We start from the raw sequence: 461,373 nt of genomic DNA on the forward strand, positions 1-461,373 counted from the left end.
CTCCAGTCAGAGGGCGCCTCGATGATCGGTTTGATGTCATACATCTTCTGTTGGAGGGTGTCGACCTTTACGCCTCCCACCTCGAGTCGCACGCTGTCGGAAAAGTACGGTTTGCCATTGATGGTGACCTTCAGCGGTGGGATGGTAAATTTCCCGCTGTCGAATTGGGTGAGGCCGTATTTGCGAACGAGGTCGTAATTGCCGCCTTTCCGGATGGTATCGGTTTTATAGTTACGGATGACTTCCAGTGGTCCGAAGGCCCGGCCGTGCGGGAACACCACTTTGGCCATCGTATCGGCCGTGGCGGTAAGCGTCAGGTTGAACTGCGCGCCGATTTTATGGCGGGTGGTGTCGATATGCGTCGTGACCTTTTGGGCCGACAGGGTGCCAACCATCAAAAGGGCCCATCCGGCCAGGATCGATTTCAATTTCGATGTCATATCGTTATCCCCTTGATTTGAAGTATCCTAATAACTTAGTCACGTAGCTTTCATCCGTCCGGGCGCTGATGGTGCCGGCGCCGCATTTTTTGAAGATATCGGAAAAGTACGCCACTTTCGAGGCATAATACGCTTCGTATTTCATCCGCACCGACCTCGATCCGGTCTGCACCAACTGGACGGCACCGGTTTCGGCGTCGACCATCGGCACGAGTCCCAGATTCGGGATTTTGGTTTCCCTCACGTCATAAATGCGGATGCCGGTGATGTCATGGCGTTTGGCCGCGATTTTCAACGGTTGGTCATATGGTTCCGACAGGAAGTCAGAGATGATGAACGTGATGGCCTTTTTCTTCATGACGCCCGAAAGGAAGCGAATGGCCTGTCCGATATCCGTGCGATGGCTTTTAGGCTCGAACTCAATGAGTTCACGAATGATGCGCAACACGTGCGATTTTCCTTTTTTAGGCGGAATATAGAGTTCGATTTGGTCGGAAAACAGGATGAGTCCGATTTTGTCATTGTTGTTCATCGCCGAGAACGCCAGCGTTGCCGCTATTTCGGTGATGGTGTCGCGTTTGAACTGGTTCTGCGTGCCGAAACTCTCCGATCCGCTGATGTCGACCACCAGCATCATCGTGAGTTCCCGTTCTTCCTCAAAAACCTTCACGAACGGTTCGTTATAGCGCGCGGTTACGTTCCAGTCGATGGCGCGCACGTCGTCGCCGAACTGGTATTGGCGCACCTCCGAGAACGTCATACCACGGCCTTTGAACGACGTGTGGTATTCACCCGAGAAGATGTGATCACTCAGGCGACGGGTTTTGATCTCGATTTTGCGGACCTTCTTTAAAAGCTCTTTCGTATCCATATATGAGGTCGTTGCTGCGACTGCTTACTGCGACTGCGTGACTGCCTACTGCGACTGCCCACTGCCTACTAATTACTGCGACTGCCTACTGATTTATGGTACTTCGACTTCGTTTACGATCTTGTTGATGATGTCTACCGACGTTACGTTTTCGGCTTCCGCTTCGTAGGTCACGCCGATACGGTGGCGCAACACATCGTGCACGACCGCACGTACGTCTTCTGGTATGACGTAACCCCGACGTTTGATGAAGGCGTAGCACTTCGCCGCGGTTGCGAGGTTGATACTACCCCGTGGTGAAGCGCCGAAACCGATAAGTGGTTTGATTTTTTCGAGTTTGTATTTTTCAGGGAAACGGGTGGCGAAGATGATGTCGAGGATGTATTTCTCGATTTTTTCGTCCATATATACTTCCCGGACGGCTTCCTGTGCACGCAGGATTTGCTCAAGTGAAATCACCTGCTGTACTTTTTCGAAAGCGCCTTTCAGGTTTTGGCGGATCACCAGTCGCTCTTCGTCCATCTTCGGATAATCGATGACGACTTTCAACATGAAGCGGTCGACCTGGGCTTCCGGTAACGGATAAGTACCTTCCTGCTCAATCGGGTTTTGGGTCGCGAGCACGAGGAAAGGCCTGTCGAGTTTAAACGACGTATCACCAATGGTCACCTGCTTTTCCTGCATGGCTTCCAGTAGGGCCGACTGCACCTTTGCCGGTGCCCGGTTGATCTCATCCGCCAGTACGAAGTTGGCGAAGATGGGTCCTTTCTTGATCGAGAACTCGTTTTGTTTGATGTTGTAGATCATGGTTCCGACTACGTCAGCCGGAAGGAGGTCAGGCGTAAACTGTATACGGCTGAAGGAACCGTGTACGGCCTGTGACAGGGTGTTGATCGCGAGGGTTTTGGCAAGTCCCGGAACGCCCTCCAGCAGGATGTGGCCTTGTCCGAGCAATCCGATCAAAAGGCGCTCGACCATTTGTTTCTGGCCGACGATCACCTTATTCATTTCCATGGTCAGCAAATCGATAAAGGCACTCTCCCTTTCGATTTTCTCATTGATTGCCCTAATGTCAGTAGAGGCAGTGACTTCTTCCATAACTTCTTTCTTTATATATCCCGTTGCAATAGCGGTGCAAATTGTTTCTTTTTTCAGCAGGGCGAAGTTAAAGTAACGTTAAAAAAATCAGCCGCTCCCACCCCTTAAGGAGGAATTGTGAATTTGTTTTTATAATTTTAAGAACTTTAAAAAAAATACCTTGAAAACTGCGTTATCGCCCGTGATTGCTGGTACGATGAACTGGGGAGCATGGGACAAAAAACTGGGTGCGCGGGAGATGGCGCACGTCATCAATGTCTGTCTCGAAAATGGCATTTCAACATTTGATCATGCCGATATTTATGGAGGATATACTACAGAGAAGGATTTCGGCGTTGCGTTTGCCCAAAGTGGCCTCCAGCGCGAGCGAATCCAGATCGTGACCAAGTGTGGGATCCAACATCTGTCGCCCAACCGGACCAACCGGATCAAACATTATAATTACGACCGCGACTACATCATCTGGTCGGTTGAAAACTCCCTCAAAAACCTGCAGACCGACTACGTCGACGTATTGTTGTTGCATCGCCCGAGTCCGTTGATGGTGGCCGATGAAATCGCAGAGGCGGTCGGGCAATTGAAGAAAGACGGTAAGATCCTTGAATTCGGACTTTCGAATTTCACCTCGTCCCAAACCGAACTCATCCGGCAAAAGACCGAGGTATCCTACAATCAAATTCAGTTTTCAGCTACGCAGCATGAAGCCATGCTTGACGGCAGCCTTGATTATATGCAGGTCAATGGCATCCGCCCGATGTCGTGGAATCCACTCGGGACCGTTTTTCGTGAGGACAACGCACAGACACGGCGACTCAAAAAACTGCTGGCCGGTTTGGTAGACAAATACCATTTTGGCTCCGATACGCTCTTGCTTGCCTGGATACTGCAGCATCCGGCTGGGATTATCCCGATTGCCGGCACCGTGAATACGGCCCGGATACAATTGCTGATGAAAGCGACGGAATTGCAGTTAGACCGCGAAGATTGGTTTGCCATCTGGGCGGAAAGTATGGGACACGATGTTCCGTAACGATATGAAAACAGCACTCATAACAGGCGCTACCAGCGGCATCGGGCGCGCTACGGCCCAGCGTTTTGCCGAGCACGGCATCCGGCTGATTATATGCGGACGAAGGGAAGACCGCCTGTCAGAACTTCAGGCTGAATTGGGCGTGTTGACCGATGTAACGACGCTTTCGTTTGATATCCGTGACAAGGCCGCCGTGTTCGAATCGGTGGCGTCGCTACCGGAAACCTTTTCCCAGATTGATATATTGGTCAACAATGCGGGGAATGCCCACGGACTGGAACCGATCCAGGACGGCGATACCGATGATTGGGACGCGATGATCGACGGCAACGTAAAGGGACTTCTCTATATCTCCCGTGCCGTATTGCCGGGAATGGTGGCCCGCCGCTCAGGTCATGTCATCAACATCGGATCGATTTCGGGGAAAGAAGTATATGCGAACGGTACCGTATATTGTGCTACCAAGTTTGCGGTCGATGCGTTAAACCGCGGCATGCGCCTAGATCTCAATGCAGTGGGAATTCGTGTCGGCGCCATCCATCCCGGGATGGTGGAAACCGAGTTTTCGGAAGTACGCTTTAAAGGCGATACCACCCGCGCCCAATCTGTCTACCAGGGGTTACAACCCTTGCGGCCGGAAGACATTGCCGACGTCATTCATTTTGTCGTCACCCGTCCGTACCATGTGAATATTGCGGATTTGCTCATATTGCCTACCGCACAGGCGTCGACCACGATGGTAAACCGACAGCCATGATCAACAAGCGCCTTCTTATCAAAAACCTACTGGCGCACAACGACGAGTCGAGTTTTTACGATAAGAAACGGCAATTGAACCTACACACCAAAGAGGGAAAGGCGAAGTTCCTCAAACACATTTGTGCGCTTTCCAATGCGAATCCGGCCAACAACTCGTATATAGTAGTCGGAGTAGAAGACCATGACAATGCCATTGTAGGCGACGACTTCTTCGATGACAGCCGCATCCAGAACCTGGTGAATGCGTTTTTGGAGCATCCGCCTAAAATACAATACGAGAACGTCCCGTTTCCCAACCTGCCAAAAGACAAAGTCGTCGGACTGGTGACGATCCGACCGAAGAAAAACACCTCGTTTTTCCGCAAGGGCATCCACACCATTCCGATGGGGACGATCTTCACCCGGATCGGCAGCAATTCAATTCCAGTGGAAGTAGCGCCGCCGAAGAATTTCCAGAATACCGAGACCGTCATCAGTATCGAGAACAATTCCCGTAACAGCATCGGCCACACGCTCGATGGCGTGATTGATTTTATGAACAACCGTCACCGGGATATGGCACCGCGCTATCGCGTTTTCAAAGAACTGTTCGTCATCTGTTGGGCCGGCGTAGCCAAACGGGTCAAAGACAAAACCTATTTATCGCGCGTTGATATTGAACTCATCAACGAGCAGGTAAAGCTCTTTTATTCCGCCCTTGATGAGGTGTCGATCGAGTATGACGACGACCGCTTCGTGATTACGGAGTACGTACCGCTCGGACTTCACGACAAAACCAGCTACTATCCGCTGGAACAGCAGGAGATCCGGTTTTTCGACAACGGCTATTACAAGATTGAAAGCCGCATGCTCTTCGAACCGCCCCAGTACAACCGGAAGATGCTGCACCACATCTACAACGCCAACCTGTCGCTATTGGCGAAACTACAGAAGGGGACCACACTTTCAGAGGCGGAGAAGCGCGACATGGAGTTCGTGCCCTCCACCCTCATGATCTGTTACCTCAATGGCTTTGAAGACGCCAAACAGAAACTGGTGGACGCCAAACCGCTGTTGAAAGCCTTTGACGATCCGACCGTGTACCTCGGCTTCAAAGAGTCGATGCGGATTTTGAGGAAGATGAAGTATGACCGGTGATTACTCTTCTTTTTTGAGGGTAATGATGACATCATCCTCGAATTTGTATTCCCCCTTTTTGTAAATGTCTTTGTTGGAAAGCAATACCGTGTAGGTATAGATCCCTTTCGGGATATTGAACACGCACTCCTTTCCATCGTTCTGCACCACGAGTTCTCGGGATACACTGTTTCCCTTGGCATCTTCGCCTTCCAGGGTAAAGGTGATTTTATCGGCAAGTTTGTTTTTGACACAAATGCTGGTTACGACCGATGCGTCGTTGACCTTTTTTGCTTTGGCGCTTTTCAGGATCGAAAAGCCACCGAGGATGAGTTCGCCCGCCTTTATGGCGGTTTCAGCAGTAGATTGCGGGTGGGCGTATAAAAAAGTAATTGTGGCGAGTAAGGAATAAAGTGTTTTCATGGCATTTATTTCAATAGTAATTTTTGCGTTTCTGACGGACCCAGGTGGAGTCCTTTTCTTTCAGCAACTTGAAGAAACCCTTACTGTGGGCCGCACCATAAAGAATGGCAACTTTTTTAGCCTTAAGCGAATCAAAAACCGAGACAATCCTTTTATTTCTCAATGTCTCAATTAAATAGGCGGCTTCTTTGATGTTGGGTTTACTGCATTTGTATTTTTTGTTTTTGGCTGTTTTCCAGTCACAATCCGTGAGCAGGATTTCACCCCGCTCCATTTCGTATGTCTTTATTAAATCGTCGAGGCGGTAATCCGCCCATATATCGGTTTTCGGATCCACACCTGTATTTTCGTATGATTGTGGAATAAAGTCTTTGGCACTTCTGGGAAGGCCTAAATTCTTGTTTTCCTCTTTATCTGTGTAATCCGTCACGTAAACTCCCGTCAGTTTTCGTATTTTTCGCAGGTAACGGTCAGACTGTATACTGTCGTCAGGTGTTTTTGCCATTGCCCGGATCTCTTCAAACAGCAGTACATAACCACGCTTTTTCAAACTGTCAACCGTAAATTGTACATCCTTGAAATACGCCGGTGTTCCGAGGTGTTTCCCTTCAATAAACACAATTTCGCGGTCACCGCTTTTGTAGTGTTCGATATGTACATCATTAGCGAACAGCGCGACGCCAGGCGGGAAAGCGGTACAGGATAATAAAAGGAGGACACAGAAAGAAAAAAGAGTAGTTCTCATAACGTGTTAGTGTGAGTCTAAATTGAGTTTATGCTAATAAAAATCGAATTTTATCTGGCCTTCGGACTTGTGAACGAATCGATCTTCAGCTCTGGATTAATAGTAGTTCTTTCTCGGCTGGTGTACCCAAGAGGAGTCTTTCTTATGTAATAGATACAAGAATCCTTGCTTATGGGCTGCTCCGTACAGAATTGCAACTTTATCTCGCTGAATGGAATCCACGACGTGCAACAGCCTTTTGTTACGAAGCGTTATTAGTAAGTAGTCTGCGGCAGATTTATTGATAGAAGCACATTTGTATTTCTCATTTTTGCCTGTGGTCCAATCGCATTCGGTCAGGGCGATTTCTCCCCGTTCGGCTTCGTATCGGTCGATGTTTTCATATAGCGTGTAGTCCCCCCAAACATCTTTTGCTCGGTCAATTCCGGTGTTTTCTACGGTTTGAGCGACCAGTCCCTTTATCTTAGGAATCCTTAAAGACTTATTGTCTTTTGCATCAGAGTAGTCGCCGTAATAAATGCCCGTAATCCGACGCAACTTCCGTTTGTAACGATCTACTAATACAGTGTCTGCCAATGAAGACATAACAGCCCTGTTCTCCTCGTAAACGATTGTATACCCTTCCCTTTTTAGACTATCGATAGTGAACTTTATATCTGCGTAAAATTCCGGGCGTCCGATGTGGATGGCATCGATGTAAATCAAATCCCGATTTCCACTTTTGTAGTGATCGAAGTGAACTTGCTTCTGATTCAAGGCAAAATGCAAGATGATTGATTTACATGATGTAAAGACAAGGCAGACAAAGAACAAGGCTGTGAATGTCCTCATACATTTCTTAGCTTATACTTTTTACAATTGATTTGATCAGCGCAGGAATTACAGCGTTTACAACCGCTGAACCAATAGCGTTCATAAAACAACCAAATTTACAGGCACCTCGTCCGGGCAGTTTTGTGCCGTCCGGAGCGGTATACGTTTTCATGCAATCTTCTATGCATCTCGCGTAATTGAAGTCAGGGTCGCCGTCTCCATCTGAGGTAAACACGCGTTCATATGTCACAAAGAAGTTGGAGTCGATTATTTTCCCATCCACAAGTTCTTTTGAAAACTCAGCGGATACAATCCCCAATCCGGTCTCCGGAACCGCAAGGCGCACTTTTCCATTTACTGACCGCCCGTCTTTATAAACAAAGGTCACGTCGGCCGTTAATGTTTCAAAGTTCTTAGACGTACTCTGCAACGTCTTAGGCAATGCCATTTTCACAAAAGTAGTTTGCGCGGCGGCGAAGGCACTGATGGCTACGGTAGCCACCAGGCTCAGAAAAAGATTTTTCATGGTGTACATAATTAAAGGTTACATTTTGTTTTTGTGTCGGCACTTCCCGGGCTGTCCGACGATGTAAAACTACCCAAGGTCGGACGATTGATTTTACGGGAAAACCGTACAAAATGTTAAATGTAACCCCGCTCCCGCGCTTCCCTGACGATGTCTTCGTCGGTGCCTTTTGCGATGCCGAAATAGTCCTTGATGCTGGCTTTTCGTTTTTCAACAGCACTCTGCGACAGCTTGACCATATCCGGGATGTTCTTGGTGCGGATACCTTGCGCCAATAGCTGGATAATCTGGCGGTTGTAGCTGTCGAGGTAGTCGCTTTTGGCTACCACGTTTCGAAGATTCGCTGCAGCCGTGGCGGTCATATAGGTTTTTCCAGCCAGTACCGTATCAAACGCCGTCAACAAGTCATTGGCTGAAAAATCACTCTTTATCATGAGTCCTTCCGGCGCGCAGGCCTTCATGATATTGTAAAGGATAAACGCTTCCGAATGCGACGTCATGAGGATGATTTTGACCTTCGGATAACGCGTCCGCGCCAGTGCACCGAGGTCTTCACCGTTCATGATTTTCTGCTGCGGGTAGGGGGGGAGGCTCCAATCAAGGCAGATGACGTCGAAAGGAGGGCGGCTTTCGGGTTGTGTCAAGAGGTGAAACGCCTCCTCGCAACTGTAGGCTTCCGTAAAATGCAGGTCATGACCGGTGTCGAGAAAACTCAGGATACTCTTGTAGCCTTCAATCTGGGTGGGGTGGTCGTCGATTAACAAAACATGTAATTTCATGGCAGTTATGATTTAAGTGGAAGAATAAAGACCAAGGTAGTACCCCCTCCTTGCATTGATTTTATTTTAAATGATCCGCCTTGCTGCCGGATGCGTGTTTCCATATTGGTAAGTCCGAGACCTTTTTTGATGGCCGATGGCGTAAAACCGACCCCATCATCCGTCACTACCACCCATAAATGTTGTTTGCGTTGTCTCAGGGTGATGTGGGCCGTTTTCGCCTGCGCGTATTTCCGGATGTTGGTAAGGGCCTCCTGCAACACCCGATACAATTGTATTTTGACCGTATTGGGAATGGCATCCCATTGAATAGCCACATCCAAATCGAGATGAAACTGTGTGGTTGACACCTCCTTTGCTGACTGCATCAGCGTGCGTAAAAGGGCACTGAACGAATGGTCTTCCCCAAACAGATCGTTTTCCAGGTCATAGGCAATAGAACGTATTTCCTTTTCGACCTCCTGAATTTTGTCGATGTGACCCAGGCATTTCGAAACCGTCTCCGGATCGTTGCGCTTGTTGAGTACGAACAGATTGAGGCGAATTCCTGAGAGTTTCCCCATCACACCGTCATGCAGTTCCTGTGAAATGCGGCGCTTTTCGAGTTTACGGCCTTCCTCGACTTTCTCCTGTTGCTGTTGCAGGAGTTGGAAAATCTCGTCATCGGCCGCCTGCCGTTCGCGCAGCAATTGTACCTCCTTTTTCCGGGCCCGGTAATGGCGGGCGAACAATCCGCCCAACAGCAGCACTCCTACAGAAGACGCGCCGATGGTGATCTTTTGGTTTTGGGTAAGGAGGTGTTGGTTTTGCTCTTTGAGTTCGGCGGTTTGGTATTCGATGGCGCTGAATTGCCCCCTTAGCTTTAATGCTTCCCTATCTATGGAATCGCGTAGCATAATATAATCGGTCGCGTGCTTTTGAAGATTCCGGGCGTTACATTTGATCAACTCCGAAAGGCACTTCAGGCGCTCGTGGGGTAATCTTTTTTCCTGAGCAATTTGCAACGCGCTATTTAATGCGTCTAGCTGCTTTTTTCCCCTATTTATATAGGCATAATATTCAGCTTGGTTTATCTTACATCCGATGAGTAACCTGTAGTCATTGAATCGATATCCTGACTCAATAGCATTTTTATTTACTTGGATAGAATATCCCCTGCCTGACCTGAGAAAAGCAATATTTTTATTTTCCGTAAGAAGTGCCTCCACATCCGAATAATTTGGGAAAAGATAAGGGCACTTTAGGCCATTATCAAAACAAGCTATTGCTTTGTCAAATTGCTCCTGCGATAAATATAAGCCCCCAAGATTGTTGAAGTAGAGACCTTTAATACCGAGTGTTTTCTTACTCGCATACCTAACGTTTAAGATAGCATTTCGAAAGGACTGAATTGCTTTTTCATATTGCCCATTATTTTGTTGAACAAGGGCGCAATAATTCCAAAACGCGTGTCGATAGGATTTATTCCCTTTAGAAAGTTGTAAGCTTCGATAAGCCAAAGACTCGCATTTTTGAAATTGTCCATATTCAAGGTACAAATCAAGCCTGCGGATCACCGTGCTAAAGTACCCGTCGTGGTCTTGACTCAAAGTATAGAGTCGCTCCGCTTTAAAATATTTCTCACAGGCCTTTACCGGTCGAGAAGTTTTTGTGAAATAATCCCCTAAATAAACAAGTGCTTTCGCTTTATCGGTTTTGTTTTGTAGACATGCGGAAGACAACAGAATATTGAGAATGCATTCATATCGCTCCAATTCTCCCATGTTCCAATACCGATTCGCGACCCGAAACATGTTCTTCACATAAATAGAATCTTTAGGAAGCGTTTCAACAAGCGCCTTCGCCCGATTGGCACTGCGTTTGCGCACAGGCAGGTCGGCACTATCAGTATTCGCGACGGTGAAGTAATATTCGAGGCTGTCCATTTTTTGAAATGAGGCAACAGGCTTCATATCAGGCGTACAAGTCCCTGACAGAAAGCCTAATAGAAGTAGTGCGACAAACGAAAAAAGGCGCATGAGCTTCAAATAACGCACGCATAGCGCACGAGTAAGAGTAAAGCTACAAAAAACAATAATAGTAGCGCTACGGTTTTCCCGTAAAAAACAATCGGACTTAGGTGGTAACGGGCAGTGTAAAAATCAATGTAGTGCCTTGGCTTTCCTTCGATTTCAGTTTGAAAGCACCGCCTTGTCGTCGGATGCGTGTTTCCATATTGGTAAGTCCAAGTCCTTTTTTGATGGACGAGGGCGTAAAACCGATCCCGTCATCCTTCACCACCGCCCACAAATGTTGTTTGCGTTGCCTCAGGGTGATGTGTACTTCTTTCGCCTTCGCGTATTTCCGGATGTTGGTAAGGGCCTCCTGCAACACCCGATACAGTTGTATTTTCACCGTGTTCGGAATCGCGTCCCATTGAATCGCCGCATCCAAATCGAGATGGAATTGGGTGGTCGACACCTCCTTTGCTGACTGCACCAGCGTACGCAACAGGGCACTGAACGAACGATCTTCCCCAAACAGGTCGTTTTCGAGGTCATAGGCAATAGAACGTATTTCTTTCTCGACCTCCTGGATTTTGTCGATATGACTTAGGCATTTCGAAACCGTCTCCGGATCACTCCGCTTGTTGAGCACGAACAGATTGAGGCGAATTCCCGAGAGTTTCCCCATCACACCGTCATGCAATTCCTGTGAGATACGGCGCTTTTCAAGTTTACGTCCTTCCTCCACTTTCTCCTGTTGCTGTTGCAGGAGTTGGAAAATCTCGTCATCGGCCGCTTGGCGTTCGCGCAGTAATTGTACCTCCTTTTTCCGGGCCCGGTAATGGCGGGCGAACAATCCGCCCAATAACAGCACTCCAACAGAAGACGCGCCGATGGTGATCTTTTGGTTTTGGGTAAGGAGTTGCTGGTTTTGCTCTTTGAGTTCGGAGGTTTGGTATTCAATCTGCGCAAATTTGTTGCGGTTTCGCCGTTCGGCGAGTTGGAGAGAGTCGGAGAGCGTCAGGTAATCCGTCAGGAGGTTTTCGTTACGGCAGTCATGCTCCAACGCCGTTCGCAAAATCTCAGGCAACCGAGAGGTCAGTTTTTTCTCCCGACAAAGAACTAAAAGCGAATCGATGATTTGCAGGCCTTGCTTCCGCTGTCGGTTTTGGAAATAATAGATGGCCTGGTGTAGTTTGCAGTCTGTCATGCCAGAGTATTCGTTGAGGATTTTATATAGTTGGAAGGCACGCTCGCTATCTCTCATTGAGTAACGCCCCGTCATATAAAAGCGGCTGAAGTTCCTTTGCTCGAGTAACGCGGCATATCCGTCTGAATCATTTTCAGTTTTCGCTTTATCCGATAAAGCGGTATGACAGATTTCGTAGGCTCGGCGGTAGTTTTTGCGCGCAATTTCTACTGAGGCCATATTATTAAGGTAGGTAAATTCTAGTCCCTGATGTTTCGTTTCACCATAACGCTTTAAAGTTGTTAGTGCCTTTGAGAAAAAAAGGGCTGATTTATAAGGCTCACCATAGGAAGTGGAAATAATGCCTAAGTAGGTGTAGAATCGATGGTGGTATATTTTATTTTGGTGTTCACCTATTTTCACGCCTTCATAACACAGTTTTTCACACGTTAAATAATCCCCTACGGTAACGAGCATTTCACATTTTTTAGTCAAAGCTAACAGCACGTATTCAAAATCGCGTATATGGCGTGCGTAGAATTCTGCTCGATGATAGTTAGCGTAGGCTTTATCTGTGAGGCCTTTACGAATCATATAGTCGCCGATATACAACTGGTTTTTACAGTATTCTCTGGAACATTTGTTCGCGATTTGTTGATCAAGCCTAAGAGTAATGTTGTAATAATGGTCTAGCTCTCCACAGTTCCAATACCGATTCGCCACCCGAAACATATTTTTTACATAGATCGAATCTTTGGGCATCTTTTCCGTCAACGCTCTCGCCCGATCCGCAAAATGCCGGCGAATGGCTATTTCCGTACTGTCGTCATTGGCCACGGTAAAATAGTATTCAAGGCTGTCGTTCAGTTGTTGTGACGCAGTGACCGGGGGTGGCGATGTACAGCCATGAAAGCACAACCCCAACGCGAGTAAGGCGAGTACAAAAAAGAAAAGTAGCAGTTTTCTATTCATCGTCCCGATGCGATTCTTTCGTTAGTGTGGGAAGAGTAAAGAGGAGTGTCGTGCCCCGCCCTTCCGCGGATTTTGCCTTAAAGTTCCCGCCCTGACGCCGGATGCGGTTTTCCATATTATCGAGACCAAGTCCTTTTTTCACTTTGGTCGGATGGAAACCCACGCCATCGTCGGCCACGCGTACCCATAAATGTTGTTTGCGTTGCCTCAGGGTGATGTGTACTTCTTTCGCCTGCGCGTATTTCCGGATGTTGGTAAGGGCCTCCTGCAACACCCTATACAATTGTATTTTCACCGTGTTGGGAATCGCGTCCCATTGGATAGCGGCATCTAAGTCGAGATGGAATTGCGTGGTTGACACGTCCTTAGCTGATTGCACCAGCGTACGCAACAGGGCACTGAACGAACGGTCTTCCCTAAACAAATCGTTTTCGAGGTCATAGGCAATAGAACGTATTTCTTTTTCGACCTCCTGGATTTTGTCGATATGACCCAGGCACTTCGAAACCGTCTCCGGGTCGTTGCGCTTGTTAAGCACAAAAAGATTGAGACGGATACCCGAGAGTTTCCCCATCACACCGTCATGCAGTTCCTGTGAGATACGGCGCTTTTCGAGTTTACGTCCTTCCTCCACTTTCTCCTGTTGCTGTTGCAGGAGTTGGAAAATCTCGTCATCGGCCGCCTGCCGTTCGCGCAATAACTGTACCTCCTTTTTCCGGGCACGGTAATGACGGGCGAACAATCCGCCCAACAGCAGCACTCCTACAGAAGACGCGCCGATGGTGATCTTTTGGTTTTGGGTAAGGAGCTGCTGGTTTTGTTGTTTGAGTTCGGAGGTTTGGTATTCAATGGCGCTGAACTGGGACTTTAGTTTTATCGCTTCTGCATCGATTGAGTCCCGCAAATCTATATATTCAGTTGCGAGTTCACGAAGATTTGGCGCATTGCACTCGATTAATTCCGAAAGGCAAAGTAAACGCTCAATTGGAAGTTTTTTCTGCCGCGTAAGTTGTAATGCGCTATAGAGTACCTCAACCTGTTCTTTTTTTCGGCGAATGGAACCCAGATACCGAGCCCTGTTCTTTTTATATATGGCGATTAACCTGAATTCTTGGTAGAAGTAACTGGCTTTTGTCGAAATACTGTTTATGGACAGGGAATATCTCTTTCCCATTAGGAATGATACAAAGTTCCGGTTTTCGCGGAGCAGGGGTATTATATAAGAATGGTTGAGGCCCAAACTTGGGCATTGGAGTCCCTTGTTATAACAGCTAATGGCCTGTTGATTTTTTTGAAGCCGTACATAAACATTCCCAAGATTATTCCAATAAACGCTTTCAGCGCCTCTTTGCTTTAACGGCGCGTATTTGATAGTTGTAATCGCACAATATAACGAGCGCCTGGCCTTCTCAAATTCTCCCATTCCCATTTGGCTAATCCCACAAAAATTATAAAATTCATGCTGATACGCTTTGTTTTCGTTAGATAAGCTAAGGCCGTAATAGCACAGCGACTCCGTTTTTTGATATTGGCCGTATTCAAAATAGAGATTAGCACGCCGGACGAGAGTACTCAAGTACCCATCTGTGTCAAGTGCTTTTTTGTAGATTTTTTCCGCGTTGAAGTAGGCTTGGTAGGCTCTTACTGGGTTGCTGTTCTTTTGATAGTAGTCGCCAAGATATCTCAAAGCCTTTCCCTTATCGCTTGGACTTTTGTCTACATAATTTGACGCAAGAAGTGAGTCCAAAAGTGTCTTATACCGACTCATGTTCCCCATATTCCAATACCGATTCGCTACCCGAAACATGTTTTTTATATATATGGAATCCTGTGGGAGTTTTTTCGTTAGTGTCCATGCCCGGTCTGCCGCATGCAGTCGAAGGTGTATGGCTACGCTGTCGTCATTGGCCACCGTGAAGTAATATTCGAGACTATCACGCAACTGCTGCGACGGTGCTGGTATGGGTTGATCCGCACAGCCAAATCCAAAATAGGCGATAACAATCAGGCCGATAAAACAAGCGGTACGCATCCCAAGAGTTTTTCGATGGAGTAAACACGAGTAATCCTGTAGGGGTAAAGCTACAGATTATTCGTTGCCGCCATTACGGTTTTCCCGTAAAAAATGTTAAAGTTATTTTCGTCTATTTTTGCATTATGCGAACCTACGTCATCGGTGATATCCACGGCGGGCTGCGGGCCCTTGAACAAGTATTGGAACGCGCACCTATCGAGCCTAATGACCGCCTGGTGTTTTTGGGTGATTATGTAGACGGATGGAGCCAGTCGCCAAACGTATTGGACTTCCTCATCCGCCTTCCGGAATGCTATCCGAACTGTATCTTTCTCAGGGGTAACCACGATCAACTGCTGCACGATTGGCTGACCGCGCGCTATGAGAACATAGACGAAACGCTGTGGTTCCAACATGGGGGTGCCGCTACGGTTGCAGCCTACGAAGGTGTTACGGAAGCGACACGTGCCGAACACATCCGGTTCCTGGAATCCCTGCATAACTATTACATCGACGAACACAACCGGCTCTTTGTGCACGCCGGTTTCACCAACCAGAAAGGGGCCACCCATGAATACTTCCCCCGCCTGCTGTATTGGGAGCGCACGCTGTGGGAAATGGCATTGGCACTCGATCCGCTCCTGCCGGCCGACGATCCGAAGTACCCGGCACGATTGAAACGCTATACCGACATCTTCATCGGCCACACCCCCGTCACCCGATTGGGCCACCTCCAGCCGTTGCGCTGCGCCAATGTATGGAATGTCGATACCGGCGCCGCCTTCCATGGTCCGCTGACACTTTTGGACGCCGACACCGGATCGTTTTGGCAAAGCGATCCGCTTCCGTCTTTATACCCGGGCGAAAAAGGACGAAATCCGTAAATCGCAAAACGCGGTTGCCGTTCGTCCGAAAAGCGCGCATTTCATCCGGAACACTTTTTAGGCCCGGGGGAAGTGTGTATATTGTCATACCCCATTTATCTACCCGAATAACCTTGTTAGTAAGTGTCCTTTGCCCCAAAAAGAAAAGGTTCGCATTTTGCGTATTTTTCGCTGTAGATGAAATACCCTTACATCATCATTGACGATGACCCAGACAGTGTGACGCGGACCCTCTCGGTTTTCGAGGAGTTCTCGAACTACTTCCACATGGGTACGGCCGACAACAGTGAAGATGCGGTGAACCTGATCCTCGAACACAAGCCGAAAATGGTGGTGATGGAGATCGATCCGGAGAACCGCCAGAGCAACCTCGGCCTGGGTATTATCAACGAATTGTTCCGCTTCATGAAGACGCTGCCCAAAATGGTAGTGCTCACCAAGTCGAAAGACATGGCCTATCATGCCCTGAAGCACGAGGTATTCGATTACCTGCTGAAACCGCTTAATATACACGAACTGCGAAAAACCATTATCAAGTTCGAGCGCTATGCCGAAGACGTGCCGAGCACGCTCTGTATCAAATCGTATGGTGATTACCGGTTTATCGATACCGAAGACATCGTGTATGCCAAGGCCGACAACAACTCCACCGATCTTTACATGAACAACGGCGATATGGTCACGGCTTTTAAGACGATGAAGCATTTCGAAACGACCCTGCCGGCCGAATTCGTCAGGATCCACAACAGTTATATCGTCAATATCAACTACATCTCCCGGATCCACATCGGCAACAACGTCTGTTACCTCAAAAACAGCAAGGTGCAGTTGCCGTTCTCCAAGTCCTACAAAAAGAACATCGACCTGCTGATCAACCTGATCACCACCAACGAAGGGCGCGAGATGCGGCGCATCGACCTCAACCTCGACAATATGAACTGAGGTAGGCCTGACCTTCCCGTAAAGAGGCGACGGTCCAAAGTCCCCAAAACGACAAAAAAGACCCGAAAAGGGGTAGGCGGCAAAAATCAACGCCTCGCAAAACCCGTCCATCCACACGTAGAAATACGCCATCCACCATAAAGGCGCGTAAACGCTTGATTTCCCGCAAGTGACGCCTTAGTTTTACATCATCCAAACGGATAAACCCCAACCGAAGTACAACAAAAAACATAGTTCCAAACCCCAAAACGAACATCATCATGAAAAAAGTAATCGCAATCGCAATCGTAGTAGCTGTAGCATTCGTAGGTCTTACTTCTTACAATGGAAGTGGAGAGAAGAAAGAGAAAAAAGGACTCTTCGCTGAAGTGAAGACAGGAGGCAGTGGTGGTTCACTCACAAATACACAGGGTAGTACTAAGCGAGTTGACTAAACTGAATATAATTACAATATTAAGGCCGTCTTTTGACGGCCTTTTTTATATTTGAAAAAAAGTAAATGTGAGGTCATTTCGTTTTTTCGTCTTCTTTCTATTATTGGTTTCTTGTGGTGAAGATAATCCGGGCAAAGCCAATAAAAAGGATATAGAGTCGCTTTTTGAACAGGCCAACAATGATTCGATTCCTCTCGAGAAAAGGATAAATTTTGCAAGGCAGAGTGAGAAACTGACCCTTGAACTAGCGAATAACGACTCCATCAAAAGGAAATACCTTTTTAAGGTTGCCAACAGATATTATAACAATGGTCTGTACCGGGATTATCGGAGGGTATCAGGCACAGCAATGGAAATGGCCGCCGCCGCTCAGGACTCTGCGGGAATGGGTAAGGCCTGCACGTTCATACGGGATTATTTCATCCATGAAGCAAGTCCTGATAGTGCTTATTACTTTAATTCTCGCGCGCAGAAAATCTTCTATGCATTAAATGATGTGGAAAACATTAGCGAGACCGTATTGACGCAAGCTGTTTTCCAATATCAACAGAGTGACTACATCCGTTGCGAGAAAACCACTATAGAGGCGCTCAAGTTTTTGCGCAAAACGCAAAATGAAGAATTACTTTATCAGGCCTATAATCTTCTTGGACTTGTTTACAGTCAGTTAGGGGATCATAAATCTTCCAAAGATTACTTCGACAAGGCCCTATCCATTGCGCGGCGGCCTTATTTTTCTAAAGAAAGGCATTTACCTTCGCTGACACTCAATAATTTGGGTTTGGCTTACCAGAACCAAAATGAACATCGCAAAGCGATTGGCATCTTTGAATCCGCCCTCAGGTCGGAGAACCTGAAGCGTGACCGTCCGGATGTTTATGCAACTTTGTTAGACAACGAATCGTATTCTAAATTCAAGATAGGGGAGATAGAAAACCTCAAAGATAGGTTTCTTGCTGCTCTAGAAATAAGGGACTCTGTTGGGGATGTTCCGGCCATAATCTCAAATAAAATTCACCTTTCGGAGTTTTTGCTTAAGCGTGGCGAAACTAATCTTGCGAAGAAATTCGCGCGTGAGGCGGAACAATTGGCAAAAGAGAAACATCAAACACGCGAGATGTTGGGCGTACTCAGGCAGTTGTCAAAAGCCTACCCCGAGAAGGCACTTCAATACTCTGAAAAGTATTATAAAATTGACGATTCACTGGAAATAGCGGAACGCAAAATCCAAAACAAGTTCGCCCGCATAGAATTCGAAACCGAAGAGCTCATCATTGAAAAAGACAAACTCGTCGAACAACGCAAAAGCCTCATCTACATCACCCTCGGCATCATCACCCTCGGCGTGTTCATCTTCGTGATCCGCTTCCAGGCGGCGAAAAACCGCGAGTTACGCCTCATCCAGGAGCAGCAACAGGCCAACGAAGAGGTCTACCAACTCATGCTCAACCAGCAGGATCGTATTGAGGAAGTCCGTCAGGCCGAGAAAAAACGCATTGCCCAGGAACTGCACGACGGCGTGCTCGGCCGCCTTTTTGGCACCCGCATGAACCTCGGCGTCCTCAATACCAAGTCCGACGAAAAGGCCATCGCCGAGCGTATTGCCTATATCGACGAACTCAAGAGTGTTGAGCAGGAGATCCGCGAGATTTCCCACGACCTCAGCGCCGAAAAAGCCGCCATCTTCAACAACTTCGTATTGATGGTGAACAACTTCATCGCCACGCAGCGCACCGTCTGCCAGGCGGCGATCGACATCAATATCGATGATACCATCGATTGGAACGCCGTCAACAGCACTGCCAAGATCAACCTCTACCGCATCCTGCAGGAAGCCTTCCAGAATGTCAACAAACACGCCAACGCCCAAAACGTCAAGGTACGCTTTTTCAAAAGCAATGACGACCTCCGCCTCGAGGTCCGCGACGACGGCGTGGGCTTCAATTATGCGAAGAAAAAGAAGGGCATCGGACTCATCAATATGCTCAACCGGATCACCAATTCGAGGGGTACCATGGAAATTGAAACGGCTCCGGGCGCCGGTACCCTATTAAAATTTGTATTACCTTTATCCGATACCTAGCCCAAAACAAATCATGACCCCAAATGAAAAAAACCGTACAACTCTTAATGGTCGATGACCACCCGTTCATCCTGCAGGCCTATCGAAACACCCTCGACAGGTTCAAGCCAGATGAGTATGAAGTGGTTTCCTCCAGCGCCGACTCCGGCAAAACCGGCTACGAAGCCATCGTCAACAGCCCCCATGACTTCGATGTCGCCCTACTCGACATCAGTATTCCAGGGTATGCGGAGAAGAATGTCGAGTCCGGACTCGACCTCGCCCGCCTCTTGCGCGAACGGATGCCGGCCTGTAAAGTGGTCTTACTGACCATGCACACTGAAAAAATGAAATTCCGGTATTTTTCCGAAACGATCCAGCCTGACGGACTCGTCATCAAAAACGACCTGACCTTCGAGGAACTGCTGCTGGCGTTCGAGAAAATACTGGCAGGGGAAAAATACTACAGCGAGTCCGTGCTGAACATCATCAACATGGACGAACCTATAGTATAATGCGACAAGCCCGGTAACCTCCGGGCTTTTTTATTCCGTCAAGGCATCCCATCCACGGGCCTTCAGCTCGATGCGGGTGTTCGCCCGCGTAATGAGGTGCGCACCATCCGCGGCGGGCGTCATGTGTCCGATGACCGTGAGGTTCGGATTGCCTTTGATCTTCGCAAAATCCTCTAACGGAATCGTAAACAAAAGTTCGTAATCCTCTCCCCCGTTGATCGCCACCGTCGTCGCGTCGAGGTTGAATTCCTCACAGGCATTGATGAACTGCGGGTCAACCGGCAACTTCTCTTCGAACAGGTTACATCCCACGCCCGACTGCTTGCACAAATGCAGGATTTCCGACGACAACCCATCCGAAATGTCAATCATCGACGTAGGCCTCACCTCCAACGCTTGCAACAACTCGCGAACGTCGGTCCGCGCCTCGGGCTTCAACTGCCGCTCGATGAGGTAGGTATAAGCATCCAGGTCGGGCTGGTTCTGCGGATTCACTTCGAAAACACGACGTTCCCGCTCCAATACCTGCAAGCCCATATAAGCCGAGCCGATATCGCCCGAAACCACCAAAAGGTCGTTCTCGTTCGCGCCACTCCGGTATACGATGTCATCGGCCTCCGCTTCGCCCAGCGCCGTAATCGACAACAGCATCCCTTTTTGCGAGGAGGTGGTGTCACCGCCAATCACGTCTACTTTATAAACGTCAGCGGCCAACGCGATGCCGTCATACAGTTCCTCCAGGGCCTCCAGCGGAAAGCGGTTGGAAACAGCCACCGACACCGTAATCTGCGTCGGCGTCGCATTCATCGCACAGATATCCGACAGGTTCACCACCACCGCTTTATAGCCCAGGTGTTTCAACGGCATATACGACAGGTCGAAATGCACACCCTCGATCAGCAGGTCGGTCGAAACAACCGTACGCTTCCCACCAAAATCCAATACGGCGGCATCATCGCCCACGCCTTTTAGCGTCGAAGGCCGTTTCAATTCGAATCGCTTGGTGAGGTGCTCAATGAGTTTGAACTCGCCCAGTTGGGAAAGCGGGGTACGCTGCGGATTTTTATCTTCGATCATAATTTTCAGGTAGGATGCAAAGATACGAAAGCCCTACATGCCACCCCACGTGAAATACACTTGGATACCGCCCCGTTTTTTCCGAACTTAGGGCAAAGTTACCACATGAACCACGCCATACTGACGGTCACCGTCAACCCGTCGCTTGACAAAAGCACCACCTTCACCGGACTCATTCCCGAACAGAAAATTCGGTGCACCCCACCCCACTATGACGCAGGTGGCGGCGGCATCAATGTCTCGAAGGCGATTGCGCGGCTGGGAGGCGATTCCCTATGCCTCTTCCTGGCCGGTGGTTCATCGGGCGATCTGCTCCAGCGCCTGGTCGAAAGCGAAGGCATCCCCACCGATGTCATCCGCACCAAAAACAGCACCCGAGAGAACCTGATCGCACTCGAAACCGGCACCAACGCCCAATACCGCTTCGGCTTCCCCGGCGCCGAGCTGACGGCCGACGAGCAACACCAAGTCCTTGAAAAAATCGCTTCCAACCCTGCGCCCTACGTCGTCGCAAGCGGTAGTCTCAACGAAGGGCTCACCCCTGCCTTCTACGCCCAAATCGCGAAACGCGTGGCGGAAAAAGGCGGGCGCTTTATCGTCGATACCTCCGGAGAAGCATTGGCGCAAACCCTCGAAGCCGGTGTCTTCCTGGCCAAACCCAACGTAGGCGAACTGGCCAAATTGGTCGGCACCGCGCGCCTTGAAATAGACGAAGCCGACGATGCAGCCCGCACATTGGTCGATGCCGGTAAAGCAGCGATCATTGTCGTGTCGTTAGGCCCGCAGGGGGCCTATCTCGTGTCGAAGAACGAAACCCATTTCGTACCCGCGCCCAACGTCCACAAGCGCTCAACTGTCGGTGCAGGTGATAGCATGGTAGGGGGCATGGTATGGGCGCTTTCCCAAAACAAACCCTTGAAAGAGGTGCTGCAATGGGGCGTCGCCTGCGGATCGGCTGCCACGATGAATGAAGGGACGCAGTTGTTTAAAGCAGTCGACGTGAAGCGGTTGTTCGCGTGGTTATCAGCGCGATAATTTTCACCGCGCCTAACGCTAAAAATCATAAAAAGTTTATTTTTGACGCGGATCACGATGTCGTTGATGAAGTACATAATAAGCTTTTTAGTGCTGGTCTCCCAGGTTTCATTGGCGCAGATCGATTTCAAGGCAATCGACACGAGCGGTTATGCGGCCTGTCGGGAGTCGTTGAATAAGGAATACGTGAAAAAATTCGAAGCGGCGCGCAAGAACCAAACCTTCGAGTCGAGTACACAGAAAGCCATCATCCGGTCTATTTACGCCGAGTTACAGGAAGATTTCCTCGAGAGGGTCACCGATAACGACTTTATTTGTGACGAGGAGCATCTCAGTTATCTCCGTTCCCTTCTCGACGAAATCCTGGACAAAAACCACATTGATCGCTCCCAGTACCGCATCCTGTTGTCAAAAAATCCCTCCGTTAATGCGTATAATACTGGGGATGGTACGGTCGTAATCAATTACGGACTCTTTCTATCGCTTGATAATGAAGATGAACTGGTATTCGTGATGTCACACGAAATCGGACACCAATACCTGAATCATGTCCGAAAAGGGATTCTTTCCTTTGCACAGGCCGCTACCTCTGAAGAGACGATCGCCAAAACCAAGGAGATACGTAAGCAGAAATTTGGTAAAGGACGGCTGTCAACAGGCCTCCTGAAAAATATTGTGTACCAGAAATACGAACAACATCGAAAGTATGAAATCGAGGCCGACTCGATAGGTTTGGTCTTATACCAAAAAACAAAACGGAACCTGCAATCCGGCATCCGTACCCTCGAAAAGCTGGCCGTGGCAGATGACGAACCAGATTCATTAACCGTCGCCGATTACCATACCATTTTCGACAGGGCAGACTTCAAGCTTAAAAACCGGTACTTCGAGCAGGAAGAAAGTCTCTTCGTGCAATATGATAAAGACAAACGATTCGATCCGGATTCCCTGAAAACACATCCAGCCTGCGCCGTTCGACTCGGGTTGCTGAAAAAAGAAGCGCCGGAAGGACCCATGATCCGAACGGTATCGGCCAAGTTTGATGCTATCAGGAAACAAAGCGCCTACCAAAGTTTATACAACCAACTTTCACTACAGGAGTACGGTCTTTCACTGTACGAAGCGCTCAAGCTATACAAAAAGAATCCCGGCGATGCCGTGCTGAAAGACGTCATCCTAACCGATCTCAAAAAGCTGAAAGAGGCCCGGATTGCCTATACGCTCAACCGGTATTTGCCCAAAGTAGATCGTAGGGAGAACTCCGATAGCCTGAACCGGTTTATCACCTTTATTCAAAACATAAAGCTCGCCGATTTAGATGTACTAATCGGTCAATTCCAATCATGAGAAAAATCGTTACCCTCTTTCTGTTAGTACCTTTCGTTCTGTCAGCCCAGGTCAAAACACTGGCGAACCTGTCGCGCGGGCAATTATATTCTTACGAAGAGATATATGATTTCGATAACAATATAAGGGGCTATATACTCTTGTTCCAAACCGACAAAATAGCGAAGGCTACGTATGAATTGGAATATGTTGTACTCGACGAAAACCTTAATAAAGTAACCAACGGATTCCTTCAGGAAACAAAGGCTGAATCGTGGCCGTTGAAAGCGGAATCCATCAACGTGGAGGCCCAACTCTACGGCACAAAGTTGCTGCTGGAATTTAGTGATACGAGGGCCGGCCGCCTGCACTTTTTCTATCGATATCGGATTCTCGATCTCAAGACCAATACAATAAGCGATCCTTTCATCTTCAATAAACAGGAGATAAAACACAATCCTGATATGAGTCGGAAAACACAAGAGACAGAAAACACCATGTCAGAGCCTATTATGATATTAGAGGGTATCGGAATGGTGGCCAAGGCGTCTTGGGTCAATAAAAAAGAAGGGCGCACTAAGCAATATTTCGCCAGGTTTGACGATAATTTCAAGGAAATGTGGCGTTGGGTGTACGACGATGAAGCCGTGAAAACGAAGCACCACAACAATCCCTATCCGATCTGCTCAGACAAAGATGTGGTCGTCTTCTTTAATCAATTCGGGGTGTCGGAATACTACAGGCAAGAGAACGACTATTCGTTGTTTTTCATTTCGGCAAATACCGGAGAGCTACTCAATGAATACCACCTTCCCGATGTTGACAAATTCGCCTATCGGGAAGTAGACACGAAGATCATTGCCGACAAAATTGTGGTCATGGGCAATTTCTCCAGGAAAACGAAAGGAGGATTGATCGACGATACGCACAACATCGGACTTTTTCAGTTCGAGTTCGATAAGAAGACCGGGCAGCTCCTTAATAGCCAACGTATGCCATGGACGTCACTTGCAGACAGGATTCCTATCGACGAATGGGGCCGCGTCGATAAGGAAGGCTATATGTACATACATAAGATGCTGCGACTTTCAAACGGCAACACCATCGCGGTAGCCGAAACCTTTAGAGATAAACCGGTAGCCACCAACAATATGTATTTCCTCTTACTCGACGACAAGCTACAGGCGAAAGAGGTGTTTGAAGTGTCGAAATTCCGAAATAAATTTCCGACGGTGAACTTGAACAGCAGTCAAATTAAGGAATACGGGCTATTCGACTTCATGACGTACCAGACAATGGGCGATGAAGAATACCTCTTCTATTTCAGTGATAACGAGAAAAAGTCCGTGAACCGCAGGAAGAACACCCTTTTCGGTATCGTCTCCTACGCCGACGGAAAATTCGCCCGCCAAACGCTCGACCTGAAAACCGAAACCAGCACGATCCACGCCATGAATGCCAAGAAAGGATACCTCTTGCTGATGGAAGATTTTGATGAAGAAGGGGAAAAACCCGAACTCCGCCTCGAGAAAATCAACTACTAAAAACAAAAAGCGCCCACTGGCGCTTTTTCTATCTAAACCCTCAACTGACCAACTTCTCAGTTCCTCAGTTCCTCAGTTCCTCAGTTTCTCAGTTCCTCAGTTCCTCAGTTCCTTTCTCCCTAATCATTCAACTTCAACACCGCCATAAACGCTTCCTGCGGAATCTCCACATTACCCACCTGGCGCATGCGTTTCTTACCTTTCTTCTGTTTTTCAAGGAGTTTGCGCTTCCGCGAGATGTCACCACCGTAACACTTCGCCGTCACGTCTTTCCGTAAGGCCTTCACCGTTTCACGGGCGATGATCTTCGCCCCGATGGCCGCCTGTATCGGAATATCGAATTGTTGCCTCGGGATGAGCTCCTTCAGCTTCTCGGTCATTTTCTTACCAATCGTATACGCATTGTCCGCATGGATCAACGCCGACAACGCATCCACACCATTGCCGTTCAACAACACGTCTACCTTCACCAGGTTCGACGTCCGCAGCCCGATCGGATGGTAGTCAAACGACGCGTAACCTTTCGAAACGGTCTTCAGCCGGTCATAGAAATCGAATACGATCTCCGCCAACGGCATGTCGAAATTCAATTCCACACGCTCCGGCGTCAGGTAGGTCTGGTTGGTGATCTGCCCGCGTTTTTCAATACACAGCGACATCACATTGCCCACATAATCCGATTTCGTGATGATGGTCGCCTTGATAAATGGCTCCTCCACACGGTCCAGTCGCGACGGTTCCGGCAAATCCGACGGGTTGTTCACGATCAGCGCGGTCTCCGGCTCTTTCTTCGTATACGCCAGGTACGATACGTTCGGAACGGTGGTAATCACCGTCATATTGAACTCGCGCTCCAGTCGCTCCTGTATGATCTCCATGTGCAACATCCCAAGGAAGCCGCAACGGAAGCCAAAGCCCAACGCAGCCGAACTCTCCGCCTGGAACACCAGCGACGCGTCGTTCAACTGCAGTTTCTCCATCGACGCCCGCAGTTCCTCATAATCTTCCGTATCCACAGGGTAAATCCCCGCAAATACCATTGGCTTCACATCCTCAAAGCCCGAGATGCTCGCTTGGGTAGGAGTTTTCGCGTCCGTAATCGTATCGCCCACCTTCACCTCACGCGCCTCTTTGATACCCGAAATCAGGTAGCCTACGTCGCCGGCCGAAATCACCTGTTTCGGCACCTGGTTCAGTTTCAGCGTACCAATCTCATCGGCAAAATATTCGTTTCCGGTCGCCATGAACTTGATCTTCTGGCCTTTCCTGATCTCGCCGTTCTTCACACGGAAGATCACCTCAATACCGCGGAACGGGTTGTAAACCGAGTCGAAGATCAAGGCCTGCAACGGCTCATCCGGACTCCCTTTCGGAGCCGGAATCCGCTCAATGATGGCTTCCAGTATTTTATCGACACCAAACCCGGTCTTACCTGAGGCCGGTATAATGTCTTCCAGCTTACAGCCGAGCAAGTCTACGATGTCATCGCTCACCTCCTCCGGGTTCGCACTCGGAAGGTCGACTTTGTTCAGCACCGGGATAATCTCCAGGTCGTTTTCCAACGCCAGATACAGATTCGAGATCGTCTGTGCCTGTATGCTCTGCGCCGCGTCCACAATCAGCAACGCCCCCTCGCAGGCCGCGATCGACCGCGACACCTCATACGAAAAGTCGACGTGCCCCGGCGTATCGATCAGGTTCAGGATATACGTCTCTCCCTTATACACATATTCCATCTGGATCGCGTGGCTCTTGATCGTAATCCCCCGCTCGCGCTCCAGATCCATGTTGTCAAGCAATTGCGCCTGCGCCTCACGCGCCGTCACCGTCTGGGTCATGTCGAGCAGGCGGTCGGCCAGCGTCGATTTCCCGTGGTCAATGTGCGCGATAATGCAAAAATTCCGGATGTTCTTCATCTTCCAATTTATAAGTGGGGCGTGCCGGCGCGAAGAAACGTTCCACTCAGGGTCACAGTCTCTGTGCGCGCCGTCGGGCTATCCGCTATAGCCCCTCCTTTCGTCGGGGGCTGCCGCTTCTATCCCTCACGCGGTCCGTGCTCCAAACACAAACCGTTTCATCCGGCAAATATAGGGGTTAGTTGCCAAAGTTTTGGGGTCGGAACCGGATTAGTAAGCAGTGGTCAGTAGGCAGTGGTCACCAGTCCAATCCACAAAACGGAACCTACCCGAAAGCGGGGTAGCCAAGTCCGTGCGCGGTCGTCGCTCTTTCCTCGTTTCTGCACACCGTTCTCCGCAAATCCCCCCCCTTTTTCTGCCCAACACATTCACTTATCCGTTCACACCTCGCGTCTTCGTGCCTTCGCGGCAACCCGCCCATTAAGCGATTTGCTTTTCAGTCAGCCAACATCCATTCCTATCCGTCACACCTCGCGTCTTCGTGCCTTCGCGGCAACCCGCCCATTAAGCGATCCGCTTTTCAGTCAGCCAACATACACCCCTATCCGTCACACCTCGCGCCTTCGTGCCTTCGCGGCAACACGCCTATCAAACGATCCGCTTTTCAGTCAGCCAACATACACCCCTATCCGTCACACCTCGCGCCTTCGTGCCTTCGCGGCAATAAGCTTATGAACCAAGCTGCTTTTCGATCGGCCAACAGCATTCCTATCCGTCACACTTCGCGCCTTCGTGCCTTCGTGTCGCCGAACGCCTTTCAAAAGGCTGCTTTCCCTTCACCAACATAATACTATGTCACACTTCGTGCCTTCGCGGCTCCCGCTAAAGACAACTACCCAATAGCAAGCGCACTATTGCGCCTCTAACAACGAGTCGAAGTCAATGTTGCGTTGCGTTTTTAGTGCATCCTGCAATGCCGCTATGTACGTTTCGAAGGCTACGCCCAGGTCGTTCGCGTTAATGGGTTCAGCCGCCTCCAACTGCCATATCGAATGCGGCGAAAACAACCCGTCAGCCACTCGGCGAAACGTAATAATAGGTTCTTCGTGGTCCACTGACAGGTACACAAAATCTTCGACTTGTCCATTTCGCGTGTTACGCAGCCATTCATAGGCGCTTATCGCAAATTCAATCAATGGGATTTCCGGTTCGTCAAAAAAGATAACCGGACCTATCGCTATTTGCAGGCGTCCTTCCAGGTACGCAACGGGATAGCGTTGCTGTGATGCGTCCGGAACGCGCGTTATGTCAAATGTGATTTGCATCATCGGGTAAAACCAATTCGGGTTGAGAGCCAATTCACGTCCACACACAGTGCCTCATCCGCCAACGAACTCTTTGATGTAAAAAAAGTATTTTTCGCATACCTACATCCCAACCTTAAAAAACTACCTTGCCAGTTCACGCAATGGAATCGTAGGCTACTTTAACCGCTTCCATCACGCAAATATAACCAGTTAAAAAGGCGGAAAAACCGCTCCCAGTGTAGAAGTTGCCTGCGTCTCCTTTCACTGCGACCACTTCCGCGACCACTTCCGCGACTACTTCCGCGACTACTTCCGCGACTGCGACTGTGACTGCGACTGCGACTCTTCCTCCGCCTCCTCCGTCCCCTCTCCGCTGCGATCCGGAACCGGCATTTGGTGAAGGGTAACATCTACATCGGGGTTGTGGCTTCTTTCCCGATCCCAGTCATGTGGTTTTGCTTTCATCGTTTCTTTAAACTAGGTTCTTTCAACTTGTCTACTTTCGTAAAAGGCAACACAACCACGTCGCGCTCCTTCTCAATTTCCTCTACATACACGGCATAATCGGCCGGCTCAATCCGCGCCCCCACATATTCCGCATACGTTTTGGTGAACTCCGCGCCGAAATATAAAATAATGGCACTATAGTACACCCATAATAAAATCAGGATCAACGACCCGGCGGCGCCATACGGACTCGCCGCGCCTGTTTTCTCCAAATACAACCCAATCAAAAAACGCCCCAACAAGAAAAGACACGCCGTGAAAAACGCCCCGATCCGAACATGCTTCCACGCAATTTTCGCATCCGGCAGTACCTTAAAAATCACCGCAAAAAGCAGTGTAATCACCCCAAAACTTAACACGAGGTTCGCCAGGTGCAACAGGGTTACCGTTGTGTCTGGAAAATAGCGCATCAGATAATCACTGATCGCCGCCAACACACCATTGACGATCAGCGTCACAATCAGCAGAAAGCCCAACCCAATGATCAACGACGACGACAACAACCGATCTGTCAGCAATTTCAGCCAACCGCGTTTCGGCTTCGCCTTCACTTTCCAGATCCAGTTGATTGAATCCTGTATCTCACCGAACACCGACGTAGCGCCTATAAATACCGTAACCGAGCCAATCGCCAACGCCGTATACGTCGTACCCGACAACTCCATATTCTGGATGATTTCCTGCACCTGCGCCGCCGCTTCCGGACCGATCAAGCCATTGATTTCCGCAAACACATGCCCTTCAATCGCATCCCGTCCAAAAAACAGGCTGGTCAACGAGATTAGCAACAACAGCAACGGCGCCATGGAGAACACCGTGTAATACGACAACGCGGCACTCAACTTCAGCGCCCGGTCGTTTGAAAATCGGATGGCACTCGTCCGCAAGAGCCACCAGGCCGCCGACAAGAAACTTCTTTTTTTTTGCATGGGTAGAATGGGTTATATGCGGAAAACACCAGATCATTTCGAATCCGGTGTCTTCCTATCAAAAAGCGATGGAGTGCGGTTTAGGTACGTTCGTTTTCCAGGTAATTTTTGAGTCCTTCAATATCGCTGCGCACCATCTTTTCAAAGAGGGGGTTCAGCAAACGCGCAGCCGCTTCGCCCGCCATCCCCAGGGGTGCGTGATACGAAAGCGTCACATCCAGTTCGGTGCCGCCGTGGTCGTTATCCCGGAAATAGACCTTCCCGGCATTTTCAACGGTCGACTCCGGAAGCGAATGCCAGCTGAGCAACTTTCCGGGCTCATCCATCAAAATCTGGGCTTTCCAGCTCACATGCCCGATACCGACCGGTCCTTTCGCCGTCCATTCAGACGTGAGCGTGTCAATTTCGCGTACCGAGTCAAGATGGCTCATGAAACGCGGCAGGTTTTCGAGTTTGCGCCAAAAGTCATACACCTCCTGCGCCCGGCGGTCAATCGCTACGGTCATCCGGATGTTGACGTTCTGTCCGCCTTTACCGTTTTTCTTTGCAAGGGCATAGGCCGGACAATAACCCGTAATGGCCCGCGCCAACAAAACGCCGCCGGCTGTTGTTTTCAGGGTACTTTTCGGTTTGCCCGACAGGCCGCTATACAGCAGGTACGTACCGGCTGCCGCCGTGACGATGCGTTCCACAAGGCTCACATTGGCTTTGAGTCCGGGTATTACACTCGGGTTTTGGTTGCGCTCCCGTGTAAAAGGTTCCGCTTCGTGGGCATTGCTGACACTCGCATAGCGATTGGGGTCAGTGCCCGATGCGTCAATTTTGGAGAAAGGGCGTTTGGTGCCGTTATCTGAGGTCATCGTTTTCATTTGAGAAGGTATTTGGATCATTCCCAAAGGTAAACCGAGACATCCACGGACTCCTTACACGATACGCCGGGTGTATTACAGAATGCTCAGTTCTTGACGATTTTCTGCGTCGGCAATCCATCTGCCGCAACGAAGTAAAGACCGCTCGCGAGTCCGTCCAGTGACAACGGCTGTCCGCCTGCCACCGTAAACTCCTGTACCGGCTGCCCGAGCGTATTGTAAATACGGCCGTGCAACGACCTCGGCACATCCAACTGGATCGCGGTGGTCGCCGGGTTCGGATACCAACGGGGAGTAGTAGAAAGGGGAGAAGGCACGCCCAGCGTGGTGCTGAGTTTCGCCAAAAACGGATACATCGGAAAAGCGTCAAAAGTGAGTGAAAGAGTGTCAAATACGGCGCTTCCGTTGGCCATGCCCGACACATACGCGCTTCCGTCTGGCGCAATCGCAATACCGTCCGCACGGTCCGCCCATTCGCCTCCGGCCGTTTTCGCAAACAGCACATGTCCGTCCGCATCCAGTTTTAATACCAATACCTGGTAGTCCTGGCCCGCGTTGGAGGCAGTGGTCGGGTTCCATTGGATGTCGTAGCGTGTGCGTCCCGCGAAGAAAACGTTACCCTCGGGGTCAAGTGCCAACGGATTCCGGTTGCCCGCTATCGCTTCCCCCGCGGCAGGCATATCGCCGTTACCCGGCACTTCCCGCACCCACATAAAATCGCCGTTTGCGTTGAGTCGCGCGATAAAGAAATCGGCCCCGAAGGCCGGGCCGCCCACTTCAATACCGCCAAAGGTAAAACTGCCGTTCAGGTCACCGCAAAAGTAGACTTCATCGGGTTGCCGGGCCTTCACATGCGGGTTCGAACAAGTGATGTCTTCTGTAAAACGCGCCCACTGAAAGGTACCGGCCGCGTTGTATTTCGCTATATATACATTGTAGGCCAGAGGCGTGGTAGCCGATACACCTCCGAACGAACTGTTCATATCAGCACACGAACCGGCCGTATACAGGTTCCCCGCCGTATCGATCGCCAGCGAAGAAACCGACCGAACGCCCATTTGTTCAATGTGCGAAAGCGAAGCACCGCTGGGAGAGAACGTGTCGATATAGCTGTTCATGTAGTCACCGTAACCCAAATACACATTGTCAGCCGCGTCAACGGCCAGCGCGCGGCACTGTTGCACGATGCTGTCTTCAATAAGAGGGGTGTGGTACCATAGTACGGCCCCATTCGGGTCGAGTTTCACCAACAGTGGCTGTATCCCGTCGGCTGCCGAGAGCAGGGCTACATTGTCAAGTAAAAGGCCGCCCATCCAGCCCAACGCCAGATAGAGATTGCCCGCCGAATCCGTTTCGATCTGGTAGACCGCCACGTTGCCCGTGAGGCTGCGCGACATCAATAACTGCCCGTCGGCGCTGTACTTCTTCACAGCCAGGTTGCCCATGATATCGGCCCCGTAGGCCACCGGCGTGTTGTCGAAACCCGCCAGGAAGACATTCCCGTTTGGGTCAGACGCCACCGTATAGCCCACATAATCCGGGTTCATTTCCAAATCGATCGGCGTCGCCTGCAACCACTGGAATTGCTGGGCCGAAGCCATAAACGAAACACTAAGCAGAAGAAGTAGTAATTTTTTCATAAGCGGTCGGCATGTGAAGATAAGATGCGGCGGAGAGAGAAAGGATGCGTGTGGAGCATGGTAAACGCTTAACCCTATTTTGAGCGCAGCCGAGAAATCTAAATCGATGGCACCGTCCGTCGTCATCCCGAGCGCAGCGAGGGACCTACCGCCCAATCCGCAATCCGACGGCACCGATTTTTATTCTCTGCCCAGAGCAACCGGCGGCCTTCTTGTGCTACCACCCGCAAACCAATACGATTCATCCAAACGTGCTTTTTTCGTATTTTGACCTCCATAAGTTGTCAATTCCCACACGGAGTGCAAATCCCCAAGATGGGCTCGTCACTTGAAATGGGAGCCCTATCTGGAATCAATCAAACGAAACATTCTTAGCTTTGGCGAGATACACTAAACTTTTAGGCACCTTTGACTGATTCATGAAAAAAGTCTATGCCATCGCCATTTTGTTTATTTGTGTTTCCTGTGCGATAGAGCGAAACACAGGCGCTACTCCCTTTCTTGCCCTTCCCGACAAGGAGGTAAAGAACGGAAACACACTGACGCTACAGGTAAAGAATGATTCAGGAGCGGTGCTGTTTTTTCCGGTAAACGAGGATCCAAACTACTACAGGAATTATCTTTTTATTAAAGCCCAGAAATTAGCTTCGACTTTTCGAATAATAGTCGAAGATGAAACGGGCACGGAAACAAATCTTCAGATAGAGCGGAACACCCTACATTTCGACGATTATGATGAGTATAAAAATGAAGTAGTGAATAAGGGCTATTTGGAGCCGGCTCTCAAAGAAGTAGCCGGGAAAAAGTACATAGAGATCAAAATCCCCTTTAACATGTATAGTAAGGATCCATATACAGGCTATCTGTATCAGTACGCACTAAAAGAAGGGAAAAAGTACTTTGTCCGCATACAATATACCCCTGACCCAAAGGTAATGGAGAAGTTTCGGCAGCGAGGAATTAAAGTATATGATAAAGCGCTGATTTCAAATAAAGTCCCTCTTACGTTACCCGATTGAAAAAAATCCGAACAGCACGAATAAGATAGAAAACAACTTCGACGGCGCCGATTTTATTCCCCACCCTGAACAACCAACGGCCTTCTTTCGCTACCACCCGCAAACCAATACGAATCATTCAAACGTGCTTTTCGTACGTTAATCGCCATAAGTTGTCAATTCCCGCACGGGTTGAAATGACGTGTGATCGGTCAAACTCAGCGCATACAAGATCAAAATAGTCCGGGGAACAACCTTCGAGCACGTTCTGTTTTTAATTTGTCCAATTTCGGTTTTGCAATTGCGAAATAGGAGGTAGAAAAGACATTCATGACTTCTGGCAAATGGTTTTTCAAAAAGATAATTTCGTTTTCAGTGCTGTATGGCTCTGAAAAATAAGTCATTATAATTTCGATATCGTACGCATCATTGGGATGTAACCGATGGAAGAACTCAATATTGAAAAACGATCTGGAGATGGAAAGACGTATTAGGGTGTCATTTAGTACAAAATCGGAGTATTGGTCACCAAAAAAAGGCGATTGGCGTTCCGTAACGGACGTGAATCCATGGTCGGTCAGATAGTTTTTTATTTCAAGCCATCTCTCCATGACAATCCCCGCCTTACGCAACCACAACGTTGATACCGTCGATGAGCTGCGTTCTGGCCGTTATCCATTGCCCCCTATCGTACGAGTCAAGCATCACTCGGGTGACGGGATCCTTAAGGCCACGGGCCGCATAAAATTGCGACTGCATGATAAAATACTTCGACCCCAGATCATCTTCAAGTTCGAACAGCCACCGGTGTGAGGCGGTATAATTGACTTCTGTTATTCGTAAGCGCATTGTAAGAAGATTAGGAATACGAAACGGCGACCAATGCGTGGCGAATCTACTAAAGATTTTGATAAATTGGCTACACAAAATCACCGAGCGATATTCGCACCCCTAATTGCTGCCTCAAAGGGTGGGATGCTGTGCCAACGAAAACGGCACGTCAGTCAATGTCAAGCCGATTTAGAAGGATGAATGAACCAGTATAACCCTAACCGGATTTATGTAGTAACCTGTATAGCTTTTTAGGACGCGACATCCAACCGGGATACTGCCTGGATAAAGCGTATATAAAGCGTATATAAAGCGTATATAAAGCATATATAAAGCGTATCAATGTGACAGATTATGCCATCGCGCGACATCTCCTATCGGAAAACACAGCCGCGGTACCTCCCTAACCCTATTTCGAGCGCAGCCGAGAAATCTAAATCGATGGCACCGTTCGCCGTCATCCCGAGCGCAGCGAGGGACCTACCGCCCAATCCGCAATCCGACGGCACCGATTTTATTCCCTACCCAGAACAACCGTCACTGCTGTCTGAAAAGGTTCGGATTCTGCGCAATAACAAAATCGCGCAGTTCATTTGTTTTGGCTAAATAATCGTCACTACGAAAGAAATCCTCTATTTCTGAAGCGTAGGTCTCAAAAAGCGATACAATCTGTTCTATTTGCTTACGAATGGCCTCATCGAGCGGGATGTCCTCATGGAAAAATGCATTCTCAATTTTCAGGTTTTGTTCTCTATGCGCAAACTCAATCAAATTGTACAGCTCCACTCCACCATCCTCAATTCCTACTTTCGACAATATAGCGTAAACGTAACGGCGGTATTGTTCCACTGTAATTGAAAAAATATCAGAGGTATATTGCGTAAAATGCGTAGTGCCTTCGTTAACTTCGCGAATTTTTCGAAATCCGCGTGGCGTAAGAAACGAGGTCAAAATAAAATCATAAATCATAAAACAAATTTACTAAGGAGCATCCAAACGGCACCGATTTTATTCCCTACCCAGAACAACCGGCCTTCTTTCGCCACCACCCGTAAACCAATACGAATCATTCAAACCTGCTTTTCGTATTTTGACCTCCATAAGTTGTCAATTCCCGCACGGATTGCACACGAGCGCAGCGACTGCCGAAGGAAATCCGCGAGATCGGCGTAAGCCCCGTATGGCAGGATTATGAATTGCCTTTGTATAACCCTAACCGGATTTGTGTAGTAACCTGTATAGTTATTTCAGGACGGGTCACCAACCGGGGATAAAGCATAGATAAAGCATGGATAAAGCATGGATAATGCATGCGAATGTGACAGATTTTGTTTTAGCCCCTGAACCGCAAGAACCATGAACTATGAACTATGAACTATGAACCATGAACCAAGAACTATAAAAAACCCCGTCATTAACTAACGGGGCTTATCTCTTACCAAATCTTCACGCGCTTCGACGGCTCGATATACATGCCGTCGCCGGGCTTGATGCCAAACGCGTCGTAAAACGCATCGACATTCTGCAGCGGCACATAACCGCGGTACATCGCCGGCGAGTGTGGGTCGGTCTTGACCTGGTTCTTCAGCGCTTCCTCACGCGACTTGGCACGCCAGATCGTAGCCCACGAAATGAAGAACCGTTGCTCAGGCGTGAATCCGTCAATCAATCCCGGATTGCCGTTTTCTTTCAGGAACAACTGCAGTCCGTCATACGCTGCATTCACACCCCCAAGGTCACCGATATTCTCTCCCAGCGTGAACTTACCATCCACGAAGGTACCCGGCACCGGCTGCAAGGCACTGTATTGGTCAGCAAGCGCACCCGTGAGTGCGGCAAATTGCTTCGCATCCTGTTCCGTCCACCAGTCGACCAGGTTGCCGTCGGCATTGTAGCGCGAACCCGAATCGTCGAATCCGTGCGAGATCTCGTGGCCGATAACCGCGCCAATACCACCATAATTCACGGCCTCATCGGCTTTGTAGTTATAGAAAGGCGGTTGCAATATCGCCGCCGGAAACACGATTTCATTGAACGACGGGTTAAAATAGGCGTTCACGGTTTGGGGCGACATCCCCCAACGGGTTTTATCAACCGGCTTTTTCAAGTCGGCAATATTCTCGGCAAACCGCCACCGCGCGATGGCTTTGGCGTTGTCGTAATACGTACCCCCTTCTTCCGGACTCTTGATCACCAACGCGGAATAATCCTTCCACTTGTCAGGATACCCGATCTTGATGGTCATCTTCTTCAACTTCTCAATGGCGTTTTTCTTCGTTTCCGGCGCCATCCACGTTAGGTTGTTGATCCTGTTTTCATACGCGCGGATGAGGTTCTGTATCATCGCCTTCGCCTTCTCCTTCGCCTCAGGCGGGAACTTCTCGGCCACATACAGCTTGCCAAGGGCTTCACCCACCGAACCGTTCACCACCTGCAACGCACGCTCGTCGCGAACACGTTGCTTGATGGCACCGGTGAGGGTTTTGCCGTAGAATTCCCAGTTGGCTGTTTCAATCTGCGGCGACAGTTGCGAAGCGGCCCGGTTCAGCACCGTCCATCGCATATAGGCTTTCCAGTCGTCGACCTTGCCCTGTTTCAGGATGCCCTCCAACGCCGCCATGTATTTCGGCTGGTTGACGATTACTGAATCGAGTCCGGTCAAACCGAGTCCATCAAAATACTGCTTCCAGTTGATCGAAGGCACCAGCTTCTGCAGGTCGGCCACCGACATGGGGTTATACGATTTACGGCTGTCGCGACGTTCAACGCGGTCAAATCGCGGACGTGCCATTTCGGTTTCAAACGCCAGGATACGCTGCGCCTGCACCTGTGCCTCCGACGGTTTCTCGCCGATGAACTGCAGCATACGCGCCACATGGGCCATATACTTGATCCGTTTTTCCTGCGAATCTTTGTCATTCGACACATAATAATCGCGGTCGGGAAGGCCTAGCGGCCCGACCCCCACTTCCACTACATTGCGTGTACTGTTTTTATCATCCGGTCCTACATCCGCACGGAAAAACCCGATGCCGCCTTCCGGTGCCATGTCGATCAACAGTCGTTCGAGTTCCCGCACAGACTGCACTTTGGCAATTTTACCCAGCGTCGGCTTCAACGGAGAGGCACCTGCACGCGAACGGGCCACCGTATCCATCACCGTACGGTAAAGGTTTACCGCCTTGGCGCGGTCATCCTGCGAAGGAAGCGTATTGTCTTTAGCCGTGCGCTTCAGGATGTTGAGGGCGTCACGATCGGTGTTCTTCCGCAGTTCGTTGAAACTGCCCCAGGTGGTTTGGTCGCCCGGTATCTCGGTAGCATCGAGCCACGCGCCGTTGACGTAGCGGAAGAAATCATTTTTCGGACTCGTCTTCGGGTCCATGTAAGAAGTGTTGATTCCAGGTTCCGACTTCTGCGCCTGCATCGAGAACGCCACAAAGCCGAGGGCAATCGCCCATTTTTTGGAGAATAGCATCATAGTTTGCCTATTTAGTGAAACAAATGTACAGGTATCCGGGGCGTGCGTATGTTAAAACCGACAGGAACCCCGCCGATTGCGTATTTTTGTGGCGCAAATCCACACCCATGGCGTTCTTGAAAAAATACCGCATTTTCCTCATTACCATGGGGATCTTCTCGGTCGTCTTCCTTACCGTCGCCTACAACCTGCTGAAAACCGATAAAAAGCTGCCTGTTTTCAACCCCGTCGACGTCAATCCGGAGTTGGCCGACCCTTCCGTTTGGCACGTCGGGCGCGACCATCGCATCGCCGATTTCTCGTTTGTCAACCAGGACGGTAAAACCGTTACACAAAAAGACTACGAGGGCAAGATTTACGTGGCCGATTTCTTCTTCACCACCTGCCAGACGATTTGCCCGATTATGACCTCCCATATGGAGAAGGTGCAGGACGCCATCCGCCACGATCCGAACGTCATGATCCTGTCGCATTCGGTCACACCCGACATCGACACCCCCGAAGTCCTGAAAGCCTACGCCCAAAAACACCACGTCGACGCCCGGAAATGGAACCTAGTCACCGGCGACAAACGCAAAATATTCGAAATAGCGCGACGCTCGTACCTCGCCGTCAAAACCGGAAGCGAAGCCGAAATGTACGACATGGTACATACCGAAAACTTCGTACTCGTTGACCGTGAACGCCGGATCCGTGGCTTCTATGACGGCACCAAAGAAAGTGAAATTAAACGCCTCATCGACGACATCAGGTTTCTGTCAGAATCGTCGGAATAAGTCGAAAAAGCACTACCTTTGCGCTTATTCAATCTAAATAAGTGCAGACACCTCTTTCCGAACTGAAACAAGGGCAGCACGCCGTGATTGCGTCTTTCGAGATCGATGCCGTGCCGCTGAAGCTCATCGAAATGGGCTGTCTTCCCGGCAATCGTGTTGAGGTGTTGCAAATTGCGCCCTTCGGTGACCCGATATACCTGAATGTAAACGAAAGCCACCTGGCTATTCGCATCGAGACGGCCCGTCAGATTTGGGTAGAAACCGAGGCCTAATTTCCGAAGATGTCTGACAACACCATCAAAGTCGCGCTTATCGGCAACCCGAACACCGGGAAAACGTCGGTTTTCAATGCGTTGACGGGGTTGAACCAGCAAGTAGGGAATTATCCCGGCATCACCGTCGAGCGGAAGCAGGGAAACTGCCAACTGCCGCTGGGCTTCAAGGCAACCGTACTCGACCTGCCCGGCACCTACAGCCTTAACGCCAGTTCCGTCGACGAAAATGTCGTCATCGAGTTGCTCATGAACCGCAACGACAAAGATTTTCCGGATGTCGTAGTACTCGTGACCGATGTCGAAAACCTGAAACGGAACCTGCTTTTATTTACCCAGATCAAAGACCTCGAAATTCCCGTCATTCTCTGCATCAACATGATCGACCGGATGCAGTTGAAGGGCATCACACTCGATATCCCGTTCCTCGAAAAAGAACTCAAGACGCGCATCGCGGCAGTGAGCACCCGCAAAAACCTGGGTATTGCGAACCTTAAGAAGCTGATCGTCGAATACCCACAGTTGTCGACCGAGCCGTGCCTGAATGCGTCGAGTATCGATCCGGAGTACTTTAACGGACTGCGGCGCGCCTTCCCCAACCAGCAACTCTATAAGTTGTGGCTGGTCATCACGCAGGACGTGAACTTTTCGGGCCTCACCAAAAACTTCCTCGATACCGAGAATTTCGCCAAGCCGAACACCGAGCTCAAGCGGATGCAACAAAAGGAAACGATCAAACGCTACCAGTTCATCAACGATGTGCTCAAAGTCGGAAAGGTGACCGATACCTCGAAAGCGCGCGACCTCCGCAGCCGGATCGACCGGGTCTTGATGCACCGCGTGTGGGGCTATGCCATTTTTGGCTTCCTGTTACTACTCATCTTCCAGTCGATTTTTGACTGGTCAAGTTACCCGATGGACTGGATCGACGGCGCGTTCGCCTGGCTGAGCAGTTCCGTCGCCGAACACATGGCACCGGGTACGCTCAACAACCTACTCACCCAGGGCATTATCCCGGGCATTGGCGGTATTGTCATTTTCATCCCGCAGATTGCGTTTCTTTTCCTGTTCATATCCATCCTCGAAGAAAGTGGCTACATGAGCCGGGTGGTCTTCCTGATGGATAAAATCATGCGGCGTTTCGGACTGAACGGAAAAAGTGTCGTACCACTCGTGTCGGGTACGGCCTGCGCCATCCCGGCCATCATGGCCACGCGCAACATCGAAAACTGGAAGGAACGTTTGATTACTATCCTGGTGACGCCGTTTATGACGTGTTCGGCGCGTCTTCCCGTATACACCATCATCATTTCCCTCATCATTCCGAAACAACGGGTGTTGGGCATTTTCAATACACAGGGCCTCACCCTGATGGCGCTGTACATCCTGGGGTTTTTGGCGGCGATACTGTCGGCATCCGTCCTGAACCGCATCATGAAACTGCGTTCGAAGTCGTTCTTTGTAGTCGAAATGCCAAATTACAAACTGCCGCTGGGGCGTAATGTGGTGTTGAACGTCGTCGAGAAAACGAAAGCGTTCATCGCCGGGGCAGGCAAGATCATCCTTGCGATTTCGGTCATCCTGTGGTTCCTCGGGTCCTATGGCCCGGCTGATACCTTCGGAAAGGCCGACCAGATGATCGCAAAAGAGGTCGCAGCGGGCCGCATAGCACCTGATCAACATGATTCGGCTGTGGCCGCCTACAAGTTGGAGAACTCTTATATAGGAATTGCCGGCAAGTCGATTGAGCCCGCCATCCGTCCGTTGGGTTATGACTGGAAAATCGGTATTGCCGTATTGAGTTCCTTCGCCGCCCGCGAGGTCTTTGTCGGTACGCTGGCCACGATTTACAGCGTCGGAGGCGACGCCGATAACGAAGAACCGATCCGTGAAAAGATGGCCGCTGAGGTCCGTCCGGACGGTACCCGCGTGTTCACGACTGCCACCGGTGTCTCGCTGCTGGTGTTCTACGCCTTCGCGATGCAATGCGCCAGTACGTTGGCCATTACGCGCAAAGAGACGAATTCGTGGAAATGGCCGTTATACCAATTGTTGTGTATGAGTGTCATCGCCTACGTATCGGCACTCGCTGTCTATCAATTCATGAAGTAATGCGTTCATTCGTTCGTAGCGCCCTTGCCGGTGTCCTTTTCTTCGTATCCTTCGGCCTCACCGCCCAGGGAAAAATCGACCAATCCAAAAAAGAACTATCGGAGAAGTCCGACCCGTTGCCGACCCGGCCGTCTTCCGAATCGCGCCCGTCGTTGCACGATGATGATTCCGACCATCCGTTTCTGGACCTCTTCCTCGACATCACGTTCGGGCTCTTTAAATTCGGTGTGATCGGCGATTATAATTCGGAAGATCACCTCTACAAAAGCGTATCGTTCTATCCTTTCTACCGTGAAGGCATCGGAAACTACCGCGATTCGATCGAAGATAACCTCGGACGGCTTGATATCAGCAACCAATTCCTTTCCGATTTCCGGAATATACAGGCGAACCACCTCAAGGTAACCGGTCGTCCCTTCCAGTATGTCTATGCCCGGGCCGATTGGCATCAATTGCGGGAGGCCTTTCGCGATCAACCCGACGACGGTCTCGCGCTCTTCCAATTACACGTGTGTTACGACCGCATCCGGTTGCCCCGCTTCAATATGGGGTGGCATTTGGGCGTTACCTATGTCGGAAGCGGCGTCAATAAGGCTGGCGTGTCAGCGGGCCTGTCGGCGGAAGCGTTCCTGAAGAAGCGATGGAGTTTCGCCGGATCGGCCACCTGGAGTGCCGTCAACGGATCCCCGGTGCAGGTGTTCGAGTTGTCGTCGCGCTACCACCTGAAGAACTACTTCGTGTCGGCCGGCTACGAGCATCTGCGAATCGCGTCACCGCGTTATGATTTCGTTGGCATCGGCGGCGGCGTTTATTTCTAACTTTGCAGTATGGATTGGCAACTTCTCGTTTCGTATCTCATTTTGGCAACAGCCGTCGGCTACATAGCCAAGCGGTTCTTTTGGCCGAAACGAAAAGCCAAAAAGGGGAACTGCGGCACCGATTGCGGTTGCTAAACCGGCTTGACGAAGAGGTTGGCGGCTACTTTTCCCGAAATGGAATGAAGGGCACCGTCAACGCGTATCGCCAACGAGCCATCGAAGGGTTCACGTCCCACTATCGTGATGTGTGCACCCAGCGCAATACTGTTCTTATCGAGGTACTGCAGGAATTCCGACGAGGTATCGCGCACGCCCACACATACGCCTTCCTGCCCCTCGGCCAGTTCCGATACTAATTGTTTTTCGGTTTTCAGGATACGGCCTTCGCGGTCTGGAATCGGGTCGCCATGCGGATCTTCCGTCGGGTTGCCCAGGAAATCATCCAGTCGGTCAACGAGTTCCGGTGATTGGATGTGTTCCAACTGCTCGGCAATATCGTGAACCTCGTCCCAGGCAAATGCCAGTTTCTCGACCAGGAATACTTCCCACAACCGATGCTTCCGCACAATCATCTTGGCCGCCAGACGTCCCGTTTGGGTGAGCGACACCCCTTGGTATTTTTTATAATGGATGAGTTCCTTTTCGGCCAGTTTGCGTAGCATGTCCGTCACAGAGGAGGCTTTCGTCTCCATCTTCTCCGCAATGGCGTTGGTGCTGACTTCCGTTCCGCCCAGTGTCGTCAGGTGGTAGATGGCTTTGAGGTAATTTTCTTCTGAGAGCGTCATATCGCAAAAAGCACAGGTTAGGAATGGACGATAAACAACGGAATCCGGATGCGGTGACGCAGCTTGTCAACCGTCGTGCCGAACAGGATATCCTTCAGGCCGGTGTGGCCATGGGTGCCCATCACGAGGATGTCGTAGTGCTCTGTTTCTACCATCGCCGGGATGGTGCGGTGCGGTTTCCCGAAGCCCAGTTGCGTGGTGACGACGTATCCTTTGTTGGTCAGCAGGCCTTCGTATTCCCGCAGCAGTTCTTCGTCCATCGTCGTTTCATGGTCTTCGATGTTGTCGCCATACATCATCGCACCCACCGTTTCCACCACGTGGATGAGGGTGTAGTGGGCCTCCATTCCGCCCAATTCAAACGCGTGGTTCAGGGCCACCTGGTCGGCATCCGAGAAATCGACGAGCACGGCAATATTCTGGTGCGATGCGACGGGCTTCCGTTTGAACTCCAGGTGCAGGTTGTGTGGGGAATGGTTATAGATATGGTCGCGCGGCCGGATGACGAACGGTTTGATGACGATATAGACCAGCAAAAGGAAAAACCCAACCAACAACGGCACCACCGTTAGCCACAACACGAGCGGGTTTTCAGATGCCGCCAGCCATCCGGTCACTTCGCCATACACAAGACGGATGTTGAGCGATACGATGATCAATGCGATAATCCATGCGGCGACCTGCGTCAGCCGGTTGATGTGGAAGCCCTTCATTTTCGTTTTGTCGCTTACGAAGTGTATGAGCGGGATAATGGCAAAACCGAGTTGCATCGACAGAATCACCTGGCTGAAGATGAGCATCTTCCCCGTCATCTCTTCCCCAAAGAAGTAAATCACCATCACGGCAGGCCCAATGGCGATCAACCGCGTGATAATCCGTCGTACCCAGGGCTGGATGCGTAGGTTCAGGTAGCCTTCCATCACGATCTGTCCGGCTAGCGTACCGGTAATGGTCGAGCTTTGTCCGGCAGCGATCAACGCCACGGCAAACAAAATCGGGGCCCATTTATTGCCGAGTATAGGCTCCAGGAATTTATGGGCATCCTGTATCTCCGCTACATCGAAAAGACCGCTTTTGAAAAAAGTAGCAGCAGCGAGGATCAGGATGGCGGCGTTCACAAAAAACGCGAGGTTCAGCGCAATGGCCGAATCGATGAAGTTGTATTTCAGCGCCTGTTTCACCCCTTCACGACTGCGGTCGAACTTGCGGGTCTGCACCAGCGACGAGTGCAGGTAGAGGTTGTGCGGCATGACGGTGGCCCCGATAATCCCAATAGCGATATACAGCGCCGTTTCATTCGGGATAGACGGCACCAAGCCGGCTACGATGCCAGCGGCGTCAGGGTGGGCAAAAATCATCTCGAAGACGAATGACAACCCAATGATGGCCACCAGCGAAATGATGAAGGCTTCCATTTTGCGGATGCCTTTATTGATAAGAAAGAGCAGCAGGAACGTGTCGAGCACCGTCACCAAAACTCCTTCGAGCAAGGGCATGCCAAACAACAGGTTGAGACCAATCGCCATTCCCAATACCTCCGCCAGGTCGCAGGCGGCAATCGCGATTTCAGCCAGGAAATAAAGGATGTAGTTCACAAAAGGCGGATAGGTTTCCCGCGAGGCCTGCGCCAGGTCACGCCGGGTCACGATGCCCAGCCGCGCACTCAGGCTTTGCAACAACAGCGCCATGAGATTACTCATCAGCAATACCCAAAGAAGTTGGTAGCCAAACTGGCTTCCGCCCGCAATATCGGTCGCCCAGTTGCCCGGGTCCATATAGCCGACGCTGATCAGGTAGGCGGGTCCGAAGAACGCCAGGATTTTTCGAAAGGTCGATCGTTTGCCCTGCGTTACGACCGATTCATTGACTTCACCCAGTGATTTTGCCATGGTTATGGTATTGATACCCAAAAGTACAGTCCTTTTTAGTTTTTACAAATAAAATTTTTAGTTTTGTCTAAAAACAAATGCTATGCGCTACCTATACCTACTTTTCCTATTGCCGACCATCGCGATGGCACAGGATATCGCACCCCTCGCAGCCGACCGTCCCGACCAGACCGAAACGCCCTACCTGGTTCCGAAAGGGATGTTCCAGATGGAAAACGGTTTTTCGATGGAGAAGGACGGCAACCGCAGTTGGGCCTTGCCTTCTTCGTTGTTGAAATACGGACTCAACGAGGCCTTTGAACTGCGCCTGATCGTAACCTATGTAGTGGATGAAGTTGACGGCACGAAGACCAGCGGTTTCGAACCGATACGGGTGGGTATGAAAGTCAAGATTTGTGAAGAGGCGGGATGGATGCCGAAAACGTCGCTCATTGGCCACCTGCTGGTGCCGGACGCCGCTTCCTCCGATTACCGCGCGGATTATTACGCCTCGCAGTTCCGTTTTGTGATGCAACACACGCTGACCGACAAACTTTCCCTCAGCTACAACCTCGGGGCGGAATGGGATGGCATCACCCCGGACGCGACCTTCATCTATACCCTTACCACCGGATTCTCCCTCACCGACAAATGGGGTGCCTATGCCGAATTGTTTGGCTTCGCGCCTGAGAACGACAGCGCCGCCCACAGTTTCGACGGCGGGTTTACCTATTTGGTGAACAACGACACCATGCTTGATATTTCGTCGGGTTTCGGAATCACGGAGAACGCACCGGATTACTACATCGCCCTAGGTTTCTCGTTCCGCTTGTAAGACGTATCTTAGCGGGGTGGAGCGCTACGATTACATTTTTGCCGGATCTGGACTCGCCGCTTTGATGACGGCCTACAAGATGCTGCGCTCCGGGCGCTTCGGTGGCGACCGCATCCTTATGATCGATCCCGATCGGAAGTCGGCCAATGACCGTACCTGGTGTTTTTGGGACAAACGGGTGAACGTCTGGGACGATGTCGTGGGCCACGAATGGGAACAGGCTTTCTTCGCAGACGATAAGGCAGGGCGGACGTTCGCACTGCATCCGTATCGCTACCGACTGATTCGAAGCGGACGGTTTTATGAAAAGATAAAAGAGGAAATCCGCCGGCACCCGAATGTATACTGGCTACAGGAGGAAGTCGTGTCGTTTGCCGATGAAGGAAACAATGTTCGCGTGATGACCCGTTCCCGGGAAGTGGTCGGGCATCGCCTTTTCAATAGTCTTTACAGCGCGCCCGATGACCCACGCTATCCGATGTTGCAGCAACATTTCGTAGGGTGGTTTGTGAAGACGCCAGCCGCCGCCTTCGACCCGTCTACGGCTGGATTGATGGATTTTTCTGTCCCGCAAAAGGGGAATACACGCTTTATGTACGTGCTCCCGTTTTCGCCCCACGAAGCCCTGGTCGAATACACGCTTTTCTCGAAGGATTTGCTGCCGAAAACGGAATACGAAGATGCCATTCGCGACTATTTATCCCAAAAGGGCATCACCACCTACGACATACAGGAGGAAGAGCAAGGAAGCATCCCAATGACGACCTTTCCGTTCTGGAAACGCAATACGCAAAACATCCTCCACATCGGAACGGCAGGCGGGTGGACGAAGGCGTCGACCGGTTATACCTTCCGGAATACCGATAAACTATCGGACCGACTGGTGGCCTTTTTGTCGGACGACGCCGATTTTCGTCGTTTTCACAAAGCCGGTCGCTTTCTGTTTTACGACGCGCTACTGCTCGATGTGTTGTGGCGGTCAAACGAAAAAGGACGAAGCGTGTTTTCGGCGCTTTTCCGCAAAGGCGACCCCTCGTTGGTCTTCCGTTTTCTGGATGAGGAAACGACGCTTGCGCAAGACCTCGCCATCATTTGGCGCTGCCCGAAAGTACCGTTCCTGAAAGCCCTGTGGCATTGGATGGCGCGGCGCCGCTATCCCGTCTGAAACTATTGCCGTCATGCCATAAATGCCTACAGAAGGACCTCTGGTTGCCGAATCGCTCCATAACCAATTGACGGTGTAGCGAATTCCACTAATCCGGTGTACTTTTGCAAAAAAAAAAGTGATGCCCAAAATCGGCAACATCCAGCTACCCGATTTCCCGCTCTTGCTGGCCCCCATGGAAGACGTAAGCGATCCGCCGTTTCGCCGGCTGTGCAAACAGCATGGGGCCGACCTGATGTATTCGGAGTTTATTTCGAGCGAAGGACTCATCCGCGATGCCATCAAAAGCCGCATGAAACTCGACATTTTCGATTACGAACGTCCGGTCGGGATCCAGATTTTCGGGGGAGACGAAGAAGCCATGGCGATGTCGGCGAAGATCGTGGAGACCGTGCAGCCCGACCTGGTAGATATCAATTTTGGATGTCCGGTCAAGAAAGTGGTGTGCAAAGGGGCCGGTGCCGGCGTGTTGAAGGATATTGACCTGATGGTGCGCCTTACCAAAGCCGTCATCCGATCAACAAGCCTTCCCGTGACGGTGAAAACCCGCCTGGGTTGGGACGACGACTCGATCAACATCGATGAGGTAGCAGAACGGCTGCAAGATATCGGGGTACAAGCCCTGACGATCCATGCCCGCACCCGCGCCCAGATGTATAAAGGGCATTCCGATTGGTCGCACATCGCCCGCATCAAAAACAACCCCCGGATCACGATGCCGGTGTTTGGGAATGGCGACATCGATTCGCCTGAAAAAGCGCTTGAATACAAAAACAAATACGGCGTCGATGGCATCATGATTGGTCGCGCTGCCATCGGTTATCCGTGGATTTTCGATGAAATCAAACACTACTTCCAAACCGGCGAACACCTTCCGCTTCCTACTATGGACGATCGGGTAGAAGCCGCCCGCAACCACCTGACCTGGTCAATGGAATGGAAAGGGGAACGCGTAGGGATTGTAGAAATGCGTCGTCATTATACCAACTATTTCAAGGGAGTGGCGAACTTCAAGGAATACCGCCAACGACTCGTCACCGAGGAAACGCCGGAAGAATTGTATCGCACACTGGATATGATTGGAGAGGTATTCCGGGAATACCAGTTTGCCTAAGTCAGTCGCAAAACGAATACGCGGCCGATAACTCGTTTTTCTTCCCTGTAGCGATAATCGTGTGTGACTGGAATTTGGTTCCAGCCAACACATCCGTCAGGAAATCCCACACCGGATGCAGGTCTTGCTCGAATAGCGTACCACTATATTCGTGTCCGCCGCCGCAATACGTATACAACGCCGCCGAACCGCCAAGCGCCACGATTTTGTCATACACCGCTCCCGAACCGAATAGCATCAGCCACCCGCTGGCATCGGTCGGACAGTAGTGATGGGGGGCCGCACCATACGGCACCGTTCGGTCGCCATTTCCGTGGAAGAGCAACATCGGAATCTGGTTGTCTTTCCGGATGAGGTTCAGGTCCATGATGGCACCCGCCCCTGAAATGAGTCCGGCGTATCGAAAACCGTCGGGCAGGTCGCTTTTGTAAAGGTCCATTCGTTTCCGGTCCCAGAACGCTGCATGCAATACCGTTTCCCCTCCGGCGCTTGAACCAGCGATGAAAATGTTGTTGGGGTCGATGTTATACGTTTTGGCGTTGCGGAGGAAGAACGCCGTAGCCTGCCAAAGGTCGCTGGCAGCATAGCGGAACGCCCGTATTTTCTCGGTCAGCACGCCGTCGCAACTGAACTTTTTGTTTTTCATGTAGAGCGTATACGAAAGCGTTGCCGCTGCATAGCCCTTCGACGCCAGAAAACGGCAGAGGGTATGGCCCGAAGTACGGTCGCCGCCTGAAAAGCCGCCGCCATGCACATACAACAGCAAGGGCATCGGTTGTTTTATAGGTTGCTCCGGACGAAACAGGTCGAGTTGGAGGGAAAGGGTATCGTTTGAGAAATACGTCAGCGTTTCCATCCGCTGGGCGCATACCGATAGGGAAAATAAAAGAAAGACTACGTAGCGCATCTTAGTGGGAGGTTGACGGAGTTACACGCAGTCCGACACCTAATATATTCGGCAGATAGGCATTCGGAAACCGTTGCGTAAGTGCAGCGGTATACGTGCCCGGCGCCAGTTTGATGTGGGACGCAAACACCTGTTCGAGGTCGCAGATATCACCTGAGCAGTCCCCTTTGTCTGTACCGTTGGCATCGACCACTTCCAGCGACTGCTCGTACAGGTCGATGGGTGCGTTCGGCGACGAAACGCTCAGCGTGAGCGGCACTTCCCGAAACTGGAAACCCGCCACGTGGCTAAAACGGACGAAAATATCGTACCGTCCTTCTTTTTCGATGGTGAAAGAAAACGTTTTGGGCGTTTCCACATTCCAACGATTGTCAGGGAAGTCAGTGTCGAGGGTGTTCAGCACATCGCCTGAATGACAGGACACCATGATGAAGGCCAGTAACATAAATACATAACTACGCATCTTTCCAGGTGGTATAGGGATGTTTACTGAGGTAAGCATTGTAATAGCGCGGGTCGGCCGTCACTTCCAGACCGAGCCAGTCGGGTCGTTCGAAATCCTCATCTTCCGACGTCAACTCGATTTCCGCCAGCAGCAGGCCTTCGTTTTCGCCATGGAATTCATCCACTTCAAAAACGTGTCCGGCCCATTCGACTTCGTAACGCGTTTTGTCGATGATGCCAGGTTCACAGAGGCCGAGCAATGGTTTCGCCTCAAACAGCGGGAGTTCGGTTTCCCATTCGAGGCGTGTCGTGCCGTTTTCGCTGCTTTTCCCTTTGATGGTCACGAACCCCACTTCGCCTTTGATACGCACCCGAACGGTTCGCTCGGGATGGCTGCAAAGGTAGCCCTGGGCGATGTGTTGGTGCGTGCGGGCCTGTGTTTTAAACGCATCGGATGCGACCAGGAATTTGCGTTCGATTTCAAGCATCGGGTTTCGATTTAGGGAAAGATACGGAAATTTCCCCTTGCCAATTTGTATTTTTACGGAGGCATGCTTTCCCACGAAAACCTACATCCGGACGACTCTTTTTCGGCGGCACCTCCACGGTTGCGCAAGATCATCCACGTGGATATGGATGCGTTTTATGCCTCGGTTGAACAACTTGACAACCCGGCGTTGCGGGGCAAGCCGATCGCGGTGGGCGGCAGTGAACTCCGCGGCGTGGTGTCGGCGGCCAGTTACGAAGCGCGTAAATTCGGCGTCCGGAGCGCGATGAGTGGCTATCTCGCTAAGAAGAATTGCCCGGATATCATCTTCGTCAAACCGCGTTTCGACCGGTACAAAGAGATTTCGAAGAAGATCCGTGCCATTTTCCATGAGTTTACGGATAAGGTAGAACCCTTGTCGCTCGATGAGGCTTACCTTGACGTTACGTTAAACAAAAAAGGAAACCCCAGCGCAACGCTGATCGCCACCGAGATCCGGAAACGCATATTCGAGGAAACCGGACTTACCGCGTCGGCGGGTATTTCCATCAACAAATTCGTGGCAAAGGTCGCATCGGATTACAACAAGCCAAACGGACAGAAAACCGTCATGCCGGAAGAGGTGATTCCGTTTCTGGAAGCGCTTCCTATCCGGAAGTTCTATGGTGTTGGAAAAGTAACGACCGACCGTATGTACCACCTCGGCATCTTCACCGGGGCCGACTTAAAGGCGAAGTCACTGGCTTTTCTCGAGGAGCATTTCGGTAAGTCCGGGGCGTATTACTACCATATCGTGAGGGGTATCCATCACAGTGAAGTGAAATCGGAACGGGTGGCAAAATCCGTAGCTACCGAGCACACGTTCAATGAAAACCTAACGTCAGAGGTGTTTATGATGGATCGGCTGGAAGGTATTGCCTCCGAACTCGAACGCCGCATCCAACGCTATGGTATTGCCGGGAAGACGGTCACGCTGAAGATCAAGTACAGTGATTTTACGCTGCAAACCCGTAGCAAGACGCTTCCTTATTATATTTCCGACAAATCGCTGATGCTCGAAACGGCCCGCGAATTGCTCTACCAGGAGAAGATGAAAGAGTCGGTTCGACTGCTGGGATTATCGCTTACCAACCTCAATACGGAAGAGAAAAAAACCATGGCCGTGCAGCTAAAATTCGAGTTCTGATAGGTTCGGCAAAGGTTAAAGACGGCCAAAACGTGAACTGACTAAGCAAAATCCTATTACATTTACCCCATGCAAAACTATGTTATGAACGAATTTGAGCAATACGATAAAGCCATTGCCGCCCAGTTTGCCCGGCAAAAACCCATGAAGGCACCGCTTTCGTTTTGGGACTGCCTCGATGAAGCAGAGGCGCGTCGTATCGCGATGTATGACGTGTATGCGGTGCTGGCCTTCGGCGAACGCCACGGCTGGGTGATTGAACGTAATGTAGAATCGCTTATCACGCCTGATCATGTAATGGTCGTCACCAATCCGCAGGTACGTATCGTACACGCGACCCGCAACATGACCCGCATGAACGGGTATCTGCCTGAGGAAATCATCGGCGCGAGCCCTAAGATTTTCCAAGGCCCCGGAACCGATGCGAACACATCGGCGCGTATCCGTCAGGCTATTTCTGACCGTCGTCCGTTCGAAGAGACCGTCATCAACTATTACAAAGACGGCCGTACGTATGATTGCCACATCAAAGCCTTCCCGATGTTCAATTCGAAAGGCGAATTGATGCACTTCATCGCGTTCGAAACCGCCGCCTAACCACGCGCACTTCCTGTTGAATGCCTACCTTTGGGCTTTCTTTTTTCTATGGACTTTACGTTTCTCGGCTCTTCCGGCATCCGCATAAGCAACTTGTGCCTGGGCACTATGACCTTTGGGCAACAGAACTCCGAAGCGGAGGGGCATTCCCAACTGGATGCGGCACTTGACGCCGGCATCAACTTTATCGATACGGCTGAAATGTATCCGGTTCCCGCGCGCGAAGCAACGTACGGTGATACCGAGCGGATCATTGGTAGCTGGCTAAAGAAGTCAGGACGCCGATCTGATATCGTGTTGGCGAGTAAGATTGCCGGGCCGAACCGCGGACTCCCCTACATCCGCGAAGACATGCGCTATACGCCCGACACGATTCGTTTGTCGGTGGAAAAAAGCCTGTCGCGCCTGCAAACCGATTACATCGACCTTTACCAACTGCACTGGCCGGCCCGTAAAATGAACATGTTCGGGCAGTTGGGGTTTGTAGCACAGGAGGATGACTGGGAAGACAACATCTTTGAGATTCTCCAAACCGTCCAGAAACTCATCGAAGAAGGGAAGATACGGGCTATCGGACTTTCGAATGAAGCGCCATGGGGCGTGATGCGGTTCCTTGAGGAAGCCAAACAAAACGGATTGCCGCGTATCCAAAGTGTGCAAAATTCGTATTCGTTGTTGAACCGCACCTATGAAATCGGACTCGCCGAGTGTAGCCTTCGGGAAAATGTGCCGCTGTTGGCGTATTCACCGCTTGCCTTTGGTCGCCTTACGGGTAAGTTCCGAAACGGACAACAACCGGCGGAGGCGCGACTGACTTTGTTCCCGAATTTCGCACGCTACAACTCGCCGGAAGCCATTGCGGCTACGGAAGCCTATGCTGAAATCGCGTCGGGTCACGGACTCACCTTAACGGAACTGTCGTTGGCCTTCATCCGCCAGCAACCGTTTGTGGGAAGTACCATCCTGGGTGCAACCAGCCTTGCGCAACTGGAAGAAAATATCAAAACGCTTTCGATCACCCTTGATGCGACCGTCCTTCGCGAAATCGAAGCGGTGCAGAAGCGATTCCCGAATCCGGCGCCTTAGTCAATAGCGAGCCGTTTCGTGGTGCGCTGCCCGTTGTCGTCGGCTACGGTCAACAGATACATGCCCCGCGAAAACCCTTGTACGTTTAAAGTTGTTTCAGCTTCAGTCATTGTCTGTGAGGAAAGCTGTTTTCCGGTTAGGTCGTGTAAACTGACGGTAGCAGGCAAGGTGTGTCCTGACGTCTTCACCGAGACGAATTGTCGCCCCGGATTCGGATACAACGCGACGGTTGCGACGGAAAGATCGTCCACTCCCAATGACGTATCAATGATTTTATAGATACGACCGGCATTTCCGGCGACGTACAGTTCATTGTTGACGTCAACCCCGAAAGTCGTGTAGAAATTCGATCCGCTGAAAGTGGCCGAGTACGTGATCGCGCCTGATTCGTCGATATAGTTGATGCGGTTCTGGCAAAAATCGGCGAAGAAGTATTTCCCCACGAAGTTTGGATAGGCCGTACCGCGGTAAACATAGCCGCCGGTAACCGAACACCCGCCGGTTGACGCCTGGCTGTATTCGGCGAAAGGGGCCGTATAGGTCACGCCCGGTGTATTGCACGCGGCATATACCGACGTGCCTTCGTAGCATTTCCAGCCATAGTTGAGTCCGGCTGCGGTGGCGGGCGCTTTGTTGATTTCTTCCATGACATCCTGCCCAACATCGCCGATCCACAGGTCGCCCGTTTCGCTGTCGAATGAGAATTTCCAGGGGTTGCGGAGCCCGACTGCCCAGATTTCATCGGCACCGTCGATACCAACGTAGGGGTTATCGGCCGGAATGGCGTACGGACTTCCCCCGTCGACATCAATACGCAGCATTTTACCGAGTAAAAGGTCGAGGTTCTGCGCCCGATTCCCAGGGTCTCCGGCACTGCCGCCGTCACCCATACCGATGTAGAGATAGCCGTCGGGCCCGAATTTCAACGTGCCGCCGTTGTGGTTGGAAAAGGGTTGGTCAATGGTTAAAAGGATGGAGGCCGAAGCGGTATCGGCCAGGTCGGGATCGCTGCTGCTCACAGAATAGCGCGCGATGACCGTATTACCACTCGAATTGACATAGTTGATGTAGAAATAGCCGTTTGTGGCATAGTTGGGATGGAAAGCCAGTCCCAACAAACCCTGCTCGTTACTGCTGCCCAGCATGTTCGACGGCAGTTGAAGGAAGGGTGTGGCTTTGGTCGTGCCATCGGGATTGAGGATCTTGATGCGACCGACTTTTTCGACCACGAACAGGCGAGAATCGCCGGCGTTGACAACTTCGGTAATGCCGCTGAATCCCTGGGCAAAGAGCTGGATGTTGACCGTCTGTGCCGAAAGTGGCAGGCCAATCAGGATGAGAAAGAGGTATAAGTGTTTCATAGCAAGTAGATTGAATACACAAGGTACGGTTTTTTCCGAAACAGACTATCGCTAAACGAACATGGCTTGCCGATAAAAGACAAAACCGCAACGTGTGCTGCGGTTTTGTAGAGGAGCGTGTAGTCGTTACAGGTTTGAAATGACCTTGTCTTTCGGTGAGCGCACTTTATAACTTATACGCACTTTTTTGGTTTCGTTTGGTTTCAGCTCCAATTCCCACGTGAGGATGCCGGTTTCGGTATTCACCTTCGCGCCATCACTTTGTTTGAGTTCGATCTCCATTTCTTTGTCGGTACTCAGCGGGTATTGGTCTTTCAGCATCAGCGAAACGGCTTCTTTTTTATTGTTACGGACGGTGATCTCATACGTAAACGTCTGTTCTTTTTTCGACGAAAGGAACTTGGTGCCCGATTTGTCTTCTAGTTTTTCCCGCTTGACGGAAATCTTCCGGTCACGCCCCATGCTCAGGTTCAGCGAGTCGGATGTTTGGTTGGCGTTCAGCATCGTCTTGCCTACATACATATTTTCGAAGATGATGTTCGCCTCGCCCGGCAACAGGTTGTATTGCGAATAGTCGCCAATGCGTGCCAACAGGAAGGCATCGTCGTCGGCCCTTGGTGCGGCGTAGAATTTATAGTTGGCCGGTAATTTCAACTGTTTCAGGTTGACGCTGTGGGGTTTTCCGTTCGATGCCACGTCGTATGGAATGTCGATGTCGAATGAGACGTTGAGTTGGTTTTCGGTGATGGAGGTGAAATCAGAGACGCCGTCATAATCTTGTAAAGTTGATGCTGCGCCAGGAGTAGCTGTCGACAAAACGTTCTGCATTGTTTTCTCTTTTCTACCCGGAGCCGTTACCACTACCTCGCTTAGATCAGCATACCCATATGACATCGGTATATAATACTGCAAAAACCACGCATTCAAAATCGGAGCCGTATTGCTCTGCGACGGATTGCCACTTGAGAGTTTGAGGTTGATTTGTTTCCAGTCGATGCCGGTGCTTTGCCATACCTGACCCTTGTAGGCCACTTCAATCGGTGCGGAAATCGAGTTCACCCGCAGGTCGTAAAACGGCCGCCAACCCGCAGATGGCGTCAGGTAGGCAATTTCAAATAGTACATTGCCGGCCGATTCGTTCATGACCTGCAGCACGAGTTTGCCACGTGAGATTTTTTCGCTTTTCTGGCTGTCGATTTCCAGGCGGTTTTTGAGTTCGGCCAGGCGTTTCTGCTGGTCTTTGAGTTTTTCATCGAGGTCGTCAAAGGCGTTCGCGGCCTTGAGTCGTTCGCTGCGGTAATACGCCATCAGTTTCGCCAGTTCGACAGCGGTTCCCGAAGCTGTACTGGTCACTTTTTGGTTGGCGTCGAGGAGTTCGATGGCTTTTGCTTCCGCATCCTTGAGGTTAATGGTCCGCTGCACCTGCTTTTCCAATAGCTGGATGCTATCCCGGACGGCCTTTACTTCACGGCTGTTCTCATCCAATTCATATTCTTTGATATAATTGTTGGTAAACTGCGACGAGAGAACGGTCACGCTCGAAGGCGCGCCAATCCGGATGGTGTTTTCCAGCAACTGGTCGGCGACGTTCTTGATGACGATTTCACTGGTTCCTTTCGGGAGCGACACCGTGGCCGTCTGCGATAATTCGGCGGCGTTACTGTAAACGTTGGCCGCCAGCACCTTCGCGGAGGTGAAGACGGGCTTTTGTGCCACGGCAAGCGAACTGCCGCAAAGCAACATAAAAAGAAGTTTCTTCATACAAGTGTTTTTTGGTTAGGAGCCGAAATCCGGGCCAAAGGTTGGAACGTCAGAAATTAAATTCATCATCCACTGCCGTTGAGTCGACGGCAATCGAGTCGGGTTGGTGGATGCGGATGAAACTTTTGGCGCGTCCGGAGATGACCACCGGCAGCGATTTGTAAATCGTATCATCGGCTGTAAGCAAGCCGCGGCGCATCATCAGATTCGTCAGGAAGTCCTGTTTCTGTATGGCAGACTTGCGCAGGTTGCCATCGCCACCGAACTGCCACATAAAGCCTTTGGGCCTCGGGATGATATTGGCCAGGAAGAGGCATTCGTTCAACGACAGGGCCGACGGATGTTTGTCAAAATAAAAGCGGCTCGCTTCGCCCACACCATAGATGTCAGGCCCCCATTCGATGATGTTGAAATATACTTCCAGCATCCGTTCTTTGCTGACGATGCGGTTGTTTTCCATGATGTAAACCAGCAGGATTTCCTCCAACTTCCGCGACAGCGTTTTCTCCCGCGTCAGGAACACGTTTTTGATCAACTGCATGCTGATGGTGCTGGCGCCGCGTGAGAACTTCCTCGTCCGGATGTTCTTGATGATCGACTGCCGGAACGCTTCGGCAATAAAGCCTTTGTGATGGAAGAATGACGGATCTTCTGTCGTCAGCACGCATTTTCGCAGGTAGGGTGATATCTGGTCGAGCGGCGTGAAATCAGGGTTGGCGGTTCCGACGAGGACGCCGCGTTGCACCCGTCCGTGGTCAATGGCATGGTACACAAAATCGCCGTTGAGTTTGTTCAGGTTGGCTTCGCCGTATTTGGTGATGCGCAGGTTTTCTTTTTTCAGCGAACTGTCGAACACCAGGTCTTTCGGGTTGTTCTTGTTGAATTTGAAATCGAGGCGGTAGCTAAACGACCCCTCGGCTTCCATCCCTTCAAAATGGGTGAAAAGGCCGGTTGGCAGTGAGGTGATGAAGTCCTGCGCTTTTATTTTCGGGATGTCGACCTTCAGTTGGTAGATGGTATCGCTTTCAGTAGAATAGGAGAGATACGGGTGGAATTTGACTTTGTTCAGCGTCACGGTCGAGGCGCTGTCAACCGACACGAAATCTTCCCCTAGCAGGAAGCGGTAATCGAACCGGGCGTTGCGGATCACCACGTCTTTGCTAGCCACTTTCGGATGGTTGATATGGAGGTTGGCCACTGAGGTAAAGCCGTCGATGTGAAGTTCGCCTCCGTCCATATCGATGTTGTCAACTTTCAGCCGCACCGAGTCAAAGCGGGCTTTCAGGTTATAACGCTCGTCGAGATACGGCATTCGGATGGCGCCGGTGTCGCGGTTGAAAAACCGGATATCCGCCTGGTTGTCGCGCGGATCGGCGAAACCCGTAATGCGCCAGCGTTGCCGGAAGGTGTTGGTCTGCACGGCGATGGCACTTTCCAGTTGTTCATCTGCCAGGGTGAGTTGTTGCAGGTCGACCCGTGCATTTTTACCATTGTCATGGATAATGAACGCGAGCCGTTCGATTTTCATATCGGTCGGCACCAGGTTCAGCAATTTCGAAATGAGTCGGTTGGCGAGTTCCGCATAATCACGACCGGAGCTGTCGTCTTCCGCTTTTTCGTCTTTTGTGCGATGAAGGAAGGCATCGAAGTTGGTAATCGAATCTTTCCGAACCAATTGCACGAATCCGTTCGACACTTCCAACGTCCCAATTTGGATGTCGCCTTTCAGCAACGGCCAAAACCCGATACGGGTGCGTACTTTCCGGATGCGGAGCAGGGTGTCGGCTTCCTTCGGGGTTAGGGTCACATCCTGAAGGCGTATGCCCATTAACCCGTCGAACTCGGCATGTTGGATGGTGAGGGTACTGTTGTAGTCGCGGTCGAGCTTGGCCGAAATCCGTCCAATCGCTGCCTGTAGGAGTGAATCACGGAAAACAAAGAACAGGATGACCAACAAGGCCAGTATTCCGGCGACGATCGCCAGGATGCGGTAGAGTTTCTTTTTCCGTATCGCCATAAAGTATTAACCGAAGAGAACGCTGGCTACTTCCTCGATATTGCTCACGAGGTGCACGCGAATCAGGGTATCCTTCAAAGATACTTTATTGTATTTGGATATGAAAATGGTCGAGAAGCCCAGTTTTTCCGCTTCCTGTATGCGTTGGTCGACGCGGTTTACGGGCCTGATTTCGCCCGAAAGGCCGACCTCCCCGGCAAAACAGAAGTCTTTCCCCACCGCGATATCCTCGTTTGAGGAAAGTATCGCAGCCACCACGGCCAGGTCAATCGCCGGATCATCCACGCTGATGCCGCCGGTGACGTTGAGGAAGACGTCTTTGGCGCCGAGGCGGAATCCGGCGCGTTTTTCCAGAACGGCCAGTATCATGTTGAGGCGTTTGGCGTTGTAGCCGGTGGTGCTCCGTTGCGGTGTTCCGTATACGGCTGAACTCACCAGGGCCTGGATTTCAATCATCAGCGGGCGCATGCCTTCCAACGTGGTGGCAATGGCGGTGCCCGACAATTCCTCTTCCCGATGGGAAATCAGGATTTCGGACGGGTTGGATACTTCCCGAAGTCCGGAACCCTGCATTTCGTAAATCCCCAGTTCCGCAGTGGAACCAAAGCGGTTCTTAAGGGATCGCAGGATGCGGTAGACGTGGTTGCGGTCGCCTTCAAACTGCAGGACGGTGTCGACCATGTGCTCGAGGATCTTCGGCCCGGCGATGGTACCGTCTTTGGTGATATGGCCAATCAGGATAACAGGCACGTTGCTTTCTTTCGCGAATTTGATTAATTCGGCGGTACACTCGCGAATTTGGGAAATGCTTCCGGGCGACGAATCGATATAATCGGTATGCAGCGTCTGGATCGAGTCGATGATCAGGATTTCAGGATCGAGTTCCGCGACCTGTCGGAAGATCTGCTGCGTCTTGGTTTCGGTCAGGATGTAGCAATTGTCTTCGCGCTGGGTGATCCGGTCAGCGCGCATCTTGATCTGTTTCTGGCTTTCCTCGCCTGATACATAAAGAGTTCGGAAGGGAAGCAGCAGCGCGATCTGCAGCAGTAACGTAGATTTGCCAATACCGGGTTCGCCCCCTAACAGGGTCAACGATCCGGGTACCAGGCCCCCGCCGAGTACGCGGTCGAGTTCACCATCGCCGGTTGGCAGACGGAATTCCTGGGCGGAATCTATTTCTTTTACGCGAAGGGGTTTTGCCGCCTTCCGGGTTTCGGTAGCGGTCGGTTTCCAACTGGTTTTCTCTTCTTTCTGGATGACTTCCTCTACAATGGTGTTCCATTGTTTACAGGCGGTGCACTGACCTTGCCACTTCGGGAATTGGGTGCCGCAGTTCTGGCAGAAAAAAGCCGTTCGTATTTTTGACATTACTTAATCTCGCCGTTTTTCATGGCTTCTGCTTTTTCAAGCATCATATCTTTGGTGAGGTCGCCGATTTCGTCTAACAGATAGGCATTCTGGTAGGCTTTCGCCGCTTTTTTGGTGTCGCCCTTTTTCTCATAGTACATGCCCATGTGGTATTGGGAAAGCATCGACTTTGGATAGGCCTTTTTAGAAAGCGCCGCCAGTTTTTCGAAATCGTCGTAGGTTTTGTTTTTCAGGATGGCCGCTTCGATGGCTTTGAAGTCACCGATACGAATCGGCATGTCCATTCCGTAGGATTTGCGGACGGTTTCGTATTTCTTCGTCAGGTATTCGACATATCCGCCGGGCATCGTCACGATTTTCTCCTGGAATTCCTTGGTGGAAATAGGTTGATATGGTCCGAAGATGTGGTAAAGCGCATCCGGGATGGCGTGTAATACCATCGAATAGTGCGTGGCGCCGAGGTATTCCTCATAACGATAATGCAGGTTGTCGTTCTTGACGGTCTTGATGTTCGTGTCCACAATCTGAATGTTCTGCAGGTCATTGGGCAGGTCGCCATCGGCAGCGGAGAGAAAATAATAGACCGGCTTTTTCAAAGTCATCAGCATGGTCGGAATCCGTTCGCGCATCTGTTCGCCGAACTCGGGGCTTAAGGAAATATAGGCTGAAAACAAGGGGTCTTCTTTGTATAGCCACAGGTTCATAAAGCCGGCGGTCAGGTCATGGCCCGCTACGATGCGAAACGGGGCAATACGGTATTTCTTCTCAAGGGCCGGAATCAATTCTGCCCCTATGAACTCAAAGAAATGCGCGCCGGTTTCCGTCGGTAGTCCTTCCTGGTCGAGGGTCGTGTCTGCCTCACGCTCACCTTTCATGTCTACCCCCACGATGATCACTTCCGGAAGGTCATCCCAGTAGTTGCCATATGCGAAGGCTCCGTCAAAGGCGTCAAGCAGGTATTCGCCGTCGAATAACAGCAGTAGTGGATATTTCCGGTTCTTGTCTTTGCCGTACGAAAGCGGAAGCGACACGGTGAAGGTGCGATCTGCATTCAGCTTTTCCGAAAAAAGGGTGTCGCGACTACGTTGTGCGTATGAACCGACACAAAAAAAGGCAAGCAGCAGAATAAGACTCTTTTTCATGAGGGGAAACCGCACACCTCTGGTTCAGGCTGTACGGGAGTCTAAAATAGCTAAATTTTAGTTTTAGGCGTGAAGGTTAACGCCAAAAAGCCAAAAATACCGAGGAAAACCGTTATAACGAACTGGGATGTCCATACAATCCAGCCGAAAGCGGTGCCGGCTTCGCGTGGAACGGCATATAGAAAGAGGATACTCGCGACCAGTGGAGGGAAGAAACCAAAACCGCCGTTGGTGAAGGCGATGACCAAACTTCCGATGACAAATGCCACCAACACCGAGCCAAACGAGATGCCCGAGGTTTCGTCGAGTGCCAGGGTAGTGGTGTAGAACATAAGTACATAGGAAATCCAGATCAGGAGGGTTTCCAACAGGAACATCCCTTTATGCGGAATGCGAAAAACACTGATGGCCCCTTCCTTGAGCCCATTGACTTTTTCCTTCAGCAGCAGCACGAGTTTCCATTCCGATTTGAAATAGAGATACAGCGAAATAAGCATCCCTACGAGACAAATCACCGCCAGGATGAGCAGTTTTTTGATGGGGATATGTTGCAGCAGGAAATCACGGAGCGTGTCATATTCCCAAACCACCGCCGCAAGGATGAACGCCAGCAACAGAAAGAAATCGACAATCCGCTCTGCGACAATTGTCCCGAAAGCTTTGTCGAAAGGAACGCCCCGGTAGTTTTTCAGCACGAGGGCCCGTGAAAATTCGCCGGATCGCGGAATGGTAAGGTTGACGAAATACCCGATGCTGACCGCCAGGAAATTGAGTCGGAATTCGGGTTTGACACCGATTTGGGCGAGCGTATGCCGCCACCGGTGGGCCCGTAATATATATCCGGACACGGCCAGCGCGAGCGAGAGCGCAACGTAATAATAGTTGGCCGTGACGAAATACGACTTCATCACATCGCGTTCGGCCGGTGAAAACGAGCAGTAGGAATACACGGTGAAGGCCAATCCGAGAAGAAGAGGAATGACGGCGCCCGCGATGGTTTTCAGCTTGGTCGACACAGGACTAGGTCAGGGAATTGTCTTTTTCGTTCGGGAAGACGAGTGACGGGCGGAACGATTTGGCTTCCTCGAACTCGAGTATGCCGTACGAAATGATGATGATGATATCGCCTTTCTGCACTTTGCGGGCGGCCGGGCCGTTCAGCGTAATTTCGCCGCTGTTCCGGTTGCCTTTGATGACGTAGGTTTCGAGTCGTTCGCCGTTGTTGATGTTGACGATCGATACTTTTTCCCCTTCGATGATATTGGCCGCATCCATCAGTGCCTCATCAATCGTGATGCTGCCGATATAGTTCAGGTCAGCCCCCGTAACGGTGACGCGATGGATTTTCGATTTTACGACTTGGATTTGCATGGCGCAAAGGTAATTAATTTAATGCAATGGTGTCGATCAGGCGCACCTTGCCGACGAATACGGCGATGAAGGCACGGTACCGTTTTTTCTTGCTCTTGCGTTTGCACGGACGAAGGGTGGCCTCGTCGGCAATTTCGAAGTATTCGAGTTCCATCCCTTCCTGTGACTGAAAGCCTGCTGCGATTTCGGCGGCTACGGCATTCGCACTTTTGGTGCGGAAAAGGGTTTTGGCAGCGGTAAGGGCACTGAAAATATACGACGAACGCTTCCGTTCCGCTTCCGTCAGCCGCTCATTGCGGGAACTCATCGCGAGTCCGTTCGGTTCGCGAAACACCGGCATACCGACCACCTCGACCGGAAGTCGTTCCTTTTCGGTCATTTTTCGCACGATCTGGAGTTGTTGGAAATCTTTTTCACCGAAGTAGGCGCGGGTCGGTTCGACGATTTCGAACAGTGTCTTGACGATGGTGCCAACGCCGTCGAAATGGCCCGGACGGAACCGCCCTTCCATTTCGTTCTCGAGTCCGTCAAAATCAAAATGATGCGATACCGTTTTTCCTTTATATATATCGTGAACGGTCGGTGCAAAAACGATTACCCGTGTATCAAGTTGCTGTAGTTTAGCCACATCGGCCTCTAACGTGCGGGGGTATTTCGCCAGGTCGTCGGGGTTGTTGAACTGCGTGGGGTTGACGAAAATGCTTACGACGGTGAGGTCGTTTTCGGATAATGATTGGGAAACGAGCGACAGGTGACCGTCGTGTAAAGCCCCCATCGTCGGCACGAAACCCGTTGTGGTTTCCGGCTTACGGAGGGAGGAGAGATGGCCCCGCAGGTGCTCCGTCGACTCAAAAACAACCATGGTAGCGTGTTGTGAAAGGAGGTGCAAACTTAAGACTTACGCGATAAATCCACAAAAATTTGTACTTTTGCCTGTTTTAAGTGCTGTAAATACGTACTGATACATTTTATATGGAGGACAAAAGGATACTGTTCGTGTCATCGGAGGTGGTGCCCTACTTGGCAGAAAATGAGGTCTCCCTGATGTCGTACGACGTCCCGAAGATGATCAACGACCAGGGTGGTCAAATCCGGATCTTCATGCCGCGATACGGTAACATCAACGAACGACGGCACCAGTTGCATGAGGTCATCCGCCTTTCCGGGATGAATCTCGTGGTCAATGATCTCGACATGCCGCTGATTATCAAAGTTGCCTCCATCCCGAAGGAACGCATCCAGGTCTATTTTATCGATAACGACGAATACTTCAAACGCAAGGCTACTTTTGCGGATGAGGAAGGTGTTTTGTATCCTGACAACGACGAACGGGCGATCTTCTTTGCCAAAGGCGTAGTCGAGACGGTGAAGAAACTCAACTGGGTACCCGACATCATCCATGTGCATGGCTGGCTGGCGGGCATGCTCCCGGTTTACATGAAACATTTCTATAAGAATGAGGCGCTTTTTGCGGAAACGCGGATCGTTACGTCGGTATATGGCAAGTCGTTCGACGAAAGCCTGAGCACCGACATGATCGAAAAAGTGAAGTTCGACGGCATCCCGGAAAGCGACATCGCCGACCTGGCCCAACCGACTTATGAGAACCTCCTGAAAACGACGATTAAGCACTCGGATGCAGTGATTATTGCCTCCGAAGACGTGCCTCCAAGTTTAACAAAATATATAGAAGCATCAGGGAAACCTTTTCTACCTTTCGCGCCGAAAGAGCGGTTTGCAGAAGCCTACACCGACTTCTACAAAACCAAAGTACTGTAATTTTTTTTTGCCATGAAGCATTTCCTGACTGCCGGCTTTTCTGCCGTTTTCCTGCTTTTTATCGTGTCGCTGGTTTCGTGCGACAAAGATTATACCGAGATTGACTCGGGCCTTAACATTGACGATGACGACCTGAATATCCAGAAAGCAGAACTTGCCACTGTCCGTGCTTTCAACCAACCGGTGCGGGAAGTACAAACCAATAACCTGGCGATCAACCCACTTGGAATTCTTCGCAACGGAAGTACCTTCGGCACGACACATGCCGACTTCGTAACACAGGTGGAACTGACGTCAGCCGCACTTGTGACCGAATTTGGCGACAATCCTGCGGTAGATTCGGTAGCGCTTTATATTCCGTATTTCAGCACCAAGTTGCTGACGGATTCTGATGGAAACAGCGAATACGAACTCGACTCTATTTACGGAAGCCAGAAGATGAAGCTCGAGGTCTTCGAATCCAATTATTTCATCAACGCCCTTGCGCCACCTGATTTCAGCCAGGCGCAAGTGTATTATACGTCGAATGCGAACCTTTTTACGCCGCTGCTCAAAGGGGCGTTTGACGACGGGACGACGGCTCCGGGAGCGCCCGCACTGAACAATTCGACGCGGACGCAGGAGAATGAAAACTTCAAGTTCAGCGACCGGGAAATTTACCTGACGGCGCCTAATGAGGACGATCCTACCCAAATCGACACCACACGTGTGGCGCCGGGCATGCGATTGATGCTCAATAAGAACTATTTTAAGAAAAAGATCTTGGAAGCACCGGACGGCAAACTCTCCAACAATACGTCCTTCCGTGATTATATGCGGGGCTTGTATTTCAAGACCACAGCCACTTCGCCGACGGGTAGCTCATACGGCCTGCTCGACTTCAAGAAGGGCAGCATAACCGTTTACTATTCGGAGGATAAGACTACGGATGGAGTTACGACCCGCACACAAAAGACTTTTGTGATGAACCTGAGCGGGAATACCGTCAGCTTACAGGAGAATACTTTTGGGGCCGAGTACCAACAGGCTATGGACAACGTCAACCAGACCGAGGGCGACGAGGTCTTGTATCTCAAAGGAGGAAACGGCTCTATCGTATACATCGATTTGTTTGGGGAACGTCCGGGCGAGGGCGAGGTGCCGACGGAGTTACAGAAGATGATCGATGAAGGATGGCTTATCAATGAAGCGAACCTGACGTTTACGGTTGACCGCAGCCGTCTGCGAACATTGCTCGAACCTTTGCGCGTGTACCTCTACAATGCCGATGCGAACGTTCCGATTGCCGATTATACGCTTGACGTTACAACGAGCAGCAACCGTAAGTATGACAAGTACCTCTTCGGAGGTTTCCGTTCTACCGACGAAATGGGTGTAGAAACCTACACGATCCGTCTCACCAACCACTTGCGGGCCTTGGTAAAAGGAACACAGGATGATGTGCGGCTGGGCCTGACGGTTACAGAGAGCATCGGGGCGGCTGACAACCTGAAAGGCAGAGATAACAGCACTACACTGCAATTGCCAAGAGGGTCTGTCATGCACCCGTTCGGCACCGTTTTAATGGGTAATACTGCCGACGCAAAAAACATTAAATTTGAAATTCGGTATACCAAAACCAAATAAGACAAACATATGTGTGGAATTGTAGGTTACATCGGTCACCGCGAGGCCTATCCAGTGGTAATAAAAGGCCTTAAGCGGTTGGAGTACAGAGGGTATGACAGTGCGGGTGTCATGTTGTATGACGGCTCCCAACTGAAAGTATCCAAAACCAAAGGCAAAGTAACCGACCTCGAAGAACGGTCGAAAGAAATCACGACCAATGGCACCATTGGCATGGGCCACACGCGTTGGGCGACCCACGGCGTTCCAAACGACGTCAATTCGCACCCGCACGTATCCAACTCGGGGAACCTGTGTATCATCCACAACGGTATCATCGAGAACTATGAGCCACTCAAAAAAGAACTGATCAAAAGAGGGTATACCTTTTCTTCTGATACCGATACGGAAGTACTCGTCAACCTGATTGAGGAAGTCCAGAAAAAAGAAAAAGCAAAACTGGGCAAAGCCGTCCAGATCGCGTTGAACCAGGTGGTCGGTGCCTACGCCATCGTCGTGTTCGACAAAACCAACCCTGACGAATTCGTCGTCGCCCGTTTGGGAAGTCCGTTGGCGATCGGTATCGGTGATAATGAGTTTTTCATCGCATCAGATGCCTCTCCGTTTATCGAATATACCTCGAATGCCGTTTACCTGGAAGACGAGGAAATGGCCGTGGTCGCCATGGGCAAACCGCTCAGCGTCCGCAACATTAAAGATGACTCACTGGTCGACCCGTATGTTCAGGAACTCCAGATGAACCTCGAGCAGATTGAAAAGGGCGGATACGACCACTTCATGTTGAAGGAAATCTACGAACAACCTAATGTAATCCGCGACACCTATCGCGGCCGGTTGTTAGCAGATGAGGGCATCATCAAAATGGCGGGCATCGAAGACAATCTCGAGAAATTCCTCAACGCCGAGCGTATCCTGATCGTGGCCTGTGGCACGTCATGGCATGCCGGTTTGGTTGCCGAGTATATTTTCGAGGAATTTACCCGCATACCGGTAGAGGTGGAATACGCTTCTGAATTCCGCTACCGCAATCCGATCATCAACAAACGCGATATCGTCATCGCCATTTCACAGTCGGGGGAAACCGCCGATACGCTGGCGGCTATCAAGTTGGCGAAAGAAAACGGTGCGTTTGTGTTTGGGGTATGTAATGTAGTAGGTTCGTCGATTTCACGTGAAACCCACGCGGGTGCTTATACCCACGCCGGTCCTGAAATTGGAGTCGCGTCGACCAAAGCGTTCACCACACAGATTACCATCCTGACACTGATTGCCCTGCGTCTGGCAAAGGCGAAAGGAACGCTGTCGCACACCGACTTCCACCGCTATTTGCAGGAACTGACCATTATCCCCGAGAAAGTGGCTGAGGCCCTTTTGACAAATGAAGTTGCCCAGGAAATCGCCCGCGTCTTTAAGAACTCGTCAAATTGCCTGTATCTGGGCAGGGGCTATAATTTCCCGGTTGCACTTGAGGGAGCACTTAAGTTAAAGGAAATCTCCTATATCCATGCGGAAGGCTACCCGGCCGCCGAAATGAAACACGGTCCGATCGCATTGATCGACGACCAGATGCCGGTTATCGTCATTGCGCCGAAACAAGGCCATTACGACAAAGTAGTCAGCAACATCCAAGAGATCAAATCGCGAAGCGGACGTATCATTGCCGTGGTTACTAAGGGAGATGTGCAGGTGCGCGACCTCGCCGATTACGTGATCGAGGTGCCGGATACAGCCGATGCGCTGTCGCCACTACTGACGACGATTCCGTTGCAGTTGCTGTCCTATCACATTGCCGTCATGCGGGGTTGTAATGTCGACCAGCCACGAAATCTGGCCAAGTCGGTCACCGTAGAGTAAACGAAAACGAAAATAGAAGGAAAAGCGGGCGAAAAACCCGCTTTTTTTGTTTTTGACTAAAATTGAATTTTCCTCTCAATTATATGCATACATAGTTTTAATAAACAGTGTTTCGAACTATTCGTTAGCAAATATTTAATAAAGTATTCGTTGTAAGATAACGTTATCGCTTTCGTAATTTTCAACGATTAAGAAAATTAGCTGCCCTTTTTTGACGATATTAGAAAAATTTGTAGTTTGGCAGGATAAACTAACAAAATCAAAACCAATGAAACTTTACGGACTCATTTTATCGTTGCTTTTCAGCGCAGCTGCGTTGGCCCAGGGCACGATTTCCGGGATGGTCACCGATAACAACGGCCTCGCGCTTCCGGGCGTCACGGTTACGGTTAGTGGTGATACAGCCGGGACTTCCACCGGGACCGATGGGAAGTTTTCCCTGAAAGTATCGAAGAAACCACCCTTTACACTGGTGTTTTCAAGCGTGGGATACACGTCTCAGAGCGTGAATGTGGCGTCATACGACCAGGTCGTGAACGTCTCAATGCAAGAAGAGGAGACAGTGCTTAACGAGATCGTTGTCTCGGCTTCGCGTACACCAGAGCGGGTACTCGAATCACCGGTGACCATAGAGCGTATGGGCATCCAGGACATCCGCAATACCAGTTCGCCGACTTTCTACGACGGACTCGAGAACCTGAAGGAAGTGCACTTCAACACCAGTTCCCTTTCCTTCAAATCCATTAACACCCGCGGCTTCGCGACAGTAGCCAACACCCGCTTCCTGCAGTTGGTAGACGGGATGGACAACTCCTCTCCCGCGCTCAACTTTGTATTGGGTAACCTGATTGGGGTATCTGACCTCGATGTCGCCAGCGTCGAATTGCTACCAGGCGCTTCGTCGGCACTCTATGGTGCGAACGCGTTTAACGGCATCCTGTTCATGAACAGTAAGAGTCCTTTCCAATACCAGGGAATCAGCACCTATTTCAAATACGGACAAACGTCACAGGATGCAGCGGGCACCAACGATTATTACGACTTTGGTATCCGTGCCGCCCATGCTTTCACGCGTCATTTTGCAGCGAAGGCGAACTTTACTTACATGCGTGCTACTGAATGGATCGCTGCCGATACGCGCAGTATGACAGCAGGTGGCGTCGGACATGACATCAACCAAAACTACGACGGACTCAACACCTACGGCGATGAGGTTACCACCTTTATCTCCAACGTGGGGCAGGTAAGCCGCACAGGATACCGCGAGCAGGACCTTACCGATAACAAAATCGAAAGCGTAAAGGCCGATTTCTCCCTCCATTTCAAACCATGGAACGACGATAAGGAAATCATCCTCCAGCACAAACTCGGCTTTGGTAACACTGTTTATCAGGGAGCCAACCGCTATGCGCTGAAGAATTTCTACATGCAGCAAACCCGCTTCGAGTTCAAAGGCAACAACTTCTTCGTACGGGCCTATATGACCGACGAGAACGCAGGTGACTCCTACGACATGCGTTTCGCTGCGTGGAACGTCAACCGCGCTGCCAAATCCGACGTGCAGTGGTTTACCGATTACGCCACGGCATTCCAATTGTCGGAAGCGATTCTCGGACTCAACGCAAAAGAAGCGTCTAACTACGCACGTAACTTTGCAGACAACAACCTGGCGCCGGGCCTTCCCATTACGCCAACAGGAGGTGGACTGCCACGTTTCCAGCCAGGGTCGCCGGAGTTTAAGAATGCCTTGAGTACTATCATCCAAAACCCAGACCTGACGCAAGGTGCCAAGTTCATCGACGAGTCTAAATTGTATCATGGCGACCTGAACTACAACTTCAAGGACATGATCAAGTTTGCTGAAGTACAGGTCGGTGGTTCCATTCGCCAATACGAATTGAACTCCGCGGGTACCATCTTCACCGATTTCGACGGACCTATCCGTTACAACGAATACGGTGCCTACACCCAATTGCAGAAAAAAGTGATGGATGACCGCCTGAAACTGACCGGTTCCATCCGTTACGACAAGAGCCAGAACTTCGACGGCTTCTTCTCGCCACGTATCGCTGCCGTTTATTCTGCAGGCACAAACAAAGAACACAATTTCCGCGTATCGTACCAAACCGGTTTCCGTAATCCTACGACGCAAGACCAGTACATCGGACTCGACCTTGGGCCTTTCGCCCTGATCGGTTCGGCTTCTGACAACCTCGACCGTTACGTTGAGACACTGAACGTAAGCGCTGCCGGTGTAGCTGCCGGACAGCCGGCTACGGTGACCCTTACCGGTCGCGATGCCTATACCAATGCGTATACCCTTTCATCCGTACAGGCATTTGCGGCATCACAGAACCCGGCCGACCTTCAGGTGGCTAAGATCGGGCTCGTGAAGCCAGAGCGCGTGCAAGCGTTAGAAGTAGGATACCGTTCCGTGGTCAACAACAACCTGTCGGTTGACATCAATGCGTTCTACAATATGTACGACGACTTCCTGAACCAATCACGCGTGATCACGCCATATTATGGTGTGGCTGGCGCTGACCCCACCGACCCAGCCGTACAATTGGGTTACCAGGCACTTGGTTTCGGCGACCGTCGTGTGTACCAGGTCTATACCAACACTACCGCGAAAGTGACTTCGTTTGGTGTCGGCATCGGTCTTTCCAAGAAAGTATATAAAGACTTCGAACTCGGCGTCAACTATAACTATGCTGATTTCGATTTCAACCAAAGCGATGACCCATCGTTCATCCCGGGCTTCAACACGCCGAAACACCGCATCAAGGGTACGTTCGCGAATGCCAAACTCTTCAAAAACTTTGGCTATAACTTCAACGTACGTTGGAACAGTGAGTACCTCTATCAAGCGTCTTTCGCAGACGGTATGGTGCCAGAAAACACTGTTTTCGATGCCCAGATCAGCTATGCGATCCCTTCAATCAAATCGTTGCTGAAAATCGGCGGTTCGAACATCTTCGGAGGCGACTACATCCAGGTGATTGGTGCCGGACAAGTTGGTCGTATCCTGTATGCTTCACTGACCATCAACCCATAACACATTGCTAACGATAAAATTTCTGGAATCATGATAAAGAATATGAAATGGGTGTTGCTGGCGTCGCTGATTGTTTCAGCCTGTAGCCAGGATGACAGTACCCCTGCCGAAGAGCCGATTACATCAGGCTCGGCCGACCTTTCAAAATACGTTGCCCTGGGTGACTCATTTGCGGCCGGCTTCAGCGACAACGCGCTGTTCAAGGCAGGACAGGAGAATGCGTATCCTAACATTATCGCCCAACAGTTTGCCCTGGCCGGAGGTGGTGCTTTCACCACGCCGTTCATGACAGACAACGTAGGCGGTTTCTCGGCCGGAGGTGTGCAGATTCCGCAATTCCCAACACGTCTGTACTTCAACGGGTCGGGTCCTGCCAACGTATCCGGTGTGTCCGGAACGGTATTCGGCACGACCGTCGCTGGTCCGTTTAACAACCTTGGGGTGCCGGGAGCGAAGAGCTACCACCTCGGTATCGCAGGATACGGAACGCTTAACCCGTATTTTGGACGTTTCGCGAGCGCTCCTACCGCAACTGTCGTAGGCGACGCCGTGGCACAAAACCCTACCTTTTTCTCCCTTTGGATTGGAGGAAATGACGTATTGGGTTACGCGACATCCGGCGGAACCGGAGCGAACCAAACCGGTAACCCGAATCCGGCGACATATGGAACCAGCGATATTACCGATCCAACCGTATTTGGTTCGGTGTATAACAACCTCGTCAACGCACTTACTGCCAACGGGGCAAAAGGTGTTGTAGCGAACCTTCCTTACGTGAACTCACTTCCGTATTTCACAACAGTACCCTACAACCCGGTGCCACTTGATGCCGCTACGGCCAATCAGTTGAACACCCAGTTGATAGGGCCTGTGAAACAGGTTCTTACTGCGCTGGGCCAAGGTGACCGTATCAGTTTCGTAAGCGCCGGTTCCAACAACCCACTGTTGATCAAAGACGAAAGCCTTGAGAACCTGGCGCCACAATTGTCAGCTGCATTGCAGGCTGCAGGTTACCCGGCTCCAACGGCTGGTTTTATCGCCAGCATCTACGGACAGGCGCGCCATGCGAAAAACACCAATGGTTTCCGCGACTACATCCTGTTGCCTACCCGTACCATCATCGGCACGACACAGGCGGGAGTTCCGGCACCGTTCAATACAGTAGGTGTCACCTATCCGCTACAGGATGGCGCGGTGCTTACCAACGACGAAGCCAACCAGGTACGTGTGGCCACCGACGCGTATAACGAGGCCATCGCAGCGGCTGCCGCTTCAAAAGGACTCGCGCTGGTGGACACCAAAGCCGTTATGGCTGACCTTCTCGCGGGCGGTATCCGTTTCGGAAATTACCATATCTCAACGCAATATGTAGTCGGGGGTGCCTTCTCAATGGACGGCGTACACCCAAGCGCACGTGGCTACGCGCTGATCGCCAACGAATTCCTGAAAGCCATCAATACTACCTATGGCTCGAACTTTAAAGGGGTTGACCTGGCGGATTATCGCATCCAATATCCGGCCATCCTACCATAAGGTATTTTTGCCGAAAATGCAGAAAGCCATCCTTTTAGGGGTGGCTTTTTGCTTTGTATGCACGACTTAGGCCCTTCATTCTGCAAAATAGCCAAACCCCAACGTTTTTTTCGGCCAAACGATTTGACAATCCCGTTTATGTGTCTATCTTTGCACTCGGAAAAAAGAGGCTGTTTTATACACGTAAACGGCTATCAAATAAATACATAAGCAATGTCAAAAGTAACAGGTAAAGTTGCGCAGATCATCGGTCCGGTTGTGGACGTCGTGTTCAGCGGGAAGGATGTTGAGCTTCCGAAAATCTATGATTCACTGGAAATTACCAAGGCAGACGGGACCAAACTCGTTCTCGAAGTGCAGTCGCACATTGGCGAGAATACCGTGCGCACCATCTCGATGGACTCTACCGACGGACTTAGCCGTGGTTACGAAGTAGTAGCTACAGGAAGCCCTATCCAGATGCCTATCGGCCCGGATGTATACGGACGCCTCTTCAACGTAATTGGTGACGCCATCGACGGTTTGGGTGACCTTCCGAAAGCAGGCGCAAACGGCATTGCCATCCACCGCCCAGCCCCTAAATTCGAAGACCTGTCGACATCTACCGAAGTACTCTTTACCGGTATCAAAGTAATCGACCTTATCGAGCCTTACGCAAAAGGGGGTAAAATCGGTCTCTTCGGAGGTGCCGGTGTAGGTAAGACGGTATTGATCCAGGAATTGATCAACAACATTGCAAAAGGACACGGTGGACTTTCTGTATTCGCCGGTGTAGGTGAGCGTACCCGTGAAGGAAACGACCTGTTGCGCGAGATGTTGGAGTCAGGTATCATCAAGTATGGTGAAGACTTCATGCACTCGATGGAAAACGGCGGTTGGGACCTTTCCAAAGTGGATAAGAACCTCATGCGCGAATCAAAAGCGACCTTCGTATTCGGACAGATGAACGAGCCGCCAGGAGCACGTGCCCGTGTAGCCCTTTCAGGACTTTCAATTGCAGAATATTTCCGTGACGGAGCCGGTTCTGACCAAGGAAAAGATGTACTTTTCTTCGTTGACAACATTTTCCGCTTCACCCAGGCAGGTTCCGAAGTATCGGCCCTCCTCGGACGTATGCCATCAGCGGTAGGATACCAGCCGACACTCGCCACCGAAATGGGGGCGATGCAGGAACGTATCACCTCTACCAATAAAGGTTCGATCACATCCGTACAGGCCGTATACGTACCGGCGGATGACTTGACTGACCCGGCGCCGGCTACCACCTTCGCCCACTTGGACGCAACGACCGTACTTTCCCGTAAAATTGCCGAGCTTGGTATCTATCCGGCTGTGGATCCACTTGACTCTACGTCACGTATCCTTACGCCACAGATTCTGGGTGACGACCATTATAACTGCGCACAGCGCGTGAAAGAAATTCTGCAGAAGTACAAGCAACTTCAGGATATCATCGCGATCCTCGGTATGGAAGAGCTTTCAGAAGAAGACAAACTCGCCGTAGCACGTGCCCGTCGTGTTCAACGTTTCCTTTCGCAGCCGTTCCACGTGGCCGAGCAGTTCACCGGTATTCCAGGTGTGCTCGTTGATATCAAAGACACCATCAAAGGTTTCAACATGATCATCGACGGCGAACTCGACCACCTTCCGGAAGCGGCCTTTAACCTGAAAGGAACCATTGAAGACGTGATCGAAGCCGGACAGAAAATGCTTGCTGAAGCGTAAATCCAGTAGGCAGTATGCAGTCGCAGTGAGCAGCTGCCAACTGAGACTGCCAACTGTAAACTAAGTACTATGACGTTAGAAATAGTTTCACCAGAAGCCACCCTGTTCAAAGGGGAAGTAACATCGGTAACGCTGCCGGGCGTCGACGGATCCTTCCAGATCCTCAACCACCACGCGCCGATTGTATCGATCCTTAAGGAAGGCGACATCCGGATTGTATCCGATTCGTTCGCCACGGCAAAGAACGTATCAGACCGCTTCGTGACCATCGATGGCAAAACGCACACGCTGCACATCAAATCGGGCACGATCGAAATGAACGACAACAAAGTGATTGTATTGGCCGACTAAGAAATGCCAACAAATAAATAAGACGTCCGGTTAGCGCCGGACGTTTTTTTTGGGCGTCCCGGCGCATCACGTGCGCTTTTCCCAAGACATTGACCGGCGCCGTCGCGCTTTCCGCTCTAGCTTTGCTATTTTTGTAACCGCACCAAAAACCGAGTCGCTGGTATCCCGTTGATGTACAAGTCAATAAATCGGGTTCGAGGATTGTCGATCCGGAAACAGCATACAATTCCGCTATCCGTTTCTTCGTAAGGCAACCCATCGCGGTCATAGCTACCCCAATACGATGGGTCCGCGTTTACCTCCACATCATCGACTGGGTAATCACCCGTCCGAATCCTGAAAGAAACCGTTTCGCCCAGCCGGGCGACAATAATACCGGTTGCAGGCGAGACCACCTCAATACTCGGACTCAGCAATGGATAATAGTATGGGCCATTTCGATAGTCCTCTTTCGTCACCCCGCTGTCCTCCAACCATTTTTCATCCTCTGGGAAATGGTCGCGAAAAAAGCGCCAGGCGGGCGGTATCCAATAGGTTTCGCGAAACGACTTAACAAATCCGGTTAGTTTACCTTCCTCATCTTCCGGACAGTAACCGGCCGCCCAGGTGCAGTCGACCCACAGGTACCGATCTTCGATGCGCAGCACATTCCAGACATGGTCCAACACGCCCATCCGCCCGATTTGAGTGGGGCGGTTTTTCGTATAACCCCTTACCAATGAGCACCGTATGCCGGCAAGGCCACAAAGTTCCTTATAGAGTAAGGCATATCCTTCGCAAACGTCCTTTCCGGTTTCCAGGACTTTCTTCGCCCGATCCCGCTCATATTTGGCTTGTTTCTCCCTACAGTCATACGCGTCGTCACACTTGAAACGGTCGGGTTCGGCGCGGCGGTTATATGCCTCATAATCGTAAGCGGTATTCTCGGTCACCCAAATAAACAACGCCCGCGCCTTTTCGATTTCAGTCTGGCAACTGGCGGTGAGCGCTGATACCAACCGTTCTATATGTCCGTCATATCGCACGGCACGCGCGCGGGCGTCGAGCACGTCATACGGATTCGGCGTTGGGATCGTATCCTGTGCTGACAGCGGGAAGTAACCTAAGACAATGACGAGAAAGCAAAGTAACGGTCGCATACCCAAATGTAGTAAAACGACGCCTTCGAGCTGCTACAAGCAGCACACAACCCATTTCCCGTTTAATCCCAAGCCCGAAGCATTTGCGCCTCAAGTGCCCGCGCCCTCGGAAACAATACGTTGTTCTCCAGATGGATGTGTTCGTCGAGATCCTGCTCGAAACGCTCCAGCATCGTATAGGCCGCCCTGAAAAGCGGACAGTCGTCGATCGGAGGCATGTAGTGGTCGGTGAGCCGGGCGATATACCGAAAACGGTCGCCTTCCTCTTCGTGTTCGCGCTCCATGACCCGCAACACCTCGCACAACGGTTGGTTGAGCCGTAAACGCCGGGGTACACCCGTCTGTGCCGCATGTTCCAACCGCACGATATGCGGGAACACCACGGTTTCCTCCGTCTTCAGGTGCTGCATAAGCGCTTCGGTGGCTTCGCCAAACAGGATTCGGAGGGGCACTACCTCCGCGTGTGTGCCACCATAGGCGTCGCACAGCCGGTTCAGGTGATGCCGGATCACCGGAATACCCGTCATGATATAGCGGTGGTGTTTCTTTTCGACATAATCGACAATCAGGTCGGCGGGCCAGGAGTCGAAGTCGATGACGGGGTCTACTTCCGAAAGCAGCGTATCGGTAAGCTCGGTCATGATCCGTTTGAAGTTGAAGCCTTTTTGTTCGCAGGCCTCCGCAACCGTATAGTGTCCGCGGCAACTGAAATCGATGCCGTAGCGCGAAAAGATGGCGGCAGTCCGAAAGTCATGTGCCACGAACTCGCCAATAGTGAGGTGTTGGGTAGTAGCCATAAATAGATGTTGGGGTACAACGAAAATACAACTAAAATTATCTTAAAATGCGAATTTCACCAACAATGTAGCGGGTCAAAATGACATTTATCAACTATCCGCGCGACGTGAGTAGAAGTACGTCGGGAGATTCGCACAAAACATGACAGAAGTCATTGTTCCTCCCTCCAGACCGCAGGACCTTTGCAAAAAAAGATAATGGAACAGTGGAAGAAACTGTCGCCCGACCAGGCGCGCCAACGCATCGAAAAGGCGCTTGCCGAGAATGTCGATTTCAACGACGGCCGGGCTATAGGCTATCCTGTGTCGAAGCTCGACGGACGCGTTTTTCACGACGCACCTTTCCTGAAGGATGCGCCGGTGTTGATGACCTACGTGTCCAACCCCAATCATATCGGATGTCACACCCTCGGCACCTCCGAGAGCGCGTTCAAAGGCACGCAGGAGATCGAGCGCGACGTACTCGACATGGTGGCCTGCGACGTATTTCACGCCACGCCTGACAGCTATGATGGCTATGTGGCCGGAGGTGGCACTGAAGCGAACATACAGGCGTTGTGGATGTTCAGGAACGTCTTCCGCGACACCTACCGCGCCCGGCCTGAGCAGATTGCGATCTTCGCCTCGGAAGACACTCACTATTCCATTGCAAAAGGAGCCGATCTGCTGACTACGCAACTCATCAAAGTGCCGGTCGATTTCGAAACCCGCGCTATTCGCCGTGACGCACTTCGCGCCAGGTTGATTGAGGCGCTTGCGTCAGGTGTGCGGTATGCCATCGTGGTGGCGAATATGGGCACCACCATGTTCGGTTCCGTAGACGATCCGATGGTTTACACCTCGTTATTGTGGGAATACGGTATCCCGTTTTTCCTTCATGTCGACGCCGCCTATGGCGGATTTATCTATCCGTTTCTCGACCGTCACAACCAACTCGACTTTCGCAACCCTGATGTGTCGTCGGTAGCGGTCGATGCCCACAAAATGCTCCAGGCGCCTTATGGTACGGGTATTTTCCTCTGCCGGAAGGGCTATATCGAACACGTGCTCACCAAAGAAGCCGACTACGTTGAAGGCATGGACCTAACCCTGAGCGGCAGTCGTTCGGGTGCCAATGTCGTGGCCGTCTGGATGATTCTGAAAGCCTACGGCTATGCCGATTGGTTCGAAAAAGTGCAGGTGCTGCAATTGCGTACCGCCTGGTTGTGCAGCCAACTCGATGCGTTGGGCGTGGCGTATTTCCGTGAGCCGAACCTGAATATTGTTGCGATCCGGGCGTCGTTTATCGACGATCCGGTGGCGGAGCGCTACAACCTCGTGCCCGAGCACCACACCGGGCCTAACGACTGGTATAAGGTCGTGATCATGCAGCATGTCGACCTCGAGATACTGGGACGTCTCGTGACGGATATCATGCAACGGGTAGGCCTCGAAATGGAAATCCCCTTACAGTAAACCATAAGGGGATTCCGGTAACTTCTTTTTCTATGTCTATCAGGATTTGCCTGTCTTAACCGACGGCCAATTCGCATCGGCCTTTTTGATCAAGGCGTCTCGGTCTTTGTTCCATTCGGTGCGCACGTCTTTATTATAGTTGAGATAGAGTTTCCCCGCTACGATGGTAAACGCATCCGCTTCCGTAGGTGCCTTGTAGCCCCGCGAACAACCGTAGGCACAGTAACCACCATATTGTGGCAGGTATTTCGCAGGATCAGCTTTGAAGGCTGCAAGGGTTTCGTTACTTGAGAAATGCCAGTCGGCGTTTTCGTAACGGTATACGAGTTCCGGTTTTCCTTCGACCGCGCGCCCTTCGGTGAAATACGCCACGACATCATAGCCGTTGAGGGCTCCTTTTTTGGTTTCGTAAACAGGTGATTGCTGCGCCCGGGCGGCAAAACCGGCAAGGGCGATCATAACGAGCAGGACAAACTTTTTCATATTTTCTGTGTTGATTGTGAGAGCAAAACTACGCCCGCAATTTTGTTCGAAATGTCGGCTAGGTGACAAATGGGGAATTTATTTCACGGGAACTTTGTCAAAAAAGCTATGAAAACCATCATGTTATCACTTGTCCTGGGCCTCGCCCTTTCGTCGTGCCAGTCGGAAGGCGAACTCACCCAATCGGATGTCGGCGACGTGGCCCTTCCCACCGAAGCACAACTTTTGTATGAAGGCACGTTTAGTCCGACTTCAGGTATTGAGGTTGCCGGTACGGCCCGTGTGTATGCCAGGGCGTCAGAACGTTATGTGGCCTTGGAAGATTTCTCGGTATCGCGGGGTCCCGACCTAAAGGTGTATCTATCCACTACCGCAGCTCCCGATACCTTCGTAAACCTGGGCGCGCTGGGTAACGGCGTAGATCCAACCTATACCATCCCGGAAGGCGTTGACCTGACGGTGTACGACCACGTACTCATCCATTGCCAGCAGTACAGCCATCTTTTTGCCATTGCACCTTTACAACCCGCCGAATAGCCATGAAAGTCAGATTATTGTTTTATGTGGCCCTTTTCTCGATTTCCGTTATGAAGCTTCAGGCCCAGGGTTGTAGCGATGCGGGTATTTGTAGTATGGCGTCACATCCCGAAACCTACTCTTCGGCGCGGAATGAAATTGAAGTAACCGGACTCGTAGGCGCGGGCGAAGCGGATACCCGGTATTTTTCGCCTTTTATTGCCTACAACCGCCGCTTCAACGACCGTTGGTCAGGTGGGGTAAAGATCACGTCTTCGTTTGCGGAAGGTCGTTTTGGGAAACGGGGCTCGTTGGGCGATGCCTACTTAAGCGCCCATTTTATCCCAAAACCCGATGCACGCTACAAGTGGTCGTATTCTGCGGCGGTGAAGATTCCGTTCAACAGGGCCAACCTAAAGATCAACGAACACCCGTTGCCGCTGGATTACCAAAGCAGTCTGGGCACCATTGATTTCCTCGGCAGCGTCAACCTTCGGTATGGGAACTGGGATTTCAACAGCGCCCTGCAACTGATTGTGGTCAACCTGAACGCCAACTCGTTCTTTGCCGAGTACTCCGGAACGGATGCCTTTCCTTCGACCAACCTGTTTCGGCGCCGGCCCGATGCCTTGTTCCGGGCGACGTATACGCTGTCCGATTCGAAAAAGCGTTTCCACCTTAAACCCAATTTACTGTTCATCTACCATCTGGGTGAAGATTCGTTTGAGAACATCTACGGCGGGCGCGAATCGATTTCCGGTTCTGACGGACTGACCCTCAACGGCAACCTGATTGGTATCTATGATTTCAAGTCGGGAAGCCTGTCCCTTTCGGCGGCGGCACCTTTCGTCGTGCGCGACATCCGTCCCGACGGCCTGACGAGGGAGTTTACGGTGTCGGTGGGGTATGTGGGGCGGTTTTGAAAAAAGCCTCTCCGATTGAAGAATAAAAAAAGCACCGTTCGGAACCCGGACGGTACTTTTCAACGTCGTGGAAGCACTTCTTTGACCATTCTCTCAAATGGTGTTACTTCGCCTTCTGCACATCAGCCAGCATCGTCTTTTCGAACATCTTCGGTGCGTAGTTTTGAAGGAACACAATCGTTCCGGCCATTTTTCCGACCAGATTTTTGAAGGAAGGCTCTTTTGTTTCAAGGATTTTGTGCACCATATCGGTCACGAGCGTGGGATCTTCTGCGTTCTGTATGCCATCGTCCGTAAAGGCCCCCAATTGTTCGCGGTATCCGTCATAGTCGGCGATAGGGTGTTGGGAAGACACCGCGTTTACTCCGATGTTGGTTTTGAACCATCGGGGCTCTACCATACTCACTTTTATATTGAACCGATGCAATTCAAAACGGAGCGATTTAAAGTAGCCTTCAACGGCATGCTTCGACGCGGAATAATACGACAGGTTCGGTGGTCCTATCAATCCTACAATCGAACTGATGGTAACGATGTGGCCGGACCGCTGTCTTCTGAAAAGCGGCAATAAGGCATTTGTCACTTTTACCGTTCCCCAGAAGTTGGTTTCAAACTGCCGCTTGCCCAGTTCAATGGGAGTTTCTTCTGCGATGCCGGTCACAAGAAATCCGGCATTGTTTACCAACACGTCGAGATGGGGGATGGATGCGGACAGCTCATCTGCAAACCGGGCGATAGCGTGGTCATCGTCGAGGTCAAGGCGCATCATCCTGAACGGGAATTGGGTGCCATAATTGTCCGGATTACGGCTTGTGCCGATTACCGTGTATCCCTTTTGGTGAAGGTCGATGGCGAGCCGTAATCCAAAACCGGAAGAGGCACCTGTAATCAATACGGTTTTACTCATGACTATTTTGTTTGGTTGTCCTGACGCAGGAAGCTGTTAATATAAGAAGTTGCGAGTTCCGGATATTGGAACTGTGGTGCGTGGCCAGCGTCGGGGAGAATGATATGCTGTACGGTCGGCGCGTTTTTCAGCAGCGGGAACCAGTTTTCAGTGGCAAACGAAATGTCATGATCCCCTGATACTACCAGTACTGGCGTTTTTAACGTGGCGTATGCCGCTCTGAAATGGTCTTTATCCTCTAAAATGGCCGAATTCGACGCGAAGTAACGTTGAAACACCTCCGGAGTTGAAGGTACTTTGCTCCAGTCGGTATGTTGCATGATACGTCCCATTGAGGCCTGTGCGGCACTTCGGCTTTTTTCCGATTTAGGTTCGAAGAAAAGTACAACAGCGTCTTCGAAGTCGTTCACGGGTTTCAACGCTCTTTCCAGAAAAGCCGGTTCAAAAGCCACATCATTTTTGCCCATGGGATTCGTGCCAATCAAAACCGTTTTCATAACGCGATCCGGGTGTAAGAACATGACATACTGCGCGACCCAGCCGCCGTATGACCAGCCCATGATGTTGAATTTGTCTATTTTCAGGTAATCGGCCAGCTTTGTTGCTTCTGATGCAACTTCCTTGATATCCAGTGGTAGCGCGCCTTCCGAGTAGCCGATACCTGCATAATCGAAGGTAATTACGGTGTTGTTCGTTGCCAGCATGTCAAGGAAGAGGGGATCCCAGGTGTCGAGCGTACCTCTGAAGCGATTGGTTAGGATAAGAGGCGTTCCGACTCCAAATTTTCGGTACGCGATTTTCTTGCCCTCAATAAAGGCGAATTGCGTTTTTGCCGTTAGGGCTGTTTCTTTCATGGTGGTTTTTGCTTTTTGTGAATAAAGAGGGTGTTGAACGAATAAAGTGGCTCCTAAGAGCAGTGTCAGGAGCTTGATTTTAGGCATTTTAATTGCATTCCATTGTAAATCCTTTGTTGTCATGGTTGATTGTTTTAAATATTAATTGTAAATTTGCTTGCATATTGCAAGTGCAAATATAAATGCATTTACTTGCGTTTTGCAAGTAATTATAACTATTTTTTATGTCACAGGTAAAAAAAAGATCAAACTGCCTGATTAGCAATTCATTGGAAGTTTTCGGAGACAAGTGGTCGCTCTTGATTGTACGCGATTTGATGTTTAAGAAAGAGTGCACCTATGGCGATTTTTCGAAATCGGAGGAGAAGATTGCCACCAATATCCTGGCGGCGCGGCTCTTATCGTTAGAGGAAAATGGTATTATCAGCAAACGCCCGCATCCTGACAGTAAAGCGAAAGTCTTGTATCGTCTGACCCAGAAGGGGGTTGATTTATTGCCGATTATCGCAGAGATCAATCTGTGGGCCGAGAAATATTACGTCGTTTCGGACGAGCGGAAGGCCATGTTGGCGGAAATACACCGCGATAAAGATGGGTTCATCCAAAAAAACAGGGATGAACTGGAGCCCTATATATAATCACAGACGTTTCTGCGTTCGAAAAAGGGGTTATAAATAGCGAGACCCAAACAAAAAGGCTGCCCTAAAGGCAGCCTTTTCTTCTTATTGGGGGACTACTTATCCGTGCGCTTCTACCGAGAGATCGTTCACTTCCTCCCATTTTGCCAAACGGTCGGCGTATACGTGTTGTACCCAAGGAAGGGCCGTCGCGCCAAAGAATACCCGCGCAGGTGGGTTCTCGGCATGCACGATTTTCAACATCGGCCCTACGGTTGCATCCGGATTGCCATAAGGCAAATTCCGCATTTCCTCGTACTTCACTTCTTTAAAGTCGTTATACGCGTCAATCGGCTGACTTCTTACGCCTGATGAACCCGAAAAGTCGGTAGTATACCCGATTGGTTCGATCAGGGTTGTTTTGATACCGAAGCTTTTTACCTCTTCCGCCAGGGCTTCGGTAATGGCCTCCACCGCCCATTTTGACGAATTGTAGATGCCTAACAGCGGAATTGAAACAATGCCTAATAAACTGGATACTTGTATGATATGGCCGAAGCCCTGCTTCCTCATGACGGGCAGCGCGGCCTGGGTGACCCACAGTAAGCCGAAGACGTTTGTTTCGAACTGTGTGCGGACCTCTTCTTCACTCGCCTCTTCGATGGTTCCAAATAGGCCATATCCGGCGTTGTTGATTACGACATCCAGTGTGCCAAAATGCTGTTGCGCCTGGTTCACTACGTCAAAACACTGCGCCTTGTTCGTTACGTCGAGTGCTATCGTAAGCAGTGATGCGCCATACTCGGCTGCCAGATCGCCCAGTGCCGCCGTATTCCGCGCAGTTGCTACTACGTTATGGCCGTTTTGCAATAGCGCTTCGGTCCAGATTTTTCCAAATCCCCTTGCAGCGCCTGTGATTAAAATCGTTTTACCCATGATTTTATTTTTATGTTAGAAACCTAAATACGGGGAACAAAACTAGTTTACAGAAAGCCGGAAGGGGTAATGAATATCGAGTAATTAATTATGAATATCGAGTAATTTTGCACGAACTGTTTTTGGTATCGTGCCCGTCACTCGTTTGAAGTAATTATTAAAATAGCTCGGATATTCGAATCCAAGTGCATACGCGACATCGGCGATACTCCAATCTGTGTGCTGCAGTAGTGCCTTTGCCTCACTTACGATTCGGTCAGACAGGTGCGCCGTAATAGGTCGCCCTGTCACTTCACGTACGGATCGGTTCAGGTGGTTCACATGCAGGGAAAGGCAATTTGCGTAATCTTGTGGGGTCCTCAGCATGAGAGGACGCTCTTTGCTTTCGATCGGGAACTGTTTCTCCAATAAGTCCATGAACATATGCGTGATGCGTGATGCCGCATTATGGTGCCTGATGATGTTCGACGACGGATTGATCTTAAGCACTTCGTGGTTTATAAGTCCTATATAATTCCGAATGAGGTCGTCCTTAAACAAATACGCGGTATCGCGCTCCGCGTAGATTTTCCGGAAGAGCAGGTCCATAAAGTCGGCTTGTTCCCGATTAAGTTCATACACCGCCGGCGCCCCAATCTTAAAGAGCGGCAGCCGTGAAAGCGTGTCGGTTCGCTCTCCTACCTTTAGGAATTCCTCTGAAAATACGCAGGCATAGCCCTTCGTAATCGGCTCAAACACCTCCCAGGCATAGGGGATGTGGGGGTTGCCAAAAAACAAGAAAGTACCTTTCACCTCATAGACCGTATCGCCATAGCGGATAACTGCATGCCCGGTGTTGATAGAGATTTTATAGAAATCCCGCCGGCTGGAGAAGGGAACCGCTTTAAATGAGGCATCTATTTCATATACCTTAAAGCCCTTTAGTTTGATTTCGCCTTGGCTGAAATGGGGGGCGTTTGAAACCGATTGTTTTTTCATGGCACGAAGTTATGAAATTCAATCACTTCTTTAATCAAAGGTGTTTGTTCGGAAGGATGCTTTTGGGAAACACATTCGCCCGTCTAAACCAGATTAAAGCCCATTTGGTGTCGCCTCCTTAAGCTATTTTTGCCAGGAAGTCCTTGTCGGACGGTACGTCCCCTAGATTACAGCGGTTTACTTATCCCGATGTTTTCTTTTACGTGCTTGTCAGGATGCAGTATGAGCTTCGATACGAAGTCTGCTATACTTTTTCTGGAGACGGCGGTGCCCGTTTCCGGTTGTCCTTTCAATGTTGTGATATAGTCGATTTCATTGGCATTTGTAAACCAGTCGGGGCGCAAAATGGTATAGTCCAAACCAGAGGCTTCAATAACGTCCGCTAACGCTCGGTAAGGTTCCAACACCGGTTTAAGCGGCTTGTCGTAAATGCCGATCGAACTAATTGCGATGATCCTTTTTACATTCGATTCCTCCATAGCGGCCACTGTGTTTCTTGCCATCGCGCCGAGGTTTCCGGCGAGATTGACGTATACGATATCCTGACCCTTCACCGCATTTTTTACATCCGTATAGTTCAGGGCATCGCCTTCAATGACCTTGAAATGATTCGGATTGGCAATACGGTTTTTATTCCGGGCAAATAGCGTCAATTCGAGATGTTCTTTTTCTGAAAGTGCCTCGATTACCACCTTCGCCAGGCTTCCTGTGGCTCCTATAATCAGTACTTTTTTCATGTTTTATAATGTTAGAAGGTTCTGGCAACCGAATTAAGGATGATCCATTGCCCGTTCCGTTTTTCAAGCTGCATGGTTTGCTGCAGGGGCCAAACATGACGCGAACCCCAGATACATGCGTCAAGAAGGCTTCGCCCCACGAACGTGGCCCGGTTGCCGTGCAGGTGCACTTCCTGGCTTACCACTTCCGCACCGTAGTATTTCATTCCCTCGGTCTCGATTTCCCGTAACCATTCTCCCCGGGGTTGAACGTAACCGGTAATATGGGTTAAGGTAAAATTTGTGTCAAGTAGGGTTTGTAAACCGCGAATATCTTTGGCAATCATCCGTTCGGTCAAAACGGAGGTAGCCTTGACGACTTCTTGTTGTTCGGCTGTGAGGGATGCTTCCATGTTGGGGTTATGAGGAGGGTTCTGTGCCCCTCCCGTTATGCTTAGTAAGAGGAAAAAGAGTAGAAGGGTTGCTTTCATCCCGTGTCGCTGTTTTTTGGCGCGTTATAGCAGGGGCGGATCGATCCCGCAACAGGTTGACGTCACATCATTTATAACCTCTATTCCGGTGTTTCCAAACTTTACGTATTCCATGATATTTTGTGTGTATGATACGGGTTTATTTTCGTAACGGACTTTTTCCGTGTGTTCCTGTTGAACTCGAACCCAGGCTGGCGCCGATGTCATGGGCGGCCGCAATAGCTTCAGGTGCACGTTTGCCAAACACCTGCACATGTGAAAAGGCGGTTTCCAACTCTGCCATGTCTTCGGAGGTTAGTTTCACTCCTACGGCGCCTATGTTCTCGGTTTGATGCGTCAGGTTCGTGGTGCCGGGGATGGGAACGATAAACGGTTTTCGCGCCAGTAACCACGCCAGGTCTATTTGGGCCGGAGTAGCGCCTTTCTTGTCAGCCATCGCTTGCAGGATGTCAACGATGGGCTGGTTTTTGGCCAGCGCTTCATCCGTAAATCGCGGAAAGCCGGCAATCAGTCGCAGGTCGGTTTCATGGAAGACGTGTCCGGGTTTGATTTTTCCGGTCAGATAGCCCATACCCAACGGGCTCCACGGAACGAAACCGATGCCCAGCTCTTCACAAACCGGCAAGACTTCGTGTTCCGGATCCCTTGTCCAGAACGAATATTCATTCTGCACGGCCGTAACAGGGAATTCGGCATGGGCGCGCCGGATCGAAGCGGCTCCGGCTTCTGATAGGCCGTAGTGTTTGATTTTTCCTTCCTTCACCAAATCCGCCATCGTGCCGGCGACGTCTTCAATCGGTACATTCGGGTCAACCCGGTGTTGGTATAACAGATCGATGTGGTCGGTTTGCAAACGTTTCAGCATACGCGCTACATTTTGGCGTATATACTCAGGGCGACTGTTAAGTCCCCTTCGTTCCTTTGTTATCGGGTCGACCTCAAAACCGAATTTGGTGGCAATCACCACGTCATTTCGGAAAGGTTTCAGCGCGTGTCCCACCATTTCTTCGCTGTAAAAGGGGCCATATACCTCGGCGGTATCAAAGAAACGGATGCCTTTTTCATACGCAGACTGTATCACGCGGATCGCGTCTTCCTTTGGAGTTGGGTTACCGTAGGCCCAGGCAATGTTCATGCATCCAAATCCCAATTCAGAAACGGCGAGCGTTCCCAGTTTTCTTGTAGTAAGTCCGTTACTACCTGTCGGTTTCGTATCCATAGTAGGTTTAATTTGATGAAAGGCATTTGCCAGAAGTGTGTTCCCTATTACCAGGCCGGCCGATGCCAGCACCGATCGGGTGACAAATTCCCTTCTGTTGATTCCGTTGTTTTTACCGGTAGCTTTTTCCATAGTCGGTAGGTTGAAACAGGCCGTTGGTGAGATGCGTTTACTGTTCCTCCGTCAGGGTAAGCAACCCTTCGTTCAATCGGGCGCCCTGAATGTCGATTTGGGCCAATTCACGGTCGATTCTGTCTAAGTCGGCTTTGGTTATTTCGACGTCCACCGCGCCCATATTCTCGTTTAGATAGGTCATTTTATCCATTCCGGGAATAGGAACGATAAAGGGTTTTTGGGCTAATAGCCAGGCCAACGCCAGTTGCACCGTGCTGATCTCTTTCTCTTGGGCGATGGTAGTAAGCATCTCGATCAGGGGCATGTTCGCCCGGATTGCGTCGGGCGTGAATCGTGGAAACGTAGCCCGTAAATCGGTCTCGCTGTCGAATTTGGTGTCGGGCGTGATTTTGCCCGTTAAGAATCCGGTGCCCAGCGGCGCCCACGGCACGAAACCGATGCCCAGTTCTTCGCAGGTGGGAATCACGTTCTTCTCGGGTTCCCGTGCCCAAAGTGAATATTGGTTTTGTACGGCTGCCACCGGTGTAATGGCGTGGGCGGTCCGAATAGACGTTGCGCCCGCTTCAGAAAGGCCAAGGTGTTTTACCTTCCCTTCCTGAATGAGGTCTTTCACCGTACCGGCCACATCTTCCATCGGCACATTAGGGTCAACACGATGTTGGTAAAGGATATCGATTACATCCGTATTCAGTCGCTTTAGCGATTGTTCGACAACCCTACGGATCGTCTCTGGCCGGCTGTCCGTCCCCGTTACCTGCCCGTTTTCGTGGGCAAAACCGAACTTAGTCGCTACCACCACCTCTTTTCTAAAAGGGGCGATGGCCTCGCCTACCAGGATTTCATTTGTAAAGGGGCCATACAATTCAGCGGTATCGAAGAAGGTTACGCCTTTTTCATATGCCGCCCTGATGAGGTTGATTCCGGTTTGTTTGTCGGTCGCCGGACCTGTTCCAAAACTCAGGTTCATACAACCTAATCCGATAGCCGATACTTCTAATCCGCTAGCGCCCAATTTTCTCGTTTTCATGTTTTTTCATTAAATGACAGGACAAAATTCAACAAGATCAGAGGATGCCCTTGTATACGGATTACCTAAATAATTACCATTATTACCGATTGGCTTACTGAATTGCGCATCAGTCGTTTAAATGCCATATTTTCGTTGTGCAATTACACATCCTATGAATTTCATCCACTTCAAAACGATAGCCGATTACGACCAATTCAATAACAACGAAACGCTCCATCCGTTGGTAAGTATCGTTGATTTATCCAAAGCCCACCCCAGGCGACAGTATAAGATGGCGTTTAATGTCTATTGCATTGTACTGAAACAGGTCAACTGTGGCGATGTCAAATACGGAAACAGTCATTATGATTATCAGGAAGGTACTTTGGTGTTTTTTAGTCCGGGCCAGGTGGTGGAAGTCCTGAACAACGACTACTATCAACCCTACGGAACGGCATTGGTCTTCCATCCGGATCTTATCCACAACACGCCATTGGGCAAGCAGATCCATGACTATTCCTTCTTTTCATACAACATCAACGAAGCTTTACACCTGTCGGAGAAGGAACGAAAACTCATTATGGACTGCTTCTACAAGATCAGGTATGAATTGCAACAGTCGATCGACAGGCATAGTAAAACCCTCATCGCATCAAACATTGAATTGTTGTTGCGGTACTGCAACCGTTTTTACGACCGTCAATTCATAACGCGGGAAAACCTTAATAGAGGCACGCTTGAAAAGTTCGAAGCCTTACTGAACGGGTACTTCCAATCAGATAAGCCGCAGCGCATCGGGATTCCAACTGTTGCCTATTGCGCCAACGAGTTGAACCTTTCGGCCAATTATTTTGGCGATTTGATTAAAAAGGAAACAGGCACATCGGCGCAGGAATACATACAAACCAAAATCATCGATGTGGCCAAAACCCGCGTATTTGATATCGATAAATCCATAAGCCAGATCGCATATGAGTTAGGCTTTAAATATCCGCAGCACTTCACTCGTTTATTTAAACAGAAGGTGGGATTGACGCCAAATGAATACAAACGACTGAATTAAGCCACGCGGCATATGATCGAGAACTTTTCTTTCATCCTGGCGTTACTGGCGGCTATCGTGTTTGTAATCATGCTGGCCGATAAAATGCGAGTGGCGTATCCTATTCTATTGGTCATTAGCGGCCTGGCGATTAGCTTCATTCCGGATATCCCGTCCGTCAGGATAAAGCCCGAAATGCTCTTTGTGTTGTTTTTACCACCGCTTCTCTATGAAGCTGCGTGGGCCATTTCCTGGAAAGAGCTATGGCGATGGCGCCGGATTATCTTCAGCTTCGCCTTTGTGGTGGTGTTCTTTACTGCGGTTTGCGTTGCGTTGTTTGCCAACTTTATCATTCCCGGATTTTCACTTGCCCTCGGCTTTTTACTCGGAGGCATTGTGTCTCCGCCCGACGCCGTCAGCACTTCGGCTATTTTGAAGTTTGTAAAGGTGCCGCGAAGAATGGCGTCGGTTCTCGAGGGGGAGAGTTTGTTGAACGATGCATCTTCACTGATTGTTTTCCGGTTTGCGTTGGTGGCGGTCGCAACAGGGCAGTTCATATGGCAGGAGGCCTTACTTAGTTTTGGATGGATGATAGCCGGCGGTTTGGGCGTGGGACTTGCGATTGGATTCGTATTTATGCAACTGCACAGGCGCCTTCCCACAAATGCCAATATGGACATTGTTTTCACGTTCATCACGCCGTATCTGATATACATCGTGGCAGAGGAACTCCACTGCTCCGGTGTTATCGCAGTGGTGAGCGGCGGTTTGTTGCTGTCAACGAGACGCTACACAATCTTTTCCAGTGACGTTCGGCTGAAAGCGGTGAACGTATGGGAAAGTTTGTGCTTTCTGCTCAATGGCTGTATCTTCCTGCTCATCGGATTGGAATTACCCGAAATAACAAAGGGATTGGCCGTTGAAGGAGTGCCGCTACCTACCGCCATTTCGTATGGTGTGATTATCAGTTTCCTGCTCATTGCGATCCGGTTGGTGGCTTCGTATATGGCGGTGGTGGTAACATGGGTCGCGAAGCATTTCATCACCGTAGCCGATGCGAGAAATCCGGGATACCAGGCGCCGTTGGTTGTGGGATGGGCCGGAATGAGGGGTGTCGTTTCGTTGGCCGCTGCACTGTCAATCCCGATCAACCTGGCGGACGGAACGCTGTTTCCCCACCGGAATCTGATCCTTTTTATTACGTTCACGGTTATTTTGGTGACGTTAGTGGTACAGGGGCTGACACTGCCGTTGCTGATCCGGAAAGTAAAACTCACCGATCCTGATGAGGTCTATTCAAAAGACGATATCGCGTTGATGCTTAAAAAAGAACTCGCCCATCAGGCACTTGCCTTTCTGGATCGCCACTTTCCGGAAAAGCGTCATTCCCATGCATTTTTCTCGCAGTTGGCGGATCACTATCAGTTGATGAAAGACGCGGAAGAGGTGCGGATTTTAGATCCGGAATCGCGGCGTATCTACGCTCAGCTCCTGCAATACCAACGCGACTGGCTGCTGACCAAAAACAGGAATAAAGTGTTTTTAGACGAAGCGCTCATACGGGAAGAGATACGGTTTATCGATCTTGAGGAAGAAATGATGTATAGAAAATAAGAGCGACCGGTCGTTTTGCCTTTATCTGTTTGTTGTATATCCCAAAAGCACAGGCTATTCCAAATAAAAAATGCTCCCCATAGGGAGCATTTCAATTTTGCAGAGAGGAAGGGATTCGAACCCTCGATACTCTTTTGGAGTATACACACTTTCCAGGCGTGCGCCTTCGACCACTCGGCCACCTCTCTAAAAATGCGGTTGCAAATAACGTAAAAAAATACGGGTTATAAAACTTTGACGGGCTAAAATGCAATCGCCGCCCGCCTTAGGGAAAACGCGGGGCTATGATGGGTCGTGATGGCCACTTAGTTGACCCGGTTGATCTGTTCGACCTTGTCTTTCCAGTATTGCATCAGGCAGAAGCAAACCGCCAGTGAGGCTGCGACCGCTTCGAAGGTCAATCCGATACAATACATGTAAACACTCAGTTTGCCGCCGCCGAAGATGAAACTATCAGGCAGTTTCCGCAGGTAGTTGATGCCACCCATTGCTTCGATATAAATCAACAGTCCAACGATGCTGAGCGCGCCGCCGATCAACGACGTGATGAGTCCGGAAAGGAAGTTCTTGTTATAACCCCGTAAACCGTCCTTCACGTTCCCGCTGATGGTGCGGTTCACGCCATACATCACGATGAAGGCGTTGAAGATGCGGAGCCAGAATACACCGGAAAGTCCGAGTACTTCCAATAGGATGAAGTAAAGCCCGATGCCAAGAAAAATGAGAAAGCCGTTGGTTAATTCGCGTGCGTATTTCATGGGTATTTGTGTTTGATGGAACGTTCAATAGCGTGCGTTGTACTCTTAAATGTACGAACGGATTCGCTAAACGAACCAAAATTTAACTAAAATTAAACCCGAATACGGTCAGGGACGAGTAGGGAAGGGGGTAATCCACGGGTTGTGGCGAAAGGGTTCCCATGGTGTGTGGGCGAGGTCGACGGTTGGATCAATCAGCACGGCTTCGGGTGCACCGTTAATCGACACCCGGCAATCGGCAAACACCTGAACGTCGAATCCGCGCTGCGCGAAATTTTTATGGATGTATTGGGCCATCTGCCAGGCGCCATCCGGCTTGGTTGCGACGAACAATTGTTGTTTCGGCGTGAGTTCGGTGCGGTAGTCGTAGGGGAGTTCCGTTCCCTTGTGCCACACATGAAATTGCAGGTAGCCGGTGCGTTGCCGCAGCATCATCCGCCAGGAAAGTCGATGTCCTTCCTCCGTCCATAAAACATCCCCCTCTATAAACCAATGGCGCAGCGGAAGGGCCAGTTGCACCAATAGGAACGGCACGAAAAAGCCATACAAAATGGGTCTGGCATCGCTTGGTTCGACTACCGGAAGCGTCGATTCCCGACGAAAGAAAACCTTCCGGATTTGTTCGGGCGGATAAAAGAACACCACGAACGACAACGCAAAAAAGGGAAAGATGCCAATCTGGAGAAAGACCGCGTTGAAACAGTGGAATATCAGTGACGCAACGAGTGCTACCGTGCGGGTACGACGCCATACAAACAGCGGAACGACAAACGCATCGAAGAACAGTCCGCCCCAGGCGAGGACCAAAGTAAACCAGTTGCTTACAAGCCACGGCAGTTGCATCCGCTCGGATACCGGTTGTAATGCAATCCGAAGGAAGGTTCCGTCAAGCCAGCTGGCGTATCCTTTAGACACCGCCGCAAACGTATAGACGATGGCGATTTGGAACATAAGCACCCACGCACACCACTGTGGCATCTGCCTTCTACGACTTTTGCGTCGGCGGGCATCGAGCGACACGTCATCCGCGGCGGGAAGAAACCACAGCATCACACAGGTGAGCAACAACAGATAATAGTGGTTGTTATAAGAGGACTTCTGCATGAGGTAGGCGCCCGTCCACAACAGCGTGAAAAAGCCAAGCGACCAACGGTAGCGGTAGCCGAGCATGACCAGTAAAGCCAGGAGGCCCATCAGCGCGAAGTAAGCATACATGCCATAGCCCGGAAGCGGTTGAAGCCATTCCCAACCGATATACGAGAAGGTAAATTTTGGTTCAACGAAATTCGCGCGGATCCACCCGGTAGCAATAGCGCCAAAGCACTCAACGGCCAGCAGCGCCCCGAGAAAAATACGGAACAATATGATAGGGGCATTGTCGACCTTTCGGAACAGGCGCGACGTCACTTTTCCCATTGTTGGATGAACGCGCGGGAGAAATCCATGTCGCGGTGCAGCGCCTCTTTCAACGCCTCCAGCGATGGGAAGCGTTCTTCGTCACGGATACGGGCCAAAAATGACACCGATAGCGTAGCTCCATATAAGTCACCTTCAAAATCGAAGTAATATACCTCAATGGTTTGCCTGTCGCCGTTTACCGTCGGGTTGGTGCCGATGCTCATCATCCCGTAGACCTTCCGGTCGCCGATAGCGCTGCATACGACATAAATACCCTGTTTGGGAATCAGTTTATAGGGTTCGGCCACCTCGATATTGGCTGTTGGGAAGCCGATGGTACGACCGATCTGGCATCCGGTTACGACCGTTCCTGTGAGGAAGTATTCGTATCCGAGGTAGCTTTTGGCCTTTGCAACATCGCCTTCTTCCAAAGCGAGACGGATCTTGGTAGAACTCACCGATACGGCATCGATATCCTGCGACGGTATTTCCTCGACTTCAAAGTCGTATTGCAGGCCAAACCGCTTCAGGTCGTGTATGTCTGCTGTCCGGTTCCGTCCGAAACGATGGTCGTATCCGATGATGATGCGCTGCACATGGAAGCGGTCGACCAGCACCTGTTTGACGAATTCTTCTGCGGTGAGGTTGGCGAAATCCTTGTCGAAGGGATGTACGACCAGATGGTCGAGTCCGGCTTTTTCCAACAGGCTGGCTTTTTCGTCCAAAGTATTCAGCAGGCGGATACGGGAGGGATCCTGCAAGACCATTCGGGGATGCGGGAAAAACGTCAACAGCAGGGTGTCGCATCCGGTTTCGGCGGCGGCGTCCTTCAGGCGTTGGATGATACGTGCGTGCCCGATGTGAACGCCGTCAAAAGTACCAAGCGTCACAATGGTGCGCTGGGCGGTCGAAAACTCCTCTATGGCGTGGTAAATCCTCAAAGCAAATCGTATCGGGGGCAAAAGTACGGCATACCATTGAAATTATGGCACCCGGGGCGGTTCAGTTAGTAGGAAAACCAGATCGATTTCGGTGCGGCGTCCGGGTGGACGGACTTTCAGGTGCCGCGTGCGGTGGTCGACTTCCCATGTAACATTGGTAACTGGTAGTGTTTGGTATCCGGCGGAAGCCGATCCAAAGCGGCCGTATACCACCTTTGTGAGTTGTGTAGGGTCATGGTGTTGCCATTCCACTGCGATTTCTTCCCATGCCTTTCCATCAGGATGTCGGTTGGCGCGACGCTCCCATCTGCAGACGAGAACATGGGTCTTGGAAGACGGTTCAAGTTGTAGCTGCGGTTGCCCAGCACTACCTTTCGTAACCGAGAACGAACGCCCGGAAAAGAGGCGGGCCGAGCAACTGTCGGTAGCGGGAAAGCCCGACACCACTACAGACCGGGCTGATCCCGGCAGTAGTGGCCCGCGGCACATAATCATAAAAAACACCAGAATTGCACACGTTGCGACTTTTCGAATCACATTGCTAAATTTTCCTTATTACGCGCAAAAATCGACGTTTTTTTCAATACATTTGGCGCCTTACTTACAAACTAATAACCCTCATGATGAAAAAGTTACTGATTTTCTTTTTCCTTCTTTCCGTTATGGGAACCTACGCCCAGAACACTTGGACAGAAGTGAATCCGGGAGCGGCCAAGGGTAAAACCTTGATCCACCCGACGGCACAGGATGAAAATCAACGTCTGTTCACCTTTGACCAGGCGGCATTCAAAACAGCCCTTTCGGGTGTCACCAAGCGTTTTTCAGGTGCCGCCGGCGTACTCATTACACTTCCAACCTCTAAAGGAACCGAGCAGTTCCGGGTGTGGGAGAAATCGAATTTTGCTCCTGAATTGCAGGCAAAATATCCCGACATCCGCGCTTATATAGGTAAAGGTGTAACCGATGCCACGGCAACGGCGTACTTCAGCCTTGATCCACGTGGTATACAGGTAATGATCCTGCGCGCCAACGGTTCGGAATTTATCGAGCCGTACACCAAAGACCGTTCCGTTTACGTGCTTTTCCAGTCGGGAACGCGCACCAGCGGGGCACTGCCATTAGCATGTAAAACCGATGAAGTGGCGCTTCAGAAGGGTCTTTCCGCTATGCCACAAATGCAGGCGCGTACAAGCGACCAGGTGTACCGTAGTTTCCGTCTCGCCTTGTCGTGCACAGGTGAATACGGCGTCTACCACGGCGGTACCGTTGCCGGTGTACTTGCCGCTATGAATGCGACCATGACCCGTGTAAATGGCGTATACGACATCGATCTGGCACTTGAACTCATCATGATAGCGAATAATGACGACGTGGTGTATACGAACGCATCGACCGATCCGTACTCTGCGGCCTCCGGAATGAACAACTGGAACACACAGCTTCAAAACACGCTGACTTCGGTTATCGGAGAAGCGAATTACGACCTGGGTCACCTTTTCGGTGCGACCGGAGGTGGTGGTAACGCCGGCTGTATTGGCTGTGTGTGTGAAGACAACCAGAAAGGTAGCGGTATTACGTCACCATCCGACGGCATTCCGGAAGGCGACACCTTCGACATTGACTATGTGGCGCACGAAATGGGCCACCAGTTGGGAGGTACGCACTCGTACTCGGTGTCATTCGAAGGCTCGGGTACGAACGTAGAACCGGGAAGCGGATCGACGATTATGGGATACGCTGGAATTACAGGTACTACGACAGACGTACAGTCACATTCTGACGATTATTTTACGTACGCCAATATCATCCAGATTGAGGCCAACCTCCAAACCAAAAGTTGTGCAACTGAGACGAACCTGACCAATACGCCACCGGTGGTGAATGCCGGTGCCGATTATATTGTCCCGAAAGGAACGCCGTTCATCCTGACAGGTTCCGCCACGGATGCGGAAGGGGATGCCCTGACGTATTGTTGGGAGCAATTCGACGACGCTACCAACGCAACGAGTGGGAACGCGAGTATCGCAAGCGCGACGAAAACCGTCGGACCGACATTCCGTTCCTTTGACCCGGTAGCCGTTCCGTTTCGGTATTTCCCAGCCATGTCGCGCATCAAGGCTAATGCGATCACCGGATCTTTCGAATCGGTTTCGAATGTGGCACGTGACCTGAATTTTACGCTTACCGTTCGCGACAATAATGCAAATGGCGGACAAACCCAGACCGATGCTATGAAGGTGACGGTAAATGATGAAGCGGGTCCGTTTGTGATAACGGCTCCGAATACGGCGGTATCACTTACAGCAGGCACCAACACCAACGTTACGTGGAATGTGGCGGGGACGACCGCAAACGGTATCAATACGCCCACTGTCGATATTTATTTCTCAACTGACACGGGTAATACCTATCCGACCCTGTTGGCAAGTGATGTGCCGAACGACGGATCAGAAGTGGTCACCGTTCCGGATTCAGCCGGATCAGGTCGCCGCATAATGGTGAAAGGCCACAACCATATTTTCTTTGACATCAGCAATACGAACTTTACCGTATTGGCGCCAACCGCTACCCAAGCCATCAGTTTCAATGGTGTGGCCGGCGAGCAGAACAAGTCGATTTGCCCTGGCACGGACAGCGTATCCTATACAATTGCCTACACAGCATTGGCAGGCTTTAGCGGAACAACCACGTTCAGCGCGACCGGGAACCCGGCGGGCACGACGGTAAACTTCCAGCCTTCCAGCATGACGGCAAGCGGAAACGTGACAATGACCGTAAGTGGTCTGAATGCGGCTACTGCCGGACTTTACACCATTGCGATAACCTCGACATCGGGCGCTGTCACCAAGACGATGAATACGTATCTGGGTGTAGGTATTTCACCAGCTACACTGGTTTCGCCTGTTAACCTGGCGACGCCGGTTTCGACCAGCCCAGCGCTTACATGGCAACCGGCTACCAACGCGACGTCTTATGATGTTCAGGTAGCAACTGATGCAGCGTTTACCACCATCGTAGCATCTGGCACAACCACAGCAACGTCGTATACGGTTACCGGATTGCTCCAGTCTACTACCTATTATTGGAGGGTACGTCCTAACAACACCTTATGTACGGGGGTTTACGGAAATGCGTTCCAATTCCAGACGGGCCAGATCAACTGCGCTACTTCAACGTCTACGAATATTCCGGTAACCATCAGTACGGGTGCGCCTTCTACCGTAAATTCTACCCTGTCAATTGCCAGTGGTGTTACGATAGCGGACGTTAACGCCTATGTGCGTATCAATCACAGCTACGTAGAAGACCTGACAGTTACTCTTATCAGTCCCGCAGGAACTGAAATACAACTCCTTTCAGGGGTATGTGGTGACTTGAACAATATCAACGCAACGTTCGACGATGGGGGTGCAACCCTCGTATGCGCGGGTGGTGCTCCGGTAGTGACCGGAACTATTAAGCCTTCGCAGAGCCTATCCGCTTTGAATGGAGAGAGTTCAACGGGCACCTGGACACTGCGCGTACAGGATGCGGTGCAGGGCGATGGAGGTTCTATCCAACAATGGAACCTGAACATTTGTTCAGTTGGACCTGCATTGGGCCTCGATACGCCGGAAGCCCTTACGTTCTCTGTCTATCCAAACCCAAGCAACGGCTTCTTTACGATTCAGTCGGATAAGGTAACCTCTGCTAAAGTGGATGTTATGGTATACGACATGCAGGGACGCACCATCTTCAACCGTTCTTTCGACGGTGAGGGCGCGTTCCGTCAGGATATTCGTCTTGACAATGCACAGGCCGGTGTTTACCTGCTGTCATTAAACGACGGCGGACGCAAAACCGTAAAACGGATCGTGGTAGAGTAATCACCCCGATTTTAGTATAGAAAAAGAGGCTTTCGGGCCTCTTTTTTTGTTCTCGAGGTGTATATTTGAACGATTACTCTCTTATGGAACATTTAGGAAATCTGAAACACCTGAGCGACGACGAGTTGGTCGCCCGCTTAAAGAAAATCCGAAACTACCGAGTATTGGACGCTTTCGTGGTCGGCATGACCATCGGCATCACCCTGTTCGGTATCCTTCAGGGGCGCTATGCCTTTTTCACCTTCTTTCCATTGGCCATTGGCTATTTTATTGCGCGGAACTCGAAGCAAAAAAAGTCGCAGGAAGCGGAAATCGCAAAGGAAATTGCGTCACGTAAGAAAGCCTAGCTGCTCTTCCGGAATCGCTTATTTGCCGTTATAGGTGTTCATCGTATGCGCCAGCCCCGACAACCCGAACGACCGGATGATGTCGCAGGCAAGGTCGAGACGTGGCGGCAACAGGGCGCGTTCGTCGGCACTCCATTCACCGAGTACATAATCGACTTGTTGCCCTTTTTTAAAGGCGTCGGAAATCCCGAAGCGAAAGCGGGGATAGTCTTGCGAGTTCAACACGAGGTTGATGTTTTTAAGCCCGTTATGTCCGCCGTCGCTTCCTTTACCACGGATGCGTATAGTGCCAAAAGGCAGATTGAGATCGTCGGTAATGACCAATACGTTCTCGGCCGGGATTTTCTCGGCGTCCATCCAATATTTGACGGCTTTACCGCTGAGGTTCATGTAGGTGTTGGGTTTTAGCAGGAAGAAAGTACGCCCTTTCAGGCTGTATTTGGCGAGTGCGCCAAGTCGGACCGTTTCAAACGAAAGTCCTTCTTTTTCCGCAAGGTAGTCGAGTATGAGGAAGCCAATATTATGACGGGTAGCGGCGTATTCAGCGCCTATATTGCCAAGTCCGGCTATAAGGAATTTCTTCATGGGATCGGTATCCGGCTCTTTTTTCGTTGTAGAAAATATGGTTGATAGCCAGTTCATGGTTGCAAAAATAGGGATTTCCGATCGTGGCATCAACCGTTTGGACGCAAAGGTCACGGGTAGGCAGTGCGTGATTAAATTAACAAAAGATACGGTTTTCCCGTACTGCCATGTCGCCAGCGTTTCGTAAGGGACGCATGCACCCCTCCCCTATGACAAGCTACGGATTTCCGACGACACTGTGTTACTGGAAAACCGTACGTTTTGTTAAAGGTTGAAAGCCGTCTGCGCGTTTGTATGAGGTGCAACTGGCTGGTTTTAGAAGTGCTGGAAGTGCGAGATGGTGACGGGCGTAAACGAAGCCGCAGAAACTGGAATCACGTACACGGACTGATTGAAGCCCTACCCGTTAGGTCATTGTGGAACCCCACGACCTCCCCGCAGCCCCGATGGAAGCGGGTAGCCCACAGGTTCGGGCGGTTGGCGGCGCGGCTGCGGAACCGCGGCCCGCAACGCCCCGGCCGGACCGAGGACTACGAGCGGACAGCGGGTTTGAAAAGCGAAGGGGAGAAGGGGAGTGCTGCTGCCAAAAAACAACAGGAAATCCCGCTTCATTCCGTCCGCAGTTTTAACAAAAGATGCGGTTTTCCCGTACTACCATGTCCACCGCGTTTCGTAAGGGACGCATCCGCCCCTCCCCTAACACAAGCTACACATTCCCGACGACACCGTTTTACGGAAAAACCGCCTATTTTGTTAAATGTCATCCCGCCTCACTCATAAAAAAAACACCGGCCAAATGACCGGTGCTTTTCTATCAGGTGTTGAAAAATTACTTTTTCTTTCCTTTTGCAGGCGCTTTTGCTGCTTTCGCTGCCTCTTGAGCCGCCTTCATGGCCGCACGCGAGATACGTACCTGGGCCACCACGGTGTTGTCTGGGTGGAGCAGTTTGTATTTGTCAGAGTGCAGTTTGGTGACATACAGTTTGTTGCCCATTTCGAGCTCGGTAATGTCAGCTTCTACGTAATCCGGAAGGTTCGCCGGGATCGACTTCACTTTCAGTTTACGTTGGTTAAGGCGGAGTACACCACCTGCCAATACACCGCGTGACGTACCTACGATTTTCACCGGCACTTCCATCGTCACCTCTTTGTCAGGGTGCAATTGGAAGAAGTCGATGTGCAGGATTTTGTCAGACACCGGGTGGAACTGGATGTCCTGAAGCACCGCTTCGAATTTCTTGCTGCCGAGGTCGATTACGACCGTGTGCGCATTAGGAGTGTAAACCAGGTTTTTAAAAGCTTTTTCTTCAGCTGAGAAATGTACTGCCTGATTTCCTCCGTAAAGCACGCAAGGAATCATTCCAGCATTACGTAAGGCCTTCGTTGCCGACTTGCCCACGCTTTCTCTTTCTGATCCATTGATGGTAATCGATTTCATCGTTAAAAGAATATATAATTAATAAAAAAGTTCTTCCCTCTGCGAGGCCTTTTTAGGGCGTTGCCTCCGGCCCGGGCTTTCCGCTGCTATCTTTTGTTCCTGTCGTCACAAAAGGATATCCGCTTCAATCCCTAACGCGGTTAACTGCTAAACTGACCTTATCGGGTCAACCCGCAACAGCTTCCGCTAGTTACAACCTCCAGTCTCTCCTTCTTCCGGACTTCCCGACTCCATTCTCCCCATCTTCCGAACTTCCGAACTCCCGATCTTCTCCTACATCAAAAAACTCCCACTGATCGACTCGTTGTGCTGTACCCGTTGCATTGTTTCGGCAAAGAGTCCGGCGCAGCTCACCACCCTGATTTTACTGGATTCCTTTTTAAGGGGAATCGAGTCGGTGACGATCAGTTCGCTCAGTTGCGACTTCTCGATCTTATCATAGGCATCGCCCGAGAGGATTGCGTGTGTGCAAATCGCCCGAACGCTCAACGCACCACGTTCCATCATGAGGTCAGCGGCTTTGGCCAGTGTCCCTCCGGTGTCGCACATGTCGTCCACCAGGATGACATTGCGGCCTTTCACTTCCCCGATGAGTTCCATGTATTCGATCTTGTTGGCGGCTTTGCGCTGCTTGTAACAGATCACGACATCGGACGTCAGGAATTTCGAGTAGGCATAGGCCCGTTTCGAACCTCCCATATCGGGTGAGGCGATGGTCAGGTTCTCCAGTTCGAGGCTCCTGACATACGGCAGGAAAATCGTCGAGGCGAAAAGGTGGTCAACCGGCTTCTCAAAGAAACCCTGGATCTGGTCGGCGTGGAGGTCCATCGTCATGATGCGGGTGGCTCCGGCCGATTCGAGCAGTTTGGCAACCAGTTTCGCTCCTATGGGAACGCGTGGTTTGTCTTTACGGTCCTGGCGGGCCCAACCAAAGTATGGGATCACGGCCGTAATGTGGCGGGCGGAAGCCCGTTTGGCCGCATCGATCATCAGCAGCAGTTCCATCAGGTTGTCGGCCGACGGGAAGGTCGAGCAGACGATGAAAACGCGCAGGCCGCGGATCGATTCCTCATACGAAGGCTGAAATTCGCCATCGCTGTAATGTGAGAACGTAACTTTACCCAGCGGCACACCATAGCTTTCGGCGATGCGCTCCGCCAGATAGACACTTTGCGAACACGCAAAAATCTTTGCTTCCGGTTCGTTGTGTGACATCGTAATGTGTTGTAAAGTAGTTAGTTGTTGTGTTTCGCCTAAGCGAGGCGCAAAGGTAGGAATAAAATCGGGGTATGAAAGTAAAAATTTAAGTATTTTTCAATGCAAAGACAGAAAAATATGTACATTTGCAGCCACCAAAACCACTTTTTGCCCGGATGGCGGAATTGGTAGACGCGCTGGTCTCAAACACCAGTGGGAAACCGTGCCGGTTCGAGCCCGGCTCCGGGTACAAAGCTCCTCAGACGAGGGGCTTTTTTTATTGGTATTGCGGTCGAAATAGGAATTCAGGTAGGGCTCACACCTGCTAAGGTTCGAGCCCGGCTCCGGGTACAAAGCTCCTCAGATGAGGGGCTTTTTTTATTGGTGGTTGTTGGTTATGGGTTATTGGTTGTTGGACGGTAGGGTTGAGAGCGTAAAGCGCAGGCTCAAGTTTCCGGGCGTTGTAAGCAATTGATAGTGAAGGACATTTTCTACGAAGTAGGTTCTGAAGGGTGTGTCGGGGGTCTTAATTTTTCCATCAAAACCACGTAATGCGCACACCGCCCCTTTTTTCACATAGCCGATAATCGGTTGTTCGCAGTTACTAAGTAAACCACTACACTTATGTAGTAAATCGTTCGCGAACGACGATAGCCCACTATCTTAGGCGCGCCTTTCGGGAAACCGCAGCGTCGCCCATCCGGACCGTTCATCGGACGTTAGTCCGCTGGTCGCTCACAGAGACGCTACAATCACAAAAGGCGAAACTAAAGTGCTTGTTGAAACCATCTAAGATTCGTTTATGAAGTTAAAAATTACCTTGTTCGCCTTGTGGGCTGTACTTTGTTGCATACCCACGGCATTTGGGCAATGTGTTACCGGTGGATTGTATCCCGATACCGCCTTCACGCCGGCCTGCAGCGGCACCCAGGAAATCGTCAATACCGACTGTTGGGCAGGTGAGTACGCCCAAATCAATATTACGGCGAACAATCAGTATGTTTTCGCCAGTTCAACGGCTACGGATTTTATCACCGTAACGGATGGGGCAGGCAGCACCATCTACGCCTTCGGAACGTCACCGGTGAGTTGGAACTCCAATTCGGTGTCCGGCGTCATTCGCTACTACATTCACAAAACGTCAGGTTGCGTTGCCGAGAATGTCGGACGTATCCGCTACATCACCTGTACGCCGGCTGGCTGCGGACAACCCTCAGGCCTCAACGTTACCAATATCACGTCGAACTCGGCCCGCCTGAACTGGACGGCACCGGGAACGGCGCCAAGTGTCGGATATGACTGTTATATCAGCACGTCAAATACAGCGCCTACCGCCGCCACCGTCCCGACCGGAACCGTAGCATCGACGGTCAACTCTATTTCCGGGCTCAGCGCCTCGACTACCTATTACTATTGGGTCCGGTCAAACTGTAACGCAACGAAAAGCGGCTGGGTGTCTGGAGGTTCCTTTACGACAATCGCCTTTCAGGCGTGTAACGGAGCATCCTTCGGACTCTATCCCGAGACGACCTTCACGCCTGCTTACACGGGTAATTTCGAGGAAATCACCGCCGACGCCTGGGCAGGGGAATATTCCAATGTCAACGTCCTTGCGAATAAACAATATACCTTCACCAGTACCGTCGGAACCGACTATGTTACGGTTACCAACGCCGCCGGTACGGTCGTCTATGCCTCAGGTACCTCGCCAGTTATCTGGAACTCGGGCAACGTGACCGGTGTCATACGCTATTACCTCCATGCCAATTCATCCTGTGGGGATGATTCCGTTTCCCGGCAGAGGTTGATCATCGCGACAGATTCCTGTAACCAACCCACCAGCCTTTCTACCACCAACATAACAAGTTCGTCCGCGACTCTCACGTGGTCAACTCCAAGTACGCCTTCCGGTGGATATGACTATTATTTCAGCACTTCCAGTACCGCCCCTAATGCGGCCACTACGCCGTCGGGTAATCTCAATACCAATAACATTACCTTAAACAATATCCTCGCTCCAAGCACCACCTACTACTGGTGGGTTCGCTCCAATTGCGGAGCAACGAAAAGTGCTTGGTCTGGTCCGATCACCTTTACGACACTTGCTGTCCCTGTGGGTTGTACGACCGGAACGCTCTGGCCGAGTACTACATACACTCCGCAATGTACGGGTACGCAGGAGTTGATCGTAAACAACGCCTACGGAGGGGAGTATTCGAACATCTCTGTTCCGAACAATTACAAACGCCTCACGTTCGCGTCTTCGGTGAGCACCGATTTTATCACCATTACCAATGCTGCCGGAACGCAGGTGCTGGCCTATGGCACGACGCCGGTTGTATACAACGTTGAAAATGCACCGGTGACCTTGAGGTATTACATCCATACTAATTCGGCATGTGGCACACAGAATATAAACCGGAATCGTTATATCACCTGTGACAATACAGTGTGCGTGACGCCGGTCTCATTGACGAGCTCCAATGTGACGAGTTCCGGTGCATTGCTGTCCTGGAACTTCAGCATGTCGCAGGCCGCAAATTATGAGTTTTACGTCAGCACGTCGAGTGCGGTAGCGCCGCAATACACTACCGCGCCAACGGGCAGTTCGCCCACGTTAGCAGCGCCTATTGGCAACCTGAATCCCTCTACTACGTATTATTTTTGGGTGCGGTCGGCATGTAACAACACCGACAAGAGTAACTGGGTATACGGGGGCAGCTTCACCACCCTGGCAACCACCGTTTGCGGAGATCCGACCAATGTTTCGATTATAAACGTCACTTCCAATTCCGCCTTTGTAAGCTTGACGGCTCCAAGCCCCTTCCCCACATCCGGATACCAGTATTATTTCGCGGGTTCCAATGTGGCACCGAATAGCGCAACGACCCCGACGGGTACTTTCCCAGCAGTCGGCCAGGCGAATATCACCGGACTCAATCCGAACCAAACGTATTACGCATGGATACGATCTGCCTGCGGCGGGTCATCGGTGGGCAACTGGGTATCGGCTGGCAGTTTTACCACCGTAGCCGCAGCAAGCTGTAACGGTACGGCAGGTGTCTTCGGGGTGTATCCGCCCGGCACGTTTACCATACCCACCTGCGATGGTTCCGCCCAGGTGATTTCAACAGGTTCGTGGGCCGGAGAGTACGCAAACGTAAACGTCACCGCAGGGAAATACTATACTTTCACTTCATCTGTTGCTACTGATTATCTAACGATCACAAATGCAACCGGTAATATCGTATTTGCCAGTGGCCAGACACCTGTAGTTTGGTATTCGGGGACTACAACGGGAACTATCCGCTACTTCATGCACACCAACTCCAGTTGTGGCGCGGAGCAGGTCAACCGAACACGCTCGGTCAGTTGTGCGGCGCCCGTTGTGGGCATTGTAGGAACAGCTGCAGCCGGTTGGGACACCGATGTGTTCATGTCATCTGTGGATGGGGTCAATTTTACCCTGAACAATTATGCGCTCACCACCGGAGAGGTGAAGTTTCGTCTGAACGGCGCCTGGAACTTAAACTGGGGCGGCGCCACCTTCCCAACGGGAACAGGAGTCCAGGACGGACCGAACATCCCGGTTGTAGGGTGTACCTACAATATTACATTCAACTTAAATACCAAGGCGTATACCTTTACCACCACGTCGACCTCGCCATCGGCGCCAACCGGAACTGCCAACCAGATTGTCTGTAATAATCCGACACTCGCCAGCTTTACAGTGACAGGTACCAACATTAAGTGGTACAGTGCTGCGACCGGAGGAAACCTATTGGCCGCTAATACGTCGGTCACGATAGGCACAACGTACTATGCGTCGCAAAGCAACGGTACCTGCGAATCGCCAACGCGATTGGCGGTGACCGCAATTGCCACTCCACTGCCTACAGCCAGCGCAACGCAAACCTTCTGTACGGGCGCAACGGTGGCGAACCTACAGGCGACCGGCACGGCCTTGAAATGGTACAACGTTCCTGCGAATGGCACGGTCCTGACAGGCGCTACGGTATTGGCAGCCGGTACCTATTATGTAAGCCAGACACTCAGCGGTTGCGAAAGCGGTCGCCGTGCGGTTACCGTAACACTCACGCCTAAAGTGACACCAACGTTCACGCAAGTAGCCGCCATCTGTTCAGGTGCAACGTTGTCTGCATTGCCAACAACGTCGAACAACGGCATTACCGGAACCTGGTCACCGGCGTTGAACAATACCACGACAACGACCTATACGTTTACACCGGGTGCGAACCAGTGCGCGAACACGACGACGATGACCATCACGGTCAACCCAGTCGTGACACCAACATTTACGCAGGTAGCTGCGATCTGTTCAGGTGCGACGCTATCAGCCTTGCCAACGACATCGAACAATGGCATTACCGGAACGTGGTCACCGGCGTTGAATAACACTACGACGACTACGTATACGTTTACACCAAGCGCAGGTCAATGTGCGACTACACGTACGATGACCATTACGGTGAATCCTAAAGTAACCCCAACGTTCACGCAAGTAGCCGCCATCTGTTCAGGAGCGACGTTGTCAGCCTTGCCAACGACATCGAACAACGGCATTACGGGAACCTGGTCACCGGCGTTGAACAATACCACGACAACGACCTATACGTTTACACCGGGTGCGAACCAGTGCGCGAACACGACGACGATGACCATCACGGTTAACCCAGTCGTGACACCAACGTTCACGCAGGTAGCTGCCATCTGTTCTGGAGCGACTTTGTCGGCACTTCCAACGACTTCCAACAACGGCATTACCGGAACGTGGTCACCGGCATTGAACAATACTACAACAACGACCTATACGTTCACACCAAGTGTAGGTCAATGTGCGACTACACGTACGATGACCATTACGGTGAATCCTAAAGTAACCCCAACGTTTACGCAAGTAGCCGCCATCTGTTCAGGTGCGACGTTGTCAGCCTTGCCAACGACCTCGAACAATGGCATCACAGGAACGTGGTCACCGGCGTTGAACAATACTACAACAACGACCTATACGTTTACACCGGGTGCGAACCAGTGCGCAAACACGACGACGATGACCATCACGGTTAACCCAGTCGTGACACCAACGTTCACGCAAGTGGCAGCCATCTGTTCAGGTGCGACGTTGTCGGCTCTTCCAACAACATCGAACAACGGCATCACCGGAACCTGGTCACCGGCGTTGAACAATACTACAACAACGACCTATACGTTTACACCGGGGGCGAACCAGTGCGCGAACACGACGACGATGACCATCACGGTTAACCCAGTCGTGACACCAACATTTACGCAGGTAGCTGCGATCTGTTCAGGTGCGACGTTATCAGCCTTGCCAACGACATCGAACAATGGCATTACCGGAACGTGGTCACCGGCGTTGAATAATACCACGACTACGACCTATACGTTTACACCAGCCGCTAACCAATGCGCGAACACGACGACGATGACCATCACGGTTAACCCAGTCGTGACACCGACCTTCACGCAAGTAGCGGCCATCTGTTCAGGAGCGACTTTGTCGGCACTTCCAACGACTTCCAACAACGGCATTACCGGAACCTGGTCACCGGCGTTGAATAACACCGCAACGACTACGTATACGTTTACACCAGCCGCGAACCAATGCGCGAACACGACGACGATGACCATCACGGTTAACCCAGTCGTGACACCGACCTTCACGCAAGTAGCGGCCATCTGTTCTGGAGCGACTGTGTCGGCACTTCCAACGACTTCCAACAACGGCATTACCGGAACCTGGTCACCGGCGTTGAACAATACCACGACGACTACGTATACCTTCACACCAGCCGCTAACCAATGCGCGAACACGACGACGATGACCATCACGGTTAACCCAGTCGTGACACCAACGTTTACTCAGGTAGCCGCGATCTGTTCAGGTGCGACGTTGTCGGCTCTTCCAACGACCTCGAACAACGGCATTACGGGAACGTGGTCACCAGCGTTGAACAATACCACAACGACTACGTATACCTTCACGCCAGCAGCCAACCAGTGCGCAAACACGACGACGATGACGATCACCGTCAACCCACTCGTAACTCCAACGTTCACGCAAGTAGCGGCCATCTGTTCAGGAGCGACTTTGTCAGCGCTTCCAACCACGTCGAACAACGGCATCACCGGAACCTGGTCGCCGGCGTTGAACAATACGACGACGACTACGTATACCTTCACACCAGCCGCGAACCAATGCGCGAACACGACGACGATGACCATCACGGTTAACCCAGTCGTGACACCGACCTTCACGCAAGTAGCGGCCATCTGTTCAGGAGCGACTTTGTCGGCGCTTCCAACCACGTCGAACAACGGCATTACGGGAACGTGGTCACCAGCGTTGAACAATACCACAACGACTACGTATACCTTCACGCCAGCAGCCAACCAGTGCGCAAACACGACGACGATGACGATCATCGTCAACCCACTCGTAACTCCAACGTTCACGCAAGTAGCGGCCATCTGTTCAGGAGCGACTTTGTCAGCGCTTCCAACCACGTCGAACAACGGCATCACCGGAACCTGGTCACCGGCGTTGAACAATACGACTACTACTACGTATACCTTCACACCAGCGGCCAACCAGTGTGCGAATACCACGACGATGACCATCACGGTCAACCCAATCGTGACACCAACGTTCACGCAAGTAGCGGCCATCTGTTCAGGCGCGACGTTGTCGGCACTTCCAACAACATCCAACAACGGCATCACCGGAACCTGGTCACCAGCGTTGAACAATACGACTACTACTACGTATACCTTCACACCAGCCGCTAACCAATGCGCGAACACGACGACGATGACCATCACGGTTAACCCAGTCGCGACACCAACGTTCACGCAAGTAGCGGCCATCTGTTCAGGCGCGACGTTGTCGGCACTTCCAACAACATCCAACAACGGTATTACGGGAACCTGGTCACCGGCGTTGAACAATACCACAACGACTACGTATACCTTCACACCAGCGGCCAACCAATGCGCAAACACCACGACGATGACCATCACGGTCAACCCAATCGTGACACCGACGTTTACTCAGGTAGCCGCGATCTGTTCAGGTGCGACGTTGTCGGCTCTTCCAACGACCTCGAACAACGGCATTACGGGAACGTGGTCACCAGCGTTGAACAATACCACAACGACTACGTATACCTTCACGCCAGCAGCCAACCAGTGCGCAAACACGACGACGATGACGATCACCGTCAACCCACTCGTAACTCCAACGTTCACGCAAGTAGCGGCCATCTGTTCAGGCGCGACGTTGTCGGCACTTCCAACAACATCCAACAACGGCATCACCGGAACCTGGTCACCAGCGTTGAACAATACGACTACTACTACGTATACCTTCACACCAGCAGCTAACCAATGCGCGAACACGACGACGATGACCATTACGGTCAACCCAATCGTGACACCAACATTTACGCAAGTAGCGGCCATCTGTTCAGGCGCGACGTTGTCGGCTCTTCCAACAACATCCAACAACGGTATTACGGGAACCTGGTCACCGGCGTTGAACAATACCACAACGACTACGTATACCTTCACGCCAGCAGCGAACCAATGCGCAAACACCACGACGATGACCGTCACGGTCAACCCAATCGTGACACCGACGTTCACGCAGGTAGCCGCAATCTGTTCAGGTGCGACCCTGTCAGCCTTGCCAACGACATCTGATAATGGCGTTACAGGAACCTGGTCACCAGCGTTGGATAACACCGCGACCACGACCTATACCTTTACGCCTGATGCGGGTCAGTGTGCCGATACGGCGACTATGACTATTACCGTCAACCCAATCGTAACACCGACGTTCACGCAGGTAGCGGCTATCTGTTCGGGAGCTACGTTGTCAGCATTGCCAACGACCTCGAACAACGGTATCACAGGAACCTGGTCACCAGCGTTGGATAACACCGCGACCACTACCTATACCTTTACGCCTGATGCAGGTCAGTGTGCCGATACGGCTACTATGACGATTACCGTCAATTCAATCGTAACGCCTGCCTTTACTCAGGTCGAGGCAATCTGTTCAGGTGCGACACTTGCGCTGCCGTCAACGTCAGAGAATGGTATCACGGGAACCTGGTCACCGGCATTTGATACTACCGTGACCACGACCTATACGTTTACACCTGACGCTGGTCAGTGTGCGGAGACTACCGCGATGACGATTATCGTCACCCCGAACGTGACGCCTGTATTCACACAGGTAGCTGCGATTTGCTCAGGAGATCCGCTTCTGGCCTTGCCAATGATATCCGATAACGGCATCACCGGAACCTGGTCGCCGGCCTTGGATAACACCACCACGACCACCTATACCTTCACGCCTGATGCAGGTCAGTGCGCCACTACAGCGACGATGGCCATCACGGTGCATCCGGTGCCTGTCGTGAGCACCATGACCGACATTACGGCCTGTGTAAGCTATACATTACCCGAACTGGCTAACGGTAATTATTACACTGCTGCTGACGGTCAGGGCACGATGTTGGTAGCGGGCGACGCCATTACGTCGACACAGACGATATATATATTCGCGGATAACGGCAATTGTATGGCGCAGACGAGCTTCGTGGTGACCATCACCGAAACAGCGGTCATCGATGAACTAGCCGATGTGACCGTGTGCGGAAGCTACACGCTGCCGGTACTCACGTCTAACGCGAATTATTATACCGCACCAGGCGGCGCGGGAACAATGTTGCAGGCTGGTGATGTAATAACGACTTCACAAACTGTATATCTATATGTCGAAGGCGCTATTGCCACTTGTACCGCGGAAAGTGACGTTGTGATTACCATTAATCCGGTGCCGACTGTCGAGAGTTTTGAAGACGTTACCGCTTGCGACAGCTATGTGCTACCATCCCTGGCCAACGGAAACTACTTTACTGCTTCCAACGGGGCGGGTGTGATGTTGAACGCAGGTGATGTGATTACCGCCTCTCAAACCATCTACATCTATGTGACCAATGGTGATTGTACGGCGGAAAGCCATTTCGATGTAATCATCACACCAACGCCAACGGTTGAAGATAGGAGTGATGTGACGGTATGTGATGCGTATACGCTCCCTGCCCTGACAACCGGAAATTACTACACCGAAAGCAACGGCCAGGGTGAAATGCTGATCGAAGGCGATGTCATCACCAGCACACAGACGGTGTACCTATACGCAACCAACGGCGACTGCGAAGCGGAAACCAGCTTTACCGTGACGGTGCTCCCGGCTCCGACTGTCGAAAGTTTCGAAGATGTTACCGCGTGCGGCAGCTACATCCTTCCAGCCCTTGCCGGAGGAAATTATTACACAGAACCCAATGCAGGAGGAACGTTACTTCTGGCCGGTGATAGCATCAGCCAAACGCAAACCGTGTATGTCTATGCAAACAACGGCACTTGTTCAGCGGAAAGCAGCTTTACCGTTATCATCCCTACCGTAGACAACACGGTAGTGGTGAACGAGGCAACGCTTACGGCAAACCAAAGCGGCGCTACCTATCAGTGGGTGTCATGCGACGACCTACCAAGTGTCATCTTAGGTGAAACGGGACAGAGCTTTACGGCTACAGCGAACGGACAATATGCCGTAATTGTCACGCTTGACGGTTGTACAATCATGAGCGATTGTATTACCATAGATAGTTTGAGTATAGACCAACCGGGCACTACCAACGTCATCGCGTTGTATCCGAACCCAACCAATGGGGCTGTAACTGTTGACACGGGCCATCGTATGCCGGATACTATCATAGTAATCGACAATCTCGGAAGGCTGATCAGCCAGTTCAAGCCGACTGCCCTGAAATCGACATGGCAGATGGACGGACACGAGGATGGGGTGTATTACATCAAAATCCAGTTCGGTCAGGAAGAGATCACCAAAAAGCTCATCCTCAGAAAGAACTAACCGCTTTTTTCCAAACAATAAATCCGGATACTGTTTATGAGTGTCCGGATTTTTTTTGTGCAGGCGAATCCAAGAGGTGCGCCGCCCCCTTTTCGATTATAAAGAATGTCTCAGGATCAGCCCGCTCTTATTCGGCACCTGCCGCTTATCGCCTTTTAGGATCATACCCGCCATCAGACGACCCATCGCCTCGAAATCGGTGGAGATCGTTGTGATGCCTTTTTCGACTACTTTTTTGAGTGGCGTTTCGTTGTAGGAGATGATACCGAAGTCGCGACCCGCTTCAAATCGCTGTTCCTTCGCCCGTTCAATTACACGCACCAGGTCGCGGTCGTTGGGGATGACGTATACCTCGCCCGGCACAATTTTCCGTTGGCCGAACGACCGGATGCTGTCGTGGGGAAGGGCCATGTCACGGCAGAACTTTCGGAAGCCTTCCAGCATACCCTGGGGTTCGCGGAAATCCGGAAAAATCAGGATCAGTTTTCCGTATTTCGACAAACGGGAATGCGCCTGTTTCAGTCCGTCGTAAATGTCTTTTGCAAACGGTTGGTACGCCGCTGCGTATTGGCTAAGATTCGGCTGCACCTGGTCAAGCAGGTACACGTCTTCAGGCGGAAGCGTTGCCAGCACTTCTTCTGCTACTTCCAATTCACATGGGTTGATGACGTAATGGGTGTAGTTTCCTTTCGCGTCGTCGACCAGCTTTCGGAACACCTGCGGATTAAAATGATGGAAGAAGATATCTACCTGGATTTCCGTTCCGATGTGTTCCAGAAAACTATTGTAAAGATCTTCCTTGAAACTATTGAGCTCATCGAACAACAGGAATACTTTCCGTTGGATGCTAACGCCCGTGCTTTTGACGTAATAGCCTTTTCCGGGATGGGCGAAAAGGATGCCGCGCTTCTTGAGTTCATCGTAAGCCAACAAAACCGTGTCGCGCGATAAACCGAATCCCAGGCAGACTTTGTTCACCGAGGGCAAGCGGTCCCCCTTCGAAAGTCGTCCGTCGCGGATGGCCTGTTCAACCGAGGCGATGATCTGCCGGTACTTCGGAACGCCTGAATTTTCCTGGATGGTAATAAGCCCCATAACCTCATTTTAGCGTCGCAAGATACAAAACTGGTAGGTACAGGTATGGCATCGTCTTCGACTTTTTTACTTTTGGATGTGAACGCTTCAACCATGGAACTGACGAATATTTCCCGCTTCTCCCAAAATGTCCGTATCCGCTCGTTCGGGTTTACCCCGCGGGGCCACGCGTCACGTCTGTATACGTTGCGGAACGAACGTGGGACGGAATTGGATGTCACCGATTACGGTGCGACTGTCACCTCTTTTCGGATTGCAGACGGAACCGGTAGGGTTCGGGATATCGTGCTCGGTTTCGACGATGTGGCCGACTACGCCGCTTCTTTCCGGTTACGTGCGGCACCGTATATGGGCGCTACGGTCGGACGGTATGCCGGTCGGATCGCATTTGGCGAGTTTGAATGGGAAGGCGGTCGCTTTCGGCTTTCGCGCAACAATAATGGGCATTGCCTGCACGGGGGCAAGAAGGGCTGGAGCCGCCGCATTTGGTCGCTGGTATCGCTTCATGACGGCGATAATCCCGCCATCCGCCTACAGCATGTGAGTCCGGATGGCGATATGGGCTTCCCCGGCAAAGTCACGGTTAACGTAACCTATACCCTCACCGAGCAGGATGAATTCGTCATCGAATACGAAGCCACATCCGATGCCGATACCGTCGTCAACCTCACCCATCATAGTTATTTCAACCTTGATGGGCATACGGGAGACGTCCGCCAACAACAGATGATGGTCAATTCTACCCGCAAGCTCGAAGCCGACGAAGAGAACATTCCAACAGGACGCATCCTGAAGCTCGATCATTGTCCGTTTGACTTCACGTCCCCGAAAAACTGTCCGGAAGCGATCGACACGACCTTCGTACTCGACGATCCGTCGCGACCGGCTGCCACGCTTTTCAGTCCGGAAAGCCAATTGCAATTGCTCGTCTACACTGACCAGCCCGGCGTTCATATATATGTCGGAGGGAATTGTTTTGGACTTCTGGCCGGTAAGGAGAAAGCCGCTTATCATCCGCACAGCGGCATCTGCTTCGAGACACAGCATTTCCCGGATGCACCGAATCACCCGCATTTTCCGTCGACGGTACTGCGGAAAGACGAACGCTATTTCCAGAAAACAATCTATAAAATTCAACCGCTATGAAAAAACTGATGGTTAGCCTTATGGCCGCCGCATTCGCATTGCTTTCGTGTTCAAGCAGTGAGTCCGAACCGAATCAAAACCCCAACCCCGAACCTTCGTTTATACGCGCTGCTGATATTTCGTTCCTCCCCGAGATCGAAGCCGCCGGCAACGCGTTTTACAAAGACGGACAGCCACAGGATGTAGTCACAACGCTGGCAGAGGCCGGCTGCAACTACATCCGGCTCCGTCTCTGGAAGAATCCAGTATCGGGACATTCGACCATGGCCGAGGTTAAGGCGATGGCCGCCCGTGCGCGTGCCGCCGGTATGCGCGTTTGGCTTACCGTACATTTCTCTGATACCTGGGCCGATCCGGGTCACCAGACAATTCCTGCCGAGTGGAACGGTTTCTCGTTCGACCAGATGAAAACGGCGGTATCGGCATATACTTCCGATATCCTCACCCAGATTCAGCCCGATATTTTCCAGATCGGAAACGAAACCAACGATGGCTTCCTTTGGCCTATGGGACGGCTGACGCAAAACGAGTCGCAATACCTCGCGCTTACGGAAGCGGTTTCCACAACCATTCGTGCCGAAGCACCTAATACGAAAATCATGTTGCATTTCGCCGGACTCACGGGTTCCGATTGGTTCTTCAACAAAACGGCTGCGATCGATTTTGATTACATCGGGATATCCTATTATCCGGTGTGGCACGGTAAGAGTCTTTCGGAGGTAAAAAACACTATCGATGCCCTCGGGGCCGCCCACCAGAAGAAGGTGATCGTAGCCGAAACGGCCTATCCGTTTACGTTGAGTTGGAACGACTGGACCAATAATCTTGTAGGGCTAGAAAACCAATTGATTCCAGCCTTCCCGGCCACGCCTTACGGGCAAAAGAGCTACCTGAACTCTCTCAAAGGCACTATCAAAACCACGCAATGGGGTATCGGATTCGCCTATTGGGGAACAGAATGGATCGCCTGGAACGGTAACCAATCGACGGAAGGATCTGCGGCCGAAAATCAGGCGCTATGGGACTTCGACCACAATGCACTCGAAGCACTCGACGCTTTCGCGGAATAAACCAAGCCTTCTCGCCATGAAAAAAAAGGAACTCATACGTGCGGTCACGGCCTTATTTGAAACGCACTACCACACCGAGCCACAGCGGATGTTTCTCTCGCCGGCACGCATCAACATCATCGGGGAACATGTCGACTATAACGATGGTTTCGTTTTGCCTGCAGCCATCAACAAGTATGTGTGCTTCGCAGTATCCGAACATCATGGCGACCAATGCACGCTTTTTGCAGGCGACCTGAACGACACGCTGTTGTTCTCGATTGACGATCCGGTCGTGCCGTCTGACAAAACATGGGCAAACTACCTGTTGGGCGTATTGGCCCAATGCAAAGAGCGCGGCCTACCGGTTCGGGGATTTAAGTTGGCATTTGCGAGCAACATTCCGATGGGTGCCGGACTTTCATCGTCTGCTGCACTTGAATGTGGGTTTGCCTATGCCCTGAACGAATTGTTCGACCTCGGCCTTACGCAACAGGAAATCGCACTGATGGGCCAGCGTTCCGAACACACCTTTGTGGGCGTCAACTGCGGCATCATGGACCAGTTTGCCTCGGTTTTCGGAAAGAAGAACCACGCAATCCGTCTCGACTGCACGTCACTTGACTATGATTACCATACCGCCGATTTTGGCGATTATACACTGCTGTTGCTCGATAGCAAAGTAAAACATAGCCACCTCACATCGGGCTATAATGTACGCCGCCAACAGGTAGAGGCCGGATTTGCGGTCTTGAAGCAACGATATCCCGGCATCACTACCTTCCGTGACCTGACCATCGAACAGGTCGAAGCAGCCCAAGACGCATTGGACGAGGTAATCTACCGCCGTTGCCGTTTCGTGGTGAACGAAATCCGGCGGGTGCGGGAGGCGGTCGATGCACTTGACCAATCCGACTTCGTCCGTCTGGGCGCGTTGATGAATGCTACACACGATGGACTTTCAAACGACTATGAAGTAAGCTGCGACGAGCTCGATTTTTTGGTGGAGGCCATCCGCGCGGAAGAAGGGGTGCTCGGCGCCCGGATGATGGGTGGCGGCTTTGGCGGCTGCTCCATCAACCTCGTCCGTAAGGAAAAACAAAACGAGCTTATCCGACGCCTTTCGACCGCTTATAAAGAGAAGTTCGGTGTTGCGCTCGAAGCCTATAAAGTGAAGATTGCCGATGGTACGATGGCGTGTAAGACTCCTAAAATCGCCTGACAATGAACGTATTTGATCAGCACGAACACCCGCACCGCCGTTTCAACCCGCTATTGGGCGAGTGGGTATTGGTGTCACCCCACCGGGCGAAGCGACCCTGGCAGGGACAGGAAGAGGTTGCCGCCCAAGAAGTGCGTCCTCACCACGATCCGTCGTGCTACCTGTGCCCCGGGAACGAACGTGCGAATGGTGAGGTCAACCCCGATTACGAAGGAAGTTTCGTCTTCGATAATGACTTTGCCGCCTTGAAACCGGACGCCGTAACCGGCGGAACGGGTAGCGGTTTTTTCCGCGCCCAACCGGAACAGGGACTATGCCGGGTCGTCTGTTTTTCCCCCCGCCACGACCTGACCTTACCCGACATGGACGTCAGCGCCATCGCAGGCGTGGTGCGGACCTGGCAACGCGAGTATGCCGATTTAGGTAGCCGCGATTTCATCCGCTACGTCCAGATTTTTGAAAATAAAGGTGCGGTGATGGGTTGTTCGAATCCGCATCCGCACGGACAGATTTGGGCGCAGTCGTCGTTGCCCACCCTGGTGCAGCGCACGCAAGACCATCTTTTGGCGTATTTCGAACAAGAGGGGCGTAGCCTGCTGGCCGATTACCTGAACGACGAGCTGACGGCCCACGAGCGCATCGTTATCGAAAACGACCACTTCGTGGCACTGGTGCCGTTTTGGGCGACCTGGCCTTTCGAAACAATGATTATCAGCAAACGCCACTTTGGCCGGATTACGGATATGACCGACGAGGAAGTCGGTTCGTATGCCGCCCTCATCAAAGACCTCACGATGCGATACGATGCGTTGTTCCGCACGTCGTTTCCGTATTCAGCGGGCATCCACCAGGCGCCAACAGATGGAGAAACCCATCCGGAATGGCATTTCCACATGCATTTCTATCCGCCGTTGCTGCGGTCGGCGGCGGTTAAGAAGTTCATGGTGGGCTATGAGATGTTGGGAGAATCGCAACGAGACATCACACCTGAGAAAAGTGCAGGAATGTTGCGGGACCAGTAAGATTGACGTAGGTCAAAACGGAAAGGGTATCCCCGGTAATTCCTCGCGTATCAAACCAAGGACGGTCTCCCTCCCGGCTCCATTCGATTTCATATAACGCAACGACGTAGCCCCTTCCGATTTCGAAAGTTTCCGATTCGCATCATCTGTCAATAAGCCATGATGGTGGAAGGTAGCATCCAGAAAACCCTGTTCGCCCAGCAATCGCGCCAGAAAAAGCTGCGATAGAGTCGACGTCCACAGGTCATCGCCGCGCACGATGAGGTCGACTCCAAAATACAAGTCGTCTGCCAACGATGCAATCTGGTAGGCCGGGCCACCGTCGCGTTTCCGGATGATGAAATCAGAGGTGCCTGCCTCCAGGTGGCCGATCCGGTTGGTGCCGTCCAACGTTCGCACTGAAATGGGCCCCGCATCATCGGTGTTGATCCGCCAGGCCACGTCGGGCGCGTCCAGGGGAAGTTGTCGGGCACGGCAGCCGGTCGCATCGTGACCACCTTGCTCCGCCAGTTGTTTACGGGAGCAGCCGCAGGCATAGACCCTTCCCGTCGCCACCAATCGTTGCAACAGGGTTTCGTATAGCGGCATCCGCAGGTATTGTGAAAAGTGTTGGTGGAAGTCCGTCGCCGTTTTGGGGCCTTCGTCCCATTCTACTTGTAAGAAGGCAAGGGAATCGAAGATATCGGTGACATACGCATCGCGCGTACGGCCTCGGTCAATATCGTCGATCCGAAGCAGGATTTTGGCGCCGTGTCGTTTGGCCAGCGCTGCCGTCAGCAGGAACGAATAGGCATTCCCCAAATGAAGATAACCACTGGGAGTAGGCGCTAACCGGGTTTTGGTGAACGACGGGTACTGCATCGCATCCGTTTTAGGAAATCTCGCCGCGGATCGGGGTTTCGAACACCGTCTTGAACACGCTATGCGATACGTTCTGTCCTAACAGGTACATGAGTTTGGTAATCGCGGCTTCCGTTGTGATATCCTTACCAGAAATCACACCGATTTTTTTCATGGATGTACTCGTTTCGTAATGTCCCATACTCACACTGCCACCCGCACATTGTGTCACGTTGACGATATGCAGACCGTTTTTGATGGCTTTTTTCAGCAGGTCGAGAAACCAGGGGTCGGTTGGCGCATTGCCGGCTCCGTAGGTCTCCAGCACCACGCCCTTGAGGTTCGGTATGGATAGGATGGAAGACAATACGGCTTCGCTGATGCCCGGGAACATTTTGACGATAGCTACTTCGCTCGACATATCACGGTGCACCATCGGTTTCTTCGCTTTCGGACGGGGCAGGAACCACTCGCGGTTCATCTTCAGGTGGACACCCGATTCAGCCAGGGGCGGGTAATTCGGAGAGGAAAACGCATTGAAATGCTCGGCATTGATCTTCGTAGTGCGGTTGCCCCGATAGAGTTTGTATTCAAAGTAGAGGCACACCTCGCTGACTACCGGTTTGCCTTTTTCCTGTAACGAGGCAATTTGGATAGCCGTAATCAGGTTTTCCTTCGCGTCGGTGCGGAGGTCGCCGATGGGCAATTGCGAGCCTGTGAAAACAACGGGTTTGGTCAGGTTTTCGAGCATGAAACTGAGAGCCGACGCGGAATACGACATGGTATCGGATCCGTGCAGCACGACAAAGCCGTCGAAGGCGTCATAATTCCCGTCGATGATGTCGGCCATTTTTGCCCAGCGTTCCGGATTCATATTCGACGAATCGATGGGTTCTGAGAACGAGATGGTCTCGATGTCGCAGTCGAGTTGCTTGATCTCGGGAATACGTTGCAGGAGCTTTTTGAAGTTGAATGCTTTCAGCGCACCCGTGTCGAAGTCTTTCATCATCCCGATGGTACCACCGGTATAGACCAGCAGTATACGCGGCCTAGACATCGCCGTATTTCATTTGGTTGATGACCGGATTGGCATACATCGCCAAAAAATGCCCGACATCATCCGGGTTCTCTTCGTCGATTCGGATTTCAAGCCGTCGTTCGAACAGCGATTTTTCCTTTTCGTTATACCGGTCAGCGAAGCGGTCGGTTTTGTGCAGCAGGTCGTAGGCGATGAAGTTCGTCGGCCATAGCTTATACGACGCCCGGATGGAGTCGTCAATGGCCTGCGCCAACGATTGTATCTGGGTGTTGGAATGCTCGTTTCCGGCTGCAATGCGTTCGATTTCCTCGTCGAGCACATCGCCCACATGGATGTGGATGCGTTTTTTCTGCCCCATGATACCACTCATCAGCGTCAGGAAATCTTCATTCTTTTCCTTGATGTAGATCTCGTTGTTCGCCTCGGCCTTTAATTGCGGCATTTTGAGGGCATCGGTCGGATCGTATTCATACGAAATGGACACTGGCACCAAACGCACCTTCCGGAAATACGACATTACGTCGCCTTCCGCACCCATCGCAAGCATTTTCAGCACACCCGGATGCGTGGTGTCGTTACCGTCTTTGGTGCGTCCTTCGCGTTGGGCAATCCATACCGAACGGTTCTCGCGGAGCAGCAACTGGGCGATGTATTCAGACATCAGCTTGGAGGCCTGCAACAGTTCACGTGGAGGTAAGCCCCGTAGCACGAGAAAATTGCGGTTCAATCGTGACAGTGTGTGGAGGAACGCCTTTTTTACCAGGTTGTCGCCGATGGCAGAGGCCGTCATGACGAGTCCGTGATCGAACAGGCTACAATTCAACAGCGACGTGTCGAGTATGATATCGCGGTGGTTCGATACGAACAGGTAGGAAGTATTGGGCTGTAATTTCTCAAAACCCGACGTGCTCAACCCTTCAGAGGTCTTGCTGAGTACCTGCATGACCGACTTGTAGATGAAGTTACACTGGAAATCACGGATGGAGTGCGTGCGCGCGAGTTGGTCTCTCCAAACCTCGTCGGGTGAATCGGGGAAGGTGAAGTTCATCAACGCCTTCATCATGGGGTGTCCCGAAATTTTTTGCAACGCTTCGTTCACCTCGGCATCATAAAATGGCCGGATGGCGTCAAATTTCTGCATCGTGTCGGTTTTGGTCTAGCAAAAAAACGAAAAAAAACGCGATTTGCCGTTGCTTTTGGGTTAAATCCCGTAGACGTTGCGTGAATTTTCGGTTGTGATGCGGGCGACTTCGGCCACTGTCGTTCCGTGCAGCGCTGCCAGTTTTTCGGCCACGTGCACGATGTAGGCGGTCTCGTTCCGCTTGCCCCGGTAGGGTACGGGAGCGAGGTAGGGCGCGTCGGTTTCCAGGACGATGTCTGACAGGGAAATATCGGCCAGGAATTGATCGATTTGTCCGTTTTTGAACGTCACGACGCCACCGATTCCGAGTTTCATCCCATACGAAATCGCCTGTTCCGCCTGTTGCCGGTTACCCGAAAAACAATGGAAGATGCCGCGGAGGTCGTCGCCTTTTTCCTCTTCAAGGATTTCAAAGATAGGGTCGAAAGCATCGCGGCCATGGATGTTGATGGGAAGGCGGTATTGCTTCGCCATCCGGATTTGCCGTCGGAAAGCGTCCTGCTGGAGGGGAAGGGTCGACTTGTCCCAGTACATATCAATGCCAATTTCACCGACGGCCACGAACGGGCGGCGTGCCAGTTCCGCCTCCACAAAGGCCAGTTCCTCTTCGTAATCGTCCTTTACATACACCGGATGCAATCCCATCATTATGAAGACCTGTCCGGGGTAGCGGGCTTCGATGTCGTATAGCGATTCTGTCCGCGACTTATCAATCGAAGGAACAAAAAAACGGGTCACGCCTGCCTGTATCGCCCGCTGCATCATGGCGTCGCGGTCGGCTGCAAACTGCTTGCTATTGAGGTGTGTATGGGTGTCGGTAAGAATCATGGTGCGAAAATACAAAGTTAAGATGGTCATATGAGGTAGGGTAAATGAAATTATCGCTGTTTCATACGTACCCTGCATTTGTGATTATACCGGAAGAAGGCTGTCGACAGACGGCCTTTTTTCATTTGGAGTCGTACCTTTGGCATATGAAGGAACTGGGTGATATCCTCCGCCGAAAAGGCTATAGAAAGATTGCATTCAAGGTGACGCGCACCCAACACCTTTCAATCAAAGCCAGTATCAACGGGGTTAAAGGCACGTTCATTCTCGATACAGGCGCGTCGAACAGTTGTGTGGGTTTTGAAAGCGTCGGGAAGTTCCTGCTGAACGCCTCCCAATCTAAGACGAAAGCGGCCGGTGCCGGTGCGGTGGGGATGATGACCCAGATTGCGTTGTCCAATACGTTGAAAATGGGCCGTTGGAAATCAGACGACTTCCACCTGGTCGTATTCGATATGTCGCATGTGAATACGGCCTTGCGTGAGCACAAGTCGCGCCCGGTGGACGGCATCATCGGCGCCGACGTACTTCTTGAAGGAGAAGCGATAATCGATTACGCGGGACACTGCCTGTATTTGAAGTAGACCCTAAAAGAGGTTCCTCTCACCGTTTTTCACTGCTCCCAATTTCAAAAAAACATCGCATTTCGCGATGATTAATACCCTTTGCTACTAATGCAATAGGTTTTTTCATAGAAACCTTACATTTTGTTAAAACTCGTATTTCCAATTTGTTATATTTGGCATACGGCACCCCGTTACGACACTAAAAAGAAGGGTATGCAAGTTCGGGTTTTACGAATACTGATCCTCGCTTTGCTCGCAGGCGGCCTCCTATCGGCAAAGGGGGTTGTGTCGGTGCATAGTCCTGTTTCGGTCGCCCGTTCGGGGGTTTTTGAACCGCCCATCACTGACGTATCCGTGGTGATCACGACCGATTGTGCGCCGCGACCGGGGTTTTTATATACCTACCATATTGTGCTTCGGAATAAAGGAACAGCCGTGACGTCGGCCACCCTTTCGTTTGTAAAAGACACTAAGCTGGGCAACCCCACTTCTGTTCCGGAGGGTGCTTCTTTCGACGGAAACACCCTAAGCATTCCGTTTGACGAATTGCAACCCAATGAAGTGCGTATGTATCAGGTGTGCTACCTGGTGCCATCGCTTCCGGATGTCGGCATTGGTGACTACCTAAGCGCGTTTGTCTCGGTCGGACTCGAACAGGATGTGGCGACGTTCGATAACATCTTTCAAAAAAAGGAAGCCGTTTCGGCCTCATACGACCCGAATGATCTTACCGAAGCACATGGCGAGAAAATTGTGCTGTCGACCTTTGCGGACAATGAACTCTTGTACTACACCGTACGCTTCGAAAATACCAACACGGCCGCAGCGAGTTTCCTGATTATCGAAGACCTGCTTGACCCCCAACTGGATCCGTCTACCATCATGCTGGTCAGTTCGAGCCACTACGTTACGATGGGGCGCACCGACAACAAAGTGCGTTTTCTTTTTCCGGATATCGATCTTCCTCCTTCTATGCCCGATATGAATATAGGGAAAGGGCAGGTCACGTTTTCCGTGAAGCCTTTTCCGGGGCTACAGGTTGGGGACGTCATTCCGAACCAGGCACACATTTTTTTCGATTTCAATCCGCCGGTGTCAACTAACGTATTTGAGACGGAATTTGTAGCGTCATTGTCAAACGAAACACCTGATAGGCCAACGTTTCGCGCATTCCCGAATCCGGTGCGGGATATACTTACGGTGACGGGACTCCCATCGGCGGGCGTTTTCAGCCTGTATGCCCTTTCCGGCCAACAGTTATTGGTTCGACCCAGTTATGATAACACGTCCATGATAGATGTTTCCTTCCTCGCAGCCGGCAATTATTTGCTTCGATGGGAGGGGGAGAATTCACGTTGGACTGTTATGATAACGAAACCTTAGTTCTCTCACTTTTTATGATGAAATCCTACTTTTGGGCCGCTTTGGCCCTTATCTTTTTTACGCTTGGCGCACAGGGACAGGCGGTTGACGACGAGACCACTGCCTTTGCCGGTCTGGCAGTTTCGGTGGGTGTACTCAACAACGATAGTATCGATGGTGAACTTTCCGCATTCAGCATCACTACTGCCCCACTGATGGGCATGGCAGTAATTAACGACCAGGGTACACCATCGCTCGCGGACGACACCATTGTGTATACTGCTTCGCCCGATTATGCAGGCCCCGACTACCTCATTTACAGCATTACCGATGGCGCCGGAATAACCAGCGCCGCCACGCTGTATATTTCAGTGGCCCAGCCTGATCCGATGCATGCGCAGAACGACACCGCATCGGTGGTGGGAGCGACGATGCTTGTGATTCCGGTGACGATTAATGACGATTTCGGGAGTTTCGGTGCGGGCAGTACCGCCATCCAAATCACGGTTTTCCCCCAACACGGACAAGCATTCGTCGATACCAATGGCACCGCTACCGCTTCGGACGACAAAATTCTCTACACGGCGAATAACACATTCTACGGTAACGACCACTTGGAATACCGCATCACGGATGCGAACGGCCAAACCGACGATGCGACGGTTTCCATTACGGTATGGGGTGATGGGCCATGGGAGATAGGACCGGCACCGCTCGCGGGAGACAACAACAGCGTGACCGTCGAGGATACCCCCGTTCCCGTTTTTGTTCTTGCAAACGACAACTTCGGCACGAACGGTATGGCGGCGGGTGCGATGATCGAAATTTTGGCACCGCCCGCGAATGGGGTCGCTTTCGTAAACAACAATGGAACGCCGTCGGTCTCTGACGATATCATCTTGTATACGCCCAACGCCGACTTTAACGGATTCGATACTTTCCCCTACCGGATTACGAATGCGTCAGGGCAAACAGCGGATGCGATGATCACCATTAGCATTGCGCCGGGGCCATTTGAGTCGGATATGCCGATAGCAGTGGACGATACCGCGTCAACATTTGAAGATACGCCCATACTAATCAATATTCTGACGAACGATTCTTTTGGTGGCGATGGGCCAGGTACGTATAATGTAGCGATCGCATCGCCGCCCACAAATGGCTGGGCCGCAGTAAATGATTATGGCACACCAAACGACCCCACGGACGATACCATCATGTATGTGCCAAACCCTAATTTTTGCGGAACCGATTCTTTCACCTACATTATCATGGATTCGGACGGGCAGACTTCTACGGCAACCGTAACCATTTTAAGCCTTTGCACTGATGAGATGCCCCTCGCGGTAAACGACCATATATCCTGTGATAACCAAGCCATCATGATTCCCATTTTGATGAACGATTCATTTGGAGGCGATGGTCCTTCATGGTACCCTATATCGATAGCGACCGCGCCGGCGTACGGCAGTGCAGCAGTAGACGACGGAGGAACACCAAATAATCCGACGGATGATACCATTGTTTACACGCCCGGCGCGACATTTTCAGGTACGGATCAGTTTACCTATTCAATCGCTGATATTGATGGCGATGTATCTGCCGCTACCGTATTCATCGGCCCCCAAACCGCCATTACCTTAACGGCTTTTCTCGACCTGAATAACAACGGGCAGAAGGACCTAAACGAACCAAAGTATCCATACGGGACCTTCCAGTACGTGCGCAACGACACGCTGCCAGCCCATTACCTGAGTAACTTTTCGGGCTCGGCCAGTCTGTTATACGGCCAGCCTGGTGTGTATGATTTTGCTTTCAGCACCAATAACCCACTTTTTTCCTGTGCTACAACGTATACCAATGTTACCATCGGGGCCAATGACAATGTAACGTATTATTTCCCCGTCACCGCACCGGCTGTCACCGATGTGACCGTCACCATGACCACCTATCAATTGCCGCGTCCGGGATTGCCGTATACCTATTTGGTGCGGCTTCGCAACAAAGGCACCGTACCGACGTCGGGCGTATTGAACTTTTTGAGAGACAGCCAGCTCGGGACGCCTACATCTTTACCGGTGGGCGCAACTTCTACCGCCAACGGGTTTTCCCTGCCGTTCAATGACTTACCACCCTTCGCCGTCTGGACCTACGAGGTGCCGTTCCAGGTGCCGACGATTCCGACCGTGAACCTCGGCGACCATATCACGACGTCCGTGTTTGCCACACAGGTTGCCAACGAAAGCCTGCCGCTTGACAATATCTTCGGGCTTAACGAGGTGGTAGTGGGATCCTATGACCCGAATGATATCAACGAATCGCACGGAGGAAAAATTGGGTTGGATGCCTTCGGGGCAGACGACCGCCTTGTCTACACCATCCGCTTTGAGAATACGGGCACAGCCGAGGCTTTTGATATCCTTATCAACAATACGCTCGATGCCCAGTTGGATCCTGCTACCGTTGAGCTTCTCGACAGTAGTAATAACGTCACCCTGGATCGCGTGGGCAACACACTGCGGTTCCAGTTTAAGGATATCAATCTCGAACCATCGGTGCCCAATACCCAAATCGGGAAAGGCTACGTGCAATATGCCGTTAAGCCGATGCCGGGTTTCCAGGCAGGCACGATTATCCCCAACAAGGCCAGCATCCATTTCGATACGAATCCGGCGATCATCACCAACTTATTCGACACCGAGTTTGTAGAGACGCTTTCCATAAACCAGCCGGTTCGTGGCGTCGTGAAGATGTATCCGAACCCCGTATCGGGCGTACTCACCATCGAAAACCCGTCGAATATAAGGAAATTGACGGTTTACACCGTGTTGGGCAAAGTGGTCCTTACGCAAGCATCCGATGCGCCTTCTGTCACACTTGATTTGTCTTCATTCGAAAAAGGCATCTACTTTATCCGCGTCGATTCCGAAGAAGGAAGTCAGGTAGAGAAAGTGATCAAAAATTGATTTGAACCCACAACAGACCCTTTACAGGAGTTTATATGACCTAATTGATAATCCAAACCGAACATGTGAAACACGTTTACTTCTTCTTTTTGCTGTTCGCTGTGTCGCGCGTGGGTGCGCAGGCAGTTGACGATACGGCTACAACAGGGCAGGGCTTCGCCGTGGTGATTCCGGTTCTGGCAAACGACAATTTCAGTGAAGCGACCCTTGAAACGATATCAATATTGAGTCCGGCCCAACATGGCGAGGTGGCCATCGAGGGGAACATGACACCTGCTCCTGATGACGATACCATCCTCTACGTGCCTGATCCGGGATTCGCCGGGGAAGACAGTTTTGTGTACACGGTTACCCTTGTGGGAGGTACTACATATTCGGCTACCGTTTCCATTATCGTAGTAGGAGATGCGGGAGGTCCAGTCGCCAATCCGGATAATTTTTGGGGTAGCGAAGACACGCCTATGATCCTCGATATTTTAGCCAACGATAGTTTTGGCTCGGAAGGACCTGGAACTTTCGTATTGGGCGAGTTGCAAAATGGCTCTACCGCTGTCATTTTACAGAACGATACGCCCAATGACCCAACAGATGATACCATCTTGTATACGCCGGGCCCTAATTTCAACGGGGTAGATGTATTCAACTACACCATTACCAGCGCCTTCGGGGACGCTTCTACGACGGAGGTATCGATCACGGTGGCACCTGACATCAGCGAGGGGCCGTTCGCCATGGACGACCTCGTCAATACTAATATTGACACGCCCGTAGAAATCATCATGCTGATGAACGATAGCCTGGGGGGCAATGACCTGCCCGTCGTTTCTATTGCCCAGCCGCCTTCAAACGGTGTTGTGACCCTCAACACGTTCGATACGCCCTATGCGAATGATGACACCTTCACTTACACCCCGAATAGTGGTTTCGTGGGAACCGATACCTTCCTTTATGCCATTACGGACATAACCGGCTCAGCGTATGCGACTGTCACAGTCATTGTGGGCGGCAACGGTATCCTGCTGTCGGCTTTTTATGATAACGACGCAGATGGGGTTCAGGACGAAAACGAAACGAACCTTGACTTCGGCACCTTCCAGTATGAAGTGAACGGTGATGGAATCATGCACCAGGTAGCCGCGTCGAACGGAAAATACTACATTGATGAAGACGACCCGACCGCGGTGTATGACCTGGGTTATGCGATCTACCCTTCGTTTGCTCCTTACTATACCGTTACGCCGGGATCGTACCCAAACGTCTCGATCACGTCAACGGGCCTAAGTGAATACAAGTTTGCCATTTCGGCCGCGCTGTTCAGTGAAGTAGGCGTTTATCTTGTGCCCTATACCATGCCAAGGCCCGGGTTTCTGTACGAGACGGGTATTTTGCTGCGGAATAACGGCACACAAACGGTATCCGGCACCCTTACCTTCGCCCATGATCCTGCCCTGTCTATCGTAAGCGTATCCGAAAATACAGCAAACGTGACGCCTGCCGGGTTCACCTATTCATTTGCCGATCTCACGCCGAATGAGGTGCGATGGGTCAATGTCACGATGCAGGTGCCGGTAATTCCGACTGTGACGCTGGGCCAATTGGTATTCAACAGCGCGGCGGTAGCGGTCGCATCGGATGTGAACGCTGCCAATGACACGGCTTCCTATTCCCAAATGATCGTCGGGTCGTATGATCCGAATGACATCACGGAGGCGCATGGGAGTAAGATCGTTGTCGACGGCTTTACCGCATCGGACTACCTGACCTATACCATCCGTTTTGAAAATACGGGTACAGCGAATGCCGAGTTCGTTCGGGTGGAAAACACATTGGATGCCCAGTTAAATGCCGGTACATTGGAAATGGTAGCAGCCAGTCATCCATATGTATTGGAACGAAATGGTAGTCAACTTACCTGGCGTTTCAACGACATCCAGCTACCACCGTCGGAAGAGAATACCCAGATCGGTCATGGCTACATCACCTATCGTATCAAACCGCAGCCGGGTTATGCCGTTGGGGATATTATCCCGAATGCGGCCTCGATCTACTTTGACTTCAATCCGGCAATCGAGACCAATGTCTTCGAAACACAATTTGTGGAAGCGATGGGTGTGGCGGACAATATGAAGTATGCCATCACCGCCTGGCCTAACCCGGTTTCGGAGGTGTTTCATGTGAAGGCCCAAAACGGCCTTTCCGTTGACCGGATCGAAGTACTCGATGCGGTAGGTCGTATTGTGTTAGTGGGTAACGGAGAAGAGGTCAACGTCCGATCGTTGCCATCCGGCACGTATTTTGCCCGGCTCACGGTGGACGGGGTACAGAAGGTTGTCAAACTGTTCAAAAAGTAAAGCGCATAAAAAATCCCGGTCTACAAACCGGGATTTTTTTATCTGAGAAACGAATATTAGAGTTCCAACGCGCGTTTCGGATCGTTGTTCATCAACAACTCGCCCGGGTTCTCGAGGCCTTCTTTTACCGCCACAAGGAAACCAACCGACTCGCGGCCGTCGATGATGCGGTGGTCATAGGAAAGGGCCACGTACATCATCGGATGGATTTCGACTTTTCCGTTTACGGCAATCGGACGCTCGATGATATTGTGCATACCGAGGATACCCGATTGCGGCGGATTGATGATCGGTGTCGACAACATCGAACCAAAAACGCCCCCATTCGAAATGGTGAACGTACCGCCCGTCATATCGTCGACGGTGATCTGGCCTTCACGTGCACGGATCGCCAAACGTTTGATCTCGGCTTCGATGCCGCGGAACGTCAGGTTTTCAGCATTGCGAACCACCGGTACCATGAGTCCTTTCGGACCTGAAACCGCAACGGAGATATCACAGAAATCAAACGACACCTTCTGGTCGCCGTCGATCATCGAGTTTACATCCGGATACAGTTGCAGCGCACGGGTCACCGCTTTGGTGAAGAACGACATATAGCCGAGGCTGAGCCCGCCGTGTTTCGCCTTGAACGCATCCTTATATTCATTGCGGATGAGGTTGATCGGCGTCATGTTGACTTCGTTGAACGTCGTCAGCATCGCGGTTTCGTTTTTAGCGGCTACCAGACGCTCGGCTACCTTGCGGCGGAGCATCGACAGCTTGGTGCGCTGTGAACCGCGGTTACCACCGGTCGGCGTTCCCATGGAAGCGGTTGCATTCACCGCATCTTCTTTCGTGACGCGTCCGTCTTTGCCGGTGCCGACCACTTCCGAAGGATTGATATTTTTCTCGTCGAGGATTTTCTTCGCAGCCGGAGACGCTGTGCCTGTCGCATAGCTCGTCGGTGCAGGGGCTGCTTCCGCTTTTGGTGCTTCTGCAGCAGGCGCGGCACCACCGGCCGGTTTTGCCGCATCGGTGTCGATCAGGCAGACCACCTGTCCGACTTTTACGGCGTCGCCTTCTTCGGCCTTCAGCGTGATGATACCGCTGGCTTCTGCCGGAAGTTCGAGGGTGGCCTTATCTGAATCGACCTCGGCGATGGCCTGGTCTTTTTCAACGTAATCTCCGTCTTTTACCAACCAGGTTGCGATCTCCACTTCGGTGATCGATTCGCCCGGTGATGGTACTTTCATTTCTAGGATCATTCGGGTATGGCTTTATGTTGTTTGTAACTTAGTTGAACAGGTTTTTGTCGAACACCATTGCAATCGCGGCCGCGTGGCGTTTTTTAGAACGGGCGTAACTTCCTGCTGCCGGTGCGCTGTAGGCTTTCAGTGAGGCGACGCGGAATTTAACAAGGTTGAAATTCATCAGCATGTAGCTGTAGGCACCCATGTTGCGCGGCTCTTCCTGTGCCCATACGTAGTCGTCGGCATTCGGATAAGAAGCGATGATTTCTTTCAGTTGGTCGACCGGCAGCGGGAACAATTGCTCGATCCGCACCAGGGCCACGTCATTGCGTTCTTTTGCCTCGCGCTCGGCCAATAGGTCGTAATAGAATTTACCGGTACAGAATACCAATGTTTTGACGTCGGCCTTGTTGACGGTCGTATCGTCGATGGTTTCACGGAAACGGCCGTTTGCCAGGTCGTCTACAGACGACACCACTAACGGATGACGCAGCAAACTCTTCGGTGTGAAGACAATCAGCGGTTTACGGAATTTCGTCTTCATCTGGCGGCGCAACAGGTGGTAGAAGTTGGCCGGTGTGGTACAGTCGGCCACATACATGTTCTCGTTGGCACACATCTGGAGGTAACGCTCCATCCGTGCCGACGAGTGTTCGGCGCCTTGTCCTTCATACCCGTGCGGCAATAGCATCACGAGTCCGTTTTGGTTGTTCCACTTATCTTCGGCAGCCGAAATATACTGGTCGATCATAATTTGGGCACCGTTCGAGAAGTCCCCGAATTGTGCTTCCCAAATCGTCAGCGTATTCGGACTGGCCAATGCGTACCCATAGTCAAAGGCCACCACGCCGTATTCCGACAGCAATGAATTGTATATATGGAAATTGCCTTTTGCTTCCGGAATCGTCTGCAACAGCACGACTTCCTCTTCGGAATCTTCCACTTTCACCACGGCGTGGCGGTGCGAGAAGGTGCCGCGCTCGACATCCTGTCCGGAGATCCGCACATCGTATCCTTCCGACAGCAAGGTGCCGTAGGCGAGTAATTCACCCATCGCCCAGTCGAGTTTGTCCGTTTCAAAGAACATGGTGTGACGGTCGGCGATGAGTTTTGAAATTTTGCTGATGAACTTCTTGTCAGATGGCAATTCCGTAATGACTTTGGCGATTTCGGTCAGCTTTTCCTTCGGGAAAGAGGTGTCGACATGCTCGAGCATCTCCTCCTGTCCGGCCTGATGAAAGCCCTGCCATTCGTTCCGCATGAACGGTGTGATGATGGTCAGGTCTTTTTTGCGCGAGGCCTCAAGGTTTTCCTCAAGCATCGCTTTGTATTGTTCTTCCAGGCCTTTTACATAGTTACCGTCGATGATGCCGGCTGCGAGCAGTTGATCGGCATATAGGTCACGCGGGTTCTTATGTTTGGCGATGGCTTTGTATAGCTTCGGTTGGGTAAAACGCGGTTCATCACCTTCGTTGTGGCCGTACTTACGATAGCCCAACAGGTCGATGAAGACGTCGCTTCCGAATTCCATGCGGTACTCCAGCGCGAAAAGCATGGCGTGAACGACCGCTTCCGTATCATCGGCATTGACGTGCAACACCGGCGAAAGCGTCACCTTCGCCACATCCGTACAATAGGTTGAGGAACGGGCGTCGAGGTAGTTGGTCGTAAACCCTACCTGGTTGTTGATGACGATATGGATGGTGCCGCCGGTCTTATACCCGTCAAGTTGCGCCATCTGCACGATTTCATACACAATCCCCTGTCCGGCTACGGCTGCATCACCGTGCACTGCAATCGGCAATACTTTCTTCGCGTCATTCGGGAAATAACGATCCTGTTTCGCCCGGGTGATTCCTTCGATAACAGCGCCCACGGTTTCGAGGTGGGAAGGGTTCGGCGCCAGGTTGATCTGGATGCTCTTACCGCTCTTGGTTTGGCGATCGGCCGTGAGCCCCAGGTGGTATTTCACGTCGCCGTCGAAAAGGGCGTCGTCGTCATAGTCTTTGCCGTCAAATTCCGAGAAGATGTCCTGTGTGGGTTTGCCGAAGATATTGGCGAGCACATTGAGACGTCCACGGTGGGCCATACCCATTACGAATTGCTCGACGCCTTTGTCAGCCGCCGCTTCGATTATCGCGTCAACCCCCGGAATCAGCGATTCACCCCCTTCGAGCGAGAAACGCTTTTGCCCGACGTATTTGGTATGGAGGAAGTTTTCAAAGGAAACCGCCTCGTTGAGTTTGGAAAGGATGTGTTTCTTTTCGTCGACCGAAAACTTCGGACGGTTGTCGTTAACACCAATCCGCTGCTGTATCCACTGGATGACCTCCGGTTTCCGGATGTACATATACTCCACACCGATTGACTGGCAGTAAATGCGGTCAAGGTGTTTCAGGATTTCCTCAAGGGTCGACGGTTCCAGATACATGACCTTGGCAGCGTCGAACACGGTGTTCAGGTCGGCTTTTGAAAGACCATAATTTTCAAGGTCAAGCGAAGGCGTAAACACACGACGCTCGCGCACCGGATTTGTCTTCGTGAACAAGTGGCCACGGGTGCGATAGCCATCGATGAGTTTCAATACGTTGAACTCTTTCTGCAGCTTATCCGAAACGGCACTGAAGTCCTGCGTTGACGCAGCCGACGCCATTTGCGCTACCGGACTCACGCCACCATAGGCAGACGCGCCAAAATCGAATCCCTGGAAGAAAGCCCGCCAGCTCGGCTCGACGCTGTCTGGATTCTGGAGGTATTGTTCGTATAAATCGGCGAAAAACTCGGTGTGTGCGGCGTTCAAGAAGGAAAACCTATCCATAATAGTAGTCTGAGACTCTGTTTGTTAAAATAGCAGGGCAAAAGTACAACAAATCGCCCAAACCGCTGCAATTTTTCTACATTTATACCGCTAATGTTTAGTTAATTCCAATGACGTCACGACCTATTTACAAAGCCATCAAAGCCCTCACTTTTGGGCTCATTCTGTCGATGTCGGTTACCTTGCAGGCCCAGGAGGATCCTGCTTTCTGGGACCGGGTGCGCTTTGGCGGTTCACTGGGTGTAAGCGTCGGGTCCGGGTTTGCCGATATCCTCGTTGCGCCGTCGGCACTGTACAGTTTCAATCAATACCTTGCGGCGGGCACAGGCCTCCAGTTAAGCCACGTGCGGGTCGACGACTACAAGTCTTGGATGTATGGCGCGAGCCTCATCGGAATCGTGAGTCCGGTCGAAGAGGTACAGGTGTCGGTAGAGCTCGAGCAGATGCGCGTCAGCAATACTTTTGATGAGGATCGGTATCCTGGACGGCCAAACGAGACTTTCTGGAACACGGCGCTTTATTTTGGATTGGGATACAACAGCGGTGACGTGACGGTAGGGGTGCGATACAATGTATTGTTCGACAAAGACCGATTTGCCTATAACGATGCCTTCATGCCCTTTGTCCGCGTGTACTTTTGATTGCTACCAGCGGTTGCGGAACCACACTTTCTGCCATTCCCGTTTGAGGATGAGGAAGGCAACGTTTTCCGCCAATTGCATCAAATCAGATCCATCAAGCGCCTTGATTTCTTTTTCTGGCACATCGATGATATACAACAGGTTGAGGTACTCGGCAAACTTGTGGTGCAACATCCGGTAGATGAGTTCGTGCAACTGTACCTTCAGTTCGCCGGGAGTTGTGCTTTTCGGAAAGTCCACGGGCTCATTTGCCAGTGAAAAATCTTTATTAAGCTGTTCCAGCAACTTGCCATAAAGGGCTTCTTTCTCGGCCTCGGAAAGCAACGAGTCGGTATCGCGTGGCGCCAGGTAATTCATACGCTGCGGGCCATCAGTTTTTCTCCGAATGCACGCAGGATCGGTTTCCGGTCTTCCGGCACCTCCATTTCGTCAAGCACCGAAAAGGCTTTGTAGGTATAATCGCGAATTGCCTGGGAGGTCGTCTCCGCCGCCTTCGAAGAAAGAAAGATGTCTTTCACCGAGCGGATTTTATCGGCGTTGTCCTGCGCGTGGATTGAATAGAGTTGCAACAACGCCTCCCGTTCCGACGGCGCTGCCTGTTCGAGGGCCTTTAAATAGAGATAGGTCTTTTTATTTTCAATGATGTCGCCTCCGATCTGTTTGCCAAAGGTCGCCGCGTCGCCAAAGGCATCGAGGTAATCGTCCTGTAATTGGAACGCAATGCCCAGGTAGCGTCCAAAATCGTATATGGCTTCTTTGTTTTTTTCCGAAGTTCCGGCCACGATACCGCCCATCTTAAGCGCGGCACCCAACAAAACCGCCGTTTTATACTCAATCATCTTCAGGTATTCCGGAATGGTGACATCGTCGCGCGTTTCGAAATCCACGTCCCATTGCTGGCCTTCGCATACCTCAAGGGCCGTCTGGCTGAATAACTTGGCAAGCTCGCGGAACACAGCGGGCTCGTAGGCTTCGAAGTGGCGGTAGGCGAGGATGAGCATGGCGTCACCCGACAGAATACCGGTGTTGAGGTTCCATTTTTCGTGTACGGTTTCGTGTCCGCGTCGCAACGGCGCATGGTCCATGATGTCATCGTGCACCAATGAAAAATTGTGGAATACCTCCACGGCTGTCGCGGCAGGAAGTGCGTGTGACACATCCGCCCCAAAAAGTTCCGCCGACATGAGGGTCAGTACCGGCCGGATCCGCTTTCCGCCCAACCCCATGATATACGCAATAGGCTCGTAGAGTCCACGCGGGTTATCCGGCAGCGTTTGTTGATCGAGATGTTGCTGGAAGAGGTCTTGGTAGGCGGCAAGTGGTTGCATGGGAAAAATTTGCGCAAAGATAGCGGGAAAAGTGGAAATGAACGAGTTGTAATTAGGTCAAGGAAACGTCAAGGGCGTTGGGTCGACTTCCGCTCTACCACCCGCGTTGGGAACGACACCGTGCGGGGTTGCGGACGTGTCTGCTCGCGTGCGGCCGTCATTTCTTCCAACAGCAAACCGAAGGCCGCTTCGCCGATCTCACGACCGGGTTGTTCGATGCTGCTGAGCGGCGGATTGATGACCTGCGACATAAACCAGTTGCTGAACCCGATAACGGCGATGCGTTCGGGTACGGCGACCTTCCGTTCGTTGAAGAGGTCAAGGGCCCCAACGGCCACCAGGTCGGTAATGGCGAACAAACCGTCTACATCCGGATGCTCGTCAACGATCCGGGCGGCGAACGCACGTCCCTCTTCAAATGTCACGCGTTCGCAGGTATACACCAACGAGGGGTCGAAGGCAATACCATTGTCCTGCAACGCCTTTTTATATCCCATAAACCGATCAATGGCGTTCTGGGGGTTCACCGGTCCGCGGATGTGGGCAATCCGACGGCAGCCTTTGTCGATGAGATGTTGCACGGCAGAGGCAGCAGCGGCCCGGTCGTCAATGATGACTTTCGAAGACGGAATCAGTTTTGAAATTTTATCAAACTGGACGAAAGGAATGCCCCGCGCCACAATCTCCCGAAGGTGGTCATCGTCGTTCGATTCGTTCGACAGCGACATCAGGATGCCGTCGACCCGTTTTTGTATCAGAAGGGCCACCTGTTTCTTTTCAAGTTCGAGCGACTCGTTCGACTGTAGGATGATGACCAGGTAGCCGTGTTGTTCGGCCTGCCCGATGATGCCATCGATCACATTCGAGAAGAAGTGGTGCGCTACCTCGGGGATGATGAGTCCAATCGTGCGGGACTCACGCGTGCGAAGGTTTACTGCAAAACTATTGGGTTGGTAGTGCCATTTTTCGGCAAGCTCCATCACCGCTTTCCGCGTTTTGGGGCTGACGTCCGGATACCCTTTCAGTGCTTTCGACACCGTAGTGACCGAGATGCCAAGCTGCTCGGCGATTTCCTTTAATGTGGTTTCTTTCATGGGCCGGACGAAGTACTTCAGAAAAATCGAAAACGATTTCGGTAATTTCGAAAACGATTTCGGTTTTGTAAGCCGATATTTTAATTAACAGGCTTTTAACTTCGGCATGCAAATTAATTAATCAAAACCGAAAATGAAAAACTCTACCCAATTACTCAAAAGAGTGGGCCTATGGATGGCCTTACTCCTGGTTCAGGTAGCCGTCGCACAGGGCCTGTCGGTCAGCGGAACGGTGAATGATGGCCAGGGGATGCCGCTGGCGGGTGCCAATGTAAAGGCACAGGGCGCCAGTACGGTTTCAGATGCAGACGGACGTTACAAGCTGTCAGGACTGAAACCAGGTGCGACGACGGTCAGCGTATCGTATGTCGGATCGAAAACCCAGGAGCGTTCGTTTGACCTCACATCCGATCGCACCGAAGATTTTACCCTTCAGGATGAGGCAACGTCGCTTGACGATGTCGTGATTACAGGTGTGGTCAATCCACGTTCGAAAGTACGCTCAAGCGTGTCAATTACGTCACTAGATGTGCAACAGGTCCAACAGGCCGCGCCGCGCTCCACTGCCGAGATCTTCCGTACCATTCCGGGTATCCGCTCAGAATCATCGGGTGGGGAAGGTAACTCCAACATCGCCGTACGCGGTGTGCCGATTTCGTCAGGTGGTTCCAAATACCTGCAGATCCAGGAAGACGGCCTACCCGTATTATTATATGGTGACATCGCCTTTTCAACGGCCGATATCTTTACCCGTTTCGACGGAAACGTAGCGCGCATCGAAGCCATCCGTGGCGGTTCTGCGTCAACGTTGGCTTCCAACTCTCCGGGCGGTATCATCAACTTTATCAGCAAGACTGGTAAGACAGAAGGCGGAACACTGAGTTCTTCTTTCGGTTTGGATTACCGCAACTTCCGCACCGATTTCGATTATGGCGGATCATTGGGCAACAATTTCTATTTCCACACCGGCGGTTTCTACCGCAGCGGCGAGGGCGTGCGTGAAGCCGGCTTCAATGCCAATGACGGTGGGCAATTCAAATTCAACATTACAAAAGAATTCGACAAAGGTTCGATCACGGTTTACACCAAATTCCTCAACGACCGCGCGGCTGCCTACATGCCGATGCCAATCAAGGTAACAGGCACTAATTCAAGCCCGACGTGGAGCGACGTAGACGGTTATGACGCCACTACCGGTGCGTTGCAGACACCCTTTTTGACGCAAACGCTCGGACTCGGTTCGAACGGGGCACTTCGCCGTGGAGATGTTCGCGACGGTATGCATCCGGTCAGCAAATCAATCGGTATCAGCGCCAATTTTGAACTGGAAGACGGATGGAAAATCTCTGAGAATGGTCGTTTTTCGTCTAATTCCGGAGCCTTCGTAGCACCGTTCCCTGCTCAGGTAGGTACCGCTGCCGATATCGCCAATTCTTTCGGTGCCGGTTCGACGCTGACCTATGCCAACACAGGCACGGCGTTCAACAACCCGAACGGACTCGTAGCCCGTATCCACATGTTCGACGTCGACCTGAACAACATGAGCAACTTCATGAACGATCTCCGCATCACCAAGAAGATCGAGTCGGCAGGTGTTGGCATTACAGCGGGTTATTTCAAATCCATCCAGAATATTTCGATGTCGTGGTTGTGGAACTCTTACCTGCAGGAAGTATCGGGTTCAGATGCCCGACTCCTGGATGTGACTGATGCTTCCGGCAACTCATTGTCTGAAAACGGATTGTATGCCTATGGTACGCCGTTCTGGGGCAACCTGGCGCGTAACTATGACACCCAATACAACGTAAGCGCCCCCTACCTCAACCTTTCATGGGATGTAACCGATGCGTTGTCATTCGAAGGCGGTATCCGCTACGACCTCGGTCGCGTTACCGGTTCTTTCGCAGGCGGCGTCAGCCGGACGTTTGACGTCAACAACGACGGTGCTATTTCAGCGCCAGAGCAGAATGTGTTCGCTATCGACAATGCCAACGCAACAGCCGTGAACTACGACTATAAGTACACCTCATTTACGTTAGGTGGTACCTATATGTTGGGCGAACAACGCTCGGTATTCGCACGTTTCAGTCGTGGTGGTTCGGCCAAAGCGGATCGTATCCTGTTCTCCGGACTCAACTACCTCGACGGTGACAAAATCAACGCGAAAGACATGTTGACACAGGCGGAGATCGGTTATAAGCAGAAATTCTCGAAAGGCTACGTATTCGCTACATTCTTCACCGCTACTACATCGGAAGAAGGTGGTTACGAAGCGACGACGAACAGCATCATCGAGAACGATTACAAGTCGATGGGTCTTGAACTCGAAGGCGGATACAACCCAACAGCGGAACTGAACCTGCGCGGTGGACTGACCTACACCAAGGCCGAGATCACCTCAGGCGCGAACGACGGAAACGAGCCACGTCGTCAGCCAAAGGTGATGTATAACTTCACACCGAGCTACCAGTTCTCTAAGAATAAAAGCAACCTGATCGGACTTACCTTTATCGGACAGACCAAAGCCTATGCGCAAGACAACAATGAGTTGGTGATGAACGGTTTCCTGATGGTAAACGGGTTTGTAGAGTTCGGTATCACCAAAGGTTTGTCGCTCAACGTTTCGGGCAACAACCTGTTTGACACGCTGGCCATCACCGAAGCGGAGGAAGGCAGCATCACCGACAACGCTACCAATTATGTGAGGGCGAGACCGTTCCCGGGAAGGTCGCTCAGCATGACGTTGTCGTACCGGTTTTGAGTTTTTTCATATTTGTTAAATTGGGGTCCCCTCGCTGCTAAGCCAGGGGACTTTTTACCTACGTCACATGAAAGCATCCAAACACCTCAGCTTCTGGCAGATATGGAATATGAATTTCGGATTTTTCGGAATCCAGTTCAGTTTCGGGCTGCAACAAAGCAACATGAGCGCCATCTACAAATACCTCGGCGCCGACGAGGCCTCGTTGCCGATGCTTTGGCTCGCAGGCCCGGTCACCGGATTGGTGTTGCAACCCATCATCGGTGCCATGAGCGATGCGACCTGGTCAGAACGGTTCGGACGACGGAAACCCTATTTCCTCATCGGGGCGCTGGTGTCGAGTATCGCGCTGGTGCTGATGCCGTTTTCATCTGCGCTGTGGATGGCCGCCGGACTGCTCTGGATCCTTGATGCGGCGAATAACATTGCCATGGAACCCTATCGCGCTTTTGTGGCCGATCGCCTCGAAGAGAAGCAGCATTCGATCGGTTTCCTGATGCAGAGTTTCTTTACCGGTTTAGGCATCACCCTGGCGAATTTTACCCCGGCACTCCTGGTGGGGTTCGGCGTGTTGACGTTGAATGGCAAACTGTCGAACGGTATTCCGGTATACACCTACTGGGCCTTCTTCATAGGTGCCGCAGCTGCGTTGCTTTCTGTTTTACTTTCCGTATCCACGACCCGCGAATTTCCACCTGACGAAGACGAACGACGATTGTTGGAAGAAGCGCGGAAGAAAAACCTTTTTGCCCGCACGTTCGGCGAAATCGGTACCGCCATGAAAGAGATGCCCTTGACGATGAAGCAACTCATACCCGTGAAGTTTTTTACCTGGTATGCGATGTTTTGTTATTGGGAATACATCACCTCGGCGTTGTCATCGTCGATTTTCCACACAACCGACCAGCATTCGGAAGGCTTTTCACAGGCGCAGCTACTCACCGGAAACCTCAACGGAACCTACAATGTCATCTGCTTCCTGTGTGCGTTTGCCTTAGTACCACTCGCCTTGAAGATGGGCGCCAAACGCGTGCATTTTCTGGCACTGGCACTGGGCGGCGCCGGTTTACTGCTGCTGCCGATGCTCGACCACGGCACCCAGCTTATCGAGTTGCCCAATCCGTTTGGCACGCCACTTTCCATCAGTCAGGTCTACGTGTACCCCATCGGTCTGGGCATTGCCTGGGCCTCGATGATGGCCATGCCGTATCAGTTGCTGGCAGCGTCGATTCCGAAAGAGAAACGCGGCGTTTACATGGGAATCTTCAATATGTTTATTGTCATACCGATGATCATCCAGATCATTACGATGCAGTATTTTGTATATGACTGGCTTGGACAGGATCCCGTTGCGGTGATTCGCATGGCTGGAGTTTTCCTGATCCTGGGTGGACTTTTCAGTTTACGTATTAAAACCCCAAATACGGCAGGCTGATGGTTATAGCACAGTATACAGACGCGATTTCGCTGCTTCAGCGCGTGCGGTCGCCGCATGGGTTCCTGGCCAGTGCCGCCGAAACCGATAATTACCATCGGGTTTGGGCGCGTGACGGCGTCATCTGCGGGCTCGCTGCGTTGGCGTCGGGTGATACGCAGTTGATGGAGGGCTTCCGGGCCACACTCCAAACGCTGGCGAAGGCCCAACACGAAAGTGGTACGATTCCGTCGAATGTAGCGGTGGGCCAAGGAAAAACCGACATTAGTTACGGCGGATTGGCAGGCCGTGTCGACAATGCGTCCTGGTTCGTAATCGGGGTCTGTGCATATGCTCACGCCGCAGGCGACGAAGCATTCGCGAAGGAAATGGAGACGCCTATCAGGCGGTGTCTTACCCTGATGCAGGCGTGGGAGTTCAACAACCGCCATTTGATGTATGTGCCCCTGTCAGGTAACTGGGCAGACGAATACATAACGGAAGGGTATACCTTATACGACCAATTACTCCGAATCTGGGCGTTGCGGTCGTTTTCGAAATGCTACCGCGCTCCCGAGGCACGGCAAAAAGCAGATGCGATTGCGGAAACGGTCGTCCGGAATTTCACTGCCTACGGTGCAGGCGCCTACTACCATGAAAAAGCCTATGCCGCCGCTTCTTTCACACCCTTTGCCCCCTGCTGTTTTACGCCGGCTGGTTATAAACCCCAGTTCGATGCCTTTGCCCACGCGCTTTTTTTATTGTTGGATGTATGGCCAACGGAGGCACGTCCTTCTTTACTTGAGCATTGCAAAAAGCTGGCGGCTGCCCTGCCCCTTGGGATGCTTCCCGCTTTCTGGCCCCCGGTGCAGCCGGGCGACGCCGAATGGAACCTGCTGGAAAACAATTGTAAGTACGAGTTCCGCAATTTCCCGTATGAATTCCACAACGGCGGAAGCTGGCCGATGGTCAACGGTTTTTATGGCATGGCCCTGGTGGCATCCGGCGAACGGGAGGCTGCCGAAACACTATATAACGCCATCGCATCGGCGAACGCCCAAAGCGACGGTGGGTTCTATGAGAACTTCCACAGCCAGACCGGCGCACCCATCGGCGTGCCCCATTGCAGTTGGTCGGCCGCCGGACAGTTGCTGTTGCACCAGTATTTATACCAAGAATTTAAATTCGATTTTTCGTGAAGCCCCACATTGACATCATTTCTGCAGGCGAGATATTAATCGACTGCATCGGCGCTGAGATCGCGTCGTTGCCGCATACCCGGGAGTTTCAACGGTTTCTGGGCGGATCGCCGACGAACGTGGCAGTCAACGCGTCACGACTTGGGCTTAACGTGGCGTTGGTGGCTACGATCGGTCAGGACGCGTTTGGCGTTTTTGCCGGACGGAAACTGGAAACGACTTCGCTTGACACCACCTACCTACGCCGCACGACCGACCAACCCACCTCCGTGATTTTTGTGTCGCGTTCGATAGCGACGCCTGATTTCATTCCCTACCGCGAGGCGGATCGCCATATTCTGCCCGAGCAACTGCCGGACGAACTATTGCGGAATGCCTCGATTTTCCACACTACCTGCTTTGCCCTCAGCGCCCAACCGGCCCAACAAACACTACTCGATGCGGCCCACAAGGCATCGCGATGGGGTGTGCAAACCAGCCTCGACCTGAATTATGCCGCGCGCATTTGGCCGGATAGGGAAGAAGCACACCGCGTGGTAGCCCGCTATATGGAGTCGAAGCCGTTGTTGAAAATAAGCGATGACGATGCCCTGCGGTTCTTTGGTGTGGCGTTGGAGGATGACGCCCTTTTTGCCTATTTCCATGCCCATGGCGCGTCGACGATCTGCCTGACGAAAGGCAAAGACGGTGTCGTCGTGTCGGATAAAGAGCAAGGCCTGTTGCGCCGACCTGCCGAAACCGTAGAGGCGGTTATTGATGCCACTGGTGCCGGTGATGCGTTCTGGACGGGCTTCCTTTTTGCACGACTCAAAGAGCGGTCACTAGATGACTGCATCGGCGCCGCCCAACGACTGGCCGCCATGAAATTGCAGCATATCGGGAAGATACCCGATCACCCCGATCTGGCATCACTCCTGTAAGATTGAGTTGGTTTGATTTGATTCCGCCTGGCATCCGAACGAAATACGGACCGCCAGGCGGATTTCGTTTTCTATGTTACCGCTCTGTTAAAAAAACGTGAAAACCATGGAAACTTTTTTTGTATTCAAAGTTTCCATTCTACTTTTGTACCCGAATTACAAAGGTTTATGAAAGATAAGATCGTAAGCAGGGCGACCGACATGTTCCTGAAGCTGGGCTTCAAGAGCATCACGATGGACGATATCGCCAGCGACATGTGCATCTCAAAGAAAACCATTTACAAGTTCTTCACCAATAAGGAACAACTGATCGTAGAAGCGGCCAACCTCGTTCACCGGACGGTATATGATGCCATAGACCAAACGATGAAGAGTGGTTTCAACCCTGTTGAGGAGAACTTCGAGGTACGCAAGACGTTCAAGGCGATTTTCCAGGCGGTAGAAAAATCACCGCTGTACCAACTCAAGAAGCACTATCCGGAAATCTACCATGAAGTGGTGCACCGCGAACGCGACGTCTGCCACAGTTTTATGCGGGAGAACATCAAGAAAGGTATCGCAGAGGGCTATTACCGTCCGGATACGGATGTTGAAAGTGCCGTGGAGTTCTATTACACCATCGTCTTCCACATAAATGAAACGAATGTCTACGAGCGTGATGCGTATGACAAAGAGCTTGCAGCCCTGATCTATCACACCCGCGCCATCGCCACGGATAAAGGGGTGGCCGAACTAGAACGCCAGCTAGCCGTACATCCGGAAGGCAACCCATCAAACGAAACACAAATCTAATCGCTCTGTTATATGAAACAACTCACCCTACTCTTTTTCTTCATCCCGCTGCTGTCTGTGTTTTCGCAGGACGGAAAGCCACAGGCCTTTTCGCTCCGGGACGCGATTTCTTATGGACTGGAGCACAACTACGACGCCGTAAACGCGTCTCGTGATATCGATAAGGCGAAAGCCCGCAAGTGGGAGACCACGGCAGCCGGACTTCCGCAAATCAACGGAAATGTGAACTACGTCAACAACTTCAAACTACAGAAATCGGTTATTCCGGGCGAGATCTTCGGCGGGGCTCCCGGTAGTTTCGTTGAGGTGGCATTCGGCACACGCCACACCATGGCCGCCAGCGCTACCCTCAGCCAGTTGATTTTTGACGGTTCGTATATCGTGGCCTTGCAGGCGGCGAAGACCTATCTGGCCTACTACCAAAACGCCAAACAGAAAAGCAACCTGGAGATTCGGGAGCAGATCATCAACGCCTACGGAACGGTTTTGATGGTAGAGGAAAACATCCGCATCCTCGAAAGCAACCAGTCCTCCTTGCAAAAAACCTTCGGGGATACCCGCGAGACGTTCCGCAATGGATTGGTTGAGGAAGAAACGGTAGAACAATTGCAGATCACACTTGCGTCCGTCCAAAGCAGTCTCGACAATGCCCGTCGCCTGCGCGATATCGCCTACGAGATGCTGAAACTCTCGATGGGTATCGACCTGTCTGAGCAGATTGTGCTGACCGACCAACTCGACACGCTGACGACGTCTAATATGGACCTGGCGCTCACGCAACCGGCGTTCAACGTCGAAAATAACATCGACTACCAAATCGCTAAGAACTTCCGCGACCAACGGTTGTTAGAGTACAAGCTCGAACGCAGCAAGGCCCTTCCGTCGCTGTCGGCGAATGTGAACCTGGGCACCAACGCATTCGGCAACCAATTCGACTTTTTCCAGGGCGATAAAAAATGGTTCGATTATTCGAACGTGGGCGTCACCCTCAACGTGCCGATCTTCAGCAGCTTCGGACGTAAAGCGCGTACCGACCAGGCCCGCATCGCGCTTGAACAGTCCAAAACGCAGCTTACCCAGGCAGAACAGGCATTGCGCCTCGAGTTCGAACGCGCGAAAAGCGAATACGACTTCAGTATCTCCCAATACCAAACCGCCAAAGAAAACCTGGCCCTGGCCGAACGTATCGAGCGCAAGCAACAAACCAAGTTCACCGAAGGTCTTTCGTCGAGTTTTGACCTGAGCGACGCCCAGCGCCAGTTGTATTCCGCCCAACAGCAATACCTCCAGTCGATGGTCGACATCATCAACAAAAAAGCCGCATTCGAGAAAATTATCAATCAGTCTAAATAAACAAACATGAAAAAACTATCACTATATGCTGTTGTGGCGCTGTTCGCCGTTTCATGCGCCAAAGATGCGAAGAGCCTCGACAGTATGGTCGAGAAGAAAGATACGGCTGCCATAGCGGCACGTAAAACCGAACTGGAAGCCGAACTGGCCAAAGTCGACTCGGCCCTTGCCAAATTGCAGGGCACCAAGGTTGAGCAGGCATTGGTTTCCTTCTACACCGTCAAAGACACCGTCTTCAACCACTTTGTAGAAGTGCAGGGAAGCGTGGATACAAAGCAGAATATCATCATCTATCCGGAGTTTGCCGGTACGTTGGAGGCGGTTAACGTGAAGGCCGGACAACGTGTCACGAAAGGACAGGTGCTGGCCCGCATCGACGACGGCGGATTAGGACAACAGGTCGCCCAGTTGGAAACACAGGCAGCCCTTGCCAAAACCACCTTTGAGCGTCAAAAGCGTCTGTGGGACCAGAAAATCGGTTCAGAGATCCAATACCTGCAAGCCAAAACCAACATGGAGGCCCAACAAAAAGCAGTTTCCCAGGTGAAAGCGCAATTGGCGAAAACCGTCGTACGGGCGCCGTTCACCGGCACCATCGATGAGGTAATGGGCGAGCGCGGACAGGTCGTGGCACCGGGCCAGGGACTCATGCGCATCGTGAACCTGTCGGATATGTATGTATCGACTACCGTGCCTGAAACCTACGTCGGGAAGCTGAAAGTAGGTACACCGGTTGAAGTAAGCCTTGCAGCACTCAACAAAACCTACCAGGGTAAAGTGCGCCAGGTGGCCAACAACATCAACCCGGCGAACCGCAGCTTCGGTATTGAGGTAGCCGTTCCGAATAGCGACAACCTGTTGCGTCCGAACCAGTCGGCCAAGCTAAAAATCGTTGATTACACCTCAAAATCGGCCACAGTGGTGCCTACGAGTGTCATCCAGGAAGATGGCAAAGGAACAAAATTCGTATTCGTAGTGGAAGGCGGCGATGCCAAAAGCGGCGTAGCGAAGAAAACCCCTGTGAAAGTGGGAAGCAGCTCGGGCAACTCCACCGAAATACTCTCTGGATTGAAAGAAGGCGACCGCGTGGTAACCGAAGGTGCCAATTCGATCTCAGAAGGCATGAAGCTCAATTTCTAATACCTACCACATGAGCCACGAAAATAAAGAATTCAGTATATCGAGTTGGGCGATAGAAAACCGCGTGACGGTCTATATCGTAACCGCTCTGATCGTCATCACCGGCCTGATTGCCTATGTGACGATGCCCCGCGAAGACTTCCCGGAAGTCATCGAAAACAAGATTTATGTCTCGACGGTCTTTCCGGGTAACTCCGCCGAAGACGTAGAGAAACTGGTTATTAAACCGCTTGAGAAAGAGTTCAAGAACATCAGCGGCGTCGACAAAATGACCTCCTCTTCCTTCCAGGATTACGGCATGATCATCGTCGAGTTCGCAGATGCCGTCGGCATTGAAGAGGCCAAGACCAAGATCAAAGACAAGGTCGATGAGGTGAAAGCCGATACCGACTGGCCCAACCTTGACAACGGAAGTAAGGTCGAGCCGAGCGTGTTTGAATTGAACATTTCAGAAGAAGTGCCGATCCTGAACATCAACCTCGAGGGGAATTATACCACCCAACAGTTGAAGCAATACGGCGAGAAACTGCAGGATGACATCGAGGAAATTCCGGAAGTCAAAAAAGTAGACATCCTCGGCGTCGATGACAAAGAAGTGGAGATCGCAATCGACATCTTCAAGATGACTGCCGCCCAGGTATCCTTTGACGACATCCAGCAGGCGGTAAAAGGGGAAAACGTGACGCTTTCGGGCGGTAACCTTATCTCGCAGGGTTCCCGCAACAACATCCGGATCGTAGGAGAAATCCAACAGCCATCCGATCTCGAGCATATCATCGTGAAATCGCAGGGCGGAAATGTTGAACTGAAAGACATCGCCACCATATCCTTCAAAGAGAAAGAGAAGACGACCTATGCCCGTGAAAGCGGCAATGAAGTGGTCATGCTCAACGTGAAAAAACGGTCGAACATGAACATGATTTCGGCCATCGAACAGGTGAAGGAGCGTATTGAAAAGGCGAAGGAGTCCTACCTTCCTGACAACCTGAAACTGACGCTGACCAACGACCAATCGTCGCGCGTAGAGCACCAGGTAGACGAACTGTCGAACCACATCATCTTCGGTATCATCCTCGTAATGATCGTACTGATGTTTACGATGGGACTCCGGAATTCCCTCTTCGTAGGAGCCGCCATCCCATTGTCGATGCTCATGGCCTTCAGCTTCCTGTCGATGTTCGGGCTTACGCTCAACACGATGGTACTCTTTGGTCTTGTAATGGGACTCGGGATGCTCGTAGACGACGGTATCGTGGTCGTCGACAACGTCTTTGCCAATATGAAAAAGGGCCTCCCGCGGATACAGGCATCGAAGATCGGTATCGGCGAAATCGCCTGGCCGGTTATCTCGTCTACCGCTACCACGTTGATGGCGTTCCTGCCGTTTGCGCTGTGGCCGGGTACGATGGGTAAATTCATGAAGTACTTCCCGATCACGCTCACCGTGACGCTGACGGCCTCGCTGTTTGTGGCGATGGTGGTGAATGCCGCGATGACGGGCGGTTCAATGGAAGTGGAAGACAAAAACATCTCCAACAAAAGCATCAAACGCTACTCGATTATCTTCATCATCCTGGCGGTCGTATTCGTAGCGGTCGGAAACATGAACGATTCGAAAGGCGCGAAAGCGATCGGTCACTTGTCGATCATTGCACTGGGCTTGATGTGGTTGTATAAAATCCGATTGTATAAATGGACACAGGATTTCCAACACGGATTTTTCCCGCGGATGGAAGACCGCTACAAGCTCTTCCTGGCCCGCATCCTGACCGGCCGTCGCGCATGGTATGCCTTGGGAGGCATTATCGGGATGTTGTTCCTGTCGTTCATCCTGTTGGGTATTTTCCCGCGGAAGACCCTCTTCTTCCCGGATAACATCCCGAACCAGGTCATCGCCTACATCGAATATCCGCAGGGAACCGACATCTCGAAAACCAATAAGGCGACGCTTTTTGTGGAGAAGCAGATTATTGACATCGTAAGCAAATACTACGATAAAAACGAAAAACGCAACTTCCTCGTCGAATCGATCGTATCGCAGGTAGGGGTGGGCGCCGGTAATCCGAATGTCGACGCCGGCTCGGCTTCTGAAACGCCTTTCAAGGGAAAAGTGACGGTGAACTTCCGCGAATTCAAGTTCCGTCGTGGTATCAATACGGCCGATGTATTGGAAGAAATCCGCGGCAAGGTAAAAGGCATTCCGGGTGCGACGGTGACGGTAGAGAAAGATTCTAACGGTCCACCGGCCGGTTATCCGATCTCCATCCAGTTAACGGGTGCTGACTACGACCGCATGCTCGCAGAAGCGGACAAGATGATCCAATTCATCGAAGACAAGCACATCCCGGGTATCGAGAAACTGCAAGTGGATGTGAACAAGGAAAGTCCGGAACTACAGGTAGTAGTCGACCGCGTCAATGCCGGAAGTATCGGCGTTACCACCGGCCAACTCGGCTTTACGTTGCGTCGTTCGCTGTACGGACAGGAGATTTCGACCTATAAAGAAGGCGACGACGACTACAACATCGTGATGCGTCTGTCGGAAGACCAACGCAGGAATGAAAGCGTGCTGTTTAACCAGTCGATGACTTTCAAAAACATGAACACGGGCCAGGTGATGCAGGTGCCGGTATCGGCCGTATCAGCCAACGAAAAGACCCTGACCTACAACCAGATCAAGCGCAAGAACCAAAACCGTATCATGACAGTGTATTCGAACGTATTGACCGGATACAACGGGGATGAGATCACGAAGAAGATCGCGGAATACCTGCAGGGATACCAGCTTCCGAAAGACGTAACCTATTCGTTCTCGGGCGTGCAGGAAGAGCAGGGTAAGAACCAGTCGTTCCTGATGTATGCGTTGTTCCTCGCCATGGCGGGCATCACGCTCATCATCGTGTTGCAGTTCAACTCGGTGTCGAAGACCGTGGTTATCCTCTTTACGGTGGTGCTGAGCTTCTCGGGTGTGTTCTACGGTTATGTGATTGCGGGGATGGACTTCGTCGTACTGATGACGATGATGGGTATTATCTCGCTGGCGGGTATCGTGGTGAAGAACGGTATCGTGTTGATGGACTTCTTCGTCTTGCTTATGGACCAGAAGGTGCGGGATAAGAAGGGTGAATCGCATGACGACCTGACGCTTGACGAAATCAAGGAGGTCATCATCGAATCAGGGAAGTCGCGTCTGCGGCCGGTGTTGCTGACCGCGACAACGGCGGTGCTCGGACTCATTCCGTTGGCGATTGGGTTGAACTTCAACTTCTTTACGCTCGTCACCGATCTGAATCCGCACATCTTCATCGGTGGTGACAACGTGATTTTCTGGGGCCCACTTGCGTGGACGATCATCTTCGGACTGACCTATGCGACCATTCTGACCCTCGTGATGGTGCCTGTAATGTTCTTCCTGGTAAAACGGACGAAGTATTACTGGCGTGACCGTCGCCTGGCACAAGCCGCCTCTTAGTTTTTATATATACATAGTTGGAAGCCGTCGGATCACTCCGACGGCTTTTTTTATAAAATACTACAAATGATGCCCTCATTTTAAGACATAAAAGACAAAACCAAAAATCACGAACGCGATTTAGATTTTATTTAGAATAATTAAAAATAATTTGCACAACCCAGACAAGGCTTCTATTTTTGCGTTGTTTAAAATTATTCTAAATAGATGAAAGCAACCTACCTAATTCGCATGGCAGCCCTTCTGGTCTTCGGATGGGCGTCGGCACAAACGGCCTCGATCAGCGGCGTTGTAACCTCGGATGGCAAGACCCCTGAAGCCAACGTAAACGTATCCCTTAAAGGAACCACGGTTGGTTCGGTGACCGATGCCCGGGGTTTTTATGAAATCCGCAACATCCAGCCGGGTACGTATACCCTTCGCATCACGTCTATCGGCTTTGCCACCCGTGAACGCGCCTTTACCCTGAAAGCGGGCGAGCAGTTGGTCGAGAATATCACGCTGACGACAACCGCCGAAAACCTTGCGGAGGTATCGGTAGAAGGTGCCGCACGGAAGAACCCGTTCGGACGCAAGGAAAGCGCGTATGTGTCGAAGATGCCGTTGAAAGACATTGAGAACCCCCAGGTGTACAACACCATTTCGGCGGAGGTGCTGAAAGAGCAGGTGGTGACGAATTTTGACGATGCCCTCAAGAACGCCCCGGGTATCGACAAACTATGGGAATCTACCGGACGTGGCGGCGATGGAGCCGGTTATTTCTCCCTTCGCGGTTTTGCCGTGCAGCCGACGATGATGAACGGACTTCCGGCCCTTACTGCCGGATCGCCGGATCTCGCCAACCTTGAGCGTATTGAAGTCGTCAAAGGTCCTTCAGGAACACTGTTTGGAAGTAGTTTGATTTCGTATGGCGGACTTATCAACCTCGTGACGAAGCGCCCGTATGAGTACTTCGGTGGCAATATATCCTACACCGGTGGTACGTTCGGCCTGAACCGCGTTGCGGCGGACATCAACGCCCCTATTGGCGAATCGAACAAGGCATTTTTACGGGTGAACACCGCCTACCAGCGCGAGGCGTCTTTCCAGGATGCCGGGTTCCGTCGCTCGTTCTTTTTCGCTCCGACATTGGCGTACCAAGTGAACGATAAGGTACGTTTTGATGTGAATGCGGAGTTCTATAACGGCCGCAACACCAACCAAACGATGCTGTTCCTCGACCGTTTCTCACCGCTTCGCGCCACGAACATCGACGAATTGGGCTATGACCGCAAACGGTCGTACACCAGCAACGACCTGTATATCGACACCCCGACCTACAACCTCCAAGGGCAAATGACGTATAAAATCAATGGCAACTGGACCTCCCAAACCGCCATCTCCCGCAGCTCGACGCAGTCGAAAGGGTACTACTCGTATCTCTACGAAGGCACGAGTTTCATTGAAGCGGCTGCCGGTACGACGCTTGACGGCATCATCCTGGCGCGTTACACCAGCAAACAGGATTTTGAGACCATCGGAACCGACATCCAACAGAATTTCATCGGCGAATTCCAAATTGGGAAATTCAAGAACAAGTTCATCGGCGGACTCGATTATTTAAACCTGAACCAGATTTCGAACAGCACCGGTTATGGCGCGCAGGGGTTTGTGAACTTGGGCGTGGACGAAGCGATTTTCCAGTCGCTGTTACCGGCTCTGCACGGAACGGCTATTCCTATTGGCGGTGCCGTAGGTGACTCGGGCGTGCTGACACAGGCCGGTGCCGATGCAGGTATCGCCGCTTTGGGTAACAGCAGTGCGCGTCCGTACAAAACCAAACAAGAGATTTTCAGCGCCTACGCCTCGAACGTCTTCTACCTGTTGCCGAACCTGTCTGCCATGGCCAGTATCCGCGTCGACCGCTTCAACAATGAAGGTAACCTGTCGACCGACGCCGACAACTACGACCAAACGGCCTGGTCGCCGAAATTCGGAGTGGTGTACCAGCCCATTCAAGATAAAATTGCCCTTTTTGCCAACTATCTCAACGGATTCTCGAACGTAGCGCCGGCCTCGGATATCGTCGGTGGCACCACCATCCCGCGTACCTTCAACCCCGAGCATGCCGAGCAGTTTGAATTCGGTACCAAAGTAAACTTCCTCAATGATCGTGTTACAGGTTCCATCAGCTACTACAACATCGACGTGCGCGACATGGTGTATACGATTTACGCTGATAATGCAACTCCATTCCCTGACCAGATCAATGTGCAAAACGGCCGCCAACGCAGCAAAGGCATTGAGGTGAGTCTGACGGCCAACCCGATTGACGGGCTCAACATCATCGCGGGTTACAGCTATAACGACAGTAAACTGATCGAAGGCGATCCGGATTTCCAGGGGAAACGGCCGGAAAGCGCAGGGCCGCAAAACCTCGCCAACCTTTGGGCCAGCTACCGCTTTGGTGCGGGTGCGCTGAAAGGTTTCGGACTGGGCTTCGGCGGGAATTACGCCAGCGAAAACAAGATCATGAACCGCAACCTGGCCGGCACCTTCCGTCTTCCGGAGTACACGGTGCTGAATGCCTCCGCCTTTTACGATCTCGAGGCATTCCGCTTTACGGTGAAAATAGACAACCTCACGCAAGAGGCGTACTATAAAGGTTGGTCGACCATAAGTCCGCAACGCCCACGGGTGTTCTCAGCCGGTATGACCTACAATTTCTAATTCCAACAGGACCTGCCCGTGTGTGGCAGGTCCTTTTATTCCTATGCTGACGCTTACGTTTTTTCTAACAACCGTGTCTTATGGGTTGTGGTATGCGACCTCCACGAAGACACCCCCTTTGCATCCGGTATTTTCAAAGGGGAGGCGGGCCCGCGGGTTTTTTCGACTCGTGGCTTGCGGCGTTTTAGGCCTGTCGCTACTTACTTCGATTCAGGGCTATGGCACGGTCGCCGGCGTGTTAGTGTCGGTCATCATGCTTACCGCTGTGGGCGGAAGTATGGTGGTGCTCGTGCCGTTACGCGTGGTCCGATGGCCGCAACTGGCATGCCTTTTTCTTGGCTTTTTCCTTATCGAAACTTTTGTTGCCTGATGCCTGCGAATCCGAAATACCTCACGACCTCCACCCGTCAACGCGTGTTGAAAATCACCGCTGCTATTTTGGGTGGATACCTCGTTTCGACTTCCTTCCACCTGGCCCTTGCCGCCTGGTTCGACCAACCGATCGTAATTATCACCTCCGCCTTCACGGGTTTTTTGCTGTGGGGATCGCTGATGGTGGTCACCTTCCTGGCCCGTAACGGCTGGCGTATCTGGGGTTGGTACGTACTCATAACTGCCGTCCTGCTCGGGCTGACCGCACTGGGACTTCATTTCAACCACTGATGGACAACCGGAATTACAACATCTTCTTCCACCTGCATACCGTGAGCGGTATCGTGATCAGCGTATTGGTATACGTGATTTTCTTTGCCGGATCGTTTTCGTTTTTTCGGGATGACATCGTCAACTGGGAGCGTAACGAGTCGCCGAACACATCCGATGCCATTCATACGGACTACGATCTCGCGCTGCGTCGTCTTGACTCGGCCCATGCGCTGTACGGTCGTGAGGTCGAGATCCGGCGGTTCTTTGCCGAGGAGAACCTGGGCGTAAGCCTCGAGCCCTCGAAAGACACCGTGGCCAATCCGAAAGGGAAGGCGGGTGCCTTTTTTTACTACCACAGCAAAACGGGGAGGACGCAAACCTATGAGGATTCGTATACGTTAGGGGAGTTCCTCTACCGCCTGCACTTTTTCGCACAGGTGCCCACGGGGTATTACCTGTCGGGTTTCACGGCGCTGTTCCTGCTTTTTGCTTTGTTGACCGGTATTTTGATCCATTGGAAGAAGATCATTTCGAACTTTTTTGTCTTCCGCCCCAGGGAGAAACTCAAGACCTTATGGACGGATGCCCATACGGCGCTCGGCGTGATAGGGTTGCCGTTCCAGTTGGTGTATGCCGTGACGGGTGCGTTTTTCATGATCAAGGCACTGCTGATCGCGCCCAATCTCGTGGCCTTTTTCGACAACGACCAGAAGAAGTTCTATGAGGCCCTTGGGTATGGTCACGCATCCGTTCCCTTCGCCGGGGAAAAGGTGGCGGAATGGCCCTCGTTTGGACAGTTGGCCGCCTCGGTAGAAGGGAGATGGAAGGGTTTCCAGATTACGGAATTGCACATCGTGCACTTTGGAGACCGCTCGATGCAGGTGACGTTTGAGGGCAGCATCCCGAAGACGGAGAAGTTTGTGGGTCGGGGTGCGGTGACCTTCGATGCGGGTGGACGGGCGCTTCATGTGGCCGATCCGTACCGGAGTGTTTCCTATGTGGAGACTGTGAAAGACGTGCTCTACCGCCTGCATTATGGCGACTATGCCGGTTACGGACTGCGCCTCTTCAGCTTCCTGATGGGACTGACGGGCTGTTTTGTGGTGCTGTCGGGTGTCATGATTTGGTTAACGGCGCGGAATAAGAAGAAACTACCCGAAGCCAAGCGGCGCTTCAACGAACGGGTGGCGCGGGTGTATCTGGCGATCTGCCTCCCGATGCTACCGGTCACCGCTTTGGCGTTTGTGGTGGTGAAGCTGTTTCCGATGCGTGGGGCGGCGTTCCTGTATACCTTTTACTTTCTTACCTGGCTGGCCGCTGCGCTTTTCTTCGTCTGGAAAGCAGACAACCGTTTTACGAACCGGGCTTCGCTTGTGGCGACGGCCGTGTTGGGTGCCGTTATTCCCCTAATCAACGGACTCACCACGGGTAATTGGCTGTGGACATCGGTAGCCACCGGACAGGTGCAGTCGTTTGTGGTCGACTTGTTATGGTGGGTGTTGGCTGTGGGAGCGGGGTATGCGTTTTGGAAAAGTAGTCAGTCGCAGTCGCAGTAGTATGAGTAGGCAGTGGGCAGTCGCAGTAGGCAGTCTCAGTAGACAGTAGTCAGTGAGGGAAATCGCTTTCATACCCGAGGACTCCTTTACTCAGCTACTCATGGACTTAGGGACTCCTTCCCAAAAAAACCTTCACGCTCTCCCCTGGATAAAGATGTACTCGTTCCCCGTCCGTTGGGAGTAATGATGGGTATTGCCCTGCCTCAAGATGTAAGTGTCTATAATGTAAACACGCTATAAACACGCTATAAACACGACATATATACGACATATATACGACATATATACGACATAAATATTCTATAAAAGGGTAGATGACCCGTCCTGAGCATCCTTTATCCCCTGTTTTCCCCAGTTCATCGTGCCGTTTTTTTACCCAGCGGATTTCATCAATACATCTGTAGCACCCGCTCCGATTTGATCTCATTTATTCTTTATTTACGCATTTAAAAATAAGAAACCAGCCTGGGGGCTGGTTCTGTTTTTGAGATATGAATATGGTCAGAGCCTGTATTTGTTGAGTTGGGCGACATTGTTTGGTAAATCAACACATCTGGTATATTACCTTACAAATCTATCATTTCCTGTACATACTCTTCGGTGTAATGCTCTTTTAAATCGGCTCCACAAAAAGGGCAGTAACTGATCACCATTTTTTTGACGCCTTCTTCTTCGATTGAGTTATTGTACCCGGCAGATATAATGTATCCAATGTTTTTCTTTTCAGGATCGATGAGCTTAATCCGCTCATGGAAAGACTTACTATATTTCACTACTCTAAAATTCAGTCCAAATGAATTTTGTGATCGGTAGAAAAACCCCATCGGAGGGCAACAAGATTCTAAATTTGATTTGTTCATATTAAAGGTTTAAGGACCGGGAGTTGCTAGTCCATTTAAAGTTTCTACTAAATCCTTACCAATAAATTGATATTCAGTCGAAATTGTGGTTTGACCCGAGTGGATACCAGCATTTTTCAATAATTGTTGACTAGCTTCTAGACTTCTTAACCCCGACGTACTTATCTGATACTGCATGACCTGACCTCCATTTTTTACGTACGACGCCGCCACTTCAGCGTTGTCTGTAAGGAACAAAGAAGTGCTTCCCATTTCACTTCCGGTAGAACCTCGATAAAGAGTTACCATAGGGTCAAATTCATTCATAGGAGCCAAAACAGCCGCATATTTGTTAGTTGTTGCCACCGTGGTAGTAACTTCTTCACCTACGCTAGCCGCCCGACTAAGGCCTATGAGAACTCGTGCCCCTGAAAAAACTTCACCAATAACATATTCGGCTGTCAGCGCCGCCATACCATGCGCGGCACCCTCCATAACACGTGATTGGGTGGCCGGATGCCCTATGTTGTCGTGATTATTCATGGCATCATTTAGCCGAGCCAGGTCTTCTCGTGCCTGTATGTTAGCTTGTCTCCACGAATCCCTTTGCTCCCGCGGCCTGTTATCTGCCGACAAAGTAGCTCCGTGTTGTGGGGGCGTTGTCCTCGGTGCAGGCTTAGGAGTTACCGTCATCGAACGACTCAGGTCAAATTGACGTTTATTATTGGGTATATTATCCCTTACCACTGTTCTCGCGTCGTCTGAGAGTATACGTTTTTGCCGATCTTTTACATTCTCCAATCCTTCAACATCTTGTGCATGTACAGGTTGGTTAGACGCAAATTGATACGTACTGTAATCTTCATATTCCTGTGCCAAAGGATCAATGCACATAAATCTTCCGATTGCCGGATCATAATTTCTCCATTTGAATGCATACCAACCGAGGCCAAGTTCATCCTGCAACTCCTGCCCCTGGTATTTATACTGATACCCCAACCGCGTCACCGGGGCCAACACAATCACATTTCCGCCTGAATCATCCCTGTCGTAATCAACTTTGGTGACGTTGTAGTTTTCATGTTTCAGGCCAAAGGGATAGTAGTTGTTTTCCTCCATAATGGCCAATGCCTGCGAGCTTTTGTCCCACGTGTAGCTCAGGCGGTTGTTACCGAGATGGTCCGTATAGTTGTACACATAGTTGAACTCTCCCTGCGTATGTTTTACGTAACCTTCGGGTGTGGTGAAAAATGATAACTCTCCATCCTGGTATTGGAAACCGTCGAGGTAGTCGGTTTTGGTAGTGGTGGAAGCGTTGCTGTCAAAGACCGTTTTCTGCAGCTTTGTACCACTGCCATCGTAAAGATACGAAATAACACCACCGTTATCGAAAGTTATCGTTACGGGAAGATTCATATGATTGTACGTAATATCGGTAATACCTTTATTGGCATCGGAGGTCATATTGCCATTCAGGTCAAAGGCGTATTCCACCGGATTATGCGCCCCATCCTTGAAGCCATTGCTAAAACCGGTGTAGTCCTCCACGGCCATTATCCGGTTGGTGTCGGGCCGGTAAATATACATCAGGTCATCGATGGTCAATGACAGTTGGTCATCGGCATCGCGGTATCCGTTGCGGTAGAGTGAGAGGATGTTGCCGTTACGATCATACGCCAATTTTTCGTTGTAAGCGTTCGTTACCGGGCTTGTACTATTATCAGGACGTATATACACAGCCCTGCGCAATCGGTTCATTTCATCGTAAAAATACCCGTATTCCCTTAATACGTTGTCGCTGGCCGAGCGCCAGTAGGTTTCCGATATATTGCCATTATAGAGCGTCTTTTGGCTGTAATCGGTTCCATAATTGGTACCCAACTGATCGTAGTTGATATGGAAAGAAAACAGGTCGTTACCCAGGCTGGCTATATCGTTGATGTCCGTCATCCAACCGCGGATGTTGTATTGGTAGTCGACGGTTTGGTAGGGCACGCCGTTAAAACTGTTTCCTCCTACCTGTTTCCTCAACAATTGCCCCAGCGCATCGTAGTGGTTTTCCGAGAGCGTTTCCGTTGGCATTGACTCAATTGTGTGGGTATGGCGGAACGGGCGCTCCTGGGCGGTGTAGGTGATCGTATCAACAATGGTCAGCGTGGGGTCATTGGCGTCCCTCTGGTGGACGGTGATGGTGTAGTCGGGTTTCCCGGTAAAATCAAGTTTGCTGGATACTGTTTGCACACCTCCGAGGAAGTTTGTGGCCTGGGTACGGACCACGCGGCCTTTGGTATCATAGAAGGTCGTGACGTCATGTCCATCCTGTTGTGCGGTGTTTTCCAAAACACGGTTCCAGATATGGGTAGCGAGTCCGCGTACGTTGATGGCCACTGTTTGTGTTTCCACAGTTGTAGGGGCCGTTGCTGCATTCGGATAATCGTAGTCGTCATAATGCTGCAGTGTCAACACTTCCATTGATGTTGGCGCGCTGAAGGAGGTGTAACCCTGTACGGTGCCATATCGATCCCTTGTTTCAAATAACGGGGTATTGCTGCGCTGGTTGCCAATGCCAACCCGGGCGTGCGGCCAGTCCGTCAGTGTTTCGAGTAACCACCCCGTATAGACTACCCGTCCAAATGGGTCGTATTTGGTGATGAGCCATCCGTCGTTGCCATGACCGAATGGGTCCAACGCAGGCCCTGAGGCAATTACGCGGTCCAGCTTATCATAGGCCATGTATTCCCATTGTTTGGCCGGTAGTTTTTTGGCCACCATTCGGTTACGATGGTCGTACGCGTATTGATATCCAAACCCTTCCATCTTATTAGCAGTCAGGTTCTCTGCGGCCATAGGCGGTATTACGTAACTTAGATTGCCGAACTGGTCATACACATAATAGGTGTCATGTTCTTTGTTGACGGCATCAAATTTTGACTTACCCCATACGCGTTTCAGAACCACGCGGCCTTCCTTATCTTTGAATTCCACGGTGGCGCCATCATGTTCAGCGGGATTGGCGCTCGAGTTCTCGTCATAGGTTATGTTTTTGTAAAGTTGGCCTTCGGCATAGAAACCATTATCTGTCATCGTAGGTTCGTAATACTCTTTTGTGTTCGACCATACCGCGTTTGCCGAGAACCACCTGACTTCGTTCACGGCGTTTGTCCGGTAATCCAACTTTACCTCATGTCCGCTGCCCAAGGCCCAGGCATCGCCGGGAGCGGCCTGTTTGACTACGCGGTTCAGCGGTGAGGCTTCGAATTGTTTTTGGCTGTAAGCCGGTGTTCCGGCTCCATACAGGGTTTGATAAAAACCGTTCGGGTTTGTCGTTAAGTCGTCTAAAGCTACGAACGCCTGGTTATTCTGTGTCGTGGGCACCGGCAACCACTCTTTATCCTGACGGCCAAAACCGTCATAGGTGATGGGCGTAATAAGGTCCTTCCCGTCTCCGGTCATACGTCCCGCCACCTGTTCAAGGGGCCTGCCCAGCCCGTCAAGATAGGTAACGTTTATCTGGGCCTCTTCGGCGGTTGGGTTGGAAAGGGACGTCGTGGTCGCCATCTTATAGGTTTTGGTTTTGACCCAATTGGTGAGCCCATAATGGTATTCGTTTTCGGAAAGGATGTTCCCGGCATCGTCCTTCACCTGCGACAATCTTCCGAATCCGTCGTAGAAGTACTTTGTGGTATATCCTCTTTGATCGGTTATCGCACTAACGCCGATTCCTGGCTTATAGGTAAACGTTGTGACCATGGCATCCACCATTGACGCGTCGGCCCTTAGTGCGGCCAATGCCGCGCCCATCGTGGATGGCGTTGCGTTATGTATGGCCGCAATTAGACTGGACGGAATGCTTTGATAAGCCATATTGTCGATTTTGGCAACCGGAACGGAATTGCCGTAGCCATAAATATAGGAGACCTTCATGCCATCCGTCTGTTGGACTTCCAGGATATTGCCAAAAGCGTCATACCGGTTGTAGAGCAGTCGTGTTTCGTAGGACAACGGAACTCCCTTTGACGTCCACACCGTCTTAGGAAGCCAGGCAACATTGTTGGCGAACGTATTATCATAATCCAATTTCGTTGCCGACAGCAGCGTTTGGTCAGGATTCAACACAGTCCCTTCATATTGGTAAATACGTTCTATATCACCAATCCGGTTATAGCTGTATGGTGTTGAGGACGGGAGGCTGTAATAAAACTTCATCAGCTTGACGCGGTTGCCGTCGCTCGTGGCTTTACGCCACCATGCCAGTTTTTTATTCGAATTATTAAAAGAGAAGGCTTCCTCTTTTTCTACTACACTTGGGTTACCCACCGCGTCGTAAAAATAGTCTTTGGTTATCTTTGATTTGAGCCGGGCCCAGCCCACGACCTCATAAACCAAGCCATAAGAGATATAACTCAGCGGAGTTCCGCAAACATATTCGCAATTTATGCCGTTCGTCGCACAGTTTTGTGACCACCCCCAATAGAGATCATGATCACCCGCGAAATGAGAGCCTCCGCAGTTATTGAGGGAAAATACTTTTAGTCCCGTTTGCAGTTGTTCCTCGGTACGTTCGTAGTCATATATTACTTCCTGCTTCAATTTGTCGGACTGGTCGAACACCGCTTGTTTCTTTACGTTGCCTCGTTTATAGTCGAGATTTGGAGAAGCGTGAAACGGATACGTCACACTGTAAAATGGTTCAGGGAAATCAATAGGCGAGAAATAAGTAAATTCCGTCTTTCCGTTGCCGAACTCGCTTACTGTCACGTTTTGGTATCCTACATCCGAGCCTTTTGTTCTCAGGAAATCCAAATAATTATGCTCTTGCCACATTTTAAGTCCAAAGCTATAATAATAGGTGCGCGGAATCCAACCATCATGACACTGCAGCGTATAATTCTTGGTTATCAGATACTCAAAAACCGGCACAGGAAACACCAAAGAACCGCTACTGGAATTAGCTGTGTCGAAAAATGAATAGTCATAATTTAGCTGCTTCGCCGGCGTGAACTCACTATTCCCGATGCTGGAATCGAAATAGTCGGCTTCGACATTTTTGTCAGTAAAATAGCCCACATTGGCGATCCTGACGCCTCCCCCAAGGAGGTATTGTTTCTGGCTAGCGGCCTTTGACGTCGTACGGATTGAGACGTTAGCCGTGAAATTCAGTCCCAATCCGGCTACGCGAACGGCATATACTGTATTAGCCTGTAATGTGCCCGGGTTACTTCCTACGGCAGTATAAGTCTGGTCTGGATTTTTCCTGTAAAATCCGATCGCGCCCTGATCAGAACCTGATTCCACTGAAATACTACGGATGTACCTGGTGCTGGCCGCAGCGGGAATGAACCCCCACTTACCGTTATTGGCGGGGACGGTTGAATCAGTAGTTTGGAGGGTGAAAACAATCGGCTGATAAATGACCCAATTCTCAGGGTTTTGATCATAATCTTCGCTTGCTATCGGCTGGTCTCCGATGTAGGAATAGGTATTGGACTCAAAATTAAACACGGTTGCGCCTCCTGTAGGATATGTGAGTTTCTGGATTACATCCACTTTACACATTCTGGGATCTGTTGCACGAGGCTTAAAACCATTTTGAGAATTGTCTAACGTGTAGTAACCCCATTTATCGATTTTAATGTCGAGGTTGGAATATGGGGGCTGTACATAACTGATCTCCCATGTATGGGTTTCGGTATCGACATAGTTGCTTCCCTCCAATTTAACCAACATCATACGTGAGTTGTTGTCAATTTCGGAATAGTCGTGGAACAGACGGAATTTCTGTATTCCTGTTCCATATTGGTCTTTAATTTCGATGTCCTTTAATCGATATGCTCCGTCATTATTGGTGTCGTAGCGGTTTCCATCCAATGTAAAATGAATCAATGCATAATCGACAACATTGATATCGGTGATTTTTTGTGTTGCTGTCGAAGTAAAGGTTGCGATATCCGTTCGCACGGGTTGTATCTGTTTGTAAAATGCATCGGTTATCATACCACAATCATCCATAACCATTGCCCCAACTTCAAACGCCGTATAGGCCGGATCTACATACTCCGCAAACTCCGATTTTACACGCTTCTGCGTTTCGGTATATTGACCAAAAGTATATTCTATTAGAAGGTTACCATTGGGGTCAAAGACCTTTGATAGATGAAAACTGCTGTTATAGTCGTAGTGATCAAGTTCTTGAGGAAAATTATCCTCTATTGAGCTGTTTATATTTCCGGCGTATATGTATCGGGCCAACATGCTTACTGTTGTAATCTCCCTGACGTCAAAAACGAATTTGTACCCTTTATCATCAAATAAAGTAAACGTTTTTGTCGCGTCATCGTAATCAATACGGATTGAATTGTCATCATCTAACTTCTTTATTTCGAAAGAGCCGCTTTCTTTCGTGATGTAGAAACGCCCCGAATGTCCGAAGAAGTTGAATTGATAAAGGTCATGCTCAGTATCGTTGTAACCTTTTTCGTAGGTATCCCATACGTATTCTGAGAAATCTTTCATTTGAGCGGTGTTCATTGTAGTACCAATTAGCGCATTTGCCTCATAGTAACTAAGCTTTGGAGCGATGGACATGTGAATGCCGAGTTTTCGAGGTATCGTCGCAGACCCGATTCTGTATCGATCATCAGGCATGTCCCGGACGGTTCTTGAAATGGTTCCACCACCATCAAGGTTCCATCCCAGTCCGCAATAAGCCGCGATTTCTTCGGCGGCGATGCTGCCTGGATGATACTTTAACGCAAGATTTAGTTCTAGGTCTTTACCGTGTGTCTGTACCTTGTAAAGAGGAATTGAAATATCTGGAACGCCTGTATAGTTATTGACCGGAACTTCTTCGAACTTCATGAGTGCCGCCACCGTCGGAGATGGCTTGATGATATTCGGCATTTCGGTTTTTATTTCTTCTGGTGTCTGTGAAAAAACCCCATTAGTGCAAAAAGTAAGCGCACTAATTATTACTAAAAAAAAATACCTTTTCATATCCTTGGTTTATCAGATTCCTTTAATCACTTTCAAACTCCCCTCCCCTTTATCCGTCACCACCGAAATGATGTACACCCCTTCTGGGTAGGCGGCGAGGTTCACCGGCACGGTTCGTCCGGTGATGGGGAAGGTCTGTAGTTGGTGGCCGCCGAGGTCATAAACCGAGAGGCTGCCTTTGGTGAAGTCGAAACCGACGATCACGTTGGTGTATTCCACCACCGGGTTGGGGAAGGCTTCTATGGTTTTCTTGTCTTTGACTTTTTTGTCTTTGTCTTTGAGTTTTACCACCCAGAAATCGCGGTTGCCGTAGTTGGCTTTTTTATCGCGACTTTGCTTGGCGCCGGGCTTTATTCCAGTCGCAGTCTCAGTCGCAGTCGCAGGGTTGGAGCGTGAGGAAGTCGCAGTCTCAGTGTTGGGGCTTGAAGACAGTGCCGTAGAAGGGGCGAGTCGCCCGCCGAGTTTGAGTCCGCCTAGGTTTTTTTCTTTGTTGAGGCCGAGGCCGTCGGTTTGGTCTTTGATGAAGTCGTTGGCCTGGGTTTGGGCATCATTTACCGTGCTGTCCATTTCATTCTGCAGGCGGTCGGCACCGGCCAGGTTGCCGTCGTTGCCGACGGTTACGCCTCCTTTACTGGCTTTTCCCTTTCGTGACGACTGCGACTGAGACTGCGACTGCGACTTCTCCGGGTCACTCGTTCCGGCCAGTACATATCCGCCATCCCTTGTCTCAATGGCTTTTTTGAGGATGTCTTCGCCGTCGCTACCTACGCTTTTGCGCCAAAGTTCTTCACCCTTCGCATCAATCTTTATGGCCACGTAATCGCCGGTGTCACTTTCGGACTTCCCGTCTTTTGGACTTCCCAACTCTGCTTTCGCGTATGCTCCTAATACCAGCGTTTCATCGTCGTTCTCTACGATACTAGCCAGCAAGTCGGCGTTACCGATGTCGTAGGTCTGCTGCCAGAGAATGTTGCAGGTGGTGTCGAGTTTGAGCAGCCAGATGTCGCTGCCTTTTCGGTTGGTTTGGCTTTTGTTGCCCGAAGGGCCTGAGGCGGAACTGCCGCCTACAAGGTAATTGCCGTCTTTCAATTGGATAGCCGAAAAGAGTTGTTCGTCTTTGTCACCGCCGAGGGTGTTTTGCCATTCGATGTTGCCGTCGGCATCGAGTTTGAGGATCCAGTAGTCGCCGCCGGTGCCCCAAGGGTCTTGGTTCTTGTCGGGTTTGCTTCGGCTAGCGCCTCGCAAGGACGACACTCCGTTTGACGCACTTTCTGCGGAGGCGCCTCGCAAGGACGCGTTGCTGTCTGAGGGGCTGTTGGAGTAGCCGGCGAGCAGGTAGCCGCCATCGGAGGTTACTTCAAGGGCGCGGAGGAGGTCGGCGTATTTGCCGCCGAAGGTACGCTGCCACTGGATGTGTCCGTCTTTGTCGAGCTTGACGATCCAGTAGTCCATATTGCCGCGGCTGTTTTCGGTTTTGTCGCCATTGGCATCGGAAGCCGAGGAACCACCGGCAATGTAGCCCCCGTCTCGGGTAGGAAGCACGGCCAAAAGGTCATCTTGCCCGATACCGCCTAGGGTCACCTGCCACTCTTCTACCCCTTTGGCGTTGAGCTTGATGATCCAGTAGTCGTTGCCGCCGCGGCAGGCGTCTTTCTTATCGCCATCGGGTTGTTCCAACGCACTGCTTCCCGACTGCCTACTGCTACTGCCCACTGCCGACTTCTGCGACTGTCCACTATCCGACGTCCCTCCCAAGATAAACCCGCCGTCGCGCGTGTTACGGATGCTCATGAGAAAGTCGGAGCCGCTGCCCCCGAACGATTTCTGCCAGTCTTCGGCACCGTGTTCGTCCATTTTCCAGATCCAGAAGTCGAGGTCGCCTTTGGCGTCGGCCTGTTTGTTGCCGCTTTTCTGCGACAGGGAACTGCCTGCGACGATGAATCCGTAGTCGGCCGTGGGTTGGAGATCAAACAGGTATTCGGCCTGTCGACCGCCGAAGGAGTGTTCCCATTGGATGTCCTGGGCGGAGAGGGTGAGGGGAAGAAGGAGAAGGAGGAGGTGTTTCATGTTTGAAGGAGTTGGTGGTTGGTTATGGGTTGTTGGTTGTTGGACAGGAGCGTAAGGGAGGGCACGTTACGCCACGGGCGGACGAGAGGGTTTGTGAAACTGTAATCTACCTCTCTTTTTGCAAGTAGTGAACCGTATCAATAAGAACGTGGGCGACAAGACGAAATGTCCTGCGCTGTGGGGTATTACGAATTGTCAATAGTGTCCCGGTTGCGACGTACGCAAGGGTTGGTTTTCGTCTTCGCCTTCCGAGTAAAAACGTAAACCGGGCATCGTCGTGGGGTCGACTGAGGGAGGATGCGCTCCCGGCCGAAGGCCTGCCGTATCCCAACTATGGCCTGGGAGAATCCGGCGGTATATGAACGCAAAGGTAGTGAAAGATATTGTAAGAATGTTAGGAAAAAGTTAACAAGTGCTCAGCGTGTCCCGAAGGAGTTGAGATTTGTTCTTTGGGGCACAAAAAAAGGTACTGTTTTAATAAGCAAGCATTCGACGAAAAAAGGTATTTTTGAGTCCATTAAGGAAGTCCGCTTTTGAACTATCCTGCATAGTCCTGCTCCTTTGGTGCGGGACTATCTTTTTTATATCCTTCAATGAATACGGTATCGTTCTTCCATAAAGTATACATCAGCAGGAGGAGTTTTCGCTGTATGGCCACCTGACCTATCATCTTCGAGGGTTTATTTTGGTTGATTCTAAGATAGGTTTGCTTCATATCGGGATTGAAACGACAGGCCACCATTGCAGGGAAGTAGAGGGCATTCCTTATGTATCGGTTTCCTTTTTTGGATATGCGTGTTTTACCTTTTATGGATGTACCCGACTCCCGTTGTACAACATCGTAACCGGCAAAGCTTGCAAGTTGCCTTGCGTTTCGTATCTGGTAGAAACCATCAGTTTCAGCGATGATCGTGGCTATTGTAATCAACCCTACGCCTTTTATGGTGTTTATTTTGTTTACCTTGTCCTGAAGACCTGCGTCTGAGGCTATCTGTTTCTCGATTGCTTTTTTGACTACTTGGATCTGTTTGTCAATCTCCTTTATGAGCTTTTGGTTGCTTCTGAAGATAAACTGCTGAACCTCAAAAGAATTTTCCTTACTGTGTTTTATGTTGCCTAAGGCCGTTCGCTGTTCCTGCAACTGGACATAATAGCGAGTAAGGTTACGGAGTCCACGGAGCACTGGGCTGGGAGGAACCCATGTCCTATGTTTGCGTTCCACCCCAAACTGGCTCAAGACTTTAGCATCCAGATGATCGGTTTTGGTCTTTACGTTCAAACTTGAGAAGTAATGGCTCGATATATTGGGCAACACCACATGAACCGTCTTTTTGATCTTGTAGAGATGATAGGCAAGCGCCTCATAATAGACACCTGTCGCCTCCATAAGAAAGACTAGCTCAGATTCGGGAGTACTTACGCTTCTTACCCAGCGAGTAAACTGATTGAAGCCCGTTTTGTCATTAGAAAAATCAACTGATTTGCTGAACACCAGAGCACCCTTGCTATCCTGTTGGCAATGACACGCGGTGAAGGTTGATTTTGAGATGTCGATTCCGACCGATTGTTTTACGATAGACATAAGTAAGAATTTTAAGTGTTGACAATTCTCCTTCGTCTTTGCTTTTGTCTTATCCAGGCTCGTAACGCGGCCTTAAGTACTGTTCTGACTCCTGAGAATAAAGCATGCGGGTGAAGTCTTTTTTACGGTATAACACTACAGATTTACCTAGCCCCCAAAACCTCGCACGCAAATGATCAACACACTTTGAATAACAACAATGTACTGATCTTGAAATTCTCAGTAAAAATAAAAGCCCCCATAAGGAGGCTCTTTTATTCGATATAAACGTCTTAGCGTTTCGCTACCGCATCCTGTGTCCAGGTTTTGATGGCAGCTACGCGGCTGTCAGAGTAGTCTACTTCACTGAGTTTGTCGCCCGTCCAGAAGAACCATTTTCCGGTTTTCTCTCCGTTGCGGTATTCGGCGATCGCGGTCTTGTTGCCGTTCTCGTCGTAGGAAACCCACTGGCCATGCACTTTCCCATCCTTGTAATACCCGGTTTGGGCAATGGTTCCGTTTGTATGGTAATAGGTCGACTTGACCATTCCGTTTTCGATTTCATGTTTCGGCTCAACCTGGGCTGACATCAGGGCGGACACCAGCAAAGCGGCACTAAGGATGTATTTTTTCATGGCGGTATTCATTAGCGGTTAATAATCCGATAACAAATATACTAATTAATTTACACAAACGACATAATGAGTTAACAATTTGGTAACATTGGAGGAGAGGGGAGAGAAGAAAGAGGAAAGAGGAAAGAGGAGAGGGGAGAGAGGAAAGGGATTCCTTCCGGCGATTGATTACTCCTTACCATCCAAGGTCACTGGGACTGCGGCTGACTACTGCCCACGGCCTACCATGTGGGATCCCTCCTGCGTCGGGATGACACTCAAACGCGTGGCGGGCATGGCTTCTGCCAACTGCATACCGCCCACTGCCAACTCCTGTGACTGCGACTGCGACTGAAAACTACATTTGGGAAACGGCATAAAAAAAGCGCCCTTTCGAGCGCTTTCCCTTGTTTACTTTATTACTTAAGCAATTTGTCCAACTGCGCGGCCAGCGCAGGATCGGAAGGACGGGCGGCATCGGCCGACACCACTACGCCTTTCGGGTCAATCAGGATGAAACGCGGAATCGAATCGATGCCATACGCCTGAAGGAAGGCGGACTCCCAGTTTTTATCCGCGAACAACTGGATGCCGCCGAGGTTTTTGTCGGTTACGAATTTCTTCCACTTCTCATGGTCTTTATCGACATCGGCGGAAATGCTCACAAACGCGATGTTCTTGCCGTGGTATTTTTCTTCAATGGCCTGCAAATACGGGATTTCCTGACGACAGGGGCCGCACCATGTCGCCCACACGTCGATATACACATACTTACCGCGAAGGTCTTCCAGTTTTGTTTTGCCTCCTTTGTGGTTCTCATAATCAAAACCAGGCGATACGTTGCCTTCCAGTTTGGCCATAGACGCGGCTTTGGCTGCCATTGCTTCTATCTCTGACAGTATCTGCTCGTTTTCGGCCGAAATCTGGGCCATCATCATTTTGCTGAAATCGGGGTCGAGGTCGGTTCCGGAAAGTGCCTGACGGGCATCGGCGGCCCGCTTGTCGAGTATTTTCTTCAGAGCCTCTTTGTCTGGAAGTCCGGAGCCAAAACCTTCCTGCATCTTCTCATCATCGAGCGCTTTTTTGGCCAGGAAGTTGTTCTCGGCGGAACCGGCGCCGGTATACTTGATGGTTTCATCGAACATTTTGGTGTCGAGCGTCATGCCCAAATTGAAGCCCGGACGCAGGTAAAGGGTGGTGTATTCCTTGCCATCGAAGAATTGGTAGAGTCCCGCCGGACCGCTCACGTCGGCCTGGAACACGCCCGGTTTCTGGGCCTTGAATACCTGTGGCTTGCGCGCTGTCATCGATACCAACGAAATCGAATCGCTGTTCGGGTTCTGGATCTCGACTTTCAGTTTGACGCTTTGTGCCGACATACCGGCCGTTACGGCCCATAGTGCTAGAAGTAGTTTTTTCATGGGATAAAGATTATCTGGATTGTAAAGATAGTGAAAGGTTGTTGGTTGATGGTTCATGGTTCATAGTTCATGGTTCATGGTTGATGATGGAGGGTTGAGGGTTGAGTGAAGGTTCATGGTTCATAGTTCATGGTTCATGGTTGATGATGGAGGGTTGAGGGTTGAGTGAAGGTTCATGGTTCATAGTTCATGGTTCATGGTTGATGATGGAGGGTTGAGGGTTGAGTGAAGGTTCATGGTTCATAGTTCATGGTTCATGGTTGATGATGGAGGGTTGAGGGTTGAGTGAAGGTTCATGGTTCATAGTTCATGGTTCATGGTTGATGATGGAGGGTTGAGGGTTGAGTGAAGGTTCATGGTTCATAGTTCATGGTTCATGGTTGATGATGGAGGGTTGAGGGTTGAGTGAAGGTTCATGGTTCATAGTTCATGGTTGATGATGGAGGGTTGAAGGTTGAGTGAAGGTTCATGGTTCATAGTTCATGGTTCATAGTGGATGATTGAGGGTTGCTCATCGTTCATTGTTCCTTGTTCATTGCTCATTGTTCATTGTTCCTCGTTCATTGTACATTTCTTCATTGTTTCCCGTAAATTTGCCGCACAAAATAAAAGCCATGTACAGAAGCCATACCTGCGGCGAACTCAACGCGTCGCACATCAATTCCGAAGTAACGCTGGCCGGATGGGTGCAGAAATCGCGCGACAAAGGGTTCGTGCATTGGGTCGACCTGCGCGACCGTTACGGTATTATCCAGCTCGTGTTCGACGAAAGCCGTACGGACAAGGCAGTGTTCGAAGCGGCCAAAACACTGGGTCGCGAATTCGTGGTGCAGGTAAAAGGACGGGTCATCGAGCGCGAATCGAAGAACCCGAACATGGCAACCGGCGATATCGAAATACTCGTGAGCGAACTGACGATCCTGAATCCGTCGATCACGCCTCCTTTTACTATAGAAGACGAAACCGACGGTGGGGAAGACATCCGGATGAAATTCCGCTACCTCGATATCCGCCGCAATCCGGTTAAAAACAGCCTGCTTTTCCGTCATAAAGTGACGATGGAGGTGCGCAACTACTTATCGGCAAAAGGATTCTGTGAAGTCGAAACGCCCTACCTGATCAAGTCGACGCCGGAAGGTGCCCGTGACTTTGTGGTGCCCAGCCGGATGAATCCCGGACAATTCTACGCACTGCCGCAATCACCCCAAACCTTCAAGCAATTGCTGATGGTGGGGGGTATGGACAAATACTTCCAGATCGTAAAGTGTTTCCGCGACGAAGACCTGCGGGCCGACCGCCAGCCGGAGTTCACGCAGATCGACTGCGAGATGGCGTTTATCGAGCAGGAAGACATCCTCGAAATGTTCGAAGGACTCACCCGCCACTTATTAAAAGAGATCAAAGGCATCGAAGTCGAGAAATTCCCACGGATGACCTACGACCATGCCATGAAAACGTACGGCAATGACAAACCGGATATCCGTTTCGGGATGGAATTCGGCGAACTCAACGCAGTAGCCCAACACAAAGACTTTGCGGTTTTCAACAACGCCGAACTCGTGGTAGGTATTGCTGCCCCGGGTTGTGGCGAATACAGCCGCAAGGAAATCGACGCCCTGATCGAATGGGTGAAACGCCCGCAGATCGGAGCATCGGGCATGGTGTATGTGAAATGCAACGAGGACGGCTCGTTCAAGTCGTCGGTCGATAAATTCTACGACCAGGACGATTTGGCCCAATGGGCGGCTGCCACCGGTGCGAAAGCCGGTGATATGATTTTCGTGTTGTCGGGTCCGGCCTCGAAGACCCGCGCCCAACTCAGCGCGCTTCGGATGGAGCTGGCCACGCGTCTCGGACTCCGCAAACCCGAGGAATTCGCCCCGCTTTGGGTGGTCGATTTCCCGCTGCTCGAGTTCGATGAGGAAAGCGGTCGCTACCACGCCATGCACCACCCGTTTACGTCACCGAAAAAAGAGGATATGGAGTTGCTGCAGACCGATCCGGGTCGGGTGCGCGCCAATGCCTACGATATGGTGCTCAACGGCAACGAGATCGGCGGTGGTTCTATCCGGATCCACGACAAAGCCACGCAATCGCTTATGTTCGATTACCTGGGCTTTACGCCGGAAGAGGCCAAAAACCAGTTCGGCTTCCTGATGGATGCCTTCCAATATGGGGCGCCGCCGCACGGTGGACTGGCGTTCGGACTTGACCGACTGGTGGCGATTTTGGGCGGACAGGAAACGATCCGTGATTTCATCGCCTTCCCGAAAAACAATTCAGGCCGCGACGTGATGATCGACGCACCTTCCGTCATCGATCCGAAGCAATTGGAAGAACTTTCCATCCGCTCGGAGGTGAAAGCCTGATTTCCTACAACTTCTCTCAAAAGGCAGATGTTATAAAAACGCAACACATCTGCCTTTTTTGTTGCAAATATTCATAGGTTTTTGGGGCAACGTATGGTATTATTAAAATCAAATCGACCCAATCACTATTTTTTTCATTTTTTTAACAAGGCCTCTTGCGCGTATCATTTTTAAAGTTACATTTGTTACCTGTTTAAAATCTTATTACACCAAAAACAAATGCGTACAGGGAAAGTTAAATTCTTCATCGAGTCTAAAGGATACGGCTTCATCACCGACGAGGAGACAGGCAACGACATCTTCGTGCATGCCACCGGTATCCGCGTAGAAGGCCTTAAAGAAGGTGATCGCGTAAGCTACGAGGAAGAAGAAGGAAGAAAAGGGAAAGTAGCGTCACAGGTTGTGTTGCTCGACAGCTAATACAAAATAGTATAGCCCGCCATTTCACGCTCCGTTTACGGAGCGTTTTTTTTTGGATTAGGTCACGCGGCACCCTTTCAAAATGGTGCTTTAAACCTGCAAGGTCTTCAAGACCTTGTAGGTTTTCACTTCTACCTCAGCTATTAAATCACCGCCAATCTTCAGAGCTTTAAAAGGCACTCTTGCTTTGCGGATATCATAAACCTGCAAGGTCTTCCAGACCAAGTAGGTTTCCTTTTTTCACCCATGGTAATGGCATCGATGCAACACTTCCGTACGCCCCCTTTTCGTACCTTTGGGCATGCACTTTCCCCGCCGCTTATCTGAGAAACTGGAAGCACGCCAACGCGATCATGCGCTCCGCGAATTGCGGGGACCGTCGTCGCTCGTTGACTTTTCTTCGAACGATTATCTGGGGTTCGCGCGCTCGACTAATTTGTATCAGGAGGCGCAGCAGCGGCTCGAACAGTTAGGCGTAACGGCGAACGGTGCCACCGGGTCACGCCTCATCACGGGGAACCATTCGCTGTATGAAAGCACTGAAGCGGTAATCGCCGCCTACCACGATGCGCCATCCGCCCTGATCTTCAATTCGGGCTACGATGCCAACGTCGGTTTTTTCAGTTGCGTGCCGCAGAAAGACGATATCATCCTATACGACGAATTGTGTCACGCGTCCATCCGCGATGGCTTGCGACTGTCGCCGGCCAAATCGTATAAATTCCGGCACAATGATACCGAAGATTTGGAAGCCCTGCTGAAGCGCCATACGGCAAACGAAGTATATGTGGTGACCGAAACCGTCTTTTCGATGGATGGCGATTCGCCCATGTTGGAGTCGTTCGTCCGATTGTGTGAGGAGTTCGGCGCGTTACTGGTGCTGGATGAAGCCCATGCCGTGGGTGTGGTAGGTGATAAAGGAGAGGGGCTTGCCCAGCAACTCGGACTTCACACATCGGTATTTGCCCGCCTGGTGACCTTCGGGAAGGCAATGGGCTGCCACGGAGCGGCTATATTGGGCGAGGTAGCGTTGCGGTCGTATCTGGTGAATTATGCACGGAGTTTCATCTACACTACCGGATTGCCGCCGCATTCACTCGCCACCATCCAAAGTGCCTATGCCGCACTGGAAGCCGCGCCTGAGCGAACGGCACTTCGTCACCTGATCGCCGCCTTCAACCGCGAAAAAAACCTGCAGTCGTTGAAACCGTTATTTATTCGGAGTATGTCGGCCATACAGTGCGCCATCCTTCCGGGCAACGAAAATGTCAAAAACGCTGCCGCGGGATTGCAGGCCGCCGGGTTTGACGTGAAACCCATACTCTCGCCGACGGTACCTGCCGGACAGGAGCGGTTGCGGTTTTGCCTGCACAGCTTCAATTCGGAGGCGGAAATACAGGAAATCCTGCGATTATTGCGTACTTTTACGTTGTGACAGGAGATACAACTTTCACCAGGATAGCGGAATTTCCCTACTCGGCAGAGGCCCAGATCGTAAAGGGCAAACTCGAGTCGGCGGGTATCGAAACCTTCCTTCGCGATGCCGTTACCATCGATTCGGATCCCTTGCTGAGCCATGCCATCGGAGGCGTAAAATTGTTCGTGCGAACGGATGATGTTCCGCGTGCCCTGGCCATTCTGGCGGAGGTGCATCTGTTTCCTGTTGAAGATACGGCCGCTCCGTTTTGTCCGCAATGCGGCGACCGGTATCCCATCCAGGATGAAACGCCGACCGGCATACTGCGTCGCCTCTTTTCATCCACTACCCGTTACGAATGTTCGAAATGCGGAAAAAAATTCAAAGCATGACGTTTTTTATCACCGGAATCGGCACCGACGTGGGCAAGACCGTAGCGTCGGCCATCCTCACACAAGCGCTCGGCGCCGACTATTGGAAACCCATACAGTCGGGCGACCTTGACAACACCGATACCATGAAAGTGCAGAAATGGGTGACACACCCGTCGACGGTTTTCCATCCGTCGGCCTATGCCTTGCAAACACCGGCCAGTCCGCATCTGTCGGCGGCCCTCGACGGTATCGAAATCACACTCGATCATATCGTACCTCCGGCTACCGACAACCATCTGGTCATTGAAGGCGCCGGTGGGGTATGGGTGCCGTTGAACCGTACCGATTCTGTTATCGACCTGATCCGCCCGGAGTATAAGGTGGTGGTCGTCAGTCGTCATTATCTGGGAAGCATCAACCATACGTTGCTGACTGTTGAAGCCCTGCAGGCCCGGGGTCTTTCGATTGCCGGCTTGCTGTTCAACGGAGACGAGCACCGTCCGACGGAAGATATTATTCTTGAGCGCACCGGACTTCCGTTCCTGGGGCGCATCGAAAACGAACCGTATCTCGACGCGAACGTCATCGCCGACTATGCTGAGCAATTTCGTCCTTCCCTTTTAGAATGGGTGTCATGAACCTGAGTGAAAGAGACCAGCGTTCGATCTGGCATCCGTATACCCAACACAAAACGGCGTCACCTCCCGTGCCCATCGTGAAAGGGGAAGGCGCGTTGTTGTGGGACGCCGACGGCAAAGAATATATCGATGCCATCGCCTCGTGGTGGGTGAACCCGTTCGGGCATTCGAACCGTGTAATCGCAGACGCACTATACAAACAGCTTACTACGCTGGAGCACGTGTTGTTCGGTGGTTTCACACACGAGCCGGCCGTGCGGGTGGCTGAGAAAGTGTTGTCGCTGTTACCGTCTAACCAACAAAAGGTCTTTTTCTCTGACAACGGCTCGACCGCCGTGGAAGTCGCCATCAAGGCCTCCTTACAATACTTTTATAATAAAGGAGACCGTCGTACGACCATCGTCGCGTTCGAAGACGCCTTCCATGGCGATACGTTTGCGGCCATGGCGGCCAGCGGTATTTCGTTTTATACGACCGCCTTCCAGGAGATGTTCCTCGAGGTTATCCGCATTCCGGCTCCGGTCGACGGCCGTGAACTGGAAAGTTTGGACGCCCTTCGGAATGCCATCCGCGACAAGCGCCCCGCTGCCTTTATCTTCGAACCCCTGGTGCAGGGTGCGGCCGGAATGGTCATGCACGCACCGGCGGCACTCGATGCGCTCCTCAACCTGTGTCGGAAGGAAGGGGTGCTGACCATTGCCGACGAGGTGATGACCGGTTTCGGCAAGACCGGCAAGACCTTTGCCTGTGATTACCTGTCGCAGCAGCCCGATATGTTCTGCCTGTCGAAGGCGTTGACAGGCGGCACCATTCCGATGGCGCTCACCACCTTCACACAGGATATTTACGACGCGTTTTACAACGACGATATCAACAAGGCGCTGTTCCACGGGCATACGTTTACGGCCAACCCAACAGGATGCGCGGCGGCTTTGGCGAGTATGGACTTGCTGGAAACGCCCGGGATGCAGGCCCACATCCGACGGGTCAGTCAGAAACAGGCCGCCTTTGCCGAGCGAATGGCCGACCATCCGAAAGTACGGACCGCGCGGTCACTGGGCGTGATCATGGCGCTGGAAGTCGTGTCGGATGGTGATGGAAGTTATTATGGCAGTATCCGAAACAAACTGTATGACTTTTTTATATCGGAAGGCGTCATCCTCCGGCCCGTGGGGCACATTGTTTACATCCTGCCGCCCTATATCATCACGGATGCCCAATTGGAAAAAGTATACGACACCGTCAGCAGAGCCCTCGAAATCGTGTAATTTTGCGGCCTGAACCCTCCCCCGTGACCACACCTGTTTCCCTAACGGCGATTGCCTCTGTTTCTGCCCTCGGCACCGCGTATGACGAGGTCATGACGGCGTATCGCGAAGGACGTCCCCGTTTTTCACTTTACGGTCCTGAGGCAGCGTATGTGGCCCCGTTGACCGTTGAAGGACGCGACGCGGTGGAACGCATTCGTTTGTCGGACCCGAAATACAAAAGTCTGGATGACTCGGTCTTATTTGCCCTGTTGGTGGCACGGAAAGCGGCTGCTTCTGCCGGTTGGACAGATGGACGCTTCGGCATCAACATCGGATCATCGCGCGGGGCTACGGGTGTATTCGAAACGCATCATAAAGAATTCCTTACCACCGGTAAGACGTCGCCTTTGGCATCGCCGGTGACCACCCTTGGCAATATCGCGTCATGGGTGTCGCACGATTTGGGTAGTTCGGGTCCGGACATTTCGCATTCCATTACCTGCTCGACGGCCCTGCATGCCGTATTGAATGGCATTGCCTGGATCAGGGGTGGGATGGCCGATCGTTTTTTGGCCGGAGGAAGTGAAGCGCCGCTCACGCCGTTCACGCTGGCACAGATGAAAGCGATGAAGATTTATTCGAAGGAGGAAGGCTTGTATCCCTGTCGTGCCCTCGATTTTACCAAGACGGCTAATAGCATGGTATTGGGGGAAGGGGCGGCGGTATGCTGCCTGGAACGCGGGGTGCAACCGAACGCGTTGGCGTATATCACCGGTTATGGGTACGCTACCGAACTTTTGGAGCACAATGCCTCGCTTTCGGCGGAAGCCACCTGCTTCCAGCGGTCGATGCGGATGGCATTGGAAGGGATGGATCCCGCTTCTGTGGATGCGATTGTGATGCATGCGCCGGGAACTAAACGGGGTGACCGTGCGGAAAAAGCGGCCATCGATCACGTATTTGGCGCACAGGTCCCTTTATTGACCGGCAACAAATGGATGGTCGGGCATACGTTCGGCGCCTCTGGATTGCTGAGCCTTGAGATGGCGGTGATGATGGTGCGGTCGAATACCTTCTTTTCGGTTCCGTTCCTGACCCCATCGTCGGATCGAGACATCCGTCGGGTGCTGGTAAATGCCGTCGGCTTTGGCGGAAATGCGGTGAGTTTGGTGGTGGACCGCGTCGAATAAAAAGGGCCCTTGCCGGACCCTCTTTCATTCTTCTTTTTTATTAACGGATAATCAGTTTTCGTGTCGTTTCCGTTCCGTCTTCCATTTTTATTTTCAGGATGCCGATTTGTGCGTGGAAGTTCAGGCTTTCGGTGCGGAATCGGTTCGCGCTGATGTTTCCGGCGCTGAACACCTCGCGGCCGAGTGTATCATACAACACGACGGAAGCAATCGCCCCGTTCGGCGTTGCTATCTCAAAACCACCGGTGATGCCCTGTGCGTAAAGGCTTGCAGTCTGTGGCTCGTCGATACCCAGGTTCGGGTTCGCGTAACGGATTTCAAACCGGTCATCGAAGGTGCCGATGTTGGTCGTGAAGGTATACGGCCCTGCTTTCAGGTCGACGTACAGATTGTTTTGTGCTTTGTCGACGAGGTAGACATGCTGGTCACCTGCGAAGAGTCCGTCTACATGGTCGATCGCAATCTGGAATTCCCCTTCGATGGTCGAACTGTATCCAAGCGGGATCACTTCTGATTCGTCAATATTCACGTCACGTCCCTGGATGACGAGTTTCTGGCTGTCGAGTATCGAGTAAAGCGACACATAGTTTCCGCCGTCAAGTGGAGCGCCGTCGAAACCGTAATCATAGTTATCCGTAGCACCGTCTACGTACGCGAGCAGCATTTGTTTGAAGGCGCCTTCGCTATTGGTAAGGTTCAGCCAGATGCGGTGTTTTTCAGGCTCGTCTGATGAAGGGGTGCTTGTGGTTGCAGTGCCTTGCGTGCGGAAAAACTGCCCGTTGTTCGATTCGGTGCGTTGGCGCATGCTGTTGTTGAACGTCACGGTCTTGGCTCCGTTGGTACCGGCAAGTCCAACGAAGAAGCCTTGTCCGGATGCGATATATCGGGTTGGCGCCGTTCCACCCGTTCCGGCCGATGTTCCGCCGGAAAGGTTATAGGTCGCGTAGTCGTCGGTCGTATAGTTATAGACAAAACTGCCCGGTGTCGTGGCGCTGATGGCAGTGTTGTGTGTCCAGAAATACAGGTTACCGTCAATTGACTGGTTGATGGTTCCGGTGAATCCCCACGCATTCGGGTTGTAAATGTTCGCTTTGATGAAGGCGTCTGCATCGAGGGCAGAAGGATACGGGTTGCCGACCAGGTTTTCAGGCCCAGACGCGGTTTTCGTAGCCGATACCGAAACGGTTCCGTTATTGGGTGTACCCGTGAACGACGCGGTATACCCCCCTGCCAAAGGATAGGTGAGGTTGGAAGGTGCACGTGAGATGTAACCCGTACCAGGGGTCATCGTGGTGTTGGCCGTTACGCCCACCCAGCTGTAGGTTGCGCCATCGAAACGGTAGAAGTCGGCATCACCGTTGTTGACCGTATTGGCTAATGTTGCGGATGTAATCGGCGAAGACCAATAGGTAAAGTCATATTGTTTGAGCGCGGTCGTCGTCCGTTTCGTTGTCACTGTGCCCAGGGCCGAGGAAGCGTCGTTCACTTGGGTTAGGCTGCCCCCGCTTTCGATGACAAGGCTTCCGTTAATGGCAATGTTGTATTCGACCACGATATTTTTTCCTGTATTGATGGTGAGGGTCTTGCCACTGTTGACCGTCAATTCGCAGGCACGGAAGCTGTTACCGGCGTAATTGCCGTTGATAACCGCTTTTACTGTTGACGGCGTAGCGTCAGAACCGGTGGGTGCGCCGTTGCTCCAGGCTGTGCCGCTCCAGGTGGTAGTACCGCCTGAACATTTGCGTTCATCGGCCCCTATGGTCGGACTAGACGCACGACTATCTCCGTCGATGTCGGTGGTGATGCCCGAGATGGCGATACCGGCACCTTCCACCGATCCGCCTGCCGTAAGGTGAAGGTCGGAAGAGGAAGTAAACGATACGGAGGCGTTGATGGAATTCGCATCTTTTCCTGTCGCGGTCTTCCAGGCAGCCAGGCTTGACCGGTCGCTGCTCAGGTAACCGATCAGTCCGCTCCCTGAAACGACGGTGTAGTTGTTGTAGTTGATATTGGTGAAAATTCCGGATCCGCCGGTCACGTAAATGGCGTAGCGTTTGCCGTTTGACCCTGTAATGCCAAGGATGTTGTTTTGTATGTTCAGCGCATTGGATGTGCTGATCGCGATATGGAGCGCGGCCGTCACCAACTGACTTCCGTTTCCAGAATCGGATGCGTTTTGAAGGAGCGAGTTAAAGTATAACGAGTATCCGGCACCTGACGTAATACGAACACAGGCTGCGCCACTGGTGTCGCTGTTGTTGCCTTGTGTATACACATCGCTCACCATATTATTGACGCATTGTATACTGGCCGATGAACTGGAACTTGCCAGCAATATGCCGTTAATCGTGCCGCCTGATGACCTTGAAACGGCGGTAATGGTATTCCCTGATATCGTTCCGGAGGTGGAGGTGTTGGATACGCTGATCGCCGCATTGACCGAATTCCCGCTGTGCGTGATGGCCAGGTTACGTATTGTGTTTCCGGATACTGTAAAGGTAGCGACATTCGACAATTCAATCCCAGACAGGTGCGAGGTGACGGTGCTGCCATTGTAGACACCGTTAATGGTATTGCCGGACACTGTGAGCGAGTTGGTGTGTGACGCGTAGATAACCCGTGAAGGGGCGTTTGCGTTGGTCGAGCTACCGAAAGTCGAATTGGTGATGCTGACCGTGCTGGTTTTGTTCGATGAACTACCCAAGACCATCACACCCTGGCGTACCATCTGAAAGTCATTGTTAGAAAAGGTCAGATTGGAGTTGACAGCGCCGGCTGTACTGGAATCGGAAATGCCTGACCCCCCGCAGAAGATACCGGCCAGTAACTCGCCTTCCTGGTTCTTGGCGTTGAACTTCAAAATCGTGTTTTTGACAGTAATATTGGTGGCACCATTGCTGCCGTTGTTGCAAATTGCGATGACGGCTTCGTCGGTGTAATCGGGCGTGTAGTTGTTCACCCACGTCAGGTCTTTGGTTGTGCCATTTGTGGTGTTACTGCCATCTATGGTCACATAGTCAGAACCAGAAATGATGAGTGCGCCGCCTACACCCGTAAAATTGTTGGCGCTGCTGGCCGTTACGGTGATGGTTTTGCCTGTATTGGGTTTGATGGTCAGGGTTTTGGTGGAGGAGAGGTCATTCCGGTTGATCGTGAGGCTTCCGGTGTAGCTTTGGTTTTGATCCAACAAAAGGGTCACATTGCCCGAAAGACCATTAGCGTTAACGGCGGCGATTGCAGCGGAAAGCGTGGTATAGGTTTGTCCGGTACCGATGACATACGTTCCGTTCAACTGTGCGAACGAAAACGAGACGATGAAAAGGAACAGCGTGGAGTATAACTTTCTCATTTGTAGGAAAAAAAGGATGACTTTTATTAGGGCCCCACAAATGTACGTGCGCATTTCGTCGATGGTTTTTTATTAACACCTTGTTTTGCAAGGTTTTCGACGAGGCGCAAAATTAAACGACGAACTACATAGATGGCGAAATCGATTTCGTGAATTTTAACAAAAGCCGAAGGTTTTTCTGACTGCGATTGCTAGGAGAGGCGGGCAATCCGTTTCACTTCCGAAAAGACCAAATCGGATTCGTAGCCCTTGTAAATAAGGAAGTCAGCGCATTTTTTCTGGCGGAGCCTGTTTTCGAGTCCGTTCAGGCTCTCCCATTTGGTTTCGCACAATTTCGCGAATTGCGATAGGTATACACTCTCCTCGATTTCCGACAATCCAAGGCGGATGTTTGGCTCGGAAACCCCATGTTGGCGCAGTTCTTCCCGAATTCGGATCCGGCCCCATTTTTTCATCCCGTTTTTGCCGCGGGCGAAGGAACGGGCGAAACGCTCTTCATTGAGGAAATCATCGGTGATGAGTTGGGTGATGATACGTTCGGTCATCGCGCCGGTGGCACCCATTGAGCGCAGTTTTTGGCGCACCTCCGAATGGCTGCGTTCCTGATAGGCGCAATAGGAAGTAGCGCGCCGCAGGATGTCTTTTTCCTCCATGCTGCGAAAGTAACGAAAACGGCACGAAAATCGGGTTGGTACCCACATGGCGTTTGTACGAATTTGCTCATTCAGCGATAAAAACGAACACTTCATCTAATTGTCTGAAAATTACGGCAAAACCGTATCCGGGATGCTCACAAAAGCCCTTATTTTTAAAGCCATTTTTAAGAGTTTCTTAACCCCAAGTCCGATGAAATTCAACATTACATTTCTTACAATCCTCCTGGGTTGCGTCTTCTCATCTCAGGCCCAAAGTATCTTCACCAACCCCATTACGGGCACCAATCCGAACACAGCCAATCCGTATACAACGGGTCAGACGGTTGCATCGAATATGACCGTGTCAGGAATCGGTCGTGGTACGGGGGTCACGGGTAGCAACGCGAACGATCGCTACAACGCCACGGGTTGGAACTCGGGGTCACTCGACACCAATGATTATTTCGAATTTACGATGACACCGGCATCCGGATATCAAATTAGTTTGGTGAGTTTGGTCTATACGGGTCAGACATCCGGGACCGGTCCTACCAACTTCGCCCTACGCAGCAGTGTGGATAGCTACGCCAGCAATATCGGAACTCCGACCGCTACGGGTGCTACTATATCGTTATCCGGGGCTTCTTACCAGAACCTTACATCGGCTATTACCTTCAGGTTGTACGGTTGGGGCGCCTCGGCCGCAGGCGGTACGTTTAGTATTAATGATTTTACCTTCAACGGAACGGTGTCGACGGTGGGTGCGCTTGACGGCAATATAGTGGAAAGCGACTGGGGTACTGCCCTCGCTACTTCTACCGGTGGACCGACACCCAGTTTTGGTGCTTCTCATGCGATCAACGCGCTGTATTGCTACGGTGACGCCACCTACCTCTACTTCGCGATTGCGGGGAACGTGCAATCGGGCAACCGTATCATGCTATTCATCGACTCTAAAAGCGGTGGCTACAACAATGGCAGCTTCAACCGTACGAACGCACCGCAAGGTATCGACGATTTCAACTCGTCGACTACCTTCGATTCGGGTTTCAATGCGGATTACTGCGCCGTGATCGGCACCAATGGCAGTGGCACGTATTTTCTTGACCTGTTTACATTGGCGGCCAGTGGCTCGAATACCTTTATCGGTTCCGCGGGGACGGAGTTTGGCATCAACGTCAGTAATACCGACCAAACAAAAGGATTTGAATTCCGCATCCCGAAAACGTCGTTGGGCTACACCGCTAACCAGGAACTCCAGCTTTTCGCAGCCTACACGTCCGATGCCGGATTTCTTTCCAACCAATTCCTGACCAAAGCGGGCAGCACGGATGGGAGTTACGGAAATGGCGCGGTGACGTTTGGATCGGCCGCCCCGGATCCTGTAACTGTAACGTATTCTTCAAAGCAAACCGGGAACTTCACAACCGGCACCACCTGGAAACTGGGCACAGGAAGCCCGTCGGGCGTTACTATCTCGATTGAATCAGGCCACAATGTTACCGTCAATACCAGTACATCACAAGTGGCCGGTGTCAGGGTGAATTCGGGTGGCACGCTAACCCTTGACAGTGGTGGGTTGCTAAATGTGAGCCGAACGGGGGGCATCACCTTTAACAATGCGGGAACAACGACTTTCACTTCGGGAGGATTGAAGTTTTTCCAAAGCGTTACCTTTACCAATACCGGCACTTTCACGGCCGGAACGGGTACGGTTGAGTTTGTAGGGGGGTCGCTTTCCGGCACCCTCAGTTTTTACAACATGACGATTTCTACGGCGGGCCTGGCGCTCAGCAGCAGTACTACGATAACGAATTTATTGACGATTCTCCCAAGTGGCTTCGTAGATGCGGGATCGGCTCCTATTTATGGATCCTCTTCCACTTTGGTATACTCAGGTGTCTCAGGATACAATCGGGGCAACGAATGGACGGGTGCTTCTTCCGGCGCAGGATGTCCTGCCAACGTAACCCTTTCCTCGTCGTCCTTCAATATGAATCTCGGGTCGGCCTTCTGCACCGGATCTGTGACGATAAGTGCAGGATCTACGCTTAATACCGCCGCAACCAGTCTTACAATCGGTGGAAATCTCTCGATCAATAGCACGGATGCGCTGAATTTCGGAACGCTCAACATGCTGGGAGACATATATGTCGCCGGCAACTGGACGGTGGGCGCGTTTGGCGTACAAAGTAATAACGGCAAGGCTGTGTTCTTCAACGGAACGGGCACGCAGGTCGTCTCAAAAACCGGTGGTGGTACGGTTTTCTTCGACTATTTGGTTTTGAATAAGTCTGCGGGGACAGTGCAGTTTTCGGCATCACCTGCCACGGACGTGGTCATTAACTCGACCGCGGGCGATGTATTACAACTAGTGAATGCGGGAACTCTTGATGTTAATGGACGAACGCTGACGCTTAACAATGCGGGTGGGAACATTCTTTGTACGGGAGGTGTTCGGACGATTACCTCGACGGCAGCCAACGGATTGGTTGTCATCAACGGATATAAATCGGTTACAGGTACCGGCACGCTTACCATTGCAACGAACGTGACCATGCAACTCAGTGCCGGGATTAACTTCGGTGTGTCAAAAACGACCTTCAACGGGAGGCTCCAACTGAATGGTGGTGGTTTTGCTGACACATCTCCGATTTACGCAACAAACGCTACGTTGATTTATAACGGTAACTACAATGTATCTAATGAGTGGACGGGCAATGCTGCCACGCCAGGACTAGGTATACCGTTCGATGTCAGGATACAGAATGCTGCCGTTGTGAATCTGCCTGCCGGCGACAGGGGATTATCGGGTAGCCTGACCATCAATAACGGCACGCTCAATTTCAATGCCGGGGGCGATTTGTACTTGAATGGTAACCTCTCGCTTACCACGTTTGGATTTAGCACAAACGGAAAACGGCTTTACCTTACCGGCACGAGTGTGCAGACACTGACGGCGGATAATGACGTGATGCTGTCGTATCTCTATTTCCAACCTACCTCGGGGAGTGTCCGTTTCGAATGCGTCAGTCCTGTGTTTCTTTATATAACCGCGCCGGCGGGTGGTGCGGCCATTTCGTTCAACAGCGCCAATGACATACTTGATTTCGGAAGTGCCCAACCGAGTATCGGTACGTCAGGCGTTGCCAATACAATCGCGGGGAGTGGAAAGTTAAGGGGATATGCCGCTTCGACCAATCTTACACTTTTGGGTACGGGCAGTATCGGAACGCTGACGTTCGACACTGGCTTCCAGAATCTTCGGAGCCTCTCGATTAATCGTACGTCGGGCAGCACTGCCGCATCGCTGGGCAGTAACCTGACGATAGCGAATACGATGACCTTTACGGCAGGCCATCTTGACCTGAATGGATTTACGATGACGCTTCCCGCTTCGATGGGTAGTTTCGGCAGTTCATCCAGTTTTGTCATAGCGAGCACCGCCGGAAGTGAATTGCGCAAACTCTTTACCGCCGCAGGTAGCTATACCTTCCCGGTTGGTGATAACGTAGGCACGACCGAATACTCACCCGCGACCGTTACCTGTTCGGGTGGAAGCTATTCGGGCTATATAGGGGTTTCGGTGCGGAACACCCTTCATCCGGGACTGACCGGCTCTACCAATTACATCAATCGCTATTGGGCGGTGACGGCTTCAGGTGTGACGCCTGGCAGCTATTCGTTTTCGGGTACGTACCTGAACGCCGATATTATCAATGCGACTACCAATTGTAAACCCGGCCGTTATAACGGAAGTACGTTTACGGATATCAGCGCTACCACGGTCAGTGCCAACACGCTGAGCCTCTCAGGCCTCACTACCTTTGACAGTGTCAACGAGTTCGCTGCGGGCGACCGACTCGCTACGGCCACCTATTTTTACCGCAGCGCGGCTGCCGGAGCGTGGAGCACGGCCTCAAACTGGCAGGTCTCGGCCAATAACCTCACGGGTTGGACGACTGCCTTTTATCCGCCGGGCCGGGTCGCGTCGGCTGTGACGATTCGTAATACGTTTGACATAACGGTGTCGTCGGGTACGGTCAACGCTGTCAATGTGTGGATTGATCCCGGAGCGAACCTGAATATCAGTGGCGGCACGTTCGTGCTGGAAGACGGATCGTTTTCGACCGATTTGACCGTAAACGGCGGTTTGAATTACAGTGGTGGTACATTCACGCAAGGCTCGTCCATTATCAGTTTTGCGGGAACGGGCACCTTCTCCAACTCTGCAAGCAGTTCTACGATTTTCATTCCAACGGCTACGTGGAGTTCGACTTCCACCTGTAGCATCACGGGATTGACATCAAACGCCATTATCTCTTCTCCATCTGCGCTGGCCCAGTCATTCGGGAATTTTACCTGGAACAATGCGAACCAGAACAACTATGTAAATGTGGAGAGTAATTTGTTTTCGGTGTCGGGAACATTAACCATCGGGCCTTCGGCCAACACCCGGCTTTCGCTCGCCAATAGCGCGGGAACCTATACCAATTCGGTGGGTAGCCTCGTGGTGAGTGGCGGTGTTTTCAATGTCGTGGGTGCGACGGCCACGTCTACCCTGTCTGTGACCGGCAATATCACCGTATCTGGCGGTACACTGAATATCAGCCAGGGAACCGGCACAGGTTCGCTTACCGGTTCGGCTACCAGCGACATGACCGTTTCAGGCGGTACGTGCGTATTGTCGAACAGTTCTGGAACCGGAGCGTTATCAGTTCGGGATTTGGGTATCTCATCCGGATCGGTGGTTTTGATCAATAATTCAGCAAGTCCTTCCACAACGCTTACGATCAATCGTAATTTATCGATTACCGGCAGCGGATCCATGAACCTCGAAGCCATCGGTTCGAGCACGGGCGTGGCGACGGTAAACGTCACAGGGAATTTTTCAGCCGCCTCATCTGCCGCCTCGGTGGTCGATTTCGGGGATGGAACGGTAACAAATAATACGATTGCCATCAGAGGCAATTTCACAAATAGTTCTACGGGTACTTTCTATACTACATCTGTTACGACGGCACCCGCTGGTTTTACATTTGCCGGAACGGGCACCCAGACGTTTTCCTACACGGGGGCTAATTCGGAATACACGCCTTACCGTATATTGTCGGGCGCGACCGTTCAAATGAACAGTAACCTTACATTGGGCGCCAACGCGAGCCCCTCGTCGATTTTTTCTATTGCGTCGGGCGCTACGTTGAACATGCAGACCAACAGTATCATTGCAGCCGGCACCACCAATCCGCAAGTGGTATTCACCAGCGGAGCGACACTTATCACCGCCAATACGGCGGGTATCGGCGGATCGACCGCGTCTGGTTCATTCCGCAGCTTTTCCGGTACGGGCACCGCAGCGGCCGGCGGTCGGGTTGCGTTGCCTGCGGGTGTAAAATATGTATTTAACGGAACGACGACCACCCCCTTCCCAACGACGGCCTTTGGTAACCCTGCAGATGTGACCATCAACTCGGCGGTGACTTCTAACCTTACAGCAGCGCTAACCGTAACAGGTCCGTTTACCGTGAATACCGGTGGTACCTTTAAGTTGAATTCTGCGACCGGGAACCATCTGAGTCTGAACGGCACCAACCTGGTGGTAAATTCAGGTGGTATTTTCGACAACAATGGCACCAATCAGGTGCAGTCGGGCGGAGGCACACCGGCGGTCCAGATATCCGGGACGTTTATCACGCGCGATCCTGACGGTTTTGTAGGAACCGGAGCCGCCATTCCGAGTATTACGCCTGTTTTGAATACCGGAAGTACAGTTGAGTATGCTCTTACCGGGAATCAGGCCGTGCAGGGCACGACCGCACCGACCTACCAAAACATCACATTCTCCGGTGGCGGTACCAAGACATTGGCCAGTACCAATGCCGTTGTAGGTACGATTACGATTTCTGACAGCGTTGTTTTTGATGCGGGTAACAATGCATTTGGCTCTACGACCTCCAATCTCACTATGACGGGCACTTCCCGTTACAAACTTGGAGGTACTACGGCGTCAAAACCGGAATCGGGTGGGACGTATTCGTTAGGGTCGGGTACGACAATCGAGTTCACCGGAACATCTGCTACCAATATTCGGGTATCGTCTCCTACTATCAATTACGCTAACGTTGAAATCAGTGGTACGAATGTGTCGAATCCAGCCACGGTGACGGGCATTCGCTTCCAGGCGGGAGGCACCTTTACCGTGAAAAACGGCGGTACGTTCAAGCTGGCCAATACGGCGGGCTTTACAGGAGGCACTACGACCGCGATCAATAACACGAACAATCCTACGGTTACGCTTGAAGCCGGATCCAAGATTGAGTATGCGGGGGCCAACCAAACATTGACGCCCTTCACTCCGAAATACCAGGACCTTGCCATTTCGGGAACGGGCACGAAATCCATAACGTCATCTTCCGAGATTTTGGTGGGCAACAACCTGACCGTGTCGGCTTCTACATTGGAAGTGCCCTCGGAAAAGTTGCTAACCGTAACGAACGCCATCACGAATACCGGTGGTACGATCTGGGTAAAAGACAAAGGTAACCTGGTACAGATTACCGATGGTATTTCGAATACCGGTGATATCGTAGCGACCCGGATATCCCGCAGCATGGATCACGATGACTACATCTATTGGGGCCAACCGGTGCAGGGGAACATGCTGACGATGTTCCCGGGACAATTCGATGCGGCCTATATGTGGGATCTTGATGGTTCCTTCGACGGCTCGTGGAGCCAGATCTTGTCAACAGTCCCTGGCAGGGGATTCATTACCCGGCTATCTGAAGCGGGTGCGGGAGTGGTGAATTTCGACTTTACCGGCGTGCCGAACAATGGTGTTATCACGGTTGCGGCCGACAGTTATGACGATGGAGCGACGCCCGAGGCTACGGGTAACACAGTATTACTTGGCAACCCGTATCCCTGCGCCATTAGTGCGGCCCAATTGGTCAGCCAAAACAGTTCAAGTCTTGAAGGGACGCTTTATTTCTGGACTGCCATAACGCCAATGGTGGATGGCGCGTATTCGACTTCCGATTATGCCAGTTGGAACGGCACCGGAGGTGTGGCTACAACGGATACATCCGGCACTAATGACCTCCGGCCTAGCGGCAATATCGGAGCGGGACAGGGGTTCTTCGCCCTTCTCAAATCGGATATGGGTGTTACGTTCAACAACAGTATGCGCCTTCGCACCACGACCGATAACGGCCAGTTCTTCCGCACCGGATCAGATGTTGCGGAGGGTCGTTTGTGGCTAAACCTCACCAATCAGGGGGGTGCGTTCCGCCAGACGCTGGTCGGTTATGTGAACGAAGCTACGAATGGATATGAAACCAAGTTCGATGGCAGCAGCTTCACCGATAATGTGATCGACATCTATTCCTTGCTTGACGATAAGAAGCTCGTTATCCAGGGACGCGGACTTCCTTTTGAAACGTCGGACATCGTACCGCTTGGCATTCGTATTACCATGGACGGAAGTTACCAGATTGCTATCGATGAGGCACAGGGGGTTTTGGCTGGCGACCAGGGCATTTACCTGGAAGATTTGCAGTTACACCTTATCCACGACCTTAAAGCAGCGCCGTATACCTTTACGACCGATGCGGGCACGTTCCACGATCGCTTCCGTATCCGGTATACCGATGCAAGTCTGGAAGTGCCTGTAACGGATGCGCCTACCGTATCGATTTATTCGGATAAAAAGACCATCGTCGTTGATAGCCCCGGGGTTTCCATCAATTCCGTGAAAGTAATTGATTTGCTTGGCCGGGTTATTCTGGATTCGACCGCCGTTAATGCTACCCGTTTCCAGTCAAAATTGATTTGGGCTTCGGAGCAGGCGTTGGTCGTGACGGTGGTTTGTGCGGATGGCACGATAGTTAAGAAGAAACTCGTCATCGCGCCCCACTAACCTGACATGAACTGTCGTAGTGACGGGTGATGGTTTGAGTTGTAGGGAAACTGCCAACCGAAGGCAGTACAAAAGAAATAGGAAGAGGCTACGCTACGGCATTGGTTCGGCGCACGGCCTCTTCGTTTTTGTAGTCGATCCAGGCTTGGCCCTTCCAGCGCCGCATCAGGTTGTCGAAATAGCGCATAATGGTCACATTGTACAGTGCTTTCGACAGGTTGCCGATGTGTCGGGGGAAGGCGCGTAAACTCATCGAAAAGCCCGGCGTCAGGTATTTCATGTAGTGCCAGTATCCTTCGGGCATATAAAGCATTTCACCGTGTTTGAGTTCACATACGTAACCTTGTGCTTTGGCTAACGCCGGCCATTTGTTGAAGTCTGGATTATCGAAGTCGATGTCTTCGCGCGAAATAAGGGCATGAGGAACCTTGTAGAGGTATTTCGTCTGGTCAGGAGCGAACAACACACATCGCTTTTTGCCATGGAAGTGGAAGTGGAGGATGTTGGAATAATCGATGTCGAAATGCATGAATACCCGCGAGTTTTCCCCACCGAAAAAAAGCATCGGTAACTGTTTTACCAACCGTAGCCCGATATTGGGCCAACGGAAGTCGTCTTTCAACATCGGCACTTCTTTCATCAGGTTGTACAGAAAAATGCGGTAATTCGTCGGCTTCGACTGCAACAGGTCGATGTATTCCGACATTTTCATCGTGGCGTGTGCTTCGTTGAATCCTTCTTTGTAGGAGACCGGACGATCGTCGTATAACGGCACGGTACGATCACCCGCAATGTCGCGGATATACTCTAAATGCCATTTTGTGTAAGCGGGCCAGTCAGCGGTCAACTGTTCAATGACGACCGGTTTCTGCGGTTTCACGTAGCGGTCAAGAAAGTCCTTCCGCGAAAGGGTCTTCACCCTTTCAATCTCGGTGAGGTTCAACGCCATAGTCGGTTTTTTAAAGCACAAAAATGCCCCTGTAGGACAGGGGCAAAGTTAAGAAACGATTAACGTAACGGAAACACTTTAACAAACCGTTATTCCGTTGGCGTCTTGGCTTTTTTAGAGGCTTCGAGGTTGCGTTCGATCGTGTGTCCGGGCCGTGACCAGCGTGGTTTTTCGCCTAAGGCCGTGAATTGCGAGTCTTCGGCTTCCACGGTTTGCGGCTGTGCCATCTTGGCGAACGGACGCTGTGGTTTGAGTCCGAGCATTTCAAACATCTTCATATCTTCATTCACATCCGGATTCGGCGTGGTGAGCAGTTTGTCACCTGCAAAAATCGAATTCGCGCCGGCAAAGAAGCACATCGCCTGGCCTTCACGGCTCATGTTCGTGCGTCCGGCTGATAGGCGAACCTGGGTAAGTGGCATGACAATCCGTGTGGTTGCGACCATCCGGATCATATCCCAGATTTCAACGGGTTTTTCATCTTCCATCGGCGTTCCTTCCACGGCGACCAGTGCGTTGATGGGCACTGATTCCGGCTGCGGAGACAAAGAGGCAAGCGCCACGAGCATCCCCGCACGGTCTTCTACGCTTTCGCCCATTCCGATGATGCCGCCGCTACAGACCGTAACGTTGGTTTTACGGACGTTGTCGATGGTGCGGAGACGGTCTTCGTACCCCCGCGTTGAAATGATTTCTTTATAGTATTCTTCTGAGGTATCAAGGTTGTGGTTGTAGGCATAGAGGCCGGCTTCTGCCAGTCGCGCCGCCTGGTTTTCGGTCAACATGCCAAGGGTGCAGCACACTTCCATGTCGAGTTTGTTGATGGTACGTACCATTTCGAGCACCTGGTCGAACTCAGGTCCGTCTTTTACGTTGCGCCATGCCGCACCCATACATACGCGTGAGGAACCGGCTGCTTTTGCGCGCAATGCCTGTGCTTTCACGTGGCTCACGGTCATCAGGTCGTTTCCTTCGATGTGGGTATGGTAGCGGGCGGCCTGGGGGCAGTAGCCGCAGTCTTCCGGGCAACCGCCGGTTTTAATCGACAATAGTGTAGAAACCTGCACCACGTTCGGGTCGTGGTATTCACGGTGTACGGTGGCGGCTTCGTAAAGCAGGTCCATCAGCGGACGGTTGTACAATGCGATGATTTCCTCTTTCGTCCAGTCGTGGCGCGTGATCATGTTCGATTCTTTTAGTAACGTCAAAAGTAGGGATTTCCACGGGAACTAAAAACACAATCGAATCTCCTCGTGCTTCACTACGCGTCACGATAACGTTATAGAAACTGGTGGGTAGTGTACGGTTAACCGCGACTGAAATGATAACTTGCCCCGACCAAACTTTTTTTCCAACCAAACCAACTATAAATGAATACGTTTTCTACTGTTGACTATGCCGTGTTTATTACCTATTTCTTTCTTGTGGCCGGCTATGGCTACTGGGTGTACCGCCGAAAGAAAGAAAAAGGAACGTCGGAATCAACGAATTTTTTCCTGGCGGAGGGTTCCCTGACGTGGTGGGCCATCGGTGCTTCGCTCATCGCGTCAAACATTTCAGCCGAGCAATTTATTGGGGCATCCGGACAAGGCTTTACGGTGGGGCTGGCCATCGCCGCTTATGAATGGGTGGCCGCCATTGCGTTGATCGTCGTTGCGGTATGGTTTATTCCCGTGTACCTCAAGAACCGCATCTTCACCATGCCGCAGTTTCTCGAACGGCGCTACAACCAAAGTGCATCGCTTATCATGGCGGTCTTCTGGTTGTTTCTTTATGTGTTCGTCAACCTGACCTCGATCCTGTATCTGGGGGCTTTGGCTATCAATAATATGGCCGGAGGTGAGTATTTTCACCTGATTGTGGTCGTTATGGCCGTCTTCGCCCTCATCATCACGCTGGGAGGCATGAAGGTCATTGGCTTTACGGACGTCATACAGGTAGTGGTTTTGGTCATCGGAGGTTTGGCGACGACGTATATCGCATTGTGCCTGGTAGGCGAACATTTTGGTTTGGGAAGTGACGCCTGGGCGGGCTTCACCACCATGATGCACCAAGCCCCGGATCATTTCAAGATGATTTTCGACAAACCCGGACCTAATTCCAGCCAGGAAGACATTGATAAGTACCTGCTGTTGCCGGGCGTGGCCATGTATTTCGCCGGTCAATGGATTACGAACCTTAATTATTGGGGATGTAACCAATATATCACACAGCGTGCCCTGGGTGCCGACCTGAAAACCGCCCGCACCGGTATTTTGTTTGCCGGCTTTATGAAACTGGCAATGCCGATTATTGTCATGTTGCCGGGTATTGCGGCGTATGTCATCTGGAAGGATGGTGGCCTGCAGGCGGAGATGGCAGCCGGAGGTGAATTTTCAGCCGACAACGCGTATTCGTCGATCTTAGGGTTTTTACCAGCGGGCCTTAAAGGACTTTCCCTCGCGGCATTGACGGCGGCGATCGTTGCCTCGTTGGCCGGGAAAGCCAATAGTATCTCGACGATTTATACGCTTGACATTTACAAGAAATACATCAATACTGAGGCCAGTGAGAAGAAGCTCGTCCTCATGGGCCGTATCGCGATTTTGGTGGCCATGGTGCTTTCGGTGGTACTTACCTGGAACGACACCCTCGGCATTGGCATGAAAGGAGGCTTTACCTTTATCCAGAAATATACCGGATTTGTGAGTCCGGGCGTATTTGCCATGTTCATTCTCGGGATGTTCTGGAAGCGTACGACAGGTGCGGCGGCCATTACCGGATTGATTGCCGGTTTCCTGTTCTCGATCTTTTTCAATATGTATGCGGTCGATTGGTTCGGAGCCGAGACGTGGCTGTGGACGGCCTTCCGCAATTCCGAGAAGGTGTATGAAATTCCCTTCCTCATTGGGATGGGCTGGACATTCCTTTTCACCGTATTGCTTATGGTAGGGGTAAGCCTCGCAGGTCCGAAGCACAATCCGAAGGCGTTTGAGATCGATAGCAAGATGTTCCGGGTGGCGCCCTCCACATTGGCCCTGATTGTATTGACCCTGTTGATCTTCAGCGTACTTTACGTTCGTTTTTGGTAAATAGGATCCATTTAAAAAACAAAAAGACCGCTGTAGGGCGGTCTTTTTGTTTTTTGGGAGGAATGCTTAGTTCCGGCTTGACGTATAATCGGTTAAGTCGTCTACGCTGGAGCTGAATGAGAAGATGGAATTAAGGTTGAAGTAATTCCGTGGGTCGACGCAGTAGTCATACGCGAATTTCGCAAAGTCGAGTTTGGTTTCCTCGAACCCAAATTCCGATGCGATCTGCTTGATTTGGTTCACATTCATACAGTTTGCCGATACCACCTGCTTCGCTACCTTGAGGCGGGTTTCGTCGAATCCCTGACCTTTAACGGCAGAAAGCGCCTTTGAGAAATCGCTTCCTGACATACAATATTGTCCGTTGCACCCGCGTGGGGCATCGTGATGGTCGTGTCCGTCATGCGAGCCTGTATGGGTTGTCGTAGTAGTGGTTTGCGTAATGGCGCCACCGCCCATATTGTCGTTAATGGAAATGCCCATACTGACTCCTTCTACATTTACACCCACACCAATACTGGTGCCCGTGGTTTGTGTGGTGGTCGTTGTAGTGGTTTGGCTCACACGACCCGGTGTTGGGGCGACTACTACTTCTCTCGGCGCACCGTAGTGTACGACATATACATTGGAAGGTGGAACGTAGCCTTGCACGACCGGAATCATCGAGAAAAAGTTCATCTTCATTTTCCCTGCTTTGTTTTTGTCGCGGCGGATTTTATAGGTCACATCCGAATAGATGCCATCGACATCAGCAATCGCAAGGTTGTTCTTGGTGATTTCTGATAAGGATTTGTCGGCGAAAACGACTTTCGCGCTGTAGTACGGTTGGGGAAGGTCTTCAATTCGGATGTTGGTCTGCGGAACGTCATTTTGAAGTTCTCCGTTCAGGTACAACTGGAATTTGTCTCCATCTTCCGAAAAAATGGTCAGGTGCCCAACGGGGCCCATTCCCATTTGTGCGAGCGCCATCGACGAGACAAAAAACAAAAGAAAAAGAGAGGTAATTTTCAGTTTCATAAAGGGTGTTTTTTTGCCAAATATAGTTTTTTTTGTAACAATACAGTAAAAATGTATTTCCATAAAAAAACAGGCTCGTGGCCTGTTTTCTTTTTTAAAGTTCCTGGAAGGTTTGCTGTTCTCCCGTTTCGGCGGATCGCACATTCAGCGCTGCGTTGGTGGTCGCATCGGTAATAAAGGCGACGATTTCCGTTTTTTCAGGGTTTGCCACGTTCGAAGGCATTGGGATATTGAACGAGCGTGTATATACCCGGCCGGACCGCACATCGGCATCCGGGATGGCTTCACCCAACAACGGGGTGAGGCATGAACGCAGGACGTGGTTGTGCTCGAAATTCAGCAGGAGGTCTACGCCACCATAATACGAGGTGTAATTGTGCTGGTCGTAAATAAGACCGTTTTCCACTACATATACCACCAATTTCGCATTCGTCAGGTTCTTGCTGGTTTTGACTTTAACGTCGATACTCAGATTATTTCCGGTACGGGTTGACTGTATGGCCAGGCCGACCCGTGGGTTCTCGCCTTGTGTCAAGGCCAATACCTGTGCGACTTTATTCGGTTCAGGATAACTCCACAGTGTTTTCCGGTTCAACAATCCTTTTGGATAGCCCGGAATGGCGATCATCGATTCGAGTTCGTCGGTGTTGTAGTTGTATGGATCGTAAAACGCGTCGGCCGGATTTGAACTTGCCCGGTGGATACCGACCGCCACGACATTAGTCGTCTGTTGTTTTACCAATTCAATGCCATACGCCACCCGCGGACAATAGCCACACCAAGTGCCCGTGTAGTCTTCGATCAGCACGTTTTTCGCAAACAAGACCTCCGATCCGTCATGGAACCGTACTTCGATTTCATTGGATGGGATGTCCCTAAACACGGCTTTCACCTTATGCGTTCCGATCAGTGAGGAGGTGAAGGTGTGTCCGTCAATGGCTACACCGTCCACATAGAACGTGGCTTCATCGGTAAGATCGTCGCCGTCAATATTGAGAAGCCGGAACGAAATGGCTTCATCGATCAACTGCAGCGAAACGTCGGCTGATAAGGTGGTTGAAATGGATTGGTCAATGGTATATTCCGACTGGGCCATCCTGATAGCAGGACGGCAAATAGGGTACATACCGAAAAAAGATATTTCATAGCTATTCTTTGATAATGCGAATGTTCGCCTGTGCTCCGGTTTTAGAGGTAAAGTGCAGGAGGTAGGCACCCGTCGCCAATCCAGACAGGTCAACCGACTGTTGTCCGTTGATGGTGGCGTGGCGCAGCGACTGTCCGTTCAGGTTGAAGACTTCCATCATCACCGGTTCCTGGCTCTCCACGTCCACAGCATTCGTTACTTTGGTCTGCTTTACCTGTACGCCCAGCTTCGCCAGATCCGCAAATGTTCCGACGGAAAGGTTCGGGTTGTATTGGTATTTGAATGACAGCAGGTCGCCTACGTAGGTGCCGTCGTCGGTAGTCTCAACAAAGGTCAGCGTGTATTCGATAGGATAATTGATGCCGTCGCCTGCATTGCTGTTCCAGAAGTGGTCACCGTTGGGGGTAATATCGCCTGGCGCAATTTCAATTGGAAAGCTGGGCGGCACGAGCAACCCTGCTGACACATTATACAGACACACACCGAAACAGAACTGCACGCTGCTGCCGGTCGTGTTTGTCATGTTCGTCATTTTCAGCTTGAGGAAAATCGGTTCAGACGTGTTGTTGGCTACGCGGAAGGGCAACTCTGATGCAATCGCCGTCGTATTGAAGGTAAATATTTGGCCGTTTGTGATCACGTTACCATCTGTAGTGACGGTAATCTGTGCCTGTAACGCGAGGGCAAGTAAGGAAAACCCAAGTACAAAAAACTTTTTCATAGTGTTCATTCGTAGTAAGCAAAAAGCTATCGGGGTTTGACGCCCGATAGCATTTTAGGTAATTATGTTGTGATGTCGTCTGATTATTGGATAACCAGTTTCTCGACTTTTTCTGTTTTAGACCCTGAAACTTTGGCGAGGTATACACCGCGCTGCAGGGAAGTCAGGTTCATCGTATCGCCATTTTGGATCGTAGACGATTCAAAGACTACTTTTCCGGTAAGGTCAGACACTACCACGCGAACCGGTTCAAGTGTCGTAAAGGTAAACAATCCGGAAGAAGGGTTCGGGTAAATACCGAAGGCATTTGCTTCGTTGTCAACGGTGCCCAGGTTGGCAACCGTTTTGAACGCCGCCGGAATGGCTAACGAAGTGCCGAAATTTCCAACGGCCTGCTCAAAAATCGTTTCACCATTCGCTTTCACTTCAATTCCGTGTGGTGTGTTGCCATAGCCCCATCCGTCACCGTAGGAGTCAGACAGGGTGAAACTGTAACAATCGTCGAGGCTCAGGGTAGCGGTCTCCGTGAGGGTCGTGTTGGCATCAGGTCCGCCGCCGCCGTCAGCATTTGGGCCAACGGAATAAGGACCACCAGATGCCACCACAGTGCCGGCGCTGTTTTTCAACGTCCATGATGCTTCACTTGCGTAGTTATCTGTGTAGATCAGAATTTCGACATTCGTTTGGTCTGTCGGATTGGCCATGGCGATGGACACCGGTTGGCTGGCAAACGCGGCGTTGAAAGGGGCAACCGTATTGATGGCGCTCAATTCAATGTTGTAGTTTGAGGCCGGGTTGAAGGTCGTAGACGGAAAGTTTACGACCACCTGCTGGTATTGCAGGGCGTTGCCGCTATAGGGAGCCGATGCGACTACCTGTCCATTTTCTTTCAGTACAGCCGTGGCACTAGTGATGGCATTTTTACCGTAGTTTTTCATTTTCGCACTGAACGAAGCTGTCGGCTCGCAGAAACGCAAATCGTCGGCTGTGAGGTTGGCGTGGTTTTGCACCCCGGTCAACGCGCCACAGTTATTGTTGATGTTGTTTCGAAGGGAAGACAACGACAACGACGAAGAGAATTCATAGGTCGTTCCGGCAGGGCAAATACGGTAGAGGGTAGGGAAGTAGGTAATCTGATAGAGATCCGCAATTTCCGCACTGTCCACGATGGCATAAGGTGAGCCATCGACCCAGTTACCCTGGGTATTTCCTCCGGTGCCGTAAAGGTCTTCGGTTGTAGTAGAAGGGTCTCCTTCCACAAAAATCACCACGACTTCATTCGAACCGCCTCCGCCGAAGGATTCATACAGGTCGGCTAGTTTGTGGGATCCTTTGTACGCCCAACACGGACCGCACCAGGTAGCGGAGATGTCGAGGATTACCGTTTTACCCTCCGCGAGATATTCCGAAAGGGTATGTGTATTTCCATTTAGGTCTGTCACCGTAAAATCCGGTGCCGTACTGCCGTTCGGCAACTGGGCAAAAGCTGCCAGTCCGGAAAACAGCAAAAGCGAGAGTAATGTTTTCTTCATGTAATGGAGTTTAGATGTGGTAGGTAAGTTGTCTTAAATTCCTTAGAATCACTAAGGTGGCCGCAATGTAGGAAATTTTCCTTCAGGTAACAATAGCGCTTTTGGAATTATCCACTACTTTTTTTGTTCCGTCACAAAATCGCCTGAAACTGTTTGGTTTTTCCAAGAATCCCGCATCAAATCACAAAATAGACTGCATTTCTTTTAATTTCCAACATGCAAATAACCGTTGTGGTCGGTAACTATCCCATCATATTTTCTTAATATTGCCGCGACCACCAAACCCAGGCATATGAAAAAACTCCTCCTGCTCCTGTTGCTGGCTTCCGGCGCGGCGCACGCCCAAAAAGAAATGCCGGCTGTCACACTGAAGTCGCCGGATAATAAGTCGTTTAACGTAAAAGAGGACTTTTCCGAGCCCGATAAACTCTATGTCTTTTCATTCTGGGCAACCTGGTGTGTGCCCTGCATTAACGAGCTTGATGCCATCAAGGAAAAGTATGGTGACTGGTCGAAAGAACTGAACTTCCAGGTAGTGGCCATTTCCATCGATGACAGCCGAACCCAAAAGCGGGTACGTCCGTTGTTGTCAGGGAAAGAATGGCCGTATGCCATCCTGCTCGACAGCAACCAGGAACTCAAACGGGCACTGGCCGTGGCGAATGTTCCGTATACGGTTGTCGTGAAAAACAAGAAAATCGTCTACATCCACAATGGGTATAGCCAGGGTGCCGAGAAGGAACTCTTTGAAAAACTGAAGACGCTGTGATGAGACGGTATTTTTTCGCATGGGCGCTTTGCGCGGCCGTCGCCGTACAGGCACAGGAGGAGCAGAAAACAGACTATGGTAAGCTTTTCGGCGGATTTGAATCGAATTCGGCCTGGTACCTAAATGATAAAGGACGTAACCTGTCGCATCCGGAGGATCCGTTTCGTTCGAATAATTACCTCCAACTCAATTACCAATACAAGAAATGGACAGCGGGCATACAGGCGGAATCCTACGCACCCTCGGCCCTGCTGAATTATAATCCGGGTTTTGACGGCACGGATCTCGGACTCTATTTCGTATCCTACAACTCCACCAAACTCGATGTCACCGTCGGGCATTTTTATGAACAGTTCGGTTCCGGGCTCATCTTCCGTGCCTGGGAAGACCGGGCATTGGGTATCAATACCGCGCTTCGGGGCGGACGTATTGTGTGGCGACCAATTGACGCCCTCCGCCTAACGGCCATCGCCGGACGGCAGCGAAGCGGTTTTGGTGTGGCAAAAGGCGATGTTTATGGCTTCGATTCGGACCTGAACGTATCTAAATGGCTGAAGTTCTCTTCATCTGACCTGTCGTTTGGCTTCAGTTGGCTGGGGCGCTATGAGAAGGTAGAAGATTTCGAACCGGCCTTGTTCGACGAATTGACGAATGCTTATTCGGGCCGTTTCAATTTCATCCATAACGCCTTTTACCTGTCAGGGGAATACGATTACAAAACGCGCGATGCGGTGCCGGATGCGCAGTTGAACATCAATAACAACTTTGCCCGGTCGGGCAATGCGACCCTCATCAACTTTGGTTATTCCGGAAAGGGATTGGGTATCGATGCTACGCTCCGCCGTATCGAAAACATGCTTTTCCTGTCAGAGCGCGAGCCGACCCCGGCACCGGACGGCGTTTCCTCAAGCCTCAATTATAATGATAAGGTGCTAGGCTTCCTCCCGGCACTCACCAAACAGCACCACTCGAACCTGGCCAATATCTACGTCTACCAGGCGCAGGCCCGTGTTGACTACATCGACCCTACGATCATGAAGGCTGGAGAGACCGGCGGGCAAATCGATGTGTTTTACGATTTCGCCAAGGATACGCCGCTGGGAGGCAAATACGGTACGAAGATTGCCGCCAACGCCTCGAGTTGGTACAACCTTGCGGGCAATTACCGCTTCATTCCGGTCGATTACCACACGAAATTCTTTGGAGTAGGACAGAAATACTACTCCGACTACAACCTCGAAATCCGCAAGCAATTGTCAGAGAAATGGCATTCGGCCTTCTATTACGTCAACCAGTATTATGACCGGTTGTGGCAAGGGCAGGGAAGCGAAGTGGTGAAAACGAACATTTTGGACGCTGAGGTTACCTATAACTTTTCTGCCAGTCGTTCCATCCGCGTTGAGGGCGAACACATGTGGGCCGATGCCGACAAAAAGAACTGGGCGGGTGCTACCGTCGAGTTTAATGTAAATGACCACTATTCGTTTTATGTGTGGGATATCTACAACTACGGCAACGACGACGAGAGCCAGCAAACCCACTATTACAATTTTGGCGGGTCGTATCGAAAAGGATCGACACGCCTGGCGCTCAACTATGGGCGGCAACGGGGCGGACTCGTGTGCGTCGGAGGCGTTTGTCGTTTCGTTCCGGAAAGCACCGGACTCACGATTTCGCTGAGTACGGCGTTTTAAGGGGTAGTTTCAAGGGGCAAAGTGAGGCGTGACTTCCCATCTTTTTCCTTACTTTTACGCGAAATTCGTCGTCTATGAGTTCGTCTTACGAAAAGTTCAAGAAACGCAGGTTGATTTCCTCGTATTTCTCGGTAGTGCTGAGCATCTTCCTGGTGCTTTTCCTGTTGGGGATATTCGGTCTTTTCGTGCTGAATTCGAAGCAACTGTCGGATCACTTCAAAGAGGAAATCCCGATGACGGTTTTCTTCAAGACCGAAGCGAACGACAGCGTGATCAACGCCTTCGCACAGGAAATGAAGACCGCCCGGTTTGTGAAGTCGGCGACTTACGTCAGCAAAGAGGAGGCCGCCAAGATCATGATTGCCGATATTGGGGAGAACTTTATGGACTATCTCGGCGAGAATCCGCTGAAAAACTCCTTTGACATACGACTTAAGGCTTCTTACATACACGACGACAGTCTTCGTAAAATAGACGAACGGATCCGCAAGAACGAGATGGTGGCCGATGTCGGATATGACAAAGTTTTGGTAAAACTCGCGTACGAGAATATCGAACAGATCAGTCTTTACATCTTAATCCTGGCGGGGGTGATGGCGATTATTGCCATTCTCCTCATCAACGGATCCATCCGCCTGTCGATTTATTCCAACCGCTTTATCATCAAAACGATGCAGATGGTGGGGGCTACCAAAGCCTTCATTCGTCGACCGTTTATCGTGCGAAGTGTCACGCTGGGCGTCGTGGGCGCGCTGTTGGCCGTTGGCGCATTGGTGGCGACACTGTTATCGCTCGACTACTATTTCCCGAACCTCGGATTGACCAACCAGCCGCTGGCATCGGCCCTGGTGTTGGTGGGTGTTCTGGTAGTGGGGGTGCTGATCGCATGGGTCAGTACGTTTTTCGCTACCCAACGCTACCTGAACCTTCGGACCGATGATTTATACTAAAACCGCCGGAAGGGAGTTTTAACAACCAAATCGCGATTGCGCGGTATATGCAAACCCGGATAACGAATCTATCATGAACAACAAAGAACATAAACCCGAGTTCCTGTTCGAGAAAGTGAACTACAAGATCTTGCTGATCGGACTCGCGGTCATTACACTTGGCTTCATCCTGATGTCAGGGGGCGGCAGCGACGATCCCAACGTCTTCAGTGACAAGATTTTCGATTTTCGCCGGATCCGCCTGGCACCTGCCGTCGTGTTGATCGGATTCGGTATAATGATATATGCCATCCTCAAAAATCCGAAAAAGGCCTAAATGAACTTTTTTGAAGCCCTGATCCTTGCGATCATCGAAGGCCTGACGGAGTACCTGCCGGTTTCTTCAACCGGACACATGATCTTCGCCAGTTCCTATTTCGGGATACAAGAAGACGATTTTGTAAAACTCTTCCAGGTAGGCATCCAGTTTGGCGCTATCCTGGCCGTAGTGGTGCTGTATTGGCGAAAGTTCCTCGACTTCACCCGTTTCCAATTCTATATCAAACTCGCACTGGCCGTCGTACCGGCGCTGGTGCTCGGTTACCTTTTTGACGACGCCATCGATGCCGTGCTCGGGGATCCCATACCGATTGCCCTTGTGCTCATTGTCGGAGGCGTCGTATTATTGTTTGTAGACCGTCTTTTCCAGCAACCTGAAATCACCTCTGAAGAGGGCATTTCCATCCGACGCGCCGTCACCATTGGCGTGTGGCAATGCCTTGCGATGATGCCGGGCACCAGCCGTTCGGCCGCCTCGATTATCGGAGGTATGCAACAGAAACTCAACCGGCAAACGGCGGCGGAGTTTTCGTTTTTCCTGGCCGTGCCTACCATGCTCGCCGTGACGGTCTATTCGGTTTTTGTCAAAACCTATAAAACATCCGGGCTTAAAGGATACGAGTTGCTGACCCAATCGGGCGACAATCTCAAGATGTTCCTGTTTGGCAACGTAGCCGCCTTCATCGTCGCGCTGCTGGCGGTGAAGTTCTTCATTGGTGTCATCCGCAAATACGGCTTCCGTCCGTGGGGTTGGTACCGTATTATCGTCGGAGCGGTGTTGCTCGCCTATTTTTCCCTCGAATGACCACCGTCGAACAGTCGTTTACCGAAGGTCGTATCCTGTTGATCGACAAACCGCTGCATTGGTCGTCGTTCCAGGCGGTCAATAAGATCAAATGGGCGCTTAAAAAACACCTCGGACTCAAAAAAATCAAGGTGGGCCACGCGGGTACACTCGATCCGCTGGCGTCGGGATTACTGATTGTGTGTACGGGTAAGGCGACGAAACAAATACAGGAATTGCAGGGACAGGAGAAGGAGTATACCGGTACCTTTCGTCTGGGCGCCACGACGCCGTCCTATGACCTCGAAACGGAAATCGATGCGGTATTTTCGACGTCGCACCTGACGGAAGACAGCATCCGTGAGGCCACACGTCAGTTTGTCGGGGAAATTGACCAGAAACCGCCTGTTTTTTCTGCCATCAAAAAAGATGGGAAGCGTTTATACGAACATGCCCGCGCGGGTGAAACGGTTGAAATTGCATTCCGAAAGACCACGATTTACGAATTCGAACTCACGCGCATCGAAATGCCGGATGTCGATTTCCGCGTGCGGTGTTCGAAAGGTACCTACATCCGTTCACTGGCCCACGATATGGGAGCCGCCCTGCAGTCGGGTGCCCATCTTACCGCATTGCGGCGTACCAAAAGTGGTGGTTTTTCTGTAGACGATGCGCTGTCGCCCGAGGGTTTTGTCGCGACGTTAGCGGAGTAGCGCTGCGATTTCCTCCTGCGTCGACGTTCCTTTGTCGTGCAAATACCACAGTTGTAAGTCGGTCTTTCCCGCCTCGTCAAACACGCCATGTGCTGCTTTGTAGTCGCGCACGAGTTGGGCAGCGGGTTCCGGTCGCGGTCCCCAGGTTGCCACGACGGTTTTGGTTTCGTTATCCAGGATGAGGAGTTTAGGGATGGAACGCGTGCCATTCGTAAGATAGGCGTCCATCAGTTCCGGATGTTGGTCGCGAAACACGATTTTCAGTTCGATTTTGTCGGATGCCAATGCCATTTTGTGCATCACCGGAAGCAACTGCGCGGCATCGCCACACCAGCCTTCCGAAAGGACGAGCCAGGTATACGAATGGGTAAGGTGTTGCAGTTTTGTAGCCACAGCGTCTTCCAACTGCACCGTTTTTTGCAGCCTGTTCATACGGGTTTCGTTGAGTTGGGAATAGTGCACCAGCGCGTCTGACTGGACGTTGCCGGTCGCTTTTCCCTCAGCGAGCAGGGCCGTAACCGTTTCGCGATACTGCGCATAGGTCTGGGCCTTTAACAAGCTGTTGGCAATAAGGGCATCCATAATTTGCATAGTTTTGTTTGGCGTTGCGAAGGTACGAATATGCACATCATCCGACTATGACCTCTACATACAAACACATCGGTCTTACCCTGTCTGGCGGCGGCACGAAAGGACTCGCCCACGCCGGGGTGCTCAAATATCTTGACGATCATGGATTTACGCCCTCGCAGATCGCCGGGTCAAGCGCCGGTGCCATCGTTGGTGCGTTGTATGCCTTCGGTCAGACGCCCGAGCAGATACTGGAGTTCTTCAAGTCGATTTACTTTTTTCACTGGCGGCATTTTACACTGAAGAAACCCGGACTTATCGATTCGCATTCCTTCCAGCCCTATTTCAATACGATTTTTGGCGATACGCGCATCGGCGACCTTCCGTTGAAGCTGCATATCACGGCGACGGATATGGTGAAAGGCAAACTACGTATTTTCGGCCCGGAGACCCGCATTACCGATGCGGTGCTGGCGTCGGCTGCCGTGCCCGGCATGATGTGTCCGTATGAAATTGACGGCAATCTGTATTCCGACGGCGGCATCCTCAACCACTTTCCGGCCGATGTACTGCAGGGACGGTGTGACCATTTGATCGGGGTGTATGTGAGCCCGGTGCAGGATATCGAAGCCAAAGACCTCAATTCGATTAAATCAGTGATGTCGCGTGCCGTCGAATTATTGACAGCGCATTCCAATACACAGAAATTTAACCTGTGCGACCGCATCATCATCCCCGAAGGGCTGTGGCAATTCGGCACCTTTGAAACCAATAAAGCCAAGATGGATGCCATTTTCGAATCGGGTTACCAGGCCGCGATTGCGTCTTTTGAGGCCGAGACCAAAAATGCGGTATCGCTTTAGCGGAAAAAAGGGAATGTACTATATTTGCACAACAAAAATCGGATGCCCCGGCATCCAAACGGTAATCCCCTGATGAAATACAAAAGAATTCTCCTAAAGCTCAGCGGCGAGGCACTGATGGGTGACCGTCAATACGGTATCGACCCGTTACGGCTGGCGGAGTACGCAGACGATATCAAGAAAGTACATGACCTCGGTGTTGAGATCGCCATCGTAATCGGTGGTGGCAACATCTTCCGCGGTGTTGCCGGGGCCAGTAATGGAATGGATCGCGTGCAGGGGGATTATATGGGGATGCTCGCCACGGTCATCAACGGCATGGCGCTTCAGGGTGCCCTGGAAGACAAAGGCATGCAGACGCGTTTGCAGACCGCCCTCAAGATCGAAGCGATTGCAGAACCCTACATCAAGCGTCGCGCGGTGCGTCATCTTGAGAAAGGACGTATCGTTATCTTCGGAGCCGGTACGGGTAACCCGTATTTTACGACCGACACGGCTGCCGTTTTGCGGGGTGTTGAAATCCATGCGGATGTCATCCTGAAAGGAACCCGCGTCGATGGTATCTACACCGCGGATCCTGAGAAAGACCCGAATGCGGTGAAGTTCGAACACATTACCTTCGAAGACGTCCTCAGCAAAGGCCTGAACGTAATGGATACTACCGCCTTTACCCTGAGCCAGGAAAACCGCCTGCCGATTGTGGTATTTGATATGAACAAAAAAGACAACCTCCTCAAGATTTGCGAAGGCAGCAATGTGGGGACGGTGGTAAGTATATAATCAAGAAAATGGAAGAGATCGATTTTATCCTGGAAAGCACCGAGGAGTCAATGGCCGCCAGCGTCGCCCACCTCGAGAAATCATTCCTGAACATCCGCGCCGGAAAGGCGAGTCCGGCTATGCTGGGCAGTGTGTTTGTCGATTATTACGGTTCTTCGACACCCCTGTCGCAGGTAGCGAACATCAGTGTTCCGGATGCCCGCACCCTCACCATCCAGCCGTGGGAAAAGAACATGTTGGGCCCAATCGAAAAGGCCATCATGGTCGCGAACATTGGCTTCAACCCGATGAACAACGGAGACGTCATCATCATCAGCGTTCCGCCGTTGACGGAAGAGCGTCGCCGTGACCTGGTGAAACAGGCGAAGATTGAGTCGGAAGACACGAAAGTCAGTATCCGCAACGCCCGCCAGGAGGCCAACAAAGAAATCAAGAAACTTGAAAAAGAAGGCACGTCGGAAGACCTGTGCAAGAATGCGGAAGCGGAAGTGCAGGAACTCACGAACAACTTCATCAAAAAGGTCGACGAGCATCTCGCCATCAAAGAGGCGGAGATCATGAAAGTCTAAAACGCCTTTCCCCTACACATTATCCGCTTCGGCGGATTTTTTTATCCGTATTTTTGACGTATCGCCGCGCCCACATATGAAACAACTGCTCTTCTTTCTATTCCTTCCCCTTTTGGCCCAGGCCCAGATTGTGGTGAAGGGAGCAGTAACCGATGCGGCCACTGACGCGCCACTGGCTTTTGCGAACGTGTCGGCAAACGGACGCCCGGTAGCCATCACCGATGTCGATGGTCGCTTCCGTGTCGATTTGGCGGCGCCGGTCGAGTTGGTCTTTTCGTACCCCGGCTATCGACTGCAGCGGGCCCGACCCGAAAGCGCCAACAGCTATTTCAATATCCGTCTGGCACCTGAAACCGGCGAAACGGGCCGGGAGGCCGCCAAAAATGCCAACGTCGCCGCCAATTCGGTGGTACGGCTGGTCATCGAGCGGCGCAACCAAAACGACCCACAAAAGCGACTGGCGAGTTACCGTTTCAATGCGTACAACAAACTGGTTGTCACGGCGGAACCCGATTCTATCGATGATCGCATCGGCCAGCACACCGTTTCCCGTCGCGGACGGAAGGAGGTGGAGCCTGATTCGACGGTGTATAAGTTCCGGCAGTTGATGGACAAACAACACCTCTACCTCATGGAGCGGGCGTCGCGTTTTGAATATGCGGCAGGCCGGCTCAAGGAAACGGTCCTGGGCGCGCGGATGGCCGGTTTTCGGCAACCCGTATATGAAGTCATTGGCTTTACGCAACAGTCGTATTCTATCTACGATCCGGAGTATGACCTGATGGAAACGCGTTACCGAAGTCCGTTAGCGGAGAACGCGCCACGCTACTACTATTACAAACTTCTTGATACCACCGACATTGGCGGACGCCCGGCCTACGTGCTGTACTTCCGGTCGAAGAAAGACACGCCCAAGCGGCCAGTGCTGCGCGGCCTACTGTATATCGATACCGAAACCTACGGCGTCGCAAAGGCCGTCATGCGCGTAAAAGGGATCGTGAATTTACGGGCCACGCATGACTTTCATTTTTTGGAGGATAAGGGAATATGGTTCCCGACCGGAAGTGAGTTCCGCATCGACAAAGGCACCAATGATGAACCCATCCGGATATTGGGCGAGACCGTCACCTTCGATCCCTCGCCCGACAGTGAACGCCATCGAAAATTACAGCCGTCTGACTATACCTTCGTGCAATCGGCGACGACGTATTACGGACTCGAATATGACGTGCCCGTTGACATCCGGCGCACTGCCGTTTCGATTGACATACGGGATTCCGCCATCGACCGCGATACGGCTTTTTGGGATGCCTTCCGACGCGACACATTGGACGCCCGCAGCCGCGAAACCTATCACGCGCTGGACCGGCTTTCGAAGAAACGGCAGATCGAGCGAAAGTTCCGGATCGGAAAGAAAATCATCAATGGGTATCTTCCGGTTGGGCCGGTCGACCTCGATCTTCGGTATTTGCTCAGCTATAACAATTATGAGGGATTTCGGTTTGGGGTCGGAGGCGTCACGAACGAACGACTGTCGCCCTTTTACCGGATGGATGGTTATATTGCGGATGGTACGAAAGACGGACAAATGAAATACAGCCTGGGAGGTGCCGCCCGCGTGGGGAAGTTCTCGGGTTCGTGGATGGGAGTGAATTATACCGACGACATCCGGGAGATTGCGAGTACGTCGTTTGCCATTGACAAACGGGTGTTCAAGATCTATGATCCGCGACCTATCAACATCAGTACATTTTACAACCACAAGACGTGGCGGGGTTACATCGAAACGCGTATCATCCCCAAGACCGAGAGCATCTGGCAATTGCAGCACAGTGACGTCCGGCCGCTGTTTGGCTATGAATTCGTTACCAATGGCCAGACCTATAGCCGGTATACGCTTACGACCGCTTCCCTTGCCCTTCAATGGAATCCGTTCAGTGATTATATGCAGACGCCGACGGGCCGTCTTGAGATCGAGAAACGCTATCCGCAGTTTACGTTCCAGGTGACGCGGTCGATGAAAGGGTTTTGGGACAGCGATTTTTCGTTTATGAAGTTCGACTTCCGTACGGAGTATGAAATTCCGTACCTCGACGGACAGCGGTCTTCGTTTTTGTTGACGGCGGGCTATGCCAACGGCGATGTGCCGCTTACGCATCTCTATAACACCTCTCCGAACAACCTCACGAAAGACCGGCTTTTGCAACGGATTACCATCGCGGGCAAGAACAGTTTTGAGACGATGTATTTCAATGAATTCTTCTCCAGCCGCTACGTCACGTTCCAGGTAAAGCATGGTCTGCGCCGCATTCGGTTGGCCCGTAAGGTCAAGCCGTCGCTCGTGTTTGTATCGCGCATGGCCTATGGTTCGATGCAACGGCCCTGGCAGCATGTGGGCATTGCGTATAAGACGCTGGAACGAGGGTTTTTCGAGTCGGGCCTGGAACTCAATAAGATTTACTCGGGATTGGGGCTTACCGCATTTTACCGATACGGTCCCAACCAATTGCCCCGCATGGAAGACAATCTGGCCGTCAAACTCAGCTTCTCGCTTGATCTGGGTTTTTAACGGGAGGAGACGACCTTGAGTCCGACGACCGAAATCAATAAGGTGGTGATGAAGAACAGCCGCCAGAAATCAGCCGGTTCTTTGAAGAAAACAATACCGACCAGTACGGTTCCTACGGCGCCGATGCCCGTCCAGACCGCATACGAGGTGCCAACGGGTAAGGTTTGGGTAGCCTTATAAAGGAGGAACATACTACAGGCGAGACACACGAGAAAACCCGTCATCCATCCCCACCAATGCAGGCCGGAGGTTTCTTTGGCTTTGGCGAGGCAGGAGGCAAATCCGACTTCGAAGAGGCCGCCGATGATCAAAAACACCCAGCCCATTACGGACGGATGATTAGTACAGAAGGGATGTGTCCGAGCCACGGACTTTGCGTATTCACCAGTTTTTTCCAGCTTTCAAGGCTTACGATCATCATGTCTTGCGATTCGAGGAAGTCGCGTTTCATGGTGCGTCCGCCCATCCGTCCGATGTACTCAGGTGCGGTCGCCTCAACTTCGGCGAGCATACTGCGAAGTACGGGACTGTCGTCTCCTTCCACCCCTTCCGCGACCGTTACAATCGACTTGTTGTTGTCAATCAGGCGCTTGGCATACGTGACAAGGAAGGCATCGCCATCCCCAAACACGGGCATGAAGATACGGTCGATGTGTTCGAGGTTCTTGTCTACGAGAATCCCCACCGGCATTTTACATTTCGTCAGGATTTGGCGCGTACGTTCGTCGAAAGGAGAATTTTCGAAAAGTCCTTCTTTTCCGGTGAATTTGTCGATGAGGCGGTCGGGGTTGATGATGCGGGTTGTGAGTCCGAGTACCTTCCCTAACAACGTTCCCTCAAAAATCGAGTGACCGAGTCCGACCAGCAACAGGTCGTAGTCGCCTTTGTTGGCGATTTCGACGATATCCATATCGATGTCGTTCGACGCCTTGAAGAGTTTTACGATAGGCTGTTCCAGTTCTTCCGCTTCGGCAAGGATGGGCGAGAAGGTCTTGTTCTCCAATTCTTCGAAATCAAACGTATGGATTTCGTTACTCAGCGTGAGGTGCATGGCCGTGACGGTATTGCCTCCCGGTTCGCGGCGCACGAGTCCGGCCGCCAGACGCAGCAACGCCCGTCCGCGGTCGGTATTTCCGAAGGAGAAGAGGATGCGGTAGGGACTTTCCTTTTTGATTTCCTCTATGATGACGTCATCTTTGGTTTTGAAGATAAAGTTGATGAGGTTGAGCGCCGGGCCTGTCATGATGGTCGTCAACAACGCCATGATCACCATCATCGTAAACACCGTGGGGGTAAGGACTTTCAGGTCGAGCCCGATGTTGAGCACCACCAGTTCCATCAATCCACGGGTGTTCATCAATGCTCCAATCGTAAGGCTGTCGCGCCAATTCTGGCCGGTGAATTTCGCGGCCAAGGCACTTCCGAGAAACTTACCGACAACGGCTACGCAGATGATCCATCCGGTGAGTTCCCAATGTTTGGGATCGTCGATGAGGCCGATTTGGGTGCGGAGACCGGTAAATACGAAGAACAACGGCAGTAACAGGATGACCGAAACATCTTCTACCTTCTCGATAAAGATGTTGCGGAATTTGGTGTTGTCGGGCATGATCGCGCCGGCCATAAACGCACCGAATAACGCGTGGATGCCGATGACTTCAGTGGTATAGGCCGAGATGATGAGGGTCAGGAGGAAAATCGCCACTACCGGTTTGCTCAGGCTTTGGCGGGACGCTTTCAGGTCGCCGATCCGCTTCAGGAACGGACGGACAAGGTAGAGCATGATCAGCACATAGAGCACCGCCATCCCGATTACGTATAACGAACTGCCGAAGGAGCCTGCCTTTACGATGGCGATGACCGCGGCCAGGATACACCAGGCCGTGATATCGTCGGCGGCGGCACAGGTGATGACGATGGCGCCGAGTTTGGTTTTATGGATGCCACGCTCCTGCACGATACGGGCCAGTACGGGAAAGGCCGTGATGCTCATGGCGATGCCCAGGAAGAGCGCGAACGACAGGAACCGAACGGAGCCCGGCGCGTATTCGCTGTAGATGAAGTAGGCGAGGCCCAGTCCCAGTGCAAACGGGAAAACGATGCTGGCGTGACTGATGACGACCGCGTCTTTCGCTTTGTTTTGCAAGGCTTTCAGGTCGAGTTCCATGCCGACGACGAACATGAAGAGGATGAGGCCGATCTGGCTTAAGAACTGAAGGTTGCCGAGGGATTCTTTAGGAAAAAGCAGCGAAGAATACTCGGGTAAATAGTGCCCGACAAGTGAAGGTCCGAGCACAATACCGGCGAGGATTTCCCCGACGACAGAGGGTTGGCCGATTTTGCGGCAGATCCAGCCGAAGAAACGCGCCACGAGTATGATGGTGATGATCTGTGCGAGCAGCAGGGCCAGGGGATGGTGAAGGTTGTCGCTGATGCTAGCCAGGAAATCGTCCCAGCGATCGTGGTACGACCCGGCGTGTTTGAACTGACGGCCGCTTTCGAGCACCTGCCCTTTCGAGGTAATCCAGTACATCAGGGCGCCTGCACCGCCGATGGTTACAATGTAAAAAAGGGAGTTCTTCAGGTTCTTCATGCCGGAAAGATGTCGGAAGCCAAAGATAGGAAAATGACTTTCGAAAAACACGTCGTTGGCGAATGGTTACAAAATCTTAAATAAACGGCGTTTGGGGGTATTTTTAAGGGGCGATGGTTGGGATTTCCCGCGGTGGAAACGTACCTTTGCGCGGCATTTCCAAACATGAAACGAAAAAAGAAAGCACGTCCGATTGGGGCCTGGGAGAAGGCGGCCCGTATCATCCTTACCAATAGGGTGGCCCTTCTTGTGGGCATTGGCGTGCTGACACTCTTCCTGGGGTGGAATTGCCGTAAACTCGGTATGACCTACACCGAGGCCAACCTGCTTCCTAAAAAACACCCGGCGAATATTGCGTATGAAAAGTTCCTTTCGCAGTTTGGCGAAGAGGGGAACCTGATCGTATTGGGCGTAAAAGACAAGCGTTTCTTCACACCGAAGGCGTATGCCTCGTGGAATACGCTGATGACCGGACTTAAGAGCCAGAAAGAGGTAGAGTTGGTGATCTCGTTGAACGACCTCAAAAAACTCGAGAAGGATACGGTAGCCCAGCAGTTTCGCATGGTGCCGTTGCTGGATCAGGCAAAGACGACGGATGAAGCCTATTTGCGCGCGATACGCAGCGAACTGTTCGACCGCTTGCCGTTTTACGAAGGACTGCTTTACAACAAACAGACCGGGACCATCCGTTCGGTGGTGTATTTAGATAAAAAGATGGTGAACACGGCGGCCCGTAAGGATTTCATCCTTGATAAGCTGGTGCCGGCCGTCGAGCGGTTTGAAACCGAGACGGGTATTGACCTGAAGGTGTCGGGCATGCCCTATATCCGGACGATCAATGCCGATAATATGAAGGGCGAGATCGGGTTGTTTATCGGTGCGGCCTTGTTGACCGTGTCGGTGATCTTTTTCTTTTTCTTCCGCTCGTTCCGGGCGACGCTGATTTCGATCTGCATCCTGCTGCTCGGCGTATTGTGGTCGTTTGGCACACTAGGGTTGTTCCAGTATAAAATTACGATTCTCACTGCGGTGGTGCCGCCACTCATTATCGTGATCGGTATCTGTAACTGTATTTTCCTGATCAATAAATACCAGCAGGAAATCCAGAAACACAAGAACCAGGCGAAGGCGCTGCAACGCGTCATTTCGGAAATCGGGATGTCGACGATGATGACGAACCTGACAACCGCTGCGGGTTTTGCGACTTTTATGATCACGGGTAACGACCTCCTGTTTGAGTTCGGTTTGGTGACCTCGCTGAATGTCATTACGGTGTATTTGTTGACGCTGATGGTGGTGCCGATTGCCTACAGCTTCATGCCGATGCCGAAGGAGAAGCACCTCTACCACCTGTCGAAGAACTATATTTCGTCGTTGCTGGATCGCGTGGAATTCAACGTCCTGAACCGGCGCGGACGTATCTATGCCACGTATTTCGTATTGCTTGCCGTGAGCATCTATGGCGTGTTGCAGATGCGGGTATCGGGCAGTTTATTGAGTGAGATGCCGAAGAATGCCTCGTTCTTCGATGATATTGTCTTTTTTGAAAAGGAATTCAAGGGCGTGATGCCGCTTGAAATTACGATCCATACCGACAAAGGCCGGGTGGTGACGCCGGGTACGATCCGCCGGATGGAGGAATTGCAGGAGACCATCGCGGAGACGCCCGAATTGTCACAGCCGGTGTCGGTCGTGAATTTTGCGAAATACCTGAACCAGGCGTTCTACAACGGCAACCCGGCGTATTACCAGGTGCCGAGTTCGCAGGAGCAGGTGTTTGTTTTGTCGTATGCCAAGTCGATGCTGAAAGGCAACGGAAAGGGCGACAACCTGATGAAGAGTTATGTCAGTGCGGATGGTCACACAGCACGGATCACCACCTTTATGAAAGACATTGGCACCGACCAGATGGTGAAGGTAGAGGCCCGCTTACAGAAGAAAATAGACGAATTGTTCCCGAAAGGGAAATACGATGTGGCGATTACCGGAAAGGCCCTGGTCTTTGAAAAAGGAACCGCCTATCTGGTCGATAACCTGATCGAGTCGATCATTTTTGCCATTGTGATGATTGCCGGATTGATGGCCTACCTCTTCCGTTCGGCGCGGATGGTGGCAGCTTCGGTGATCACGAATATCTTGCCATTGTGCATCACCTCGGGCCTGATGGGTTACTTCGGCATTCCGCTGAAGCCGTCGACGATTTTGGTTTTCAGTATTGCCTTTGGCATTTCAGTGGATAACGCCATACAGTTCATGGCGAAATACCGACACGACCTGGTGGAAACCCGGGGCGATATCTTCCAGTCGGTATTGAACGCGATTCGCGAGACCGGTATCAGTACGTTCTATACGTCGGTCGTGTTGATCCTGGGCTTTGCGACGTTCACCCTTTCGAGTTTCTCGGGTACGATTGCGTTGGGCGGACTCATTTCGGTCACGCTGCTTTTTGCGATGTTCGCCAACCTGCTGGTGTTGCCGGCCCTGGTGCTGACGTTTGAACGGAAGCGTATAACGTGGAAGAAGTCGCAGTCGCAGTCGCAGTAGTTAGTTCAGGCTTAGTACTGTTGCGTTAGGGATAGGAGCGGCAGCCTTTTTGCCTCTGTTTTTAATTGGGGAAATCCTTCCATTTTTGATGCCGGTTGTGGGGAGTTGGGCAAAAAGCTATAGCGGATAGCCCGACGGCGCCTTTCCCAGTAGGCAGTGCGCAGTAGGCAGTGTGCAGTGGGCGCCGGAACGCCATGAGAACAGTAGTCAGTAGGCAGTGGTTAGTGGCCAGTCTCAGTACGTAGTGGATGACGGGAGAAACTGCCTACTGCTTACTGCCAACTTTTCCTATCTTTGCACCTCAATTTTTCGACGACATGAAACACACCAAAGTGAAAGACCTGCTGGCCAGCGAAAAGGCGATGCAGGATGTGAATGTGAAAGGATGGGTGCGGACGTTCCGCAACAGTCAGTTTTTGGCATTGAACGACGGTTCGACGCTGCACAATATTCAGTGTGTGATCGATTTTGAGAATACGCCGGAGGAAACGCTGAAACGCATCACGACGGGCGCTGCGGTGTCGGTGACGGGTGACCTGACCGAGAGCCGCGGGGCGGGGCAGAAGTATGAGATCCAGGCGCGTAATATTGAGATTTTGGGTGATTCGGATGCGGAAAAGTATCCGATCCAGCCGAAGAAACACTCGTTGGAGTTCCTGCGCGCGAATGCCCACCTGCGGGTGCGTACCAATGCCTTTGGTGCCATCATGCGGGTGCGGTCGGTGTTGGCGTATGCCGTGCACAAATACTTCCAGGACCGGGGTTTCGTGTATGTGAACACGCCGATCATCACGGGTGCCGATGCGGAAGGGGCCGGGGAAATGTTCCAAGTGACGGCCTTGCCGCTTGACAATCCGCCACGTACTGAGGAGGGCCATATCGACTACAAAGAGGATTTCTTTGGAAAGCATACGAACCTGACGGTATCCGGACAATTGGAAGGCGAGACGTTTGCGATGGCGTTGGGTCAGATTTATACGTTCGGGCCGACGTTCCGGGCGGAAAACTCGAACACCTCGCGTCACCTTGCGGAGTTCTGGATGATCGAGCCGGAGGTGGCGTTCAACGACCTTGACGACAACATGGACCTGGCGGAGGACTTCATTAAATATGTCGTGAAATATGCGGTTGACCATTGTGCCGATGACCTGAAATTCCTGGAAGGCCGTTTGCTGGAGGAGGAAAAACAAAAGCCGCAGGCGGAACGCAGTGAGATGGCGCTGTTGGAAAAGCTGGCGTTCGTTTTGGATAATGGGTTCAAACGGGTTTCGTATACCGAGGCCATTGACATCCTGAAGGATTCTACGCCGAATAAGAAAAAGAAATTCCAGTACCTGATCGAAGAATGGGGCGCTGACCTCCAAAGTGAGCACGAGCGCTTCCTGGTGGAGAAACATTTCAAGTGTCCGGTTATCTTATATGATTACCCGGCCAATATCAAAGCGTTTTACATGCGCCTGAACGAAGACCAGAAAACGGTTCGCGCGATGGATATCCTCTTCCCGGGCATCGGGGAGATCGTCGGTGGCTCGCAGCGGGAGGAGCGGTATGACGTGTTGGTGGAGAAGATGAAGGTGCTGGGTATTGATGAGGAAGAACTTTGGTGGTACCTTGATACGCGCAAGTTCGGTTCGGCGGTGCACTCGGGCTTTGGCCTTGGGTTCGAGCGGTTGGTGTTGTTCGTGACGGGTATGACGAATATCCGGGACGTGATTCCATTCCCACGGACGCCGCAGAACGCGGAATTCTAATTTCAGAGAATATAAGGCGCGGGGTTTTCTTCGCGCTTTTTTTGTGGAGGCCGCGAAGACACGAAGGCGCAAAGTCGTAAAGCCGTAATGCTGTAAAGCCGCGAAGGCACGAAGGCGCGAGGGTACGAAGGAGCGAAGGCAGGAGACGCGAGGGCGCGGCGTTTGGGTCGTCATCGGGTCGGGATTGTTGTAAATACGTTTCTATCGTGTCTTAGCGTCTTCGTGGCCCTTCAAACGAATGGTCACGTATCTCTGACCTCACGTCTTTGTGGCACTATTGAAAATGTACGGGAAAACCGTATCCAACCAAGCCGTGCTTCGGGGTAACTTGGCGAAAAAAAGTATGTTTCACCCTACAACCGAAGACATCGCCACCGGCATCGTTCATGCAGCCTATCGCGTGCATCGTGCCTTGGGTCCCGGTCTGCTTGAGCGTATCTATGAATCCTGTCTGGCCTATGAATTGCGAAAAGCCGGGTATCGTGTGGAGCGCCAGATCCCGTTGCCCATTGTATACGATGGCCTGGTATTTGAAGAAGGATTGCGGCTGGACCTGTTGGTCGAAAATCGGATTATCATCGAAATAAAGGCGGCCGACCACCCGCATCCGATTTGGACCGCACAATTGTTAAGCCATTTAAAATTGACGGACAAAAAATTGGGTTTTTTGATTAATTTTAATGTGCCCTTACTAAGGGACGGAATCAAACGTTATATACACACGAAAACCTAGCGCTTCAAGCGTTTACGGCGAACTATACAATGCTCAGACAATCACTTAACCTCAAACTTTCCCAGAAACTTTCACCGCAGCAGATCCAGTTGATGAAACTGATCCAGTTGCCCACGCTCGCATTTGAACAACGACTGGCGGAGGAATTGAACGAGAATCCCGCCCTGGAAGCCGGACAGGAGGAGGAAGACTACGCCCAAGACGAGTTCGAAAACGACGACTACGACGACTATGAAGAAGAGGACCGCGACGACCCCATCAGCGACGACCTCGAAATCGACCAATACCTGAGCGACGACATTCCGGATTATAAGACCAAGTCTAACAATTACAGCGACGACGACGAGCAGCGCGAATCCCCGCTGGCCGCCGCCGTTACGTTTCACCAGGACCTGCTCAACCAATTAAGCACCTTTCTGCTGACCGACCAGGAGCGCGAGATCGCAGAGTTTCTCGTCGGCAGTGTTGACGATACGGGCTACATCCGGAGGAGTCTTACGGATATCGTCGACGACATGGCCTTTACACAGGGTATTTACACCGATGAAAAAACCGTAGAACGGGTGTTGCATGTCGTGCAGAGTCTGGAACCGGCCGGTGTGGGGGCCCGCGACCTTCAGGAGTGCCTATTGCTGCAACTCCGCGCCAAGACGCCCACCGAATCGGTGTCCATCGCACTGGATATCATCGAAAAGAACTTCGAGCGTTTTACGAAGAAACAGTATGACAAGCTACAGGAACGCCTCCTCATCAGCAACCAACAGCTACGGGACGCCATCCATGAAATCGAGAAACTGAACCCGAAACCGGGTGGGAATTTCGCAGGCAGCACCCGTCCGACCGAGAATGTCGTGCCCGACTTTTCCATCCGTATCAACGAGGGCGATCTCGAACTTTCCCTTAACGGACGTAACGCGCCGACCTTGCACGTGTCACGGGACTATCAGGACATGCTACAGACCTACAAAGAGTCAAAAGACAAAACCGTACAGCGGGATGCGGTGCAGTTCATCAAACAAAAACTCGACTCAGCGAAGTGGTTCATCGACGCCATCAAGCAACGCCAGGAAACCCTCATGGTAACGATGACGGCGATTATGCAGTATCAGGAGGAGTACTTCCTTACGGGAGACGAAACACGCCTTCGCCCGATGATCCTGAAGGATATCGCGGAACGCACCGGATTGGACGTGTCGACCATCTCGCGCGTCGCCAGTAGTAAATACGTGGAAACACCCTATGGCACCAAACTCATCAAGGAGTTCTTCTCAGAAGCGATGAAAAACGACCAGGGAGAGGATGTGTCGACGTTGGAAATCAAGAAAATCCTCCAGGATATTATCGATGAGGAAGACAAAAGCAATCCGCTGAACGACGATGCCCTTGCCGATATGCTGAAGGAACGTGGCTATCCGATCGCCCGTCGGACGGTAGCGAAATACCGCGATCTTCTGGAAATACCATCCGGCCGGATGCGACGTAAAATCTGATACGTCGTGGAACGGAGCCTTCGTATTTTTTCCTATTTATTTCACCCGTTGTTCATCTCGGTCTATGCGATCATGCTGTTTTTTATCTATGGCAGCTATCGGTTTGACTACGAAGAGGTGTTTGTGTTGACGATACAAATCGTCATCATCACGATTTTCATTCCCGTAACCTTCTACTATCTGCTGTTGTCGCTGGGGAAAGTCGATTCCATCATGCTTTCCGAAACATCGCAGCGGCGCATCCCATTGGTGGTGCATTCCATTTTATTGGTAGTGTTGCTAAAACGCACGATCCCGCTTGACGTCTATCCGGAGTTGCATTTCTTCTTTTTGGGATGTCTGGTGAGCACCGTGGCAGCCTTGGTGTTGGTACTACTCCGCATCAAAGCAAGTTTGCATATGATCGGAATATCCGCACTTACGATTTTTGCCATTTGCGTCAGTCTTCATGCACAGGAACGTCTGATCCTGCCGATTGTCGTGCTGCTGCTTTGCAACGGGCTGGTTGCAACGTCACGACTGGTGATGAAAGCACATTCGCACCAGGAATTATTACTCGGAACCGGACTTGGCGTTATCCCGCAGGCAATGCTACTCTATTTCTGGTTATAGGATGTAGAACATGAGGCCGAGGTTCAGCGCGCGCATGTCCAACGCCTGTCCGTCATCCAGAAAACCGTCCCGGAAGAGCGAAGTCATACCGTAATACACGTGGAAGTTCCAGGTGTTATAACCTACTGAAAGCGTAGGTCCGTATTGCAGAGGCTCGAGGTCGTCATTTTGTCGCACCACGATTTTGTCATCACCCGAAAAAGTTGACTTGCTGAAGACCAGCCAACGCACTTTGAAACCCGCGTAGATACGCCAGAATTTCGTTGAGGTAGGCGTGGAATTCCGCCATCGAAATTCGAAAGGCGCTTCTATAAAAAGCTGTTCGAGTTTGTTGCGGTCGTAATCGATGTCGTCTAAGATCTGGTAGGTCACATTTCCTCCCGATTCCGACACAAACATGTCATGATGGTACTTATTCCAGGAAAGCCCCAAGCCCGCTGCCACCGCCACCGTGCGTGCTTTGTTAAGCGGCATATCCCGAAGGAACCCGGCGTGAAAACCGGTCGCGAGTCCGTTTTGCGAATAGCCCTCCGGCGTTTTGAGTAAGCGGTTATAAGTGAGGCCGACGTAAAACTGGTCTTCCCGGTACAAAGAATCGACGGCCGGGAACGGACTTTTGAGGGAATCGACAGACGACTGCGCCAAAACCGAAAAGGGCAGGAACAGTAAAAAAAGGGGGATTACGCGCATCATGGTTTTTTCAGTCGTATAAAAATACAAAAAGGAACGGTCTGCCGGACGGCTCCCGCCCTTGGGAGGCACAAAATTTCATGCTTTTCCACTACATTTGCGGCCTATGAAATACGCACCGAAAGACATCGAGCCAAAATGGCAAAAATACTGGGCCGAGAACCAGACGTTCGCCGCTGAAAACGGGTCGTCACGGCCGAAGTACTATGTGTTGGACATGTTTCCATACCCTTCCGGGGCCGGGCTTCACGTCGGGCATCCGCTGGGCTATATCGCGTCGGATATCTACGCACGCTTCAAGCGCCACCAAGGCTATAACGTGTTGCATCCCATGGGATACGACAGTTTCGGCCTTCCGGCGGAACAGTATGCCATCCAAACCGGGCAACATCCGGAAAAAACGACGCGTGAGAACATTGCCCGCTATCGCGAACAACTCGACAAAATCGGGTTTTCCTTCGATTGGGCGCGCGAGGTGCGTACGTCCAACCCCGATTATTATAAATGGACACAGTGGATTTTCATCCAACTTTTTGAGTCCTGGTACGACCGCGCGGCGGACAAGGCAGAAAGCATCCAAACCCTGATTAACCGATTTGAGCAAAAGGGGAATGAGGGAGTGGACGCGGTTTGCGACGACGATACCCCTTCGTTTACCGCCGCCGAGTGGAATGGATTCGATACCGCACAAAAAGAACGCATTCTCCTGAAATACCGCCTGACCTATCTGGCGGAAACGGAAGTCAACTGGTGCCCGGCATTGGGTACGGTACTGGCCAACGACGAAATCGTAAACGGTGTTTCAGAACGCGGCGGCTACCCGGTGGTGCGCAAAAAGATGACACAGTGGAGCATGCGTATTTCAGCGTATGCAGAACGTTTGCTGCGCGGACTCGAGACCCTCGACTGGACCGAGTCGCTAAAGGAAAGCCAACGCAACTGGATCGGGAAATCGGTCGGCGCGTCGGTGACGTTTCGTGTAAAGGACTCGGAAGAGGAAAAAGACACTCTCGACTTCGTACTCAGCGGCGACGATACCAATCAGTATAAAATAGAGGTGTTCACCACCCGCCCCGACACGATTTTCGGTGTGACCTTCGTAACGCTTGCACCTGAGCACGAACTGGTAGCCCGGATCACCACGCCCGACCAGAAAGCCGCTGTGGAAGCCTATGTGGAAGCCACTTCGCGCCGTTCGGAACGCGAGCGGATGGCCGATGTGAAGACGATATCCGGGGTGTTTACCGGCGCTTATGCCGAGCATCCGTTTACAAAGGAAGCCGTTCCAATTTGGATCGGCGATTACGTATTGGCCGGATACGGCACGGGAGCGGTCATGGCAGTACCGGCCGGTGATGAACGTGATTATGCTTTTGCGAAACATTTCGGCATCCCGATTCGGAACATCTTCGAAGGGGTAGACATCTCTGAAGAAGCGTATACTTCAAAAGACCAGGTGGTATTGACGAATTCTGATTTCCTTGACGGGAAGAACTATAAGGATGCGACCAAAACGGTCATCGCCGAACTCGAAAAAATGGGATGTGGTAAGGGTAAAACGAACTACCGCCTGCGCGACGCGGTGTTTTCCCGCCAACGCTACTGGGGCGAACCCTTCCCGGTCTATTACGTAAACGGACTTCCGCAGATGATCGAAGCGGCACACCTGCCGATTGTGTTGCCGGAAGTAGAGAAATACCTGCCCACCGAAGACGGACAACCGCCACTCGGCAATGCGTCGGATTGGGCCTGGGATACCGCAGCGAACCGGGTGGTATCGAATGACAAAATCGACCGCAAAACCGTGTTCCCACTCGAATTGAATACGATGCCGGGCTGGGCGGGAAGTTCCTGGTACTGGCTCCGCTATATGGACGCGAAGAACGACGCAGCCTTTGCCTCGACCGACGACCTGGCCTACTGGGAGAACGTCGACCTGTATATCGGCGGCAGCGAACACGCCACCGGCCACTTGCTGTATGCCCGCTTCTGGAACAAATTCCTCAAAGACCGCGGCATCCTGTCAACGGAAGAGCCGTTTAAGAAGCTGATCAACCAGGGGATGATTTTGGGGACAAGTGCGTTTGTCTACCGACTGGAAGGAACCAATACGTTCGTTTCGAAGAATAAGGCGGAAGGGCAGAAAATACAGCCGATCCACGCGGATGTCTACCTGGTCAATGCGTCGGATGAACTCGATATCGACGGATTCCGGAAATGGCGTCCCGACTTTGCCGATGCGGAATTCATTACCGACGATAATGGCAAGTTCTACGTCTCCCGCGAAGTCGAGAAAATGTCGAAGTCCAAATACAACGTAGTCAACCCCGATGACATCTGTGACGAATACGGTGCCGACACCCTGCGTCTATATGAAATGTTCCTCGGGCCACTCGAGCAGTCGAAACCTTGGAATACGGCGGGTATCACGGGCGTGTTTGGGTTCCTGAAAAAATTGTGGCGCCTGTATTTCGACGACAACGGCCTCATCGTGACCTCGAACCCAGCGTCAAAAGAATCGCTAAAAACTTTGCATAAGACCATCAAAAAGGTCGAAGACGACATCGAAGGTTTCTCGTTCAACACCTCAGTCAGCCAGTTCATGATCTGCGTCAACGAACTGACGGCCCAGAATTGCCACGAACGTTCGGTGCTCGAACCATTGGCCATCCTGATCTCGCCGTATGCGCCGCACATCGCCGAAGAACTGTGGGAACGCCTCGGGCATGAAGGAAGCATCGCAACCGCACCTTTCCCGCGTTTCCGTCCGGAATATTTGGTGGAAAGCGAGAAAGAGTATCCGGTCTCGTTCAACGGCAAGACGAAGTTTTTCCTTACCCTCCCGCTCGATTTGTCGAAAGAAGCAATCGAAGCAGCGGTATTGCAAGACGAACGCACCGTCCAACAAATGGGGGGTCGCACTCCGAATAAGGTAATTGTCGTACCAGGTAAAATCATCAATATCGTCGGATAATGGTCTTCAAGGCTTCCATGGATCGCAGCACCCGTATATCGACTATTGTCGTGACGGTTTTATTTGCTGCCCTACCGGTGGCAGGACTGTTCATGGGAATCACCTCCGGGAACTGGACGCTCGCTGCTGTCGGCTGTCTTCTGTTGGTGGTGTATGGCATCGTGTATGCGTACCGTCCCACGGCGTATGAAATAACGGCACATGGATTGCTTATACACCGACCGGCGGGCGTGGTGAAAATCGCTTCCAGTCGGATTCGGCAGGTCCAGCCCTTGGAGAAAGCGCAAGTGCGTTTCGCGCTCCGCACGTTCGGCGTCGGTGGACTCTTTGGCTATTTTGGGTCGTTCTACACCAAATCGCTCGGAAGCATGACATGGTACCTCACCCGACTCGACGCACTCGTACTGATTGAAACGGATCGGGAAAAATTAGTGCTTTCACCCAATGACCGCGATGCCTTCCTTCAGGAGCTTTCGGTCCTTTCGTAATACAACTGCCAAAATTTCCGAAATTCCCATCTGGCGCTTTTTTTGCGGAGTCGTCGGAAAAAGAAATCATGGTTTTCGGATTAGAGTATTATGTATTGATTGGTGTCATCGCCCTCGCAAGTTGGGCGGTTAGTGCCCGGCTGAAGGCGAAGTTTGAGGAGTATTCCAAAATCCACCTGCGTAACGGAATGTCGGGTGCTGAGATTGCTGAGGCGATGTTGGCGGATCACGGCATTTATGACGTGCGTGTCATTTCGACAGAAGGTCGTCTTACCGACCATTATAACCCCGCCGACAAAACGGTGAACCTGAGTGCGGCTGTCTACAGCGAGCGAAATGCTGCTGCTGCTGCCGTAGCCGCGCACGAGGTCGGCCACGCGGTGCAACACGCCAAGGCGTACGCCATGTTGCAACTTCGTTCGAATCTCGTGCCGATGGTCAACGTATCGTCGCAGTTATCACAATGGTTGATTTTCCTCGGATTGATCATCGGTTTCGCCGCCCGCACCGGTATCGGGTTCTATCTGGCATTGGCCGGTTTGGCCCTGATGGCCGTGACGGTCGCGTTTAGTTTCATTACGCTTCCGGTAGAGTATGACGCCAGTAACCGTGCCCTCGCGTGGCTGAAAAACAAGAATATGTTGAGCCAGCAGGAATACGCCGGTGCAGAAGACGCGCTGAAATGGGCCGCCCGTACCTACGTGGTAGCCGCCATTGGCTCGCTGGCGATGTTGCTGTATATGGCCTTGCGGATTCTCGGAAGCCGACGTAATTAAAAAACGAAACCCTCCCATACGAGGGTTTTTTTATAGCTGTATCTGTCGTTCGATCTGCTGTTCGAGGGAAATGAAGGTTTCGGTTCGGGAAACGCCGGGAATGGCTTGTATCTTGGTGTTGAGGAGCTGCATCAGGTGTTCGTTGTCACGGCAGATGATTTTGATGAGGATCGACCAGTTGCCGGTGGTGTAGTGGCATTCCAGCACTTCCGGAATCTTGCGTAGTTCCTTGACCGCCTCTGCGTTTCCTGCGGCACGGTCGAGGTAAATGCCGACGAAGGCCATGGTGCTGTAACCCAGTACCTTATTGCTGACCGTGAACTTCGACCCCGAGATCACACCCGCCTGTTCGAGTTTGCGTAGCCGTTGGTGGATGGCGGCTCCCGATATCCCGATTTTATTGGCAATCTGCAGGATGGGTTTGCGTGCATCTTCCATCAGGTACCGAAGGATTTCCTTGTCGATGCCGTCAATTTCAACTTGGGCGTGCGAAACTCTCATGTAATAAGACTATGTAAGCAAATATAGGATTTTGACGGATAAATGAAGTCGAAATCCGTCTTTTGCTTTATTTTGTTAAGGGGATGACGTCAACGGCCTATTACCTTTTCCATCATCCGCTCCGGATGCGCCAGCGGTTTGAAGCCATACTTCTCATACAGGAACTGGGCATCGCGTGAGGCGAGTCGCCATATTTTCACTTTTTCCAGTCGCGGATCGTTCATCATCGTGTCCATCAATAAGGAGGAATAGCCCTTTCCCTGCTGCCCGGGCGTTACGAACACGTCCATCAGGTACGCGAATACGACATAATCGGTGACGACACGCGCGAATCCGACCTGTTGGCCGTCAACATACACACCGTAGCATAAAGACGCATCAATCGTGGTCTGGACGTCTTCGATCGTGCGTCCTGCCGCCCAGTAAATATCCTTCAGGAAATCCTGGATAAACGCGACGTCCAAACGGGCTTTATCGGTGGAAACTTCTACCTTCATAAACGGGTCAACGGGTATAAAACGGGTTTGGAAGGCGACGCATCGTTTTCAAACGAGGCCATCTGCAGGTTTAAGAGATAGGGGCCGTCTTCGACCTGGTCGGGCACGTAAATAAGTTCGGTTATCGTGGCGTGGTGCCGGGCATCCGGATTGAGCGACCACACATCCGTGACATTCCAGAAGGCTTTGTGGGCCAGCAGTTTTCCTTCGTCCGATTCCCGATCGACACTGGGAAGGTCAATCAGTAAATGGTCGACGCCGAGATCCCGCAGGAAGGCCGCTCCCGCCGCTTCGAGGTAGGGTGGGTTGGTATGCGAGTACTTCCGGTGCTTTTTCTCGGATGAATTCGGCAGCGTACGGATAACGACGGCCTGTGGCTTTTTCCCCATCAAAGCGTCCTGCAATTGCGCAACGGTGATCACCGCATCGTCACCCCGATTTTCAGGTCCTATCGATACGACCTCGGCCAGAAAGAAAAAGGTGCGCAACGCCTGGTTGACACTGAAAAAGTCTTTGGTTATATGGCCCAGGCATTCGGTGTGGGTGCCATGCCCATGCGGATTGAAGTAGATGTTATTGAAGTTGGTAGACGAGCTGCCCTCGCTTACTTTCCCAATCCAGTTGCCGGATGTGACCGGTGAAATAACGGGTTTGTCAAGATACCACGCAATCGGATTGTCGGTGCTGTCGCGTAGGGGAAGGGAGATGTCAAACGGGCGGGAGAGGTCCGTCTCATAGCGTACTCCGTCAATGTCGAGAAGGGTTTTCATACCAAATTCCTATCGTACGAAGGTAACGAATTTGCCCGATGTCAACCGACGTAAAAAAGATCCGAGGCGAGTCCGTCGGCCAGGAATTTTCCTTTTTGTGTCGTTTTCAACGCGTCTCCTTCCAGATGCAACAAGCCTTCCTCAATAAACCGGGCGGCCGATGCGAGCAGGTAGCGGTGGAAATCGGATCCAAATTGATGCTCTACTTTTGAGAGGGAAATACCCCACATCGTCCGCAGTCCGGTCATGACGGTTTCATTGAACCGGTCAGCCGGCGTCAGTACTTCCGTTTCTGCGGGGCGCACCTTATCGTGTATGCCTTTGATGTAAAGCGTATTGTTTGCCACATTCCAGCTTCGCGAAACGCCGTCATAACTGTGCGCCGACGGGCCGATGCCGATGTAATTTTTACCCAACCAATACGCTGAGTTGTTACGCGAGAAATAGCCGGGTTTCCCGAAATTCGACAGTTCATAATGAAGGAAGCCCGCCTCGGCCAGTCGATTCGACAACAAATGGAAATGCCTGTTGGCGGCTTCGTCAGACGGCGCGTTCACCTGTCCGGTCGCAATCATTTTCTTCAAGGCCGTCCGCGGTTCGACTGTAAGGGCATAGCTTGAAATGTGCGGCACGCCCGACGCGACAACCGTGTCGACATTGGTGAGCCATTTGTCGTCGTCCATTCCCGGAATGCCGTAGATAAGGTCAACCGAGATATTGTCGAAATACGACACCGCCTCTGCCAACACCCGTTTAGCGGATTCGGCATCGTGGGCGCGGTTCATCAGGCGAAGGTCCTCGTCGAAGAACGACTGTATGCCGATGCTCAGGCGGTTGATGGGTGTGGCGGCCCATTCGGCGAGTTTTCCATCGGAAAGGTCGTCGGGATTGGCTTCGAGGGTGATTTCCGGATTGTCCGAGACGGCGTAATGAGAATAGATGACGTCAAGTAAACGCCCGATTTCGCTGGTCGATAATACACTCGGCGTGCCGCCTCCGAAATAAATCGTTTCAATGGGCCCGGTTCCGGCTTCGGCTTTCCGCATTTCGATTTCCGATAGCAAAGCCGAAAGCATATCGTCTTTTTTCTTAAGGGACGTAGAAAAATGGAAGTCACAATAGTGACAGGCTTGTTTGCAGAAAGGGATATGGAGGTAGATGCCCGACAAGCGAATGTGATTTACCGGATGCGTTCTTCGTTCTGTTTCACAAACGCTTCCCAACCCGTATAACTCTTGCCGCCGGTGGTCTTTCCCGAATTGAAGAAATGACAAACCGCCGCCGCGAGTCCATCGGTACTGTCAAGATTTTTCGGCAGCTCCTTCAGTCCGAGTAGTTGTTGCAGCATTTTCGCCACCTGTTCTTTGCTCGCATTTCCGTTTCCGGTAATCGCCATCTTGATCTTCTTGGGTTCATATTCCGTAATGGGAATCTGTCGCGACAATCCCGCTGCCATGGCGACGCCCTGTGCCCGCCCCAGTTTGAGCATCGACTGCACGTTTTTCCCGAAGAAAGGCGCCTCAATCGCAATCTCGTCGGGCAAATGGGTTTCGATCAATTCGATGGTGCGCTCGAAGATGATACGGAGTTTGGTGTAATGGTCGTCGTATTTGGAAAGCTGGAGTTCGTTGAGTTGGACAAACGACATCGTCTTCCCGACCACCCGGATGAGCCCGAAACCCATCACCGTGGTGCCCGGATCGATTCCCAATATAATGCGTTCGTTTGCCATTTAGTCGTTACTTTGCGGCGTGAGATCCGCTACCAACAAAACTAAGCAATTACTCATTGGGTTCGCCAAACTTTTAGTGGCGATCGCCGCTGTTTATTCGCTGTATGCGGAGCTCTCCGACCCGGCCCAACATGACTGGCGTGCGTTCTTCGCCACACTTGGTGATCATTTCGATCTGAAACTTGTTATAGCCGTCCTCTTTTTAGCGTTCACCAACCGCTTCCTCGAAGTGCTAAAGTGGCAGAATCTCGTTCGCGTCATCGACGCAATCGGCATCGGTGCGGCCACCCGACAGGTGCTGGCCGGCATGGCCTTCGGCATCGTCACGCCGGCGGGCATAGGCGAATACGCGGGTAAGGCTTTCTTCTTTCCGGCGGAATCCCGAAAAAAAATCGTCTTCCTGAACCTGCTGTGTAATGGTATACAGATGGTATTGTCGGTGGTGTTCGGTGTGTTTGGGTTGTTGTATTTTAATACGCTGTCACCTGTGTTGAGCGCCCGGGTGGTGGTCATAACGGCGGGTATAACCCTCGCGGTGGCATTTGCTTTACTGCTCACACGGAAGCTTACGGTCAAGGGATGGTCGATCGAACGACTATTGCATAAAATCAATCGGATTCCGCGCGATATCCACCGGCGGAATGTGCTGTTGGCTATCGGACGCTATCTGTCGTTTTCGCACCAGCAGTACCTGTTATTGCTGCTGTTTGGCGCAAATGCCGAGTACCTTCCCACCCTCGCGGTGATCGCCGGAGTCTACCTGCTGGCTTCTTGCCTGCCTACCTTCCAGTTGTTGGATTTTGCCGTCAAGGGCAGCCTGTCGGTCTATTTCTTTGAACAGATTGGTGTTGATGGCATTCCGGTTTTGTTCGCCGCTACGTCGATTTGGTTGCTGAATGTGGTGATTCCGGTGGTTATGGGAAGCTATTTCGTTATTCGATTACGCATTGCAAAATGAGCACCGTTATCCTCATCCTGATAGGTGTAGCGTATGTGGCGCTGATAGGGGCCTTCTCGTATGGTTTTGAGAAAGTGCCGGAATTCCGCGCATCCCGTCCATCCCCAATGACGCGTTTTTGTCTTGTCGTCCCTTTCCGGAATGAAGCGCATGAACTTCCGAATTTACTAGTCTCCCTTGCAGAATTAGACTACCCATCGGATTTACTCGAATGCCTCTTCGTAGACGATTCGTCGGATGATGCTTCGGTGGCCCTGATCCGATCGGCATCGCTTCCGTTTCCGGTGTCGATCCTTCCCAATCGACGGCTTACCGCATCACCCAAGAAGGACGCCATCGTGACGGCCATTGAGGCGACTGGCATGGATTGGATCATTACTACTGACGCCGACTGCACGATGGGCGCGAACTGGCTGCGCACCTACGATGCCTTTATACAAGAAAAACAGCCCGACTTTATCGCGGCTCCCGTTGGCGTTACAAGCCAATCTGAGTACTGGCCGGCGTTACAGGTAATGGAACACATGGCGTTGCAGGGCGCGACCATCGGAGGGTTCGGAATCGGGAAACCGTTTCTTTGCAACGGGGCAAATATGGCCTACACGAAGCAATTTTTCCAGGAATCGTATGGTTATCGGGGGAACGATGCCATCGCCAGCGGTGACGACGTTTTCCTGCTGCACAAGGCGGTACGCGCCCGAAAAAAGACCGCTTTCCTCAAAGCGAAGGAAGCCATCGTCTGGACGGGGCTGGCTCCGGATTTCGCTACTTACCTCCAACAACGCGTACGGTGGGCCCGAAAGTCGCCGGGCTATCGAAACACGTTTGCAAGGATCGTGGCGGCGGTGGTGTTTTTCGGGAATCTCTTCCCTGCCATTGCCTTGCTGTTTTTTGTATCCAGATCGTCGTTATCCGTGCCTGCTGACCTTCAAACAGCCGCCTGGTTTTTCGCTTCTAAATGTATGGTGGATTACGCCTTACTAACGAGAACACGCCGTTTTTTCAGGGTGTATGCCTATCACTTTTTCTCGGGGTCGCTGGTATATCCTTTTCTGTCTAGTTTCGTGGCCATCCGCTCAATGTGGGGCGGCTACACCTGGAAAGGACGGCGGTTCCGTCGCTAATCGGCTTTAAGTACGACGGGAAGGACGAACTCAGTCTTCACCGGAAGTCCGCGTTTCAAGGCAGGATTTACGCTTGGGAAATCGGACAATCGGGCGTGGATGAGGCTGTCACACGCGACCCACTGCGCATCTGCACAGGCGAAGCCTACGTGGGCATCGGGGAAGATGGTAACAGTAACACGTAAGGTGTCGGGCGCAGGATAATCGGCCGGAAGCGTGTCGGCATTGAGACGCTCCTGTATGGTTTGCCGTATGAAATCGAAAAAGCAGGTGCGCCGCTGTTCTTTGTCGGGAAGGGAATCGCAGGCGGCTACGGATGGGTATTCGTCGACTGATTTCCAATCGATCGACTGCATTTCTTTTTTGAGTAATTCCTCCTTTGACGGCACGCGTCCGCCGATGTCCTTGCAGGCCACCAGCAACAGCAAACCGAACAAAAGGAGTTTCTTCACGGCTTTTGGTTTTTTGAAGCTACGTAGTCGGAGTAACGCTTATTGAACCATTCGGCACTGCTTTTTTTCGCGGCTTCCTTTTCTTTGGGGTAGAGCATGCCCATACGCTCGGAATACCAGGCAATCCGGACGGTATAGCCATAGTATTCTTCTTTGGTCAGGACCGTTGGGTTCGTCGGACCTGTTTTCTGGAAGAACTCGAGAAACAACGCGTCGAACTCCTTGTGGCTGTAGTTGACGGCCTCGCTGCGGCATTTTTTCTTCAGGGCAAGGCGTAGTTCGAGGTCTTCGTCCGACGTAGGGGTGACCTGGGCCAGCGCCCGCGGAGACAAAACCAAAAGAAGCAATAAGATAAGGGCCTTTTTCATACTGCGTGATGAGGGCGAAAGGTACTAAAATTACGGATAAGCGCAACCTAGTCGCGGTCTCCGCTTTACCGCGTCCTTTTCAGGAACGGCCTAAAAATCAAAAAAGCCCTCCAATTTAATGGAAAGCTTTTCATCGGTCTAACTACTAAACCAGCCTCGCCTCTCAGCGAGACTAAACAACACAACTACTTTTGATGCTTTGGGCAAAAAAGCCTTTCAATTACGAAAGGCTTCTTTGCTTTTAGCGGTCTGGACGGGACTCGAACCCGCGACCTCCGCCGTGACAGGGCGGCATTCTAACCAACTGAACTACCAAACCAGTGCTGAATAGCGAGTGCAAATATAGAACCGTTTTTCATATTTGCAAGCCCTTTTTTCAAAAAAAATTTACGTCAACCGCCAAAACTTTGCTTTTCAACCAAATAAGTCGTGAGGATTTTTTCAAAATCAGACCCCACATTTACCGGTACATACCGAATTCGGTTTTGGATGCAGGTTGCCGAGAGCTCTTCGAAGTACTTCCGCACACCTTCCTCATAGCGTTCCCTGATGTTGTCGGCGAAAATGCGGACTTCGTCGCCGGTTTCGACGTCGATGAACTTACGCGGCGCGTTGTCGTATTGGAATTTTAGCTCGGTTTTTTCATCTACAACATGGAAAACGACCACTTTGTGCTTATCGTGTCGAAGGTGCTGCAGGGCATTGAAAAGGGCTTCGTTGCCCGATGCCTGGAACATGTCGGTAAACAGGATAATCATCGACCGACGATGCATTTTTTCCGCAATTTGGTGCAGAAAACGAACGGTGTCGGTTTTTTTCGGTTCGCGCGGCGAAGCCAGCAATTGCTCGAGTTTGTCAAGTACCATCCGGTGGTGCCGCTCGCTGCCTTTTTCCGGCGCGTAGTATTCGTAGGTGTCGGAATAGATGCTAAGTCCCACCGCATCGCGCTGTTTCTTCAACAGGTTCATCAACACGGCAGAAGCCAGTACGGAAAAACCGACCTTGCTTTCATAGAAGGCTTGTCCTGAATCGAGCTTGGGATAATGCATCGACGACGAATTGTCGATGATTAAGTGGCACCGCAGGTTGGTTTCTTCTTCGTAACGTTTGGTATACAAACGGTCGGTCTTGGCAAAGAGTTTCCAATCGATATGCTTGGTCGTTTCGCCGCGGTTGTAAATCTTGTGCTCGGCAAACTCGGCGGAGAAACCGTGAAACGGACTCTTGTGCATACCGGATATAAACCCTTCGACGATTTGCCCAGCCAGCAATTCGAGGTGCTTGAAACTCGATATCTTCTCTACTTGTGATTCGATCTTCATGGACGTAAAGATAAAAGAAAAACCCGGCTCAGGGCCGGGCTCTTCCACCTATGTGCAATTTGAATCTTACGCGTTTAAGGCCTGGTTAAGGGCTTCAGTGTAGGTCGCTTTAGGCGCTACACCTACCTGGCGTCCTACCACTTCCCCATTTTTGAAAACCAAAACGGTTGGAATGTTGCGGATACCATATTGTGCGGCAAAGTTTTGGTTGTTGTCGACATCGACTTTACCTACTACTGCTTTACCGGCGAATTCGTGGCTTAGTTCTTCGATGATCGGCCCTACCATACGGCAAGGTCCACACCATGCGGCCCAAAAATCAACCATTACCGGCTTGTCAGATTGTAAGACTACTTCTGTGAAGTTATCGTCTGTTATTTCAAGTGCCATTTGTATGTGTCTTAAGAATTATGGTACAAAGTTACGACACAATTCCTAAAATTGCTGTTAACCCTATCGGTTTTGACTATGCGGATATTGTACGCCTCGATTGGTACCATCAGTTCAGTTTGAAACGCACATCCAGCCGCTCTAATTCCTTCAGCAACTCGGCTGAAATCGCGACTTTAAGCTTCCGGCTGGGCATGGTTAAGTGGGTAAGCACACGCACTTCTTCCACTTCGTTCACCTCGATGTCGTTGATGTCGCCTTCCCCGTCTGCCGTGGCTTCGATGGCTTCGTTATCCGGAGTGACGGCGACCGCCACCGCGACGGGTCGTTTTACTTTTTCTAATTCCAGTACTTCAAAGGCTACCGTTTTATCCCCTTTGTTCGCCTGGAAGATGTGGCTGAGTTCGTGAATGAAGTCGTTGCGGATGTCTTCAATGTTGAGGTTTAGCGTGAGTTTTTTGGCTTGGGTGGCCAACACGTCCTGCAGCATCTTGACCTCAAGAAACTGCAACCTGGGCTCCGATTTCTTGCCGGTTTCACGGTTCACCCATCCTTCTTTTACGTTGACCTTGAAATACAGGAACTGGTTCCCGGCGAGGTAATGACGGAACTTCAGGAACTCTTCGTCGAACATCCGGAATTCGTGGCTTTCATCGAAACCTTCCAGCGTAAACATACCCCAATCCTTGCCGTTCTTGGCGGTGCGGTATTGTACGTTCGTCACGATGCCGGCGAAGGTGAGGTTTTTGCCGACGTAGTTTTCGAGGTTTTTCAACGCCTCCAGTCGTACCGAGCAGAAGTACTTCATCTCGAAACGGAAATCGTCGAGCGGATGTCCGGAGATGTAGATACCCACCACTTCCTTTTCCCGGGCGAGTTTCTCCATCGTGCTCCATTCTTCGCAAGGTGGCACCAGGGGCTCCGGAATCTGCACGTCACTGGCCTCACCAAAGAGGCTTACCTGCGAGGAATTCTCGTTTTCCTGGAATTTCGACCCATAACGCATGGCTTTTTCAAGGAACGTACTGTTATCGGAGTCCTGGTGGAAGTATTGCGCGCGATGGGTGTCAGAGAATGTATCCAGGCCACCCGCCAGCGCCAGGTTCTCAAACGCTTTTTTATTGGCCGCCCGCAGGTCGATGCGCTTGGCCAGGTCGAAGATGGAGCGGTATTTTCCCTTTTTGCGGTTTTCGACGATCGTCGCCACGGCCCCGGAACCCACACCCTTGATGGCACCCATGCCGAAGCGGATAGCATACGATTCGTTTACCGTAAACTTATAGAACGATTCGTTCACGCACGGACCCAATACGGCCAATCCCATGCGTTTACATTCTTCCATAAAGAACGAAATCTGCTTGATGTCGCTCATGTTGTTCGACAGCACCGCCGCCATGTATTCCGCCGGATAATTGGCTTTCAGGTAGGCGGTTTGGTACGCGACCCACGCATAACAGGTCGAGTGCGATTTGTTGAAGGCATATTCGGCGAACGCTTCCCAGTCTTTCCAGATTTTTTCGAGTACGTCTTGCGGATGCCCGTTTTCCATGGCCTGGCTGACGAACTTAGGCTTCATTTTGTCGAGTACGTCGCGCTGCTTTTTACCCATCGCTTTCCGGAGCACGTCGGCGTCGCCTTTAGAGAAATTCGCCAGTTTCTGCGACAGCAACATCACCTGTTCCTGGTAAACGGTGATGCCGTAGGTGTCTTTCAGGAGTTCTTCGCAGGCAGGAAGGTCATACACGATTTCTTCCTCTCCGTTTTTCCGCCGTATGAAGCTCGGGATGTATGCAATCGGCCCCGGACGGTAGAGTGCGTTCATCGCGATGAGGTCGCCAAACACTGTCGGTTTCAGCTCCTTCATGTATTTCTGCATACCGGGCGATTCGTATTGGAAGATACCGACGGTTTCGCCGCGCTGGAAGAGCTGGTAGGTCTTTTCGTCGTCGATCGGGAAAGCATCGGGATCGAGTTCGACGCCCGTGCGGTATTTGATGAGCTTGACGGTGTCTTTGATCAGGGTCAGCGTCTTGAGCCCGAGGAAGTCCATTTTCAGCAGGCCCGCGCTTTCTACGACGGAGTTGTCAAATTGGGTGACGAAAAGGTCGGAGTCTTTCGCTGTCGCGACAGGTACGAACTTGGTGATATCATCCGGCGTGATGATGACCCCGCAGGCGTGGATGCCGGTGTTTCGCAGGTTGCCTTCGAGCATCTGTGCCTGCTGGATGGTTTGGGCGCCCAAATCACCGCCGGCTGCCAACGCCTGCAGTTCTTTGGCCCGGTCAAAATCTTCCGGGCGAAGTGCAGCCTTTAAGGCGGCATCGTCGAGGCTGAAGGTCTTGGCAAGGCTCAGGTTGTTTGGGATGAGCTTGGCGATACGGTCGGCTTCAAACAGCGGTAGGTCGAGCACGCGCGCGGTATCACGAACGGCGGACTTCGCGGCCATGGTGCCGTAGGTAATGATCTGCGCCACCTGTTTCGCGCCGTATTTGCGGATAACATAGTCCATAACCGACGCCCGCCCCTCGTCGTCAAAGTCGATGTCGATATCGGGAAGCGACACCCGGTCTGGGTTAAGGAACCTCTCAAAGAGGAGGTTGTATTGCAACGGGTCGATGTTGGTGATGCCCAAGCAGTACGCGACCACCGAACCGGCGGCCGATCCACGGCCGGGACCGACGGACACGCCCATTTTGCGCGCTTCGGCAATGAAATCCTGGACGATGAGGAAGTAGCCCGGATACCCGGAATTCTCAATCGTCATCAACTCGAAATCGATGCGCTCGCGGGTTTCGTCGTTCAGCTCGCCATAGCGTCGTTCGGCGCCTTTGTAGGTGAGGTGCCGCAGGTAGGCGTTTTCTCCGCGTTTGCCGCCATCTGCCGCATCTTCGGGCACGATGAACGCTTCAGGGATTTCGAATTTGGGGAGAAGTACCTCGCGCGCCAGCGTGTATATTTCTACCTGGTCGACGATTTCCTGTAGGTTGATAATGGCTTCGGGAAGGTCGCGGAACAGCGCCTTCATTTCGTCGCCCGACTTGAAATAATACTCCTGGTTCGGGAGTCCGTAGCGGTAGCCGCGGCCCCGTCCGACCGGCGTATTGAGTTTTTCGCCGTCGCGCACGCACAGCAGGATGTCGTGAGCCGCGGCGTCTTTTTTATCGATATAGAAGGTGTTGTTGGCGGCGACCAGTTTTACCTGGTGCTTGCGGGCGAGGCCGATCAGTTCGGTGTTTACCCGGTCTTCGTCTTCCTGTCCGTGCCGCATCAGTTCGATATAGAAGTCGGCCCCGAACTGGGTTTTCCACCACAACAGGGCTTCTTCGGCCTGGTTGATACCAACATTGAGGATTTTATTCGGGATTTCACCGGAAAGGCTACCCGACAACACGATGAGGTCGTCTTTGTATTGTTCGATGACCCTACGGTCGATCCGCGGCACATAGTAAAAGCCTTCGGTGTAGGCAATCGACGACATCTTCGCCAGATTGTGGTAGCCGTTTTTGTTTTTGGCCAGGAACACTACCTGGTAGCCGTTGTCTTTCCGCGTGCGGTCGAGACGGTCTTCACAGACGTAAAACTCGCACCCAACGATCGGTTTCACGATGACGTCCGACGGTGTTTCGCCGGCTTCAACGGCGGCCTTGTTTTTGGCTTCCGCCGCTTTGTTATGGTTCTGGATGTCGCGAACGAAATGGAACGCGCCCATCAGGTTGGCCTGGTCGGTCAGTGCTACGGCAGGCATTTTCTGCGCAATGGTCGCCTTAACGAGGGCTGCGACACTAATGGTCGATTGCAGTACCGAAAACTGGGTATGGTTGTGCAGGTGGACGAAATCGACACCAACCAACGACACATCGGTTTCAGGTGCTTTTGGCGTGTCGATGGGGCGGAACTGCGCCCGGATGGCCTCGGATGCCGCCTTCAGGTTGATGTGTTTCAGTCCGATCAGCGGGATCTCGCCCAGGTTCTCGCGCTGGAACTCCTGGAAATATGAGGCCGGGACATCGAGTTCTTCTTTGGTGAAGATTTCGCGGCGGACGAGTTCGAGGAAACAGCGCGTGGTGGCCTCAACGTCGGCAGTGGCATTGTGCGCTTCGGCAAACGGCACCTGGAAGAGGTATTCGTGGAGTTCGGTCAGGGTGGGCAGTTTGAATTTGCCACCGCGACCGCCGGGTAGTTTCAGGAGTTCAGCCGTGGTTTCCGTACAGGTGTCGAGTACGGGCATTTTGCCCAATTGCGACGCGACGCCATAGCGGTGGAACTCGCATCCCATGATGTTGACGTCGAATCCGACGTTCTGGCCGACGATGAATTTGGCTTTTGCCAGGGTTTCATTGAAACGGACAAGTACGTCTGGCAGTGGTACGCCCTGTGCCGCGGCCAGTTCGGTTGAAATGCCGTGCACCCGTTCGGCGTCGTACGGAATGTTGTAGCCGTCGGGGCGGATGAGGTAATCCTGATGTTCGATGAGACGGCCCATATCGTCGTGTAATTGCCACGCGATCTGGACACAGCGCGGCCAGTTGTCGGTGTCGGTCAGCGGTGCGTCCCAGCGCTTTGGAAGGCCGGTGGTCTCGGTATCGAAAATCAGGTACATGTGTGGAAAAGGGTCGTTTGCCGGAAGTTGTTTCCCGGCAATCGGGAACTGTCAAAATTAGGCAATTCCGGCGGTGGTTCGGCACGCGATTTTTCCACCGTTTGTGGATAAGTGAGGCGGACCCGTGCTGCGTGAGGGATGGACGCGGCAGCGCCGACAGACGAAGGCTGGTTTTGCCGGCAGAGGGGGGCGACCGGAGGAAGCGCCCGGCGACGGTGCAAAACCGCCTGAGGACAAGGGGCTATAGCAGACAGCCCGACGGCGCCCTGCGGTTGGTTGAACAAAGGGATGTACTGCCAACTGCCACTGCCAACTGCCTACTGAAGAGCGCCGGCACGCCATAAAAAAAGTAGGCAGTGGGCAGTCGCAGTCTCAGTGCGCCGGCACGCCCAAAGATTTGTCCTAAACTCGCTCCTTGCTCCTACATTTAAACCTACAAGGTTGTGGAAACCTTGCAGGTTGTAGACGGATTGAAGCACTGCCGACTGCGACTGTGACTGCGACTGGAACGGCGCCGGCACGCCCAAAAATCTGGTGTAAATTGCAACTGCCTGTTGGACGGGATTCCTCGCTGCGCTCGGAAAGACGATGACCTCATCTGTAAGCAGTTTGTAAAGGAGAAGGGCGAACTGCCCACTGCGACTGCCCACTGCTTACTCCTTGATACTCGCTCCTTGCTCCTACATTTAAACCTACAAGGTTGCGGAAACCTTGCAGGTTGTAGACGGTCCCTTGCTCCTTGATACTTGCTCCTCCTAAATTCACAGTTTCCACCTATATTTGCGCAAATTTTGCACTATGGAGAATTTGGTTGAAGAACTGAAGTGGCGTGGACTGTACCACGACAGCATGCCGGGAACGGAGGAAGAACTGTTGAAAGGACCGGTGACGGCGTATATCGGGTTTGACCCGACGGCTGATTCGCTGCATATTGGCAGTATGGTGCAGATTATGTTGCTCGTGCACCTGAAACGTTTTGGCCACCGGCCGATTGCGTTGGTGGGTGGGGCCACGGGTATGATCGGTGATCCATCGGGTAAATCGGATGAGCGTAACCTGTTGGACGAGGTGCAACTCGAGAAGAACGTAGCAGGCATCAAACGGGTGTTGTCGCGGTTTCTGGATTTCAATGAGACGGGTCCGCAGGCGCCGCTGATGGTGAACAACTACGACTGGATGAAGGACTTTTCGTTCATCGCGTTCGCGCGTGACGTGGGCAAACGCATCACGGTCAATTATATGATGGCGAAGGATTCGGTGAAAAAACGGATTTCGGGCGAAGGCGAAGGGATGTCGTTTACGGAGTTCACCTACCAACTGATCCAGGGGTATGATTTTTACCACCTGCACAAGCACTATAATTGTGTGTTGCAGATGGGCGGCTCTGACCAATGGGGCAATATCACCACCGGAACCGAACTGGTGCGCCGGATGAACAGCCATGAGGCGAAGGCCTTTGCGCTGACGACGCCGCTGATCACGAAGGCGGATGGTTCGAAGTTCGGGAAATCGGAAGGCGGCAATGTGTGGTTGGATGCGGATAAAACATCGGTCTATAAGTTCTACCAGTTCTGGCTGAATGTCTCGGATGAGGATGCAGAGAAATACATCCGGATTTTCACCTTCCTTGACCGGGCGACCATTGACGCACTGGCAGCGGAACACAAAGAAGCGCCGCACCTTCGCGTGCTGCAAAAGCGACTGGCGGAAGAGGTGACGATTTTCGTGCACTCAGCCGACGCGCTGGAAAAGGCGAAGCAGGCGTCGAACATCCTGTTCGGAAACGCGACAGCGGATGACCTGAAGCAACTGGACGAAGTAACCTTTCTGGAGGTGTTCGACGGGGTGCCACAGGCGAAGTTGGCCAAAGCGGATTTAGTGGGCGGACTCGACATCGTGACGCTGATGAACGAGAAAACCGGCTTCGTCAAATCGAATGGCGAGGCACGCCGGGCGTTAACTGAGAACTCCATTTCAGTGAACCGCGAGAAAGTAGCGGACGGACATACGGTGACAGAAAACGACCTGATCAACGGGAAGTTCATCCTGCTGCAACGAGGGAAGAAGAATTACTTTATTGTAGTTGTAGAATAAAAGAGACCCGGTTCGCCGGGTTTTTTTTATGGACGGAAGTCCAGCGGCACGCGGTTCGACATATACCAGCCACGGATCAACGTGGGGTCTGCCAGAAGCGTCGCGAAGTCTGCCTCAGTGAAATTGTCACGCAGTTCCTCGCGTAGCAGGTTGATGCCGATTTCGATGAAATGGGGTTTGTTCTCGTCGAGGTAATATTCAAGGTCGTCGTGTTGGAAATAGCGCTGGCCGTCCCACTGCAAGTTGCCGAAGAATCTCAGCGACGCTTTTGGGGCCAGTGTGTGCCGGCTGTCACGAAGCGTTTTTCGTCGCTCTTCTATAAAGTTGTCGAAGTATACCACGTCTTCTACGGCGGTGGTATCGACAATTTGCATGGGGCCTTCCGGGTTTGGGCGGTTCCAGGGTTCGAAGATGCCCCAGATATCAATCAGTTGGTCTTCCTGGTAAAACCTGTAGAACGGGCGGTTGCTTAGGGAACTGGAGGCATTGGGCTGGATGGGACCGGGGATGAGGTAGAAGGAAACGGGTTGATCGGTTAGGTTTTGTATGCTGTAAAAAAACGTGAAGTTCCGGATGCCGTTGCGGTTGTCGACGTTCACGGAATCAATTTGGATACGAAGCGTTTCCTTTTGCTGGGCATAACCGGCCAGCGCGAAGCAGAGCAGAAAAACGGCAAGTGTTTTCATACGACCATCAGGTTGCAGCCGCGGATGTCGGAATGATCAAAGCGGCCCAATACTTCAAACGTGCCATCGGCGAATTTCTTGCCCAGGTCCTGCGTGGCAATGAACGAACACGAGTTGATGTTGGCGAGGTCGATGACGTTGAGTCCGCCGGTGCGCCCTTCGCCTACATACGATAAGGCGTCTTCCGGGTCGCGGACGAGGATGTGCATCCAGTTTGGGCATTCGAAAATGCCGTCGCCCAGGGAGTAGGCTTGCGACAACAGTTCGGTCATGCCGTATTCGGAGTGGATGGACGACACGCCGAATCCTTCACAGAGGATGTGGTGAAGTTCTTCCCGAATCATTTCCTTTCGCTTTCCTTTCATGCCTCCGGTTTCCATGATAAGGGTGTTTCTCAGTTGGAAGCGTTTGCGTTCTATCAGGTCGAGCAGCGCGTAGGTTACACCGAAAAGCAGGACGTTCTGGCCGGCGGCATCAAGTGTTTCAAGCTTCAGGATGAGCTCGTCGTAGTTGTGCAGGTAGAAGCCGCTATCGGGATTTCCGGACAGCCGGATGAGGTCATCCACCATATAAATCAGCGATGAACCCTCGCGTTCGAGGTAGGACGGGAGCAGGGCCAGTATGGCGTAATCTTCGATATGGCCGTAGAAACGAGAAAAGGCGCGACGGTAACTTTCTTCGTATAGTGAGGTGTCGGTCACCACATGCCGACTCGTGGTCATACCAGTCGTACCGCTGGAGGTAAAGACGGTTTGGACGGGCTCAGTTGAGGAAAGTACCTCATGGGTTTTGAAGAACTGTATCGGCAGGAAGGGAATCGCTTCCAGCGTTTTCACCGCCCCCGGATCGACGTTCAGCAGGTCGCAGAAATTTCGGTATATGGCGTTGTGCGCATGCTGGAACCGGAAGGTTTTCAGTGCGGCCTTGACGAATTCTTTGTGCGAAGAAATGGCGAAGATGTCGGATGTGGGAACCATCCCTGCAAAGGTAAAATAAAAAACCCCGGTGTTGGCCGGGGTTTCTATTCTGGAAGAAAAGGAAATTACTTGATCACCAGCTTGCGCGTGGCAGTTTTTCCTTCTTCTGTGATTTTTACGATGTAAACACCACCTTTGATAGCGGCTACATTGATCTCGTTTGAAGACGTAGTCGTGTTCAACACTTGTTTGCCCAATACATCATAGATAGCGACAGTTTTGGTGCCGTTGCTAGCTGAATCGATGAACAGGCGTCCGTTGGTAACCGGGTTAGGGTATACTTTCAGGCCGTCGATGTTGTTGTTCCCAACGCTGAGGTTGGTTCCGGTAACATCTTCCCATGTAGTCGCAACGCGAAGCAAGTCAACTTGAACGTCTGGAGTTTCAGTAGCACTGTCCTGACGGAAGAAGAATTTAGAAATTCCAGTCAGGTCGGTACCTGTGTGTGTATCTGTAATGGTAGCGGCTGGTTGTGCACCACCTACTGTAGGGTTAATCCAAAGATTGACGGTGTCGTCAGACGCGTTGTCACCGAATGTATAGCCCACCACAACGAAATAGGTTTCGCCTGTTGCATAGGCGTCAGCGGTCCATGTAGTATTCGCAGCATTTGCCGTACGAACCTCTGTTCCGAAGTTGAAAGAAGCGTCGTCTACGCGTTTTGTCCACAGGGTAGCACCAAAGTTAGAAGTGCTGGCGCCCAGACCGGCAAAGTAACCGCCGTTTGCGTCGGTTACACCCGCCATAGTATTGACCTTCAAAAGGAACGAGTAGTATACAGTTCCGGTAGCCACATTCTGTAGGCTAAGGAATGTATCGATACCACCGCCAGCGAATACTACCGAGTTTCCGGCAGTTGGCAAGCTATCATATGAAAGGCTTCCACCTGCGACCACTACATCGTCACCGGTATTTACGTTAGCCCAGTTCGTCTGTCCGCCCAAAGCGGCAGCTTCCGGGTATTCGAATTGGTTCGCGTAAGGCAGCGCAGCATCCGCCGGTGCAGGCGTACAAGTTGGCGACGTAACGTTTACCGTAAGGTTACAAACACTGCTTGTAACGGTTACGACCAAAGCAGTACCTTCTGTTACGCCAGAGATCGTGATGTTTCCGCTTGCAGCAGCACTTGGGTCGTCACCACCTACAGTGCCTGAGTCGGCATTGATGGTGTAGTTATCAGTACCTCCATTGGTGAACGGGATAGTCACCGTGTAGGTGTCAGTTCCGGCTGTAACAGCGTCGCATACGCGGGTTGCAGTTGACAGTGAAAGTGGGCATGTCGGAGGAGGTGTACCACCAAACCAGGCAGTGTCTACGTAGATACCGTCAACAGTAATGTTTTGGGCAGCATCGTACTGACGCAGATAAACAGCACCGATAGAAGCGAGGCCGCCGCCTGAAGCCGTAGCTTCTGCCGCTCCTGCTGCTGCTTCCGTGGCCGGAATGCCAGAAGGGATTACCCAAATGCTTACCGAACCGGCTGTAGCCACTTCATATTTTACAACGATAAGATAGGTTGTGTTGAGGTCGAAGTCTGTAGTTCCGTAAGTCGCTGTAGAGGTGTTTGAAATACCGAAATTGATTTTTCCGGCGTTAGCGGAATTTTTCACAAACACACGCGCCGCGAAAGAAGAAGTTCCGGATCCAAGGTGTGTGAAGTAACCACCGGCAGTTGCAGCCGTCACGTTCACAAGGAAAGAGTAATAAAGTGTTCCCGATGTTACAGGAGCAGCAAATACCTTGTTGACATCTTCGCCTGTGTTGTCAACCAGCGCCGCATTTCCTTCGGCCGAACCGGTAAAACCGCTTACGCCTGAGTAACCTGCGTAAGAAAGTCCGTTGGAAGCACCAACTGTTACGGCGTTTGTGCCCGCGGCATTGTGCGCTGTCCAACCGTTGTCGGTCAACAGTGCGCCGTCAGCATAGTTCAGGTCGTCCGTAAACACCTGGGCGAAGCCAGAAACCATTCCAAACAACACTAAAGATAAAGTGTAAATTTTTTTCATTTTCAATTAGTTATTCGTTTCAGGGTACAAAGATAAAAAACAAAGTTGTTCCATTTGGAACAACTCGTGTAAAAGAATTATTAATTTGTAACAACCGGAAAAAGCTACTTATTTGACGATGAGCTTTTTGGTTACAGTGCTGTCACCTTCTTTGATCTTGATGATGTATACCCCCGGAGAGAGACCTTCGATGCTGAGCTCTTTGGTAGAAATCTTCCTGTTGAGTACCATTTTGCCTAAGACGTCGTAGATGGAAATCTCTTTATCGAGGGACGTCTTGGAGGTAATGTAAATTTTACCGTTGCTGACCGGGTTCGGATAGAAGTTCAGTTCCTGGGTAGCAGGTCCCGGCTGCTTTACCTCCTGCGCATGCGCGCCTGCGGAAGCAAGACAGAAAAAGAGCGCGATATATAGGTATAGTTTCGGCATCATGGGACATATGATTTTACAAAGTTATATAATTCCTTTCAATAAGCGTGCCAGTGCGATGCTAATTAATTGCTAAATCCAGGGGGTTATATAAAAATGAAAAGCCGTCGACAAGACGGCTTTTCCCAATATGAAAATCAAGACTGGATTAAAATCCGGTACTCCAATCATTGGCCCATGCGGGCTTGCCAGCTCCGGCACCTGCTCCTTGCGAAGCACCTTCTGCAAATACGGCCACTACGTCAACTGTAGCACCTGCTGTGTCTTTTCCTTTTGACTTGGTCGCGATATCAGTGCCGAAGGTAACGGCTGTCGCTTTCAGGGTGCCTGCCCCAACTGCCGCGATGGTTTCATCGTGCTCTACATTGAAGCCGGTTTTCCAACCGTCAAGGAAAAGGTTTGAGATCGATCCTTTTGTACCTCTTCTCAGTTTCAGACCGTCGTTTTCAGGGAACGCAGCAGCATCTGCCGTGCTTCCAGGTCCGATGAGTGTCAGGTTCGTGATCGTAGGCATAGAGATCGGCGTGTTTGCGAAACCGAACTCATAGTTGTCAGCTTCGATGCCGCGGTTGCCTTTGCCAAACGCGATTTTACCATACCAGTTTTGGTTTGTGCCATTCCAGCCTTCTGTCCAGTCAAACTGGTCGTCCTCATTTCCGATAGCGATTAGGTTTCGGGTGTTTACTGTTCCCCCGAAGAACTCGAATCCGTCGTCAGCACCGTGGTATACTTCTACGTTTTCCACCACTGTTCCTGATCCTACGCCAAAGAAGGATACACCGTTGAATTCTTTTTCGCTGGTGTAAGCAGCACCGCAGTACGAGATAACCAGGTATTTGATCGAACCTGATGAATCAGCTGCGTCGGTTCCGCCATAGGTAAGGTCAGATACTTCTGCCTGAGCGGTACCGGCACCACCTGATGTACGGTTGATAGGTGCTTTTCCACAGATTACAAGTCCACCCCAGTTACCCGGAGCCGGTGTAGCGTTCGCGCTGGTCATGATAACCGGATCGGCAGCCGTACCGTTGATGTAAATTTTTGCTCCTTGCTCAACTGCGATGTAAGCAGATGTACCGCCAGATGCTTTGATCACGGTTCCGGCAGGGATGGTCAGGGTAGCGCCTGTAGCGACCTGAAGTTTGCCTGTCAGGTTGTATTCGACATCTGGATCAAGCTCTACTTCGCCGTCGGTGATGGTACCTTTGAAGTTTAATGGGTCGACCACAAAAGAAGAAGAAGGCCCGTTGTCGCTGTCAGATGAACAACTGGTGAAGGCGGCGGAAAGAACCGCGATGGCCAGTACGTTTCTCAAAATTGTTTTCATTTTTTTTAAATAGATTACGTTGTAGTGATGCTGCAAAGTTGCTGCGGGAATTTGTTTCACACGTTAACGCTCTGTGACGTTTTGTTTAAGGAAACAACATCGGAACATTAACCCAATGTTACCAGTGCTTTAAATGAAAAAGCGCCCACGAAGGGGCGCTTTGGTATCAGTATCGTATAGATTAGAAGGTATAGTTGACGCTGAGTCCCACATTGATGCCTTTTTTGTAGGTCTGTGCCAACACATCGCCTGAACGGTTCTCCTGCACACGTTCGATTTTCGGGTCCAACAGGTTGCGGGCCGACAGCCCAACGCCGAAGTGACGGTTGATTTTTGACTTCAGGATCAGGTCCAGTGTACCGACCGCTTTATCAACCAGGTTACCGCGTTGGTTGATACCCAGCGAGTAAATCCGGTCAGAGAAGTAGTTGAACGCCAGTGTCGCCATGAAGTTTCCGTTTTTCTCGTTCCATTCTTTCAGGAAGGAAATGTCGGCGTTTGCCAGGAAGTCAGAGGCACCGGTAAAGGCACTTTTGCTGTTGGTAAACTCGGCTTCGAAGGTGGTTTCCCGACGCACTTTGTCTGAGTCGAGGTCCTGGTCGGTATGCAGGTACGACAGGTTAAGTCCGCCCGTAAGCTTCATATCACTGCCTTCCTGTCCGCCCCAAAGGATTTTCCGAACTTCCACCTCGGCACCAATCGCCGTTCCGGTGTCACCGGTATTCAACCACGACATATCGTTGGTGGAAGAAGCGATGATCACGTCATTGATCGGGTTCTGGATCAGTTTTCCGAACGCCGTTACCGAGAATACTTCGTCGGCTTTCGGGAAGTATTCCCACTTCAGGTCAACGTTATAGTCGTCAGATGCATACAGGTCTTTGTTACCGATTTTCACCTGGGTGATTTCTTCATAGGCGAAAGGCGCACGCTCTTTAAACTGTGGCAGGGTGTAGGTCTTGCTTGCGGCGAAACGAAGGTTTTGCTTGTCGTTCAACGCATACTTCAGCGTCACGCTTGGCAGGATCGCTGTTTTTTCAAGGGTATTGTCGCCATCGGAAAGGATGGTCGCCCATTCTACGTCCTGGGTGATTTGCTCGGCGCGAAGTCCGGCTACGCCCGTCAGCTTCTCGTTGAACTTGTATTCGGCCGATACAAAACCGGCGTGAATGGTCATGTTGCCTTCGTAGTACTGCGGCACCAACGGGTTTGGCGCAGACGCGTCACCGCGGAAAGTTGAAATCTGGAACCAGCCCGCTGCCAGGTTTGCGGCGTTGTAGAACTGGTCAAGATTGTTAGGGTCTACCTGTTGTGACAGGAATGCCGAATTGGTGTCGAAGTTGAACTGCGTGGCTTCCAAACGACGGTTTTTGAAACGTCCGGAGTAGCCCGCTGTGAGTTTTCCGGCATATTCGCCTCCGTCTCCTGCACCGAACTTATAGTCAAGTGACGCAAGGGCTGTCAGTTCTTTTTCGTCGAGGTCCTGGAAATAGCGGTTGTTATCAGGTGCTGAAATCGAGTTGATCGTGACGAGTCCGTTATCCTGCAGTTTCATCTTGTTCGTCATCCGGTCAGGCTGGACGTCATGTACGATGTTATACCCCACAGCCCAATTTCCTTTGATGCGCTCGGTAATACGGTGGCTGCCCAGTATCTGGTTGATCCAAAGCGCTGTTTTGGAATAGGTACTGCGTCGCACGAAGCCTTTTCCGTCTTCCGCCCAGTCTACACTGTATCCACGGTACTCTTCCGTTTCGAGGTTGGAACTGTTGATGAAAAGACTGTTGAAGTTCAACTTGTGGTCGGCCGATATCTTATAACTCACATTCGCCATACCGGTGGTGTTGGTCGCGTAGGTATACGAACGATAGTCGTCGAAGCGCTTGCTGGCAAAACCGGCACCGTTGATGTCGGCCCATGAAAGACCATTCTCGATGGCGAGATAGTCATTGCCAAAGGCGCCTGTTGCGAAGAAGCTCAATTTTCCTTCCTTACCAACCGAATAGCTGTTGCCGCCGGAAACACCGAACGACCCCGCAACCGGATTTTTCTCCTCAAGTACCAGGGTGTTGTAATTGTAAGCACCCAGCGGATTCGATGGTGCGTCGAAGGTGGAAAAGCCGAACGAATTCGGGCGTCCGCTCAAACGGAAGTCGTTGTTCGAAACCGCATTCGAGTTGATGGATGAACCCGCATCCACACGGATGTAGCCGTCGCCGCGGTGTTCTTTCGATACGATGTCGACGTTACCGCCGGCGAAGTCACCATATATTCTGTTGTTGTAAACTTTGTCGATGGAAACATACTCTACGATTTCCGTCGGGAAGATCTCAAGGGTAATGTTCTTCTTTTCCGGATCGTTCGACGGAATCGGCAAGCCGTTCAGGGTCGTCGAGTTGTAACGGTCGCCCAATCCACGCACATAGATGTTGCCCGAGCCTTCCTGCTTGGTAATACCTGTAGTTTTGGTCACGGCCGTAGCAACGTCGGTCACGCCTTTACGCGATAGCTCCTGCGCACCGATGTTCTGTTTGATTTCAACCGCGTTCTTCTGTTCGAGCAAAAGTGCCGATTCTTTTTGGCGGTTGACAGCCGTCTGCACCTGAACGTCCTGAAGGGTAACGCTGCCCGATCCGAGTGCGCGGTCAATGGTGACCGTTTCGTTGGCCTTGATGGTAACGGGTACTTCTACTGATTCGTATCCGACGAAACTCAGTACAAGTACATAATCGCCTGGTTTGGCACTTAGGGAATATTTCCCGTCATTGCCGGTAGAAACGCCGATTGTCGTTCCTTTAAGGGAGACGCTTGCGAACGGAAGAGGCTCGTTCTGAAGGTCTTTGTCAGTGATCGTTCCTGCTACGGTTCCTTTCTGGGCGAAAGTCGCCATGCTTACGAACAGCATCAGGATAAATAGTGTAACACGCATTTTAGTCAGTTTTGATTTTCGGTGCAAAGGAACGGGTGCAGTATAAAGTGCATGTTAATGACGGATTACGCTTAAGTATCCGGACGGTTAACAAAAGGTTAAGCCATTAAATAACGGTTAAGCGCGATTTTCCCATTTTGTTTTATATTTACATTTACACCTGCAAACCAAACTTCCTCCCCATGAAGAAAAAAGACATTCGGATCCTGCTGGTGGACGATGAAGCTGACATCCTTGAAATCGTAGGCTACAACCTGGCCCAGGAAGGCTACCAAATACTGACTGCGTCAAATGGTAAGGAAGCTGTCGCCAAAGCCCGTAAGGAACTGCCGCACCTGATCATCATGGACGTCATGATGCCGGAAATGGACGGGATGGAAGCTGTAGAGACCATCCGCAAGATGCCCGAGATGGCAAATGTGATCATCACGTTCCTCACGGCCCGCAGCGAAGATTATTCGCAGGTGGCAGGTTTTGACGCCGGCGCCGATGATTACATCACCAAGCCCATCAAACCAAAATTGCTCGTCAGTAAGGTGAAAGCGTTGCTACGCCGTCTCAAAGACGACGACGGACAATCGGAGAACCTGAATGTCGGCACGATTGAAATCAACCGCGAAGAATATAAGATCGTGAAAGACGGACGGGAGATCATCCTGCCGCGGAAGGAATTCGAACTCTTCTACCTTTTGGCCTCCAAACCGGGCAAGGTGTTCAAGCGCGAGGAAATACTCGACAAGGTCTGGGGGAACGAGGTCATCGTAGGTGGCCGCACCATCGACGTCCACATCCGGAAATTGCGCGAGAAAATCGGCGACGATTACTTTCGCACCATCAAGGGCGTGGGCTACAAATTTGAGATTGGATGAGCCTGAACTTCAAGAAGTCATATAAGTTTGCCCTAAAATCGTCTTTATACGTTTCTGTTTTCGCCACGTCGTTGGCCGGTATCGTCGAATACTTCTTTTTCTTTACCGACTGGCCTTCTTTATCCGCTTTTCTGGCGGCCCTTGGCATCCCGCTTTTTATTTTCTCCTTTTTCGTGATCCAATACCGGGTAGAGGTCTTTATTTACCGCCGGGTCAAGAAAATCTACGACGATGTGTCGTTCCTCGACGCCAGTTCCCTCCGCAAGCAGCCGATCACCACTGATATGGCGACGCTCACCCGCGAGGTGAAGAAGTTCGCCACCGAGAAAAAGATCGAGATCGAAACCCTGAAGGAACGCGAGGAATACCGACGCGAGTTCCTCGGGAATGTCTCCCACGAACTCAAAACGCCGCTCTTTACCGTCCAGGGCTACCTGTTGACGTTACTCGACGGCGCGATGAACGACAAGAACATCCGCAAGAAATACCTGCAACGGGCCGAGAAAGGGGTCGAGCGGCTGATTTATATCGTGCAGGATCTCGATATGATTACCAAGCTCGAAACCGGCACCGTCAGTCTGTCGATTTCCGAATTCAACATCATTGAAGTGGTGCAGGCGGTTTTCGATTTGCTCGAAATGAAGGCCGAGCAAAAGAACATCATCCTCACATTCGACAACAAATATGTGCGCCCCATACTGGTGGCCGCCGACCGTGAAAAAGTGCAGCAAGTGGTCATGAACCTCGTCGTCAACGCCATTAAGTACGGCCGTCAGAACGGATCGGTCGAGGTAGGATTCGAAGACCTTACCGAAGAAAAAATAATCGTACGGGTGACCGACGACGGCGAAGGCATCGAAAAACAGCACATTCCGCGCTTATTCGAACGTTTTTACCGCGTAGATAAAAGCGGTGGCCGTGAGGAAGGTGGCTCCGGACTCGGGCTCTCAATCGTCAAGCACATCGTGGAAGCCCATGACGAGGCTATCTTCGTAGAAAGTACGCCCGGAAAAGGGTCAGAATTCTCATTTACCCTCGAAAAGGCAAAATAGTTTTTTCCAGTCGACGGAGGTTTTCTTTTTCGGTAGTCCCGAATACAATACCACATCATCTAATTGCGAAATCCGGAATTTGTCCTGCGTGGCATACGGCAGCAATCCCTCTTTCTTCATACGGCGCGCCAGGTATTCCTGCTCGGTTTGTCCGGGTGTCGGAATAAGGAAGGCCTTCTTGCCCAGTTTCGCCAGGTCCATCAGTGTGGTGTAGCCCGACCGGCAGATCACGATGCCACTTTCGTTGAACGCCTGCTGCAACTCCTCCGATCCCATATAATTATAAAAGGTGACGGAACCTTCCTGCCATATGACCTGTTCGGCTTCGACGACGCCCCTTACAAAGAGGACGCGATTGGGGTAACCGGTGAGTTCGTGGCGGAGGATCTCTTCCAGCATGCCCCGTTGCGGTTCGGGTCCGGATAAAATGACCATGACATCGTATTTCCGCTGCAGCGGCTGTTTCTCAAGGCGGCTCAGGGGGCCGAGGTAGCGGAGTTTCAATCCGGTTTTCTTCAGGTGGCCCAGCTTGCCCGAAAGGTTCGGCTTCTTTTCGAAATCGGGAATCCAGCATTCGGTGAACTTTTTCACCACGGCGCGGTGCAGTTGGGTGGTGATCCAGGAGGTGTTGCCCGACAGCACGTTCAGTTGGTGTGTCATGAAGACCGACGGCACTTTCTTACTGAACACGCCCAGGCGGTTATCGGAGATGATGCCGTCAAGGTCGTACTCTTTCACCCATCCTTTGACGATGCGGTGTTCGTCGAGCACGGCTTCGATCATGCGCGGACTGTTCTTCAATAGTTTCCACTTGAAATTCCGTCCTTCCTTGGCGTATTCGATTTGATAGGAGGGAAGTTCGAGCAGTGTCTCCTCTGGGAATTCTTTTTTCAAAAGCTCAAGTGCCTGTCCGTCGGACGCGAGGATCGGACGGAAACCCAGGGCTTTCAATTCGCGGATGATCGGAATACAGCGGGCGGCATGGCCCAAACCCCAGTTCAGAGGGGCGACAAGGATGGTTGTAGGGCGTTGGTCCACGGTACGGAATGTTTTGGCAAAAGTAGCGCTATTTGCCGTCCGGGAGATTTCCTTACTTTTGCCGAATCATTAAATTATCCCTGTGGGAAGTAAAAACAAACTCAAGCGCTTTAAGGAAAACGAAACCTTCGACAACGTCGTCCAGCCCACGCGCGACGATATGGTAAACGGTGCTTTTCCGCACAAAGGCAAATGGCGCGATTTCTTCGGCAACGAAAACCCCATCGTATTAGAGCTCGGATGCGGAAAAGGGGAATACACGGTCGGACTCGCGTCGCGTTTTCCCGACAAGAACTTCATCGGCATCGACATCAAAGGCGCGCGTTTCTGGCGTGGGGCCAAGGAAGCATTGCAATCGGGCATCCGGAACGCGGCGTTCCTCCGGACGCAGATCGAATTGGTGGAATACGCTTTCGCGGAAGCAGAAGTCGATGAGATTTGGATCACCTTCCCGGATCCGCAGATCAAATACAAACGCACCAAGCACCGGATGACGAATGCGTCGTTTTTGGAGCGGTATAAAAAAATCCTCAAGCCAGGCGGACTCATGCACCTGAAAACCGATAGCGAATTCATGCATGGTTATACGCTGGGGCTGCTGCACGGACTCGGGCACGAGGTCTTGTATGCCAACCACAACATTTACCGGAACGAGGGCGCTCCGGCGGAAGTTACTGGAATACAGACATTTTACGAGTCGCAATATTTGGAAGTTAACAAACCGATTACGTATATTCGGTTTCGGATTCATTAGGGTTGAGGAGCGAGTAGCAAGTATCAAGGAGCAAGGATCGAGTAGCAAGTAGGAAAGAGATAGCATGACGATCGCGTTCTGGCGGTCTCGAAACTTAGCATTTGCATGCCGCGGGCCTGTTACATGCTACGGCTGCATTTTCTGACTTTCAACTTTCGACTTTCGACTCTCATTCCAATCCCCGCCATCCACCATCATTATGTATTACCTCACGCCGCTTTTTATCGGCTTTGCCTCGGCCACACTGGGCATCACCCCACCCGGACTCATCAACATGACGGCCGCAAAGGTGGCGTTGAACGAAGGCAAGGTGCGGGCGTTGGTGTTCGCCGCAGGGGCCAGCGTGGTGGTGTTATTGCAATCGCTGGTGGCGTTGTTGTTCGCCCGTTATATCAATACCCATCCGGGGGTCGTTATTTTGCTGAGGGAAGTCGGACTCGCGGTCTTTTTGGTGCTGACGGTCTATTTTTTCTTTTTCGCCCAAAAGCCGAAGCCGGTGCGGGAAGTCACCAAACTCAAAAGCAAGAAAAGCCGTTTTTTCCTCGGGATGTTGCTGTCGGCACTGAACTTTTTCCCCATTCCGTTTTACGTATTCCTGAGTGTGACGCTTTCGACGTACCACTATTTTTCGTTTGAGAAACTGTTTGTCTCGACCTTTTCGGTCGGCACCGCAACGGGTTCGTTCTTCGGATTTTACTGTTACGTGGCGTTTTTCAGCAAACTTGAATCGCGCACGGCCGGACTTCTTCGCAACATGAATTACATCATCGGGTCCATCACCTTGTTGATTTCCCTGATTACCATCGTCAACATCATCCGATACTATTACTGATGGCCGATAACGAGAACTTTTTTGAAAAGGTATACGAAGTCGTACGCCGCATCCCGGAGGGAAAAGTCACCTCGTATGGCGCGATTGCCAACCACCTGGGCACCGCCCGTTCCGCCCGGATGGTCGGTTGGGCCATGAATGCCTGCGCGGGTCGCGATGATGTGCCCGCCCATCGGGTGGTCAACCGCAATGGTGTGCTGACCGGAAAATTCCACTTCCAGGGCACGAACCTGATGCAACAATTACTCGAAAACGAAGGCATCCGGGTGGAAGACAACCAGGTTGTCGATTTCGACCAGCATTTCTGGCACCCCCACTAAATTACCGATACGGGAGGGTCACCACGAAACGTGCACCTTCCCCTTCAGGGGCATAGTGCAGGTAGCCACCATGCGCTTCGGTGATGTTGCGAGACAACGTCAACCCAATGCCCGCGCCCTCCTTACGGGTGGTGAAAAACGGTTGGAAGATTTTGTCGCGTATTTCTTTTTCAACCCCTTTTCCGGAATCCCAAAGGGTGATATAGAGGCGGTGGTTCTCTGCGATAGAGGCAATCCGGATGGCTTTAGGCGCCTGGTCTTTTACCGCATGCACGCTATTGGTGAGGAGGTTGATGATGACCTGCTCCATCTGTTGCCGGTCAAGGTCAATCACAACTGTCGGTATATCGGTTTCAACCGCGATGCCCTCACTGTCGAATACGGGTTGCATCAGGCTCACGCACGAGGAAATAAGTTCGGGCAGGGAAGTCGGCACCTTCGCCGGCGACGGTAGCAGTGTCAGTTTGCGGTAGTTTTCCACAAACGATTGCAGGTGCTGGGTGCGGTTGGCAATCGTCGACAGGCTTTTCCGCACGTCGTCGAGGTCGTCGTCGGTGATCGTATCGCCTGAAAACACCTCCTGCAGGCTTTGCGAAAGCGAATGGATCGGCGTCAGCGAGTTCATCAGTTCGTGTGAAATCACGTTCATCAGGTTGATCCAAGCCTGTTTTTCTTTTTTCTCGACGACCGATTGGATGCTGTCAAGCAGGATACTATAATAGGTATGACCAAACGAATCGGTTCTCGATGTGCGTACGGAGAAAGTCTGTGTTTCACTTTCGTCGATGCGGATATCGGCTGATGTTTTCATCTCCCCAAACCCACTGTTCTCGATGACGGCGCAGAATGAGGGCAGCCGGTCTTTCAGCATCGTCCATTGCCGGAAGGCCGGAACACCGAAAACGCCCGAGAATTGGCGGTTCATCAGAAAGACGGTCCAGTCATCGTCTTCTTTCCGAAGGATGAGGATGGCGGTATCAATGTCCTGCAATATCGATCTGAACAATTCTTCGCGCGACACCTGTTCGTGTTGTTTTTGCCGCTGCGTTTCAAAAAGACGGTAGAGGGTGGCATAATTTCCGGTGCGATACGAAGCCGGAAGGCGCGACGAGAAGTCGTTTTGGAGGATGGCTTCTATCGTTTTGTCATACACCAGGGCGCGGCTGCGGATAGCCTGGTACAAAGCGGCCAGTGCCAGTAATGCAAACAGGAATAGTAATAATCCGGTGTATGGATACCCGTATCCAAACAGCAGCCCTGAACCGCCCAGCATCAGTGCCACCCATAGTACCCTGAGGAATAACTGTGTAGCCGACGTCATGACAGGTCAGGATTGATGCCATATTTTTCGAGTCGACGGTAGAGGGCGCCGCGCGAGAGCCCCAGTTCTTCGGCCGTCCGGCTAACGTTACCACCGTGTTTGGCCAAGGCGCGTTCGATGGCGTTGCGCTCTAGTCCGGAGAGGCCTGTTTCGGTTTCTTCCGCCTCTACGGGAACGAAGTCGAGTATGTCGAGGTCACGCACGCTGATGGGGCTTCCGTCGCTCAGGATCACGGCGCGTTCGATTTTGTTTTCCATCTCCCGGATGTTGCCCGGCCACGGATAGCGTTCGAGCCATTCCAGGTTTTCCGGCGCAAAGGTCAGAGCCGGCATTTCATACTTCATCGCTTTTTCCGCGAGGAGGAATGCCGCCATCGGCACAATATCCCCTTTGCGTTCCCGCAGCGGCGGAAGGGTGATTTCCATGGTATTGATCCGATAGAAGAGGTCTTCGCGGAACTGCTTTTCCCGCACCTCTTTTCGAATGTCGCTATTCGTTGCCGAGATGATCCGCACATTCAGCGGTCGCGGTTTGCTTTCCCCCAGGCGCACTACTGATTTCGTCTGCAACACCGACAACAGTTTGGCCTGTAAGTGCAGGGGGACATTGCCGATTTCATCGAGGAAGATCGTGCCACCCTCTGCCGCCTCAAAGCGTCCGGGTGTATCGGTCTTGGCATCCGTAAAGGCCCCTTTTGCATAGCCGAAGAGTTCGCTTTCAAACAGCGTATCGCTCAACGACCCCAGGTCAACGTGCACGAACGGCGCGTCTTTTCGGGGCGATTGCCGGTGGATGTGCTCGGCGAAGACGTACTTTCCCGTGCCATTTTCCCCCAATAACAAGACATTAGCGTCGGTTTTGGCCACTTTTTCCGCTATGGCGTAGGCCTGTCGGATTTTGTCGGAAGTGCCCGTGAAGTAGTGTTTTTCCCCGCTGAAGGTCACCGGTTTCCGTTGTCGCTTCCGGCTTTCAGCCAATGCATTGTTGACGGTGAGCAGCAGTTTGTCGTTGTCCCACGGTTTCATGATATAGTCGAACGCACCTTTCCGCATTCCTTCAACGGCCGTCTCTATTTTGCCGAAGGCCGTCATCAGGATAACCGCCGTTTCAGGCGACTTTTCCCCGATTTCCTTCAACCAGTGGATGCCCTCGCGCCCGTCTTCAAAACCGATGCGGTAGTTCATGTCGATAAGCGCTACATCGACAGCATTATGACCTAAAATCGCATATAATTCTTTTGGATTAGCAGTGGTCAGGACGGTCTCAAACTGTTTTTTGAGCGCCATTTTCGCCGCAAAAAGGATCTCTTCCTGGTCGTCTACCACCACTATGCACGCTTGTTTTTTTCTCATGGTCGTATCCCACTGTTCGGAAGCGGACGGTTAGTGTCCGGAAATGGACACCCGTCGTTTCGTAATATCGAATTAATGACTTGTAAAACAACTACTTGCATTTTATTTTTTTACTGGCACGGTTTTGCCAAAATGGAGAGTCAAAATCGCAATATGGACACTGTCATCCCTCGTAAAAGTAAAAAAATTCGCTTCTTAGCCATAGGTGCTGCCGTGATTTTATTGCTCGGTGCCCTTACGTGGATGGCGTTCTCACGGAAGCGGGAACTAGACGTCTTGGCGAGTCAGGTGCTGATCAAAACGGCCTCGGTTGAGCCCTTTGAAGATTTCACCGTGTTCAATGCCCGGGTCGAGCCCTTGCAGACGATGCTTGTAAACGTATTGGAAAGTGGATCGGTGCAACAGATTTTTGCCGAAAACGGTTCCGTCGTTGAGAAAGGGCAACCGTTGGTGAAACTGTATAACCCCAATTCCGAACTCAGTTATATGAACCAGGAAACAGCGGTCATCGAGCAGATGAACAACCTGAACAACGGCAAGCTCAACATCCGCAACCAGGAATTGAGCCTCACGAAAGACGTTTCTTCCATCGAACACGACTATAATGAAGCGAAACGGTTATACGACCTCAATTCCGTGCTGTTCGACAAAGGCGTGATTTCCCGCAATGACTGGAACATTACCAAAGAAGCCTACCGCTACCAGTCGGAGCGCCGCAACCAGATTCTCGAGGGCATCAAACGCGAGAAGGCCAGTAACCGCATCCAGATTGCGCAGATCAACCGTTCGCTGGCGACGATGGAGAAAAGCCTCGCAATCATCCGGGCGAATAAGAACAACCTGCTGGTATTGGCGCCGGTATCGGGTACGCTGACATCGTTTGAGCCTGTACTCGGGAAACAATATGGAGGCGGTGAAACGCTCGGCAAAATCGACTTAAAAAAAGGCTACAAGCTGACGGCTGAAGTCGACGAATTCTACCTCGACAAAATCGCGGAGGGCCAAAAAGGGCATATCGATGTGGCCGGGAAAGACGTAACCGTGGTCGTGACCAAGCGGGTGCCCGAAGTAAAAGGCGGACGTTTCACGGTCGAACTCGCCTTTGTTGGGGCGCAGCCGCAGGTGCAACAGGGCACGAGCTTCGGGGTCAGGCTCACGCTGTCGGCCAGTCGCCGGTCGCTGGTGGTGCCGAAAGGCAGCTTTTATTCCGATACCGCCGGCAAATGGATTTTCGTCGTCAACGGTGCTACCGCCCAACGCCGCAGCATCCGGGTCGGCCGCGAGAACCCCGACTATTACGAAATCACCGAAGGCCTGAAGCCGGGCGACCGCGTCATTACGTCGTCGTATCGCGATTTCACCGAGGCCGATATCCTGAACCTTCAGTAGCCGTTTCAATCATCAATCAATCATCCTTATCATCAATCATCACCGTTTTTACTTTAATCATCATCAAAAAATGAAACAGTTAATCTTCTTGTTGCCGCATCCGCCCGGCCGGTTTTCCGTCCTAAGCCAGTCGAAAGACGCGTATTTTTGTATTCCTTCCCAATCCTTAACTCCTTCAACATGATCCAGATCCAGAACCTCACCCGCGTTTTCCGCACGGAAGAAGTAGAGACCACCGCCCTCAACGGCGTCAGCCTGACCATTGAACAGGGCGATTTCATCTCGATTATGGGTCCGTCGGGCTGTGGGAAGTCGACCCTCCTCAATATCGTCGGCCTGCTCGATGGTCCGACTTCAGGCAGTTACATGCTACTCGGCAATGAGATGGCCGGACTGAAGGAGGCGGAACGTGCGCTCGTACGCAAGGAAAACATCGGGTTCATCTTCCAGAATTTCAATCTCATCGACGAGTTGTCGGTTTACGATAACATCGAATTGCCGTTGCTATATAATAAAGTGGGTGCCCCGGAACGGAAGGCAAAGGTCGCCGCGATTGCCGAAAAACTAGGTATTTCCCATCGTTTGAAACACTATCCCCAGCAATTGTCGGGAGGGCAACAGCAACGTGTGGCCGTAGCGCGGGCGCTCGTGAACGATCCGAAGATCATCCTTGCCGATGAGCCCACCGGGAACCTCGACAGTAAGAATGGTTCGGAAGTGATGGAGATGCTTACTGACCTGCACGCGAAAGGTGCGACCATCCTGATGGTGACGCACTCTGATCACGATGCGTCGTTTTCCCAGAAAACCATCCTGATCCGCGACGGTATCATCTTCTCTGAGAAACAGAACCAACGTCATATTGACGTCATCCTTGACACCAATCGATAAGCCATGGTAGCCGTTATCTTCAAATTCCTGCTGTATCTGTCCACCCTCGTGAACGGATTCCTCGCCCATACGCCGGCTATCGAGCCGCCCGGGTCCCCGTGTCTTGTTGAGAAAACCGTTGTGATGCCCGATGCACCGCATACGCCTGTTCCACCCTGTAAACCCGTCGTATCATGATCCGCAACTGGCTTCGCATCTTTACCTACCAGCTCCGCCAGAACAAGTTGTTCACGGCGTTGAACATACTCGGACTTTCGATCGGCATCAGCGGCCTCCTCTTCGCCATTCTCTATTGGAACGACGAAACGGCCTACGATGCCTGGAATCCGAAAAAAGACAGCACCTATCTGGTCGTCAACGACCTGGGCGATATGAACAAATGGGCCGTATCAAGCGCCCCTACCGGCCCGACCCTGATGCAGTTCACGAAAGACGTACAATCGTATGTATACTTCAGCGGGTATGGTTCCGACAAAGTGACCGTTGGTAAAAAGACCGAGACGGTGGAAAAGACGCTTTCCGCGCAGGCCAACTTCTTTTCGTTCTTTCCATTCGAATTTGTAGAAGGTAATCCCCTGACCGCCCTGCGCGATGAAAGCGCGGTAGCCATTTCCGAAGCGTTGGCACATCGGTTTTTTGGAGATGAAAAAGCACTCGGCCAACGCATGACGTTCGGGAAGCAGACCTATACGGTGCAGGGCGTCTATCGCATTCCGGGTAAGTCGTCTATCGCACCCGACCTGGTGGCCAACACCATTGAGCAACGACTTCGGGAAGCGAAAGATGACTGGGGTAACTTCAGCTATAACCTGCTGCTGCAGATTGACGACCCGTCAGCAGTTCCTTCAGTAAAGAAGGCGTTTGATGCGATGTATTATGAGAACCGCACCAAAAAATACGCCAAATCGGAGGGGATTACGCCCGAGGAATACATCAAAAAGGAAGGCCGCGAGAACCCGGTCATCCTTGAGAAATTGGCCGACGCCCGCCTGCATTCCATCGTGCAGGGGTATCCGGAAGGAACCGGCAATTACCGCTTCCTGTTGGTCATGATGGCGCTGTCCATCCTCATATTGGTACTGTCGATCGTGAATTATGTGAACATGACGACGGCTAACGCGCTGTCGCGGGCCCGGGAGGTTGGTGTTCGCAAAGTGTTGGGCAGCACCCGATCCGGTATTGTGTGGCAGTTCCTGATGGAAGCCGCGATCCTGACGGCGTTTGCCATTTTGATGTCGCTCGCGATCGTTGAACTGGCGCTTCCCTATTACAATGACTTTTTACAGAAGCAACTCTCGCTTTCCGGCACCCTTTTTGCGTTGGAGTTGGTGGGCATCTTCACCTTGGTTGTCGCCATTGCGGGTATTTTCCCGGCAGTTTATGTGTCGAAATTCCAGACGCTGAAGGTACTGAAAGGAAACTTCGGCCGCAGCCGCAACGGCATGTGGTTGCGCAACGGGATGCTGGTGCTGCAGTTTGCCATCGCCGCCTTTTTTATAGTGGGGTCGAACATTGTGAACGAGCAGATTACGTATATGTCGACGAAGGACCTGGGTTTCCGCGGTGACCAAGTGTTGCAGGTAAACTTCCGGAACGAGTACGATTGGCGCGATTCCCTTTACATCCAAAAAATCAACGCCCGGATGGCGCTTATCAAAGATCGAATTGCACGTATCGACGGTGTGAAAGGCGTAGCGGCAGGGGCGTTTAACTTTGAAGGAGGCGCTACGTCGTCGTCGAGTTTTTCCTATAACGACACCGAAATCCAGGGGGAAAACATGGCAACCGATTTTGGCATGTTCGACATCCTCTCGGTTGATGTGGTGAAAGGACGCGACCTGTCGCCGAAATTCGCCTCCGATACCGTCGAATCGATATTGGTCAATGAAACGGCGCTGCGGATGATGCGGGAGCCCAATCCGATCGGAAAGGTCGTGAAGTGGAATAACTACCACCTTCGTATCGTGGGGATTGCGAAAGATTTCCATACCAATTCCATGACGGCCCCGATCAAGCCAATGGTATTCATGCACTTCAAAACCGTCGACTGGATGGCGGGAAATGCCAATCGCTTCTACATCCGGATCGACCCGGAAAAAACGGAATCGGTGGTGGCAGGACTTGAGAAACTATGGAAAACCACTGTGTCTCCCGGTTATCCTTTCGAGTATGATTTTGTGGATAAGGTATATGCCCGTACTTATCGGTCGTTCGTGTTGCAGCGGAACCTGTTCATGTTGCTCAACATCACCGTCATCGTCATCGCGCTCTTTGGCCTGTTTGCACTCGCCTCGTATTCGATGGAGCGCCGGATGAAGGAGATCGCCATCCGGAAGACACTCGGTGCCGACACCAAATCCCTTCTCATGGCCTTGTCAAAGCAGTACCTGGTGTTCTGCGGGATTGGATTTATACTGGCGTTTTTCCCCACACGCATCGTGCTGGCGGAATGGCTGAACGATTTTGCGTATCGCATTGACATCACGTTTGTGCCCTTCCTGGCCGGCTTCCTGGTGCTTACCGCACTCACATTGCTGATCGTGTTGGTACGGGCGTATCGGGCCACTAGGGTGGATGTGTTGAAATACCTGAAGTACGAATAATTCACCGGCGCCGTTTTTTGATCTAAGAAAAGCCCAATAATAATGGGCTTTTCCCGTTTACGAATTATGAACCGATGGATACTTCTGGTGGTTTTGGGTGGCTTATCGTCCTGTAAAGAACCCAAACAGCATAGGGTGTTACAACCGATTTTGGCCCATAAGGAGCCGGAAGTCGGATTTTACGTCGATTCAGATTCAATGCTCGAGTCACAACCGCGATTCCGGTCGATTGAACTGGGCTTCTGTGATGGACCCTTGCCCCTTTTTGTTGATATGGATGGTTACTATATGAAGAAGTGGTCGCCTAATTATTCCGAATACGCTGCGTCCTATTCTCCTTTTGAGCTTCGACTGCGTACAGGCAAGGGGTCGGCGACGGGTTTTGTTTTCAAACGACTTTCATGGCCGTTTTTCAACCAGGCAGACGCTGAAAAATACCGCAGTGAAGGCGATACATCCGCGATTCAGGCGTTTTTCTCCGGAATCAAAGCGTGTAAGGAAGTTCCTGTCCGGGTCAATGAAGTACGGCTAGTCAACGTGACGCCAGTTTCCCAAAGTCTCCATTTCAATTGGAGTTGGCTCTGTTTTCTTCTCCAGGAGGCCCAGGACGAAAGCGGTGTGTGGCGCCCGATTGAACACCTCGTTCCACAGCTTCCCGAATTTTGTGGAACTGCCTCCGTGTCCAACAGACGTATATTGCAATTGCCTCCCGGCGCGGCTTTGACTGTGGCGGTTCCTGCTTACAAAGGAGCGTTTCGAACAAAGATCCGGGTGCGTGCCCAAATTGACGGCTATACCTTTTTCTCGAATGAAATTGATGGAACCATCAACAAAGGACAATTTGACACGGGCTTTCTAAAAGCTTATTTAAAAGACCGTAGCATGATCGATGATAGCGAGCATTTGAGGTGGTATTTTCTTAAAGATTAAAAAAAGGTCTTACGTTCGTAAACCACATTTCTTTATTATTGAGGATACTTGGTCTTTATGACTTTCCCCCGTATCTTTGCAATCTGAAATCAGTTTAAATAAGGATAAGGTTTTGGGCTGTAACCGTTTCATCCACAGCCTCCCCACATGAAACTAGACAGAAAAGAGATAATGGCGGCACTCGAAACCATCACGGTGGCGGGTGAAGGCCAGAACATGGTTGAGAGCGGAGCCGTACGCAACGTGCTCACATTTGGTGATGAAGTAGTCGTGGAAGTGGTGCTGTCGACACCCGCCTTGCACATCCGTAAACGGGCGGAAGTCGACATCATGAAAGTCATCCATGAGAAAGTATACGAGAAGGCGAAAGTCAAGGTCAATGTAAAAGTCGAGGCACCTGAGAAGCCGGAGATCAAAGGGAAATCCATTCCGGGTATCCAGAACATCGTGGCGGTGGCATCCGGAAAAGGAGGCGTCGGCAAGTCGACCGTTACCGCTAACCTGGCGGTGACACTGGCCAAAATGGGCTTCCGTGTAGGCGTACTCGATGCAGACATTTACGGCCCATCGATGCCCATCATGTTCGACGTGGAAAGCGAAAAGCCGATTTCAGTGACCGTCGACGGGCGCTCGAAGATGAAACCCATCGAGAGCTATGAAGTGAAAATCCTGTCGATTGGCTTTTTCACCGCGCCCGGACAAGCCGTCATCTGGCGGGGTCCGATGGCAGGAAAAGCCCTGAACCAAATGATATTCGACGCCGATTGGGGCGAACTTGATTTCCTCTTGCTCGACCTGCCGCCGGGAACAGGCGACATCCACCTTTCCATCATGCAATCGCTGCCGATTACGGGTGCCGTTGTGGTAAGTACACCACAGGCGGTCGCTCTGGCCGATGCCAAAAAAGGGGTGGGGATGTTCCAGTCGGAAAGCATCAACGTACCCGTACTGGGTATCATCGAAAACATGGCGTATTTTACACCGGAAGAACTGCCGGAGAACAAATACTATATCTTCGGAAAAGAAGGAGCCAAGAACCTGGCCGCCGATCTGGGCGTGCCGTTTTTGGGTGAAATCCCGATTGTGCAGTCGATTCGCGAGGCAGGCGATTACGGACGTCCGGCCGCTTTGCAAACCGCTTCGGCGCTCGAGAGTATCTTTGAGGAAGTGACGCGCAATGTCGTGCAGGAAACCGTGCGCCGCAATGACGCGCTTCCACCCACCGAAGCCATCAAGATCACCACGATGGCAGGCTGCTCGGCTGTAAAGAAAAACTAACGCAAACTATCCGGAAATGACGACAGAAGAACTTACCTTAAGTGTACAGCAGGCGCTCGATGAAATCCGGCCGTTCCTGAAATCGGACGGAGGCGACATCCAGCTCATCCGCATCGAAGACGAAAAACACGTCAAAGTGCGCCTGGAAGGGGCCTGCACCGCCTGTAGTGTCAACCAAATGACGCTTCGCGCGGGGGTTGAAACGACCATCAAGAAGTTTGCACCGCAGATCGAGACGGTCGAAAACATTGCATAATTTGTGATAATTATCACAAACGCTGCGGCAGGCCTGCCGTAGTTTTGGAATCGCATTTGTAGCTGTATCCCATGATTACAACCGATATATTGATTATTGGCGCGGGCCCAACCGGACTCTTCGCCGTTTTTGAAGCCGGACTCCTGAAGCTCCGTTGCCATATCATCGACGCCCTTCCGCAGCCGGGTGGGCAGTTGGCGGAATTGTATCCGAAGAAACCCATTTTCGACATCCCCGGTTTTCCGGAAGTGTTGGCCGGTGATCTGGTCAACAACCTAATGGAACAGATCAAGCAATTCCAGCCGGGCTTTACGCTTGGAGAACGCGCCGAAACGATCGACAAGCTCGAAGACGGCACCTTCATCGTCACGACAGATCGCGGCACGAAGGTGAAGTGTAATTCCATTGCCATTGCCGGCGGACTGGGCAGTTTTGAGCCCCGGAAACCTGAAATCCAAGGGATAGCCCTATATGAAGAAAGAGGTGTCGAGTATTTCGTACGTGATCCCGAGAAGTTCCGCGGCAAGCGCATCGTGATTGCGGGTGGCGGCGATTCAGCGCTCGACTGGAGCATCTTTTTGTCGGATGTGGCCGATGAGGTGACGCTGATCCACCGGCGTAACGAGTTCCGTGGCGCGCTTGATTCGGTCGAGAAAGTACAGGAACTGAAGAACCTCGGCAAGATCAACCTGATCACGCCCGCCGAAGTGAAAAGCCTTCACGGCAACGGCCACCTGGAAGCCATTGATATCGAACGTGACGGTATTCTTGAACGCATTGAGTGTGACCACCTCATTCCGTTATTCGGCTTGTCGCCCAAACTCGGTCCGATTGCCGACTGGGGGCTCGAGATCGAGAAGAATGCGATCAAAGTCAACAATGCCCTCGATTACCAAACCAACATACCCGGCATTTACGCCATTGGTGACGTGAATACCTACCCTGGCAAATTGAAACTGATTTTATGTGGTTTCCATGAAGCCACCCTGATGTGTCAAAGCGTTTACGGCCGTATGAACCCCGGTAAGAAATACGTCCTGAAATACACGACCGTATCAGGTGTCGACGGCTTCGACGGCACTCGAAAAGAAGCGGAGAAGGCGGTGGTGAAGGCGATAGAATAGTGGTCAGTAGTCGGTGGTCAGTAGGCGGTGGTCCGAAGTTGGGTTCAGCGTTTACTGTTTGTTCATTTTTTTGCGGTTTTTCCGTATCCGGCTCTTTACAAACTCACCTACATTTGGCTTCCTAATTGGAGGCGATGTCGGTGCAAAAATTCGAAGACTTGACGGTATGGCAGAAGTCACAGGATTTCGCCGTTTTGATTTATAACAGATTTTCAGAGGTTAGCGATTTTAGGTTTCGAGACCAGATTTTTCGCGCTTCAGTATCCATTTCTAACAATATTGCCGAGGGTTTTGAGCGAAAAACTTCGAAGGAGTTTGTTCGATTTTTACGTATTTCATTAGGTTCCTGTAGTGAAGTCCGATCGATGACCTATCTGGCTGAACGGTTGGGTTATGTAGCAAAGGAGCAGACGCAATTTCTCCTGAACCAAAATGCGGAAATTAGCCGGATGTTACACGCTTTGGTAAGGTCTATCCAGTCAAAACAGTAACTTTGTAGCTACGTAAAACCACCAACTCCGAACCACTGATCACCGACTACTGACCACTGACGACTTACACCATGGACATACTTCTCTCCATCACCGACCGCGACGGCAACACCCACAAAGTAGAGGCGCCCACCGATATGAACCTGAACGTTATGGAAATCGTTCGGATGTATGAACTGGCGCCGGAAGGTACGATCGGTATCTGCGGCGGTATGGCGATGTGTGCGTCGTGCCAGTGCTATGTGCTGAACGACGTGCCACTCCCGGAACGAAATGATGATGAAGAGGCGATGTTGTCAGAGGCTTTTAATGTAAGAGACAACAGTCGTTTGGGTTGCCAGATCCCTATCACGCCTGAAATCGACGGACTGGCCATTGAACTGGCGCCGGAAGCATAAGGATGGTTTTACTGTAGAATTTCCAGTGCAGGAGGCAATAGTCGCTCAACGAACCGGGCGTAGGCCTGTTGCGATGGATGCAAACCATCGGCAGCTACGAGGTAGGTACTAAAGAGTCCTTCCCGGGTGATATCCGTAATATTTACAAAACGCACATTCTTCGATGCTGCGTGGTTCATGGCGAAGGTATTGTATTGGTCAATCTGCGCAGAAATACCCGCCGGATTGGAACTTCCCTGCCCGTAAGGAGTGTAGGCGTAATCGGGAATCGACACCACAATTACGCGACCGGGGTCACCTTTCGCCAACAGGATGGCTTGGTCGAGCAACTGGGGGAATTCGGTTTCATACAAGGAAAAAGGACGGCCCTGGTATTGGTTGTTCACTCCAATCAGTAAGGTGACCATATCGTAATTTTCTTCAGGAGCGTCGGCTGCGATTGCGGCCAGCAGATTGGTGGTGGTCCATCCGCTCGTGGCGATGATATCGGTTTGTACGTCAGAGGGGGCGTCCAGCTCAGTTTCGAGACGGGCTTCCAGTTGTGCCGGGAAGCGGCAGGCTTCGCAGACGCTGGCACCGATGGTATAACTGTCGCCAAGCGCCATATACCGAAGTTGTCGCAGGTTCGGAGAAGTAGGTGTTTCTGGCGACGTAGGTGTTGTCGGATCCGGAATGACGGGTATCCCGGCCGTGGTATCGGCATTGTCGGTCGAACAGGCCAGCAATAGCACCGTTACGACGAAAGCCGTTAGAAACTGAAAAAGGCGGCACGTTGTGTTCATAGCAATTGTTCAACAGAGTCGATGAGCAGCCCTGTAATTGCCTAAATATACGCAGGAATCGATTCGACGGATGTTAATGCCGCCAAAATCGCCTTTCGAAGCCGGAAACGCGTTCTTATTTAAACGCCGCGAAGCCCGTAATATCCATTCCGGTTATCAGGAGGTGGATGTCGTGTGTGCCTTCATACGTGATGACCGATTCAAGGTTCATCATGTGGCGCATGATGGAGTATTCACCCGTGATGCCCATGCCGCCGAGTATTTGGCGTGCCTCACGTGCGATTTCAATCGCCATGTTCACGTTGTTACGTTTTGCCATTGAAATCTGGGCCGTTGTAGCTTTGCCTTCGTTGCGAAGCACACCAAGGCGCCAGGTCAGAAGCTGCGCTTTTGTGATCTCGGTAATCATCTCGGCGAGTTTCTTCTGTTGGAGCTGTGTGGCCCCGATCGGTTTATCGAACTGGATGCGCTCTTGCGAGTAGCGAAGCGCGGTGTCGTAGCAATCCATAGCGGCACCGATAGCGCCCCATGCAATGCCGTAGCGGGCCGAATCGAGGCAGCCCAGCGGCGCGCCCAATCCGGATTTATTCGGAAGAAGGTTCTCTTTCGGCACCTTCACGTTGTCAAAAATCAATTCACCGGTAGCCGAAGCCCGCAGCGACCATTTGTTATGGGTTTCAGGTGTAGAGAAACCTTCCATGCCGCGCTCGACGATCAAACCGTGGATACGGCCTTCTTCATTCTTGGCCCACACTACAGCGACTTGCGCGAAGGGTGCGTTCGAAATCCACATTTTGGCGCCGTTCAGGAGGTAGTGGTCACCCATATCCTTGAAGTTGGTGACCATGCCGCCCGGGTTCGATCCGTAGTCGGGTTCGGTGAGGCCGAAGCAGCCCATCCATTCGCCTGAAGCCAATTTTGGAAGGTATTTACGGCGTTGTTCTTCGTTGCCGTATTTCCAGATGGGATACATTACCAATGAGGATTGTACGGATGCGGTGGAACGCACGCCCGAGTCGCCCCGCTCGATTTCCTGCATGATGAGTCCGTAGGAAATCTGGTCGAGTCCGGCGCCACCATATTCTTCCGGAATGTACGGGCCGAATGCCCCGATGTCTGCCAATCCCTGGATGATTTGCGTCGGAAATTCGGCGCGCTGTGCGTAGTCTTCGATGATCGGAGATACGTCGCGTTTGACCCACTCACGGGCTGCGTCGCGCACTAATTTGTGCTCTTCGGTCAGCAATTCATCGAGAAGGTAGTAATCAGGAGCCTGGAACAGATCGGGTTTCATGCGTTGTCTTTTTTTGAGCTTCGCAAAATTAGCGAACGCATATAACAAATTCCTAATTTTTTGTAGTGAAATAGTCCGGAAACCCGAAAAATTCGCAATTGCTTAGCCGAGGGCCGAGCGCCCGAAAAATCAGGTCAGTCGAAAACCAACAAAATGTTGCAGAAACACACTTTTTGTTAGAGATACAATCACATCTTTAGGAAAAAGTCCTGGGTCAATGCGATGTAGTCAGCGGTATATTCGTGACGCGCCGTTTCGATGATAAGCTCGTCAATTAACACATTAGGGCGTGTAGACCGAAAGGCGAGGAGGGAACGTTTGATCTCTGTGGTCGGCGTGCCCTTGACCCTTGTGATACGAAAGGGATAAAGGTCATTTTCGACGGCTGTGGCTACGAATGCCTGTTCTTCGACATAGGGGATAACGACGCAAAACACACCGTCCTCCGATAGCAGCAGGGAAGCCGCTTCACAAAGGTCGGTGAATGGCAGCGCCGCGTTTTGCCGGGCCGTATCGCGTTTCTCGTCGCCCGACCCGAAGCCGGAGGAGTAGAAGGGCGGGTTGGAGACGATGAGGTCGTACGTTTCGTCTTCCAACTCGTCCATGAAATCGTCAAGGCTGGCATGGTAGCAGAACAGGCGGCCGTTCCAGGGTGAGTTCTCGAAATTCGCGACGCATTCTTCGTAGGCGTCGGCGTCGATTTCGAGGGCGTCGATTTGGTCGGCTGTGGTGCGCTGTGCCAGCATGAGGGCAATGAGTCCGGTGCCAGCTCCGATATCCAGGATCGTCTGTGGGCGGTGGTCGACCGGAGTCCACGTGCCGAGCAGCACGCCGTCGGTGCCTACTTTCATGGCTGCTTTTTCCTGTGAAATAGTGAATTGCTTGAATTGAAACGGCATCGTAAGGTTGTTTAGGGCAAAGGTCGTCCATTCGCCTGGGTTGGGCAAGTTTTGAAAGCGCTGGGCTTTCCATAGTTTGTCGCCACGAAGGCACGAAGACGCCGATGGTCAAATTGGTATACGATTGACGGTGACTCACGTTGTCTTTCGCAATTGCGATTTTTACTACCAAATGAGACTGCCAACCGCCTACTGCTTACCGCCCACTTCCTAATGCGACTGAAAACTGCCGACCCTCCTAGCCCGGATTGCAGCGAAAAGCCTTTTGAACGGAAGCGCGTACTTTTTCGCTTGTCGCGGCGGCGACCAACGGAAGCCGTTCGCGGAAGCTGAAAAAGCAGCGGTTTCGGAAAAAGCTTGTAGCGAAAAGCCGGAATAGCTTCCCCTAAAAACAAAAAAAGAGCCACCAGGCTCCACTTGTTAATCGTACATTGTGCATTGTTAATTCGGAAGATACATGTCAATCAACCCCGCTGGCAGGTTCATCACCACGCGTTTTTTTGTCCGGTCGATTTTGACGAGGAAGGCATCGATGAGGGGGATGAGCAGTTCGACCTCGCCGTTCTTCACTTCGAATAGCGGTTGGGCCGTGGTGTCGTTTACGGCTTCGATAGTGCCGAAGACGCCGCGGGTGACATCTTCGATTTCAAAACCGATGACTTCATGGAAGTAGAATTTGTTGCCGGATAATTTCGGCAGCATGGAAAGCGGCAGGTAGAGTGCGGAGCCGAGAATGGCGTCGGCTTCTGCCTCGGTTTTGACGTCTTCGAAACGCACCCGTAAGAGGTCGTTCTTGTGCAGGCTGCTTTGTTCAATAAAAAATGGAACCAGATGTTTGCCCTGTTCGACAAACACTGATTCCATATTTTCGTAGCGCTCGGGCTCATCGGTGTCTAACCAACACAATACTTCGCCCTTGAAACTGAACTTTTTCGCAATGCGACCCAAATAGAAACACTCTTCTTTGCGCACGCGATCCGGTGTTACGCTTCTGTTTCTTCGCTTGCTTCAGCAGCAGGAGCCTCATCAGCCGGAGCTTCTTCGACAGCTGGTGCTTCTTCCGCAACCGCTTCTACTGTTTCTTCTTCGGCAGTGGCAGCAGCCTCTTCCGCCTGGGCAGCAGCAATCAGTTCGGCTTCCGCCTGCTTGGCAGCAGCGGCGCGTTTCTCATTTGCTTCCTGCTCCGCTTTCAGTGCTTTTGCTCTTGCGTCGGCTTTCGCATCGGAAAGACCGGCTTTCTTCGCATCTACCTTCGCTGTTTTTTCTTCAAGCCATTTCGCGAGTTTCGCGTCTGCCGCTTCCTGTGTCAGGGCGCCTTTCGCTACGCCACCGTCGAGGTGGTGCTTCAAAAGTGCTCCTTTATACGACAGGATGGCACGGGCCGTATCGGTTGGCTGTGCCCCGTTGTGCAACCATTGAACGGCAGCATCGAGGTTCAGGTCGATAGTGGCAGGATTGGTGTTTGGATTGTAGACACCCAGTTTTTCAAGGTATTTACCATCTCTTTTTGACCGCGAGTCGGCGGCCACGACCCAGTAGAAAGGTTTCCCTTTTTTACCGTGTCTCTGAAGTCTGATTCGTACAGGCATAATCTGTTAGATTAATTGTGGGGTACACGACCCCGGTTAAATAAGGGTGCAAATATAGGTATTTTTTTGATTGACGGGTAATTGGAAGTAAAAAGTCGAAAGTTGAAAGTCTTAAGTCTTAAGTCGAAAAGCGAGAGGGAAGACTAAATGATAACCAACACAAAGCTATCAATCGCAAAAGGGAGGGTCATCATATGTCACGACATTTTGAAAGCACCTGGCGTCGCCATCCGGGTTTTTGCTTTCGACTTTCGACTCCACACTTTCGACTTCACAATAACATTCCCGTTAAAATTTGTGGTAAAACCCAAATAAACGGATTTTCGTTAGCGTATTTCGTTTTAAAACCTATTTTTGTAATCGAAAAATTCATTTCAACCGAATTAAGTTGTGTCCTGGATGAAAAAGGTGTTTGCTTTATTGCTTATGATTACGGCCCTGGTTTCCTGTGAGTCGGATGTAAAATTCAACGATCCCGGGTTTCAGGGGCGTAAGGATAATTTTGTCTGGCAGGCGGATGTAGCAAGCGCGTATACGCTTGACGGCTATACATACGTTAATGCCTATCGAGGACTCGAATCGGTTATCCTGCGTTTTCCGACGCCTCCTACTGAAATTACGCAATTCAACCCGATTACCTATACATACCGCGACACAGATGGTGATGACGGCAACGATGAGTTTGATGACGTCTCTGCGTTTTATCAGTTTACCGAGCAAGGTTCAGCTATCAGCTACTACACCGGCCAGAATTCTACACTGGAAGATCCGGGTAATGTCGAAGTAACCATCAACAAATGTCTCTTTACAAAAGGGATCATTTCGGGTGAATTTAAGTTCAACGCAAAATACGAGGGCGATTCTGACCTCGTACCTGCTAATGTGAACTTCCAACAAGGCGTATTTTACAACGTTCCGCTGACGCAACAATAAAGCCAGACCCCTGTTGGCATAAAACAGGCCATGGAAACCGCCCCAATTCCCCAAAACGAGGCTGAACGACTTCATGCCTTGCACGAGTATTCCATTCTCGATACCTTACCCGAGGCCGAATACGACGACATTACGAAACTCGCTTCGCAGATTTGCGGCACCCCAATTTCCTCCATTACCCTTATTGACCAGAATCGCCAGTGGTTCAAGTCGAAAGTCGGACCGCTCGGGAGTGAAACCCCACGCGAAATTTCCTTTTGCGGGCACGCCATCCTCGAGCCCAAGAACGTGTTTACCGTAAATGACGCCAGTCGCGATCCCCGTTTCGAAGACAATCCGTTGGTAACAGGTCCGCCCCAGGTGATTTTCTACGCAGGCGTGCCGCTGGTAACGCCCGACGGACTGCCGGTCGGAACGCTCTGTGTCATCGACAATACGCCCAAAGACCTGTCACCCGAACAAGTCGAGGCACTCCGCTCGCTCTCCCACCAGGTCGTCAGCCTGTTTGAGTTGCGGAAAAGCAAAATCCTGCTCGAAAAAATGGCTGCCGAGCTTCGCACGCACAACGAAGAACTCGAACGCTTCGCACAAGTAGCCGCCCACGATATCAAATCGCCGCTCGCCAACATTTCGTCGCTGGCCCAGATCGTATTGACCGATTACGGCGCGACATTACCCTACAACGCGCAGGAACTGCTCAAAATGCTCGACCAATCAAGCGACACCCTGCGTCGCCTTGTCGACGGGATCCTCGCGCACAGCAAGGCCGATGCCGTACTGTCGTCGTCGCAATCCGTGGTTCGGGTCCGGGATATCATGCAGAAAACCACCGACCTGCTCAACACCAAAGGCGAGGTCGAGGTCACCTATGACATCGACGGAGACGAGATCTACGTCAACCCGGTGGCACTACAGCAAATCCTCCTCAACCTGGTCGCCAACGCCATCAAATACAACGACAAGCCTGTTATCCAACTGTCTATGGGCTTTTTCGAAACGTCCGACGACTACCATTTTTACGTCGCCGACAACGGATCCGGCATCCGCCCCGACGCCATCGACCGCATCTTCCGCATCTTCGAAGTCGTCGCTTCAGAAGACCGTTTTGGCCAGCGCGGCACCGGTATCGGCCTGTCAACCGTCAAAAAACTCGTAGAAGGAATGGGCGGTACGATTACCGTAGAATCGGTTGTGGGCGAGGGTAGTCGCTTCGACTTCACGCTCTCCAAGTTTAATTTTTCGTAAACACACCGTTTTTCAGGCCGCCGCGTGATTAATTCGCTATCTTTGTGGCGTATACTAATTTTTTACTTATGAATATTTTTGTTGGAAGTCTTCCGTTTAGTACCGGGGAAGCAGAATTACAAGAGGTTTTTGAAGCCTATGGTACAGTCGATTCTGCTAAGATCATCAAGGACAAATTCACCGGGAAAAGCAGAGGCTTTGGCTTTGTGGAAATGCCGAATGATGTCGAAGGCGAAAGAGCCATCGAGGAATTGAATGGCTATGAACTGCGAGGCCGCCAAATTGTGGTCAACAAGTCAGAACCAAAACCTGAAGGCGACCGTCGCGGCGGTGGCGGTGGTGGATTCAACCGCGGTGGCGGAGGCGGTGGTTACCGTCGGGATTATTAATCCCACGCTAAAATGAATAAAAGCTGTCTTCGGATGGCTTTTTTTTTGGCGTGTCGGCGACCAGTAGGCAGTGGACAGTGGCAGTAGGCAGTGTTTAGTGCGGTCTACAACCTGCACAAGGTTTTCGAAACCTTGTAGGTTTTCGAGTAGTTGGATGGGGAGTGTAGTTTTTTGGCGTGTCGGCGCCCTGCGACTGCGACTGCAAACTGGATAAGGCGCCGTCGGGCTGTCTGCTATAGCCCCTCGGCCTCAGGCGGTGTTGCACGGCTGCTGACAGCTTCCTACGGTCGCTGCCGCCCGCCGGCGCCACCAGCCTTCGGCCGTCGTCGCTGTCGCGCCCATCCCTCACGCCCCGCCGGGTCCGCGCCTCTTAGCGTCACCTTATCGTACGGCGGGCTTGTACTTTCCGTCCCGCTTCACCCTCTTAGGATAGCACTGAAAATTCGGACTTTCAGACTACCTTTGTGGCATGATTCTCATCACCGGTGCCACCGGACTCGTTGGTTCGCATCTACTCCTCCGCCTTCTTGAAGACGGGCATTCCGTGCGTGCGCTCTATCGGTCCTCCGCCAAACGCGACGCCGTGCGGCAGTTGTTCGCTTTTTACGGAAAGGAGTCGCTCTACGCGGCCGCCCAGTGGCAACAGGCGGATATCACCGATATCCCGTCGCTTGAAGAAGCATTCGTCGGCATCCATGAGGTATACCATTGCGCCGCCCTCATCTCGTTTGTACCGCAAGACGAAGCCCGTCTGCGAAAAGTCAATATAGAAGGAACGGCCAACATTGTCAACCTTTGCCTGCACCACCAGGTGAGGAAACTGTGCCACGTGAGTTCCATAGCCGCACTCGGCGATCTGCGCGAAGGCGAAACGGTCAACACCGAACTATCGGAATGGAACCCGGAACTCCACCACAGCGATTATGCCATCTCCAAATACGGCGCCGAAATGGAAGTCTGGCGGGGCGTACAGGAAGGGCTACCAGCGGTTGTCGTCAACCCGGGGATCATCATCGGCCCTATGGTCGACCGAAATTCCGGCACCGCAACGCTATTCACGAATGTCAGCAAAGGAATGGCCTATTACACAGAAGGCACGACCGCCGTGGTCGATGTGGCCGATGTGGTTGATGCGATGCGACTATTGATGCAATCGGATTGCAACGGTGAAAAATTCATCCTGGCAGGCGGTACGTATACCTATCGGCAACTGGCTACTGAAACGGCACGGGCACTGGGCGTAAAACCGCCCCACAAACGCGCGTCGCGAACGCTCTTGTCGTTGGCCTGGCGGGCCGATGCTTTATTGGCATTTTTGGGTATAAAGAAGCGGGCATTGTCACGGGCGTCGGCCGAGGCGCTCCACCACACTGAAACCATCAGCGCAGAAAAGATAGAAACACAGTTCGGATTTCGTTTTCGGCCGGTCGCCGATGCTATTCTTTTGGCGGCGCGCTATTGGCAGCACGATTAGCTTCACGTACCCGTCTTTTTAAGGCCTTGAGTCTTTCGATTTCCGTCGCCTGGGTCGCACCGGTAGAAGGAGCGGGCGCTACCGGGCCATTCTTCTTCTTGGCTTCCTGAACTTTGTCCAATACCTTTTTATACAGGTTTTTATACCGGTCGGTGTCGGCGGCATACCAGTGGTCGCTTTCTACAAATTGCAAGCTGTCTACGCCATATTTCTTTAGTACATACTCCGACGGCTCGAGATGGCGCTCCAAAAACGACGATGGGTTGCTCTGCCGGATGCCTTCGATTACGTAAAGGTCATAGAGAATCGTGGCCATCTTGTCTTCTTCGATGAAGCGATTGGGTTTCGAAGCGGTATCGCGACAGGCGGCAAGCAGCAGTCCGGCTATGGCTATGAGAAGGTATTTTTTCATCGGTCGAAGGCTAAACGTTGTGCGGCCCTTTCCGGACGGACGGTGCCGTTTTCATAAACCACTTGTCCGTTGACCAACGTGTGGGTGACCGACGCCCGGAAACGCTGTCCCTCAAAAGGCGACCAGCCACACTTATATAAAAGATTGGAACGGTCTACCGTCCAGGCAGCGTTCGGGTCTACCAACACCAGGTCGGCAAAGTAGCCCTCGCGCAGGAAACCGCGTTTGTCAATTTGGAAAAGAAGGGCCGGGTTATGGCACGCTTTCTGCACGATTTTTTCAAGGCTGATTTTACCGTCGAAGTGGGTCTCAAACCAGGCCACCAGCGCATGCTGCACCAGCGGTCCGCCTGACGGTGCCTGCAAATATGGGTTCGCTTTCTCTTCGAGCGTGTGCGGCGCATGGTCGGTGGCAAACACATCAATGCGGTCATCCAGCACAGCCTGCCAGATGGCCTCGCGGTCAGCAGCGGTTTTCACGGCCGGGTTCCACTTGATGAAATTGCCTTTGGTGGCGTAGTCGGCATCGCTGAACCACAGGTGGTGCAAACAGACTTCCGCCGTAATTTTTTTCTCCGCTAACGGAATATCGTTGCGGAACAGCTCCGTTTCAATGCCGGTCGAAACGTGGAAGATATGCAGGCGAGCGCCGGTTTTTTTTAGCCAGTTCGATCGCCTTGGAAGACGACAGGTAGCAAGCTTCCGCGCTGCGTATCAACGGGTGCGCACTGACCGGGATGTCGTCGCCGTATTGTTCTTTATACTGCTCAAGGTTCCGTCGGATGGTGGCTTCGTCTTCGCAATGCGTTGAAATGAGAAGCGGAGTCGAGCGGAAGATGCGTTCCAACACCTGTTCGTCGTCGACCAGCATATTTCCGGTTGATGAACCCAAGAAGAGTTTGAGTCCGGGTACCGTCCGCAAATCGGTCTTTAGGATTTCCTCAAGGTTGTCGTTCGTGCCACCCATCATAAATCCGTAATTGGCAAACGACGAGGCAGCCGCAATCGCGTATTTTTCCGCCAACCGTTCCTGCGTCACCGCATTGGGCACGGTATTAGGCTGTTCGATATACGATGTGATGCCCCCCGCCACCGCCGCGCGCGATTCGGTTCCGATGGTACCTTTGTGGGTGAGTCCGGGTTCGCGAAAATGCACTTGGTCGTCGATAAGTCCGGGCAGCAGGTAATTTCCTCCTGCATCGATGACCCTCGCGGTAGCTTTCGACAGATCACGTCCGATTTGGGCGATATAGGCACCCTCCACCAAAAGATCTCCTTCGAAGACAGTGCCTTCGTTAACGAGACGTGCATTTTTGATAAGTATCCGTTCCATTACAATCTCCTGAACATTTTACGAAGCCGTAGCGAGATGACTCCGACGATCGCTTCCTTTATGATTGAACCGCTCATCTTCGATTGTCCTTTCGCCCGGTCTGTAAAGATAATAGGTACTTCCGTGATTCGGAAGCCGGCGGCAAAGGCCCGGTATTTCATTTCGATCTGGAAGGCGTAGCCGATGAACCGGATCCGCTCCAGGCGTATTTTCTCAAGTACCTCCCTACGGTAACACATGAATCCGGCCGTTGCATCGCGTATCTCGACACCCGTTATCATTCGCACATAAACCGAAGCGAAATACGACATCAGCACCCGGTTGAGTGGCCAGTTGACCACGTTGACTCCCGTGATGTAACGCGATCCAATCGCAACATCCGCTCCCTCTTCATGGCACGCCTTATATAGGCGTTCCAAGTCATTTGGGTTATGGGAAAAATCGGCGTCCATCTCGAAGATATACGCGTATTGGTGCTGGATGGCCCAACGGAATCCGTGCACATACGCAGTGCCGAGACCCGACTTCTCTTTGCGGTTTTCCATAAACAGGCGGTCAGGGAAGACCGACTGCAGTTCCCGCACTTTCTCGGCAGTTCCGTCAGGAGAATTGTCGTCTACGATCAGGATGTCGAAACGCTGTTCAAGCGCGAACACGGCCCGAATAATGGCCTCAATGTTATCAATCTCGTTGTAGGTGGGAATGATGACGATGCTATCGTGCATTCTACAAGGTTTACGGGCAAAAATACTGTTTTTCCGACAAGGCTTCCTTAATTAATTGATAATAAATGGAAGCGTCGAAAAATTAGTATTTTTGCGCCATGATGACGGATGTTACCCTTCACGAACGCGCGGCCATGAGTGCCGACTGGGCAACGGTCGTCTTTGTGGTCGGGCTTGCCCTGCTGACCGTCACGCGGGTGGCCTTTGAGAACCGGTTCCTCGAGTTTTCACGGCTCGCTATTTCCGACAAATACATCAAGATATACCGAGACAGTGGCCAGTTGGTCGGATGGTTTACGATTGCCCTTTTCCTGGTGCAGGTCATTTCATTCGCTTTCCTCATCCAACTTGCCATGGACCACTTCGGGTATGCCAACCGGCACGACTGGATGCTCTTCATCCGTATCTCGACCTTTGTGTCGGTTTTTATCCTGGCAAAGTTCCTGATTGAGAAGATTATCGCCACTTCGTTCCATATTGAAGAGTTTGTGGAGCAGTTCAATTTGTACAAAATTAGCTACAGAACCTATCTGGGGATGATTTTGCTTCCAATCGACGCCGTCCTCTTCTATCACGAAGCATTGCCTTCATTTATGATTTATGCATTGTTTGTTTATAATAATTGCAATAAACGGCATTACTTATCTAAGTTCATTGAAGACTTATCAAAATCTGATAGTGTCTCACTTGTTTTATTTTATTTTGTATCTTTGCGCACTTGAAATTGCGCCCTATTATTTCTTGTATTACTGGTTTACAAAAAGTTAGGATCCAGAGTTACCATCCGTATATGAAAGTGAAGACTATCCTGGTGTCACAGCCGGAGCCGAAAGTGGATAATTCGCCTTACCACGAACTCCAGCAGAAACACAAAGTTAAGATCGATTTCCGGCCTTTCATCCACGTCGAGGGCGTAAGCGCGAAAGACGTCCGGCTGCAGAAAATCGACCTGAACCACTATACCGCCATTATCCTGACCAGTAAGAATGCCGTCGACCATTTCTTTCGGGTGGCAGAGGAGATGCGGTATAAAATCCCAGAGACCCTGAAGTATTTCTGCCAGTCAGAAGCGATTGCGTTTTACCTCCAGAAGTATGTGGTCTACCGCAAGCGGAAAATATATGTCGGACAGAAAGATTTCGCCGATCTCGCGCCGCTTATCAAGAAGTATAAAGACGAGAAGTTCCTCTTGCCGGCGTCCGATCAATTGAACGCCGATGCGCCTCAGGTACTTAACAACCTGAAAGTCGACTGGACGCAGGCTACGTTCTATAAAACCGTGATGAGCGACCTTTCAGATCTCGCAGACGTTTACTACGATGTCCTGGCGTTTTTCAGTCCGACCGGTATCAAGTCGTTGTTCAAGAACTTTCCTGACTTCGAACAAAACAATACCCGCATCGCGGTTTTTGGAAGCACCACACAGAAAGAAGCCCTCGAACACGGACTCCGGGTCGATATCATGGCGCCCGCGCCGGAAGCCCCGTCTATGACGATGGCACTCGACAAATACATCGCGAAAGTCAACAAAGAAAAATAGTATCTAATAAGACATAAGAAAAGGCCATCCATTCAGGAGGGTCTTTTTTGTTCTCAACTACCCACAAAAAAAGCTGTCACCTGACAGCTTTTTTTCGAATCAATAACCAACCTTATGCCGTCGGGCCGCCCGCCAGTATTTCCTCATTGGCGAACGCCTCAAACTTGGCGAAGTTCTGCCGGAAACGCGTGGCAAGCTCAACCGCTTTCACGTCATATAGATATTTGTCTGTCCAGGTGTTGCGCGGATTCAGCACGTCAGCCGGAACTTCCGGACACGATTGCGGTACGGCAACGCCAAATACTTTGTGTTTCGCGTAAATCACATGGTCAAGTTCACCTTTGAGGGCGGCGGTGATCATCGCGCGGGTGTATTTCAATTTCATCCGGTTACCAGTGCCATACGGGCCGCCTGTCCAACCGGTGTTGATCAGCCATACTTTCACGCCGTTGGCCTTCATTTTCTCGCTCAGCATTTCGGCATAGCGCGTCGGATGCAGCGGCATGAACGGCGCACCGAAACAAGCTGAAAAGTTCGGTTGCGGTTCGTTGACGCCTGCTTCGGTTCCCGCTACTTTCGCGGTATAGCCTGAAATGAAGTGGTAAGCGGCCTGTCCCGGCGTCAATTTCGAGATAGGAGGCAGGATTCCAAAAGAATCCGCAGTAAGGAAAAAGATATTCCGCACGTCCTTCCCAACCGAACCCGGTTGTACATTGTCGATATGGAAAATCGGATAGCTTACCCGTGTGTTCGGCGTGATAGATACGTCGGTATAGTCCACTTCGCTTGTGCCGTCCTTAAAAATTACATTCTCAAGCAGGGCTCCTTTTTTGATAGCGCGGAAGATATCCGGTTCGTTTTCCTCGGTCAGGTTGACCACTTTCGCGTAGCAACCTCCTTCGAAGTTAAACACGGTGTTAGCAGGCGTCCAACCGTGTTCGTCGTCGCCAATCAGTTTGCGACCCGGGTCAGCCGATAGCGTCGTTTTACCGGTTCCGGAAAGTCCGAAGAACAAGGCGGTATCCTGTTCGTCGCCCACGTTCGCACTACAGTGCATCGGCAACGTATTCTTTTGTGTAGGAAGGATAAAATTCAGGGCAGAGAAAATGCCTTTTTTCATTTCGCCAGTGTACCCCGTGCCCCCTACCAACGCAATTTTGCGGGTAAAGTTCAGGATGGCGAAGTTCGGCTGCCGCGTTCCATCGACCGCAGGGTCCGCCTGGAAACCGGGTGCACACACCACGTGCCATTCCGGCGTAAATCCATCCAGTTCGCTTTCGCCCGGACGCAGGAACATGTTGTAGCAGAAAAGATTCGACCACGCGGTTTCCGTCACCACGCGCACATTCATCCGATAGGCCGGATCCGCGCATACATAGCTTTCACGTACAAACACCTCTTTACCCGAAAGGTACTTGGTTACTTTTTCGTATAAACGGTCGAACGCTTCCGGAGAAAAAGGAATGTTCACATCGCCCCACCATACATCCTGCTCCGTAATCGCATCTTTTACGATGAAACGGTCTTTAGGTGAACGTCCGGTAAACTCTCCGGTATTGATGGCGAGTGCACCCGTCGACGACTCGACTCCCTCGCCCGACGCAATCGTGATGGCATGTAGCTCATCCGGCGATAACTGGTAACGGACGCTGGCATCAGTAATTCCAAGGCTTTCCAGCGAAATCGATTTCGTAAACAGGGCGTTTGTATCCATAAAAATAGGTGTTTTGCGAGTTGTTGTTGCGCAGCAAAGGTACGCAATATCGGTTATGATGTTATGTAATGTGCAAAATTTATGACTTTTTCCGGGCAAAATCGAGAAATAGCCAAGCCCATGCGCATATTAATAAGAATCCTCCAATAGGCGTTACAGGCCCCAAAAACGACAAACCGACCTTCCAGGCTTCATCCAAAGCGAGTAAATAGAGCGAGCCGCTAAAAAGCACTACACCCAGTAACGTAAGCGCCGAGATACCCTTCCGGGCCTTGTCTGAAACCGGGGCCAGGGCCACGAACAACAAAAAAAGCGCGTGGTACATCTGATAACGCACCCCGATCTCGAAAGCGTTTAGAAAAGGAGGGGTCAGGAGGTTCCGAAGGGCATGCGCACCAAACGCTCCGAGTATGATAGAAGTGCCCCCGAATGCAGCGGCAATAAGTATAAGGCTACGACGCATCTTTTTTTTGCTAAAGATACGGCATATTACCCGTTTGGGAAATTACCCCATGACCCATTACCTTTGCCGCCATGAGACACATCCTGATTATCGGTGCCGGCCGTTCCGCCTCTTCACTCATTCGTTACCTTCTTGAACGGTCGGAAGCCGAACAACTACACCTGGTAATCGGGGATCTGTCGGAAGCTCTTGCCACGGCTAAGACGGGCGGACACCCCAATGCGACGCCCATTGCCTTTGACGTGACAGACACCGCCCAACGCCAGGAGCAGATCCAGAAAGCGGACCTCGTCATTTCCATGCTGCCTGCGCACATGCATGTCGACGTAGCCCGCGATTGCCTCGCCTTCGGCAAACACATGGTGACGGCGTCGTATGTGAGTGAGGCGATGCTGGCGCTGGATGAAGAAGCTACGGCACGTGGACTCGTATTCATGAACGAAATCGGACTCGATCCGGGTATCGACCACATGAGTGCCATGAAATTGCTCGATGAAATCCGGGCGGAAGGCGGCCGCATCAAGGCGTTCGAATCGCATTGCGGTGGACTCGTGGCTCCGGAATCTGATGACAACCTGTGGAAATACAAATTCAGCTGGGCACCCCGTAACGTCGTATTGGCCGGACAGGGCGGGGCGGCAAAGTTCCTTGAGAAGGGCAGCTATAAATACATCCCTTACCAACAGCTCTTCCGGCGCACATTACCGCTGTCTATTGAAGGATATGGCGATTTCGAGGTCTACGCCAACCGCGATTCGTTGAAATACCGCGAAGCCTATCGCCTTGACGGAGTCGAGACGCTCTTACGCGGCACCGTTCGTCGGGCCGGTTATTCCGCCGCCTGGGATGTATTGGTACAACTCGGCATGACTGACGACACCTATACGGTCGACAACTCAGAAACCCTCACGCATCGCGAGTTCCTGAACCTGTTCCTGCCGTATCATCCGTCCCGATCCGTAGAAGAGAAACTCCGCGCCCAATTCACCATCAACGACGACTCCTGGCGCAAGCTCGAGGAACTCGAACTGTTCAGCAACGACAAAAGGGCCGGACTGCCGCACGCAACGCCTGCCCAATGGCTTGAAACGGTATTGGCAGAGAAGTGGGCGCTCCGGCCGTCTGACAAAGACATGATCGTCATGTACCACAAAATTGGCTACGAACGCAACGGCACGCACCACCAACGGCATTCGCAAATGGTCGTTATAGGCGATGATCGCACCTACACTGCCATGGCCAAAACGGTCGGTCTTCCGGTCGCCATCGCGGCACTGATGATCCTGAACGGCACCATCCGCACACCCGGCGTCCAACTGCCCCTTCGCCCGGATGTCTACGAGCCAATACTCGCCGAACTGGCCACGTATGGCGTCCGATTTGTAGAAAAAGACATCGCGCTTTAAGCGTTTATCCACGAAGTAATCAGTAGGGCGGACATTCCCCGCTGTTCGCGTCAAGTCCTCGCGCCATCCGCGGGTGTGGCATCCGCGCCGTCGAGCTTCCGTTGGTCGCTGCCGCCGCCGGGCCCCACCTCACGGCTGCCGTTTCGGCCTTTCTGCTGCCATCGGGGCCGCAGAAGCGTATGTCCCGACGAATCGGTTTCAAAAGAACGAGAGTTGATAATTTAACATTTTAGGCGGTTTTTCCGTATCCACGGCTCCCGCGCAGTTTTTACCTTTAGACCTCAAAGGTTTTAAAAACCTTTGAGGTCTAAGCCGACCGCCAGCGCGACGAATCGGTCGCGTCAAAACCATTTTGTGAATGTCAGTAAGCCCTTATGGATATACAACACTTTTTCGAATATTGCCTCGCCAAGAAAGCCGTCACCGAACATTTCCCCTTTGACGAAGACACCCTCGTCTTCAAAGTGGGTGGCAAAATGTTCGCCCTCGCCTCACTGTCGGAGTGGGAGAAGGGAAGCCCCGCCGTCAACCTCAAATGCGACCCCGACCGCGCAGCCGAGCTCCGCGCCGAATACGAAGGCATACAACCCGGCTACCATATGAGCAAAATCCACTGGAATACGGTCGCCGTCAACGCCGACGTGCCCGATAGCATGGTGCGCGCACTCATCGACCATTCCTACGAACTGGTGCTGAAAAGTTTACCTAAAAAAGCGCAGGCGGAAATCGCCGAATCAGCCGATTGAGTTATTTTTGCAGCCGTAACCACACGCCCACAACATGAAAGAACAGATTCGGAAATTCCTCAACGAAGAACAAGACCCAAAAGCGGTCGAGAAAGTGACCCACAAACTCAACGACCTGTTGATGCGCGGCGAAGAGATCGGTTATATAGGGGTGCAGAAAAACCCGGTGCTCACGGTGTTCCCCGACAGCATCGTACTGACCAACAAACGAATCATCATCTGCAAACCCAAGAATCTCGGCCTGTCAATGGACTTCACCGATTACACCTGGGACGATATCGACACGACCTTCGTGAAAGAAGGTATCCTCGGCTCCGAATTCTCCTTCACCACCCATACCGAACTGGTCATTTCCATCGATAACCTGCCGAAAATACAGGCGCGTAAAATCTACACCTTCGCCAAAGAGCAACTCGATATTCTGAAAACGGGCTCCGAGCCGGCAGCGGCAGCACCCGTCGAAGCGGCACCGGCACCAGTGGCCACTCCCGTCGCCGAAATCGAAGAAGCTGAAACCGAAGAGGTGACCCACTTCGCTGAGATACTTCCGGCCACAACGGCCACAATTGCCGAAACACCAGTCCCACCATCCGCAAGCCACAGCGGCGAACGCAGCCTCTCTGAACTGTCAAAAGAAGAGCTGTTCGAGAAATTACAGAACTACAAAAAACTCCTTGACAACGGCCTCATCCTGCAAGGCGAATATGACAACCTGAAAAAGGAGATATTGGCGTACCTCTAAGATATCCCTAAAAAAGAATCCCAAATTCCGGTATAAAACAAACTGGAATTTGGGATTTTTATTTTCAGTTGGGATCGTATTACATCGTCTCCCACTGCTTCTCCACAAACCGGTGCGCCTGCAACTCCAGCAGTTCTTTTGCCTTGCTGCGCTGCAATCCGAACAGGCCTTTGTCCTGGGCGATGTCAGCGTACACCCTGTCGTGCATTTCCGCGCTCGTTGCCACCAGCAGTTGCCGTTGGTGCTTGTCTTGTGCCAACGTCGCCTGCAAGGCCGTTTCGATGTCTTCGAGTTTGAAATCGTATTCTCCCTTCGGCGACAGCAACTTTGCGATGATCGGCGCGGTTTCGATCGCCAGGAACAGCAACATAATGAACAACGACGGCAGCAGCGGTAACGATCCGAGCGCATTGATCCGCGCCATAAGACCGTCAAACCCTTCGATTACAGGTTGTCCATCGCCGATTTTTTTGTCGAGGTCGGCCTGCACGTCCTTATTTTTAGCTTCCAGTGCCGCAATTTTCGCCAGGTTCGCCTTTCGCAGCGTATCGAGTTCCGTGCGGGCCAGGTCGTGCTTCGCGATTTTCTCTTTGAATACCGGTCCCTTCCCGATCTTCAGTGTGCCCTTACGCCCCTCTGCTTCCGCAATATAGGTGTCGTACAACGTATTCACTTCTTTCTCTTTATCCGCGATCTCGGTCTTCAGGCGCTTGATATCCGACTCGTTCCGGTCAAGGTCGGTCTTGAAATAATCCGACACTTCTTTCTTGTTCCGCAGCGCCATCGCGTTTTTTTCTTTCAGCAGCACCGTATTGATTTCTTTTTCAAAAATCTTGATCTCAAGCGGTTTCGAGATAACGATCGCAATGATGACCGCCAACACCACACGCGGCGCCGCCTGAAGCAGTTCCTGCCCAAAACGGTCGCGTTTGCGGATGGTCGACACAATAAAACGGTCGAGGTTGAAAATCAGCAGTCCCCAGATAAGACCAAAGAACACCGCAGGCCAAACATTGTCAAAAACGGTGTACAGCGCGTAAGAAGCAGCCACCCAGGCCATGACGGCCGTGAAAAAAACGGTAGCGCCAATGCCGGCGAACTTGGTTTGTTCGCCCTCCGAGCAAGTGCCAAGCAACTTGCGGTCTGCGCCAGAGCACAGCACGAAAAAAGATTTCAGCATAGGGATGATTTAGGTCCGGGCGCCGCAAAACGATAACCCGGATTTGATTGATGATGATACCTGCAAAAGTAACGCCAAAAGAACGCCAATCGTCTCCCGTCACAAAATATTTTTTCGTAAGATGCTGTAAAACAGTATTTTTTGGTGTAATTTTTTTTGGGCGTTCCCCGGCATCGCGTCCGTTCTTCCCTTTCAATGCCTCCGCCGGGTCGCGTGCTCTGCTTTATCCCGCCCTCCTGCGTCGGGTCGGGGATACCGCGGCCGCCCGCTAACGCAACCCCTTCTTCTTTCGACTGCCGTCGTTACGGGAGTGGCTTTTCGCTCAGCAGATTACCTTCCTTATACGTCCGGATCAGGATGGGAGTGCCCTGTTCGTCAAAATACGTCCAGTCGCCCGAATAGAACCAATGCCGCTCTTTGTCGGTCACGACCACGCGGGTCACACCTTTCGACGCGACTTTTCCGTTCGGATGATAGAACGTTACATCACACACCGAGTCGCGGTAGCGTTCTATTTTAAAGAGTTTCCCATTGGTGTAGTGCCGCCAGCGTTTTACCTCGTCGCCATGGCGATAGCGCCCCACGCTTTTGTAGCGCTGTTTGTCGTCAGCGTAAACTTCTTTCCAGCGGCCTTCCCGTTGGCCGTTGACCGTCCGGTTCGGGGCACATGCCACTAGCAATAGCAGAAAAAGAAATGCGGTGTATCTCATAGTTAGGAATGTCGTTCGAAAAAGAAGATGGTCATGCATACTGCCACTATCACAATGACCAATAGCAATAAGACAATCAGGAACAGCCGCGACGACTGCGGTCGGAACCACGGCCGCCTGACCGATTTTCGCCGGATCTTCTGCCACAGTTCGTCCGACGGTGTCTCATCGAAACCGGCACTTTTCGCTTTGAAGAGTTCGAAGAGTTCCTTATCGTTCATGGCTGCATTTTTTTGGATTGGGCCTCTGCCAATAACTTTTTCAACTTTTCCTTTGCATAGTTCAGTTGCGATTTCGACGTGCCTTCCGATATGTTCAGCATTTCGGCAATTTCGTGGTGCTTATACCCTTCAATTGCGAACAGGTTGAACACCAATCGCGCACCTTCGGGCAATACCAACAACATCTTCGATACGTCATCCATTTCAAAATCCCGCATCACCGCCGAGTCCACCGAAACATGTACATCTTCGATCTCAGCCCCGAAGCGGAACGGGTTTTTCTTTCGCAACTCCATCAGGCAATGGTTTACCGCAATCTTCAGGATCCATCCCGAAAAATTACCATCACCTTTAAACTGGCCGATTTTCGCGAAGACCGTCACAAAGGTATTCATCGCCATTTCCTCGGCCCGCTCCCGATCCTTCATATAGCGTTTGCAGATACCCAGCACACGCGCACCATACAGCTTATAAAGCTGGTGCTGTGAAAGCGGATCCTGGCGCAGGCATCCGGAGATGAGGTCTTTTTCAGACATGAACGGGACTTTTCGGATGCGATGCGTGTAAGGAAGGCAAAGGTTGTATGACCGTTATTCTTTTGATGTTGGTTCTTCTTTAGGGGCCGTCAATACAAGGGGAAAAGCATACTGCACCCGTACAGGCCGTCCGTTCTGTTTGGCGGGTTTCCATTTGGGCGATTTTGCCAGCAAATCCAGTACCGCCTGGTCCAATGAGGCTAAAGGACTTCCTTTCACGCGCACGTCCGTCGTCGATCCATCCTTCTCGACCACAAAGGTGACGAATAGTTTCACCGAAAGGGTATCTGCCTCTTCCGGAATCCGGAAGTTCTTACGTACGAAATCATAGAAAGCCTTCGTACCTCCGGGAAACTCCGGTGTCGACTCCGGAGCCGTTTCATATACATCCTGCTTGTCCGTTTCCTGTGCTGAGGCCGTTGCCGACAGCAGCCATAAGCCGAGCCCACAAGCCGTAAAAAAGCGTTTCACAGGCTTATTGACCGCTTGCCAACTCCGTGAAATACTTGTAAAACAACGGAATCGTCTCAATTCCTTTCAGGTAATTGAAAATCCCGAAATGTTCGTTCGGCGAGTGGATGGCGTCGCTGTCAAGTCCGAATCCCATCAAAATGGTCTTGCTTTTCAACTCTTTCTCAAACAGTGCCACGATCGGAATACTGCCGCCCGAACGCACTGGGATGGCCGGCACACCGAACGTTTCCGTATACGCCTTGTTCGCGGCCTGGTAACCGATGCTGTCAATCGGCGTCACATAACCCTGGCCCCCGTGGTGCGGTGTCACTTTTACCCGCACACCGGCTGGCGCGATGCTTTCGAAGTGGCGTGTAAACAGTTCGGTAATCTCTTCCCAATCCTGGTGGGGCACGAGGCGCATGGAAATCTTGGCATAGGCTTTCGAAGCAATGACGGTCTTGGCACCTTCGCCCGTATAGCCGCCCCAGATGCCGTTGACATCCAGCGTTGGTCGGATCGAGTTGCGTTCGTTCGTCACATAGCCTTTCTCTCCGTATATGTCGTCAATATCCAACGCCTTTTTGTAGGCATCCAGCGAGAACGGCGCCTTGGCCATTTCGTCGCGTTCTGCCCTTGATAATTCCTCTACCTTATCGTAAAAACCCGGAATGGTGATATGGTTGTTTTCGTCATGCAGCGAGGCAATCATTTTTGCCAGCACGTTGATGGGGTTGGCCACCGCGCCACCGTAAAGTCCGGAGTGCAGGTCGCGGTTCGGCCCCGTCACTTCCACCTCAACATAGCTGAGTCCGCGCAAACCGGTCGTGATCGACGGCTGTTGGTTCGAGATCATCCCCGTATCCGAAATCAGGATGACGTCGCATTTCAGTTTGTCCTGATTGCGCTCTACAAACCAGCCAAGGCTCTTCGATCCGACTTCCTCCTCGCCCTCAATCATGAATTTGACGTTGCAGGGAAGGGCGTTGTTTCGCATCATATATTCAAACGCCTTCACGTGCATATACATCTGGCCCTTGTCGTCGCAGGCGCCGCGGGCGAAGATCGCGCCATCGGGGTGCAATTCCGTTTTTTTGATCACCGGCTCGAAAGGCGGGGAAGTCCAGAGGTCGATCGGATCGGGTGGCTGCACGTCGTAATGTCCGTATACCAACACAGTCGGTAAATTCGGGTCAATTGTCTTTTCACCATACACGATGGGATAGCCGGGTGTTTCGCAGACTTCCACCACATCGCAACCGGCCTCGACAAGGCTTTTGCGAACGGCTTCGGCCATATCAATGACATCCTGTGAGTAGGCGCTGTCGGCGCTGACCGACGGTATTCTCAAAATCGAAATCAGTTCTTCTATAAAACGGTCTTTGTGTTCCGCTACGTAAGATTTAATCGTGTGCATCAGGGTTAGGTTTGACCCAAATGTACGAAAAAGGGAGAGATGGGGAATTAGCGAATGAGCCAATTAGCGGATTAGCGAATGAGATAATTAGATGATTAGAAAATGAGATAATGCGTAGAAGGACGTGCTTCGATCCTCGTCAGATTCGGAAATAAAAAAAGCCTCCCGTTTGGGAAGCTTTTCGTGCGGGCGATAGGACTCGAACCTACACACCGTAAGGCACCAGATCCTAAGTCTGGCGTGTCTACCAATTTCACCACGCCCGCTTGGAGGCGCAAATATAAGGATACTTCCCCCGTTTGCAAAGGAAACGCCTTCTATTTTTTTCGAACGCGCCGTTTCAAAGAGTACATGACAGGCAATACGCGACAAAACGATCCCATCATCGGCGCTCGAAATTTACTGCTTTACGACCAACTTCAATTGGAACGCCTTGCCGCTCATCGTGTTACCCGATACGATGTAGGTTCCGTTGGAAAGCCCGGAAATGTCCATCCCATTCGATGAAAGACGCCGGGATAAAACAACCCTGCCCGTCATGTCGCTGATGGTAACCGATTCGTCCGCCGCCACACCCTGTATCTCAAATCGGTTCGAAGCGGGGTTGGGGAAAAGCCGTTCGGCTTCGGTAACAACGGGGATTACAGACAAATAGGTAGTAGCATCCACCGAGATGATAAGGTCTTTTCGCTCGGTCAGTCCGGGTTGGGAGTTCACCGATAATGTGGTCAGACCGGAGGTGCGGTACGCCGATACGGACAGTGACACCAGAAGCGTAGCGAATTCGGAGGGACTTCCCGTAAAAAGCAACTGGTTGCCGACAATGGAAAAAAGCCCGTTTGCGGACGTCGTTGCCTGGTTGTCGGTAAACACATACGTCACCGGATCGGAGGTGTCGGCCATGAAGGTGCCGATAACCATTCCGCCCGGAACCATGGTAGGCACCGTTAAAGGTTCATATGTTATCTCTGTCTGGTCGAAACAAAGCGTGGCTTCATCCAGCATCGGGTTGTTGGATAAGTAGTAATACGGAGTGCTCCATTCGTCGGCCTGCGTGATGGTCTCGAGCGAACATAACTCCAGTATTGTCAACGCATCATTCCCACTGAAAAATACGTATCCTGACGCGGTGGTAAGTTGCGGCGCACTGAACCGGTTCGCTTTGTCATTATCGTAGAAGTACAGGTAATTCCCCGTTTCCTGCAACACGGGAAAATCAATGTCTTCCATGCTGGCATTTTGATGGAAATAGACGTATCCGCCTACTGATTGCAACACCGGGAATTCGACGGCTACGATGTTGGTCGTTTTATGGAAATAGATATTGCCGGAAACCGAAACCAAATTTTGGAACACCAGTTTGGTAGGCTGGGTGTAGGCGGTCATGTGGTAATAGACGTTTTCGGCGGTCGCGTCGTCAATGACAATGGTCTGGATTGGTTCGGCAACAACGTCTGTGACGGTAATAGTAAAAGAAGTGCTTATGCCCTGATACTGCGGATTGGTGGCTTTTACGCTGATAGTGAACGAGGGTTGCGACTCATGGTCAAACGGGCGTGCACTGTAAAGTTGGTTGCCGGAAATATAAAAAGGCGCCGGATAATCGGAATCCACGATTTCATAGGTAATGGCACCTCCGACGTAATTACTGTTAACGGAAAGTTGGCCTACCAGGGTATTTAACGGTTGGTTCTCTGCTATCGTGTTTGAACTTAGAGAAAGAGAGGTAGGCGCCGTCTGCACGAAACAGGGTGGGCCCGGTGGAAGCAATGGATTACCCGTAACGGTGTAGCCCTCACCGATGGCGGTCACATTACACATGTCAAGGGTGTTCAATGCCGTATTACCCGCAACATGAATGTAACCCCCGACCGATGTGAGCATCGGACTATGGATTTCAGCAAGGGCGGTGTTGCTGTGGACGTAAAAATAGCCTCCGGCCTCCTGCAATTGGGGAAGATTTATTTCCGTCAATGCGGTGTTCTGATGAAAATACAGGTATCCGCCCACTGAGGTGAGTGCTGGAAATTCGACAGCAACCAGGTTACTGTTCTGATGAAAATAGACATTACCGCTAACACTGGTCAGATTGGTAAACACCAATTTTGTGGGTGTAGCGAAACTGATTTGGTGATAAGAAACGTTTGTAAGGGACGTGTCGGTAACTTCTACTATCGTCTGGGCAGAAATAGTTTGTACACTGCTACCAAATAAGATCAGCAGTAAAAAGGTAAAGATTCGCATGTTAGGGGGATATAGGTTCCCAAAGGTATCAAAATCTTACTGCATTAACCGTCAGGGGGTTATTTTTGTTTCGATGCTTCCTTTACAAAAGGCTGCGTATCGATACCGGCGTCATGCAACGCAGTTTTGATGCGCTCCAGTACTTCCGATACCATCAAACCGTAGTCCTCGTTCTTCGCCCATGGCCGGATGGCGAGGCGTACGGCATTGTCCAGCAGTTCCGTGACGACCACCGCCGGCGCCGGGTCTTTGAGTACCCGCGTATTTTGTTCCAATATCGAATAGATGAGGTCTTTTACCAGTTTAAGGTCGGCATCATACGCGATGGAAAACAGCAGTTCCGCCCGTCGTGTCCCGCCCATCGAGAAGTTGATGATCGTGCCGTTCGACAGCGCGCCATTCGGCACAAAAATCGTTTGGTTGTTACCGGTTACGAGTTTTGTGACGAAAATCTGGATTTCCAACACGGTTCCGGTTACGCCCTGGGCTTCAATCGTATCACCCACGCGGAACGGTTTGAACATGATGATGAGCATACCCCCCGCAAAATTGGAGAGCGACCCCTGCAACGAGAGTCCGACTGCGAGTCCGGCGGCGCCCAAAATCGCTACGAATGACGAGGTTTCGACCCCGAGTTTCGAAATAAACGTAACAAAAAGGAGTATTCGTAAGGCCCACAGCAGGATGTCGGCAAAGAAACGCGAAAGGGTCGGATCAAGGTCGCGCTTCACCATCACACGGCGTACCAAACGGTTCACGATCCGGATGACGTAAAGCCCGATGAATAAGACAATGAGCGCCGACAAAACGCGGGGCACATAATCCTCAAAAAAAATAAGTAAACGGTCGGTGTAACGCGACAATAAGTCCGGACCCGGAATAAGGTCGTTTATCATAGAATGCCTTCTTTTTTGGAACGCAAAGGTATGATTTTAGGAGGTTGGAAAGCGTGAACAGGTTCTTAAATCACGAGCCTGATACCGTGTCGTCAGATGGGTTGGTCGGTTTGGGTTTCCGCTTTCTTGGCTTGGGTTTCCGCGCAGTGGACGTGGCCGATGTGTCTACCTTTGCAGCCGGATCCGTCTTACGGGCTGGCGTTGGCTTGCGCTTTTTGGGCTTTGGTGGGGAGACGGTCTCCTTCGGGTCTTCCTCACGCGTTTCGTTCGTTTTCTTCGAAGCATGACGCATTGAAGTGGACTTAATCTGTTGGCGCGTCCGGGCGGTAATCTCGGCGACTTCATCGGCCGCCTTCTTTTTGTCGCGGGTTTTTGTCGCGGTAGAAGGCTTTGATTCGGGTGTGCCGCCAAGAAGAGTACGGAAAAAAGAAAGGATTCCCATAGGTGTAGCGATTGGTTCTACACTCTAAGGTACGCCAAAAGGCCCGGTTCCCGCATCGCGTCACGGCTAATATTCTGTTAAAAAAATCGCGTTATTCGATGATGACGCGTGAGCGGACGACGGTGGCGCCGGCTTTTCCTGTCAGGAGGTATACGCCCGATGACAATCCCGACACATCCAATACCGCTTCGGTGGAAGTGGGTTTCCACTCGCGGATCAGCCGTCCTGACAAATCATAGAGGGCCAGTTCCTGCACCGGCAGCGACGTCGTTACCGTGACGAAATCGTGTGCCGGATTGGGTGTTACCGTGTAGACCGCCATCGCTTCGGTTTCTACCCCAAGGGTTGCGTCGCTCACTGCTTCCCAACTCGACGCGAGGGCGTTGTCGTAACTGTCGTTGACCAGGCGGAGGTAGCTGCCATTGCCATCGGCATCCGGCCAGGGGGCGGAATCGTAATAATGTACTTCATCGATGACATTCCCAAAGGCATCGGCTAAAATGAGGTCTTTGTCGCTGTTAGAAAGGTTGCGCGTGAACGACCCGTAGGGTGCAAAACCATATTTAATTTGGAAAACCGCCGGCTTGCTGGCAAGATACACTGTGGCGCCCGCGGCCAGCGTTTGGTTGGCCGGAAATTGGTAGACGAAACCCGTTCCGCGGAAGTAAATCCCCGTCAGGTTCACGGTTGTGGTGCCCGTATTCCGGATGGAGAGAAATTCCTGGTCGTCGCTGTTAGGATACGTCGAATTGGTATCAGGATGGTAATGGATGCGGTTGATAACCAGGGAAGGCAGTACAACATTGCTGCACGGTGTCGTAGCCGGCAGTTGCGCCGAGATCCAATTGATACGGTCGGACAGCCAGCCTTTCATGTTGTCGATTTCCCCCAAAAGGTCAGGAACGGTACCCCATCGCCCCTCTTCACGCGCCGCGGCATCCGAAATCTCGGCCACGATGTCATCGATAAATGCATCGAGTTGGTCGGGATGCAACGGGCCGTTCGGTTGCGTCAATTCGCCCCAACGCCGGGCAAAGTAGCACTTATAGGTAGGGTTATTGAACAACGTCTGCCAGAACGAAGCGCCCTGGTTGTCGCCGTTACCAAACTGCCAGACATCGTAATGACTGCGGTCGTAACCCCATAAAAACAAGTCGTTGCCGTAGGTAAGGTTATAGTCCCAAATGGGCCCGGCCCTCAGCTTCCCGTTGCGGTCTTTGTGGAAGTACGTACTGAGCTGATACGAATCGGCGTTGCTCGCCAGTTCCGCCAGGATCATGTAATCGATGAACGACGGAACATCGATGACCGATGGATAGCCTGTAGTAATGGACGTGCTATTTGACACGGCCTGTAAATACGTGAATTGGGAATGGATGTACGCGTCTTGCTCGGCGGTCACATTCTCGGGTTTCGGAAGTTCGTGTATGAAATCAACCCACTCGCCGGGAATCGACGACTGCATCGACCAGGCTACCGGATCGCCTCCCGTGGTTTTGTCGGCCTTGGTGATGTAGCCACCCGAGAGATTCGGCAGCGTATTGCTTGACGATGATATCTTTATGACGTTGACCCGATTGGAGTCGGCCTTGATTTTTTCCTGCAACACATACAACCCGATGTAATCGCCGTTCAGGATGATTTCGCAATACTGGGTGCGTGTGGCGTAGTCGCCCAACTGGCGGGCCAGGTTATACGACAGGTAATCGCGGATGAGGGACGGGTCGAACGCGAGGCCGTTGAAAATCCAGTCGCTTTCCTCGGGCATGCCCAGCAGGCCGGCGTCAAGGTCATCGGAATCATCCGGAAGTTTGGTGGTAAAGCTGTATTGTTTTTTTGGTAGTGCCTGCGAACTTGAACCGCGCACCTCAATCGCGATGCGGCCGTTATAGTCGATATAGTCGGGGTTAGTCGCATCGGAAACATACGTCGTCTGCCCGGCCCCGCGGTATACGATCTTCATACTGGCTGGAATCTTGGGTTCATCCGGAATTTCCTGTCCGCCGTCTGTCGTAATCCATACGATGGGTAAGTTGCTTTCCGTCAGTACTTGCGCGTACGTCCAGAGGGAGCAACAAAGAAGAAAGGAAACGAAAAGATGTCGCATGACGGGGCATTTCCGACAAAGCTACGAAATCAACGCCATTGTGTTCGTGCATCTTCCAGATTATCAACCGGTAAACCACAGGTGTTGTTTTGGCAGACATAAAACTGCAGTTGGTTTTCGACGAATCGCCCGTTGAGAAAGGGCAGGTTCGACGCCTTTTCCGAAGCAGCGATGACGAGCTGTGGATGCCATTCCGACTGTAACCTGCGGGCCGCTTTGATGGCGCCTTCGCCTATGATAGCCAGTTCGATAGTCTGGTCGCCCGAGAGGAGTTCCAGCCGCATCCAGTTGGCAAAGGCGGAAGGGTAATCGATTCCGGGGATGATACCGGCTAGCATCCGCGCAGCGACTTTTCGGTAATGGGGGTTAACGAAATAGACGCCCAATCGAAACAGGTTGTCGGCCATGATGGAGTTCGAAGCCGGGATGACATTGTCTTCGATTTCATAATGGCCGGCCACCAGCACATCGCCTGCAAGCGGTCGAAAGGAGAAAAATCCGGAGGTCGTATCGTAAAAGCGGTCAAGAGTTTCGTCGGCGAGGGCTTTTGCGTGGTGCAGCCACGACGCATCAAAGCTCACGTTATAGAGCGCAAGGAAGGCGTCGATGGTCGTCGCATAGTCTTCCAGAAAGCCGCCAACGGAAGCCTTACCATTTTTGTAGGTACGCCAGAGGGAACCCTCAGGAGACAATAGTGTTGACAGGATAAAACGACCCGCCCGCTCCGCATTTTCCCGGTAGGATGTGACGCCCGTGGCGAGGAAGGCATCCGCAAACCCACGGATCATCAACGCGTTCCATCCGGTGAGGGTTTTGTCGTCGAGCGACGGTCGCTGACGGTTTTCCCGCCATTCAAAGAGTCGTTGCTCCCACTGGCGTTTGCGGGTCGCCAGTACCTTTTCCTCGAGTCCTGCCTCGGCGGCGATGTCGGCGAGGGGCCGATCCTGTATCAAGACATACTGCCCGTGTTCCCAGTGGCCGAAATCGTCTATGTGGAATACCTTCGAAAAAAGGGGCATTTCATCGCCGAGACAGGCTTCCAGCTCGGGTTTTGTCCAGGTGTAGAACGCGCCCTCCTCGCTTTTCCTCGCTGCATTCAGGCTGTCGGCGTCGAGCGCACTGAAGAAGCCGCCCTCGCCGTTGGCAAGTTCGCGGGAAACGAACGAAAGGGTTTTGTCGATGACCTCGCGGTATAAAGGTGATTCCGTCCGGCGGAAGGCTTCGGCGTAGAGCGACACCAGTTGTGCGTTGTCGTAGAGCATCTTTTCAAAATGCGGGACGTGCCAACGCATATCGACCGAGTAGCGCGAGAAGCCACCGCCGACCGTGTCGAAGAGACCGCCCCAGGCCATGCGTGTCAGGGTGAGGTCGACGAAATCGGCCAGGGAAGCATCGGATTTTGCGGTTGCATAGGCCATGAGGAACCGGTAATTGCAAGGCATCATAAATTTCGGGGCCCGTGCCATGCCGCCGTATTCGTGGTCAAAACTGCGTTTCCATTTGGCGACGAGGGGATCGAGTGCGGCGGGGACTTCCGGCGCCGGATTAAGGGGAAGTGCCAGGGCATCGACGGCTTCGAGGAGTTTGTCGGCATACTCGGTCATGCGATCGGGCTGTGTGTGCCACATCTGGGCTAGGTGCTGCAATGATTCGAGCCATTCTTCCTTCCGGAAGTACGTGCCGCCCCACACGGGCCTACCGTCGGGAAGCGCGACGACGTTTAGGGGCCAGCCACCCCGACCCGTCATGATCTGCACGGCTTTCATGTAAACGGCATCGACATCGGGACGTTCTTCGCGGTCGACCTTGATGCACACAAAATCGGCGTTCATAACGGCGGCTGCCGCAGTGTCTTCAAAGGTCTCATGCTCCATGACATGGCACCAGTGACAGGCCGAATAACCGACGCTGATGAGGAGCAGTTTCTGTTGCGCTTTCGCGGATGCCAGGGCCTCATCGTTCCAGGCTTTCCAGTAGACGGGGTTTTGTGCGTGTTGCAGGAGGTAGGGGCTGGTCTCTTTCGACAGTTCGTTCATGGGGAGAAGGTATCTAGCCCGGATGGCAGCGGAAAGCCTTTGGGCCGGAAAACCCGATTTTGCCCGGTGGCGACGGCGACCAACGGAAGCCGGGAGGCCCGGATGCAAAAGCGGTTTTGCGGGACAAAGCTTGCAGCGAACAGCCGGATGGGCTTCAAAAAAATAAAAAAGCGCCCGTTTTGGCGGACGCTTAAAGGTACGTTTTTTTGGCTTATGCGTTCAGCGCTTCGACGCGAATCTGTTCGTCTTTGAGCATGTCTTTGAGCATGTTCTCGATGCCGCTTTTCAGGGTGAAAGTCGACGACGGACAGCCGCTGCAGGCTCCTTGCAGGATGACCTTGACACGCTTGTCGGCCGGGTCATACGAGTCGAAGAGGATGTTGCCCCCATCGGCCTGAACGGCGGGTTTCACGTACTCTTCGAGGATGTTGACGATCTGCTGCGAGGTCGTATCGAGCGTGTCGAAATGCTCGATTTTCTGTTTTTGGGTCTTCTCGCTTTGGGCCAGGAGGCTTTCGTCGACGACCGTCCCGCCGTTCTGGATGAAGTCGCGGATGAACGAACGGATTTCGACCGTGATGTCGTTCCAGTCGTAGGCCTCGTATTTGGTGACAGATACGTAGTTTTCGTCGATGAATACCTCTTTTACGCTGGGAATTTTGAACAGTTCCTGTGCGAGCGGCGAGGCTTTTGCCTGGTCGATGTTATGGAACTCGCAGGCCACGCCGGTCAGGCGGCTGTTGGCTACGAACTTGAGGACGGCCGGGTTGGGTGTGGTTTCGCCGTAGATGGTGGTCGCCTTCTTTTCCCACGGTTTGACTTCTTCTGGCTCTTCGATCACCGTTCCGCCTTTGGCTACGAAGGCGTCGATTTGCTCGGCTACGGCTTCCTGCACGTCGTCCCATTCGACGATGTTATAGCGTTCGATGGCGACGAAATTCTGTGAGATGTAGACCGTTTTTACAAACGGAAGGTAGAACAGTTGACGGGCGAGGGGAGAGGACGTGGCTTCGTCGATATTGCGGAATTCATATCCTTTGCCCTTTACGACGAGATTGTTCACCTCAAATTTCAGTATAGCAGGGTTTTGGGTTGTTTTTATTGTAACATTTTCCATGGAATTTGTTTTAGCCTACAAATTTAACGAACAAAATTTAGGGTTTCTTTATATTTGGCTGTTTATCTCAACTATAACATTACGTTAGCATTTGCTGCGCTCGCGCGCCTGAAAAAAAGCGACTATGAAAAGAATTTTACTAATCCTTGCCTTTTTTATCGGTTTCCATTCGTATTCTCAGGCCGATATACAGGTCACCTACTCTGATTTTACGGATTATTACGAACCGGGAGGCACCAATACGTATGTCCTTACGGTTCGGAATACGGGACCGTCCGTTGCAACAAATATCACGATAACGGGCGGGATTCCGGCCGGCATCGATGAATATTCCTGGACGGGTCCAAATGGTACTTTCGATGCGGATGACGCGTTGAACCAAACTATTGCTACGCTTGCCTCGGGTGGAACCGTCACGTATCTCATCACGATGAAGGCCAGTGTGTCCTTCCTGGGTAACATTATCAGTACTGTTTCGGCTTCCAGCGCCGTATCCGATCCCAATCCGTCCAACAACACAGCTACGGATACTGATAGTCGATATGTGGGGGCCGATCTGGTGGTAACCAATACCAATGGGCAATCTTTTTACACGCCTGGAACTACGGTCAATTACACGGTTACGATTCTGAATGCAGGTCCTTACACCACGACCAACGTGCAGGTGGTGTATCCGATACCGGCGAATGTGCAGAATTTCACATGGACTGGGCCCAACGGTTCGGGCGGGAGTAACTCGGGTATCAACACCGTGGTGCCGGGTCAACTCAATGAAGGCGCTTCTTATGTGTTTAACGTGAGTTTTACGATCCCCCCCGACTTTACCGGCCCGTTGGTTACGCAGGCGTCGGCCTCGAGCTACTACGTAGACCCGGTGCCCACCTGCAGCGGCTGTATCGATACCGATTTGCGGGGAACGAACCTAACATACAGTGTAACGGACAATAAGACAAACTTTACGCCCGGAGATACAAATACGTATGTCGTGACGGTGTCGAACCAAGGCGATTTTCAGGCAGATAACGTCGTTGTGTCGTTACCCCTTCCTCTTGGGGTGACGTCTATGACCTGGACCGGAACGGACGGGTCAAGCGGCTCAGGTGCCCTGTCGGCTACCCTTGCTACGCTGGCGCCCGGCGCGACTGTTACGTACACCCTTACAGCTATTACAGCCAATGATTTCTATGCCAATATAATAGCGCAACTGAATGTGACCAGCACGACGCCGGATACCACTCCGGGATGTACGTCATGTACGGATACAGATAGCGTGATTATCTCGTCGCAGGCAAATATAGCCGTGACGAACACCGATAACCAAAACGCGTACTTTCCCGGTCAACCCTTAACGTACACGGTAACGGTTACCAACAATGGTCCGAACCCTGCGACCGACGTTCGTGTCATCAATGCCGTTCCGGCGGGTATCACCTCTTTTAACTGGACGGGTTCAAATGGCACAAGCGGGACGGGAACGCTGAACGACCTCATTGCTTCGTTAGCTGTTAACCAAAGCGTTACCTACACGATAACCGTGCAGGTGCCCGCAGGCTTTACCGGCTCGCTTTCGAGCACCGCTACTGCGAACGCCCATGAATTCGATCCTGCACCCGCCAACAATAAGGCAACCGATACGGATGCGCAGGTCACTGTCGGGGCTGATATTATCGTTACCAATACCAACGGCCAAACGACGTATACGCCCGGGCAAACGGGAGTGACCTATACAATTACGGTTACTAACAAAGGGCCTCAGAACGCATCTAACGTTTTGGTAACTAATCCTATTCCGGCTGGCGTTACGAACTTTAGCTGGAGCGGCAATTCCCAAAATGGCACCAACACCGCCCTCAGCAGCATTATCGTGACTTTGAATGCCGGCACGAGTGTCACGTTCACGGTCACTTTTGATGTGCCTCTCGCTTTTACCGGAAACCTTACGAGCACGGCAAACGTGTCGAGTCCGACCGGGGATCCGAACCCGGCCAATAACCAAAATATTGCAGACACAGATACACAGGCGGGTGCCGGCACTACTGCCGATGTGGCGCTCACAATAGCCGATAACCAAACCACGTATACGGCACCTGGTACGCGTGTTTATACCGTAACGGTCTCCAACGCGGGGCCAATCGCGGCGACAGGCGTACAGGTGAATGTGCCGATTCCAGCCGGTATCACGTCGTTTTCATGGACCGGCAATAGCCAAAGTGGAACGAATACGGCGCTCAGCAACACTATTGCCACTTTAGCACCAGGTGCCTCTGTAATCTACACCGTGACCGTGCAGGTGCCTTCCGGTTTCACGGGCGATCTTGTGGTGGCTGGTACGATTACACCGGTTACAACCGATTCGAATACGGCTAACAATGCGGCAGCTGATAAGGATGTTCCGGACGGAGGTGCTGACATCGTCGTAGTGAACAGCGACAACACGGCGAATTTTATAGCGGGCCAAACCCGTACGTATACTGTTACCGTCACGAATTACGGTCCGCAGACAGCGACGAATGTTTCCGTTCAGGGTAACGTGCCCGTTGGGATTTCTCCTTCCCAGGTATCCTGGAGTGGACCCACGGCTTCTGGTTCGGGTGCGTTGACGACTACGATACCTTCACTTGGTGTGGGCGAAACCGTCACGTATACGGTAGCAGTTGCGGTTCCGAGTAACTATACGGGCGCGACGTTGATCCATGATATTTCTGTTTTGGCCGACCAGCCAGACCCTAACCCGGGTTGTGCACAGTGTTCGGATTCAGATACAGCTACGCCGTTTGCCGATTTGCAAACAGTAAAAACCGATAATCAATCGCAGTATCTTTTCAATTCGACTGTCGTTTACACGATTACCCTTTACAATGCAGGCCCGAGTGATGCTACGAATGTGGTGATGACGGATCTGGTGCCAGCTGGTATTACAAATGCCGCAAATATGACCTGGATTTCCTCAACGGGCGTGACGGGAACAGGTAATATGACGCTAACGATACCGACATTGGCAGTGGGGGCTTCCGTTTTTGTTAAAGTTTCTGTTCAAATCCCGCTCAACTGGTCTACCCAAACACCATCACCGAACCTTACCAATACCGTGACGGTGACGAGTTCGACTCCGGACCCGAATCCGGGTTGTACTACTTGTACGGACATAGACACACCCCGTTCGAAGTTTGTGACTGTTGATACGACCAGACCAACATATGACCTTGTTCGAGACGTATTGATCGCTTCGCCCTGCGCGAATTTTTCCAATGTAGTCACATCTACCAATACGCTTGCCTCTAACATTGGGTGGGGCTACTTTAATCGGAACAACTCGGACTTCCCTTTGAAAGATGGTGTGGTGATCCGGTCGGGACAGGCAGTGCAGGCTGCTGGGCCTATAAATGGGACGGTGAGTACCACCGCTACGGGTCAAGGTGACCCTGACGTCGACTGGATTATCGGGGATATGGGCCTGTCGGGTGTTTCGGCTGACCACTCCTACATCCAGTTTAAGTTCATTCCGTACACTAATGAGTTCAGCTTTAATTTCGTATTCGCGTCTAATGAATATGGGTTCTGGCAGTGCCAGTATTTTGACGTTTTCGGATTTGTACTGACCAACCTGAACACGGGGGAGAAGAAAAACCTCGCGGTAGTGCCGGTCGCGGGTAATCCACCCATTTCCGTTAATACGATACGTGATGCGGCCTACAACGTAGCTCCGAGTAATTGTGCTAGTGCAAACCCGCAATTTTTCGGCGAATATTACGAAGCAGATCAGCCCAATGCCGATATTAATTTCCGCGGGCGCACCGTTAAGATGACCGCGTTTTCGGAGGTTACGCCTGGAGACCCTTACACCATCAAACTGGTCGTTTCGGATTATAATGACCAGGCTTTCGATATCGGGGTTTTCATTGAAGGAGGTAGTTTCAATATCGGTAATCCGGATTTTCGCTTCACCGACCCTATCACCGGTATCGAAGATTCGCTTACAGCCGGCGGCGCCACTATTTGTGGTGGAAGCGGCCTGCAGTTTACACTTAAGGCGGGGACTGCGCCTATTCCCGGAGCCACCTATGCGTGGACCCGCGTCGTCGACGGGGTAGTAGAGAATCTTCCCGATACGACATATGATATACAATATGCGGAACCGGGGGAGTACTATGTCACGATCACCTTCGGGACCTCATCCTGCTCGCAAACCTATCGTGCCGAGATCAAAGACTTTACCGATCCGACCATTCCTCCAACGAATGCGCCAAACGATATCTTACTCTGTCAGGCTGCCGCACCGTATATTTTCAATATTGACCAGGACACGCTTATTGCAAATGGTGCGACACCGGGGACCTACGACATCCATTATTATGTGGGTCAAACCGACGCGCAGTTTGCAGCGCCTAATTATATCACAAACATTACGACATACGAACCTCCTACGTTGCCTTATACCATCTGGGCTTCTGCTTACAACAACGTGACGGGTTGTATCGACGTGTATCCGGTTGTGTTGGATGCGGAAATTCCGGGAGGTACCTTCTCGTATCCGGGAGGGCCGTTCAACTTCTATAACACTACTACTATCACGCCAACACTTGCCGGCCTTACGCCGGGGGGGACTTTTTCTGCCAGCCCCGCGACACTCGACATCGACCCGGTGACAGGTGTTATTACGCCTGCAACTAGTACTTATGAACCGAGTTATACCATTACATACGAGATTGTGGCGTCACCTACTGCCTGTCCGTATGTAACGACGACGACCATCGAGTTTGACCTGACCTGTGCTACCACTGCGACATCAAGTGCTCCGGCGGTCTGTGTGGGTGGTTCCGTTGATTTGTTTGCCTCAGGGACGGAGCCTGACACAACCTACGCATGGACGGGCCCAAGCTTTACGTCGGCTGTACAGAATCCAACAGGTGTGGCCTTACCACTTACGCCGGGTGATTACACGTATACCGTGGTCAAAACGCGAAACGGACTCGACTGTGCAACTGCCAGCGTGACGGTTTCCGTCTACGAAATCCCGACGGCTGCTTTTGCCGTTTCGACCTTCCCGGCCTGTTTGGGTGATACTCCTAGTGTATCGGTAATGGGCACGCCAAATGCGGTGGTTACGGTGTATGAACAAGGCACCACGACGCCTATTTCGGTCACGCTCGACGCCACGGGTGTTGGGTCATTCACGACCCTTGCAGTGCCTTCGACAGGCATGGTATACGAACTGACACGTGCTGAATCGACTACGACGCCGGTCTGCGCCACGGATTATACCCCTGGCACGGTGACGGTCACCATCACGACAACGCCTCCGACAGCGACGGTAGCGGCGCCGCCGACGGCTGTCTGCTCAGGTGATACGGCTACTTTTACCGTTACGGGCACACCGAATGGTGTTGTAAATTATACGCTGGGTGCCGCGGGAGGTTCCGTGACCCTCGACGGAGCAGGTACGGCCCCGGTTACGACCGGTCCAATTACGGCTGGGGTAACTATAACGCTTAACAGCATCGTGTCGGGTAGCTGCACCACGCCGCTCTCTGCCACGGCTTCTGCTTCGGTATTGCCATTGCCAACGGCGAGCTTTACGGCTACTACGACCATCTGTGCGCAGCAAGCGGCGGTGATCGACTTCACCGGCACGCCGAACGCGCAGGTGACTTTCACCGATAGCAACGGCACCTCCAATACGATTACCCTAACAGCAGGCGGTACGTATCAGTATACCTCACCGTATCCGATGACGGCCAACGGCACCTTCACCCTGAACAGTGTGGTGAGTGCCACCACACCGGCCTGTACGCAAACCCTGAACCAACAGTTGAACTTCACGGTCAATGCCCTTCCAGCCGTTACACAGGATCCGGCCCCGGCCACACAGGCAGCCTGCGAAGGCAGCACGGTGACCTTTACCGCTGCGGGAACAGGAGCGGGAGTGGGGTATCAGTGGTACGGTCCATCCGGACTGATCACCGGCGCCAATAACGCGACGCTGACCCTGACCAACATCACCCTGGCCCAGGAAGGCAATTACTACGTTGAGGTAAGCGGTACCTGCGCGCCTTCACCGCTTTCGGCCAATGCCTTTTTGGATGTGACCGATGCTCCGGCCATCACGAGCCTTGCAGCCAATACGGTGCTGTGTGAAGGATCGAACTATAGCATCACGGTAAACGCCACCGGAGATAACCTATCGTATGAATGGCGCAATGCTGCCAACCTGGTGGTGGGCAACACCGCGACACTGACCATCGCTTCGATCACCCCGGCCAATGCGGGTACCTATACCGTTACGGTGAGTGGAGCCGCAGGCTGTACGCCGGTATCGCAATCGACGACCCTTACCATCAATGCCCTTCCGCAGATCACCACCCAACCGGTGGGCGCGACCATCTGCGAAGACGAAGGCTATACCTTTACCGTAGCGGCTACTGAGTCGCTGTTGAACTTCAACTGGTACCACGGCAGTCCTGCGGCACTTGTCAAGAGCGGTCCGGATAACTTCCTTACCGTTGCCGGTACGATGGCCGATGAAGGCACGTATTATGTAGAAGTCACCAACCCGTGTTTACCAAGTCCGGGTGTTACCAGTACAACCGTTACGCTGAACATCGAGCAGAAGCCACGCATTACGGTGCAACCGTTATCCCCTGCGCCGATGTGTACGGGCGAGAACTTTACCCTGTCGGTCACCGCCACAGGCGAGAACCTTGGCTACCAGTGGTATGGTCCGGATGGCAACCCGATTGCGGGGGCTACCTCGACCAGCTACAGTGTGACCGGCGCCCAGGTGAACCAATCGGGGAACTACTTCGTTCGGGTGAGCAACACCCTGGGTGAATGTAGCCCGGTTGATTCGACACCGGCCACTATCACCGTGAACCAGGGCCCTGCCTGGACAGTAGAGCCAGGTGATCTGAACCTGTGTGTTGGAGAGGCTATCCTGCTTAGCTCACAGGCTTCAGGCGATGCCCTGACCTATAGCTGGTATAAAGACGGAGTGGACCTGAACGTCCACACCCCTGATCTTACCATAGCCGCCGCCGATGTGGATGTGACCGATGCGGGTATTTACCGCGTGGAGGTCACCAGCCCGACGTGCCCACTGATTTTCTCAGAGGCCATTGTTCTGGTTTACCCAGCTCCGCAGGCAACGATAGCTAATGGCAACGAGCCTGAAATCTGTGAAGGACAAAGTGCTGATGTGGTCTTTAGCGGCACCCCGAATGCGGTGGTGACCTATACGATCAACGGGGGAGCACCTCAGACCATTGTATTGAGTCCGGGCGGGCAGGCCATCCTGGCTACGGGCCAACTGGATGCCACGACTGAGTACACGCTGGTGAGTGTGATTACGGGCAGTGAGCCGTATTGTTCGGCTCCACTAGCCGGACTTCCGAACACCACGGCTATTGTGAAGGTTGACCGGATCCCGGATGTGGACCTTCCACAGGATACCTACCTCTGTTTTGACGCGGCGGGTAATCTGTTGGGTGTACACGATGCGTTTGAAACAGGGCTTGACCCGGCTATTTATAGCTTCCAGTGGTATTTTGAAGGCAATCCGATTGCAGGGGCTACCGGATCGGGTTACACGCCCGACAGTGCGGGCCAGTATCGTGTGGAAATAACCAATAATACGACGAATTGTACTTCGGCTGCTACGGCTCCGGTTGTGTCCTCGACGGCTCCGACTTCGATCACGGCGGCGGATGTGACTACGGGTTACTTCGCCGATACGGCTTCGATTGTGGTGACGGTTGACCCTGTAGGGGACTACGAATACCGCCTGGATGACGGTCCGTGGCAGACAAGCAATACCTTCACGGGTGTCAGCAACGTATTGGGCTATGCCCAAACGGGCAGTCATACGGTATATGCCCGCGACCTGAAGTCTTGTGGACAGGTAGAGTATGCGGTGTATCTGGTAGATTATCCGAAGTATTTCACCCCGAATGGCGACGGCATCCACGATACGTGGAATATTCCGGTGCTTAGTGGTCAACCTAATGCAAAAATTTATATATTTGACCGTTCCGGAAAATTCCTGAAGCAATTGTACCCTACCGGCACGGGTTGGGATGGTACATTCAACGGTAACCCCATGCCTGCCGACGATTATTGGTTCGTGGTAAAATATGAGGAAACCGGGCTCAATAAGGAGTTCCGTGCGCATTTTACATTAAAACGTTAACCCAATGAATTTTAGGAAGAGGTACCTAGTAGGTTTATTTTCAATTTTCTTTACCCAGCTTTCGTTTTCTCAGGAAGGAATCGCCGTTTATTCCGACTACTTGTCTGATAACTATTACCTCATCCACCCGTCTATGGCCGGTGCGGCCAACTGTGCCAAACTTCGTCTTACTGCGCGGCAGCAATGGTTTGGTCAGGAAGATGCACCTGCTCTTCAGACGGCGAGTTTCAATGGGCGCCTTGGGGAACAATCTGGTGGGGGTATTATCCTCTTCAACGACCGCAACGGTTACCACTCACAAAGAGGTTTTAAATTGACATATGCGCATCACCTGATGTTTTCACGTAGCGAAGTCGATTTGAACCAATTGTCATTCGGTATCAGCGCCGGAATCGTGCAAAGCCAGCTCGACGAAACAGATTTCACCGATCCGGATCCGATCATCGGAGGCATCGTACAGAAGGATTCGTACTTTAACGTTGACATTGGGGCGTCGTACTTCTACCTTGATTTGTATACGCACTTGACTGTAAAGAATGCTTTGGGTAATCGTCCTGATTACTATACGGACTATGAGTCTGATAACCGTCGTAAGTGGATATGGAGCGCCGGATATGTGTTCGGCGATACCGATCGCATCCAATGGGAGCCTTCTTTCATGTTCCAGTACGTCGACCAGACCAAAGAGAAAACCATCGACCTGAACGTGAAAGCCTATAAGGATTTGGAATTTGGCAAGCTATGGGGGGGTCTATCGTATCGTCGTGCGTTTGACGCCGCTGAGTATTCCGACAGCCAAGGAAATGTAAAGACACAGCGCTTACAGTGGCTTACTCCTATCGTAGGTCTCAACTTCAGGCAGTATATGGTTTCCTATACCTATTCACACATCATGGGAGATGTGAAATTTGATCAGGGAGGCTTCCACCAAATCACACTTGGTATGAACCTGTTCTGTAAGCGTGAGAAGTATGACTGTAACTGTCCTGCCATCAACTAGTACAAACGCAAATACTATAAGTCCCGACCAACATCGGGACTTTTTTTATTCTTATGATTATACGCGAAGTCAATGGAAAGAGCCCGGTTATTCCGGCGGATTGTTTTGTTGCGGAGAATGCGACGATTGTAGGCGATGTCGTTTTCGGCGACTCCTGCAGTGTTTGGTTCAATGCTGTGGTACGGGGCGATGTGCACCACATCCGTATCGGTAATAAAGTCAACATACAGGATGGCGCGGTGATCCACTGCACCTATCAGAAACATCCCACGGAGATAGGGAATAACGTCTCTATAGGCCACAATGCCATCGTACACGGCTGTACGTTACATGACAACGTATTGGTGGGTATGGGAGCAATCATCATGGACGGTTGTGTCGTGAACAGTAACTCCATCATCGCGGCAGGTGCTGTCGTGACACAGCATACGGTTGTGGAGTCGGGTTCCATTTACGCTGGCGTTCCAGCCCGCAAAGTGAAAGACATCAACGAATCGGAATTTTCCGGTGAAATCGCGCGTATTTCCAACAATTACGTGATGTATAGCGGTTGGTTCCGCGAAGACGATCAGAACGAGCGGCGTTCCACGGAATAACCGTTTCCAATGATACCCCGAAGCACCTCAGGATCGGCATTCGTGTAGAAACGGTTGTAGGGAACCGCGGAAGTGTTATTTAAGGAATTCCGGTCTTTTAAGACGTTTCGGGTCTGCCGTGCTACCGCTTCGCCCGAATCAATGATTTTTACGTGCTCCGGGAGGATGTTCCGGATTTGCGGAATCAGGTACGGATAGTGGCTACAGCCTAATACCAGATAGTCGATTCCTTCCGCTACCATCGGATCGAGATAGGAGTGAAGCAGTTGGGTCATCTCGTCGGATTCCATTTCACCGCTTTCAATGAGTTGCACAAGTCCGTGGCCCACCTGTTCAATAATGCGTACGTCGTGATAGCTTTCGACCGCTTTATTGAACAACTCGCTATTGAGTGTCCCTTTAGTGGCGAGTATGCCGATGGTCTGTGTTTCTGAATTATGGGCGGCGGGTTTGATCGCGGGTTCAATACCGATGAAAGGAATATCATAGCTAGCCCGCAACTCGCGAATTGCATTGGTTGTGGCTGTGTTGCAAGCCACGACAACGATTTTGCAACCCAAACTGATGAGTAGGTCGGTATTTTTCTTACTCAACGCCACGATCTCGTTTTTGCTTCGCTGACCGTAGGGGGCATTGGCGCTATCGGCAAGGTAAATGGTGTTCTCATGCGGCAGCAGGCGGTGAATTTCCCGCCAAATACTGGTGCCGCCGACACCTGAATCAAAAACGCCTATGGGTTGCTCGTTCGCCATTGTGGCAAAGGTAAAAAAAGAACCCGGACGTAAAGGTCCGGGTTTGTAGATACTATTGCGTTTCCGAATTAGAATCCGAGGTCTTTCTTTACGTCAGCAGTGATATCCGGACCATCAGCTAATAGCAGGCCGGCCGCATTGAACACGTACTGGAATCCTTTTGCTTTGCCTACTTTCGCGATTGAAGCCTTCACTTTTTCCTCAATCGGTTTCATCAGGTCCGACTCTTTGGTTTGAAGTTCTTTCGCTGCGTTTTGACGGAAGTCGTTGATACGTTTTTCCATATCATCTACTTCCTTACGACGGTCCTCGTTTACTTTATCGCCTACGGTTGTCGCTTCGCGCTCGTACTTTTCGATTTTGGTCTGGTACTCTGTTACCATCGTCTTGAAATCAGCGTCATACGTTTCGCTTAGTTTCTTCAGTTGGTTTTGGGCTTCCAGTACAGCAGGCATCTTTGACATAATTTCCTGTACGTCGATGTGTGCGCACTTTGCCTGAGCTTGAACCATCTGGCTTCCACCAAGGAAAGCAACGGCGGCGATCAGGAACGTTTTCAATTGTTTCATCATTTGAAGATTAAGGTAAATTAAATTTAGCGTTTTTGATTTTTGTGTGTTACGGTTTCGGAGTGGCCGGTGCGTCCGATTCTTCCGGCTTAGCAGCGGGGTCATCTTCTTTCTTGGCGTCCGTTTTCTCTTGTTTCGCCTTTTTATCGGCGTCTGCTTTTGCTTTTCTTTCTTCGAGGGCTTTCTTGCGTTCCTCCAGTGTTTTGTTACGCTTGTCAAGGGCGGCCTGTTGCGCTGCTTTTCGGGCCTGGGCAATGGAGTCGCGTTTGGCGGCTTGTTTTTCCGCCAACGAGGTACGGGCCTCCGCTGCTGCCTCTTTACGGGCTGCCGGGTCTGTTTTCGTGGTTGTACTATCTTTTGACGTTGTAGCGCTAGGTTTGCCGGTGGTCGCCGCTTTTCGTGCCGCATTCCGCTCGTCAACAGCCTGTTGACGTTTTGCAAGGGTTTCCGCTCGTTTGGCTTCAGCTGCGGCCTTGCGGTCAGCTACCTGTTTTTCACGGGCGGCTTTGCGCTCTTCCAGTTGTTTTTGGCGTTCTTCCTGATTAGGATTGGCGTCTTTGAGGTCTTCGTTATACTCGCGAATCTGGTCTTCCTTAAGCTCCTTTTTGCTCTTTTGGCTGCGATTGGCCGCGCGGTTCAAAACACGGATGACCTGGTCACTGATGTCAAATCGTTTCGCAGCGAAAAGCATAGTTAGGTCAGACGATTTATCGAAGATGAAATCGTATTTACGTGCTTCTGCGATGTCCTGCACGGCGTTGAATACCTGATCTTGTATCGGTTGTACGAGTACCGCTTTTTGTGATACCAGTTCGCCTGTAGGGCCAAATTTCTTTTGTTGGAAATCGGCAAGCTCCGTTTCAAGAAAGGTTATTTCTTCTTCGCGTTCCTCGATAAGTTCTTTTGTAAGTAGGGGACGTTCTGTTTTCAGCACATCTTTCAGCCGCGCAATTTCATTCTTCTTGGTGTCGGCCTCCTGTTTCCATTTTTGTGCCTTTTGTTCGAGTTGGTTGAGGGCTTCAGCGTAGTCGGAGACATTTTGAAGAATATAATTCATGTCGATATAGCCGACCCGTATACCACGCGCTGATTGAGCCTTCCCGGGAACGGCCATCGCCAGCAGAAACAAAAGAGCGAAAAGATGTCTGTTCATACTATTTTTTTAAGTCCGTCATCAGAACTGTTGTCCGATGATGAAATGCGTTTCCCAACCATTAGGTCGTGTGTTGTTCGTCAGGTTCGGCGCGGCATCGAAGCCGTATCCGAAATCGATACCCAACAGACCGAACGCAGGCATGAATACCCGTAGCCCGAATCCGGCTGATCGCTGCAATACAAACGGATTGTACTCACCGAACGTATTGTAACCTGCACCTGCCTCTGCGAAGGTCAACGCGTAAATCGACGCCGACTGCTTCAGGGTTAACGGGTAGCGGAGTTCGAACGAAAACTTGTTGTAAATCGTCGCCCCCTGTTGCGCCCCGTAATTGGAACTCGTACGGTCGGTGATGAATGGCGTCAACGACTGGTTCGGATATCCTCTCAGCTGTATCGTTTCCCGACCGTCCTGCGTAAAATTCGCAAGTCCGTCACCACCGAGGTAGAATCGTTCAAACGGAACCAGGCCGCGATTATTGTCATAGGCACCCAGGAATCCGAACTCACCCAATGAACGGAAAACGAATTTACCAAAAATCTGTGTATACCAATCGGCCTTGAACTTAATTTTGTAGTATTCAAGCCAATTGAATTTCTTTTGCTCGAGTTTCGCGTCACTTGCACTTGCACTTGCATAGTCACTTCCGACGGATTCATAGGTGACGGAGTTGTTGTTGTCGCGGACGATCTTGACATAGTCGGTTTCGTTCACATTCCCACCACCTTCGGTCGTTACAGTACCTCCGGCTTTGGTCACCTCATACGCCTGTAGTTTGTATTCGCGCTGGTTGCCGAGGTTTTTATAATCCACGCCATTGAACAGCGAGTACGGAGGCGTAAACTTGGCGGATACACTAAACTCGGAGCCTCTCGTAGGGAAGATCGGGTTGATGGCTTTACTGTTTCGCGTAAGGCTGACAATGTAAGCGAAGTTACGCGACGAGCCATCGAAACTGAATACCTGGTAGTTATCCTGGTTGTAGTATTGAAAGTTCAATCCCTGTGACAGAATAAAGTAGTTATCCGGTGCCGTCAGTTTCTTCGCAATACCCACGTTCAGTGAGATAATGCTGAAACTGCGGTCGCGGTTCACACGATTGGTGAAGCCGGATGTCGAAGAATAGGCGTTCAGGTATTGCTTACTATAAGCAAGTGACGTGCTGAAACTAACCGGCTTGCGTCCTCCGAACCATGGCTCTGAAAACGAAAGGCTGTAGGTTTGGAAGAAGCTGCTTCCCTGAAGACGAAGCGATACCTTCTGCCCGTCTCCCATCGGTAGGGGCTTATAGGCGTCTTTCTTGAAGATGTCTTTCATTGCAAAGTTGTTGAACGAAAGGCCCAATGTTCCGATGAAACCGCCGCCGCCATAGCCGCCCTGTAGTTCAATCTGGCTGGATCCTTTCTCGACAACATTGTACTCAATATCTACGGTTCCCGCAGCAGCATCCACATTTTTGAACTTCGGCTCAATCGCTTCCGGATCGAAGAAGCCCAATGCACCGATTTCACGTATGGAGCGAACGAGGTCTTCCTTACTGTATTTCTGTCCCGGTTTGGTATACAATTCGCGGTAAATGACCTTGTCATTCGTCTTGTCGTTACCCACTACCGTGATTTTATTGAAATACGCGACCGGTCCTTCCATCACACGGATTTCGAAATCGATAGTGTCATTATAGGTGCGTGTTTCTACTGCATTTACCTGAGAGAACAGATAACCGCTGTTCTGGTATAAGTTGGTGATGTCGTTGGCATCCGGGTCGGATTTGTCCGCGATTTTCTTCTGGAGGAGTACACTATTATAGGTGTCGCCTTTTTTGATGCCCAGGATACGGTTCAATACTTCATCCGAATACACCGAATTTCCGAGGAACTTAATGTTTCCGAAGTAGTATTTGTTACCTTCCTCTACGTTGATTTTAATGGCGAGGCGGTTTCGGTCTTTGTCAAACGACACGGTATCACTCACCACCCGTGCATCGCGGTAGCCTTTTTCGCCATACTTCGAAATGAGCGTTTCAAGGTCTTCCTGGTATTTTTCGCGTATAAATTTCGAGCGTTTGAAAATCCGGATTGGGTTGATTTGCTTGGTGTTTTTCATCGCCTTCCGGAGCTTTCCATCCGAAAGTTGCTTATTTCCTTCGAACTCAATGTGGGAAATCTTGATTTTCTGCCCACGGTCGATGCGGACCACCATATTCACATTCCCCGTGCTGTCCGCAACGGTATTGTTGATTGCGACTTTTGCATTGTAAAAGCCGTCTTTCTTGTATTTGTTTTCGAAGTAGTTCTTGGTCGTCGTAATGAAGTTCTCGTTTACCACCTTACCCTTCGTCAGCTCGGCTTCTTTGATCAGTTCTTCCGCTTTGTTTTTACGGACGCCGGTAATCTTGACATCGTTCAGTTTAGGGAGCTCATACATATTCAGTTCAAGCCAGATGCTGTCGCCTTCAATTTTGTTGACATAGAAATCAATGTCACTGAAGAGCCCGAGATTTCCGAGTTTCTTCACCGCATTGGCGATTTCCTCTCCGGGGACGGTAATCGATTTGCCCTTTTGCAGACCGGACACCGTTACGATGGCCTGTTTGCTGAAGGATACTTTCCCGGTCACGTTGACATCGGCTAATATATAGGAAGAACCCTGGTCGAACGGCAACCGCTCCTGGGCGTTGACCCGAAGTGTGTTTCCGAAAAGGAGGAACGCAATGAACAGCGCCATCCTCAGAATAGGTGCTGTTTTATTGTATTTGTTCACTTGTTTTCCCGAATCTGCGTTCTCTTTTCTGATAACTGACAATAGCGGCATATAAATCATGTTCTGTAAAATCCGGCCACAAGACATCCGTAAAGTAAAACTCCGCATAGGCAATCTGCCACAACAGGAAATTACTGATCCGATGCTCGCCGCTCGTGCGTATCACCAGGTCTACGTCCGGTAAATTTCGCGTGTAAAGATGCTGATTAATAATTGATTCATCAACAGCGTCTACCTCAATTATATTATTTTTAACTTTGAAAGCAATCTCCCTCGCAGCCCGCGCCAACTCTTCCCTTGAGCCATAACTAAGGGCTACGGTGACGGTCATTTTAGTGTTGTTTTTCAATTTCTCCACAACCTCTTCCAGTTCGGTCCGAACGCGTTTCGGAAGCCGTTCAAGGTTTCCGATGGTCTCCAACCGGATCTCATTTTCCATGAAGCTCTTGTATTCTTTTCGAAGCGAAGAGATCAGAAGTTTCATCAAGACATCGACTTCCGCTTTGGGGCGGTTCCAGTTTTCGGTCGAGAAGGCGTAAAGGGTAAGGTTTTTGATACCGATACGACCGCAGGTTTCGATTGTGGTTCGTACCGATTTGGTACCGTGCTCGTGACCGAGCGTACGGAGCATGCCGCGTTGTTTGGCCCAACGGCCATTGCCGTCCATAATGATGGCAATATGCTGGGGAAGGTTGTCTTTGTCTATAGTGTCGGGCAGCTGCATGCTTACTGGGGGCAGAAACACGGGTTGTTGCCGAACGTATAGGTCAGCGTAAAACCGGTGAATACATACCAATCTTTATTCTTATAATTGCCAAATTTGAATCCTGCGTAGTCCTCGTTCTCCGGGTTACTGCCGTCCAGGTCGTCAACGAACGTGAAACGCGCACCCACTTCAAAGCCTAGCACGAGGTGGTGCGTGATGTTCGACTTAACGCCCAAAACCATCGGCAGTGCCATCACATTCCGTTTCCCATCGCTTTCCGTACGGCCATTCTCTATGTAGAGCGAGCTGTAACGGAAGTAGCTCAGTCCGCTATACACATACGGCGTAAACTGCTGGCGCAGGGCGTGGGTGTCGAAATCAAAGAAATCGAACTCAAGCCCCGCCGAGAATTCGTCGACCGTGTTCGAGAACTTATAGCCGCGCTGGTTCCGGTTGGGTGCATCCGAATCGGCGTCGTCCGCACTCACTTCGGCGTGGATGAATGAGGCCCTCCAGGAATGTCTCGGACTTTTATTCCATTTGAAAATACCGCCGAACGCGAGATCATTGGGCTTGATGTAATTCGTGGCGCCCACATCGCTGATGACGTTCGAACCGCCCACGAAAAGCCCCACTTCATAAATCTGCGCATGAAGTCCGGAAGTAACCAACAACAAAATAAAGGCCCTGAGGATCCTTCCCATAGGATTCAAAATAGCGTGCAAATATAACAATTAAGATGTGTAGTAAGTGCCCGCTTCGTTAAAACACCTGAATTAAGTGGCAAACCGAGGGCAGGCGCCCCTGACAACACTTCCTAAAACGCGATATAACAGGGAATCGTATTTTGGGAACCTATATAATATAGGTGTCAGCCTTCGTCAATTGCGACGGTCTTCGCCCCACAGCAGTTTTTTTCGCAGGGTCTTCAGGAAAGTCTCACCCGGAATTTCGGCCATCCGGATGGTGAAGCCGGCTTTGCGCACGGTCAATACCGACTCATTCGTAACGGTCGTAATACGCGAGTCGAGTGACACCAGGTACTGTTCCTCACGGCCGCTCACCCGAAACCGCACTTCGACGTTGTCTGGAATCACCAAAGGCCGCGCATTGAGATTATGCGGCGCAATCGGCGTAATCACCAGGCTTTGCGTTTCCGGCGTCAGGATCGGCCCACCGCAACTTAGCGAGTAGCCCGTAGAGCCCGTCGGTGTGGCCAGGATGAGTCCGTCTGCCCAATACGCGTTCAGGAACTCCCCATTCAGCCACGTTTCGATCGTAATCATCGAAGTCGTGTCTTTCCGGCTTACCGACACCTCGTTCAGGGCGAAATTGATGTCGGTCAGTCCCTGGTTGGCCGGTTCGGAGTGTACCTCTAGCACCGAGCGCTCTGAAATCGTATAATTCCGGTCGACCACATACTGCAGGAATTCCGCAATGTTGTCTTTTTGCACCGACGCGAGGAAGCCCAGGCGACCCGCATTTACGCCCAGTATCGGAATCCTCGAATCCCGCACCAAAGCCGCCGCCCTCAGGATGGTGCCATCGCCGCCGATGCTAATCAGCAAATCAAACGATTCGTCCAATTCGGCATGCGACGTAAAGGTCCGATACGGTTTCCGAACAAGTTCTTTCTCGTATAGCAATTGCAGGAACTGCGCCTCTATCACCATTTCCACCCCATTGCCATTGAAGAACAGGAAGATATCCCGTATGATCGGTTCGGTAGAGTTTTGGTAGTATTGACCGTAGATGGCGACTTTCATGGTAATTAGCGGATTAGCGAATGGGGAAATTAGCGAATGGAAGCACGTCCGGATAGACCCTGTCCGCGTTTTGGAAAATCACCCCATGTCGCATTTGTGACGAATGACGCGCGTTGTGGCTGGATAGAGCGGCTGCGGTTTTTTTGAGAGGATGGATGCCCTTCCTACTGCGCTCCCCTCCATCATTCGCTAATTCGCTCATCATCTCATTCGCTAATTAAATATTCAGGTACCGATCCAAATAATCCGACCGCTCCCGCAAATTGTTCAGGTAATTGTCTTCGTCATGGTGCGAAATCACCTCATAATCATAACGACGGAACGTCTGGATGATCTCGTTGATGCTTCCGGCACCGGTTTTCACCGTCGCCTGCACGGTGTCTACGGTCGCTTTCGAAACGAAACAGCCGAGCAGTCGGCCATTGTTGCCCTCCACGATCTGCACCACCTGCGCCATTGAGAAGTCGACCAGCGGTTTTTCCACGATGATGATACCGCCCGGTTCTTTCAAAAACGGCGTTTCGTTGAAGAAGCGAATGACTTCCGCCAGTTCATAATAGCCGACATATTGGTTCTTGTCGTCGAGCACCGGCGTGACATTGGTTTCGTTGCGTGCAAATACTTCCATCACGTCAAACCACGTCATGTTCGTACGGGCGAAGAAACCCTCCAATGCAAAACGGTAGTCGCCCGCCGTTTTCGTCAGGTCAAAGGTTTCGACGTCTTCACTGGCCAAACTGCCGATATACACGCCTTCTTCCGTTACCGGGAAGTGGGAAAATTCGACTTCAGCAAAAAAATCCTGCATGCTGCCCACCGTCTCACGGCTGTCGATCGGGCGGAAATCGCGGTTGATGAAATCCGTAATTTCACTCATGGTTCGTACTTTATGCATTGCAAAATAACCAATTTTGGCGCAACGGGCCGTCGTTTCCTTCGTAAATTTGTGCCGCCGTCACGCAATTAAACGCCATTATGACAAAACTTAGTGTCAATATCAACAAAATCGCCACCCTGCGGAACGCCCGCGGAGGCAATGTGCCCGACCTTTTGAAGGTCGCCGCCGATATCGAGCGGTTCGGTGCCCAGGGCATCACCGTCCATCCGCGGCCCGATGAGCGACACATCCGTTATCAGGATGCGCGCGACCTTAAGAAGGTTGTGTCCACCGAATTCAATATCGAAGGCAATCCGGACAAAAAGTTCATCGACCTCGTACTCGAAGTGCGTCCCGACCAGGTCACGCTTGTACCCGATCCGCCCGGGGCCATCACCTCGAACGCCGGTTGGGATACCCGCAAACACCGCGCCTTTCTCAGCGAAATGGTCGCCGAATTCAAACGAAATGGCATCCGTGTCTCGATTTTCGTCGACCCCGACCCCGATCAGGTGGAAGGAGCGGCGGAAACCGGCACCGATCGCGTAGAACTATATACGGAATCCTACGCCCATCAGTTTGGTCTGGGCAACCGCGAAGGCATCCGGCCGTATGTAGAAGCAGCCCATGCGGCGCAGCGCGTCGGGCTCGGACTCAACGCTGGTCACGACCTGAGTCTCGACAATGTGCAGTATTTCAAACAGCATATCCCCGGCCTGCTCGAGGTGTCGATCGGCCACGCACTGATTTCGGAAGCACTCTATTTCGGCCTCGACAACACCGTAAATATGTACCTGCAACGTTTGAAAGGGTAGGGCGTTCCCCTCGGCGGAAGACCCTCCGAGCCGGAACTCCCCACCGCCTCGGGTCGGGCTATCCGCTGTAGCTTTGCTCCGCGAAGCGGGTCGCAAAGGCTGCCGCTCCTATCCCTAACGCGGCGGTTCACAGTAGGCGCAGCTACTCTTACTACTAAACAATCACACGCTATGAACCTCCTCCATTCGAAAATAGAAGGCACCGGCCGTCCGCTCCTCATCCTGCACGGCTACCTCGGCATGTCCGACAACTGGAAATCACTCGCCCAACGCTTCGCCGCCGACGGTTTTCAGGTGCATGCCCTTGATTTGCGCAACCACGGTCGCAGTTTCCATTCCGATGAATTTACCTTTGACGCCATGGTGCAGGATGTGCTGGCCTATGCCGACGCCCACTCCCTGGCCCAGTTCGACATCATCGGCCATTCAATGGGAGGGAAGTTGGCCATGTTTTTGGCAACCACCCATCCCGATCGCATCGGCAGGCTCGTCGTGGCCGACATCGCCCCGCGGTATTACCGGCCGCACCACCAGGACATCATGGCCGGACTTAACGCCGTCGATTTTTCCCAAAAACCCGATCGCGCACAGGCCGAGGCCATGATTGAACCCCATATTCCCGATTTTGGTACCCGGCAGTTCATTATGAAAAGCCTGTATTGGGTCGAACCCGGACAACTCGGCTGGCGGTTCAACCTGCCCGTTTTCAACGAAAAAATCGACAACATCGGACAGGCGCTTCCTGACGACGCTACGTTCCAGGGGCCGACACTTTTCCTGAAAGGGGCCAATTCGCGCTACATCTCCGAACAGGATGTGGCCGATATCGGGCATCATTTCCCGGATTCCCAAATCGTCACCATCGCCAACGCCGGACACTGGCTGCATGCAGAGAACCCCAGAGACTTCTACGAAGCCTGCATCCGTTTTCTGAAGTAAATATTTAACTTTTTTTACGGTTTTCCCGTACCCCCGCTACCCCCGGAGGCGCTACCTTTAGACCTCAAAGGTTTTCAAAACCTTTGAGGTCTAAACCGCACGCCCACTCGAAAATTCGCCCGCAGCGGTTATGTCAAATTCGCTACATTAGCATCGAAATCAAGTTTTGTATCTATGCGTTTCCTGCTCAAACTTCTCCTCACTGCCGTCTTCATCATGGTCATCGGGCATTTCTTCCACCTGGTTGAGGTCCGCGATTCCAAAACAGCCATCATCGTCGCCCTGGTATTGGCCTTTCTTAACTCGATCGTAAAGCCGATACTGGTCATACTGACATTACCCGTAACGGTGGTGACACTCGGACTATTCCTGTTGATCATCAACGCCGCGATGGTCATGCTGACAGCCGAAATCGTCGGCCCCGCCTTCCATGTAAACGGTTGGACGTCGGCCCTGCTGTTCAGCCTGATGCTGTCGGTTTTCCAATACCTGGTGGAGAAGCTGATCAAGAAGAACGACAAATAGCACCCACCTCGCGCCTGCGTAATATGTAGTCGAATGGTGCGACGCTCGAAAAAATGTTGTACTTTTGCGCTCCGAAAATAAGACGCTAAAATACAGACAGATGAATATCACCCGTACCCATATCGACGCTTTGAACGCCGTGGTTACCATTGAATTGGAGAAGGCAGATTACGAGCCACAGGTTGAAAAAGTGTTGAAGAGTTATGTTAAAAACGCCAGTATTCCGGGCTTCCGTAAAGGTGCCGTCCCGATGAGCCTGGTGAAAAAGCAATACGGAAAGGCCGTCCTGGCAGAGGAAGTTAACAAACTGCTCCAGGAGAACCTGAACAAATACCTGACCGAAGAAAAACTCGATATCCTCGGCAATCCACTTCCGAAATTCAACGAGAACTTCACATGGGAAGACGAAACGTATTCATTCGACTTCGAATTGGGATTGTCTCCTGAATTCAACGTTGACCTCGGTGCCGCTAAAGGTGTCGTTCGCTATAAAATCACCGCCGACGACAAAATGCTCGACGAGCAGGTGCTGCGCATCCGTAAGCAATACGGCAAAATGAGCCAAAAAGAGGAGGTAGGCGCTGATGACGACCTGTCAGGTACGTTTACCAACACTGAAAAAGGAATCGAAAACCAGGCACGCTTCACCCTCGACGTTTTCAAAGACAAAAACACCGCGAAAGCGTTCATCGGGAAAAAAGTAGGCGACGTAGTCACGCTGAATACCAAAGGGCTGTTTCCGGATGACCACCAGTTGATGGAATACCTGAAAGTAAGCCACGACGATGTGCACGGACTCGACATCAACGTCGATTTCACCATTGAGTCGATTACGCATACAGAGCCGGCTGAACTGGATCAGGAGTTCTTCGACAAATTGTTCGGGGAAGGGAACGCCTCTTCCGTCGACGATATCAAAGCGCGTATCAAAGCGGACGCTGAAAACCAGTTCGAATCACAATCGAACCAGAAGTTCCTGAACGATGTGACCGAAGCATTGGTCGCTAACACGACTTTTGACCTTCCGGGCGACTTCCTCAAGAAGTGGTTGCAGCAGGCAGGCGAACAGCCGCTCACGGCCGCCCAGGCAGAAGAAGAATTTTCACGATCTGAAAAAGGACTCCGTTATCAATTGATCGAAGGCCGTATCATGGCACAACACAACCTGCAACTCACATTCGACGATCTGAAGTCGCACACTGCTGCCGTTATTCGTCGTCAGATGGCGCAGTTCGGACAAATGAATCCATCCGACGAAGATGTCGACGGAATCGTGGCGCGTGTGCTCTCCAACCAGGAGGAAGTACGCCGCCTGTCTGATCAGGTGATGGGTGAGAAAATGCTCAACCTCTACATCGAAAAGGTCGATGCCAAAGTAAAAGAAGTCACCTACGACCAGTTCGTAGCGGCTACCTACGGCGAGCACTAATCGGAAAATAGCTATCTTTGAGCGTCCGCGTCCCGGGCGCTCTTTTTTTTAATTGCTGTCGCCTTGTCAGTCCGTTTCGGATGGAATGCTTTTTGAGGACTTGCGGGGACTTCGTGAAAAAAAACAAAGAATCGAAGCAACCTTTTACCGATCATTTAACTCTTACCCACATGAACTACGGAAAAGAATTCAGGAAGTACGCCGTAAAACACCACGGTGTCAACTCTCTTTACTTTGACAAAATTACCGCGGCGATGACGCCCACCAATATGACGCCGTATATCATTGAGGAGCGTCAGATGAACATGACCGCCATGGACGTGTTCTCGCGCCTCATGATGGACCGCATCATCTTCCTCGGCACCGGTGTCGACGACCAGATCGCCAACATCATCCAGGCGCAGTTGCTCTTCCTCGAGAGCGTCGACGCGTCAAAAGACGTGCAGATCTACATCAATTCACCAGGCGGAAGCGTCTACGCGGGTCTTGGCATTTATGACACCATGCAGTACGTCCGTCCGGATGTCGCCACTATCTGTACGGGTATGGCCGCCTCTATGGGTGCCGTATTGCTTTGTGCGGGGGCAGCGGGCAAACGCTCGGCATTGCCGCATTCACGCGTCATGATCCACCAGCCATCAGGAGGCGCACAGGGCGTGGCTACCGATATGGAAATCAACCTGCGCGAAATGCTGAAACTGAAAGAAGAACTATACAAAATCATCGCCCAACACTCGGGTCAGTCGTACGACAAAGTACACGCCGACAGTGAGCGCGATTACTGGATGAAAGCCGATGAAGCCAAAGAATACGGCATGATCGACGAAGTCCTGAGACGATAAATCCAGGTTCTGGTCAACGGTTTACAAGGAACGTTTTTATAACACTCGCTCCCCAATTAGAACCCTCAACCCGGAACCCTCAACTGAAAAAGAATGGCGAAAGAAGTATTGGAATGTTCGTTCTGCGGAAGGAAAAAGCCTGAAACCAACCTGCTCATCGCGGGTATCAATGCCCATATCTGCGACTCCTGCATCGAGCAGGCGCATGGCATTGTCATTGAAGAACTGAAGTCCCGCGGCGGGACAAAAACCAACGGCGACCTGGTGCTGCGAAAGCCCAAGGAAATCCGTACGTTCCTTGATCAGTATGTGATCGGACAGGAGCAAACGAAAAAAGTACTTTCGGTAGCGGTTTACAACCACTACAAACGACTGACGCAGGCACCGTCTGCCGACGACGTCGAAATCGAAAAGAGCAACATCCTGATGGTCGGGCAAACCGGCACAGGGAAAACGCTCGTCGCCAAGACCATCGCCCGCATGCTCGACGTGCCTTTGGCGATTGTCGATGCCACCGTGCTCACCGAAGCCGGATACGTGGGCGAAGATGTCGAAAGCATCCTCACGCGCCTGCTACAGGCGGCCGACTATGACGTTGCCAAGGCCGAGCGGGGTATCGTCTTCATCGACGAAATCGACAAAATTGCCCGCAAAAGCGACAACCCATCCATCACCCGTGATGTATCAGGCGAAGGCGTACAGCAGGCGATGCTGAAACTGCTTGAAGGAACTGTCGTGAACGTACCACCAAAAGGCGGACGAAAGCACCCCGACCAGAAGTTCGTAGAGGTGAATACCCAAAACATCCTTTTCATCGCAGGCGGCGCTTTCGATGGCATCGACCGCATCATCTCCAAACGACTGAACCGTCAGGCGGTGGGATATGCGACGTCGCGTAGCAACGACCATATCGATAAAGACAACCTGTTGCAGTATATCACGCCGCGTGACGTACGTGATTTCGGACTCATCCCTGAAATCATCGGCCGACTGCCCGTCCTTACGCACATGGATCCACTCGACCGCGAGGCACTGCGTGCCATCCTGACCGAACCGAAGAACGCGTTGCTGAAACAATACGAGAAATTGTTCTCAATGGACGGCATCCAGTTTTCCATCACACCCGATGCACTCGACTTTATCGTAGACAAAGCACTTGAGTACAAACTCGGCGCTCGTGGACTCCGTTCTCTCTGCGAGGCCATCCTCACCGATGCGATGTACGACCTACCGGGCACCGACGAGAAAACACTCGACATCGATGTTAAGTACGCGAAGGAAACGCTCGACAAAAACCTGCTGAAGCGACTTGAGATTGCCTCATAAAAAAAAGAACCCGGTTATGCCGGGTTTTTTATTTGTATTTCAGGGGAAGATAAACCACTTTCTTCGTCTCAAAAAAATCCTCTTCGAAAAACCCGGGAATCGGGTATTCCACCGCTTTCGGAAAATCCCGCAATTCTGCTGAAAGATCGCCGCCTTTCAAATACAGGATGCCGTTGGGTAACGCGTGCCGGCTGTCTTTCTTTACCTTACCACGCACCCACGCCACAAAATCGGGCATATTCGTCACCGCACGGCTCACGATGAAGTCATACGACGCGGTCACGTTCTCGGCCCGCAATTGTTCCGCTTTTATGTTCTGCAAACCCAACGCATCGGCCACGGCCTGCACCACGCGTATCTTTTTCCCGATGACGTCGATCAGGTGAAAACGGGTCTCCGGAAAAAGGATTGCCAGCGGGATTCCCGGGAAACCACCACCCGTCCCTACGTCTAACACTGCGCTGCCCGGAAGGAAGGATTGCACACGGGCAATTGCCATCGAATGCAGCACGTGCCGCGTATACAGCTCCTCAATATCTTTGCGTGAAATCACATTGATTTTCGCATTCCAGTCGGCATACAAGGGGCCGAGTTGGGCGAATTGTTCGCGCTGCAACGGGGTCAGGTCGGGGAAGTAGTGAAGGAGGCGCTCCATTCCTTTATTTTTCACAAAAGTACAGAAATAGCCGCCGTTTTTTGCCGTTTTTGCACTGGTTTCCGCGGGCATAAAGTTGTAACTTTGGCGCGGACGTAACTACAACAAAATGACAACAGCAACCACTACAAAGAATCCGTTATCCGATCGTATCAACGAGCTCCAGACGTCGCAGACGCTCGCTATGGCGGCGTTGGCCCGCGAGCTCAAGGCACAGGGCAAAGACATTATCAGCCTCAGCCTCGGGGAACCGGATTTCAATACGCCCGATTTCATCAAAGAGGCCGCCAAAAAGGCCATCGACGAGAACTATTCGACCTATCCACCCGTTGATGGGTACGCCGAACTGAAAGAGGCCATCTGCCGGAAATTCAAACGCGATAATCATCTCGACTACAAACCGGCGAACATCGTCGTTTCCACCGGCGCCAAGCAATCGCTTTACAACGTGGCCCAGGCCATGATCAATCCCGGCGACGAGGTCATTCTTCCGGCGCCCTATTGGGTGAGCTACTACGAAATCATCCGCATGGCAGGCGGTATCCCGGTTGAGGTGCCTACGTCAGTAGAAACCGATTTCAAGATCACCGCCCAGCAACTCGAACAGGCCATCACGCCCAAAACCAAGATGGTGTGGTATTCGTCGCCCTGCAACCCGTCCGGTTCGGTCTACAGCCGCGACGAACTGGTGGCATTGGCAAACGTTCTCGAAAACCACCCGGATATCTACATCGTATCCGACGAAATCTACGAACACATCAACTTTACCGGTACCTACAGCAGCATCGCATCCATCCCCGGCATGTTCGATCGCACCATCACCGTAAACGGCGTGGCCAAAGCCTTCGCCATGACAGGCTGGCGTATCGGCTACATCGGTGCACCCGAGTTCATCGCGAAAGCCTGCACCAAAATGCAGGGGCAGGTGACCAGCGGCGCCAATTCCATCGCGCAGCGCGCCACCATCGCCGCAGTAGAAGCCGATCCGGTCGTATTGAAAGGCATGGTCGACGCCTTCCACCGCCGTCGCGACCTGGTGTCGGGCCTGATCCAGGAGATTCCCGGCTTCAAATGCAACATCCCGGAAGGCGCGTTCTACGTCTTCCCCGACGTCTCGTTTTATTTCGGTAAAACACTGCGCGGAAAAGAAATCGCCAACGCCGACGACTTCTCAATGTACCTCCTTGCCGAGGCCAACGTCGCGACCGTAACGGGCGATGCCTTCGGAAACCCGAACTGCATCCGTCTTTCCTATGCCACCAGCGACGAATTGCTCGTCGAGGCGCTGCGCCGCATCCGCGAAGCCGTCAGCTAAGGAAGTAAAAGAATGTGGGCGTGCCCCTGCGGGTCGGGCTCTCCGCACTCGCTATGCCCTCCGCAGGCTGCGGGCATGAGCTCAAACAATCGCTCCGATCCCTCACGCGGTAGCTTCGGCGCCGGAAATAGCGGTGGGTATTTGACCTTTAAAACACACAACACCACATGAAGAAGATTCTACTCCTCGGCTCGGGCGAACTGGGCAAAGAATTCGTCATCGCCGCCCAGCGGATCGGGCAATATGTCATTGCGGTCGACAGTTACGAGAACGCGCCGGCTATGCAGGTCGCACATGCCTACGAGGTAATCAATATGCTCGACGGGGCCGAACTTGATCGCATCGTCGCCAAACACCAACCTGATTATATCGTCCCCGAAATCGAGGCCATCCGTACCGAACGGTTTTATGACTATGAAGCCCAGGGCATCACGGTTGTGCCTTCCGCGAAAGCGGCGAATTTCACCATGAACCGCAAAGCGATCCGCGACCTGGCCGCCAAAGAACTCGGACTCAAGACGGCTTCCTATCGCTACGCCACCTCGGCAACCGAATTGCAGGAGGCGGTGGCGGAAGTCGGTATTCCCTGCGTGGTAAAGCCTTTGATGTCTTCCTCCGGAAAAGGACAATCGACTATAAAATCCGCCGATGACATCGAAAAAGCCTGGCAATACGCCGTCGAAGGTTCGCGTGGCGATGTCGTTGAAGTAATCGTCGAGGCATTCGTGAAGTTCAACTCAGAAATTACCCTGTTGACCGTCACCCAGAAAAACGGCCCGACGCTGTTCTGTGCGCCGATCGGCCACCGGCAGGAGCGGGGCGATTACCAGGAAAGCTGGCAGCCCGCGCTGGTTTCCGACAAAGATTTATACGTCGCACAGGATATGGCCGAAAAAGTAACCGAAGCCCTTGGCGGCGCCGGTTTGTTTGGTGTCGAGTTCTTCCTGGCCGATGACGGAGTATATTTCTCCGAACTGTCACCACGACCCCACGACACGGGCATGGTAACACTGGCCGGTACCCAGAATTTTTCCGAATTTGAATTGCACCTGCGCGCCATCCTGGGGCTTCCGATCGCCGGTATCGCACTCGAGAAAGTAGGCGCAAGTGCGGTAATCCTGGCCTCCGGGCATTCCGAAAAACCCGAATACAAAGGCATCGAAGCCATTGCGGCCCTTCCCAAAACCGACTTCCGGATTTTCGGCAAACCCACCACACGGCCCTATCGCCGGATGGGCGTGGCGTTGGTTTCCGACACCCTGGATACGCCGGTAGAAGAGGTCATCGAAAAAGCCAAGGCTGCCGCGGCACTCGTGACGGTCATCGGAGATTAAGCGGGAATCCGTACTTTTGCGGCTGAACCAACAGCAACCCACATGAAAGCATATGTATTTCCGGGCCAGGGTGCCCAGTTCACCGGAATGGGAAAGGAACTATACGAAACCTCGCCACTTGCCCGTGAACTTTTCGAGAAAGCCAACGATATCCTCGGCTTCCGCATCACCGATATCATGTTCGAAGGCACGGCCGAGCAACTCAAGGAAACAAAGGTGACCCAGCCGGCCGTCTTCCTGCATTCGGTTATCCTCGCCAAAACACTCGGCGATTTCCAACCCGATATGGTAGCCGGTCACTCGCTGGGCGAATTCTCGGCGCTCGTGGCCAACGGTACGCTTTCTTTCGAAGATGCCCTCCTTTTGGTCTCCAAGCGGGCGATGGCCATGCAAAAAGCCTGTGAAATTACGCCCTCCACCATGGCCGCTGTGCTCGGACTCGACGATAAAACCGTTGAGGATGTTTGCGCGTCGATTGACGGCGTAGTAGTCGCAGCCAACTATAACTGCCCCGGTCAGCTCGTTATTTCGGGCGAAACGACGGCGGTCGAGAAAGCCTGTGAAGCGTTGAAGGCCGCAGGAGCCAAACGGGCCCTGTTGCTTCCGGTAGGCGGTGCGTTCCACTCACCTATGATGGAACCGGCGCGGGAAGAACTGGCCGCTGCCATCGAAGCAACGACATTCCATACACCCTCTTGTCCGGTCTACCAGAATGTAACGGCAAGTGCGGTATCAGACCCAAACGAAATCAAGAAAAACCTGATCGTCCAATTGACGGCGCCGGTGCGGTGGACGCAGTCGGTGCAACAAATGGTGGCCGACGGCGCGACGCTCTTCACGGAGGTCGGACCGGGTAAGGTGCTCACCGGACTCATCGGGAAAATAGACAACACCGTGGCAACCGCCAACGCGTAAAAGGAACCGTCTCGAGAGAGGCGGTTTTTTTTTTGGAGAGAGAGGTGAGGGAAGAGAGGAAAGAGGGAAGAGGAGAAGGGTATTCTGGCGCCTTCTTAACTCCGGACTTTCTGCTCCCACTGCCACGCCGACGCAATAGCTTCGTCAAGCGAATGGCGGGCCGTCCAGCCCAGCACGTCGCGGGCTTTCGAGGTATCGGCGTAAGCTTCGGTGACATCGCCTTCCCGACGGGGTACGATCTTGTAAGGAAGTTTTTTTCCGGAAACGGTTTCGAATGATTGGATGACTTCCAGCACCGAACTTCCTTTTCCCGTGCCTAAATTGAAAACCTCCACCTTTTCGGTGTTGTGTTTTTCCAACAACCGTTGCAGTGCGGTGACGTGGGCTTCGGCCAAGTCGACGACATGAATGTAGTCCCTTACGCATGTGCCGTCCGAAGTAGGGTAATCGTTGCCAAAAACCGACAACTCCGCCCGAAGTCCCATCGCGGTTTGCGTAATGAAGGGCACGAGGTTTTGGGGCACGCCCAAGGGCAATTCGCCTATCGCGGCCGACGGATGCGCGCCTATCGGGTTGAAATAGCGCAGGAGGATGGCGTTCAAATGGGTTGCTTTGGCCGTATCGCGGATGATTTCTTCGCCGATTTGCTTGGTGTTGCCATACGGAGACAAGGCGGGTTGCACTGGCGCATCTTCCGTTATCGGCATTCGGGTCGCCTGTCCGTAAACGGTGCAGGATGAGCTGAAGATAAAGGGCGCGGTTTCTTTTTGAGTCAGTTCCTGTAAAAGATAAACCAGGGCTCCGACGTTGTTTTCGTAATACAACAAGGGCTTTTCAACGCTTTCACCCACGGCTTTCGACGCCGCAAAATGGATGATACCTGAGATGTCGTGTCTTTCAAACAAGGCTTTTACCGCGGCTTTGTCGCGCAGGTCGAGTTGTTCGAACACAGGCCGGCGTCCGGTGATGCTTTGGATGCCGTCCAGCACGGTTTCCGACGAATTCGAAAGATTGTCGACAATGATAACGTCGAATCCTTTTTCCTGTAAGGCAACAACGGTATGTGAGCCGATAAAGCCCAAGCCGCCAGTAACTAAAATACCCATAATCAGTGCTTAAGTAGGTAACGCGTCACCAGAAAGGCCACCGCGAAAACCACCACGAAGATAAGCAGCTGTTTGATCAGCGGGCCTTTTTCCCTACCAGTTGTTTCCTTCGGTGTCATTATCCCAGAAACGCAATCACGGTTGAGGTGATATAGGCCATCTGCTCATCGTCGATTTCGGTGTGCATCGGAAGTGAAATCACTTCTTTTACCAACTGGTTCGTCACCGGGAAATCTTCTTCCTTATAACGCGCATCGGCATAGGCTTTCTGGCTATGAAGCGGAATCGGGTAGTAGATCGCACACGGAATACCTTTTTCCACCAGATGCTGCATCAGCGCATCGCGGTCAGCGTCGATGATCCGAAGGGTGTATTGGTGGAATACGTGGTCGTCGCCGTTTTCGTCAAACGCCGGTGTCACGATTTTCGGATGTCCGGCAAAGGCCTTGTTATATGCCGCCGCCGCTTTCCGTCGTGCGGCGTTGTAGGCGTCGAGTTTGGGAAGTTTTACGTTGAGTACGCCAGCCTGGATGCTGTCGAGGCGCGAATTGACGCCCACCACATCATGGTGATAGCGCACATACATGCCGTGGTTCGCGATGCCGCGGATGGCATGGGCGAGGGCATCATCGTTGGTGAAGATGGCTCCACCGTCGCCGTAGCAACCGAGGTTCTTGGAAGGGAAGAACGACGTAGCGGCTACGTGTCCGATAGCACCCGCCCGGAATTTTTGTCCTTTGTAGGTACACATCGCCCCAATCGCCTGCGCGTTGTCTTCGATTACGAACAGGTTGTGTTCGGCAGCCAGGTCCATAATCGCTTCGATGTTGGCAGCACGACCGAAAAGGTGTACTGGCACGATGGCCTTCGTTTTCGGCGTAATCGCTTTCCGGATGGCGTCGATGGAAATGTTCATCGAGTCTTCCTCTACATCCACCAAAACCGGCGTCAATTGCAACAGGGCAATCACTTCAACGGTAGCGGCGAAGGTGAAGTCGGCCGTAATGACCTCGTCACCCGGTTGCAGGCCGAGGCCCATCATCGCGATCTGAAGGGCATCGGTTCCGTTGGCGCACGGGATGACGTGCTTCACGCCCAGGTAGTGTTCAAGGTTCTTCTGGAACTCTTGCACAAGGGGTCCGTTGATGTAGGTCGTCGTGTCGAGTACTTGTTGGATCGCGGCATCGACATCCGCTTTTATGTGGTCGTACTGCGTTTTGAGGTCGACCATTTGCAATTTTCTCATCGAAGTAGGTTTTAGGTTGCGGATGCATCCGCGAAAGCGCCACAAAAATAGCGATTTGCCGCCTGATGCCAATGCGATATCTGCAAAAGAGCCGTATTTTAGCGGCACAAATTCCGTCGATGTTTTTCCTTTATAACGTGTTGATGCATACCGTTGCCGCCCTTCTGCCGGTGGTGGCGTTGTTCAGTCGCAAGATGCGGTTGTTCGTCGACGGGCGCAGGCAAACTTTTTCGCGTCTGGAGGCGGCACTTTCCTCCCAACGACCTACGATCTGGTTCCACGCGGCGTCACTGGGCGAATACGAACAAGGACTTCCGGTGATGGAGCGTATGAAAGAACGGTTTCCGAACCACGCATTCGTGCTCACCTTTTTCTCGCCATCGGGTTATGAAGTGCGGAAAAACAACACGGTAGCCGACGTGACGGTTTACCTTCCGCTCGACACAAAACGAAACGTAAAGCGCTTCCTCGACATCGTGCGTCCCGAGCAGGTGTTTTTCATCAAATATGAGTTTTGGCCGAACTACCTCGCCGCCCTTCGCAAACGCGGAACCCCAACCTATCTTATTTCGGGCATTTTTAGGGACAATCAGGTGTTTTTCAAATGGTACGGCGGCTTCTATCGGCGCGCGCTGGATGCGTTTACCCATTTCTTCGTGCAGCATTCGCGTGCAAAAGAATTGCTGGAGTCAATCGGCAAACGAAACGTAACCGTCTCGGGTGACACCCGTTTCGACCGTGTGGCAGCGATACTCGAAAAGGATAACCGACTTGATTTTATGGAAGCGTTCCTTGACGGAAAAACCGCGATCGTGGTCGGGAGTTCGTGGCCGAAAGACGAAGCCTTGTTGGCGTATTATATAAACGCCTCGGGGCATGACGTGCGGTTCATCATCGCGCCACACAACATCAAGCCGGAGCAGGTGGCGAAATTGCGGGCCTCTCTGCAAAAACCGACGGTGCTGTTTTCGGAGAAAGAAGGGAAAACACTCTCCGATTTTTCCGTCTTCATCGTGGATACCATCGGCATCTTGACCAAAATATACAGCTATGCCGATATTGCGTATGTGGGTGGCGGTTTCGGAAACCCCGGGGTGCACAACCTGCTGGAGCCGGCGACCTTTGGCGTGCCGATCGTGCACGGACCGAATTACGCACATTTCGCTGAGGCGACGGCACTTGTAGAGATGGGGGCCTGCGCCGTTATTGAAGATGCCCCGTCGCTGGCTTTGGCGTTCGACACGCTGATTACCGATAGTTCCATCCGCGCGGACAAGGGGCACATCGCGCAGACGTTCGTGCAGATGAACCGCCACGCCGTTGACCGAATTATGACCTATTTCACATGATTACCTTCCGTCCCATACAAAAAACAGACATACCGGATGTGGTTCGGATGATGGTCGATTTTTATGCCATCGATGGCTACCCGATCGACACGGCCCATTCCACAAAATTGTGGGCACAGTTCGTCGAAAAACCGGATGCCGGGCGCGCGTGGCTCGTGTCATATAACGGAATCACCGCAGGATATCTGGTGTTAACGTTCATTTTCAGCTTTGAATACGGCGGTACCGTGGGCATCGTGGATGAGCTGTATATAAAGGATGTTTTCCGCGGACACGGAATCGGAAAAGCCGCAATTGCCTTCGCGCAGGAGGTGGCCGTCGACCTCGGGCTCCGCACGCTCTACCTCGAAGTCGAACCCCATAATGAAGTGGCCATACGCCTCTATCGGAACGCCGGTTTCCTTGAACACAAACGCGCCTCGATGCGCTTCCCTATTAATACTCCTTCCTCATGAAAGTACTGTTTCGTTTATTACTGCTTTTTGTTACCGTTTCCGTCAGCGCCCAACAGGGTGGCATGTGGATTCCGTCATTGCTTGACGGTTTCAACGAAAAGGAAATGAAATCGCTCGGCATGAAAATGTCGGTCAAAGACATTTATGACGTCAATCGTTCCAGCCTCAAAGACGCGGTGCCCCAATTTGATGGAGGCTGTACGTCGGAGGTGATTTCTCCAAAGGGACTGCTGCTCACCAACCACCACTGCGGTTTCGACGCAATCCAGTCGCACTCGACGGTCGACCACGATTACCTCACCGATGGCTTTTGGGCGTATAAAATGGAAGACGAGTTGCCGAACCCCGGCATGGTCGTGATGTTCGTAGTAAAAATCGAAGATGTCACTGCGCAGGTGCTGGACGGTACCGCCGGATTGAGTGAGGCGGATAAGCAGAAGAAAATCCAGGAGAACATCGCGGCTACGACCAAGAGTTTCCCTAAGGAAGCGTGGCAGGAAAACAAGATCCGCACGTTTTACGATGGCAACCAATACATCCTCTTCGTAACCGAGACCTTCCGCGACATCCGGTTGGTCGGCACGCCGCCTTCATCGATTGGGAAGTTCGGATCCGACACCGATAACTGGGTGTGGCCGCGGCATACAGGCGATTTTTCGCTGTTCCGGATTTATGCAGGAAAAGACAACCATCCGGCGGACTATTCGGCGGATAATGTTCCGTATACCCCCAAACACTACCTGCCGGTATCGATGGACGGTGTGAAAGAGGGCGATTTCACCATGGTGCTCGGTTATCCGGGGCGCACCACCGAGTACCTCCCTTCCGTAGCAGTCGCCCAGATCGTAAACGACCTAGATCCAGCCAAGATCGAAGTGCGCGACAAGGCATTGAAAGTAGTCGATGGGTTCATGCGAAAAGACAACGCCATCAAGATACAGTATGCGGCGAAGTACGCGTCGATTGCCAACTATTGGAAGAAATGGCAGGGCGAGGTGCTCGGACTTAAGAAGTCGGATGCCGTAAAAAAGAAGCAGCAACAGGAGGCGGCGTTTACCCAGCGTTTGACAGAGAAAGGCAAACAGGCGGAATATGGCAACCTGCTGCCGGATCTTGCCAAGAATTATGCGGAATTTGCACCGTATGCATTGGCGCGGGATTACTTTACGGAAATCGCGCTTCGCAATACCGAATTGCTGAGTGTGGCCTATAAGATGTACCAGCTTGAGCAGTTGCTGAACACCAAGGGTGAAGCGGCCTTTGAGGCGCGACGCACCGAGTTGACGACCGGACTGGGTGAATTCTATAAAGATTTCAATCCGGAAGTAGACCGGAACGTAGCCGCGCAGTTGATGCAATTGTACCTGACCAAATATCCAAAGGCCTTTCTTCCGGCCGGAATGGAGAACGTAAATGCAAATGACCTGGTAGCGGATGTCTATTCGCGTTCGCAATTGACGAGCTTTGACGGAGCCAAGAAACTGTTGGAGGGTACGTCGAAAGAAGTGTTGGAAAAACTGCATGCTGACCCTGCATTCGCCGTCCTGGCGAAAATGGCGGATAGTTATGTGAAGCAGGTAGCGCCTAAATATGAGGAAATCAACCTGCGGATCATCGGCCTGCAGCGCACCTATATGAAGGCGCAGATCGAAATGAACGAAGGGAGGAAACTCTTCCCGGATGCCAACAGCACCCTCCGCGTCACGTATGGGAAAGTCAAAGGGTATGAGCCGAGGGATGCCGTTTCCTATGGCGCGATGACCTATTTGGATGGCGTCATCGAAAAGTATATTCCGGGGGATTATGAGTTTGATGTGCCGAAGAAGCTACTTGAGTTATACGAACGCAAAGACTACGGTCCGTATGGAGTGAAAGGGAAGATGCCTGTTGCCTTTATAGGCACGAACCACACCACCGGCGGAAACTCCGGAAGTCCGGCCGTCGACGCCCGTGGTAACCTGATTGGACTGAACTTTGACCGGGTTTGGGAAGGCACGATGAGTGATGTGTATTATGACCCCTCTATTTGCCGGAATATCATGGTGGATATCCGCTATGTGCTCTTCATCATCGATAAATTTGCGGGAGCAAAAAATTTAATTGATGAAATGAAGTTGGTGCATCCAAAATAAAAAGATATTGATAATGAGTGGGTTGGATGTATTTCCCGAAGAACTGTTATAGGGAAGTTAAAAAAAATCCCCATTAAGACGAATTTGGCACGGTGTTTGTTACCTGGTGCTCGGACGAACGATAGAGGTTTCGAAAAAAGTTGAAAAAATAATTTTAACGAATTGAAAAATTTTTATCTTTGCCACGAATTAATAATTAACCTTTTATATTTAAGTAAGATGAAAAAAGTAATTTTGAGCGTTATCGCTATCGCTGCTCTGACTGTTGTTTCTTGCAAGAAAGAAGCTGAAAACACTGAAGCTGCTGCTGACACTACTGCTGTAGCTCCTGAGGCTCCTGCTGACACTACAGCTGCTCCTGCTGCTGACACTACAGCTGCTGCTGCTGATACTACTGCTGCTCCTGCTGAAGCTGCTAAGAAGTAATTAGCACCCGCTAATAAAAACAAAGCTCCGCATTGCGGGGCTTTTTTTTTGGGCTTTACCCAGGGAAAAGAAGGGAGGTGTTTGAAAAGTCGAGCGTTTCGGCAAGTGGCGCCGTCTTGCGTACTTCGTCGCAGGCTTTTTGTAAAAGCAACTCAGTAGTGAACTTACGGCTTGTTGCCAGGACCTCGCCGTCGAGCACAATGCGAAATAGGAACTTTCCGCCGGCCGCCTTCGCCGTTTCAAATTGGGTTTGCTCCAACTGCTGCGCCAGCCGCGCAATACCCGCTTCGCACGCCTCTTTCGATTCGTATCCGAGGCTACTCAGGATCACTTTTCCTTTCCGCGACGTAAATTCGAATTTGTAGTCTCCGTTTAGTTTGGTGCTAATGACAAACGCGCCCATATCAGAAATAAAAAAAGCCCCAGTAGTTGGGGCTTGTGCTGTACTCAAGGTGGGACTTGAACCCACACGGACATTGCTGTCCACTGGATTTTAAGTCCAGCGTGTCTACCGATTCCACCACTCGAGCAAATAGGTAGAATTTGAGCGAAAAACGGGATTCGAACCCGCGACCTCCACCTTGGCAAGGTGGCGCTCTACCAACTGAGCTATTTTCGCATGATGTAAAAGAACGTGCAACCCTGTGATTGCGGAGGCAAATTTAATACTAAAATCGGATAGTGCAAGGTTTTTTGCTAAAAAATGCACGATTGATTTGTAAGTCATTCTCGCTCAAACCAAAGCCAATACCAGGCTTGGTTTCTTTCTTATTTCTTCACCAGCATCCGGCGAATCTCGTTCAGTTTCATCAACGCTTCAACCGGCGTTAGGGTATTGATATCAAGATTCACAATCTCATCACGAATCTCCTCCAACAGCGGATCGTCAAGGTTAAAGAAGCTCAATTGCATTTCTTCCTTTTCACTCCGGATGCCGTTCAGCGCGTCACCTGAATGGTTCTTTTCGAGTTTCTTGAGGAGTTTCTGCGCCTTTGCCACTACCGTTTGCGGCATGCCGGCCATACGCGCCACATGGATACCGAAGCTGTGGGCGCTGCCGCCTTCTATCAGTTTCCGTAAGAACAACACATTGTCTTTCAGTTCTTTGACCGATACGTTGAAGTTGCGGATCCGCGGCAAAATATCCGTCATCTCATTCAACTCGTGGTAATGCGTCGCAAACAGCGTTTTCGGTCGTCCGGGGTGCTCGTGCAGGTATTCGGCAATGGCCCACGCAATCGAAATGCCATCGTAGGTGCTGGTACCCCGTCCGATTTCATCGAGCAACACCAGACTACGGTCCGAGAGGTTGTTGAGGATCGACGCCGTTTCGTTCATCTCGACCATAAATGTCGATTCGCCCATCGAGATGTTGTCGGAGGCACCTACCCGCGTGAAAATTTTGTCCACCATGCCCATGCGTACCTCGTCTGCCGGAACGAAGCATCCCATCTGGGCCAACAGCACAATCAGCGCCGTCTGTCGCAGTATGGCGGATTTACCCGACATGTTCGGTCCGGTAATCATGATGATCTGCTGCGCCTCGCGGTCAAGAAACACATCGTTACTGATGTACGAGGTGCCGACCGGAAGTTGTTTTTCGATCACCGGGTGCCGGCCTCCTTTGATTTCGAGTTCGAACGAATCGTCTATCAACGGCTCGGTATAGTGCTGGTCAAGGGCCAACTGGGCAAACGACGCCAGACAGTCGAGTTGCGCGATGAGGTGGGCGTTGAGTTGCACGGGTTTGATGTACGTAGCAATCCAATGCACTAATTGCTCGAACAGCTCGGTTTCGAGTTTGTGGATTTTTTCCTCCGCCCCGAGTATCTTCGTTTCATATTCCTTCAGTTCCTCGGTGATGTAGCGCTCGGCATTCACCAGGGTTTGCTTGCGGATCCATTCGGTTGGGACTTTATCTTTATGCGTGTTCCGGACTTCAATATAGTAACCGAATACGTTGTTGAATGAAATCTTGAGCGAGGCGATGCCCGTGCGTTCTGCTTCCCGGCTTTCGATCCGTTCGAGCACCTCCTTGCCGGATGTGGAAATCGAGCGGAGTTCGTCAAGGTCCGGATGTACGCCCGCCGCGATGGCATTTCCTTTTGCAATGGCTACCGGCGCGTCCGGATGCAGGGTAGCGCGTATCTTCTCCCGCAGCAATTCGCATCCGTGTAAATTGTCGCCCATAAAACGAAGCGCCTCATTCCCGCTTTTCAGCGCCATTTCCTTGATAGGGAGGATAGCGTCGAGTGAATCACAAAGGTAGATGACTTCCCGTGGACTCACTTTCCCGGTTGCCAATTTCGAGATCAGTCGCTCCAGATCCGAAATGAGCCGGATCTGTTGCTGCAACGCCCGGAGCGTGTCGGGCTGTTCCTTGAAATACCGCACCACGGCATGTCGTTCCCGTATTTTCACGATGTCTTTCAAAGGAAGCGCCAGCCAGCGTTTCAGCAGGCGTCCGCCCATAGGCGACAGCGTCCGGTCGATGACGTCGAGCAGGGTGACCGCGTTTGGATTGGTGCTGCCATACAGCTCGAGGTTGCGGATGGTGAAACGATCCATCCAAACATAGGCATCCTCTGCGATGCGCTGTAAAGCGGAAATATGTTGCAGGCGGTCGTGGCGCGTCTCCGATAAATAATACAGGATGGCACCCGAGGCAACGATGCCGTCGGAAAGGTCATCCACGCCAAAACCCTTCAGGGAATTCGTCTTGAAATGCCGGGTAAGGGTCTCTACCGCGTAGTCGTCTTTGTACACCCAATCTTCGAGGAAAAACAGATGGTGGTCGTCGCCAAACGCCTCGCGAAACGCAGATTTACATTGTTTAGGGACGAGGATTTCGCTCGGACTGAAATTCCGGAGGAGCTTGTCGATATAGTCCGGGGTGCCCTGTGCAGTCAGGAATTCGCCGGTGGTGACATCCAGAAAAGCGACGCCGAGTTGTTTCTTTCCAAAACTCACCGACGCCAGGAAGTTGTTCGATTTCGACTGCAATACCTCGTCATTGAACGCCACACCCGGTGTGACCAATTCCGTAACGCCGCGCTTGACGATTGTTTTGGTCATTTTGGGATCCTCCAATTGGTCGCAGATGGCGACACGGAGTCCGGCTTTTACCAGTTTGGGGAGATAGGTGTTCAGGGAATGATGCGGAAACCCGGCCAGTGCCGTCTCACTTTCGCTTCCGTTCCCCCGTTTTGTCAGGATGATACCGAGGATGCGCGAGGCCCGGATGGCATCTTCTCCAAAGGTTTCGTAAAAATCGCCCACGCGAAACAAGAGGCAGGCATCGGGATACTTGGCCTTGATCTCGTTATACTGCTTCATCAGGGGCGTTTCTTTCGCGGCTTTTTCCTTTGCTGACAAATCGTTGGTTTTTTGGATGACGGTACGGGAACCGCGAATTTAAGTAATTTACAGTGTATGTATTAGCGCCAAAATTTAAAATTTATTTATGAAAAAAACCCCGCAGCCATTGGCAAATATTGCTACATTTGCTCAAACCAATTTATTATTCACCACATGAAAAAGAATATTTTTCTTTTATCCGTTCTGTCGGTTTTTGCCCTGACAACGGCTTCTGCACAGGAGTCCAGCAAGAAAACCGTCACAAAAAAACAAGCCAATACAACAGTAGAGGCGCCTAAACCGGCGGTTACAGGTCCTGGCATCGTTTTCGAAAACGAAACCATCGACTACGGAACAATCGAGTTCAAGGCAGATGGCAAGCGCGAGTTCGTGTTCACTAACAACGGAACCGAGCCGCTGATCATCAAAAATGCACAAGGCTCTTGCGGCTGTACCGTTCCGACGTGGCCAAAAGACCCAATCGCTCCAGGCGCGAAAGGTGTAATCGGTGTGAAATATGCTACGGAAAGAGTAGGATCGTTCACCAAAACCGTTACCCTTACGACCAATGCTTCTGAAACACCAAAAGTGTTGACAATCAAAGGAACCGTAAAGCCTGATCCAAACGCAGCGCAACCAGCTCCGGCTGCTGCACCTGCTACAAAAAGCTAATACGTTTATCAACGTGTGAAATGAAAGCTTCCGAAAGGAGGCTTTTTTTGTAAACGATGCGAAAACTCGAAAATGACGAACTCGGCCGAAAGTCGCCGGATGAATTCCGCCATGCGGGAAAAAACACCGCTTATTCTGGTGCTCGACGATGTGCGAAGCGCCTTAAATGTAGGATCTGTTTTTCGGACGGCCGATGCCTTTATCGTTGAGAAAATCATCCTGTGCGGAATTACGGCAACGCCACCCAATAAGGAAATCAACAAAACGGCCCTCGGCGCGACCGAAACCGTAGCGTGGGAGTATCGGGAGGACATCCTGGAAACCCTCGCGGAACTTCAGGCGGCCGGTGTCAAAACCTACGCCGTTGAGCAGGCGGAGGGCGCAACGATGCTCGATACCTTTCATCCAGAACCGGATACGACCTATGCGTTGGTATTCGGCAACGAGGTGTTTGGTGTGTCACAAGAAGCCGTGAATGCCTGCGGCCAATGTCTTGAAATTCCGCAATCGGGCACTAAACACTCGTTAAATATCGCGGTCAGTGTGGGGGTCGTAGTATGGGATATCTGTTCTAAATGGAAAGTCGGTATATGAGAAAAATTGCGGGATGGGGCGTACTGCTCCTGATGTATGGGTTCCTTCAGGCACAGAATGTAGCACCGGTGTTGCACGCTACGGGCAATCAGGAGTATTGTCCAGGCAGCGCCTTGCCCATCGTCACCAGCATGACCATTACCGATCCGGATGATACCGCCACCGACGCGATTTACATCCAGATTTCGCAGGGATATGTGCAAGGACAGGACGTGCTGTCGCTTACCGGAACCCACCCGGGGATCGTACCCTCATGGGATCCGCTTGCGGGGAAACTTACCTTGAAGAACCCGGCAGGCACGCCTGTATCGTATACCGACTTCATCGCGGCCATCGAGGATGTGGTCTTTACCAACTCCGCCGCCAATGTCTCGGGCACCCGCGTGTTTTCCATCACAGTAGGACAGGCAAATTACCTTCCGTCTACACAACATTATTACCAATACGTTCCCAACCTGGGCATTACCTGGTCATCCGCCCTTACCGCCGCTGCCGCCAGCACGTATTATGGGTTGCAGGGCTATCTCGCTACGATCCTCTCGGCAGATGAAGCGCAACTCTGCGGCGAACAATCGTCGGGCGCGGGCTGGATTGGTGGAAGCGACTCGGGCCAGGAAGGGCTCTGGAAGTGGATGACCGGCCCTGAAGCGGGAACTGTGTTCTGGGACAACGGCCCGGCTACGGGTTTCTTCTTCTGGAACAACGGCGAACCCAACAATCTCGGTGACGAGGATTATGCACACATTACAGCACCCGGTGTGGGCGTACCGGGCTCATGGAACGACCTTTCCAACACGGGGGACGTGAGCGGCAATTACCAGCCAAAAGGATATATTGTGGAATATGGTGGAATGCCGGGCGATCCGGTGTTGCAGATATCCACCACTTCAAGTCTCTACGTACCCTCGATTTCCGACACTACCGGCGCCACGGTCTGCGGCTCAGGAAGTGCGTTGCTAAAAGCCGAAACCAATGACGGCACAATCGGATGGTTTGCGGCGCCGACCGGTGGCGTACGCTTAGGAACGGGTCCACAATTTACAACGCCCGTTGTTTCGGCTACCACCCAGTTTTATGCCGATCCGTTCAACGGAACCTGTCCCGGCGCTACCCGCACGCCGGTTACCCTCACCGTATTGCAGGTGCCGCAAGTTACCGTTTTGGATCCAGGCCGCTCCTGTGGTGATCCGGTGCAACTCGAAGCCAGCAGCAATGTCGGTTTCATTCGTTGGTACGATGCGCCGACCGGTGGCACCCTTGTGGGTAACGGACCCTATTTTACCACACCTGCCCTTACCCAAACGACGACCTATTACCTCGAAGCCGACAATGACGGCTGTATCTCGCCCACACGGGTTTCGGTGACCCTGCCGGTGTACCAAAAACCGGTGGTAGCAGACGATACGTTTACCATTTGTCCCGGCGATACGCTCGTGCTCGATGCGGGCGTGTCGAATGTGAGCTACCAGTGGTCACCTACAAACGAGACGACACGTACGATCAACGTCACCGAAGGGGGCGTATATTCCGTAACGGTCACTACGCCACAGCCTGAAGGTTGCAGCGCAGTGGCGACGTTTACGGTAACCGAGTTTGTGCCGCCGGTGATTTCAGAGATTGTCCTGGATGGCCTTACGGCGACGGTGGTGATGGCGCAGCCCGGTGACTTTGAATATTCATTGGATGGGACGACCTTTTCCGATTCGCCCGTACTCCAGCTACCCGAATCCGGATTGTACACCGCCTATGTGCGGGAGAAGAACCAATGCGGAAACGACAAGAAGGAATTCGTAATAGGAATGATCCCGCCGTATTTCACTCCAAATGGCGACGGACGAAACGATTATTGGTCTATTCGGGGTGGACTCAAATACCCAGGATTCCAGTTATCGGTTTTTGATCGCTACGGGAAGCTGATAACGACGCTCTCAGGCGCGAACCGCAATTGGGACGGAACGTATAACGGAAGACCTGCACCCGCGGGAGACTACTGGTTCGTTCTTAAACTCGATCCCACCACCGCCGATATCCGCGGACATTTCAGCTTGTTGCGCTAAGTACTTTTTTCCGGATTTCGTCTAGGATAAAAAGATAGTCCTTCTGGTTTTTGACAAAATCGAGTTTCGAAACATCGATGACGAGGATGTTCATTCCCTGCTGCGACTTAATAAAATCGAGGTAACCTTTGTTGATCTTTTCGAGGTATTCGGCCGGAATTTCCTGCTCATAGGCACGGCCTCTTTTCCGGATGTTGGCCAGCAACCGTTCGGTGTCCTGGTATAAGTATACGTAAAGATCAGGTCGCGGCATTTCCCGGTAAATAATATCGAACAGTTTTCGGTAAAGGCGGTACTCGTCCTCTGCCAGTGTCACCTTGGCGAAAATCAGCGATTTGAAGACGTGGTAATCCGATACGATGAAGTCGCGGAAGAGGTCGAACTGCGCAATGTCATCCGATAACTGCTGGTAGCGATCGGCCAGAAACGACATTTCCAAAGGGAAGGCATACCGCGGCTGGTCTTTATAAAACTTCGGCAGGAAGGGGTTGTCGGCAAAACGCTCCAGCACGGTTTTGGCATTGAAATCCTCGGCGATGCGGGTGGTAAGGGTGGTTTTTCCGGCCCCGATGTTCCCTTCGATCGCGATATAACTGAAGTTGCCGAATGGGAATCCGTTTCCGGGTAACTGTGGCGTTCCGACATGGCGACAATGGGATTCCGGAAGTGCTCTGATAAGGTCATCAACCGTTGCCCCTGAAACAGGATGCACAAAATCCGGCAGGATGTCGCGTAGTGGAAACAACACAAAATCACGGGTCGCCATCCGCGGATGCGGAACCGACAGTTGCGGGGTATCCATCACTTCATCATCCCAGGTAAGGATGTCAATATCGATGGGTCGTGATGAGTAGGTGCCCGTCCGGATGCGTCCTGCTTTCTTTTCGATCCCTAACACACTTTTCAGCACGACCGATGGTTTCTTGAGGGTATGCACTAGGATGGCAACATTTAAGAAATCACCGCCTTCGAAGCCCCACGCAGGCGACTCGTATACGCCTGAAACCCGAATGACGGTCCCGATCTCGGCATGAATCCGGGCGATGGCGGAATCAAGCGACGCAAGCCGGTCGCCTTCATTGCTGCCCAGCGACAGGATGACGCGGTGTTGCAGGTTCATGGGGCGCAAAGTAATCAAATTCGGGCGTATAATAAAGCTATATTTGCAGTTCCAGACGTGCGGATGTAACGCTGCCTGTCTGTGAAAGACTTATCGTAAAACTAAACGTACTATGAAGTTTCTGTCAAATGTTTTAGCCACGATTGTGGGGCTTTTCGTTTTTTCTGTACTTTCTTTTTTCATGTTCCTGCTCGTGGCGGCTGTGGCCGGTGGCGGGAAAGAGTCGACTGAAGTGAAGGACGATTCGGTCATCGAACTGGATCTGGCCGATATCTCCAATGACTACGCCGGCAAGTACTCTGACCCCTGGGTAGAATCACTGTCGGGGAAGAGCCGTGTGGGGGTGATGGATGTGGTAAAAGCCATCCGGGCAGCAGGAGAAGACGACCAGATAAAAGGGATTTCCATCCTCAACAACACCTCCGACCTCGGGATCGCCCAGGCCAAGGCCCTTCGCGACGCGCTGGCCGATTTCCGCAAATCGAAGAAGTTCGTTTTGTCGTATAGCAATGCGTATTCCCAAAAAGAATACTACATCGGTTCTGTTGCCGACACCGTCTACCTGAACCCGGTCGGCGAGATGGATTTCCGTGGACTGTCTACCGAACTGATGTTCTTCAAAGACCTTCAGGAGAAGTCGGGCATCCGTATGGAAGTCATCCGTCACGGTAAATACAAATCGGCCGTAGAGCCCTTCCTTGAAAACAAAATGAGCGACGCCAACCGCGAGCAACTCACCGCACTTTTGGGTGGGATTTGGTCTGGTATCCTGAACGATATCTCTAAAAGCCGCCATATTCCGGTTTCCCAGTTGAATGCTATTGCCGACGGACTCCTCGCCCGTACGCCCGAGATGGCAAAAAACCAGAAGCTGGTCGATCGCGTTGCGTATGAAGACCAATACCACGATGCCATTCGTAAGGCATTGAAGGTGGAAAAAGACAAAAACTACAACAGCGTCAAAATCGCCGATTATGCAAAGAATGTGGCTACCACTCCGGATGAAGGCCTGGGCAGTGACCGCATCGCTGTCATTTATGCGCAGGGTGAGATCAAATCGGGTGAAGGCGACGTGACCTATATTGGCGAGGGTTCGATGCGCCGTGCCCTGAAAGAGGCACGCGAGAACAAACGCATCAAGGCGGTGGTATTGCGCGTCGATAGTCCGGGTGGAAGCGCCCTTACGTCTGACCTGATCTGGAGGGAGATCGAACTGACGAAAAAGAAAAAGCCGGTTATCGTGTCGATGGGGAACCTCGCGGCCTCCGGCGGGTATTATATTTCCTGCGGGGCCGACCAGATTTTTGCGGAAGAAGGTACCATCACCGGTTCCATCGGTGTGTTTGGCGTATTGCCGAACGTCAAGGGACTCAGCGACAAGATGGGCATCCATGCGGAAACCGTCAGTACCAATGTCAATGCGGCTACGTACAGTCCGTTTCGTCCGCTTGACGACACCACACGTAAAACACTTACCGAAAGCGTCGAGTATATCTACAGCACCTTCGTAGGTCGTGTAGCCAAAGGACGCCACATGACGCCGGCCCAGGTCGATTCAATCGGGCAGGGGCGGGTTTGGTCAGGAAAAGACGCCCTTCGAATTGGGTTGGTCGATAAAATCGGCGGACTTGATGCGGCGCTGGCAGAAGCAGCCAAACGGGCGAAGATCACGAAATACCGGACGATGAATTTCCCGGAGTATAAGAAAGAACTGGGCGATGTATTGGCAGAACTCATGCCGTTTGCCAGCACGCGCGAGAGCATTATGAAGGAAGAGTTAGGCGAAGCGAACTACCGCATCCTGCAACAGTGGCGGGAAGCGATGGGCCAGAAAGGCGTACAGGCCCGATTGCCGTACGACATCCGCCTGAACTAAAAACGAAAGGCTGCTCTGAAAAAGGGCAGTCTTTTTTCTTTGTCCCTGATCCCCAGTTACGATTTTGATGTTGGATTGTGGATGGATTGACTTAATGCCTTTGACCGGGTATGAATTTGTCACCATATACGCTTTATATACGCTTTATCTAGGGAGTATCCAGGCAGTATCCAGGCAGTATCCAGTTTTTACGACCCGTTATCAATGACCGAAAAAGTCGTCAGGCCCCCCGTTTAATGAAGAAGAGGGCAATGACGGAAATAACTACAAAAGAAAACGGCCCCTTTCCAGAGGCCGTTCCCATTTTGAAAAACCACATCAAAATTTCATTCCGACGCCGAAACCAAAGAGCCACGGGTTGATATCGACGTCGGCTGGAATAGACAGTCCGGCGGCCAGGTTAGAGGCGTCAACCGTCACGTCCGTATTGAGAAAGATCTTTTTGACGTCTGCGTTCACGAAGAACTTGTCGTTGATCATGTAGTCGAAGCCTGCCTGGAACGCGAAGCCCAGTGCGTTTGAGTAGCTGACATCCTTCACTACGCTGCCTTCATCGGCCCCATAGAAAATGGTGTAGTTCACACCGGCACCGAGATACGGACGGAAGGGCTTGTCGACATTGAAATGGTATTGTGCCGTCAGGGTCGGAGGCAGCAACCATACACTGCCGAGGTCGACATCGGCTGTGCCACCGCCGATGGGAGACAAGTCTGATTTCACGGTTTTGACATCGTGTTTGGCCGTGCCCAGGATGAGTTCCGCCGACCAGTTGGGCGTGAAGAAATACGTGAAGTCGAGTTCAGGTATGAAGGCCGTCGAGATGTCGACATCACCCCCAATGGCCCCAATCGAGGCGCTTTCATCCGGCACAACGGCCACGCCGCGGAGGCGCACTTGCCAATGTTTGAAACTGTCTTCGTTCTTGGTGTCCTGTGCAACAGCTGCAAACGGTAAACCGACCAGAAGGGCAAAGACGCAGATTTTTAGCGATTTCATGTGTTTTCGTTTTGAATTACAGTTCAAAAGTACCCCTGAAGAATCGCTTCGGGTATGATAATAATCATAGGGCGGAAAGTTTGTTTTTGACACTTTTTTGCTCCAAATCTTAGCAAAACATTATCACCGAAAAAAAGGCAAAACCTTACATTTGTTCGCATCCATCCTAAACCCTGTGGTTATGTTGAAAAAAATCCTGAAGTGGACCGGTATCTCGTTTCTCGTTTTGCTCCTCATCCTGTTCATTGCGCCTTATGTTTTCCAGGGCCAGATAAAAGCCAAGATTGCCGAGACCATCAATAAAAATGTCGATGCGAAGGTGTCGTTTGCCGATGCCGACCTGAGCCTGTTCCGGAATTTCCCGCAGGCCAGTGTGCGTGTCGACTCATTATTGGTCATCAACAAAGCGCCGTTCGAAGGTGACACACTGGTGTCGTTTGGAGAAGTCAATCTCGTGATGTCGCTTAGGGAGTTATTTAAAGGGAAGGAGGAACCGATGCAGGTTGATTCGTTTACGTCGGAAAACGGAATCATCAACATCCTGTTTAATAAGGATGGCATAGGGAATTTCGACATCGCCTTGAAAGACCAAAAAGAAGAGGACGGCAAGAAAAGCGATCCGTTGTCGCTGAAGGTGAAAGAATATGAAGTGCGCAATTTCCGTTTCCGGTATTACGACGCACGGTCGAAGATCAACATGGTCATCGACAGTCTCGACCACCAGGGAACGGGTGATTTCGCGGCTTCGAAACTCGATTTGGTGACGAAAACGAAAGCGCGCCTGTCGCTGGATATGGACAACGTCAATTATATGCGCAACGTCGCCCTGTCGCTTGATGCAGTTTTGGGAATCGATCTTGACAAACAAACCTATACGTTCAAAGACAACAAGGCGCTCATCAACAAGTTACCACTGCGGTTCAACGGATCGCTGCAATTACTCGACGACGGACAGGCGTATGACCTTACGTTCAGTACCCCAACATCCGACTTCCAGAACTTCCTCGGGTTGATTCCGTCGGCCTATTCGGGCAGCCTGGCCAATGTCAAGACAACCGGCAGTTTCTCGGTAAAAGGATTTGCCAAAGGAAAACTTACGGATACCACAGTGCCGAAGTTCAACATAGAGATGGCGTCGGATAACGCGTCGTTCCAATATCCGGATTTGCCCAAATCAGTGCAGGACATCCAGATCAACACCCAGATTATCAACGACACCGGTATCATGAACGATACCTATGTCAACCTCCAGAAACTGGCCTTTCGTATCGACCAGGACGTGTTCAATGCGAGCGCTACCATCCGGAACGTAGCCGAAAATCCGCTGGTAGCCGCGAAGTTGAATGGTACGGTCAACCTGGGCAACCTTACACGGGCGTATCCGGTGAAGCTGAGCAAACCGCTTTCCGGTATCCTCAAAGCCAATGTCGAGACGAATTTCGATATGAAATCGGTCGAAACGAGCCAATACCAGAACATCCGCAACCAGGGAACCATCGACCTGTCGGGTTTCCAATATGTAGATGACAACGGCAAGGCGCTGAAGATCAGCCAGGCGTCGGTTTCGTTCGATCCGAGCCGTGTCAGCCTGAAGCGATTTGATGCCACGACCGGACGCACCGACCTGAGCGTGAACGGCACCCTTGACAACTTTTACGGCTTCGTATTCAAGAACCAGGTGCTGAAAGGCAATTTCAACCTGTCATCGAACCAGTTTGCGGTCAGCGATTTTATGTCGGCGGATGCACCGGCCAAAGAAGGCGCGGCACCGAGCGGGGCGATGAAAATTCCGTCGAACCTCGACTGTACGCTGAATGCCAAAATCGGAACCGTATTGTATGATAATCTCACCTTGAAGAACGTGACGGGTAAAGTGACGGTGCGCGACCAAACGGCGACGCTGTCGGATGTGCGGACGTCTATTTTCGATGGACTCATCACAGCCAGCGGCGGTGTGTCGACCAAAGAGAAAGTCCCGACGTTTGATATGGACCTGTCATTGAACAAAATCGACATCCAGCAGTCGTTTACCCAACTCGATATGTTGCGGAACATTGCGCCCATTGCGGGTGTCATCAACGGCAAATTGAATTCGACGATAAACGTCAAAGGAAAGCTCGACCCCAAAACGATGGCGCCTGACCTGAAGACACTTTCCGGCGACCTGTTGGGGCAATTGTTGTCGACGACCGTGAACGAAAAGAACTCCAAATTGCTGAGCGCCCTTTCGGGGAACCTCAAATTCATCGACATCTCGAAACTCAACTTAAACGACCTGAAGGCCCAATTGGCGTTTGAGAATGGCAAGGTCACCGTCAAGCCATTCAACCTTAAGTATAAGGACATCGGTGCGACCATCGGGGGTACCCACGGTTTTGACCAGGCGATGAACTATAATGTCAAACTCGATGTACCCGCGAAATACCTGGGCACCGAGGTCAATAACCTGCTGACGAAACTGGCACCCGCCGATGCTGCCAAGCTCGACAATGTTCCGATCAATGCCAATCTAACCGGTAGTTTTTCGAGTCCGAAAGTGAGCACTGACCTTAAACAAGCCACCACGAGCCTCGTGACCCAATTGGTGAAGCAGCAGAAAGACAAATACACGCAACAGGCCACCAATGCCCTGGGCAACCTGATCAAGTCGCAGACCGGTGGCACGACAACGAAAGATACTACCAAGTCGGCCACACAAAACGCGAAGGAAACCGCGGCTGAGAAGGCCAAGGAAAAAGGCAAGGAACTGCTGAACGGCCTGTTCAACAAGAAGAAAAAAGAAGAAAAGAAAGAATAAAGAGAACCCCGCATCAGCGGGGTTTTTTATACGGTGATGGCCACGCGGTAGCCTTCGAAGGCCCGCACGTTGAATACGGTGCCGTCTTCAAAAAGCAGGTACTGCCCTTTTATTCCGGCGAGGATGCCCGAGAACGACGTTGTCTTATCCAGACTGAGGCTTGAGATCGACGACGGGTAGCGCGCGACCGGATATTCCATTTCGAACACATCGATTTTTTCGGGGAAGAAAAATTCCTGCACCTCGTCCGGTAATAGGTTGTGCAGTTTGATCCGCTCGGAGGGTAGATCAAAATGGGAGACGGCGTTGGTGAGCATTTTCCGCCAATTGATCTTATCCGAGAAATGCGCTTTGAGGGCGACTTCGGTGATGCCTGCCAGATAGCGATTTGGCACTTCGACTATCACAATCGCTTTCTCCGCACCCTGGTCGATCCAGCGGGTGGGGACCTGTGTTTTGCGGGTGACGCCCACTTTGAGTTCACTTGAGCAGGCAAGGTATACCACGTGTGGCTGCACCTGCACTTTGGTCTCATAGTCGAGGTCGCGGTCGGCGATACCCAGGTGGGCCGTGCTCAGTTCGGGGCGCATGATCCAGTCGCCGGCGGCCGGACTGCCGTAAAAGCAGTCGTAGCAAAAGCCCTGTCGGAAGATCTTTTTCTGTTTGGAGCAGTTGAGGCATTGGTAGCCTTTCAACACCACTTCCAACGGTTTCCCGATCTGTTGGTTGAGGTTCAGGAAACTGTTTTCGAACACCAGGTAATATTGAATCGGCTTCCCGTATTCGGTCTGCATCTTGGCCAGTGTACCTTCGTAAAGCATGTAATGGGCGTGTTTAATAGGATCCGGCATGGATAAAGCCGGAATTTTCATATTTTTGGTAAAGTTAGCCATCATGGCCTAGACCACCAACCCAAACCATATGCCTTTTCCGCTCGTCAATTCGGTTGCCGCCTGGATCCTGAAGAAGCGGGTCCACCAAATGGAACTCTTCCTCAAATATCCGCATGAGGTGCAGGAAGAATTGTTGATGAGCCTTCTCCGTCAGGCCGATACGACCACGGTAGGGAAGACGTATGGTTTCGACAGCATCCGCAGTTACCGCACTTTTGCCGACCGCATTCCCATCGCGACCTACGAAGACCTTGAGGGGATGATCGAACGCACGCGCCGGGGCGAGCAGAACCTGTTTTGGAGTTCGCCCATCAAATGGTTTGCGAAATCGAGTGGTACGACGAACGCCCAATCGAAGTTTATTCCGGTAAGCTTCGAGGCGTTGGAGAACTGTCATTATAAAGCAGGCAAAGACCTTCTGTGCCTTTACCTGAACAACAACGAAGATTCGCAACTGTTCACAGGCAAAAGCCTTCGATTGGGAGGAAGTAAGCAGGTGTATGAACAGAATAATACGTATTTCGGCGATCTGTCCGCCATCCTGATCGAGAACATGCCCTTTTGGGCCGAGTTTTCGAGTACACCGAGCAACCGGACGTCACTTTTGGGCGATTGGGAAATCAAGCTCGATGCGATCATACAGGAAACGCTTCAGGAGAATGTTACCAGTTTTGCCGGGGTTCCGTCGTGGATGATGGTGTTGCTCAACAAAGTGCTGGCCGAAACCGGGAAGAAAGACATCACCGAGATCTGGCCGAACGTTGAGGTGTATTTCCACGGCGGTGTGAGTTTCGATCCGTATCGCGACCAATACCGGAAGCTGTTTCCGAAGGCCGATTTCCAATACTACGAAATCTACAATGCGTCGGAAGGTTTCTTCGCCATCCAGGACCGGAACAATTCGCCGGACCTTTTGTTGATGCTCGATTATGGCATTTTCTATGAATTCATCCCGATGGATACCTACGGAACCGCCCATCAAAAAGTGGTGCCCTTGTGGGAGGTCGAGCCGGATGTGAACTACGCCATCGTCATCACGACGAATTCCGGATTGTGGCGTTACCAAATCGGCGATACCGTCCGCTTTACGTCAATTGACCCATATCGCATCCGGGTAACCGGGCGTACGAAGCATCATATCAATGTCTTCGGCGAAGAACTTATCATTGAGAATGCTGACCAGGCCGTGGCCCGTGCGTGCGAGATCACACAGGCGGAAGTAGTGGATTATACCGTAGCGCCGGTTTTTATGGAAGGGAAAGAAAAAGGGGCGCATGAATGGATGATCGAGTTCCGTCGCCATCCGGAAAACCTGTCGGCCTTCCAGGAAGTGTTGGATACGACGTTGAAATCCCTCAACTCCGATTACGAAGCGAAACGCCTCAATAACATGACCCTGAATCCGCCGGTGGTGAATGTGGCGCCCGAGAATTTGTTCTATCACTGGCTGAAGCGACAGGACAAACTGGGTGGACAACATAAGATTCCGCGTCTGTCGAACCAACGGCATTATATGGACGAACTCAAAGAAATGTGCCGAAACTAGTGGCACGGACTTTGCTTCCCTCCTTACAAAAAATGAAAAAGCTACTTATCATCGGTTTTGCCCTGGGCGTTTTGACATCGTGCGGCTGTCAGTCATGGAGTTGTCGCAAACGCTATGTGCAAAAAGAATCGGGCACAATCCCTTTAAAAAAAGGGACTTACGAACGAAACGAAATACATCCGGCCTGATCGCCGGATTTTTTTTTGGGGTGATTGTGTGTTAAAACTGTAACAAAAACCGCAACGTCCAGTCTTAGTTGCAATCATCATCAATCATCAATCACATGAAATCACTTCTACTGGCACTTGTCCTGTGCCTAACCGGACGTATGTCCGCGCACCCACCCACGCAAATTGAAATCCATTCCACCATTGACGGCGGCGCGTGTTCGGCTGACACCACCGAACGGAACATTCTTATTGAGAAGAAGACGCCTAACGGCCTCGTGAAAGTCGGTGTGTATAACGGCACCGGCTGCCTCCTGAATCTCGATCTTGAACTGGAAGCCGGCGAGTATGTGTTGACGTTCAGCGGTCTTTCCTTTGAGACACAAGCTGTGGACTTCACCGTAACCGATGCCAACCGTGCCAATCTGGTCATTGGAACCGTGTTGCTTCTTTCGAAGACCACCGAACTCAACCAGGTGACCATTTACGGTAACAAACGGCAGTATGTGAAGGTTGAATCGGATAAGACCACCATCAGCGTCCGCGAGAACGGCTTGTTGAGTTCGGGCACCAGCCTTGATGCCGTCAAGAAACTTCCGGGTGTAGTGAAAGCACCGGGTGGCAACCTTTCGTTGAACGGCAAAGGGGTACGTATTTACATTGACGGGGCGCCGAGTTCACTCACCGGCACCGATTTAGAGAATTACCTGAATTCGCTTCCGGCGAACGCCATCGAGAAAGTCGAACTTATCTACAACCCAGGCGCGGCCTATGATGCCAATGCGAGCGGCTCGATCATCAATATCGTGACCAGTACCAAGCGGATGAAAGGCATCAATGCCAGTTTCAACATCAATTACAATTTCAACAAATACCAAAAGCCGAGTCCGCAGATCCTTCTCAACGGAAAAGAGAAAAACCTGAGCTGGCAGACGATGATCGGATATAACTATATTGAAGGCGAGAACTTCAACCGCACCGTCCAGGATTTCACCTACTTCACGCCGGCGAAGCAACTTGACCAACGCAATCTGGCTCTTTTCCATTGGCGGAACTGGTATTGGAGAAGTGGCACCAACTATAAAATCAACGACCGTTCGAACCTGTTGTTCAATTACAATGTGCACGTATCGAACGATGAGGTAGGCAACGACGCCCTGACCACCGGACCCGACATCGACTATCGCAACAACTCGGCTACGAAGTTCAAGACAGCCTCACACGAAGCGGTGCTGCAATATAAAGTCAAGCTGGATACCATCGGGCGCACGCTGGATGTTACGGCGTACGGTAATTACTTCGGTCGCGGCACCAAACTGCGGGGTATTTCCGATGAGAATGCGGATATGTCGTATAACAACAGCAACATCGACTTCGACATGTATAATTACTACCTGAAGTATGATTTCGCGATTCCGTTTGAAAAGTGGAATTTCTCGATCAATACCGGAGGTAAATACAACGTGTTGAAGGTAAGCGATTTGGGCAAGTACAATTTCGACAGCGACACCGATGCCATCTTTGGTTCGGGTGTGTATGCCAATACGATTGATTTCGATTATACCGAAAACAACCTTGCGTTCTATGCCGAGGCCCGCAAGAAATGGGGGAAACTGAACCTGACGGCCGGATTGCGGTTCGAAGATTTTGATGTGACGCGTGAAGCCAGCACGGCGGCCGACCGCATCAAGTTTGTCAACAACAACCTGTTCCCGACGTTCAACGCGATGTATGAACTGACCGACAAAATGAACGTGTCTGGATCGTACACCCGTAAGATCGCGCAGCCGGGTTACTTTACGATTGACCCGAACATCAATAACGTGTATAACAAATACAACACGTCGGAGGGGAATTTGGCGCTTCGCCCCGTATTCTTCGACAATTTTGAATTTCGTTTTTCGGCATTCGACTATATCCAGGCCGGTGTGAACTATTCGGTTTCAACCGACAACAACCAGTTCATGCTGGAGGCCGCGGATGGCGAGTTGGTCAGCAACCGCACGTTCGTTTCGTTTGATAAGATGAAGGTGATAGGTGCTTACCTGAACTTCCCGATTCCGCTTGATTATATTTTCAAAGGGAAGCAGGAGTTCCAGAACCGGATGGGGCAATTGGACAAGATGAATTACATCATGGCCAATATCGGTTGGAACAAGACCATTACGGAAGGGTATCCGTTGGGGTATCCGAACAGAGGCACGTTCAACTTCGGCTTCCAATCGCAGATACTGTTGCCATGGGGAATTACGAACAACATGTCTTATTTCATCCTACCGAAAGGGGTGTGGGAGATTTACCGTATCGACAAGCCGATCCAGAGTCTCGATATTTCGTTCAATAAGGATTTTATGGATAAGAAACTCCGCGTCGGCCTCCATGCCTTCGACATTTTCAACGTAAATGAAGTGAATGCGTATGTCACCGGGCGGAACCTTGACACCCGCTTCTACGAGAAGCAGGACAGCCGGGTATTCCGGGTATCGCTTACCTACAATTTTGGTAACCTGAAACTGGAAAAAGAGAACACCGACATCAACGTGGAGAAAGCCAACGGTGGCGGTGGCGGATTATAAGTTATTGTTTAGGTTGATAGTGCAGGACCCGGTCATTTGGCCGGGTTTTGCCATTTAAGACACCGTCACTTTTCTAACTGGCTTTTCAGCTCTTCGATCTCTTTTTTAAGCTGGGCGATGTATTCGCGTTGCAGTTGGATGACGTAGCGTTCTTCCTCGACGGTAGGTGACGTTTCTGGCGCGGGCGGATAGGCATTTCGGATCATAGTGCCTTTTCCGGTCAGCAGCCACTCGGCCGAGATTTCGGGAAAGGCCGCCAGAATGTGGTTGAGGGTCTCATCTTTCACGTTGGCATTGCGTTTCAACGCCACCTGGATGGAGTTGTTCGACATGCCGATTTTCTTTTCGAATGCGCTGACAGACAGGTTTTTGTCTTTGATGATTTGCCGAATACGTGCAATAGGCTTTTCCACTTCCATGGGTAGCAGCGAACTTTTTTCTATTTTTTGTTGGAAAAAGCGTACAAAAATTAGAAAGTTGTTTATATTTGTTTCGTTCCCCTGCAAGATAGTGCTTTTCAGATGTTATGACATTAGAACAGTTGAAAAAAATGATGCGTTATGGCGATTACGCCACGCTGTCACGCATGCTTGAGATCAACCCGGAGGCGGCCAAAATGCGGCTTCTTCGCGGCGATGCGAAGGCCATGGAGGCCATGCAGCTGTTGATAGAGAGCAGGGAAAAATTAATAAGAGATTATATCGATAGCAAGGAAGGGGCTAGACTTGGAAATACTCCGTAACTAACCTTTAAACCGCGATATACCATGATTACGCACACATTTTAGCACTGCCTGCAGTGTAGCCCGGTCTTAGAGATCGGGTGGGGTCTTCATGCCCACTTCATGCCTCCGGAACCTCATAAATAAAGGTTACGGAACGGCCTTTTTCAATCATTATTAATGCCATATAGCTATTGTATCAGTATGAGAACTCAGTTTTCCTTTTGTGTCCTTGCGTGTTTCGGACTAGTGGTCCTTGCTTCCTGTTTAAAAGAAGCGCATACATCCGGTGGTATAACCCCAAAAAATACCCGTTCCGCCATCGGCCATTCTTCGGACGAACAGGCGGGACAAGCGGATGATACGTTTCCAGAGCCCGTGTTGCGGGAAGATGTGCGCGATACCTATGGCGTGGTGTCGCCGAACCCGCATGACCACATCATGTGGGGCGATCTAAAAAAGCGGGACGATGATCTTTAGTCGCGTCGTTACACAGTGGAAAATCGACGCCTATCTGATACTCTCCATGCACGGTAATCTGATACCGGAACGTCGGAGATCGGATAGTTATGTCTTGCAACCAATCGCAAAACGATAGGTGGGAGGGGCTTTATGTATGATGAGCGTTTCATTGGACGTCGCAACGAAAAAGCTGTGTTTTTAGGTTGTAGTGCTTCCCGCGGAAGCGGCGCAATCATTGGTCGGGCAGGCTGTCCCGAGCGACGTGCTACGTACCTATAAAATTGCACGAAATCAAAAGAATGGTAAAGGAAGAGGCTTACCACCTCGATGATTAGCGGACATTGTTTCATCGATGTCTATCTGACGGATTTTATCTGCGTTTTCGGACAACGGCTTGCAGATGGGGTACCGAACCAGCACGAACAGGTGGTTCTGCTGCCATGGTAAACAACGTCAACCATCACAAGAAGATGCCACACTTCCTGGGATTATTTTGTGGCGTTCTGGGAACTACCTGGGTTTCCAGAAGTAAGGATCAGGAAAACAGTTATCAACCTGTCATTTCTAACCAACACATACGGAATGACGTAATATTTTGTAATTATGAGAAAAATAGTTTTTAGCTTACTTGCTATTTTGTATTTTGGATTCAACGGCTATTCACAAGACAGAGCGGAAGGAGATTTGACCCCTCTTGTCGTAATGGAAAATTCTAACGAAGCCTCGTTGAAGCTTTCATGCACAAAGGTGAATGTAGGATTGAATATTTTGATCGCCTGGGTGTCGGCTGATGTTTATATTGCATGTGGATTTCCTCCGAATCAAGCGTATCCAACGGGTTGTATGCCGGTAAGTGAAAAAATGTGTAAGGCAATCGAAGATATGCAACCGCAAAAAACCAATTATGCCTTAAACATAAAGGACTTTTTCAAAGATGTTGATATACGTAAGGTGACCGAATTGGAAATTACAAAAAGCGATCAATGGTTAGACGATAGCGGCGAAACGGTCACCATCAGGCTCGGTAAATACCCAGTCGACCCGGAGGGTTACTTTAACTTAGAGATTGTAAAAACGAGGTAAATGTATTATGGAAAATAGTAAAGCTAAAAGGATTTACGCGTTCATTTTTGATGTAATCATTTCAAATTTTATTGGGTTATTGTTTTTCTCGATTTTTGACATCGATGAAAATATTACGACCGGGAGACTTGAAAGTATAGATGCGAACATACGCTACGGCCTATCCCTACAAATCGTTGTATTTCTGTTGTATAATCTAACTTTCGATTGTATCAATAAAGGTGTCACTTTTGGCAAATTAGTATTTTCCATTAAAGTGGTACGTATTGAAAGCGGGGACGAAACGGCCGTGCTTACACGTATAGTGAGAACGATCTTAAAAATGATCAGTACCATTTTTCTCCCTGTTTCGGCGCTCCTTTATTTATATAAGGGCGTTACCATCCACGAGAGATTTTCCAGGACGAAAACTATCCGTTACCAGAAGAACTGAATGTCTGGGAAAAAGTAACCTAACGTATGAAATTTATGGTGTTATTGGTAGTACTCATGGTGCTACCAATGCCCTTTTATGCACAGTCGGATTTAGACAAAGTGCTAAAAGGAGGAGAGATTCTGGTCAATGGACTGTCTTTTTTTAGTGGCGGGAAGTCCGAAAGTAAGTCCACAAATTCCAAAACAATCGAGAGCGTGTGCGTAAAGAACAAACTTGCCGAGAAGATCGTTTTTAGAATTACAGGCATGAACGAGGACGGTGACGAAGTCAAAAAAGAAATGGTAGTCCAGAAAGAGGGAAAAGAGTGCGTTTTTGAATTGCCCAAAGGCATTTATACCTATGAAATTGTATTGGCAAACAAAGAAATATTCAAAAAAGGCGAATACAAATTCAATGATGATATCACGATTACGGTCAAGGAGGAATAAACAATGCGGCCAGTATCTACCTGGCTAATCACATAATTCCGTTGCATAACCTCCGGAAACCGATTGTTCGAGAAATGCACAGGAAACCCCTTACTGTAACTGTGTAGAAGTGAACCCGGCATTATAGGATGCCGGGTTTTTTACCCTCAACCCATGTCGTCCGAAATCAAATGGCGTTTCGGCACGCCTCATAAAAAACGGCGCTGAAGCGTAACCGAAAAAGCATGACGATACCACCTAGAGATTTGGATTAGGTTGGGCAGCCGCCGTAAGGTTTCGGGTGACTGATTTCAAGCGATTCAGCAACGAGGCTATTTGACTAAAAGTAGTGCACATCCTGTTGTTGGTCCTTTCGAAACCGGACGAGGTCATGCTGGTGGACAAATCGACCTACATCCGCCGCAAAGGCAAGGCACCGCGCGACTATGCCATTTATAAAGCGTTTTAAAGTCGGACAAGCCGAAACAGCGACTTATTTCTGAAAGTAGGCATTAAACTAACTTATTTAACATGAAAAAATTATTTTTGAAGTTCAACGAGAATCGCATCACAAAAAGCAAGTCCATGTTACTGGTTTGTTGCCTTGTTTCGGTTTTTGGCCTTACTTCTTGCGACGCTACGTCGGATAAGATGGCAAATCAGGAGTCAAAAACGATGTCCTACCGCTTAAGTCCTAAATCAGGTGAAGCAGCGATCTATTCGTTCCGTGGTCAAACAGAGTTTAGGATTACGGAAGATGACATTGAGGGTAAAGAGCTTACTGCATATTTCGTTGACGGGGGGAGAGTGAATTTCGTGGTTTTCCAGAATGCAGATTTCCAGGAAAGTCTGGAAGACGGTCTTTACGATATTGACGTCTATGCACATGGCGTAACGCTTTTCAACCAAGTCACTAAAAACAGTATTTTTATCGGAATCGATGACGCCACCTCTTTATCCCTTCTTGAGAATATCGGCAGTGGCAATTTCGATTCGGTCAATACATCAGGCGCCGGTTTTGTGTTCAATTGGGGGACTTCCGAGACGTATCAGGGTAAAGACTTAAAAAGTATAAAAGAATCCGGAACGACAACATTGAGGGTTCTCCATTCGCTCGTAAAGGATATAACGGTTTCTGGCGACGATGACTGTGACAGTGGTGGTGAAGGATCTAGCTCTTGTTCTACGACCGTATCGGGAGCATCTCAGTCGCACGGCTGTTCCGTAAGTTGTAAAACAGGTTATTATGCGTGTTGTTCGAAGGGGGGATTCCTTACATCAGAATCTTGTAAGTGCAAAAAGGAAAAGAAGTAATCTTATTTTTCGGAGGCTTGAAGGCGTCCGACTCCAATTAGAGTGTGTCTTCCTAATTTTAGTGTGTTTAGTCGATTTTCGCTCCGAGAGTCGTCACTCTATTTAGTTATTTAAAAAGTGTAAGGACCATCATGGGAAGCACTAATATCAAGACTGTGAGATTTGAAAGTTTAGATGCGAACATACGCGACGGCCTGTTTCTACAAACCGTTGTATCTCTATTGTATAACCTAACTTTCGACTGTATCAATAAAGGTGTCTCTTTTGGCAAATTAGTATTTTCCATTAAATACCGATATAAGATAGGCGTGCTGAGCGGTGTTTAGTGCAAACTCGGACGTCCTTCGAAGAAAAACTTGAGAAGCATGAAACAAAAAGAGAGTTATATAATCGCCGCGGTTGGTATCGGTTTGGTGCTAATAAAAGTAGCCTATTACATATTGGCGTTGGGCTTTGACAATAGGATTGATTCACTGCGCGACGTTTCTGATGACTTGGGTTTTTTCTTTTTGATTTACGTTACGATTAAGTACATCGGTTTGTTGCGTGGGGAAAAAGAAAAGTAAATCAACTTATGGAAATCGCTATTCTTGAGGGGAGCCTTATTCACGCTGTCGCCATCCCTTAATCCCCAGTCTGGTCTCGGCAAAGTGCTTAAGGGAGGAGAAATTCGTGAACCCGGCAGTCCATTTTGCCGGGTTTTTCTTATTTTTTCAAGACCTTCCGTACCACAGAATGGTCGCCTGTCTGTATGGTCACTACATACATACCCGTGGGCAACGTCGTCATGTCAACGGATGACCGCCCTGTTGTGCGCATCACTTCCCTTCCTGTAGCGTCGACCACCACGATGGATGTAACCGAAACGGCACTATGTATTTGCAGTTCGTTCACCACCGGATTCGGGCTCACGCTAATGGGTGAGGGGCCCATGACCGACGGTGCCGACAAAAACGCCGCTTCTGCCGCCTCATAGACGGTCGTATCCTGGTTGATACCCAGTAAGGCGATGTTGATTTGCGTTCGGGTCGACTTGAATAGCGGCCATCTGTCTTCTTCCCGATAGTAGCGATAGGTCGTTTGCACGTAGGTGCCGACGTTGCCGAAGCCGGGGTAGGTCACCTGTAGCGTTTCGACGGATTTTAGGCGCCCGACCACCACCGCGTCATACGTCGGAAAATTGTTGGTCATTGTGCCATAGGCATCGTATTCGGTAATCATCGTACCTGAAAAGGTGCCAGCGTAAGCACCGTACACATAACTTCCCGCTGTCGTGTCGACCGTCAGATCGCCATAGGCTTTAGGGAAAGCACCGACTTCAGGCGTGTCACTATATACTAGGGAAATGGCAGGTGTAATGTTTGCCAGCGTATAGCGTCCCTCTTCCGACGTATAGACCGTGCTTGTGACCACCGTCGACGCCATGTTCATACCGGTAGTGACCATTTCCACGCCCGGATAATCGGCGGATTCGTTGCTGGTGGCGCTGCGGTTATAATAGTGCGTCGCGAGTTCCGGAATTTCGATCGACGTGAAATTCCAGACTTTATCGAAACCGGCCGGCCCTTCGTCAAGTCCCGTTGGGTTGATTATATGGTAATTCCGAAAGTTGTAACCGTCCCACCATTCCAACATACTGTTCCCGCCGTTCAGCATTGTAATCGGCGGTTGGGCGAAAGACGAAGAGGCGATAAATAGCAGAAGTAGTAATCGTTTCATAGGCGGAAGTTTCATCAAATATAGGCAATAAAAAAGCCCGTTACCTCGTAACGGACTCATTATTTGGATGTTGTAAAAATTATCCTAAGAACGGATACCGGTAGTCTTCTGGCGTCACAAACGTTTCTTTAATAGTTCGTGGCGACACCCAACGTAACAGGTTCTGCATCGAACCGGCCTTGTCGTTTGTGCCCGAAGCCCGTGCGCCGCCAAACGGCTGCATACCCACGACAGCCCCGGTAGGTTTGTCGTTAATGTAAAAGTTACCTGCTGAATTCACCAATGCCGTAGTCGCTTCCGCGATTGCATAGCGGTCCTGGCTGAAGACGGCGCCGGTCAGGGCATATTCCGACGTACCGTCAACCAGTTTCAGGGTTTCGGCCCACTTGGCGTCTTCGTATACGTAAATCGTCACCACCGGTCCGAACAACTCGGTTTCCATGGTCGTATATTTCGGGTTCGTTGTTACAATAACCGTAGGCTCGATGAACCATCCTTTGGATTTATCGTAGCCGCCACCCACGATGATTTCGGCATCCGCATCCTGTTTCGCCTGGTCAATATATTTGGCCAACTTATCAAATGACGCTTCATGAATCACGGCCGTCACGAAATTCGACATATCCTCAGGCGATCCCTGCTTCATCGATTTGACATCGGCGATCAGTTGCTCTTTCACAGCCGGCCACATACTTTGCGGGATGTAAGCCCGTGAGGCCGCTGAACATTTCTGTCCCTGGAACTCAAAACCACCCCGTGTGATGCCCGTCACCACCTGGCGCACGTTGGCACTCGGGTGGGCTAATACGAAGTCTTTGCCTCCGGTTTCGCCCACAATACGCGGATAGGTTTTATAGGTATGGATGTTTTCCCCGACTTTCTTCCACAGTTCCTTGAAGACGAAAGTTGAACCGGTGTAGTGGATGCCCGCGAAATCCGGACTCGCCAACAGTGTATCCGAAATCATGACCGGGTCACCGAATACGACGTTGATAACGCCATCCGGAACACCGGCTTCCTTGAATACATCCAGGATGATCTTAGCCGAAAATACCTGGCTGTCGCTGGGTTTCCACACGACCACATTACCCATCATCGCGACGCATGACGGCAGGTTGGCCGCGATTGCCGTGAAATTGAATGGTGTAATAGCGTATACAAACCCTTCGAGTGGGCGGTATTCGACACGGTCCCAAGTCGAGGAATCCGACTTCGGCTGGTCGTTATAAATCTGCGTCATGAACTCCACGTTATAACGTAGGAAGTCAATCAACTCACATGCCGCGTCTATTTCCGCCTGGTGGATCGTCTTCGACTGTCCGATCATCGTCGCCGCGTTGATGCGGGCGCGATACGGGCCGGCAATCAGTTCGGCTGCTTTCAAAAAGATAGCCGCGCGTTGCTCCCATTGAAGGGAAGCCCACGCTTCCCGGGCTTCAAGCGCCGATGCGATGGCCTGCTCTACATGTGCTTTTTCTGCCAGGTGGTATTTCCCCACTACATGCCGGTGGTCGTGCGGCGGACGAATATCCCGGGTATTGCCGGTATAGATCCGTTCTGTCCCGATGTGCAACGGCACGTCGATGGTCTCATTCCACAGTTTTTTGTAGGCCGCCAGCACAGCCTCCCGCTCCGGACTGCCCGGCGCATACGATTTGACAGGTTCGTTCACCGCTTTCGGAACCTGGAAAAAACCTTTTGGCATAGTATATTTTTTAAGGATTGTCAAAAAAAGTACCGCAAAGATACGAATTCAGTCGCAGTCGCAGTCGCAGTCACAGTCCCAGTCGCAGTCGCAGTGAAAGTAGCATTGTGGAGAAAGGACAAGCAAGGCGCTGCGTTTGGGTGTCGTGTGGGGTGTGGTTTGGCGTTCTTTAACGGGAACCCGAAAGGGAATCCGGCGTAACCCGCGACTGCAACTGTCAAAGTGCCGAGACCTCAAAGGTTTTTAAAACCTTTGAGGTCTCGAAGGTAGCCTTCTGGCCGGAAAAAGAGGTACGGAAAAACCGTAACAATTGTTAAAATAATCGCCCTTTCCAGTGCTTAACGCAAATCGTCGTATTTTTAAGCTACATGGTTCCAAAGCCCCCTCTTCTTGCATTCGACGACAAAGGCATTTACTGCGCCCAGGCCGGCGTATACCTCGATCCGTGGCGCCCGGTTGACAAGGCCATCATCACCCATGGCCATTCCGACCACGCCCGTTGGGGGCATCAATCCTATATCACCCACCATGACAACGTGCCCATTATCCGCCACCGACTCGGGGACATCTGCGTGACCGGAAAAGCGTGGAACGAAACCTTTACGATCAACGGCGTGACGTTTTCACTACATCCCGCAGGGCATATCGTCGGATCATCGCAGGTGCGGGTCGAATACAAAGGGGAAGTATGGGTATTCACCGGCGATTATAAAACCGAAGACGACGGACTGGCCGTGCCCTACGAGCCCGTTAAATGTCATACCTTCATTACGGAATGCACCTTCGGACTGCCCGCTTTTAACTGGGTGCCGCAGGCACAGGTGTTCCAGGATATCAACAGTTGGTGGGCCGAGAACCAGGCGGAAGGACGTACGTCGGTTTTGTTTGGCTATACCCTCGGGAAAGCACAACGCCTCATCCGCCACCTCGACACCTCGATCGGGAAAATCTATACCCATGGCGCGGTAGAGAATATGAACGAAGTCATCCGTCGCATCGCCTGGCTGCCCGAAACCACCCGCATCACGCAGCTCACCAAAAAGGAAGAACTACTCGGGAACATTGTCATCGCACCGCCCTCGGCGCATGGCAGCACCTGGATCCGGAAAATGGCCCCTTTCGTCACTGGCACCGCTTCCGGTTGGATGGCCTTCCGGGGTGCCCGCCGCCGCCGCGCCATCGACAAAGGATTCGTCATGAGTGACCATTGCGATTGGTATTCCCTTCTGGATTCCATCAAAGCGACGGGCTGCGAAAAGGTCATCGCCACTCACGGCTATTCCGACATTTTCTCGCGCTACCTACGCGAGTTGGGCTACGATGCCCGCACCGCCCACACCCAATACGAAGGCGAATCAGGGGAACTTGAGGCGCGCGACAACGAGGCCGTCGATACCGAACCGGCCGCACCAACCGAATCGACGGCATGAAGAATTTTGCCGAACTCATACGCACCTTAGACAGTTCGAATAAGACATCGGCGAAGGTGGACGCGCTAACCGACTATTTTCGCCATGCCTCCGACGAAGATAAGGTCTGGACCATCGCCCTACTGTCGCATCGGCGGCCGCCCCGTCCGGTCAACACGACCCTGTTGCGCATGTGGGCCAACGAACTGGCCGGTATTCCGCTGTGGCTCTTCGAGGAAAGCTACCACATCGTAGGCGATTTGGCCGAGACCATCGCGCTGGTGGTTCCACCTTCGAACGAGCCGTCCGACAAGAGCCTCACCGAATTCTTACTCGAAATCATTGCGCTTCGAAGCAAGTCCGATGACGACAAAAAAGCATACCTGCAGTCAAACTGGAAAGGATTGGCCTATTACGAGCGGTTTGTCTTTACCAAACTCATCACCGGAAGTTTCCGCATTGGCGTGAGCCAAAAACTGATGACGCGGGCCCTGTCGAAAGCAGAAAATGTCGACGAAGACCTGTTGGCCTATAAGCTCATGGGCGACTGGGATCCGGCGCGGACAACATTCCAGCAATTGGTGCGCGATGAACAAAGCCAGGACTATCTCTCAAAACCGTATCCGTTCTATCTTGCCTATCCCATCGAAGGGGTAATCGAAGACCTTGGTCGGGCTTCCGACTGGAGTGTCGAACACAAATGGGACGGCATCAGGTCGCAAACCATCCGCCGTGACGGTAAACTCTACGTTTGGAGTCGCGGTGAAGAACTCGTCACCGACAAATACCCCGAGTTCAATGCCTTCCTTGATGCGATTCCCGACGGCACGGTCATCGATGGCGAGATCCTGCCTTTTCCTAATGGAGAAATCGGCTCGTTCAACGACTTACAAACCCGCATCGGGCGTAAGACCGTCACGCCGGCTTTACTAAAGGCAACACCGGTCATTATCCGCGCTTACGACATCCTCGAGTGGGAAGGACAGGACGTCCGGGAGCGTACGTATGAAGAACGGCGGCAGTTGCTCGAACGTCTCTACGCCGACATTGCCTCACCGTCGCTTCCCCTTCAATTATCGGAACGCCAATCGTTTTCTACTTGGGACGACGTGACAAAGGAGCGCGAACGGGCCCGGGAACTCCATTCCGAAGGTTTGATGCTGAAACGAAACGCTTCGCCGTACCAGGTGGGTCGTAAGAAAGGCGATTGGTGGAAGTGGAAAATAGAACCGTTGACGATTGACGCCGTACTGACGTATGCGATGCGCGGACACGGGCGCCGGTCGAACCTTTTTACCGATTATACGTTTGCGTTATGGCAGGAAACGGAAAACGGACGGGAACTGGTCACGTTCGCAAAAGCCTATTCCGGACTCACCGACGCCGAGTTCCGTAAGGTTGACGACTGGATCAAGAAAAATACCCTTGAGCGTTTCGGGCCCGTGCGCAGCGTAACGCCGGAACTGGTTTTCGAGATCGGATTCGAAGGCGTGGCGCTGTCGAAACGGCATAAAAGCGGCGTCGCCACACGGTTTCCGCGTATTTTACGCTGGCGGCACGACAAAAAGATCGAAGACGCCAACTCGATCGAAGACCTTAAAAACCTGATCCCATGAACCGGAGCGACCAATTCGAAACAGCCGAACGGTGGTTCCAGGCGCAGGGGTGGAAAGCCTTTCCGTTCCAGAAGCAAACCTGGACGGCCTTCCTTCAGGGAAAAAATGGCTTATTGAACGCCCCAACCGGCAGCGGTAAGACTTATGCCCTCTGGATTCCGGTGGTGTTGGATTATTTAAAACGCCGGGAAGGAAAACGTCCGACTTCCGGTTTGAAGGCCATTTGGATCACGCCGCTTCGGGCTTTGTCGGTCGAAATCAAACAGGCGGCCGAACGCGTGGTAGCCGACCTGGCGCCAGAGATGACGGTTGGCATTCGCACCGGCGATACCAGCACTTCGGAGCGCTCGAAACAACGCAATAAGATGCCCGATTTGTTGGTGACGACACCCGAAAGCCTGCAACTGTTGTTAGCGACCAAGGGCTATCCGGCTTTATTCGAACATTGCAGCGCCATCATCGTAGACGAATGGCACGAACTGCTCGGCACCAAACGCGGCGTGCAGATGGAGCTTGCGTTGTCACGACTGAAAACCATCGCCCCGAAAATGCGGATCTGGGGTATCTCGGCAACCATCGGGAACCTGCAACAGGCCCGCGACGTGTTGCTGGGGATGCAGTCGGAAGCATTGGAAAACTCTGTCCTCATCCGCGCCGACATCGACAAAAAAATCAAAGTAGTGTCGATCATTCCCGAGAAAATGGATACCTATCCCTGGCGAGGCCATATGGGGATCCACCTAATCGATGAGGTAGCCAAAATCATCAAAGCGAGTAAAACAACCCTGGTATTCACCAACGTGCGATCGGCCTGCGAACTGTGGTTCCAGCGGCTGTTGGAGAAATATCCGGAGTTCGCCGGCGAGATGGCCATGCACCACGGCAGTATCGACCGTGAAACCCGGCTTTGGGTGGAAGACGCGATCCGAAGGGAAGAACTGAAAGTGGTGGTCTGCACGTCGAGTCTGGATTTGGGGGTCGATTTCGCGCCCGTCGAATCGGTGGTGCAGGTCGGTGGCCCCAAAGGCGTCGCGCGGTTCATGCAACGGGCGGGCCGCAGCGGCCACCAGCCGGGCAAAGAGAGCGTCATCTATTTCCTTTCTACCTATGCGATGGAACTCGTAGAAGCCTCCGCCTTGCGAAAAGCCGTGGCACGCACTGTGGTGGAAGACCGCATCCCCTATCTCGACAGTTGGGATGTGTTGGTGCAATACCTCAATACCCTGGCCGTGTCGGATGGTTTTATTCCGGATGAGATTCGGGAGGAAGTGCGTTCGACCTTTTGCTTTCAGTCCATGAGTGATGCCGACTGGCAATGGATGCTGAATTTCATTACCCAGGGCAGCCAGAGTTTGCAAGCCTACGACGAATATAAGAAAGTCGAGATACTGGAAGACGGGCGCTTCAAGATCAACAGTCGCGCCATTGCCATGCACCATCGTATGTCAATCGGCACCATTGTGGGCGATGCCGTGATGCAGGTAAAATGGCTGGGTGGTGGCTATATCGGCACCATCGAGGAATGGTTTGTCTCGAAGTTGAAGCCGGGCGATGTGTTTACCTTTGCCGGTAAGAGCCTCGAGCTTTTCAAGATCAAGAACATGCAGGTATTGGTGCGCAAAGCGGAAGGCAAAAAATCGGGTCGACTGGCGAGCTGGCTGGGCGGACGGCTTTCGTTTTCGGCCCAGATGAGTGAGATGCTGCGGCAAGAGATGCATACGGTGAACACCGGACACCTGACGCCGGAATTGAAAGCGATGGCGCCGATCTTCCAACGACAACAAAAAGAATCGATTGTGCCCGATGCGAACCAGTTTCTGATCGAAACCTTCAAAACGCGGGAAGGGTACCATGCTTTGTTCTATCCGTTCGAAGGACGGTTCGTGCACGAGGCCATGGCGAGCCTGCTGGCCTTCCGGATCAGCCTGCTGACACCCATTACATTTTCACTGGCCTACAATGATTACGGATTCGAACTGTTGTCGGATCAGGAAATCGACCTGCAAAGCGTGCTCGACAATAACCTGTTTAGCACCTCGCACGTGCATGCCGACCTGCAGCGCAGCCTGAACGCCACGGAAATGGCACGGCGGAAGTTTCGGGATATCGCCGTTATCGCCGGACTCATTTTCACGGGTTATCCGGGTAAGGTAATTAAGACGAAACAACTGCAGGCAAGTTCGGCCCTGCTGTTTGAGGTCTTCCGGGATTACGAACCCGACAACCTCCTGTTCCAACAGTCGTTTCGCGAAACGTTTGAACACCAGTTGCAGGAAGGACGTCTCATCGAAGCGTTGGAGCGTATCGGTGGACAGGAAATCGTCTGGCGGCGGTGCACCAAACCGACGCCGTTCAGTTTTCCGATCATCACCGACCGACTGCGGGAAAAACTGTCGTCGGAAACACTCGAAGAGCGCATCCGGAAGATGACGGCACAGTATATGAAAGGAGCGAACGCATGACGATTGTAATTGACGGGCACCATTTCGAACTCCACTGTTCGGGGGCGATGCTGTGGCGGGAGCGCCGGATGTTGCTGATTTCGGATGTGCATATCGGAAAGGTGAGCCACTTTCGCCAACACGGCGTGGCCATTCCGCCCGTTTCGGCGGAGGCGAATTTCCGTAAACTGGCCAAAGTGGTCGACCATTTTCAACCGGAGACGATCCTGTTCCTTGGCGATCTTTTCCACAGCCGGAAGAACCGCGAATGGCAGCTTTTCGAAGACTGGATCTCGGGTGTTGACGCGCGGGTAGTGTTGGTGGAAGGAAATCACGACGTGATTGCCAGACGGCATTACGATGAGTTGGGCGTAGTGGTTTGCGAGGAATTGGTGTACGAGGGTTTTTTGTTTACCCATCATCCGACCAATCGCGACGGCTACTTTAATTTTGCCGGACACATCCACCCCGGGATCGTATTGCGAAGTACGGGCCGCACGTCGTTGCGGTTGGCCTGTTATTTCAGAAGAGGCCAACAATTGATCCTTCCGGCCTTTGGTGAGTTCACCGGTAAATACACCCTCGAACCCGAAGAAGGCGACGCGGTTTGGGTGGTGACGAAGGAAGCGGTGTTGCAGGTGTTTGGGGCAGCTTCGGGATCCTAACGCGATGATATGAGCCGTTTGGTGCGCAAGCGAAACCCCCGGGGCTTAGACCTCAAAGGTTTTCAAAACCTTTGAGGTCTAAAGGTCACAAAAAAACCGGATTCGCCTTTACGGGAAAACCACCTATTTTGTTAAATTTTACCATTGACATCCTATAACAACAGCATTTCAAGCGTGAAGCCAACCGCGTGAGGGATTGAGGTGGTAGCCTTTTTGCCCCGGGATGTCAAGAAAACGAATCTTGAAAAAACTTACCGTTGACACACAGTCGGGCAAAAAGCTAAAGACGAAAGCCCGACCCGCAGGGGCACGCCAAAAAAAGGAGTTAGGAGTTAGGGGACAGGGGTCGCTTAATTGATCGCAAAGGGTGCACTCAACTTAAATGCCGGGACGATTACCTTGAAGTTGCGGGTGCTGGTGAAATTGACCATGTTGAAATAACCCCGCATGGCACCAAAGGGCGACGACAGCAGGCAACCGGAACTGTAGGTGTGGGTCTCACCGGGTTTCAGAACCGGCTTTTTGCCGATGACGCCTTCGCCATCGACGATTTCGGTTTCACTGAGCGAATCAAAGATCTCCCAGTGGCGCGTGATGAGCTGCACCGAGTCTTTGCCGTGGTTCTCGATGGTAATCTCGTAACTGAAGGCAAAGTGGATTTTGTAGTTCTTGAAGTAGGTGCCTTCAAAACTGGTCTTGACTGAAATCTTGATCCCCCTCGTTATTTGTGAAACCATCTTAGGCTAAGCGCATTAACATCCCAAAGTTACAAAAAAAGCGGGGAAAAGCCGGTCCGCAGCGTTAAATTTTGGTCAATTGACAATGTCAACCGACGAGGCGACGCCTTTGCCCACTACGCGGTCATAACGCTGTCCGTTTTCCCGATAGTATACAATGGCAAAATAATCGTTCTCGGTTTGGTAGAAGTTCCCATCGAGCGCGTTCTCAAAATCGATTTTACCTGTAGCGTCGGCTAATACGTACTGGTAGTTCGTGAACCCCTGTTTGATCAGCACCGCCTTTTCATAAACCGCCTTCTTTTCGTTGTACTCCATTTTGAACTCCGGCGTCAGGGCGTAGTTGTTGAACATGCCAGTGATGTATACGTCACTCTTGCCGAAATAAGCGGGTGCAGAAAGGGTGAAGAACGTCCAGACATAATCCGATTCTATATTCGGGTCCTGCGAATTCACACGCATGGGCAGGAACCAGCCATTTTTATCAGGTGCAAAGGTGTACGGTTTGGCACCGGCGGCTTCATGGGTATACAAGTAGGCATTATACGTTTCATTGGCATCGATACGCCCAACGAAATTGGTGGCCGCCCTGACGTCTTTGTTCTCAAACCACAGGAACTCATTCCCAGCCCAGAATTGGGTTTCACGGTCGTAGCGGTAAATCAGGTCGTTGCCCATCGTGAACATGGGTTTCACGTTGGTAATGGCATTGTCGAAGCGGCCGTTCTGCAAAAGCATGACTTTCACGTTCTGCAGGGGCGACTGGAAGTTGATGGTCGTCGACTTAATCGAAAATTCAAGGTTGTGCTTAAAATTGACATCGCGCACCTGCCGCGCGCGTTTCACCTGCATGGGCACCGAGACCAGGTTTTCATAGAGAATAAACTTCCGCGAAAAAACCACTTCGTGGTCGTCGTTCAGAATCTTCAGTATGTAGTTGCCGCTGACCCGAAATCGCATGAATTTGTTGGGAAACGGAAGCGTGTAATGCGAATACAACTGCAGCGTATTAAAGGAGTTGAGGTACTGCACGATGCGCTGGTCATCCAATCCGGTGATGTATTCGGCCTTGTTCAACTGCGACGGCTGCCAGTCGTAGTCACAGTGCACCACCTGAAAATAATAATTCGCCTCATCGCCGAAAAGGTCGTCGAACTCAAAGGTGAAGTTGTCGCCCAGGGGAAATATAGGCACGACGGTCTGTCCGTTTTGCACGAACGCGGCACTTTTGATATTATAAGGCGGCGCTACCTCATGTTCCTGCGCGTGCATCGGGCACACAAAGGCTAAAACGAGCAACAATGTACAGACGATTTTCATTCGGGAAGGATTCAGGCTCGTAAATATAACAAATAACGACGCGCCATCCCACCTGTGGACGAATGTTAAAGAAACGCAATAATAGGACGGTTCCGGAGTTTTAATAGCTACATTTCCATAAACAAAACCATTTAGCATGAAACAACTCCACAAGACGTGGCTGTTTCTGTTGGCCTTGCCGCTTTGCGCCGGGGCACAGGAACTGAAGCCCGACACCAAAATCCCGTTCGATCCGGCTGTACGCACCGGGAAACTCAAAAACGGACTTACCTACTACATCCGCCGTAACACCAAACCGGAAAACAAGGTCGACCTGCGCCTGGTCGTAAACGCCGGGTCGTTGATGGAAAATGACGACCAGCAAGGACTCGCCCACTTCATGGAACACATGAATTTCAACGGCACCAAGCGCTTCCCGAAGAACGCCCTGGTCGACTACCTGCAAAGCATCGGGGTGAAATTCGGGCAACACCTGAATGCCTATACCAGCTTTGATGAAACGGTCTATTTCCTTCCCATCCCGTCAGACGATCCGCAGAAACTGGAGAAAGGTTTCCAGATCATCGAAGACTGGGCTTTTAATGCCAACCTCACTCCGGAGGAGATCGACAAGGAGCGGGGCGTGGTGTTGGAAGAATACCGCCTCGGACTCGGCGCCGACAAGCGGATGGAAGACCGTTACCTTCCTAAAATGCTCTACAAATCACGGCATGCCGAGCGTCTTCCCATCGGAAAAAAAGAGATTCTCCAGAATTTTACCTACGATAAAATCGTCAATTTCCACAAAGACTGGTACCGCCCGGATCTGATGGCGGTGATCGTCGTTGGCGATATCGACGTGGATGCGATGGAAAAGAAAGTAAAAGAACACTTCGCTTCCTACGCCAATCCGAAGAAGGAGCGGCCGCGGCAGGTCTACAGCCTTCCAAACCACAAGGAGACCTTCGTGTGCATCGAAAGCGACAAAGAAGCATCGGGCACGCAGATCCAGTTGATGTATAAGGATTACGATGTCAAGAAGCCGCAGGTGACCATCGCCGACGGCCGTAAGGATTTTATCGAAGGCCTTTATGCTACTATGCTCAACAACCGCCTACAGGAGCTGACGAATTCGCCGACCCCGCCGTTCACCTACGGATTTTCGTACCACGGCGGCACCTATGCCCGCGACAAAGAAGCCTACCAATCGTTTGCGATGGTAGAGGAAGACAAGGTGCTGCCGGCCCTCAAGACACTCGCCCTTGAAAACGCCCGCGCCCAAAAATACGGATTTACCCAGTCGGAGCTTGACCGCGCAAAATCAGAGATTATGGTCCAATACGAAAGTGCCTACAAAGACCGCAACAAGTCGGAATCGGCGAACTTCGTAAGCGAATACCAGTCGCACTTCCTTGAGCAAACGCCGTCGCCGGGTATCGAGTGGAATTACGAAGCCATCAAGCAGTTGCTGCCGGGCGTTACGCTCGAAGAGGTCAATGCTGCCGCCAAAGGCTATGTGAAAGACGACAACCGCGTGATCGTGATAACCGGACCGGAAAAAGACGGACTGAAGAAAGTGACCGAAGCGGAAGTCCTGGCGGCACTCGCCATCAACGATGCCGAAGTCACGCCGTATGAAGATGTGGCCATCGCCCAAAGCCTTCTCCGCAATCCGGTGAAAGCCGGCTCGGTGGTAAAAAAAGAAACCGACGAGAAAATCGGAGCCGTCACCCTCACGCTGTCTAATGGTGCCAAAGTGACCTACAAAAAGACCGATTTCAAAAACGATGAAGTCATGATGGAAGGCATTAGCCTCGGAGGATCGAATTTCTTCACCGACGACGAGATGAAGAAAACCCAGTTCGCCATGGGCGCGCTCACCGAAGCGGGCTTCTCCGGACTAAAAGTAAACGACATCAACAAGTTCATGTCGGGCAAGATTGCCGGTGCGTCACCCTATGTATCGGCGGCTACCGAAGGCATCCGGGGTTCCGCGACACCGAAAGACCTTGAATACCTCTTCCAGATGGTCTATGCCTACTTCACCGATCTTAACCTCGACAAAGAGGCGTTCGATGGCTACCGCCAGAAGCAATCGGCGTTCTACAAGAACATGATGTCGGAGCCGACCATGTACTTCCAACAGGAATTCTATACCTACCTGAACTCGCAAAACCCGCGTTTCAACGGTATCGTTCCGACTGACAAAACCTGGGATGCCACCGATTACGAACTGGCCTATCGCAAGTATAAAGAGCGTTTCGCCGATGCCGGTGACTTCCATTTCTATTTCGTAGGCAACATCGACGATGCAGCGATCGAAGCGTTCGCCGCGCAATACCTGGCGTCGCTGCCGTCAAAAGGTACGCACGAACAGCCGAAAGACCCGGGCTACCGCTTCATCCGCGGCGATCTCAAAAAGGTGGTCAACAAAGGGCAGGATCCGAAGAGTACGGTCAACATCATGTACTATGGTGACACCACCTATTCTCCGAAGGAAGCCTTCGCTCTGCAGGCGCTCGGCGAGGTACTTACCATCAAACTGATCGAGGAACTCCGCGAAAATGAAAGCGGCGTATACGGCATCAGCGCCCGCGGCGGCATGAACAAAGTGCCGTATGGCAGCTATAACTTCAACATTTCATTCCCATGCGGACCCGAAAATGCCGAGAAACTGACCGCTTCCGCCCTGCGCGAGTTGCAGAAGATCATCGACAAGGGTCCGGAAGAAAAAGACCTCGTGAAATTCCGCGAAGCCGAACTGCTGGAATACAAGAAGAACGCAAAAGAAAACCGCTTCTGGCTGACGAACTTCACGCGTTCGTATATCAACGGCGTGTCACCGGCCGACGTGCTCGAGACCGAGAAGAAGATCAATTCGATTACGGCGGCCGACCTGCAGGCCGTCGCCAAAAAATACCTGACGAAAGAGAAAATCATCGGAATGCTCCTGCCCGAGAAGAGCTGATTGTTGATGGCCCTTTACAAGAAAAGCCTGTCCGTTTCGGATGGGCTTTTTTTTAGTTGGCAGTAGTTAGTAGTTAGTAGTCAGTTGGCAGTGGGTCCGTCGTGTTTACAACCTCCAAGGTTTGCGAAGGAGGAGCAAGGAGCAAGTGCACGTCGTATCCTCGCCCGTCCTTCTAACCTGCAAGGTTTCCAAAACATTGTAGGTTTTTGGTTTTATGTACGGAGGTAGGGTTTTTCGGGCGTGCCGGCGCCTTCGTAGTAGGCAGTGGGCAGTAGCAGTAGGCAGTATGGGGTCCTTCAACCATCCGCAGGGCGCCGTCGGGCTGTCCGCTATAGCCACTTGCCCTCAGTTGGTTTTGCACCGTCGCCGTTCGCTTCCTCCGGTCGCACCCGCCTGCCGGCAAAACCCGCCTTCGCGCTGCGCGGCTGCCGCTGCCATCCCTCACGCGGGATCAGTCGCAGTCACAGATTACATCACTGGCCGACCCCACTTTCAACACTGAACCAGTACTCTGAACCCTGAACTATGAACTATGAACCCTGAACTCTAAACCCTTAAACACCACCGGTATCACTTCACCCTTCGCCAATCCGTATCGTTCGACGAGTTCGGGTGCAATACGTGTGGTATAATCTTCTTCCACCACCCGGAAGCCGATGCTGCGCAATTTGTCGAAGTAATCACGGCCATACACCCGCACGTGGTCATACTGGCCAAAAATGCGCGCGCGTTCTTTCGGATCGGTAATCGAATCGTCTTCAAAGGTCGTGGCGCGCGACAAATCCTGTGGTATCTGGAAAATGCCCATGCCGCCGGGTTTCATCACCCGGAACAATTCCTGCATGGCTTTTGTATCGTCGGGGATGTGCTCAAGCACGTGGTTACAAAGGATAAGGTCGTAGGTGTCATCAGCAAACGGCAGGTTGCAGATATCTGCCTTTACGTCCGCCAAGGGCGACAATAAATCGGTTGTCGTATAGTCCAGATTCGACATGCCGCGGAAACGTTTGTAGAAAGCCTGCTCAGGCGCAAAGTGCAGTACCTTCTTTCGTGCCGTGAAAAAGTCAGTTTCGTTTTGAAGGTATAACCACAACAAGCGATGGCGTTCCAGCGACAGGGTTCCGGGCGCCAGTACATTGCTGCGCTGGTGTCCGTAGCCATACGGCAGGAAACTTTTATAGCTTTTCCCGTCGATAGGGTCGGTGAAACGGTCGCCTTTCATCCATACCGCCAAAAGCGGACGCGCCAGATAGCTCAGCCGGATCAGCAAAGGCCGTGGCACCGTATTCAGCAGGAAACGGAAAATCTTTTTCAAATCACCAGGGGTTTTTGACGGAACTCGTTCTCTTCATCCGATTCGATGCCCAGGGCTTTGTATACATAGGCGAAGGTCGAAAGCAACTCCGGTTTCCCGTTGACCAATGCCACGTTGTGTTCGAAATGGGCGCTTGGTTTCTTGTCAGCCGTCACGATGGTCCATCCGTCTTTCAACGTCCGGATGTTTCGGGTGCCCATGTTGATCATCGGTTCGATGGCCACGACCATTCCTTCCACAAAGAGCTTCCCGCGACCGCGTTTGCCGTAGTTCGGCATTTCCGGTTCTTCGTGCATCTTTTCCCCAATACCATGGCCCACCAGCTCGCGCACAACGCCATAGCCAAATGATTCGGTATATTTCTGGATGGCGTTACCCACGTCTTCCACCCGGTTGCCGGCCCTGAATTCGCGTATGCCGATATAAAGGGATTCTTTGGTAACCTGCAACAGTTTGCGCGTCGCCGGCTCTACTTCACCAATTTCGAAGGTGTAGGCATGGTCGCCGTAGTAGCCGTTCTTCAACGCACCACAGTCGACCGATACGATGTCGCCTTCCTCAATCGGGCGGTGCGTAGGTAAGCCATGCACGACCTGCTCGTTAACGCTGGTCAGCAAGGTCGACGGGCAGCCGTAAAGTCCGAGAAAACCAGGCACAGCGCCCTGGTCGCGGATAAAGGCCTCCGCCATTTTATCAAGTTCGAGTGTTGTAATACCCGGACGTATCTCCTGGGCAATCATGCCAAGCGTTTTCGATACGATCAGCGCACTTTCGCGCATCAGTTCGATTTCCTCGGCTGTCTTTGGGATAATCATGCGAATGGATTCAGGCTGCAAAAGTACGATTTTCCGAATTATCGCTTGAGGGCGAAATGGCTTCGGAATTCTTTCGTGATACCGCCTTTTGTATAAAGTACGACAAACCAATAGTCATCGGCAGGCATCGGTCGCCCGTTATAGGTGCCGTCCCAACCGGTGTCATCCCGGAAGATCGAACGCAGTAACTTCCCATTGCGGTCAAAGACATACACGACCGAAACGTCAAGCGCTTCCTGTCCGTCGATGTTCCAGGTGTCGTGGAAGCCATCGCCGTTCGGCGTAAAGAACCGCGGGAAATCGGCGACAACTACATCGGTCGCGACCTCACCACATCCGTATTTGCTGCGGACGGTCAGGCGGTAAAGCCCTTCCTTCACATCGACAAACACATTACTGTCCTGCCAACCATCATTGTCAAGCTGGTATTCATAATCCGAAGAAGGTGGATCGACCACCGCCGTCAGCGTATTATCGGTTTCAAAAGCGATGAGATCGGCCGGACTTCCACTGATGGAAAACGGCACCTCGGTATTGCGTACCGTGAAATTGATCACGATGTCGCACAAGGATGTGTACCGGAAATCGACGATCCGCACCGAATAGGTGCCCGGTTCGGTCGCTACAAAGAACGACTGATTGGTCGGCCGTTCGGAACCCGGCACGGCGTCTGGACCTTCATACCACGTAAACTGGAAACCTTCGGGTAAACCTGTTTCGATGAGCGCGGGACTCACTACGTTACCGTCTTTGTCGACACAGATGTGATAAGGCGTTTTCAGGAGATTATCCGGCGGGGAATGCCGCACGAACAGCTCCAGTTCCAGTACCCGGTAGCAAGGTAATCCGGTTTCGCTGTCGAAGCTCGTTTTGCTGTTGATCCGGACGTAAATTTTCTGGTATTGCGGGTCACGGTTGACGTACTGGGTGGGATCTGCAATCCAGTCAGGGTCGTTGGCCTCCGCACTGTCAGGCGATTCATAATAGAAAAATTCCAATTCGGCCAAAGGGGTAGTACCCGCCATCTGACGCTCGCGTTCGGTAAGGTCAAACGCATGGAAACCGCTGTCATCGCACAGTTGAAGGATGTCGGGATTGCTAGAGGCACCAGGACGTTCGCTAACCGAAAGCGACAGCGTGGTCTGTGACGTACAGCCGTGTTGCGTCGGGTCTGTCACCAAAATCAGTACCGTGCGGTTGCCGGATTGATACGAATTGGTACCCGTAATCGCGATACCGGCATCAAAGTCCGCCTGGGAGGCAAAGAATTGCACGCTGTAATTGGCGTTGCCACCTGTAATCTGCGCAATACGTGAGTCAAGGTTGAACGTGCCTACACTGCCGCTGCAATTCGACATGGGCGTCGGAGCGGCTATGTTCGGCTCATCGTATACTTTCACATCAAAGTCAATGATAGAAAAACAACCCGTCGCGCTGTCGGAAAGGCGCGCATACACCGTCGTGGTGCCGATTGGGAAATTTGCATCCGCGTTTTTATCGAACGCCGCGATGTTCAGCCGCGCGTTTTCAAACGACGCAAAATACCGGACCGATACCGTAGTAGCCTGTCCGGTCAGGGCTTCACTATCTTTAGCCGACAGGATCACCGGTTCGCTTTCACACAGTTCCCAATCGGCAACATTGGTCAAAGCCGGCGCTACGTAGACATTGGCCGAGAACGTCCCGATACCTTCACAATCGTTATTCGTTTCAATACGGGTGTAAATGGTGTTATTACCGGTTGGAATAGGCGATGTATTGTCGAGTGGACCGGTTTCCACCGCGGCATCCGTCGCATTGGCGTAAAAGGCAATGTTGACGTTCGTCGTCGGGAAGTAGGTCGTTTTGATCAAGGCCCGTTGGGTCTCAAAGTCGAAAAAGCCAAACCCTTGGTTCAGTTCCGGGCAAACCGGCGCCAGGTTTGGATAGGCAGCGACTGACGTCGGGTCTACTTCTAACTGTAAAACCGCCACGTCGGATGTACACACCGGCACCTGGCCGGGAAACTGGCCCGTGACATAAAGGGTCTGGTTGAACGGCGTGGTGTTGGTGAAAAACGACGAATTAGCGATCTGTTGGGTAAGTCCGGCATCCAGGAAGTAGGAAAGGGTGATGCCCGCCATATTGTTTGTCAATGCGTTTGCAGCCTGCGTAAGATCGAAGATGGCTACACCGTCGGTGTTCGGCGCGATATAATCGCATTGCTTCAATACCACCGGACTGCTGGCGAGCACGGGCTTTTGGTTCAGCGTTACCGTAACCGCATTCGATACGGTCGAGCAGATCCCGTCAAGGGTCAGCGTCAGGGTATAGGCTTCAGAAGAACCCGGCGTTTGGTTGGCCGACGAAACTGTAAAGGTCGCGCCGTTCGCGCCCGGAATCGGGTTGCCGCCTTTATTCCACTGGTACGTAACGGTGGCACTTCCGGTGTTAGTGACCCCGGAGGTTAGGGTGTAAGTGTCATCTTCGCAAATAGTAGTTGTTCCGGTAATGTTGACCGTAGGTACAGGATAGATGACGAGGCTGTTTGAATTAACCGCCGTACATCCGGGGTTACTAGCCTGAACAAAATAGGTTCCGGCCTGAGTGGGTGAATAGGTAGCGGTTGTGGCGCCCACGATCGAAGTCGTTCCCCGGAACCATTGGTAGCTTACCGGCGCCGCCCCAGGATTGCTGACCGTCGCCTGTAACTGTGGCGCGGCCTGAAGGCAATTCGAAGAAGTCGTTACAGTAACGATGGGGGCTTCGTAGAAATTCAACGTTATTTCATCCGCACTGACAGTGAGTGTCGACGGGTCTAAGGGAGGGTCGGTCACATCGTAAGAGGTCATCTCCACCCGATAGATGCCGGTATCAGTGGCTACATAGGTATTGGTCGGTGAAGTATCGTCGGTAAGGGTATAGACCAATACCGTGTCTTTATACCATTTATAGTTGAAACGAAGGTCGGCAGGGTTGCCCGTAAAATCGGAGGTGTCAACGGTGGCAACGAGGTTCTGCGTTGTTGGTTTGCAATAATCAAGTTGTAGGATTTCGTTGCCCGTGTCGTCCAGTATGTCAACGTCGGAAAGGAAACTACAATCAGAACTGCCGTCCCCGCCGGTTTGAGTGATGGTAATATTGCCCGCCGTCTGCGAGAAGTTATCGATGACCAACACATACAATTCGCCCGCGACGCCATTCGGGAGGGTTACGTTCTCGAGTCCACTAGGTGAGTAGCTGCAGTCAACTTCCCGCCCGGGCGTCAATTGCGAACAAACATTTGTGAGGGTCGTAAAAGGACCCCATAAGCTGAAGTCGACATCCGCAAGGGTACCCGCACCGTTTACCTGTTTGATCTGGAAATTAATACTTCCCGATGTGGCGATCTTGATAAAAAACCAACTGGGTCCCGCGAGATTCGTATCGAAGCAACTGGGCATATACGACTCACCACTGCTGTTGTTCGTAGAACTCGCGAAGGTGATGGTGGTAGCGCAGGCCTGGTATTGTGACGAGTTGGCCACCAGTTCGGCACATGAAGGGGCGCCCTGCTGTGCGAACGATGCCAGTGAGGTTATGAAGAATAAAAGGGGCAGGAGTCGTTTCATCGCGTGGCGTTTTTACAGCAGTGACTGCCGCGTCATGACATCCGGTTGGGGTATGCCCATGAGTTCGAGAATGGTCGGCGCAATGTCACCCAGCACCCCGCTTTTGATAGAGGTACGCTCAGGATCTACGAGGATAATCGGCACCGGGTTGGTGGTATGCGCCGTGTTCGGGCTGCCATCCGGATTGATCATGGTATCACAGTTGCCATGATCCGCAATGACGATAGTGGTATAGCCATTTGCAAGTGCCGCCGTGATGACCTTTTCAACACAGGCGTCTACGGCTTCGCAGGCTTTGATCGCCGCCTCCCACACACCGGTGTGGCCTACCATGTCGCCGTTCGCAAAATTCAGGCAAACGAAATCTACTTCTTTCTTTTCGAGTTCAGGAACGAGGGCCTCTGCCAGTTCGTAGGCGCTCATTTCGGGTTGGAGGTCATACGTGGCCACTTTGGGCGACGGACACAGAATCCGCGATTCACCTTCGAACGGCAACTCGCGTCCTCCCGAGAAGAAGAAGGTTACGTGCGGATATTTTTCGGTTTCCGCGATCCGTATTTGTTTTTTTCCATGTTTTTCGAGCACTTCGCCCAATGTCATGGTGATGTTGTCTTTGTTGTAGATGACTTTGATGTCGTGGAAACTTTCATCGTAGTTCGTCATCGTCACATAATACAACGGGACGGTGTGCATGTTTTGCTCATGGCAATCCCATTGGGTCAATACTTCCGTCAGCTGACGACCGCGATCGGTGCGGAAATTAAAGAATATCACCACATCGTCGGGCTGTAATGTAGCCAGTGGTTGACCATCCGTTCCGGTCATCACAATAGGTTGAATGAATTCATCCGTTACGCCAGCCGCGTAGCTTTCCTCCACGCTTTTGACGGCATCCAGCGACGGCGTTCCTTTTCCATTAACCAAAAGGTCATAGGCGAGTCGCACCCGTTCCCAACGACGGTCGCGGTCCATCGCGTAATAACGGCCGATAATCGAGGCGAGCTGTGCCGGTCTTCCCGAAAGGGTGTCCACCAACGTGCGTACATAACCGGCCCCTGATTTCGGGTCGACATCGCGACCATCGGTGAAGGCATGTACGAACAGTTTATCCAACCCAGCTTCTTCGGCAGCGTCCAGAAGGCCCATGAGATGCGAGGTATGCGAGTGCACACCGCCATCAGACAGCAGTCCCAGAAAATGAATCGGCTTGTTATGGGCTTTTGCATAGGCGAAGGCTTCTTTGAGCACGGGCTCTTCCTTCAACGTATGGTGTTGTACCGCGAGGTTGATTTTGGCCAAATCCTGATACACGATACGCCCCGCGCCAAGGTTCATGTGTCCTACTTCCGAATTTCCCATCTGCCCTTCCGGCAGTCCTACATTGAGGCCGTCGGTGCGGAGTTCGGCACTTGGATAACGGGTATATAAACTTTTGATAAACGGAACGCGTGCGTTGTCGATGGCGGATACTTTCGGATCGGGCGATTTTCCCCAACCGTCGAGTATCATCAGGATGACTTTTTTGGACATTTTGACAATTTTCGCAAAGATAGGCGATTGCCCGTCGCAGAGCGGAATATTGTCATATTTTTAACCCCTTATTTCCTACGGCGCAGCGAATTGTAGTCGATATAATAGCGCACGCTTATCGAAAACACATTGTTGAGGTTGTCATCGAACAACTCCCGCACGTTGTCGTTGAAACGATGCCGGATGATATTGGTATAATCGAGCGCGTTGTTACGGTACAGCACCGACAATTGACTGCCCGGCGCAAACCACCACGAATAATTGAGGTCCATGTTCCAGACGTTGAAGTTGTCATCAAGTCCGGCAATAAAATCCGTTCCGTCAAGATACCCGTCGTCACGGAGGGTAAACATGCGTCGGTTTTCAGAATACGACCAGTAATAGCGGGCGCTGAGGTTGAGCGTCATTTTATTATTGAGCGCATATTTGGCGCTGAGTTGGGATACGATGGTTTTGATATCGCGCTCGGCATAGAGGATGTCGGTATCCGTGTTGCCCACATACCCGCGGTCACTCAAATCGCGGGAATATTCAAAGGTGTAAATGAGCATGAGTTTGTCGTTGACGCGGTAGCGTGGACTGAAATTCCACGCATACGTCAGTCGGCGATCTTCGTCGTACTTTCGCCCCACCACGTTAACGTCAAGCGCAAACGGACGGTTGTAGTTGGACGAGAAAATCAATTGTGCCAACGCACTTTTCGGCACATACGAATACCGTCCGGGTGACCGGGGCATGTAAAAGTCAAAGGTCTCAATAGGGTTGAGTTGTACCAAGGCATAATAGTAATCGTTGACCACCGAATTACCCTGTGCGCCCACATTGAAGAACGCGTCTTGTGGCTTTCCTGTGTTGTTCTGTAACTCAACAGATGAACGCACATCGACGCGGAAGGTGTTGAACCATTTGGTCGGGTTCAAAATGCGGTAGCTGGCGTCGGCGTAGGCGTTGTGGTAATTGGTCTGGGCGATATACCCCAAGTCGTTGATGTCGTAGTTGTTGGAAATGTACTTCCCGAACAACGACCAACGATACTGACCGCTCGTTTTCTCGAGGTTAAGGGCGGTCTTGAAGCCCTGATAATCGCTTTCTATATAACTGTACTTAAAGTCTCCGGACAGGTTATAGGTGTTTTTTTTGGTGTTGAGGTTGAAGAGGAAGGCCGATACGTTCGCATCATAGAAACTGCCGTCGCGCGACACGTTGGTATTGACGAAACTCACAGATGAATTTTGGTTGAAACGCTGGTCGAGCACTAACACATTGTAGTTGGTAAGCGGTTCGACGACTACGCTGCGCTTGGATCCGGTGGCGATGTCAGTCACTGTTCCGTGCGTCTCTTCCGTTACAGCATTCAGCACGCCGATGCCGAGTCCGTGATTGGTGCGCCCCGAAATTTTTACCGCATTCAACAGGTTGACAGTAGCGGGTTGGTCAAGCGTTTCGGTCGCGCTGTCATAGGTCGTGTATCCAAATGACGGTGCGGCACCGATCCGACGTGAATAAAAGAGGTCGCCTTTGCTGAACAGGTCCGTACCTTCCGTAAAGAACGGACGGTTTTCGGCAAATTGCTGTTCGTAGGGTGAGAGGTTGAGGATGAGGTTGTCGTACTTCGTCTGCCCGAAATCCGGCACGAGGATGGCATCCAGCGTAAACGACTCATTGATGCCGTATTTGACATCGAGTCCGGCTTTGAAACGGTCGTCCTTTCCCGCCGGCCCCTGTTCGTGGTAAAACGAGGTGTAGGGAATGAAGAACAAGCGGGTAGGGGGCTTTAGGTTCTGTAATCCTTCGAGTAAACCGTTTTGCGTCCGTGTCAGCTTTTCGTCAAAACGGATGGGATTCCAGGTGTAATGCTGCCGGTCACGCCGGATACCCCTATAGAAGTTGATGCCCCAGGTCTGTATGGATGCGTCAGAGAAGCGTAAGGCGGCATACGGAATCTTCATTTCTACATTCCAGCCGGTTGATGTCAGTCGGACGGCGCTGTCCCAAATGGCATCCCACGAAAAATCCTGTCCGAAATTATCCGGCGCGACTTCATTGTCTTCCGTTGCGAGGCGGTCCATCTGCACGCCCGAAGCACTGACAAAAAACTGGAAATCCTGCTGGCCGTCGTTGAATCCGTTGATGAAGACGCCGAACATATCCGCCACCCCAATATTGTCGCGTTGTGTGATTTCCTTCAGGATTTTATCCGGCTGGTCATCCTGTAGCTCCGCGAATATGTAAAGGGCTTCCTGGTTGTATAAAACGCGTACTGTCGCTCTTTTTTCCGGTGCGATCAACTTGCCGTTGTCGGGTTGGTACATGACAAAGTCGGTCGCCGGTTCCGCTGTTTCCCAGAGCTTTTCCATCGTGCCGTCAATGCTGATGGAAGCATCCGTAAATGACGTGCGCACGGTCTTTTTCTGCGCCATCAGCGACAGGCTGGCCAATAAGCAGATAAGCGGAAACAGCCTGGGCGTCCGGAGCATAGAAGGTTGGGTTAGTGTCACAAAAATAGAAATAATGGCCTGTAACACACTAATTGGCATACGTATTTTTAAAAAATTCCGTTATAGAAAGGATTTTGGCGCATTTTTGTTAAACCTTTGTTGTCGAAGCGGTTTGGCACGGTTTTTAGGAATCGGCCTCCCACCTGAACGATTCGTATGACCTATTATTTCCTGTCGTCACTTTTTTTTCTGTCGTCTTTGTTGACGGCGCCCTCTAACGTGTCCAAGGTTGTTTTACCGTCTGCCACCACGGAAGAACCTGCCGACCTCGTGTACCGCGATCTGGCGAAAAGCGCCGAAATACTGCCGTCGTCTGACTGTTTCAAAGCTGCGGCAAAGGGGTTTTTCCAACTTCGTGCGGCCGGCGTCATCACGCGTGACGTATTGGCTATAGCCGATTTCAGTCTCTCTTCGAACACCAAGCGCCTGTGGGTGGTGAACATGAATACCCACGAAGTGCTCTACCATACCTGGGTCGCGCACGGCCGTAAAACCGGCGATGAATTTGCCCAATCCTTCTCGAATGACGCAGAATCGAACAAAAGCAGCCTGGGGTTTTATGCGACAGGGACCGTATATAACGGGAAACACGGCGTTTCGCTGCGGTTGAACGGCCTCGAAAAAGGGGTGAACGATCGCGCCTTGCAACGGGCAGTGGTGATGCACGGGGCCGATTATGTGTCGGAAGATTTCATCCGGAAGCACACCCGTCTCGGACGCAGCCTGGGTTGTCCGGCGATTCCAAATGACATGGTGAAGCCGGTCATCGAAGCGCTACGCGACGGTTCGTGCCTGTATATTTACCACCCGAGCCACGCCGCACAAGGCGTTCGGAGCTAAGCGGTTATCGCCTGGCACACGATTTTCCTTTGAAAAAGTTTGCATCAACCAATTTTTCTTCTCTATATTTGCATCCGCAAACACGATAAAAGTGTGTCAAACACCCAAATTGTGCTTGTAATATAAGCGGAAGTAGCTCAGTTGGTAGAGCTCCAGCCTTCCAAGCTGGTTGTCGCGAGTTCGAGCCTCGTCTTCCGCTCCACTTCAAAAACCCCGATGATACGTCGGGGTTTTTTATGTCTTCTAGTTTCGTTTCCGCTGTCTTTAGCTTAGTTCCGTCAAATCATATCCTGACGCCAGTTCTACGGCATCCGCCCCTTTCCGGAACAGACGCGCGGTAAGGTCGCCCTCCAATGTCAGGCGGTCGCCCATCACGGCTATCCAACTGCCTTCTCGAAGACCCAGCACGGGCGTTTCATTAAAGGCGTGGAATTCGCGGATACGGGTTTCACGCGTTTCCCCCATGTGGGTCGATCCCGGATCCGGATCGAGGTAATGCGGGTTGAGGTTAAACGGCAGGATGCCCAGTGTGCGGAAGTCAGGCGGATAAGCAATCGGCATGTCATTGGTGGTTTGCATGGTAGGCCCGGTTATGTTGCTTCCGGCGCTCGTTCCGAGATACGGGGTGCCGTCCAGAAGGACCTCCCTAAGAGGTGTCATCAGGCCTTTCTCATGGAGCTCCTTTACCAGCACGAAGGTATTTCCGCCCCCTGTGAAGATCGCTTTCGCCGTCCGGATGGCTTCAAGGGGATCCGGGTAGGAGTGGAGTCCGTACACCCGCTTACCGATACCCGAAAAGGCCTGCGCCGCTTTCTCTGTGTAGGTGTCATGGTCGATACCGCCGGGCCGGGCATAGGGGATGAAGAGGATATCGTCTGCCCCGGCGAAAAGCAATTCTAATTCCGGCAGTAAATAGTCGAGGTAGCTCCCGCCATGAAGGGTGGAGGTGCTGGCAATGATAAGGCGCTTCATGCGTCGGATTTTAGGGTCGAAGATACGAAAGGCGCGTTATTAACAGAAATTTACCATTAGCCCCACACCGACGACTTTCCAAAACCCATATTTTTACGCCAACGAATTAATACAACGACATATGGTTAAGTTGGTTACCGTTTTTATCGGCGTGATCGTCCGCATCGTCTTAGGGTAATTCCGGGCGGCCCCGAACACTTCCACATCCGTTTCTCCCAAAATCCATTGCCTGTGGTGCGAATCGCTACGTATGTACTCCTCTTATGTTCCCTTGTCGCCGCAGCGCAGAAAGGGAAACCACTTGCCGGAAAAGTCGTTGTGCGTGACGGCAGTCCCTCTAACATCCATATCGTCAACCTCGTCAACGAAGTCGAAGTCGTGACTGACGCCGAGGGGAATTTTACCATTCCCGCATCGGAAGGTGATATGTTGGTTTTGTCAGGCACCCAAATCGACTATGTCCGTAGGTTAATCCGCGAAGACGACATCAATTCCGGAAAGATCACACTTCGCATCGCCGCCAAACCCATCGAACTCGAGGAAGTCGCCGTTACCAAGTCGACCCAGATGGATGCCGTTGCGTTGGGCATCCTTACCAAACCCGCGAAGCAGTATACGCCCGCCGAGCGCAAAGTGTTCACCGCCACCAGCACGGCCCTTGACGGCCTTATCAACAAAATCACGGGGCGGACCAAGCGTCTCAAACGCGAGGCGCTGCTCGAAAAGAAGGAATTCGTTTTGGCGCAGTTGAAAGACCTGTGGCCCGACTCTTATTATGCCGACCTCGGTATTGCCCCTGACCGCATAAGGGGGTTCCATTACCTTTTGGTGGACAGTAAGGAATTCCTCGATGCACTCGCCTCGAACAATTCGGTGCAGTTGGCGTTCGTGACCCTTCAGCTGGCCGATACTTACAACCGCGGGCTGAATGCGAAGCCATAGGCTGCTGTTTCTCCTCCTGTCGTTTTCCGGTTGGGCCCAACAAGAGAAAGACATTACCGGCACCATCACCGTCACCAATGCCGCGCCGGGCGGCGTACGCATCCTTAACCTCGTGAACCACCGGGAAGCCGTCAGCGATGCCAAAGGCGTTTTCCATATTATGGCCAAACCCGATGATGTGTTGCTGTGTTCGGCCGTCCATCTTGACCTGATGCGGCACATTGTAGAGGAACACGAGTTTGAAAAGGGGGCACTATCGGTGGCGATGACGGCCAAAACCAACCAACTCGAGGAAGTCGAGATACAGAATTACGCCCATCTTAACGCTGTTTCCCTCGGTATACTGGAACGTCCGGCGAAAACCTACACGCCCGCTGAACGACGTCTGCGCGCGGCGCGGCATGTTTTTATAACGACCCTTGAAGGGGGAGGTGTCGGGTTTTCGTTTGATCCGGTCATCAATTACCTGACCGGGCGTACTGAAAGACTGCGGAACCAATTGGAGGTTGAGAAGTACCCGCGTGCCCTGAAACGGATGCAGGAGTGGTACGATGCCTCCTATTACGACACAAAATTTGGCATCACCGCAGCCGAAAGCGGTCCATTCGAGTATTTTTGTGTGGAAGACGACGAATTTCGCGAGGCGGTCATTGCCAAAAAACGACCCGCTGCCGATCTTCGCATCGTGTTCCTCGCCGCGGCGTTTATCCAGTTGAAAGACGGGAGCCGTGTTACGGATACAAAAGAATGACGACAAAATCCCTTATGAAGACGCTTCGTTTTATAGGTATGTTTGCGATTTTCGCCCTGGCTTCGGCCTTTTCGGCGCACAAATTCTATATGTCAATCTACCAACTTCGCTTCAATGCCGATAAAAGTCGGTTGGAAATCACCGGACGGATCTTTATCGACGACCTGAACGAGTGCCTCTCGAAGTACGCTAAAACCGCTACTCACGTAGGCGAACCACAGCAATCGAAAGACGACGTGGCCTATTTGCAGCGCTATATGGCCGAGCAATTGAAAATCAAGGTAAACGGAAAACCGGCAACGCTCACGTTTGTCAGTACAGAAATCGAAGAAACCGTCGTGATTTGCTACTTTCGCGTTGACGGTGTAAAGCATCCGCGCCAAATTGACGTTTCGAACACGGCATTGATGGCGTGTCACTCCGAACAGCAGAACATCCTGCAGGCGGACGTGTCTGGAGAAAAGAAGAATATCGTATTGAAAGAAGGGGAAACCAGCGCGCACCTGGTATTTCCATAAAGAAACTGCTATGAAGCACATTTTTTACGCTTTGCTTTGCCTCCCGCTTGCGGTGACGGCCCAACAGGAAACCAAGAAAAAGGAAGGTGGCCACACCGACCAAAGCAAGTTCCGGCAGATGTATGACCTGCTGGCGACGCCGAACTCGTATCGGACGGCTTCGGGCGCACCCGGACCGGATTACTACCAGCAACAGGCCGACTATAAAATGGACATCGAACTCGATGACCGCAACCAACGCCTGTATGGTACCGAGACCATCACGTATCACAACAACGCCAAAGAACCGCTCGAATACCTCTGGATGCAACTCGACCAGAACATCCTGGCGCGCGATTCACAATCGCCATTGGCAAACGATGAGGGTGCTGACACGTCTATCGGCGTATTGGGCTTTTCGCGCAAATACCTGCAGGAGAAGTTCGACGGTGGCTTCAAGATCGACTATGTAAAAGGTCCGGATGGCAAAGAACTGCCGCACACGGTCAACTATACCATGATGCGGATCGATTTGCCCAAACCGTTGCAGCACGGCGAGACGTTTACCTTCTCGGTCAAGTGGTGGTACAATATCAACAACTACCAGATCGAAGGCGGCCGCTCGGGTTATGAGCACTTCGATTCGGATGGCAACAATTTATACGTATTGGCGCAGTTCTATCCGCGGATGGCGGTCTACAACGACGTGGAAGGATGGCAGAACATGCAGTTCTGGGGGGCGGGCGAATTTGCGCTGCCGTTCGGTAACTTCGAGGTCAACATCACGGTCCCGGCCGACCATATTATGGAGGCGACCGGCGAACTGCAGAACCGTGCCGAAGTGTTTACCGCCGCGCAATTGAAGCGGTACCAGGACGCCCAGAAATCGTATGACAAACCGGTTATCGTCGTAACGGCAGAGGAAGCCATGGCAGCTGAAAAAGGGTTTTCCGATAAGAAAAAGACGTGGCGCTTCAAAGCCGTCAACGTGCGGGATTTCGGTATTTCGACCTCTCGTAAATTCATCTACGACGCGATGGCCGTGAAATTGGGTGGGAAGGATGTTATGGCGATCTCGCTTTATCCTAAGGAAGGCAACCCGTTGTGGGAACAATATTCTACCCGGATCGTGGCGCATACCCTTAAAACCTATTCGGCCCATACTTTCGACTATCCCTATCCGAAGGCCATTTCGATCAACGCGCAAGACCAGGGGATGGAATATCCGATGATCTGTTGGAATTTCGGCCGACCGGATGCGGACGGAAAGTACTCCGACCAGGTGAAGTATGGCATGATGGGCGTGATCACACACGAAGTCGGGCACAATTTCTTCCCGATGATTGTCAACTCGGACGAGCGTCAATGGACATGGATGGACGAGGGATTGAACACGTTCCTTGAAACCTTGACGGAATTGGATTGGCAGGCGGATTTCCCCGTCCGACGCGGATTGCCGAAGTTGGTAGTGCCCTACATGAGTGGCGACCAATCCGGACTTGAGCCGATCATGACCAATTCTGAAAGCCTGCGCCAGTTTGGAAACAACGCGTATGCCAAGCCCGCGGCCGGACTCTACATGCTGCGCGAAACCATCATGGGACGCGAACTGTTCGACCACGCCTTTAAAACGTATGCCAACCGTTGGAAATTCAAACACCCAACACCGGACGATTTCTTCCGGACGATGGAAGACGCCTCGGGAGTTGACCTCGACTGGTTCTGGCGCGGTTGGTTCTTCACAACCGATTACAATGACATTGGCATCAAGGAAGTCAAACGGTATTTTGTGACGGCCGATGCGCCAAAAGGCTATAAGGCTCCTGAAACCGGACGTCGCCGTCGCCTCGCGAATGCGGGTGCGCAGGTGTATATGATAGAAGAGGGAAGCGAGTCGTACAAACCCGAACTCGACAAACCGTTCGATGTGCAGCAGGTGGCGCCGTTGGCCGACTTCATTGCCAAGAATTTTACGGAGGAAGAAAAGGCGAAACTGAAATCGCCCAAGTATTTTTACGAAGTGACGTTCGACAAACCGGGCGGACTCGTCATGCCGCTGATCGTGGAACTCACGTTTGAGGACGGCACTACCGAAGTACGACGGTTCCCGGCCCAGGTATGGCGTTTCAACGATGCAGAAACCACGAAGTTGTTCGCAACGGATAAGAAACTGACGCAAATTGTCGTCGATCCGAAGCTGGAGACCGCCGATGTAGATACCACAAATAACAGCTGGCCCAAGCAGGCGGTAAAGTCAAAGTTTGATTAAAGTGCAGGCAGGCCGGTGCTATTATTCGTATCTTTGGCACCGATAAAACGAGAAGTATGTTCGGTATCGGAGGCGGCGAAATTTTCCTGATCATCGTGGTGGCGTTGATGTTGTTCGGATCGGAGAACATCCCGCAGATTGCCCGTTCCCTTGGTCGACTTATGGCCCAGGTGCGGCATGCCACGGACGGCATCAAACACGAAATCCAGAAAAGTGCCGAAGAAAGTGGACTCGACACGAAGACGCTCACAGGCGGCATCACCGACGAAATCGAGAAAGCCCGTCAGGGATTCACCAAAATGGTCACCGAACACACCCCTACTGATAATTTAGGGCTGGACGATATTACCAAGGGCGTTTCTGACGAATACGGTAAAGCCGCCCAGGACATTGGGGATATCGCGGAAGGACCGATCAAACGCCAGCGTTAATGGAGCGCATCCTACAATACGATTCCAATCTTTTTATTTATTTGAACAGCCTCGGTTCTGAAACCTGGGACCCGTTTTGGCTGGCTGTTACCAAAATCGGCTATTGGATTCCGTTTTACGTTTTTCTGCTGTGGTTGGTACAACGCAAACTAGGCTGGAAACAAACGCTTTGGGTGTTGTTGTGCGTAGCGGTGCTCATCACGGTGACCGACCAGGTGGTCAACCTCGTGAAGTCGCATTTTCAGCGGCCTCGACCGTGCAACGATGAAGGGATTTGCTACCTGATACGATCGGTGAAAACCAGTTCCAGTTTTAGCTTTTTCTCGGGGCATGCGGCCAATTCAATGGCAAATGCCACCTTCCTGTTCCTGTTGCTGCGACGTCAGTATCGCCTGATGGGACTTTTGTTTTTCTGGCCGTTGGTGTTCGCGTATTCCCGCATCTATTTAGGACTCCACTATCCGGGCGACATCGCAGTGGGCTACCTCTTCGGTGCTCTTATGGGAACGCTCTTTTTCCGGATTTACCTGTGGTCGAAGTCGCGGGTTTTTCCTTCCTAATCCTACAAAACCCGACTTACGGTGAGCCCGTCGCGGATGGGCAGCAGCACCGTTTCCACCCGGGGATCCCGTTTCAGTAGTTCGTTGTATTCCAGCAGTACACGGGTGCTTTTGTCGTTTGCCTTTACTTCTTCCAACACCTTTCCGCTCCACAATACATTGTCCGACAGGATGATACCGCCTTTTGACATCATCGGCACGATCAATTCGAAATAGTGGGGGTAATTTTCTTTATCCGCATCGATAAAAACCAGGTCATAGCTCTTGGAAAGTGTGGGGATGATGTCAAGAGCATGGCCCAAATGCTGGGTGATCTGCGGTCCCCAGGGAGATGCATCGAAATACCGTCGCTGGAAATCAAACAATTCTTCGTTGTTGTCGAGTGTGTCGATGGTGCCACCATCCGCGAGTCCTTCGGCCAAACACAGTGTGGCATATCCCGTATATGTCCCAATCTCAAGGATGTGCCGGGGCCGCACCAATTTGGAGAGCAGGCTCAGCACACGCCCCTGGAAGTGACCGGACAACATGCGGGGTTGCAGGATTTTCAAGTGGGTCTCACGGTTGAGTTGCGCCAGTAGTTCCGGCTCATCTTCTGAGTGGCGGGCGACATAATCTTCGAGTTGTTCGGAGAGGAAATGCATGGAAAGGGACGAATTAGCGAATACGTAAATGTGAGAAAAAAGGGTTTGGTGTTGTGCCGTAAAGGTAGCAAATGTAGGATGGACGTTGCTTTCCATCGGGTGTAAAGTTAACGAAAGGCGACTGCCCGAAGGGTTTTCCCATCCTGTCGGGTTTTTACGTATCACCATCAATCGCTCATCCGCTAACTCCCTCCGTAAAACCGCTACTTTAGTCAGAAACACGCATCCCAAAATTTCGATGTACCTTTGCACCATGCAAATCGAAAAGCGTGACATACGGGCGCTGACCAAGCAGCAACTCCGTGATTTTTTTGTAGCCAACGGCGACCAGGCCTTTCGGGGCAACCAGGTCTATGAGTGGTTGTGGAGCAAGGGCGCGCATTCGTTTGACGACATGACCAATGTGGCAAAAACTACACGCCAGATGCTGGAAGACCATTTTGTGATCAACCACATCCGGGTCGACCAGATGCAGCGCAGCGAGGACGGTACGCTGAAGAACGCCGTTCGCCTGCACGACGGACTCATTGTCGAGAGCGTATTGATTCCGACCGAAACCCGAACCACGGCCTGTGTCTCAAGCCAGGTGGGTTGCAGCCTCGACTGTGAATTTTGTGCTACCGCACGCCTCAAAAGGATGCGGAACCTGAACCCTGACGAAATTTACGACCAGGTGGTGGCCATCGACCGCGAAAGCCGGTTGTATCACGGGCATCCGCTCTCGAATATTGTATTTATGGGGATGGGCGAGCCCTTGATGAACTACAACAACGTGCTGAAGGCCATAGAGATGATCACGTCGGACGAAGGCCTGGGCATGTCGCCGAAGCGGATTACCGTGTCGACCTCGGGCGTGTCAAAGATGATCCGTAAGATGGCTGACGAGGGAGTGAAGTTCAAGCTCGCCGTATCGCTGCATTCCGCCATCGAGGAAACCCGCAACCGGATCATGCCGTTCACCAAAAACTTTCCACTGACCGAACTTCGCGATGCCCTTGATTATTGGTACCGACAAACCAAAAGCCGTGTCACCTATGAATATGTCGTCTGGAAAGGTATCAATGACGACAAAGCCTCGATCGACGCCCTCGTGCGGTTCTGCAAGCACGTGCCGTGTAAGGTCAACCTGATCGAATACAACCCAATCGACGACGGCGAGTTTCAACAGGCAGATGAAGCGGCCATCAACGCGTATATCAAGGCGTTGGAAGCCCATGACATCGTCGTAAAAGTGCGCCGCAGCCGGGGGAAAGACATCGATGCGGCCTGTGGGCAGTTGGCAAATAAATCCTAAACCACTTTCCCTGTGATGCATAGGGTTGGCACCCTTTCTGCTAGAGGCACTGTGACGGCGACAGCCACTGCGACTTTCCGTATGACACCTTCCATTCTTTCCCCGTTTAAGGTTATATTTGGGCAATGAAAATCACGGAGCAGATCAAGCAGCCCATTTTCGCCGAAATGGAACTTTTCGAGAAGAAGTTCCACGATGCTATGGCATCACGGGTGGCGCTCCTGAACCGTATCACCTATTATATCGTCAACCGAAAGGGGAAGCAGATGCGTCCCATGTTCGTGTTTCTCTCGGCGAAGATGGTATCCGGAGGCGCCATTAACGAACGCACCTACCGCGGGGCTTCCGTAATCGAACTCATCCATACCGCCACGCTCGTGCACGACGATGTGGTAGACGACAGCAACCGCCGCCGGGGCTTTTTTTCCATCAATGCCTTATGGAAGAACAAGATTGCGGTTTTGGTGGGCGACTACCTGCTGTCGAAAGGCTTGTTACTTTCCATTGACAACGGTGACTTCGATCTTTTGCGGATCATCTCGGTGGCCGTGCGTGAAATGAGCGAGGGCGAACTGCTCCAGATTGAAAAAGCACGACGCCTCGATATCACCGAGGAGGTATATTACGAAATCATCCGCCAGAAAACCGCCACGCTCATTGCCGCCTGCTGTGCGTTGGGTGCGAGATCCGTCGCGCCTGACGATGACGCCACGGTCGAGAGGATGCGAAAGTTCGGTGAGTTGATCGGGATGGCCTTCCAGATAAAAGACGACCTCTTCGACTATACCGACGATGCAATCGGCAAACCGACCGGCATCGACATCAAAGAGCAGAAAATGACACTGCCACTCATTTACGTACTCAACACCTGCTCTAAAAAAGACAAAGACTGGCTGATCAATTCGATCAAAAATCACAACAAAGACAAAAAACGGGTGCGTGAGGTCATCCAATTCGTAAAAGAACAATTAGGACTCGCGTATGCCGAGCAGAAAATGCGGGACTTCCGCGACGAGGCGCTTGAGCTTTTGGCGACCTTTCCCCATTCCGACTATCGCGCGGCCTTGGAATTGATGGTGGAGTATGTGATTGAGAGGAAGAAGTAGGGGGAGAGAAGAAAGAGGGGGAGGTAGGATACTATCCTTGTAAAGTTTTCTTTTTTTCAACAGTTTTTCTATGCTGAATAACAAGCATTTAGACTCTACGTATTCTTATTTTTTATTTTTTTTTGTTCTCCATACAACGTTTTGACGTCTTTTTTCGTCTTGGGTCCAAATACACCATCGAAGAGGTTTGAAAGTAATCGATTTACATGCTGATGAGAAGGAGTTGATCCGACTCGCCATCGACCGCAACCGGCACGCACAGCAGCTGATGTACCAGCGCCATGCACCGAAGATGCTGGGGGTGTGCAGGCAGTATATCAAAGACGTTCACCAGGCCGAAGATGTGATGATCACCGCATTCATGAAAGTGTTCACGAACCTGGCCCATTTTGAGGGGAAGGGGAGTTTTGAAGGATGGATACGGCGGATTATGATCAACGAATGCCTTTCGTATCTGCGGGCCCACCGACGCATCAGTTTTCTTGAAGACAAGCCGTATGCCGAGCCGGGTTTCAACGACATCGAATGCAACCTGTCGGTCGACGACATCCAATCGCTGATCGACGAGATGCCTGACGGATTTCGTACCATCTTCAACCTCTACGTCATCGAAGGGTATAAACACAAAGAGATTGCGGAAATGCTTGACATCCATGAAGGCACGTCGCGATCGCAGTTTGCAGCGGCCCGGAGGCACCTGCAGGAACGAATTCAAAAATTAGAAATGTATGGCAACGGAACGGAATAAAATGGAGGAGGATTTCAGGATAAAATTAGGGCAACGGGAAATCATGCCCTCTGAAGGCGCATGGGACCGCCTGGATGCCATGCTGTCCGTAGCGGAAGGTAAGAAGAAGCGGGATTTCCGTTGGCTGTATATCGCCGCCAGTATACTGGGCTTTGCCTTGATTGCCACCTGGTTTTTCGGCAGCACACAGGAAATGACCGATACGGCACGTCCGAGGGTGGTGGTCAATGAGACAGAGGAGACGCAGGTAACGCCTTCAACGCCAGAAGCGGCCCTCCCGATGCCGACAACGGCAACAAGCCCCGCAGCAGTCGCCATCCAAACGCCTAAAGTGGGCCGGCACGCAGAAGCGACAAGCGAAAAGGGTGCCATTGTAAACGCGCCGGTGACCTATCCGACTAACGAAGCCGGGACAAACGGAGCCGGAGTCGCTCAGAATACGAATGAAATCATCCATCAAAAGACCGGACAGGTCGCACCGAAGCCGGTAACGGTTGACGCAGCCGCACTACTGGCTTCGGTCGACAATAAGGGCAAGGTGACGGTGCCGTTTTCTGGTAAGGAAAAGGTAAAGGTCGACGCTGCCAGCCTCTTGTCGCAGGTCGACGGTGAACTCGATATGACCTTTCGCGAGAAAACTATCCGGACGGTGACACGCAACTACCAGAATGTCAAGGTGGCGCTGTCGAACCGGAACAATGAATAGCAATCATCAATCAAATTTCAATAGTTATGAGAACCATTACCCTTTTTTTGGCAGGCTTGTTCTGCCTGTTGGCCAGCAAGATGGTGGGCCAGAGTTTTGAAGATCGTGCGCGCCTGATCGCCAACAAGATCGAGACCGTTACGAAAGACGAGAAAGCCGCATTGAAACAGGAAGTGGAGAAGGTCAACGAAGACCTACAGGCGGGTCGCCTTACGGCAGAAGAAGCCGACCAGCGCAAAATGGACCTCGCGCAGACCCATGCCCGCGCGATTGAAGAGAAAGTCGCCGCCTACGAAGCGGAGCTCCGCGATTTGGTGCAACAGAAAATCGACGGGAAAATCCATGAGGAGGATACCAGCCGCATGTTCCGTGTTACCTTCAAATGGCGGGACCCGGATAATTGGTCACGCCATCATGGCGAGTCGCGCACCACAACCCAGTTCGTTTTCGCAGCCGGCGTCAACAACCTTGTCACGAACGGGTCGGTAGCCAATTCCGATTTCCGCTACTGGGGCTCCCATTTCTATGAGTGGGGTTTTACCTGGAATACCCGCCTGATGAAAACCGACAACCTGCTGCACGCCAAATACGGTTTTTCGTTGCAATACAACAACCTGCGTCCTACCGACAACCGTATGTTTGTTGACAACGGTTCAACGACGGACCTTGAGACCAATACGGTGAACATGCGCGATTCGCGTTTCCGGAATGTCAACCTGGTGTTTCCCGTCCATCTCGAGTTTGATTTCACCCGCAAAGGCGAGCACGATGGAAAACCTACGTTCCGTACGCATGAGTCGTTTCGTTTCGGTATCGGTGGCTATGCCGGTGTGAACCTTAAAACCAAACAAGTGTTGCGTTACGATGTCGACGGATACAAAGAACGCAGTATCACCAAAGGCAGTTTCAATGTCAACGATTTCATTTATGGCGTGAGTGCTTATGTAGGATATGAGTCGACAAGTCTCTACGTTAAATACGACTTAAACCCATTATTCAAAGACAATCCGGTGGCGCAGCGCAACGTGTCGTTGGGCATCCGGTTTGACCTGAATTAAGAAGTAGTGAGGTAATTTTACCTTTTCTTCCCTATCATGAAAGCGTTCCCTTTGGAGCGCTTTCGTATTTTACGTCGCAATGATGTACCTTCGTACTTTGCCATTGGCTGCCCACGCATGATTACCCAAAGCACTATAGAGAAAGTTTTCGAAGCCGTCCGCGTAGAGGAGGTCATCGGCGATTTCGTGCAACTGAAGCGATCGGGCAGTAATTTCAAAGGGTTGAGTCCGTTTTCGGAAGAACGGACGCCTTCTTTCATGGTGTCGCCCGTCAAGCAGATTTGGAAGGATTTCAGTAGCGGCAAAGGCGGAAATGCCATCTCCTTTATCATGGAACACGAGCATTTCACCTATCCGGAGGCCATCCGGTATCTGGCGAAGAAGTACAACATCGAAATCGAAGAAACCGAGCAGACCGACGAGCAGAAGGCGGTGCAGGATGCGCGCGAGAGTATGTACCTCGTGTCGGAATTCGCCCGCGACTACTTCCATGACATCCTGCTGAACAGCGACGAAGGGAAAGCCATTGGGCTGTCGTACTTCAAAGAACGTGGGTTTACGTTAGACACCATCCGGAAATTCCAGTTGGGTTATTCGCCTGAATCGCGTACGGCTTTTACCGATGAAGCCATCCGGAAAGGGTACCAACTCGAGTTCATGGAAAGCACCGGCCTGACGATTGTGCGGGAAGAACGACAATTCGACCGGTTTAGCGGACGGGTCATGTTTCCCATCCAAAGCATGTCGGGACGGGTGTTGGGTTTTGGCGGACGTATCCTTACCAACGACAAAAAAACCGCGAAATACCTGAATTCGCCGGAAAGCGAGATTTACCATAAGAGTAAGGTACTCTATGGTATCTTCCAGGCGCGGCAGGCCATTGCCAAGCAGAACAACTGTTTTTTGGTGGAAGGCTACACCGATGTCATCCAGTTTCACCAAGCGGGTATTGAGAACGTGGTGGCCTCGTCGGGAACTGCGCTTACCCCCGACCAAATACGACTCGTCAATCGCCTGACGCGAAACATCACCGTGCTGTTTGACGGGGATGCAGCCGGTCTGCGGGCGTCGCTTCGCGGTATTGACCTGATTTTGGAGGAAGGGATGAACGTGCGGGTCTGTACGTTCCCCGATGGCGATGACCCGGATAGCTTTGCGCGGAAGACACCGTATGAAGACTTGGTAGCGTATATCGAAACGAACAGCAAAGACTTCATCCGGTTCAAGACGTCCCTTCTGATGGAGGACGCCCGTCATGATCCCATCAAAAAGGCCGAGTTGATCCGCGATATCGTGACCAGTATCTCAAAGGTGCCCGATCGTATCCAACGCGAAATCTACATACAAGAGTGTTCGCGTCTCATGGATATCTCCGAACAGGTACTTGCCAGTGCGCTCGCGCAGATGGTGCAGAAGAACCTGGCCGACGCGTCGAAGAAACCGCAGACGGAACGACAGGGACTTGAAGTCGTGCAATCAGAACCAGACGCACCGGCTGAGAAAGTCGACATCCTCTACGAACTTGAACGAAAGATCATCGCGATCCTGCTGCTATATGGCGACCGAACCGCCGATTTCGAAGATACCTTCCTTCGCCTGAACGAAGAAGGGGAAGCGGAAGAAGTACGGGAAACCACCACCTGCAAAATCTACGAACGCATCTACCTGAGTTTACAGGAAGATGAAGTCGAACTCGCGAACGCGGAATTCCGTGCCATCTACAACGACCTCATTGCCTATTTCCATGCCAATGAAACTTTTTCAACCGAGCATTACCTGGCACGCCTCGACACGGCATTGAGTCCGATGGTTACCGACATCCTGATGGAAGACGAGCGGATGCAGCTCCACAACTGGGAAGCGCGGCAGATACTCGTCAAACAGAAAACCGACACGATTGGACAGTACGTTACCGAAACCATCTTTACGCTGCGCTGGTATCTGGTAGACCGCATCATCGATGAGTTGAAAAAGGAAATCGTGCCCGACCCTGAGGCCGACAATAGTGAAACGCTGTCGATGGTGATGGATTACTATAAGCTCATCCACACCTTTTCAACGCGTTTGGGTCGCGTGATGTCCCGTTTTTCCTAAACGATATCAAGCGTCTTCGCCTTATTGACCAGGTCAACGAGGTTGGTGACGTTGAGTTTGGTCAGCAGTCGAAGTTTGTAGGTGCTGATCGTCTTCTCGTTGAGTCCGAGAATACGGGAAATCTCATTGTTCTTCTTTCCTTCCGACAAATAGCGCAATACCTCAATCTCGCGTGTAGAGAGTTTGCGGTAGAGTCGTTCGCTTTTGTTTTGGCGGGAGATCAGGCTGAGTTTCCGGCGGATATCATCGCTGAAGACAATCTCTCCTTCGTTGACGCGCAGGAGGATGCTCTCAAGTGTTTCGAGGCTTGCCGTTTTGGGAACGTACGCTGCGACACCTGCTTTGATCGCGTTTGGAGTGTAGATGTGTTCGGCCAGATTCGTGAATAGGACCACGCGGGCTTTGAATTCCTTGATGGTGGCTTTCAACGCCGTAATGGTCGTGAGGCCGGCTAGTTCTAAATCGATAACCAGGATGTCAGTAGGTCGGGTGCGGAGAATTTCCCGAACATCGTCAAAATGGTAGACTTGCGAGGAAATACTGATTTCGGGATGATTCGCAAAATACGATTTTAATCCACAATGAACCACAGGTTGATTATCGGCTGTACATATTTGTATTGCCATTTACCGAAGCTTGTTTTGGGGGTTGCTTAAGTGGTAAAAATACTAAAAAAATGTTATAACATTGTAAATCAGGACTGAAAAATTTACCTATAACCTTCCGGAATTAAGCAAACCGGAATAGGTATCATCTTGTGCCTGTTAGCATTATTTAATTTTTTGTAAATTTCAAATGCAATTTTTTCGCGACCTGAGAAATCGTCAATCGTTTTCCCAACGGCATCCGCCGCCATCGCCTCTTCCAATTCGTCGTAGGTAGCGCCCAATTGATCTTCGTCAGAACGGTCATCGCCGAAAAGGCCATCGGTAGGCGGTGCCACCAATATTGAATCGGGGACAGATAGGTACCGCCCGAGGGCATACACCTCTGATTTTACGAGGTCTGCAATCGGGCTCACGTCTACGCCACCGTCTCCATACTTCGTATAAAAGCCCACTCCAAAGTCTTCGACTTTATTTCCTGTTCCGGCTACCAGCAAACCGTGAAGGCCGGCATGGTAATATAAGGTTGTCATCCGAAGTCGCGCCCGTGTATTGGCCAGTGTGTGGGCCAGCATCGGCTCGTTCTCATCGCCCGGAAAGGTGGCCTTGAAGCTCTCAAAGAGCGGTGTGAGATCGGACGTCGCTTTCTCCACATTGGGGAAACGGCTTTGCAACTGCGCGATGTGTTCGCTGCTTCGGGCCCAGTGGCTCGGCGGCTGGTGGATGGGCATTTCGACGCACAACGTCCGGAGGCCGGTTTGCGCACAAAGTGTAGACGTAACGGCAGAGTCGATTCCGCCCGAAATACCAACCACAAATCCGTTGGTTCGCGAGCGTACGGCATAGTCCTGGAGCCAGGCGACGATATGGGTGTTCACCCGGGCTACATCAAGGGTGGTGTTTTTTTGCATCTTGTTGGTTTGAAAAACAGGGCGCGAATGTATCTTTGTCGCGCTTTTGGGTGGCTAAAATTAGCCAAATCCGGGCGTATTTCCTTACACAATTACAATATTTCCGGTATTTCCCGGTTTTGCCTAGATGAAACGACTGTTTTTATTTTCAACGCTTCTCCTGCTCGTGGCCTGTGGGAAGCAATCCAAGACAGAAAAGGCCATAGAGGAGGTGCCACTGGACAATATCCGGGTGGAACGTTTTGACAAGGCCTTCTTCGAAACACCTCCCGCCGGACTGCCCGCCCTCAAGCGGCAGTACCCGGAATTCTTCCCTGCGTCAACGCCCGACTCGGTCTGGATCGCCAAAATGACGCATCCGCAATGGCGCGAGCTCTATAATGAGGTGCAGAAGCGCTTCCCCGACTTCAACAAACAAACGGCGGAAATCGAAGACCTCTTCCGTCACATCAAATATTACTACCCGAAAACGCCGACACCCACCGTCGTGACGCTCATCAACGAAATGGACTATAATACGAAGGTTCTGTATCGCGATGGGCTGGTATTGATTTCGCTGGAGCTGTATTTAGGGAAAGACCATAAATTCTATGATTATCCGGAGTACCTGCGGCAGAATTTCGAACCCGGACAAATGATGCCGGATATCGCAGCCGCCTTCGCCGCTACCAAGCTTCCGGAGTTGACCGAGAACACCCTGCTGGCCCAGATGGTCCGGGCCGGAAAGGAACTGTATATGAAGGATTTACTCCTCCCCAACTATTCCGATGCCGCCAAAATAGGTTACACGGATGCCCAGATCGCCTTCTGTAAGGAAAACGAAGGAGTTATCTGGACCTCTTTCGTAGAACAAAAATTACTGTATAGCACCGACGGTCGACTCGGCAACCGCTTTATCAACCCGGCCCCGTTTTCGAAGTTCTATCTTGAGGTGGACAACGAAACGCCCGGCCGCATCGGCACCTGGGTCGGATGGCAGATCGTTCGCGCCTATATGGAACAAAACGAAGAGGTGAGCCTGACGCAACTGCTTGCGATGGACGCCAACGAGATCTTCACCGGATCACACTACAAACCGAAATTATCCAATGACTGATACGTCTTCTGAAATCCGCATCAAGATCGCGCTCGACGCGAATCGTATTCCCGAAAAAATGACCTGGACGGCCCGTGATGGCGGCGTGGTAAACAAGCCTACCAAAGCGCTTTTATTGTCGGTCTGGGACAGCAAGCCGCAGGAAACGCTGCGCATCGACCTCTGGACCAAAGACATGCCCGTCGACGAGATGAAAGTGTTTTTCCACCAAACCCTCGTGGCGATGTCCGACACCTACCAGCGCGCCACCGGCGACGAAAAAATGGCCGACACCATGCGGGATTTCTGTGAGTATTTCGCCGAAAAACTCGACTTAAAAAAGTAAAGGAAACATTGGTTTCCGATTGTTTAGCGTAGATTTTTTGGGCGTCCCGGCGCAAGGAATTCCCGTCACCTAACAGGTTGTTGGCGCGCCGTCGCGCTCTCCGCACTCGCTTTGCTCCGCGAAAAGCGTCGCAAAGCTCAGACAATCGCTACGATCGCTGACGCAGCCTTCACACGTTCACCTACCTGATAGCCCGGACAGGTAAAGCATATCTGTCCCATCGCCCCGCTTTCCTCTTTCCTCCTTCTTCTCACCTCTCACCCCTCTCATCTCACCCCTCTCCCTTAAACAACTCCTTATTGATCCCGTCAATAAACGCCAGTAGTTCCTCTTTGCCCGTTCCGTCCTCTGATGACGTGATAAAATACGGTGGCATTTCTTCCCAGTCGCCCGCCAGTAGCGTTTTCTTATAATCCGCGACCAATCCGTGCGCCTTTGTCTTCCCAACCTTATCGGCTTTGGTGAAGATGAGCGCGACCGGAATACCGGTTTCGCCCAGATACGTCAGGAACTCGAGGTCGATTTTTTGCGCTTCAAGCCGGATATCGATCAAGACAAACGCACACGACAACTGTTCGCGCGTTTCGAAATAATCGGTGATGAACTTCTGGAACGTTTCTTTCGTTTTCTTTGAAACCCGTGCATAACCATAGCCGGGTAAGTCGACCAAAAACCAGTTGTTGTTGATCTTGAAGTGGTTGATCAACTGCGTTTTACCTGGTTTACCCGAGGTTTTCGCGAGGCTTTTGTGGTTCGTCAGCATGTTGATCAGCGACGATTTTCCCACGTTCGAGCGTCCGATGAACGCGTATTCCGGAATCCAGTCTTTCGGGCACTTGGCCGCATCGGAATTACTGACGATAAACTCGGCGGATGTTATTTTCATATGTGCTTGTTCCGGATACCGGATAGTAGATAAAGGAAAATGGTCCAATAGCCCGCAAACTCACTTGCGCAGTTCGTCAACTCCTCAGTTCCTCAGTTGCTTCTCTACTCAGTTCCTCAAAAATGATGCTCCCGCAACCACTCGTGCATCAGGCGGTTGAATTCGTTCGGGTGCTCCATCATGGCGGCATGCCCGCACTGGTCGATCCAATAGAGGCTGGAATGCGGTAAGAGTTTATGGAACTCCTCTGCTACCTCCGGCGGTGTTACTTTGTCGTTTTTACCCCAGATGATACAGGTCGGTACGTGCATTTTCGGCAGGTCCTTCGCCATATTATGACGGATGGCGCTCTTGGCGATGGTCAGGGTCTTGATGAGTTTGAGGCGGTCATTCGCTACGGCATAGACCTCTTCGACAATCTCAGGTGTGGCGATCTTCGGGTCGTAAAACACTTCTTCCGCCTTCTTTTGGATGTAGTCGCGGTCGCCCCGACGCGGATAACTGTCGCCCATCGAGTTTTCGTAAAGACCCGAACTTCCGGTGATCACCAGGGCCAGCATCTTCTCAGGATACATCTTTGTGTGGTAGAGCGCGATGTGTCCGCCCAATGAATTTCCCAACAGGATCACCCGCTCGAACCCTTTGAACGTGATAAAGTCCTTCACAAACTTCGCAAAGGCTTTCACGTTGGTTTTCAGGATGCTTTGCGTGTAAATCGGCAACTCCGGAATGACCACTTTGTATCCCTGCTTCGGGAAATAGTCGGCTACTCCGTCAAAATTACTCAGCCCGCCCATGAGTCCGTGAAGCACAATGATCGGCGTTCCTTCACCGGCTTCATAGTAAGTGTATCTGCCTTCTTTTTTCAATTGGTAGGTCATGCGTACGGGCCTTTCTTAAAATCCCCACAAATATAGGAGTTTCAACCAAAAGGGGGCGGCTTTTTTTCGTCATCCCACCAAGGGTGATGGAGGTTATACCGCGTCGTTGGTGGCCGCTAGTGGGCCGGGTGGGGGATAAAGGGAAAACTTATCAACAAAAGTGGGGTATTGTGGAGATTTATGGAGGAAATCGTTATTTTTGCTTAACCACGGGTAAAATCTTAATGTGTTGATTACCATCATCGGAACATACGAATGCAAGGCGGATGACAAGGGAAGGCTGATAGTGCCGGCTCCCTTGAAGAAGCAGCTTGCGCCGGTATTGGCGGAAGGTTTCGTGCTGAAACGTTCGGTTTTCGATCCGTGTCTGGAGTTGTGGCCGATGTCGGAATGGAACCTGATGATGGCCAAAATCAACAAACTCAACCGGTTCAACAAAAAGAACAACGATTTCATCCGCCGGTTTATGGCGGGCGTGAAAATGATTGAAATCGACGATTTAGGGCGGATACTGATCGCGAAAGACCTGAAAGACTTCAGTTCGATCCAGAAGGAAGTGGTCTTCTCGTCAAAAGTCAACATCGTCGAGATCTGGGACAAACAGAAATACGAAAGTGCCGTGTCTGGCGATGACGTCGACTTTGCGGCGCTGGCAGAAGATGTAATGGGGGGTGCAAATGATGACGGTGATGGACTATCATAATCCGGTATTGTTGTCGGCTACGGTCGACGGACTCGACATTCGTCCTGACGGGATGTATGTCGACGTGACCTTTGGCGGTGGCGGACACTCGCGCGAAATCCTGCGCCGGCTCGGACCCAACGGGCGCCTTTTTGCGTTCGACCAGGATGTCGATGCTGTAGAGAATGCCCTTGACGACGATCGCTTCGTGCTCATCAACGAGAACTTCCGGTTCATTCGCCGTTTTCTTCGCCTTCACGGCGTACGCCAGGTCGATGGTGTTTTGGCGGATCTCGGCGTATCGTCCCACCAATTCGACGTGCCTGAGCGGGGCTTCTCAACCCGGTTCAATGCGCCGCTCGACATGCGGATGAACCAAAACGACGACCTGAATGCATTTCGCGTCATCAACGAATACGATGAACTGCAGCTCCGGCGCGTGTTTCTCGACTATGGCGAACTCAAAAACGCCCCGGTCATCGCCCGCACGCTCGTTGACGCCCGCATGAAGCAACCCATCCGCAGCACCGAAGAATTCAAACAGGTGCTGTCGCGTTTTTTGCCGGCCCACAAAAGCAATAAAATACTGGCCCAGATGTATCAGGCCATCCGGATAGAAGTGAACCAGGAATTGGAGGTGCTGAAGGAATTCCTGCTCCAAATGAACGACCTGCTGAAGACCGGCGGCCGCCTGAGTATCATCTCCTATCACTCCCTCGAAGACCGGTTGGTGAAGCGTTTCATCCGTAACGGGATGTTCGAGGGCGAACCGGAACGCGATTTCTTCGGGAATTACGAAACGCCCTTCGTTCCCGTCGGAAAGCTGATTGTTCCCGATGAAGCCGAAATTGCCGTGAATAATCGTGCGCGCAGTGCCAAACTGCGTATCGCCGAACGTACCGGAAAATGAAGAACGCGGTTTACAACATACTCAAAGCCCGTTTCCTTGTCAATGAGGATGCCTTCCGTAACTGGAGGTTTATCCTTTTTCTGGTATTGCTGGCCATCGTGATGATCGGCAACAACAACAGCTATGATGAAAAGACGTACCGCATTGCGGTGCTGACCAATGAAGTGAAGGAACTGCGCTCAGAGTTCGTCGACCGCCGTTCCCAGTTGATGAAACTGAAAATGGAATCGACCATCGCCGAGAAGATGCAGGAACGCCACATCTATCCGTCTGCCGTGCCGCCTGTCAAAATCAGGGTCAAGCAGCCGAAGAAAGAAGGCTTTTTCGATAAACTATGGTAGACAACGATAAAAAGATCGCCCACAGGATGTACCTGTTTGCTGTCGTGATTTTCATCATGGCCGTTGCCGTCGTGGTGAAAATGACGAACATCCAGCTGGTCGAAGGCGACTATTATCGGAAACTGGCCAAAGAGCGTACGGTGAAACGCTTCGTCATCCCGGCCAATAAAGGGAACATTTATTCGGTGGACGGCAGTTTGCTGGCGACGTCCATCCCTAACTATGACATCCGCTTTGATGCAGTAGCGCCTAAGCAGGAGGATTTCGACAAGAACCTCGGCGCGCTGGCACAGTCGCTTTCGGAGATGTTCGGTAAGTCGGCCGCGCATTATGAAAACGCCCTCACCCGGGCCCGTGACCACAAAAACCGCTACTTCCTGATCGCAAAAGGACTCAGCTATACCGAGTATATGAGGGTGAAGGGGTTTCCGCTGTTCAACAAAGGACCGTATAAAGGTGGTTTCATCATGGACCAGAAAACCGTCCGTGAATACCCGATCGGTCAGGTGGCGTTGCGGACCATCGGCTATGATCGCATCGGCGGTGATGGCAAACGTATCAGCAAAGGCATCGAGGCCGCTTTTGCCAACTACCTGAACGGCACCGACGGTAAAATCCTCAAACAGAAAATTGCAAAAGGGCAATGGAAGCCGATCCGCGATGAGAATGAAGTGGAGCCGCACGACGGATACGATGTCATCTCTACCATTGACGTATACATACAGGATATCGCCCACCACGCCCTGCTGAAGCAACTCCAGGAATACCAGGCCGACCACGGATGCGTAGTAGTTATGGAAACCAAAACGGGTGAAATCCGCGCTATTTCCAATCTTGGCCGTGCGAAAGATAGCACCTACTACGAAACTGTGAACTATGCCGTAGCCGAATCACATGAACCGGGCTCTACGTTCAAGTTGTTGGATATGCTGGCGTTGTTAGACGACAAGCGGGCCGATACCTCCGACGTTTACAACCGTCACGGAGGCGAGATGCAATATAGCGGCGGCCATCGCGTGAAAGATTCGCACTATAGCGGTGCCGAGCCGAGCGTATCCTTGGCGCGCGGATTTGAAATTTCATCCAATACGGTGCTGGTGCAGGCGGTGTATAACCACTACCGTAAAGATCCGGAGACGTTTGTGAACCGGATCAACCGATACGGACTCGACAAGCCACTGGGACTCCCGTTTGAAGGGGAAGGTAAGCCTATTATCCCGCAACCGGGTGATGCGCGTTGGTCGGCTATTTCACTTCCGTGGATGGCATTCGGCTATGGCGTGTCGGTGACCCCGTTGCAAACCCTATCGATCTATAACGCCGTCGCCAATAACGGTGAGATGGTCAAGCCGTTGTTCGTCCGGGAAATCAAAGAATGGAACAAAACGATCAAGAAGTTCGATAAGCAGGTGATTTGCCCGAAGATCGCATCGGATGCCACCCTGAAGAAAGTACGTGCGGTATTGGAAAATGTGGTCAAGAAGGGAACGGGAAAAGCCTTGTATTCGCCCAACTTCTCCATGGCGGGAAAAACCGGTACGGCCCAGGTCGACTATTACAAAGGCGAAGGGAAACTGTATTACGCTTCCTCGTTTGTCGGGTATTTCCCGGCTGATAATCCGAAGTATTCCTGCATTGTGGTCGTACACAAACCGTCTACGGCAAAAGGCTATTACGGTGCGGATGTGGCGGGTCCGGTATTCAAACGGATTGCACAAAAGATCTTTACCGATTCTCCTTCGATGAATGAAGTACGGAACCTCAAGCAACGCAATCCGCTTCAGGACAAAAATTTTGAACGCTATGACGCCCAGGTCGTATCAGGACGCAAGACCATCCCCAACCTCAAAGGCATGGCGGGAATGGACGCCGTGGCCCTGCTCGAGAACCTCGGCATGAAAGTGCGGGTCATCGGGGTGGGTAAAGTGCGCAAGCAATCCCTGAATCCGGGCGAAAGCATACAGAAAAACACCACTATAACACTTGAATTATCGTGAGTATTCTCCGCGACATACTATATAAAGTCAGTATCGACGCTGTAAAAGGCGCTACGGATATCCGCATCCGGCAGATAGACTTCGATTCCCGTAAGATCGGGCAAGGCGATGTGTTTGTAGCGATCCGGGGCACCGTTTCCGACGGACACGCCTATATCGATACGGCCATCGCGCAGGGTGCGATTGCTGTGGTGTGTGAAACCCTTCCTGAAACCATCGTGGCTGGCGTGACGTATGTGCGTACGCCCGACGCGCATTCAGCGTTGGCATTCATGGCCGCGAATTATTACGGCAATCCGTCTCACGACCTGAAACTCACGGGTATTACCGGCACCAACGGAAAAACAACCGTGGCGTCGTTGTCGTACCAATTGTTCCGTAAAGCAGGCTTCAAAACCGGACTGATCTCAACAGTGCGGATTATGGTGGACGATGTCGAATACAAAGCGACGCATACCACTCCCGACTCGCTGACCATCAACCGCTACCTGCGGGAAATGGTCGACGCCGGTATCGATTACTGCTTTATGGAAGTAAGCTCGCACGGCATCCACCAAAAACGGACAGAAGGCCTGCAGTTTGCTGGCGGCGTATTTACCAATTTATCCCACGACCACCTTGACTACCATGCGACGTTCGCCGAATATCGCGATGTGAAGAAGGCGTTTTTCGATCACCTGTCGCCGTCGTCTTTTGCCCTCACCAACCTCGACGACCGCAACGGGCTTGTCATGTTGCAGAATACCTATGCCCGCAAACGGACATATGCACTGAAATCGTTCGCCGACTATAAAGCGCAGATACTGGAGAACCAATTATCAGGACTGTTGCTTAAAATCAACGACCAGGAAGTGTGGGTTCGCCTCATCGGCACCTTCAATGCCTATAACTTGTTGGCGATTTATGGCACGGCGGTGGAATTGGGATTGGAACCGCTGGAAGCCCTACGCCTCTTGTCGGAGTTGGAAAGTGTGTCGGGCCGCTTCCAGTTCATCGTATCCGATTCGAAGATTACGGCCATCGTCGATTACGCCCATACACCCGATGCGTTGGAGAATGTGTTGAAGACGATCAACGACATCCGCACCCGCAACGAACAGTTGATTACGGTGGTAGGATGCGGTGGCGACCGCGATAAAACCAAGCGTCCGGTCATGGCGGATATCGGCTCGTCTATGAGCGACAAGCTGATCCTGACGTCGGATAACCCGCGAAGCGAAGATCCCGATGACATCATCGCAGACATGGAGAAAGGCGTACAACCGCAACATTACAAACGTACGATTGCCATCACCGACCGTCGTCAGGCTATCAAGACCGCCTGTCAGCTTGCCAACCCCGGTGATATCATCCTGGTAGCCGGTAAAGGCCACGAAAACTATCAGGAAATCAAAGGTGTACGCTATGATTTCGACGACATGCAGACCGTAAAGGAACTATTGATACAACTAAACAAATAACCGGCTATGCTCTACTACCTCTTCGACTATTTACATAGGGAATCTGGACTCCCCGGAGCCGGTGTATTCCAGTATATTACGTTCCGGTCGGCGCTGGCCATTATCTTTTCCCTCGGACTTTCGACGATTTTCGGGAAGCGGGTCATCAACTTCCTGCGGAGGCAGCAGGTAGGGGAGACCATCCGCGAACTCGGCCTCGAAGGGCAGAAAGAAAAAGCGGGAACGCCTACGATGGGTGGTTTGATTATCATTGGTGCGACGCTGATTCCGGTGTTACTGTTCGCGAAACTCAACAATATCTATGTCATCCTGCTCATCGTAACGACCCTTTGGATGGGTACGATCGGCTTTATCGACGACTACATCAAGATCTTCAAGAAAGACAAACAAGGCCTAAAAGGGATTTTCAAAGTGGTAGGTCAGGTCGGATTGGGACTCATCGTCGGAACGGTGCTCTACTTCCATCCGGGTGTGACCGTGCGTGACGAATCGGGTTCTAATTACCGGTATGAAAACGGCACCCGGATCGAAATCCAACCGTCGGCGCACTACGAAAAATCCACCGCCACTACGATTCCGTTCGTCAAAAACAACGAATTCGACTATGCCGAACTCATCTCCTTTATGGGTGACGACTACCACAATTGGGCGTGGCTGATTTTCATCCCGGTGGTGATTTTCATCGTAACGGCGATCTCAAATGGCGCCAACCTTACCGATGGTATCGACGGTCTTGCGGCCGGCACCTCGGCAATATCCGTGGTAGCGCTGGGCATCTTCACCTTTGTATCAGGTAACGTCATTTTTTCGAGTTATCTCAACATCATGTACATCCCGAATTCGGGCGAGATGACCATTTTCATCGCAGCTTTTGTCGGGGCGTTGATTGGTTTCCTTTGGTACAACTCCTATCCCGCCACTGTGTTCATGGGCGACACGGGCAGTTTGACCATCGGTGGCGTCATTGCCGTATTGGCAATTGCCGTGCGGAAAGAACTATTGGTGCCGCTGCTTTGCGGGATCTTCATCGTTGAAAATTTTTCCGTAGTGCTGCAGGTGAGCTATTTCAAATACACCAAAAAGCGCTTTGGCGAAGGGCGTCGCATCTTCCTGATGTCGCCTTTGCACCACCACTACCAGAAGAAAGGCTATCATGAAAGTAAGATCGTGACCCGTTTTTGGGTCGTGGGTATCCTGCTGGCCATTTTGTCGATTGTAACCCTGAAACTGCGATAGGATGAAACGACTCGTAGTATTAGGCGGAGGCGAAAGCGGTGTGGGCACGGCCATCCTTGGTAAAAAACAGGGATACGACGTGTTTGTCTCCGATTTGGGACGGATCAAAGACCACTATCGCGAGGTCTTGAATCTCAACCAGATCGAATGGGAAGACGAGCGCCATACCGAAGAACGCCTGCTGCTGGCCGATGTGGTGATGAAAAGTCCGGGAATTCCGGATAAGGCACCCATGGTCACCAAACTGCGGGATCGGGGCATCGCGGTCATCTCGGAAATCGAGTTCGCCGCCGGATTTACCAAGGCGGTGACAATAGGCATCACCGGCAGTAACGGCAAAACGACGACGACGATGCTGACGTACCATTTGCTGCGCTCGGGCGGACTCAACGTCGGCCTGGCCGGAAACGTCGGGAAGAGTTTTGCGTGGCAGGTGGCGGATGAGAATTACGATGCCTATGTGCTGGAATTAAGCAGCTTCCAGTTAGACGGCATCATCGACTATAAGCCGCACATTGCTGTGTTGACCAACATCAGTCCGGATCACCTTGACCGCTACGAATACAAATACGAAAACTACATCGCCTCGAAATTCCGGATCACGATGAACCAGGACGAAGACGATTATTTCATATACGACGCCGATGACCCTGCCATCAGTAAATGGCTGGAAACAAACGATATCAAAGCACAAAAAATACCTTTTTCGATTACCCGGCCACTGCAGACAGGGGCCTATCTAAACGACCAAACCATGAAACTGCACATCAAAGAAGACGATTTCTCAATGGACACCAGCCACCTCGCACTCGAAGGCAAGCACAACCTCAAGAACGCCATGGCCGCTGCATCGGTAGCCCAACTGATGAAAATCAGGAAGCAGACCATCCGCGAAAGCCTGTCGAACTTCCAGGGCGTTGAGCACCGATTGGAGAAAGTGCTGAAAATCCAGAATGTACAGTATATCAACGACTCAAAAGCGACGAATGTCAACGCGACCTTCTTCGCCCTCGAGAGCATGACCGTCCCTACCGTATGGATTGTGGGTGGTGTGGATAAAGGAAACGATTACACTGAACTGATGCCACTCGTTCGCGAGAAAGTCAAAGCGATTGTGTGCCTCGGTGTCGACAACCGCAAGATCATCGATGCGTTCGGCGACGTGGTAGACGTGATGGTGGAAGTCGACAACATGACCGACGCCGTCCGTACCTCACAGCGCCTGGCCGAAAAGGGCGACGCCGTGCTGTTGTCACCGGCATGCGCCAGTTTCGACCTGTTCGAAAACTACGAAGACAGGGGAAAACAGTTTAAGCAGGCGGTGCAGAATTTGTAGAAGAAGGAACGAGTAGCAAGGAGCAAGAAGGGCTAACCCAACAGTAACATGAAGAACATTGTAGCAAGTTTGAAAGGAGACAAAGGCATCTGGTCATTCGTGGCCCTGCTGGCGCTTTTCTCGTTCATGCCGGTGTTCAGCGCCAGTAGTAACCTGGCGTTTATCGGGCAGGGTACGGGCAATACGCTCGGGTACCTGCTGAAGCACTTTGTGCACATCGTATTTGGGTTCTTCATCCTTTACAACATCCAGAAAATCCCGTATCACTACTTCCGCGGCATATCGCGTATTTTCCTTCCGTTGGTATGGCTGCTGCTGGCCTATACGCTGTTTTTCGGTATCGAGCAGGGCAGCGCCACCCGTTGGATCCAGGTGCCGTTTCTTGGCGTTTCGTTCCAAACATCTTCACTTGCATCGATTGTGTTGATGATGTATGTGGCCCGCTACCTGTCGAAGACCGGTGAACCCGACAACTTCAAATTGTCGCTCTTCAACCTCTGGACGCCGGTGGCCATCACCCTCATGCTCATCCTGCCCAATAACTTCTCAACCGCGGCACTGATATTTTCGATGGTGCTGATGCTGACGTTCATCGGAGGCTATCCCGCGCGGTACCTGGGCATTATTATCGCGATGGGCGTCGGGGCCTTCATCCTGTTTATAGGCGTGGCCAAGATCATGCAGAAAACCAATCCGGGGCACGTGCCCGGCGTGTTCCAACGCGTCGAAACGTGGGAGAACCGGATCATGAACTATTCGAACAAAGAGAAAGACGAATCCGACGGCGACTACCAGATCGAAAAAGCCAAGACGGCGATTGCAACCGGTGGTATCTACGGACTCGGGCCAGGGAAGTCGGTGCAGAAAAATTTCCTGCCACAATCGTCCTCCGATTTCATCTTCGCGATTATAGTGGAGGAATACGGACTGATCGGCGGACTCGGCATCCTGACACTCTACTTATTGTTGTTTTTCCGTTTCGTGGTGGCCGCGCACAAAGCCAACTCGCTTTTTGGGAAACTGTTGGTCGTAGGACTGGGATTCCCGATCATCTTCCAGGCCTTGATCAATATGGGCGTCGCGACGCAGTTGCTGCCTGTGACCGGACAAACGCTACCTCTCATCAGTTCAGGCGGTAGTTCGATATGGATGACCTGCGTGGCACTGGGAATCATCCTGAGTGTGACGAAGAAGGAAGAAGAAATCGCTGAAGAACTCGAAGACAAGGAACGCCGTGAAAAAGCGCTCCAGAAACTGATAGACGAACAGATCGAACGGGATGCGCGCGAGGCAGCCCAGGCGGATGACGACGAAGACTACTCAATAGAGGATGCATCCGATAACCCCTTACAACCGGTTATGCGATGAAGAAACTGAAATTCATATTAAGCGGAGGCGGCACGGGTGGTCACATCTACCCGGCCATCGCGATTGCAGATGAGCTTCGCCGTCGCTATCCCGACTGTGATATCCTCTTCGTAGGTGCCCAGGATAAAATGGAAATGCAGAAAGTGCCCCAGGCCGGTTATCCCATCAAAGGCCTCTGGATTTCCGGCATTCAACGCAGCCTCACGCTCGACAACGCGATGTTTCCCCTGAAGATGTTCTCGAGCCTGCTGAAAGCCCGCACCATCATTCGCGAGTTTCGTCCCGATGTGGCCATTGGAACCGGCGGCTTTGCCAGCGGTCCACTGTTGCGTGTAGCGGCAGCGGCCGGCGTACCGACGCTGATCCAGGAGCAGAATTCCTACCCGGGTATCACCAATAAGTGGCTATCGGCCAAAGCACGAAAAGTATGCGTTGCCTATGACCACCTCGACCGGTTCTTTCCTGCGGGGAAAATCGTAAAAACCGGCAACCCGGTGCGTCAGGACCTACTCCAGATCGACGGAAAACGCACCGAAGGCCTTGCGCATTTTGGCCTTTCCGAAACGAAGAAAACGCTGTTGGTATTGGGCGGAAGCCTTGGCTCACGGCGCATCAACCAGCTTATCGCAAAAGAAGTCGTCAACATCGCGGCGCAGGACGTGCAGGTGATCTGGCAATGCGGGAAGTTTTACTACGAAGAGTACCAATCGTACGAAAACGATGCGATCCGCGTCCGCGCTTTCATCGAGCGGATGGATCTTGCGTATGCCGCCGCCGATGTCATCATTTCCCGTTCCGGCGCTTCGTCGGTTTCCGAATTGTGCATCGTCGGCAAACCCGTGATCTTCATCCCGTCACCGAATGTGGCAGAAGACCATCAAACCAAGAACGCGCAGGCCATCGTCGATGCGAAGGGGGCGGTATTGTTGAAGGAAAGCCAGCTCGACACCCAGTTTGCCACGACATTCACCGATTTGTTGCAGAACGACACGTGGCAGGCCGAACTCGGGCGAAACATCCGCAGCCTCGCACTGCCGGATGCGACCCGCGATATTGTAGACGAAATTGAACAATTACTAACCAAATAGGATGCAGTCCGGAAATTTCCATAACGTCTATTTCATCGGCATCGGAGGCATCGGTATGTCGGCCCTCGCCCGGTATTTCAAAAAGACCGGACGAAACGTGACGGGCTATGACAAGACGCCTACTCACCTGACCGACGAGTTGGCGACCGACGGTATTACGGTGCATTTCGACGACGACATCCAGGCGATTCCCGCTTCGTTCCGTCCGGAAGACACGCTCGTTGTCGTGACACCGGCGGTACCGAAAGACCACGGCGAATGGAACTATTTCCTGGCGAACGGCTATACCGTGAAAAAACGGGCCGAAGTACTGGGCATCGTAACCCGCGACAGCTATTGCCTGGCGGTAGCCGGTACGCATGGGAAGACGACGACGTCCAGTATCCTGGCACACATCCTCTATACGGCGAAGGCCGATATGACCGCCTTTTTGGGAGGTATCGTGGAAAATTACGACTCGAACATCGTAGGTGACGGCATCGCCCTCACCGTGGTGGAAGCCGATGAATTCGACCGGTCGTTCCTGCACCTGCACCCCGATGTTGCCTGCATCACCTCAATGGATGCCGACCACCTCGACATTTATGGGGATGATGCCGCCATCAAGGCCTCGTTTACGGAGTTTGCAGCCAAAGTAACCGACAAAAGCAAATTGTTCATCGCGAACGGTCTGCCGCTGGAAGGTGTGACCGTCGCCGTAGAGGAGAAGGCCGATGTGTCGGCGCAGCACGTTCGAATCGAAAACGGGCGCTACGTGTTCGACATCGTCACCCCGACGATGCAGGTAACGAATGTGGCGTTTGGCTTACCGGGCCACCACAACCTGATGAATGCCCTGATGGCGTCGGCCATGGCCATGACAGCCGGTGTTTCGGCAGATGATATACGGGCCGCGTTGGATAGTTTTCGCGGCGTGCGCCGCCGGTTTTCGTACCAGATCCGGGAAGAAGGCTTGGTGTATATCGACGATTACGCCCACCATCCAACGGAAATCGACGCGGTGCGACAAGCGGTTAGCGAGTTGTATCCCGGGAAGAAGATACTCGCGGTCTTCCAACCCCATCTCTACAGCCGCACCCGTGATTTCATCGACGGATTTGCGCGCAGCCTGTCGGGTTTCGATGAAATCGTTTTGCTCGACATCTATCCGGCACGTGAACTGCCGATCGAGGGTGTGACGTCGGATTGGTTGTTGGAAAAAATTGAAAATCCACATAAGGAATTGGTGTCGAAAACCGCCCTTTTCGAGGTGTTGAAAACCAGCGATGCCGATGTATTCGTGACCATCGGCGCCGGAGATATTGGAGAAATGACCGCTGACATAAAAAACGTGCTCCATGAAAAAGCGTAATTGGCGAAATATCTGGATCAATGTCCGTTTGGTGCTGATTTTCATCGGATTATTGGCGCTGTATTCGTTCACGCTGAAACGGAACGAAAGCCGCCCGCTGCGCCGCACCGAAGTGACGTTCGAAGAGCCGAAAACCCGCTATATCACCGCAACCGCGGTTAATAAATTGTTAATAGAAAATAAAACGGCTCCGCGTGACGTCCGGGTAGATGAGGTAGATTTGGGTAGGTTGGAAAAATCCATTGATGCAAACGACATGGTCGAGAAATCGGAAGTGTTCGTGACAATCGACGGTTGCCTCCACGCAAGGGTGAAGCAAAAGACCCCGGTTGCCCGGGTCGTAGGTGAAGAAGGATCGTTCTACCTTGACAATGAAGGAAATGCGATGCCGCTTTCGCCGGTTAGCGCCGCCCGCGTCCCGCTGATTTCGGGCGACTTAACGGCCGCCGACAGCAAAAAATTAGGCGAACTTTTCCGGATGGTCCACGATGATGATTTCCTGAAAAAAAACATCATCGGTGCGCGGATCATGCCCAATGGAAGCATCCTGATGCAGAACCGGAACTACGAGTACGTGATCGAGTTCGGGCGAACCATCCACATGCGACGGAAGTTCGACAACTATAAGGCATTTTTCCAGAAGGCGGTTCGCGACAGCCTCCTGGACGACTACCGAAACATCAACCTGAAGTTCATCCGACAGGTGGTATGCACCCGGTAACGCGAACGAAAAACGGGCCGGCTTCCCGATAACAAGCCAAAGAGCATAAAAGGCAGCAATAGTACGTCATAACGACCATTATGGAAAAAGAGAACATCGCAGTAGGCCTCGACATCGGAACGACGAAGATCGTCGCCATGATCGGGCGTAAGAACGAGTACGGCAAGCTGGAGATCCTCGGTGTGGGGAAATCGAAAAGCCTCGGCGTGGCGCGTGGCGTGGTGAATAACATCACGCAGACGATCCAGTCGATCCAGCAGGCCGTGGCCGAAGCTGAGAACGATTCGAATTACCAGATCAAGGACTGTGTGGTCGGCATTGCCGGACAGCACATCCGGAGTATCCAGCACGCGGATTACATCAGCCGGAGCAATCCGGAAGAGGTCATCGGCGATAAGGATATCGATCTGTTGATCAACCAGGTACACAAACTGGCGATGCTTCCCGGAGAAGAGATCATCCACGTGCTGCCACAGGAATTCAAAATCGACGGGCAATCCGAAATCAAGGAACCAATCGGTATGTACGGCGGACGTCTGGAGTCCAGCTTCCACGTCGTAGTCGGACAGGCGTCGTCTATCCGTAACGTAGGTCGCTGCGTGCAGAGCGCCGGCATCGAACTGTCTGGGTTGACGCTTGAGCCGCTGGCTTCCGCTGACGCCGTCCTCAGCCAGGAAGAGAAAGAAGCCGGTGTAGCCCTGATCGATATCGGAGGTGGCACGACGGACCTCGCGATCTTCAAGGATGGCATCATCCGTCACACCGCGGTCATTCCGTTCGGCGGTAATATCATCACGGAAGACATCAAAGAAGGTTGTTCCATCATCGAGAAACAGGCGGAACTCCTGAAAGTGAAATTCGGTTCAGCCTGGCCAGGCGAAAACAAAGACAATGAAATCGTGTCGATTCCCGGACTCCGCGGACGTGAACCGAAAGAGATATCGCTGAAAAACCTGTCGAAGATCATCCACGCCCGTGTGGTCGAAATCATCGAGCAGGTATTCAATGAAATCAAGGCATACGGACACGAAGACCCACGCAAGAAGCTCATTGCCGGTATCGTATTGACAGGAGGTGGCTCGCAATTGAAACACATCAAGCAATTGGTCGAGTACATCACCGGAATGGATACCCGCATCGGATACCCGAACGAGCACCTCGCCGGCAATTCAGATGAAGAGTTTTCAAGTCCACTGTATGCTACAGCCGTCGGACTCGTCATGAACAGCATCCGCAACAATACCTGCAGCGCCATCCCAATGGTGCCGGTGGAAGTGCAGAAGCCGGTCTACCGCGCGCCCGAACCGGTGTACCAGCCGATTGCCACGCAGCCTGAGCCGGTGGCCGAAACACCGGTAGAGCCAGTGGCCCCGGTGTTGGATACCAAGCAGGTAGAGACTACCGAAACCAAGATCAGGCGTTCCTTTTTCGATAAGTACGTCGATAAAATCAAGGAATTCCTTGATAACGCAGAATAACACGACTAGCCAAATAACGGGGGGATAAAAATCAAGAGAGCAAGAATTTAAACCAAAAAGTATGACCAGCAACTCAGAATTTGGAAGTATTTCATTCGATCTGCCTAAAAACCAGTCGAATGTCATCAAAGTAATCGGCGTAGGCGGTGGGGGAAGCAACGCGATCAACCACATGTTCCGCCAGGGTATTAAAGGTGTTGATTTCATCATCTGCAACACCGATGCACAGGCCCTGCAGAACAGCCCCGTGCCGAATAAGATACAACTGGGCGTTACCCTAACCGAAGGACTCGGGGCCGGTGCGAACCCAGAAGTAGGGCAACAGTCGGCGATCGAAAGCATCTCGGATATCGAGAAAATGCTCGACAGCAACACCAAGATGGTCTTCATCACCGCCGGTATGGGAGGTGGTACCGGAACCGGTGCGGCTCCTGTCATCGCACAACTGGCCCGTGAACGCGACATCCTGACCGTGGGTATCGTAACTATCCCGTTCCAGTTTGAAGGCAAGGTGCGCCAAGACCAGGCCATGAACGGCGTCGAGCGCCTGCGCAAACAGGTCGACTCGCTCATCGTCATCAATAACAACAAACTGCGCGAGGTATACGGAAACCTGGGCTTCAAGGCCGGGTTCTCGAAAGCCGATGAAGTACTCGCAACCGCTTCCCGCGGCATTGCAGAGGTCATCACGCACCACTACACCCAGAACATCGACCTGAAAGATGCGAAAACCGTACTGTCGAACAGCGGAACGGCCATCATGGGATCGGCGCTCGCCAGTGGTGAAAACCGCGCAAAAGAAGGGATTGTCGCCGCTCTCGACTCTCCACTGCTCAACGACAATAAGATCACCGGTGCCAAAAACGTTTTGTTGCTGATCGTTTCGGGTAGCCAGGAAATCACCATCGACGAGATTGGTGAAATCAACGACCATATCCAACAGGAAGCCGGCTATAACGCCAACATCATTATGGGTGTAGGGGAAGACGAAAGCCTGGGCGACGCCATTGCCGTGACCATCATCGCGACGGGCTTCAATGTCGAGCAGCAGAACGAAATCGTCAATACCGAGCCGAAGAAAATCATCCACGCGCTGGAAGACGAACAACGCATTACGCACAACCTGACCCAGAAGACGCTCACGCCTTTCGACCTTTCACTGTCTGCTGAGCCGGAAGTGAAAGAAGAGAAGATCGTGCACGACCTGATGGAAGAGGTAACGGCGCGCGAGACCAAAATCGCGATGGACATCATCGCGGCAGCGGAAATAGTGGAAGCGCCAAAAGCGGAACCTGTATTCGAAGTTGACCTTGTGCCAACCACCGAGTTCATCAAAAACCTCGATGTGACCTTCGAAATCGTATCGCCGGCGGCCTTCGCCAACGATTTCCTGTTCGCACCTGAAGTGAACGACATCCGCGTGAACGAGCCCAAAACCGTAAAACAGGAAGAAGACCAGTTCACCTTCTCTTTCGATCTGCCAGTAAGCAAGCCCGAGCCTGTAGCGGCCCCACCGGCCCCTGTGGCAGAAGACCGTATGCTGTTCGAACTCTCGGCTGAAACGCACGATATCACCGTGAACCAACCGGTGCAGGTAGTGCCGATGACCGAACTCAACGAAACCGGTGTCATCCGTTATTCGCTTGAAGAGTACATGGAAATCGAGAACGCCCTTACCGATTCGAAACCGGTTGCCAAAGTAGCCGAAGAACCGGAAGAGTTGAAAATCACGATGAAAGAAGTGAACTGGGGAAGCGAATTCGCCAGCATCAACGAGAACGTATCGCCGACCGAAATGTCGATCGAAGAAGCCAACCGTCTCCGCGCCGAAGAAAGAAGGCGGAGGCTGAAAGAATTCAACTATAAGTTCCACAACAACCCGTCACGGTTGGAGGAATTCGAGAAAGAACCGGCGTATAAGCGCATGGGACTTGACGTGACCTCTACGCCTGACCAAAATAGCAAATCCCGTTTGTCATTGGGGCTCGACAGCAACGACGACATCCAATTGCGTTCGAACAACTCGTTCCTGCATGATAACGTGGATTAACTAACTCAAACCTTTTTGCTAATGACCCGGGACCTGTGTTCCGGGTTATTTTTTTTACTTTTGCAATGGATTTTGGGAAGCATGGCACCCTCGCTCCGATTCACGGGACACGACCGGCTATCCGCTATAGCTTTTTCGCCGTCGCGCCGCATCACGCCCGACGTTTAGGGGCGGCTCAAAAGGCTGCCGCTGCTATCCGGGCTAGCGGGAGCTGCCTGTTCCAAAACACGTTACGAAATACAAAACGACAACGATATGAGTCTATCCGAGAAAATCATGGCCGAGATCAAAGACGCTATGAAAGCAAAAGATACCGTGAAACTAGAGTCTCTCCGCGCGGTGAAGTCGGCCTTGTTGCTGGCCCAGACCGAAAGCGGCGCCAAAGCCGAAATCGCGCCCGAAGAAGAGATCAAACTGCTGCAACGCCTGGTGAAACAGCGTCGCGACAGCGCAAAAATCTACACCGAACAGGGCCGTCCCGACCTTGCAGAACCCGAAATCGCGCAGGCCGCCGTCATTGAGCAGTTTCTACCCGCACAGTTAAGCGAAGCCGAAGTAGAGGCAGTCGTCGCCAAGATCATCGCCGAGACTGGCGCCAGCGGAATGGCTGCGATGGGCAAGGTGATGGGAGTGGCCAGTGCACAATTGGCAGGTCAGGCCGACGGCAAGACGATTTCCGGTGTGGTGAAGAAATTATTGTCCTGATACGACACAAAACCCAACGGATTTCGCTATTTTCGCATCCGTTTTACCGGCCTCATAGTTCAATGGATAGAATTTCAGATTCCGGTTCTGAAGATTTGGGTTCGAATCCCGATGAGGTCACGAATAAATGCCACTAAAAGCAGAAAAGGCCGAGCCCCCGCTCGAGCCTTTTCTGCTTTTAGTGGTATTTTCAAAGCGGAGCTTTGCGGGATGTGCGCAGCGCAGCGGAGCAAATCCCGATTCATGACCTCATCGCCAATGTAGCAGCCGAGCCCCGCTCGAGCCTTTTTCCTTTTTGTGGGTATTTTCAAAGCGGAGCTTTGACGGGATGTGCGCAGCGCAGCGGAGCAAATCCCGATGAGGGATCTTATCGGCAATGGAGCAACCTAGCCCCGCTTGAGCCTTTTCTGCTTTTAGTGGTATTTTCAAAGCGGCCCTTTGCGGGTTTTGCGAAGGAACACACAATCAAGAAGGGCGTGGTAGTGCCAAGGGGCCGCGAAGACACGAAGACGCGAAGGCGCGCGGGGAGGTGTATCCACGATAGGTCGTTTATAGCCGCGAAAGGGGCGTGAGGTTGGCAGAGACCTTCCGCGGCCCGCGCGAAGGATAGGAGCGGTAGCCTTTTGAGCCTGTAGGGCGTGTCGGGGATCTTGTTGTTTCTGGCGAAAAAGCTAAAGCGGATAGCCTGACGGCGCCTTATGGGCCGAACAATGCAAAAGACCCGTTGCGCCGGCGCGCCCAAAACCCTACTTTTGGTTTCTTTATTAAAATTCGTAGATGGATGCAGTCGGAGACGCGCTGTTAGGCGTTTTTATGTTGGCTTTTCTCGCCCTTGTGTTGTTTTTTATGGGCCGCGCTATCCTGTTTTTGATGGTCGAGCCGGTCTTTGTGTTTGCGTGCAACCGACCGTTGTATGTGCACGCCTACCTTCGCACCAAGCGACTTGATGAAACATTGCGGGCCCAATTGCGGCGTGAAAACCGGTTTTACGCGCGGTTGTCAGCCCAACGACAGCGGTATTTTGACCATCGGGTGGTGCGTTTTTTAGAATGCTACGAATTTGAGGGGCGGAACGGCCTGGAGGTGACCGACGCCATGAAGACGTCGGTAGCGGCGGCGCATGTGATGCTGACGTTCGGGATGCGGACGTATCTTCCGGACCTGTTGAAGAAAGTGATCCTGTATCCGGATGTGTATTATTCGCCGTTTACGAAATCTGACAATAAAGGCGAGTTCAACCCGATGGTCGGTGCGGTCGTTTTTTCGTGGCGGCATTTCCAGGAGGGGCATGAAATAGGGAATGACAACCTGCACCTAGGTATCCACGAGTTTACCCACCTGATGCATCTGTATGGCGAGCGGTCGCGCCATGCCAGTTCCTCGATTTTCAGCGATATGTATGGCGAAATCATGGCCGGGCTTGCACAACCCGGTGCGATGGAGCGGGTGCGCAATACGGGCTATTTCCGCGACTACGCCTTTACCAACGCCCACGAGTTCATGGCGGTGGTGCTGGAACACTTCTTCGAGACGCCAACCGAGTTCAGGGCACACTTCCCGTTGCTGTATGAGAAAGTGGCGAAGATGATTAATTACCGGGAACGGTAGGCGTTTTTTCGTAACTTTCGGGTAAAACGATATCATGATATTCGGAAAAGTGGACGACCCCGGGCTCGTCGATTTCACCCTGCCGGTGGACGCACCGGAAACCAAAGGCGTGCTGTCAAAAGGCAATCCCAAGGCGTTTGAAGCGTTTGTGGGCTGCGCCAAGTGGAACCGCACCGACCTGAAAGGGTTTTATCCCCGCGGCACAAAAGACGAGCTGACGTATTACGCCACCCAGTTCAACTCGATTGAGCTCAATGCGACCTTTTACGGCATGCCAAAATGGGAGCAGGTAGAAGCGTGGCGCGATAAAACGCCGGAGGGGTTTCGGTTTTTTCCAAAAGTAAGCGACCTGATCACCCATTACCGTAGGCTGAATAACGTAGAGGAACCCATCAGCACGTTTGCCAATGCGGTCAGCAATTTCGGCGATAAGCTCGGAATGGCGTTCCTGCAATTGCACGACAATTTCAAACCGAAGGATTTTGCGAAACTCGAGGCGGCGCTGCGAATGTTTCCGGCCGGTTTTCCGTTGGCGGTGGAAGTACGCAATGGCGAATGGTTCGCCGATAAAACCACACTCGATGCCTTCTGTGGTTTGTTGTCGGAACTCGGCATGGCCAACATCATCGTCGATACAGCGGGTCGGCGCGACATGCTGCATATGCGGCTGACGACGCCCGTGGCTTTTGTGCGGTATGTGGGTGCTAACCATCCGTCAGACGTCCCGCGTTTGGACGAGTGGGTGGAACGCATTGCCGATTGGAAAAAGCAGGGACTCGAAAAGCTGTATTTCTTCGTGCACCAAAATATTGAGAAGGAGTCGCCGTTGTTGTCGTCTTATTTCATCGAGCGACTAAATGCCGCGATTGGCACCGATTTGAAGATTCCGGCGCGGCAGGTGGCGCAGCAGTCGGAGTTGTTTTAGGGCAATACGTACCAGTGACGAAACGGCTTAGACCTCAAAGGTTTTCAAAACCTTTGAGGTCTAAAGGTCGCGTTTTCGCTTTGAAAAAAAGTACGGGAAACCCGCACATAATGTTAAAACAACTTACGCCAGCAATTGACGTAGCGACGCCACTGTTGCCACCGGATCTTCAGAACGGAAAACGAAATTCCCCGCAACAAGCACATCAGCACCGGCTTCGACCAGGGCCTTCGCGTTTCCGGCATTCACCCCACCGTCGATTTCGATAAGCGTTGACGCGCCTTTGCTTGTAATGAGGGCTTTCAGTTTGCGAACCTTATCATAGGTGTTCTCTATAAAAGACTGCCCTCCGAACCCAGGGTTGACACTCATGACGCAGACAAGGTCGATGTCCTTGATGACGTCTTCCAACAGCGCAACCGGAGTGTGGGGATTCAACGCCACACCCGCTTTCATGCCTTCTGCCTTGATGGCCTGTAGGGTGCGGTGAAGATGTGTACAGGCTTCGTAATGCACCGTCAGGTTATGCGTGCCCAGTGCGGCAAAAGTCTTGATGTAACGGTCGGGGTCGACAATCATGAGGTGGACATCTACGACTTTTTTCATGTATTTGACGGTCGATTCGAGCACCGGCATCCCGAAGGAAATGTTGGGCACGAAAACCCCATCCATGATATCGATGTGAAACCAATCAGCCTCACTGGCGTTGATCATCTCGATGTCGCGTTGCAGATTGGCGAAATCAGCCGCCAGAACAGACGGCGCAATAAGAGTTTTGGACATAGTAGTGTTGTTGTGGCGCAAAGGTACGGAAGATTTGGGAAAGCGGAAGGTGGAGTAGCAGGCAGTAGGCAGTGGGTAGTAGGCAGTAGGCAGTAGGCGCGGTGGACGATTGTAATCGACATTCCCGCAGCTTTGTGCCGTCACATCAGAAGATCAGGGATGAGATAGCTTTTCATCAGCCTTCGTGTCTTAGCGCCTTTGTGTCTATAATTACAAAAGAATCGCTTAGTCGATAATCCGCCCCCTTCGCGTCTTAGGCTATCACTATAAAGAACCACTCAGTCGATAATTCGTGCCCTTCGTGTCTTAGTGCCTTCGCGGCTGAAATGAAAAAACTCCGGGAACCCGAGCACATTGTGCGAACAGACCGGAGTTTCAAATAGTATCTAGGTGACCCTACAACATGAAAAAACTCCGGTAATCAGCCGGAGTTTCAATCATCAATCAAAAAACGAACAGTTAATCAGACTGTTGTCGCGTTTATATCAAAAAAGTGATAATCGTAAATTATGGACGTGCAAAATACAACTAAATTTAAAAAATCCAAATGTAAAATGCCCGGCTATTGTTGCAATTATCCCAGGTAGGTCTTCAGGATTTTGCTGCGTGAGGTGTGTTTCAACCTCCGGATAGCCTTCTCCTTGATCTGGCGCACACGCTCGCGCGTGAGGTCGAAGGTCTCGCCAATCTCCTCAAGTGTCATCGGATGTTGGTCACCCAATCCGAAATACAGACGCACCACATCCGCTTCACGCGGTGTAAGCGTTTCAAGCGAACGCTCGATTTCCGTCCGCAGTGATTCGTGGATCAGTTCACGGTCGGGGTTAGGAGACTCGCCTGAACGCAATACATCATACAGGTTCGAATCCTCGCCTTCTACCAACGGCGCATCCATTGACAGGTGACGTCCGGAATTCTTCATACTCTCCTTCACGTCGTTGACGGTCATGTCGAGTTCTTTCGCGATTTCTTCCGCGGATGGTGGACGCTCGTTCGATTGCTCGAGCAACGCATACATCTTGTTGATCTTATTGATCGATCCGATTTTGTTCAGCGGCAAACGCACAATACGCGATTGTTCGGCCAACGCCTGAAGAATCGATTGACGGATCCACCAAACCGCATACGAAATGAATTTAAAACCGCGGGTTTCGTCGAAGCGCTGCGCAGCTTTGATCAATCCAAGGTTTCCTTCGTTGATCAGATCGGGAAGCGTCAATCCCTGGTTTTGGTATTGCTTGGCAACGGATACCACGAAACGAAGGTTGGCTTTTGTCAGCTTCTCCAACGCTTTCTGGTCTCCGGCCTTGATCTTTTGTGCGAGTTCCACCTCTTCGTCAGCGGTGATAAGATCGACTTTCCCGATTTCCTGTAGGTACTTGTCAAGTGAAGCAGTCTCCCGGTTGGTTACCTGCTTGGTAATCTTAAGTTGTCTCATGAATTAGTCTGAGTGGGGTTACGATACTTGTAGTTATACGTATGCCGCTCCGAAAAAGTTACAAACCTCCAAAAAAATCTTTAGTAGGAAAGATCGACCCGGGCCGTCAGGCGCGCTTCGTAAAAGGCAACCTTTTGTAACATCTTGCTAAAGAATAATTTACGGTCTCTGGTGCCGGAGTGGTTCAGCGATTTTGAGTTTTGCAATTGGAAGAGAAAATAGTCGCGGGCGTGCCGGCACGTCACGTCGTCTCCGGTGATGAAATAACCTAACATCGTATAAGGGACGAAGAGGCGCATACGGTTCTCATCGCACACGAGTACGTTATTGTTAAGAATCAAAAGCTCATTATGGTACAGATCATAACGCGCATCCGCCCGCGAACAGCGACGCTCGGTTTCCGCCAATAATGTGCGGACATCCTCATAGAGCGCGCGCGCCGCGTCCGGTGTCAGCAATCCCGATTCCGAGAAATAGTCGATTTGCTGTAAGGTGCTGTTGATCGTCGTATCATTCCAGATTTCACGGATGGCCATATTCGCATACGCATTCCGCAGTCGGCTGCTGTGCGGTAGTACGGCTTCCGGTACCGTAAACCCCGAAAAAGGCGTCATGTCGCTACCGGTCAGCAACGCCATCCATACATATAGCTTGAACTTCGACAACAGCGTACCGCCCACCGTATGAAACAGCGGGATATCCTTAGCGGAATAATACATCACCGCGTCCTGCTTCTGGAAACGTTCCAGATAATCCGCCGATGTCGCAAAATAATCAGCCAGGTCAGCAAACGAATGGATTTCCTTGGTCTTTTCGACCACCACTTTGTTATCGGCACCCAACACCGCATCCATCGACAGGTTAAAATGCCGACACAACGCGACGGCCTCGTCTATCGAGAACTTGCTCTTAGAGGATACCCGCCGGTGGGCCGCATCGTAGCTAATCGATAGGACAGCCGACAATACATCCAGCAACGAATCACCGGGTGGGATTTTCTTTCGGATGGCAGCCAGCAGCAGATCTTGGTTCATTTGTGATTTTCGCAAAACACAATAGTACTAAAATTATTTAACACAACATCGATTGTTATTATCGCAATAGTTTTGGCTCAGTAAAATACACATCCAAATGAAAAAAATCCTCCTTTTGGCACTCCTCATAGCAGGTAGTGCAAGCGCACAAGACAGCTTACCGGGCCATATACAGCGCGGGTTCAGCCTATCGCCCATTTCCCGTAAGGTAAGCCGTGTCGACGGATGGGTGCTGGGCGTCGGCCATTATCGCAGTAAACTGATCGAACGGCAAACCGTAAACGGCCTCAACACCGAATTGAGTCCGACCGGCGCGGCCTTCGTACTCGCCGGGATCGTTAGGGTTATGTACCTGAGCAAACGGGGTGAAATTCCCATCATTGACAGCCTTCCGGCGGCGGCGCCAACGTTTATCCGGGTCAATGGAATCAATGTAAGTACGGGTGGATTTATCGAAGAAGGTGCGGAGGTGCGCGGACTCAACCTCTCGACCGCTACCCTCCTGAACCGGATGCAGGGTGTTTCCGTATCGGCACTTGCCGTTGGAGCAGTTCGGGTAGACGGATTCACCATCAGTCCGTTCTCCTCCATCCGGCACCTGAACGGAGGCTCTATTTCCCTCACCAACAGCGCCTGGGAGGTACGGGGCACGCAAATAGGGCTCCTCAACATGACCCGTGAATTGCGTGGGCTACAGCTGGGAGCCATCAACTCAGCCCGTTCGTCGCGATATGGCTTCCAGATTGGGCTGATCAACCGCACCCATCGCGGGTTTCAGCTAGGCTTGTTGAACATCAATAAAAAACGGGTACTACCCCTCTTAAACTGGTAATCGCATGAAAAAGATCATTTGTGTTTCGCTATTGCTTGCCTCCCTGATAGGATCGGCACAGGCCCGTCCTTTCCTGTCGCCCACCGAACGTGTATATGTCGAAGCCGGAGGGTACATTCCGCTTGACGGCCTAAAAGACAAAATCCAGCCGTCTGTGAACTTCGGATTCTGGTACCGCGCCGTCCATTTCGAGCGCGAATCACTCGAGATTGGTTTCAACCTGACGGTTCCGGAAAGCGTGGGCAACTTCCAGTATATCCATCGCGACAGTATCTTCAACAACCGCATCCGTGGACTCGGCGGCACCATAGGTATCCGCTACTCGGCACGGATGGATTTCTTCGAATCTCCGACCACCGGCATGGAATGGTATTCGACCCTGGGCTACGGCTTCCTGACGTACCGATCACAGTTTGTAGGCTATACCGATCCCTCTGCTCCCTTTCAAAAGGAACGATACAGCAAGGTGTTCAGTACCATGTCAATCGGACTCGGGGTACGCTGGTTTTACAAGAATGTAGGTGTACAGGCGGGTTACCAGTGGACACCTTACTCCTGGTTTTACAAAGACTTACCGCGCGATTTTGGAAGCGGCGCGTTGTTGGTAGGGATTGTATACAAGCAATAAGAAAAGCCCGGCGTTAAAACCGGGCCTAACCAACTTATAATCTGTAACTAAATCCGAATTGAGCTGTGACCCACCGGGGTCGGAAGGTGGTGTCGCTTTCGAGCGTCTTAAGGGGGTAACGGAAGAGCGGCGTTACCTCGGCGCGCCAATGCGACCCGATTTTATAGTATACCTGAAAACCTGCGTCAATACCCGAAGTGGTTTTCAGGAAGTTGTTTTGACCTCCCAGAGAAAACGTTTGGGTTCCCGTTGCCGAGACGACTAATTCATTGCGGTTGTAGCGCATCAGGGCTATGCCGAGTAGTGCCTCCACCCCGAGATTGCGGTCTAGTAGCCGGTAGCTGAACGTGATGGGAATCTCGGAGTACCGGATTTCCTGGTCAATGGTAACCGTCTGGGCATTTACGAATCGTTCTTCGACATCCATAGGCGACATTCCGGCAGCCAAATCAATGCGACTGTAGTCAAGGAAGCGATTATCACTCCCGACCCCCGAGATGTGGGTTTGGTACGCCAGGTTTACCTGTGAGTAGCCAATCTGGATACCAAAACGGCCGTTGAACTTCCACTTCGCAAACAAGCCGAACGAATGGCCTGCCTTTCCCTTGCCCGAGAAGGTAGCGGCATCTGAGAGAGGCGAGGCGTTCCCGAAGGATGCCATTACGTTTGGGCCATACCAACCGCCCACGTAAAACTCATACTGGGGCTTGGGTTCCTCTGCAGCTTTGGATTCGTCTTTTTTGACGGTTTTCTTTTGGTTGGCGGTGCTGTCTGCCGTCGGTGTTGTGGCAACGGAAAGGGAATCACTGGTGGGAAACAGCAGTTCCCGCCCGAGACTTCCCGTCGGATTCGGCTGAAATGCGATGCCTTTGGCCTCTTCTGCCTGTCCGAACGCGTCGCGGGAAGACGCCATTCGCTTTTTAGCAAAATACGATGTAAAGCGCGTCGGAGGGTGCATTCGCGTACGCCGGTGATTTCGGTGCACCGGCCCTTTTTTAGTAAAGGAAGGACGAGACGACTCGACGGAATGGGCTTTTTGGGATGCCGTTACAGTAGTCGTGTTGCCTGACGTCGGTGCCGACCTCTCAGGATGCAGGGTGTTTGGATCACTAGGGTCTACCTTTCCATCCGGATGTGATACGACGGGTTGTGATACAGAAGGGCGTACCGGAGCCGATTTTTCGTCACGTCGTTCCCAATTGTCGTTACTCTCGACAGCATCCCCGGTGAAATACGTAACGCCAAAATACCCCACCAGGAGCATTGCCGCCAGTCCCGGCCACCAAAGCCAGAACACGCCGCGGCGTTTTTTCTTTTTTTCAAGGTCGGCCTCGATACGAGCCCAAACTTCGTCAGAAGGCGTTTGGTCGAGGTCTTTCAGGCGTTCGCGGAAGGCGCGACCGATATCTTTTTTATTTTCCATTGCTCACCTTTTTAGGGTTAATGGGAGTTTGCTGTAACTCTCTTTTCAACAAAGCCTTGGCCTTGTGTAGGTTTGATTTTGAGGTGCCCTCTGTAATATCCAGCATTGAGGCGATTTCCTTATGCGAATAATCGTCCAACTCATAAAGGCAGAATACCAGCCGGTACTGGTTGGGAAGACGTTGCACGAGTTCCAACAACCGGTCAAGCGACACGTCCATCTCGTCTTCATCTACCGTGGTGTCATCCGGGAGCTTGTCAGGCAGGGCGACGAGTCCAAAGGTTTTGCGGTAACTGTCAATTGCTTTGTGGATGGTGATCCGTTTCATCCATCCCTCAAACGACCCTTTGTTTGCAAAGCTTCGGATGTTGGTGAAGATCTCGACGAACGCGTTGTGCAGGTTGTCTTCGGCTTCTTCCAGGTTGGCGCAATACTTCAGGCTGAGCGCGAAGAGCGTATTTCGGTAGCGTCCATAGAGTGCTTCCCGCGCCTTTCGGTCGCCGTCCATACAGCCTTTTATGATGTTATCGAGATCCAACGGAAGCAGGGGTATCGTTCGGTAAATCGGAAATGCGTGTCATCCCTCTTAAAAGTAATGGATTCCGCGCACATGCACGCCCGATGTCGTCTTATCTTCAGCGCTCATCACATTGGTCGTAGCGTCCAGCACAAAGGCAGTAGCACCCGTAGCGTCGGTGGCCGACCAATAGCGTCCGTTCAACTCATTGGGCAGTAGCGGCACAAGGGCGTCCCGTATAGCCTGGAGTTCCGCTTTGGAAGGAAGAAACCAGCGATGGCCGACATCCGCCCCAAATAACAATACTTCCCGTGCAGCCACGGTTCCGTCGGCGGTAGGGGAACAGACGGAAGGCGTAGTGTAGAAATCGACCAGCGCCCCATGCATCCGGGCAATATCGCCGCTGGCCCATTTTCCGGCACCCATGCCGTCCTGTAATGCCTGCGGAATCGCCAGGATGTTGCATCCCCATTGCGCGGAAGGTAGGTCGCTTTCCATTATCTCAATATACCGCCATCCCTCGCTATACGAACCTTTGTCATAGCATACCAACCCTCCCTGCGGACCGACGGCGCCAATCGAATAGGCCGTTTCGGTTTCACAGGAACGACTTAGTTGTATCAACTGGTTTCCGTCGCCGATACGGATAGTATCAGGCGTGACGATGACAGGTGCGTCGATTTGCCAGTAGTCGGCTAGGGCTGAGGTGCCGCCGAGATAAATGTTCATGTGGTAGTTGTCGTTTACGAAAAGAAACGTCCACGTACCCTCATAGGTTTCGCCATTGTAGTAAAAGGTTAATGTCCCGTCGGGATGGGTCTGGAAAACACCACCTACAAACCCATTGCGACCGCCTTCTACGTAATCGACGTTCCAGACGCAGGGTGTGGGCGGACAAAACAATCCGTTGCAATACCGGATGATGTCGTCACGGTTGCAACTGTCGATCGCCGCCTTCAACTCTTCGTTGTTATGGATGGAAAAGACGCTGCCGTCTGCTAGTGTGGTCGAAATCGGATAGCTGATACTGATCGCAGCGTCTGTAACCAGGTTGCCGAGGAAAGCACTGAAATCAGCGTCGCCGACAATCTGGTCTTGCGCCACCGGATCGAGATCACCATCATAGGTAATGACGGTAAGGGGATAGACGAAGTCAATGCAGACGATGTGCTGTAACGGGTCGGTGTCCTCGTTGCTGATCTGGCTCACTTGCGTAAACAGGACGTCCTGCTGTGTGATCACATTGTCAAAGTCGGGGACGATGGTGTCGGCCCGTAGGGTATCATCGAGGTCGGTGCATCCCGCCAGGGCGAGAAACAGGAAGGGGAGGTATCGTTTCATGGTAATTTAAATTGCGTCATACGCGATATAAGCGCCTAAAAGGCCGTATTCATAGTCAGGATCGGAGGCTTGTCGGAAGAAATCATAACTCACCCAGCAGTAACCTTCGTTGCCCCAGTCGGTTCCCCATGAGTTCACCACCTTGAACGCGGCCAGGTCGTCGTCGTACCCCACCACGAGCATGGCGTGTGAGCCGACAAGTTGCGTGCTGTCGCAATGGAGGTACACGAAGCGGTTGTCGGCATCCCGGGGTGTGGCCGCCCGGAACGACTGGTCGAGTTTCATACCGATGACCACCGGCATCTGCGTAGCGATCATCGCCTTTACGACATTGCGGGTTGTGAAGGAACCGGTTTCCGCAAGCGGGTAGACCGCGTAATAGTCACTAATTTTATGGGCCTCGGCCTCGGTTCGTGCCACGCTTCCGGGCTGGTAGGTGCATACGGAAGGGTTGTACGGAAAATACGCCCATGTGCAGGCCCCTTGTGCTTTCAATACATGGAGTGCGTTCTCGATGCAGGTGCCCACATCGCAACCGCCGGCTTCTTTCGCCTGGTTATAAACATACGCCGGACTCATCACCTGGTCGAAGGTGGTAAACACATGGCCATATTGGATTTTTTCCTGATAGCTTTTTAGGTAATAGGTCGTGGCCCACGCCACGCAGCTTCCCTGCGCCCCCTGGCTTCGCACGGGCGGCATATCGGCACTGAGGTCAAACAGCACCGGGAGGTCGGGCGGAATCTCAAAAACCGGTAGCGGCAGCGCGGGCTCGGTAATGCTCGCGCAGCCTGCGTCATTGAGGCCACAGTTTTTCGGGTCGTTTTGTGCAACTTCCGTCTCAATAGGCGTTTCGGGATCGATGGGTGGATTTTCTTCCTCCGGCTCCGGCTCCCAGTCAATCGGATTGACGTTATCGGGTGGGCGCGTGCGGCTTCCCACGGGTTCGGTTTCACAGCTTAGGGCTGAAAATGCGATGAAGATGGCAACCAGGAGACGTAGTTTCATATGACCTGTTTTAGCTATAGTCGACCACAAAGCAAAAGGTTGCCTCAAAAAAGAAACCCTGCTCCGATAGAAGCAGGGTTTCCTGAATTAACCTATATATATAACTGGTACTATTCCTGTGTTTCGTCGTTGTGTGACTCACGGGATTCTTCTTGGTCCGGGCGTGGTTCGCGCGGCGGACGGTTGTCATCACGACGTGGCCCACGGTCATCACGACGCGGTCCGCGATCGTCACGGCGGGGTCCACGGTCATCGCGACGTGGTCCGCGGTCATCGCGACGCTCCGGGCGCGGTGCATTCTCATCACGAGGAGGGCGTGGGAGAAGCGCCTTACGGGAAACACGCTCTTTCTTCGTCTTCGGATCGATACCCATGAATTTCACATCAAGTTCATCACCCATGTTGACCACATCGGTTACGTTCTCCGTGCGCTCCCATGCCAATTCTGACACGTGCAGCAGGATTTCGTTACCCGGCGCGTCGAGGTATTCCACTACCGCACCGAAGTCCATGATCTTGATGACTTTCACGCGGTACGTCTCACCGATTTCCGGTTTGAACTTAAGCGCTTCGATCTTGGCCAGAACCATGTCGATACCATCCTGGTCGGTACCGAGGATTTCGACAACACCCTGGTCGTCGACTTCGTTGAGTACGATGGTCGTTTTCGACAATTTCTGGAGTTCCTGGATATTCTTTCCACCTGGTCCGATGAACGGCCCAATGTATTGGCTTGGCATGTACGCCATGATGATCTTCGGCGCATTTGGTTTCAGTTGCGGACGTGAAGCTGGGATGGCCTCTGTCAGCTTCTCCAAAATGTGAAGACGTCCGGCACGTGCCTGTTCCAACGCCTGCTCCATGATATCATAACGAAGTCCTTCAATCTTAATGTCCATCTGGCAGGCCGTGATACCGTCAGCGGTACCCGTTACTTTGAAGTCCATGTCACCCAGGTGATCTTCATCCCCAAGGATATCCGACAATACGGCCCAACGACCGGTAGCATCGTCTGAGATGAGTCCCATGGCGATACCCGATACCGGCTTCACCATACCAACACCTGAATCAAGAAGCGCCATCGTGCCGGCACAAACAGTGGCCATGGAAGACGATCCGTTTGATTCAAGAACTTCCGATACGATACGGATGGTATAGGCACAATCTTCCGGGATCATGTTTTTCAACGCCCGTTGCGCCAGGTTTCCGTGGCCTACCTCACGACGTGACGTACCGCGTAGCGGACGTGCCTCACCAGTTGAGAAAGGAGGGAAGTTGTAGTGCAGGTAGAAACGCTCTTCACCTTGCTCAGATGGTGTATCGATGATGTTCGCTTCGCGCGATGTACCAAGGGTGACGGTCGCCAACGCCTGGGTTTCACCCCGTGTGAAGATAGCAGAACCGTGGGTGCGTGGCAGATAATCGACCTCACACCAGATCGGACGGATGTCGGTTGTCTTACGTCCGTCAAGACGGATGCCTTTTTCAAGGATGACGTTACGGACGGCCTCTTTCTGTACTTTATACAGATACGTGCTCACCAGGTCACCGTTCTCGGCAAGTTCTTCTTCGGTGAACGTCGCGATGACCTCCTCCTTAACGGCTGAGAATTTCTCGCTGCGCTCCTGCTTGGACGAACCTTCAAGTGCAATGGCGTAGTACTTGTCGTAAGCGGCTTCTTTCACGCGGGCATAGACGGCCTCGTTTGACTTGTCACCTTCGTATTCGCGCATCGCTTTGCCAACAGCCGCACGCATGCGTTCCTGGGCGGCAACCTGTACCTTGATGGCGTCATGGGCGAATTTGATGGCTTCGACCATTTCCTTTTCGGAAATCTCTTTCATCTCACCTTCTACCATCGCAACAGAGTCGGCAGACGCACCGATCATCATGTCGATGTCAGACGCTTCGAGTTGTGACGGACTAGGGTTGATGATGAATTTACCGTCAACACGTGCCACACGCACCTCTGAAATCAGGGTTGGGAAAGGCAGGTCGGAAACAGCGATGGCAGCAGAAGCGGCAAGTCCGGCCAGTGAATCCGGCATGACTTCCTCATCGTGTGACATCAATTGGATCATTACCTGCGTTTCGGCATGGTAATCATCCGGGAAAAGCGGACGGAGCACGCGGTCCACAAGGCGCATGGTCAATACTTCCTTGTCGCTAGGACGCGCTTCGCGCTTGAAGAAACCACCTGGGAAACGGCCTGAAGAGGCGAATTTCTCGCGGTAGTCAACGGTGAGCGGAAGAAAATCCACTCCAGGGTTTGCAGTTCTTGCGGAGACTGCGGTAGCGAGCAGCATGGTGTCACCCATACGCACTACTACCGATCCGTCGGCCTGTTTGGCCAGTTTTCCGGTTTCGATCGAGATGGTCCTGCCATCTCCCAAATCGATAACCTCGGTAATAACATTTGGAATCATAAATCCTTTTGTTGATTAAACAGTGGGTTTTTGTTTGTTGTTGTAGTTGTGTTGTTGTAGTTGCAGACCCAATGAAAAACCAAAACTTTTTTTGCGCCGGATTCCAAAACAAAAAGAGGCGCGCGGGCGCCTCTTTCGGTCAGATTATTTCCTGATGTTGAGTTCTTTGATGATCGCGCGGTAGCGGTTGATCTCGGTGTTCTTCAGGTAGTCAAGGTGGCTCCTTCTTTTACCTACCAACTTTACAAGGGCACGCTCGGTGTTGTAGTCGTGGCGGTTTTTCTTAAGGTGCTCCGTGAGGTGGTTGATCCTGTAGGTGAACAGCGCGATCTGCCCTTCTGCTGAACCGGTGTTGGTCGCAGCGCCTCCGTGCTTGGCAAAAATTTCTTCTTTTTTCTCTTTAGTCAAATACATGCTAATATTCTTTAAATGATTATTATGTAGTGCTACGTTTTTCGTACACGGGTGCAAAGGTAGTATTATTTTTTGGATAGGCAAGAGGACTGAGTCGAAAGTCGAAAGTCAAAAGTCGAAGGTCAAAAGTCAAAAGTCGAGAGTGGGAGTGGTGGAGGTAGTGTATAGACAACATAAACCACGGCGCACGTGGCGTCGGTAATGGGGATGAAGGTAAGATTGGGTTGGCTTATCGGAACAACTTCGCGATTTCCGCGTTGACGAATTCCAGGAAACGCTCATCCTGCTCGGTAAAAGGGTCGGCAACCTCACTGTCAATGTCGATCTGCCCGATGTTGCGTCCGTCTACAAACATCGGCACGACGATCTCCGATTTGACGGTCAGGCTGCACGCGATATAGTTATCCTGCGCCGTCACATCCGGAACTACGAAATTCTGGTTCGACACCGCTACCTGTCCACAAATGCCCTTCCCAAAAGGGATAACCGTGTGGTCGGTCGGCTCACCGGCATACGGCCCGAGAATCAGTTCTTCCTTCTCACCATTGCGGAAATAAAAACCGACCCAATCGTAATAGTCGATGTTGTCGCGCAACAGGTGGCAGATTTCAAGTAGCTTATCCTCGCGAAGGATGTTGGTATGGTGCAGAATATCCTGTACTTTTGGCTTCAGTTCCTCGAATGTCATGGCGTCTTTTTTCGTCGTGGCGCGCGGCGCCTGGTTTTCTTTACAAAGGTAGGACACCCGTACGGCGCAGGATGATAGAAAATTGTTAAATGTCATGCAGACCCTGTTTCGCCAATACCGCCCTTTTTTGCTGTTCCTGCTGAAATTTCTCGGGGTCTACATCGTGTTGACCCTGCTCTACCAGCTTTTTCTGGGGTCGTATGACGAACGTATCCATGAAATCGACGCCATGACCCGCCTGGTTTCCGAACAGGTGGTGGGTGTCTTGCAACTGTCAGGATATGACGCGTCGATGCTGCCACACGAAAGCGAAGCCTCTTACAGGGTGTTAGTGGGAGGGAAGACTGTCGTACGCGTGATCGAGGGATGTAACGCCATAAGTCTCATGATCCTGTTTACGGCCTTTATCGTGGCTTTCGGATCGACTTTCAAAAAAACCGGGTTGTTTATTTTGGGTGGACTCGTCCTGATCCATCTCTTGAACGTGGCCCGCATTGCCCTGCTAACCATCGGCATCCGAACGTATCCCGAATCGCAGGCCCTGATGCACGATATCCTCTTCCCACTCGTCATCTACGGCACCATCTTCCTGTTATGGGTACTATGGATCCGAAAATTCTCGCCCCATGCCCGGAAAAAAGCGTAATATCATACGTATCGTACTTGCCGTCCTGCTGGTAGCGGCACTCGCGGCCATCCGCCTTTTTGAGCGCTCGTTGTTCTATGACCCGTTCCTCGATTTCTTTCATGGCGAATACCAGGGTAAGCCGCTTCCGGAATACGCTTCCGTTCAACTGGTACTCGGACTGACGTTTCGATATACCCTTAATATGGTCGTGTCGCTGACCTTGCTCTACGTCCTGTTCCAATCCGTATCCAAGCTACGGTTCGCCGCCCTGCTGTATGCCCTGCTGTTTGTAGTGCTGTTTATCGCCTTTTGGATCGTACTGCAATGCTTCGACCACAACCTCCTGGCGCTTTTCTACGTGCGGCGCTTCCTGATCCAGCCGCTGTTCATCATCCTGTTCATTCCGGCGTTCTATTTCCAGGACCGCCAGGCAGCAAACGGCGAATAATCCGTATCTTTGCGTCATGACCCGCAAAACGCTCGCTTTACTGTTGTCGTTTGTGCTCTTGGCCACCCAGACGAGCCTGGCGGTACGCGTGCATTATTGCGGAGGGGAAGCGGTTTCTGTAGCCGCCGGTTTCCACCTCACAGGCGGTGGTTGCGGCATGGAGCCGGACACAGCATCCGGCTGCGCTACCGGGTCTACACTCGAAAAGAAAGGATGTTGCGACGAAACCTCCGTCCAGCTTAAAGTCAAGCAAGACGCACCGACTATTGCGAAAAGCGGTTTCGGTGTCGACGCCATCCTCACTACGCCCACACAGCCGCCATTACGGTTCCAGCATCCGGTGCCGTCTACGGTCTACCGTATTCCAGCCTTCCGTTGTGAAGCGCATGGCCCCCCGTTATTTATCCTCTACTCTTCTTATCTCGTATACGCCTAGGGCATCGTTGACTCGGACCTTTTTCCTTGTTTAACGATACACCACGTATATGCATTTCAAACACTATGGGCTACTCCTGGTGTCGACCTTTGCCATGGCGCAGGATCCTGTGACGGATTCCCTCCAGGAGGTAAAAGTCGAAACCAGCCGCAAAAGCCTCAAAAAAGCACTTACTGCCACGGCGAATACAACCGTGATGTCGAGTCGGGAATTGCTCAAAGCCGCCTGCTGTAACCTCGCGGAAAGCTTTGAAACCAACCCGGCCATCGACGTAAATTTCCAGGACGCACTGACCGGCGTGCGCCAAATTCGTATGCTCGGACTCGCGAGTCCGTACCTTGCGGTCACCGAAGAGAACATCCCGTTTGCGCGCGGCGCCTCGCAGGCTTACGGATTGTCGTTTACGCCCGGCACCTGGGTACACAGCATCCAGGTGACCAAAGGCGCCGGCTCGGTTATCAATGGTTTTGAAAGTATTTCAGGCCAGGTCAACACCGAACTACTCAAACCCATGGACGACATCCCGTTCTTCGCCAACGTCTATTCCTCTTCCGATGGTCGATTCGAGCTCAATACGCACTTCACCCGTCGGCTTTCCCCAAAATGGAGCAGCAGCCTGTTGGTGCACGGGAACGCCCGTCCGTTTAAGACCGATATGAACGACGACGGCTTCCTCGACAACCCGCTGGCACGGCAGGCGAATATCGCCAGTCGTTGGCAGTACCACGATCCGGAAACGGGTTGGGAAGGATTTGCCTCCATTCGCTATCTCGACGATAATAAGGTCACCGGAGAAACCGGGTTCGATCCCGATCGTGATCGCGGCACCACCCACCATTGGGGATCTGAGATACGCACCCGCCGCCTGGACCTGTCCACCAAAACAGGATACGTATTCCTGGATATGCCCTACCAAAGTATAGGCTGGCAGAATGCCTTTTCGGTGCACGACCAGAATTCCTATTTCGGACAGAATCTGTACAACCTCACCCAGCGGAGTTTTTATTCGAACCTGATTTTCAGTTCCATCATAGATAATACCCGACATAAGTTTACCACCGGGTTGAGTTTCACGTACGATCACTATAATGAATACGTGGTTGTGCCTCAGATTGATGAGAATTTCGACCGTATCGACAATTCCGTCGGCGCCTTCTTCGAATACAATTTCAATAACGACGACAACTTCAGCCTGATTGCCGGATTGCGCGCCGATGTCCACAACCGCCTGGGGGCTTTCCTGACACCCCGCCTCCATGTGCGCTATGTGCCGTGGGAAAAAGGGGTCTTGCGGGCCTCTGCCGGACGCGGACGACGCGCCGCCAACATCTTCGCTGAAAACCAACAGCTGTTTGCCAGTGCAAGAACGTTTGATTTGATGGGCAATGGCGGCAAGTTATACGGACTCAACCCGGAGGTCGCCTGGAACTACGGCCTGAGTTTCCAGCAACGGCTCTCCCTTTTCGGGAAGCCGTCGGAAGTAGGTTTCGACCTTTACCGCACCGTGTTCGACAACCAGATAGTGGTGGATATGTATGGTAGTCCGCAAAGCGTCGCATTCTATGACCTTCAGGGTCGGTCGGATGCCACCAGCCTGCAGGTCGATTTTGACAGCGAGCCAATCCGGCGATTGAATGTCCGCCTGGCGTATAAAACCTATCAGGTGCGCACGGATTTCATGTCATCGGGCTACCGCCAGAAGCCCTTGCAGCCCCAACAACGCCTCTTTGGGAATATCGCCTATGAAACCCCCGATCACGACGGGCGCCGCTGGAAGTTCGACGCGACCTACAACGCCTTGGGCGCGCAGTGGTTGCCCTACACCGGAACCAACCCCCAGGCAGACCGGCTTCCCAATCGCGTGGCAGGCTATTCGCTCGTGCATTTTCAGGTAACACGGGTGTTCTCGGGCGCGTTCGAGCTGTATGCCGGCGGCGAAAATATCGGGAATTACCGCCAGCAAAAAGCCATACTAGGGGCGGATGATCCGTTTGGCCCCACCTTTGATGCCTCCATTTCGTATGCCCCTGTCTTCGGCCGGATGTTCTATGCCGGCCTTCGTTATAAAGTACTACAAAAAAACAAATGATATGAACAAGTATGTAATCCTATTGGTAATGGTGTTGGCCGGTTTTTCCGCCCAGGCACAACAAAAGAAAAACAAGAACGCCCGATACGACGTCGAAGTCAACGGTAATTGCGACCAGTGCAAGAAACGGATTGAGAAAGCCGCACTACGGGTCGACGGCGTGAAAATGGCTATCTGGGATATAGAGAGTCACCGGTTGGCGCTCATCCTCAACGAAGAGAAGACCACGGTTGACGCCGTGGAACAAGCCGTGGCGAAAGCTGGCCATGATACGGATCGCCACCGTGCCACCGAGGCCGATTACGAAGCCTTGCACGGGTGTTGTAAATACGAACGCAAGCCGGAATAGTCTTTCCCAAATCGGACTAACTTCGATTGCCGTTGCCGTAAATAATGTGTAATTTCACGCACGATAAATGCATACCCTTAAATAACCCTTTCTCATGTCCGATTTTAACTGGAAAAACCTGATCAACCCCGAATACTACATTCTTCTGGAAATAGGGGGCGTCAAAATCGGATTATGGATTGTGTTGTTTATCGTATTTGCCGAGACGGGGCTCTTTGCCGGATTCTTTCTTCCGGGCGACAGCCTCCTGTTCCTGACGGGTATCTACGCCACCGAGTGGATTGACGACCTGGGGAACCACCGCCCCGGCCTGATCGACCAGATTTACCACATCGACAGCGATTTGCTCAACGTCACCGTTCTGGCATCGTTGGTCGCATTGGCGGGTGTGTTGGGCAACATGACCGGCTATTGGTTCGGATCGAAAAGCGGTTATTACCTCTACAAACGGCAGGATACCTTCCTGTTCAAGAAGAAATACCTGATACAGTCGAAAGATTTCTTCGAGAAGCATGGCGGACGTGCCATCATTTTTGCGCGCTTCCTTCCGATTATCCGGACGTTCGCGCCGATTGTGGCGGGTATTGTCAATATGGACAAGAAGAAGTTCATGTTCTATAACGTCGTCAGTTCCGTAGTATGGTCGTTTAGCCTGATATTCGCAGGCCACTACCTCAATGATTATTTGATGGAGCGATTCGATATCAACATGAAAGACCACATCGAACTCATTGTAATTGGATTAGTGGTCGTTACGTTGGCCCCCGTCATCATCAAGTTCGCGCGGAAACTACCCGAACAACCGAAAGACGATACACCTCAAAATCCGGATTGATTCCGGATTTTTTTATGGGATATCAAACCGCTCGCAAATCAGGCTTCCGTCAAATGTGAATCCTTCCACATGCAAGGTCGAGGGCATGCGGTAATCGGGTATTGAAAAGCGAACCAAGCCCGATGTGTCGGTAATAAAGGTTCCGATCCAGGAAATCACCCCGAAATTATGGAAGCCCTCATCGGAGGTCGAGATAAGCTCGGGATTGTGGAAATCGTGGATACGGGCAAATCCGCCGTTTACCGCAAATTCCTGTGCGAACGAGGCAGGTCCGGATATCTTTGGTTTTTTCCGATAGATGCGTATCACCCCTTCATTGTTGGTAACCGACGGAACGATGGTGTGGGCATTGGTGTAGATTTCATCGATTTCATCCATCGTCATACCCACGAGCACGTCATATGTCATCTGTCGGATATTGTCGATATACAGCACCGGCGTTCGCGGAGCGCCATTTATCGTGCTGACACCCCGGGCTGTGATGGTAACTGATATATTGTCGTCGACAACGTTGAAGCCCCGCGTTTCGAGAAAGGTCGTGACGCGCTGCGTGGCAGTGGGCGGCACCTTATAACCATTCAGGTCGTGATGCCCGGGCCAATCCTGTCGCTTCAGTTTATTCGTGTTTTTGACTTCCGTCTCGGCTAGTTGCACAAAGTTCTTGGCAAATTTCGGTATCGCAACGGATTCTGGCGTCGGAAACAACGGGCACTCAGAAGGTGCCGGGCGAAAGGGCTTTAGGCAGTTTCCTTTCATTCCGACGATATGGGCCGAAAACTTGAAGGGTTTGGGTTCAAATCCGGGCACTTCCACCAAATAGAGTTTCACCGAAGTCGAGTCGGTGATGACCATATTGGGAAAAGCGAAGTCGTTCTTTTCGCCAATATCAGAGAACTCCTGTAACAACGCGGTAATCGAATAGAGTTTCATCTTATATTTCCCCCGATCTTTCAGTGGCTGTGACAGGTTGCCGGCGATGGTTTGGCCTTTTTCAAATTCGAACTTCTCCACCGGCGGCATATCGATGATGTCCGACCAAGCCTGCCGTGATCCAGGCTGGGCAAGCAAGGCCAGATCGAGTTCGTAGTGTCGCCCTTTTGAATATTTTGAAAGGTAATAGCGGCCGTTGGTAACCGGCAGCTGCACATACGGCTGGAAGTAGAAGGTACTATACAGGTCGTGGTTTTCGTCGTAGGCTTTGGAGTCGACCGGAACGGCTGAAACGCTGAGGTTGGCATCCGTAAAGTGGTGCCCTTCGAAATTCATGACACCATCCTTAGCTGCCTGTTTTTCTATAGTAGGCGTCGAACGCACCACTGGATACCGGAACACCAGTCGCTCGGCCCACTGTTTCCGTTCGGAGTCGATGAAACGGGCCACATTGACGCCTTCCTGCAACAGGCTGTCCTGCAAAATCAATTGCGCTTCCGTTTTGGAATCAGGGAAAGGAACATCCACGATAGTCGACTTATCATCTTGTTGGAGCACCAGAAAAAGCGGTTTGGATCGGAGGGAAGGAAGCAGCGAGGGATGCGGACGGACCTTCACAATGACTTTCCCTGGCAGCGTGAAATTATTGATGTCAACAGCGATACCACCTGCTTCCGCAACCGGAAAAGCCGCTTCACCCGATTTGTCACCCGAAGAAAAACGCACGCTCATACCGTTCTCCGGAACAAGCGCGACCTTCGCGAGTCCGAAGCGGTTTACCGACGATTGCGCAACCGCCTGTCCTTTGGCATCAACGACTTCTACCTGCCCGCTGCTAAACGGCGAGCCGTCGCAGCCTGTGACGCGGATGCCGATCGTATTCTGTACGCCCGCAACCCATGTGCCTCCTTCTGCAAATAGTTCGACCTTAACATCAGCAAAATGATCCCGCTGCGGTGCCCGTCCGGTCTGCACATTAATCAATTCAATGGGGAAAACAGACGTTTCATCTTCCCTGAAATTATTCATCCAATTGGTAAAAACCTGGATGTAGTAGGAGCCGCTCCCCCAGGTAGGTTGCAGCGTAAAATTCCCTTGAAAACTGCCGTTTGAGGCGAAAAATAGCTTTTCGGCTACGACCTGTCCGCTCTCATCCAGCAGGCGCGCATGGATGTTCGTGGTAGCGTAATACGGTTCTTTGTTCTTGCGGTTGTATACATATCCTTTGAAGAAAATCTCTTCGTTGGTAAAGAACACGGACTTGTCGAAATGAAGGTGGATGGTCTCCCGGTCAAGGGCGAAATACGACGCAATCGTCTTGGATAGGGCTTCTTTTTGGGACGTCGTGTCCTGGGCCGACAGCCATAGCGGTAACAGGAGGAAGGGTAGCCACAGCACCCTGCGCATCGGAAAATTCATACGGAATGTTTTCGGTTGCCATAAAGCTATATTTTTTTCTGATACAAAAAAGAAAGGAGGACAAATTTGTCCTCCTTCCGTTAGTTTCTGGGTGAATTCGGGTTACATCATACCCGGCATTCCACCGCCCATCGGCATGCCGCCGCCTGCATTCTCTTCTTTGATGTCTACCAAAGCGCACTCGGTCGTAAGGATCATACCGGCTACCGAAGCCGCATTTTCCAACGCCACACGCGTTACTTTCTTCGGATCGATGATGCCCGCTTTCAGCATGTCGACATATTCGTCACTCTTCGCGTTGTAACCGAAATCGTCTTTGCCGTTCAATACCTTGTCGACCACCACAGATCCTTCAAGACCTGCGTTCTCAACGATTGTACGCAAAGGCGCTTCCACCGCACGCGATACGATCTGGATGCCGGTCGCTTCGTCTGCATTCGAGGAAGCAAGCTCTTTCAACACCGATTTCGCACGCAGCAACGCTACGCCACCACCGGCTACGATGCCTTCTTCCACCGCAGCGCGTGTAGCATGGAGGGCGTCGTCAACGCGGTCTTTTTTCTCTTTCATTTCCACCTCCGAAGCAGCACCTACGTAAAGTACGGCTACACCGCCTGCCAGTTTCGCCAAACGCTCCTGCAGTTTCTCACGGTCGTAGTCCGACGTGGTCACTTCCATCTGCGCCTTGATCTGGTTCACGCGGTTCTGGATCAGGTCGGCTTTGCCCGCACCGTTCACGATGGTCGTATTGTCTTTGTCGATGCTCACTTTCTCAGCCGTACCCAACATGTCGAGGGTCGCGTTTTCAAGCGTATAACCGCTTTCTTCCGAGACCACCGTACCACCGGTCAGGATGGCGATATCTTCCAGCATCGCCTTGCGACGGTCACCGAAACCAGGTGCTTTTACAGCCGCGATTTTCAGCGCGCCACGAAGCTTGTTCACCACGAGGGTAGAAAGGGCTTCGCCGTCTACATCTTCCGCGATGATCAAAAGCGGTTTTCCCGATTGGGCAACGGGTTCAAGTACCGGAAGGAGTTCTTTCAACGACGATACTTTCTTGTCATACAACAGGATGTACGGACGCTCAAGTTCGACTTCCATTTTCTCCGGGTTGGTCACGAAGTAAGCCGACAGGTAGCCACGGTCGAATTGCATACCTTCTACTACATCCACATACGTGTCGGTTCCTTTGGCTTCTTCTACAGTGATCACACCTTCTTTGCCTACTTTTTCGAAAGCAGAGGCGATAAGGTCACCGATGATGTCGTCGTTATTGGCAGAGATGGAAGCCACCTGCTTGATTTTCTCAGAAGAGCTTCCTACTTCTTTCGCCTGTTTGCCAAGGTCGGTTACGATCGCTTCCACGGCTTTGTCGATGCCGCGCTTCAAATCCATCGGATTCGCGCCGGCGGCAACGTTTTTAAGGCCCTCTTTTACGATCGCCTGTGCCAGTACCGTAGCAGTCGTGGTGCCGTCACCGGCCAGGTCGTTGGTTTTGGATGCCACTTCTTTTACCATTTGGGCACCCATGTTCTCGAGGGTATCTTTCAATTCGATTTCTTTTGCCACGGTCACGCCGTCTTTGGTGACGTTAGGTCCGCCAAAGGATTTGCCGATGATGACATTGCGTCCTTTAGGGCCCAGTGTCACTTTCACTGCATTTGCCAATGCGTCTACGCCGCGCTTGAGTCCGTCGCGGGCTTCGATGTCGAATTTTATTTCTTTTGCCATGATGTTATACGTTGTTTTTTTGGAGATTAGACGATTGCCAGGATGTCACTTTCCTTCATGATGAGGTAATCCTTGTTGTCGAGTTTGAGCTCGGTGCCGGCATACTTTCCGTATAGCACGGTGTCACCGACTTTCACGGTCATTTCGTGGTCTTTGGTGCCGTTTCCGACGGCCACAACCGTACCTTTCTGTGGTTTTTCTTTTGCCGTGTCAGGGATAATAATGCCCGATGCCGTCTGCGTTTCCGCTGCGGAAGGCTCGATCAGTACGCGATCAGCAAGTGGTTTGATGTTTACGCTCATAAGCAATGGTTTTATGATTAAATAAGGGTTATTATACTACTGCCCCCGCGCCTGACCACAATCGTGCCAAGCGCGTTTGTCCTGACAAAATGGTAAAAAAAATGCCAACATGACACCATGTTGGCATTTTCTGATGTCGTGTGAGACTTATTTTTGAGCTGGAGCAGGCGTTTCAGTCGTGCCCGCCGGAGCAGCCGGTTTTGCAGCCGGTGCATCGCTACCGTTGCTTTCAGGAGCCGGAGCCTCGGTTTGGTCTTCTTCTGTTGCTACCGGAGCGCTTGATTCGAAGAACATACCCGATACCAAAATCAGGGCCACCAAAATAGCACCCAGCGTCCAGGTACTTTTATCAAGGAAATCGGTTGTTTTCTGAACGCCGCCCAATTGCTGGGAACCGCCGAATGAAGAGGAAAGTCCGCCGCCTTTCGGGTTTTGTACCATCACCACCAGGATCAGGAGGAAACAAACGAAGACGATCAACACTAAGCAAACAGTAAGCATCTTATATCGTATTTAATTGGAATTCTGTTGTAAAGACCGGATGTCTGAAATTCGGTCTGCAAATAAACTACTTTTTTCCGGATATTTCAAAATTAAAATTTCGTACGCCTGAATGGCCTTTTCGTACTTCTTTTGCTCGAGGTACACACGGGCCAGCGTCTCGGTCATCAGCGACTGCGTGTCGGTTTCCGATGGCAGCGAAGCCGCCACAGTGCCCGGTTCGTCCCGCTTCGGCACAATCTTCGGATTGCTTTCGATGAACCGGTCGATCAGGTCGAGTTTCCGTTTGCGCTCCTCCGGTATCGGTGTCGCTTCGGGCTCCGCACGCCGCTCGATCGGCTTGATCGACGTCAGTTGCAGCCACTCCATAAACGAGTGTTTCTCCTGTTTCGAGAAATCAAGTGGCTTCCCGATCCCCAGTTTTTCCTCCGCGTCGACCGTCGGCAGTTCTTTCCGCGTCACCGCAATGCTCGTCCGGATGGATTGTTCCAGCGTATCCACATCCATATCCGCCCGTCTCAGCTTCACTTCCTCGCTGTCGTTCACCACGATCTCCGCAATCCGCGCCGCTTTTTCCTGGTCAAACGCGTCCTGCAGGCTCTCGAAATTACCCGACGTGATGAAGTCGAACAACACCCCCCGGTCATGCGTATACGCCGCCGTGGTTTTCAGCGCCTGGTTATACCGGTAGCTGTCCTGTGCATACAACCCTTTCAACTGCAGCGCCCGCGCACTCTGGAAGTACGGGAATTCGCGTACCATCTCCTCCAACTCGGCAAGTTGCCGGTCGCGAAGCGCCGTAGGGCGTGAGAGTAAAAAGGTGTATTCCGCTGTGTTCATCCTACCACTTGGCGAGGGTGTCGTTGAAAATATCCTGGGTCAGTCGGTCGAAAATCTCGTCGATATAAGCCGTCAATTCGGCATTGCTTGGCTGCTGCGAGCCCGGGAAGTCTCGGTAGAAACTATAGCGCTTCTCCTGCGATTCCTCTTCGTTCTTCTTATTGGTATACCGCACGTTTACGGCGATCGTCAGTCGGTTTTCCGCTGCACGCTGGTCCGCCGTAGCCGACATCGGCGTAATGCGATAGTCGACGATTTCCCCCTCATACACCCGGTCGCCGTTCGAATTCGTCAGCGTCAGGTTCGTCTGGTTCTGGATGAGGTCCTGCAGTTTATTGGTGAACGTCCGCTCAATGCCCGGCTGCACCAACTCCGAATTGTTCTGGAAATAGTTCACCTGGAACGAGCCACTCATCGGTTTCGCCCCGGTAAAATTATACACGCCGCAGCCACTCAACAGGCCGGCGCTCACAAAAAGGAAAAGTAATTTCAGTGCTTTCATTCGTGTTGCCAAAGTACGGATTTATCCGAGATCGAATTGCTTGATTTTGCGGTAAAGTGTGCGTTCGGAAATGCCCAGTTCATCCGCAGCGGCCTTCCGGCGGCCACGGTGGCGTTCGAGCGCTTTTTTGATCATCTCGATCTCTTTCTGCTCTAGTCGCAGCGGTTCCTCTTCTTCAATGGCCTCGGCAAAGAGGTAGTGGTCGTCGGCATCGTCGTCGGCATAATCCGTGTGTGCCGCATTCGTACTGGCGGGCATCACCACCGGATGTGCATGTTCTTCAAACGCCCGCACCTCGGCATGCTCGGGTTGGCCATAGATTTTCTGAATAAGCCCCTGATGCGCTTCCTGCACCTTCGCACCGCCGTTTTTCATTAGCTCGAGCGTGAGTTTCTTCAGGTCGTTCAGGTCATTCTTCATGTCGAACAACACCTTATATAATATCTCACGTTCCGTACTGAAATCGCTGTCGCTCTTGCTTCCCGGAATCACCGAAGGCAAGGCGCTCTCCGCAGGCAAATACGACAACAGCGTGGCACCCGTGATGTCGCGGTTGGTTTCCAGCACCGACAATTGTTCGGCTATGTTCCGCAACTGCCGGATGTTCCCGCCCCAACGGTAGCGCTGCAACGCCTGCACGGCCGAATCATCCAGCCGGATCGGCGGCATTTTATACTTATGTCCAAAGTCGGAAGCGAACTTCCGGAACAGCAAATGAATATCTTCTTTGCGTTCGCGCAGCGGCGGCAGGGTAATCTCCACTGTACTCAAACGGTAGTAAAGGTCCTCCCGAAACCGGCCTTTCTCAATCGCCTCGCGCATGTTGACGTTCGTTGCCGCCACGATGCGCACATTGGTTTTCTGCACCTGCGACGAGCCGACCTTGATGAACTCGCCGTTCTCCAGCACCCGCAACAGGCGCACCTGTGTTGTGAGGGGCAATTCGCCCACTTCATCCAGGAAAATCGTGCCGCCATTGGCCACCTCAAAATAGCCTTCCCGCGTGCCGGTCGCGCCGGTAAACGCCCCTTTTTCGTGTCCGAACAATTCGCTGTCGATCGTGCCTTCCGGTATCGCGCCACAGTTCACGGCAATATATTTGCCATGCTTGCGGTGCGACAGCGAGTGGATAATCTTCGGCACGGCTTCCTTCCCCACACCGCTTTCCCCCACGACCAGCACCGAAATGTCGGTCGGGGCCACCTGAATCGCTTTCTCGATGGCACGGTTGAGCTTCGGGTCATTCCCGATGATTTCGAAACGTTGTTTTATGGCTTGTACAGATTCCATGTTGGTTCAAAGTTGTGGCAGAAAACGGTTGTCGTTCCTCCGCCTATGGATTGTTTTTTGAAGCTGATCCGGCTGTCCGCTTTAGCTTTCTCCGGCAAAACCCTTTTTGCATCGCCGCCTACCGGCTTCATGCGGTCGCCGTCGCCAGCGGCAAAAAGCGGTTTTCCCGTCAAAAGGCTGCCGCTTCCATCCGGGCTAGGCAGTCTCAGTCTCAGTCGCAGTCACAGTCACAGTCGCAGTGACAGTCGCGGAGTCGCTTCAATTCATGTTTGAATACCCGATGGCTTCCCCGATAAGGGTCGCGCTTGTGCACGAGTCAACGCGCACCAGCACAAAGTCGCCGGGTTTATACTGTTCCTTCGGAAACACTACAACGGTATTCTGCGAATTGCGTCCGCTCCAGTGTTGGTCCGACTTCTTCGATTCTTTTTCGATCAGCACTTCCACCACCTGCCCCACAAAGGCCTGCGTGCGCGCAAGTGAATGCTGCTGTTGCAACGCCACGATTTCCCGCAGGCGGCGCAGTTTGACGTCCTCCGGCACGTCGTCGGTCATCTTCCGGGCCGCCAGCGTGCCCGGACGCTCCGAATAGGCGAACATATAACCGTAGTCGTATTTGACATACTCCATCAAATCCAGTGTATCGCGGTGGTCGTCTTCTGTCTCGGTCGGAAACCCGGTGATCATATCCTGTGAGATCGCACAATCGGGTATGATGGCCCGGATCCGGTCAATCAGCGCCATATAGTCTTCCCGTGTGTGCTGCCGGTTCATTTCCTTTAGGATACGGGTACTGCCACTCTGCACCGGCAAATGGATGTAGTTGCATACATTCGGGTGCTTCGCGATCACGTGCAGCACTTCCTCGTGCATGTCCTGCGGGTTCGAGGTCGAAAACCGGAACCGCATCTTCGGGAAGGCCGTGGCACAACGGTCGAGCAGTTGCGCGAAATCAACCGCGGTCGCTTTCTGCATCTCCGTCGCTTTGTCGTAATCTTTTTTCAGCCCGCCGCCATACCATAAATAACTGTCGACGTTCTGCCCGAGCAGCGTCACTTCGCGGAAACCGCGTGCCCACAGGTCGCCGATTTCTTCGAGTATGCTCTGCGGCTCACGGCTGCGCTCCCGTCCGCGTGTGAACGGCACCACGCAGAACGTACACATATTGTCGCATCCGCGGGTGATCGACACAAACGCATTCACGCCGTTGCTGTTCAGCCGCACCGGGGCGACATCGCCATACGTTTCGTCTTTCGACAGGATCACATTGATCGCATCACGTCCTTCTTCTACCTCTTTTAATAGGTTCGGAAGGTCTTTATACGCATCCGGCCCTACGACCATGTCCACGATTTTCTCTTCCTCAAGGAATTTACTCTTCAGGCGTTCGGCCATACAGCCCAGCACCCCCACCTTCATCGACGGGTTGATTTTTTTGATCGCGTTATACGTCTCCAGCCGCTTGCGAACCGTTTGTTCGGCCTTGTCGCGAATCGAGCAGGTGTTGACCAATACGAGATCGGCTTCCTCCAACTGCTGCGTGGTGTCATAGCCGTTCTCCGCCAGGATCGACGCCACGATCTCGCTGTCCGAAAAGTTCATTTGGCAGCCGTAACTCTCGATAAACAGTTTTTTTGTATTGCCGGATTTCGGCAGTCGCACCAGGCTTTCGCCCTGTTTGTGCTCTTCGATGATCTTCTCCATTTGTTTTTATACGCCCTAGGGCCTGCAAAGATAGGGCAAAAGTGTCAAAAGTGACAAGATGTCAGGTTTTGTTTAACAATGGGAGTAGCGAGTAGCAAGGAGCAAGGAGCGAGGGGACAGCCTTTCGTAGTAAGCAGTAGGCAGTGGGCCCGGAACGCCATCATCAGTCGCAGTCGCAGTCACAGTCGCAGTCGCAGTCACAATCACAGTCTCAGGTGATGCGTAAATCCCCAATTTCTTAATTCTCCGTTCCTCAGTTACTCCGTTCCTCCGTTCCTCAGTTCCTCAGTTCCTCAGTTCCTCCGTTCCTCCGTTCCAACCTCCTTCCGCATCCACCAGACCCGCCGATAGGATTTATTATATATATAAATATATATAGGTGTCAAACCCGGTACAGCCACTGCCAAAAAAAATTTGTTTTTGGAAAAAAGCATCTACTTTTGCCCCCAGTGACCCTAAATAGTGTGTATGGCAAAGAACCTGGTGATAGTGGAGTCGCCTGCAAAGGCAAAGACGATTGAAAAGTTTCTTGGGAAGGATTTCCAGGTCGAATCAAGTTATGGGCATATCGCCGACCTTCCTTCCAAGGAAATCGGGGTGGATATCGCCAACGGCTTTAAACCTAAATACGAGGTGTCGCCTGATAAGAAGGCGCTGGTCTCAAAACTGAAGACGCTGGCCAAGAATGCGGAAACCGTATGGCTGGCGAGCGATGAAGACCGCGAAGGGGAGGCCATCTCCTGGCACCTGGCGGAAGAACTGAAACTCGATCGCAAGAAAACGAAACGTATCGTCTTCCACGAAATTACCAAATCGGCCATCACCAAAGCCATCGAAAACCCACGGGATATCAACTACAACCTCGTAGACGCCCAACAGGCACGCCGCGTACTCGACCGTCTGGTAGGGTATGAGGTATCGCCCGTCTTGTGGCGAAAAATCCGCAGCGGACTGTCAGCCGGACGCGTGCAGTCGGTCGCCGTGCGTTTGATCGTCGAGCGCGAACGCGAGATACAGCAGTTCAAGCCGGTGGCCAGCTATTCGGTGGTCGCCGATTTCGCAAACGCTGACGGAAAGAATGTCCGGGCAAAACTATCGCGGAATTTTGCCACGAAAAAAGAAGCCGAAGATTTCCTTCGCCTCAATATCGGCTCGACCTACCAGGTAGCCGACCTCGAAACCAAACCCGGGCGCAAGTCGCCGGCCGCGCCGTTCACCACGTCTACGCTACAGCAGGAAGCCGCCCGTAAACTCTATATGCCCGTAGGCATCACCATGCAGATAGCACAACGGCTGTATGAGGCCGGTTTGATCACCTACATGCGTACCGACAGCGTCAACCTCTCGCAAGAAGCGATGGCAGCCACCGCACAGGAAATCAAGTCGTCGTTCGGCGACCGCTATTCGAAACCCCGCACCTTCGTCACCAAGTCGAAAGGCGCGCAGGAGGCTCACGAGGCCATCCGTCCGACCGATATGTCACGGCATTCGATCAGCCTCGACCGCGACCAGTCGCGTCTCTACGAACTGATCTGGAAGCGTACCATCGCCTCCCAGATGGCCGACGCCGAGTTGGAACGCACCACGGTCAACATCACCGCCAGCAACCATAAAGAGCCGTTCGTTGCTTCGGGAGAAGTCCTGCAGTTCGACGGATTCTTAAAAGTATACCTCGAAGGACAAGACGACGAAGAAGACGAGCAGGAAGGCATGTTGCCCGCCATGAAAGTAGGCGAGCGGCTGGTCAACCACGCCATCACGGCCACCGAGCGCTATTCGCGTCCGGCCTCACGCTACACGGAGGCGTCACTCGTAAAGAAACTGGAAGAACTCGGCATCGGCCGTCCGTCCACCTATGCACCTACGATTTCAACCATCATCGGCCGTAATTATGTCGAGAAAGGAAATATGGAGGGCGTAGAACGTCCGTACACCCAACTCCTTCTCGCCAATGGTGCGGTGTCAGAGAAAACACTGAAAGAAACCACCGGATCTGATAAAGGCAAACTGGTGCCGACCGACATTGGCAACATCGTCACCGACTTCCTGGTGAAGAATTTCGGCACCATCCTCGATTACCATTTCACGGCGCGCGTTGAAGAAGACTTCGATGAAATCGCGGAAGGCAATCGCAACTGGTCGAAAATGATGCAGGAGTTCTACAACCATTTCCATCCAAACGTAGAGGAAGTGGTGGCCAATGCCGATCGTGAAACCGGCGAGCGTATCCTCGGCACCGATCCAACATCCGGGAAACCGGTAAGTGTACGCCTCGGAAAATTTGGCCCGATGGTACAGATTGGCGATATCGACGATGAAAACAAGCAATTTGCCAGCCTGCGGGCCGACCAGAATATCGGCACCATTGCGCTGGAAGATGCCTTGAACCTTTTCCTGCTCCCGAAAAACCTGGGTATCTATAAAGGAGAAGAAGTGGAAGTCAACAACGGGCGTTATGGCCCGTACGTACGCCACGGCAGCACCTTCATTTCTTTGCCGAAAGGCACCGATCCGATTGACGTCGATCTCACGCAGGCACAAGTCTTCATTGATGAGAAACTCAAGGCCGATGCGCCGATTGGGGAATACGAAGGACATCCCGTGCAAAAAGGGGTGGGCCGCTTCGGTCCGTTCATCAAATGGAACGGCATGTTCATCAACGTCAGTAAAAAATACGATTTCGACCGTTTGACGCAGGCCGATATCGAAAGCCTGATCGAAGACAAACTTCAGAAAGACCAAGATAAAGTCATTTCAAGCTGGCCGGCAGAAGGCATCGTGGTGGAGAAAGCCCGATGGGGACGTTCGGTCATCACGAAAGGCAAAACCAAGATCGAGTTGGGGAAAGACGTCGACGCGTCGAAACTTACCCTCGAACAGATACAGGAACTGATTGCCCAGAAAACCCCGGCGAAGAAAACCGCCGCAAAAGCCAAAACGACACGTAAGAAGTAATGGAATTCGATTTCCTTTCACCGCTGAACGACGAGATCACAGGTTTTATCCGCAACCTGTCGGCCCAGCATTTGGGTAGTAAGGTAGTATTGCATACGTCCACCGACTTCCCCGACCTGGCGAAAGTGCGGATTGCGATGGTAGGCGTACTGGATGCCCGGGGCGCGAACAGCTACGAAGAGGTCAACCTCGATGCCATCCGGATGGAACTCTATAGCCTCTATCCCGGGAATTGGTTCGAAACGATCGCCGACCTGGGCGACATCATCGAAGGGAATACCATCGAAGATACCCATTACGCCGTTCGGGAAGTGGTCACTTCGCTGTTGAAGAAACAAATCATCCCCGTGGTGATAGGCGGAAGCCAGGATATTACATATGCACTTTACCGCGCCTACGACACCCTCGAACAGATGGTCAACCTGGTGTGCATCGACAGCCGCTTCGATTTCGGGAAGCCCGATCATCCGGTAAGCGCGAGTTCGTATCTGTCGAAGATTGTAATGGAAGAGCCAAACAACCTCTTCAACTACAGTAATGTCGGCTACCAGACCTATTACAACTCGCAGGAGGAAATCGACCTGATCGAGAAATTGTTCTTTGACGAGTTCCGGCTCGGGGAAGTGACGGCCAACATCGCTATCGCCGAACCGGTCTTTCGCGACGCCGATTTGGTGAGCCTTGATTTAACATCAATAAAATCCAGCGATTCGGGCAATTTGCTTACTTTTACCCCGAACGGTTTCAATGGCAAGGAAATCTGTGCATTGGCCCGCTACGCGGGTATCAGCGATAAGGTATCAGCCTTTGGTATTTTCAACCAGAACAGTTCACCCAATGAGGCGCCGTTGGCCGCGCAGATTATCTGGTATTTCCTTGAGGGCTACCACTACCGGTCCAACGAGTATCCCTTCGGTAGCCGGGAGCAGTACCTGAAATACATCGTGCCCATGGAAGATGACGAATTGGTCTTTTACAAAAGCGATCGTACGGAACGTTGGTGGATCGAAATACCACATGTTAATAATAAATTAAAAAGGAATACGTTATTACCGTGTTCACACGAAGATTATCTGGAAGCGGTAAAAGGAGAGATTCCGAAGCGATGGTGGAAGGCACAACGGAAAAGCATCCTGTGAATCATGAAATTAAAAGCAAGAAACTTGCATTTACGCTATCGATTTCACAGATTTCCGGCTTTTTGTGAGTAAAAAAATTGCTTTTGTAAAAAATAATAAATAGGTTTACGCCCTTAAATTTAAGAATACTTTATAACCCTAATTTCTATATGAAGAAGCTCATTGCATTTGCAGCACTTTCATCACTGTTGTTCAGCTGCGGTTCGAGTGACAAAGGAGAACTGGTCGGTGTGAAAGGAAAGAAATGGCATCCTGAGAAACCCTACGGAATGACGCTGGTACCCGGCGGTGCGTTCATCATGGGTAAATCAGATGATGACCTCGCGAATATCGGTGATGCACCTACCAAGACCGTGACCGTTCGTTCTTTTTATATGGATGAAACGGAAATCACTAACAGCGAATACCGACAGTTCGTGGAATGGGTAAAAGACTCGATCATCCGCGTGCGATTGGCTATTTTGGCAGAAGACGTAGGAGGTGGCGGAACGGCTACCGGCGGAACGGCCAAAGGCGGTAAGGGAGGAAGCATCCAGGATTATGCGTTTGCGAACGCCGATCCGGAGAAGATGACCCCGTACGATAAATATATGTATGAGAACTACTATAGCCAGGGTACGGATGATGATCCGTATGCAGGACGTCGTTTGAATCGTAAAGTAAAATTGCAGACCAGCACGGCGAAATACCCGGATGAGTATTATGTAGAGGTAATGGACTCTATGTACCTGCCGGTATCAGAATCCTACAATGGTCTTCGTACCATTGATGTGAAGAAACTGCAGTTCCGTTATTCTTGGATGGACATCCAGGCAGCAGCGAAAGCCAAGAAAGGCAAGCGTAGCGACTTTATCAAGACAGAGAAAACAGAAGTGTATCCAGATACAACCGTGTGGATCAAAGACTTCGCGTATTCGTACAACGAGCCGATGCACAACGATTACTTCTGGCACCAGGCCTATAGCGAGTATCCTGTAGTAGGTGTGAACTGGAAGCAGGCAAAAGCATTCTGCGCATGGAGAACGCTTAACAAAAACGCATACATCAAATCAAAGAAAAAACACCACGACCTGATCAACTCCTTCCGTCTTCCAACCGAAGCAGAGTGGGAATACGCAGCACGCGGTGGATTGGCATCCGCGACCTATCCATGGGGTGGGCCGTATGCGAAGAGTGACCGTGGTTGCTTCCTCGCAAACTTCAAGCCGAACCGTGGCGACTATGCAGCGGACGGTGCGCTTTACACAGTGGAAGCAGAATCGTATGATCCGAATGGCTACAACCTCTACAACATGGCGGGTAACGTAGCGGAGTGGACAGATTCTTCGTATGATCCGGGCGCTTACGAGTACGTTTCGACCATGAACCCGAACGTGCCGGATACCAAGAACATGCGTAAAGTAGTACGCGGTGGATCATGGAAAGACGTTTCCTACTACCTTGCGGTAAGCACACGTGACTTCGAATATGCGGATACAGCCCGCAGCTACATCGGATTCCGTACCGTACAGGATTACATGGGAACCCAAACAACGGGTAACGCACCACGTTAAGATTAACCAACTTTCATTAATAAACTATCTAAATTTAACAATTAAGTATTATGGCATTTTTGAGCAAAAAAGCAATGAACTTCGCTTACGGTATGGGAGCGGCGGTTGTAATCGTAGGAGCACTCTTCAAACTGATGCACTGGCCTGGAGCGAGTGTGATGCTCATCGTCGGATTGGGAACGGAGGCATTGATCTTTGGTCTGTCTGCTTTCGATCCGGTTGATAAAGAACTTGACTGGTCGTTGGTATATCCAGAATTGGCCGGCGGCGAAGCCCGTAAGAAAGATGCCAAAGAGGATCCAAAAGATGCCCAGGGCCTTCTGTCCCAGAAACTGGACAACCTGTTGAAAGAAGCAAAAATCGACGGTCAGTTGATGGCAAGCCTCGGCACTTCGATCCGTAACTTCGAGTCGGCTGCAAAAGGAATTTCCCCTGCTGCTGACGGCATTGCGGCTACTAAGAAATACAGCGAAGAGTTGGAGCGCGCAGCTACACAAATGGAAAACCTGAACGCCCTTTACAAAATGCAGTTGGAAAGCCAACAGCGTAATGCTGAGGCCAACCAGGCAATCGCGGAAGGCGCTTCTAAACTGCAAGAGCAAATGAAGTCGATGACAGCAAACATCGCATCGCTCAACAACGTTTACGGCGGTATGCTTTCTGCTATGAGCAACAGAGGATAATCCCGAGTCATTTTTACATAATTCAAAACACGAAACTATAAGGAATGGCTTCAGGTAAATTAACACCACGGCAGAAGATGATTAACCTGATGTATCTGGTTTTCATCGCGATGCTCGCGCTAAACATGTCGAAAGAGGTTCTGTCGGCATTCGGATTGATGAACGAACAATTTGAAGCTACAAATGCTGAGGCAGCCAAGAACAACGACAGTATGTTCCAGGCGCTGACCGCAAAGGCTGCTGAAAACCCGACGTTCTCTTCCGCTAAAGCGATTTCAGACAAGGTTAAGGCGATCTCAGATCAGTTCTACACCTACATTGAGTCGTTGAAGAGCGATATCACGAAAGATATCGAGAAAGACGAAAAAACAGGAAAGCTTCCGTATGAAGCGATGGATAAAGGAGACAAAATCGACGAACAGTGGTTCGAAGGTGATGGATACTCTCCAAAAGGCAAAGAAATTGTTGCTGCCATCGATAAGTACAAATCAGATATGAAAGCTGCGTTGGGCGATGACGTTAAGTACAAGGCAGTAGCTGCTGAGATTGACGGTAAGTTCAACACGGGGGACGTAACAGATGGTGAGGGAGTAAAGAAAAAGTATCTTGACTACCATTATAAAGGGTTTCCTTCAATCGCATCACTGACAAAGCTTTCTGCGATGCAGAACAGTGTCAAGACTATCGAGGCAAACGTCTACAACCTTGCACTTGGTAAAGCGGCACTTGAGGCGATCTCAATGAACAAGTATACGGCTATCGTCGTACTCGACAAAAATGCCTATTTCCAAGGAGAGAAGGTTACCGGTAAAGTGGTGCTGGGTCGTTACGACTCTAATACGAAGCCGACTTCCTTCCAGGGACCTGGTAAGATCGAAAACGGTCAAGCGATTATCAACATGACCGCTGGTTCTATCGGTGAGCAGAAGATTTCTGGTAAGTTTACCTTCCTTGAAGACGGTAAAACGGTTCCACTAGCGTTCGAAGGCAAGTATGTGGTAGTGCCACAGCCAAAGACAGCTACTATTTCAGCTGACAAGATGAATGTCGTGTATCGCGGACTTCCTAACCCGATGACCATTTCCTTTGCAGGTATTTCTGACAATAAAGTTAAGGCTAGCGCTCCTGGCCTTACCGGAAGTGACGGAAAGTATATGCTGAGACCGGGTAGCGGTGCCGAAGTGAAAGTAAGCGTAACCGCTGAGCTTCCTGATGGTAAGAAAGTTACCGATGCGAAAGTATTCCGTATCAAGAACGTTCCAGGTCCTGCCGGATCTATCGGTGGCCAAACAGGTACAACCAAAGGTTCAAAATCACGTCTTGAAGTATCTGAAATCAAGGCCGAGCTTAAAGACTTCGTTTACGATCTTACGGCTCAGGTAACGGGTTTCTCATTCAAAGTACCGGGTCAGGCGGCAGTAGTTGTGAGCGGTAACCGTGTGGAAGGTCGTTGTAAAGCGGCCCTGGCACGTGCTACACGCGGCGATCAGATCACGGTTTTCGATATCAAGTATAAGTACATCGGAGTGGATGGAATTATCCCGCCACCATGTGCACCGGTTATCTACGAAATACAATAATTTTTGCCCTATTGGCGTTGTAGCCAACAAACAGAATGTATATGGAATTTAAGAATCTTTTTGCAGCGGTTGTGGTTTCGGTGGTTGGCATGTCTGCCAGCGCCCAATCGAATCTGCTCAATGCGAAAACGCCAGATGAAATCGGCAAGAAGACAGCTGCCCAAATGATATCGGACAACGATAAGCCTTTGCCTTATGGGTATGTGCACGATCGTGATATCATGTTCGGTAAGGCAGTATGGGAGTTTATCGATCTTGATGAGCGTGTGAACTTCCCGTTGTATTATCCGATCGATACGGCTAACATTGGTTCTGATCGCCGTGCCTTGTTTGATGTTTTGGTAAAGAATATCAAAAACGGCAAAATCACTGAGGTGTATGCTGACGATTATTTTAATACGAAGCGTTCGCTGAAGGATATGGAAAGCTCATTCGTCTATAGGGATACATTGCCGGAAGGCTTTAACCTTATCAACGAGGACTTCCAGGCCTACAAGTCAGGCAAAAAGAAGCTCGATCCTCAATACATCAATGAGCGTGCACTTACAGCTCAGGACGTCTCGGGCTACCGTATCAAAGGATACTGGTATTTCGACAAGCGTCAGGGCGAACTGAAGTACCGTCTTCTCGGAATCTGCCCGATGTCAGTGGAAGCACGTGACATTGGAAATGACAAGGGGGACGTCATCGAGCTGTTCTGGATTTATTTCCCAGCTATTCGCGATGTATTACACGAGTCGCATGCCTTTAATGATCGAAACTCCGCCATGCCGATATCCTTCGATCACTTGCTCAACGCACGTCGATTTAGTGCGGTCATCTACAAAGAGGAAAACGTCTATGGCGACCGAAAGGTGGAAGACTACATGAAAGACAACGCGCAAATGCAGCTCCTGGAGTCGGAGCGGATCAAAGAGAAGATTCGCAACTTCGAACAGGATATGTGGAATTACTAAAACGTAAGTTCTAAATACGAAAACTCCCGCCTACCCGGTGGGAGTTTTTATTTTTGTGGTATGAAAGACGTATTCATCATAGGGGGCGGATTAGCTGGCGTGGCGATGGCCGAGCAGCTTCGGCGTAGGGATTTGTCATTTTTATTATTCGATGATGGTTCCCAACGGGCCTCATGGGTAGCAGGTGGACTATACAATCCTGTTATCCTCAAGCGTATTTCGGCTGCCTGGGGAGCGGAGGATGGGATGGACCGATTGTCGTCCTATCACGACATAGAAACCCGCATCGGAGCGAAGGTGGTGCACCCGCTGCCCGTACTTCGTCGGTTTGCGTCAGTCGAAGAACAAAACAACTGGTTCGCCGCCATGGATCGCCCGGTGCTTTCCCGATTTTTGTCACCCAAACTGCGAAACGATACCTTCGAGGGGTTGTCGGCGCCTTACGGGTATGGACAAGTATTGGAAACGGGCTACGTCAATACCGCAACATTGCTTGACGGTTATCGCACTACACTTAAGGATGCCGGGGCACTTGCGGCAGATACATTTGCGTACGGGGATTTGATCGTATCGGAAGGTCACGTTTCCTACAAAGGCACAGAAGCCCGACACATTGTATTTGCGGAAGGATTCGGGCTGCAACACAACCCCTACTTTTCCTGGTTGCCGCTAGACGGTACGAAAGGGGAATTGTTGGTAGTGAAAGCACCCAAACTTGGACTTACAAAAGCCATTGTGAAGGCGAATGTGTTCGTGTTGCCATTGGGCGATGACTTGTTTAAGATCGGGGCAACCTACGCGCCCTGGGATAAAACGCCGGAGCCCACAGAAAGCGGTCGAAATCGATTGGAAGAGGAAGCGCGCGCGCTATTGACCTGCGATTTTGAAGTCGTGTCACATCTGGCAGGTATACGTCCGACCGTGAAAGACCGACGACCGTTGATAGGCACGCATCCGGCGTTGTCAAATATTCACGTTTTAAACGGACTTGGATCACGAGGGGTGATGCTGGCTCCGTGGATGGCGGAATGCCTGTCCAACCATATTTTCGATCAAAGCCCCATTCCGGCGGAGTGTGATATCCGGCGGTTCATGCCTCTCTATTCGTCGGATGCCTTATCGTAGCTGACGAAGAAGTTGATGTATATGTTCCGCGAAAGCCGCAAGACGAAGGGGAAGAGCAGCGTCAGTACAATCACGATCGCCAGAAACGACGATAGCGGCGGAAGACCCAGAAAGAACGCAATGAGGAAAACGCCAATGCCAATCGCCACATTGACCGCGTAGCTCACATACATGGCTCCGTAGAAAAAAGAGGGTTCGATCATATATTTAAGGCCGCAATGCCCGCAGTGGTCTTTCATTTTAAGCACATTTTTCACGTGTAACGGGTTCGAATCCGCATACATGCTCTCGTGCTGGCAACGTGGACAAGAACCTGTTAAAATGCTGTATAGTTTGCTTCCTTTTTTTAACATTTGCACTGAAATTTTACGCACTACAAAAGTACGCCGTTTGGGGCGTTAATCCACTACCGAATGCTAAATATCCACAACCTGTCTGTCTCGTTTGGCGGCACCTATCTTTTTGAAGAAATCACCTTCCGGCTGGGTGCCGGCGACCGCGTCGGCCTTGTCGGAAAGAACGGCGCGGGTAAGTCGACCATGCTCAAGATCCTCGCACGTGACCTTGCACCGGATTCCGGGAGTATTGCCACGGAAAAGGAAGTGCGCATCGGCTTCCTCCGGCAGGATATCGATTTTGAAGCAGGCCGTACGGTGTTGGAGGAAGCCTACGAAGCCTTCACCGACATTCGCGAAGTGGAAGGGAAGCTGGAACGCATCAACGAACAACTCGCTACCCGAACCGACTACGAAAGCGAAGCTTATGCACAGTTGATCGAAGACCTCTCAGATTACACCCATCGCTATGAAATCCTGGGCGGCTACGACTATGTGGGTAACACCGAGAAAATCCTGTTGGGATTAGGCTTCCGCCGCGAAGATTTCCAAAACCCTACCGAAACGTTCTCGGGAGGATGGCGTATGCGGATCGAACTCGCCAAACTCCTCCTTCAGTCTAACGACATCCTGCTGCTTGACGAACCTACCAACCACCTCGACATCGAAAGTATCATTTGGTTGGAGAATTTCCTGAAGAGTTTTCCCGGTGTGGTCGTCATCGTATCCCACGATAAAATGTTCCTCGATAACGTCACGAACCGCACCATCGAGATTTCACTCGGGCGCGCCTACGATTTCAACCGTCCCTACTCACAATATCTGGAATTACGCCAGGAAATCCGCGAAAAACAATTAGCCACCCAAAAGAACCAACAAAAGAAGATCGAGGAAACCGAACGGCTGATCGAGAAGTTTCGCGCCAAGGCCACCAAAGCTTCCATGGCGCAGTCACTGATCAAGAAGCTGGATAAAATCGAACGGATCGAAGTAGACGAAGACGATAATTCGGTCATGTCAATTTCCTTTCCCGTTTCGAAGACACCGGGAAAAGTCGTCATCGAAGCTGAGCACGTCACCAAGAAATACGGCGACAAACTGATTTTCCGCGACATCAGCCTCCTGGTTGAACGCGGAAGCAAGATCGCGTTTGTGGGCCAGAACGGCCAGGGAAAATCGACTTTCATCAAGGCGATCGTCGACGAGATACCCTACGATGGCGTGATCAAACTGGGCCATAACGTCCAGTTGGGCTATTTCGCGCAGAACCAGGCAGAATATCTCGACGGTGAGAAAACGCTTCTGGATACGATGCTAGACGCCGCCAATGATACCAATCGGATGAAGGTGCGCGACATGCTGGGCGCTTTCCTCTTCCGCGGTGACGACGTTGAAAAGAAGGTGAAGGTATTATCAGGAGGCGAACGAAACCGTTTGGCCCTGTGTCGCTTGCTTCTCCAGCCGATCAATGTGTTGTTGATGGACGAACCTACGAACCACCTCGACATCAAATCCAAAAACGTACTGAAAGCCGCACTCCAGAAATACGAAGGCACCCTGTTGTTGGTTTCCCACGACCGGGATTTCCTCCAAGGGATGGCCAATATCGTATACGAGTTCAAAGACCACCGTGTGCGGGAATACCTTGGTGACATCAATTTCTTCCTCGAACAGCGGAACCTCCAAAATATGCGAGAAGTCGAGAAGAAGGACCCGGCTGCGAAGAAAGACGAACCGGCAGCGCCCAAAGCATCCTACGAAGACCAAAAGAAAAACAAGACCTTACAGAACCGCCTTTCGAAGATCGAGGGCCAGATCCAGCAACTGGAGGAAGCCATCCGCAAAGACGACCTCGCACTTGCCTCTCATTACGACAAGCACGTAGAGGACGCCCAGTTTTTTACCGCCTATAACAAGAAGAAAGAGGAATTGGACCAGTTGATGGAGGAGTGGGAACGGTTACAGCTCGAACTCGAATAACCGCTACGGCACCGCCACTTTGATTTCGCCTTTGAGGATCGACACTTCCAATTGACGCTCTTCCCCACAAAATTCCCCGTCGATCTGGAAACTGACGGGCACATCGGCCTCGATCCGTGCGTTGGCGGTCTGGATGATCTCCACTTCCTGTCCGACCGGCAGTCGCCCGCTGACGATTTTGGCAAAAATCCAGAAGTTGAGTTTCTTGAGGACGACCACTTCAAACAGGCCATCGTCCATCTTTCCCTTTGGGTTGATGGTCACCCCGGTGCCGTATTTCGTCGAGTTGGCGATGACAATCATCTTGGCCCGGAACCGGCGCGTTTCGTCATTGGCCTCAATCGTAGCGTAGAAAGGGCGACGGGTTTGCTTGAGGGTTGTGAACACTTTCGTGGCATAGCCCAGCATCCCCCGCATCGCCGTTTTTTCAAAATTCCGGATGAGTTGCGCGTTGAGTCCGAGATCGCTCAGGTGCAGGCTCTTTTTTCCGTTCAGGGATACAATATCCATGGCCATGACGCTGTCGGAAAATGCGATCCGCAGGTTGTCTTCCAGGGCAGATGGAAATCCGAGGTCGGTTGACAGTCCGTTTGCAGATCCCGACGGCAGGATCCCGAAGATGCACTCATGACCGTGAAGGGCATCGGCGGCCATTTTGATGGTGCCATCCCCACCGGCAATCAACACACGATCCGGACGGTGTTCTTTTGCCAGTTGCTGAAGGGCTGCCTCGTTGTTCGAATCGGTCGTCTCATATACAAAAAAACGATAGCCACGTTCTTCAGCGAATCGTTTCGCGGCGTCGATCAGCGGCGTTTTATCGACGCCACCTGCCACGGGGTTCGCAATCATCAGTACGCTTCTTTGCATTTTTTTAGGTTCATTTATCACTAAATTTAGGTAAATTAGAGGTGAGCGACCAAGCGCATTAACGTTTTGATGAGACCCTTACTGAAATTATACCGGGGCTATGCCAACGAAGCCGAACTAATCGTCATGGGCCATGTTTTCCGCCCCACGACGCGGGAGGAGTATGATTTCCAGAAAAAGCGGTTTCGGAACGCCAAATGGGTCATCCGCATGTTCCGGATCAAGACGCAGTCGAACGCGAGCGTATACCTCGAACACAACGGGCAGCGGGTACACACCAAAACCCTGGCCGACGGCTATTTCAAATTTTGCATTCCCCTTACTACCGACGTGGGCTACGGCTGGAAGGATTATTGGGTAAGCATCCGCTACCAGGATGAGGAAATCCGGGCGAAGGGCAGCTACATGCGTCCGTATGAAGGGAATCTGGGTTTCATCTCCGATATCGACGATACGTTTTTGGTATCGCATACGCGAAATCCGTTCCGCAAACTTTACATCCTTCTGTTCCGCAACGTGCAGGAGCGAAAAGTATTCGAAGGTGTCGTGCCGCACTACCAGGCCTTGTCAACCGCCGGACGCAACAACAAGGGCGAGCAGAACGCTTTCTTCTACATTTCCAGCAGTGAATGGAACCTCTACCGCTTCATCGTCGACTTCACGCAGCTGCACCAATTGCCACGTGCCGTCATGCTACTGCGCGACATCAAGACCAGCCTGTGGGATTTTTTTATAACCGGAAGGGGCGATCACGGGCATAAATTTGAAAAGATCCGCCATATACTCGAATTTTATCCGCACTTGCGCTACACGTTGTTGGGCGATGACTCGCAGCACGACCCGTTCCTGTATGAGGATATCTGCAAGATTTTCCCCGTAACCGTCCAGGCTGTCTACATCCGTCAAACGGGTGATCACCCCAAACCCGCTACCGTGGCGGCCCTAGCGAATATTGCGTCCATGAACGTTGCCACCTGTTATTTCCGCGACAGCCTCGAAGCGATTGAACACTCGCGTTCCATCGGTTTGATATCATAATCTTCCCACCATATAACGGTTTCGAAAAATCGTATAACACATTCCCGCGCCTGAAACCGGAATTTTACGCAACCGGAAGGCAGTCCCCATTTTGCCCTATCTCGGTGTCTCGCTGCCCTTAACGTATAAACCGTAAACGATTTCCGATGAAGACCCGATTCGAAAACGCCCGCCGACCCCTGCCGGCACGATCCATAAATGAACTCCAACACCGCATCCGCAAAGACGACCTGCCGCAAATTGTCATGCTGACGACCTTTCCCCCGCGCCAATGTGGTATCGCCACGTATTCGCAAGACCTGGTGCGCGCGATGGAGGCCCAGTTCCACCACTCCTTTGCGCTTCGGATCGCAGCGCTTGAGAACGCGTATGAGAATACCTACACCTACGATAGCCCCGACGTGGCCTATACGTTGAATACGTCCCAACCCTCTTCGTATACGCGGTTGGCAGCGGATATCAATGCCAATGAGCGGGTACGTTTGGTTGTCATCCAACACGAGTTCGGACTTTTTGCCGGCAACGAAGCATCGCTGATGGCGTTTTTGGAAGCGGTGGAAAAACCGGTATGCCTGGTCTTCCACACCGTCTTACCCAACCCGAATGAAGGATTCCGTGCCCACGTGCAGGAGCTGTTAAACCGCGTCGATTCCGTTGTCGTCATGACCCATCACGCCAAAGGGCTGCTGCAACGCGATTATGCCGTTTTGCGTGATTATGTCTCGGTAATTCCGCATGGTACCCACCTCGTCGGACCCGGTGACAAAGAGGTGTTGAAACGCAAATATGGATTCGAAGGACGCCGTGTGCTGTCGACCTTCGGTTTGCTCGGACGGGGAAAGAGTATCGAAACCACCCTTCGCGCCCTGCCGGAAGTGGTGCGCCAGTATCCGGATACGTTGTTCCTTATTATTGGAAAAACCCACCCGGGTGTCGTTAACGAGGAAGGAGAGGCGTATCGCGATATGTTAGAGGCGATGACGGACGAACTCGGCATCCGGCCGAATGTGCAGTTCATCAACCAATATGTCGCCCTTGACGAATTACTCGAATACCTGCAGTTGACGGATATCTACCTCTTTACATCCAAAGACCCGAACCAGGCGGTAAGCGGCACGTTTGCCTATGCCATGAGTTGCGGATGCCCCATCATCTCAACACCCATTCCCCACGCCATCGAAGTGCTTGATGGCAACCGCGACCTCATGTTCGATTTCGACAATTCGGAACAGTTAGCCCAGGCCATCAACCGTTTGTTGGGCGATGAAGAAGCGATGCGGGAGGCGATGTTGAACGGCCTCCATAAAATCACGCCGACCTCATGGGAGAACTCGGCCATCGCACACGCTAAGTTATTCCGGAAAATGACCCAGGGCGTCGGCTCGAAGACAGCCATCGAACTCCACTACCGCAATCCGGAGATCCGCCTCGACCACCTGAAAAGGATGACGACCGAAATTGGCATGTACCAGTTTGCCAAACTCGGCGCTCCGAACCCCGATTTCGGCTATACCCTCGATGACAATGCCCGTGCTATGATCGCAACGGCGCAACACTATAAACTGACCCGTGATGAAGACGATTTCCGCTACCTGGCGACCTACCTCGACTTCATCGAATTCTGCCAACAGCCTGACGGTTCGTTTCTGAATTATGTGGATATCGAAAAACGCTTCACCCGACAGAATGCCGACGATAACCTGTCGGATTCGAACGGGCGTGCGATGTGGGCACTGGGTTACCTGATTTCACTGTCTGACATCATCCCACAGGACATCATAGTGAAAGCAAAGATCGTATTCCATAAAGCCACTTCAACGTTCCCCGATATGCACTCGCCGCGTGCGATGGCGTTCAGCATCAAGGGACTCTACTACTACCACCGCGGTGAACAACTCGCAGAGCATGTGGCAATGGCGCAACTGCTGGCTGACCGACTGGTGCGTTCGTACCACGTTGAGGCCGAGACCGAATGGAAATGGTTTGAGAGCTACCTGACCTATGCCAACTCTGTCTTGCCCGAGGCCGTGTTGTGTGCCTATTGTATGACGGGAAAGGCCGTTTACCGGGATGTGGCGCTTGAATCGTTCCATTTCCTGTTGGAACAGACGTTCCGCGACGAAGGAATTAAAGTGGTATCCAACCGCAGCTGGATGTTGAAAGGAAAAGAAAAAGAAGAATTTGGCGAGCAGCCGATTGACGTCGCCTACACCATTTTAGCGCTACGGAAGTTCCATGATGTATTCAAGGACCGTTCGTACCTGAAAAAAATGGAGAAAGCGTTTAACTGGTTTTTGGGGAATAACCACTTGAACCAGATCATTTATAACCCGCAAACGGGCGGATGCTATGACGGACTAGAGGAAACCTGCGTCAACCTGAACCAGGGGGCCGAGTCAACTGTAAGTTACCTAATGGCGCGGCTCACCATCCACAAACACTTGTCGTTTGAAGAGGAAACATTGACGGTCAAAGCACCTCGTATTACAACGGAGTTGTCGGGGCGTCAGAAGAAAGCCAATACGGTTGCTTAAGAGGAACCATCCTTAAAGGGATGGCGTTGCTGCCATTCGGTTTTCGGCTCGAGTAACCGGAAGATACGATCCAGGAATCGGTGGATGAGCGGGTTCGAATGCCGGATGAGTCCGAGCATTTCAACCGGCTCAGCCCCCACCGAACTCTTGATTTCCAGCGCCGTGCGGGCAAACACCACCGTGCGGAATCCTTTTCGGATGGAATAGGCTACCATGTCGTAAAGCATGTTCAGGTAAAGCATTTTCTCGCGCTGGATGTCTTCATCGTAGCCGAGAAAATAGGTGTCCATGGCCGTCCCGTTTCGAATCAGCGTGTTGAACCCGACGAGTTTATCGTTGAGGAAGTAGCCGTAGAAATGAAAGCGGTCGCCCAGACGCCGCTTCAGATCCGCAAAGTGGCCTTTCGTCAGGAAAAAGGTGTTGAATGGAGCGTTCTTTGCAACGTGTCGGTACAGTTGGTCGATTTCGGTTTCGAGCCGTTCGATTTCCTCACATTTCATTTTCCGTTTTTCGATGCCGTCCGCCCGTTTGTGGGAGCGCTTGAACTGGTCGCGGTATTTTTTGGTAAGATCGCCTACATAATCGTCGATTGAGCTCCATCGTTCCGGAATGTGGAATACCATGTTGGGTTGGGTAGAAAACCGGACGTACCCTGGCAGGAAGGTTTCCAATTGTGTCAGTTGCCCCGGCAGGAAATCTTTGATCGACGTGATGTGTACGCGCCGTTTTTGCGACCTATAGTACGTTTGCAGCGACTGTATCGCGTCGCCGATCGCCGGCAGGTAGCGGTCCGGCTGGATATCGGGATGGAAGTAAAAAGCGTTCTGGCCGGTCAGCATGTTATTGCCGATGAACAGCACATGCGAGGCAAACTTCCGGAAGACGAAATTCCGAACCGTCGTTTTCATGCAATTGTCGCGTTCCCCAAACGATTCGAGTCGGTTCAGGTCGAGGAATTGCGACAGCATGACCCCGCATAATTTTGCTCCGTCGAAAAAACCGACGAACCGACAGTCCATGTTATCCGGTCCGGACTGGTCAAGCACCGAAAGATACGAACGCGAGAGGAAGATGTTTCCGCCGGTACAATCGTCCCAGTCGGAAGGCAGCGCTTCCGCGGAAGCGTATAAAGTAAAGGAAATGGAATCCATTAAAAAACCGCCCCGATTAGATGGGGCGGTGATGATGCGTATTGTGCGTTATATCCAGGCGGAAAGGATACCACCCATTAAAATGAAACAGACCACCCAGTAACCGGTATTGATCCAAATGTATTTCCAGGATTTCATTTCGAACATCGCATTGATGGCGACCATCGGCAATGCCAGGAAGACGCCGAGAATGGTTCCGTGGAGTGCGCCGTGTTTGAACGTACGCCATTTCGTTTCAAATTCAGGAGCGGAATCGATAAAGGCTTTCAACTTCTCCGGACTGTCACCAAAGTAGCTGTAAACGCCCATTTGGTGAATTACGATGTTTTGGAGCATGATGGCGGCCATGAAAGCAAAGACATAGCATAAAAGGAATACGACGCCCATGTTACGTCCACTGTTCCGGAGTTTTTCTTCCGTCAAGCCGGCTGCGTTCATCCACGCGTTGCCGAACACTTTCGGGTTGTACCAGATAAACCCGACCACGAAGCTCACGAGTGCCGCGACGGCACAGTGTAAAAAAAGTTCTCCCATTTTTTTGGTGTTTTAAGGTTGGTTGACTCAAAAGTAGCTTTTTTTTCGCACCGGACGATGCGCCCCATTCAAACGCCGTCGATTTTTTGTATCTTTCAGGAGACATGCCTACTTCCCACCATGCCCACATCTTCATCTGAACCCAACGCGACATTGTCACCCGAGCTGCGCCTGCGGGAACTCGAGCGTTCGGAGGCGTTCCTGAAAGCTATTTTGCATTCTACCCATTATGGTATCGCCAGCTATGAGCCGGTTCGTGATGACAGCGGAACGATTACCGACTTTCGCATTGCGTATACCAATCCAGAGGTACCGGCCAATTTTGGACTGAAACCGGAAGACGTTGCCGGCAAAACCTGCCGCGAGGTATACCCAGGCATTTTCGACAACGGCGTTTTTGACCATCTTGTGAAGGCACTGGAAACGGGTGAGACCGTGACGTATGAAGTCGCGACCGACGCTTCCGGAGACGAAATATGGCTGGAAGCGACGGTCGAAAAGCTGGGTGATTCGGTTACGGTGACGTCCAAAAACATCACGCCTGAGAAAATCGCCGCGTTGCGATTGGAACAGATGAATGCGCTGCTGCAGGGGCAAAACAAAGACCTGGCGTCGTTTACCTACATCGCGTCCCACGACCTGCAGGAGCCGTTGCGGAAAATCCAGATGTTTACCAGTCGCATCCTTGAAAACGACCGCGACCGGTTGTCACCGACGTCACTTTCGTATTTCGAAAACATCGTAGCCACCGCCGGCCGCATGCAGCACCTGATACAGGCGTTGCTGGGGTATTCCGGACTTGGAACAGGCCAGCAGAAGCCTGAAAAAGTGTCGCTATCGGTTGTCCTTAAAGAGGCATTACAGAATATGGAAGGAGTGGTTGATGACATCGATACCATCCTTGAAGTAGGTTCCTTACCGACGCTTACCGTCCGTCGGCTACCGATGCAGCAGGTATTTGCCAATTTGATCGGCAATGCCATCAAGTATGCAAAGCCCGGGCAGCGTCCCGAAATTAGGGTAGGGGCAGAACGCGTCAGCGTCGACGGTCGTGCGTTTTGGAAGATTGCCGTGACGGATACGGGTATCGGTTTCGACCCGCAATACAAAGACCGTATTTTCGAAGTCTTCCAACGGCTTCACGGCAGGAAGGAGTATGAAGGTACCGGAGTAGGACTGGCCATCTGCAAGAAAATACTCGAGCAGCACGGTGGCTTTATCGAGGCGGACGGGCAGCCGGGCGTAGGCGCGGAGTTCCGTTTTTTTATTCCTGCCTGATTACAGTGGCGCGTCGTCGGATGAAATCGAGCTTCCCTGGTCGTCATCCCCCTCGAGGTTGTCGCGCAGCAAATAGTCATCCTGTGAAAAGGCATCCGCGTTGCGGGAATTTTCACTGTGCGTATGGAATTTTTGTGTTTCGGTTTCATTCCCAAATTCCATCGTATCGGATAAGGTTAGGTCTTCCGGCGTTTTCGTATAGCTGACACCAGGCTGTTCAAGTGCCAGGTATTTATCTTCCGACGTATAGGCAAAATCATCTCCGTCGGGCCGGCCTTCCCGTTCATGGAGGCGGTCCTGGTGCTCTCGACTGATGGAGTCGTCGTGTTCGCGGGTCATCGTTTTGGCAGGGTGGGAGGGAGACGTGCCCTCGTGGTGTGGGTGTTCGGTTTCCATGACAATTGTTTTTCCGAAGTTACCTCCTGCCGCACGTTTGCCTCTTACAGAATTTCACCAGGTTCTGACAGTTTCAACAGGTAGGACGTCAGATATAATCAAAGTCATGTTGCGTCGTCCCCTTCCTCTCTCCTCTCTCCTCTTTCTTCTTTCTTCTCTCTTATTGCCTCTTTCCTCCTTCTTCTCACTCCTCTCTTTTCCCTATCTTTACCCCATGCGAACCCTCGTTCTTGTCGCCATCGGTGGTGCCCTCGGAAGTGTCTTCCGTTATCTGGTTTCCCAGTGGGTGCCGCGCGCCCTGCCCGGAGATTTCCCATGGGCGACGTTTGGGATCAACTTGTTGGGTTCCTTTCTCATCGGCGCTTTGATGGGGCGATTGGCGCCCGAAGACACCGGTCTTCGGTTCTTGCTCGTGACGGGTTTTTGTGGTGGCTTTACTACGTTTTCCGCGTTTACGTATGAGACGATGCAACTCGTCCAGAACGGACACTACTTCCTCGCCGTTTCGTATGCGGCAGGCAGTATGCTACTAGGTACGGCTCTCGTGGTCTTAGGAATGCGCATCTTCACAGGCGCTTAAAAAACACGTATTTCTACGTGCTTTTGTAGAACCGTTTTATCTTATCTTAGCCGTGAGGGTAGGTATGTCAGTCGATTAGTCGGATGCATCGCCTGCTCCCGAACCAAACAAAACACAACATGAGCCACGTAGTACCTGCCGGAAACGGTTGCGGGTTGCCTGTTTTTCCCTCGCCGCTGAGACGTGTATACCGTTCGGTCTCTCACACTAAATTGCCACAACATGTTTAATTCTCCCGCTTTGGATATCGCCATCGGGTTGGTATTCATTTTCCTGTTGTATAGCTTATTGGCGACGTCCATACAGGAGGCCATTTCGACCGGACTCAGCCTTCGTGCGAAAATGCTTCGAAAGAGTATCATTGAGAACATGCTTTCCGATACGCCTGAAATCAGTAAGTGGGAAGCAGCGCTCTTCAAGGCAAAAGCGTGGTTTCGGCAATTGAAGGTGCTTGTCAAACTGGCGCCCAAGAACGAATGTGATGGTCTGGGGGATCGATTTTACAAGCATCCGCTCATCAAGAACTATGGTGAAAGCCATTTCTTTCCGTTACCGTCTTACATTCCGCGGGATAACTTTTCCGCTGTGCTGTTGGACATCCTGCTGAAAGACTTTTCAGAAAACGTGGCCGTTATCGCCGCAGAGAAGATCAAGAACGGCGTTACCCATTCACAGGCGGAAACCGAGGAGCTTTTGCGCAGCCTGCCGGATGCGAAGAAGATACGGGAAATCCTGACGTACCACATTACGTGTTATGAAAGCGACAATTCCCATGTTTGTTATTTACCGAAAGAGACGTGCCGGATTTTGGAGATGCACCTCCGCAACAGCTACGACCAGTTGCATACGTTCTGTAGCCGGCTTGAGAGTTGGTTCGACGATTCGATGCGCCGTGTGTCGGGTTGGTACAAACGCAAGACGCAGTTCATCCTCTTTCTCATTGGGTTGGGTATCGCATTTTTCTTCAACGTTGATACCATTGAGATATCCAGTCGGCTGAGCACCGACAAAGACGCCCGCGACAAGTTGGTCAATATGGCGATGAAGGCGTCTGAGCAATACAAAGACGATCCACGGGTGCAACAACTCACCGATTCCGCCAAAGCGCACGGATTGACGGAAGCGGAAAATGCCGAACTCCAGGATTTGCGACAGCGCTACGATCGCCAAATGGACGAAGCGCGGAAAACCATAGACGGCGATATCTCAACCGCCAATAACATCCTGTCGGTCGGATGGAATGAGTTCGGGCAATTCGACCAATCCTACATTAACCACGTCAAGGTTGACCCGTCATGGTGGGGTGTCGATTTTGCCTCCGCCTGGCGACGCAGCCATGAGAAGAATGATTCCCTGCAAATGCTGGGTCAGAAAATCAGTCTGGATCTTGACATCGCCCTCGACTCGATTAATCGCCTGAAACCGGTCGAGGCACTGGCGCGTACCACCGATCGGGCGGCCGCGGCGCTCCATTCCAAAAAGATCGCTCGTTTGGACCTTCAGAAAAAACTGCTGCGTGAGAGGGCCCATCTCAAATGTGACTCCATTGAGAATGCCGCTTATTTCGCGGTGCTTAAAAAAGACCATCCGGTTGCCATGCGCGTAAGGTATATGGCCTGGTCGATGAACGCCCGGAAACTCCTTGGTTTCCTGGTGTTAGCCTTCGGAATTTGCCTCGGCGCGCCGTTCTGGTTCGACCTGCTCAACAAACTGGTGACGCTTCGTGGCGCGGGTAAAAAAGAAACCGGCGATAATACAGCTAAAATAACGCCGTCGGCACCGCCGTCGGTAGCACCACCAATACAAGTAACAGTTAATAACCAACAAAGCGGTGAGGAGGCCGTAGGATAAGTATGCTACAAATTCGCGTAACAGCCAACACGTTAAACAAACGAAACAAAATTCCAACCCAGTTACCCGATCCGGGAAGTATTTCCGGCACCGTGACCAAAGGGTTCACCTTCGAAGGTATCGAAGTAACAGACGTCCGCAGCGATCTCGGCAAATGGTACCGTGATCGTGACGGGCAATACTATTGGGGTGGTGGAGTGGAAGTAATCGGCGTATTGCCCGATCCGGTAACGCCACCGTCAAATGATGTCACCATCCAAAAGGCCGGCCGCATGATAACGACACCCGAACTGGTGCAGCGTTTTGGCAAGCCCGACGAAGACGGATCCGACTATCTGGTAAAGATCGAGCTCCCTTATCCGATGCGTTTGGCCTGGGATACGAAAAGCTCGGTTAAGTCCATCACCTGTCACAAACTCGTAGCCGAGGACCTTAAGAAAGTCTTCGCCGATATCCTGAAAGACTATGGTCTGCCGAAGATACAGGAGTTAGGCATCGATCTCTATGGCGGCTGCTTCAACTTCCGCAAAATGCGTGGCGGCGACGATTATTCGCGTCACAGTTGGGGCGTGGCGATCGACCTCGACCCAGAACGTAACCAATTGAAAGAAACCAGCGCGACGGCCCGTTTTGCCCGTCCGGAATACCGCAAGATGATCGCAGCATTCTATCGGCATAATTTCGTGTCATTGGGATGGGAGAAGAACTACGACTGGATGCACTTCGAAGTAAGGGCAAAGTAGTCATACGATGAAAGACTATGATTACCCCATCAGTACGCCTGCCGGCAGTAGCGGTCGTTCGCTTCGCGTACGGTTGTTGTCGGATGCCAATATCGCAGTTACGACCGCCGTACTTCCGTCTGGTCAAACCAAAACGGCTGATGCTACCGGAACGGTGTCGTTGGGCGTAATCCCAAAAGGCGCCACGGTGTATATCACGACCGAGGTGCGCAACCCAGCGCCCGAAGAAGACGAGATAAAACTGGCCTTCGACCTCGACGGCGCCGAAATGTTGGTGCATTCTAACCCGAAATCTGTGGCAGCGGACGTTTCGATTAATATCGACCTGACATTCTCATGAAACGATTTTGGTATGGTTTGCTGATGCTGTGCGCTGTTGCGACAGCCCAGGAGTCGACCCCGATTCCGGGAGAAGCGTTGGCATTACCCGATTCGCCGGCGGCGGCCGTTATGGGGATGCAGCCTAATGTGGTGTTGCGTCCGAAATCAATGCGGGCCTTGGAATCAGCCTTATACACGGGCTTCCGAAATGCGGACGGAGATGTCGGCATCCTTGACGATATCGGATTGGAATTTACGCCCTATTGGTGGGAGAACCACGGACTGACGATAGAGGAGTACCTTTCCGGTGGCCCGGCGGGGAAGCAGCTATGGCGGAATGCGTCGTTTTCCATCGCGACGGCGCAAAAGTTCCTGTTGGGTGACAGTACGGCGACCAAGGCACTCGGACTCGGGTTTCGTACGGCTGTTTTCTTCGGGAACCAACGCGATGCGGATTCCATCCAGACGCTGCTTACCTCAATTAGGGATAATATGGTAATTACTGCCAGTCTCCGTGGGATGATGCAACGTTCGACAGCTACCACAAAAGACGTCTTACTGGCGGATATTAAGCCAGGATTCCGGCAATTGCTGATCGATACCTACCACCGGGTCGATTTCGCCGATCGCGTTTTGGAAACATCCTACCAGAAAGCGGAGAATATAGAAATGGGAGAAGGATCGGATGGCAAATCGACCTTTATAAGCAAATTCCGTGAAATTGTCAGGGCGGCCCTCGGCGAGCAATATGAAGTGCTTAAGGCTTACATGCTCAAACGTGAAGGCCTTCGTATCGACTTCGCGTACGGCAGCTTCCTTAGCTTTCCCACCAACGAAACGTCGTATTCGATGGTGCCGCGTCAGTCGTTATGGATGGCACCTTCCTGGCGTTTTGGAGGGAAGTTGCAAGCGTTCTCCCTGACCGGTGTCCTGCGTTATGAATGGTACAACACCCGGTATTTCGATCGGTATTTCCCAGGCACGGACGTGTTCCGTAATAATTTTGACTACGGATTCGCGCTGTCGGCCGAGTTTGATAAGCTCTCCGTTTCTGCGGAAGCTGTTGGGCGTAGTGCATCGACCCTCGAGGCGGCAGGCACCAGCGGAACTGGCGAAACTCTTTATGTCAAAAGAAGCGACAGTGATTTCCAATATTCAGCTTCGATTACGTATCGGCTAACGGCTGATATCGCCCTGAACTACCAGTTCGGCAGCACGTTTCGCCAGGCATTTGACCCGGGAGAGACCTTGTTGTCGGTGCTGTCGGTGAATTTTGGTTTCGGCGGACCGAAGCGTAATAAAATTTTGTAGTGAGATAAAGCGACCGCGTCATGGCGGATGTTACTAATAGCTATATGACAGAAAAACCTACATCCCATTCTTTTTTCACGCGGTTTTCGGCCTGTCGATGGGCGCTGTTCATGGTATTCGTGGCGTCTACTTACGCCCAGGTACGCGTGGATACCATCGTAACGACCCCCGCCTACAAATCCTACTTTTCGTATACCCTGCGCGAGCCGTTGTATGTGACCTACACCCTG

General features: G+C 51.7%; 377 protein-coding genes, 8 tRNA genes and 4 pseudogenes (2 of these 389 running past the window's edge). 207 read left to right on the forward strand and 182 right to left on the reverse strand.

Features of this window, described 5'->3' with window-relative positions:
• The 3 genes from MKO97_RS03715 to MKO97_RS03725 all read right to left on the reverse strand — a co-directional run.
• Positions 1-440: the beginning of a BatD family protein gene (locus MKO97_RS03715; RefSeq protein ID WP_241104726.1), read on the reverse strand. 1,201 nt of this gene lie to the left of the window's left edge; only the first 440 of its 1,641 coding nucleotides appear in the window; it begins with the start codon at positions 438-440; its stop codon lies beyond the left edge, outside the window.
• A 4-nt stretch (positions 441-444) separates the two neighbouring features.
• Complete coding sequence (locus tag MKO97_RS03720; RefSeq protein WP_241104727.1) at positions 445-1,311, reverse strand: DUF58 domain-containing protein; 867 nt, start codon at positions 1,309-1,311, stop codon at positions 445-447.
• Positions 1,312-1,404: 93 nt separating this feature from the next.
• On the reverse strand, positions 1,405-2,409 hold the full coding sequence (locus MKO97_RS03725) for a MoxR family ATPase (protein ID WP_241104728.1): 1,005 nt from the start codon (positions 2,407-2,409) through the stop codon (positions 1,405-1,407).
• Between the two features lie 160 nt (positions 2,410-2,569).
• On the opposite strand from MKO97_RS03725, the gene MKO97_RS03730 reads away from it, so the two are divergent.
• From MKO97_RS03730 to MKO97_RS03740, 3 genes are read left to right on the forward strand one after another with little or no spacing between them, the layout of a single operon-like run.
• Positions 2,570-3,439: an aldo/keto reductase family oxidoreductase gene (locus MKO97_RS03730; RefSeq protein WP_256463649.1), complete on the forward strand. Its 870-nt coding sequence runs from the start codon at positions 2,570-2,572 to the stop codon at positions 3,437-3,439.
• Positions 3,440-3,443: 4 nt separating this feature from the next.
• Positions 3,444-4,196: an SDR family NAD(P)-dependent oxidoreductase gene (locus MKO97_RS03735; protein ID WP_241104729.1), complete on the forward strand. Its 753-nt coding sequence runs from the start codon at positions 3,444-3,446 to the stop codon at positions 4,194-4,196.
• A complete protein-coding gene (locus MKO97_RS03740) occupies positions 4,193-5,335 on the forward strand; it encodes an ATP-binding protein (RefSeq protein ID WP_241104730.1) in 1,143 nt (380 codons plus the stop codon). Before MKO97_RS03735 ends, MKO97_RS03740 begins: the two co-directional genes overlap by 4 nt.
• Here the strand turns inward: MKO97_RS03740 and MKO97_RS03745 are convergent, their stop codons facing one another.
• The 8 genes from MKO97_RS03745 to MKO97_RS03780 form a co-directional block, all read right to left on the reverse strand.
• Entirely contained in the window at positions 5,336-5,737 is a 402-nt protein-coding gene (locus MKO97_RS03745; protein ID WP_241104731.1) for a hypothetical protein, read from the reverse strand. It abuts the gene before it with no gap.
• Positions 5,738-5,747: 10 nt separating this feature from the next.
• Positions 5,748-6,482: a hypothetical protein gene (locus tag MKO97_RS03750; protein WP_241104732.1), complete on the reverse strand. Its 735-nt coding sequence runs from the start codon at positions 6,480-6,482 to the stop codon at positions 5,748-5,750.
• 96 nt (positions 6,483-6,578) lie between these two features.
• Positions 6,579-7,250 carry a hypothetical protein gene (locus tag MKO97_RS03755; RefSeq protein WP_241104733.1) on the reverse strand — a complete coding sequence of 224 codons (672 nt, stop codon included), beginning with the start codon at positions 7,248-7,250 and terminating at the stop codon, positions 6,579-6,581.
• A 70-nt stretch (positions 7,251-7,320) separates the two neighbouring features.
• On the reverse strand, positions 7,321-7,821 hold the full coding sequence (locus tag MKO97_RS03760) for a hypothetical protein (protein WP_241104734.1): 501 nt from the start codon (positions 7,819-7,821) through the stop codon (positions 7,321-7,323).
• A gap of 116 nt (positions 7,822-7,937) precedes the next feature.
• Positions 7,938-8,600 (reverse strand): response regulator, encoded by a 663-nt coding sequence (locus tag MKO97_RS03765; RefSeq protein ID WP_241104735.1) that lies wholly within the window; start codon positions 8,598-8,600, stop codon positions 7,938-7,940.
• Between the two features lie 5 nt (positions 8,601-8,605).
• Positions 8,606-10,552, reverse strand: coding sequence for an ATP-binding protein (locus tag MKO97_RS03770; protein ID WP_241104736.1), 1,947 nt, complete (start codon positions 10,550-10,552; stop codon positions 8,606-8,608).
• Positions 10,553-10,715: 163 nt separating this feature from the next.
• The gene (locus MKO97_RS03775; RefSeq protein ID WP_241104737.1) at positions 10,716-12,014 is read right to left on the reverse strand and encodes a sensor histidine kinase; all 1,299 of its coding nucleotides are present in this window, start codon (positions 12,012-12,014) and stop codon (positions 10,716-10,718) included.
• Between the two features lie 724 nt (positions 12,015-12,738).
• The gene (locus tag MKO97_RS03780) at positions 12,739-13,650 is read right to left on the reverse strand and encodes a sensor histidine kinase (protein ID WP_241104738.1); all 912 of its coding nucleotides are present in this window, start codon (positions 13,648-13,650) and stop codon (positions 12,739-12,741) included.
• Between the two features lie 1,253 nt (positions 13,651-14,903).
• Here MKO97_RS03780 and MKO97_RS03785 point away from each other — a divergent pair.
• From MKO97_RS03785 to MKO97_RS03805, 6 genes and pseudogenes are all read left to right on the forward strand, one after another.
• Positions 14,904-15,644 (forward strand): metallophosphoesterase family protein, encoded by a 741-nt coding sequence (locus MKO97_RS03785; protein WP_241104739.1) that lies wholly within the window; start codon positions 14,904-14,906, stop codon positions 15,642-15,644.
• A gap of 177 nt (positions 15,645-15,821) precedes the next feature.
• Positions 15,822-16,586 carry a LytTR family DNA-binding domain-containing protein gene (locus tag MKO97_RS03790; RefSeq protein WP_241104740.1) on the forward strand — a complete coding sequence of 255 codons (765 nt, stop codon included), beginning with the start codon at positions 15,822-15,824 and terminating at the stop codon, positions 16,584-16,586.
• 260 nt (positions 16,587-16,846) lie between these two features.
• Positions 16,847-17,020, forward strand: coding sequence for a hypothetical protein (locus MKO97_RS03795; RefSeq protein WP_241104741.1), 174 nt, complete (start codon positions 16,847-16,849; stop codon positions 17,018-17,020).
• A gap of 385 nt (positions 17,021-17,405) precedes the next feature.
• Positions 17,406-17,870 (forward strand): annotated as a pseudogene (locus MKO97_RS15115) (tetratricopeptide repeat protein); the annotation flags it as partial.
• A gap of 267 nt (positions 17,871-18,137) precedes the next feature.
• A complete protein-coding gene (locus MKO97_RS03800; protein ID WP_241104742.1) occupies positions 18,138-19,103 on the forward strand; it encodes a sensor histidine kinase in 966 nt (321 codons plus the stop codon).
• A gap of 23 nt (positions 19,104-19,126) precedes the next feature.
• Positions 19,127-19,597: a response regulator transcription factor gene (locus MKO97_RS03805; protein WP_241104743.1), complete on the forward strand. Its 471-nt coding sequence runs from the start codon at positions 19,127-19,129 to the stop codon at positions 19,595-19,597.
• 30 nt (positions 19,598-19,627) lie between these two features.
• On the opposite strand, the gene thiL is transcribed toward MKO97_RS03805, so the two are convergent.
• The gene (gene thiL, locus MKO97_RS03810; RefSeq protein ID WP_241104744.1) at positions 19,628-20,674 is read right to left on the reverse strand and encodes a thiamine-phosphate kinase; all 1,047 of its coding nucleotides are present in this window, start codon (positions 20,672-20,674) and stop codon (positions 19,628-19,630) included.
• A 105-nt stretch (positions 20,675-20,779) separates the two neighbouring features.
• On the opposite strand from thiL, the gene MKO97_RS03815 reads away from it, so the two are divergent.
• From MKO97_RS03815 to MKO97_RS03825, 3 genes are all read left to right on the forward strand, one after another.
• Positions 20,780-21,709: a 1-phosphofructokinase family hexose kinase gene (locus tag MKO97_RS03815; RefSeq protein WP_241104745.1), complete on the forward strand. Its 930-nt coding sequence runs from the start codon at positions 20,780-20,782 to the stop codon at positions 21,707-21,709.
• Between the two features lie 66 nt (positions 21,710-21,775).
• Positions 21,776-23,056: a M48 family metallopeptidase gene (locus MKO97_RS03820; RefSeq protein WP_241104746.1), complete on the forward strand. Its 1,281-nt coding sequence runs from the start codon at positions 21,776-21,778 to the stop codon at positions 23,054-23,056.
• Positions 23,053-24,579, forward strand: coding sequence for a DUF6770 family protein (locus MKO97_RS03825; RefSeq protein WP_241104747.1), 1,527 nt, complete (start codon positions 23,053-23,055; stop codon positions 24,577-24,579). The genes MKO97_RS03820 and MKO97_RS03825 overlap by 4 nt, the downstream gene beginning before the upstream one ends.
• A gap of 119 nt (positions 24,580-24,698) precedes the next feature.
• Here the strand turns inward: MKO97_RS03825 and lepA are convergent, their stop codons facing one another.
• The 6 genes from lepA to MKO97_RS03855 all read right to left on the reverse strand — a co-directional run bounded on the left by lepA (position 24,699) and on the right by MKO97_RS03855 (position 31,687).
• Positions 24,699-26,495 (reverse strand): translation elongation factor 4, encoded by a 1,797-nt coding sequence (gene lepA, locus MKO97_RS03830; RefSeq protein WP_241104748.1) that lies wholly within the window; start codon positions 26,493-26,495, stop codon positions 24,699-24,701.
• Positions 26,496-27,346: 851 nt separating this feature from the next.
• Positions 27,347-27,763: a hypothetical protein gene (locus tag MKO97_RS03835; RefSeq protein ID WP_241104749.1), complete on the reverse strand. Its 417-nt coding sequence runs from the start codon at positions 27,761-27,763 to the stop codon at positions 27,347-27,349.
• A gap of 285 nt (positions 27,764-28,048) precedes the next feature.
• Positions 28,049-28,207: a hypothetical protein gene (locus tag MKO97_RS03840; protein WP_241104750.1), complete on the reverse strand. Its 159-nt coding sequence runs from the start codon at positions 28,205-28,207 to the stop codon at positions 28,049-28,051.
• Positions 28,204-29,178 carry a YihY/virulence factor BrkB family protein gene (locus MKO97_RS03845; protein WP_241104751.1) on the reverse strand — a complete coding sequence of 325 codons (975 nt, stop codon included), beginning with the start codon at positions 29,176-29,178 and terminating at the stop codon, positions 28,204-28,206. The genes MKO97_RS03840 and MKO97_RS03845 overlap by 4 nt, the downstream gene beginning before the upstream one ends.
• Before the next feature lie 80 nt (positions 29,179-29,258).
• Complete coding sequence (locus MKO97_RS03850) at positions 29,259-30,047, reverse strand: SRPBCC family protein (protein ID WP_241104752.1); 789 nt, start codon at positions 30,045-30,047, stop codon at positions 29,259-29,261.
• Between the two features lie 86 nt (positions 30,048-30,133).
• Complete coding sequence (locus MKO97_RS03855) at positions 30,134-31,687, reverse strand: T9SS type A sorting domain-containing protein (protein WP_241104753.1); 1,554 nt, start codon at positions 31,685-31,687, stop codon at positions 30,134-30,136.
• A 419-nt stretch (positions 31,688-32,106) separates the two neighbouring features.
• Here MKO97_RS03855 and MKO97_RS03860 point away from each other — a divergent pair, with 419 nt between their 5' ends.
• A complete protein-coding gene (locus tag MKO97_RS03860) occupies positions 32,107-32,706 on the forward strand; it encodes a hypothetical protein (RefSeq protein WP_241104754.1) in 600 nt (199 codons plus the stop codon).
• A 603-nt stretch (positions 32,707-33,309) separates the two neighbouring features.
• Here the strand turns inward: MKO97_RS03860 and MKO97_RS03865 are convergent.
• The 3 genes from MKO97_RS03865 to MKO97_RS03875 form a co-directional block, all read right to left on the reverse strand.
• Entirely contained in the window at positions 33,310-33,534 is a 225-nt protein-coding gene (locus tag MKO97_RS03865; RefSeq protein ID WP_241104755.1) for a hypothetical protein, read from the reverse strand.
• 519 nt (positions 33,535-34,053) lie between these two features.
• The gene (locus MKO97_RS03870) at positions 34,054-34,485 is read right to left on the reverse strand and encodes a hypothetical protein (RefSeq protein ID WP_241104756.1); all 432 of its coding nucleotides are present in this window, start codon (positions 34,483-34,485) and stop codon (positions 34,054-34,056) included.
• 466 nt (positions 34,486-34,951) lie between these two features.
• Positions 34,952-36,991 carry a M13 family metallopeptidase gene (locus tag MKO97_RS03875; protein WP_371820451.1) on the reverse strand — a complete coding sequence of 680 codons (2,040 nt, stop codon included), beginning with the start codon at positions 36,989-36,991 and terminating at the stop codon, positions 34,952-34,954.
• A 110-nt stretch (positions 36,992-37,101) separates the two neighbouring features.
• Between MKO97_RS03875 and MKO97_RS03880 the strand changes: the two genes are divergently transcribed.
• The 4 genes from MKO97_RS03880 to MKO97_RS03895 are packed head-to-tail and all read left to right on the forward strand — an operon-like array spanning position 37,102 to position 40,972.
• The gene (locus MKO97_RS03880; RefSeq protein ID WP_241104757.1) at positions 37,102-37,770 is read left to right on the forward strand and encodes an SCO family protein; all 669 of its coding nucleotides are present in this window, start codon (positions 37,102-37,104) and stop codon (positions 37,768-37,770) included.
• Positions 37,771-37,811: 41 nt separating this feature from the next.
• Positions 37,812-38,042, forward strand: coding sequence for a FeoA family protein (locus MKO97_RS03885; protein ID WP_241104758.1), 231 nt, complete (start codon positions 37,812-37,814; stop codon positions 38,040-38,042).
• A gap of 9 nt (positions 38,043-38,051) precedes the next feature.
• On the forward strand, positions 38,052-40,154 hold the full coding sequence (feoB, locus tag MKO97_RS03890; protein WP_241104759.1) for a ferrous iron transport protein B: 2,103 nt from the start codon (positions 38,052-38,054) through the stop codon (positions 40,152-40,154).
• Positions 40,154-40,972 (forward strand): hypothetical protein, encoded by an 819-nt coding sequence (locus MKO97_RS03895; RefSeq protein ID WP_241104760.1) that lies wholly within the window; start codon positions 40,154-40,156, stop codon positions 40,970-40,972. The genes feoB and MKO97_RS03895 overlap by 1 nt, the downstream gene beginning before the upstream one ends.
• Before the next feature lie 131 nt (positions 40,973-41,103).
• Here MKO97_RS03895 and MKO97_RS03900 read toward each other — a convergent pair whose 3' ends face one another.
• Together MKO97_RS03900 and MKO97_RS03905 are read right to left on the reverse strand one after the other, a co-directional pair.
• A complete protein-coding gene (locus tag MKO97_RS03900) occupies positions 41,104-41,757 on the reverse strand; it encodes a metal-dependent transcriptional regulator (RefSeq protein WP_241104761.1) in 654 nt (217 codons plus the stop codon).
• A gap of 17 nt (positions 41,758-41,774) precedes the next feature.
• On the reverse strand, positions 41,775-43,646 hold the full coding sequence (locus MKO97_RS03905) for an Nramp family divalent metal transporter (RefSeq protein WP_241104762.1): 1,872 nt from the start codon (positions 43,644-43,646) through the stop codon (positions 41,775-41,777).
• A gap of 82 nt (positions 43,647-43,728) precedes the next feature.
• On the opposite strand from MKO97_RS03905, the gene MKO97_RS03910 reads away from it, so the two are divergent.
• The 3 genes from MKO97_RS03910 to dusB all read left to right on the forward strand — a co-directional run bounded on the left by MKO97_RS03910 (position 43,729) and on the right by dusB (position 46,739).
• Entirely contained in the window at positions 43,729-44,460 is a 732-nt protein-coding gene (locus tag MKO97_RS03910) for a transporter (protein ID WP_241104763.1), read from the forward strand.
• 16 nt (positions 44,461-44,476) lie between these two features.
• A complete protein-coding gene (locus MKO97_RS03915; protein WP_241104764.1) occupies positions 44,477-45,625 on the forward strand; it encodes a lycopene cyclase family protein in 1,149 nt (382 codons plus the stop codon).
• A gap of 121 nt (positions 45,626-45,746) precedes the next feature.
• Positions 45,747-46,739: a tRNA dihydrouridine synthase DusB gene (gene dusB / locus MKO97_RS03920; protein ID WP_241104765.1), complete on the forward strand. Its 993-nt coding sequence runs from the start codon at positions 45,747-45,749 to the stop codon at positions 46,737-46,739.
• A 1-nt stretch (position 46,740) separates the two neighbouring features.
• On the opposite strand, the gene MKO97_RS03925 is transcribed toward dusB, so the two are convergent.
• Genes MKO97_RS03925 through MKO97_RS03935 form a run of 3 tightly spaced genes read right to left on the reverse strand, consistent with a single transcriptional unit; the run spans position 46,741 to position 48,578 of the window.
• Entirely contained in the window at positions 46,741-47,646 is a 906-nt protein-coding gene (locus tag MKO97_RS03925) for an alpha/beta hydrolase (protein WP_241104766.1), read from the reverse strand.
• Position 47,647: 1 nt separating this feature from the next.
• Positions 47,648-48,109 carry a gliding motility lipoprotein GldH gene (locus MKO97_RS03930; RefSeq protein ID WP_241104767.1) on the reverse strand — a complete coding sequence of 154 codons (462 nt, stop codon included), beginning with the start codon at positions 48,107-48,109 and terminating at the stop codon, positions 47,648-47,650.
• Positions 48,102-48,578: a CYTH domain-containing protein gene (locus tag MKO97_RS03935; RefSeq protein WP_241104768.1), complete on the reverse strand. Its 477-nt coding sequence runs from the start codon at positions 48,576-48,578 to the stop codon at positions 48,102-48,104. The genes MKO97_RS03930 and MKO97_RS03935 overlap by 8 nt, the downstream gene beginning before the upstream one ends.
• A gap of 63 nt (positions 48,579-48,641) precedes the next feature.
• Between MKO97_RS03935 and dinB the strand changes: the two genes are divergently transcribed.
• The 3 genes from dinB (at position 48,642) to MKO97_RS03950 (ending at position 51,446) form a co-directional block, all read left to right on the forward strand.
• The gene (gene dinB / locus MKO97_RS03940) at positions 48,642-49,763 is read left to right on the forward strand and encodes a DNA polymerase IV (RefSeq protein ID WP_241104769.1); all 1,122 of its coding nucleotides are present in this window, start codon (positions 48,642-48,644) and stop codon (positions 49,761-49,763) included.
• Between the two features lie 84 nt (positions 49,764-49,847).
• On the forward strand, positions 49,848-50,360 hold the full coding sequence (locus tag MKO97_RS03945) for a PAS domain-containing protein (RefSeq protein WP_241104770.1): 513 nt from the start codon (positions 49,848-49,850) through the stop codon (positions 50,358-50,360).
• Positions 50,361-50,408: 48 nt separating this feature from the next.
• A complete protein-coding gene (locus tag MKO97_RS03950) occupies positions 50,409-51,446 on the forward strand; it encodes an NADP(H)-dependent aldo-keto reductase (RefSeq protein WP_241104771.1) in 1,038 nt (345 codons plus the stop codon).
• Here the strand turns inward: MKO97_RS03950 and MKO97_RS03955 are convergent.
• From MKO97_RS03955 to panC, 8 genes are all read right to left on the reverse strand, one after another.
• Complete coding sequence (locus MKO97_RS03955) at positions 51,443-52,807, reverse strand: PQQ-dependent sugar dehydrogenase (protein WP_241104772.1); 1,365 nt, start codon at positions 52,805-52,807, stop codon at positions 51,443-51,445. The genes MKO97_RS03950 and MKO97_RS03955 overlap by 4 nt on opposite strands.
• Before the next feature lie 126 nt (positions 52,808-52,933).
• Positions 52,934-54,568 (reverse strand): DUF4139 domain-containing protein, encoded by a 1,635-nt coding sequence (locus MKO97_RS03960; protein WP_241104773.1) that lies wholly within the window; start codon positions 54,566-54,568, stop codon positions 52,934-52,936.
• Between the two features lie 49 nt (positions 54,569-54,617).
• On the reverse strand, positions 54,618-56,585 hold the full coding sequence (locus MKO97_RS03965) for a transglycosylase domain-containing protein (protein ID WP_241104774.1): 1,968 nt from the start codon (positions 56,583-56,585) through the stop codon (positions 54,618-54,620).
• A gap of 6 nt (positions 56,586-56,591) precedes the next feature.
• Positions 56,592-57,953, reverse strand: coding sequence for a DNA repair protein RadA (radA, locus tag MKO97_RS03970; RefSeq protein WP_241104775.1), 1,362 nt, complete (start codon positions 57,951-57,953; stop codon positions 56,592-56,594).
• Entirely contained in the window at positions 57,953-59,095 is a 1,143-nt protein-coding gene (locus tag MKO97_RS03975) for an alpha/beta hydrolase (RefSeq protein WP_241104776.1), read from the reverse strand. Before MKO97_RS03975 ends, radA begins: the two co-directional genes overlap by 1 nt.
• 50 nt (positions 59,096-59,145) lie before the next feature.
• Entirely contained in the window at positions 59,146-60,111 is a 966-nt protein-coding gene (locus MKO97_RS03980) for a lysylphosphatidylglycerol synthase transmembrane domain-containing protein (protein WP_241104777.1), read from the reverse strand.
• 4 nt (positions 60,112-60,115) lie between these two features.
• Positions 60,116-60,466 carry an aspartate 1-decarboxylase gene (panD, locus tag MKO97_RS03985; protein ID WP_241104778.1) on the reverse strand — a complete coding sequence of 117 codons (351 nt, stop codon included), beginning with the start codon at positions 60,464-60,466 and terminating at the stop codon, positions 60,116-60,118.
• A gap of 13 nt (positions 60,467-60,479) precedes the next feature.
• Positions 60,480-61,328 carry a pantoate--beta-alanine ligase gene (panC, locus tag MKO97_RS03990; protein WP_241104779.1) on the reverse strand — a complete coding sequence of 283 codons (849 nt, stop codon included), beginning with the start codon at positions 61,326-61,328 and terminating at the stop codon, positions 60,480-60,482.
• A 110-nt stretch (positions 61,329-61,438) separates the two neighbouring features.
• Here panC and MKO97_RS03995 point away from each other — a divergent pair, with 110 nt between their 5' ends.
• The 7 genes from MKO97_RS03995 to MKO97_RS04025 all read left to right on the forward strand — a co-directional run bounded on the left by MKO97_RS03995 (position 61,439) and on the right by MKO97_RS04025 (position 72,392).
• Positions 61,439-62,245, forward strand: a complete 807-nt coding sequence (locus MKO97_RS03995) for a glycogen/starch synthase (RefSeq protein ID WP_241104780.1) — start codon at positions 61,439-61,441, stop codon at positions 62,243-62,245.
• A 12-nt stretch (positions 62,246-62,257) separates the two neighbouring features.
• Complete coding sequence (locus MKO97_RS04000; protein ID WP_241104781.1) at positions 62,258-63,871, forward strand: DUF4270 domain-containing protein; 1,614 nt, start codon at positions 62,258-62,260, stop codon at positions 63,869-63,871.
• Between the two features lie 9 nt (positions 63,872-63,880).
• Positions 63,881-65,725: a glutamine--fructose-6-phosphate transaminase (isomerizing) gene (gene glmS, locus MKO97_RS04005; protein ID WP_241104782.1), complete on the forward strand. Its 1,845-nt coding sequence runs from the start codon at positions 63,881-63,883 to the stop codon at positions 65,723-65,725.
• Positions 65,726-65,993: 268 nt separating this feature from the next.
• Entirely contained in the window at positions 65,994-68,783 is a 2,790-nt protein-coding gene (locus MKO97_RS04010; protein ID WP_241104783.1) for a carboxypeptidase-like regulatory domain-containing protein, read from the forward strand.
• Positions 68,784-68,813: 30 nt separating this feature from the next.
• Positions 68,814-70,316, forward strand: a complete 1,503-nt coding sequence (locus MKO97_RS04015; protein WP_241104784.1) for an SGNH/GDSL hydrolase family protein — start codon at positions 68,814-68,816, stop codon at positions 70,314-70,316.
• A 213-nt stretch (positions 70,317-70,529) separates the two neighbouring features.
• The gene (atpD, locus tag MKO97_RS04020) at positions 70,530-72,041 is read left to right on the forward strand and encodes a F0F1 ATP synthase subunit beta (protein ID WP_241104785.1); all 1,512 of its coding nucleotides are present in this window, start codon (positions 70,530-70,532) and stop codon (positions 72,039-72,041) included.
• 69 nt (positions 72,042-72,110) lie between these two features.
• A complete protein-coding gene (locus MKO97_RS04025) occupies positions 72,111-72,392 on the forward strand; it encodes a F0F1 ATP synthase subunit epsilon (protein WP_241104786.1) in 282 nt (93 codons plus the stop codon).
• A gap of 125 nt (positions 72,393-72,517) precedes the next feature.
• Here the strand turns inward: MKO97_RS04025 and MKO97_RS04030 are convergent, their stop codons facing one another.
• Both MKO97_RS04030 and MKO97_RS04035 read right to left on the reverse strand, forming a co-directional pair.
• A complete protein-coding gene (locus MKO97_RS04030) occupies positions 72,518-73,531 on the reverse strand; it encodes a transglutaminase domain-containing protein (protein ID WP_241104787.1) in 1,014 nt (337 codons plus the stop codon).
• Between the two features lie 62 nt (positions 73,532-73,593).
• On the reverse strand, positions 73,594-74,328 hold the full coding sequence (locus MKO97_RS04035; RefSeq protein WP_241104788.1) for a DUF542 domain-containing protein: 735 nt from the start codon (positions 74,326-74,328) through the stop codon (positions 73,594-73,596).
• 198 nt (positions 74,329-74,526) lie between these two features.
• On the opposite strand from MKO97_RS04035, the gene MKO97_RS04040 reads away from it, so the two are divergent.
• Positions 74,527-75,783 carry a pyridoxal-dependent decarboxylase gene (locus MKO97_RS04040; protein ID WP_241104789.1) on the forward strand — a complete coding sequence of 419 codons (1,257 nt, stop codon included), beginning with the start codon at positions 74,527-74,529 and terminating at the stop codon, positions 75,781-75,783.
• Between the two features lie 39 nt (positions 75,784-75,822).
• Here the strand turns inward: MKO97_RS04040 and MKO97_RS04045 are convergent, their stop codons facing one another.
• Entirely contained in the window at positions 75,823-76,266 is a 444-nt protein-coding gene (locus MKO97_RS04045) for a YHS domain-containing (seleno)protein (protein WP_241104790.1), read from the reverse strand.
• A 120-nt stretch (positions 76,267-76,386) separates the two neighbouring features.
• Here MKO97_RS04045 and MKO97_RS04050 point away from each other — a divergent pair, with 120 nt between their 5' ends.
• Both MKO97_RS04050 and MKO97_RS04055 read left to right on the forward strand, forming a co-directional pair.
• Positions 76,387-76,803: a DM13 domain-containing protein gene (locus MKO97_RS04050; protein ID WP_241104791.1), complete on the forward strand. Its 417-nt coding sequence runs from the start codon at positions 76,387-76,389 to the stop codon at positions 76,801-76,803.
• 2 nt (positions 76,804-76,805) lie between these two features.
• Positions 76,806-77,705, forward strand: coding sequence for a hypothetical protein (locus MKO97_RS04055; RefSeq protein WP_241104792.1), 900 nt, complete (start codon positions 76,806-76,808; stop codon positions 77,703-77,705).
• A gap of 103 nt (positions 77,706-77,808) precedes the next feature.
• Here MKO97_RS04055 and MKO97_RS04060 read toward each other — a convergent pair whose 3' ends face one another.
• Positions 77,809-78,612, reverse strand: a complete 804-nt coding sequence (locus MKO97_RS04060) for an SDR family NAD(P)-dependent oxidoreductase (protein ID WP_241104793.1) — start codon at positions 78,610-78,612, stop codon at positions 77,809-77,811.
• A 2-nt stretch (positions 78,613-78,614) separates the two neighbouring features.
• Positions 78,615-79,466 (reverse strand): alpha/beta fold hydrolase, encoded by an 852-nt coding sequence (locus MKO97_RS04065; protein ID WP_241104794.1) that lies wholly within the window; start codon positions 79,464-79,466, stop codon positions 78,615-78,617.
• Between the two features lie 224 nt (positions 79,467-79,690).
• Here MKO97_RS04065 and MKO97_RS04070 point away from each other — a divergent pair, with 224 nt between their 5' ends.
• Complete coding sequence (locus MKO97_RS04070) at positions 79,691-80,104, forward strand: helix-turn-helix domain-containing protein (RefSeq protein WP_241104795.1); 414 nt, start codon at positions 79,691-79,693, stop codon at positions 80,102-80,104.
• Positions 80,105-80,203: 99 nt separating this feature from the next.
• Here the strand turns inward: MKO97_RS04070 and MKO97_RS04075 are convergent, their stop codons facing one another.
• The 6 genes from MKO97_RS04075 to MKO97_RS04100 all read right to left on the reverse strand — a co-directional run bounded on the left by MKO97_RS04075 (position 80,204) and on the right by MKO97_RS04100 (position 85,585).
• Entirely contained in the window at positions 80,204-81,019 is an 816-nt protein-coding gene (locus MKO97_RS04075; RefSeq protein ID WP_241104796.1) for an SDR family NAD(P)-dependent oxidoreductase, read from the reverse strand.
• Between the two features lie 84 nt (positions 81,020-81,103).
• Positions 81,104-81,997 carry an AraC family transcriptional regulator gene (locus tag MKO97_RS04080; RefSeq protein ID WP_241104797.1) on the reverse strand — a complete coding sequence of 298 codons (894 nt, stop codon included), beginning with the start codon at positions 81,995-81,997 and terminating at the stop codon, positions 81,104-81,106.
• Between the two features lie 167 nt (positions 81,998-82,164).
• Positions 82,165-82,734: an NAD(P)H-binding protein gene (locus MKO97_RS04085; protein ID WP_241104798.1), complete on the reverse strand. Its 570-nt coding sequence runs from the start codon at positions 82,732-82,734 to the stop codon at positions 82,165-82,167.
• 11 nt (positions 82,735-82,745) lie between these two features.
• Positions 82,746-83,126 carry a nuclear transport factor 2 family protein gene (locus MKO97_RS04090; RefSeq protein ID WP_241104799.1) on the reverse strand — a complete coding sequence of 127 codons (381 nt, stop codon included), beginning with the start codon at positions 83,124-83,126 and terminating at the stop codon, positions 82,746-82,748.
• Between the two features lie 217 nt (positions 83,127-83,343).
• Positions 83,344-84,555: an aldo/keto reductase gene (locus MKO97_RS04095; protein ID WP_241104800.1), complete on the reverse strand. Its 1,212-nt coding sequence runs from the start codon at positions 84,553-84,555 to the stop codon at positions 83,344-83,346.
• A gap of 37 nt (positions 84,556-84,592) precedes the next feature.
• Entirely contained in the window at positions 84,593-85,585 is a 993-nt protein-coding gene (locus MKO97_RS04100) for an aldo/keto reductase (RefSeq protein ID WP_241104801.1), read from the reverse strand.
• Between the two features lie 154 nt (positions 85,586-85,739).
• Here MKO97_RS04100 and MKO97_RS04105 point away from each other — a divergent pair, with 154 nt between their 5' ends.
• Together MKO97_RS04105 and MKO97_RS04110 are read left to right on the forward strand one after the other, a co-directional pair.
• Positions 85,740-86,630, forward strand: a complete 891-nt coding sequence (locus MKO97_RS04105) for an AraC family transcriptional regulator (RefSeq protein WP_241104802.1) — start codon at positions 85,740-85,742, stop codon at positions 86,628-86,630.
• A 12-nt stretch (positions 86,631-86,642) separates the two neighbouring features.
• Positions 86,643-88,223, forward strand: coding sequence for a Na+/H+ antiporter (locus MKO97_RS04110; protein ID WP_241104803.1), 1,581 nt, complete (start codon positions 86,643-86,645; stop codon positions 88,221-88,223).
• 100 nt (positions 88,224-88,323) lie between these two features.
• Here the strand turns inward: MKO97_RS04110 and MKO97_RS04115 are convergent.
• The 5 genes from MKO97_RS04115 to MKO97_RS04135 all read right to left on the reverse strand — a co-directional run bounded on the left by MKO97_RS04115 (position 88,324) and on the right by MKO97_RS04135 (position 91,815).
• Positions 88,324-88,411, reverse strand: a tRNA-Ser gene (locus MKO97_RS04115).
• Positions 88,412-88,528: 117 nt separating this feature from the next.
• Positions 88,529-88,981 carry a hypothetical protein gene (locus MKO97_RS04120; protein WP_241104804.1) on the reverse strand — a complete coding sequence of 151 codons (453 nt, stop codon included), beginning with the start codon at positions 88,979-88,981 and terminating at the stop codon, positions 88,529-88,531.
• Positions 88,982-89,089: 108 nt separating this feature from the next.
• Positions 89,090-90,388, reverse strand: a complete 1,299-nt coding sequence (locus tag MKO97_RS04125) for an HTTM domain-containing protein (protein WP_241104805.1) — start codon at positions 90,386-90,388, stop codon at positions 89,090-89,092.
• The gene (locus MKO97_RS04130) at positions 90,385-91,320 is read right to left on the reverse strand and encodes a bifunctional riboflavin kinase/FAD synthetase (protein WP_241104806.1); all 936 of its coding nucleotides are present in this window, start codon (positions 91,318-91,320) and stop codon (positions 90,385-90,387) included. Before MKO97_RS04130 ends, MKO97_RS04125 begins: the two co-directional genes overlap by 4 nt.
• Before the next feature lie 42 nt (positions 91,321-91,362).
• The gene (locus tag MKO97_RS04135; RefSeq protein ID WP_241104807.1) at positions 91,363-91,815 is read right to left on the reverse strand and encodes a hypothetical protein; all 453 of its coding nucleotides are present in this window, start codon (positions 91,813-91,815) and stop codon (positions 91,363-91,365) included.
• 128 nt (positions 91,816-91,943) lie between these two features.
• On the opposite strand from MKO97_RS04135, the gene MKO97_RS04140 reads away from it, so the two are divergent.
• Entirely contained in the window at positions 91,944-95,186 is a 3,243-nt protein-coding gene (locus tag MKO97_RS04140; RefSeq protein ID WP_241104808.1) for a reprolysin-like metallopeptidase, read from the forward strand.
• 83 nt (positions 95,187-95,269) lie between these two features.
• Complete coding sequence (locus MKO97_RS04145) at positions 95,270-95,533, forward strand: hypothetical protein (RefSeq protein ID WP_241104809.1); 264 nt, start codon at positions 95,270-95,272, stop codon at positions 95,531-95,533.
• Positions 95,534-95,551: 18 nt separating this feature from the next.
• Here the strand turns inward: MKO97_RS04145 and pth are convergent, their stop codons facing one another.
• From pth to MKO97_RS04160, 3 genes are all read right to left on the reverse strand, one after another.
• On the reverse strand, positions 95,552-96,118 hold the full coding sequence (pth, locus tag MKO97_RS04150; protein ID WP_241104810.1) for an aminoacyl-tRNA hydrolase: 567 nt from the start codon (positions 96,116-96,118) through the stop codon (positions 95,552-95,554).
• 829 nt (positions 96,119-96,947) lie between these two features.
• Complete coding sequence (locus MKO97_RS04155; protein WP_241104811.1) at positions 96,948-97,556, reverse strand: 50S ribosomal protein L25/general stress protein Ctc; 609 nt, start codon at positions 97,554-97,556, stop codon at positions 96,948-96,950.
• A 273-nt stretch (positions 97,557-97,829) separates the two neighbouring features.
• Positions 97,830-98,771 (reverse strand): ribose-phosphate pyrophosphokinase, encoded by a 942-nt coding sequence (locus MKO97_RS04160; RefSeq protein WP_241104812.1) that lies wholly within the window; start codon positions 98,769-98,771, stop codon positions 97,830-97,832.
• Between the two features lie 152 nt (positions 98,772-98,923).
• On the opposite strand from MKO97_RS04160, the gene MKO97_RS04165 reads away from it, so the two are divergent.
• Together MKO97_RS04165 and MKO97_RS04170 are read left to right on the forward strand one after the other, a co-directional pair.
• Positions 98,924-99,003, forward strand: a tRNA-Leu gene (locus MKO97_RS04165).
• A gap of 552 nt (positions 99,004-99,555) precedes the next feature.
• Positions 99,556-108,738, forward strand: coding sequence for a fibronectin type III domain-containing protein (locus MKO97_RS04170; protein WP_241104813.1), 9,183 nt, complete (start codon positions 99,556-99,558; stop codon positions 108,736-108,738).
• Positions 108,739-108,834: 96 nt separating this feature from the next.
• Here MKO97_RS04170 and MKO97_RS04175 read toward each other — a convergent pair whose 3' ends face one another.
• Positions 108,835-109,833 (reverse strand): GntR family transcriptional regulator, encoded by a 999-nt coding sequence (locus tag MKO97_RS04175; protein WP_241104814.1) that lies wholly within the window; start codon positions 109,831-109,833, stop codon positions 108,835-108,837.
• Between the two features lie 93 nt (positions 109,834-109,926).
• Between MKO97_RS04175 and MKO97_RS04180 the strand changes: the two genes are divergently transcribed.
• The 4 genes from MKO97_RS04180 to MKO97_RS04195 are packed head-to-tail and all read left to right on the forward strand — an operon-like array spanning position 109,927 to position 114,272.
• Positions 109,927-110,979, forward strand: a complete 1,053-nt coding sequence (locus MKO97_RS04180) for an aldose epimerase family protein (protein WP_241104815.1) — start codon at positions 109,927-109,929, stop codon at positions 110,977-110,979.
• Entirely contained in the window at positions 110,976-112,049 is a 1,074-nt protein-coding gene (locus MKO97_RS04185) for a glycosyl hydrolase 53 family protein (RefSeq protein WP_241104816.1), read from the forward strand. Before MKO97_RS04180 ends, MKO97_RS04185 begins: the two co-directional genes overlap by 4 nt.
• Positions 112,050-112,065: 16 nt before the next feature.
• A complete protein-coding gene (galK, locus tag MKO97_RS04190; RefSeq protein WP_241104817.1) occupies positions 112,066-113,250 on the forward strand; it encodes a galactokinase in 1,185 nt (394 codons plus the stop codon).
• Between the two features lie 2 nt (positions 113,251-113,252).
• The gene (locus MKO97_RS04195; RefSeq protein WP_241104818.1) at positions 113,253-114,272 is read left to right on the forward strand and encodes a UDP-glucose--hexose-1-phosphate uridylyltransferase; all 1,020 of its coding nucleotides are present in this window, start codon (positions 113,253-113,255) and stop codon (positions 114,270-114,272) included.
• A 12-nt stretch (positions 114,273-114,284) separates the two neighbouring features.
• On the opposite strand, the gene MKO97_RS04200 is transcribed toward MKO97_RS04195, so the two are convergent.
• The 4 genes from MKO97_RS04200 to MKO97_RS04215 are packed head-to-tail and all read right to left on the reverse strand — an operon-like array spanning position 114,285 to position 118,120.
• Positions 114,285-115,133, reverse strand: coding sequence for a glutamate--tRNA ligase family protein (locus MKO97_RS04200; protein ID WP_241104819.1), 849 nt, complete (start codon positions 115,131-115,133; stop codon positions 114,285-114,287).
• Positions 115,134-115,143: 10 nt separating this feature from the next.
• Positions 115,144-116,169 (reverse strand): asparaginase, encoded by a 1,026-nt coding sequence (locus MKO97_RS04205; RefSeq protein ID WP_241104820.1) that lies wholly within the window; start codon positions 116,167-116,169, stop codon positions 115,144-115,146.
• Positions 116,162-117,292: a 1-acyl-sn-glycerol-3-phosphate acyltransferase gene (locus MKO97_RS04210; RefSeq protein ID WP_241104821.1), complete on the reverse strand. Its 1,131-nt coding sequence runs from the start codon at positions 117,290-117,292 to the stop codon at positions 116,162-116,164. The genes MKO97_RS04205 and MKO97_RS04210 overlap by 8 nt, the downstream gene beginning before the upstream one ends.
• Before the next feature lie 60 nt (positions 117,293-117,352).
• Positions 117,353-118,120: a TatD family hydrolase gene (locus MKO97_RS04215; protein WP_241105499.1), complete on the reverse strand. Its 768-nt coding sequence runs from the start codon at positions 118,118-118,120 to the stop codon at positions 117,353-117,355.
• Positions 118,121-118,266: 146 nt separating this feature from the next.
• On the opposite strand from MKO97_RS04215, the gene MKO97_RS04220 reads away from it, so the two are divergent.
• The 4 genes from MKO97_RS04220 (at position 118,267) to MKO97_RS04235 (ending at position 125,365) form a co-directional block, all read left to right on the forward strand.
• Entirely contained in the window at positions 118,267-118,704 is a 438-nt protein-coding gene (locus MKO97_RS04220; protein ID WP_241104822.1) for a retropepsin-like aspartic protease, read from the forward strand.
• Positions 118,705-118,899: 195 nt separating this feature from the next.
• On the forward strand, positions 118,900-120,069 hold the full coding sequence (locus MKO97_RS04225) for a T9SS type A sorting domain-containing protein (protein WP_241104823.1): 1,170 nt from the start codon (positions 118,900-118,902) through the stop codon (positions 120,067-120,069).
• Positions 120,070-120,086: 17 nt separating this feature from the next.
• Positions 120,087-123,014 (forward strand): Ig-like domain-containing protein, encoded by a 2,928-nt coding sequence (locus MKO97_RS04230; RefSeq protein WP_241104824.1) that lies wholly within the window; start codon positions 120,087-120,089, stop codon positions 123,012-123,014.
• Positions 123,015-123,079: 65 nt separating this feature from the next.
• Positions 123,080-125,365 carry an Ig-like domain-containing protein gene (locus MKO97_RS04235; protein WP_241104825.1) on the forward strand — a complete coding sequence of 762 codons (2,286 nt, stop codon included), beginning with the start codon at positions 123,080-123,082 and terminating at the stop codon, positions 125,363-125,365.
• Positions 125,366-125,421: 56 nt separating this feature from the next.
• Here MKO97_RS04235 and odhB read toward each other — a convergent pair whose 3' ends face one another.
• Complete coding sequence (odhB, locus tag MKO97_RS04240) at positions 125,422-126,612, reverse strand: 2-oxoglutarate dehydrogenase complex dihydrolipoyllysine-residue succinyltransferase (protein ID WP_241104826.1); 1,191 nt, start codon at positions 126,610-126,612, stop codon at positions 125,422-125,424.
• A gap of 28 nt (positions 126,613-126,640) precedes the next feature.
• The gene (locus MKO97_RS04245; RefSeq protein ID WP_241104827.1) at positions 126,641-129,415 is read right to left on the reverse strand and encodes a 2-oxoglutarate dehydrogenase E1 component; all 2,775 of its coding nucleotides are present in this window, start codon (positions 129,413-129,415) and stop codon (positions 126,641-126,643) included.
• Between the two features lie 110 nt (positions 129,416-129,525).
• On the opposite strand from MKO97_RS04245, the gene MKO97_RS04250 reads away from it, so the two are divergent.
• Positions 129,526-130,056 (forward strand): hypothetical protein, encoded by a 531-nt coding sequence (locus tag MKO97_RS04250; RefSeq protein WP_241104828.1) that lies wholly within the window; start codon positions 129,526-129,528, stop codon positions 130,054-130,056.
• A 3-nt stretch (positions 130,057-130,059) separates the two neighbouring features.
• Here the strand turns inward: MKO97_RS04250 and MKO97_RS04255 are convergent, their stop codons facing one another.
• From MKO97_RS04255 to MKO97_RS04265, 3 genes are all read right to left on the reverse strand, one after another.
• A complete protein-coding gene (locus MKO97_RS04255; RefSeq protein WP_241104829.1) occupies positions 130,060-130,413 on the reverse strand; it encodes a hypothetical protein in 354 nt (117 codons plus the stop codon).
• On the reverse strand, positions 130,410-131,384 hold the full coding sequence (locus MKO97_RS04260; RefSeq protein ID WP_241104830.1) for a polyprenyl synthetase family protein: 975 nt from the start codon (positions 131,382-131,384) through the stop codon (positions 130,410-130,412). Before MKO97_RS04260 ends, MKO97_RS04255 begins: the two co-directional genes overlap by 4 nt.
• Before the next feature lie 68 nt (positions 131,385-131,452).
• On the reverse strand, positions 131,453-132,478 hold the full coding sequence (locus MKO97_RS04265) for a LacI family DNA-binding transcriptional regulator (protein WP_241104831.1): 1,026 nt from the start codon (positions 132,476-132,478) through the stop codon (positions 131,453-131,455).
• A gap of 175 nt (positions 132,479-132,653) precedes the next feature.
• Here MKO97_RS04265 and MKO97_RS04270 point away from each other — a divergent pair, with 175 nt between their 5' ends.
• The 11 genes from MKO97_RS04270 to MKO97_RS04320 all read left to right on the forward strand — a co-directional run bounded on the left by MKO97_RS04270 (position 132,654) and on the right by MKO97_RS04320 (position 150,439).
• Positions 132,654-135,239, forward strand: coding sequence for a TonB-dependent receptor (locus tag MKO97_RS04270; RefSeq protein WP_241104832.1), 2,586 nt, complete (start codon positions 132,654-132,656; stop codon positions 135,237-135,239).
• A 67-nt stretch (positions 135,240-135,306) separates the two neighbouring features.
• Positions 135,307-136,674 (forward strand): MFS transporter, encoded by a 1,368-nt coding sequence (locus MKO97_RS04275; protein WP_241104833.1) that lies wholly within the window; start codon positions 135,307-135,309, stop codon positions 136,672-136,674.
• On the forward strand, positions 136,674-137,852 hold the full coding sequence (locus tag MKO97_RS04280; protein ID WP_241104834.1) for an amylo-alpha-1,6-glucosidase: 1,179 nt from the start codon (positions 136,674-136,676) through the stop codon (positions 137,850-137,852). Before MKO97_RS04275 ends, MKO97_RS04280 begins: the two co-directional genes overlap by 1 nt.
• The gene (locus tag MKO97_RS04285) at positions 137,849-138,772 is read left to right on the forward strand and encodes a carbohydrate kinase family protein (RefSeq protein ID WP_241104835.1); all 924 of its coding nucleotides are present in this window, start codon (positions 137,849-137,851) and stop codon (positions 138,770-138,772) included. The genes MKO97_RS04280 and MKO97_RS04285 overlap by 4 nt, the downstream gene beginning before the upstream one ends.
• A 168-nt stretch (positions 138,773-138,940) precedes the next feature.
• Positions 138,941-139,564: a TetR/AcrR family transcriptional regulator gene (locus tag MKO97_RS04290; RefSeq protein ID WP_241104836.1), complete on the forward strand. Its 624-nt coding sequence runs from the start codon at positions 138,941-138,943 to the stop codon at positions 139,562-139,564.
• Positions 139,565-139,576: 12 nt separating this feature from the next.
• A complete protein-coding gene (locus tag MKO97_RS04295; RefSeq protein WP_241104837.1) occupies positions 139,577-140,917 on the forward strand; it encodes a TolC family protein in 1,341 nt (446 codons plus the stop codon).
• 6 nt (positions 140,918-140,923) lie between these two features.
• Positions 140,924-142,057 carry an efflux RND transporter periplasmic adaptor subunit gene (locus MKO97_RS04300; protein ID WP_241104838.1) on the forward strand — a complete coding sequence of 378 codons (1,134 nt, stop codon included), beginning with the start codon at positions 140,924-140,926 and terminating at the stop codon, positions 142,055-142,057.
• Between the two features lie 10 nt (positions 142,058-142,067).
• On the forward strand, positions 142,068-145,529 hold the full coding sequence (locus tag MKO97_RS04305) for an efflux RND transporter permease subunit (RefSeq protein WP_241104839.1): 3,462 nt from the start codon (positions 142,068-142,070) through the stop codon (positions 145,527-145,529).
• A 231-nt stretch (positions 145,530-145,760) separates the two neighbouring features.
• Positions 145,761-148,238, forward strand: a complete 2,478-nt coding sequence (locus MKO97_RS04310) for a TonB-dependent receptor (protein ID WP_241104840.1) — start codon at positions 145,761-145,763, stop codon at positions 148,236-148,238.
• A gap of 369 nt (positions 148,239-148,607) precedes the next feature.
• The gene (locus MKO97_RS04315) at positions 148,608-148,901 is read left to right on the forward strand and encodes a hypothetical protein (protein WP_241104841.1); all 294 of its coding nucleotides are present in this window, start codon (positions 148,608-148,610) and stop codon (positions 148,899-148,901) included.
• Positions 148,901-150,439 (forward strand): PepSY domain-containing protein, encoded by a 1,539-nt coding sequence (locus MKO97_RS04320; protein WP_241104842.1) that lies wholly within the window; start codon positions 148,901-148,903, stop codon positions 150,437-150,439. Before MKO97_RS04315 ends, MKO97_RS04320 begins: the two co-directional genes overlap by 1 nt.
• Before the next feature lie 566 nt (positions 150,440-151,005).
• Here the strand turns inward: MKO97_RS04320 and MKO97_RS04325 are convergent.
• The 7 genes from MKO97_RS04325 to MKO97_RS04355 all read right to left on the reverse strand — a co-directional run bounded on the left by MKO97_RS04325 (position 151,006) and on the right by MKO97_RS04355 (position 163,934).
• Complete coding sequence (locus MKO97_RS04325) at positions 151,006-151,299, reverse strand: hypothetical protein (RefSeq protein WP_241104843.1); 294 nt, start codon at positions 151,297-151,299, stop codon at positions 151,006-151,008.
• 9 nt (positions 151,300-151,308) lie between these two features.
• A complete protein-coding gene (locus MKO97_RS04330; RefSeq protein ID WP_241104844.1) occupies positions 151,309-158,271 on the reverse strand; it encodes a DUF6443 domain-containing protein in 6,963 nt (2,320 codons plus the stop codon).
• Between the two features lie 12 nt (positions 158,272-158,283).
• Positions 158,284-160,338, reverse strand: a complete 2,055-nt coding sequence (locus tag MKO97_RS04335; RefSeq protein WP_241104845.1) for a T9SS type A sorting domain-containing protein — start codon at positions 160,336-160,338, stop codon at positions 158,284-158,286.
• 538 nt (positions 160,339-160,876) lie between these two features.
• Positions 160,877-161,920, reverse strand: a complete 1,044-nt coding sequence (locus MKO97_RS04340; RefSeq protein WP_241104846.1) for an IS110 family transposase — start codon at positions 161,918-161,920, stop codon at positions 160,877-160,879.
• A 272-nt stretch (positions 161,921-162,192) separates the two neighbouring features.
• Positions 162,193-162,534, reverse strand: coding sequence for a toxin-antitoxin system YwqK family antitoxin (locus MKO97_RS04345; RefSeq protein ID WP_241104847.1), 342 nt, complete (start codon positions 162,532-162,534; stop codon positions 162,193-162,195).
• A 207-nt stretch (positions 162,535-162,741) separates the two neighbouring features.
• Positions 162,742-162,891 (reverse strand): hypothetical protein, encoded by a 150-nt coding sequence (locus tag MKO97_RS04350; protein ID WP_241104848.1) that lies wholly within the window; start codon positions 162,889-162,891, stop codon positions 162,742-162,744.
• A gap of 41 nt (positions 162,892-162,932) precedes the next feature.
• Positions 162,933-163,934 carry a TlpA disulfide reductase family protein gene (locus MKO97_RS04355; protein ID WP_241104849.1) on the reverse strand — a complete coding sequence of 334 codons (1,002 nt, stop codon included), beginning with the start codon at positions 163,932-163,934 and terminating at the stop codon, positions 162,933-162,935.
• 614 nt (positions 163,935-164,548) lie between these two features.
• Between MKO97_RS04355 and aspS the strand changes: the two genes are divergently transcribed.
• From aspS to MKO97_RS04390, 7 genes are all read left to right on the forward strand, one after another.
• Positions 164,549-166,303, forward strand: a complete 1,755-nt coding sequence (gene aspS / locus MKO97_RS04360; protein WP_241104850.1) for an aspartate--tRNA ligase — start codon at positions 164,549-164,551, stop codon at positions 166,301-166,303.
• A gap of 219 nt (positions 166,304-166,522) precedes the next feature.
• On the forward strand, positions 166,523-166,723 hold the full coding sequence (locus MKO97_RS04365; protein WP_241104851.1) for a cold-shock protein: 201 nt from the start codon (positions 166,523-166,525) through the stop codon (positions 166,721-166,723).
• 301 nt (positions 166,724-167,024) lie between these two features.
• A complete protein-coding gene (locus tag MKO97_RS04370) occupies positions 167,025-168,158 on the forward strand; it encodes an 8-amino-7-oxononanoate synthase (protein ID WP_241104852.1) in 1,134 nt (377 codons plus the stop codon).
• A complete protein-coding gene (locus MKO97_RS04375; RefSeq protein WP_241104853.1) occupies positions 168,155-168,532 on the forward strand; it encodes a DUF2007 domain-containing protein in 378 nt (125 codons plus the stop codon). Before MKO97_RS04370 ends, MKO97_RS04375 begins: the two co-directional genes overlap by 4 nt.
• Positions 168,529-169,152 (forward strand): dethiobiotin synthase, encoded by a 624-nt coding sequence (gene bioD / locus MKO97_RS04380; RefSeq protein WP_241104854.1) that lies wholly within the window; start codon positions 168,529-168,531, stop codon positions 169,150-169,152. The genes MKO97_RS04375 and bioD overlap by 4 nt, the downstream gene beginning before the upstream one ends.
• Positions 169,149-170,420 (forward strand): adenosylmethionine--8-amino-7-oxononanoate transaminase, encoded by a 1,272-nt coding sequence (gene bioA, locus MKO97_RS04385; RefSeq protein WP_241105500.1) that lies wholly within the window; start codon positions 169,149-169,151, stop codon positions 170,418-170,420. The genes bioD and bioA overlap by 4 nt, the downstream gene beginning before the upstream one ends.
• Positions 170,421-170,443: 23 nt before the next feature.
• Positions 170,444-171,592, forward strand: a complete 1,149-nt coding sequence (locus tag MKO97_RS04390; RefSeq protein WP_241104855.1) for a beta-ketoacyl synthase N-terminal-like domain-containing protein — start codon at positions 170,444-170,446, stop codon at positions 171,590-171,592.
• 40 nt (positions 171,593-171,632) lie between these two features.
• Here the strand turns inward: MKO97_RS04390 and MKO97_RS04395 are convergent, their stop codons facing one another.
• Together MKO97_RS04395 and MKO97_RS04400 are read right to left on the reverse strand one after the other, a co-directional pair.
• Positions 171,633-174,941, reverse strand: a complete 3,309-nt coding sequence (locus MKO97_RS04395; protein ID WP_241104856.1) for a hypothetical protein — start codon at positions 174,939-174,941, stop codon at positions 171,633-171,635.
• Positions 174,942-175,132: 191 nt separating this feature from the next.
• Positions 175,133-175,594, reverse strand: coding sequence for a regulatory protein RecX (locus MKO97_RS04400; RefSeq protein ID WP_241104857.1), 462 nt, complete (start codon positions 175,592-175,594; stop codon positions 175,133-175,135).
• 193 nt (positions 175,595-175,787) lie between these two features.
• Here MKO97_RS04400 and MKO97_RS04405 point away from each other — a divergent pair, with 193 nt between their 5' ends.
• Positions 175,788-183,494 (forward strand): hypothetical protein, encoded by a 7,707-nt coding sequence (locus tag MKO97_RS04405; protein ID WP_241104858.1) that lies wholly within the window; start codon positions 175,788-175,790, stop codon positions 183,492-183,494.
• 88 nt (positions 183,495-183,582) lie between these two features.
• Here MKO97_RS04405 and MKO97_RS04410 read toward each other — a convergent pair whose 3' ends face one another.
• Positions 183,583-184,443: a cupin-like domain-containing protein gene (locus MKO97_RS04410; RefSeq protein ID WP_241104859.1), complete on the reverse strand. Its 861-nt coding sequence runs from the start codon at positions 184,441-184,443 to the stop codon at positions 183,583-183,585.
• 89 nt (positions 184,444-184,532) lie between these two features.
• Complete coding sequence (gene bioB, locus MKO97_RS04415) at positions 184,533-185,627, reverse strand: biotin synthase BioB (protein ID WP_241105501.1); 1,095 nt, start codon at positions 185,625-185,627, stop codon at positions 184,533-184,535.
• Positions 185,628-185,813: 186 nt separating this feature from the next.
• Between bioB and MKO97_RS04420 the strand changes: the two genes are divergently transcribed.
• Entirely contained in the window at positions 185,814-187,514 is a 1,701-nt protein-coding gene (locus MKO97_RS04420) for a sodium/solute symporter (protein WP_241104860.1), read from the forward strand.
• Between the two features lie 66 nt (positions 187,515-187,580).
• Here MKO97_RS04420 and MKO97_RS04425 read toward each other — a convergent pair whose 3' ends face one another.
• From MKO97_RS04425 to MKO97_RS04440, 4 genes are all read right to left on the reverse strand, one after another.
• Positions 187,581-188,531, reverse strand: a complete 951-nt coding sequence (locus tag MKO97_RS04425; RefSeq protein ID WP_241104861.1) for a DUF4476 domain-containing protein — start codon at positions 188,529-188,531, stop codon at positions 187,581-187,583.
• Positions 188,532-188,625: 94 nt separating this feature from the next.
• Positions 188,626-189,657 carry an Omp28-related outer membrane protein gene (locus tag MKO97_RS04430; protein WP_241104862.1) on the reverse strand — a complete coding sequence of 344 codons (1,032 nt, stop codon included), beginning with the start codon at positions 189,655-189,657 and terminating at the stop codon, positions 188,626-188,628.
• Between the two features lie 22 nt (positions 189,658-189,679).
• Complete coding sequence (locus MKO97_RS04435; RefSeq protein ID WP_241104863.1) at positions 189,680-190,399, reverse strand: T9SS type A sorting domain-containing protein; 720 nt, start codon at positions 190,397-190,399, stop codon at positions 189,680-189,682.
• Between the two features lie 83 nt (positions 190,400-190,482).
• The gene (locus MKO97_RS04440; RefSeq protein ID WP_241104864.1) at positions 190,483-191,931 is read right to left on the reverse strand and encodes a T9SS type A sorting domain-containing protein; all 1,449 of its coding nucleotides are present in this window, start codon (positions 191,929-191,931) and stop codon (positions 190,483-190,485) included.
• A gap of 292 nt (positions 191,932-192,223) precedes the next feature.
• On the opposite strand from MKO97_RS04440, the gene MKO97_RS04445 reads away from it, so the two are divergent.
• The 6 genes from MKO97_RS04445 to truB all read left to right on the forward strand — a co-directional run bounded on the left by MKO97_RS04445 (position 192,224) and on the right by truB (position 197,159).
• The gene (locus tag MKO97_RS04445) at positions 192,224-192,700 is read left to right on the forward strand and encodes a TlpA disulfide reductase family protein (protein ID WP_241104865.1); all 477 of its coding nucleotides are present in this window, start codon (positions 192,224-192,226) and stop codon (positions 192,698-192,700) included.
• The gene (locus MKO97_RS04450) at positions 192,700-194,394 is read left to right on the forward strand and encodes a DUF6029 family protein (protein ID WP_241104866.1); all 1,695 of its coding nucleotides are present in this window, start codon (positions 192,700-192,702) and stop codon (positions 194,392-194,394) included. The genes MKO97_RS04445 and MKO97_RS04450 overlap by 1 nt, the downstream gene beginning before the upstream one ends.
• A 74-nt stretch (positions 194,395-194,468) precedes the next feature.
• Entirely contained in the window at positions 194,469-195,344 is an 876-nt protein-coding gene (locus MKO97_RS04455) for an ABC transporter permease (protein ID WP_241104867.1), read from the forward strand.
• 73 nt (positions 195,345-195,417) lie between these two features.
• A complete protein-coding gene (locus MKO97_RS04460; protein ID WP_241104868.1) occupies positions 195,418-195,660 on the forward strand; it encodes a DUF3098 domain-containing protein in 243 nt (80 codons plus the stop codon).
• Positions 195,661-196,467 carry an undecaprenyl-diphosphate phosphatase gene (locus MKO97_RS04465; RefSeq protein ID WP_241104869.1) on the forward strand — a complete coding sequence of 269 codons (807 nt, stop codon included), beginning with the start codon at positions 195,661-195,663 and terminating at the stop codon, positions 196,465-196,467.
• Positions 196,464-197,159, forward strand: coding sequence for a tRNA pseudouridine(55) synthase TruB (gene truB, locus MKO97_RS04470; RefSeq protein ID WP_241104870.1), 696 nt, complete (start codon positions 196,464-196,466; stop codon positions 197,157-197,159). The genes MKO97_RS04465 and truB overlap by 4 nt, the downstream gene beginning before the upstream one ends.
• On the opposite strand, the gene MKO97_RS04475 is transcribed toward truB, so the two are convergent.
• Entirely contained in the window at positions 197,148-197,741 is a 594-nt protein-coding gene (locus tag MKO97_RS04475; protein WP_241104871.1) for a thioredoxin family protein, read from the reverse strand. The genes truB and MKO97_RS04475 overlap by 12 nt on opposite strands.
• 56 nt (positions 197,742-197,797) lie before the next feature.
• Here MKO97_RS04475 and MKO97_RS04480 point away from each other — a divergent pair, with 56 nt between their 5' ends.
• From MKO97_RS04480 to MKO97_RS04495, 4 genes are all read left to right on the forward strand, one after another.
• Complete coding sequence (locus tag MKO97_RS04480; RefSeq protein WP_241104872.1) at positions 197,798-198,592, forward strand: patatin-like phospholipase family protein; 795 nt, start codon at positions 197,798-197,800, stop codon at positions 198,590-198,592.
• Between the two features lie 72 nt (positions 198,593-198,664).
• Positions 198,665-199,372 (forward strand): UMP kinase, encoded by a 708-nt coding sequence (gene pyrH, locus MKO97_RS04485; RefSeq protein ID WP_241104873.1) that lies wholly within the window; start codon positions 198,665-198,667, stop codon positions 199,370-199,372.
• An 8-nt stretch (positions 199,373-199,380) separates the two neighbouring features.
• The gene (gene frr / locus MKO97_RS04490; protein WP_241104874.1) at positions 199,381-199,941 is read left to right on the forward strand and encodes a ribosome recycling factor; all 561 of its coding nucleotides are present in this window, start codon (positions 199,381-199,383) and stop codon (positions 199,939-199,941) included.
• Between the two features lie 76 nt (positions 199,942-200,017).
• The gene (locus tag MKO97_RS04495; RefSeq protein WP_241104875.1) at positions 200,018-202,510 is read left to right on the forward strand and encodes a DUF5686 family protein; all 2,493 of its coding nucleotides are present in this window, start codon (positions 200,018-200,020) and stop codon (positions 202,508-202,510) included.
• On the opposite strand, the gene MKO97_RS04500 is transcribed toward MKO97_RS04495, so the two are convergent.
• Together MKO97_RS04500 and MKO97_RS04505 are read right to left on the reverse strand one after the other, a co-directional pair.
• On the reverse strand, positions 202,507-202,836 hold the full coding sequence (locus tag MKO97_RS04500) for a multidrug efflux SMR transporter (protein ID WP_241104876.1): 330 nt from the start codon (positions 202,834-202,836) through the stop codon (positions 202,507-202,509). The two genes, MKO97_RS04495 and MKO97_RS04500, sit on opposite strands and share 4 nt — an antisense overlap.
• Complete coding sequence (locus MKO97_RS04505) at positions 202,836-205,103, reverse strand: cation:proton antiporter (RefSeq protein WP_241104877.1); 2,268 nt, start codon at positions 205,101-205,103, stop codon at positions 202,836-202,838. Before MKO97_RS04505 ends, MKO97_RS04500 begins: the two co-directional genes overlap by 1 nt.
• A gap of 165 nt (positions 205,104-205,268) precedes the next feature.
• Between MKO97_RS04505 and MKO97_RS04510 the strand changes: the two genes are divergently transcribed.
• From MKO97_RS04510 to MKO97_RS04530, 5 genes are all read left to right on the forward strand, one after another.
• Positions 205,269-207,647 (forward strand): RND family transporter, encoded by a 2,379-nt coding sequence (locus MKO97_RS04510; RefSeq protein WP_241104878.1) that lies wholly within the window; start codon positions 205,269-205,271, stop codon positions 207,645-207,647.
• Between the two features lie 317 nt (positions 207,648-207,964).
• Complete coding sequence (gene asnS / locus MKO97_RS04515; protein WP_241104879.1) at positions 207,965-209,398, forward strand: asparagine--tRNA ligase; 1,434 nt, start codon at positions 207,965-207,967, stop codon at positions 209,396-209,398.
• 343 nt (positions 209,399-209,741) lie between these two features.
• Entirely contained in the window at positions 209,742-210,131 is a 390-nt protein-coding gene (locus MKO97_RS04520; protein ID WP_241104880.1) for a GxxExxY protein, read from the forward strand.
• A 29-nt stretch (positions 210,132-210,160) separates the two neighbouring features.
• Positions 210,161-211,621 carry an RNA polymerase factor sigma-54 gene (gene rpoN, locus MKO97_RS04525; protein WP_241104881.1) on the forward strand — a complete coding sequence of 487 codons (1,461 nt, stop codon included), beginning with the start codon at positions 210,161-210,163 and terminating at the stop codon, positions 211,619-211,621.
• Between the two features lie 6 nt (positions 211,622-211,627).
• Entirely contained in the window at positions 211,628-212,233 is a 606-nt protein-coding gene (locus MKO97_RS04530) for a hypothetical protein (protein ID WP_241104882.1), read from the forward strand.
• On the opposite strand, the gene MKO97_RS04535 is transcribed toward MKO97_RS04530, so the two are convergent.
• Positions 212,228-212,926 (reverse strand): porin family protein, encoded by a 699-nt coding sequence (locus MKO97_RS04535; protein ID WP_241104883.1) that lies wholly within the window; start codon positions 212,924-212,926, stop codon positions 212,228-212,230. The two genes, MKO97_RS04530 and MKO97_RS04535, sit on opposite strands and share 6 nt — an antisense overlap.
• A 103-nt stretch (positions 212,927-213,029) precedes the next feature.
• On the opposite strand from MKO97_RS04535, the gene leuS reads away from it, so the two are divergent.
• The 3 genes from leuS to MKO97_RS04550 all read left to right on the forward strand — a co-directional run bounded on the left by leuS (position 213,030) and on the right by MKO97_RS04550 (position 217,161).
• Positions 213,030-215,897, forward strand: coding sequence for a leucine--tRNA ligase (gene leuS / locus MKO97_RS04540; RefSeq protein ID WP_241104884.1), 2,868 nt, complete (start codon positions 213,030-213,032; stop codon positions 215,895-215,897).
• Between the two features lie 17 nt (positions 215,898-215,914).
• On the forward strand, positions 215,915-216,385 hold the full coding sequence (locus tag MKO97_RS04545) for a PH domain-containing protein (protein ID WP_241104885.1): 471 nt from the start codon (positions 215,915-215,917) through the stop codon (positions 216,383-216,385).
• A 68-nt stretch (positions 216,386-216,453) separates the two neighbouring features.
• A complete protein-coding gene (locus tag MKO97_RS04550) occupies positions 216,454-217,161 on the forward strand; it encodes a zinc metallopeptidase (protein ID WP_241104886.1) in 708 nt (235 codons plus the stop codon).
• A 30-nt stretch (positions 217,162-217,191) separates the two neighbouring features.
• On the opposite strand, the gene MKO97_RS04555 is transcribed toward MKO97_RS04550, so the two are convergent.
• The 5 genes from MKO97_RS04555 to ruvC all read right to left on the reverse strand — a co-directional run bounded on the left by MKO97_RS04555 (position 217,192) and on the right by ruvC (position 220,661).
• Positions 217,192-217,662, reverse strand: coding sequence for an Lrp/AsnC family transcriptional regulator (locus MKO97_RS04555; RefSeq protein WP_241104887.1), 471 nt, complete (start codon positions 217,660-217,662; stop codon positions 217,192-217,194).
• A gap of 89 nt (positions 217,663-217,751) precedes the next feature.
• The gene (locus MKO97_RS04560) at positions 217,752-218,159 is read right to left on the reverse strand and encodes a GNAT family N-acetyltransferase (protein ID WP_241104888.1); all 408 of its coding nucleotides are present in this window, start codon (positions 218,157-218,159) and stop codon (positions 217,752-217,754) included.
• The gene (locus MKO97_RS04565) at positions 218,156-218,929 is read right to left on the reverse strand and encodes a cyclase family protein (RefSeq protein WP_241104889.1); all 774 of its coding nucleotides are present in this window, start codon (positions 218,927-218,929) and stop codon (positions 218,156-218,158) included. The genes MKO97_RS04560 and MKO97_RS04565 overlap by 4 nt, the downstream gene beginning before the upstream one ends.
• Positions 218,930-218,970: 41 nt before the next feature.
• Entirely contained in the window at positions 218,971-220,098 is a 1,128-nt protein-coding gene (gene hemW, locus MKO97_RS04570) for a radical SAM family heme chaperone HemW (RefSeq protein ID WP_241104890.1), read from the reverse strand.
• An 11-nt stretch (positions 220,099-220,109) separates the two neighbouring features.
• On the reverse strand, positions 220,110-220,661 hold the full coding sequence (gene ruvC, locus MKO97_RS04575) for a crossover junction endodeoxyribonuclease RuvC (protein ID WP_241104891.1): 552 nt from the start codon (positions 220,659-220,661) through the stop codon (positions 220,110-220,112).
• A 19-nt stretch (positions 220,662-220,680) separates the two neighbouring features.
• On the opposite strand from ruvC, the gene MKO97_RS04580 reads away from it, so the two are divergent.
• On the forward strand, positions 220,681-221,619 hold the full coding sequence (locus MKO97_RS04580) for a lysylphosphatidylglycerol synthase domain-containing protein (protein WP_241104892.1): 939 nt from the start codon (positions 220,681-220,683) through the stop codon (positions 221,617-221,619).
• Positions 221,616-222,743 (forward strand): glycosyltransferase, encoded by a 1,128-nt coding sequence (locus MKO97_RS04585; protein ID WP_241104893.1) that lies wholly within the window; start codon positions 221,616-221,618, stop codon positions 222,741-222,743. The genes MKO97_RS04580 and MKO97_RS04585 overlap by 4 nt, the downstream gene beginning before the upstream one ends.
• On the opposite strand, the gene MKO97_RS04590 is transcribed toward MKO97_RS04585, so the two are convergent.
• The 6 genes from MKO97_RS04590 to dnaE form a co-directional block, all read right to left on the reverse strand.
• Positions 222,740-223,195, reverse strand: coding sequence for a hypothetical protein (locus tag MKO97_RS04590; protein ID WP_241104894.1), 456 nt, complete (start codon positions 223,193-223,195; stop codon positions 222,740-222,742). The genes MKO97_RS04585 and MKO97_RS04590 overlap by 4 nt on opposite strands.
• The gene (locus MKO97_RS04595) at positions 223,192-223,563 is read right to left on the reverse strand and encodes a hypothetical protein (RefSeq protein WP_241104895.1); all 372 of its coding nucleotides are present in this window, start codon (positions 223,561-223,563) and stop codon (positions 223,192-223,194) included. Before MKO97_RS04595 ends, MKO97_RS04590 begins: the two co-directional genes overlap by 4 nt.
• A gap of 245 nt (positions 223,564-223,808) precedes the next feature.
• Positions 223,809-223,882, reverse strand: a tRNA-Asp gene (locus tag MKO97_RS04600).
• A gap of 73 nt (positions 223,883-223,955) precedes the next feature.
• A complete protein-coding gene (locus MKO97_RS04605) occupies positions 223,956-224,885 on the reverse strand; it encodes a DUF58 domain-containing protein (protein ID WP_241104896.1) in 930 nt (309 codons plus the stop codon).
• A gap of 66 nt (positions 224,886-224,951) precedes the next feature.
• Positions 224,952-225,275, reverse strand: coding sequence for a thioredoxin (gene trxA, locus MKO97_RS04610; RefSeq protein ID WP_241104897.1), 324 nt, complete (start codon positions 225,273-225,275; stop codon positions 224,952-224,954).
• A gap of 109 nt (positions 225,276-225,384) precedes the next feature.
• On the reverse strand, positions 225,385-229,875 hold the full coding sequence (gene dnaE, locus MKO97_RS04615) for a DNA polymerase III subunit alpha (protein WP_241104898.1): 4,491 nt from the start codon (positions 229,873-229,875) through the stop codon (positions 225,385-225,387).
• A gap of 798 nt (positions 229,876-230,673) precedes the next feature.
• Here dnaE and tyrS point away from each other — a divergent pair.
• Positions 230,674-231,969 carry a tyrosine--tRNA ligase gene (tyrS, locus tag MKO97_RS04620; protein ID WP_241104899.1) on the forward strand — a complete coding sequence of 432 codons (1,296 nt, stop codon included), beginning with the start codon at positions 230,674-230,676 and terminating at the stop codon, positions 231,967-231,969.
• A 26-nt stretch (positions 231,970-231,995) separates the two neighbouring features.
• Here tyrS and MKO97_RS04625 read toward each other — a convergent pair whose 3' ends face one another.
• The 6 genes from MKO97_RS04625 to MKO97_RS04650 all read right to left on the reverse strand — a co-directional run bounded on the left by MKO97_RS04625 (position 231,996) and on the right by MKO97_RS04650 (position 240,323).
• Entirely contained in the window at positions 231,996-232,655 is a 660-nt protein-coding gene (locus MKO97_RS04625) for a hypothetical protein (protein ID WP_241104900.1), read from the reverse strand.
• Positions 232,652-233,632: an acyl transferase gene (locus MKO97_RS04630; RefSeq protein WP_241104901.1), complete on the reverse strand. Its 981-nt coding sequence runs from the start codon at positions 233,630-233,632 to the stop codon at positions 232,652-232,654. The genes MKO97_RS04625 and MKO97_RS04630 overlap by 4 nt, the downstream gene beginning before the upstream one ends.
• A gap of 65 nt (positions 233,633-233,697) precedes the next feature.
• On the reverse strand, positions 233,698-235,638 hold the full coding sequence (locus MKO97_RS04635) for a T9SS type A sorting domain-containing protein (protein ID WP_241104902.1): 1,941 nt from the start codon (positions 235,636-235,638) through the stop codon (positions 233,698-233,700).
• Between the two features lie 108 nt (positions 235,639-235,746).
• Entirely contained in the window at positions 235,747-236,070 is a 324-nt protein-coding gene (locus tag MKO97_RS04640) for a T9SS type A sorting domain-containing protein (protein WP_319800010.1), read from the reverse strand.
• A 145-nt stretch (positions 236,071-236,215) separates the two neighbouring features.
• Positions 236,216-237,394: a hypothetical protein gene (locus tag MKO97_RS04645; RefSeq protein WP_241104903.1), complete on the reverse strand. Its 1,179-nt coding sequence runs from the start codon at positions 237,392-237,394 to the stop codon at positions 236,216-236,218.
• 181 nt (positions 237,395-237,575) lie between these two features.
• Positions 237,576-240,323, reverse strand: coding sequence for a TonB-dependent receptor (locus tag MKO97_RS04650; RefSeq protein ID WP_241104904.1), 2,748 nt, complete (start codon positions 240,321-240,323; stop codon positions 237,576-237,578).
• A gap of 182 nt (positions 240,324-240,505) precedes the next feature.
• Between MKO97_RS04650 and MKO97_RS04655 the strand changes: the two genes are divergently transcribed.
• Positions 240,506-241,192 (forward strand): response regulator transcription factor, encoded by a 687-nt coding sequence (locus MKO97_RS04655; RefSeq protein ID WP_241104905.1) that lies wholly within the window; start codon positions 240,506-240,508, stop codon positions 241,190-241,192.
• Positions 241,189-242,244: a cell wall metabolism sensor histidine kinase WalK gene (locus MKO97_RS04660; protein WP_241104906.1), complete on the forward strand. Its 1,056-nt coding sequence runs from the start codon at positions 241,189-241,191 to the stop codon at positions 242,242-242,244. Before MKO97_RS04655 ends, MKO97_RS04660 begins: the two co-directional genes overlap by 4 nt.
• Here the strand turns inward: MKO97_RS04660 and MKO97_RS04665 are convergent.
• Positions 242,218-243,282 (reverse strand): glycosyltransferase, encoded by a 1,065-nt coding sequence (locus tag MKO97_RS04665; protein ID WP_241104907.1) that lies wholly within the window; start codon positions 243,280-243,282, stop codon positions 242,218-242,220. The genes MKO97_RS04660 and MKO97_RS04665 overlap by 27 nt on opposite strands.
• Before the next feature lie 82 nt (positions 243,283-243,364).
• Between MKO97_RS04665 and trmB the strand changes: the two genes are divergently transcribed.
• From trmB to MKO97_RS04680, 3 genes are all read left to right on the forward strand, one after another.
• On the forward strand, positions 243,365-244,036 hold the full coding sequence (gene trmB, locus MKO97_RS04670) for a tRNA (guanosine(46)-N7)-methyltransferase TrmB (protein WP_241104908.1): 672 nt from the start codon (positions 243,365-243,367) through the stop codon (positions 244,034-244,036).
• A gap of 199 nt (positions 244,037-244,235) precedes the next feature.
• On the forward strand, positions 244,236-244,868 hold the full coding sequence (locus MKO97_RS04675; protein WP_241104909.1) for a lysine transporter LysE: 633 nt from the start codon (positions 244,236-244,238) through the stop codon (positions 244,866-244,868).
• Positions 244,868-245,188 carry an MGMT family protein gene (locus tag MKO97_RS04680; RefSeq protein WP_241104910.1) on the forward strand — a complete coding sequence of 107 codons (321 nt, stop codon included), beginning with the start codon at positions 244,868-244,870 and terminating at the stop codon, positions 245,186-245,188. The genes MKO97_RS04675 and MKO97_RS04680 overlap by 1 nt, the downstream gene beginning before the upstream one ends.
• Before the next feature lies 1 nt (position 245,189).
• On the opposite strand, the gene MKO97_RS04685 is transcribed toward MKO97_RS04680, so the two are convergent.
• Both MKO97_RS04685 and MKO97_RS04690 read right to left on the reverse strand, forming a co-directional pair.
• Entirely contained in the window at positions 245,190-246,509 is a 1,320-nt protein-coding gene (locus tag MKO97_RS04685) for a PAS domain-containing sensor histidine kinase (RefSeq protein WP_241104911.1), read from the reverse strand.
• A complete protein-coding gene (locus MKO97_RS04690; protein ID WP_241104912.1) occupies positions 246,506-247,861 on the reverse strand; it encodes a sigma-54 dependent transcriptional regulator in 1,356 nt (451 codons plus the stop codon). Before MKO97_RS04690 ends, MKO97_RS04685 begins: the two co-directional genes overlap by 4 nt.
• Before the next feature lie 153 nt (positions 247,862-248,014).
• Between MKO97_RS04690 and MKO97_RS04695 the strand changes: the two genes are divergently transcribed.
• From MKO97_RS04695 to MKO97_RS04735, 9 genes are all read left to right on the forward strand, one after another.
• Positions 248,015-249,250 carry an efflux RND transporter periplasmic adaptor subunit gene (locus tag MKO97_RS04695; protein ID WP_241104913.1) on the forward strand — a complete coding sequence of 412 codons (1,236 nt, stop codon included), beginning with the start codon at positions 248,015-248,017 and terminating at the stop codon, positions 249,248-249,250.
• Between the two features lie 180 nt (positions 249,251-249,430).
• A complete protein-coding gene (locus MKO97_RS04700) occupies positions 249,431-250,141 on the forward strand; it encodes an ABC transporter ATP-binding protein (protein WP_241104914.1) in 711 nt (236 codons plus the stop codon).
• A gap of 173 nt (positions 250,142-250,314) precedes the next feature.
• Positions 250,315-252,744 carry an ABC transporter permease gene (locus MKO97_RS04705; protein ID WP_241104915.1) on the forward strand — a complete coding sequence of 810 codons (2,430 nt, stop codon included), beginning with the start codon at positions 250,315-250,317 and terminating at the stop codon, positions 252,742-252,744.
• 288 nt (positions 252,745-253,032) lie between these two features.
• On the forward strand, positions 253,033-253,674 hold the full coding sequence (locus MKO97_RS04710; protein WP_241104916.1) for a hypothetical protein: 642 nt from the start codon (positions 253,033-253,035) through the stop codon (positions 253,672-253,674).
• Positions 253,675-253,821: 147 nt separating this feature from the next.
• Entirely contained in the window at positions 253,822-254,952 is a 1,131-nt protein-coding gene (locus tag MKO97_RS04715; RefSeq protein ID WP_241104917.1) for an Mrp/NBP35 family ATP-binding protein, read from the forward strand.
• 16 nt (positions 254,953-254,968) lie between these two features.
• Positions 254,969-255,208: a NifU family protein gene (locus MKO97_RS04720; protein ID WP_241104918.1), complete on the forward strand. Its 240-nt coding sequence runs from the start codon at positions 254,969-254,971 to the stop codon at positions 255,206-255,208.
• Positions 255,209-255,279: 71 nt separating this feature from the next.
• Positions 255,280-256,332 (forward strand): NAD(P)/FAD-dependent oxidoreductase, encoded by a 1,053-nt coding sequence (locus MKO97_RS04725; RefSeq protein ID WP_241104919.1) that lies wholly within the window; start codon positions 255,280-255,282, stop codon positions 256,330-256,332.
• Between the two features lie 134 nt (positions 256,333-256,466).
• The gene (locus tag MKO97_RS04730) at positions 256,467-256,823 is read left to right on the forward strand and encodes a four helix bundle protein (RefSeq protein WP_241104920.1); all 357 of its coding nucleotides are present in this window, start codon (positions 256,467-256,469) and stop codon (positions 256,821-256,823) included.
• A 71-nt stretch (positions 256,824-256,894) separates the two neighbouring features.
• Positions 256,895-257,221: a 2Fe-2S iron-sulfur cluster-binding protein gene (locus MKO97_RS04735; protein ID WP_241104921.1), complete on the forward strand. Its 327-nt coding sequence runs from the start codon at positions 256,895-256,897 to the stop codon at positions 257,219-257,221.
• An 8-nt stretch (positions 257,222-257,229) separates the two neighbouring features.
• On the opposite strand, the gene MKO97_RS04740 is transcribed toward MKO97_RS04735, so the two are convergent.
• The 5 genes from MKO97_RS04740 to MKO97_RS04760 all read right to left on the reverse strand — a co-directional run bounded on the left by MKO97_RS04740 (position 257,230) and on the right by MKO97_RS04760 (position 261,785).
• The gene (locus tag MKO97_RS04740; protein WP_241104922.1) at positions 257,230-258,003 is read right to left on the reverse strand and encodes an SGNH/GDSL hydrolase family protein; all 774 of its coding nucleotides are present in this window, start codon (positions 258,001-258,003) and stop codon (positions 257,230-257,232) included.
• Between the two features lie 115 nt (positions 258,004-258,118).
• The gene (locus MKO97_RS04745) at positions 258,119-259,297 is read right to left on the reverse strand and encodes an acyl-CoA dehydrogenase family protein (protein WP_241104923.1); all 1,179 of its coding nucleotides are present in this window, start codon (positions 259,295-259,297) and stop codon (positions 258,119-258,121) included.
• Positions 259,298-259,485: 188 nt separating this feature from the next.
• Positions 259,486-260,196 carry a tRNA1(Val) (adenine(37)-N6)-methyltransferase gene (locus MKO97_RS04750; protein WP_241104924.1) on the reverse strand — a complete coding sequence of 237 codons (711 nt, stop codon included), beginning with the start codon at positions 260,194-260,196 and terminating at the stop codon, positions 259,486-259,488.
• Positions 260,197-260,637: 441 nt separating this feature from the next.
• Positions 260,638-261,168 carry a ribosome maturation factor RimM gene (rimM, locus tag MKO97_RS04755; protein WP_241104925.1) on the reverse strand — a complete coding sequence of 177 codons (531 nt, stop codon included), beginning with the start codon at positions 261,166-261,168 and terminating at the stop codon, positions 260,638-260,640.
• A gap of 11 nt (positions 261,169-261,179) precedes the next feature.
• Entirely contained in the window at positions 261,180-261,785 is a 606-nt protein-coding gene (locus tag MKO97_RS04760) for a 30S ribosomal protein S16 (RefSeq protein WP_241104926.1), read from the reverse strand.
• Positions 261,786-262,184: 399 nt separating this feature from the next.
• Here MKO97_RS04760 and MKO97_RS04765 point away from each other — a divergent pair, with 399 nt between their 5' ends.
• From MKO97_RS04765 to MKO97_RS04780, 4 genes are all read left to right on the forward strand, one after another.
• Entirely contained in the window at positions 262,185-262,718 is a 534-nt protein-coding gene (locus MKO97_RS04765; RefSeq protein ID WP_241104927.1) for a DUF6252 family protein, read from the forward strand.
• Positions 262,719-262,748: 30 nt separating this feature from the next.
• Positions 262,749-263,963 (forward strand): ATP-binding protein, encoded by a 1,215-nt coding sequence (locus MKO97_RS04770; RefSeq protein ID WP_241104928.1) that lies wholly within the window; start codon positions 262,749-262,751, stop codon positions 263,961-263,963.
• A 68-nt stretch (positions 263,964-264,031) separates the two neighbouring features.
• Positions 264,032-264,352, forward strand: a complete 321-nt coding sequence (locus MKO97_RS04775; protein ID WP_241104929.1) for an RNA-binding protein — start codon at positions 264,032-264,034, stop codon at positions 264,350-264,352.
• A gap of 469 nt (positions 264,353-264,821) precedes the next feature.
• On the forward strand, positions 264,822-265,826 hold the full coding sequence (locus MKO97_RS04780) for an NAD-dependent epimerase/dehydratase family protein (RefSeq protein ID WP_241104930.1): 1,005 nt from the start codon (positions 264,822-264,824) through the stop codon (positions 265,824-265,826).
• On the opposite strand, the gene MKO97_RS04785 is transcribed toward MKO97_RS04780, so the two are convergent.
• The 3 genes and pseudogenes from MKO97_RS04785 to MKO97_RS04795 form a co-directional block, all read right to left on the reverse strand.
• Entirely contained in the window at positions 265,789-266,238 is a 450-nt protein-coding gene (locus MKO97_RS04785; protein ID WP_241104931.1) for a DUF4296 domain-containing protein, read from the reverse strand. The two genes, MKO97_RS04780 and MKO97_RS04785, sit on opposite strands and share 38 nt — an antisense overlap.
• Positions 266,235-267,570: pseudogene (locus MKO97_RS04790) on the reverse strand (dihydroorotase). The gene MKO97_RS04785 and the pseudogene MKO97_RS04790 overlap by 4 nt, the downstream one beginning before the upstream one ends.
• Complete coding sequence (locus MKO97_RS04795) at positions 267,570-268,295, reverse strand: polyprenol monophosphomannose synthase (protein ID WP_241104932.1); 726 nt, start codon at positions 268,293-268,295, stop codon at positions 267,570-267,572. The pseudogene MKO97_RS04790 and the gene MKO97_RS04795 overlap by 1 nt, the downstream one beginning before the upstream one ends.
• Before the next feature lie 134 nt (positions 268,296-268,429).
• Here MKO97_RS04795 and MKO97_RS15055 point away from each other — a divergent pair.
• From MKO97_RS15055 to MKO97_RS04805, 3 genes and pseudogenes are all read left to right on the forward strand, one after another.
• Positions 268,430-268,837, forward strand: a pseudogene (locus MKO97_RS15055) (DUF4271 domain-containing protein); the annotation flags it as partial.
• Positions 268,838-268,895: 58 nt separating this feature from the next.
• The gene (locus tag MKO97_RS15060; protein WP_256463650.1) at positions 268,896-269,063 is read left to right on the forward strand and encodes a DUF4271 domain-containing protein; all 168 of its coding nucleotides are present in this window, start codon (positions 268,896-268,898) and stop codon (positions 269,061-269,063) included.
• 22 nt (positions 269,064-269,085) lie between these two features.
• A complete protein-coding gene (locus MKO97_RS04805) occupies positions 269,086-269,835 on the forward strand; it encodes a uroporphyrinogen-III synthase (protein WP_241104933.1) in 750 nt (249 codons plus the stop codon).
• Between the two features lie 112 nt (positions 269,836-269,947).
• Here the strand turns inward: MKO97_RS04805 and pckA are convergent, their stop codons facing one another.
• Positions 269,948-271,549, reverse strand: a complete 1,602-nt coding sequence (gene pckA / locus MKO97_RS04810; protein WP_241104934.1) for a phosphoenolpyruvate carboxykinase (ATP) — start codon at positions 271,547-271,549, stop codon at positions 269,948-269,950.
• A 79-nt stretch (positions 271,550-271,628) separates the two neighbouring features.
• Positions 271,629-272,012 (reverse strand): DUF423 domain-containing protein, encoded by a 384-nt coding sequence (locus tag MKO97_RS04815; protein ID WP_241104935.1) that lies wholly within the window; start codon positions 272,010-272,012, stop codon positions 271,629-271,631.
• A gap of 71 nt (positions 272,013-272,083) precedes the next feature.
• Here MKO97_RS04815 and MKO97_RS04820 point away from each other — a divergent pair, with 71 nt between their 5' ends.
• The 3 genes from MKO97_RS04820 (at position 272,084) to MKO97_RS04830 (ending at position 274,906) form a co-directional block, all read left to right on the forward strand.
• Complete coding sequence (locus tag MKO97_RS04820) at positions 272,084-273,418, forward strand: saccharopine dehydrogenase family protein (RefSeq protein ID WP_241104936.1); 1,335 nt, start codon at positions 272,084-272,086, stop codon at positions 273,416-273,418.
• 374 nt (positions 273,419-273,792) lie between these two features.
• The gene (locus tag MKO97_RS04825; protein ID WP_241104937.1) at positions 273,793-274,164 is read left to right on the forward strand and encodes an MmcQ/YjbR family DNA-binding protein; all 372 of its coding nucleotides are present in this window, start codon (positions 273,793-273,795) and stop codon (positions 274,162-274,164) included.
• A gap of 34 nt (positions 274,165-274,198) precedes the next feature.
• Complete coding sequence (locus MKO97_RS04830) at positions 274,199-274,906, forward strand: PH domain-containing protein (RefSeq protein WP_241104938.1); 708 nt, start codon at positions 274,199-274,201, stop codon at positions 274,904-274,906.
• Positions 274,907-274,985: 79 nt separating this feature from the next.
• Here MKO97_RS04830 and MKO97_RS04835 read toward each other — a convergent pair whose 3' ends face one another.
• The 13 genes from MKO97_RS04835 to MKO97_RS04895 form a co-directional block, all read right to left on the reverse strand.
• The gene (locus tag MKO97_RS04835; RefSeq protein ID WP_241104939.1) at positions 274,986-276,086 is read right to left on the reverse strand and encodes a DUF4407 domain-containing protein; all 1,101 of its coding nucleotides are present in this window, start codon (positions 276,084-276,086) and stop codon (positions 274,986-274,988) included.
• A 302-nt stretch (positions 276,087-276,388) separates the two neighbouring features.
• Positions 276,389-276,796 (reverse strand): toxin-antitoxin system YwqK family antitoxin, encoded by a 408-nt coding sequence (locus MKO97_RS04840; protein WP_241104940.1) that lies wholly within the window; start codon positions 276,794-276,796, stop codon positions 276,389-276,391.
• 2 nt (positions 276,797-276,798) lie between these two features.
• On the reverse strand, positions 276,799-277,017 hold the full coding sequence (locus MKO97_RS04845) for a hypothetical protein (protein ID WP_241104941.1): 219 nt from the start codon (positions 277,015-277,017) through the stop codon (positions 276,799-276,801).
• A complete protein-coding gene (locus tag MKO97_RS04850) occupies positions 277,014-277,553 on the reverse strand; it encodes an RNA polymerase sigma factor (RefSeq protein ID WP_241104942.1) in 540 nt (179 codons plus the stop codon). Before MKO97_RS04850 ends, MKO97_RS04845 begins: the two co-directional genes overlap by 4 nt.
• Before the next feature lie 54 nt (positions 277,554-277,607).
• Entirely contained in the window at positions 277,608-278,024 is a 417-nt protein-coding gene (locus MKO97_RS04855; RefSeq protein ID WP_241104943.1) for an energy transducer TonB, read from the reverse strand.
• Positions 278,025-278,028: 4 nt separating this feature from the next.
• On the reverse strand, positions 278,029-279,423 hold the full coding sequence (locus tag MKO97_RS04860) for a dipeptidase (RefSeq protein WP_241104944.1): 1,395 nt from the start codon (positions 279,421-279,423) through the stop codon (positions 278,029-278,031).
• Positions 279,424-279,607: 184 nt separating this feature from the next.
• Positions 279,608-279,689: transfer RNA gene (locus MKO97_RS04865), tRNA-Leu, on the reverse strand.
• 133 nt (positions 279,690-279,822) lie between these two features.
• Entirely contained in the window at positions 279,823-281,667 is a 1,845-nt protein-coding gene (locus MKO97_RS04870) for a T9SS type A sorting domain-containing protein (RefSeq protein ID WP_241104945.1), read from the reverse strand.
• Between the two features lie 59 nt (positions 281,668-281,726).
• Entirely contained in the window at positions 281,727-282,563 is an 837-nt protein-coding gene (locus MKO97_RS04875; protein ID WP_241104946.1) for a mechanosensitive ion channel family protein, read from the reverse strand.
• 70 nt (positions 282,564-282,633) lie between these two features.
• Complete coding sequence (locus MKO97_RS04880) at positions 282,634-283,005, reverse strand: hypothetical protein (RefSeq protein WP_241104947.1); 372 nt, start codon at positions 283,003-283,005, stop codon at positions 282,634-282,636.
• A 91-nt stretch (positions 283,006-283,096) separates the two neighbouring features.
• Entirely contained in the window at positions 283,097-285,112 is a 2,016-nt protein-coding gene (locus tag MKO97_RS04885) for a CotH kinase family protein (RefSeq protein WP_241104948.1), read from the reverse strand.
• 29 nt (positions 285,113-285,141) lie between these two features.
• On the reverse strand, positions 285,142-287,148 hold the full coding sequence (locus MKO97_RS04890) for a thioredoxin domain-containing protein (RefSeq protein ID WP_241104949.1): 2,007 nt from the start codon (positions 287,146-287,148) through the stop codon (positions 285,142-285,144).
• A 211-nt stretch (positions 287,149-287,359) separates the two neighbouring features.
• On the reverse strand, positions 287,360-288,265 hold the full coding sequence (locus tag MKO97_RS04895; RefSeq protein WP_241104950.1) for a NifU family protein: 906 nt from the start codon (positions 288,263-288,265) through the stop codon (positions 287,360-287,362).
• Positions 288,266-288,389: 124 nt separating this feature from the next.
• Between MKO97_RS04895 and MKO97_RS04900 the strand changes: the two genes are divergently transcribed.
• Genes MKO97_RS04900 through MKO97_RS04910 form a run of 3 tightly spaced genes read left to right on the forward strand, consistent with a single transcriptional unit; the run spans position 288,390 to position 298,043 of the window.
• Positions 288,390-296,447, forward strand: coding sequence for a choice-of-anchor L domain-containing protein (locus MKO97_RS04900; RefSeq protein ID WP_241104951.1), 8,058 nt, complete (start codon positions 288,390-288,392; stop codon positions 296,445-296,447).
• 4 nt (positions 296,448-296,451) lie between these two features.
• Positions 296,452-297,447, forward strand: a complete 996-nt coding sequence (locus MKO97_RS04905; protein ID WP_241104952.1) for a type IX secretion system membrane protein PorP/SprF — start codon at positions 296,452-296,454, stop codon at positions 297,445-297,447.
• A 53-nt stretch (positions 297,448-297,500) separates the two neighbouring features.
• Entirely contained in the window at positions 297,501-298,043 is a 543-nt protein-coding gene (locus MKO97_RS04910) for a gamma carbonic anhydrase family protein (RefSeq protein WP_241104953.1), read from the forward strand.
• On the opposite strand, the gene murI is transcribed toward MKO97_RS04910, so the two are convergent.
• The 8 genes from murI to MKO97_RS04950 all read right to left on the reverse strand — a co-directional run bounded on the left by murI (position 298,016) and on the right by MKO97_RS04950 (position 306,629).
• Positions 298,016-298,795: a glutamate racemase gene (murI, locus tag MKO97_RS04915; protein WP_241104954.1), complete on the reverse strand. Its 780-nt coding sequence runs from the start codon at positions 298,793-298,795 to the stop codon at positions 298,016-298,018. The two genes, MKO97_RS04910 and murI, sit on opposite strands and share 28 nt — an antisense overlap.
• A 68-nt stretch (positions 298,796-298,863) precedes the next feature.
• On the reverse strand, positions 298,864-299,364 hold the full coding sequence (locus MKO97_RS04920; protein WP_241104955.1) for an OmpH family outer membrane protein: 501 nt from the start codon (positions 299,362-299,364) through the stop codon (positions 298,864-298,866).
• A gap of 49 nt (positions 299,365-299,413) precedes the next feature.
• Entirely contained in the window at positions 299,414-300,517 is a 1,104-nt protein-coding gene (locus tag MKO97_RS04925) for an OmpH family outer membrane protein (protein ID WP_241104956.1), read from the reverse strand.
• 21 nt (positions 300,518-300,538) lie between these two features.
• Positions 300,539-303,331: an outer membrane protein assembly factor gene (locus tag MKO97_RS04930; RefSeq protein WP_241104957.1), complete on the reverse strand. Its 2,793-nt coding sequence runs from the start codon at positions 303,329-303,331 to the stop codon at positions 300,539-300,541.
• Entirely contained in the window at positions 303,264-304,004 is a 741-nt protein-coding gene (locus MKO97_RS04935; RefSeq protein ID WP_241104958.1) for an isoprenyl transferase, read from the reverse strand. The genes MKO97_RS04930 and MKO97_RS04935 overlap by 68 nt, the downstream gene beginning before the upstream one ends.
• A gap of 2 nt (positions 304,005-304,006) precedes the next feature.
• A complete protein-coding gene (locus MKO97_RS04940) occupies positions 304,007-304,690 on the reverse strand; it encodes a DUF6089 family protein (protein WP_241104959.1) in 684 nt (227 codons plus the stop codon).
• A gap of 177 nt (positions 304,691-304,867) precedes the next feature.
• Positions 304,868-305,752, reverse strand: a complete 885-nt coding sequence (locus MKO97_RS04945; protein ID WP_241104960.1) for an NAD kinase — start codon at positions 305,750-305,752, stop codon at positions 304,868-304,870.
• A 217-nt stretch (positions 305,753-305,969) separates the two neighbouring features.
• On the reverse strand, positions 305,970-306,629 hold the full coding sequence (locus tag MKO97_RS04950; RefSeq protein WP_241104961.1) for a CBS domain-containing protein: 660 nt from the start codon (positions 306,627-306,629) through the stop codon (positions 305,970-305,972).
• Positions 306,630-306,727: 98 nt separating this feature from the next.
• Here MKO97_RS04950 and MKO97_RS04955 point away from each other — a divergent pair, with 98 nt between their 5' ends.
• From MKO97_RS04955 to clpX, 6 genes are all read left to right on the forward strand, one after another.
• Complete coding sequence (locus tag MKO97_RS04955) at positions 306,728-307,444, forward strand: pyridoxine 5'-phosphate synthase (RefSeq protein ID WP_241104962.1); 717 nt, start codon at positions 306,728-306,730, stop codon at positions 307,442-307,444.
• 171 nt (positions 307,445-307,615) lie between these two features.
• Positions 307,616-308,383 carry an alpha/beta fold hydrolase gene (locus MKO97_RS04960; RefSeq protein ID WP_241104963.1) on the forward strand — a complete coding sequence of 256 codons (768 nt, stop codon included), beginning with the start codon at positions 307,616-307,618 and terminating at the stop codon, positions 308,381-308,383.
• 174 nt (positions 308,384-308,557) lie between these two features.
• A complete protein-coding gene (locus tag MKO97_RS04965; RefSeq protein ID WP_241104964.1) occupies positions 308,558-308,908 on the forward strand; it encodes a phage holin family protein in 351 nt (116 codons plus the stop codon).
• 100 nt (positions 308,909-309,008) lie between these two features.
• Positions 309,009-310,337 (forward strand): trigger factor, encoded by a 1,329-nt coding sequence (gene tig, locus MKO97_RS04970; protein WP_241104965.1) that lies wholly within the window; start codon positions 309,009-309,011, stop codon positions 310,335-310,337.
• A gap of 170 nt (positions 310,338-310,507) precedes the next feature.
• The gene (gene clpP, locus MKO97_RS04975) at positions 310,508-311,179 is read left to right on the forward strand and encodes an ATP-dependent Clp endopeptidase proteolytic subunit ClpP (protein WP_241104966.1); all 672 of its coding nucleotides are present in this window, start codon (positions 310,508-310,510) and stop codon (positions 311,177-311,179) included.
• Positions 311,180-311,272: 93 nt separating this feature from the next.
• Positions 311,273-312,505 carry an ATP-dependent Clp protease ATP-binding subunit ClpX gene (clpX, locus tag MKO97_RS04980; protein ID WP_241104967.1) on the forward strand — a complete coding sequence of 411 codons (1,233 nt, stop codon included), beginning with the start codon at positions 311,273-311,275 and terminating at the stop codon, positions 312,503-312,505.
• Positions 312,506-312,533: 28 nt separating this feature from the next.
• Here clpX and rsmG read toward each other — a convergent pair whose 3' ends face one another.
• Positions 312,534-313,160 (reverse strand): 16S rRNA (guanine(527)-N(7))-methyltransferase RsmG, encoded by a 627-nt coding sequence (gene rsmG / locus MKO97_RS04985; protein ID WP_241104968.1) that lies wholly within the window; start codon positions 313,158-313,160, stop codon positions 312,534-312,536.
• A 109-nt stretch (positions 313,161-313,269) separates the two neighbouring features.
• Here rsmG and MKO97_RS04990 point away from each other — a divergent pair, with 109 nt between their 5' ends.
• From MKO97_RS04990 to fabD, 3 genes are all read left to right on the forward strand, one after another.
• Positions 313,270-314,475, forward strand: coding sequence for a pyridoxal phosphate-dependent aminotransferase (locus MKO97_RS04990; RefSeq protein WP_241104969.1), 1,206 nt, complete (start codon positions 313,270-313,272; stop codon positions 314,473-314,475).
• 167 nt (positions 314,476-314,642) lie between these two features.
• Positions 314,643-315,809 (forward strand): formate-dependent phosphoribosylglycinamide formyltransferase, encoded by a 1,167-nt coding sequence (gene purT, locus MKO97_RS04995; protein WP_241104970.1) that lies wholly within the window; start codon positions 314,643-314,645, stop codon positions 315,807-315,809.
• Positions 315,810-315,851: 42 nt separating this feature from the next.
• A complete protein-coding gene (gene fabD, locus MKO97_RS05000; RefSeq protein WP_241104971.1) occupies positions 315,852-316,724 on the forward strand; it encodes an ACP S-malonyltransferase in 873 nt (290 codons plus the stop codon).
• A 95-nt stretch (positions 316,725-316,819) separates the two neighbouring features.
• On the opposite strand, the gene galE is transcribed toward fabD, so the two are convergent.
• Together galE and MKO97_RS05010 are read right to left on the reverse strand one after the other, a co-directional pair.
• The gene (galE, locus tag MKO97_RS05005) at positions 316,820-317,830 is read right to left on the reverse strand and encodes a UDP-glucose 4-epimerase GalE (RefSeq protein ID WP_241104972.1); all 1,011 of its coding nucleotides are present in this window, start codon (positions 317,828-317,830) and stop codon (positions 316,820-316,822) included.
• Between the two features lie 118 nt (positions 317,831-317,948).
• Positions 317,949-319,076, reverse strand: coding sequence for a DegT/DnrJ/EryC1/StrS aminotransferase family protein (locus MKO97_RS05010; protein WP_241104973.1), 1,128 nt, complete (start codon positions 319,074-319,076; stop codon positions 317,949-317,951).
• Positions 319,077-319,195: 119 nt separating this feature from the next.
• Here MKO97_RS05010 and MKO97_RS05015 point away from each other — a divergent pair, with 119 nt between their 5' ends.
• The 4 genes from MKO97_RS05015 to MKO97_RS05030 all read left to right on the forward strand — a co-directional run bounded on the left by MKO97_RS05015 (position 319,196) and on the right by MKO97_RS05030 (position 323,438).
• Positions 319,196-320,425 (forward strand): 3-deoxy-D-manno-octulosonic acid transferase, encoded by a 1,230-nt coding sequence (locus MKO97_RS05015; RefSeq protein ID WP_241104974.1) that lies wholly within the window; start codon positions 319,196-319,198, stop codon positions 320,423-320,425.
• Positions 320,422-320,880 (forward strand): GNAT family N-acetyltransferase, encoded by a 459-nt coding sequence (locus tag MKO97_RS05020; RefSeq protein ID WP_241104975.1) that lies wholly within the window; start codon positions 320,422-320,424, stop codon positions 320,878-320,880. The genes MKO97_RS05015 and MKO97_RS05020 overlap by 4 nt, the downstream gene beginning before the upstream one ends.
• Entirely contained in the window at positions 320,877-323,012 is a 2,136-nt protein-coding gene (locus tag MKO97_RS05025) for a S46 family peptidase (RefSeq protein ID WP_241104976.1), read from the forward strand. Before MKO97_RS05020 ends, MKO97_RS05025 begins: the two co-directional genes overlap by 4 nt.
• Before the next feature lie 162 nt (positions 323,013-323,174).
• Complete coding sequence (locus tag MKO97_RS05030; protein WP_241104977.1) at positions 323,175-323,438, forward strand: hypothetical protein; 264 nt, start codon at positions 323,175-323,177, stop codon at positions 323,436-323,438.
• 55 nt (positions 323,439-323,493) lie between these two features.
• Here the strand turns inward: MKO97_RS05030 and MKO97_RS05035 are convergent, their stop codons facing one another.
• The 4 genes from MKO97_RS05035 to mutS all read right to left on the reverse strand — a co-directional run bounded on the left by MKO97_RS05035 (position 323,494) and on the right by mutS (position 326,813).
• Complete coding sequence (locus tag MKO97_RS05035) at positions 323,494-323,841, reverse strand: DUF1508 domain-containing protein (RefSeq protein WP_241104978.1); 348 nt, start codon at positions 323,839-323,841, stop codon at positions 323,494-323,496.
• A gap of 41 nt (positions 323,842-323,882) precedes the next feature.
• Positions 323,883-323,968 (reverse strand) — tRNA-Leu (locus MKO97_RS05040).
• Positions 323,969-323,984: 16 nt separating this feature from the next.
• Positions 323,985-324,057, reverse strand: a tRNA-Gly gene (locus tag MKO97_RS05045).
• A gap of 149 nt (positions 324,058-324,206) precedes the next feature.
• Complete coding sequence (gene mutS / locus MKO97_RS05050) at positions 324,207-326,813, reverse strand: DNA mismatch repair protein MutS (RefSeq protein ID WP_241104979.1); 2,607 nt, start codon at positions 326,811-326,813, stop codon at positions 324,207-324,209.
• A 156-nt stretch (positions 326,814-326,969) separates the two neighbouring features.
• Between mutS and MKO97_RS05055 the strand changes: the two genes are divergently transcribed.
• The 3 genes and pseudogenes from MKO97_RS05055 to MKO97_RS05065 all read left to right on the forward strand — a co-directional run bounded on the left by MKO97_RS05055 (position 326,970) and on the right by MKO97_RS05065 (position 330,118).
• Complete coding sequence (locus MKO97_RS05055; RefSeq protein ID WP_241104980.1) at positions 326,970-327,467, forward strand: DUF1573 domain-containing protein; 498 nt, start codon at positions 326,970-326,972, stop codon at positions 327,465-327,467.
• A gap of 56 nt (positions 327,468-327,523) precedes the next feature.
• A pseudogene (locus MKO97_RS05060) lies at positions 327,524-328,061 on the forward strand (TrmH family RNA methyltransferase).
• Complete coding sequence (locus MKO97_RS05065; protein ID WP_241104981.1) at positions 328,058-330,118, forward strand: T9SS type B sorting domain-containing protein; 2,061 nt, start codon at positions 328,058-328,060, stop codon at positions 330,116-330,118. Before MKO97_RS05060 ends, MKO97_RS05065 begins: the two are co-directional and overlap by 4 nt.
• On the opposite strand, the gene folK is transcribed toward MKO97_RS05065, so the two are convergent.
• Positions 330,102-331,238: a 2-amino-4-hydroxy-6-hydroxymethyldihydropteridine diphosphokinase gene (gene folK, locus MKO97_RS05070; RefSeq protein ID WP_241104982.1), complete on the reverse strand. Its 1,137-nt coding sequence runs from the start codon at positions 331,236-331,238 to the stop codon at positions 330,102-330,104. The two genes, MKO97_RS05065 and folK, sit on opposite strands and share 17 nt — an antisense overlap.
• Before the next feature lie 112 nt (positions 331,239-331,350).
• Here folK and sppA point away from each other — a divergent pair, with 112 nt between their 5' ends.
• Positions 331,351-333,114, forward strand: coding sequence for a signal peptide peptidase SppA (gene sppA, locus MKO97_RS05075; protein ID WP_241104983.1), 1,764 nt, complete (start codon positions 331,351-331,353; stop codon positions 333,112-333,114).
• A gap of 318 nt (positions 333,115-333,432) precedes the next feature.
• On the opposite strand, the gene MKO97_RS05080 is transcribed toward sppA, so the two are convergent.
• Positions 333,433-334,110: an OmpW family protein gene (locus tag MKO97_RS05080; protein WP_241104984.1), complete on the reverse strand. Its 678-nt coding sequence runs from the start codon at positions 334,108-334,110 to the stop codon at positions 333,433-333,435.
• 181 nt (positions 334,111-334,291) lie between these two features.
• On the opposite strand from MKO97_RS05080, the gene MKO97_RS05085 reads away from it, so the two are divergent.
• Positions 334,292-336,907, forward strand: coding sequence for an AsmA-like C-terminal region-containing protein (locus MKO97_RS05085; protein WP_241104985.1), 2,616 nt, complete (start codon positions 334,292-334,294; stop codon positions 336,905-336,907).
• Between the two features lie 26 nt (positions 336,908-336,933).
• On the opposite strand, the gene MKO97_RS05090 is transcribed toward MKO97_RS05085, so the two are convergent.
• Positions 336,934-337,728 carry a DUF2797 domain-containing protein gene (locus tag MKO97_RS05090; protein WP_241105503.1) on the reverse strand — a complete coding sequence of 265 codons (795 nt, stop codon included), beginning with the start codon at positions 337,726-337,728 and terminating at the stop codon, positions 336,934-336,936.
• Positions 337,729-337,828: 100 nt separating this feature from the next.
• On the opposite strand from MKO97_RS05090, the gene MKO97_RS05095 reads away from it, so the two are divergent.
• Both MKO97_RS05095 and MKO97_RS05100 read left to right on the forward strand, forming a co-directional pair.
• A complete protein-coding gene (locus tag MKO97_RS05095; protein WP_241104986.1) occupies positions 337,829-339,346 on the forward strand; it encodes a GH3 auxin-responsive promoter family protein in 1,518 nt (505 codons plus the stop codon).
• Between the two features lie 283 nt (positions 339,347-339,629).
• On the forward strand, positions 339,630-342,089 hold the full coding sequence (locus tag MKO97_RS05100) for a TonB-dependent receptor family protein (RefSeq protein ID WP_241104987.1): 2,460 nt from the start codon (positions 339,630-339,632) through the stop codon (positions 342,087-342,089).
• Between the two features lie 65 nt (positions 342,090-342,154).
• On the opposite strand, the gene MKO97_RS05105 is transcribed toward MKO97_RS05100, so the two are convergent.
• Positions 342,155-342,508, reverse strand: coding sequence for a helix-turn-helix transcriptional regulator (locus MKO97_RS05105; protein ID WP_241104988.1), 354 nt, complete (start codon positions 342,506-342,508; stop codon positions 342,155-342,157).
• Between the two features lie 107 nt (positions 342,509-342,615).
• On the opposite strand from MKO97_RS05105, the gene MKO97_RS05110 reads away from it, so the two are divergent.
• From MKO97_RS05110 to MKO97_RS05135, 7 genes are all read left to right on the forward strand, one after another.
• Positions 342,616-342,831, forward strand: a complete 216-nt coding sequence (locus MKO97_RS05110; RefSeq protein WP_241104989.1) for a hypothetical protein — start codon at positions 342,616-342,618, stop codon at positions 342,829-342,831.
• 183 nt (positions 342,832-343,014) lie between these two features.
• On the forward strand, positions 343,015-343,290 hold the full coding sequence (locus MKO97_RS05115) for a hypothetical protein (protein WP_241104990.1): 276 nt from the start codon (positions 343,015-343,017) through the stop codon (positions 343,288-343,290).
• 585 nt (positions 343,291-343,875) lie between these two features.
• A complete protein-coding gene (locus tag MKO97_RS05120) occupies positions 343,876-344,355 on the forward strand; it encodes a hypothetical protein (RefSeq protein ID WP_241104991.1) in 480 nt (159 codons plus the stop codon).
• A 7-nt stretch (positions 344,356-344,362) separates the two neighbouring features.
• Complete coding sequence (locus MKO97_RS15120) at positions 344,363-344,788, forward strand: RDD family protein (protein WP_371820434.1); 426 nt, start codon at positions 344,363-344,365, stop codon at positions 344,786-344,788.
• 26 nt (positions 344,789-344,814) lie between these two features.
• Positions 344,815-345,219: a hypothetical protein gene (locus MKO97_RS05125; protein WP_241104992.1), complete on the forward strand. Its 405-nt coding sequence runs from the start codon at positions 344,815-344,817 to the stop codon at positions 345,217-345,219.
• Positions 345,220-345,729: 510 nt separating this feature from the next.
• Complete coding sequence (locus tag MKO97_RS05130) at positions 345,730-346,512, forward strand: hypothetical protein (RefSeq protein ID WP_241104993.1); 783 nt, start codon at positions 345,730-345,732, stop codon at positions 346,510-346,512.
• Between the two features lie 365 nt (positions 346,513-346,877).
• The gene (locus tag MKO97_RS05135; protein ID WP_241104994.1) at positions 346,878-347,078 is read left to right on the forward strand and encodes a hypothetical protein; all 201 of its coding nucleotides are present in this window, start codon (positions 346,878-346,880) and stop codon (positions 347,076-347,078) included.
• Between the two features lie 139 nt (positions 347,079-347,217).
• Here MKO97_RS05135 and MKO97_RS05140 read toward each other — a convergent pair whose 3' ends face one another.
• Together MKO97_RS05140 and pruA are read right to left on the reverse strand one after the other, a co-directional pair.
• Positions 347,218-348,231 carry a T9SS type A sorting domain-containing protein gene (locus MKO97_RS05140; RefSeq protein ID WP_241104995.1) on the reverse strand — a complete coding sequence of 338 codons (1,014 nt, stop codon included), beginning with the start codon at positions 348,229-348,231 and terminating at the stop codon, positions 347,218-347,220.
• Positions 348,232-348,310: 79 nt separating this feature from the next.
• Positions 348,311-349,936: an L-glutamate gamma-semialdehyde dehydrogenase gene (pruA, locus tag MKO97_RS05145; RefSeq protein WP_241104996.1), complete on the reverse strand. Its 1,626-nt coding sequence runs from the start codon at positions 349,934-349,936 to the stop codon at positions 348,311-348,313.
• Positions 349,937-350,304: 368 nt separating this feature from the next.
• Between pruA and MKO97_RS05150 the strand changes: the two genes are divergently transcribed.
• Genes MKO97_RS05150 through pdeM form a run of 4 tightly spaced genes read left to right on the forward strand, consistent with a single transcriptional unit; the run spans position 350,305 to position 356,067 of the window.
• Positions 350,305-351,366, forward strand: coding sequence for a ligase-associated DNA damage response exonuclease (locus MKO97_RS05150; protein WP_241104997.1), 1,062 nt, complete (start codon positions 350,305-350,307; stop codon positions 351,364-351,366).
• Complete coding sequence (locus MKO97_RS05155) at positions 351,363-352,961, forward strand: ATP-dependent DNA ligase (protein ID WP_241104998.1); 1,599 nt, start codon at positions 351,363-351,365, stop codon at positions 352,959-352,961. Before MKO97_RS05150 ends, MKO97_RS05155 begins: the two co-directional genes overlap by 4 nt.
• On the forward strand, positions 352,958-355,423 hold the full coding sequence (locus tag MKO97_RS05160; protein ID WP_241104999.1) for a ligase-associated DNA damage response DEXH box helicase: 2,466 nt from the start codon (positions 352,958-352,960) through the stop codon (positions 355,421-355,423). The genes MKO97_RS05155 and MKO97_RS05160 overlap by 4 nt, the downstream gene beginning before the upstream one ends.
• The gene (pdeM, locus tag MKO97_RS05165) at positions 355,420-356,067 is read left to right on the forward strand and encodes a ligase-associated DNA damage response endonuclease PdeM (protein WP_241105000.1); all 648 of its coding nucleotides are present in this window, start codon (positions 355,420-355,422) and stop codon (positions 356,065-356,067) included. The genes MKO97_RS05160 and pdeM overlap by 4 nt, the downstream gene beginning before the upstream one ends.
• A 350-nt stretch (positions 356,068-356,417) precedes the next feature.
• Here the strand turns inward: pdeM and apaG are convergent, their stop codons facing one another.
• Positions 356,418-356,804, reverse strand: a complete 387-nt coding sequence (apaG, locus tag MKO97_RS05170; protein ID WP_241105001.1) for a Co2+/Mg2+ efflux protein ApaG — start codon at positions 356,802-356,804, stop codon at positions 356,418-356,420.
• 75 nt (positions 356,805-356,879) lie between these two features.
• Positions 356,880-358,124 carry a DUF5103 domain-containing protein gene (locus MKO97_RS05175; protein WP_241105002.1) on the reverse strand — a complete coding sequence of 415 codons (1,245 nt, stop codon included), beginning with the start codon at positions 358,122-358,124 and terminating at the stop codon, positions 356,880-356,882.
• A gap of 136 nt (positions 358,125-358,260) precedes the next feature.
• Here MKO97_RS05175 and MKO97_RS05180 point away from each other — a divergent pair, with 136 nt between their 5' ends.
• A complete protein-coding gene (locus MKO97_RS05180; RefSeq protein WP_241105003.1) occupies positions 358,261-361,071 on the forward strand; it encodes a pitrilysin family protein in 2,811 nt (936 codons plus the stop codon).
• A gap of 523 nt (positions 361,072-361,594) precedes the next feature.
• Here MKO97_RS05180 and MKO97_RS05185 read toward each other — a convergent pair.
• From MKO97_RS05185 to MKO97_RS05205, 5 genes are all read right to left on the reverse strand, one after another.
• Positions 361,595-362,386 carry a class I SAM-dependent methyltransferase gene (locus MKO97_RS05185; protein WP_241105004.1) on the reverse strand — a complete coding sequence of 264 codons (792 nt, stop codon included), beginning with the start codon at positions 362,384-362,386 and terminating at the stop codon, positions 361,595-361,597.
• Positions 362,383-363,201, reverse strand: a complete 819-nt coding sequence (gene map / locus MKO97_RS05190) for a type I methionyl aminopeptidase (protein WP_241105005.1) — start codon at positions 363,199-363,201, stop codon at positions 362,383-362,385. Before map ends, MKO97_RS05185 begins: the two co-directional genes overlap by 4 nt.
• A gap of 38 nt (positions 363,202-363,239) precedes the next feature.
• On the reverse strand, positions 363,240-366,791 hold the full coding sequence (locus MKO97_RS05195; RefSeq protein WP_241105006.1) for a T9SS type B sorting domain-containing protein: 3,552 nt from the start codon (positions 366,789-366,791) through the stop codon (positions 363,240-363,242).
• 12 nt (positions 366,792-366,803) lie between these two features.
• Complete coding sequence (gene gpmI, locus MKO97_RS05200; protein WP_241105007.1) at positions 366,804-368,321, reverse strand: 2,3-bisphosphoglycerate-independent phosphoglycerate mutase; 1,518 nt, start codon at positions 368,319-368,321, stop codon at positions 366,804-366,806.
• Between the two features lie 68 nt (positions 368,322-368,389).
• Positions 368,390-370,798 carry a DUF5916 domain-containing protein gene (locus MKO97_RS05205; RefSeq protein WP_241105008.1) on the reverse strand — a complete coding sequence of 803 codons (2,409 nt, stop codon included), beginning with the start codon at positions 370,796-370,798 and terminating at the stop codon, positions 368,390-368,392.
• Positions 370,799-370,975: 177 nt separating this feature from the next.
• Here MKO97_RS05205 and MKO97_RS05210 point away from each other — a divergent pair, with 177 nt between their 5' ends.
• Entirely contained in the window at positions 370,976-371,659 is a 684-nt protein-coding gene (locus MKO97_RS05210; RefSeq protein WP_241105009.1) for a murein L,D-transpeptidase catalytic domain family protein, read from the forward strand.
• A 126-nt stretch (positions 371,660-371,785) separates the two neighbouring features.
• Positions 371,786-371,861, forward strand: a tRNA-Gly gene (locus tag MKO97_RS05215).
• A gap of 62 nt (positions 371,862-371,923) precedes the next feature.
• Here the strand turns inward: MKO97_RS05215 and pepE are convergent.
• A complete protein-coding gene (gene pepE / locus MKO97_RS05220) occupies positions 371,924-372,631 on the reverse strand; it encodes a dipeptidase PepE (RefSeq protein ID WP_241105010.1) in 708 nt (235 codons plus the stop codon).
• Between the two features lie 231 nt (positions 372,632-372,862).
• On the opposite strand from pepE, the gene MKO97_RS05225 reads away from it, so the two are divergent.
• From MKO97_RS05225 to MKO97_RS05250, 6 genes are read left to right on the forward strand one after another with little or no spacing between them, the layout of a single operon-like run.
• Positions 372,863-373,573, forward strand: a complete 711-nt coding sequence (locus MKO97_RS05225; protein ID WP_241105011.1) for a hypothetical protein — start codon at positions 372,863-372,865, stop codon at positions 373,571-373,573.
• Positions 373,560-374,324, forward strand: a complete 765-nt coding sequence (locus MKO97_RS05230) for a hypothetical protein (RefSeq protein ID WP_241105012.1) — start codon at positions 373,560-373,562, stop codon at positions 374,322-374,324. The genes MKO97_RS05225 and MKO97_RS05230 overlap by 14 nt, the downstream gene beginning before the upstream one ends.
• Positions 374,321-374,842: a DUF6702 family protein gene (locus MKO97_RS05235; RefSeq protein WP_241105013.1), complete on the forward strand. Its 522-nt coding sequence runs from the start codon at positions 374,321-374,323 to the stop codon at positions 374,840-374,842. Before MKO97_RS05230 ends, MKO97_RS05235 begins: the two co-directional genes overlap by 4 nt.
• Before the next feature lie 10 nt (positions 374,843-374,852).
• Positions 374,853-377,090 (forward strand): M1 family metallopeptidase, encoded by a 2,238-nt coding sequence (locus MKO97_RS05240; protein WP_241105014.1) that lies wholly within the window; start codon positions 374,853-374,855, stop codon positions 377,088-377,090.
• A 56-nt stretch (positions 377,091-377,146) separates the two neighbouring features.
• Positions 377,147-377,521 carry a twin-arginine translocase TatA/TatE family subunit gene (locus tag MKO97_RS05245; protein ID WP_241105015.1) on the forward strand — a complete coding sequence of 125 codons (375 nt, stop codon included), beginning with the start codon at positions 377,147-377,149 and terminating at the stop codon, positions 377,519-377,521.
• Positions 377,521-378,081 carry a phosphatase PAP2 family protein gene (locus MKO97_RS05250; RefSeq protein WP_241105016.1) on the forward strand — a complete coding sequence of 187 codons (561 nt, stop codon included), beginning with the start codon at positions 377,521-377,523 and terminating at the stop codon, positions 378,079-378,081. The genes MKO97_RS05245 and MKO97_RS05250 overlap by 1 nt, the downstream gene beginning before the upstream one ends.
• A gap of 2 nt (positions 378,082-378,083) precedes the next feature.
• Here the strand turns inward: MKO97_RS05250 and MKO97_RS05255 are convergent, their stop codons facing one another.
• Entirely contained in the window at positions 378,084-378,725 is a 642-nt protein-coding gene (locus MKO97_RS05255; protein WP_241105504.1) for an O-methyltransferase, read from the reverse strand.
• A gap of 253 nt (positions 378,726-378,978) precedes the next feature.
• Between MKO97_RS05255 and rlmN the strand changes: the two genes are divergently transcribed.
• From rlmN to dnaG, 6 genes are all read left to right on the forward strand, one after another.
• A complete protein-coding gene (rlmN, locus tag MKO97_RS05260) occupies positions 378,979-380,019 on the forward strand; it encodes a 23S rRNA (adenine(2503)-C(2))-methyltransferase RlmN (RefSeq protein ID WP_241105017.1) in 1,041 nt (346 codons plus the stop codon).
• A 125-nt stretch (positions 380,020-380,144) separates the two neighbouring features.
• A complete protein-coding gene (locus MKO97_RS05265) occupies positions 380,145-381,125 on the forward strand; it encodes a polyprenyl synthetase family protein (RefSeq protein ID WP_241105018.1) in 981 nt (326 codons plus the stop codon).
• Between the two features lie 187 nt (positions 381,126-381,312).
• Positions 381,313-381,873, forward strand: a complete 561-nt coding sequence (locus tag MKO97_RS05270) for an RNA polymerase sigma factor (RefSeq protein ID WP_241105019.1) — start codon at positions 381,313-381,315, stop codon at positions 381,871-381,873.
• Positions 381,854-382,579 carry a hypothetical protein gene (locus MKO97_RS05275; RefSeq protein WP_241105020.1) on the forward strand — a complete coding sequence of 242 codons (726 nt, stop codon included), beginning with the start codon at positions 381,854-381,856 and terminating at the stop codon, positions 382,577-382,579. Before MKO97_RS05270 ends, MKO97_RS05275 begins: the two co-directional genes overlap by 20 nt.
• Before the next feature lie 26 nt (positions 382,580-382,605).
• Positions 382,606-383,637, forward strand: coding sequence for a hypothetical protein (locus MKO97_RS05280; RefSeq protein ID WP_241105021.1), 1,032 nt, complete (start codon positions 382,606-382,608; stop codon positions 383,635-383,637).
• A 117-nt stretch (positions 383,638-383,754) separates the two neighbouring features.
• Positions 383,755-385,731, forward strand: a complete 1,977-nt coding sequence (gene dnaG / locus MKO97_RS05285) for a DNA primase (RefSeq protein ID WP_241105505.1) — start codon at positions 383,755-383,757, stop codon at positions 385,729-385,731.
• On the opposite strand, the gene MKO97_RS05290 is transcribed toward dnaG, so the two are convergent.
• Together MKO97_RS05290 and nadE are read right to left on the reverse strand one after the other, a co-directional pair.
• Positions 385,728-386,357 (reverse strand): response regulator transcription factor, encoded by a 630-nt coding sequence (locus tag MKO97_RS05290; RefSeq protein WP_241105022.1) that lies wholly within the window; start codon positions 386,355-386,357, stop codon positions 385,728-385,730. The two genes, dnaG and MKO97_RS05290, sit on opposite strands and share 4 nt — an antisense overlap.
• Positions 386,358-386,440: 83 nt before the next feature.
• Positions 386,441-387,247, reverse strand: coding sequence for an NAD(+) synthase (nadE, locus tag MKO97_RS05295; protein WP_241105023.1), 807 nt, complete (start codon positions 387,245-387,247; stop codon positions 386,441-386,443).
• A gap of 127 nt (positions 387,248-387,374) precedes the next feature.
• On the opposite strand from nadE, the gene gldB reads away from it, so the two are divergent.
• Positions 387,375-388,343: a gliding motility lipoprotein GldB gene (gene gldB / locus MKO97_RS05300; RefSeq protein WP_241105024.1), complete on the forward strand. Its 969-nt coding sequence runs from the start codon at positions 387,375-387,377 to the stop codon at positions 388,341-388,343.
• On the forward strand, positions 388,336-388,668 hold the full coding sequence (gene gldC, locus MKO97_RS05305) for a gliding motility protein GldC (RefSeq protein ID WP_241105025.1): 333 nt from the start codon (positions 388,336-388,338) through the stop codon (positions 388,666-388,668). The genes gldB and gldC overlap by 8 nt, the downstream gene beginning before the upstream one ends.
• A 271-nt stretch (positions 388,669-388,939) precedes the next feature.
• On the opposite strand, the gene yihA is transcribed toward gldC, so the two are convergent.
• The gene (gene yihA, locus MKO97_RS05310) at positions 388,940-389,554 is read right to left on the reverse strand and encodes a ribosome biogenesis GTP-binding protein YihA/YsxC (RefSeq protein WP_241105026.1); all 615 of its coding nucleotides are present in this window, start codon (positions 389,552-389,554) and stop codon (positions 388,940-388,942) included.
• Between the two features lie 116 nt (positions 389,555-389,670).
• On the reverse strand, positions 389,671-390,435 hold the full coding sequence (locus MKO97_RS05315) for an alpha/beta fold hydrolase (RefSeq protein ID WP_241105027.1): 765 nt from the start codon (positions 390,433-390,435) through the stop codon (positions 389,671-389,673).
• A 229-nt stretch (positions 390,436-390,664) separates the two neighbouring features.
• Here MKO97_RS05315 and MKO97_RS05320 point away from each other — a divergent pair, with 229 nt between their 5' ends.
• From MKO97_RS05320 to MKO97_RS05400, 17 genes are all read left to right on the forward strand, one after another.
• The gene (locus MKO97_RS05320; protein ID WP_241105028.1) at positions 390,665-391,138 is read left to right on the forward strand and encodes a division/cell wall cluster transcriptional repressor MraZ; all 474 of its coding nucleotides are present in this window, start codon (positions 390,665-390,667) and stop codon (positions 391,136-391,138) included.
• The gene (rsmH, locus tag MKO97_RS05325) at positions 391,113-392,027 is read left to right on the forward strand and encodes a 16S rRNA (cytosine(1402)-N(4))-methyltransferase RsmH (protein WP_241105029.1); all 915 of its coding nucleotides are present in this window, start codon (positions 391,113-391,115) and stop codon (positions 392,025-392,027) included. The genes MKO97_RS05320 and rsmH overlap by 26 nt, the downstream gene beginning before the upstream one ends.
• A complete protein-coding gene (locus MKO97_RS05330; RefSeq protein ID WP_241105030.1) occupies positions 392,024-392,368 on the forward strand; it encodes an FtsL-like putative cell division protein in 345 nt (114 codons plus the stop codon). Before rsmH ends, MKO97_RS05330 begins: the two co-directional genes overlap by 4 nt.
• Positions 392,362-394,365 carry a penicillin-binding protein gene (locus MKO97_RS05335; RefSeq protein ID WP_241105031.1) on the forward strand — a complete coding sequence of 668 codons (2,004 nt, stop codon included), beginning with the start codon at positions 392,362-392,364 and terminating at the stop codon, positions 394,363-394,365. Before MKO97_RS05330 ends, MKO97_RS05335 begins: the two co-directional genes overlap by 7 nt.
• Positions 394,362-395,825 (forward strand): UDP-N-acetylmuramoyl-L-alanyl-D-glutamate--2,6-diaminopimelate ligase, encoded by a 1,464-nt coding sequence (locus tag MKO97_RS05340; RefSeq protein WP_241105032.1) that lies wholly within the window; start codon positions 394,362-394,364, stop codon positions 395,823-395,825. The genes MKO97_RS05335 and MKO97_RS05340 overlap by 4 nt, the downstream gene beginning before the upstream one ends.
• 6 nt (positions 395,826-395,831) lie before the next feature.
• A complete protein-coding gene (mraY, locus tag MKO97_RS05345) occupies positions 395,832-397,061 on the forward strand; it encodes a phospho-N-acetylmuramoyl-pentapeptide-transferase (protein ID WP_241105033.1) in 1,230 nt (409 codons plus the stop codon).
• Between the two features lies 1 nt (position 397,062).
• On the forward strand, positions 397,063-398,397 hold the full coding sequence (gene murD / locus MKO97_RS05350; RefSeq protein WP_241105034.1) for a UDP-N-acetylmuramoyl-L-alanine--D-glutamate ligase: 1,335 nt from the start codon (positions 397,063-397,065) through the stop codon (positions 398,395-398,397).
• A 48-nt stretch (positions 398,398-398,445) separates the two neighbouring features.
• A complete protein-coding gene (locus MKO97_RS05355) occupies positions 398,446-399,765 on the forward strand; it encodes an FtsW/RodA/SpoVE family cell cycle protein (protein WP_241105035.1) in 1,320 nt (439 codons plus the stop codon).
• Positions 399,762-400,853 (forward strand): undecaprenyldiphospho-muramoylpentapeptide beta-N-acetylglucosaminyltransferase, encoded by a 1,092-nt coding sequence (gene murG / locus MKO97_RS05360; RefSeq protein ID WP_241105036.1) that lies wholly within the window; start codon positions 399,762-399,764, stop codon positions 400,851-400,853. The genes MKO97_RS05355 and murG overlap by 4 nt, the downstream gene beginning before the upstream one ends.
• A 1-nt stretch (position 400,854) precedes the next feature.
• Positions 400,855-402,204, forward strand: a complete 1,350-nt coding sequence (gene murC / locus MKO97_RS05365) for a UDP-N-acetylmuramate--L-alanine ligase (protein ID WP_241105037.1) — start codon at positions 400,855-400,857, stop codon at positions 402,202-402,204.
• Positions 402,191-402,925, forward strand: coding sequence for a cell division protein FtsQ/DivIB (locus MKO97_RS05370; protein ID WP_241105038.1), 735 nt, complete (start codon positions 402,191-402,193; stop codon positions 402,923-402,925). Before murC ends, MKO97_RS05370 begins: the two co-directional genes overlap by 14 nt.
• Before the next feature lie 80 nt (positions 402,926-403,005).
• Positions 403,006-404,403 carry a cell division protein FtsA gene (gene ftsA / locus MKO97_RS05375; protein WP_241105039.1) on the forward strand — a complete coding sequence of 466 codons (1,398 nt, stop codon included), beginning with the start codon at positions 403,006-403,008 and terminating at the stop codon, positions 404,401-404,403.
• Positions 404,404-404,464: 61 nt separating this feature from the next.
• On the forward strand, positions 404,465-406,453 hold the full coding sequence (gene ftsZ, locus MKO97_RS05380) for a cell division protein FtsZ (RefSeq protein WP_241105040.1): 1,989 nt from the start codon (positions 404,465-404,467) through the stop codon (positions 406,451-406,453).
• Between the two features lie 255 nt (positions 406,454-406,708).
• Positions 406,709-407,158: a GatB/YqeY domain-containing protein gene (locus MKO97_RS05385; RefSeq protein ID WP_241105041.1), complete on the forward strand. Its 450-nt coding sequence runs from the start codon at positions 406,709-406,711 to the stop codon at positions 407,156-407,158.
• Positions 407,159-407,206: 48 nt separating this feature from the next.
• Positions 407,207-407,278 (forward strand) — tRNA-Arg (locus MKO97_RS05390).
• A gap of 657 nt (positions 407,279-407,935) precedes the next feature.
• A complete protein-coding gene (locus tag MKO97_RS05395) occupies positions 407,936-408,766 on the forward strand; it encodes a zinc-dependent peptidase (RefSeq protein WP_241105042.1) in 831 nt (276 codons plus the stop codon).
• Between the two features lie 34 nt (positions 408,767-408,800).
• A complete protein-coding gene (locus tag MKO97_RS05400) occupies positions 408,801-409,691 on the forward strand; it encodes a DUF72 domain-containing protein (protein WP_241105043.1) in 891 nt (296 codons plus the stop codon).
• A gap of 123 nt (positions 409,692-409,814) precedes the next feature.
• Here MKO97_RS05400 and rpe read toward each other — a convergent pair whose 3' ends face one another.
• The 3 genes from rpe to MKO97_RS05415 form a co-directional block, all read right to left on the reverse strand.
• Entirely contained in the window at positions 409,815-410,474 is a 660-nt protein-coding gene (rpe, locus tag MKO97_RS05405) for a ribulose-phosphate 3-epimerase (protein ID WP_241105044.1), read from the reverse strand.
• Positions 410,475-411,048: 574 nt separating this feature from the next.
• Positions 411,049-411,912: an RNA polymerase sigma factor RpoD/SigA gene (locus tag MKO97_RS05410; protein ID WP_007137700.1), complete on the reverse strand. Its 864-nt coding sequence runs from the start codon at positions 411,910-411,912 to the stop codon at positions 411,049-411,051.
• Positions 411,913-411,992: 80 nt separating this feature from the next.
• Positions 411,993-412,946 (reverse strand): hypothetical protein, encoded by a 954-nt coding sequence (locus MKO97_RS05415; RefSeq protein ID WP_241105045.1) that lies wholly within the window; start codon positions 412,944-412,946, stop codon positions 411,993-411,995.
• A 97-nt stretch (positions 412,947-413,043) separates the two neighbouring features.
• On the opposite strand from MKO97_RS05415, the gene MKO97_RS05420 reads away from it, so the two are divergent.
• Both MKO97_RS05420 and MKO97_RS05425 read left to right on the forward strand, forming a co-directional pair.
• Complete coding sequence (locus tag MKO97_RS05420; RefSeq protein ID WP_241105046.1) at positions 413,044-413,778, forward strand: LA_2272 family surface repeat-containing protein; 735 nt, start codon at positions 413,044-413,046, stop codon at positions 413,776-413,778.
• A gap of 4 nt (positions 413,779-413,782) precedes the next feature.
• Positions 413,783-414,406 (forward strand): hypothetical protein, encoded by a 624-nt coding sequence (locus MKO97_RS05425; RefSeq protein WP_241105047.1) that lies wholly within the window; start codon positions 413,783-413,785, stop codon positions 414,404-414,406.
• 34 nt (positions 414,407-414,440) lie between these two features.
• Here MKO97_RS05425 and MKO97_RS05430 read toward each other — a convergent pair whose 3' ends face one another.
• The 7 genes from MKO97_RS05430 to MKO97_RS05460 form a co-directional block, all read right to left on the reverse strand.
• On the reverse strand, positions 414,441-415,829 hold the full coding sequence (locus MKO97_RS05430; RefSeq protein WP_241105048.1) for a hypothetical protein: 1,389 nt from the start codon (positions 415,827-415,829) through the stop codon (positions 414,441-414,443).
• A complete protein-coding gene (locus MKO97_RS05435; RefSeq protein WP_256463651.1) occupies positions 415,819-416,367 on the reverse strand; it encodes an RNA polymerase sigma factor in 549 nt (182 codons plus the stop codon). The genes MKO97_RS05430 and MKO97_RS05435 overlap by 11 nt, the downstream gene beginning before the upstream one ends.
• A gap of 48 nt (positions 416,368-416,415) precedes the next feature.
• Positions 416,416-417,687, reverse strand: coding sequence for a hypothetical protein (locus tag MKO97_RS05440; protein WP_241105050.1), 1,272 nt, complete (start codon positions 417,685-417,687; stop codon positions 416,416-416,418).
• A gap of 6 nt (positions 417,688-417,693) precedes the next feature.
• Positions 417,694-418,695 carry a C1 family peptidase gene (locus tag MKO97_RS05445; RefSeq protein WP_241105051.1) on the reverse strand — a complete coding sequence of 334 codons (1,002 nt, stop codon included), beginning with the start codon at positions 418,693-418,695 and terminating at the stop codon, positions 417,694-417,696.
• A 110-nt stretch (positions 418,696-418,805) separates the two neighbouring features.
• Complete coding sequence (locus tag MKO97_RS05450) at positions 418,806-421,121, reverse strand: polyribonucleotide nucleotidyltransferase (protein WP_241105052.1); 2,316 nt, start codon at positions 421,119-421,121, stop codon at positions 418,806-418,808.
• Between the two features lie 144 nt (positions 421,122-421,265).
• Positions 421,266-421,535, reverse strand: coding sequence for a 30S ribosomal protein S15 (gene rpsO / locus MKO97_RS05455; protein WP_241105053.1), 270 nt, complete (start codon positions 421,533-421,535; stop codon positions 421,266-421,268).
• Positions 421,536-421,764: 229 nt separating this feature from the next.
• A complete protein-coding gene (locus tag MKO97_RS05460; RefSeq protein WP_241105506.1) occupies positions 421,765-422,223 on the reverse strand; it encodes a GAF domain-containing protein in 459 nt (152 codons plus the stop codon).
• Between the two features lie 94 nt (positions 422,224-422,317).
• Between MKO97_RS05460 and xrtF the strand changes: the two genes are divergently transcribed.
• The 6 genes from xrtF to MKO97_RS05490 all read left to right on the forward strand — a co-directional run bounded on the left by xrtF (position 422,318) and on the right by MKO97_RS05490 (position 427,008).
• The gene (gene xrtF, locus MKO97_RS05465; RefSeq protein WP_241105054.1) at positions 422,318-422,869 is read left to right on the forward strand and encodes an exosortase family protein XrtF; all 552 of its coding nucleotides are present in this window, start codon (positions 422,318-422,320) and stop codon (positions 422,867-422,869) included.
• The gene (locus MKO97_RS05470; protein WP_241105055.1) at positions 422,850-423,299 is read left to right on the forward strand and encodes an exosortase F system-associated protein; all 450 of its coding nucleotides are present in this window, start codon (positions 422,850-422,852) and stop codon (positions 423,297-423,299) included. Before xrtF ends, MKO97_RS05470 begins: the two co-directional genes overlap by 20 nt.
• 16 nt (positions 423,300-423,315) lie before the next feature.
• Positions 423,316-423,735: a hypothetical protein gene (locus MKO97_RS05475; protein WP_241105056.1), complete on the forward strand. Its 420-nt coding sequence runs from the start codon at positions 423,316-423,318 to the stop codon at positions 423,733-423,735.
• A 49-nt stretch (positions 423,736-423,784) separates the two neighbouring features.
• On the forward strand, positions 423,785-425,824 hold the full coding sequence (locus MKO97_RS05480) for a TonB-dependent siderophore receptor (RefSeq protein ID WP_241105057.1): 2,040 nt from the start codon (positions 423,785-423,787) through the stop codon (positions 425,822-425,824).
• Position 425,825: 1 nt separating this feature from the next.
• The gene (locus MKO97_RS05485) at positions 425,826-426,173 is read left to right on the forward strand and encodes a heavy-metal-associated domain-containing protein (protein WP_241105058.1); all 348 of its coding nucleotides are present in this window, start codon (positions 425,826-425,828) and stop codon (positions 426,171-426,173) included.
• A gap of 94 nt (positions 426,174-426,267) precedes the next feature.
• A complete protein-coding gene (locus MKO97_RS05490; RefSeq protein ID WP_241105059.1) occupies positions 426,268-427,008 on the forward strand; it encodes a DedA family protein in 741 nt (246 codons plus the stop codon).
• Between the two features lie 12 nt (positions 427,009-427,020).
• On the opposite strand, the gene MKO97_RS05495 is transcribed toward MKO97_RS05490, so the two are convergent.
• The 8 genes from MKO97_RS05495 to miaB form a co-directional block, all read right to left on the reverse strand.
• Positions 427,021-429,357, reverse strand: coding sequence for a hypothetical protein (locus MKO97_RS05495; RefSeq protein WP_241105060.1), 2,337 nt, complete (start codon positions 429,355-429,357; stop codon positions 427,021-427,023).
• A gap of 102 nt (positions 429,358-429,459) precedes the next feature.
• Complete coding sequence (gene groL / locus MKO97_RS05500) at positions 429,460-431,091, reverse strand: chaperonin GroEL (RefSeq protein WP_241105061.1); 1,632 nt, start codon at positions 431,089-431,091, stop codon at positions 429,460-429,462.
• 26 nt (positions 431,092-431,117) lie between these two features.
• On the reverse strand, positions 431,118-431,393 hold the full coding sequence (gene groES / locus MKO97_RS05505) for a co-chaperone GroES (protein ID WP_241105062.1): 276 nt from the start codon (positions 431,391-431,393) through the stop codon (positions 431,118-431,120).
• Positions 431,394-431,540: 147 nt separating this feature from the next.
• Entirely contained in the window at positions 431,541-431,894 is a 354-nt protein-coding gene (gene secG, locus MKO97_RS05510) for a preprotein translocase subunit SecG (RefSeq protein WP_241105063.1), read from the reverse strand.
• A gap of 12 nt (positions 431,895-431,906) precedes the next feature.
• Positions 431,907-432,734: a tetratricopeptide repeat protein gene (locus MKO97_RS05515; protein ID WP_241105064.1), complete on the reverse strand. Its 828-nt coding sequence runs from the start codon at positions 432,732-432,734 to the stop codon at positions 431,907-431,909.
• A 1-nt stretch (position 432,735) separates the two neighbouring features.
• Positions 432,736-433,236 (reverse strand): LptE family protein, encoded by a 501-nt coding sequence (lptE, locus tag MKO97_RS05520; RefSeq protein ID WP_241105065.1) that lies wholly within the window; start codon positions 433,234-433,236, stop codon positions 432,736-432,738.
• Between the two features lie 21 nt (positions 433,237-433,257).
• Positions 433,258-434,526, reverse strand: coding sequence for a sigma-54-dependent Fis family transcriptional regulator (locus MKO97_RS05525; protein WP_241105066.1), 1,269 nt, complete (start codon positions 434,524-434,526; stop codon positions 433,258-433,260).
• A 258-nt stretch (positions 434,527-434,784) separates the two neighbouring features.
• Positions 434,785-436,230 (reverse strand): tRNA (N6-isopentenyl adenosine(37)-C2)-methylthiotransferase MiaB, encoded by a 1,446-nt coding sequence (miaB, locus tag MKO97_RS05530; protein WP_241105067.1) that lies wholly within the window; start codon positions 436,228-436,230, stop codon positions 434,785-434,787.
• Between the two features lie 468 nt (positions 436,231-436,698).
• Here miaB and topA point away from each other — a divergent pair, with 468 nt between their 5' ends.
• From topA to MKO97_RS05565, 7 genes are all read left to right on the forward strand, one after another.
• Complete coding sequence (gene topA, locus MKO97_RS05535) at positions 436,699-439,185, forward strand: type I DNA topoisomerase (RefSeq protein WP_241105068.1); 2,487 nt, start codon at positions 436,699-436,701, stop codon at positions 439,183-439,185.
• Positions 439,185-440,324 carry a formimidoylglutamase gene (locus tag MKO97_RS05540; protein ID WP_241105069.1) on the forward strand — a complete coding sequence of 380 codons (1,140 nt, stop codon included), beginning with the start codon at positions 439,185-439,187 and terminating at the stop codon, positions 440,322-440,324. Before topA ends, MKO97_RS05540 begins: the two co-directional genes overlap by 1 nt.
• A 149-nt stretch (positions 440,325-440,473) precedes the next feature.
• The gene (gldK, locus tag MKO97_RS05545; protein WP_241105070.1) at positions 440,474-441,877 is read left to right on the forward strand and encodes a gliding motility lipoprotein GldK; all 1,404 of its coding nucleotides are present in this window, start codon (positions 440,474-440,476) and stop codon (positions 441,875-441,877) included.
• 50 nt (positions 441,878-441,927) lie between these two features.
• Positions 441,928-442,560 (forward strand): gliding motility protein GldL, encoded by a 633-nt coding sequence (gene gldL, locus MKO97_RS05550; RefSeq protein ID WP_241105071.1) that lies wholly within the window; start codon positions 441,928-441,930, stop codon positions 442,558-442,560.
• Positions 442,561-442,604: 44 nt separating this feature from the next.
• On the forward strand, positions 442,605-444,140 hold the full coding sequence (gene gldM / locus MKO97_RS05555) for a gliding motility protein GldM (protein WP_241105072.1): 1,536 nt from the start codon (positions 442,605-442,607) through the stop codon (positions 444,138-444,140).
• A gap of 41 nt (positions 444,141-444,181) precedes the next feature.
• Positions 444,182-445,096, forward strand: coding sequence for a gliding motility protein GldN (gene gldN, locus MKO97_RS05560; protein ID WP_241105507.1), 915 nt, complete (start codon positions 444,182-444,184; stop codon positions 445,094-445,096).
• A gap of 60 nt (positions 445,097-445,156) precedes the next feature.
• Positions 445,157-446,221 (forward strand): FAD-binding oxidoreductase, encoded by a 1,065-nt coding sequence (locus MKO97_RS05565; protein WP_241105073.1) that lies wholly within the window; start codon positions 445,157-445,159, stop codon positions 446,219-446,221.
• Here MKO97_RS05565 and MKO97_RS05570 read toward each other — a convergent pair.
• On the reverse strand, positions 446,197-446,574 hold the full coding sequence (locus tag MKO97_RS05570; protein WP_241105074.1) for a DUF983 domain-containing protein: 378 nt from the start codon (positions 446,572-446,574) through the stop codon (positions 446,197-446,199). The genes MKO97_RS05565 and MKO97_RS05570 overlap by 25 nt on opposite strands.
• Positions 446,575-446,634: 60 nt before the next feature.
• Between MKO97_RS05570 and MKO97_RS05575 the strand changes: the two genes are divergently transcribed.
• Positions 446,635-448,536 carry an ABC-F family ATP-binding cassette domain-containing protein gene (locus tag MKO97_RS05575; protein WP_241105075.1) on the forward strand — a complete coding sequence of 634 codons (1,902 nt, stop codon included), beginning with the start codon at positions 446,635-446,637 and terminating at the stop codon, positions 448,534-448,536.
• Between the two features lie 3 nt (positions 448,537-448,539).
• On the opposite strand, the gene MKO97_RS05580 is transcribed toward MKO97_RS05575, so the two are convergent.
• Positions 448,540-449,406 (reverse strand): diacylglycerol kinase family protein, encoded by an 867-nt coding sequence (locus MKO97_RS05580; RefSeq protein ID WP_241105076.1) that lies wholly within the window; start codon positions 449,404-449,406, stop codon positions 448,540-448,542.
• A 69-nt stretch (positions 449,407-449,475) separates the two neighbouring features.
• Between MKO97_RS05580 and MKO97_RS05585 the strand changes: the two genes are divergently transcribed.
• Both MKO97_RS05585 and MKO97_RS05590 read left to right on the forward strand, forming a co-directional pair.
• Complete coding sequence (locus MKO97_RS05585; protein ID WP_241105077.1) at positions 449,476-450,444, forward strand: App1 family protein; 969 nt, start codon at positions 449,476-449,478, stop codon at positions 450,442-450,444.
• Positions 450,445-450,590: 146 nt separating this feature from the next.
• Entirely contained in the window at positions 450,591-452,978 is a 2,388-nt protein-coding gene (locus tag MKO97_RS05590; protein WP_241105078.1) for a glycosyltransferase, read from the forward strand.
• Here MKO97_RS05590 and MKO97_RS05595 read toward each other — a convergent pair.
• Together MKO97_RS05595 and MKO97_RS05600 are read right to left on the reverse strand one after the other, a co-directional pair.
• Entirely contained in the window at positions 452,975-454,129 is a 1,155-nt protein-coding gene (locus tag MKO97_RS05595) for a GNAT family N-acetyltransferase (RefSeq protein ID WP_241105079.1), read from the reverse strand. The genes MKO97_RS05590 and MKO97_RS05595 overlap by 4 nt on opposite strands.
• Before the next feature lie 48 nt (positions 454,130-454,177).
• On the reverse strand, positions 454,178-454,663 hold the full coding sequence (locus tag MKO97_RS05600; protein ID WP_241105080.1) for a DUF1761 domain-containing protein: 486 nt from the start codon (positions 454,661-454,663) through the stop codon (positions 454,178-454,180).
• A 120-nt stretch (positions 454,664-454,783) separates the two neighbouring features.
• Between MKO97_RS05600 and MKO97_RS05605 the strand changes: the two genes are divergently transcribed.
• A complete protein-coding gene (locus tag MKO97_RS05605; protein WP_241105081.1) occupies positions 454,784-455,941 on the forward strand; it encodes an ATP-binding protein in 1,158 nt (385 codons plus the stop codon).
• Here MKO97_RS05605 and MKO97_RS05610 read toward each other — a convergent pair whose 3' ends face one another.
• Entirely contained in the window at positions 455,942-456,337 is a 396-nt protein-coding gene (locus MKO97_RS05610; RefSeq protein ID WP_241105082.1) for a hypothetical protein, read from the reverse strand.
• Positions 456,338-456,551: 214 nt separating this feature from the next.
• Between MKO97_RS05610 and crcB the strand changes: the two genes are divergently transcribed.
• The 6 genes from crcB to MKO97_RS05640 form a co-directional block, all read left to right on the forward strand.
• Positions 456,552-456,917 carry a fluoride efflux transporter CrcB gene (gene crcB, locus MKO97_RS05615; RefSeq protein ID WP_241105083.1) on the forward strand — a complete coding sequence of 122 codons (366 nt, stop codon included), beginning with the start codon at positions 456,552-456,554 and terminating at the stop codon, positions 456,915-456,917.
• A gap of 222 nt (positions 456,918-457,139) precedes the next feature.
• On the forward strand, positions 457,140-458,768 hold the full coding sequence (locus MKO97_RS05620; protein WP_241105084.1) for a hypothetical protein: 1,629 nt from the start codon (positions 457,140-457,142) through the stop codon (positions 458,766-458,768).
• Positions 458,769-458,770: 2 nt separating this feature from the next.
• A complete protein-coding gene (locus MKO97_RS05625; protein ID WP_241105085.1) occupies positions 458,771-459,511 on the forward strand; it encodes a M15 family metallopeptidase in 741 nt (246 codons plus the stop codon).
• Positions 459,512-459,518: 7 nt separating this feature from the next.
• Entirely contained in the window at positions 459,519-459,851 is a 333-nt protein-coding gene (locus tag MKO97_RS05630) for a hypothetical protein (RefSeq protein WP_241105086.1), read from the forward strand.
• On the forward strand, positions 459,848-461,143 hold the full coding sequence (locus tag MKO97_RS05635) for a hypothetical protein (protein WP_241105087.1): 1,296 nt from the start codon (positions 459,848-459,850) through the stop codon (positions 461,141-461,143). Before MKO97_RS05630 ends, MKO97_RS05635 begins: the two co-directional genes overlap by 4 nt.
• A 44-nt stretch (positions 461,144-461,187) precedes the next feature.
• On the forward strand, positions 461,188-461,373 hold the start of the coding sequence (locus MKO97_RS05640; protein WP_241105088.1) for a DNA/RNA non-specific endonuclease. Its footprint extends 465 nt past the window's final position; only the first 186 of its 651 coding nucleotides appear in the window; it begins with the start codon at positions 461,188-461,190; its stop codon lies off the right edge, out of view.

This window comes from Flavobacterium sp. HJ-32-4, from assembly GCF_022532105.1.
Classification (GTDB): domain Bacteria; phylum Bacteroidota; class Bacteroidia; order Flavobacteriales; family Flavobacteriaceae; genus Flavobacterium.

Bases quoted from the DNA above. Each gene is read 5' to 3' on its own strand.
- radA (WP_241104775.1), bottom strand. From the start codon at position 57,953: ATGTCAAAAATACGAACGGCTTTTTTCTGCCAGAACTGCGGCACCCAA.
- MKO97_RS05280 (WP_241105021.1), top strand. From the start codon at position 382,606: ATGAGAACCATTACCCTTTTTTTGGCAGGCTTGTTCTGCCTGTTGGCC.
- MKO97_RS04690 (WP_241104912.1), bottom strand. From the start codon at position 247,861: ATGAGAAAAAAACAAGCGTGCATAGTGGTGGTAGACGACCAGGAAGAG.
- odhB (WP_241104826.1), bottom strand. From the start codon at position 126,612: ATGATCCTAGAAATGAAAGTACCATCACCGGGCGAATCGATCACCGAA.
- MKO97_RS04035 (WP_241104788.1), bottom strand. From the start codon at position 74,328: ATGGCTACTACCCAACACCTCACTATTGGCGAGTTCGTGGCACATGAC.
- MKO97_RS04895 (WP_241104950.1), bottom strand. From the start codon at position 288,265: ATGGAAAATGTTACAATAAAAACAACCCAAAACCCTGCTATACTGAAA.
- MKO97_RS04220 (WP_241104822.1), top strand. From the start codon at position 118,267: ATGAAGGAACTGGGTGATATCCTCCGCCGAAAAGGCTATAGAAAGATT.
- rlmN (WP_241105017.1), top strand. From the start codon at position 378,979: ATGCAAATCGAAAAGCGTGACATACGGGCGCTGACCAAGCAGCAACTC.
- MKO97_RS04820 (WP_241104936.1), top strand. From the start codon at position 272,084: ATGAGACACATCCTGATTATCGGTGCCGGCCGTTCCGCCTCTTCACTC.
- MKO97_RS04315 (WP_241104841.1), top strand. From the start codon at position 148,608: ATGCCTGCGAATCCGAAATACCTCACGACCTCCACCCGTCAACGCGTG.
- MKO97_RS04265 (WP_241104831.1), bottom strand. From the start codon at position 132,478: ATGAAAGAAACCACATTAAAGGAAATCGCCGAGCAGCTTGGCATCTCG.
- MKO97_RS05085 (WP_241104985.1), top strand. From the start codon at position 334,292: ATGTTGAAAAAAATCCTGAAGTGGACCGGTATCTCGTTTCTCGTTTTG.
- MKO97_RS04305 (WP_241104839.1), top strand. From the start codon at position 142,068: ATGAGCCACGAAAATAAAGAATTCAGTATATCGAGTTGGGCGATAGAA.
- MKO97_RS05635 (WP_241105087.1), top strand. From the start codon at position 459,848: ATGAAACGATTTTGGTATGGTTTGCTGATGCTGTGCGCTGTTGCGACA.
- MKO97_RS04100 (WP_241104801.1), bottom strand. From the start codon at position 85,585: ATGAAAACGAGAAAATTGGGCGCTAGCGGATTAGAAGTATCGGCTATC.
- MKO97_RS04275 (WP_241104833.1), top strand. From the start codon at position 135,307: ATGAAAGCATCCAAACACCTCAGCTTCTGGCAGATATGGAATATGAAT.
- MKO97_RS04495 (WP_241104875.1), top strand. From the start codon at position 200,018: ATGAAACAACTGCTCTTCTTTCTATTCCTTCCCCTTTTGGCCCAGGCC.
- MKO97_RS05065 (WP_241104981.1), top strand. From the start codon at position 328,058: ATGAGAAAAATTGCGGGATGGGGCGTACTGCTCCTGATGTATGGGTTC.
- MKO97_RS04700 (WP_241104914.1), top strand. From the start codon at position 249,431: ATGATCCAGATCCAGAACCTCACCCGCGTTTTCCGCACGGAAGAAGTA.
- MKO97_RS04780 (WP_241104930.1), top strand. From the start codon at position 264,822: ATGATTCTCATCACCGGTGCCACCGGACTCGTTGGTTCGCATCTACTC.
- MKO97_RS05155 (WP_241104998.1), top strand. From the start codon at position 351,363: ATGAAGAATTTTGCCGAACTCATACGCACCTTAGACAGTTCGAATAAG.
- MKO97_RS04110 (WP_241104803.1), top strand. From the start codon at position 86,643: ATGATCGAGAACTTTTCTTTCATCCTGGCGTTACTGGCGGCTATCGTG.
- MKO97_RS04645 (WP_241104903.1), bottom strand. From the start codon at position 237,394: ATGAAAACAATTTTGAGAAACGTACTGGCCATCGCGGTTCTTTCCGCC.
- MKO97_RS03720 (WP_241104727.1), bottom strand. From the start codon at position 1,311: ATGGATACGAAAGAGCTTTTAAAGAAGGTCCGCAAAATCGAGATCAAA.
- MKO97_RS05595 (WP_241105079.1), bottom strand. From the start codon at position 454,129: ATGGATTCCATTTCCTTTACTTTATACGCTTCCGCGGAAGCGCTGCCT.
- gldB (WP_241105024.1), top strand. From the start codon at position 387,375: ATGAAACGACTGTTTTTATTTTCAACGCTTCTCCTGCTCGTGGCCTGT.
- galE (WP_241104972.1), bottom strand. From the start codon at position 317,830: ATGGGTATTTTAGTTACTGGCGGCTTGGGCTTTATCGGCTCACATACC.
- gpmI (WP_241105007.1), bottom strand. From the start codon at position 368,321: ATGTCCAAAAAAGTCATCCTGATGATACTCGACGGTTGGGGAAAATCG.
- MKO97_RS03895 (WP_241104760.1), top strand. From the start codon at position 40,154: ATGCGTTCATTCGTTCGTAGCGCCCTTGCCGGTGTCCTTTTCTTCGTA.
- MKO97_RS04535 (WP_241104883.1), bottom strand. From the start codon at position 212,926: ATGATGCGCGTAATCCCCCTTTTTTTACTGTTCCTGCCCTTTTCGGTT.
- MKO97_RS04695 (WP_241104913.1), top strand. From the start codon at position 248,015: ATGGACACTGTCATCCCTCGTAAAAGTAAAAAAATTCGCTTCTTAGCC.
- MKO97_RS04625 (WP_241104900.1), bottom strand. From the start codon at position 232,655: ATGAAAACACTTGCCGTTTTTCTGCTCTGCTTCGCGCTGGCCGGTTAT.
- MKO97_RS04170 (WP_241104813.1), top strand. From the start codon at position 99,556: ATGAAGTTAAAAATTACCTTGTTCGCCTTGTGGGCTGTACTTTGTTGC.
- MKO97_RS04405 (WP_241104858.1), top strand. From the start codon at position 175,788: ATGAAATTCAACATTACATTTCTTACAATCCTCCTGGGTTGCGTCTTC.
- MKO97_RS05275 (WP_241105020.1), top strand. From the start codon at position 381,854: ATGGCAACGGAACGGAATAAAATGGAGGAGGATTTCAGGATAAAATTA.
- MKO97_RS05445 (WP_241105051.1), bottom strand. From the start codon at position 418,695: ATGAAACTACGTCTCCTGGTTGCCATCTTCATCGCATTTTCAGCCCTA.
- crcB (WP_241105083.1), top strand. From the start codon at position 456,552: ATGCGAACCCTCGTTCTTGTCGCCATCGGTGGTGCCCTCGGAAGTGTC.
- MKO97_RS04280 (WP_241104834.1), top strand. From the start codon at position 136,674: ATGGTTATAGCACAGTATACAGACGCGATTTCGCTGCTTCAGCGCGTG.
- MKO97_RS04595 (WP_241104895.1), bottom strand. From the start codon at position 223,563: ATGAAAAAGGCCCTTATCTTATTGCTTCTTTTGGTTTTGTCTCCGCGG.
- gldL (WP_241105071.1), top strand. From the start codon at position 441,928: ATGGCATTTTTGAGCAAAAAAGCAATGAACTTCGCTTACGGTATGGGA.
- MKO97_RS03790 (WP_241104740.1), top strand. From the start codon at position 15,822: ATGAAATACCCTTACATCATCATTGACGATGACCCAGACAGTGTGACG.
- MKO97_RS04550 (WP_241104886.1), top strand. From the start codon at position 216,454: ATGGTTTTCGGATTAGAGTATTATGTATTGATTGGTGTCATCGCCCTC.
- MKO97_RS03750 (WP_241104732.1), bottom strand. From the start codon at position 6,482: ATGAGAACTACTCTTTTTTCTTTCTGTGTCCTCCTTTTATTATCCTGT.
- MKO97_RS05400 (WP_241105043.1), top strand. From the start codon at position 408,801: ATGATATTCGGAAAAGTGGACGACCCCGGGCTCGTCGATTTCACCCTG.
- MKO97_RS04420 (WP_241104860.1), top strand. From the start codon at position 185,814: ATGAATACGTTTTCTACTGTTGACTATGCCGTGTTTATTACCTATTTC.
- MKO97_RS04215 (WP_241105499.1), bottom strand. From the start codon at position 118,120: ATGATTCTTACCGACACCCATACACACCTCAATAGCAAGCAGTTTGCA.
- MKO97_RS04950 (WP_241104961.1), bottom strand. From the start codon at position 306,629: ATGAGTGAAATTACGGATTTCATCAACCGCGATTTCCGCCCGATCGAC.
- MKO97_RS05240 (WP_241105014.1), top strand. From the start codon at position 374,853: ATGAAGCACATTTTTTACGCTTTGCTTTGCCTCCCGCTTGCGGTGACG.
- MKO97_RS05370 (WP_241105038.1), top strand. From the start codon at position 402,191: ATGAAAAAGCGTAATTGGCGAAATATCTGGATCAATGTCCGTTTGGTG.
- MKO97_RS03815 (WP_241104745.1), top strand. From the start codon at position 20,780: ATGAACCACGCCATACTGACGGTCACCGTCAACCCGTCGCTTGACAAA.
- MKO97_RS05625 (WP_241105085.1), top strand. From the start codon at position 458,771: ATGCTACAAATTCGCGTAACAGCCAACACGTTAAACAAACGAAACAAA.
- MKO97_RS05630 (WP_241105086.1), top strand. From the start codon at position 459,519: ATGAAAGACTATGATTACCCCATCAGTACGCCTGCCGGCAGTAGCGGT.
- MKO97_RS04545 (WP_241104885.1), top strand. From the start codon at position 215,915: ATGGATCGCAGCACCCGTATATCGACTATTGTCGTGACGGTTTTATTT.
- MKO97_RS05490 (WP_241105059.1), top strand. From the start codon at position 426,268: ATGTCCGATTTTAACTGGAAAAACCTGATCAACCCCGAATACTACATT.
- MKO97_RS03735 (WP_241104729.1), top strand. From the start codon at position 3,444: ATGAAAACAGCACTCATAACAGGCGCTACCAGCGGCATCGGGCGCGCT.
- MKO97_RS03905 (WP_241104762.1), bottom strand. From the start codon at position 43,646: ATGGCAAAATCACTGGGTGAAGTCAATGAATCGGTCGTAACGCAGGGC.
- MKO97_RS04920 (WP_241104955.1), bottom strand. From the start codon at position 299,364: ATGAAACAATTGAAAACGTTCCTGATCGCCGCCGTTGCTTTCCTTGGT.
- MKO97_RS05125 (WP_241104992.1), top strand. From the start codon at position 344,815: ATGAAATTTATGGTGTTATTGGTAGTACTCATGGTGCTACCAATGCCC.
- pth (WP_241104810.1), bottom strand. From the start codon at position 96,118: ATGAAGAAATTCCTTATAGCCGGACTTGGCAATATAGGCGCTGAATAC.
- groES (WP_241105062.1), bottom strand. From the start codon at position 431,393: ATGAGCGTAAACATCAAACCACTTGCTGATCGCGTACTGATCGAGCCT.
- MKO97_RS05575 (WP_241105075.1), top strand. From the start codon at position 446,635: ATGCTAAATATCCACAACCTGTCTGTCTCGTTTGGCGGCACCTATCTT.
- MKO97_RS05525 (WP_241105066.1), bottom strand. From the start codon at position 434,526: ATGGAATCTGTACAAGCCATAAAACAACGTTTCGAAATCATCGGGAAT.
- MKO97_RS04750 (WP_241104924.1), bottom strand. From the start codon at position 260,196: ATGCCGTTTCAATTCAAGCAATTCACTATTTCACAGGAAAAAGCAGCC.
- MKO97_RS05090 (WP_241105503.1), bottom strand. From the start codon at position 337,728: ATGCTTTACGAAGGTACACTGGCCAAGATGCAGACCGAATACGGGAAG.
- MKO97_RS03965 (WP_241104774.1), bottom strand. From the start codon at position 56,585: ATGGCGATACGGAAAAAGAAACTCTACCGCATCCTGGCGATCGTCGCC.
- topA (WP_241105068.1), top strand. From the start codon at position 436,699: ATGGCAAAGAACCTGGTGATAGTGGAGTCGCCTGCAAAGGCAAAGACG.
- MKO97_RS05440 (WP_241105050.1), bottom strand. From the start codon at position 417,687: ATGAAACGATACCTCCCCTTCCTGTTTCTCGCCCTGGCGGGATGCACC.
- lptE (WP_241105065.1), bottom strand. From the start codon at position 433,236: ATGAAAGCACTGAAATTACTTTTCCTTTTTGTGAGCGCCGGCCTGTTG.
- MKO97_RS03925 (WP_241104766.1), bottom strand. From the start codon at position 47,646: ATGCGCTACGTAGTCTTTCTTTTATTTTCCCTATCGGTATGCGCCCAG.
- MKO97_RS03805 (WP_241104743.1), top strand. From the start codon at position 19,127: ATGAAAAAAACCGTACAACTCTTAATGGTCGATGACCACCCGTTCATC.
- MKO97_RS05335 (WP_241105031.1), top strand. From the start codon at position 392,362: ATGGTAGACAACGATAAAAAGATCGCCCACAGGATGTACCTGTTTGCT.
- MKO97_RS05100 (WP_241104987.1), top strand. From the start codon at position 339,630: ATGAAATCACTTCTACTGGCACTTGTCCTGTGCCTAACCGGACGTATG.
- fabD (WP_241104971.1), top strand. From the start codon at position 315,852: ATGAAAGCATATGTATTTCCGGGCCAGGGTGCCCAGTTCACCGGAATG.
- sppA (WP_241104983.1), top strand. From the start codon at position 331,351: ATGAAGTTTCTGTCAAATGTTTTAGCCACGATTGTGGGGCTTTTCGTT.
- nadE (WP_241105023.1), bottom strand. From the start codon at position 387,247: ATGCAAAAAAACACCACCCTTGATGTAGCCCGGGTGAACACCCATATC.
- MKO97_RS04675 (WP_241104909.1), top strand. From the start codon at position 244,236: ATGTATTACCTCACGCCGCTTTTTATCGGCTTTGCCTCGGCCACACTG.
- MKO97_RS04295 (WP_241104837.1), top strand. From the start codon at position 139,577: ATGAAACAACTCACCCTACTCTTTTTCTTCATCCCGCTGCTGTCTGTG.
- MKO97_RS04255 (WP_241104829.1), bottom strand. From the start codon at position 130,413: ATGAATTACCTGGCGCCACGCGATACCGACTCGTTGCTTTCCGAGGCC.
- MKO97_RS05600 (WP_241105080.1), bottom strand. From the start codon at position 454,663: ATGGGAGAACTTTTTTTACACTGTGCCGTCGCGGCACTCGTGAGCTTC.
- MKO97_RS04325 (WP_241104843.1), bottom strand. From the start codon at position 151,299: ATGAACAAATCAAATTTAGAATCTTGTTGCCCTCCGATGGGGTTTTTC.
- MKO97_RS05265 (WP_241105018.1), top strand. From the start codon at position 380,145: ATGAAAATCACGGAGCAGATCAAGCAGCCCATTTTCGCCGAAATGGAA.
- dusB (WP_241104765.1), top strand. From the start codon at position 45,747: ATGCCCAAAATCGGCAACATCCAGCTACCCGATTTCCCGCTCTTGCTG.
- MKO97_RS04460 (WP_241104868.1), top strand. From the start codon at position 195,418: ATGAACAACAAAGAACATAAACCCGAGTTCCTGTTCGAGAAAGTGAAC.
- MKO97_RS04000 (WP_241104781.1), top strand. From the start codon at position 62,258: ATGAAGCATTTCCTGACTGCCGGCTTTTCTGCCGTTTTCCTGCTTTTT.
- MKO97_RS04445 (WP_241104865.1), top strand. From the start codon at position 192,224: ATGAAAAAACTCCTCCTGCTCCTGTTGCTGGCTTCCGGCGCGGCGCAC.
- MKO97_RS05245 (WP_241105015.1), top strand. From the start codon at position 377,147: ATGTTCGGTATCGGAGGCGGCGAAATTTTCCTGATCATCGTGGTGGCG.
- MKO97_RS05485 (WP_241105058.1), top strand. From the start codon at position 425,826: ATGAACAAGTATGTAATCCTATTGGTAATGGTGTTGGCCGGTTTTTCC.
- MKO97_RS04250 (WP_241104828.1), top strand. From the start codon at position 129,526: ATGACGTCACGACCTATTTACAAAGCCATCAAAGCCCTCACTTTTGGG.
- MKO97_RS05395 (WP_241105042.1), top strand. From the start codon at position 407,936: ATGGATGCAGTCGGAGACGCGCTGTTAGGCGTTTTTATGTTGGCTTTT.
- aspS (WP_241104850.1), top strand. From the start codon at position 164,549: ATGTACAGAAGCCATACCTGCGGCGAACTCAACGCGTCGCACATCAAT.
- MKO97_RS04015 (WP_241104784.1), top strand. From the start codon at position 68,814: ATGATAAAGAATATGAAATGGGTGTTGCTGGCGTCGCTGATTGTTTCA.
- MKO97_RS04875 (WP_241104946.1), bottom strand. From the start codon at position 282,563: ATGATAAACGACCTTATTCCGGGTCCGGACTTATTGTCGCGTTACACC.
- bioD (WP_241104854.1), top strand. From the start codon at position 168,529: ATGACGTTTTTTATCACCGGAATCGGCACCGACGTGGGCAAGACCGTA.
- murG (WP_241105036.1), top strand. From the start codon at position 399,762: ATGAAGAAACTGAAATTCATATTAAGCGGAGGCGGCACGGGTGGTCAC.
- MKO97_RS05565 (WP_241105073.1), top strand. From the start codon at position 445,157: ATGAAAGACGTATTCATCATAGGGGGCGGATTAGCTGGCGTGGCGATG.
- MKO97_RS05585 (WP_241105077.1), top strand. From the start codon at position 449,476: ATGAGACCCTTACTGAAATTATACCGGGGCTATGCCAACGAAGCCGAA.
- MKO97_RS04940 (WP_241104959.1), bottom strand. From the start codon at position 304,690: ATGGGAAGGATCCTCAGGGCCTTTATTTTGTTGTTGGTTACTTCCGGA.
- MKO97_RS04660 (WP_241104906.1), top strand. From the start codon at position 241,189: ATGAGCCTGAACTTCAAGAAGTCATATAAGTTTGCCCTAAAATCGTCT.
- MKO97_RS04310 (WP_241104840.1), top strand. From the start codon at position 145,761: ATGGCAGCCCTTCTGGTCTTCGGATGGGCGTCGGCACAAACGGCCTCG.
- MKO97_RS03740 (WP_241104730.1), top strand. From the start codon at position 4,193: ATGATCAACAAGCGCCTTCTTATCAAAAACCTACTGGCGCACAACGAC.
- MKO97_RS05120 (WP_241104991.1), top strand. From the start codon at position 343,876: ATGAGAAAAATAGTTTTTAGCTTACTTGCTATTTTGTATTTTGGATTC.
- MKO97_RS04070 (WP_241104795.1), top strand. From the start codon at position 79,691: ATGTCACAGGTAAAAAAAAGATCAAACTGCCTGATTAGCAATTCATTG.
- rpe (WP_241105044.1), bottom strand. From the start codon at position 410,474: ATGTCCAAAACTCTTATTGCGCCGTCTGTTCTGGCGGCTGATTTCGCC.
- MKO97_RS04555 (WP_241104887.1), bottom strand. From the start codon at position 217,662: ATGAGAGTTTCGCACGCCCAAGTTGAAATTGACGGCATCGACAAGGAA.
- MKO97_RS04065 (WP_241104794.1), bottom strand. From the start codon at position 79,466: ATGAAAGAAACAGCCCTAACGGCAAAAACGCAATTCGCCTTTATTGAG.
- leuS (WP_241104884.1), top strand. From the start codon at position 213,030: ATGAAATACGCACCGAAAGACATCGAGCCAAAATGGCAAAAATACTGG.
- MKO97_RS04510 (WP_241104878.1), top strand. From the start codon at position 205,269: ATGAAACGAAAAAAGAAAGCACGTCCGATTGGGGCCTGGGAGAAGGCG.
- purT (WP_241104970.1), top strand. From the start codon at position 314,643: ATGAAGAAGATTCTACTCCTCGGCTCGGGCGAACTGGGCAAAGAATTC.
- MKO97_RS04030 (WP_241104787.1), bottom strand. From the start codon at position 73,531: ATGCGACCGTTACTTTGCTTTCTCGTCATTGTCTTAGGTTACTTCCCG.
- MKO97_RS03760 (WP_241104734.1), bottom strand. From the start codon at position 7,821: ATGAAAAATCTTTTTCTGAGCCTGGTGGCTACCGTAGCCATCAGTGCC.
- folK (WP_241104982.1), bottom strand. From the start codon at position 331,238: ATGAACCTGCAACACCGCGTCATCCTGTCGCTGGGCAGCAATGAAGGC.
- MKO97_RS04825 (WP_241104937.1), top strand. From the start codon at position 273,793: ATGGATATACAACACTTTTTCGAATATTGCCTCGCCAAGAAAGCCGTC.
- MKO97_RS05620 (WP_241105084.1), top strand. From the start codon at position 457,140: ATGTTTAATTCTCCCGCTTTGGATATCGCCATCGGGTTGGTATTCATT.
- miaB (WP_241105067.1), bottom strand. From the start codon at position 436,230: ATGGAGAAGATCATCGAAGAGCACAAACAGGGCGAAAGCCTGGTGCGA.
- MKO97_RS04500 (WP_241104876.1), bottom strand. From the start codon at position 202,836: ATGGGCTGGGTGTTTTTGATCATCGGCGGCCTCTTCGAAGTCGGATTT.
- MKO97_RS04880 (WP_241104947.1), bottom strand. From the start codon at position 283,005: ATGGGAATCCTTTCTTTTTTCCGTACTCTTCTTGGCGGCACACCCGAA.
- MKO97_RS05420 (WP_241105046.1), top strand. From the start codon at position 413,044: ATGAAAAAAATCCTCCTTTTGGCACTCCTCATAGCAGGTAGTGCAAGC.
- MKO97_RS04955 (WP_241104962.1), top strand. From the start codon at position 306,728: ATGACAAAACTTAGTGTCAATATCAACAAAATCGCCACCCTGCGGAAC.
- MKO97_RS04760 (WP_241104926.1), bottom strand. From the start codon at position 261,785: ATGCCTGTACGAATCAGACTTCAGAGACACGGTAAAAAAGGGAAACCT.
- thiL (WP_241104744.1), bottom strand. From the start codon at position 20,674: ATGATCGAAGATAAAAATCCGCAGCGTACCCCGCTTTCCCAACTGGGC.
- MKO97_RS03770 (WP_241104736.1), bottom strand. From the start codon at position 10,552: ATGAAGCCTGTTGCCTCATTTCAAAAAATGGACAGCCTCGAATATTAC.
- murI (WP_241104954.1), bottom strand. From the start codon at position 298,795: ATGGCGAACGAGCAACCCATAGGCGTTTTTGATTCAGGTGTCGGCGGC.
- MKO97_RS04160 (WP_241104812.1), bottom strand. From the start codon at position 98,771: ATGTCACACAACGAACCGGAAGCAAAGATTTTTGCGTGTTCGCAAAGT.
- MKO97_RS03995 (WP_241104780.1), top strand. From the start codon at position 61,439: ATGGAGGACAAAAGGATACTGTTCGTGTCATCGGAGGTGGTGCCCTAC.
- MKO97_RS04740 (WP_241104922.1), bottom strand. From the start codon at position 258,003: ATGAACACAACGTGCCGCCTTTTTCAGTTTCTAACGGCTTTCGTCGTA.
- rpsO (WP_241105053.1), bottom strand. From the start codon at position 421,535: ATGTATTTGACTAAAGAGAAAAAAGAAGAAATTTTTGCCAAGCACGGA.
- MKO97_RS05095 (WP_241104986.1), top strand. From the start codon at position 337,829: ATGCCTTTTCCGCTCGTCAATTCGGTTGCCGCCTGGATCCTGAAGAAG.
- MKO97_RS05015 (WP_241104974.1), top strand. From the start codon at position 319,196: ATGTTTTTCCTTTATAACGTGTTGATGCATACCGTTGCCGCCCTTCTG.
- asnS (WP_241104879.1), top strand. From the start codon at position 207,965: ATGAAACACACCAAAGTGAAAGACCTGCTGGCCAGCGAAAAGGCGATG.
- MKO97_RS05475 (WP_241105056.1), top strand. From the start codon at position 423,316: ATGACCCGCAAAACGCTCGCTTTACTGTTGTCGTTTGTGCTCTTGGCC.
- MKO97_RS04060 (WP_241104793.1), bottom strand. From the start codon at position 78,612: ATGAGTAAAACCGTATTGATTACAGGTGCCTCTTCCGGTTTTGGATTA.
- map (WP_241105005.1), bottom strand. From the start codon at position 363,201: ATGATTATCCCAAAGACAGCCGAGGAAATCGAACTGATGCGCGAAAGT.
- MKO97_RS04925 (WP_241104956.1), bottom strand. From the start codon at position 300,517: ATGAACAGACATCTTTTCGCTCTTTTGTTTCTGCTGGCGATGGCCGTT.
- MKO97_RS05175 (WP_241105002.1), bottom strand. From the start codon at position 358,124: ATGAAAATCGTCTGTACATTGTTGCTCGTTTTAGCCTTTGTGTGCCCG.
- pckA (WP_241104934.1), bottom strand. From the start codon at position 271,549: ATGGATACAAACGCCCTGTTTACGAAATCGATTTCGCTGGAAAGCCTT.
- feoB (WP_241104759.1), top strand. From the start codon at position 38,052: ATGTCTGACAACACCATCAAAGTCGCGCTTATCGGCAACCCGAACACC.
- MKO97_RS04965 (WP_241104964.1), top strand. From the start codon at position 308,558: ATGCGTTTCCTGCTCAAACTTCTCCTCACTGCCGTCTTCATCATGGTC.
- MKO97_RS04205 (WP_241104820.1), bottom strand. From the start codon at position 116,169: ATGTCTAGGCCGCGTATACTGCTGGTCTATACCGGTGGTACCATCGGG.
- MKO97_RS04775 (WP_241104929.1), top strand. From the start codon at position 264,032: ATGAATATTTTTGTTGGAAGTCTTCCGTTTAGTACCGGGGAAGCAGAA.
- MKO97_RS04730 (WP_241104920.1), top strand. From the start codon at position 256,467: ATGTCGGTGCAAAAATTCGAAGACTTGACGGTATGGCAGAAGTCACAG.
- MKO97_RS04905 (WP_241104952.1), top strand. From the start codon at position 296,452: ATGAATTTTAGGAAGAGGTACCTAGTAGGTTTATTTTCAATTTTCTTT.
- MKO97_RS03855 (WP_241104753.1), bottom strand. From the start codon at position 31,687: ATGAAAAAATTACTACTTCTTCTGCTTAGTGTTTCGTTTATGGCTTCG.
- MKO97_RS04960 (WP_241104963.1), top strand. From the start codon at position 307,616: ATGAACCTCCTCCATTCGAAAATAGAAGGCACCGGCCGTCCGCTCCTC.
- MKO97_RS05540 (WP_241105069.1), top strand. From the start codon at position 439,185: ATGGAATTCGATTTCCTTTCACCGCTGAACGACGAGATCACAGGTTTT.
- MKO97_RS04850 (WP_241104942.1), bottom strand. From the start codon at position 277,553: ATGTCTGAAAAAGACCTCATCTCCGGATGCCTGCGCCAGGATCCGCTT.
- MKO97_RS04720 (WP_241104918.1), top strand. From the start codon at position 254,969: ATGACGACAGAAGAACTTACCTTAAGTGTACAGCAGGCGCTCGATGAA.
- MKO97_RS05410 (WP_007137700.1), bottom strand. From the start codon at position 411,912: ATGAGACAACTTAAGATTACCAAGCAGGTAACCAACCGGGAGACTGCT.
- MKO97_RS04245 (WP_241104827.1), bottom strand. From the start codon at position 129,415: ATGGATAGGTTTTCCTTCTTGAACGCCGCACACACCGAGTTTTTCGCC.
- MKO97_RS04455 (WP_241104867.1), top strand. From the start codon at position 194,469: ATGAGTTCGTCTTACGAAAAGTTCAAGAAACGCAGGTTGATTTCCTCG.
- clpX (WP_241104967.1), top strand. From the start codon at position 311,273: ATGGCGAAAGAAGTATTGGAATGTTCGTTCTGCGGAAGGAAAAAGCCT.
- MKO97_RS04710 (WP_241104916.1), top strand. From the start codon at position 253,033: ATGAAGAAGTGGTCGCCTAATTATTCCGAATACGCTGCGTCCTATTCT.
- MKO97_RS05110 (WP_241104989.1), top strand. From the start codon at position 342,616: ATGACATTAGAACAGTTGAAAAAAATGATGCGTTATGGCGATTACGCC.
- MKO97_RS03835 (WP_241104749.1), bottom strand. From the start codon at position 27,763: ATGATGCAAATCACATTTGACATAACGCGCGTTCCGGACGCATCACAG.
- MKO97_RS05385 (WP_241105041.1), top strand. From the start codon at position 406,709: ATGAGTCTATCCGAGAAAATCATGGCCGAGATCAAAGACGCTATGAAA.
- MKO97_RS03785 (WP_241104739.1), top strand. From the start codon at position 14,904: ATGCGAACCTACGTCATCGGTGATATCCACGGCGGGCTGCGGGCCCTT.
- MKO97_RS03960 (WP_241104773.1), bottom strand. From the start codon at position 54,568: ATGAAGAAACTTCTTTTTATGTTGCTTTGCGGCAGTTCGCTTGCCGTG.
- apaG (WP_241105001.1), bottom strand. From the start codon at position 356,804: ATGGTTTCACAAATAACGAGGGGGATCAAGATTTCAGTCAAGACCAGT.
- MKO97_RS04010 (WP_241104783.1), top strand. From the start codon at position 65,994: ATGAAACTTTACGGACTCATTTTATCGTTGCTTTTCAGCGCAGCTGCG.
- rsmH (WP_241105029.1), top strand. From the start codon at position 391,113: ATGATGACGGTGATGGACTATCATAATCCGGTATTGTTGTCGGCTACG.
- MKO97_RS04705 (WP_241104915.1), top strand. From the start codon at position 250,315: ATGATCCGCAACTGGCTTCGCATCTTTACCTACCAGCTCCGCCAGAAC.
- MKO97_RS05450 (WP_241105052.1), bottom strand. From the start codon at position 421,121: ATGATTCCAAATGTTATTACCGAGGTTATCGATTTGGGAGATGGCAGG.
- MKO97_RS05570 (WP_241105074.1), bottom strand. From the start codon at position 446,574: ATGTTAAAAAAAGGAAGCAAACTATACAGCATTTTAACAGGTTCTTGT.
- MKO97_RS04860 (WP_241104944.1), bottom strand. From the start codon at position 279,423: ATGCACACGATTAAATCTTACGTAGCGGAACACAAAGACCGTTTTATA.
- MKO97_RS04230 (WP_241104824.1), top strand. From the start codon at position 120,087: ATGAAATCCTACTTTTGGGCCGCTTTGGCCCTTATCTTTTTTACGCTT.
- MKO97_RS04350 (WP_241104848.1), bottom strand. From the start codon at position 162,891: ATGCCGTTTCCCAAATGTAGTTTTCAGTCGCAGTCGCAGTCACAGGAG.
- MKO97_RS05195 (WP_241105006.1), bottom strand. From the start codon at position 366,791: ATGAAACGACTCCTGCCCCTTTTATTCTTCATAACCTCACTGGCATCG.
- MKO97_RS04990 (WP_241104969.1), top strand. From the start codon at position 313,270: ATGACAACAGCAACCACTACAAAGAATCCGTTATCCGATCGTATCAAC.
- MKO97_RS05590 (WP_241105078.1), top strand. From the start codon at position 450,591: ATGAAGACCCGATTCGAAAACGCCCGCCGACCCCTGCCGGCACGATCC.
- MKO97_RS04475 (WP_241104871.1), bottom strand. From the start codon at position 197,741: ATGGATGCCCTTATTGCCAACAGCTTGTTAAAGGCCCAGACCTATGCG.
- MKO97_RS04430 (WP_241104862.1), bottom strand. From the start codon at position 189,657: ATGTACCCTATTTGCCGTCCTGCTATCAGGATGGCCCAGTCGGAATAT.
- MKO97_RS04910 (WP_241104953.1), top strand. From the start codon at position 297,501: ATGATTATACGCGAAGTCAATGGAAAGAGCCCGGTTATTCCGGCGGAT.
- murD (WP_241105034.1), top strand. From the start codon at position 397,063: ATGAAACGACTCGTAGTATTAGGCGGAGGCGAAAGCGGTGTGGGCACG.
- MKO97_RS04175 (WP_241104814.1), bottom strand. From the start codon at position 109,833: ATGGGGCTTATTACCATCCAGGAAAATTCAGGCGTTCCGAAGTACCGG.
- clpP (WP_241104966.1), top strand. From the start codon at position 310,508: ATGAACTACGGAAAAGAATTCAGGAAGTACGCCGTAAAACACCACGGT.
- MKO97_RS03865 (WP_241104755.1), bottom strand. From the start codon at position 33,534: ATGCGCTTACGAATAACAGAAGTCAATTATACCGCCTCACACCGGTGG.
- gldM (WP_241105072.1), top strand. From the start codon at position 442,605: ATGGCTTCAGGTAAATTAACACCACGGCAGAAGATGATTAACCTGATG.
- MKO97_RS05250 (WP_241105016.1), top strand. From the start codon at position 377,521: ATGGAGCGCATCCTACAATACGATTCCAATCTTTTTATTTATTTGAAC.
- MKO97_RS04155 (WP_241104811.1), bottom strand. From the start codon at position 97,556: ATGAAATCGATTACCATCAATGGATCAGAAAGAGAAAGCGTGGGCAAG.
- MKO97_RS04185 (WP_241104816.1), top strand. From the start codon at position 110,976: ATGAAAAAACTGATGGTTAGCCTTATGGCCGCCGCATTCGCATTGCTT.
- truB (WP_241104870.1), top strand. From the start codon at position 196,464: ATGACCACCGTCGAACAGTCGTTTACCGAAGGTCGTATCCTGTTGATC.
- MKO97_RS03840 (WP_241104750.1), bottom strand. From the start codon at position 28,207: ATGAAAGCAAAACCACATGACTGGGATCGGGAAAGAAGCCACAACCCC.
- MKO97_RS04930 (WP_241104957.1), bottom strand. From the start codon at position 303,331: ATGCCGCTATTGTCAGTTATCAGAAAAGAGAACGCAGATTCGGGAAAA.
- MKO97_RS04680 (WP_241104910.1), top strand. From the start codon at position 244,868: ATGGCCGATAACGAGAACTTTTTTGAAAAGGTATACGAAGTCGTACGC.
- panC (WP_241104779.1), bottom strand. From the start codon at position 61,328: ATGGTTGTTTTTGAGTCGACGGAGCACCTGCGGGGCCATCTCTCCTCC.
- MKO97_RS04840 (WP_241104940.1), bottom strand. From the start codon at position 276,796: ATGAGATACACCGCATTTCTTTTTCTGCTATTGCTAGTGGCATGTGCC.
- MKO97_RS04565 (WP_241104889.1), bottom strand. From the start codon at position 218,929: ATGAAAACCCTTCTCGACATTGACGGAGTACGCTATGAGACGGACCTC.
- MKO97_RS03775 (WP_241104737.1), bottom strand. From the start codon at position 12,014: ATGGCCTCAGTAGAAATTGCGCGCAAAAACTACCGCCGAGCCTACGAA.
- panD (WP_241104778.1), bottom strand. From the start codon at position 60,466: ATGCAAATCCAAGTCGTAAAATCGAAAATCCATCGCGTCACCGTTACG.
- pyrH (WP_241104873.1), top strand. From the start codon at position 198,665: ATGAAATACAAAAGAATTCTCCTAAAGCTCAGCGGCGAGGCACTGATG.
- MKO97_RS04365 (WP_241104851.1), top strand. From the start codon at position 166,523: ATGCGTACAGGGAAAGTTAAATTCTTCATCGAGTCTAAAGGATACGGC.
- MKO97_RS04135 (WP_241104807.1), bottom strand. From the start codon at position 91,815: ATGATTATGTGCCGCGGGCCACTACTGCCGGGATCAGCCCGGTCTGTA.
- MKO97_RS04440 (WP_241104864.1), bottom strand. From the start codon at position 191,931: ATGAAGAAAACATTACTCTCGCTTTTGCTGTTTTCCGGACTGGCAGCT.
- MKO97_RS05035 (WP_241104978.1), bottom strand. From the start codon at position 323,841: ATGGGCGCGTTTGTCATTAGCACCAAACTAAACGGAGACTACAAATTC.
- MKO97_RS04400 (WP_241104857.1), bottom strand. From the start codon at position 175,594: ATGGAGGAAAAAGACATCCTGCGGCGCGCTACTTCCTATTGCGCCTAT.
- MKO97_RS04635 (WP_241104902.1), bottom strand. From the start codon at position 235,638: ATGAAAAAAATTTACACTTTATCTTTAGTGTTGTTTGGAATGGTTTCT.
- MKO97_RS04045 (WP_241104790.1), bottom strand. From the start codon at position 76,266: ATGAAAAAGTTTGTCCTGCTCGTTATGATCGCCCTTGCCGGTTTTGCC.
- MKO97_RS04785 (WP_241104931.1), bottom strand. From the start codon at position 266,238: ATGAAAAAATACCTTCTCATAGCCATAGCCGGACTGCTGCTTGCCGCC.
- MKO97_RS03860 (WP_241104754.1), top strand. From the start codon at position 32,107: ATGAAAAAAGTCTATGCCATCGCCATTTTGTTTATTTGTGTTTCCTGT.
- MKO97_RS03880 (WP_241104757.1), top strand. From the start codon at position 37,102: ATGGCGTTCTTGAAAAAATACCGCATTTTCCTCATTACCATGGGGATC.
- MKO97_RS05470 (WP_241105055.1), top strand. From the start codon at position 422,850: ATGCCCGGAAAAAAGCGTAATATCATACGTATCGTACTTGCCGTCCTG.
- rsmG (WP_241104968.1), bottom strand. From the start codon at position 313,160: ATGGAGCGCCTCCTTCACTACTTCCCCGACCTGACCCCGTTGCAGCGC.
- MKO97_RS05080 (WP_241104984.1), bottom strand. From the start codon at position 334,110: ATGAAATCGCTAAAAATCTGCGTCTTTGCCCTTCTGGTCGGTTTACCG.
- MKO97_RS04200 (WP_241104819.1), bottom strand. From the start codon at position 115,133: ATGCAGTACCCGTCGTTCACCAAAACCCGGTTAGCGCCTACTCCCAGT.
- MKO97_RS05515 (WP_241105064.1), bottom strand. From the start codon at position 432,734: ATGAACACAGCGGAATACACCTTTTTACTCTCACGCCCTACGGCGCTT.
- bioB (WP_241105501.1), bottom strand. From the start codon at position 185,627: ATGATCACGCGCCACGACTGGACGAAAGAGGAAATCATCGCATTGTAC.
- MKO97_RS04835 (WP_241104939.1), bottom strand. From the start codon at position 276,086: ATGCTGAAATCTTTTTTCGTGCTGTGCTCTGGCGCAGACCGCAAGTTG.
- MKO97_RS05135 (WP_241104994.1), top strand. From the start codon at position 346,878: ATGAAACAAAAAGAGAGTTATATAATCGCCGCGGTTGGTATCGGTTTG.
- MKO97_RS04450 (WP_241104866.1), top strand. From the start codon at position 192,700: ATGAGACGGTATTTTTTCGCATGGGCGCTTTGCGCGGCCGTCGCCGTA.
- MKO97_RS15120 (WP_371820434.1), top strand. From the start codon at position 344,363: ATGGAAAATAGTAAAGCTAAAAGGATTTACGCGTTCATTTTTGATGTA.
- MKO97_RS05425 (WP_241105047.1), top strand. From the start codon at position 413,783: ATGAAAAAGATCATTTGTGTTTCGCTATTGCTTGCCTCCCTGATAGGA.
- MKO97_RS05020 (WP_241104975.1), top strand. From the start codon at position 320,422: ATGATTACCTTCCGTCCCATACAAAAAACAGACATACCGGATGTGGTT.
- MKO97_RS04900 (WP_241104951.1), top strand. From the start codon at position 288,390: ATGAAAAGAATTTTACTAATCCTTGCCTTTTTTATCGGTTTCCATTCG.
- MKO97_RS04050 (WP_241104791.1), top strand. From the start codon at position 76,387: ATGTTATCACTTGTCCTGGGCCTCGCCCTTTCGTCGTGCCAGTCGGAA.
- MKO97_RS04585 (WP_241104893.1), top strand. From the start codon at position 221,616: ATGAGCACCGTTATCCTCATCCTGATAGGTGTAGCGTATGTGGCGCTG.
- mraY (WP_241105033.1), top strand. From the start codon at position 395,832: ATGCTCTACTACCTCTTCGACTATTTACATAGGGAATCTGGACTCCCC.
- MKO97_RS04320 (WP_241104842.1), top strand. From the start codon at position 148,901: ATGGACAACCGGAATTACAACATCTTCTTCCACCTGCATACCGTGAGC.
- MKO97_RS04805 (WP_241104933.1), top strand. From the start codon at position 269,086: ATGAAAGTGAAGACTATCCTGGTGTCACAGCCGGAGCCGAAAGTGGAT.
- MKO97_RS04745 (WP_241104923.1), bottom strand. From the start codon at position 259,297: ATGAAACCCGATCTGTTCCAGGCTCCTGATTACTACCTTCTCGATGAA.
- MKO97_RS03850 (WP_241104752.1), bottom strand. From the start codon at position 30,047: ATGAAAACGATGACCTCAGATAACGGCACCAAACGCCCTTTCTCCAAA.
- MKO97_RS04370 (WP_241104852.1), top strand. From the start codon at position 167,025: ATGCACTTTCCCCGCCGCTTATCTGAGAAACTGGAAGCACGCCAACGC.
- MKO97_RS05580 (WP_241105076.1), bottom strand. From the start codon at position 449,406: ATGCAAAGAAGCGTACTGATGATTGCGAACCCCGTGGCAGGTGGCGTC.
- MKO97_RS03725 (WP_241104728.1), bottom strand. From the start codon at position 2,409: ATGGAAGAAGTCACTGCCTCTACTGACATTAGGGCAATCAATGAGAAA.
- tyrS (WP_241104899.1), top strand. From the start codon at position 230,674: ATGGAGAATTTGGTTGAAGAACTGAAGTGGCGTGGACTGTACCACGAC.
- MKO97_RS04290 (WP_241104836.1), top strand. From the start codon at position 138,941: ATGAAAGATAAGATCGTAAGCAGGGCGACCGACATGTTCCTGAAGCTG.
- gldN (WP_241105507.1), top strand. From the start codon at position 444,182: ATGGAATTTAAGAATCTTTTTGCAGCGGTTGTGGTTTCGGTGGTTGGC.
- MKO97_RS04095 (WP_241104800.1), bottom strand. From the start codon at position 84,555: ATGGAAAAAGCTACCGGTAAAAACAACGGAATCAACAGAAGGGAATTT.
- tig (WP_241104965.1), top strand. From the start codon at position 309,009: ATGAATATCACCCGTACCCATATCGACGCTTTGAACGCCGTGGTTACC.
- MKO97_RS04520 (WP_241104880.1), top strand. From the start codon at position 209,742: ATGTTTCACCCTACAACCGAAGACATCGCCACCGGCATCGTTCATGCA.
- gldC (WP_241105025.1), top strand. From the start codon at position 388,336: ATGACTGATACGTCTTCTGAAATCCGCATCAAGATCGCGCTCGACGCG.
- MKO97_RS05115 (WP_241104990.1), top strand. From the start codon at position 343,015: ATGAGAACTCAGTTTTCCTTTTGTGTCCTTGCGTGTTTCGGACTAGTG.
- MKO97_RS05605 (WP_241105081.1), top strand. From the start codon at position 454,784: ATGCCCACATCTTCATCTGAACCCAACGCGACATTGTCACCCGAGCTG.
- MKO97_RS04655 (WP_241104905.1), top strand. From the start codon at position 240,506: ATGAAGAAAAAAGACATTCGGATCCTGCTGGTGGACGATGAAGCTGAC.
- MKO97_RS04340 (WP_241104846.1), bottom strand. From the start codon at position 161,920: ATGTCTATCGTAAAACAATCGGTCGGAATCGACATCTCAAAATCAACC.
- MKO97_RS03795 (WP_241104741.1), top strand. From the start codon at position 16,847: ATGAAAAAAGTAATCGCAATCGCAATCGTAGTAGCTGTAGCATTCGTA.
- MKO97_RS04650 (WP_241104904.1), bottom strand. From the start codon at position 240,323: ATGCGTGTTACACTATTTATCCTGATGCTGTTCGTAAGCATGGCGACT.
- MKO97_RS03935 (WP_241104768.1), bottom strand. From the start codon at position 48,578: ATGCTTGAAATCGAACGCAAATTCCTGGTCGCATCCGATGCGTTTAAA.
- MKO97_RS03765 (WP_241104735.1), bottom strand. From the start codon at position 8,600: ATGAAATTACATGTTTTGTTAATCGACGACCACCCCACCCAGATTGAA.
- ftsA (WP_241105039.1), top strand. From the start codon at position 403,006: ATGGAAAAAGAGAACATCGCAGTAGGCCTCGACATCGGAACGACGAAG.
- MKO97_RS03945 (WP_241104770.1), top strand. From the start codon at position 49,848: ATGAACGAATTTGAGCAATACGATAAAGCCATTGCCGCCCAGTTTGCC.
- MKO97_RS04180 (WP_241104815.1), top strand. From the start codon at position 109,927: ATGGAACTGACGAATATTTCCCGCTTCTCCCAAAATGTCCGTATCCGC.
- groL (WP_241105061.1), bottom strand. From the start codon at position 431,091: ATGGCAAAAGAAATAAAATTCGACATCGAAGCCCGCGACGGACTCAAG.
- MKO97_RS04465 (WP_241104869.1), top strand. From the start codon at position 195,661: ATGAACTTTTTTGAAGCCCTGATCCTTGCGATCATCGAAGGCCTGACG.
- MKO97_RS05255 (WP_241105504.1), bottom strand. From the start codon at position 378,725: ATGCATTTCCTCTCCGAACAACTCGAAGATTATGTCGCCCGCCACTCA.
- MKO97_RS03930 (WP_241104767.1), bottom strand. From the start codon at position 48,109: ATGCGTAGTTATGTATTTATGTTACTGGCCTTCATCATGGTGTCCTGT.
- galK (WP_241104817.1), top strand. From the start codon at position 112,066: ATGAAAAAAAAGGAACTCATACGTGCGGTCACGGCCTTATTTGAAACG.
- MKO97_RS04075 (WP_241104796.1), bottom strand. From the start codon at position 81,019: ATGGGTAAAACGATTTTAATCACAGGCGCTGCAAGGGGATTTGGAAAA.
- MKO97_RS04605 (WP_241104896.1), bottom strand. From the start codon at position 224,885: ATGAAGATCGAATCACAAGTAGAGAAGATATCGAGTTTCAAGCACCTC.
- rpoN (WP_241104881.1), top strand. From the start codon at position 210,161: ATGCTCAGACAATCACTTAACCTCAAACTTTCCCAGAAACTTTCACCG.
- MKO97_RS04935 (WP_241104958.1), bottom strand. From the start codon at position 304,004: ATGCAGCTGCCCGACACTATAGACAAAGACAACCTTCCCCAGCATATT.
- MKO97_RS04770 (WP_241104928.1), top strand. From the start codon at position 262,749: ATGGAAACCGCCCCAATTCCCCAAAACGAGGCTGAACGACTTCATGCC.
- dnaE (WP_241104898.1), bottom strand. From the start codon at position 229,875: ATGTACCTGATTTTCGATACCGAGACCACCGGCCTTCCAAAGCGCTGG.
- MKO97_RS04425 (WP_241104861.1), bottom strand. From the start codon at position 188,531: ATGAAACTGAAAATTACCTCTCTTTTTCTTTTGTTTTTTGTCTCGTCG.
- MKO97_RS05235 (WP_241105013.1), top strand. From the start codon at position 374,321: ATGACGACAAAATCCCTTATGAAGACGCTTCGTTTTATAGGTATGTTT.
- MKO97_RS04195 (WP_241104818.1), top strand. From the start codon at position 113,253: ATGAACGTATTTGATCAGCACGAACACCCGCACCGCCGTTTCAACCCG.
- MKO97_RS05010 (WP_241104973.1), bottom strand. From the start codon at position 319,076: ATGAGAAAATTGCAAATGGTCGACCTCAAAACGCAGTACGACCACATA.
- MKO97_RS05205 (WP_241105008.1), bottom strand. From the start codon at position 370,798: ATGCTCCGGACGCCCAGGCTGTTTCCGCTTATCTGCTTATTGGCCAGC.
- MKO97_RS05025 (WP_241104976.1), top strand. From the start codon at position 320,877: ATGAAAGTACTGTTTCGTTTATTACTGCTTTTTGTTACCGTTTCCGTC.
- MKO97_RS03820 (WP_241104746.1), top strand. From the start codon at position 21,776: ATGAAGTACATAATAAGCTTTTTAGTGCTGGTCTCCCAGGTTTCATTG.
- MKO97_RS04300 (WP_241104838.1), top strand. From the start codon at position 140,924: ATGAAAAAACTATCACTATATGCTGTTGTGGCGCTGTTCGCCGTTTCA.
- MKO97_RS05290 (WP_241105022.1), bottom strand. From the start codon at position 386,357: ATGGCAATACAAATATGTACAGCCGATAATCAACCTGTGGTTCATTGT.
- MKO97_RS03845 (WP_241104751.1), bottom strand. From the start codon at position 29,178: ATGCAAAAAAAAAGAAGTTTCTTGTCGGCGGCCTGGTGGCTCTTGCGG.
- MKO97_RS04885 (WP_241104948.1), bottom strand. From the start codon at position 285,112: ATGCGACATCTTTTCGTTTCCTTTCTTCTTTGTTGCTCCCTCTGGACG.
- xrtF (WP_241105054.1), top strand. From the start codon at position 422,318: ATGCAGACCCTGTTTCGCCAATACCGCCCTTTTTTGCTGTTCCTGCTG.
- MKO97_RS04560 (WP_241104888.1), bottom strand. From the start codon at position 218,159: ATGAAGGTAGAAGTTTCCACCGATAAAGCCCGTTTGGACGTCGCGTTT.
- MKO97_RS04845 (WP_241104941.1), bottom strand. From the start codon at position 277,017: ATGAACGATAAGGAACTCTTCGAACTCTTCAAAGCGAAAAGTGCCGGT.
- MKO97_RS04335 (WP_241104845.1), bottom strand. From the start codon at position 160,338: ATGAAACACCTCCTCCTTCTCCTTCTTCCCCTCACCCTCTCCGCCCAG.
- MKO97_RS04345 (WP_241104847.1), bottom strand. From the start codon at position 162,534: ATGAAAAAATACATCCTTAGTGCCGCTTTGCTGGTGTCCGCCCTGATG.
- MKO97_RS04225 (WP_241104823.1), top strand. From the start codon at position 118,900: ATGCAAGTTCGGGTTTTACGAATACTGATCCTCGCTTTGCTCGCAGGC.
- MKO97_RS05130 (WP_241104993.1), top strand. From the start codon at position 345,730: ATGAAAAAATTATTTTTGAAGTTCAACGAGAATCGCATCACAAAAAGC.
- MKO97_RS04145 (WP_241104809.1), top strand. From the start codon at position 95,270: ATGGAACATTTAGGAAATCTGAAACACCTGAGCGACGACGAGTTGGTC.
- MKO97_RS05610 (WP_241105082.1), bottom strand. From the start codon at position 456,337: ATGGAAACCGAACACCCACACCACGAGGGCACGTCTCCCTCCCACCCT.
- MKO97_RS05230 (WP_241105012.1), top strand. From the start codon at position 373,560: ATGCGAAGCCATAGGCTGCTGTTTCTCCTCCTGTCGTTTTCCGGTTGG.
- dinB (WP_241104769.1), top strand. From the start codon at position 48,642: ATGCTTTCCCACGAAAACCTACATCCGGACGACTCTTTTTCGGCGGCA.
- murC (WP_241105037.1), top strand. From the start codon at position 400,855: ATGCAGTCCGGAAATTTCCATAACGTCTATTTCATCGGCATCGGAGGC.
- MKO97_RS04505 (WP_241104877.1), bottom strand. From the start codon at position 205,103: ATGAAGAACCTGAAGAACTCCCTTTTTTACATTGTAACCATCGGCGGT.
- lepA (WP_241104748.1), bottom strand. From the start codon at position 26,495: ATGAAGAACATCCGGAATTTTTGCATTATCGCGCACATTGACCACGGG.
- MKO97_RS03910 (WP_241104763.1), top strand. From the start codon at position 43,729: ATGCGCTACCTATACCTACTTTTCCTATTGCCGACCATCGCGATGGCA.
- MKO97_RS03745 (WP_241104731.1), bottom strand. From the start codon at position 5,737: ATGAAAACACTTTATTCCTTACTCGCCACAATTACTTTTTTATACGCC.
- MKO97_RS04725 (WP_241104919.1), top strand. From the start codon at position 255,280: ATGATTACAACCGATATATTGATTATTGGCGCGGGCCCAACCGGACTC.
- MKO97_RS05055 (WP_241104980.1), top strand. From the start codon at position 326,970: ATGAAAAAGAATATTTTTCTTTTATCCGTTCTGTCGGTTTTTGCCCTG.
- MKO97_RS03800 (WP_241104742.1), top strand. From the start codon at position 18,138: ATGTTGGGCGTACTCAGGCAGTTGTCAAAAGCCTACCCCGAGAAGGCA.
- MKO97_RS04080 (WP_241104797.1), bottom strand. From the start codon at position 81,997: ATGAAAAAACAATCGGTTTCAAACGCCCCCCATTTCAGCCAAGGCGAA.
- MKO97_RS05430 (WP_241105048.1), bottom strand. From the start codon at position 415,829: ATGGAAAATAAAAAAGATATCGGTCGCGCCTTCCGCGAACGCCTGAAA.
- MKO97_RS05150 (WP_241104997.1), top strand. From the start codon at position 350,305: ATGGTTCCAAAGCCCCCTCTTCTTGCATTCGACGACAAAGGCATTTAC.
- glmS (WP_241104782.1), top strand. From the start codon at position 63,881: ATGTGTGGAATTGTAGGTTACATCGGTCACCGCGAGGCCTATCCAGTG.
- MKO97_RS05160 (WP_241104999.1), top strand. From the start codon at position 352,958: ATGAACCGGAGCGACCAATTCGAAACAGCCGAACGGTGGTTCCAGGCG.
- MKO97_RS04945 (WP_241104960.1), bottom strand. From the start codon at position 305,752: ATGAAAGTCGCCATCTACGGTCAATACTACCAAAACTCTACCGAACCG.
- frr (WP_241104874.1), top strand. From the start codon at position 199,381: ATGGAAGAGATCGATTTTATCCTGGAAAGCACCGAGGAGTCAATGGCC.
- MKO97_RS04815 (WP_241104935.1), bottom strand. From the start codon at position 272,012: ATGCGTCGTAGCCTTATACTTATTGCCGCTGCATTCGGGGGCACTTCT.
- MKO97_RS04715 (WP_241104917.1), top strand. From the start codon at position 253,822: ATGAAACTAGACAGAAAAGAGATAATGGCGGCACTCGAAACCATCACG.
- yihA (WP_241105026.1), bottom strand. From the start codon at position 389,554: ATGAAAATAACATCCGCCGAGTTTATCGTCAGTAATTCCGATGCGGCC.
- MKO97_RS04480 (WP_241104872.1), top strand. From the start codon at position 197,798: ATGACCTCTACATACAAACACATCGGTCTTACCCTGTCTGGCGGCGGC.
- MKO97_RS04410 (WP_241104859.1), bottom strand. From the start codon at position 184,443: ATGGCGTTGAACCTCACCGAGATTGAAAGGGTGAAGACCCTTTCGCGG.
- MKO97_RS05105 (WP_241104988.1), bottom strand. From the start codon at position 342,508: ATGGAAGTGGAAAAGCCTATTGCACGTATTCGGCAAATCATCAAAGAC.
- MKO97_RS04795 (WP_241104932.1), bottom strand. From the start codon at position 268,295: ATGCACGATAGCATCGTCATCATTCCCACCTACAACGAGATTGATAAC.
- trxA (WP_241104897.1), bottom strand. From the start codon at position 225,275: ATGGCACTTGAAATAACAGACGATAACTTCACAGAAGTAGTCTTACAA.
- MKO97_RS04355 (WP_241104849.1), bottom strand. From the start codon at position 163,934: ATGAAAAAACTACTTCTAGCACTATGGGCCGTAACGGCCGGTATGTCG.
- MKO97_RS04830 (WP_241104938.1), top strand. From the start codon at position 274,199: ATGAAAGAACAGATTCGGAAATTCCTCAACGAAGAACAAGACCCAAAA.
- MKO97_RS04055 (WP_241104792.1), top strand. From the start codon at position 76,806: ATGAAAGTCAGATTATTGTTTTATGTGGCCCTTTTCTCGATTTCCGTT.
- MKO97_RS15060 (WP_256463650.1), top strand. From the start codon at position 268,896: ATGCATTGTTTGTTTATAATAATTGCAATAAACGGCATTACTTATCTA.
- pdeM (WP_241105000.1), top strand. From the start codon at position 355,420: ATGACGATTGTAATTGACGGGCACCATTTCGAACTCCACTGTTCGGGG.
- MKO97_RS05180 (WP_241105003.1), top strand. From the start codon at position 358,261: ATGAAACAACTCCACAAGACGTGGCTGTTTCTGTTGGCCTTGCCGCTT.
- MKO97_RS04140 (WP_241104808.1), top strand. From the start codon at position 91,944: ATGAAAAAGTTACTGATTTTCTTTTTCCTTCTTTCCGTTATGGGAACC.
- MKO97_RS04435 (WP_241104863.1), bottom strand. From the start codon at position 190,399: ATGAAAAAGTTTTTTGTACTTGGGTTTTCCTTACTTGCCCTCGCGTTA.
- MKO97_RS04090 (WP_241104799.1), bottom strand. From the start codon at position 83,126: ATGGAAGCATCCCTCACAGCCGAACAACAAGAAGTCGTCAAGGCTACC.
- MKO97_RS05480 (WP_241105057.1), top strand. From the start codon at position 423,785: ATGCATTTCAAACACTATGGGCTACTCCTGGTGTCGACCTTTGCCATG.
- atpD (WP_241104785.1), top strand. From the start codon at position 70,530: ATGTCAAAAGTAACAGGTAAAGTTGCGCAGATCATCGGTCCGGTTGTG.
- MKO97_RS04025 (WP_241104786.1), top strand. From the start codon at position 72,111: ATGACGTTAGAAATAGTTTCACCAGAAGCCACCCTGTTCAAAGGGGAA.
- MKO97_RS03870 (WP_241104756.1), bottom strand. From the start codon at position 34,485: ATGATTTATGATTTTATTTTGACCTCGTTTCTTACGCCACGCGGATTT.
- MKO97_RS05330 (WP_241105030.1), top strand. From the start codon at position 392,024: ATGAAGAACGCGGTTTACAACATACTCAAAGCCCGTTTCCTTGTCAAT.
- gldK (WP_241105070.1), top strand. From the start codon at position 440,474: ATGAAGAAGCTCATTGCATTTGCAGCACTTTCATCACTGTTGTTCAGC.
- MKO97_RS04395 (WP_241104856.1), bottom strand. From the start codon at position 174,941: ATGAGAAAGTTATACTCCACGCTGTTCCTTTTCATCGTCTCGTTTTCG.
- MKO97_RS03950 (WP_241104771.1), top strand. From the start codon at position 50,409: ATGGACTTTACGTTTCTCGGCTCTTCCGGCATCCGCATAAGCAACTTG.
- MKO97_RS03900 (WP_241104761.1), bottom strand. From the start codon at position 41,757: ATGACGCTCTCAGAAGAAAATTACCTCAAAGCCATCTACCACCTGACG.
- MKO97_RS04630 (WP_241104901.1), bottom strand. From the start codon at position 233,632: ATGGTTCCCACATCCGACATCTTCGCCATTTCTTCGCACAAAGAATTC.
- MKO97_RS04870 (WP_241104945.1), bottom strand. From the start codon at position 281,667: ATGCGAATCTTTACCTTTTTACTGCTGATCTTATTTGGTAGCAGTGTA.
- MKO97_RS04735 (WP_241104921.1), top strand. From the start codon at position 256,895: ATGGACATACTTCTCTCCATCACCGACCGCGACGGCAACACCCACAAA.
- MKO97_RS05355 (WP_241105035.1), top strand. From the start codon at position 398,446: ATGAAGAACATTGTAGCAAGTTTGAAAGGAGACAAAGGCATCTGGTCA.
- MKO97_RS04210 (WP_241104821.1), bottom strand. From the start codon at position 117,292: ATGCAGAAATTTGACGCCATCCGGCCATTTTATGATGCCGAGGTGAAC.
- MKO97_RS04270 (WP_241104832.1), top strand. From the start codon at position 132,654: ATGGCCTTACTCCTGGTTCAGGTAGCCGTCGCACAGGGCCTGTCGGTC.
- MKO97_RS04120 (WP_241104804.1), bottom strand. From the start codon at position 88,981: ATGAAATACGCACGCGAATTAACCAACGGCTTTCTCATTTTTCTTGGC.
- MKO97_RS04640 (WP_319800010.1), bottom strand. From the start codon at position 236,070: ATGATGCCGAAACTATACCTATATATCGCGCTCTTTTTCTGTCTTGCT.
- MKO97_RS03875 (WP_371820451.1), bottom strand. From the start codon at position 36,991: ATGCTATTCTCCAAAAAATGGGCGATTGCCCTCGGCTTTGTGGCGTTC.
- ftsZ (WP_241105040.1), top strand. From the start codon at position 404,465: ATGACCAGCAACTCAGAATTTGGAAGTATTTCATTCGATCTGCCTAAA.
- MKO97_RS03955 (WP_241104772.1), bottom strand. From the start codon at position 52,807: ATGAAACACTTATACCTCTTTCTCATCCTGATTGGCCTGCCACTTTCG.
- pruA (WP_241104996.1), bottom strand. From the start codon at position 349,936: ATGCCAAAAGGTTTTTTCCAGGTTCCGAAAGCGGTGAACGAACCTGTC.
- bioA (WP_241105500.1), top strand. From the start codon at position 169,149: ATGAACCTGAGTGAAAGAGACCAGCGTTCGATCTGGCATCCGTATACC.
- MKO97_RS05140 (WP_241104995.1), bottom strand. From the start codon at position 348,231: ATGAAACGATTACTACTTCTGCTATTTATCGCCTCTTCGTCTTTCGCC.
- MKO97_RS04040 (WP_241104789.1), top strand. From the start codon at position 74,527: ATGGAACAGTGGAAGAAACTGTCGCCCGACCAGGCGCGCCAACGCATC.
- MKO97_RS04330 (WP_241104844.1), bottom strand. From the start codon at position 158,271: ATGAAAAGGTATTTTTTTTTAGTAATAATTAGTGCGCTTACTTTTTGC.
- MKO97_RS05415 (WP_241105045.1), bottom strand. From the start codon at position 412,946: ATGAACCAAGATCTGCTGCTGGCTGCCATCCGAAAGAAAATCCCACCC.
- dnaG (WP_241105505.1), top strand. From the start codon at position 383,755: ATGATTACCCAAAGCACTATAGAGAAAGTTTTCGAAGCCGTCCGCGTA.
- MKO97_RS05210 (WP_241105009.1), top strand. From the start codon at position 370,976: ATGACCTATTATTTCCTGTCGTCACTTTTTTTTCTGTCGTCTTTGTTG.
- MKO97_RS03825 (WP_241104747.1), top strand. From the start codon at position 23,053: ATGAGAAAAATCGTTACCCTCTTTCTGTTAGTACCTTTCGTTCTGTCA.
- ruvC (WP_241104891.1), bottom strand. From the start codon at position 220,661: ATGGCAAACGAACGCATTATATTGGGAATCGATCCGGGCACCACGGTG.
- MKO97_RS03975 (WP_241104776.1), bottom strand. From the start codon at position 59,095: ATGAAAAAGAGTCTTATTCTGCTGCTTGCCTTTTTTTGTGTCGGTTCA.
- MKO97_RS05315 (WP_241105027.1), bottom strand. From the start codon at position 390,435: ATGACCTACCAATTGAAAAAAGAAGGCAGATACACTTACTATGAAGCC.
- MKO97_RS05460 (WP_241105506.1), bottom strand. From the start codon at position 422,223: ATGACATTCGAGGAACTGAAGCCAAAAGTACAGGATATTCTGCACCAT.
- MKO97_RS04260 (WP_241104830.1), bottom strand. From the start codon at position 131,384: ATGCAACCACTTGCCGCCTACCAAGACCTCTTCCAGCAACATCTCGAT.
- MKO97_RS05495 (WP_241105060.1), bottom strand. From the start codon at position 429,357: ATGAATTTTCCGATGCGCAGGGTGCTGTGGCTACCCTTCCTCCTGTTA.
- MKO97_RS04765 (WP_241104927.1), top strand. From the start codon at position 262,185: ATGAAAAAGGTGTTTGCTTTATTGCTTATGATTACGGCCCTGGTTTCC.
- MKO97_RS04085 (WP_241104798.1), bottom strand. From the start codon at position 82,734: ATGAAAAAAGTACTGATTATAGGAGCCACAGGAAGCCTGGCGAAGGTG.
- secG (WP_241105063.1), bottom strand. From the start codon at position 431,894: ATGCTTACTGTTTGCTTAGTGTTGATCGTCTTCGTTTGTTTCCTCCTG.
- MKO97_RS04685 (WP_241104911.1), bottom strand. From the start codon at position 246,509: ATGACGTCGGCTACACAGTTATTCCTCAGGGTACTATGGGTGGCACTG.
- pepE (WP_241105010.1), bottom strand. From the start codon at position 372,631: ATGAAGCGCCTTATCATTGCCAGCACCTCCACCCTTCATGGCGGGAGC.
- MKO97_RS04105 (WP_241104802.1), top strand. From the start codon at position 85,740: ATGAATTTCATCCACTTCAAAACGATAGCCGATTACGACCAATTCAAT.
- MKO97_RS04890 (WP_241104949.1), bottom strand. From the start codon at position 287,148: ATGAACGAACTGTCGAAAGAGACCAGCCCCTACCTCCTGCAACACGCA.